The organism is Streptomyces sp. NBC_00094, from assembly GCF_026343125.1.
GTDB lineage: Bacteria > Actinomycetota > Actinomycetes > Streptomycetales > Streptomycetaceae > Streptomyces.
The window spans coordinates 6,862,192-7,323,564 of the sequence record NZ_JAPEMB010000001.1; the positions used below are offsets into that span (position 1 = coordinate 6,862,192).

At 72.4% G+C, this 461,373-nt stretch carries 352 protein-coding genes, 2 tRNA genes and 13 pseudogenes (1 of these 367 only partly in view); 206 read left to right on the plus strand and 161 right to left on the minus strand.

Translation table 11 applies throughout. The features are described from left to right. Nucleotides 1-36 precede the first annotated feature (36 nt). The 6 genes from OG580_RS30625 (at nucleotide 37) to OG580_RS30650 (ending at nucleotide 6,557) form a co-directional block, all read left to right on the plus strand. Entirely contained in the window at nucleotides 37-1,080 is a 1,044-nt protein-coding gene (locus OG580_RS30625) for a hydroxyacid dehydrogenase (RefSeq protein ID WP_267046882.1), read from the plus strand. A 2-nt stretch (nucleotides 1,081-1,082) separates the two neighbouring features. Beyond that, nucleotides 1,083-2,525: a sulfatase gene (locus tag OG580_RS30630; RefSeq protein ID WP_267046883.1), complete on the plus strand. Its 1,443-nt coding sequence runs from the start codon at nucleotides 1,083-1,085 to the stop codon at nucleotides 2,523-2,525. Then, on the plus strand, nucleotides 2,522-3,775 hold the full coding sequence (locus OG580_RS30635) for an extracellular solute-binding protein (RefSeq protein WP_267046884.1): 1,254 nt from the start codon (nucleotides 2,522-2,524) through the stop codon (nucleotides 3,773-3,775). The genes OG580_RS30630 and OG580_RS30635 overlap by 4 nt, the downstream gene beginning before the upstream one ends. A gap of 189 nt (nucleotides 3,776-3,964) precedes the next feature. Then, nucleotides 3,965-4,813, plus strand: a complete 849-nt coding sequence (locus OG580_RS30640; protein ID WP_267046885.1) for a carbohydrate ABC transporter permease — start codon at nucleotides 3,965-3,967, stop codon at nucleotides 4,811-4,813. Beyond that, entirely contained in the window at nucleotides 4,810-5,661 is an 852-nt protein-coding gene (locus OG580_RS30645) for a carbohydrate ABC transporter permease (RefSeq protein ID WP_267046886.1), read from the plus strand. Before OG580_RS30640 ends, OG580_RS30645 begins: the two co-directional genes overlap by 4 nt. Nucleotides 5,662-5,669: 8 nt before the next feature. Then, nucleotides 5,670-6,557, plus strand: a complete 888-nt coding sequence (locus OG580_RS30650) for a Gfo/Idh/MocA family protein (RefSeq protein WP_267046887.1) — start codon at nucleotides 5,670-5,672, stop codon at nucleotides 6,555-6,557. A gap of 4 nt (nucleotides 6,558-6,561) precedes the next feature. Here OG580_RS30650 and OG580_RS30655 read toward each other — a convergent pair whose 3' ends face one another. Beyond that, on the minus strand, nucleotides 6,562-6,705 hold the full coding sequence (locus OG580_RS30655; protein ID WP_267046888.1) for a hypothetical protein: 144 nt from the start codon (nucleotides 6,703-6,705) through the stop codon (nucleotides 6,562-6,564). On the opposite strand from OG580_RS30655, the gene OG580_RS30660 reads away from it, so the two are divergent. From OG580_RS30660 to OG580_RS30675, 4 genes are all read left to right on the plus strand, one after another. Continuing rightward, nucleotides 6,704-7,546 (plus strand): formylglycine-generating enzyme family protein, encoded by an 843-nt coding sequence (locus OG580_RS30660; protein WP_267046889.1) that lies wholly within the window; start codon nucleotides 6,704-6,706, stop codon nucleotides 7,544-7,546. The genes OG580_RS30655 and OG580_RS30660 overlap by 2 nt on opposite strands. A gap of 132 nt (nucleotides 7,547-7,678) precedes the next feature. Next, nucleotides 7,679-8,833, plus strand: a complete 1,155-nt coding sequence (locus OG580_RS30665) for a Gfo/Idh/MocA family protein (protein ID WP_267046890.1) — start codon at nucleotides 7,679-7,681, stop codon at nucleotides 8,831-8,833. Then, nucleotides 8,830-9,975, plus strand: a complete 1,146-nt coding sequence (locus tag OG580_RS30670; RefSeq protein ID WP_267046891.1) for a dihydrodipicolinate synthase family protein — start codon at nucleotides 8,830-8,832, stop codon at nucleotides 9,973-9,975. Before OG580_RS30665 ends, OG580_RS30670 begins: the two co-directional genes overlap by 4 nt. Nucleotides 9,976-10,111: 136 nt before the next feature. Beyond that, nucleotides 10,112-11,203: a glycerate kinase gene (locus tag OG580_RS30675; protein WP_267046892.1), complete on the plus strand. Its 1,092-nt coding sequence runs from the start codon at nucleotides 10,112-10,114 to the stop codon at nucleotides 11,201-11,203. A gap of 179 nt (nucleotides 11,204-11,382) precedes the next feature. Here the strand turns inward: OG580_RS30675 and OG580_RS30680 are convergent, their stop codons facing one another. Beyond that, nucleotides 11,383-13,362, minus strand: a complete 1,980-nt coding sequence (locus tag OG580_RS30680) for a PQQ-binding-like beta-propeller repeat protein (protein WP_267046893.1) — start codon at nucleotides 13,360-13,362, stop codon at nucleotides 11,383-11,385. 773 nt (nucleotides 13,363-14,135) lie between these two features. Here OG580_RS30680 and OG580_RS30685 point away from each other — a divergent pair. From OG580_RS30685 to OG580_RS30705, 5 genes are read left to right on the plus strand one after another with little or no spacing between them, the layout of a single operon-like run. Continuing rightward, nucleotides 14,136-16,067 carry a sensor histidine kinase KdpD gene (locus OG580_RS30685; RefSeq protein ID WP_267046894.1) on the plus strand — a complete coding sequence of 644 codons (1,932 nt, stop codon included), beginning with the start codon at nucleotides 14,136-14,138 and terminating at the stop codon, nucleotides 16,065-16,067. A gap of 7 nt (nucleotides 16,068-16,074) precedes the next feature. Beyond that, complete coding sequence (locus OG580_RS30690) at nucleotides 16,075-16,509, plus strand: roadblock/LC7 domain-containing protein (protein ID WP_267046895.1); 435 nt, start codon at nucleotides 16,075-16,077, stop codon at nucleotides 16,507-16,509. Between the two features lie 2 nt (nucleotides 16,510-16,511). Continuing rightward, nucleotides 16,512-16,883 (plus strand): DUF742 domain-containing protein, encoded by a 372-nt coding sequence (locus OG580_RS30695; protein ID WP_267046896.1) that lies wholly within the window; start codon nucleotides 16,512-16,514, stop codon nucleotides 16,881-16,883. After that, the gene (locus OG580_RS30700) at nucleotides 16,861-17,484 is read left to right on the plus strand and encodes an ATP/GTP-binding protein (RefSeq protein WP_267046897.1); all 624 of its coding nucleotides are present in this window, start codon (nucleotides 16,861-16,863) and stop codon (nucleotides 17,482-17,484) included. The genes OG580_RS30695 and OG580_RS30700 overlap by 23 nt, the downstream gene beginning before the upstream one ends. After that, nucleotides 17,481-18,053 (plus strand): GAF domain-containing protein, encoded by a 573-nt coding sequence (locus OG580_RS30705; RefSeq protein ID WP_267046898.1) that lies wholly within the window; start codon nucleotides 17,481-17,483, stop codon nucleotides 18,051-18,053. The genes OG580_RS30700 and OG580_RS30705 overlap by 4 nt, the downstream gene beginning before the upstream one ends. Before the next feature lie 82 nt (nucleotides 18,054-18,135). Here OG580_RS30705 and OG580_RS30710 read toward each other — a convergent pair whose 3' ends face one another. Next, nucleotides 18,136-19,344, minus strand: coding sequence for an acyl-CoA dehydrogenase family protein (locus OG580_RS30710; RefSeq protein WP_267046899.1), 1,209 nt, complete (start codon nucleotides 19,342-19,344; stop codon nucleotides 18,136-18,138). A gap of 578 nt (nucleotides 19,345-19,922) precedes the next feature. On the opposite strand from OG580_RS30710, the gene OG580_RS30715 reads away from it, so the two are divergent. Further along, nucleotides 19,923-19,996: transfer RNA gene (locus tag OG580_RS30715), tRNA-Pro, on the plus strand. Nucleotides 19,997-20,102: 106 nt separating this feature from the next. Here the strand turns inward: OG580_RS30715 and OG580_RS30720 are convergent. The 3 genes from OG580_RS30720 to OG580_RS30730 form a co-directional block, all read right to left on the minus strand. After that, nucleotides 20,103-21,794 carry a hypothetical protein gene (locus OG580_RS30720; RefSeq protein WP_267046900.1) on the minus strand — a complete coding sequence of 564 codons (1,692 nt, stop codon included), beginning with the start codon at nucleotides 21,792-21,794 and terminating at the stop codon, nucleotides 20,103-20,105. A gap of 146 nt (nucleotides 21,795-21,940) precedes the next feature. Next, nucleotides 21,941-23,620, minus strand: coding sequence for an ATP-binding protein (locus tag OG580_RS30725; RefSeq protein WP_267046901.1), 1,680 nt, complete (start codon nucleotides 23,618-23,620; stop codon nucleotides 21,941-21,943). Then, nucleotides 23,617-24,327, minus strand: coding sequence for a response regulator transcription factor (locus OG580_RS30730; RefSeq protein ID WP_267046902.1), 711 nt, complete (start codon nucleotides 24,325-24,327; stop codon nucleotides 23,617-23,619). Before OG580_RS30730 ends, OG580_RS30725 begins: the two co-directional genes overlap by 4 nt. A 298-nt stretch (nucleotides 24,328-24,625) precedes the next feature. On the opposite strand from OG580_RS30730, the gene OG580_RS30735 reads away from it, so the two are divergent. Together OG580_RS30735 and OG580_RS30740 are read left to right on the plus strand one after the other, a co-directional pair. Next, nucleotides 24,626-25,819: an FAD-dependent oxidoreductase gene (locus OG580_RS30735; RefSeq protein ID WP_267046903.1), complete on the plus strand. Its 1,194-nt coding sequence runs from the start codon at nucleotides 24,626-24,628 to the stop codon at nucleotides 25,817-25,819. Nucleotides 25,820-25,980: 161 nt separating this feature from the next. Further along, nucleotides 25,981-26,412: a CU044_2847 family protein gene (locus OG580_RS30740; protein WP_267046904.1), complete on the plus strand. Its 432-nt coding sequence runs from the start codon at nucleotides 25,981-25,983 to the stop codon at nucleotides 26,410-26,412. On the opposite strand, the gene OG580_RS30745 is transcribed toward OG580_RS30740, so the two are convergent. Next, nucleotides 26,373-27,971 carry a chloride channel protein gene (locus OG580_RS30745; RefSeq protein WP_267046905.1) on the minus strand — a complete coding sequence of 533 codons (1,599 nt, stop codon included), beginning with the start codon at nucleotides 27,969-27,971 and terminating at the stop codon, nucleotides 26,373-26,375. The genes OG580_RS30740 and OG580_RS30745 overlap by 40 nt on opposite strands. A gap of 407 nt (nucleotides 27,972-28,378) precedes the next feature. On the opposite strand from OG580_RS30745, the gene fxsA reads away from it, so the two are divergent. Genes fxsA through OG580_RS30760 form a run of 3 tightly spaced genes read left to right on the plus strand, consistent with a single transcriptional unit; the run spans nucleotide 28,379 to nucleotide 31,142 of the window. Further along, the gene (gene fxsA, locus OG580_RS30750; protein WP_267046906.1) at nucleotides 28,379-28,636 is read left to right on the plus strand and encodes an FxSxx-COOH cyclophane-containing RiPP peptide; all 258 of its coding nucleotides are present in this window, start codon (nucleotides 28,379-28,381) and stop codon (nucleotides 28,634-28,636) included. A 2-nt stretch (nucleotides 28,637-28,638) separates the two neighbouring features. After that, complete coding sequence (locus tag OG580_RS30755) at nucleotides 28,639-29,892, plus strand: FxsB family cyclophane-forming radical SAM/SPASM peptide maturase (protein ID WP_267046907.1); 1,254 nt, start codon at nucleotides 28,639-28,641, stop codon at nucleotides 29,890-29,892. Next, nucleotides 29,889-31,142 carry an HEXXH motif-containing putative peptide modification protein gene (locus OG580_RS30760; protein ID WP_267046908.1) on the plus strand — a complete coding sequence of 418 codons (1,254 nt, stop codon included), beginning with the start codon at nucleotides 29,889-29,891 and terminating at the stop codon, nucleotides 31,140-31,142. Before OG580_RS30755 ends, OG580_RS30760 begins: the two co-directional genes overlap by 4 nt. A 33-nt stretch (nucleotides 31,143-31,175) precedes the next feature. On the opposite strand, the gene fxsT is transcribed toward OG580_RS30760, so the two are convergent. The 6 genes from fxsT to OG580_RS30790 all read right to left on the minus strand — a co-directional run bounded on the left by fxsT (nucleotide 31,176) and on the right by OG580_RS30790 (nucleotide 42,253). Then, complete coding sequence (gene fxsT, locus OG580_RS30765) at nucleotides 31,176-35,858, minus strand: FxSxx-COOH system tetratricopeptide repeat protein (protein WP_267046909.1); 4,683 nt, start codon at nucleotides 35,856-35,858, stop codon at nucleotides 31,176-31,178. Next, entirely contained in the window at nucleotides 35,855-36,982 is a 1,128-nt protein-coding gene (locus OG580_RS30770; RefSeq protein ID WP_267046910.1) for a MoxR family ATPase, read from the minus strand. The genes fxsT and OG580_RS30770 overlap by 4 nt, the downstream gene beginning before the upstream one ends. Then, nucleotides 36,979-38,511, minus strand: a complete 1,533-nt coding sequence (locus tag OG580_RS30775; RefSeq protein ID WP_267046911.1) for a hypothetical protein — start codon at nucleotides 38,509-38,511, stop codon at nucleotides 36,979-36,981. The genes OG580_RS30770 and OG580_RS30775 overlap by 4 nt, the downstream gene beginning before the upstream one ends. Further along, entirely contained in the window at nucleotides 38,508-39,569 is a 1,062-nt protein-coding gene (locus tag OG580_RS30780) for a trypsin-like peptidase domain-containing protein (RefSeq protein WP_267046912.1), read from the minus strand. The genes OG580_RS30775 and OG580_RS30780 overlap by 4 nt, the downstream gene beginning before the upstream one ends. A gap of 287 nt (nucleotides 39,570-39,856) precedes the next feature. Next, nucleotides 39,857-40,759, minus strand: a complete 903-nt coding sequence (locus OG580_RS30785; RefSeq protein WP_267046913.1) for a hypothetical protein — start codon at nucleotides 40,757-40,759, stop codon at nucleotides 39,857-39,859. A gap of 267 nt (nucleotides 40,760-41,026) precedes the next feature. After that, the gene (locus OG580_RS30790) at nucleotides 41,027-42,253 is read right to left on the minus strand and encodes a serine hydrolase (RefSeq protein ID WP_267046914.1); all 1,227 of its coding nucleotides are present in this window, start codon (nucleotides 42,251-42,253) and stop codon (nucleotides 41,027-41,029) included. Between the two features lie 152 nt (nucleotides 42,254-42,405). Here OG580_RS30790 and OG580_RS30795 point away from each other — a divergent pair, with 152 nt between their 5' ends. Beyond that, a complete protein-coding gene (locus OG580_RS30795) occupies nucleotides 42,406-43,080 on the plus strand; it encodes a 1,4-alpha-glucan branching protein (protein WP_267046915.1) in 675 nt (224 codons plus the stop codon). 48 nt (nucleotides 43,081-43,128) lie between these two features. Here OG580_RS30795 and OG580_RS30800 read toward each other — a convergent pair whose 3' ends face one another. The 3 genes from OG580_RS30800 to OG580_RS30810 form a co-directional block, all read right to left on the minus strand. After that, nucleotides 43,129-44,214 carry a trypsin-like peptidase domain-containing protein gene (locus OG580_RS30800; protein WP_267046916.1) on the minus strand — a complete coding sequence of 362 codons (1,086 nt, stop codon included), beginning with the start codon at nucleotides 44,212-44,214 and terminating at the stop codon, nucleotides 43,129-43,131. Nucleotides 44,215-44,220: 6 nt separating this feature from the next. Next, nucleotides 44,221-49,719 (minus strand): trypsin-like peptidase domain-containing protein, encoded by a 5,499-nt coding sequence (locus OG580_RS30805; protein WP_267046917.1) that lies wholly within the window; start codon nucleotides 49,717-49,719, stop codon nucleotides 44,221-44,223. Nucleotides 49,720-49,910: 191 nt separating this feature from the next. Further along, the gene (locus tag OG580_RS30810) at nucleotides 49,911-50,861 is read right to left on the minus strand and encodes a DNA/RNA non-specific endonuclease (RefSeq protein ID WP_267046918.1); all 951 of its coding nucleotides are present in this window, start codon (nucleotides 50,859-50,861) and stop codon (nucleotides 49,911-49,913) included. 116 nt (nucleotides 50,862-50,977) lie between these two features. Between OG580_RS30810 and OG580_RS30815 the strand changes: the two genes are divergently transcribed. Further along, on the plus strand, nucleotides 50,978-51,781 hold the full coding sequence (locus OG580_RS30815; protein ID WP_267046919.1) for a caspase family protein: 804 nt from the start codon (nucleotides 50,978-50,980) through the stop codon (nucleotides 51,779-51,781). Here OG580_RS30815 and OG580_RS30820 read toward each other — a convergent pair. From OG580_RS30820 to OG580_RS30850, 7 genes are all read right to left on the minus strand, one after another. Further along, nucleotides 51,771-54,965, minus strand: coding sequence for a LuxR C-terminal-related transcriptional regulator (locus tag OG580_RS30820; protein ID WP_267046920.1), 3,195 nt, complete (start codon nucleotides 54,963-54,965; stop codon nucleotides 51,771-51,773). The two genes, OG580_RS30815 and OG580_RS30820, sit on opposite strands and share 11 nt — an antisense overlap. 225 nt (nucleotides 54,966-55,190) lie before the next feature. Then, nucleotides 55,191-56,888 (minus strand): S8 family serine peptidase, encoded by a 1,698-nt coding sequence (locus OG580_RS30825; RefSeq protein WP_267048193.1) that lies wholly within the window; start codon nucleotides 56,886-56,888, stop codon nucleotides 55,191-55,193. Between the two features lie 812 nt (nucleotides 56,889-57,700). Next, a complete protein-coding gene (locus OG580_RS30830) occupies nucleotides 57,701-58,567 on the minus strand; it encodes a GNAT family N-acetyltransferase (protein ID WP_267046921.1) in 867 nt (288 codons plus the stop codon). A gap of 358 nt (nucleotides 58,568-58,925) precedes the next feature. Further along, nucleotides 58,926-59,831, minus strand: coding sequence for a hypothetical protein (locus OG580_RS30835; RefSeq protein ID WP_267046922.1), 906 nt, complete (start codon nucleotides 59,829-59,831; stop codon nucleotides 58,926-58,928). Continuing rightward, nucleotides 59,828-60,838: an SPFH domain-containing protein gene (locus OG580_RS30840; RefSeq protein WP_267046923.1), complete on the minus strand. Its 1,011-nt coding sequence runs from the start codon at nucleotides 60,836-60,838 to the stop codon at nucleotides 59,828-59,830. Before OG580_RS30840 ends, OG580_RS30835 begins: the two co-directional genes overlap by 4 nt. A gap of 67 nt (nucleotides 60,839-60,905) precedes the next feature. Next, nucleotides 60,906-61,982: a DMT family transporter gene (locus tag OG580_RS30845; RefSeq protein ID WP_267046924.1), complete on the minus strand. Its 1,077-nt coding sequence runs from the start codon at nucleotides 61,980-61,982 to the stop codon at nucleotides 60,906-60,908. Next, on the minus strand, nucleotides 61,979-62,713 hold the full coding sequence (locus tag OG580_RS30850; protein WP_267048194.1) for a phosphatase PAP2 family protein: 735 nt from the start codon (nucleotides 62,711-62,713) through the stop codon (nucleotides 61,979-61,981). Before OG580_RS30850 ends, OG580_RS30845 begins: the two co-directional genes overlap by 4 nt. Before the next feature lie 265 nt (nucleotides 62,714-62,978). Between OG580_RS30850 and OG580_RS30855 the strand changes: the two genes are divergently transcribed. Continuing rightward, nucleotides 62,979-63,581, plus strand: coding sequence for a TetR/AcrR family transcriptional regulator (locus OG580_RS30855; RefSeq protein WP_267046925.1), 603 nt, complete (start codon nucleotides 62,979-62,981; stop codon nucleotides 63,579-63,581). A 29-nt stretch (nucleotides 63,582-63,610) separates the two neighbouring features. After that, nucleotides 63,611-63,988 (plus strand): DUF488 domain-containing protein, encoded by a 378-nt coding sequence (locus OG580_RS30860; RefSeq protein ID WP_267046926.1) that lies wholly within the window; start codon nucleotides 63,611-63,613, stop codon nucleotides 63,986-63,988. Between the two features lie 6 nt (nucleotides 63,989-63,994). Here the strand turns inward: OG580_RS30860 and OG580_RS30865 are convergent, their stop codons facing one another. Then, the gene (locus OG580_RS30865) at nucleotides 63,995-64,585 is read right to left on the minus strand and encodes a DUF309 domain-containing protein (protein WP_267046927.1); all 591 of its coding nucleotides are present in this window, start codon (nucleotides 64,583-64,585) and stop codon (nucleotides 63,995-63,997) included. 461 nt (nucleotides 64,586-65,046) lie between these two features. On the opposite strand from OG580_RS30865, the gene OG580_RS30870 reads away from it, so the two are divergent. Together OG580_RS30870 and OG580_RS30875 are read left to right on the plus strand one after the other, a co-directional pair. Then, on the plus strand, nucleotides 65,047-67,725 hold the full coding sequence (locus OG580_RS30870; RefSeq protein ID WP_267048195.1) for an AAA family ATPase: 2,679 nt from the start codon (nucleotides 65,047-65,049) through the stop codon (nucleotides 67,723-67,725). 53 nt (nucleotides 67,726-67,778) lie between these two features. Continuing rightward, a tRNA-Pro gene (locus OG580_RS30875) sits at nucleotides 67,779-67,852 on the plus strand. Between the two features lie 211 nt (nucleotides 67,853-68,063). On the opposite strand, the pseudogene OG580_RS30880 reads toward OG580_RS30875, so the two are convergent. The 3 genes and pseudogenes from OG580_RS30880 to OG580_RS30890 form a co-directional block, all read right to left on the minus strand. Further along, nucleotides 68,064-68,276: pseudogene (locus OG580_RS30880) on the minus strand (hypothetical protein); the annotation flags it as partial. A gap of 23 nt (nucleotides 68,277-68,299) precedes the next feature. Then, the gene (locus OG580_RS30885; RefSeq protein ID WP_267046928.1) at nucleotides 68,300-69,136 is read right to left on the minus strand and encodes a hypothetical protein; all 837 of its coding nucleotides are present in this window, start codon (nucleotides 69,134-69,136) and stop codon (nucleotides 68,300-68,302) included. Nucleotides 69,137-69,400: 264 nt separating this feature from the next. Then, a complete protein-coding gene (locus tag OG580_RS30890; protein ID WP_267046929.1) occupies nucleotides 69,401-70,177 on the minus strand; it encodes a hypothetical protein in 777 nt (258 codons plus the stop codon). Between the two features lie 208 nt (nucleotides 70,178-70,385). Between OG580_RS30890 and OG580_RS30895 the strand changes: the two genes are divergently transcribed. Both OG580_RS30895 and OG580_RS30900 read left to right on the plus strand, forming a co-directional pair. Next, nucleotides 70,386-70,826: a DUF6086 family protein gene (locus OG580_RS30895; protein ID WP_267046930.1), complete on the plus strand. Its 441-nt coding sequence runs from the start codon at nucleotides 70,386-70,388 to the stop codon at nucleotides 70,824-70,826. Between the two features lie 412 nt (nucleotides 70,827-71,238). Beyond that, nucleotides 71,239-71,472, plus strand: a pseudogene (locus OG580_RS30900) (amidohydrolase family protein); the annotation flags it as partial. A 99-nt stretch (nucleotides 71,473-71,571) separates the two neighbouring features. Here the strand turns inward: OG580_RS30900 and OG580_RS30905 are convergent. From OG580_RS30905 to OG580_RS30975, 15 genes are all read right to left on the minus strand, one after another. Next, nucleotides 71,572-72,972: a cytochrome P450 gene (locus OG580_RS30905; RefSeq protein ID WP_267046931.1), complete on the minus strand. Its 1,401-nt coding sequence runs from the start codon at nucleotides 72,970-72,972 to the stop codon at nucleotides 71,572-71,574. A 72-nt stretch (nucleotides 72,973-73,044) separates the two neighbouring features. After that, nucleotides 73,045-74,166 carry an alpha/beta fold hydrolase gene (locus OG580_RS30910; protein WP_267046932.1) on the minus strand — a complete coding sequence of 374 codons (1,122 nt, stop codon included), beginning with the start codon at nucleotides 74,164-74,166 and terminating at the stop codon, nucleotides 73,045-73,047. Nucleotides 74,167-74,177: 11 nt separating this feature from the next. Continuing rightward, nucleotides 74,178-76,679, minus strand: coding sequence for a thioester reductase domain-containing protein (locus OG580_RS30915; RefSeq protein WP_267046933.1), 2,502 nt, complete (start codon nucleotides 76,677-76,679; stop codon nucleotides 74,178-74,180). A 35-nt stretch (nucleotides 76,680-76,714) separates the two neighbouring features. After that, nucleotides 76,715-85,735, minus strand: a complete 9,021-nt coding sequence (locus OG580_RS30920; RefSeq protein ID WP_267046934.1) for a type I polyketide synthase — start codon at nucleotides 85,733-85,735, stop codon at nucleotides 76,715-76,717. Between the two features lie 233 nt (nucleotides 85,736-85,968). Beyond that, complete coding sequence (locus tag OG580_RS30925) at nucleotides 85,969-87,717, minus strand: fatty acyl-AMP ligase (RefSeq protein ID WP_267046935.1); 1,749 nt, start codon at nucleotides 87,715-87,717, stop codon at nucleotides 85,969-85,971. 53 nt (nucleotides 87,718-87,770) lie between these two features. Next, nucleotides 87,771-88,784, minus strand: a complete 1,014-nt coding sequence (locus tag OG580_RS30930; protein ID WP_267046936.1) for an acyl-ACP desaturase — start codon at nucleotides 88,782-88,784, stop codon at nucleotides 87,771-87,773. A gap of 141 nt (nucleotides 88,785-88,925) precedes the next feature. Then, nucleotides 88,926-90,377, minus strand: a complete 1,452-nt coding sequence (locus OG580_RS30935) for a DHA2 family efflux MFS transporter permease subunit (RefSeq protein ID WP_267046937.1) — start codon at nucleotides 90,375-90,377, stop codon at nucleotides 88,926-88,928. A 196-nt stretch (nucleotides 90,378-90,573) separates the two neighbouring features. Continuing rightward, on the minus strand, nucleotides 90,574-92,019 hold the full coding sequence (locus OG580_RS30940; RefSeq protein WP_267046938.1) for an adenylosuccinate lyase family protein: 1,446 nt from the start codon (nucleotides 92,017-92,019) through the stop codon (nucleotides 90,574-90,576). Further along, nucleotides 92,016-93,974, minus strand: a complete 1,959-nt coding sequence (locus OG580_RS30945; protein WP_267046939.1) for an FAD/NAD(P)-binding protein — start codon at nucleotides 93,972-93,974, stop codon at nucleotides 92,016-92,018. The genes OG580_RS30940 and OG580_RS30945 overlap by 4 nt, the downstream gene beginning before the upstream one ends. A 42-nt stretch (nucleotides 93,975-94,016) precedes the next feature. Next, nucleotides 94,017-94,913, minus strand: coding sequence for a prephenate dehydrogenase (locus OG580_RS30950; RefSeq protein ID WP_267046940.1), 897 nt, complete (start codon nucleotides 94,911-94,913; stop codon nucleotides 94,017-94,019). Continuing rightward, on the minus strand, nucleotides 94,913-95,830 hold the full coding sequence (locus tag OG580_RS30955; protein ID WP_267046941.1) for a phytanoyl-CoA dioxygenase family protein: 918 nt from the start codon (nucleotides 95,828-95,830) through the stop codon (nucleotides 94,913-94,915). Before OG580_RS30955 ends, OG580_RS30950 begins: the two co-directional genes overlap by 1 nt. A gap of 60 nt (nucleotides 95,831-95,890) precedes the next feature. After that, nucleotides 95,891-96,955, minus strand: a complete 1,065-nt coding sequence (gene hppD / locus OG580_RS30960) for a 4-hydroxyphenylpyruvate dioxygenase (RefSeq protein ID WP_267046942.1) — start codon at nucleotides 96,953-96,955, stop codon at nucleotides 95,891-95,893. A 33-nt stretch (nucleotides 96,956-96,988) separates the two neighbouring features. Beyond that, complete coding sequence (locus tag OG580_RS30965) at nucleotides 96,989-98,254, minus strand: beta-ketoacyl synthase (protein WP_267046943.1); 1,266 nt, start codon at nucleotides 98,252-98,254, stop codon at nucleotides 96,989-96,991. Next, nucleotides 98,251-99,894 (minus strand): class I adenylate-forming enzyme family protein, encoded by a 1,644-nt coding sequence (locus OG580_RS30970; protein WP_267046944.1) that lies wholly within the window; start codon nucleotides 99,892-99,894, stop codon nucleotides 98,251-98,253. Before OG580_RS30970 ends, OG580_RS30965 begins: the two co-directional genes overlap by 4 nt. Before the next feature lie 237 nt (nucleotides 99,895-100,131). Continuing rightward, a complete protein-coding gene (locus tag OG580_RS30975; RefSeq protein WP_267046945.1) occupies nucleotides 100,132-100,395 on the minus strand; it encodes an acyl carrier protein in 264 nt (87 codons plus the stop codon). Nucleotides 100,396-100,430: 35 nt separating this feature from the next. On the opposite strand from OG580_RS30975, the gene OG580_RS30980 reads away from it, so the two are divergent. Beyond that, nucleotides 100,431-101,075 (plus strand): 4'-phosphopantetheinyl transferase superfamily protein, encoded by a 645-nt coding sequence (locus tag OG580_RS30980; protein WP_267046946.1) that lies wholly within the window; start codon nucleotides 100,431-100,433, stop codon nucleotides 101,073-101,075. Here the strand turns inward: OG580_RS30980 and OG580_RS30985 are convergent. Continuing rightward, nucleotides 101,072-102,394 carry a class I adenylate-forming enzyme family protein gene (locus OG580_RS30985; protein ID WP_267046947.1) on the minus strand — a complete coding sequence of 441 codons (1,323 nt, stop codon included), beginning with the start codon at nucleotides 102,392-102,394 and terminating at the stop codon, nucleotides 101,072-101,074. The two genes, OG580_RS30980 and OG580_RS30985, sit on opposite strands and share 4 nt — an antisense overlap. A 385-nt stretch (nucleotides 102,395-102,779) precedes the next feature. Beyond that, a complete protein-coding gene (locus OG580_RS30990) occupies nucleotides 102,780-103,868 on the minus strand; it encodes an alpha-hydroxy acid oxidase (RefSeq protein ID WP_267046948.1) in 1,089 nt (362 codons plus the stop codon). A 199-nt stretch (nucleotides 103,869-104,067) separates the two neighbouring features. Here OG580_RS30990 and OG580_RS30995 point away from each other — a divergent pair, with 199 nt between their 5' ends. The 3 genes from OG580_RS30995 to OG580_RS31005 are packed head-to-tail and all read left to right on the plus strand — an operon-like array spanning nucleotide 104,068 to nucleotide 107,059. Further along, the gene (locus tag OG580_RS30995) at nucleotides 104,068-104,721 is read left to right on the plus strand and encodes a TetR/AcrR family transcriptional regulator (RefSeq protein WP_267046949.1); all 654 of its coding nucleotides are present in this window, start codon (nucleotides 104,068-104,070) and stop codon (nucleotides 104,719-104,721) included. A gap of 49 nt (nucleotides 104,722-104,770) precedes the next feature. Then, nucleotides 104,771-105,721 carry an alpha/beta hydrolase gene (locus tag OG580_RS31000; protein WP_267046950.1) on the plus strand — a complete coding sequence of 317 codons (951 nt, stop codon included), beginning with the start codon at nucleotides 104,771-104,773 and terminating at the stop codon, nucleotides 105,719-105,721. A gap of 3 nt (nucleotides 105,722-105,724) precedes the next feature. Further along, nucleotides 105,725-107,059: a PLP-dependent aminotransferase family protein gene (locus OG580_RS31005; protein WP_267046951.1), complete on the plus strand. Its 1,335-nt coding sequence runs from the start codon at nucleotides 105,725-105,727 to the stop codon at nucleotides 107,057-107,059. A 105-nt stretch (nucleotides 107,060-107,164) separates the two neighbouring features. Here the strand turns inward: OG580_RS31005 and fabI are convergent, their stop codons facing one another. Continuing rightward, the gene (gene fabI / locus OG580_RS31010) at nucleotides 107,165-107,944 is read right to left on the minus strand and encodes an enoyl-ACP reductase FabI (protein ID WP_267046952.1); all 780 of its coding nucleotides are present in this window, start codon (nucleotides 107,942-107,944) and stop codon (nucleotides 107,165-107,167) included. After that, nucleotides 107,941-108,840: an alpha/beta hydrolase gene (locus OG580_RS31015; protein WP_267046953.1), complete on the minus strand. Its 900-nt coding sequence runs from the start codon at nucleotides 108,838-108,840 to the stop codon at nucleotides 107,941-107,943. Before OG580_RS31015 ends, fabI begins: the two co-directional genes overlap by 4 nt. A gap of 109 nt (nucleotides 108,841-108,949) precedes the next feature. Between OG580_RS31015 and OG580_RS31020 the strand changes: the two genes are divergently transcribed. The 9 genes from OG580_RS31020 to OG580_RS31060 are packed head-to-tail and all read left to right on the plus strand — an operon-like array spanning nucleotide 108,950 to nucleotide 114,746. Continuing rightward, entirely contained in the window at nucleotides 108,950-109,369 is a 420-nt protein-coding gene (locus OG580_RS31020) for a hypothetical protein (RefSeq protein WP_267046954.1), read from the plus strand. A 59-nt stretch (nucleotides 109,370-109,428) separates the two neighbouring features. Then, nucleotides 109,429-109,614, plus strand: a complete 186-nt coding sequence (locus OG580_RS31025) for a hypothetical protein (RefSeq protein WP_267046955.1) — start codon at nucleotides 109,429-109,431, stop codon at nucleotides 109,612-109,614. Between the two features lie 23 nt (nucleotides 109,615-109,637). Next, a complete protein-coding gene (locus OG580_RS31030; protein ID WP_267046956.1) occupies nucleotides 109,638-110,279 on the plus strand; it encodes a TIGR03086 family metal-binding protein in 642 nt (213 codons plus the stop codon). Further along, nucleotides 110,269-110,532: a hypothetical protein gene (locus OG580_RS31035; protein ID WP_267046957.1), complete on the plus strand. Its 264-nt coding sequence runs from the start codon at nucleotides 110,269-110,271 to the stop codon at nucleotides 110,530-110,532. Before OG580_RS31030 ends, OG580_RS31035 begins: the two co-directional genes overlap by 11 nt. A gap of 16 nt (nucleotides 110,533-110,548) precedes the next feature. Continuing rightward, nucleotides 110,549-111,523 carry a ferritin-like domain-containing protein gene (locus tag OG580_RS31040; protein WP_267046958.1) on the plus strand — a complete coding sequence of 325 codons (975 nt, stop codon included), beginning with the start codon at nucleotides 110,549-110,551 and terminating at the stop codon, nucleotides 111,521-111,523. Further along, complete coding sequence (locus OG580_RS31045; protein WP_267046959.1) at nucleotides 111,513-111,866, plus strand: holo-ACP synthase; 354 nt, start codon at nucleotides 111,513-111,515, stop codon at nucleotides 111,864-111,866. The genes OG580_RS31040 and OG580_RS31045 overlap by 11 nt, the downstream gene beginning before the upstream one ends. Then, nucleotides 111,860-112,318: a thioesterase family protein gene (locus OG580_RS31050; protein WP_267046960.1), complete on the plus strand. Its 459-nt coding sequence runs from the start codon at nucleotides 111,860-111,862 to the stop codon at nucleotides 112,316-112,318. Before OG580_RS31045 ends, OG580_RS31050 begins: the two co-directional genes overlap by 7 nt. After that, entirely contained in the window at nucleotides 112,315-113,832 is a 1,518-nt protein-coding gene (locus tag OG580_RS31055) for an AMP-binding protein (protein WP_267046961.1), read from the plus strand. Before OG580_RS31050 ends, OG580_RS31055 begins: the two co-directional genes overlap by 4 nt. Further along, entirely contained in the window at nucleotides 113,829-114,746 is a 918-nt protein-coding gene (locus OG580_RS31060; RefSeq protein WP_267046962.1) for a hypothetical protein, read from the plus strand. Before OG580_RS31055 ends, OG580_RS31060 begins: the two co-directional genes overlap by 4 nt. 64 nt (nucleotides 114,747-114,810) lie before the next feature. On the opposite strand, the gene OG580_RS31065 is transcribed toward OG580_RS31060, so the two are convergent. The 7 genes from OG580_RS31065 to OG580_RS31095 all read right to left on the minus strand — a co-directional run bounded on the left by OG580_RS31065 (nucleotide 114,811) and on the right by OG580_RS31095 (nucleotide 123,609). Then, nucleotides 114,811-115,848 (minus strand): ABC transporter permease, encoded by a 1,038-nt coding sequence (locus OG580_RS31065; RefSeq protein ID WP_267046963.1) that lies wholly within the window; start codon nucleotides 115,846-115,848, stop codon nucleotides 114,811-114,813. Continuing rightward, complete coding sequence (locus tag OG580_RS31070; protein ID WP_267046964.1) at nucleotides 115,845-117,437, minus strand: sugar ABC transporter ATP-binding protein; 1,593 nt, start codon at nucleotides 117,435-117,437, stop codon at nucleotides 115,845-115,847. Before OG580_RS31070 ends, OG580_RS31065 begins: the two co-directional genes overlap by 4 nt. 104 nt (nucleotides 117,438-117,541) lie before the next feature. Next, a complete protein-coding gene (locus OG580_RS31075; RefSeq protein ID WP_267046965.1) occupies nucleotides 117,542-118,594 on the minus strand; it encodes a substrate-binding domain-containing protein in 1,053 nt (350 codons plus the stop codon). 344 nt (nucleotides 118,595-118,938) lie between these two features. Continuing rightward, nucleotides 118,939-120,285 (minus strand): ABC transporter substrate-binding protein, encoded by a 1,347-nt coding sequence (locus OG580_RS31080; RefSeq protein WP_267046966.1) that lies wholly within the window; start codon nucleotides 120,283-120,285, stop codon nucleotides 118,939-118,941. A 68-nt stretch (nucleotides 120,286-120,353) separates the two neighbouring features. Then, nucleotides 120,354-121,337 carry a carbohydrate ABC transporter permease gene (locus OG580_RS31085; protein ID WP_267046967.1) on the minus strand — a complete coding sequence of 328 codons (984 nt, stop codon included), beginning with the start codon at nucleotides 121,335-121,337 and terminating at the stop codon, nucleotides 120,354-120,356. Between the two features lie 4 nt (nucleotides 121,338-121,341). Continuing rightward, nucleotides 121,342-122,268: a carbohydrate ABC transporter permease gene (locus OG580_RS31090; RefSeq protein ID WP_267046968.1), complete on the minus strand. Its 927-nt coding sequence runs from the start codon at nucleotides 122,266-122,268 to the stop codon at nucleotides 121,342-121,344. A 357-nt stretch (nucleotides 122,269-122,625) separates the two neighbouring features. Then, on the minus strand, nucleotides 122,626-123,609 hold the full coding sequence (locus OG580_RS31095) for a LacI family DNA-binding transcriptional regulator (RefSeq protein WP_267046969.1): 984 nt from the start codon (nucleotides 123,607-123,609) through the stop codon (nucleotides 122,626-122,628). A gap of 413 nt (nucleotides 123,610-124,022) precedes the next feature. On the opposite strand from OG580_RS31095, the gene OG580_RS31100 reads away from it, so the two are divergent. Then, nucleotides 124,023-125,468 carry an RICIN domain-containing protein gene (locus OG580_RS31100; protein ID WP_267046970.1) on the plus strand — a complete coding sequence of 482 codons (1,446 nt, stop codon included), beginning with the start codon at nucleotides 124,023-124,025 and terminating at the stop codon, nucleotides 125,466-125,468. Nucleotides 125,469-125,839: 371 nt separating this feature from the next. Next, the gene (locus OG580_RS31105; RefSeq protein WP_267046971.1) at nucleotides 125,840-128,299 is read left to right on the plus strand and encodes an RICIN domain-containing protein; all 2,460 of its coding nucleotides are present in this window, start codon (nucleotides 125,840-125,842) and stop codon (nucleotides 128,297-128,299) included. 125 nt (nucleotides 128,300-128,424) lie between these two features. On the opposite strand, the gene OG580_RS31110 is transcribed toward OG580_RS31105, so the two are convergent. Beyond that, nucleotides 128,425-130,176: a beta-galactosidase family protein gene (locus OG580_RS31110; RefSeq protein WP_267046972.1), complete on the minus strand. Its 1,752-nt coding sequence runs from the start codon at nucleotides 130,174-130,176 to the stop codon at nucleotides 128,425-128,427. Nucleotides 130,177-130,521: 345 nt separating this feature from the next. Between OG580_RS31110 and OG580_RS31115 the strand changes: the two genes are divergently transcribed. The 5 genes and pseudogenes from OG580_RS31115 (at nucleotide 130,522) to OG580_RS31135 (ending at nucleotide 142,136) form a co-directional block, all read left to right on the plus strand. Next, the gene (locus OG580_RS31115) at nucleotides 130,522-133,341 is read left to right on the plus strand and encodes a DUF1349 domain-containing protein (RefSeq protein WP_267046973.1); all 2,820 of its coding nucleotides are present in this window, start codon (nucleotides 130,522-130,524) and stop codon (nucleotides 133,339-133,341) included. Nucleotides 133,342-133,535: 194 nt separating this feature from the next. Further along, nucleotides 133,536-135,851 (plus strand): annotated as a pseudogene (locus OG580_RS31120) (glycoside hydrolase N-terminal domain-containing protein); the annotation flags it as partial. A 66-nt stretch (nucleotides 135,852-135,917) separates the two neighbouring features. Then, nucleotides 135,918-136,643: pseudogene (locus OG580_RS31125) on the plus strand (RICIN domain-containing protein); the annotation flags it as partial. Further along, nucleotides 136,640-139,504, plus strand: coding sequence for a beta-galactosidase (locus OG580_RS31130; protein WP_267046974.1), 2,865 nt, complete (start codon nucleotides 136,640-136,642; stop codon nucleotides 139,502-139,504). The pseudogene OG580_RS31125 and the gene OG580_RS31130, both read left to right, overlap by 4 nt. 124 nt (nucleotides 139,505-139,628) lie before the next feature. Next, on the plus strand, nucleotides 139,629-142,136 hold the full coding sequence (locus OG580_RS31135; RefSeq protein ID WP_267046975.1) for an RICIN domain-containing protein: 2,508 nt from the start codon (nucleotides 139,629-139,631) through the stop codon (nucleotides 142,134-142,136). A 77-nt stretch (nucleotides 142,137-142,213) separates the two neighbouring features. Here the strand turns inward: OG580_RS31135 and OG580_RS31140 are convergent, their stop codons facing one another. Further along, nucleotides 142,214-143,317 (minus strand): substrate-binding domain-containing protein, encoded by a 1,104-nt coding sequence (locus OG580_RS31140; RefSeq protein ID WP_267046976.1) that lies wholly within the window; start codon nucleotides 143,315-143,317, stop codon nucleotides 142,214-142,216. Nucleotides 143,318-143,593: 276 nt separating this feature from the next. Here OG580_RS31140 and OG580_RS31145 point away from each other — a divergent pair, with 276 nt between their 5' ends. The 7 genes from OG580_RS31145 to OG580_RS31175 all read left to right on the plus strand — a co-directional run bounded on the left by OG580_RS31145 (nucleotide 143,594) and on the right by OG580_RS31175 (nucleotide 150,098). Next, entirely contained in the window at nucleotides 143,594-144,337 is a 744-nt protein-coding gene (locus OG580_RS31145) for a class I SAM-dependent methyltransferase (RefSeq protein WP_267046977.1), read from the plus strand. Between the two features lie 257 nt (nucleotides 144,338-144,594). Beyond that, nucleotides 144,595-145,746, plus strand: a complete 1,152-nt coding sequence (locus OG580_RS31150) for an ABC transporter substrate-binding protein (protein WP_267046978.1) — start codon at nucleotides 144,595-144,597, stop codon at nucleotides 145,744-145,746. A 142-nt stretch (nucleotides 145,747-145,888) separates the two neighbouring features. Then, nucleotides 145,889-146,752 (plus strand): ABC transporter permease subunit, encoded by an 864-nt coding sequence (locus OG580_RS31155; protein WP_267046979.1) that lies wholly within the window; start codon nucleotides 145,889-145,891, stop codon nucleotides 146,750-146,752. Then, complete coding sequence (locus OG580_RS31160; RefSeq protein WP_267046980.1) at nucleotides 146,740-147,597, plus strand: ABC transporter permease; 858 nt, start codon at nucleotides 146,740-146,742, stop codon at nucleotides 147,595-147,597. The genes OG580_RS31155 and OG580_RS31160 overlap by 13 nt, the downstream gene beginning before the upstream one ends. Continuing rightward, nucleotides 147,594-148,661, plus strand: a complete 1,068-nt coding sequence (locus OG580_RS31165; RefSeq protein WP_267046981.1) for an ABC transporter ATP-binding protein — start codon at nucleotides 147,594-147,596, stop codon at nucleotides 148,659-148,661. Before OG580_RS31160 ends, OG580_RS31165 begins: the two co-directional genes overlap by 4 nt. Then, nucleotides 148,658-149,311, plus strand: coding sequence for an HAD family phosphatase (locus OG580_RS31170; RefSeq protein ID WP_267046982.1), 654 nt, complete (start codon nucleotides 148,658-148,660; stop codon nucleotides 149,309-149,311). Before OG580_RS31165 ends, OG580_RS31170 begins: the two co-directional genes overlap by 4 nt. A gap of 25 nt (nucleotides 149,312-149,336) precedes the next feature. Next, the gene (locus tag OG580_RS31175) at nucleotides 149,337-150,098 is read left to right on the plus strand and encodes a GntR family transcriptional regulator (protein ID WP_267046983.1); all 762 of its coding nucleotides are present in this window, start codon (nucleotides 149,337-149,339) and stop codon (nucleotides 150,096-150,098) included. A gap of 32 nt (nucleotides 150,099-150,130) precedes the next feature. Here the strand turns inward: OG580_RS31175 and OG580_RS31180 are convergent, their stop codons facing one another. From OG580_RS31180 to OG580_RS31195, 4 genes are all read right to left on the minus strand, one after another. Then, complete coding sequence (locus tag OG580_RS31180; RefSeq protein ID WP_267046984.1) at nucleotides 150,131-151,642, minus strand: alkaline phosphatase family protein; 1,512 nt, start codon at nucleotides 151,640-151,642, stop codon at nucleotides 150,131-150,133. Nucleotides 151,643-151,927: 285 nt separating this feature from the next. Continuing rightward, nucleotides 151,928-152,590, minus strand: a complete 663-nt coding sequence (locus OG580_RS31185; protein WP_267046985.1) for a phosphonate degradation HD-domain oxygenase — start codon at nucleotides 152,588-152,590, stop codon at nucleotides 151,928-151,930. Continuing rightward, on the minus strand, nucleotides 152,587-153,687 hold the full coding sequence (locus tag OG580_RS31190; RefSeq protein ID WP_267046986.1) for a TauD/TfdA family dioxygenase: 1,101 nt from the start codon (nucleotides 153,685-153,687) through the stop codon (nucleotides 152,587-152,589). The genes OG580_RS31185 and OG580_RS31190 overlap by 4 nt, the downstream gene beginning before the upstream one ends. A 70-nt stretch (nucleotides 153,688-153,757) precedes the next feature. Next, complete coding sequence (locus OG580_RS31195; protein WP_267046987.1) at nucleotides 153,758-154,678, minus strand: acyl-CoA thioesterase domain-containing protein; 921 nt, start codon at nucleotides 154,676-154,678, stop codon at nucleotides 153,758-153,760. Nucleotides 154,679-154,848: 170 nt separating this feature from the next. On the opposite strand from OG580_RS31195, the gene OG580_RS31200 reads away from it, so the two are divergent. The 4 genes from OG580_RS31200 to recQ all read left to right on the plus strand — a co-directional run bounded on the left by OG580_RS31200 (nucleotide 154,849) and on the right by recQ (nucleotide 158,928). Next, nucleotides 154,849-155,337, plus strand: a complete 489-nt coding sequence (locus tag OG580_RS31200; protein ID WP_267046988.1) for a hypothetical protein — start codon at nucleotides 154,849-154,851, stop codon at nucleotides 155,335-155,337. A 79-nt stretch (nucleotides 155,338-155,416) separates the two neighbouring features. Continuing rightward, nucleotides 155,417-155,998, plus strand: a complete 582-nt coding sequence (locus OG580_RS31205; RefSeq protein ID WP_267046989.1) for an RNA polymerase sigma factor — start codon at nucleotides 155,417-155,419, stop codon at nucleotides 155,996-155,998. Nucleotides 155,999-156,001: 3 nt separating this feature from the next. Then, the gene (locus tag OG580_RS31210; RefSeq protein ID WP_267046990.1) at nucleotides 156,002-156,736 is read left to right on the plus strand and encodes a hypothetical protein; all 735 of its coding nucleotides are present in this window, start codon (nucleotides 156,002-156,004) and stop codon (nucleotides 156,734-156,736) included. A 113-nt stretch (nucleotides 156,737-156,849) separates the two neighbouring features. After that, entirely contained in the window at nucleotides 156,850-158,928 is a 2,079-nt protein-coding gene (recQ, locus tag OG580_RS31215; protein ID WP_267046991.1) for a DNA helicase RecQ, read from the plus strand. 39 nt (nucleotides 158,929-158,967) lie between these two features. Here the strand turns inward: recQ and OG580_RS31220 are convergent, their stop codons facing one another. Continuing rightward, on the minus strand, nucleotides 158,968-159,633 hold the full coding sequence (locus OG580_RS31220; protein ID WP_267046992.1) for a bifunctional 2-polyprenyl-6-hydroxyphenol methylase/3-demethylubiquinol 3-O-methyltransferase UbiG: 666 nt from the start codon (nucleotides 159,631-159,633) through the stop codon (nucleotides 158,968-158,970). Nucleotides 159,634-159,748: 115 nt separating this feature from the next. On the opposite strand from OG580_RS31220, the gene OG580_RS31225 reads away from it, so the two are divergent. From OG580_RS31225 to OG580_RS31240, 4 genes are all read left to right on the plus strand, one after another. Continuing rightward, a complete protein-coding gene (locus OG580_RS31225; RefSeq protein WP_267046993.1) occupies nucleotides 159,749-160,684 on the plus strand; it encodes a hypothetical protein in 936 nt (311 codons plus the stop codon). Beyond that, on the plus strand, nucleotides 160,681-161,199 hold the full coding sequence (locus OG580_RS31230; protein WP_267046994.1) for an HD domain-containing protein: 519 nt from the start codon (nucleotides 160,681-160,683) through the stop codon (nucleotides 161,197-161,199). The genes OG580_RS31225 and OG580_RS31230 overlap by 4 nt, the downstream gene beginning before the upstream one ends. 64 nt (nucleotides 161,200-161,263) lie before the next feature. After that, nucleotides 161,264-161,950, plus strand: a complete 687-nt coding sequence (locus OG580_RS31235; protein ID WP_267046995.1) for an RNA polymerase sigma factor — start codon at nucleotides 161,264-161,266, stop codon at nucleotides 161,948-161,950. Next, nucleotides 161,947-163,020, plus strand: a complete 1,074-nt coding sequence (locus OG580_RS31240; protein WP_267046996.1) for a CU044_5270 family protein — start codon at nucleotides 161,947-161,949, stop codon at nucleotides 163,018-163,020. Before OG580_RS31235 ends, OG580_RS31240 begins: the two co-directional genes overlap by 4 nt. Here the strand turns inward: OG580_RS31240 and OG580_RS31245 are convergent. Beyond that, a complete protein-coding gene (locus OG580_RS31245; protein ID WP_267046997.1) occupies nucleotides 163,010-163,921 on the minus strand; it encodes a glycerophosphodiester phosphodiesterase family protein in 912 nt (303 codons plus the stop codon). The two genes, OG580_RS31240 and OG580_RS31245, sit on opposite strands and share 11 nt — an antisense overlap. 213 nt (nucleotides 163,922-164,134) lie before the next feature. On the opposite strand from OG580_RS31245, the gene OG580_RS31250 reads away from it, so the two are divergent. Then, nucleotides 164,135-164,419: a hypothetical protein gene (locus OG580_RS31250; protein ID WP_267046998.1), complete on the plus strand. Its 285-nt coding sequence runs from the start codon at nucleotides 164,135-164,137 to the stop codon at nucleotides 164,417-164,419. 67 nt (nucleotides 164,420-164,486) lie between these two features. Here the strand turns inward: OG580_RS31250 and OG580_RS31255 are convergent, their stop codons facing one another. The 4 genes from OG580_RS31255 to OG580_RS31270 all read right to left on the minus strand — a co-directional run bounded on the left by OG580_RS31255 (nucleotide 164,487) and on the right by OG580_RS31270 (nucleotide 169,394). After that, nucleotides 164,487-165,929 carry a GH1 family beta-glucosidase gene (locus OG580_RS31255; protein WP_267046999.1) on the minus strand — a complete coding sequence of 481 codons (1,443 nt, stop codon included), beginning with the start codon at nucleotides 165,927-165,929 and terminating at the stop codon, nucleotides 164,487-164,489. 86 nt (nucleotides 165,930-166,015) lie between these two features. Continuing rightward, entirely contained in the window at nucleotides 166,016-166,948 is a 933-nt protein-coding gene (locus OG580_RS31260; RefSeq protein WP_267047000.1) for a carbohydrate ABC transporter permease, read from the minus strand. Between the two features lie 4 nt (nucleotides 166,949-166,952). Next, nucleotides 166,953-167,957, minus strand: coding sequence for a carbohydrate ABC transporter permease (locus tag OG580_RS31265; protein WP_267047001.1), 1,005 nt, complete (start codon nucleotides 167,955-167,957; stop codon nucleotides 166,953-166,955). Nucleotides 167,958-168,050: 93 nt separating this feature from the next. Further along, nucleotides 168,051-169,394, minus strand: a complete 1,344-nt coding sequence (locus OG580_RS31270; protein ID WP_267047002.1) for an ABC transporter substrate-binding protein — start codon at nucleotides 169,392-169,394, stop codon at nucleotides 168,051-168,053. A 388-nt stretch (nucleotides 169,395-169,782) separates the two neighbouring features. On the opposite strand from OG580_RS31270, the gene OG580_RS31275 reads away from it, so the two are divergent. Continuing rightward, nucleotides 169,783-170,832 carry a LacI family DNA-binding transcriptional regulator gene (locus OG580_RS31275; protein WP_267047003.1) on the plus strand — a complete coding sequence of 350 codons (1,050 nt, stop codon included), beginning with the start codon at nucleotides 169,783-169,785 and terminating at the stop codon, nucleotides 170,830-170,832. 281 nt (nucleotides 170,833-171,113) lie between these two features. On the opposite strand, the gene OG580_RS31280 is transcribed toward OG580_RS31275, so the two are convergent. Next, nucleotides 171,114-172,880 (minus strand): glycoside hydrolase family 6 protein, encoded by a 1,767-nt coding sequence (locus OG580_RS31280; protein ID WP_267047004.1) that lies wholly within the window; start codon nucleotides 172,878-172,880, stop codon nucleotides 171,114-171,116. A gap of 17 nt (nucleotides 172,881-172,897) precedes the next feature. Continuing rightward, nucleotides 172,898-174,451 carry a cellulase family glycosylhydrolase gene (locus OG580_RS31285; RefSeq protein WP_267047005.1) on the minus strand — a complete coding sequence of 518 codons (1,554 nt, stop codon included), beginning with the start codon at nucleotides 174,449-174,451 and terminating at the stop codon, nucleotides 172,898-172,900. A 274-nt stretch (nucleotides 174,452-174,725) separates the two neighbouring features. On the opposite strand from OG580_RS31285, the gene OG580_RS31290 reads away from it, so the two are divergent. The 10 genes from OG580_RS31290 (at nucleotide 174,726) to OG580_RS31335 (ending at nucleotide 190,060) form a co-directional block, all read left to right on the plus strand. Next, a complete protein-coding gene (locus tag OG580_RS31290; RefSeq protein ID WP_267047006.1) occupies nucleotides 174,726-177,650 on the plus strand; it encodes a glycoside hydrolase family 48 protein in 2,925 nt (974 codons plus the stop codon). A gap of 217 nt (nucleotides 177,651-177,867) precedes the next feature. After that, nucleotides 177,868-179,652, plus strand: coding sequence for a histidinol-phosphate transaminase (locus OG580_RS31295; RefSeq protein WP_267047007.1), 1,785 nt, complete (start codon nucleotides 177,868-177,870; stop codon nucleotides 179,650-179,652). Continuing rightward, complete coding sequence (locus tag OG580_RS31300) at nucleotides 179,649-180,452, plus strand: phosphatidate cytidylyltransferase (protein WP_267047008.1); 804 nt, start codon at nucleotides 179,649-179,651, stop codon at nucleotides 180,450-180,452. The genes OG580_RS31295 and OG580_RS31300 overlap by 4 nt, the downstream gene beginning before the upstream one ends. Before the next feature lie 161 nt (nucleotides 180,453-180,613). After that, entirely contained in the window at nucleotides 180,614-182,137 is a 1,524-nt protein-coding gene (locus OG580_RS31305; RefSeq protein WP_267047009.1) for an alpha-N-arabinofuranosidase, read from the plus strand. 193 nt (nucleotides 182,138-182,330) lie between these two features. After that, nucleotides 182,331-183,581, plus strand: coding sequence for an ABC transporter substrate-binding protein (locus OG580_RS31310; protein WP_267047010.1), 1,251 nt, complete (start codon nucleotides 182,331-182,333; stop codon nucleotides 183,579-183,581). Next, nucleotides 183,581-184,615, plus strand: coding sequence for a carbohydrate ABC transporter permease (locus tag OG580_RS31315; RefSeq protein ID WP_267047011.1), 1,035 nt, complete (start codon nucleotides 183,581-183,583; stop codon nucleotides 184,613-184,615). The genes OG580_RS31310 and OG580_RS31315 overlap by 1 nt, the downstream gene beginning before the upstream one ends. After that, entirely contained in the window at nucleotides 184,612-185,490 is an 879-nt protein-coding gene (locus OG580_RS31320) for a carbohydrate ABC transporter permease (RefSeq protein WP_267047012.1), read from the plus strand. Before OG580_RS31315 ends, OG580_RS31320 begins: the two co-directional genes overlap by 4 nt. Nucleotides 185,491-185,506: 16 nt before the next feature. Next, nucleotides 185,507-186,103: a hypothetical protein gene (locus tag OG580_RS31325; RefSeq protein ID WP_267047013.1), complete on the plus strand. Its 597-nt coding sequence runs from the start codon at nucleotides 185,507-185,509 to the stop codon at nucleotides 186,101-186,103. Between the two features lie 133 nt (nucleotides 186,104-186,236). Next, entirely contained in the window at nucleotides 186,237-188,969 is a 2,733-nt protein-coding gene (locus OG580_RS31330; protein WP_267047014.1) for a Tat pathway signal sequence domain protein, read from the plus strand. Between the two features lie 29 nt (nucleotides 188,970-188,998). Next, nucleotides 188,999-190,060: a rhamnogalacturonan acetylesterase gene (locus OG580_RS31335; protein ID WP_267047015.1), complete on the plus strand. Its 1,062-nt coding sequence runs from the start codon at nucleotides 188,999-189,001 to the stop codon at nucleotides 190,058-190,060. Between the two features lie 44 nt (nucleotides 190,061-190,104). Here OG580_RS31335 and OG580_RS31340 read toward each other — a convergent pair whose 3' ends face one another. After that, entirely contained in the window at nucleotides 190,105-192,993 is a 2,889-nt protein-coding gene (locus tag OG580_RS31340; RefSeq protein WP_267047016.1) for a glycoside hydrolase family 2 TIM barrel-domain containing protein, read from the minus strand. 258 nt (nucleotides 192,994-193,251) lie between these two features. On the opposite strand from OG580_RS31340, the gene OG580_RS31345 reads away from it, so the two are divergent. The 4 genes from OG580_RS31345 to OG580_RS31360 all read left to right on the plus strand — a co-directional run bounded on the left by OG580_RS31345 (nucleotide 193,252) and on the right by OG580_RS31360 (nucleotide 197,322). Next, nucleotides 193,252-194,415 carry a LacI family DNA-binding transcriptional regulator gene (locus OG580_RS31345; protein WP_267047017.1) on the plus strand — a complete coding sequence of 388 codons (1,164 nt, stop codon included), beginning with the start codon at nucleotides 193,252-193,254 and terminating at the stop codon, nucleotides 194,413-194,415. Further along, a complete protein-coding gene (locus tag OG580_RS31350; protein WP_267047018.1) occupies nucleotides 194,396-194,935 on the plus strand; it encodes a SigE family RNA polymerase sigma factor in 540 nt (179 codons plus the stop codon). Before OG580_RS31345 ends, OG580_RS31350 begins: the two co-directional genes overlap by 20 nt. After that, entirely contained in the window at nucleotides 194,935-195,618 is a 684-nt protein-coding gene (locus tag OG580_RS31355) for a hypothetical protein (protein WP_267047019.1), read from the plus strand. The genes OG580_RS31350 and OG580_RS31355 overlap by 1 nt, the downstream gene beginning before the upstream one ends. A gap of 423 nt (nucleotides 195,619-196,041) precedes the next feature. Further along, nucleotides 196,042-197,322 (plus strand): transposase, encoded by a 1,281-nt coding sequence (locus OG580_RS31360; protein ID WP_267047020.1) that lies wholly within the window; start codon nucleotides 196,042-196,044, stop codon nucleotides 197,320-197,322. Between the two features lie 279 nt (nucleotides 197,323-197,601). Here the strand turns inward: OG580_RS31360 and OG580_RS31365 are convergent, their stop codons facing one another. The 13 genes from OG580_RS31365 to OG580_RS31425 all read right to left on the minus strand — a co-directional run bounded on the left by OG580_RS31365 (nucleotide 197,602) and on the right by OG580_RS31425 (nucleotide 212,538). Beyond that, complete coding sequence (locus OG580_RS31365; RefSeq protein ID WP_267047021.1) at nucleotides 197,602-198,726, minus strand: right-handed parallel beta-helix repeat-containing protein; 1,125 nt, start codon at nucleotides 198,724-198,726, stop codon at nucleotides 197,602-197,604. A gap of 81 nt (nucleotides 198,727-198,807) precedes the next feature. Further along, nucleotides 198,808-199,965 carry a pectinesterase family protein gene (locus OG580_RS31370; RefSeq protein ID WP_267047022.1) on the minus strand — a complete coding sequence of 386 codons (1,158 nt, stop codon included), beginning with the start codon at nucleotides 199,963-199,965 and terminating at the stop codon, nucleotides 198,808-198,810. A gap of 119 nt (nucleotides 199,966-200,084) precedes the next feature. Continuing rightward, nucleotides 200,085-201,380, minus strand: a complete 1,296-nt coding sequence (locus OG580_RS31375) for a polysaccharide lyase family 1 protein (protein WP_267047023.1) — start codon at nucleotides 201,378-201,380, stop codon at nucleotides 200,085-200,087. A 2-nt stretch (nucleotides 201,381-201,382) separates the two neighbouring features. Continuing rightward, nucleotides 201,383-202,198: a rhamnogalacturonan acetylesterase gene (locus OG580_RS31380; protein ID WP_267047024.1), complete on the minus strand. Its 816-nt coding sequence runs from the start codon at nucleotides 202,196-202,198 to the stop codon at nucleotides 201,383-201,385. Beyond that, nucleotides 202,195-203,535 (minus strand): sugar ABC transporter substrate-binding protein, encoded by a 1,341-nt coding sequence (locus OG580_RS31385; protein ID WP_267047025.1) that lies wholly within the window; start codon nucleotides 203,533-203,535, stop codon nucleotides 202,195-202,197. Before OG580_RS31385 ends, OG580_RS31380 begins: the two co-directional genes overlap by 4 nt. Nucleotides 203,536-203,628: 93 nt before the next feature. Beyond that, a complete protein-coding gene (locus OG580_RS31390; RefSeq protein WP_267047026.1) occupies nucleotides 203,629-205,188 on the minus strand; it encodes a glycoside hydrolase 43 family protein in 1,560 nt (519 codons plus the stop codon). Beyond that, entirely contained in the window at nucleotides 205,185-206,036 is an 852-nt protein-coding gene (locus tag OG580_RS31395) for a PmoA family protein (RefSeq protein ID WP_267047027.1), read from the minus strand. Before OG580_RS31395 ends, OG580_RS31390 begins: the two co-directional genes overlap by 4 nt. Next, a complete protein-coding gene (locus OG580_RS31400; RefSeq protein WP_267047028.1) occupies nucleotides 206,033-207,232 on the minus strand; it encodes a Gfo/Idh/MocA family protein in 1,200 nt (399 codons plus the stop codon). Before OG580_RS31400 ends, OG580_RS31395 begins: the two co-directional genes overlap by 4 nt. Continuing rightward, complete coding sequence (locus OG580_RS31405; RefSeq protein ID WP_267048197.1) at nucleotides 207,229-208,128, minus strand: carbohydrate ABC transporter permease; 900 nt, start codon at nucleotides 208,126-208,128, stop codon at nucleotides 207,229-207,231. Before OG580_RS31405 ends, OG580_RS31400 begins: the two co-directional genes overlap by 4 nt. A 14-nt stretch (nucleotides 208,129-208,142) precedes the next feature. Beyond that, entirely contained in the window at nucleotides 208,143-209,081 is a 939-nt protein-coding gene (locus OG580_RS31410) for a carbohydrate ABC transporter permease (RefSeq protein WP_267047029.1), read from the minus strand. A gap of 124 nt (nucleotides 209,082-209,205) precedes the next feature. Next, nucleotides 209,206-210,951, minus strand: a complete 1,746-nt coding sequence (gene araD, locus OG580_RS31415; protein WP_267048198.1) for an L-arabinonate dehydratase — start codon at nucleotides 210,949-210,951, stop codon at nucleotides 209,206-209,208. Nucleotides 210,952-210,971: 20 nt separating this feature from the next. Then, nucleotides 210,972-211,874 (minus strand): dihydrodipicolinate synthase family protein, encoded by a 903-nt coding sequence (locus OG580_RS31420; RefSeq protein WP_267047030.1) that lies wholly within the window; start codon nucleotides 211,872-211,874, stop codon nucleotides 210,972-210,974. Nucleotides 211,875-211,887: 13 nt separating this feature from the next. Then, nucleotides 211,888-212,538 (minus strand): GntR family transcriptional regulator, encoded by a 651-nt coding sequence (locus OG580_RS31425; protein ID WP_267047031.1) that lies wholly within the window; start codon nucleotides 212,536-212,538, stop codon nucleotides 211,888-211,890. Nucleotides 212,539-212,695: 157 nt separating this feature from the next. Between OG580_RS31425 and OG580_RS31430 the strand changes: the two genes are divergently transcribed. The 4 genes and pseudogenes from OG580_RS31430 to OG580_RS31445 all read left to right on the plus strand — a co-directional run. Beyond that, a complete protein-coding gene (locus OG580_RS31430; RefSeq protein WP_267048248.1) occupies nucleotides 212,696-213,511 on the plus strand; it encodes a hypothetical protein in 816 nt (271 codons plus the stop codon). A 25-nt stretch (nucleotides 213,512-213,536) separates the two neighbouring features. Then, nucleotides 213,537-213,650 (plus strand): annotated as a pseudogene (locus tag OG580_RS31435) (IS5/IS1182 family transposase); the annotation flags it as partial. Between the two features lie 465 nt (nucleotides 213,651-214,115). Next, nucleotides 214,116-214,640, plus strand: a complete 525-nt coding sequence (locus tag OG580_RS31440) for a VOC family protein (RefSeq protein ID WP_267047032.1) — start codon at nucleotides 214,116-214,118, stop codon at nucleotides 214,638-214,640. 32 nt (nucleotides 214,641-214,672) lie between these two features. Then, nucleotides 214,673-214,810: pseudogene (locus tag OG580_RS31445) on the plus strand (IS5/IS1182 family transposase); the annotation flags it as partial. A 9-nt stretch (nucleotides 214,811-214,819) separates the two neighbouring features. On the opposite strand, the gene OG580_RS31450 reads toward OG580_RS31445, so the two are convergent. Continuing rightward, nucleotides 214,820-217,090, minus strand: coding sequence for an MMPL family transporter (locus tag OG580_RS31450; RefSeq protein WP_267047033.1), 2,271 nt, complete (start codon nucleotides 217,088-217,090; stop codon nucleotides 214,820-214,822). Nucleotides 217,091-217,265: 175 nt separating this feature from the next. On the opposite strand from OG580_RS31450, the gene OG580_RS31455 reads away from it, so the two are divergent. The 3 genes from OG580_RS31455 to OG580_RS31465 are packed head-to-tail and all read left to right on the plus strand — an operon-like array spanning nucleotide 217,266 to nucleotide 219,276. Beyond that, nucleotides 217,266-218,438 (plus strand): sensor histidine kinase, encoded by a 1,173-nt coding sequence (locus tag OG580_RS31455; RefSeq protein WP_267047034.1) that lies wholly within the window; start codon nucleotides 217,266-217,268, stop codon nucleotides 218,436-218,438. Next, nucleotides 218,413-219,075 (plus strand): response regulator transcription factor, encoded by a 663-nt coding sequence (locus OG580_RS31460; RefSeq protein ID WP_150497990.1) that lies wholly within the window; start codon nucleotides 218,413-218,415, stop codon nucleotides 219,073-219,075. Before OG580_RS31455 ends, OG580_RS31460 begins: the two co-directional genes overlap by 26 nt. Nucleotides 219,076-219,090: 15 nt before the next feature. Beyond that, nucleotides 219,091-219,276 (plus strand): DUF397 domain-containing protein, encoded by a 186-nt coding sequence (locus OG580_RS31465; protein WP_267047035.1) that lies wholly within the window; start codon nucleotides 219,091-219,093, stop codon nucleotides 219,274-219,276. On the opposite strand, the gene OG580_RS31470 is transcribed toward OG580_RS31465, so the two are convergent. Then, nucleotides 219,227-222,082 (minus strand): glycoside hydrolase family 3 C-terminal domain-containing protein, encoded by a 2,856-nt coding sequence (locus OG580_RS31470; RefSeq protein WP_267047036.1) that lies wholly within the window; start codon nucleotides 222,080-222,082, stop codon nucleotides 219,227-219,229. The two genes, OG580_RS31465 and OG580_RS31470, sit on opposite strands and share 50 nt — an antisense overlap. Nucleotides 222,083-222,420: 338 nt before the next feature. On the opposite strand from OG580_RS31470, the gene OG580_RS31475 reads away from it, so the two are divergent. The 5 genes from OG580_RS31475 to OG580_RS31495 are packed head-to-tail and all read left to right on the plus strand — an operon-like array spanning nucleotide 222,421 to nucleotide 230,432. Beyond that, complete coding sequence (locus tag OG580_RS31475) at nucleotides 222,421-224,121, plus strand: extracellular solute-binding protein (protein ID WP_267047037.1); 1,701 nt, start codon at nucleotides 222,421-222,423, stop codon at nucleotides 224,119-224,121. 2 nt (nucleotides 224,122-224,123) lie between these two features. Continuing rightward, entirely contained in the window at nucleotides 224,124-225,173 is a 1,050-nt protein-coding gene (locus OG580_RS31480) for a sugar ABC transporter permease (RefSeq protein ID WP_267047038.1), read from the plus strand. Further along, on the plus strand, nucleotides 225,170-226,087 hold the full coding sequence (locus OG580_RS31485; RefSeq protein WP_267047039.1) for a carbohydrate ABC transporter permease: 918 nt from the start codon (nucleotides 225,170-225,172) through the stop codon (nucleotides 226,085-226,087). The genes OG580_RS31480 and OG580_RS31485 overlap by 4 nt, the downstream gene beginning before the upstream one ends. 38 nt (nucleotides 226,088-226,125) lie before the next feature. After that, complete coding sequence (locus tag OG580_RS31490) at nucleotides 226,126-228,141, plus strand: beta-galactosidase (RefSeq protein ID WP_267047040.1); 2,016 nt, start codon at nucleotides 226,126-226,128, stop codon at nucleotides 228,139-228,141. Continuing rightward, nucleotides 228,138-230,432, plus strand: a complete 2,295-nt coding sequence (locus tag OG580_RS31495; protein WP_267047041.1) for a glycoside hydrolase N-terminal domain-containing protein — start codon at nucleotides 228,138-228,140, stop codon at nucleotides 230,430-230,432. Before OG580_RS31490 ends, OG580_RS31495 begins: the two co-directional genes overlap by 4 nt. 25 nt (nucleotides 230,433-230,457) lie before the next feature. On the opposite strand, the gene OG580_RS31500 is transcribed toward OG580_RS31495, so the two are convergent. The 4 genes from OG580_RS31500 to OG580_RS31515 form a co-directional block, all read right to left on the minus strand. Continuing rightward, nucleotides 230,458-231,528 (minus strand): LacI family DNA-binding transcriptional regulator, encoded by a 1,071-nt coding sequence (locus tag OG580_RS31500; RefSeq protein WP_267047042.1) that lies wholly within the window; start codon nucleotides 231,526-231,528, stop codon nucleotides 230,458-230,460. A 118-nt stretch (nucleotides 231,529-231,646) separates the two neighbouring features. Next, a complete protein-coding gene (locus OG580_RS31505; RefSeq protein ID WP_267047043.1) occupies nucleotides 231,647-232,663 on the minus strand; it encodes a hypothetical protein in 1,017 nt (338 codons plus the stop codon). A 132-nt stretch (nucleotides 232,664-232,795) separates the two neighbouring features. Next, on the minus strand, nucleotides 232,796-233,827 hold the full coding sequence (locus OG580_RS31510; protein WP_267047044.1) for a zinc-binding dehydrogenase: 1,032 nt from the start codon (nucleotides 233,825-233,827) through the stop codon (nucleotides 232,796-232,798). Further along, nucleotides 233,824-234,978 (minus strand): mandelate racemase/muconate lactonizing enzyme family protein, encoded by a 1,155-nt coding sequence (locus OG580_RS31515; RefSeq protein ID WP_267047045.1) that lies wholly within the window; start codon nucleotides 234,976-234,978, stop codon nucleotides 233,824-233,826. The genes OG580_RS31510 and OG580_RS31515 overlap by 4 nt, the downstream gene beginning before the upstream one ends. Nucleotides 234,979-235,263: 285 nt before the next feature. Between OG580_RS31515 and OG580_RS31520 the strand changes: the two genes are divergently transcribed. Beyond that, the gene (locus tag OG580_RS31520; RefSeq protein WP_267047046.1) at nucleotides 235,264-236,046 is read left to right on the plus strand and encodes an IclR family transcriptional regulator; all 783 of its coding nucleotides are present in this window, start codon (nucleotides 235,264-235,266) and stop codon (nucleotides 236,044-236,046) included. Nucleotides 236,047-236,164: 118 nt separating this feature from the next. Here OG580_RS31520 and OG580_RS31525 read toward each other — a convergent pair whose 3' ends face one another. Beyond that, nucleotides 236,165-237,442: an ROK family protein gene (locus tag OG580_RS31525; protein ID WP_267047047.1), complete on the minus strand. Its 1,278-nt coding sequence runs from the start codon at nucleotides 237,440-237,442 to the stop codon at nucleotides 236,165-236,167. Nucleotides 237,443-237,573: 131 nt separating this feature from the next. Between OG580_RS31525 and OG580_RS31530 the strand changes: the two genes are divergently transcribed. The 5 genes from OG580_RS31530 to dgoD are packed head-to-tail and all read left to right on the plus strand — an operon-like array spanning nucleotide 237,574 to nucleotide 242,251. Further along, nucleotides 237,574-238,587 carry an SMP-30/gluconolactonase/LRE family protein gene (locus OG580_RS31530; protein ID WP_267047048.1) on the plus strand — a complete coding sequence of 338 codons (1,014 nt, stop codon included), beginning with the start codon at nucleotides 237,574-237,576 and terminating at the stop codon, nucleotides 238,585-238,587. A gap of 44 nt (nucleotides 238,588-238,631) precedes the next feature. Beyond that, complete coding sequence (locus OG580_RS31535) at nucleotides 238,632-239,339, plus strand: bifunctional 4-hydroxy-2-oxoglutarate aldolase/2-dehydro-3-deoxy-phosphogluconate aldolase (protein WP_267047049.1); 708 nt, start codon at nucleotides 238,632-238,634, stop codon at nucleotides 239,337-239,339. After that, a complete protein-coding gene (locus OG580_RS31540; protein WP_267047050.1) occupies nucleotides 239,336-240,298 on the plus strand; it encodes a sugar kinase in 963 nt (320 codons plus the stop codon). The genes OG580_RS31535 and OG580_RS31540 overlap by 4 nt, the downstream gene beginning before the upstream one ends. A 58-nt stretch (nucleotides 240,299-240,356) precedes the next feature. Further along, the gene (locus tag OG580_RS31545; protein WP_267047051.1) at nucleotides 240,357-241,109 is read left to right on the plus strand and encodes an SDR family NAD(P)-dependent oxidoreductase; all 753 of its coding nucleotides are present in this window, start codon (nucleotides 240,357-240,359) and stop codon (nucleotides 241,107-241,109) included. Then, entirely contained in the window at nucleotides 241,106-242,251 is a 1,146-nt protein-coding gene (gene dgoD, locus OG580_RS31550) for a galactonate dehydratase (protein WP_267047052.1), read from the plus strand. Before OG580_RS31545 ends, dgoD begins: the two co-directional genes overlap by 4 nt. A gap of 61 nt (nucleotides 242,252-242,312) precedes the next feature. Here dgoD and OG580_RS31555 read toward each other — a convergent pair whose 3' ends face one another. After that, nucleotides 242,313-243,914, minus strand: a complete 1,602-nt coding sequence (locus OG580_RS31555; RefSeq protein WP_267047053.1) for a glycosyl hydrolase 53 family protein — start codon at nucleotides 243,912-243,914, stop codon at nucleotides 242,313-242,315. 169 nt (nucleotides 243,915-244,083) lie between these two features. Beyond that, nucleotides 244,084-246,144, minus strand: a complete 2,061-nt coding sequence (locus tag OG580_RS31560) for a beta-galactosidase (RefSeq protein ID WP_267047054.1) — start codon at nucleotides 246,142-246,144, stop codon at nucleotides 244,084-244,086. A 207-nt stretch (nucleotides 246,145-246,351) separates the two neighbouring features. Between OG580_RS31560 and OG580_RS31565 the strand changes: the two genes are divergently transcribed. The 4 genes from OG580_RS31565 to OG580_RS31580 are packed head-to-tail and all read left to right on the plus strand — an operon-like array spanning nucleotide 246,352 to nucleotide 250,561. After that, the gene (locus OG580_RS31565; RefSeq protein ID WP_267047055.1) at nucleotides 246,352-247,665 is read left to right on the plus strand and encodes an ABC transporter substrate-binding protein; all 1,314 of its coding nucleotides are present in this window, start codon (nucleotides 246,352-246,354) and stop codon (nucleotides 247,663-247,665) included. Next, nucleotides 247,662-248,594 (plus strand): carbohydrate ABC transporter permease, encoded by a 933-nt coding sequence (locus OG580_RS31570; protein WP_267047056.1) that lies wholly within the window; start codon nucleotides 247,662-247,664, stop codon nucleotides 248,592-248,594. The genes OG580_RS31565 and OG580_RS31570 overlap by 4 nt, the downstream gene beginning before the upstream one ends. Then, complete coding sequence (locus OG580_RS31575) at nucleotides 248,591-249,505, plus strand: carbohydrate ABC transporter permease (protein WP_267047057.1); 915 nt, start codon at nucleotides 248,591-248,593, stop codon at nucleotides 249,503-249,505. The genes OG580_RS31570 and OG580_RS31575 overlap by 4 nt, the downstream gene beginning before the upstream one ends. A 30-nt stretch (nucleotides 249,506-249,535) precedes the next feature. Then, complete coding sequence (locus OG580_RS31580) at nucleotides 249,536-250,561, plus strand: LacI family DNA-binding transcriptional regulator (protein WP_267047058.1); 1,026 nt, start codon at nucleotides 249,536-249,538, stop codon at nucleotides 250,559-250,561. A 72-nt stretch (nucleotides 250,562-250,633) separates the two neighbouring features. On the opposite strand, the gene OG580_RS31585 is transcribed toward OG580_RS31580, so the two are convergent. The 3 genes from OG580_RS31585 to rhaI all read right to left on the minus strand — a co-directional run bounded on the left by OG580_RS31585 (nucleotide 250,634) and on the right by rhaI (nucleotide 255,388). After that, complete coding sequence (locus tag OG580_RS31585; RefSeq protein ID WP_267048199.1) at nucleotides 250,634-252,064, minus strand: rhamnulokinase family protein; 1,431 nt, start codon at nucleotides 252,062-252,064, stop codon at nucleotides 250,634-250,636. Nucleotides 252,065-252,132: 68 nt separating this feature from the next. Next, complete coding sequence (locus tag OG580_RS31590; protein ID WP_267047059.1) at nucleotides 252,133-254,178, minus strand: bifunctional aldolase/short-chain dehydrogenase; 2,046 nt, start codon at nucleotides 254,176-254,178, stop codon at nucleotides 252,133-252,135. Nucleotides 254,179-254,221: 43 nt separating this feature from the next. Beyond that, entirely contained in the window at nucleotides 254,222-255,388 is a 1,167-nt protein-coding gene (gene rhaI, locus OG580_RS31595; RefSeq protein WP_267047060.1) for an L-rhamnose isomerase, read from the minus strand. A gap of 163 nt (nucleotides 255,389-255,551) precedes the next feature. Between rhaI and OG580_RS31600 the strand changes: the two genes are divergently transcribed. The 8 genes from OG580_RS31600 (at nucleotide 255,552) to OG580_RS31635 (ending at nucleotide 263,809) form a co-directional block, all read left to right on the plus strand. Then, nucleotides 255,552-255,884 (plus strand): L-rhamnose mutarotase, encoded by a 333-nt coding sequence (locus tag OG580_RS31600; RefSeq protein ID WP_267047061.1) that lies wholly within the window; start codon nucleotides 255,552-255,554, stop codon nucleotides 255,882-255,884. A gap of 133 nt (nucleotides 255,885-256,017) precedes the next feature. Further along, nucleotides 256,018-257,055: a LacI family DNA-binding transcriptional regulator gene (locus OG580_RS31605; RefSeq protein WP_267047062.1), complete on the plus strand. Its 1,038-nt coding sequence runs from the start codon at nucleotides 256,018-256,020 to the stop codon at nucleotides 257,053-257,055. A 55-nt stretch (nucleotides 257,056-257,110) separates the two neighbouring features. Beyond that, a complete protein-coding gene (locus tag OG580_RS31610) occupies nucleotides 257,111-257,710 on the plus strand; it encodes a hypothetical protein (protein ID WP_267047063.1) in 600 nt (199 codons plus the stop codon). 139 nt (nucleotides 257,711-257,849) lie between these two features. Continuing rightward, on the plus strand, nucleotides 257,850-259,118 hold the full coding sequence (locus OG580_RS31615) for a serine hydrolase (RefSeq protein WP_267047064.1): 1,269 nt from the start codon (nucleotides 257,850-257,852) through the stop codon (nucleotides 259,116-259,118). A gap of 75 nt (nucleotides 259,119-259,193) precedes the next feature. Continuing rightward, nucleotides 259,194-260,417 carry an ROK family protein gene (locus OG580_RS31620; RefSeq protein WP_267047065.1) on the plus strand — a complete coding sequence of 408 codons (1,224 nt, stop codon included), beginning with the start codon at nucleotides 259,194-259,196 and terminating at the stop codon, nucleotides 260,415-260,417. 195 nt (nucleotides 260,418-260,612) lie between these two features. Beyond that, nucleotides 260,613-262,118: an ABC transporter permease gene (locus OG580_RS31625; protein WP_267047066.1), complete on the plus strand. Its 1,506-nt coding sequence runs from the start codon at nucleotides 260,613-260,615 to the stop codon at nucleotides 262,116-262,118. Between the two features lie 41 nt (nucleotides 262,119-262,159). Further along, nucleotides 262,160-262,846 (plus strand): ABC transporter ATP-binding protein, encoded by a 687-nt coding sequence (locus tag OG580_RS31630; protein ID WP_267047067.1) that lies wholly within the window; start codon nucleotides 262,160-262,162, stop codon nucleotides 262,844-262,846. Nucleotides 262,847-262,936: 90 nt separating this feature from the next. Next, nucleotides 262,937-263,809, plus strand: a complete 873-nt coding sequence (locus OG580_RS31635; RefSeq protein WP_267047068.1) for an alpha/beta hydrolase — start codon at nucleotides 262,937-262,939, stop codon at nucleotides 263,807-263,809. Nucleotides 263,810-263,819: 10 nt separating this feature from the next. Here OG580_RS31635 and OG580_RS36200 read toward each other — a convergent pair whose 3' ends face one another. Beyond that, nucleotides 263,820-264,863: a M23 family metallopeptidase gene (locus OG580_RS36200; protein WP_323182636.1), complete on the minus strand. Its 1,044-nt coding sequence runs from the start codon at nucleotides 264,861-264,863 to the stop codon at nucleotides 263,820-263,822. Nucleotides 264,864-264,871: 8 nt separating this feature from the next. Further along, complete coding sequence (locus tag OG580_RS31645; RefSeq protein ID WP_323182637.1) at nucleotides 264,872-266,161, minus strand: SPFH domain-containing protein; 1,290 nt, start codon at nucleotides 266,159-266,161, stop codon at nucleotides 264,872-264,874. 176 nt (nucleotides 266,162-266,337) lie between these two features. Here OG580_RS31645 and OG580_RS31650 point away from each other — a divergent pair, with 176 nt between their 5' ends. Next, nucleotides 266,338-266,814, plus strand: coding sequence for a hypothetical protein (locus OG580_RS31650; RefSeq protein ID WP_267047069.1), 477 nt, complete (start codon nucleotides 266,338-266,340; stop codon nucleotides 266,812-266,814). A 68-nt stretch (nucleotides 266,815-266,882) separates the two neighbouring features. Here OG580_RS31650 and OG580_RS31655 read toward each other — a convergent pair whose 3' ends face one another. The 3 genes from OG580_RS31655 to OG580_RS31665 all read right to left on the minus strand — a co-directional run bounded on the left by OG580_RS31655 (nucleotide 266,883) and on the right by OG580_RS31665 (nucleotide 269,564). After that, nucleotides 266,883-267,305, minus strand: coding sequence for a DUF350 domain-containing protein (locus OG580_RS31655; protein ID WP_267047070.1), 423 nt, complete (start codon nucleotides 267,303-267,305; stop codon nucleotides 266,883-266,885). Between the two features lie 198 nt (nucleotides 267,306-267,503). Then, a complete protein-coding gene (locus OG580_RS31660; protein ID WP_267047071.1) occupies nucleotides 267,504-268,106 on the minus strand; it encodes an HdeD family acid-resistance protein in 603 nt (200 codons plus the stop codon). An 81-nt stretch (nucleotides 268,107-268,187) separates the two neighbouring features. Then, a complete protein-coding gene (locus tag OG580_RS31665) occupies nucleotides 268,188-269,564 on the minus strand; it encodes a dipeptidase (RefSeq protein WP_267047072.1) in 1,377 nt (458 codons plus the stop codon). Between the two features lie 177 nt (nucleotides 269,565-269,741). Here OG580_RS31665 and OG580_RS31670 point away from each other — a divergent pair, with 177 nt between their 5' ends. Both OG580_RS31670 and opcA read left to right on the plus strand, forming a co-directional pair. Then, nucleotides 269,742-270,281 (plus strand): DoxX family membrane protein, encoded by a 540-nt coding sequence (locus OG580_RS31670; protein ID WP_267047073.1) that lies wholly within the window; start codon nucleotides 269,742-269,744, stop codon nucleotides 270,279-270,281. 141 nt (nucleotides 270,282-270,422) lie between these two features. Beyond that, nucleotides 270,423-271,337 carry a glucose-6-phosphate dehydrogenase assembly protein OpcA gene (opcA, locus tag OG580_RS31675; RefSeq protein WP_267047074.1) on the plus strand — a complete coding sequence of 305 codons (915 nt, stop codon included), beginning with the start codon at nucleotides 270,423-270,425 and terminating at the stop codon, nucleotides 271,335-271,337. Between the two features lie 56 nt (nucleotides 271,338-271,393). Here opcA and OG580_RS31680 read toward each other — a convergent pair whose 3' ends face one another. After that, a complete protein-coding gene (locus OG580_RS31680) occupies nucleotides 271,394-274,207 on the minus strand; it encodes a TIM-barrel domain-containing protein (protein WP_267047075.1) in 2,814 nt (937 codons plus the stop codon). Nucleotides 274,208-274,576: 369 nt separating this feature from the next. On the opposite strand from OG580_RS31680, the gene OG580_RS31685 reads away from it, so the two are divergent. The 3 genes and pseudogenes from OG580_RS31685 (at nucleotide 274,577) to OG580_RS31695 (ending at nucleotide 279,561) form a co-directional block, all read left to right on the plus strand. After that, complete coding sequence (locus OG580_RS31685; protein WP_267047076.1) at nucleotides 274,577-276,265, plus strand: sigma-70 family RNA polymerase sigma factor; 1,689 nt, start codon at nucleotides 274,577-274,579, stop codon at nucleotides 276,263-276,265. 149 nt (nucleotides 276,266-276,414) lie between these two features. Continuing rightward, nucleotides 276,415-278,640, plus strand: coding sequence for an alpha-N-acetylglucosaminidase (locus tag OG580_RS31690; RefSeq protein WP_323182638.1), 2,226 nt, complete (start codon nucleotides 276,415-276,417; stop codon nucleotides 278,638-278,640). Nucleotides 278,641-278,684: 44 nt separating this feature from the next. Then, a pseudogene (locus tag OG580_RS31695) lies at nucleotides 278,685-279,561 on the plus strand (IS5 family transposase). Nucleotides 279,562-279,604: 43 nt separating this feature from the next. Here the strand turns inward: OG580_RS31695 and OG580_RS31700 are convergent. Together OG580_RS31700 and OG580_RS31705 are read right to left on the minus strand one after the other, a co-directional pair. After that, a complete protein-coding gene (locus OG580_RS31700; RefSeq protein WP_267047077.1) occupies nucleotides 279,605-280,024 on the minus strand; it encodes a hypothetical protein in 420 nt (139 codons plus the stop codon). A 293-nt stretch (nucleotides 280,025-280,317) separates the two neighbouring features. Continuing rightward, nucleotides 280,318-281,502 (minus strand): IS701 family transposase, encoded by a 1,185-nt coding sequence (locus OG580_RS31705; RefSeq protein ID WP_267047078.1) that lies wholly within the window; start codon nucleotides 281,500-281,502, stop codon nucleotides 280,318-280,320. Between the two features lie 206 nt (nucleotides 281,503-281,708). Between OG580_RS31705 and OG580_RS31710 the strand changes: the two genes are divergently transcribed. Together OG580_RS31710 and OG580_RS31715 are read left to right on the plus strand one after the other, a co-directional pair. Next, a complete protein-coding gene (locus OG580_RS31710; RefSeq protein WP_267047079.1) occupies nucleotides 281,709-282,434 on the plus strand; it encodes a dienelactone hydrolase family protein in 726 nt (241 codons plus the stop codon). A gap of 78 nt (nucleotides 282,435-282,512) precedes the next feature. Next, the gene (locus tag OG580_RS31715; protein WP_267047080.1) at nucleotides 282,513-283,622 is read left to right on the plus strand and encodes an arylamine N-acetyltransferase; all 1,110 of its coding nucleotides are present in this window, start codon (nucleotides 282,513-282,515) and stop codon (nucleotides 283,620-283,622) included. A gap of 26 nt (nucleotides 283,623-283,648) precedes the next feature. Here OG580_RS31715 and OG580_RS31720 read toward each other — a convergent pair whose 3' ends face one another. Beyond that, complete coding sequence (locus tag OG580_RS31720) at nucleotides 283,649-284,620, minus strand: acetylxylan esterase (RefSeq protein ID WP_267047081.1); 972 nt, start codon at nucleotides 284,618-284,620, stop codon at nucleotides 283,649-283,651. A gap of 229 nt (nucleotides 284,621-284,849) precedes the next feature. On the opposite strand from OG580_RS31720, the gene OG580_RS31725 reads away from it, so the two are divergent. Next, nucleotides 284,850-285,131, plus strand: a complete 282-nt coding sequence (locus OG580_RS31725) for a hypothetical protein (protein ID WP_267047082.1) — start codon at nucleotides 284,850-284,852, stop codon at nucleotides 285,129-285,131. Between the two features lie 93 nt (nucleotides 285,132-285,224). Here OG580_RS31725 and OG580_RS31730 read toward each other — a convergent pair whose 3' ends face one another. The 3 genes and pseudogenes from OG580_RS31730 to OG580_RS31740 form a co-directional block, all read right to left on the minus strand. Then, a complete protein-coding gene (locus tag OG580_RS31730; RefSeq protein WP_267047083.1) occupies nucleotides 285,225-287,120 on the minus strand; it encodes an NAD(P)-binding protein in 1,896 nt (631 codons plus the stop codon). 116 nt (nucleotides 287,121-287,236) lie between these two features. Beyond that, entirely contained in the window at nucleotides 287,237-287,782 is a 546-nt protein-coding gene (locus OG580_RS31735; protein ID WP_267047084.1) for a hypothetical protein, read from the minus strand. Nucleotides 287,783-287,874: 92 nt separating this feature from the next. Then, nucleotides 287,875-288,072, minus strand: a pseudogene (locus tag OG580_RS31740) (hypothetical protein); the annotation flags it as partial. Between the two features lie 393 nt (nucleotides 288,073-288,465). Between OG580_RS31740 and OG580_RS31745 the strand changes: the two are divergent. Beyond that, nucleotides 288,466-289,176: pseudogene (locus tag OG580_RS31745) on the plus strand (Na+/H+ antiporter NhaA); the annotation flags it as partial. Beyond that, a complete protein-coding gene (locus OG580_RS31750) occupies nucleotides 289,176-289,442 on the plus strand; it encodes a hypothetical protein (RefSeq protein WP_267047085.1) in 267 nt (88 codons plus the stop codon). The pseudogene OG580_RS31745 and the gene OG580_RS31750, both read left to right, overlap by 1 nt. A 20-nt stretch (nucleotides 289,443-289,462) precedes the next feature. On the opposite strand, the pseudogene OG580_RS31755 reads toward OG580_RS31750, so the two are convergent. Beyond that, a pseudogene (locus OG580_RS31755) lies at nucleotides 289,463-290,015 on the minus strand (integrase core domain-containing protein); the annotation flags it as partial. A gap of 369 nt (nucleotides 290,016-290,384) precedes the next feature. Between OG580_RS31755 and OG580_RS31760 the strand changes: the two are divergent. From OG580_RS31760 to OG580_RS31770, 3 genes and pseudogenes are all read left to right on the plus strand, one after another. Then, the gene (locus OG580_RS31760) at nucleotides 290,385-290,717 is read left to right on the plus strand and encodes a hypothetical protein (RefSeq protein ID WP_267047086.1); all 333 of its coding nucleotides are present in this window, start codon (nucleotides 290,385-290,387) and stop codon (nucleotides 290,715-290,717) included. 17 nt (nucleotides 290,718-290,734) lie between these two features. Continuing rightward, nucleotides 290,735-291,745: a quinone oxidoreductase gene (locus OG580_RS31765; protein ID WP_267047087.1), complete on the plus strand. Its 1,011-nt coding sequence runs from the start codon at nucleotides 290,735-290,737 to the stop codon at nucleotides 291,743-291,745. A gap of 280 nt (nucleotides 291,746-292,025) precedes the next feature. After that, nucleotides 292,026-292,912: pseudogene (locus OG580_RS31770) on the plus strand (transposase). Here the strand turns inward: OG580_RS31770 and OG580_RS31775 are convergent. Continuing rightward, nucleotides 292,870-293,271, minus strand: a pseudogene (locus tag OG580_RS31775) (SDR family oxidoreductase); the annotation flags it as partial. The pseudogenes OG580_RS31770 and OG580_RS31775 sit on opposite strands and share 43 nt — an antisense overlap. 11 nt (nucleotides 293,272-293,282) lie before the next feature. On the opposite strand from OG580_RS31775, the gene OG580_RS31780 reads away from it, so the two are divergent. Both OG580_RS31780 and OG580_RS31785 read left to right on the plus strand, forming a co-directional pair. Then, nucleotides 293,283-293,723: a hypothetical protein gene (locus OG580_RS31780; protein ID WP_267047088.1), complete on the plus strand. Its 441-nt coding sequence runs from the start codon at nucleotides 293,283-293,285 to the stop codon at nucleotides 293,721-293,723. A 14-nt stretch (nucleotides 293,724-293,737) separates the two neighbouring features. Next, complete coding sequence (locus OG580_RS31785; protein ID WP_267047089.1) at nucleotides 293,738-295,648, plus strand: alkyl/aryl-sulfatase; 1,911 nt, start codon at nucleotides 293,738-293,740, stop codon at nucleotides 295,646-295,648. Nucleotides 295,649-295,665: 17 nt separating this feature from the next. On the opposite strand, the pseudogene OG580_RS31790 reads toward OG580_RS31785, so the two are convergent. The 3 genes and pseudogenes from OG580_RS31790 to OG580_RS31800 all read right to left on the minus strand — a co-directional run. Next, nucleotides 295,666-295,839 (minus strand): annotated as a pseudogene (locus OG580_RS31790) (ATP-binding protein); the annotation flags it as partial. Nucleotides 295,840-295,891: 52 nt separating this feature from the next. Beyond that, nucleotides 295,892-297,478 (minus strand): hypothetical protein, encoded by a 1,587-nt coding sequence (locus OG580_RS31795; RefSeq protein WP_267047090.1) that lies wholly within the window; start codon nucleotides 297,476-297,478, stop codon nucleotides 295,892-295,894. Then, complete coding sequence (locus tag OG580_RS31800) at nucleotides 297,475-297,831, minus strand: hypothetical protein (RefSeq protein ID WP_267047091.1); 357 nt, start codon at nucleotides 297,829-297,831, stop codon at nucleotides 297,475-297,477. The genes OG580_RS31795 and OG580_RS31800 overlap by 4 nt, the downstream gene beginning before the upstream one ends. Nucleotides 297,832-298,234: 403 nt before the next feature. On the opposite strand from OG580_RS31800, the gene OG580_RS31805 reads away from it, so the two are divergent. The 4 genes from OG580_RS31805 to OG580_RS31820 all read left to right on the plus strand — a co-directional run bounded on the left by OG580_RS31805 (nucleotide 298,235) and on the right by OG580_RS31820 (nucleotide 302,536). Beyond that, nucleotides 298,235-299,935, plus strand: a complete 1,701-nt coding sequence (locus tag OG580_RS31805) for a class I adenylate-forming enzyme family protein (protein WP_267047092.1) — start codon at nucleotides 298,235-298,237, stop codon at nucleotides 299,933-299,935. A gap of 429 nt (nucleotides 299,936-300,364) precedes the next feature. Further along, nucleotides 300,365-301,291 (plus strand): triacylglycerol lipase, encoded by a 927-nt coding sequence (locus OG580_RS31810; RefSeq protein ID WP_267047093.1) that lies wholly within the window; start codon nucleotides 300,365-300,367, stop codon nucleotides 301,289-301,291. Nucleotides 301,292-301,375: 84 nt separating this feature from the next. Beyond that, on the plus strand, nucleotides 301,376-301,513 hold the full coding sequence (locus OG580_RS31815) for a hypothetical protein (protein ID WP_267047094.1): 138 nt from the start codon (nucleotides 301,376-301,378) through the stop codon (nucleotides 301,511-301,513). Between the two features lie 24 nt (nucleotides 301,514-301,537). Next, complete coding sequence (locus OG580_RS31820) at nucleotides 301,538-302,536, plus strand: zinc-binding dehydrogenase (RefSeq protein WP_267047095.1); 999 nt, start codon at nucleotides 301,538-301,540, stop codon at nucleotides 302,534-302,536. A 92-nt stretch (nucleotides 302,537-302,628) separates the two neighbouring features. Here OG580_RS31820 and OG580_RS31825 read toward each other — a convergent pair whose 3' ends face one another. The 7 genes from OG580_RS31825 to OG580_RS31855 form a co-directional block, all read right to left on the minus strand. Further along, complete coding sequence (locus OG580_RS31825) at nucleotides 302,629-303,891, minus strand: ABC transporter substrate-binding protein (protein WP_267047096.1); 1,263 nt, start codon at nucleotides 303,889-303,891, stop codon at nucleotides 302,629-302,631. Continuing rightward, a complete protein-coding gene (locus OG580_RS31830) occupies nucleotides 303,888-305,066 on the minus strand; it encodes a branched-chain amino acid ABC transporter permease (protein ID WP_267048201.1) in 1,179 nt (392 codons plus the stop codon). The genes OG580_RS31825 and OG580_RS31830 overlap by 4 nt, the downstream gene beginning before the upstream one ends. A gap of 37 nt (nucleotides 305,067-305,103) precedes the next feature. Further along, a complete protein-coding gene (locus tag OG580_RS31835; protein WP_267047097.1) occupies nucleotides 305,104-305,994 on the minus strand; it encodes a branched-chain amino acid ABC transporter permease in 891 nt (296 codons plus the stop codon). Then, complete coding sequence (locus tag OG580_RS31840) at nucleotides 305,991-306,794, minus strand: ABC transporter ATP-binding protein (RefSeq protein ID WP_267048202.1); 804 nt, start codon at nucleotides 306,792-306,794, stop codon at nucleotides 305,991-305,993. The genes OG580_RS31835 and OG580_RS31840 overlap by 4 nt, the downstream gene beginning before the upstream one ends. A 71-nt stretch (nucleotides 306,795-306,865) precedes the next feature. Continuing rightward, nucleotides 306,866-307,729, minus strand: coding sequence for an ABC transporter ATP-binding protein (locus OG580_RS31845; RefSeq protein WP_267047098.1), 864 nt, complete (start codon nucleotides 307,727-307,729; stop codon nucleotides 306,866-306,868). A gap of 430 nt (nucleotides 307,730-308,159) precedes the next feature. Beyond that, nucleotides 308,160-309,383, minus strand: a complete 1,224-nt coding sequence (locus OG580_RS31850; protein ID WP_267047099.1) for a TetR/AcrR family transcriptional regulator — start codon at nucleotides 309,381-309,383, stop codon at nucleotides 308,160-308,162. Between the two features lie 112 nt (nucleotides 309,384-309,495). Beyond that, nucleotides 309,496-310,758, minus strand: coding sequence for a CdaR family transcriptional regulator (locus tag OG580_RS31855; RefSeq protein WP_267047100.1), 1,263 nt, complete (start codon nucleotides 310,756-310,758; stop codon nucleotides 309,496-309,498). A gap of 152 nt (nucleotides 310,759-310,910) precedes the next feature. Between OG580_RS31855 and OG580_RS31860 the strand changes: the two genes are divergently transcribed. From OG580_RS31860 to OG580_RS31890, 7 genes are all read left to right on the plus strand, one after another. Next, on the plus strand, nucleotides 310,911-312,254 hold the full coding sequence (locus OG580_RS31860; protein WP_267047101.1) for an MFS transporter: 1,344 nt from the start codon (nucleotides 310,911-310,913) through the stop codon (nucleotides 312,252-312,254). 248 nt (nucleotides 312,255-312,502) lie between these two features. Further along, on the plus strand, nucleotides 312,503-313,690 hold the full coding sequence (locus OG580_RS31865; protein WP_267047102.1) for a lipid-transfer protein: 1,188 nt from the start codon (nucleotides 312,503-312,505) through the stop codon (nucleotides 313,688-313,690). Between the two features lie 3 nt (nucleotides 313,691-313,693). Then, nucleotides 313,694-314,152 (plus strand): MaoC family dehydratase N-terminal domain-containing protein, encoded by a 459-nt coding sequence (locus tag OG580_RS31870; RefSeq protein WP_267047103.1) that lies wholly within the window; start codon nucleotides 313,694-313,696, stop codon nucleotides 314,150-314,152. Beyond that, nucleotides 314,149-314,538 carry a MaoC/PaaZ C-terminal domain-containing protein gene (locus OG580_RS31875; RefSeq protein ID WP_267047104.1) on the plus strand — a complete coding sequence of 130 codons (390 nt, stop codon included), beginning with the start codon at nucleotides 314,149-314,151 and terminating at the stop codon, nucleotides 314,536-314,538. The genes OG580_RS31870 and OG580_RS31875 overlap by 4 nt, the downstream gene beginning before the upstream one ends. A gap of 26 nt (nucleotides 314,539-314,564) precedes the next feature. Next, a complete protein-coding gene (locus OG580_RS31880) occupies nucleotides 314,565-314,972 on the plus strand; it encodes an SDR family oxidoreductase (RefSeq protein ID WP_267047105.1) in 408 nt (135 codons plus the stop codon). Nucleotides 314,973-315,022: 50 nt separating this feature from the next. Next, the gene (locus tag OG580_RS31885) at nucleotides 315,023-316,180 is read left to right on the plus strand and encodes an acyl-CoA dehydrogenase family protein (RefSeq protein WP_267047106.1); all 1,158 of its coding nucleotides are present in this window, start codon (nucleotides 315,023-315,025) and stop codon (nucleotides 316,178-316,180) included. Further along, the gene (locus OG580_RS31890) at nucleotides 316,177-317,286 is read left to right on the plus strand and encodes a CaiB/BaiF CoA-transferase family protein (RefSeq protein WP_267047107.1); all 1,110 of its coding nucleotides are present in this window, start codon (nucleotides 316,177-316,179) and stop codon (nucleotides 317,284-317,286) included. Before OG580_RS31885 ends, OG580_RS31890 begins: the two co-directional genes overlap by 4 nt. Before the next feature lie 66 nt (nucleotides 317,287-317,352). Here the strand turns inward: OG580_RS31890 and OG580_RS31895 are convergent, their stop codons facing one another. After that, complete coding sequence (locus OG580_RS31895) at nucleotides 317,353-318,528, minus strand: thiolase family protein (RefSeq protein WP_267047108.1); 1,176 nt, start codon at nucleotides 318,526-318,528, stop codon at nucleotides 317,353-317,355. Between the two features lie 177 nt (nucleotides 318,529-318,705). On the opposite strand from OG580_RS31895, the gene OG580_RS31900 reads away from it, so the two are divergent. From OG580_RS31900 to OG580_RS31940, 9 genes are all read left to right on the plus strand, one after another. Beyond that, the gene (locus tag OG580_RS31900; protein WP_267047109.1) at nucleotides 318,706-319,863 is read left to right on the plus strand and encodes an acyl-CoA dehydrogenase family protein; all 1,158 of its coding nucleotides are present in this window, start codon (nucleotides 318,706-318,708) and stop codon (nucleotides 319,861-319,863) included. An 82-nt stretch (nucleotides 319,864-319,945) separates the two neighbouring features. Continuing rightward, nucleotides 319,946-320,710: an SDR family NAD(P)-dependent oxidoreductase gene (locus OG580_RS31905; protein WP_267047110.1), complete on the plus strand. Its 765-nt coding sequence runs from the start codon at nucleotides 319,946-319,948 to the stop codon at nucleotides 320,708-320,710. Between the two features lie 33 nt (nucleotides 320,711-320,743). Further along, the gene (locus OG580_RS31910; RefSeq protein WP_267047111.1) at nucleotides 320,744-321,511 is read left to right on the plus strand and encodes an SDR family oxidoreductase; all 768 of its coding nucleotides are present in this window, start codon (nucleotides 320,744-320,746) and stop codon (nucleotides 321,509-321,511) included. Between the two features lie 80 nt (nucleotides 321,512-321,591). Next, nucleotides 321,592-323,133 carry a long-chain-fatty-acid--CoA ligase gene (locus tag OG580_RS31915; RefSeq protein ID WP_267047112.1) on the plus strand — a complete coding sequence of 514 codons (1,542 nt, stop codon included), beginning with the start codon at nucleotides 321,592-321,594 and terminating at the stop codon, nucleotides 323,131-323,133. Nucleotides 323,134-323,196: 63 nt separating this feature from the next. After that, nucleotides 323,197-323,979 (plus strand): enoyl-CoA hydratase/isomerase family protein, encoded by a 783-nt coding sequence (locus tag OG580_RS31920; RefSeq protein WP_267047113.1) that lies wholly within the window; start codon nucleotides 323,197-323,199, stop codon nucleotides 323,977-323,979. 51 nt (nucleotides 323,980-324,030) lie between these two features. After that, nucleotides 324,031-325,152 carry an acyl-CoA dehydrogenase family protein gene (locus OG580_RS31925; protein ID WP_267047114.1) on the plus strand — a complete coding sequence of 374 codons (1,122 nt, stop codon included), beginning with the start codon at nucleotides 324,031-324,033 and terminating at the stop codon, nucleotides 325,150-325,152. After that, nucleotides 325,149-326,147: an acyl-CoA dehydrogenase family protein gene (locus OG580_RS31930; RefSeq protein ID WP_267047115.1), complete on the plus strand. Its 999-nt coding sequence runs from the start codon at nucleotides 325,149-325,151 to the stop codon at nucleotides 326,145-326,147. The genes OG580_RS31925 and OG580_RS31930 overlap by 4 nt, the downstream gene beginning before the upstream one ends. Nucleotides 326,148-326,153: 6 nt before the next feature. Continuing rightward, on the plus strand, nucleotides 326,154-328,022 hold the full coding sequence (locus OG580_RS31935; RefSeq protein ID WP_323182639.1) for an alkyl sulfatase dimerization domain-containing protein: 1,869 nt from the start codon (nucleotides 326,154-326,156) through the stop codon (nucleotides 328,020-328,022). Nucleotides 328,023-328,093: 71 nt separating this feature from the next. Next, entirely contained in the window at nucleotides 328,094-328,492 is a 399-nt protein-coding gene (locus OG580_RS31940; RefSeq protein WP_267047116.1) for a hypothetical protein, read from the plus strand. Nucleotides 328,493-328,581: 89 nt separating this feature from the next. Here OG580_RS31940 and OG580_RS31945 read toward each other — a convergent pair whose 3' ends face one another. Beyond that, entirely contained in the window at nucleotides 328,582-330,450 is a 1,869-nt protein-coding gene (locus OG580_RS31945; RefSeq protein WP_267047117.1) for a hypothetical protein, read from the minus strand. A gap of 249 nt (nucleotides 330,451-330,699) precedes the next feature. On the opposite strand from OG580_RS31945, the gene OG580_RS31950 reads away from it, so the two are divergent. Continuing rightward, entirely contained in the window at nucleotides 330,700-331,686 is a 987-nt protein-coding gene (locus OG580_RS31950) for a triacylglycerol lipase (protein ID WP_267047118.1), read from the plus strand. 79 nt (nucleotides 331,687-331,765) lie between these two features. On the opposite strand, the gene OG580_RS31955 is transcribed toward OG580_RS31950, so the two are convergent. The 5 genes from OG580_RS31955 to OG580_RS31975 all read right to left on the minus strand — a co-directional run bounded on the left by OG580_RS31955 (nucleotide 331,766) and on the right by OG580_RS31975 (nucleotide 337,734). Then, on the minus strand, nucleotides 331,766-333,457 hold the full coding sequence (locus OG580_RS31955; RefSeq protein ID WP_267047119.1) for a class I adenylate-forming enzyme family protein: 1,692 nt from the start codon (nucleotides 333,455-333,457) through the stop codon (nucleotides 331,766-331,768). A gap of 122 nt (nucleotides 333,458-333,579) precedes the next feature. Beyond that, the gene (locus OG580_RS31960; RefSeq protein ID WP_267047120.1) at nucleotides 333,580-334,344 is read right to left on the minus strand and encodes a crotonase/enoyl-CoA hydratase family protein; all 765 of its coding nucleotides are present in this window, start codon (nucleotides 334,342-334,344) and stop codon (nucleotides 333,580-333,582) included. A 43-nt stretch (nucleotides 334,345-334,387) separates the two neighbouring features. Beyond that, nucleotides 334,388-335,320, minus strand: a complete 933-nt coding sequence (locus tag OG580_RS31965) for an acyl-CoA thioesterase II (RefSeq protein ID WP_267047121.1) — start codon at nucleotides 335,318-335,320, stop codon at nucleotides 334,388-334,390. Nucleotides 335,321-335,332: 12 nt separating this feature from the next. Beyond that, nucleotides 335,333-336,499 carry a thiolase family protein gene (locus OG580_RS31970; protein ID WP_267047122.1) on the minus strand — a complete coding sequence of 389 codons (1,167 nt, stop codon included), beginning with the start codon at nucleotides 336,497-336,499 and terminating at the stop codon, nucleotides 335,333-335,335. Between the two features lie 77 nt (nucleotides 336,500-336,576). Next, nucleotides 336,577-337,734, minus strand: a complete 1,158-nt coding sequence (locus tag OG580_RS31975) for an acyl-CoA dehydrogenase family protein (RefSeq protein WP_267047123.1) — start codon at nucleotides 337,732-337,734, stop codon at nucleotides 336,577-336,579. A gap of 226 nt (nucleotides 337,735-337,960) precedes the next feature. Here OG580_RS31975 and OG580_RS31980 point away from each other — a divergent pair, with 226 nt between their 5' ends. From OG580_RS31980 to OG580_RS32015, 8 genes are all read left to right on the plus strand, one after another. After that, a complete protein-coding gene (locus tag OG580_RS31980) occupies nucleotides 337,961-338,335 on the plus strand; it encodes a Zn-ribbon domain-containing OB-fold protein (protein WP_267047124.1) in 375 nt (124 codons plus the stop codon). A gap of 20 nt (nucleotides 338,336-338,355) precedes the next feature. Beyond that, a complete protein-coding gene (locus OG580_RS31985) occupies nucleotides 338,356-339,219 on the plus strand; it encodes a 3-hydroxybutyryl-CoA dehydrogenase (RefSeq protein WP_267047125.1) in 864 nt (287 codons plus the stop codon). A 204-nt stretch (nucleotides 339,220-339,423) separates the two neighbouring features. Then, complete coding sequence (locus tag OG580_RS31990) at nucleotides 339,424-340,881, plus strand: aldehyde dehydrogenase (protein WP_267047126.1); 1,458 nt, start codon at nucleotides 339,424-339,426, stop codon at nucleotides 340,879-340,881. Nucleotides 340,882-340,910: 29 nt separating this feature from the next. Beyond that, entirely contained in the window at nucleotides 340,911-341,987 is a 1,077-nt protein-coding gene (locus tag OG580_RS31995) for a zinc-binding dehydrogenase (protein ID WP_267047127.1), read from the plus strand. 111 nt (nucleotides 341,988-342,098) lie between these two features. Further along, nucleotides 342,099-345,371, plus strand: coding sequence for an AAA family ATPase (locus tag OG580_RS32000; protein WP_267047128.1), 3,273 nt, complete (start codon nucleotides 342,099-342,101; stop codon nucleotides 345,369-345,371). Between the two features lie 95 nt (nucleotides 345,372-345,466). Further along, entirely contained in the window at nucleotides 345,467-345,811 is a 345-nt protein-coding gene (locus OG580_RS32005) for a hypothetical protein (protein WP_267047129.1), read from the plus strand. After that, a complete protein-coding gene (locus tag OG580_RS32010) occupies nucleotides 345,808-349,137 on the plus strand; it encodes a S8 family serine peptidase (protein WP_267047130.1) in 3,330 nt (1,109 codons plus the stop codon). The genes OG580_RS32005 and OG580_RS32010 overlap by 4 nt, the downstream gene beginning before the upstream one ends. Before the next feature lie 238 nt (nucleotides 349,138-349,375). Further along, entirely contained in the window at nucleotides 349,376-350,935 is a 1,560-nt protein-coding gene (locus tag OG580_RS32015; protein WP_267047131.1) for an amino acid permease, read from the plus strand. 47 nt (nucleotides 350,936-350,982) lie between these two features. Here the strand turns inward: OG580_RS32015 and OG580_RS32020 are convergent, their stop codons facing one another. Next, nucleotides 350,983-351,669, minus strand: a complete 687-nt coding sequence (locus OG580_RS32020) for a TetR/AcrR family transcriptional regulator (RefSeq protein ID WP_267047132.1) — start codon at nucleotides 351,667-351,669, stop codon at nucleotides 350,983-350,985. 156 nt (nucleotides 351,670-351,825) lie between these two features. Between OG580_RS32020 and OG580_RS32025 the strand changes: the two genes are divergently transcribed. The 7 genes from OG580_RS32025 (at nucleotide 351,826) to OG580_RS32055 (ending at nucleotide 361,594) form a co-directional block, all read left to right on the plus strand. Further along, entirely contained in the window at nucleotides 351,826-352,668 is an 843-nt protein-coding gene (locus OG580_RS32025) for an urea amidolyase associated protein UAAP1 (protein ID WP_267047133.1), read from the plus strand. Further along, complete coding sequence (locus OG580_RS32030; protein WP_267047134.1) at nucleotides 352,665-353,327, plus strand: urea amidolyase associated protein UAAP2; 663 nt, start codon at nucleotides 352,665-352,667, stop codon at nucleotides 353,325-353,327. Before OG580_RS32025 ends, OG580_RS32030 begins: the two co-directional genes overlap by 4 nt. Nucleotides 353,328-353,332: 5 nt before the next feature. Next, nucleotides 353,333-356,920 (plus strand): urea carboxylase, encoded by a 3,588-nt coding sequence (gene uca / locus OG580_RS32035; RefSeq protein ID WP_267047135.1) that lies wholly within the window; start codon nucleotides 353,333-353,335, stop codon nucleotides 356,918-356,920. After that, complete coding sequence (gene atzF / locus OG580_RS32040; protein WP_267047136.1) at nucleotides 356,917-358,611, plus strand: allophanate hydrolase; 1,695 nt, start codon at nucleotides 356,917-356,919, stop codon at nucleotides 358,609-358,611. The genes uca and atzF overlap by 4 nt, the downstream gene beginning before the upstream one ends. A 328-nt stretch (nucleotides 358,612-358,939) precedes the next feature. After that, the gene (gene panD / locus OG580_RS32045; protein WP_267047137.1) at nucleotides 358,940-359,371 is read left to right on the plus strand and encodes an aspartate 1-decarboxylase; all 432 of its coding nucleotides are present in this window, start codon (nucleotides 358,940-358,942) and stop codon (nucleotides 359,369-359,371) included. A gap of 18 nt (nucleotides 359,372-359,389) precedes the next feature. Then, on the plus strand, nucleotides 359,390-359,734 hold the full coding sequence (locus tag OG580_RS32050; RefSeq protein ID WP_267047138.1) for a GNAT family N-acetyltransferase: 345 nt from the start codon (nucleotides 359,390-359,392) through the stop codon (nucleotides 359,732-359,734). A gap of 429 nt (nucleotides 359,735-360,163) precedes the next feature. Beyond that, a complete protein-coding gene (locus OG580_RS32055; RefSeq protein WP_267047139.1) occupies nucleotides 360,164-361,594 on the plus strand; it encodes a transglycosylase family protein in 1,431 nt (476 codons plus the stop codon). Here OG580_RS32055 and OG580_RS32060 read toward each other — a convergent pair. Beyond that, entirely contained in the window at nucleotides 361,475-362,482 is a 1,008-nt protein-coding gene (locus tag OG580_RS32060; protein WP_267047140.1) for a DMT family transporter, read from the minus strand. The two genes, OG580_RS32055 and OG580_RS32060, sit on opposite strands and share 120 nt — an antisense overlap. Before the next feature lie 331 nt (nucleotides 362,483-362,813). Here OG580_RS32060 and OG580_RS32065 point away from each other — a divergent pair, with 331 nt between their 5' ends. The 3 genes from OG580_RS32065 (at nucleotide 362,814) to OG580_RS32075 (ending at nucleotide 365,528) form a co-directional block, all read left to right on the plus strand. Further along, nucleotides 362,814-363,527 (plus strand): (2Fe-2S)-binding protein, encoded by a 714-nt coding sequence (locus tag OG580_RS32065; protein WP_267048204.1) that lies wholly within the window; start codon nucleotides 362,814-362,816, stop codon nucleotides 363,525-363,527. A gap of 63 nt (nucleotides 363,528-363,590) precedes the next feature. Next, nucleotides 363,591-365,075, plus strand: a complete 1,485-nt coding sequence (locus tag OG580_RS32070) for an SDR family NAD(P)-dependent oxidoreductase (protein WP_267047141.1) — start codon at nucleotides 363,591-363,593, stop codon at nucleotides 365,073-365,075. A 282-nt stretch (nucleotides 365,076-365,357) separates the two neighbouring features. Beyond that, nucleotides 365,358-365,528: a hypothetical protein gene (locus OG580_RS32075; protein WP_267047142.1), complete on the plus strand. Its 171-nt coding sequence runs from the start codon at nucleotides 365,358-365,360 to the stop codon at nucleotides 365,526-365,528. 115 nt (nucleotides 365,529-365,643) lie between these two features. Here the strand turns inward: OG580_RS32075 and OG580_RS32080 are convergent, their stop codons facing one another. From OG580_RS32080 to OG580_RS32090, 3 genes are read right to left on the minus strand one after another with little or no spacing between them, the layout of a single operon-like run. Further along, nucleotides 365,644-367,065: a lipase maturation factor family protein gene (locus tag OG580_RS32080; RefSeq protein WP_267047143.1), complete on the minus strand. Its 1,422-nt coding sequence runs from the start codon at nucleotides 367,063-367,065 to the stop codon at nucleotides 365,644-365,646. A gap of 22 nt (nucleotides 367,066-367,087) precedes the next feature. Next, entirely contained in the window at nucleotides 367,088-367,639 is a 552-nt protein-coding gene (locus tag OG580_RS32085) for a DUF1990 family protein (RefSeq protein WP_267047144.1), read from the minus strand. Continuing rightward, nucleotides 367,636-368,568, minus strand: coding sequence for a YndJ family protein (locus OG580_RS32090; protein ID WP_267048205.1), 933 nt, complete (start codon nucleotides 368,566-368,568; stop codon nucleotides 367,636-367,638). The genes OG580_RS32085 and OG580_RS32090 overlap by 4 nt, the downstream gene beginning before the upstream one ends. A 275-nt stretch (nucleotides 368,569-368,843) precedes the next feature. On the opposite strand from OG580_RS32090, the gene OG580_RS32095 reads away from it, so the two are divergent. The 3 genes from OG580_RS32095 (at nucleotide 368,844) to OG580_RS32105 (ending at nucleotide 374,117) form a co-directional block, all read left to right on the plus strand. Beyond that, entirely contained in the window at nucleotides 368,844-370,082 is a 1,239-nt protein-coding gene (locus OG580_RS32095) for a DUF6777 domain-containing protein (RefSeq protein WP_267047145.1), read from the plus strand. A gap of 541 nt (nucleotides 370,083-370,623) precedes the next feature. After that, nucleotides 370,624-372,621 carry a SpoIIE family protein phosphatase gene (locus tag OG580_RS32100; protein ID WP_267048206.1) on the plus strand — a complete coding sequence of 666 codons (1,998 nt, stop codon included), beginning with the start codon at nucleotides 370,624-370,626 and terminating at the stop codon, nucleotides 372,619-372,621. Between the two features lie 89 nt (nucleotides 372,622-372,710). Then, a complete protein-coding gene (locus OG580_RS32105) occupies nucleotides 372,711-374,117 on the plus strand; it encodes a wax ester/triacylglycerol synthase family O-acyltransferase (protein WP_267047146.1) in 1,407 nt (468 codons plus the stop codon). Nucleotides 374,118-374,141: 24 nt separating this feature from the next. On the opposite strand, the gene OG580_RS32110 is transcribed toward OG580_RS32105, so the two are convergent. The 3 genes from OG580_RS32110 to OG580_RS32120 all read right to left on the minus strand — a co-directional run bounded on the left by OG580_RS32110 (nucleotide 374,142) and on the right by OG580_RS32120 (nucleotide 378,083). Further along, a complete protein-coding gene (locus OG580_RS32110) occupies nucleotides 374,142-375,839 on the minus strand; it encodes an alpha/beta hydrolase (RefSeq protein WP_267047147.1) in 1,698 nt (565 codons plus the stop codon). A 238-nt stretch (nucleotides 375,840-376,077) separates the two neighbouring features. Continuing rightward, a complete protein-coding gene (locus tag OG580_RS32115; protein WP_267047148.1) occupies nucleotides 376,078-377,415 on the minus strand; it encodes a sensor histidine kinase KdpD in 1,338 nt (445 codons plus the stop codon). Further along, nucleotides 377,412-378,083: a response regulator transcription factor gene (locus tag OG580_RS32120; protein ID WP_267047149.1), complete on the minus strand. Its 672-nt coding sequence runs from the start codon at nucleotides 378,081-378,083 to the stop codon at nucleotides 377,412-377,414. The genes OG580_RS32115 and OG580_RS32120 overlap by 4 nt, the downstream gene beginning before the upstream one ends. 118 nt (nucleotides 378,084-378,201) lie before the next feature. Here OG580_RS32120 and OG580_RS32125 point away from each other — a divergent pair, with 118 nt between their 5' ends. From OG580_RS32125 to OG580_RS32145, 5 genes are all read left to right on the plus strand, one after another. Continuing rightward, nucleotides 378,202-379,074 carry an Fpg/Nei family DNA glycosylase gene (locus OG580_RS32125; protein WP_267047150.1) on the plus strand — a complete coding sequence of 291 codons (873 nt, stop codon included), beginning with the start codon at nucleotides 378,202-378,204 and terminating at the stop codon, nucleotides 379,072-379,074. A gap of 61 nt (nucleotides 379,075-379,135) precedes the next feature. Further along, on the plus strand, nucleotides 379,136-379,888 hold the full coding sequence (locus tag OG580_RS32130) for a LytTR family DNA-binding domain-containing protein (RefSeq protein ID WP_267047151.1): 753 nt from the start codon (nucleotides 379,136-379,138) through the stop codon (nucleotides 379,886-379,888). A 115-nt stretch (nucleotides 379,889-380,003) separates the two neighbouring features. Next, entirely contained in the window at nucleotides 380,004-380,384 is a 381-nt protein-coding gene (locus OG580_RS32135; protein ID WP_267047152.1) for a hypothetical protein, read from the plus strand. Between the two features lie 36 nt (nucleotides 380,385-380,420). Continuing rightward, nucleotides 380,421-382,154, plus strand: coding sequence for a cation acetate symporter (locus OG580_RS32140; protein WP_267047153.1), 1,734 nt, complete (start codon nucleotides 380,421-380,423; stop codon nucleotides 382,152-382,154). Nucleotides 382,155-382,220: 66 nt separating this feature from the next. Then, complete coding sequence (locus tag OG580_RS32145; protein ID WP_267047154.1) at nucleotides 382,221-383,429, plus strand: histidine kinase; 1,209 nt, start codon at nucleotides 382,221-382,223, stop codon at nucleotides 383,427-383,429. A gap of 43 nt (nucleotides 383,430-383,472) precedes the next feature. Here the strand turns inward: OG580_RS32145 and OG580_RS32150 are convergent, their stop codons facing one another. The 3 genes from OG580_RS32150 to OG580_RS32160 all read right to left on the minus strand — a co-directional run bounded on the left by OG580_RS32150 (nucleotide 383,473) and on the right by OG580_RS32160 (nucleotide 385,240). Then, nucleotides 383,473-384,039: a hypothetical protein gene (locus tag OG580_RS32150; protein WP_267047155.1), complete on the minus strand. Its 567-nt coding sequence runs from the start codon at nucleotides 384,037-384,039 to the stop codon at nucleotides 383,473-383,475. A gap of 225 nt (nucleotides 384,040-384,264) precedes the next feature. Further along, complete coding sequence (locus tag OG580_RS32155) at nucleotides 384,265-384,678, minus strand: PaaI family thioesterase (protein WP_267047156.1); 414 nt, start codon at nucleotides 384,676-384,678, stop codon at nucleotides 384,265-384,267. Between the two features lie 4 nt (nucleotides 384,679-384,682). Then, nucleotides 384,683-385,240: a sigma-70 family RNA polymerase sigma factor gene (locus OG580_RS32160; protein ID WP_267047157.1), complete on the minus strand. Its 558-nt coding sequence runs from the start codon at nucleotides 385,238-385,240 to the stop codon at nucleotides 384,683-384,685. Between the two features lie 259 nt (nucleotides 385,241-385,499). Here OG580_RS32160 and OG580_RS32165 point away from each other — a divergent pair, with 259 nt between their 5' ends. Both OG580_RS32165 and OG580_RS32170 read left to right on the plus strand, forming a co-directional pair. Further along, the gene (locus OG580_RS32165; protein WP_267047158.1) at nucleotides 385,500-386,714 is read left to right on the plus strand and encodes a CapA family protein; all 1,215 of its coding nucleotides are present in this window, start codon (nucleotides 385,500-385,502) and stop codon (nucleotides 386,712-386,714) included. A gap of 184 nt (nucleotides 386,715-386,898) precedes the next feature. Then, the gene (locus OG580_RS32170; protein ID WP_267047159.1) at nucleotides 386,899-387,765 is read left to right on the plus strand and encodes a polysaccharide deacetylase family protein; all 867 of its coding nucleotides are present in this window, start codon (nucleotides 386,899-386,901) and stop codon (nucleotides 387,763-387,765) included. A gap of 66 nt (nucleotides 387,766-387,831) precedes the next feature. Here OG580_RS32170 and OG580_RS32175 read toward each other — a convergent pair whose 3' ends face one another. Continuing rightward, the gene (locus OG580_RS32175) at nucleotides 387,832-388,497 is read right to left on the minus strand and encodes a class F sortase (RefSeq protein ID WP_267047160.1); all 666 of its coding nucleotides are present in this window, start codon (nucleotides 388,495-388,497) and stop codon (nucleotides 387,832-387,834) included. Nucleotides 388,498-389,017: 520 nt separating this feature from the next. On the opposite strand from OG580_RS32175, the gene OG580_RS32180 reads away from it, so the two are divergent. Then, nucleotides 389,018-389,503: a hypothetical protein gene (locus OG580_RS32180; protein ID WP_267047161.1), complete on the plus strand. Its 486-nt coding sequence runs from the start codon at nucleotides 389,018-389,020 to the stop codon at nucleotides 389,501-389,503. Nucleotides 389,504-389,597: 94 nt separating this feature from the next. On the opposite strand, the gene OG580_RS32185 is transcribed toward OG580_RS32180, so the two are convergent. From OG580_RS32185 to OG580_RS32195, 3 genes are all read right to left on the minus strand, one after another. After that, on the minus strand, nucleotides 389,598-390,161 hold the full coding sequence (locus OG580_RS32185; protein WP_267047162.1) for a hypothetical protein: 564 nt from the start codon (nucleotides 390,159-390,161) through the stop codon (nucleotides 389,598-389,600). A 168-nt stretch (nucleotides 390,162-390,329) separates the two neighbouring features. Then, nucleotides 390,330-391,094: a DUF4239 domain-containing protein gene (locus tag OG580_RS32190; protein WP_267047163.1), complete on the minus strand. Its 765-nt coding sequence runs from the start codon at nucleotides 391,092-391,094 to the stop codon at nucleotides 390,330-390,332. Nucleotides 391,095-391,114: 20 nt separating this feature from the next. Continuing rightward, nucleotides 391,115-391,708: a hypothetical protein gene (locus OG580_RS32195; RefSeq protein ID WP_267047164.1), complete on the minus strand. Its 594-nt coding sequence runs from the start codon at nucleotides 391,706-391,708 to the stop codon at nucleotides 391,115-391,117. A 711-nt stretch (nucleotides 391,709-392,419) separates the two neighbouring features. Here OG580_RS32195 and OG580_RS32200 point away from each other — a divergent pair. Then, on the plus strand, nucleotides 392,420-393,232 hold the full coding sequence (locus tag OG580_RS32200; protein WP_267047165.1) for an SAM-dependent methyltransferase: 813 nt from the start codon (nucleotides 392,420-392,422) through the stop codon (nucleotides 393,230-393,232). Then, a complete protein-coding gene (locus OG580_RS32205; protein WP_267047166.1) occupies nucleotides 393,229-395,394 on the plus strand; it encodes a bifunctional diguanylate cyclase/phosphodiesterase in 2,166 nt (721 codons plus the stop codon). Before OG580_RS32200 ends, OG580_RS32205 begins: the two co-directional genes overlap by 4 nt. Before the next feature lie 226 nt (nucleotides 395,395-395,620). Here OG580_RS32205 and OG580_RS32210 read toward each other — a convergent pair whose 3' ends face one another. Next, nucleotides 395,621-396,070 (minus strand): hypothetical protein, encoded by a 450-nt coding sequence (locus OG580_RS32210; protein WP_267047167.1) that lies wholly within the window; start codon nucleotides 396,068-396,070, stop codon nucleotides 395,621-395,623. A 108-nt stretch (nucleotides 396,071-396,178) separates the two neighbouring features. Here OG580_RS32210 and OG580_RS32215 point away from each other — a divergent pair, with 108 nt between their 5' ends. Next, the gene (locus tag OG580_RS32215) at nucleotides 396,179-396,811 is read left to right on the plus strand and encodes a helix-turn-helix transcriptional regulator (protein ID WP_267047168.1); all 633 of its coding nucleotides are present in this window, start codon (nucleotides 396,179-396,181) and stop codon (nucleotides 396,809-396,811) included. A gap of 6 nt (nucleotides 396,812-396,817) precedes the next feature. Here the strand turns inward: OG580_RS32215 and OG580_RS32220 are convergent, their stop codons facing one another. Further along, nucleotides 396,818-397,705, minus strand: a complete 888-nt coding sequence (locus tag OG580_RS32220; RefSeq protein ID WP_267047169.1) for a LysR family transcriptional regulator — start codon at nucleotides 397,703-397,705, stop codon at nucleotides 396,818-396,820. 96 nt (nucleotides 397,706-397,801) lie between these two features. On the opposite strand from OG580_RS32220, the gene OG580_RS32225 reads away from it, so the two are divergent. From OG580_RS32225 to OG580_RS32235, 3 genes are read left to right on the plus strand one after another with little or no spacing between them, the layout of a single operon-like run. Next, nucleotides 397,802-398,527 (plus strand): succinate dehydrogenase, encoded by a 726-nt coding sequence (locus tag OG580_RS32225; protein ID WP_267047170.1) that lies wholly within the window; start codon nucleotides 397,802-397,804, stop codon nucleotides 398,525-398,527. A 3-nt stretch (nucleotides 398,528-398,530) separates the two neighbouring features. After that, the gene (locus OG580_RS32230) at nucleotides 398,531-400,498 is read left to right on the plus strand and encodes a fumarate reductase/succinate dehydrogenase flavoprotein subunit (protein ID WP_267047171.1); all 1,968 of its coding nucleotides are present in this window, start codon (nucleotides 398,531-398,533) and stop codon (nucleotides 400,496-400,498) included. Continuing rightward, nucleotides 400,495-401,241, plus strand: coding sequence for a succinate dehydrogenase/fumarate reductase iron-sulfur subunit (locus tag OG580_RS32235; RefSeq protein ID WP_267047172.1), 747 nt, complete (start codon nucleotides 400,495-400,497; stop codon nucleotides 401,239-401,241). The genes OG580_RS32230 and OG580_RS32235 overlap by 4 nt, the downstream gene beginning before the upstream one ends. Before the next feature lie 62 nt (nucleotides 401,242-401,303). Here the strand turns inward: OG580_RS32235 and OG580_RS32240 are convergent, their stop codons facing one another. Both OG580_RS32240 and OG580_RS32245 read right to left on the minus strand, forming a co-directional pair. After that, nucleotides 401,304-403,655, minus strand: coding sequence for an excinuclease ABC subunit UvrA (locus tag OG580_RS32240; RefSeq protein ID WP_267047173.1), 2,352 nt, complete (start codon nucleotides 403,653-403,655; stop codon nucleotides 401,304-401,306). A gap of 95 nt (nucleotides 403,656-403,750) precedes the next feature. Further along, nucleotides 403,751-404,770 (minus strand): MsnO8 family LLM class oxidoreductase, encoded by a 1,020-nt coding sequence (locus OG580_RS32245; protein WP_267047174.1) that lies wholly within the window; start codon nucleotides 404,768-404,770, stop codon nucleotides 403,751-403,753. A 190-nt stretch (nucleotides 404,771-404,960) separates the two neighbouring features. On the opposite strand from OG580_RS32245, the gene OG580_RS32250 reads away from it, so the two are divergent. From OG580_RS32250 to OG580_RS32270, 5 genes are all read left to right on the plus strand, one after another. Next, nucleotides 404,961-406,208, plus strand: a complete 1,248-nt coding sequence (locus tag OG580_RS32250) for an ABC transporter substrate-binding protein (RefSeq protein ID WP_267047175.1) — start codon at nucleotides 404,961-404,963, stop codon at nucleotides 406,206-406,208. Between the two features lie 12 nt (nucleotides 406,209-406,220). Continuing rightward, the gene (locus tag OG580_RS32255; RefSeq protein ID WP_267047176.1) at nucleotides 406,221-409,031 is read left to right on the plus strand and encodes an ATP-binding cassette domain-containing protein; all 2,811 of its coding nucleotides are present in this window, start codon (nucleotides 406,221-406,223) and stop codon (nucleotides 409,029-409,031) included. Next, nucleotides 409,028-409,774, plus strand: coding sequence for an ABC transporter ATP-binding protein (locus tag OG580_RS32260; protein WP_267047177.1), 747 nt, complete (start codon nucleotides 409,028-409,030; stop codon nucleotides 409,772-409,774). The genes OG580_RS32255 and OG580_RS32260 overlap by 4 nt, the downstream gene beginning before the upstream one ends. Nucleotides 409,775-409,857: 83 nt before the next feature. Further along, nucleotides 409,858-410,508 (plus strand): hypothetical protein, encoded by a 651-nt coding sequence (locus tag OG580_RS32265; protein WP_267047178.1) that lies wholly within the window; start codon nucleotides 409,858-409,860, stop codon nucleotides 410,506-410,508. 71 nt (nucleotides 410,509-410,579) lie between these two features. After that, nucleotides 410,580-412,625, plus strand: coding sequence for a M48 family metalloprotease (locus tag OG580_RS32270; protein WP_267047179.1), 2,046 nt, complete (start codon nucleotides 410,580-410,582; stop codon nucleotides 412,623-412,625). A gap of 51 nt (nucleotides 412,626-412,676) precedes the next feature. Here the strand turns inward: OG580_RS32270 and OG580_RS32275 are convergent, their stop codons facing one another. After that, nucleotides 412,677-413,339, minus strand: coding sequence for a deoxynucleoside kinase (locus tag OG580_RS32275; protein WP_267047180.1), 663 nt, complete (start codon nucleotides 413,337-413,339; stop codon nucleotides 412,677-412,679). A gap of 347 nt (nucleotides 413,340-413,686) precedes the next feature. On the opposite strand from OG580_RS32275, the gene OG580_RS32280 reads away from it, so the two are divergent. Further along, nucleotides 413,687-414,175: an HAD family acid phosphatase gene (locus OG580_RS32280; protein WP_267047181.1), complete on the plus strand. Its 489-nt coding sequence runs from the start codon at nucleotides 413,687-413,689 to the stop codon at nucleotides 414,173-414,175. A 123-nt stretch (nucleotides 414,176-414,298) separates the two neighbouring features. Here OG580_RS32280 and OG580_RS32285 read toward each other — a convergent pair whose 3' ends face one another. Next, complete coding sequence (locus OG580_RS32285; protein ID WP_267047182.1) at nucleotides 414,299-414,514, minus strand: dodecin; 216 nt, start codon at nucleotides 414,512-414,514, stop codon at nucleotides 414,299-414,301. 281 nt (nucleotides 414,515-414,795) lie between these two features. Here OG580_RS32285 and OG580_RS32290 point away from each other — a divergent pair, with 281 nt between their 5' ends. The 3 genes from OG580_RS32290 (at nucleotide 414,796) to OG580_RS32300 (ending at nucleotide 418,112) form a co-directional block, all read left to right on the plus strand. Then, the gene (locus OG580_RS32290) at nucleotides 414,796-416,043 is read left to right on the plus strand and encodes an extracellular solute-binding protein (RefSeq protein ID WP_267047183.1); all 1,248 of its coding nucleotides are present in this window, start codon (nucleotides 414,796-414,798) and stop codon (nucleotides 416,041-416,043) included. A 138-nt stretch (nucleotides 416,044-416,181) separates the two neighbouring features. Beyond that, nucleotides 416,182-417,114, plus strand: coding sequence for a GNAT family N-acyltransferase (locus OG580_RS32295; protein WP_267047184.1), 933 nt, complete (start codon nucleotides 416,182-416,184; stop codon nucleotides 417,112-417,114). Next, a complete protein-coding gene (locus OG580_RS32300) occupies nucleotides 417,111-418,112 on the plus strand; it encodes a lysophospholipid acyltransferase family protein (protein ID WP_267047185.1) in 1,002 nt (333 codons plus the stop codon). Before OG580_RS32295 ends, OG580_RS32300 begins: the two co-directional genes overlap by 4 nt. Here the strand turns inward: OG580_RS32300 and egtD are convergent. The 4 genes from egtD to egtA are packed head-to-tail and all read right to left on the minus strand — an operon-like array spanning nucleotide 418,007 to nucleotide 422,422. After that, nucleotides 418,007-418,972: an L-histidine N(alpha)-methyltransferase gene (gene egtD, locus OG580_RS32305; protein ID WP_267047186.1), complete on the minus strand. Its 966-nt coding sequence runs from the start codon at nucleotides 418,970-418,972 to the stop codon at nucleotides 418,007-418,009. The genes OG580_RS32300 and egtD overlap by 106 nt on opposite strands. After that, on the minus strand, nucleotides 418,969-419,721 hold the full coding sequence (gene egtC, locus OG580_RS32310; RefSeq protein WP_267047187.1) for an ergothioneine biosynthesis protein EgtC: 753 nt from the start codon (nucleotides 419,719-419,721) through the stop codon (nucleotides 418,969-418,971). Before egtC ends, egtD begins: the two co-directional genes overlap by 4 nt. Then, nucleotides 419,721-421,163 carry an ergothioneine biosynthesis protein EgtB gene (gene egtB / locus OG580_RS32315; protein WP_267047188.1) on the minus strand — a complete coding sequence of 481 codons (1,443 nt, stop codon included), beginning with the start codon at nucleotides 421,161-421,163 and terminating at the stop codon, nucleotides 419,721-419,723. The genes egtC and egtB overlap by 1 nt, the downstream gene beginning before the upstream one ends. Then, the gene (gene egtA, locus OG580_RS32320) at nucleotides 421,160-422,422 is read right to left on the minus strand and encodes an ergothioneine biosynthesis glutamate--cysteine ligase EgtA (RefSeq protein WP_267047189.1); all 1,263 of its coding nucleotides are present in this window, start codon (nucleotides 422,420-422,422) and stop codon (nucleotides 421,160-421,162) included. The genes egtB and egtA overlap by 4 nt, the downstream gene beginning before the upstream one ends. Before the next feature lie 320 nt (nucleotides 422,423-422,742). Here egtA and OG580_RS32325 point away from each other — a divergent pair, with 320 nt between their 5' ends. After that, complete coding sequence (locus OG580_RS32325) at nucleotides 422,743-422,913, plus strand: hypothetical protein (RefSeq protein ID WP_267047190.1); 171 nt, start codon at nucleotides 422,743-422,745, stop codon at nucleotides 422,911-422,913. A 240-nt stretch (nucleotides 422,914-423,153) separates the two neighbouring features. Here the strand turns inward: OG580_RS32325 and OG580_RS32330 are convergent, their stop codons facing one another. The 4 genes from OG580_RS32330 to OG580_RS32345 form a co-directional block, all read right to left on the minus strand. Then, nucleotides 423,154-424,560, minus strand: a complete 1,407-nt coding sequence (locus OG580_RS32330; RefSeq protein WP_267047191.1) for a flotillin family protein — start codon at nucleotides 424,558-424,560, stop codon at nucleotides 423,154-423,156. Nucleotides 424,561-424,641: 81 nt separating this feature from the next. Further along, nucleotides 424,642-424,872: a hypothetical protein gene (locus tag OG580_RS32335; protein ID WP_267047192.1), complete on the minus strand. Its 231-nt coding sequence runs from the start codon at nucleotides 424,870-424,872 to the stop codon at nucleotides 424,642-424,644. Nucleotides 424,873-424,886: 14 nt separating this feature from the next. After that, complete coding sequence (locus tag OG580_RS32340) at nucleotides 424,887-425,594, minus strand: alpha/beta fold hydrolase (protein ID WP_267047193.1); 708 nt, start codon at nucleotides 425,592-425,594, stop codon at nucleotides 424,887-424,889. Nucleotides 425,595-425,739: 145 nt separating this feature from the next. After that, the gene (locus OG580_RS32345) at nucleotides 425,740-426,999 is read right to left on the minus strand and encodes an MFS transporter (RefSeq protein WP_267047194.1); all 1,260 of its coding nucleotides are present in this window, start codon (nucleotides 426,997-426,999) and stop codon (nucleotides 425,740-425,742) included. A gap of 155 nt (nucleotides 427,000-427,154) precedes the next feature. Here OG580_RS32345 and OG580_RS32350 point away from each other — a divergent pair, with 155 nt between their 5' ends. From OG580_RS32350 to OG580_RS32360, 3 genes are all read left to right on the plus strand, one after another. Then, nucleotides 427,155-428,189, plus strand: coding sequence for a LacI family DNA-binding transcriptional regulator (locus tag OG580_RS32350; RefSeq protein WP_267047195.1), 1,035 nt, complete (start codon nucleotides 427,155-427,157; stop codon nucleotides 428,187-428,189). 17 nt (nucleotides 428,190-428,206) lie between these two features. Continuing rightward, entirely contained in the window at nucleotides 428,207-428,476 is a 270-nt protein-coding gene (locus OG580_RS32355) for a hypothetical protein (protein WP_267047196.1), read from the plus strand. 327 nt (nucleotides 428,477-428,803) lie between these two features. Beyond that, entirely contained in the window at nucleotides 428,804-429,991 is a 1,188-nt protein-coding gene (locus tag OG580_RS32360; protein WP_267047197.1) for a thiolase family protein, read from the plus strand. 140 nt (nucleotides 429,992-430,131) lie between these two features. On the opposite strand, the gene trxA is transcribed toward OG580_RS32360, so the two are convergent. After that, the gene (trxA, locus tag OG580_RS32365; protein WP_267047198.1) at nucleotides 430,132-430,497 is read right to left on the minus strand and encodes a thioredoxin; all 366 of its coding nucleotides are present in this window, start codon (nucleotides 430,495-430,497) and stop codon (nucleotides 430,132-430,134) included. Between the two features lie 114 nt (nucleotides 430,498-430,611). Here trxA and OG580_RS32370 point away from each other — a divergent pair, with 114 nt between their 5' ends. Continuing rightward, nucleotides 430,612-432,195 carry an NAD(P)/FAD-dependent oxidoreductase gene (locus OG580_RS32370; RefSeq protein WP_267047199.1) on the plus strand — a complete coding sequence of 528 codons (1,584 nt, stop codon included), beginning with the start codon at nucleotides 430,612-430,614 and terminating at the stop codon, nucleotides 432,193-432,195. A 7-nt stretch (nucleotides 432,196-432,202) separates the two neighbouring features. On the opposite strand, the gene OG580_RS32375 is transcribed toward OG580_RS32370, so the two are convergent. Then, entirely contained in the window at nucleotides 432,203-432,838 is a 636-nt protein-coding gene (locus tag OG580_RS32375; protein WP_267047200.1) for a TetR/AcrR family transcriptional regulator, read from the minus strand. A 168-nt stretch (nucleotides 432,839-433,006) separates the two neighbouring features. Between OG580_RS32375 and OG580_RS32380 the strand changes: the two genes are divergently transcribed. Together OG580_RS32380 and OG580_RS32385 are read left to right on the plus strand one after the other, a co-directional pair. After that, the gene (locus OG580_RS32380) at nucleotides 433,007-434,404 is read left to right on the plus strand and encodes a cytosine permease (protein WP_267047201.1); all 1,398 of its coding nucleotides are present in this window, start codon (nucleotides 433,007-433,009) and stop codon (nucleotides 434,402-434,404) included. Between the two features lie 60 nt (nucleotides 434,405-434,464). After that, nucleotides 434,465-436,159 (plus strand): amidohydrolase, encoded by a 1,695-nt coding sequence (locus OG580_RS32385; RefSeq protein WP_267047202.1) that lies wholly within the window; start codon nucleotides 434,465-434,467, stop codon nucleotides 436,157-436,159. 4 nt (nucleotides 436,160-436,163) lie between these two features. Here OG580_RS32385 and OG580_RS32390 read toward each other — a convergent pair whose 3' ends face one another. The 4 genes from OG580_RS32390 to OG580_RS32405 form a co-directional block, all read right to left on the minus strand. Next, complete coding sequence (locus OG580_RS32390; protein ID WP_267047203.1) at nucleotides 436,164-437,069, minus strand: F510_1955 family glycosylhydrolase; 906 nt, start codon at nucleotides 437,067-437,069, stop codon at nucleotides 436,164-436,166. A 94-nt stretch (nucleotides 437,070-437,163) separates the two neighbouring features. Beyond that, nucleotides 437,164-437,838, minus strand: coding sequence for a DUF305 domain-containing protein (locus tag OG580_RS32395; RefSeq protein ID WP_267047204.1), 675 nt, complete (start codon nucleotides 437,836-437,838; stop codon nucleotides 437,164-437,166). 109 nt (nucleotides 437,839-437,947) lie between these two features. Further along, nucleotides 437,948-438,343, minus strand: a complete 396-nt coding sequence (locus OG580_RS32400; protein ID WP_267047205.1) for a DUF6153 family protein — start codon at nucleotides 438,341-438,343, stop codon at nucleotides 437,948-437,950. 120 nt (nucleotides 438,344-438,463) lie between these two features. Then, nucleotides 438,464-438,808, minus strand: a complete 345-nt coding sequence (locus tag OG580_RS32405; RefSeq protein WP_267047206.1) for a M48 family metallopeptidase — start codon at nucleotides 438,806-438,808, stop codon at nucleotides 438,464-438,466. Nucleotides 438,809-438,911: 103 nt separating this feature from the next. On the opposite strand from OG580_RS32405, the gene OG580_RS32410 reads away from it, so the two are divergent. Continuing rightward, nucleotides 438,912-439,877, plus strand: coding sequence for a pirin family protein (locus OG580_RS32410; protein ID WP_267047207.1), 966 nt, complete (start codon nucleotides 438,912-438,914; stop codon nucleotides 439,875-439,877). A gap of 171 nt (nucleotides 439,878-440,048) precedes the next feature. Here the strand turns inward: OG580_RS32410 and OG580_RS32415 are convergent, their stop codons facing one another. Next, nucleotides 440,049-440,468, minus strand: a complete 420-nt coding sequence (locus OG580_RS32415) for a nuclear transport factor 2 family protein (RefSeq protein ID WP_267047208.1) — start codon at nucleotides 440,466-440,468, stop codon at nucleotides 440,049-440,051. A 270-nt stretch (nucleotides 440,469-440,738) separates the two neighbouring features. Here OG580_RS32415 and OG580_RS32420 point away from each other — a divergent pair, with 270 nt between their 5' ends. Next, a complete protein-coding gene (locus OG580_RS32420; RefSeq protein ID WP_267048207.1) occupies nucleotides 440,739-443,726 on the plus strand; it encodes an AfsR/SARP family transcriptional regulator in 2,988 nt (995 codons plus the stop codon). A gap of 26 nt (nucleotides 443,727-443,752) precedes the next feature. On the opposite strand, the gene OG580_RS32425 is transcribed toward OG580_RS32420, so the two are convergent. Next, complete coding sequence (locus OG580_RS32425) at nucleotides 443,753-443,998, minus strand: hypothetical protein (RefSeq protein ID WP_267047209.1); 246 nt, start codon at nucleotides 443,996-443,998, stop codon at nucleotides 443,753-443,755. A gap of 331 nt (nucleotides 443,999-444,329) precedes the next feature. Between OG580_RS32425 and OG580_RS32430 the strand changes: the two genes are divergently transcribed. The 6 genes from OG580_RS32430 to OG580_RS32455 all read left to right on the plus strand — a co-directional run. Beyond that, on the plus strand, nucleotides 444,330-445,946 hold the full coding sequence (locus tag OG580_RS32430; protein WP_267047210.1) for a helix-turn-helix transcriptional regulator: 1,617 nt from the start codon (nucleotides 444,330-444,332) through the stop codon (nucleotides 445,944-445,946). Nucleotides 445,947-446,131: 185 nt separating this feature from the next. After that, nucleotides 446,132-455,686, plus strand: a complete 9,555-nt coding sequence (locus OG580_RS32435) for a non-ribosomal peptide synthetase (RefSeq protein ID WP_267047211.1) — start codon at nucleotides 446,132-446,134, stop codon at nucleotides 455,684-455,686. Further along, entirely contained in the window at nucleotides 455,683-456,480 is a 798-nt protein-coding gene (locus OG580_RS32440) for a thioesterase II family protein (RefSeq protein ID WP_267047212.1), read from the plus strand. Before OG580_RS32435 ends, OG580_RS32440 begins: the two co-directional genes overlap by 4 nt. 180 nt (nucleotides 456,481-456,660) lie before the next feature. Beyond that, the gene (locus OG580_RS32445; protein WP_267047213.1) at nucleotides 456,661-457,701 is read left to right on the plus strand and encodes a TauD/TfdA family dioxygenase; all 1,041 of its coding nucleotides are present in this window, start codon (nucleotides 456,661-456,663) and stop codon (nucleotides 457,699-457,701) included. Nucleotides 457,702-457,709: 8 nt separating this feature from the next. Further along, complete coding sequence (locus tag OG580_RS32450) at nucleotides 457,710-459,584, plus strand: non-ribosomal peptide synthetase (protein ID WP_267047214.1); 1,875 nt, start codon at nucleotides 457,710-457,712, stop codon at nucleotides 459,582-459,584. A 79-nt stretch (nucleotides 459,585-459,663) separates the two neighbouring features. Then, nucleotides 459,664-461,373, plus strand: partial view of a condensation domain-containing protein gene (locus OG580_RS32455; RefSeq protein ID WP_267047215.1) — the 5' end (the start) only. 4,122 nt of this gene lie beyond the right edge of the window; the window shows 1,710 of its 5,832 coding nt (coding positions 1-1,710); it begins with the start codon at nucleotides 459,664-459,666; its stop codon lies beyond the right edge, outside the window.

Below are 461,373 nucleotides of genomic sequence, written 5' to 3' on the forward strand. Positions count from 1 at the left end.
TTGACAGAAGTAAGTCTCCTGGTTAGTTTCCACCGCATGAGTCACCACCTCGGAGTGGGCCAGGAGCAGCGTCTTCAGGGCTCACACACCCGGATCCTCCTGAGCGTCCCCCCAGAAGAGAAGGAAGCCTTCTTCCCTCCGACGACGCTCCAGGCACTGGCCGCTCTCGGTGAGGTCACCGAGCGGGAACCGGCCGCGCTGCAGACGGAGGACGCCTTTCGCCAGGCCCTCGACGGCGTCCACGTACTCGTCACCGCCTGGGGATTCCCCCGCCTCGACGCCGCCCGCCTCGCCCTGGCACCCGATCTGCGGTTCGTCATGCACGCCGCGTCCTCGCTCCACTGGCTCGTCGGCGACGACTTCTGGGCCACCGGCCTGCCCGTCTCCCAGGCGGGGGCGGCGATGGCCCCGGCCGTGGCGGAGCTCTCCCTGGGCTTCACCCTGTCCCTGCTGCGCCGGACCCACCGGCACGACCACGCGCTCCACTCCGGCCGGAGCTGGGAGACGGCCGCCGGTTCCGAGCGGGCACGCGAGATCGGCGGGGCCCGCATCGGAGTCGTCGGCGCCTCACGCACCGGACGGTGCTACATCGACATGTGCCGGGCGCTGGGCGCCGACATCCGCGTCCACGACCCGTACGTCCCGCCCGGTGATCCGCTCGCCGAGTCCACCACCGGACTGCGGGACCTGCTCACGTCGAGCGACGTCGTCGCCGTGCACGCCCCCGCCACACCGGAGACGCACGGCATGATCGGCGCGGACGAGATCGCCGCGATGCGTGACGGCACACGGTTCGTCAACACCTCCCGGCCCTCGCTCGTCGACATGGACGCCTTGTTCGAGGCGGTCGCCTCGGGCCGGATCGATGCCGCTCTCGACGTGTTCGACACCGAGCCGCTGCCCGTCGACGACCGCTGGCGCCGTCTGCCGAACGCCCTCCTCACGCCGCATGTCGCGGGTGCGACCGCCGACTCGCGGCGGCGCGCCGGGCGGATCGTCGTGGAGGAGATCCGCCGGCACCTGGCCGGAGAGCCCCTGGAGCACGCGCTGACGCGCGAGGACCTGGCGAGGAGGGGATGAACGTGACCACGGCACGCAACATCCTGCTGCTGCACTGCCACGACCTGGGCCGGTTCCTCGGCGCGTACGAGGTCCCCACCGTGGTCTCCCCGCATCTGGACGCCCTCGCGGCGCAGTCGGCGCTGTTCGAAGGGGCGTTCGCGACCGCCCCGCACTGCAGCCCCGCCCGGGCCTCCCTGTTCACCGGCACGTACCCGCAGACCAACGGGGTCCTCGGACTCACCCATGACCCCTTCGGTTGGGACCTCACCGACCCCTCGACCCACCTCGCCGGCCGGCTGCGCGCGGCCGGGTACGGGACCGAGCTCATCGGCGTGCATCACGAGTCCCGGGTCCTGCCGGACGATGTCGTGGCCGAACGCCTCGGTTTCGACCGGGTCCGCAGCGGCGGCGACCGGGACACGGTCGTCGAGCGCACCGTCGAGGCGCTCGACCGGGCGGCCGCCTCGGACACCCCCTTCTACCTGCAGGTCGGATTCCACGAGCCGCACCGCACACCGTCGAAGAGGGACCGCCCCGGAGTCATGGGCTTCCTCGGGGACACGGTGACCGCGGACGACTCCCTCGGGCTCGGCATCCCCCCGTACCTCAAGGACGACGAAGGCGCCCGTGAGGAGATCGCCGAACTGCAGGGCGCCGTACGCCACATGGACGAGGGCGTCGGGAGCATCCTGGCCCACCTCGACGCGCTCGATCTGAGCGACGACACCCTCGTGGTGTTCACCACCGACCACGGCCTCGCGCTGCCCCGGGCGAAGTGCACCCTCTACGACCCGGGCCTGGAAGTCGCCCTCATGATGCGCGTACCCGGCCGGCCCGACTGGCGCGCACGCCGCGTCGAAGGCCAGGTCAGCCATGTCGACGTCCTGCCCACCCTGTTCGAACTCGTCGGCCTGCCCCAGCCGGCGGACGGTCAGGGCGTCAGCCTGGTCCCCGTCGTGGAACAGGACCGCCCGGCCCGTACCCACACCTTCGGGCAGCTCACCCACCACATCTACTACGACCCGAAGCGCTCGGTGCGGTCCGCGTCACACAAGTTGATCGTGAACTTCTCCAACGCCCCGCGGGCCATGGACCCCACCCAGTCGTGGATACGGCGCAGCCTCCCCGCGGACCTCGGCGGCTCCACCATCGGCTCCAGCCCCGCTCTGGAGCTGTACGACCTGGCCCGCGATCCGCACGAGCGGGACAACCGTGCCCTGGACCCCGCCTACGAGGGCGTCCGGGGTGAACTCGCCGCCGCGTTGCTGGACTGGATGCGCGCCACCGGCGATCCGCTCCTCGGCGCGCCGCCGCTGCAGCGGCGTCATCAGGACGCTCTCACCGCCCTGGGCGACGCCGCCCACGATCACGGGACGCAGCCGCTCCCCGGTCCCTCCGCCCCCCTCTGTCACTCCCTTGCCGACAAGGCCGTCGCATCCCCACGAGAGAGAGAAACAGCATGAGCACACGACCGCTTCGCTTCGCGGCCCTCGCCGCTGCCGCCACCATGGCGATCACGGCCTGCTCGGGCTCGGGTTCCGGTGACGGCAAGGCCGAGGTCACGCTGTGGATGTACCCCGTCATCAAGGACGAGGCCGCGAGCAAGAAGTACTGGGCCGGGACCGAAGCCGCCTTCGAGAAGGCCCACCCCGGCATCGACCTGAACATCGAACTGCAGACGTTCGACAAGCGTGACGCCCAGATATCCGCCGCCCTCGCCGCGGGTTCCGGCCCGGACATCGTCCTGATCACCCCCGACCAGGCCGCGACCTACCACAAGGTGCGGGGGCTGCTTCCCGTCGACGACGCCGTCGCCGACGACCGTACGAAGTTCCTTCCCGGGACGCTCGAAGCCGCCACCATCGAGGGCAAGCTCTACGGCGTCCCCGCCTTCCAGAACGTCAACACCACCGCGTACAACACCAAGATCTTCGCCGATGCCGGCCTCGACCTGCCGAAGACCTGGGACGACGTCCTCAAGGCCGCCCCGGTACTCGCCAAGAAGGGCATCGCCGTCATGGACTACGCCGGCAGCCCCGAGCAGACCCTGAACCTCTCGTTCTACCCCCTGCTCTGGCAGGCCGGTGGGTTCGTCTTCAGCACCGACGGCAACGACGTCGTCTTCGACTCGCCCGCCGGCGTCTCCGCTCTCCGGTTCCTCGTCGACCTGAAGAAGGCGGGCGGCCTCCCTGCCGAGGCGGCCACCGAAGGCCCCAAGGTCGAAGGAGCCCCCATCGCTGCCGGCAAGGTCGCGATGCGCCCCGTCACGTCGCTGCCCGAGCTCAAGCAGATGCGCGCCGCCCTCGGCAAGGAGAACGTGACCCTCGGCCTGCCCCTTGAGGGCAAGGTCCGGGCGACCTACGGCAACCCCGGCCTGCTGTCCCTGACCTCGATCAACGAGGAGGAGAACCGGGAAGCCGCCTACACGGTGCTCTCGTACCTCTCCTCGGCCGAATCCCAGGAGTCGCTCAACGAGGCCGCGGGCAATCTGCCGACCCGCGTCGACGTCCACGCTCCGGACTCCGACCCCGACCTCAAGATCCTGAACGAAACCCTCCGGTACGCCAACGCGGGTGAGCCCTCACCCGCGGCCCGCCAGGTGATGGCCACGCTCGCGCCCTACATCCAGGCCGCCCTCGGCGGCGACCTCACGCCGAAGGAGGCGCTGAAGAAGGCCGCCGAGGAAGCGCGCGCCCTGCTCGCCCGGTCCTGAACCCGCCAGGGGAGCGTGCGGCCCCCGCCACCGACCGCACGCTCCCACTCCTCCCGCTGATAGGCCGCCATGTCCGTGCACACACCTCCGAGCACCGGCTCGGACAGCCGACCGTTCCGCCAACCCGAGCCCCCGCACGTCTCACCGAGCGTGCGGACGGCCCGTCGACGCCTGAAGCGCCGTGAGGCCATGGCGGGCATCCTGTTCGTGCTGCCGACGCTCGTCATCTTCGCGGTGTTCAAGTTCCTCCCCATCGCCGGCGCCGGGGCGATGAGCCTGACGCGCTACCGCCTCAACGGCGACGTCACCTGGCTGGGGGCCGAGAACTACACGCGCCTGTTCTCCGACTCCCACTTCTGGCAGAGCCTCGGCGTGACGGTGAGCTACGTGCTCATCTTCGTGCCGCTCATCATCGTCGTCTCCCTGGCCGGCGCACTGCTCCTGAACAAGATGGTGCGGTTCACCGGCACGTTCCGGGCCGTGCTCTTCGTCCCCTACCTCAGCTCCTTCGTGATGGCCGGCATCATCTGGTCCTGGATCTTCGACATGGACGGGCCGCTCAACGCCGCGCTCGGCGGACTCGGAATCGGCCCGGTCCCGTTCCTCACCGGCGACCAGCTCCTGGTCCTCGCCAGCCTCGCGCTGGTCTCGGTGTGGAAGGGCTTCGGGTACTCGATGCTCGTCTTCCTCGCCGGGCTCAAGGCCCAGCCCGCCGAGGTGCACGAAGCGGCGCGCATCGACGGGGCGAGCAGCTGGCAGGCGTTCCGGCACGTGACGCTCCCGCTGCTCAAGCCCGTGATGTTCTTCGTCCTCGTGATCGAGACGATCATCGGCTTCCAGGTGTTCGACACCATCTACGTGATGACCGGCGGCGGCCCCAACCGGGCCAGCCACAGCCTCATCTACTTCCTCTACGACGAGGGCTTCAAGTTCCTCGACTTCGGCTACGCGGCGGCGATCGGCATGGTGCTCTTCGTGATCGTGCTCGTCCTGTCCCTCGTCCAGCGGCGCCTCGTCGAAGGCAAGGAGATCACGTGACCACCCAGCGCTCCACCCTCGACGCAGGCCACCCCGGAGCCCGCCGGCCCCGCAACCGGCTGCCGGCCCTCGCCCTCACCGTCATCTCCCTGTTCACCGTCGCGCCGCTGATCGCCGTCGTCGTCCTCGCCCTCTCGCCCGAGGACGCGCCCACGCTGCCGCACGCGATCCCCGATTCCCTGACGCTCGACAACATCACGCGGATCTTCGAGGTCGGAGAGTTCCCGCTCTGGCTGCTGAACTCCTTCGTCTACTCCGTGGTCTCCGTGGTGGTCATCCTCCTCACCGCCTCCATGGCCGCCTACGCCCTGGTGCGCAAGCGGTTCCCCGGGCGCAACGCGGTGCTGTGGGCGATCGTCGCCACCCTGATGGTGCCGATGCAGGCCACGCTCATCCCCACCTTCATCCTGGTGGCCCGCATGGACGGGGTGAACACGCTGTGGGGCCTGATCATGCCGACCCTCGCCAACGCCCAGGCGGTCTTCCTCATCCGGCAGTTCGTCCGCGACCTGCCCGACGAACTCTTCGACGCGGCACGGATCGACGGGGCGGGGGAGTGGCGCACCTTCGTGCAGATCGTGCTGCCGCTGATCCGGCCGGTGCTCGCCACGCTCGCCATCTTCGTCTTCCTGTGGCACTGGAACGACCTCCTGTGGCCGCTCGTCGTCGGCCAGACCGACGTGGCCCGCACCCTGACCGTCGGACTCGCCACCCTGCACACCGAGACGGTGTCCACGGCCGGCATCATGTCCGCCGCCCTCGTGAGCTTCATCCCCTGCTTCGTGATCTTCATGGTCCTCCAGCGGCACATCGTCGCCGGCGTCACCTCGTCGGGGGTGAAGGGATGACGTACGACATGACGGCAACACCCCTGCGGTTCGGACTCATCGGCGTCGACTCCCCGCACGCGCCGTCCTTCACCCGGCTGTTCGGCGACGGAGTCACCGGCACGGTGGCGGGCGGCACGGTCGTCGCGGCCTGGAAGGGCGTGGCGGCCGGGGACTTCCCGCTCGGCCGGGACCGCATCGACGCGTTCGCCCAGGAGGTCTCCGATCTGGGGGTGGCGCTGTACGACACTCCCGAGGAGGTCGCCGAGCGCTGTGACGCCCTGCTCGTCGTCGCCTCCGACGCCCGTACCCACGCCGGGTACTTCACCCGGCTGGCGCCGCTCGGCAAGCCGGTCTACGTCGACACGCGATTCGCTCTCACGACCGACGACGCCCGGGCCATGCTGGCGACGGCCGGTGCCCACGGGTGCCTGCCGCTGGCCGGCTCGCCGAAACGCTTCACACCCGAGTTCCGGCGCGCCGCCGACCGGGGCCGGGTCGACCGCGTCGATCTGACCGGCCCGCTGCCCACCCAGCCGGGCCACCCGTTCCTGGCCTGGTACGGCGTGCACCTGGTCGACCTCGCGGTCGCGGCGCTCGGGCCGGGATGCGCGCACGTCGACGCCTCGACCGGCGACAGGGTCACGCTGACCTGGTCGGACGGGCGGGTGGCGACCCTCGGCGGCGAGGAACGGTGGTCACCGCTCACGACGGGGCGCGTCAGCGGTCCCGGCGGAGAAGGCGAGTTCACCATCGAGGCCGGACCGCCGATGCTCACCGGGCTGCTCACCTCGATCGTCGACGCCTGCCGCACCGGCACGCCCAACGTCCCCGAGGCGGAGGTGCTCGACATCGTCGCGATCGTCGAGGCCGCCCACCGCAGCCGCACGAGCGGCGCACCGGTGACCCTGTCATGACCCGTCAGCGGTCGTGCTGCTCCGCGAGCCGGGAGACGGGGAGAGAGCGGCAGCCGCCCGCGACGGAGCCGAGCATGGCGGGGGAGCCGAGCGCGGCGGGGGAGCCGAGCGCGGCGGCGGAACGGTCCCCGTCCCGACCTCCCGGCATGGCGCTCCTGCCCGGCGGTACGTTCCTCATGGGCACCGACGCCGACGACGGGTACGCCGCCGACGGCGAGGGACCGGTGCGCGAGATCCGCCTCGCCCCGTTCCTGATCGACACCACGACGGTCACCAACGAGGCGTTCGCCGAGTTCGTCGACGCCACCGGGTGGGTGACGCTGGCGGAGCGGTTCGGCACGTCGTTCGTGTTCGCCGGTCTGCTGCCCGACGACGTACGCGGCGGCCGCCCCGTACCGGCGACGCCGTGGTGGCGGGAGGTCGCGCACGCGGACTGGCGCAGGCCGGAAGGCCCCGGATCGGACATCGCCGACCGCATGGACCACCCGGTGGTCCATGTCACCTGGCGCGACGCCCGCGCCTTCGCGAGGTGGGCGGGCAAACGCCTGCCCACCGAGGCCGAGTGGGAGTACGCGGCCCGTGGCGGTCTGCCGCAGGCCCGTTACCCGTGGGGCGACGAGCGTGAGCCCGGCGGGGTGCACCGGATGAACGTGTGGCAGGGCGAGTTCCCCGCGTCCAACACCGGCGCGGACGGCTACCTCGGCACCGCTCCGGCCGACGCCTATGAGCCCAACGGGTACGGGCTGTACAACACGTGCGGCAACGTGTGGGAGTGGTGCGCCGACTGGTTCCACCCCACGTGGCACGCCACCGGCCCGCGGACGGATCCCGTCGGGCCGCCGAGCGGGGACCGCAAGGTGATGCGCGGCGGCTCCTACCTGTGCCACGACAGCTACTGCTTCCGCTACCGCGTCGACGCCCGCAGCTCCAACACCCCTGACAGCAGCGCCGGCAACATCGGCTTCCGCTGCGTCGCGGACGCCGGCTGACCGACACAGGTCCGCCGGGCCCTACCGCACCGCCGACCCCGACCTCTCACCTGGAGAGGCGGGGTATCCATCTACCGCATAGCAAGCGCTTTCTGCGCTCGGTTGCACATCACCTCAGAGGGAGACACGAGAATGAGCCGCACAGTCATAGGCATCGTGATGAACGGCGTGACCGGCCGCATGGGCTACCGCCAGCACCTGGTCCGCTCCGTGCTGGCCATCCGCGAACAGGGCGGTCTGCCCCTGGACGACGGAACCGTCATCTGGCCCGAACCGATCCTCGTCGGCCGCAGCGACCGCAAACTGAAGGAACTGGCGGACCGACACGGCCTGGAGCACTGGACCACGGACCTGGACGAGGCCCTGGCCCACCCGCTCGCCCAGATCTACTTCGACGCCCAGGTCACCCCGGCGCGGGAGAAGGCCATCCGCACCGCGATCGCGGCCGGCAAGCACGTCTACACCGAGAAGCCGACCGCCGAATCCCTCGACGCCGCACTGGAACTGGCCCGGCTGGCACGCGAGGCGGGCGTGTGCAACGGCGCCGTGCAGGACAAGCTGTTCCTGCCGGGCCTGCTGAAGCTCAAGCGCCTCATCGACAGCGGCTTCTTCGGCCGGATCCTCTCCGTACGCGGCGAGTTCGGCTACTGGGTCTTCGAAGGCGACTGGCAGACCGCCCAGCGCCCCTCCTGGAACTACCGTGCCGAGGACGGCGGCGGCATGATCCTCGACATGTTCCCGCACTGGCGGTACGTGCTGGACGGCCTGTTCGGCGAGGTCCGCTCCGTGTACGCGCACACCGCGACCCACATTCCCGAGCGGGTCGACGAGCAGGGCCGGAGCTACCCGGCGACGGCGGACGACGCCGCCTACGGCGTCTTCGAGCTGGAGGGCGGCATCACCGCCCAGATCAACTCCTCCTGGGCCGTACGGGTCGACCGCGACGAGCTCGTCGAGTTCCAGGTGGACGGCACCGAGGGCAGCGCCGTCGCGGGTCTGCGCAACTGCCGTGTCCAGCACCGCTCCCTGACGCCGAAGCCGGTCTGGAACCCGGACCTGCCCGTGACCGAGTCGTTCCGCGACCAGTGGCAGCAGGTCCCGGACAACGGCGAGTTCGACAACGGATTCAAGATCCAGTGGGAGCTCTTCCTCAAGCACGTGGTGACCGGCTCCGCATACCACTGGGACCTGCTGGAGGGCGCCAAGGGCGTCCAGCTCGCCGAACTCGGCCTGCGCTCCGCACGCGAAGGCCGCCGTCTCGACGTGCCCGCCCTGGAGATCCGATGACACTCGTCCTGCGCCTCCCGGACGGCCCCCACCGCCTCCGCGCCCCCGCCGTCCTCGACGTGCCCGACCGCCCGATCACCTCCCGGGTCGTGTACGCCGCCGCCCATGTGGTCGCCGATCCCCTGGGGGACAACCGCCCGGGAGCACCCGCGGCCGTCGACTGGGACACCACGCTCGCCTTCCGGCGGCACCTGTGGTCCCTCGGCCTGGGCGTCGCCGACGCCATGGACACGGCCCAGCGCGGCATGGGCCTCGACTGGCACGCCACCCGTGAACTCATCACCCGGTCCGGAGCCGAGGCCCGCGCCGTGGGCGGACGCCTGGCCTGCGGCGTCGGCACCGATCACCTCACCGGGCCCCCCTCCCTGCCCGCCGTCATCGACGCCTACCAGGAACAGCTGGCCGTCGTGGAGGAGGCCGGTGCCCGGCCGATCCTGATGGCGAGCCGCGCACTGGCCGCGGTGGCCAAGGGCCCCGAGGACTACCTCCACGTGTACGGCGAGGTCATCGACACCGCTTCGCAACCGGTGATCCTGCACTGGCTGGGCGAGATGTTCGACCCCGCACTGGCCGGCTACTGGGGTGGCGCGAACCTGGACGACGCGACCGACACGGTGCTCGACCTGATCAGGGAGAACGAGCCGCGCGTCGACGGCATCAAGGTGTCCCTCCTGGACGCCGACCGCGAGATCGCGCTACGGCGCGCCCTGCCGGAGGGCGTACGCCTGTACACGGGCGACGACTTCCACTATCCCGACTTGATCCGCGGCGACGAGGCCGGTCACAGCGACGCGCTGCTGGGCGTCTTCGACCCCATCGCCGAGGTCGCGGCTGCCGCGCTGCGGGCCCTGGACGTCGGCGACACCGCGCGGTACGACGCCCTGATGGAGCCCACCCTGCCGCTGGCCCGGCACCTGTTCGCCACACCGACGTACCACTACAAGACCGGCGTGGTCTTCCTCGCCTGGCTGGCCGGCCACCAGACGCACTTCACCATGGTGGCCGGAGCTCAGAGCGGGCGTTCCGTCCCCCATCTGACCGAGCTGTTCCGGCTCGCCGACGCGGCCGGCGTCCTTCCCGACCCGGAGCTCGCCGCCCACCGGATGCGCCAGTTCCTCCAGGTCTCGGGGGTGGACGCGTGAACGGCGTGGAGCGCCTGCCGTCGAACCAGGTCACCACCCGGCAGCTCAGCAGCCTGTGCCGCGGCGGCTTCCTCACCGTCGAGGGGCCCGACGCGCACCGGGCTGCCTTGGCCCACCTGGCCCATGTGGGGGGCCCATGAAGATCCTCATAGCCCCCGATTCCTTCAAGGGGACCGCGACGGCGGCGCAGGCGGCGCGCGCCCTGGCCGACGGCTGGCGCTCCGTCCGGCCGCACGACGACCTGGTTCTGCTGCCCATGGCGGACGGCGGCGAGGGCACCCTCGAAGCCGTCGCGTCGGCCACACCCGGCGCGGAAGTGCGCGCGGTCCCGGGGTGCGCCGGCCCCGACGGGCGTGGCGTCGACGGGGCGTACGCGATGCTCCCCGACGGCACGGCACTGGTCGAACTCGCCGTCGCCAGCGGCCTTCCGCTGCTGGAAGGCCGAAGCGCCCCGCTCACGGCCACCACACGCGGCACCGGTGAGACGATCGCGCGTGCCCTGGACGACGGCGCCCGGCGCCTCGTGGTGGCCCTGGGAGGCTCCGCCTCCACCGACGGCGGCGCCGGACTCCTGAGTGCGCTGGGCCTGAGGCTGCTCGACGCCGACGGCCGTCTCCTCCCGGACGGCGGCGGCGCCCTCGTCCAGGCCGTCACGGCCGACCTCACGGCGCTTCGCCCGCCGCCGCCCGGTGGAGTTCTCCTGCTGAGCGACGTGACGAACCCCCTGCGGGGGCCGGAGGGCGCGGCGGCCGTCTACGGCCCGCAGAAGGGCGCGGGACCGGGGGAGGTCGCCCACCTGGACCGCGGGCTCGCCCGCCTGGCCGCACTGCTCGGCGGGGACCCCGAAGCCCCCGGCGCCGGGGCGGCCGGCGGCACGGCCTACGGCCTCGCGGCCGCCTGGGACGCCCAGGTCGTGCCCGGGTCGGCAGCCATCGCCGACCTGCTCGCCCTCGACCGCGAACTCGACGCCGCCGACCTGCTGATCACCGGTGAGGGGTGCTTCGACCGGACCAGCGCCCTCGGCAAGGCGGTCGGCGAGTCGTTGCACCGGGCCCACAGGGCGGGCACGTCCGCCGCGGTGGTGGCAGGGCGGGTGGCCGCGGCCGACGACAGGGCCCACACGTTGCTCTCCCTGACCGCACTCGCGGGCGACGACGCCTCGGCCCGCGCGCACGCCCCGCACTGGCTCCGGCGAGCCGGAGCGACCCTCGCGGCGGAGGCGTTCTAGTGGCTGCCACGCGGCCTTGTCCGGGTGATCGGCCTGTGGCTCGCGGGCCGACGGCGCGTCCTCCGGCACCTGTCGCGACAGGCGCCGGAGGACGCGCTTCGAGGATCTGCGCTTCGAGGATCTGGGCTTCGAGGACCTGCGCAGCGTGGTGCTCGCCGCGCGGAGCGCTGAGACGCGGGTCAGCGGTCTTCGAGCTCGATGCGGATCAGGTTGCGGCCGCGGATCGCGTAGAACCGGCCTCGCTCGTCGACCGCCGCGCGCGGGATGCCGTACCACTCGCCGTTCAGGGTGGCCAGGTCGGTGCGCTCGAAGGTTCGCGGGTCGAACCGGAAGAAGGCCTTGCCGGAAGTGCAGAACACCTGCCCGCGGTTCACCAGGAGCGTGCCGTAGTTGGGCACCACCGGCCCGTGGTTCGCGGTGTGGATCACCTGCCGCGTCGTCAGGTCGACCACGAAGAAGCCGCCCCGGTGGCACATGACGTACAGATGGCGGCCCAGTACGGCAAGGCCGGTGACGCCGGTCGGCTTGGTCTGCGGAGTCATCCGCCACAGCTCGCGGTGGGACGACGGGTCCCACGCCACCACGGTCCCGCCGCTGTTGCCGACGTTCTGCCCGCCGAGGTAGGCGATGCCGTCGTGTGCCGCGACGGTCCGCACCATCTGGGTCGTGTCGATCGGGTTGACGGCGACCGTCGTCTCGGAGGTCCTCGGGTCGAACGTCATCAGCGAGCCGCCGCCGAGGGTGTCGGACTGGAGGCCGATCAGCGCCACCTGGTTCCTGTCGTCCCAGACGATCTGGTGCGGCCGGTTCTGGCCGGGCGGCAGGAGGGCCGGCTTGCGGGTCCATTCGCCGTCGACCCGCGGGTCGTGGGCGAGGATGCCGATGCCGTTGTACTGCGCGAAATAGGCCACGCGCTCGTGGATGAGGATGTCCTTGGCCTCGCTCGGTGCGAGGATCCGGGTCTTCGTGCCGTCGCGGAGGTCATGGCGCATCACCGCGTTGGTGCCGCCCACGTAGACGCCGTCGGCTCCGGCCGCGACCGACATCGCCAGTTGGGGGTCGGCCGGAGCGCCTCCGGCCACCAGGTCGTAGGTCGTGGTCCGCCCGGTGGCGGGGTCGACCTGGTAGACGAGGCCGAACGCCGAGACGGCCATCACCGACCCGTCCCGTGCCCACAGCCCCCAGATCTCGCCGAACTCGCCTTCCTGGAGCTCGACCTCACGGAAGACCCCGGTGCTCGGCGTGAGCTCGACCAGCGTGCCGCCGTTGAAGTACACCTTGTCCTCGCCCACGAAGACCGGCAGGCGCAGGAACTTGCCGCCGTGACGCAGCAGTCGGTACCGGCTCGGGTCGGCGAGGTCGATGATCGCGACCGTGGCCCCGTCCGCGGGGGTGGCGCAGGCGTAGAGCGTGTCGCCCTTGAGGGCGATGTCGCGCACCTCGACGGCGTCGGCGAACTCGGGGGGCAGCAGGGAGGTGTACGCGCCGGTGGCGCGATCCATGACGAACAGTCCCGCTCGGGTGCTCGTCGGAGTCGCTCCGAGGGACGCGCCGGTGCCGATGTAGACGTGGTGTTCGGTCGCCACCAGGCAGCGGATCATCGGCACGTGGGGATCCGGTCCGGTGATCTCCGTCAGAGTGCCGGACGCCGGGTCGTACATCCGGAGCCGTGGAGCGGTCTCCTGACCACCGAAGAACAGCACACCGTCGGGCGCCATCGCGATCGCATAGGGCTTCAGGCCGCCCAGCGACGCGAGGTCCTCCTTCGGGGCCTCCGGCTGCGACAGGTCGAGCCGGATGAACCCGGGCTCGGCACCTCCGCGTTCGTCGATCGCCGAGTAGAGGAAGCGGCCGTCGGGGTCGGCGGCCAGCAGCTGGGTGCTGATCCCGGGCCCTGGCGTGATGCTCGTGACCTTCTGCGTGGTGAGGTCGTAGCCCACGATGCGCATGGGGTCGATGTTGCGCGAGGCGACGTACACCCGATCGCCGACGGGGATGCCGGCGGCCAGTGAGAAGTTGTTCACCGCCGGGCCGAGGTCGGTGATCCGGGCACGGGGCGTGCCCGCGGCCGCCGTGCCGGGGGCGAACGCCACAGCGAGGCCGCCGAGCGCTCCCCATTGCAGGACGCGGCGACGATCGATCGGGGACGAAGGGGTCATGAATACCACCTGGTGTCGGGTCTGCTGATGTCGGACCGTCGCGGGGAGGCGCGCCGGTCGTGGTCGACGGCGTGATCGCTGCCGGTCAACGTAGGAGGCCGAGTAAGTTCTGTCAATGACCGAATAAAGTCGGTGCGGGCCGGAATCCCCAGCCGGTCGCGCTCGGATGACGACCGGAACGGGTGCGGCCATCGATTCGCCGGGGCGCGTCGGCCGGTTTCCGTCGGTGGTCGAGGAGGTTCCGCTCTTACCGAGGGTCACGGGCAGGGTGGGCGCGTGCGCGGAGTGAGCGTCGGTCCGGGTGCCGGGCCGGCTTCCGTGGAGTCCGGGTCGGATGCCGGCCGCGGTGCTCCGGAGGTCGCACGCACGCCGTGGCGGGGGTGCGGGTCGGCTGGTTCGCGGATCCGCCGGTGGATTCCGGTCAGGGAGTGTTTCCGCAGAGGGCGGAGGTGTACGAGCGCCTCCGCACGCTTCCGTTCCCGGTCGCCGGCGTGCCGTCAGGGTCAGTCCGTTCATTTTCGGCCAGATGGTTCTCGGCCTGTTGCGCGAGGGGCGATACCAGACCGGGCCGCTCTACGGGTAAGTTTGCCAACTGCGCACCGCACATGAACGGTTGACGACTACAGTGTGTGGTTGGTGATCATCGGTAGGCTCTCCGCACGCTCGCAACACTCCCCCTGAAACAGCAGCTGAAGCACCCCGCAAGTACCCCGTAGTCCGCCCCCCCTGTACCCCGCAGTACGCCGATTCCTGGGCACGTACCAAGGACACTCATGTCTCAACTTCGCGCACCCGCCTCGCGGTCCGATCGACGCGAGGGCGGGCGCCACGGCCGGTCGGGCGCCCGCTCCGCCCCCGGCACCAGTAGCACCCCTCCGGCGCAGCCCCCCGCGCCGCATTCGACGGAAGCCCGCATACGCCCCCAACTCCTGCGCACCTCCGTGCTCCCCGCCGTCGCGGTGGCACTGGGCGGCGCGGCGGCCGTCCTCTTCACCATCCGCTCCACGGGAGCCACCCCGACGCCCGGCCTCTGGGCCGCGCTGACCGGCGCGGCCGCCCTCACGGTCGCCTCCGTCACCGCCGCCGCGCTCGGCGCCGACCGGGCGGCCAAGGCGGTCCTCGACCGCTGTAACGCCCTGCGGCGCTCCAGCGCCCGCGGCCAGAGCGAACTCCGTACGATCGTCGAACAGTTGCGCAGGGGAGAGGGGCTCCCGCCCCGCCCCGCGATGCCTTCGGGCCCCGCGACGGGTGACGAATTCGACCTTCTGTCACAGGAGTTGAACCGCTCGCACGAGGCCGCCGTCGCGGCCGTCGTCCAGGCGTCCCGACTCTCCAGCAGCGTCGGCAACGAACAGAAGGTCGAGGTCTTCGTCAACCTCGCCCGACGCCTGCAGTCCCTCGTCCACCGCGAGATCCAGCTCCTCGACGAGCTGGAGAACGAGGTCGAGGACCCGGAGCTGCTCAAGGGCCTGTTCCACGTCGACCACCTGGCCACCCGCATCCGCCGCCACGCCGAGAACCTCGCGGTGCTCGGCGGCGCGATCTCCCGCCGCCAGTGGTCCAACCCGGTGACCATGACCGAGGTCCTGCGCTCCTCGATCGCCGAGGTCGAGCAGTACCCGCGCGTGAAACTCGTACCGCCGATCGACGGTACGCTCCGGGGCCATGCCGTGGCCGACGTCATCCACCTCCTCGCCGAACTCGTCGAGAACGCGACACTGTTCTCCGCCCCGCACACCACGGTGCTGCTGCGCGCCCAGTACGTCACGGCCGGCCTCGCGATCGAGGTCGAGGACCGCGGCCTGGGCATGCCCGTCACCGAGCAGAACAAGATGAACGCCCTGCTCTCCGATCCCGACCAGGTCAACGTCGCGCATCTGCTCCAGGACGGCCGCATCGGCCTGTTCGTCGTCTCGGCGCTCGCCCGCCGGCACGGCATCGCGGTACGGCTCCAGTCGAACATCTACGGCGGCGTCCAGGCCGTCCTCGTGCTGCCGCAGGGCCTCCTCGGCGCCGACCCCGAGGGGCTGGCACAGCACGAGCGGCAGGCCGCCGCGGCCGTTGGCTCCCCGGCGGTCCCGCAGACCCAGGTGCAGATCCAGCCGCAGCCGCAGCCGCAGCCGCAGCCGCAGGCTCCGGTCCAGGCGCCGGTCCACGCACAGGCCCAGGCCCCGCTCCACGCCCAGGCCTCCGCGTCCCCGGCCTTCGAGGCCCCGGCTTTCGAGCCCATGGCCTCCTCGTCCCTGGCCTCCGAGCCCATGGCCCCCGCGTCCATGGCCGCGTCGGCGCCCGAGCCCTTCCCGCAGCGGGTCTCCGCCCGCCACGAGGAGGCCCCGGCGCAGGACCCGCTCGCGTACCCCCGTACGAACACGCAGCTGAACGGCCACCTCGACGGCCACGCGGACGCCGGTTCCACCCCCTCGATACCGGCCCAGTCGGCCGGCTCCGAGCACACGGCCCCGCTGCTGCCCCCGGCGCCCCCGGCCCCCCGTGCCGAGGCCCCCGGCCGGCCCCTCCTCCCCAAGCGGCGCGCCCAGGAACACCTCGTACCGCAGCTGCGCGACGAGCCCGTGGCCCGCAAGCCCGAGGAGCACGCCCTGCACGATCCCGGCCTGATGGCCGCGTTCCAGCGTGGAATCGGCCTCGCCGAGTCCCAGCCCGCCCCCCACGAACCGCTGCGTCCAGGCGACGCGCACAAGGAGTAGATGCACCATGGCGAGCAATGCGCCGATCGGCCATTCCTCGGATCTCGACTGGCTGCTGAGCGGACTGGTCCAGCGGGTCCCCTACACCCGCAACGCCGTTCTGCTCTCCTCCGACGGCCTCGTGAAATCCGTCCACGGCCTCGACCCCGACGCCGCCGACCACATGGCGGCCCTTGCCTCCGGCCTGTACTCGCTCGGCCGGAGCGCGGGCGCCCGGTTCGGCGACGGCGGCGAGGTCCGTCAGGTGGTCGTGGAGCTCGACTCCACGCTCCTGTTCGTCTCCACCGCGGGTTCGGGTACCTGCCTGGCCGTCCTCGCAGGGCGCGAGGCGGACGCCGCCGTGCTCGGCTACGAGATGGCGATGCTCGTCAAGAGCGTCCGGCCGTACCTCGTCACCCCGGCCCGGCAGGCGGCCGGCGCGGCAGGTGGCATCGGGCAGTGAACGTGACGTCCCATCAGGAAGGGCCCTGGCTCGACGACGCGGCGGGCCGGCTGATCCGGCCGTACACCGTGAGCGGCGGCCGGACCAAGCCCAGCACCACGCTGGACCTGCTCTCCATGGTGATGGCGACCGGATCGTCCCCGCAGGCGCACATGGGACCCGAGCACAGCCTGGCCCTCGGGCTGTGCGGCGGGCCCACCTCGGTGGCCGAGATCGCCGCGCACTTACGGCTTCCGGCCGTCGTCACCAAGGTCCTGCTCTCCGACCTCGTGGACTGCGGGGCGCTCACCGCCCGGGCCCCCCGGTTCCAAGCCAACCCAACCGACCGTTCCTTGCTGGAGGCAGTGCTCGATGGCCTACGACAACGGCTCTGAGCGCCACGAGAGTTTCGCGACCGACCCCTTCCCCACCGCGCTCAAGATCCTGGTGGCGGGCGGATTCGGCGTGGGCAAGACGACCTTCGTGGGCGCGGTCAGCGAGATCGAACCGCTGAGCACCGAGGAGCTGTTGACCTCGGTCAGCGTGGGCACCGACAGTCTGGAGGGCGTGGAGTCCAAGACCACGACCACCGTGGCCATGGACTTCGGCCGGATGACGCTCGACGACCGCCATGTGCTGTACCTGTTCGGCACTCCCGGCCAGGAGCGCTTCTGGTTCATGTGGGACGAGCTCTCCGAAGGCGCGCTCGGGGCGGTCGTCCTCGCCGACACCCGCAGGCTCCAGGAGTGCTTCTCCGCCGTCGACTTCTTCGAGCGGCGGGGCATCCGGTTCGTCGTGGCGGTCAACGAGTTCGACGGCGCCTACCGCTACGAGCCGGACGAGGTACGGGCCGCCCTCGACCTCAGGCCGGAGGTGCCGGTCGTCGCGTGCGACGCCCGGATCTCCAGCTCCGGCATCCGCACCCTGCTGACCCTCGTACAGCATCTGCTCACCACCATCCCGGCCGCCGTGCCGAGCTTCGGAGCCACGTCATGACCTATGACCCGACCGGTCATCTCCTGCTGACCCCCATCGACAAGGACGCGCCCGCGCGCGTGCAGCGGCTCCGCGAACTCGGCCTGGGGGAGCGACCGGAGCCGGCGTTCGACGAGTTCGCCCACCGGCTCGCGGACGTGACCGGGGCGCCGTTCTCGATGGTCAACTTCATCGACGAGAACCGGCAGTTCTTCGCCGGGCTGCACACCCCGGAGGGCACCCACTCGGGCAGCGACCTGGGCGCGGCCGCGGCGAACACCGGTGGCGTCGGCCGCTACATGGCCCGTGACCACGGCTACTGCCCGCACGTGGTGGTGCGGCGCAAGGCGCTCGTCCTGGAGGACGTCTGCGACTACCCGCGCTTCGCGGGGAACCCGGTCGTGGACGAGATCGGGATCCGCTCCTACATGGGGGCGCCGCTGATCGACCGTTCCGGCGTCGCGCTGGGCACGATCTGCGTGGTCGACACCGACGTCCGGCCGTGGGGCCGTGCCGGTCTGGAGACGATCAAGGCGATGGCGGCGGAGCTGGTGGAACAGATCCACCGCCGTGAGGACGGCATGTTCTGACCCGCCACCGCGGGGAACGCGGACGGGGCCCTGGTACGGCGTGTGTCGCCGTAGCAGGGCCCCGTCCGCGTTCCCCGATCGGTCAGGCCGGTGTCGGTTCGAGCTCCTGGGTGCGGACCAGCTCGGAGAGCCGCTCCGACCAGCTGCCCTTGTCCTGGCCGAGGGCCACCTCGGCCAGCCGCAGGAGCTGGATGTCGGAGGTGCCGGCCGGGGCGAAGATGTGGTGCGCGTCCCGGAGGTACCGCTCGATGGCCCGGTCCGTGAAGAGGCCGGAGGCGGCGTGGATCTCCATGGCGTTGCGGCCGGAGTCGATCGCCGACTCGACGTTGACGAGCTTCGCGTTCATCAGCTCGGCGTCGCAGGACATGCCCTGGTCGAGCAGGTGCACGGAGTGGTACGCGGCCAGCCGGGCCGTCATCAGCCGGGACTGCATCTGGCCCAGCTTCAGCTTGACCGTGGGGAGGTCGTGGAGCGGCTTGCCGTAGCGGATGCGCTCGGAGGCGAACCGGGTGGTCTCCTCCAGGATCGCCTGGTGGATGCCGAGGGAGACGGCGGTGAGGTTGGCCCGCCCGTACAGGACGCTGGAGGAGTACGCCACGGCGAGGCCGTCGCCCTCGTCGCCGAGGCGATGGGAGGCCGGCACGCGGCAGTTCTCGAAGATCAGCTCGCCGAAGCTGAAGCCGTGGAGTCCCATGGCGGGCTGCTGCGGACCGGTCCTGAAACCGGGGCGATCGGATTCGACCAGGAAGGCGGTGAGCCCCTTCGATCCGGGACCGGTTCTGACCACGACGCCGTGCAGATCGCCCACGTGGCTGTTGCCGACGAAGACCTTGCTGCCGTTGAGGATGTAGTCGTCGCCGTCCCGGACCGCGCTGGCGCTCATCCCGAGGACGTGACCGCCGGACTCGGGCTCGGTGACCGCGATGGTCGGCAGGCACTCGCCGGCGGCCACGGCCGGAAGCCAGGTCTTGCGCTGTTCGTCGCTGCCGAAGTGAACGATCTTGGCGGTACCGAGCTGCGAGGCCTGGACCATGGCGCCCATCGCGCCGCTGACCCGGGAGAGCTCCTCGATGATGATCGTCTTGGCCAGATGACCGGCGCCCATACCGCCATATTCCTGGCTGATTGTCGCACCCAGCCAGCCCTGCCGCGCGATGAGCCGGGAGAGCTCGTGGTGGACCGTTCGGGACGCCTCCATCTCGGCTATGCGTGGCCGAACCTCACGCTCCGCGAAGTCGCGGACCGTCTCCCTGAGCTGATGATGCAGTCGACTGCTGAAGTAGCCGTCCATTCGAGTCCTCCCCTGCGAAACGCCTGCTCGGTGATCGACCGAACAGGTGGTGCATCGGCAGTGGTCCCGTCCCGAACAGGCCGACCTCTTCATGGTGTTGATCTTTCCGGGACGGAGCAATATCGCCACGACTTTTGTCCGAAACAGGAGCTGTTGACGATGGAACCTGACTGTGTTTCGTGTGGTGTTGACCCACACGCTCCGATCCGGAGTCCCTTCCCCGTGGGCATCTTTCTGCCACATGGCAAGGGCAACGAACTCCGCGGCATATGGCGAGGGGGTCCCTGACGTCACCACATGAGCCCCTTCGTCAACAAAGAACCGGAATTCCTGAATCCGCCCGACCTCGTCCCACCCCGAGAACTCGGGCCTCGCCCCCGCCCTCCCCGCTCCCGGACCCCTCGCCACGGGCGTGCGAGCGCACCGGGGGGCGCATGGAAGCGTTACGGAGAGTGACCGGCACGCCCCCGGCGTGCACCCCACGCCCGGGCGCCGCAAAGGGTTCGTGACCACCGGAGAAAGTGCGGTATCGTTCTCATGCGCGTTCAGCCAGGGGAAACCCCAGGTCAGACGCGCATCGGGACGTGGCGCAGCTTGGTAGCGCACTTGACTGGGGGTCAAGGGGTCGCAGGTTCAAATCCTGTCGTCCCGACTTTTCGAAGTCGCAGGTCAGGGGCCGTTTCAGAGAAATCTGAAACGGCCCCTGACGCGTTTTCGGGGTCCGGTGGGGGACCAACCCGAGGAGAAGCGTTACGCGTTCAGCGGCGGGCGCAGCCCTTCGCCTCGAACCGGTCCGTGCTCATGTAGGTGACGTTCGGCAGGTGGGAGCCCATGGCCGTGGCCTCGTCCCCGGGGACCTTCGTGTTCTGGACCGCCTGGTGGAAGCCGGTGTCGGGCAGCATGTTCCGGATCTGGAACCAGGCGAAGTCCTGGTCCTGGTAGCCGTCTCCCCGGGCCGTCCGCGCGAGGTACGCGACTCCGCACGCCGTGCGCGCGTTCTGCGGCCGGTCCTGGTCCAGGCTGACGACGATGGTGTAGTCGCCGTTCTTGTCGACCGGCACCTCCTCGTCGTACGCGCAGTCCATGACGCGGGTGGTGTAGACGGACTCGTTCACGCAGAACGAGGCGTAGCGCACCTGGGCGGAGCCCATCACGGGGTCGTGGTCGCGGGTGGAGACGGCGGTGGGCAGCTTGCCCTTGATGACGGCCACCTGGCCGAGCTTGCCGCTCAGGACCGTGCGCACGTAGTTGTTGTGGATGTTCGGGAAGAACCCGCCGCCGGTCCGGCCGGGTGTGGGATTCGCTCCGACGGTGTCGTCACCGGTCCAGGTCTGCAGCAGGTACGAGCGGTCGTACTGGGCCGTCCACCTGGTCGTCCGCGAGGTGCCGTGGCCGGCGCCGGGGGAGTAGGTGGCGGGGAAGGCGGGGTCCACCGCGCGCTTGGTCTGGAACAGCACGCCGGGCGGCGGGCTCGCGTACGACGCGGGGGTCTTGGGGCCGGTCGGCGGGAAGACCTGGACCTGGACGCCCGGTGTGTTCGGCAGCATGTCGGCGCTGTCGGGGATCCGGTCGGGGTACCGCAGAGCGCTGTAGGTGGCCTCGCTCAGGGTCAGCGACGACGGCTCGGGCAGACGGGTGGCGCCCTTGTCGAGACGCGCGTGGTCCTTCGATTCGGAGTCCGTCGCGTCGCAGGCGGCCTGGCCGGTGAGCTTCTTCCCGTCGGCGAGGGTCAGGGTCGGCCGGGGCAGTCCGACACCGCCGGTGAGGTCCTTGCCGCGGTCCGGGACGTACACCCGCATGAGGACGAGGTCGGTCTCGTACCGGACACCGTCCGAACCGGTCTCGACGCCCAGGGGCGTCTGGCCGAGGGAGGCCGTGGGGATGGTGCGCAGGGCGTTGCGCTGCGGTTCGTCGTTGCGCGGGTCGCGGATGGTGAACGCGGGCTTCCCGGTGGCCGCGTCGTAGTTGGCCGTGTGGTCGAACGACACGGTGTAGCCGCGCTTCGTGGCGGGGGTGTTGCGCCGGGCGCCCGGTGCGAACGGGTTGGCGGAGCCCTCGTTCGGGGCGATCTGGTAGTCCGCGATGCCGTCCACGGGCTGGCCGAGGCGGTCGTACGAGATGAAGGAGAAGTACCGCGCGTGCGGGTACGTGCCCTCCAGCGTCAGCTTCGATCCCGCGGGCCGACGGTAGTAGGCGGCCCAGTAGACGGCGCCGGCGTCGGGATAGGCGATGTTGAACAGGGGATCGGCGCCGATCCCGCCGTAGTACCAGAAGCAGTCGCTGCCGGGGCCCTGGACGAGGGACGGGGCAGTGGGGGCCTGCGTCGGCCCGTGGCCCGCCGTGGGAGCGGTGCCGCCCGCCGAGGCGGTGGGCGTCCCGGCGGCCATCGCTCCGGCGAGGGCCGCGGCCACCACCGGGACGAGCCATCGCTTGTGCACGCGGTTGCGCATGGAGGTCTCCTGACTTCGTCGTCGGCCGAAGCCTCGCCGAAGCCCGTGAACCGCCCAAGGCAGTGGCCCGTACCAGGGGGGTTCGGTTTTCTGGTGTCTTCGGCGGAGAGGGAACGGGGGTACGGAGCCGGGTGCGGTCCGCCGGGTCAGGCGTCCTCGTGCCGCAGGGGAAGGTGACCGCGCACCTCGGTGCCCTCGCCGGGGCGTCCGACGACGCTCACCTCTCCACCGCAGGCCGACATGCGGGCGCGCATGTTGGCCAGGCCCGCTCCGGGCGGTCCGCCGGACCCGGCCGAGTCGGCGGGTGACAAGCCAGGGCCGTCGTCCCGTACGGAGAACGACAGGCGACGCCCGTCGTCCGTCAGCTCGACGGTGACCGTACTCGTCGGCCCCGCGTGCTTGACGGCGTTCTGTACGGCTTCCAGGCAGGTGAAGTACACCGCGCTCTCCACCGCACCCGGATACCGGCCGACGCCCTCGATCCGCAGGGACACGGCCTCCGGGAACCTCCCGACCGCGTCGGCGAGGGCGGCGGACAGCCCCTCGCCGTGCAGCAGCCGGGGGCCCGCGCCATGGGCGACGTCCCGGATCTCCCGTAGGGCGGCGTCCACGTCGGGGCCGAGCTCCTCGGCCAGCCGGGCGGCGCGCCGGGCGTCCTGCGGCAGCAGCCGGGAGAGGACGCTCACCTTCATCCGCAGCGCGATGAGCCGTTGCTGGGCGCCGTCGTGCAGATCGCGCTCGATCGCCCGGCGGGCGCTGTCCCGGGCGTCGGCGATCCGCGCTCCGGAGAGCGCGAGTTCCGCCGCGTCCCGGTTGGTCTCCAGCGCCATCCGGACGCTCTGGGTCACGGCTGCCAGCAGCGCAGGCTGGTCGAGGAGCACCTCGTCGTGCACGACACGGGCCAGCGGCTCCCCGTCGCTCCCGTCGACGGGGGTGACCGCCTGCCCCGGGCGGGACACCGGCACCGTGCTGTGGAGCACCCCGGCGGAGTCCGCCCACCGGGACCGGTCCGGCAGCCAGTAGACGATGTCGAGACCGGGATCCCGCAGAGCCGTGGCCATGACCCGTCGCAGCGCGTCCGCGTCCGGTCGGTGCTGGAGCCCCGACACCAGTCGGAGGAGTACGCCCGCCGCGTGGAGACGGGCCAGCAGCAGGCCGAGGAGCATGGCGAGGGGCACCGCCCAGAACAGCAGGGTCAGGGCCGCCCCCGACAACACCGCGCCGTTCGTGACGACGAACACGGCGACGGCCAGGGTGCGCAGGATGGACACGACGAGCAGCGGCGCCAGCGTCCGGCGGGCGCCCGGTCCGGAGCGGACCAGCCGGTCCAGGAGGGAGAGGGCGACCGACAGCAGGATCGTGGCGCTGAGCCAGCGGAAGGCCGTGAGGAACCCGTCGGCCACCTGTGGGAGGTCCTCGACGAGGAGCACGTTCCGTGGGCAGTCCGGGGCGCACGGCACGAGCGGGCCGGGCAGGGGCACGGCGGCCGAGAACAGGACGGTCGGCAGCCACAGGACCGTGGCGCTGAAGGCGCTCATGGCCACGATGACGCGGTCGCGCCGCGATCGAAGCCGTCCGGTGGGGAAGCTCAGCATCACCCAGACCAGGACGAACTCGGCGAGCTGCCCCAGGGCGCGGCCCAGGCCGAAGACCCACGGGACGTCCGAGGCGCCGAGCCCGCGCACCGCGTACGTCACGCACAGCAGGACCAGCAGGCGGGCGAGCCTCCGGTCCTGCGGGCGCCGTCCCAGCACTGCCGCGGCCAGGAGCGTCAGCACCACGCCGACCGTCGCGAGCACCGCCGCGGATCCGGGGAGGCCGGTCATCGCCGGTTCGCGTCGAGGTACAGGAGTGTGGCCCGCACCCGCCTGCTGATGTCGGCGTCACCGGTGAGGCCGAGCCGGCCGAAGATCTCGCTGACGTGCTTCTCGACGGCCCGAACGGAGAGGAACCGGGCGCGGGCGATGGCGGCGTTGCTCCTGCCCTCGGCGATGTCCGCGAGCAGTTGGCGCTGGCGCGGCGTGAGGCTGTCGAGGGCCGAGGCCTCGGTGCGGCGCCGGCGGACCAGGTCCTCGACGAGTGCGGCGTCGATGTGGCACTCGCCCCGGGCCACCGACCGGACGGCGGAGACGAGCAGGTCGAGGTCGTGGACCCGGTCCTTGAGGAGGTAGCCGCGGCCCGCCGCCCCCGACTCCAGGAGCCGGGCCGCCAGATCGACGTGCCGCTCCTGGCTGAGCAGCATCACTCCGACGCCCGGGTGGGAGCGCCGGAGTCCGTCGGCCAGGCGTACTCCCTCGTCCGTGAACGACGGCGGCATCCGGATGTCGCAGAGCAGTACGTCCGGTGGGGCGGCGGCGACGGCGGCGACGGTCGAGGGCTCGTCGGCGCAGGTGCCGACGACCTCGACGGCGTCACTGAGCTCCAGGAGCCTGCTCAGACCCTCCCGGATCAGGAAGCTGTCGTCCGCGATCAGCACACGCAGCCGGGTCGGTTCCTGCTCGCGTGCCCCCGGACCTTCGTCGGGCGCCGACACCGAGACCTCCTGAGACGCGACCTGGCATGGACCGCCGAAACTACCTGCCGGAGGAGGCGAAAGCGAAAGCCGCGGGGTGTTTCGCTCAGCGGTCGCACGTGCTTCGTAGCGGAGGCGGCCCACTGTCCCGATCGTGCCGGCTGCCACAATTCGACGTGGTGCATGCCGGCTCTCGTGAGCATGGGAGCGGTCGGCGATGACCGTCGTGCGCCTGCGGCGGTCGCGCGGTGCGCGAGTGTGCGTGGACCAGCTGCGGCTCCCCGGCGGCAGCGAGTGCCCGAACCGAAGGGAGAGCTCCATGCCGAGACGTCGCGTGGTCGTGGTCGGAGCCGGGATAGGCGGCCTCACGGCCGCGGTGGCACTGCACCGCCACGGCTGGCACGTCACCGTCTGCGAACGCGCCCCGGAACCCCCCGTCACCGGTGCCGGCATCGGTCTCGCCCCCAACGCGCTGCGCGCACTCCACACCATCGACGTCGACGTCACCCAGGCCACCGGCAGCGCCGTACCCGCCGTGATGGGTGTGCGTCGCCGGGACGGTCGGTGGCTCACCCGGACCGGAACCGCCGAACTGGCGGCGCGCTACGGGACACCCCCGATCGCCGTCCCACGCCCGGCCCTCGCCGTCGCCCTGGCCTCCGCCCTGCCGACGGAGGCCCTCCGCTACGGCACCGCCGTGACCGCCATCGACGACGCCGCGGGCCGCCCGGTCCTGCGTACGGAAGCCGGTCCGGACCTTCCCGCCGACCTGGTCGTCGCCGCCGACGGCATCCACAGCCCGCTGCGCCGCGCGTACTTCCCCGGCCATCCCGGCCTGCGCTACATCGGCGAGACCGCCTGGCGGGCCCTCGTGGACGCTCCGGACCTGGGGATACAGGCCATGAGCGAGACCTGGGGACGGGGTGAGCGGTTCGGCGTGACCCCGCTCTCCGACGGCCGGTTCTACCTCTACGCCACCGCGGTCGTTCCGGCCGGCGTACGGTCGGCCGACCACCGTGCCGAACTCCGCCGTCGCTTCGGCTCCTGGCACGACCCGATTCCGGCCCTCCTGGACCGCGTCGACCGCCTCGCCCCCGCCGATGTCCTTCGGCACGACCTCCACGAACTGGCCGCCCCGCTCCCGCGCCTGGACCACGGCCGGATCGCGTGGCTCGGTGACGCCGCCCACGCCATGGCCCCGAACCTCGGCCAGGGCGGCTGCCAGGCCATCGAGGACGCGGTGGTCCTCGCCCATCTGCTGCCTGCCGGGGACGGCGGTGACGGCTCGGACGGCATCCCGGCGGCCCTCGTCGCGTACACCGCCGCCCGGCGCGACCGCACCGACGCCGTGCGCGTCCGCGCCCGCCGGGTCGGCCGCCTGGGTGCCCTCCGCCACCCGCTGGCCGCGGCGGCCCGCGACCTCGTGGTCCGCGCCACCCCCGACTGGCTGGCCCTGCGCGGAATGGACGATCTGTTCGACGGCTTTCGGCTTCCGGACCGGCCGGCGGGCTGATGCCCTGCGGCCGCCCTGGGGCCGGCCCCTCGATCGTTCCCGGAAGCAGGGGGGAGCAGTCCGCGCGACCGGTCCTGTCCACACGTCGATGTGCCCCGGCGCCTTGCGTCGTAGGCTGAATCGCCGGGCAACGCGGCCCGGTCCGGAGGGGCGGAGGGGACATGCCGGAGGAGTTGGCGCGGTTCGAACTCGGCGGTGGGGAAGCCGCGGTGTACGTGGCCTTCGAGGACCAGGACCCGGAGATCGTGCGGGCCCGGAGCCGTGACCGGTCGGGGAGCGGGGCGGTGGAGGTCGCGGCGGGGCGGTTCGAGGAAGGGATCGACCGGATCCGCGAGATGGCCGGGCGGACGCTGGAGCGGATGGTGTCGCTGCCCGCGCCGCCGTCGACCGTGGAGCTCGAGTTCGGGGTGAAGTTCAACGTCGAGACCGGTGCGGTGATCGCCCGGACCGGGGTCGAGGGGCACCTCAAGGTCAAGATGGTCTGGGAGCGGGGCGAGCAGGGGCGACGGGCCGAGGAGGTCGAGGCCGCGTCGGTCGCGAGTGACAGCGGGGATCAGTCGGAAGCGCAGGCCGGGGCGGCCGGCGACGGCTGAGCCATCGGCGGGACCGCGGGTCCGGTGACAGGTTCGGATGCCGGGCCCGTTGCCGGACCCTCGGGCGGTGCGCCGTCCGTCGGCCTGTGGATGAGGTCTCGTGCGGGTGCGGGTGCGGGTGCGGGTGCCGGTGCCGGTGCCGGTGTTGGTGTGTTCGGAGTCCGTGTCGGTGTGGGTGTGCTCGGGGTCTGTGTCGCTTCGGGCTCGGGGGTCTCCGGCGGGCGGCGTTCCTGCTGGCTGCGGTAGAGCGTCGTACGGCCCGTCACCGCCGACGCGCACAGGACCGCCAGCATGCCGGGTCCCAGGAGCGAGGCGTCCGCGACCATTTCCGTCGCCATGACCAGCACGCCGAGCGGGGCGTTGGCCACCGGGCCCAGGCAGGCTGCCATGCCCACGACCACGTACGGGAGCGGTCCCGCCGACGGCAGGTGCAGCGCCTCGCCCAGGCGCCAGGCGAGTGCGCCCGTTCCCGCGCCCACGACCATGCACGGTCCGAAGATGCCGCCCGAGCCGCCGGAGCCGACGGTCAGGGCCGTGCCCGCGATCTTCGCGAGCGGGATGGCGAGCAGCAGCAGGACGGGAAGTCCCGCGACGAGCTCGCGGTCGGTGAGCGCCTCCATCAGGCCGTACCCCGTGCCCAGCACCCCCGGCACGAGCAGCCCGAGGACGCCCACGAGCAGGGCGGCGGCCACCGGCGCGGCGATCCTGGCCGGTACGGACCGCACACGGGCCTCGGCGCGCAGGTGCACGGCGTAGAAGGTGCCCGTGTAGAGCCGTCCGGCCAGGCCGCACAGCAGCCCGGTCACGGCGATCAGGACGAAGTCGCCCACCCCGAAGCCCGGTCCGTCCGCCCCGTGCCGTCCGAGGACGGGCGCGAAGCCGTAGAACGCGCCGAAGACCAGCCACCCCGCGCAGGCCGCCACGAGCGCCTTCGGAAGCACCCGCGCGTCCATGTCCCTGCGGTACAGAAGCTCCGCGCCGAGCAGCGCCCCGCCCAGCGGCGCCTGGAAGATCGCGCCGACGCCCGCGGCGAGTCCGATCACCAGCGCGGTACGGGCCTGTCGGCGTGACATGCCGGTACGGCGCGCGATCACCGAGCCGAACGCCGCCGAGATCTGCGCGGCGGGCCCCTCCGTACCCCCCGATCCGCCGGAGCCGATGGTCAGCGCCGACGCGACGAGCTTCACCACCGTCACCCGGCCGCGCATCCCCGCAGGGTCGTGGTGTGCGGCGGCGATCGCCGCGTCCGTGCCGTGCCCGCGTGCCTCGGGGGCCAGCCAGACGGCGAACGCCGTGGCGAGCAGCGCGCCTCCGGCGGCCACCAGCGGGACGGCCCAGGGGCGTTCGGACGGGACCAGGTCGCGAGGTCCGCCCTCGGCGGAGGTCAGATACGGACGGAATCCGGCGATGTCCTCAAGGAGGAACACGGTGCACAGGTGGAGGAGTCCGAACAGGGCCACCGCACCCAGTCCCGCCACCACGCCGATCAGCAGGGCCGGCGCGATCCAGCGGGACAGCGGGTCCGTCGAGGCCTCCGGAGAGGGGAACAGCCGGGCCACGGACCGTGGCAGAGGACGCCCGACGGTGGAGCGAGGGCCTGTGGTCCTTCTCTTCCAACTCATCGGATCCCCCGGGCTGTTCGAACGGTGTCGCCTAGCATTGTGGCCCAGGGGAGGGCCGGAGCGCTCCATCGCCTCGCCGCTTCGATCGACCGCCCGGCCACCTCGATCACGCCGTCGACGGTCGGCCAACTGTTTGGCCGGGCCGATGATTGGCCATGACACGGGGAGGAGCCCGCACGGCTCCGCGCCCGACGCGGCGCGGCGACGCCCGGCGACGCCGGAGGCGGACGGGCTGTGGGACACGAGCGCGACAGGGGGAGCGCATGAGGGCCGGTCCACTCGAGCGAGGTCCGGACGTCGTACTGCCCGCGAGGGCATCGGGAGCGACGGACCCGGCGGGCCTCGTGAGCCTGCCCGATCTCGACGGCCTCCCGGATCTCGAAGGCCTCCCCGATCTCGCGGCGCTGCCTGACCGTGCGGCGATCCCTGACCTCGCGGCGCTCCCCGACCTCGCCGGGCTTTCGCTGGAGGAGCTTCTCGACGCGCCGAATCCCGTGCTCGCCCGCGCCGCCCGGCGCGTCCTCGACCGGCTGACCGCCGAGGAGGCGCCGCTCGCCGCCTACGACTCGTCCGCCGTACCCACCGACGACCCGCCGGTGTGACCGTGCCCGAGCACCCCCGACCGCCGCTCCCGTTCCGGGAGTTCCTGGTCAAGGTGCACAGCCGCTGCAACCTCGCCTGCCACTACTGCTACGTGTACGAGAGCGCGGACCGGGGCTGGCGCTCCCAGCCGGTCGGCATGGCCCCGGCGACGGCCGGGCGTATCGTCCGGCGGATCGCCGAGCACGCCCGCGGGCACGCCCTCCCCTCCGTGCGGGTCATCCTGCACGGCGGCGAACCCCTCCTCGCGGGCGGGGAGTTCCTCGCCCGCTTCGTCCGCGGACTACGGACCGCGCTGCCCGCCGCCACCCGTGCCGAGGTGGCTCTCCAGACCAACGGGACCCTCCTCGACGAGCCGCTCCTGAGGCTCTGCCGCACCGAGGGCATCCGGATCGGGGTCAGTCTCGACGGCCCGCCGGCCGTCCACGACCGGCACCGCCGCGACCCGGCCGGCCGCGGCAGCCACGCCCGGGTGGCCGGTGCGCTGCGACTCCTCGCCCGCCCCGAACACCGTCCGCTCTGGGCCGGCCTGCTCACCACGGTCGACCCGTCGACCGACCCGCTCGCCACGTACGAGCACCTGCTCTCGTACGATCCGCCCGCCCTCACCCTCATCCTGCCGCTCGGAAACTGGACCGTCCCCCCGCCCGGCCGCGTCCCCGATCCCACCCGCACCCCGTACGCCGACTGGCTCGTCCCCGTCTTCGACCGCTGGTACGCAAGCGCCGGCCGGGCGCCGCGCGTCACCCTCTTCGACTCCGTGATCGATCTGCTCCTCGGCGGCGACTCCGGCAGCGAGGCGATCGGCGGGGCCCCGAGCCGGCTCGCCGTGATCGACACCGACGGCTCGCTGACCCTCTCCGACCACCTCAAGACGACGTACGACGGGGCCGACCGGACGGGGCTCAGCGTGCACCGCGACCCGTTCGACGCGCTGCTCCGCCACCCGGGCGTCGCGGCCCGCCAGGCCGGCCGGGCGGGCCTCTGCGCGGGCTGCCGGGCCTGCCCGCTGGTCGCCGTGTGCGGCGGCGGGCACTATCCGCACCGCTACCGCGAGGGATCCGGCGGTGCGGGCCACGACAACCCGTCCGTGTACTGCCCCGACCTCGTCCGCTTCATCGGGCACGTGGCGAAGGCCGTCGCCGCCGACGTCCCGGCCGCCGGGGGGTCGGGGGCGGCGGCCGTCCGTACCCCCGGCGACCGGGGTGAGGGGGCCGTCCGTACCCCCGGCGACCGGGGTGCGGGGCACGGCGGGTGAGCGTCCGCCCTCCGTCCCCGCTCGTCTCCCCGCAGGACCTCTGGAGGCCCCTGGCGGCCGGTGTCCCCGGTCCGGTGGTCCTCGCCGCCCTGCGCACGGCCCGCCGCAACCGCAACCTCCTGCTGCTCCGCGTCGCCCACCGGCGGTACCGGTCCGATCCGCGATGGGCGGCGGCCGTGGCCCTGCTCGCCGAGGTCCGCCGCGCCCGGCCGGAGGTCTTCGCCGACGTGCTCGGCGGCCCGGAGGCCGGCGCCTGGCTCGGGCGCCACGCCCGCCCCCGTACTCCCGAGGGCGGAACCGTGCACGACGCCGACGGCGAACCCGCCGCAGGGCTCGCCCGGTTCGCCGCCGCGGCGGCCCTCCGCGCCGGGATCCGCTTCCGGGTCGGGGTGCCGGTCGCGGACGGTACGGCGCTGGTCCTGCCCGGACTCGGCGCCGTCCTCTTCCCGGAGCCCGGTCCCCCCACCGCCACCGTCCTGCGCGACCGGAACGGCGCCGCGGTCGTACGGGACGGTGGGGAGCGGCCCGTGGCGATCCACGGCGTCGGTGGTGGAGGGGGCTGGTTCCCCTTACCGCGGATACGGCTCGGTGAGCGGGCCACCGTACGGCTCGACAGCCTCGACCCGTTGCGGCTCGGCGGCCCCCCGGCCCTGCCTCCCCGCCTCCTGTCGCCTGCCGAGCACGCGGACTGGGCTCGTCGACTGGGCGCAGCCTGGCGGGTGTTGACGGATCGTCATCCAGGGCGGGCGGAGACGGTCGCGGAGGTGCTGCGCGTGCTCGTGCCGCTCACGGGGGAGGACGGAACCGGCTGGCGCAGCGCCTCGTTCGGCGACGCGGCCGGACTGGTCGTACTCTCCCCGGTCGACGACCCGGTCGAACTCGCCGCGGACCTCGTCCACGAGACCCAGCACTCCCTGCTCTACGCCGCCATGGACCTCGTCGAACTGCTCGACTCCCCGCCCGGAGCCCGGGCCGACGCCCCCTGGAGCGACCGCCCCCGGCCTCCCGCCGCGCTGCTCCACGGCGGCTCCGCCTTCCTCGTCACGGCGGGTTTCTGGCGCACCGAACTGCGGCTCGGCAACCCCGCCGCCCGGCGGCCGTACGAGCACTGGCGGCGCACCGCCGCGGCCGCCCTGGCCGTCCTCACCGCCCATGACGACTGGACGACGGAGGACGGCCGACGGCTGCTCGGGGCCCTGCGGGCCGTGCTCGCCTCCTGGGCGGAGGGAGACCGGTGCCCGCTCCCGTGAAGGGGCCGCTTCACGGGTAGGGACGCCCGGACCTCACAGCGGGGGCGGCTCGATGTCGCACTCCGCCCGCCGCCCCGCCTCCGCCGACAGCGTCTCCCAGTGATCGGGTCCCAGCGTGTCGTGGTAGCGGCGCACCACCGAGGCCAGCAGCTCCGTGCCCCGCTCCTCCTCGCCGCAGGACACGAGGTCGAGCGACAGGTTGCACAGGGCTGCCAGCGTCGCCGGATGCCGGTCCCCGTACCGCTCCTCCAGGGTCCGGGCACACCGCGCGCCCAGGTCGCGCGCCGCCTCGTGGTCGCCCGTCCTGGCCATCCCGGTCGCCAGGTTGACGTGCGCGAGCAGCGGCCACGGATGCGTCTCGTACAACGCCCGTTCGAGCCCCGGGGCGGTCGCCTGGTCGAGCCGGAGCCCCTGCGGGAACTTGCCCACCGCGCGCAGCGCCGCCCCGTGATTCACGGCCGCCACGTACGTCAGCGGATGCTCGGCGCCGAGCACCTCCCGGTACCGCTCCACGGCCTGCGCGCCCTGCCGCTCGGCGGCCTCCGTGTCGCCCGTCAGCCGCAGGTCGTTGGCGAGGTTGGCGAACGCGGCCAGCGAGTCGATGTGCTGGGCCCCGAAGATGGTCAGATACAGGTCCAGTGCCTCCTCGGCGAGCCTCCGCGCCCGCTCGAACCGGCCGGCCTTGCGGCAGGTCACCGACATGTTCTTGATCGCCCGCATGGTGTGCGGATGCCGGTCGCCGTACTGCGCGCGGTACTGCGCGAGCGTCTGCTCCTGGAGTTCGAGCGCGGCCGCGTACTCGCCGCACTCGCGCATGTCGCGGGCCACGTTGTTGACGGAGAAGAGGGTGGAGTGCGCGGTCGATCCGAGGACCGTGCGGCGGTCGCGGTAGACGCGCCGGTCGAGGTCCAGCGCCTCGCCGTAGCGCCCGTTGACACGCAGGCTCACCCCGTAGTTGTGCCCGGCCCGCAGGGTGAACGGATCCTCCGCCCCGTACACGTTCACGCTGCGCCGGTACGCGTCCTCGTCCAGCCCCATGGCGTCCGCGAACAGGCCCGCCGTCCGCAGGTCCGCGGCGAGCGCGCCGGCGGCCGTGAGCGTGTACTCGTGGTCGTCGCCCACGGTCTCCCGTAGACGCCGCAGCACCTCCTCGCTCAATGGCCGCGAGGTGGCGAACTCGGCCAACTGCCAGTGCGCGCTGGCCCGGTAGCGCGTCGCCCACAGTGTCTGGAGGTCGTCCGCGCCGAGGAACGACCGCCAGTCCGTGCTGATCCGCTCGCCGAGCTGCGCCGCCCCGCGCAGCACGCCCCGCGCCAGCAGATAGGAGATCAGGTGGATCGCGGTGTCCCGGATGTGCCGGTCGTCGCAGTGCGGCAGCCCGGTCGGCTCCAGGTGCGGAAGGATGTCGGCGTAGTTCCGCCAGTGCTCGGGCCGCTGGGTGTCGCCCGGATCGTGCGCGGCGATGACCTGGTGCACCAGGTGGCGCATGTCGCTCTGCTCCTGCGCCGACAGCTCGTCCTGGAGGACCGCCCGCACCAGCCGGTGCATCTGCACCGTCCCCGCCACGTTGTCGACGGTGAGCAGCGAGAACTGGTTGATCGCCCGGATGGTACGCCCCCGGGCCAGCGGGTCGCGGGCCAGCCGCATCAGCGCCGGTGGCAACGGCAGCATCCTGGCGTCGTGCAGGAAGGCCTGAGCGACCGGCTCGGGCCCGAAGAAGGCCAGCAGGCGCAGGAGTTCGAGCGCGCCCGGCGTCTGGGCGGACAGGGCGTCCATGGAGGCCCGCCACACCACCGCCACCGGCAGGGTGATCGAGTCGACGCCCTCGGCCAGCACCTCGGCCCGCCGCTGCTCGATCATCGTCAGGAAGTCCGGCACCGCGATGCCGGTCTGGCGCTGGAGCGCCGCGCACTGCTCCAGGGCGAGCGGCAGATCGCCGAGGAGTTCCGCCAGTTGGTCCGCCTGCTCCGGACTCGCCCAGGGCGCGCGCGCCCGCAGGAAGGACCGGCTCTCGGGGCGGGTGAACACGTCCACCTTGGTCGCGAGGACCCGGTCCGACCAGCCGGCGTGGCGCGAGGTGATGAGGATGCGCCCGGTCCCCTCGGAGTCGCCGATCAGCGACGGCAGGTACGGGATGACCTCGTTGGGCTGTCCCGCGTTGTCGAACACCAGCAGCCAGCGGCTGTGCGGCGCGCCCGAGGCCAGCGCGGCCAGCACGCGGGCCACCGTGTCGCTCTGAGGGTCGGGTACCAGGCCGAGTTCGGGTGCGAGCATGGTCAGTTGGGCCCGGATCACGGCGGGCTGCTCGGCGTCGATCCACCACACCCGGTCGTACTCGTGCCGGTGCAGCTGGACGTACTTCAGCGCGAGCTGTGTCTTGCCGACGCCCCCGAGGCCGTGCAGCGCGTGCGGCAGGACGGCGGCCCTGGTGCTCGACCCCAACTGCCGGTGCAACTCGTTCAGTTCGGATTCACGCCCGGCGAAGTGCGGGTTGGGCAGCGGTACGGACCGGGGTGAGCGGGACTGGCCGGGGGGCGACTGGCCCGAGGAGCCCGGTCCTCCGCCGGAGCCGGGGGTGGTGCCGGTGCCGCCGGGTTCGGTGCCGGGGCCGGTGACAGGGGGCGTGGAATCCGGTGCGGTGCCGCCCGCCGATGGGGGTTCCATGCTGGTGGTGTCCTTTGCGTTCGGGGGCGTTGTGTCGTTGTCCTGGGCGGCTTCGGCTCCGGCTTCCGCTCCCGCTCCGGTTGCGGTTTCCGTTGCGGTTCCGGCCTCGCTTCCGGGGTGGGGGTCGTCCGTCGGCCGACCGGGGCCTGAGGCGTCGAACGCCGGAACGCTGCCCACCGGAACCCTTGCCGGGCCCTCCTCCCGCGTCACCTCTTCCCCGGTGGTGACCGGACCGAACGGCGTCGTCCCCCGAACCGGGTTCCAAACCGCACCATAGGGTGGACCGAGCGCACTGAGCGCGGGTCCCGCGGCGTCGAGCAGTTCGCGGTCCAGATCGGTGAGGGTGTCCGCGTCGGGCTCCTCCCGGCTGCCGATCACCGTGCTCAACAGGTCCGGCCGGGCCCCGACCGCGCGTCCGGCCAGCGCGGAGGTCTCCTGGAGCGTGCGCAGCAGTTCGGTGCGGCCGAGACCGCGCAGCAGCCGGGAGCGCACCCCGTCCAGGAACTCGAACGCGTACTCCTCGTCGGTCCCTCCCGGACCGGCCGTGGTGCGCGAGGCGAGCAGCCCGCCCAGCAGGATCTCCGCGAACGGCAGCGGTCCGCCGACCGCCGTCGGCCCCTGGCGCACCGCCTCCACCACCTCGGGCCGCAGCGGCACCATCGCGAGCCGGGCCGCGAGCCGCCGCGCCGCCGGCGAGGCCTGCTGCAGGAACCGCCGTACCGCCAGGTCCGGAGGCACCGGCCGGCGCCGCTCCTCCCAGGAGAACGGCGGCAGGCAGTGCGCCGTGAGCCCCTTCTCGTCCACCAGCAGCGAGGTCGTCTCGGCCCAGGGCAGAGCGCCCCCGGTCACCATCCGGGCCCAGCCCGCGAACCAGTCGGGCTCCAGCTCCAGTACGGGCACGGGGACGGGCAGCGGATCGGCCGGGTCGCTGTCGCGCGGCCGCTCCCACCTTCCGTGCCGCAGCAGTTCCAGACGGGAGTTGGGCAGTCCCGGCGTGGAGGCGCGCACCCGCAGTTCCCTCGGCACGCCCTCGCAGAGATCCCACAGGTGAGTCGGAAGGGGCTGCAGCACGGCGACCGGCGCGCGTCTGCCCCAGGTGTGCAGCAGCCGCGGTACGGCTCCGCACGCCCAGGCGTCGCCCACGCAGTCGCTCATCAGCAGGACGATCCGGCGCCCGTCCGGATGGAACAGCTCCGCGGGGCTGTGCCGCAGCCCCCGGTCGGCCGAGCGGAGCACCGCGTGCTTGCCGTCCCGGGTGTCCAGCGTCCAGAGCCGTACGTCGGCGAACGCGCCCTGCATGCGCAGCAGTTCGGCGAACGCCCGGGCCACGGGCTGCCACACCGTCATGGACACACTGCGCTCCACGACGAGCGCCACCTCGAACCAGCGGTCGGGCGGCCGGGTGAGCACCGGGTCCCAGTGGCCGGTCTCGGCCGCCCGTACCGCCGTAGCCTCCTCGTCCAGCACCCGCCGCCGGGCGCCACCCGGCAGGCGGCGGTTGAGCGGCCGCAGGGCCCGGGACAGATTCCGGGGGCTCCGGAGCGCACCGGGTAATTCCTCCCCGGTGACGGCGCCCCGGCCGGAGGACAGCGTGTGGGAGACCCGGGGAAGGGCGGGCACCTGGCCGTCGGGGACGGCCGGGCCGGTGGCGCCGGCGCCGAGAGCGGGGGAGACGTTCACGGTGGATGAGTCTGTGGCCGGATTCGTGGCTGTGGCTGTGGCTGTGGCTGTGGTGGTGGCTGAGTCCGCGGCCGGGTCCGTGGGGCGATCCGTACCGTCGGCAACGCTCGGCGAGTCCGCTCCGGTGCCGGCTTCCGTGCCCGTTCCCGCGTCCGTGCCGATGTGGGTGTCGGTGCCCGCCGCTCCGGCCGTGTCACCCGTCGTACGCGAGGGCCGGGAAGGGCCGGAGGGAGCGGCGGCACCCGTGTCGTGGCAGCCGGAGTCACCGTCGGGGCCCGGCGGCCCCTCCTCCTCTCCGATCACCTCCGCGAGCCAGATCGCCTCCGCCCATTCGCGGGCCGTGGGCCCTGCGGAGCCCGCGGGTCCGGTCATGGTGAGAGGTCCGAGGACAGGTTCCGCCAGAGGGCGTCGCGCAGGTGTCGCCATGAGGTGCCGTCCGCCTCGGCGGCACCGTTGGTGAGCATGTGCACCGTGTTGAGCAGCTGGTCGACGGCGAGGTCGGCCGTGTCGCCCCGCCGCTCCACGAACTCCCGCACCAGCTCCCGCGTCCGCTCGTCGAGGGCCCCGCCGAAGTGGGAGGCGACCATCGCGGCGAGCCGCTGCCCGTCCGGCGCGGGCATCCGCACCTCCAGACACCTGCGGCGGAAGGCGGGCGGGAAGTCGCGCTCCCCGTTGCTGGTGATCACCACGACGGGGAACTCGGCACAGCGCACCCGGCCCGCCGTCACGGTGACGCGGTGGTCGTGGTCGGCGGTGGCCACCTCCACCTGGCGCTGCGACTGGGCGAGCCGCTCCAGCTCGGGGACGCGGAACTCGCCCTCCTCGAAGATGTGCAGCAGGTCGTTGGGCAGGTCCACGTCGCTCTTGTCCAGCTCGTCGACGAGGAGCACCCGAGGCCGCCGCCACGGCAGCAGGGCGGTCCCCACCGGGCCGAGCGTGAGGTAGCGGCCGATGCCCGGCAGCGGGCCGTCCCCGGCGGGGGAGCGGCGCCCCGGCTGCGGGGCGTCCTGGACGCGGCCGATGGCGTCGTAGTCGTACAGCCCGTCGCGGAGCGTGGTGCGGCTGACCACCGGCCACCACAGCACCCCGCCGAGGCCCAGCTCGGAGGCGATCTGGTGGGCGAGGGTGGACTTCCCGGTGCCGGGCGCGCCGGTGACGAGCAGCGGGCGACGCAGATGGATCGCGGCGTTCACGACGTGCAGCACCTTCGGGTCCAGCGTGCCACCCCGTCGCCTGCCGAGCCGGCGCCGGGTGTCGTGGCCGTCGGCGGGCACGGGGACGGTCAGCGGACCGCGCTCGGACTCCGGCCGGAAACGGCGCCAGGTCGGCGGCGGGGGGAGCTTCGGCAGTGCCTCGTCCCGCGGTGAGCGGTGCTCACCGGTGTCCCGGAAGACCCACCAGTCGGGGACGGTGAACCCGCCGTCCCCGCTGCCCCCGTCGGCACCCGCGGCGTCGCCGCTCGTGCCGTCCGTCGCGCGGTCCACGGTCCCGCTCATGGCAAGCCACCCCCGGTCGACGGATGCCCCAGTGCGGCGTCCGCCCCCTCCAGTCCGTCACGACCGTCCCACACTAGGCTGATGTGGCGATGCAGGTCCAGAACGGAGAACGCCTCCGCGTCCGGCCCCACTTCTCCCCTCACCATCCTTACCCGTTCGGGCAGTTCCATGAGCCTGCCGGCCAGGATCTTTCGTGTCTTCCGTTCCGCTTCGGGATGGCCGCCCACCTCGCGCACCGCCACGATCACCGGAATCCCCATCTCCAGCAGCACGTTGACCGCGTCTCCCTCCAACCCTCCGGTGTACGGGGGAGGTTCGAGGAAAAGCCAGCCCATCTGATCACGGTCGTGACGCAGCTGCCGGAGCAGCTCGACCGGCAGCAGCCGCTCTCCGTACGGCACCACGCGCACGGCGGCCGAGTCGAAGGCGGTCTCCGGGGCGGTGGTGAGGACGTCGGACCGCGCGTGGAGCCGCGGACGCCAGTGTGGCTTCGCCCACCGGTCCCGGCTGCGGACCAGGACCGTGTGGTCGGCGCCGATCGGACGGGCCACCGAGTCCGGCGGCCAGGCCATGATCTGGTCCACCGGCAGCCACAGCAGCGGCCTCGGCAGCAGGAACTCCACCACCATTCCCGCGCTCAGCTCCCCGAGCCCCTGCACACAGGACAGGTAGCGGCCCGCGACCTCCTCCTCCATCGCGGCCTGCGAGGACCGGCGCACCGGCTCGCCGTACGGCCGTGCCCCCTCCGGACCGGGCGACACCACCCAGGTCCGCACGGTGTAGACGTCGGGCACGGGCGTGCGCGCGGTGATCTCCACGAGCAGCCGGTACGGGGAGAGCGGCCGGCCCGCCCGGGCGGCCACCTGGGCACGCAGCCCGGTCAGCCGCTGCGGACTGCGACAGCCCAGATGGGCGGCGACCCGTCCGCTCCAGGCGTGCAGCCTGGCCCGGAGGGGGGTGTCCTCCAGGACGGCCACGGTCTCGACGAGGACGAGGAGGGGGTGCGGCTCGTTCGTCCAGCCGTACGGCAGATCCTCGAACACCGCCAGCAGCGCGGCGATCTCGCCCTGCCGGTCGTCGTGGCCCCGGTCGGGCCCCCAGTCCTCGGGCGAGGTCGGACCGGCACCGGACTCGTGCAGGACGCGCAGGGCGAGGGAACGCAGCCGGGGCGCCTGCTCGCAGGACTCCAGGAGTTCGCACAGGGTCCGGCGCTGGTGCGGCTCCAGGAGGTCCGCGGGGAAGAGCTGCCGGTGCAGCCGCTCCACCTCCCGCCAGCTGGCCGTCTTCTGGTGGCCGCGGGAGAACTCCTCCAGGTAGACGGCCAGCCCGCCCGGATGGTCGGCGCAGTAGGCCAGTTCCTGGGCGAGCGCCTCCACGGTGACGCCCTCGGGCGCGCGCGGGTCCGCCCCGCACTCCGCCGCGACCCGGCGCAGCGCCGCCGAGCGGGCCGACGAGGTGTCCGCGAGCGAACGTTGGAGCCGGACCATCTCGTGGGCCAGCCGCCAGTACGGATCGTGGGAGCCGCTCATCGGGCGGCCCCACCGCCGGGCCCCCGCGCACGCAGCCGGGCGACCTCGCGGTCGAACTCCCGCATCGGCAGCGAGCCCGACTCGTACCAGCGCAGCGCCGCCGCGAACCGCTCGATGCCGTCCTCGTACTCCAGGCAGAGCCCGAGCACCGCGCGCGCGTCGTTGATCAGAACGCCGGTCCGCTCGACGTGGAAGGCTATGTGGTCCCCGGTGTCCCGGAGCACCCGCTCGCGGCGGTGCGGATCGGCGAAGCTCCGTACCTTCACGAGCACCCGGGCGAGATCCCGCTCGGCGCTGGGCGGCCACGGCGGCGGAAGGACGTCGTCCGACGCGTCGGAACCGGGGGAGCGGAAGGCGTCGTACGAGGCGGGGCCGCGGTCCGTGTCGTACGCGTCGGAGGCGCGGTCCCCTGCTGGGGAGCCGGTCACCGCGTCCGCCAGGTCGGGGCAGTACCGTACGACGATCTCGACGGGGATCATCCAGCCGGTACGGCGCTCCGCGCGGGTGTCCTCCGCGACCACCAGGCCGAGCACGTCCCCGGAGCCGTCGACGACCCCGGCCCCGCTGTAGCCCTGCCGCAGCCGGTCCCCGGACTCGCCGGCGGCCTCCAACTGCATCCACTCGGGGCTCAGTCCGCCGGATCCCACCAGCCGTGCGCGCACCCACAGCCCGGCGGGCGCGCCGACGACCTGCCCGAAGGCGCGGACGATCCGGTCGCGGGCGGGGCCGCACGGCCGCAGCCTGGCGGGCCCGCAGTCGGCGGGGGCGTCCTCGTACAGGTCGAGCACCGCGACGTCGGCCCGCTCCTCGTCCGGTGGCGCCCATCCCCGGGGTGCGACCCCGGCGCGCACGGGCGCCGCGCCGGGAGCGAGGGAGCCGGGGAAGTCCACCATGAGCTCCGCCTCCCGCGGATCCCCGTCGTCGGGGCCGAGCGCCCCTTCCACGACGTGCGCGCAGGTGACCACCCGGCCACCGGCCACGAGCACCCCGGCGCCGACCGGTGTGCCCCGCGCGTCCAGGATCCGAACGCGCCATGAATCCGCGAGCGAACGTCCCACCCCTGTGCCCCCGTTCCCCACTCCGCGAGCCTCCGCCACACGCCCGGTCCGCCGGTCCGACGGGTCAGCCCGGTCCGCAGGGTCCGGGCACGGCGGTGAACCAGGTACTGGAGGAGCGCGTGTTGCAGCCATGCTAAGCAGCAATACCCGGTCGGCGTCACGACAAGTCGTCGAATCCGACGGGACGGCCGAGGTGTGGCCGAATGTCGCCGTCCGGGCTTCCCCCACCCCGTCCCGCCGACCCCGGCGCCGACGAAGGCGGCGGGTGGGGTCAGCCGGACGAGGGATCAGGCTCCGCAGGCGGGCAGGGTTCGCGCGTGACCGCCGACGTTCTCGTCGTCGGTGCCCAGCAGGGCGTCCGCGGAGCCGGGCAGGCACTCCACCGCCTCGATCTTGTACTGCGGGAACGTCCCCAGCAGGGTCGGGGAGGCCGCCAGCGCGACCCGCACCCGGCCCGTCGCGGAGATCGTGACCCGGCCCGCCGCGGTCACCGCGGAGTCGAACGGGCCGTCGTCACCGGCGTCCGACGCCGAACTCACCACGAGCCGACCGGTGTCCGTGACCGCGATGTCGGAGATGTGCCGCGTCCCGCTCTCGGTCGGATACGCGGCCCGGTAGGTGCGCTGCGTCACCGCGCCGAACAGCGGCTGCCCCCACGCGGCGAACGTCAGCGGCGCCGCGTACAGCGTCGCCGGACGCTCGCCCGCGCCACGGTCCGCCCACAGGGCGGCGAACTTCCCGTTCTGGGCGACGAGCGCGAAGCTCTCGAAGTCGTCGCCCTCGCCGATCGCCGGCAGCGGCGTGTAGTCGACGACCGTCGCCGTGGAGCCGGCGACCTTGAGGCGGAAGAGGATGCCGCGGCCGGTGAGCGCCAGGTACTCGCCAGGGATGCCCGGGATCGCCTCGACGGCCTCCAGGTCGACCGGCTCCGACCCGTCCCAGGTGATCGGGGAGACGACGGCGGAGCCCTCCGTGTGAGTGATCCGGGACAGTCGCTGCTGCCCGGAGCGCTTGTTGTCGTGCACGGCCAGTACCCGCACCCCCGCCCCGTCCTCGGTACGGCCCTCGAAGGCGAGGCCGCTGATCCCGCTGCGGGCGTCCGCGCCGACCTTCCGCCATTCTCCTTCGGCCCCGGCGGGGGCGGTGCCGAACGTCGTGAGCAGCGCGGTCGCCGCGGTGAGCCAGGCCATGCGGTGCAGCATCGGGAGTTTCACTGGAGTGGCTTGCCTTCTCTGTCCGACAGAACGCGAGGTCACGCGCCGGACGTCACGCTATTGATCTTGGTGGGTGCGGTCCCAGTGACGGTTGCTCCGTTCGCCGGAGCGCGCGGTCGGAAACGGAGGGCGCGCACGTCGTACGGGCGCAAGCCCTCCCCGGTGCTGCTCGACGTGCTGCGGTACGTCGTCGAGGGCTGCTCCCGCTGCCGTCGGGCCTCCGGCGTCAGGGCTCGGGGGTGGCTACTGGCCCGGGATCTCGAAGACGTGGTCCGGGGTCACGACCTCCGTGACGGCCTTGCCGAAGAGGGTGCTGGGCGTCCCGGCGTCCGAGGTGATGTCGGTGTTGAGGAGGACGACGAGGGTCGCCTGCTCCTCGGGCAGGTAGATCGTCAGCGACTGGTAGCCCGGCAGGGAACCGTTGTGGCCGATCCAGCCCTGGGCGTTGAAGATGCCGAGACCGTATCCGGAGCCACCGGGGCCGGGCTGCGGGATCTCCAGGCGTTCGGCCTGGGTCTCGGCGGTGAGCAGTGTGCCCGTGGCGACGACCTTGGCCCAGGTGCGCATGTCCTGGAGGTTGGAGATCATCGCCCCGGCGGCCCAGCCCCAGGAGGGATTCCAGTCCGTGGCGTCCTCGACGTCGCCCGAGGCGGTCTGTTCGGTGTAGCCGTGGGCGTGCGGCCTGGGGAACGCGGCGTCCGTCGGGAAGGCGGTGTGCCGCAGCCCCGCGGGCTCGACGACGTTCTCCTGGATGTACTCGTCCAGGGGCATGCCGCCGGCCTTCTCCACGACGAGACCGAGGAGGACCGTGTTCGTGTTCGAGTACTGGAACGACTCGCCGGGCTGGAACTCCACCGGGTGCGCGAAGGAGTAGTCCAGCAACTCCTGCGGGGTGAACTGACGGTCGGGGTTCGAGGTCAGGGCCGTGAAGAAGTCCTCGTCCGCGGTGTAGCTGAACAGGCCGCTGCGCATGTTCGCGAGGTCGCGCAGGGTGATCTTGTCGCCGTTCGGCACACCGGCGACGTACTCGGAGATCGGGTCGTCGAGACCCACCTTGCCCTCGTCGACCAGTTCGAGCACGGCGGTCACCGTGAACGTCTTGGTCTCGCTGCCGATCCGCATGTAGAGGCCGGGACTCATGGGGGCGCCGGTCTCCTTGTCCGCCACTCCGAAGGACCGGATGTACGTGCCCTTGCCCGGCGCCGACAAGGCGACCATGACGCCCGGCACCGCCGCCTCCCGCATGACGTCCTGGACCGCCGTGTCCAGCTTGGCGGCGACGGCCGGGGTGAGCTCCGGGAACTCCGTGTCCACCGAGGCGGCGGGCGCGGGCGCGGACGACGTCACGAACGCCGCCGGGCCGGGGGGCTCGGTGGCGAGGGCGGTGCCCGCGCCCAGCGGGGCCGCGAAGATCCCGAGGGCCGCGACGCCGGCGCAGAGACGCCGCCGACGGCTGGATGAGTACCTCACGGCGGGCCTCCTGGCTGCCGGGGACGACACTCCACCTCCCAGGCTAGGTCCGCCCGAGAGGGCTCGCACGGCGACCCGGGACCGTCTGTTAGGTTCCGGGTCTCTGTGAGTCGCCGTTCCCCGGGCCTCCGGTCGAGAGGAAGAGCCGCACGATGGCCGTCATCCACCACACCACGATGCAGCCCACCAAACTGGAACTGATCGCCGCGTGGCTGCCCACCCGCGACTGGTACACCGGCCGGACGGAGGGGCCGGAACCGGTCAAGGCCGGGGGGTTCCGGCTGAACGACCCCGCGGGCGAGGTGGGCATCGAGTTCATGACGGTCACCGACGGGACGGAGGAGGGGGCCCTCGCCTACCTCGTGCCCATGACGTACCGCGGGGCTCCGCTGGAGGGCGCCGAGCACGCCCTGATCTGCACCTCCGAGCACGGTGTCCTGGGGACCCGCTGGATCTACGACGGCGCCCACGACCCGGTGCTCGTCGGGCAGTTGTACGCGCTGCTCAGCGGTCGCGCCGAGGCGCAGGACCAGTCCCTCGACGACACGCCGGACCGTACGGTCTCGGTCTTCCCGGCCGAGGGCGGTGACGTGTCCGGCGCGGCCTCGGCGGAGCTCGTACGGGTGGTGGAAGGGTCCGATCACACCGACGCGGTGGTACGGGTGAGCGGCGGCGAGGCCGGTGAACTGGCCCTGCGTGTACGGCGGGTGCTGCGCGACGCCGACGAGGGCGACGCCCCTGGGCTAGGGCGGGTCATCGCCGAGTGGCGGCTGCCGGACGGGCGCACCGCCCGTGGCCCCTACGCGGTCGTCGAGCCCGTCCTCTGACGCCCGGGGGCACTCCCGGGCCGGCCATGACCGGCCGCCGCACGCTCCCTAGACCCAGTTGACCTCCGCCCGGGCGAGCAGGGGGTCGTCGATCAGCTCCCACAGAGGGACCGCGAAGTTCCCGGTGCGGTAGCGGCCGCCGAAGTGCAGGCCGAGGACCCGGTGGTCGGTGAGGTCGAAGACGGGGGAGCCGCTGTTGCCGCCCAGCGTCGAGCAGTCGTGCTTCATCACCAGGGTTCCCGGTGTGAACTCGGTGGCCGCACCCGGCTGGAGCCGCTTCACGTTGTACACGTCCATGAAGATCCGGCGCATCGACTCGGGCTCGTTGCGCCGGCCGTCCCAGGCCGGGTAGCCGACCACGTACACCGGCCGGCCCGGCACGCTCGCGGGCGCGTCCGCGGCGACCGCGAGCGGCGTGGGCAGGCCGTCGGAGGCCGAAGGCTCGATCCGCAGCAGGGCCATGTCGACGTCCGGGTGGATGCCGATGATCTCCGTGATCTCGTACGGGGACGAGAGCGACGTGGTGGCCGGGTCCCCGTCCAGGGGGAGCTCCTCCGCCGGGTCCACCCGCGCCGACATCCCGAACGCGAAGGACCACCGGTCGTGATCCGCCTCGAAACGGCTGAACTCCACGGCCACGTGACGATTCGTCATCACCGTGCGCGGGCCGACGAGGAAGGCCGTCCCGATCCAGTCCAGGCTGGGGTGTCCGGTGACCTCGACGCGGCCGACCCGGGCCAAGGACTCCCGGATCGCGGGCCGTTGCCCTTCGAGCACCACCCACTCGTCCCGCTGCGGCGAGAAGTCCTGACGCTGGACCAGGATCGCCGGCCGGCCCTGGAGGAGGACGATCGCCTCCACGCCGAAGGACTCGTCTTTGTTGATCTCGTCCTCGCGGTGGGCCGCCAGCTTCTCCAGACCGACGACTCCGGCCTCCAGGACGCGCGCCCGCTCCTCGCGGGCGAAGCGGGAGATCTCGGCCGCGGGCGCCACGTCCGCGGGCAGTTCGAGCGACGACTCGGCGATCTCCGCCTCCAGGTCCGCGCGCACGCGGGCGGCGACCTCCCGCAGGTCTCCGAAGATCTGCTCGGCGCCGGTCGCGACCGGCGACCCGTTGCGTGCTCCGCTCGGCATGGTCACTCACCTCGGATTGCCGTGGTTCGGTCCCCCCGGGGCCGGCCGGCCCCGCTGGCCGGCCATGATCTCGTCGTACAACTCGGTCCGGGACGCCCGGAGATGGTTCATGATGCTGCTGATCTGGGTTCCGACGTTCACGTACCGCGTCTTCGCTCCCTGGAACTCGACCTCGTCGACCAGCTGCGCGCCGCGGTGCAGGCCCACCACCGTCCAGTCGTCGAGGCAGACGGGCGAACCGGAGGACCCGCCGCGGGTGTCGGTGAAGTACATGATGTCCCGCTCGTCCGCCCGGTAGACCAGGTTGTTGCGCAGGGCGACCCGCTTCGGCAGACCGCTCGGGTGCTGGATGATGTTGACCGGTACGCGCTGGCGCTCCCGGACGAGCAGCGGCCGCTCGGCGAGTCTGAGGATCGGCCGCGGCGAGGGCTCGGGTGCGAGCCGCACGATCGCGTAGTCGAGCTCCGCGTCCCAGGCCACGAGCTCGTCTGCCGTCACCTCGGGGGAGACCGTCGCGTTCTCGACGAAGTCGAAGACGGAGCGTGACATGAGGACCTGGATCCGCAGGTCCTCGTCGCTCACGAACGGCGGGAGGCCCGAGTCCACCGAACGGGCCATCACCACATGGTGGTTGGTGATCATCAGGTGGGGCGCGACCATCCACCCCGTACCGCCGTGCGGATACGAGGGGAGGAGCGGGGTGCCCGACTCGTAGGGCGGGATGCGCAGATGCGCGACGGCGGCGCCGGTCCGGATGCCGCCGTGGAGGAATCCGTACGGCACGGTGTCGTCCTGGAGGACGATCTCCTCCTTGAACTCCGCCGGGAGGAGGTCCCTCGGGAGCGCCGCCTCGCCGGTGATCTTCCGCGCCACCGTGTCGAGGGCGCCCTGCAGGACGGCGCGCGGGCCCCGTTCCCGGGTCTGTTCGATCGCGTTGTGGAGCCAGATCTCCAGCGGCACCAGGCCGTCGATCAGCCGCTCGACCCAGTTCATCGCGTTGAGGTCGGAGTGGGCCTGGGCGAGGGGGTCGCCCAGCGGTTCGAGGGTGGCCGTGAAATGCCCCGGGATGCCCTTGAGGAGTTCAGGGCGCAGGGCGCGGTCGGCGAGGCCCGCCTCCATCGCGGCGTTGCGGACCCGGACGAGCTCCTCCTGCGGCAGGAAGGGTTCCTTCCGCAGTGCGGCTCCGGCGGCGTGGGGCGGCGGCTGGGTCCACAGCCCGGGGCCTCCGCGCCGGGGGCGGACACCCGTCCAGCGGCCCGTCGCCGAGTCGGGGCCGACCGGGGCGGGTGCGGTGGTGCCAGGCGGCAGGGGGGGATCCGGGGCCGGGCCGGAGGGCGCGGGGCCGGGGGCGAACGGGCCCGCGTCCATCGCTGAGGCGACCCCGAGAAGCAGGTCCCCGCCGGCGTCCCGGAGGGTGAGCGCCTCCCGGGCGACCCTGTCCAGGGTCCCGCGCCGCCGTGCCTCCCGCAGGGCCAGCTCGATCCCCTCGCGGCCCGGGCGCGGTCCGGACACGGCCCCGGTGGCCGTGTCCAGGATGTGGGTGAGCGGCTCGCGGAGGCGGGGCTCGGCGGTCATCGTGGCGTCGAACCAGTGGGCGAGCTCGGACACGACCGCGTCCTCGTCCGCGGGCAGCCCCACGAGGCGCAGGGTGTGTTCGAGGAGCTGCGGATCGGCTCGGCAGGCCGTGGCCGCCGCGGCGCGGGCGAGCGACGGCTGCCGGGCCAGCTCCGCGTCCGGTATCCCGCGCATCGTCCGCGCGAGCCGCGCCTCCGCCGGAGCGGCGTCGTCGTGCGCCAGGGTCGCGAGCCGGGACCTGGCGACCAGGACGCCCAGGGACTCGTAGCGCAGGCCGAGGCCGGCGGCGATCTCCTCGGCCTCCTGGAGGTCGCGGTCCGCGTCCTCGAAGTCGCCCGCGTCCTGCGCGAGCCGTGCCGCCATCTGCAGCAACTCCAGCTGGGCCTCGGCGCAGCCCGCCTCCACCGCCCCCGCCACGGCCCGCTCGGTGCTCTCCCGCGCCTCCGCGGTCCGCCCGGAGCGGGCGAGGGTCTCGGCGAGCAGCGCGTGGAGCCTGCTGCACGGTGTCCACGGCCGCCGCTCGGTCAGCCGCTGCGCCGCGGCCTCCACGTACCCCTGGGTGAGCAGGTCCTCGACCTCGCGCGTGGCGATCCGCTCCCAGGTCTCCTGGTCGGCCTCGGTCATGATCTGGTCGGGGACGTGGCCGCCGATCTTCCCGAGGAGGAAGGCGGCCGAGCGCTGCGACATCTCGCGGTAGGTCAGGCCTCCCAGGTACGGGGCGACTCCCGGCTCCCAACGGGCTTCCACCGTACGGGGGTTCTCGTTGGTCCTGAGCCGGTGGTAGATCTCCTCGGCCCGGTCCCTGGCTCCCTCGCGTGCCGCGTAGTACGCGACGGCTCGCTCGTCCACGGCCCGCATCAGATCCGTCCGCGACTGGTCCGAGAGGCGCAGCATGATGGTCCGCAGATCGGCCCGGTGCCGGATGGCCTCGGGCCCGGCCGACTCCATGAGGTCGACCCGCGACCTGAGCAGCCCGTAGAGGCGGCGCGCATCCGCCGCCGTGTCGACCCGGAGCCCCGCCGGTTCGGCCAGCACGTGCCGGATCAGGTCGGGGGTGATGTACCGCAGCACGAGCCCCGACTGCACCAGGGCCCGCAGGTCGTCCTCGACGATGTGCTTGAGGATGCGGTCGTACAGGGTGCCCTGGATGAGCATCTGGTCGATCTGGCGGTCGAAGTAGCGGCGCCGGGAGGGGAGTCCGTGCAGCAGCTCGCTCAGCGAGGTGGAGTCGGCTCCCAGGGCCACCGCCGCTCGGGCGGCCAGCTTGAGGCTCAGCGGATGACCGCCGATCCGGTCCGCGAGCTCCTCGGCGATCTTCTCGTCCTTGACTCCGGACGACGTCAGCAGGTCCACGGAGGCCTGGTGGTCGAGTTCGGCGAGCTCCATCGTGCGCAGGGTGAGGACGCGGGCCGGGTGGTCGATGGGCGCGCGGCCGGCGACGACGAAGCGCAGCCGGGAGTAGGCCGCCCGGAGCGCCGTCCAGATCGCCCACATGCGGCCGATCACGGGTGAACCCCGGTACTGGGCCTCCTCGAAGGAGTCGGCCACGATCAGCAACGGCGGGGACGGCAGGCCGGGTGGGGGCCGGACGGCTTCGGCGACGAGGGCCGCGACCCTGCGGGCGAGCTCCTGCTCGCGGGCGCTGGCCCGGGCGTGGAAGTCCGCCGAGTAGTCGCGGCCGATCGTCGCCCGCGTGGCGGAGAGTTCGTGGAGCTCGTCGAGTTCGTTGCGTTCGCCGCGCTGGACCGCCGCCGTGTGCTCGCACTCGTCCGCGAGCGCGTCGAAGGCGGCGCGGTACCCGGGGTGGTGGATGCCGAGCTGCCGGGCCATCTCCGCGATGACGGTGGCGGGTTCGTGGACGGAGATCGTCGGACGCTCGAAGTCGAGGTAGGCGAAGGGGAACGGCGTGGGGAACGAGGACCTCTCGTCGAGGAGGAAGCGGGCGAGCAGCATGCTCTTGCCGATGCCGCCCACGCCGTGGATGAGGAAGGGGGGTTCCGCCGGTTCCTCGGGGAGGACGAAGTAGGCGTGCAGGGCGTCGAGTTCGGCGGTGCGGCCGTGGAAGGTCCCCTCGACGAGGCGGTGGAGCGGCTGGAGCAGCCGGGCCTCCTCCAGGCGGTGCTGGACGTCGTCGACGGCGGGCAGTCCGGTGACGCCCGGGACCCGGCTCAGCCAGAGGACGGCCTGGAGGGTGTCGGTGAGCGTGTCGACGTCCTCGTCGCCGTGGGGGAGGGGGGCGCCGGCGCCCGCGAGCAGGGCGAGGGCGGCGCGCTCCGGGCCGGGGCTTCCGTGGTCTCCATGGTCTCCGAGGCCTACCGGATGGACGGGGCCTCCGCGACCGCTGACATCGACGGGGCCTCTGGGACCTCCGGGATCGACGGGACCCCCATGGCCTCCGGGATCGACGGGAAGTGCGGGATCAACGGGACCCGCGGCGTCGTTGTGGATCAGGTCGAGGTTGGCCCGCAGGGCGCGCAGTGCGGCGTCGGGTCCCGCGAGGCCCTCCAGGGCCGTCTCGCGGATCTCGGGCTTCAGCGTCCACACCGTGGTTCCGGCGGCGGGGACCGCCGTGCAGTCGTCGACGAGCTCCAGGACCGCGCGTCCTGTGGCCACCTCCTCTTCGGGGAGCCGTAGCAGCGCGGGGTCGAACTCCTGCAGGAGGCAGGCCGATTCGCGGTAGGACCTGCGGAGGTCGGGCAGGGCGGGGCCGGTCGCGGCGAGGCTCGTGCGCAGGGCGTCCCGGAGTTGATGGCCGGCGACCCCGGGGGACGGCGGCAGTGGTGGGGGGAACGCCCGGTGGAGGCGTACGACATCCTCCACCGCCGTGCACACCCGGCGCATGTAACTCTCCTCCGCGTCGGGGCGGTCCACGGCGCGGAGGACCTCGGAGACGGCCGTCTCCGTCAGGTCGCTCAGGATCCCCTCGTCCGCGGGGTCTCCCGTCGAACTCGTGAACTCCCGGAAGAACTCGGCGAAGAAGGCGCGGAGATCGTCGTCGTCCACGAGGCGGGTCGTGTCGCGGCACTCGTTCTTCCGGATCTCGTACGGAAGTTGGCGCATCGTCGTCGAGTAGCCGAGGAGGACCAGGCGGGGCACGGTCTCCTTCCGTACCGGGGTGTGCTCGTAGACCGCCCGGGCGAGGACGCCGATGCAGTCCCACACGTCCGAGTTCGGATCGAGCCGGTCGCAGTCGTCGAGGACGAGCCAGTACCGGTCCTCGGCGGCCGTCGCCCGGCCGACGATCCGGTGTGCCGCGTCCTCGAAGCAGGGCAGTGGATCGTTCAACCGTGTCGGGTTCAACGGGAAGGCGTCGGCGTCGGCTCCCGGTGCCGACACGAAGGCGGACAGTCGCTCCAGCAGGCGCGCGGCCGTGGAGGTGCGGGACAGGGTGACCCGTACCGGCCGGAAGTCGCAGTGCTGGCCGAGATGGCGGATCAGCTCGTACGTGTACGAGCGGCCGCTGTCCGGCGGGCCGTCGACCACCAGGACCGTCTGCTCCGGGTCGGCCAGGAACCCCCGGAGCTTCTCGCGCAGCTCGGTCCGGTCGAGGAACGCCTCCGTGCCGTGCTTCAGGAGCATGCTGCGGAAGGGGTCCTGCGGGGAACGGCTCAGCCGCTCGTCCTCCCGCAGCCGGGTGAGCAGGTTCCGGGCCTCGGCGCCCTGCTCGAAGGCGTGCGGGTCGTCGATGGCCGCGAGTGCGTCGAGGTCGGCGAGGACCGCGAGCAGCCGACGCTGATGGGCGATGTCCCGGCGGGCGGCCCCGACCACCAGCAGGGCGTTGCGGTCCGCGTCCGGGGTGAGCGGCAGGTCCTGGACGAAATCGGCGGGCAGCCCCGCGCCCAGCAGTCGTTCCCGTGGCTCGGACGTGTCCAGGAGATGGGCCCGCACCCAACTGGCGACGAGCCCCCACTCCGTCTCGGTGAGCGGCATACGGCACCTGCCCGGCGCTCTTCGCGCAGCGCCGGTCGCGCCGGCGTCGGAGGTGAGGCGATCAGGTGAACTGACTGATCCCTCTCATCGTTTCACCGGGCAGGGAGGGCCGCAATCGCTGGTCGGGCGGGCACACGGGGGATCGAGGGTGGTACGCGGAGGGCCAGGGGGTGGTACGCGGGGGCGCGCGGTCAGTGGTGAAGAACGATGTCGCCGTACGACTCAAGGCGCCGCCACCGGTCCTCCGGCCCGCGCGACGGGGGCATCACGTCCACGTCGGGCAACGGCCCGAACTCCAGCTCGGTGAGCTCCGCGACGTCCGAGACCGGCACCTGGTAGGTGCGGTACGGGCCCAGCGGCGGCGGCGCGCCCGCCTTCGCCCCCGCGAGCGCCCGCTCCGCGTCCCGGCTCAGATCCGGGCTCTGGTCGAGGACGTAGGCACTGGCGGCGAGCGCCCCGTCCTGGACGAACGCGGCCACCTTCCAGAACCGCATCGGCACCTGGATCCCGCGGTACGGCGGGTCGGAGTCCTGCAGCACGGGGCCCGTGAGGACGGTCAGCTTGCGGTCGAACTCGGCGGCGTGGTCGAGGATGTGGTTCTCCAGGCCCTGCCAGATCTGTTTGCCCTGGTTGAAGACGTCCGCCTGCGGCGCGGCGTTGGTGAAGTGGAACGTGTCGGCGTTCGCCCGTACCGCCACGGCCGCCGGTCCCCAGACCGGGTCGAGCCGGCGGACGAGATGCCCTCGGTCGAGGCTGTTGTTCCGGTAGATCTCGTCGCCCGCCTGCTGCTCCTCGGGCAGCCGGGGGTCGAACACCCAGGCGTCGTCCCTGGGTACGTCCTCCTGGAGCTCCCGCCCCTCGATGCAGACCGCGGTCGAGGCCGCGAGCCGCCGGTCCGGCCGGAAGACGACCGTGAAGTGGGTGTACGGCAGGATCACCGTCCTGACCGTGTCGCGGACCGGGAGCGGGAGGGGGACGACGGGGCCGAGGAAGGTCTCGTCGTAGCCGGCGCGGTCGGCGAGCGCGCCGCGGGACGAAGCCCCGGAGGAGGCGGCGGAGGACGTACCGGGAGACGCACCGGGAGACGTCCCGGGGGACGCGCCTGTGCCGCCAGCGGAGGACGCGGGGTCGGAAGGGTTCATACGATGTAAGTACCGCGTGGAGAGGGTCGCGCTCGGCGCCGGACCGCAGGCCACTCGATCAGACGCCCCCGGCGGGCGCCCCGGTATCCCCTCCCCTCCGTCCAAGGAGGCACCTCATGACCACCGGACTCTCCCTGCACATCGGACTCAACGAGGTCGACCCCGCCCGCTACGAGGGCTGGGCGGGAACCCTGGTCGCCTGCGAGAACGACGCCCACGACATGGCCCGGCTCGCCCGCGCCGCGGGTTTCGAACCCACCGTCCTGCTCACCCCGGACGGCACCGTCTCCCAGGTCACCGCCGCACTCGGCGAGGCCGCCGCCCGGCTCGGCTCCGGCGACATCCTGCTCTTCACCTACTCGGGCCACGGCGGCCAGGTGCCGGACGACTCCGGGGCGGACGACGAACCGGACGCCCTCGACGAGACCCTGGTCCTCTACGACCGTCAGTTCCTCGACGACGAGGTGCAGCAGGCCTTCCGCGCCTTCGCCGACGACGTACGGATCGTCGCCCTCCTCGACTGCTGCCACAGCGGCAGCAGCATCGAGATCCCCGGCGGTACGGACGACGGTTCGGGCCGCTATCTGCCCGAACCGCAGCAGCGGCAGCTGTACGAGCGCGACCGGGGCTTCTTCGACGAGCTGCGCCGCTCGCTGGCCGAGGACGGGTCCGCCGACGGGGCCCCCGACGCGCTGCTCGTCTCGGCCTGCCAGGACAACCAGGTCGCCTCCGACGGCCCCGTCAACGGCGCCTTCACCGAGGCCCTGCTCCGGGTCTGGGACGACGGCGCCTTCCAGGGCGGCTACCGCGACTTCCACCGGTCGATCCAGCGCGGACTGCCCCCGACGCAGAGCCCGAACCTCTATCTGACCGGCTCCCCCGACCCGGAGTTCCTGGCCCAGCGGCCGTTCACCGTCTGAGGGCCGTCGCCAGCTGGGCGCGCGAACGGACGTCGAGCTTCTGATAGATCCGGGTGAGCCGCGCCTCGACCGTCTTCACGCTCAGGTACAGCTTCGCCGCCGCCTCCTGGTTGCTGGCACCCTGGCCCACCAGCCGGGCGAGCCGCAGCTCCGCCTCCGTGAGCGAGGAGAACGCGGGCAGCGCCTCCTCGCCGCCCGAGCCCGCCCCGGAGCTCTCGCCCGCCGCGCCCGCCGGGGTCTCGCCGGCCAGCGCGAGCCATGGCGCCGCCCCGACCCGCTCGAACACCGAGGCGGCCTCGTGCAGGGCGCTCTGCGCCGCAGACCGGCGCCGTCTGCGGCGCTCCACCCGGGCGAGCGCGATCAGGGCGCGCCCCTGCTCCAGCGGCAGCCCGGCCCGGCCGAAGCGCTCGGCCGTCCCCGTGAGGAGCTCGGCCGCCGCGTCCGTACGCCCCTCCGCCGCCAGACACAGGGCGTGCACGCGGTCGCAGCCCAGCAGGACCGTGCCTCGCCCGAGCCGCTCCGCCACCGGCCGTACCTCGGCGAGGACCGCCAGGGCCTCGTCGCCCGCGTCGGTGGTGAGCAGCGCCTCGGCGAGTTCCTCGTGCCAGCGCAGCATCGACGGGTCCACGGTCGACTGGGCCCGCTCGTCGGCCTGGACGCGCCGCAGTGTCTCCAGTGCGGCGGCCACGTCCCCGTTGATGAGCTGGACCCTGCCGAGGGCGTACCGGCTGCGGGAGAGGAAGACCCGGTCGCCCTCCTCCTCCGAGGCCTGGACGCTGCGGCGGGCGTAGCTCGCGGCCCGCGCGAAGCTGCCGCCGGCGGTCTCCGCGAGCGCGAGCGCGTACCAGGCGGGACCGGGGGAGAGTCCCGCCTCCAAGGTGAGGGCGAGCGACTGCCCGGCGTGCCCGAGGGCCGCCGCGCACGGGCCGATCCGGGACTCGATCTCGGCGAGGGTGCTGAAGAGCTCGATGGCGTCCTCCACCGAGCCGCGCCGCTGCACCAGCGGGAGGAGGGCGCCCAGCTCGTCACGGGCGTCCGTCAGCCGGCCGTCGAAGAGGGCGTGGCGGATCGTCAGGATCTGTGCGGCGTTGCGGATCCCGAGCGGGCGCTCGGCCAACTCCAGCGCGCGTGCCTGGGCGAGCACGGCCTCCGCGTCGGGAGAGCCGAGGGCCCGATCCATCCGTGCCTGTACGGTCAGCGCCTGCGCCGCCGTGCGCGGATCGCCCATCGAGGCGGCCAGCGCGGCCGATTCGACAGCGGCCGTGCGGGAGCGCTGCGGATCGCCGTCCGCGAGCACGTACTTGACGGCGAGACGCAGCTGGACGGCCGCCCGCAGCGCGGTGTTCCCCTCGGAGTCCTCCATGGCGTGTACGTACATCTCGTCGAGCCCGGTCAGCCCCTGGCCCGCCGTGTCGAGGACGGCGAGGCGCGCCCTGACCCGGTCGGAGGGCGAGGCGTCCCGGGCGAGGAGGTCGGTGGCGGCCCGGATCGCGAGGTCGGCGCGGGCCGCGCGGGCGGCCTCCTCGGCGGCGTCGACGAGCCGGGCGATCCGCCGCGTACCGTGCCGTCCCGGCGTGGACTCGGCGGCGAGCAGGGCCAGTTCGGCGGCGAGCGCGCTGTTCCCGCGCCGTCTGGCGACCTCGGCTGCGGCGGCGACCTCGGCGGCGAGCTCCTCGTCGGGGATGTCGGTGGCGAGCGCCCGGTGGCGTACCGCCTCCACGGGGTCGTCCACGACCTCGGCGAGCGCCGCGTGCCCGGCGCTCCGCTCGGCCCAGCAGGCGTCGTGCACCAGGGTCGACGGCAGCAGCCCGGCGGTGAACGTCACCGAACCGTCCTCGGCGAGCGACACAAGGTCGGCCCGCTCCGCCGTCGCGAGGTCCGCCTCGGCGTTGGGCCGGCCGGCCCGGCGCACCAGGGTCGCCGAGGGCCGCAGCGCCAGCGCGGCGAGCAGCAGCGTCTCGCGTACGGGAAGGGGCGCGGCGCCCAGCAGCTGGCGGGCGAGGTCGCGGGCGCGCCCGGAGAGCGTCAGCGCCTCCGCGTGGTGCACCGGGGTGCGGGCGTCGGCGAGGGAACGGCCCACGGCGAGCGCGAGCCGTGGATTGCCGCCGCTCGCGCGGTGGATGCGCCCGGCCATGCGGGAGGGCAGCCGGTGGTGGATGAGGAGTTCGGCGATCTCGTCGGCGTGCAGCGGGGGGACGAGCAGGACGTCCGCCTCCGACGGCACCCAGAGGTGTGTGGCGTGCGGGTCCTCGGGGCGGGAGGTCTCGCGGTGGCGGGACGACTCGTAGGTCTCGCCGTACGGCTCGGGGGTCTCCACGGCCACCACCCGCAGCGCGGGCGGCGCCAGGTGGAGGGCGAACCGCAGCAGGTCGGCGCTGTCCGCGTCGATGTGCTGCACACCGTCCACGACCAGCAGCACGGGGCCGCGGCAGGCGAGGGCGCGCAGGATCCGGGCGATGCCGAGCCGCAGGGCGATCGGGTCCCAGCCGCCCGCGTCGAGCGGCGCCTCGCGGCAGAGCATGGCGACGGCGGTGCGCTGGGGGCCGGGCAGTTCGTCGAAGATCCCGGAGGCGAGCACGCCGGGCGCGAACTGGCCGGAGGAGGTCTGGGCGTGGGCCGTCCGGCCGGGCGCGAGCTGCCCGGGCACGAACGGTGCGGGCGCGGACGGCCCGGACGTGGACTGTCCGGGCGTGGACTGTCCGGAAGCGAGAGGTCCGGTGGAGGACGGACCGGTGGCGGGCAGTCCGTGAGAGGACGTCCTGGGGGTGGGCAGCCCGGAGGACGGCGCCCCAGGGGGCGACGATCCGGGGTGCGGCGACCCGTGCGGCGGCGGCCCGGCCGGAGGCAGGTCCGCGGCGGGCGGGTCGGGGACGGCGGCGCCGAGTCCCGGCCAGTTCACCGTCGCCGCCACGGAGGCCACCAGCGCGGCCGCCGCGGCTCCGGGTATCTCACGGTCGGACGGCAGGGTCGCGAGCCACAGCACGGTCTCGCCGCGGGCCTCCGCGCGGGCGGCCTCCGCGAGGGCGAGCTCGGTCTTGCCGACGCCCGCGGGTCCGGTGAGCAGGGCGCGGCCGCGCGCGTGCAGGACGCGTTCGAGCCGGGCGAGGAGTTCCTCGCGCCCGACCGGCGCCGGCGGTGCCCCCGCGCCGGTGGGACGCAAGGGGCGGTGCGGTGCTGTCGTCACTGTCCACCACCTCCGGCGCTCGGGCCCCGGCCCATGAGCCCCGTGGGCAGAGAATACGGAGCCCACGGGCGGAGTCCAGGCCCCTTGTCCGGCATACGGACGGAGTCTCTCCGCCGGGCTCCCTCCGCACACGCCAGGACGCGCCCGTGGTGTAGACCACGGGCGCGTCGCTGACCAGCAAGGATGCTGATGTGGGGGGTGGTTCAGAAGAGGTTGAGCGGTGGATCAGAAGGTGAGCGTCCACGAGTCGATGTAGCCGGTGTCACCCGATGCCACATCGCGGACCTGGAGCTTCCAGGTGCCGTTCGCGACCTCGCTCGACGCGTCGACCGTGTACGTCGCCAGGACGTTGTCGGCGCTGTCCGAGGAGGAGGACGCCTTCAGGTTGCGCACGGTGCCGTCGGGGGCGATCAGGTCGATGACCAGGTCCCCGCGCCAGCTGTGCTTGATGTCCACGCCGACCTTGAGGGCGGCGGGGGCGTTGCCGGTGCGGCCGGTCACGGCGATCGAGGACGACACGGTGGTGTTGTCGGAGATCGTCACGTCCGTCGCGTTCGTGAAGACGGTGCCCGTCGGCGGGGTGGTGGTGGTGACGGCGTCCACGGTCTTCGCGGAGTCGGCGATACCGGTGCCGCAGCCGCCGGTGCAGGTGCCGGGCAGCGGGCGGGCGTTGGTCTTGATCGCGGACTCGATCTCGGCCGGGGTGAGGGTGCTCTTGGCCGACTTCAGCAGGGCGGCCAGGCCGGCGATGTGCGGCGCGGCCATCGAGGTGCCCTGGTAGGGCTTGTAGTTCTCGGCCGACTGGGTCGTCGTGCCCGAGTTCAGCGTGGAGTAGATGCCGTTCTCGGGGGTGGTGACGGTGCCGGGCGTGTCGGTGGAGCGGCGGGTCTCGCCACCGGGCGCGGCCACGTCCACGATGGTGCCGTAGTTGGAGTAGTACGACCGGTTGCCCTCACGGCTGGTCGACGCCACGGTGATGACGTTCGAGCAGTTCGCGGGGGTGAAGCCGGAGGCGTTGGCGTTGCTGTTGCCCGCGGCGACGACGACGGTGGTACCGCGCGAGACGGCGCCGTTGATGGCGGTCTGGTAGACGCTCGGGCAGGTGGAGCTGGCGCCGCCCAGGCTGAGGTTGATGACCTTCGACGGGTTCGCGTTGGCCGGGATGCCCGGCACGGAGCCGCCGGACGCCCAGGTGATGGCGTCGGCGATGTCGGAGGACGAGCCGCCGCACTTGCCGAGCACCCGCACGGGCTGGATCTTCGCGTTGTACGCGATGCCCGCGATGCCCTTGGTGTTGTTCGTGACGGCGCCGATGGTGCCGGCCACGTGGGTGCCGTGCCAGGAGGAGTTGGACGCCCTGGAGCCGGTGCCGCACTCGCCGTCGGTGGCGTTCCAGTCGCCCTCGTCCTTCGGGTCCGCGTCACGGCCGTTGCCGTCGCGGGCGTCGGCGGACGTGGAGATGAAGTCGTAACCGGAGACGACGTTGGTCGCCAGGTCGGTGTGGGCCGCGTAGCCGGTGTCGATGACGGCGACGGTCACGCCGGAGCCGGTCGTCTTGTCCCAGGCCGCAGGAACGTTCATGCCACCGGTGGCCTCGAAGAGGTCCCACTGCTTGGTGTAGTCGGTGTCGTTCGGCGTGACAGCCATCGCGTAGGCGCGGATGTCGGGCTCGACCGAGGCGACGGACGGGTCGGCGCGGAACGCGTCCATGACCTCCGTCAGGTCCTGCTTGGTGGCGCTGTCGCCCAGGTCGACCAGGGCGCCACCGCCGGCGAGGCGGCGCTCGAAGGAGAGCTGCTCGCCCGTCTTCGCGGCCTTCTCGGCCGTGTCGCTCTTCGCGGCGGTGTTGGAACCGGCCTCGGCGGCCTGGCTCTTGTAGGTGACGATGACCTTCTCGACCGGGGCGCTCGGAAGCGCCCGCATGGTCTGCGAAGCCGGGGCCGGCTTCGGGCTGGCAGCGCCCGGGGCGGCGGCGAACGCCCCGGTGGTGGCAGCGGCGCCGAGGATCGCGGCGCTCGCGACCACGGATATGACTCTCCGCCTGGAACCGTTCAAGGTGTGGCCCTTTCAAGTACGACGTAACTGCGGAGCAGTGGCGGCGGCGCGGGACGATTCGGGGCGAAGTGGGGTCGCTGTCCGTCGGTCCCTGGGCTGGGGAGCCCGTGCGCCGCCACCGGCGCGACGACCCGGGTCAAGGTCGTCACCGGGGGATGCCACCCTCCTCATGCACCTGTCAGGTGCGGCTCGGGGGATGATATCTGCCGGTGGGGAGGACAGTAGGGAACGGGGGAGTGAACCCGATACGGGGAAAACCCTTGTCACCCCTCACAGGGCGGCGGGGGTCCGGGGGAGGGACACGGAGAACCGGCGGGGGTGAGGGCGCGACTGGCTGGTGTTTCGGCTGGTGGCGGGGGGCGAGGGGAGCACCGCGAGGGGGCGAGGGGAGCGCCGCGAGGGGGCGAGGGGAGCGCCGCGAGGGGGCGAGGGGTGGGGGCCGCTCGGCAGGCGAAGGGGCCCGGCGGACGGGTTCGCGGGACGGCTGGGGCCGGCGGGGGAGCGTCATCAGCCGGGCGTGCGGCGTCCGTGAGTCGAGTTCGAGTTCGAGTTCGAGTACGCGACGTTAGTCGGTCGTCCGTCGTCGGTTGCAGGGTTGCCGGTCGCAGGGTCGCCGGTCGGACGTCGGCCGTCTGCGGCCCGGCCGTTCGCCGCTCGAAGGCCCGGCCGTCCCTCGTCCGTCAGCCGAGTTCGAGCGTCGTGACGCCGAAGACCCGCTCCCGCGCCACCGGGCGGACGGGCCCCGTGTACATGCGGGCCGTCTCGAAGGTCGGCTCGAGGCCGCGCTCCAGCGCCACGCGGGCCGCCGCCGGATTGGCCTCCGGCATGTCCACGGCGATCCGTGCGGCGCCGAAGTCCCGTGCCTCGGCGGCGAGCGCGTCGAGCAGGGCCGCCGCGTCCGCCGGGGTGTCCGCGAACAGCGGCCCGACGCGGGCCTCGTCCTGGGCGGGGCGGACGACCCCGTACCCGGTCGGACGACCGTCGACGACCCGGACCAGCGCGCGGTGCCCGGGCGTGGTCAGCCAGGCGGACAGGAAACGCGGTCGGTCGGCGTGGTGGCAGGCGCTGTCGTACGCGGCGACGACGGCCGGGTCGACCCGCTCGGCGGGCACCACGCCGGTCACCGGACGGTCGGGCGCGGGGATCTCGCCCACGAAGCGCGCCGTGCGGTACGCCGTGGAGAAGCCGGAGCGGCGGTAGTTGTCCTGCTGCGCAGGCACCCCGTCGAGTCCGACGGAACGGTCACCCGCGTGGGCGAGCGCGGCCCGCCAGGTGGCCAGGCCGTGGCCGAGCCCACGGCGTTCGGGACGGACGAGGTAGAAGCCGAGGAAGGCGTAGGCGTCGCTGTAGTTGACGACCGAGATGGCGGAGACCGGCTCCCCGTCGACCCTGCCGAGGAAGAAGCCGCCGGGGTCCTGCGCGAAGAAGGCGGGGACGTCGGAGAGCCCGGGGTTCCACCCCTCCTCGGCCGCCCAGGAGCGCACGAGAGCCCAGTCCTCGGGCATGGCGGGGGCGACGGACAGCGAACCGGAGGAGGCGTGGGCCATGGGGTTCCTTCAACAGCCGGAGCCGGGCGGGGCGGCGGAGCGGTCGGGTGCACGACGGGACGGGGGCGGAGCGCGCCGAGCATAGTGCCGCCGTACGACACGTCGACCGCCCACCGGTCGATTCCGGCCGCGTGCTTCTGCTCCGCAGCGGGGTGGCTCCGCCGCTCCGTGGCGCGGCAGCTCCACCGCCCCGCGAGCGCTTCCGCCCCGCGCCGCTCCGCCGTCCCGCCCCCTCGCGTACCGACCGCCACGGGGCCGAGGACACCGGACGGAACCGGCCCGCGGGCGCCGACCGTCGCCGACCGTCGCGGGCCCAGAGGGTGTCTTGACCACGGCCGCGAACAGCGCCCCGCCCCGGTCAGCCCACCAGCCGCAGGCGCGGCTTCGCCGCCGTGAGGCGGATGGTCTGGCCCCACGTCAGGTGCAGCGCGTCCGACTCGACACCGTCGCCGAAGGCGACCAGGCGGTCCGATTCGACGGTGAGGCGCAGGCCCTGGCCCGCGTCGAGGAGCCCCTCGACGCGGTGGGTACCGGTCGTCGGTGACGGCCAGGCCTCGCGGACGAACCAGGCGAGCCGCGCGTCCGCCGGCGCGGGCAGGGCGAGCGTGCTGGAGCGCTGTTCCCACAGGGAGCGCAGCCACCCCGTGGCCCCCGTGCCGGTGCCGACCAGGACACCCGAGGAGGCTTGGGGCTCGGGCTCCGGCGGGGCGTCGGGACCGTCGAGCCCCAGGGAGTACCGCGCGGTCTGGTGGCCGGGCGGGCCGACGTAGATCTCGTTCAGCGCGAGGAGCCGCTGCGCGTCGTCGGTGACCGCCTCCACCATCGTCAGCTCGTCGACCGTCGCCCCGTCGCCCGCCGCGTACGGGAGCAGCCGTCGCGCGTGCGCCGCGCGGTGCCGTACGAGAACGCCCGCGTTGCGCCCGGGGTCCGCGTCGATCCCGATGACCGGCTGACCCGTCAGGTACTTCGCCGCGTTGGCGACGAGACCGTCCTGGCCGACCACGACGACCACGTCCTCGGGACCGAACAGGAACCGGTCCAGATCGGCGCGCTCCACCCGGGTCTGCCGCCACGACAGCGGAACCGCGCCCGCCACCTCGGCGAGCGCGCGGTGGACGCGCTCGTGCCGTTCCCGCACCTCCTCGACCGAGCGGCCGCGCGCGGAGAGGAAGAACGCGGCCTGGCCGTGGGTGCCGTGCCGGGCGAGCAGCTCCTCGTACTCCGTGGTCCGGTGCACGAGCACCGCGCGCGGCGCGAGACTCACGACCGGGCCCCGCCCTCGCCGCCCAGCTTCGCGAGGAGCCCGGTCAGCACGTCGGGGGAGAGCGTCAGGTGCTCGATGCGGGGCAGGTTCTCCGCGGCCCGGTGCACGGCGAGGGCGTGCAGGGTCGCCGGCTCCGCCTCCGCGTGCGCCCGCAGCCACGCGGACTGCGCGCCGGCGCGCGCCTCGCCGACCAGCTGCGCCGCCTCGGCCTCGGCCCGGGCGAGCCGGACCTTCCGTACGGCCTCGGCCTCGGCCCGTACCGCGTCGGCGGCGGCGCTCTCCTCGGCCTCGCGACGGGCGTTGGTGCCGCGCTGCTCGACGAGCCGCTCCTCCTGGCGGGCCAGCTCGATCTTGCTGGCGAGCTCGTTCTCGGCGATGGTGCGCTCGCGCTCGACCGCCACGGCCCGGCGCTCGTACGTGGCGCGGTCGGCCTCCTGCTGGATCTGCTCGCGAGCGGGGGTGCGCAGGGCGCGCTCGACCTCCGGTTCGGGGCGGATCGCCACCACCCGGACCGCGACCAGCTCGATGCCCGTGTCCGGAAGGCGCGGTTCGGCCGCGAGGCCCGCCGAGATCCGGTCGCGTACCGCCGCCACCCCGTCGACGAGGGCCGCCGCGAGCGTGGTGCGGGCGAGGACGTCGAGGGCGTGCTGCTGGGCGGTCTCGGTGAGGAGCGTGGCGATCTGCTCCAGAGGCGTCCCGCGCCAGGCGCCGGTGTCGGGGTCGATCGAGAAGTCGAGCCGGGTGGCGGCCGCGCCCGGGTCGCCGATCCGGTACGTGACGGTGGACTGCACGCTCACGTCCTGGAAGTCGGCCGTGCGGGCGTGGAACGCCATCGCGAGTTCCCGGTCGTTCACGGGCACCTCGGAGAGGGCGGCGGTACGCGGCCGGAACCAGAAGCTCAGCCCCTCACCGTCGTGGACGAGCTGTCCGCGGCGCTGGTGGCGGATGTGGGCGGTGGGCGCGGAGCGCAGATGGCGCCAGCCGGACCGCCGGGTGATGTCAGCCATGAAACCCCCTTGTCGTCATGTTGACGATAGAGGGCTTCCTGGTTTTTCGTCAATATGACGAAAGTGATCAACCGGCGAGCGGCGCGGGCTGCGCCTCCGATAGGGATACGGGCGAGGGTATGGGTGCGGGCGCGTGGGCGTCGGCGACGCGGGGTGGCACCGGCACTGGCGTTGGCGCCGGCACTGGCACCGGCACCGGCCGGGACCCCGCGACGACCGTGGAGGCCACCCGAGTCGGCGCCCCCGCGGACCCGTCGGGAGCCGGGATGTCGCCCTTCGTCAGCAGGACCACGCCCCGCGCCGCGACCAGGGACGCCAGGGCCGCGATCGGCCAGCCCCAGGCGCCGGCCCGGAAGGTCTCGCCGAGCAGGGCCACGCCGATGATCGCGGCGGCCGCGGGGTTGGAGAGGTTGACGACGGCCAGGGGTGCCGCGAGCCCGCCCCGGTAGGCCGCCTGCGAGAGCAGCAGTCCGCCCACGGCGAAGCCCGAGATGAGGACCGCGAGGAGGGCGGTCTGCCACCAGGCGGGTTCCCCGCCGGGGAGTTCGAGCGCGAGCGCGGCCGTCAGCGTCTGCGTCAGGGCGGAGCCGACGCCGGACGCGATCCCGGAGGCGGTCGCGTGCCCGAGCCCGCGGCCTCCCTTGCCGCCCGCGCCGCCGCGACTCCGTGCCACGCGGCCCGAGGCGAGCGCGGCGATGAGGAGCGCCGTCGCGGCGGCGACGATCAGGGACTCGCGCAGGCTGAGCGCCTCGCCGGGCGCGGCCGGGCCGGTCATCGCGACCAGGCCGACGAGCCCGCCCAGGGTCCACAGCGCTCCGCGCCACTCGGTACGGGACACCCGCCGGCGTGCGCAGTAGGCGCCGAGCGGCAGCGCCGCCACGAGCGTCAGCGCGCCGAGCGGCTGGACCAGGGTCAGCGGCCCGTAGTGCAGGGCGGCCACGTGGGCGAGGGCCCCGGCGGCGTTGAGGCCGACCGCCCACCACCACTGACCGCGGGCGAGCAGCGCGCGCAGCGCCCCGCGCCCGTCGGGAGAGGGGGAGGGGGAGGCCGCCAGTCGTGACTGGGCGACGGCGGCGAGCGCGTAGCCGGCGGCGGAGACGAGGGAGAGGAGCACCGCGAGCACGGTGCCGGCGACGGGGTTCATCGCAGGGCTCCGGCCGGTCGGACGGTCGTACCGATCGCGTGGGGCGCGGATGGTGGCTCCGCGTCGCCGCGGGCCGGGGCGCGGACGGCGAGCAGTGCGAGGCCGAGGAGCGCGGCGGCGGCGAGTGCGTCGAACCAGTAGTGGTTCGCGGTGCCGACGATGACGAGCAGGGTGAGCAGCGGGTGCAGCAACCACAGGGCCCGCCAGCGGGAGCGGGTGGCGACGATGAGGCCGATCGCGACCATCAGGGCCCAGCCGAAGTGCAGCGACGGCATGGCGGCGAACTGGTTCGCCATCGAGTCCGTCTCCGGGGTGGCCCCGTACACGGACGGGCCGTAGACCCGAGCCGTGTCGACGAGGCCGGTGGCGGCGAGCATCCGCGGCGGGGCGAGCGGCAACAGGAGGTGCAGGGCGAGCGCGGCGCCGGTGAGGAGCGCGAGGACCCGGCGCGACCACAGGTAGTGGGCCGGGTGGCGCCAGTACAGCCAGACGAGGAAGGCGATCGTGGCCGGAAAGTGCACGGCGGCGTAGTAGGTGTTGGCGGCCCGGATGAGCGGCTCGCCGTGCATCAGCAGGTGCTGGATCGTTCCCTCGCCCGGGAGGTGGAGCGCGCGCTCGGCGTCCCAGACGCGGTCGGCGTTGCGGAAGGCGCGGGCCTCGTGGCCGTTGGCGACGAGCCGGCCGCACTTGTAGACGAGGAAGAGCGCGGTGACCAGCACGAGCTCGCGCAGGAGCGGCGGTCTCGCGACACCCTCGTGACCTTCGGGGTGACCGGGGCCGGGGGTAGCCGTCGCCCCCGGTCCTTGAGGACGTGGTCCTCGTGTCCCGCGTATCCCGGCAGCCATCGCGAGGCCCCTCTGATCCGTCAAATCGGCAGCAAACGGGGTGAGCCTAGATCCGATTTCATCGAGACGCAAACGTCTCGATACGTTTGCGTCTCGATTGTGCACCCCCTACTCTCGTATGTGCAGAGACAGAGGTGTCCGGGAGGATTCGATGTCCACACAGGCCGCGACCGCCGCAGCCCGTCGCAGCAAGATCACGCCGGAGCGCGAGACGGAGCTGTACGACGCGGTGATCTGCCTGCTCAGGGAGGGTGGCTACGACTCGGTGACCATGGAGGGCGTCGCGGCCCGCACCAAGTGCGGCAAGGCCACCCTCTACCGTCAGTGGGGCACCAAGCCGCAGCTCGTCACCGCCGCCCTCGCCCAGCGCCGCTGCACCGTCTTCGCCGGGATCGACACCGGCTCCCTCGCCGGTGACCTGCGCGAGGCCGCCCGTATCGCGGCCTCCCACCGCGACCGCGACGCCGAGCTCATGGAGGCCGTCGCCCAGGCCTACATCCAGCACCCCGACCTGCGTGCCGCGCTCCGCGAGACCGTCATCGCCCCCGAGATCGCGGCCATCGACGCGGTGGTGGCGCGTGCGGTCGAGCGGGGCGAGGTCGCCGCCGACAACCCCGCGATCGCGTTCGTCGCGCCCTGCTTCATGGGGATGCTCCGCATCGAGCGGATCTTCGAGGAGCGGTTCGCGGAGACCTCGACGATGAGCGGCTTCGTGGACGCCGTCCTCCTTCCGGCACTGCGCGTCGAGGGGTGAGCTCCCGGCCCGTCGGGCACCCTGGGCTCATGCGCGCGAGCACCCCCGACGTCCGAGTCCGCCGGATCTACGAGACGCCGTCGCCCGACGACGGGGTACGTGTCCTCGTCGACCGGCTCTGGCCGCGCGGACTCGCGAAGACGGACGCCCGCATCGACGAGTGGCCCAAGGTGCTGACCCCCTCCACGGAGCTGCGCCGCTGGTACCACGGACCGGAGGGGGAGTACGAGGAGTTCCGCCGGCGGTACGAGGCCGAGCTCGCCGCCCCCGAGGCCGCCGCGGCGCTCGACCGGCTCAGGGACCTCGCGGACCGGGAGACGGTCACCCTGCTCACGGCGGCGAAGGACCCGTCGGTCAGCCACACGTCGGTACTGCGGCGTGAACTCGCCTCGAAGCCGGGGGAGTAGCGGGGGTCAGGACCCGACGCGCCGCAACCGCGGCGCCTCGGTGGCGGCATCGACGCGTCCACGGGCCGCGCCGCCGTCGCCGACCTCATCCACCCGGCCTGCCGCTCCGTACGCCTCGGCCCGATACGTCTCGGACGGATATGTCCCGGATCGGTACGCCTCGGCCCGATCGGCCAACTCGCGCGCCCACGCCACGAGTCCGCCCACGTCGATCCCGTAAGGACCGGAATCCCGCTCCCCGGGCACGGCCGCGAGACGGTCGGCGCCCCGGCGGAGCAGCCGCGCCCCGCCCTCCGCGTTCCCGCGCGCCGCGTGCGTCAGGCCCACGGCGAGCTGCGCGAGCCCCTGCCACAGGTCGCGCTCCGCCTCCGGACCCGACTTCCAGGCGTCCTCGAAGACCTCGTGCGCGTGGAACGGCATCCCGGCGTCCAGCAGACGCTGCGCCTCGCGCAGCGTCTCGTCGGGGTCGCGCACGACACCCTCGGGCTGCCGCGGAACTCCCTCCGCCCCGTACGGCAGCGGTCGGCCGAGCCCGTCACGGGGGCGTGCGCTCCGCGCGCGGCCCTCCTCGTCGCGATCCCTCGAAGTCCGGTTCACCCGCCCATTGTCGCCCCGGGAGCGATCAGGACGCGGTGCCGGGCACCACGAGCCCGGCCTGAGCCGCAAGGCCTCCCCAGTCCTGCCCGCCCCTGAGCCGCAAGGCCTCCCCAGTCCTGCCCGCCCCTGAGCCGCAAGGCCTCCCCAGTCCTGCCCGCCCCTGAGCCGCAAGACATCCCCAGGGCCGGCTCTCCCTTGATCCGCCGGACACCCCCTAGACTCGTCGGTCCGACGTTTCCCGGGTCGGGTCCGTGTGGGTCGCACGGACCGCTCGGGTCGCGTCATGCCCGTTGCTCTTGTGGGGGAGTGAGTCGCCGGTGCCGTCGGAACGAGAACTGCCTTCGCCCGCCAGTTCGTTCACGGACCCGGCGGGCTCGTCCGATCCGGCGGGCTCGTCCGGCCCGGCGGGCTCGTCCGATCCATCCGGCTCGTCCGATCCGGCCGGTCCGGAGCGGGGCGCCCTGCTCGAACGCGACCCGGAGCTCGCCGCGGCCGCCCACGCCGTCGACGCGCTGGTCGCCGGGGCGTCCCCCGGCGGGCCCGCCCGGGGCGGCGTCCTCGTCTACCGGGGAGACCCGGGCGTCGGCAAGACGACCCTCCTCGCCGAGATCCACCGCATCGCGCGGGACCGGTGCACCGTCCTGACCGCCCGCGGCGGCGAGACCCTCACCTCGGTCCCCTTCCACCTCACCCGACAACTGCTCCAGCCCGCCCTGGACGGCTACGGCTCCGGCCCCGAGGACGTCCGCCGTCTCTTCGGCGACCACTTCGACCTCCTCGCCCCCGCGCTGGGCCTCGCCCCGCCGCCCCCGTCCTCCGCCGCGCCCGCCGACCCCCAGGGCGTACGGGACGGCCTGGCCCGGCTCCTCGGCCGCCTCGCCGACGGCCTGCGGCACCGGCCGCCGGTGCTGCTCGTGGACGACGCCCACTGGGCCGACGCAGAGACCCTGGCCTGGCTCGACGCCTTCACGGGTACGCGGCCGGGCCATGCCCTCCCGGTCCTCGTCGTCCTCGCGCACCGCCCCCTGCCGGGCGGGGGCGAGCGCACCGCCGCGGCCGCCCCGCACGGCCCCGGGCTGCTCGCCGGGCTGGCCGAGCGCGCCGTCCTGACGTTCGGCCTGCACGCCCTCACCCCCGAGGCCACGGCCGCGCTCGCCCGCGACGCGCTCGGCGCCCACGCGGACGAGCCGTTCTGCCGGGAGCTGTGGACGGTGACCGAGGGGAACCCGTACGAGACGGTCGAACTCCTCGCCAAGGCCGGCGACCGGATGCTCGAACCCGTCGCGGGCTCGGCCGGCCTCCTCCGGGGCCTCGGCGCGGGCGCCCGGGGCGGCGGCCTCGTCACCCGCCTCGAAGCGCTCGGCAGCGGCCCGACACGCCTGGCCTGGGCGGTCGCGGTCCTCGGCGCGGACAGCACGCCGGACCTCCTCGCGAAGCTCACGAGCATGGACGCGGCGGAGGTCGCCGCACACACGGAACGCCTCCGTGAGGCGAGAATCGTGACGGCGACACCCCCCTCGCTGGAGTTCGCGCACCCCCTCATCGGAACGGCCGTCCACGGCTCGGTGCCGCAGGCCGTCCGTACCGCCCTGCACGGGCGCGCCGCCTGGGCGCTCGCCGAAGCGGGCCACGGCCCGGCGGCCACCTCCCGCCACCTCCTCGAAGTGCACCCGGACGACGACCAGGACGTCGTCCGCCGGCTGCGGGCCGCCGCCGTCGAGCACCTGGCCGTCGGAGCCCCGGACGCGGCCCGCCGCTGCCTGGAACGGGCCCTCGTGGAGCCGCCCGGCCCCGACACGTACGCCACGGTCCTGTACGAACTCGGCTGCGCGTCCCTGCTCACGGCACCCGCCGCCACCGTGCTCCACCTGCGCTCCGCGCTGGAGCTGCCGGGCCTCGACGACGCCCTGCGCATCGACGCGACCTACCGGCTCGCGCAGGCCCTCGCCCACAACAACCAGCTCCAGGAGGCCGCGCGGGCCGTCGCCGTCGAAGCCGCCAGGACCCCGCCCGGCATCGGACGACGCCGGCTGCAGGCCGCCCGCTTCATGTACGAGGGGTTCCAGGCGGCCGAGGAGGACGGCCCGCGCCGCTCCCGCCGCCTCGCCGAGCTCACCGCGGGCTTCACCGGCGCCGACAACTCCGAACGGGCCCTCGTCTCCGTCCGGGGCTTCGACGCGATGCTCCGCGGCGAACCCGCCGACGAGGTCGTACGTCTCTGCGACCGCGCCCTCGTCGACGGACTGCCCGCCCGCGGCCTCGGCTGGACGGACCCCACGTGGGGCTTCGAGATCCCGGCCCTGACCGGCATCGCGTACGTGTTCGCCGACCGCCCCGACCGGGCGCGGACGCTCTTCACCGAGGCGGTCAGGGCCTTCGAGATCTCCGGCTGGAGCGGCGCCCACCTCGCCTTCGCCCACGCCCTCCTCGGCCTGGTCCACCGGCGGCGCGGCGACCTGCCCCGTGCCCAGCACCACCTGGAGGAGGGGCTGCGCCTGGCCGATCGGGTCGGCGACGGGCTCCCCGTCCACTGGGACACCGCGTGCCTCCTCGTCGACACCCTCCTCGCCCGGGGCCGTACCGCCGAGGCCCGGAGCGTCGCCGACCGCTACGGCTTCGGCCCGCCCTGGCCCGGCGCGATCGTGCTGCCCGACGGCCCCAGCGTCCTCGGCCGGCTGCTGCTCGCCGAAGGCCGCGACGAGGAGGCGATCCGTACCCTCGAAGAGGCGGCCGACGCACTGACCGTCCGGGGCCGCCACCACGTGGTCTGGGCCCCGTGGCCCTTCGACCTGGCCCGGGCACTCGCGCCGGGCGACCCGGACCGCGCGGCCGGCATCGCCGCCGAGGCCCTGACCCACGCCGAACGCCTCGGGACCCCGACGGCCTTGGGCGAGGCGCTCCGCTGCGCCGCCCTCTTCGCCGACCCGCCGGAGGCCCGCACCCTCCTGACCCGGGCCGTCGCGCACCTCGCGGCCTCCCCCTCCCGCTACGAGGAAGCCCGGGCCCGCGTCGACCTCGCCCACGCCACCGGCTCCCCCTCGGCCCTCGCCGAAGCGACCACCCTGGCCGCCACCTGCGGCGCAGACACCCTCGCGGCCACCGAGGTCACTGCCCGTGCGTCATTCCGCCCCCGGGAGTGAGGTAGTGTTTCTCCTGCACGCCGACGAGGGGAACTCCTCACGGAGACGCGCATCGGGACGTGGCGCAGCTTGGTAGCGCACTTGACTGGGGGTCAAGGGGTCGCAGGTTCAAATCCTGTCGTCCCGACTCGAAAGAGTCGCAGGTCAGAGGCTGTTTCAGAGAAATCTGAAACGGCCTCTGACTCGTTTTTGGGGACCGCTTGGGGACCAACTCGCCTTGACCGCTCAGCGGGCGACCGCGATCGGGTTCGGCAGTGACCGCGGAGCGCGGAGAGTGCGGCGCCGACGGCGGTGGTCTTGTGTTCGTCGGGGTGCAGGTACCGCTGGGTGTGGTGAGCACCCCGGTCATCGTCTTCGGCGGCGTCGAGGAGTTCGGGCAGGTCGCGGGCCTCGGCTTCGCGCTGGTCAATCCACCAGCCCGCCTGCGTGATGGCCCGGCCCTTCTCTTCCAAGACGGCCCAGTCGGCTGCGTCCCACGTGCCCTCGGTGACGAGCACGGCGTACGCGCCGGTCACCAGCTGGTGGCGGCAGCGCGCACCCCAGGCCAGGGCGGTGGGCGGGCGCTGATTTCGCTTCAAGCCGCCCGTCGCGCTCCGAGCCGATCCTTGGCCCACCACAGGAACGCAGCGGCGTGCTGTCGGTTGGCGAAGCCCTCGCCGGCGAGGTCGAGCAGGAGGTTGTTGCTCCACAGGATGAGCCGGCCGAGGGTCCAGTTCACCGACTCGGGTGCCGGCAGCTCCAGTCCGTAGACCATCCGCGCGATCTCACGCTTGCCGCCGGCCTCGGTCGTGTACTTCAGGATCGTCAGGAAGCGGTCGGGGTGCATCACACAGAGGACCCTCGTGAGGAGGGCTTCCTTGAAGCCGGTCATGCCGAACGGCTTGGTGCCGGCCAGCAGGTGCTCGAGTCGGTCTTCGACCGGCACGTCGTCGGGCCCGCGCAGGAGGTACTCGATCGTCTGGCGGGTCGCCTTCCCGGCTGCGGCGTCGCCCATGTCGTTCCACGCGGAGTTGAAGGTGGCCTGATTGCCGGGGCGGGCTCCGACCTCGGAGTTGGCGAAGTCCTTGAGGGCTCTGGGGTCGCACGTCCACAGCCCGTCCGGGGAGAAGATTCGCTGGTACTTCGCCCAGTAGTCCGCCACGTTGGGGTCGAGGTCCGGTTTGACGGTGAGGTACTGCTCTTTCAGCCGGGTCACGTGTTCCCACTGCTCGGGATCGACATCCTCGGCTTTCGGGAAACGGGACTTGAGCTCGCTGAAGGAGCGGAGCGGGTTCCTCTGCGGGATCACGGGCTCCCTGTGCTCCCATTCGAAGCCGCACCGGTGCTTCACGAGCCGGCCTCCGCCGTCGAGCGGGCGGACCGCCTCGATGTCCTCGTCGTCGCTGCACAGTGGACACATGGCCAACGCCATGGCTACCCCCCCCGCTTCGTCGGTGCTGGAGCCCGGCTTCGAGCTGTCGCACGCTTCGGCCAGGACCCGCATTCTCGCATTCGGCCAGGGCGCGCGGGATGCGATCTCCAGCACGCGGACGGATCTCGCCGTGACGGTCCTGGATGGCGACTCCGTGCCGCAGAGCAGGGTGTTCGGTTCGTGCGAGGAGGTGGCGACGCGGTGCGTGGGCTCCGGAGGACACGTACATGGTGAAGCCGAAACCGGCGTAGCACCCAGTGACGATCAGTCGGTCAGCAGGCATACCCGGTCGTCGTCCGTCACCTCGTACACGTCGATGCGCAGGAGCTGTCGGACATGTGCGGGGACGCGTGCGGCGGCTTTGGCGGAGGAGGACGGCACGACGAGGGCGTAGCGTGTGTGTGCGTCCTGGCTCGTCATGCGGCGCAGTAGTTGGCCGTAGGCGATGTCGGCATCGACGCCCTTCTCGCTGGTGCGGCCCTTGGCCTCGCAGATCAGCCGTTCCTCGCCGCGTACAGCTTCCAGGTCGGTCCAGCGGTCGGTCGGGTCGACGGGTGTCCACCCTTCGGCCAGTAGCCAGGTGCGGAAGGTGTCGGTGACCCGGTCCTCGTCACTATCGCGGGCCAGGACCTTCTGCAGTGCCGCGAGGTCGGCCTCTGCATTGCGGCGCAGTCGTCCGCGACTGTCCGCATCCAGGTCGGCGGGGCGGATGACGACGAGGCGCAGCCCGTGCGCGGGAATCCGTTCATCGCGTCGGGCGTCGTACAGGGCTCGCTGCTCGCCACGGTGGACACCGCTGACCGTGAGGCGGTCCGGCTTGTCGAAATGAGGCATCGGCAGGTCATGCTGCAGTTCGCGGTACTCGACCACCAGCTGATGACCCGGCCAGTAGGCGTCGACCGGAAGCCTGACTCGTCGGCCGCCTGCTCCGGGATCCCCCAGCAGCCAGTCGAACCTGTGCTGCGTCAGGGCCGTTTCCCCGAGGATCCGGTCGCACAACCCGATGACGTACGTCTCGTCGCTGCCGTCTCTCGTTGCCATGACGAGGCATCCTGCCATCACCCACCAGCTCGTCGTGGTCGTCGACGACACTCCGGCTGATGGGCACGGCAGCCAAGCGGGCGCCCGCTCGCCCGGCCAGGGCAAGACCGGCTGAGGCCAGGGTGGAACGCAGCCGCTCGGCGCGCCGGCCATACCGACGATCCGGCTGGATACGCTGGTCTGTCATGACCATCTGAAAGGTGCCGCGATGAGCCAGTACTTCGACATCGGCGACGAGACACTGTGGAACCCCTCCAATGGAGCTTCCCGCATGTTCCAGCGCCAGGTGGCGGTCTTCGAAGCGGAGCTGGAACTCCCCTCAGGCATCGGGCCGATGGAGAACGACGAATGCCAGATCAGCCCCGACACCTTCGAAACCTTCGTCGACGCCCTCCTGGCGAAGCACCGAAGAACGAGCCACGCCATCTGGCTCGCGCTCTCCGAAGGCTTCACTGCCACCGTGCTCGTTCTTGCAGAACGCGCCGCGATCAAGGTGGACTGGGCACGGCACGGAGCCGCCCCGGAAGCCCCACTCGAAGACGTGCAGGTCTCCACCGTCACTGGGATGTCCGCCCCCGCGGAAGGCGCAGCCTGGGCTGCAGGCCTGCGGGAGAAGGCACGGGAGCTGGGGCGGCGCATGCCCCGCTGACCGGAGCAGCCGCGTCCGACGAACCGATCGCCCTCCCTCGCCGCTGCAGCCCGCCGTAAGAAACGACGTGCCAGTCCACCGAAGGCCACTCGTAGACCGTGGAGGCCACGGCCATGGTGCGGACGCCCATGAGTCTGACAAGCGTCGCGGGTCCGTGGGTACCTGCGGGTCACACACGTCGTCTTCAGGTCAATCCCCCTGGCAGCCGATCGAGGGGTGCGTGTCCCTTTACAGGGCTTCGTTCCAGACGGACGGCCCGAGCGCCTCACGCCGTCGCCCGCGGAACGCGGCGGAAACTTGGCGGCCGTCCCGTTCGTTTGTCAGACCCGTCTGATAGCGCGCAGTCGCGGATCGGCCGGTCACCCCGACCCGTTCGTCTCGAGCCGGCACCCGCCGAGCCGAGGACCCGGCACCGTTCCTGCCCGAGCAGGCCCGCACCCTCGTCGAGGCGCTGACCGCCTACACGGCGGGCAGCGCCTGGGCGAACCACCTCGACGACGTCACCGGGACCATCGAGCCGGGCACGTACGCCGACCTCGCCGTCCTCGACCGCGACCCGTTCTCCGGGCCGCCCGAGGAGATCGGCACCACCGAGGTCATACGCACAGACGTCGAAGGCCGGCAGGTGTACGCCGCGAACAGCTGACCCACCCGAGGACGAGGGCCGGGCAGGGCCGTTCCAGAGTGATCTGGAACGGCCCCTCGGTCGTACCCGGGGGAACCGCTCACCCGGCCGTGGGGTCCGTCAGGAGTTCACGCGGCGGATCCGGCAGCGGGCCGTGCCGGCGACGCGCAGGCTGATTCCGGCGGCGACCGCGAGATCGGTGTCCACGGCTTCGAACTCGTACGTCCGCAGGACCATCGCCAGGGCGATCACCGCCTCCAGCATCGAGAAGTGCTGACCGATGCAGGCGCGCGGGCCTCCGCCGAAGGGGAAGTAGGCGTAGCGCGGGCGGGCCGCCTCCGCTTCCGGGGTGAAGCGGTCGGGGTCGAAGCGCTCCGGGTCCGGCCAGTAGCGGGGGTGGCGGTGCGTCGCCCACGGGACCAGCATCACGTCGGCGCCCGCCGGGATGGTGTGGCCGTCGACCTCGCTCGCGGCGACCGCGCGCCGGCCGGTGACGGGAGCCGCCGGGTAGAGCCGCATCGCCTCCTTGAGCACGCGCATGAGGTACGGGAGCCGGTCGAAGTCGGCTGCCTCGGGCGTACGGTCGCCCAGGACGCGGTCGATCTCCTCGCGGGCCCGGGTCTGGATCTCCGGGTGGGTGGCCAGCAGGTGGAGGGTGAAGGCCATCGACGTCGCCGTCGACTCGTGGCCGGCGAGCAGGAAGATCAGCATCTGGTCGCGCAGTTCGGTGGCGTCGAGCTCCCCGTCCTCCGCGTTCGTCGCGGCCGCGAGCAGCGACAGCAGATCGTCCCCCTGGGGAACCGTGCCGCTGCGCCGCTCGGCGACGATCCTGTCGCACACCCCGTACAACTCGTTCACCGCGGCGGCCGCCCGCTTGTTGCCCGGGGTGGGCCAGTCGCGGGGGAGGTTCGCGGGGGAGTACCCGCGGCGCATCGTGTACTCGGTGATGACCGGGAAGCACCGGTCCACCACGTCGATGGTGGCCTCCACGTCGGTGCCGAAGAGGATGCGGGCGACCGCGCGCAGCGCCAGCCGCATCATCTCGTGGGAGAGCTCGACGACGCCGTCCGGCGCCCGCTCCCAGGAGGCGAGGGTGGCTTCGGTCTCGGTGACGACGGCGCCCGCGTATCCGTCCACCCGTCGCTTGGTGAACAGCGGCTGCACCAAGCGCCGTTGGCGCAGGTAGTCGTCGTCCTGGCTGGTCAGCAGACCGTTGCCGAAAGAGTCCCGTATCTCCTGGTAGAAGTGGTTGTCCTTGCGGAAGTTGGCCGCCTCGGACCCCAGGACCTTGTGCACGCCCTCCGCGGAGAACACGCAGTGCATCTCGGCGCGCAGCCCGGGCGGGCCCGCGGTGATCCGCACGACGTCGCCGTGCGCGTGCATCGCGCGCACGTACGTGCCGAGTGAGTCCGACTTCAAGTCGAAGAGCGAGCCGAGCAGTGGGACACCCGCGAGTCGAGGGACGTCCTTTCCGGCAGGTGTGGATGCCTGAGGTGAATTCGTCGCTTCCGTTGTCGACATGGTCGAACACCGCCCCCTGAAGGATTCTTGTGCTTGGTCGATCGATTTCCTCGCGCCGCTTCGGGCGGCGCGTCAGAGCTGTTCGCCGAGGAAGTCCAGGATGTGGCCGAACACGTCCAGCGCGGCCGCCCGGCCGATGAACATGTCCGCGTGGCCGTAGCCGGGGATCTCGGCGTACCGGACGTCCAGTTGAGGCTGCCGGGCCGCGAGGACCTCGTGGCAGAGCTTCTGGGAGTCCATCCACATCGCGTTCTCGCTGCCGGACATCAGCAGCACCGGGCAGTCGATCCGCCCGGCCTGGTCCAGGGCGTTCTCCGGCAGCGCCTTGTAGCGGTCGTCGCCGTGGTTCCAGCGCACCACGCTGCGCGCCAGGTCGATCCGCCGCAGGTGCGGAACGATCCACGTGGGCGCGGGGCCGAACAGCTCCGCCAGGCGGTTGTGCGTCGCGTCGGACAGGTGGTCGTGCACGTACAGCGAAGCGCCCATGCCCCAGGCCGAGTTGTGGAGGATCTGGCAGGTCGGGTCGGGGCAGCTCGCCTTCCTGGAGGCCAGGGCGAACAGCGGGGTGTACTTCGACCAGAGCCCGACCGTGCGGAAGTCCACCGGGATGTGGTCGATGCGGGACCGGAGCAGTTCGCCGCCCAGGGTGATCCGCAGCGAGGTCGTGCCCGCGAACCTGGGCGTCAGGAAGGCGCCCTGCGCGACCACACCGGCCAGCCCCGGCACCAGGCCCGCGGCCATGCTCATCGACAGCGTCATCGCGCCCACGCAGTGCGCGACGACGAACAACGGCCGGTCGCCGATCCGTTGCCGGATGCGCGCCACCGCCTCGGGGATGTCGTACAGGGCGACGTCGTCGTACGTGTACCGGCGGCCGGTCGCGTTGTACGGCAGGCGGCAGCTGCCCCGCCAGTCCAGCAGCCACGGCTCGTAGCCCTCGTCGAGCAGCACGTCGACCAGGTTGCGGGTCTCGGGCTGCACGAACATGTCCGAGGAGGCCGTGTGGCCGTGCAGGAGCAGCACCGCGGGCCGGTCGTCGGCACCCCCGGCGACCCTGGTCAGGCCGATCCGGGTGCCGTCCCCGGCGCGGAGGGCGATCTCCTCGACGGTCGCGCCGTCGAGGCGGGCGTGGAGGGGTCGCAGGGTCGTGGCTCGCGCGGTCGTCGCTCGCGAGGCCGTCGGTCGCAGGGCCATGGGTCGCCGAATCATCGGTCGCGCTCCGTCGGTGTCGGGGTCCGGCGTAGGTCGAGGAGGTCCGCGCCGACGCGGGCGAACGGGCCGAGCAGGCCACGGCCCACCTCCATGCCGAACCAGGCGAGCCAGGTCAGCTTGGCGGCCCGCTTCTCCTGACCGGACAGTCGCGGATCGACGCGGATGCCGTCGATCTGTTCGCGCACGTAGCTGTCACCGGGGACGACGACCTCGCCCTCCAGGCACGCCGGCTCGCCCTCGCGGCCGAGTGTGACCGTCAGCGTGCGCGTCTGCCGCCACAGATCGCGCCGCGCCCGGGCGAACTTGCGGCCCTCCAGCCACCACAACCGTCCGTCGCCGTCGCGCAGGCGCAGCCGGTAGCGCAGCAGCGTGTGGCGCAGACCGTGCGCCTCCGGTATGCCCTCCTGCGGGCGGACCCACAGGTCGCCCTGCTCGACCACGAGAGGTTCGGGGTGCAGCAGGGCACAGGAGAGTTCTCCGCGGATGTCGACGCGGCGCTCCTGCAGCAGCTGGTACATGCTCGCGATCGACAGGGTGAGCTTCAGCGTGCACGCGGTGCCGGCGGGCCCGCCGACCGGGCCCAGAGCCCCCTCCATCGTCTCCGGGAACCACAGGTACGGCTGATCGTCCAGCTCGGGGAGGCGGCCGAGGCCGTCCCGTGCCAGCTTCTCGAAGGTCTTGAGCTGCGCCTGAGCGTCGTAGCGGGCCGCGGGCGGCAGATCGTGCGCGGCGACGAACGCGTCCGTACGCTCGCTGGTGCAGGCAGGTCCCTTGAGCGTTGCCTCGCACAGCTTCACGGCCGTGGGGCTCTCCAACACCCTGGTGAGGAAGTCCAGTTCGGGGATCGGCTCGGCGCGCAGGCGGGCCACGGTGTCGGTGCGCCACTCCTCCCAGTCCTGCACGCGGACGTTCATGCCGCCGAGCGCCATCTCGCGCACCAGGTCCGGCAGGGTGTTGGGCTTGCCGGTCAGGTTGTAGTTGTAGCCCCAGGCGCCGGGTTCCAGGACCACGCCCACCGCCACCCGGCTCACCCAGTCCACCGGGGCGCTGTTGAGGTAGCGGAACGCGGGCACCCTGCGGAAGCGGGCGATCGCCGAGGTCAGACCGCTGCTGAGGTCCTGGGCGTTGTAGGCCCCCGTCCTGGTGTGTCCGGCGATGCCTCCGGGGCGCAGCACCGTGACGACGAGGCCGTGGTCACGGGCCCGCCGGAGCAGGGCCTCGGCGGCCCACTTCGACTTGTCGTATCCGGCGACCAGCCGGTCGATGTGCGCGACCGGGTCGTCCTCGCCCATGGAGGCGATGCCGACCTCGTTGAAGACCGCGACCGACGAGACGTGGTGCAGCGGCTTCGGCCGTCCCGTCGCCGCCAGTTCCGCCAGCGTCAGCGGACCGATGACGTTGCTCTGCCGCAGCGACGGGTAGCCGCGCAGGAAGTCCACCGCCGCGGCCACGCTGACGATGGAGTCCACCTCCTGGGCGAGCGCGTCCCAGCGGTCGTCCGACAGTCCCAGCCGTGGCTGCCGGATGTCGCCGGTGAGGACCGTCACGCGCCGTCGTATCTCGGAGGACCAGGGCAGGGCGTACGTGGACAGTGCGGCACCCAGTCGCTTCGTTCCCTCCTCCACGTCCGCCGCACGCACCAGGCACAGGACGTGCGCGTCGCTGTGCCGCAGCAGGTCCAGCAGCATGTGGCTGCCGAGGAAGCCGGTGGCCCCGGTGAGCAGGATCCGGCGCGGGACCACGGCCTCCGGCGGGCCGGCCCACGGCAGGGTGTCGGCGCGGGCGAGGTCGGCCAGGATCGCACCGAGGTCCTCGTCTGCGGCTCCCGCCGGAACGGCTCGCGCGGCCGATGCGGGGACGGCGGAGGGGGCGGCGGAGAGGACGGCGGAGGAGGCGGTCGCGGGGCCGGTCCCGGGGGCCGGCAGCGGGGCCTGCGCCGGCCGGGTTCCGGCGGCCGAGAGCCAGCGTTCGGCGATACGGCGCGGCCTGGCGTCGGCGAACACGTCGTCCAGACCGACCTCCACGCCGAGCTCGCGGGCCAGTGCGGCGATGAGTTCGACCGCGTTGACCGACGTTCCCCCGGCGTCGAAGAAGTCGGTCTCGGGCCCCATCGCGCCGTCCGGAAGGAAGCGGGCGGCTTCGGTGGCGATGGCCGCCGCGAGGCTGTCGACGTCCCCTGTCGCGTCGTGGCCGGCCGTGGCATGGCCTGCCGTTGCATGGCCTGCCGTGTCATGGCTCGCCGTCGTGGCCGCCGTCGTGGCCATGGCGGCGGTGGGCTTCGACGTGGTCGCGGCCCTCGGCGTGGTCCCGTCCGTCGGCGCGGTCGTGGTCTCCCGCGCGGTCGCGGCCTTCGGCGTGGTCGTGGTCTTCGGCCGGACCAGGGCCAGCAGATCGGCCACGTTGAGCCGTCCGCCGCCCCGCTCGATCGACTCCCCTGTCAGGCGCTGCCCGTTGCCGGGGGCGCCGACCGGCTCGTCCGCGTTCACCTCACCCATGGGGTGCCTCTCACCGTGTGCTCTCTCCTTCGCCATCACTGCTCCCAGGACCGGAACGCCCGCAGGCGCTCCGGTGTCGTCACGAGCTCCAGCCGCTCGTCGTCCGGGTCGCCGCCACCGAGCGCGGCCACCAGCCGACGGGCCGGCACATTGCGCGGCGTGTGCTCCGCCGTGATCCGCACCGCCGTGCAGCCGAGCGCCTCGGAGCGGTCGGCCAGCCACTGGAGCAGCCGTTCCTCCACCCCGCGGCCGAGCGCACGGCAGCTGAGCGCCCAGCCCAGGACGTCCAACCGGTCGCCGTCCCGGCGGACCGCCAGCAGCCCGATCTGGCCGTAGTCACCGAACCGGTCGCGGGCCGAAGCCGTCCACACCTCACCCCGCCGCAGCCACCGCTCCACGTCGCCGCCGTCGGCCGACCGTGCGCGAAGGGTGAACTGGTTGGTGCGCCGCACGAGTTGGGTGCACCGAGGCATGTCGTCCTCGGACACGGGCCTGATGTCGACCTCGAGCTTCAGCTGGTCGAGGAACTCCTCGAAGCCGGTCCGCTCGCGTACGACGTCCCGTACCTGCTCCTGCCGGTAGAACTCCGACCGCAGGGCGTCCTCGGCCGTCGCCGCCAGGGGGACCAGCGGCCACAACCGGTCCAGGAAGGACTCCAGTTCCCCGGCGGCGGGGCAGGTCACGGACAGCACCTCGGGCAGCGCGGACCTCATGGAGGCGACCTCGACCGGGTTGTCGTCGAGGAAGAGGAAGCTGTCCGGCCCGAGGCCGAGCGTCCGCGCCGCTGCCTCCAGCCGCTCGGCCTTGCGGCCCCAGGCAGCCGAGACCACGCTGAAGTGCTCGGCCCGCAGGACGCTGTCCGGGCGCTCCAGGACGGCCCGCACCGTGGCCTCGTCGTTGTTGCTGACCAGGACCAGCAGGGTGCCGGCGGCACGCCACTGGAGGAGGCGCCGGGCGAGCAGCGCGCGGGGACCGCCGAGGTCCACGTCGTCCGGGCCGCTCTCTCCCGCCACGCCGCTCCACAGCGTCTCGTCGCCGTCGACGGCGATCACCTTCGGCGGGGTGCGGCGGACGGTCCGTACGACATCGGCCAGGGTGAGTGCCACGGCGGCCTGGAACTGGGGGGTGAACGGCAGGTGGGCGAGCTCCTCGGTCCTGCCGTCGAAGGGCTCGTCGACGGCATGCCACCGGGTCCAGTCGGCGGGGCGCAGGAGGGCGATGCCGGGGAGTTCCGACAGCTGCGCGGCCACGTCCCGCTCCCACCGCTCCAGGCGCGCGTCGCGGCGGGCGGACGGCAGGATCCCGACGATCAGCGGCGTCCGGGTCCGCTCGGACAGTGCGCGCAGGGCCGCGGGGTACTCCGTGCGGAGTTCGTCGAGCAGCTCGTCGGTCACCGGCCCGAACCGCTCCAGGTCGGTGGCCCGCAGCAGGACGGCACCGATCGCCGTCGAGGGCCGCGAGAAGACCCCGGCGGGATCCCGCAGGGCGGCCGGCACGTGATGGTACGGGGCCTCCACGACGCCCGTCCCGGGGTTCCCCGCCTCGTGTGAGGGGCCGTCGCCCAGCGCCGCCTCGCACATCAGGGGCAGGTCGCCCAGGGCGAAGGTGGCGGCTAGGGCGAGCGAGCCCTCGGGCGTCGATGCCGGGACGGGCGTGGGCGTGGGCGTGGGGGTGGGGGTGGGGGTGGGAGGGAGGGTGAGGATGGGTGTGGGTTCGGGTGTGGGTACGGGTGTGGGTTCGGCCGCCGGTACCGGTACCGGTACACCTTCGGCCTGGGCCGAGGGGCGGGCCGGGGTGCCGGGCTCGTCGGCCACCTCGGCGAGCAGGCGCAGGTACTCCTCCCCGATCCCGGTGGCGGCCGTCTCGTCCATGATGTCGAGGTTGTGGTCCAGCCGCAGCCAGCCGATGCCCGGCGTCATGGTGACCATCAGATCGACGTCGGAGTACCCGGTCCCGGACGGAAGGAACTCCAGTGCGCCGAGTCCGGCCTTCGAGGACCGCATGTAGTTGAAGTAGACCTCGACCAGCGGCGCGTTCTTCCGGTACAGCCCCTGGGCGGCGAGCGCGGACAGGGTGTCGGAGAACATGGCGCCCTTGGTCAGCAGCCGGTCGAAGCGGTCGTCGGTGCGGCGCAGCACCTCGTCGATCCGCTCACCCCGCGCCGCCTGGGCAGGGAACGGCACCGGCACGCCGAAGAAGCCCACCGCGTCGAACGCGTCGACGTGGATACGGGTGTCCACCGGGACGGCGAGCACGAACCGGTCGCGCTCCCGCAGCCGGGCGAGGAGTACCGTCAGGGTGCCCAGGCAGAAGGCCGCCGGCGTGATGGCCAGCAGGCTCGCCCGGGACGCCACCCGCTCCATGAGCCCGTCGGGGATCTCCAGCGTCACGCTGCCCGCCCGGAACGAGCGCGCCTCGGGGCGAGGCCTCGTGAGCGTCAGGTCCAGCCTCCGACTGCCGGTGAACTCCTCCCGCCAGGCCGCCGCCGCGCCGTCCCGGCCGCCGACCGGTCGCGCCGTCTGCGACTGGAGGAGGAGATCGATGTCGCGGTTGGAGACGGTGTCGCCGAGCGGCGTGCCGGACAGCTCGGCATCGATCTCGGCCGCCACCAGCAGCAGTGACTGCAGGTCACCCACGCCGTGGTGGGCGCCGAAGAGCAGGGTCTTGCCCCGGGCGCCGCAGTCGAGCAGCTCGAACCGCCACAGCGGTGCGACGGCGAGGTCGAACGGCGGCTCCAGGAGCTCGCGGAGCCGCCGGTCGATGTCGGGGTCCGCGGCGTCGCCGAGCTCCGACCACCGCAGCAGGGGGACGTCCAGGTCCCGCTGGACCCGCAGTCGCCGCTCCTGCCCGGTGCCCGTGAGGATCGCCGTACGCAGGGCCGCGTGCCGTCCGGCCAGCCGGGTGAGGACGTCGGTCAGTTGCCGGCGCGTGGCGGGCACCGTGAGTCGTACCGCGAGCCCGATGGCGTGGGCCGCGCTCGGTGCGCCCGGCTGCGCGCTGCGCAGCAGACGCACCACGTCACGGGTCGCCGGCCGGAGCTCGTACGCGGGCACGTCGGAGGCGGTGGCAGTGGCGGTGCCCGTGTCGGTGCCGGTGCCGGTGCCGGTGCCGGTGTGCGGCGTCGCGGCCGGTACCGGCTGCCGCTCGCCGGGCGCGCCGCCGGCCTCCGAGCCGCCGGCCTCCATGCTGCCGCTCTCTACGCCGCCGCCGGCCGCTCCGCCGCCCTTCGCGGTGCCGCCCTCCGCGGTGCCCGCCTGCTCGACCAGCGCGTCGCGCAGGTCGCTCGCGAGGCCGCGGAGGTCCGCCGCCGAGAACACCGCCGACGCCGCCAGTTCGACGCCGAGCTCACGGACGAAGGCGTTGCGCAGTCTGACGAGCATCAAGGAGTCGAAGCCGAGCTGCTTCAGGGAGGTGGCCGGGGTGAGGCCCGTGACGGCGCCTCCGGCCACGTCCTCGACCGTCGCCCGTACGTACGATTCGATCAGGTCGGTCTGCTCCTCCGGCGTCGGCAGGGCGAGCACCCGGGCGGCGAGTCCGTCGGCGACCGGGGCACCGGCCGTGGCGGGGACGAGCTCGCGCAGGAGCGGGCGCGACCGTGCGTCCGCGTCGAGCGCGAGCGCCCGCCGGTCCAGCGCGAGGGGCGCGAGCTGTCGACGCCCCGAGGACAGCACCCGCTCGAACAGCTCTCCTCCCTCCTCCGCCGAGAAGTCGAGGAGGCCCGACCGCGCCGTGCCGGTGATCCGGGTGTCGGACTCGGTGACCATGCCGACCTCCGCCCAGGCACCCCAGTCGAGGCTGAGGGCGGGCCGGCCGGTGAGCGAGAGGTGGTGCGCCCAGGCGTCCATGAAGGCGTTCGCCGCGCAGTACGGGCTCTGCCCGGCCGAGCCCAGCAGGCCCGCGGCCGACGAGAACAGGACCAGGGACTCCGCCTCCGGCACCAGTTCCGTGAGCAGCGCCGTACCGAGCACCTTGGGGGCCAGGACGCCGCGCACCCGCTCCGGTGTCAGGTTCGGGAGGGTCGCGTCGTCGAGGACGCCCGCGGCGTGGACGACGCCGGTGATGCCGCCGGGCAGCTCCTGCCGCAGCAGGTCCAGCGCCGCCGCGAGGCCGTCCCGGTCGGCGACATCGGCCTGGGCGAGGTGGACGGTGACACCGCGTTCGCGCAGGCCGTCGACCCACCGCGCCGCGTCCACCGAGGGTGCGCCGCGGCTCATCAGGGCCAGCCGGCCCGCCCCCTGCCGCACCAGCCGGTCGGCGACGACCCGGCCGAGGCCACCGAGACCGCCGGTGATCAGGTACGTGCCGTCGGGGCGGATCCCCGCGTCGCCGCCGTGGTCCGGCCGGGTGGGCGCGAGCCGCGGTACGAGCCGGCCCGTGCCGCGCAGCGCGACCAGCCGTTCGTCGTCCGCGTGCCGCAGCTGGGTCCACAGCGCGTCCGTCCCGCCGCCGGACGGCAGGTCGACCAGGGTGGTCCGCAGTTCCGGGTACTCCAGGGCCACCGCGTTGCCGAATCCCCAGCCGAGCGCCTGCTGGGGGTGGGTCACCTCCGTGCTGCCCCCGGCCGGCTGACTGCCGCGGGTCACGAGGAACAGGCGAGGGCTCGGACCCTGGGGACGGCCGGCGAGCACGCGTACCAGGTTCAGGGTGCTCAGGCAGCACAGCAGGGCGGCTTCCTCGGCCGATTCGGCCGAGTCGACGGCCGGGGCGTCCAGGCCGAACAGGTGGACCACCCGCTCGGGAGGCTCCTCCGTGAACGCCTCCTCGAACAGGCGCTCCAGGTGCCGCGGATCCCGTGGGTCGATCACGTAACGCCCGGGCTCCTCGGCGGCGAACGCGTCTCCCTTCCGGGCGAGCACGTACGGCACCGAACCGAGCCGGCGACCGATCTCGTCTCCCACGCCCGCGTCGTCGGCCAGGATCAGCCACCTGCCGCGGGCCGGCGGTTCACCGGCGGACGGCCGGGGCTGCCAACGCACCTCGTACAGCGCCGAGTCCAGCGGTGACAGAGCGGCCAGTTCGAGCCCCTCGATCTCGGCGACCGGCCGTTCCTCCTCGTCGAGGAGACGCAGGTCCAGGGTGACGGTGTCCCCGGCCGGCTCCCGCAGGGCGCAGGTGACCCAGACCGGGGCCGTGCGCAGCCCGGTGAGGCGCAGCCGGCCGATCCCGGCGGGCACGAACGCCTTGCCGGTGGGGGAGCCGCCCGGGAGCGCGCCCGTGTGGAAGGCGGAGTCCAGGACCGCGGGGTGCAGCAGGTGCCCGGCGCCGGGCACGCGCGCCAGCCTGCCCAGTGCTTCGGACGGCCCGCGCAGGCCCTCGGTCAGGCCGCGGAAGGCCGGCCCGTAGTCGATGCCCGCCGCGGCCAGCGCGGCGTAGACGGCGGCCATGTCGGCCGGCTCGGTGCAGCGCTCCCGGAGCGCGGCCGGCGTCCCGCCCGGGGTGGTCTTGTCGGTCCCGGTCCCGGTCCCGGTCCCGGACTCGGTGCCGGACTCGGACTCGGGCGCCGTCCCTGGTACGGCGGCGGCGACGCTCCCGATCACGTGCCGTACCCATGGCGTCGGCCGGGCGCCGGGCGTTCTCGACGCGATGGCGAAGCGCCCGTCCCCGTCCTCGCCGCCGGTCCGCAGGACCAGTTGCAGCCGGACCGGAGTGTCGGCGTCCAGCCGGAGCGGCTGCTCGAACCGGACCCCCGTCAGCTGGACCTCCCCGGCCGCCGCGAGTGCGGTGACCGCTTCGAGAGCCATCTCCAGGAACGCGGCGGCGGGCAGCCAGACCTCCCCGGCGACCCGGTGGTCGAGCAGGTAGGCGAACCGGCCGTCGGCGAGGTCGATGTCGGTCTGGAAGACGTGCCGACCGGGGTCGTCGCTGGATTCGACGTGCGTGCCGACGAGAGGCGCCCCGTCCCGCCCGGCCGGGCGTACGGCAGCGGGAGACAGCCAGTGGCGTTCCCGGGAGAAGGCGTAGGTGGGCAGATCGGCCGGGGTGCCCGCCGGGAACAGTGCCGGCCAGTGGGGAGTGCGGCCCGCGCCGTACAGCTGCCCGAGCCGCTCCAGCAGGACGTCGTGGCCGCCCTCGTCCCGGCTCAGCGAGCCGACGGTCGCGATGTCGACGCGGGCTTCCGCGGCGATGGACTCGATCGACTGGACCAGCGACGGGTGCGGGCTCGGCTCGACGAAGTACCGGATGCCGTCGTCCAGCATCCGCCGCACGGTGTCGGCGAAGCGCACGGGTTCGCGCAGGTTGCGGTACCAGTAGTCGGCTTCCAGCGACTCCTCGTGGACCGGCTCGCAGGAGACCGTCGAGTACCAGGCGACGGAGGTCGGATACGTGACGATGCCGTCCAGCTCGGCCAGGATCGTCTCGCGTACGGGCTCGACCTGCGCGCTGTGGGAGGCGTAGTCGACCGGGATGCGCCGGTTGAACACCTCGTCCCGCTCCAGGCCGGCCAGGAGGGCCTCCAGCGGCTCCACCTCACCGGCCACCACCGTCGACATGCCGCTGTTGACCGCGGCGACGGACAGTCCCGTGCCCAGCGCCGCGAGCCTCGCCTCGACCTCTTCGAGCGGCAGCGCCGCCACGGCCATCCCCCCGGTCCCGGTGATCTCCTTCAGGGCCTGGCTGCGCAGCGCGACCACGGCGGCCGCGTCGTTGAGGCTGAGCGCACCGGCGATGCAGGCCGCGGCGACCTCGCCCTGGCTGTGGCCCACCACGGCGTCCGGCACCACACCGTGGGAACGCCACACCGCCGCGAGGGCCACCATGACGGCGAACAGCACGGGTTGCACCACATCGACGCGCTCCAGGGGCGGGGCGCCGGCGTCGCCGCGCAGAACCGCGTGCACCGACCATCCGGTGTACGGGCGCAGCGCCGCGTCGCAGCGATCGATCTCGTCCGCGAACACCGGTGAATCCGCGAGCAGTTCGCGGCCCATCCCGGCCCACTGCGACCCCTGCCCGGGGAGTACGAAGGCCAGCTTCCCCGAGGGGATCACCTGTCGGGGTCCCACGACGAGGCCCGGCGCGCTCCGCCCGGAGGCGAGGGCGCGCAGCCCGGTCAGCAGGTCCTCGCGGTGCGCCGCCACCACGGCGGCGCGGTGCTCGAAGTGCGTACGGTGGCGCGCCAGCGTCCGGGCCACGTCCGGCAGTGGCAGTGGCAGTGGCAGTGGCAGTGGAAGTGAAAGTGGCAGCGTCGTCGGCTCTGATGATGACAACGACTGTGACTGTGACCGCTGTTGATTGCTCGTCAGTGCGTCGAGCAGCCGGCCGGCCTGTTCCCGCAGCGCCGGAAGACCGCGGGCCGAGAGCGGGAACAGCGTCGCGACCTCCGTCTGCCCCGTCCGCTCCGGTGTCCCGTGCCCCCTACCCGAGGCCGCCGGGTCCTGCGGCGCCTCCTCCAGGATCACGTGCGCGTTGGTGCCGCTGATCCCGAAGGCGCTCACCCCCGCGCGGCGCACGCGGGCGCCGCGCGGCCACGCCCGGGGACCTCCGCACACCTCCAGTCCGCCGGCGGTCCAGTCGACGTGCTCGGTCGGATTCTCGGCGTGCAGCGAGGCCGGAAGGAGTTCGTGCTCCAGGGACAGCACCGTCTTGATGACGCCGCCGATACCCGCCGCGGCCTGCGTGTGGCCGATGTTCGACTTCAGCGACCCCACGGAGAGCGGCCGGTCCGCCGGGCGGTCCGGGCCGAAGACGTGGGCCAGCGCCCGCCCTTCGATGGGGTCGCCGAGCGTCGTGCCCGTACCGTGCGCCTCCACGTAGTCCAGGTCGTCCGGCCGGAGTCCGGCCGCGTCCAGCGCGGAGCGCACGACGCGCTCCTGCGCCCGTCCGCTCGGGGCGGACAGGCCCTGGCTGCGGCCGTCCTGGTTGATCGCGGAGCCCTTGACGACCGCGAGGACCCGGTCGCCGTCCCGGCGCGCGTCACGGAGCCGCTTCAGCACCACCAGGCCGCAGCCCTCGGCCCACACCACGCCGTCCGCGTCATCGGCGAACGGCCTGCACTGCCCGGACCTCGACAGTCCGCGGAGCCTGCTGAACTCGACGTGACCGCGCGGGCCGACCATCACCGTCGCGCCGCCGGTCACGGCGAGGTCGCACTCGCCGCTCCTCAGCGCCTGCGCGGCCAGGTGCAGTGCGACCAGTGAGGAGGAGCAGGCGGTGTCGACGGTCACGGCGGGTCCCTCCAGACCCAGCGTGTAGGCGAGCCGGCCGGAGGCCACGCTCGCCGCCGCACCCGTGCCGACGTGCCCGTCCAGCATCTCCAGCGGGGCCGCGCTCAGGTAGCCGCTCTCGTACAGGCCGATGTAGACGCCGGTGGCGCTGCCGTCGAGCTCCTCGGGCACCAGCCCGGCCCGCTCGATCGCCTCCCAGCAGGTCTGCAGCAGCAGCCGCTGCTGCGGATCCATCGCCGCGGCCTCCCGGGGCGTGATCCCGAAGAACGACGCGTCGAAGCGGTCGATGTCCTTGAGGAACCCGCCCCGTAGCGTGTACGCCTTGCCGACGGCCTCCGGGTCGGGGTCCAGGAGTCCCTCGGTGTCCCAGCGGCCGTCGGGGACCTCGGACACGGCGTCCTCGCCCCCGACCAGCAGCCGCCACAGTCCCTGCGGATCGTCCGCGCCGCCGGGGAAGCGGCAGGCCATCGAGATGATCGCCACCTCGTCAGGACCCACCGCGCTCCCGTACTCCGACTCCGAGTCCGACTCCGACCGTGTCCCCTTCCCCCGGCTTTCCCGGCTTTCCCGGCTTTCCCGGCTCTCCCGGCTCTCCCGGCTCTCCCGTGTCACGGGGGCGGCGGGCCGGTCGGCGGCGCCGGAGGACAGGGCCTCGGCCATCGACGCGATGGTGGGGTGGTCGTAGGCGAGGGTCGGGTCCAGCTGCCGGTCGAGCCGCTCGGAGAGGCCGGCGGCCAGAGCCACCAACTGGAGCGAGCCAAGCCCGAATTCGGCGATCGGCCGGTCCACCCCGATCTGGTCAGGGGCCAGTCCTGCGCTGCCGGAGACGGCCTCCACCAGCCACGCTCGCAGCGCTTCGGCGGAGATGTCGCCGGACTTCTTCGCAACCATGTCGGAACCGTCTCCTCGGGCTCGTCGGCGGGCTTCGTCTGCGCCGGCTCCCGCGGCGGACCGTGTGCTTTCGCGCGCGATCGGCGCTCGCGATCGACGCGATCGTGCTTCGCCGGCGTGGCAATGGCGTGGCAATGGCGCGGCATTGGCACGTCGATGGCACGTCGATGGCGCGCTCACGCTCGCGTCCGCACTCTCGGCCGGCGCGCTCGCGCTTCGTACAGGAGGGAGCTCTACTGTGCGGCGGTGCCGGCGGCGAGGGCGGTCCGGTCGATCGCGGAGAGGGTCCCCTCCAGGTACGCCGCCCGGGTGGCCTTGCGCTGGATCTTCCCGCTGGAGGTCTTGGCGATGGTGCCCCGGCCGATCAGTACGACGTCCCGCAGGGAGAGGCCGTGGGCCTCACCGACGGCGCCGCGGATCGCGGCCTCGATCTCGTCGGACCGGTGCGCCGCCTCCTGTGCCACCTCGGCGACGACGACCGGCTGTTCGCCGGCCGTGTCGTCGTCGACCGAGAACGCCGCGATGCACCCCGGCCGCACCCCGGGATCGGCCATCTCGACCGTCAGTTCGAGATCCTGCGGGTAGTGGTTGCGTCCGCCGATGACCAGCAGGTCCTTGAGCCGGCCGGTGACGAACACCTCGCCGTCCCGCATGAACCCCAGGTCTCCGGTCCGCAGGAAGCCGCCCCTGCCGTCCGTCAAGGACGCCCGGAACACCTCCCGGGTGGCCCGTACGTTGCGCCAGTAGCCGTGGGTGACGCTCTCCCCGGCGACCCAGATCTCTCCGACCTCGCCCTCGGGGCACTCCGCGTGCCGCTCGGGGTCGGCGATCACCACCGTGATGCCGATTCCCGGACGGCCGGAACTCACCAGTTCCCGGTCCTTCACCGTCCCTGACATCGACCCGACCTCGGACCGGTCCACCAGCGTCGGCGCCCGGTCCACCGAGCTGCCCGTCACCATCAGCGTCGCCTCGGCGAGCCCGTAACAGGGGAAGTGCGACTCCCGCCGGAACCCGGCCGCGGCGAACGCGTCGGCGAACCGCCGCATCGTGGTGGCCCGCACCGGCTCGGCCCCGTTGAGCGCCACCCGCCACCGGCTCAGGTCGAGGCGGTCCAGCAGCTCGGGCGTAGCCCGGCGCAGGCACAGCTCGTAGGCGAAGTTGGGACCCCCGCTGGTGTGCGGACGGTAGTGCGAGATCGCGTCCAGCCAGCGCTCGGGCTGCTGCAGGAAGTGCAGCGGGGAGAAGAGCGTGGAAGTGCCGCCCACGTAGAGGTTGTTGAGTACGGGGGTGATGAGCCCCAGGTCGTGGTAGAGCGGGAGCCAGCTGACGTACAGCTCCCCGTCCCACCGCTCCAGCACCTCGGGGGTGTGCCCCATCCGCTCGGTCAGGGCCAGCTGGTTGTGCATCAGGTTGCCGTGGGTCACCATCACCCCGCGCGGCGCGGAGGTGGACCCGGACGTGTACTGGAGGAACGCCACGGAATCCGGTGCGAGTTCGGGCTCGCGCCAGGAGTCGCCCGCCGTGTCGGGGATCTCCTCCGTGGCCACGCACGTCATGGAGGACAACTCGGGGAAGTGCTGCCCCGACACGGATTCCAGGCCCGCGAGGACCTGGCGGGTGGCCAGGATGACCTTGACGTCCGCGTCGGCGATCATCCTCCTCATCCGCGACAGGGTCCGGAGGTTCTGCACCCGGCCCTGTGGCGGCACGCTGGGCACCGCGATGACCCCGGCCGAGAGGCAGCCCATGAACCCGGACACGAACTCCACGCCGGGCGGGTAGAGCAGCATGGCCCGGGATCCGGAGAGCCCCCGCTCCTGCAGGTGGGCGCCGATGGCCCGGGCGCGCCGGCCCAGCCGGGCGTACGTCAGCTCCTCGACGTCCCCGTCGCGCTCGCCCGTGGTCATGAACCGGTAGGCGGTCGTGTCGGGCCGCGCCGAGGCGTGGGAGGACAGTACGTCGACCAATGATCGAGCCATGCGTCGGTGCCCACCGATCTGAAGAAGTGAACGAGTACGTGACGGAAGCCTGTTCAGGCGGCCGAGGTCCTGGCCGGGGCGTCGGCCCGGGCCGTGGCCGCGATCGCGGCCGCCCGCTTGGCGCGAGACGCCCGGATACCCTCGCGCCGGTCCGTGAAGGACGTCGCCTGGGTATCCAACTGCCCTACGAAAGATGCGAGTTCGGTACGAGCCTGCTCGCCGGCGGGGCCGAAACCCTCCCGCTCGAAGACGCGCAGCTTGCGCAGGATCGGCATGACCACGCTGTCGTGGTGCAGCCGCAGGTCGTAGATGCCCGCGATGGCGATCTCCGCGGACTTGCGCCCGAAGTCCCTGATGGTCGAGCCGGGCATCTCGAAGCCGGTCACGACGTCGCGGACGGCTTCCATCGTCGTGTCCGGAGCCAGCTCGAACGCGGCCTCGACCAGGTTCCGGTAGAAGACCATGTGGAGGTTCTCGTCCGCCGCGATGCGCGCGAGCAGCGCGTCGCACACCGGATCGGCGCTGGCGTGGCCGGTGTTGCGGTGCGAGATGCGGGTGGCGAGCTCCTGGAAGGCCGCGTACGCGATCGCGTGCAGCGCGCTGAACCCGTCCGGGCGCTCGTACCCCGTCGACATGTGGACCATCCGGGCGCGCTCCAGGGCCCGGGGGTCCACGGCCCGCGTGACCAGCAGGTAGTCGCGCAGGGCGATGCCGTGCCTGGCCTCCTCTGCCGTCCAGCGATTGACCCAGTTGCCCCAGGCCCCGTCCTTGCCGAACTGCGCGACCGCGAAGTGGTAGCCGGGAAGGTTGTCCTCGGTCAGCAGGTTCACCACGAGCGAGGTGCGCGCCACGTCCGGCAGGGTCGCCTCGTCGGGCGTCCATGCCGTACCGCCGAGCGGTCCCTCGAAGTCCCGGCCTTCACCCCAGGGGATGTACTCGTGCGGGAACCACTCCTTGGTGACCTCCAGATGACGGTGGAGGTTGTCCTCCACCACCGGCTGGAGCTCGGCGAGCAGGGAGAATTCCGCACGTACGGCAGAACGGTCGGAACGGTCGATCGGTGCCATGTCATGCCACTCTTCGCGTCGAGGTGGATCGTCGGGACGGGTGCCCTGCCGGGCGGGGAGGACCCTGCCGTGCGGGGAGGGCCCGGCCGGGTGGACCGTGCCGGGTCGACCCGGCACGGCAGGGCCTTGGGGGGCGGTAGGTCAGGCCGCCCGGACGCGGGCGCGGATCGCCGGGGCCGCCGCCGCGGCCGCGACCGAGCCGATCGCGCACGCCAGGAACACCTGCAGGTAGCCCTGGTCGTCGACGATGCTGTGACGTCCGAGGATCGCCGCCAGGACCGCGATGCCGAGGGCGCCGCCGATCTGGCGCATCGTCATCAGCAGGCCGGTGCCGGAGGCGAACCGCTGCGGTTCGAGCGCCATGGTGGCCGCGTTGGAGATGCCGGTGAGGGCCGCCCCGATGCCCACTCCGGCCACGATCCCGATGGGCAGCCAGACCGCGAGGTACTGGGGTTCGCTGTCGAGCAGCAGGTACATCGCGGCGCAGGACGCCCCGAAGAGCAAGGAGCCGATGAACACTCCGGCCCACTGCCCCCGCGGTCCGACCCGCTTGCCGACGACCATGGCGCCGATCGCCGCACTGAAGGCTCCGGGGGTGACCGCGAGTCCGGCCTTCAACTCGGAGTAGCCCCATACCGCGTTGAGGTAGAGGAGCGTGCTGAGGAGGTACGCGTACATGGCCGCGCCGAACAGCAGTGAGGCGATGTTGCTCGCGGCGAAGGTACGGCTGCGCCACAGGTCCCACTCGATGGCGGGCGCGGCGTGCCTCCGGGAGCGCAGCAGCGCGGCCGCGGCGAGCACCGCGCCGCCGATCAGGAGGGCGAGGACCCGACGGCTGCCCCAGCCCCAGTCCGTACCCTGGGTGACGCCGAAGACGAGACCGCCCACGCCGAGGGCCAGGGCGAGGGTGCCCACCGGGTCGGGCATCTTCCGCCCGCTCGGCGTGTCACCGGCGAGGCCCCGGGCCGCGATCAGTGCGACGGCGAGGCCGATCGGCAGGTTGATCAGGAACACGCTGCGCCAGCCCCACACGTCCACCAGGAGACCGCCGAGGCTGGGGCCCACCGCGGCGGCCATGCTGCCGACCGCTCCCCAGACGCCGACCGCGGCCGACCTGCGGGCGGCGGGCGTGTGCTGGAGCACCAGGCCGAGGGCGGAGGGGATCATGCCGGCCGCCGCCACCCCCTGGAGCGCGCGGGCGGCGACGAGTACGCCCACGCCGGGCGCGAGTCCGCTCAGCACCGAGGCGATGGTGAAGAGGACCGTGGACCAGAGGAAGAGCCGGCGGCGTCCGACGACGTCGGCGACGCGCCCGGCCACGGCGAGCAGCGCGGCGAAGACGACGGTGTACGCCGTGACGACCCAGGTCAGCTCGGACAGCGAGGCGGCGGGGAAGTCGGTGCGCAGGTCGGAGAAGGCGATGTTCACGACCGTGGTGTCGAGCACCGCGAGGAAGGTGGCGCCGGAGGCCACGAGCAGCGCCAGCCGCGCGGTGGCCGACGCCGCCACGGAGCCGTCGGGCGTCTGCTGCCCGCTCCCCGTGTCCAGGGTCGCGGTGCCCTCGCTGGGTGATTGTGGTGACGCGGTTGTCATGGTGGTTCCCTCCGTCGGCCGATCCGCCGAACTAAAACTAAACGACCGGCCGTGCTTTTAAAAGTCCTGTCGGAGAACAAGGCGTGTCCATGCGGGTGTTGCCGCAGGGGTGACGGATATGGGGCCGGTGGCCGCAAGGGTGACGGCCGCGGGGGCGGCCGCCGCAGGGTCGGCGGCCGCGGCGGGTGAAGGCCGCCTATCGCTCCAGCGTCCGCTCGACCAGTTCGCCGGCGGCTCCCGTGTAGCCCGCGGGGTCGAGCAGGCGCGCGAGGTCCTCGTCCGAGAACCGTCCGCCGATCTCCGCCATCCCCGCCAGGACGTCCCCGAGCGGCCGGCCCGAAGCCGCCGCCTGCGCCGACGCGCGGCTCATCACGTCCTTCGCGGCGGTCTTGCCGAGTACGGGTGCCAGCACCGCGGCCAGCCGCTCCGAGACGATCAGACCACCCGTCAGATTCAGGTTGGCCCGCATGCGTTCGGGATGGACCTCCAGGCCGGCCACCAGTTCACGCGCGGTGTGCGCGGCGCCGCCGGCCAGGCGCAGACACTCGCGCAGCGGCTGCCACTCCGCGTGCCAGGCGCCGGCCGAGCGCTCGTCCTCGGACAGCATCGTGTGTGTCAGGACGCTCGCGTAGGCGGGAACCTGCAGCGCGGCCGAGCGGATCAAGGTGGCCAGGGCGGGGTTGCGCTTCTGCGGCATCGCCGAGGAGACCCCCCGGCCGGCCGCGGCCGGCTCCGAGACCTCGGCGGTCTCGGTCCGGGCCAGCGACTGCACGTCCACCGCGACCTTCCCCAGGACCCCGGTGGCCAGGGCTAGTTCACCGGCCAGCGCGGCGATCGGCAGTCGGTGACTGTGCCAGGGCAGCGCCGGCGCGACCAGCCCCGTCTCCGCCGCGAACAGCTCCGTGAGCCGCTTCGCGTAGCCCGGCGAATCGGCGCCGCGGTGCAGCCGCTCGTACTCGACGTACCCGGCCAACGTGCCTGCAGCGCCGCCCAGTTGAACGGGCAGCCCGTGGGCCCGCAGCTCCCGCAGCCGGTCCGCCGCCGCGCGTACCGCGGACAGCCATCCGGCGGCCTTGAGGCCGAAGGTCGTCGGTACGGCGTGCAGCGCGAGGGTGCGGCCGGCCATCAGGGTGTGCGCGTGCTCGCCGGCCAGCCGGCCCAGCGAACCGGCGATGTGGTCCAGATCGGCCACCAGCAGGTCCAGGGTTCGGCCGGCCACCAGCATCAGCGCCGTGTCGAAGATGTCCTGGCTGGTGGAACCCCGGTGCACGTAGTCCGCGGCCGCCGGGTCCTTCTCCGCCACCAGTTCGGTGAACGCCTGCACCAGGGCCACGACCGGGTTCGCCGCACCACGGCTCCGGACGGCGAGAGCCCGCAGATCCAGGCGATCGGCCCGGGCCAGCTCCCCGATCGTCCGGGCCGCCGCCTCCGGCACGTTGCCGAGCCGCGCCTGAGCGCGGACCAGCGCCGCCTCGGCGTCCAGCATCGCCTGCAACCAGGCGCCGTCGGAGGTGGCCGCTTCCGCGGGGGTACCGGCCCGCACCGGGCTGAGCAGGCCGGCATCCAGTACGTGGTCCACGGGCGGAACGATTCCACCGGTGGTTCCGTCGGTGGTTCCGTCGGCAGTGTCTTCGGCGGTCATCGGGCCAGCTCTCCGATCATCTCGCTGTCCGCGCCCAGCTTCCCGGACAGGTCCAGTACGGCGCGGGCCATGGCGTCCGAGTCCTGCAGCGTCACCGAGTTCACCCCGGGACGGATCCCCGCCGCCGTCGCCCAGTGCACGGACTCGGTGGGCACCCCGAAGGCGAAGCAGCGCGGGTTCGGGCGGCCCTCGGCGTCGATCAGATGGAACGGCGCGCCGGTGACGGCCAGTCCGCCCGTCTGGTACACCGTACCGTCCGGGTCGCTGACCTCGTACGGGCGGCACTTCCCCGCCTCGAGGAGCTGACGCAGCAGCGGGTCGGCGGTCGTCCTCAGGTCGATCTCCGGGAGCCGTGCCTCGATCAGGGTGGTCGCCGTGGCCGCCGAACCGGGCACCGCGGCGGACTCGACGGTGAACACCCCCGAGGCCGCGTCCACGGCGGACACGACGTCGGGGCCGAGCACGCGCAGCACTCCGGCCTCGATCAGGGCGATGGCCTCCTCGACGCGCCGCGCCGGCGGGCCGATGGACAGGAAGGCGTTCAGCGGCGTGTACCAGCCGTCCAGGTCCTCGCGGTGCGACCGACCCGCCAACCCGCCGTGGTCGACGATCATCCGCAGCTCGTTGCGCAGGTCGCGCAGGACGTCGAGCGCCGCCTTGAGCGGGCCGTCGACGTTGCCGTTCCGGGCCGCCCGCAGATCCTCGTGCAGGTGGTCGAGGAGCCAGCCGGTGAAGTCCTCGACGGACGTGAAGTCCCGGTCCGCGCACGGCTGGGCGATCCGGGCCCAGTCCCAGCGGTCCCGCTCCTCGACCCCGAAGGCGTCCAGCACCTCCCGCTCCCGGTCGCTGCCCGGCTTGGCCTCCAGATAGGCGGTGCGTAGCGCCTCGGCCTCCGCGGGCCGGCCGGCGGAGGAGAGCAGCGCCGCGTAGTAGACGGTCTCCACCTCCTTGGAGACCAGCGGCCACAGCGTCGTACGGAAGTCGATGCCACCGTGCTGCCGGGACTGCTCCTGGAGCTCCGCGATCACGTCGGGGGTCAGGACGGCCGGCCAGTGACGGCCGTGGGCGCCCTTCTGGTTGTCACCGCGCGAGTGGAAGGGCAGCCCACGGCGGGAGCCCGCGACCATCCGCGGCTCACGTCCGGACGGCTCGTACACGAGGCGCCCCGAGACCCGGGAGTACCGGCCGCCCCGGCCGTGCGTCAGCAGCGACATGTAGTCGAAGAAGTTCAGGCCCAGACCGAGCAGGGCCACCGTCTCGCCAGGCCGCACCCGGGACAGGTCCACGTCCGCGGGGTTGGCCGGGGCGATGTAGCGCAGGCCGTACGCCGCGGCGAAGTCCGCCAGTTCGCGCTGGCGGCGGGAGCGGCGTACCGGCAGGTGACCCTGGGCGAGCACCACGGCGTCCAGCCGGTCGATCGCCGTGCCGTCGTCGAGCAGGACGGTCCGTGTGGCGCCGCCCGGCTCCTCCCGCAGGGCCACCGCGCGCGCCCGGTGCACGACGGTCGTCAACCGGTCCGGCGCCGTCTTGGTGACCCGGGCGAAGACCCACTCCAGGTAGTGGCCGTAGAACGCGCGGGACGGATAGGAGTCGGGGCCCAGCGAGCGGGCCTCGGCCATCACCTTCTCCTCGTAACGCCGGTCGTCCATGGGGCCGATCAGGACGAGGAACCGCGCCCACTCGTACAGGCTCGGTCCCGGAACCAGCGGCCCCTCGATCTCCACGCTCTCGTCGGTGAACATGGTGACCTGGGAGGCCACCGTGTTCATCAGCAGGTGCTCGGACTGGTCGGTGCGCCACACCTGGCCCGCTCCCGGCGGGTGCGGATCGACCACGTGCACGGTGATCCGGTCCTCGTCGGGGTGCGACGCGGCATTCGCACAGATCCGCTCCAGGAGCGAGAGCCCGCGGGGCCCGGCACCAATGAGGCAGACGTCGAGCCGTCGGGTGGCCATGGTCTCTCCAGTCGTTCGAAAGTCGATGTGGACCCGCACCGGTCAGCCGTGGGCGGCCGCACCGCTGAGGTGGAGCCCGCCGGAGGCCGGAGCCGGGACGCGGGCCCGGCCCTGCACGCCCCGGACCAGTGCCGAGGTGAGCTGAGCCGTGCTGGTGTGGGGCTGTTCCGGGACCCGGGTTCCCAGGTCCCGCAGGGCCTCGACCACCACCTGCAGGTCCGAGGCGAACTCCGTGAGGACATCCGCCACGGCGCCGGCGTTGGAGCCGAGGATGTCGGTCCACAGCCCCGGGTCGCCGGAGGCGATCCGGGTGGTGTCGCGCAACCCCTGCCCGGAGAGCCGGAGTTGACAGTCGTCCCCCGACAGCAGGCGGGCCGCGAGCAGGGTCGCCACCACGTGCGGTGCGTGCGAGGTGAGGGCCACGGCCCGGTCGTGATCACTCTGCGTCATCACGACCGGGTGGGCACCGCAGAGCTCGGCGAGCTCCTTGACGCGGTCGACGGCCGACTCGCGGCTGGCCGCCGAGGGGGTGAGCACCCACGGCCGGCCGTGGAACAGACCCCGCTGGGCCGCCAGCGGCCCCGACTGCTCCCGGCCCCCCATGGGGTGCCCGCCCACGAAACGGGACAGGTCGCATCCCAGCTCGGCCGCCTCCCGCTGCGGCCGATCCTTGACGCTCGCCACATCCGTGAAATCGTGGGCCAGGCCCAGCAGTTGGTGCTCCTTGAGCACCAGGGCGACATGCTGCGGCGGAACCGCGATGACGGCCAGGTCGACCGGCTCGCGAGGGAACCCCACGACGCCCGCGCCGAGATCGGCCGCGGTGCGCGCCGACTCGGGATCCCTGTCCAGCAGGTGGGGGACCACACCCTGGTCCCGCAGGGCCAGCGCGATCGACGTACCGATCAGGCCGGTTCCGACCACTGCCGCGCTGAACATCAGCGGCTGCTCCACAACACAGGGCAGTACTCGGGGTCGCTGTAGTCGGGGGTTCCCTCGGCGGTCCGGCGCACCAGCACGTCGTGGTTGTACGCGACCGGCGTGCCGTCCGAGCGGGTGAAGTCCCGGTACCGGTTGTCGCCGTCCTGCAGGTGGAAGGAGATGGCCCGGCGCGGCCGGTCGCTGACGTTGGCCCCGCTGCCGTGATAGGTGCGGCAGTGGTGGAAGTTGACGTGGCCCTTGGGGATGTGGACCGGGATCTTCACGACCTCGGAGCCGTTGTGCGCCGCGTTCTCCTCCAGCATGACGTCGAGCTCGCTGCGGTCGCGCTCCGCGAAGTGCAGCGACGTCGCGTCGTTCTCGGCGGTCTCCTGCCAGCGGTGACTGCCGTCGACCATGGTGATGGTGCCCATCTCCTCGCCACAGTCGTGGAAGGGGATGAACGCGGTCAGCATCCGCTCGGAGGTGGACGTCGACCAGTAGTGCCGGTCGAAGTGCCAGGGCACGATGTTCGACTGCTCCTGGGCGACCGGCGGCTTGAGGATGAGGGTGGACTGGAAGACCCGTATCTCGTCGGCCTCGGCGAGCCGCGCGGCCACCGCGCCGAGCAGCGGCTTGCGCAGGATGCGGCCGATCGTGTCGTCCTCGTAGTGGATGTAGTCGTTGTGCCGCTGCACCTGGCCGCGCTCGGGCGTCCAGTACGCGAGCTTGGGCGGCCGCACGGGCAGCGTGCGATCGCGGTGGCCGGCGTAGAAGTTCTCACTGGCCGACTCGAGGAGGTCGATCTCCTCGTCGGTGAACAGCTTCTTCGACAGGTACCAGCCGTGCTCCGCGTAGAACGCGACGTCCTCGTCGGTGGGGAGGAGCGCCCGCTCCTCCTCGGTCAGGGTGAACAGCTCGGATTCCTGGACAGTCACGATGTTCCTTCGGATGGTTCGACGCTGCGCTGATGGTGGGTGGGGCGGGGGAGACGCCGGTCAGGCGGTGGCCTTCTCACGGGCCACGGCCTCGTAGAGGGCCTTGATGTTGCCGCTGCCGAACGTGCGGGCCCCGTGCCGGTCGATGACCTCCCAGAAGAAGGTCCGGCGGACGTGCAGGGACTGGGTGAAGATCTGGAAGACCTGGCCCCAGTGGTCCTGGTCGACCAGGACGTTGGTGCGCCGCAGGTCCGCGATCTTCAGGTCCGGGCTGCCGAGACGCTCCTCCAGCTCGGAGTAGTACGTGTCCGGCGTCTCCAGGAACCGCACGCCCCGGCTCTCCAGGGTCCCGACGGCCGAGACGATGTCGTCGGAGAGCAGGGCCAGGTGCTGCACGCCGGCACCGCCGTGGCGGGCCAGGAAGCCGTCGATCTGACCGGGCTTGCGGTCGGTCACCGGCTCGATCAGGGTGAAGGTGACCTGCCCGGACGGGCTCTGGACCACCTTGGAGTCCATGGCCTGCTCGCCGACCTCGATGAACTCCTCGAAGATCTGCTCGAAGCCGAAGACCTTCTCGTAGAAGGCCACCGTGTCGCGCAGCTGACCCGCGGGAAGGCAGATCGCCGCGTGGTCCACGGTGGTCAGCACCTGCTCGGGCTCGTCGGGGTCCGGGGCGAAGATGTCCATGACTCCGGGCAGGAAGTCGTCGCGGTCCCCGGTCCGCTGCACGAACCGGTGCGCGACGTCGCCGAAGCCGAGCACGGAGGCCGTGACGACCTCGGTGCCGCCCCGGCTGTGCACCGTGACCTCCTCGACCGCGGTGGCACCGCGCTCGACGGCCGTCGCGAACGCCTTCGCGGCATCGGTCACCTCGAAGGCGATGTTGGCCACGCCGTCGCCGTGCAGCGCCACGTAACCGGCCGCCGGGTGCTCGGGGGTCAGCGCGGAGGTGAGGACGACGGAGATGCCGCCCTGGCGCAGCAGCAGGGAGCGCCGGTCGTGCCGGCCCGTCTCGGGGCCGGCCTGGCCGCACAGACGGAAGCCGAACGCGGTGCAGAGGAAGAACGCCGACTGCTGGGCGTCCCCGACATAGAACTCGACATGGTCAACGGCCCCGATATTCACGGAGTCCCCTTTCTTCTGGCGCCTCTGGCGCTTCTAGCGCTTCTTGCGCGTGGTCGGCGCGCCGAGCAGCAGGCTGACGTTGTGGCCGCCGAAGGCGAACGAGTTGGAGATCACGGCGCGGACCTGCTGCTCACGGGCTCCGCCGCGGACGTGGTCCAGGTCGCAGGCCGGGTCGATCTCGTCGAGGTTGTGGGTCGGCGGGAGCTGCCCGCGCGAGATCGCGAGCGCGCAGAAGGCCGCCTCGACCGCGCCGGATCCACCCAGGAGGTGGCCGGTCATCGACTTCGTACTGCTGACGGCCGGGGACCGGTCGCCGAAGACGGCCCGGACGGCCTTGGTCTCGGCGACGTCGCCCAGCTTGGTCGAGGTGCCGTGCGCGTTGATGTAGTCGATGTCGTCGGGCACGAGCCCGGCCGTCGCGAGCGCCCCGCGCATACTGGCCGCGGCCCCCTCGCCGTCCGGCCGCGGCGCCGTGGGACGGAACGCGTCGGTGGTGGCGCCCCAGCCCAGCAGGTCGGCGTACCCGGCGGCGCCCCGGGCGTCCGCAAGACCGGCACGTTCCACGACCAGGACACCCGCGCCCTCGGACAGCACGAAGCCGTTGCGGCGGCGGTCGAACGGGCGGCTGGCGGCCTCCGGGTCCTCCCAGCGCGTGGCCAGCGCCCTGGCGTGACTGAACGCCAGCGCGGAGGTCGGGTTGAGCGGTGCCTCGGCGCCGCCGCAGACCACCACGTCGGCCTCGCCGTAGCGGATCAGCCGGGCGGCCTCCGCGACGGCGTGGGCGCCGGCGGCGCACGCCGTGGCGATCGCCGAACTCCAGCCGCGTATCCCGTACTTGATGGCGATACGGGCTGCCGCCATGTTCGGCAGCATGCCGGGCAGCAGGTACGGGCTCACCGCGGTCGGGCCGCGCTCGACCCGGGCCAGCGACTGTGCCTCGTACGTGGTCAGGCCACCGGCACCGCTGGAGACGACCACCGCGACCCGGTACGGGTCGACGTCACGGCCGACGACGATGCCCGAGTCGGCCAGGGCGTCGTCCGCGGCGGCCAGCGCCATCAGGGCGTACCGGTCGACCAGCCGGCCCTCACTCGGCGGCAGGACGTCACCGGCGGCGATGTCGGGTGCGATGCCCGCCGCGTCCACCGTGCCGGCGAGCAGATGGCCCTCGGGCGGCCTGCGCAGCCCGGACTTGCCGTGGCAGAGCGCGTCGAAGGTCTCGCCCGCGCCCCGGCCGAGCGGGGTGAAGGTGCCGATGCCCGTGACGACGGCGGCCGGGGCCGCGCCGCGCCCGCTCACGCGGCGACCGTCGCGGCGTCCGTGCCGAGCAGCTCGCCGGCGAGGAAGCGGCTGCGCAGCAGCACCTTGCGGACCTTGCCGGTCGGCCCGAGCGGGATCAGGGCCGGGTCGACGACGATCACGCGGTCGACGGTCTCGGCGACATGCGGTTCGAGCGCGGCCAGCACCTCGGCGCTGCGGTCGGCCTGCGGGTCGGCCTGCTCGTCGAGGACGAGCAGCACCGAGGAGGTGACCGTGCCGTCGGCCTCCACGGCGACGACGGTGCACTCCCGGATCTCGGGGCAGGCCGCGAGGATGCGCTCCTCGGACAGCGCGGTGAACAGCCTCCGGCCGTTGCCGAGGTTCACCGCGTCCACCGCCCGGTCGACGTGGTAGAAGTACCCGGCCTCGTCGCGGAAGACGAGGTCACCGGTGAGGAAGTAGCCGTCCCTGCGGGTGCGGTAGGTGGTGACCGAGTCGTTCCAGTACCCGAGGGCGAGGGTGGGCGCGGCGATGGCGAGCTCGCCGACCTGGCCCGGACCGAGCTTCTCCCCGTCCAGGTCGAAGATCGCGGCGTCGGTGAAGGCGTGCGGCTTGCCGATGCAGCGCCCGTACCGGTTGGTCTCCGGGGTGTGGGTGATGAAGAACTGCGAGTGGCCCATCTCGGTGGAGCCGAGACCGTCGACGAAGTACGAACCCGGGCGGTTGGTACGGCCGTTCGCGCCGGCGGAGGCCCGGCTGCCGACGGCGATGAGCTTGCGTACGTGCGCCTCGTGCGCGCAGTCGCCGGTGTTCCACCAGACGCTCACGGAGTCGAGGCTTCGGGCCGCGAGGTCCTCGCCGGCCAGCTCCGACCACGTCGCGGCGAAGCCGAGCACGCTGTGCGGCTGCCAGCTCTCGATGGCGTCGAGCACGGTGGTGCCGCTCTGGTCCGACACCAGGGCGAGCTCGACCCTGTTGGCCAGTGCGAGGTTGACCGCGATGACGGTGGCGGCGTGGGCCGAGGGGAGCGCGCCGAGCATCCGGCTCAGGCCCTGGGCCTTCGGGAGGGACAGCCGGTGCCGGATGGAGGCGAACAGGCTGTGGTGGGAGTGGGCCACCGCCTTGGGCAGACCGGTGGTGCCGGACGAGTGCGTGATGACCACGGGCTCGTTGCCGTGGTGGCGGTAGGGCTTGGGGGCCGTGGCCGGGTCCGAGGCGCCGAGCTCGGACACGTCGGGCAGCAGCGGCGTACGGAAGTCGCGGCCGTCCAGCGTCGCCCGGTGGGCCGCGTCCGTGATGACGCCGACCGCACGGAGCCGCTTGATGTACTCGGCCGCCGACTCGGCGGGGACCTTGCCGTTGACGAGGGCCGGGATCGCGCCGAGACGGGTCAGCGCGAGGTAGGAGAGCACCTGGTCCGCGGCCGACGACACGAAGACGGCGACCGGGTCCCGGGGCTTGATGCCCAGCGAGTGCAGGGTGGCCGCCCGTGCGGCGACCCGCTCGCCCAGCTCCGCCAGGGTGAGGGCCTGCCAGGCGGGATGCCCGTCCACCTCGGTGTCGAAGGTCAGGGTCGGCTGGTCGAGCCCGTCGCCCCGAGCGAGGAGGGTGGTCAGTAGATTGCCGATGCCCACCGCTTGGTCGGCGGCGAGTTCCGCGCGCTCGTTCTTGGGATTCATTCCCCGGTGTCTCCACATTCTGAGTACTGGTCCGGCCGGTTGTCCGACCTGGCCGGTCGTGCGCCCTGGGAGGTTGTGCGTCCCGGGCGGCCGTGCGTCCTTGGCGGCCGTGCGTCCTGGTCGGTGCCTCTCGTACGCGCCCGGCCCGGGCGCCCGCGGCACCCGCCGCCCGCTGCCGCGGCAGACGGGCGGACTGGGGTGCGCTCTCCTGTGAGGCGGCGCCGGGCACGGAGCGGTCTACGACACCGAGACGGAGGCGGCGGCGCGCTTGACGATCTCCTGGACCAGGCCGGCGACGGTGAGCAGCGCGACCGTCTCCATCTCGTCCTCTTCGAACTTGACGCCGTAGGTGTCCTCGACCTGGATGGCGATCTCCGCGACGGAGAGCGACTCGAGGTCGAGGCCGGCCGGACCGAGGGGGGTCTCGCCGGTGACATCCGTGACGTCGTAGTTCATGTTCTGGAGAGCCTCGATGACAAACTGGGTGACCTCGGCGGACATTTGATTGACTCCTCTTCATGGAACGGCGGCCGGGAGTGGACCCGGACAGAGTGACGGTGCTGTGGTGCACCACGGACGGGGACGAGCGCACGAAGGCGCACCGGCTGCTGTTGCAGGGTGCGGCCGCGCTCCTCGATGTCCCGGCGTCCGAGATCTGGGTGGAACACGAGCCGAGCGGGCGCCCGTTCCTGGGCGGCGCCGGCAAGGGGCTGATGGTCAGCGTCAGCCACGCCCGCGGGGTGCTGGCCCTGGTGTTGAGCGGCAGCTGCCCCGTGGGGGTCGATGTGGAAGTCGTACGTCGGTTGAACGCAGGCGCGTTGGCACGGGCCTACCTGGATCCTGTGGAGACGGACTGGGTGTGCGCGCTGCCCGAGGCCGAGCGGGCGACGGGCTTCCTCTGGCTCTGGACGCAGAAGGAGTCGGTCGGCAAGGCGCTCGGTCAGGGCCTGCGTGACGGCGGCATGAGCCGCCGGGTACCGCTGCCGGAGAACTGGCCGCCCGGCGACACGGCGCCGCCGGTGCCTCGCCGGCTGCCCGGCGCGCCGGACATCCGGTCGGCGGCCGTTCTCGTCGGCGGGGGACGCTTCGTCCTCGGTGTCGCGACCCAGGGCGAGCACGGCGACTGCGGCGTGTCCGTCCTGGTGCGCCGGGTGGACGATCCGCCCGGCCTGCCCGGCTAGGCCGGTCCGGCCCCTGCCCCGGCGGTAGCCGTGGCGCGGGCCGCCGTACGGAGCGTCTGCGCGTTCCGTACGGGCTTTCCGGTGGCCGTGCGGGGGAGTTCGGTCAGGACGTGCACGGTTCTGGGTCGCTTGTACGGGGCCAGCCGCGAGGCCAGACACGCGGCGAGCCCGTCGGTCACGGACTGGTCCGTGACCGTCACGTACGCCTCGATGCCGGTGCCGTGCACCACCACCGCGTCCGTGATGCCGGGCAGTGCGGCGATCGAGGCCTCGACCTCGGAGAGGTCCACCTTGAGCCCGCCGACGGAGACCTGCGAGTCGAGCCGTCCGTGCACGGTCAGCAGGCCGTTCTCCGCGTCGAAGTGGCCGGCGTCCTTGGTGTACAGCCACCCGTCGACGTACCGGGAGGGGTCGATCCTTCCGACGTACGGGGACGTGGGCAGCCCCAGCAGGATCTGCTCGTCCTCGATGCGGACCCGCATACCGGGCACCGGGGTCAGCCCTGCGGCGGTACCGGTGAGGTCGACGGCGATCACACCGGTCTCGGTCATGCCGTACATGACGCCGAGGCCGGCGTTGTAGCGGTCGGTGAACCGCTCCCGGACGGACGGCTTGATCAGCTCGCCTCCGGTGATCATCCGGCGGAGCTGCGGAGGGCGGGACGGTGACTGGGATGCGGCCAGGAGGGCCGCCTGGGAGGGGACCCCGAGGATCGTCGTCGGTTCCGGTCCGGCCGCGACGGCCCTGAGGATTCCGTCCAGGGTCTGGCTGGTGGGCAGCACCACCTGGGTCCCGCTGGCGAGCCCGTACAGCAGCCCGCCGACCAGCCCGAGGACATGGACGATGGAGGCCAGGACGACGGTCCGCTCGCCCCGGCGGGGAAAGCCTTCCAGCTGTCCGTACCTGTCGATCTCCGCCAGGAGGCTCGCGACGGTGCGGCCGATCACCTTGGACGGGCCGGTCGAGCCCGAGCTCAGCTGGAGCAGGGCGTGATCGGTGGCGGCCGGGCGGCCGCCCCGCAGCGGATTGATGTGGACGTCCACCTGGAAGAAGCCGGTCAGTGCCCCGGCGACCTTCTCCGTGGGCTCGACGACGAGTTGGGGATTGAGCCGCGCGATCGCCTGGCCGACCTCGTGCGAGGTCAGCCGGTAGTCGAGCAGGATCACCTGGGCGCCGGTCCGCCAGCCGGCGAGCATGGCGACGATACAGCTCAGCGACGGTGGCAGACGTACGGCGAGGGAACCCCCGACGGTCAGTCCGGCTGCTTCGTACGCGGTCCGCTGGGCCGCGACCAGGTCCCGGAGCGTCGCGCGGGTCACCGGCGCATCCAGGTGCAGGACGACGTCACGGCCGTCCCCTCGAAGCAGAATCTCGTCGACCCAGGCGCCGTCGACGCAAACGGGCCGGTGCGGCACCGTTTCCCCCACTGAAATCCCCACCTATCCCAATTCTTGAGTACCCGGCAGTAATTCAGAACTGAACCGTTCAGAAACGGTCGGGTAAGTGTGTCGCTCTTTCGCTTGGCGGCGACAGATTCACCATGTCCTAGTACTCATGAGTAAGCAAGTGAACAAATGTGATCCCCGCAACAATGCGATGGTGGCTGAATAGTGTCCTATCCGGAGCCGTTGTAGGGCATGCCAAATGCCCCGCGCACCTGTGGTGATCTGGGCGTGCGGGGTCTTTGGTAGTGCCGAGTAGTGGCTAGAAATGCATGCCGGGGATTACGGACCGGCTAATTCCGGATGGCGTGAAGTCTCTCGGTGTGGGCGCCCCCATCAGGGCCATGACCTCGTCGAATTCATCCATGAGAAGCCGCAGTACACCTGCGGTGCCGTCGCTGCCGGAGTGTGCGAGGCCCCAGAGGACCGGACGGCCGACGAATACCGCGTCGGCGCCCAGGCATAGAGCTTTCGCTATATCGGCACCGTGTCTAATTCCGCCGTCCAGGATGATCGCACAACGACCGGAAGCCGCTTCTGCTATTTCGGGCAGACAATCCGGGGCCGCTCTCGCGAAATCGAGCTGACGGCCACCGTGATTGGAGACGATGATTCCGTCCACACCGTACTTGACGGCGCATTCGGAATCCTCCGCGGTGAGGACTCCCTTGAGTACCAGGGGAAGCGATGTCTGCTCCCGCAGCCATGCCAGGTCCTCCCAGGTGATGGAGGAGTCGAACTGTTCCTTCGAGTGGCGCGCGATCGCGGACTCGCCGGGTCTGTGTCCGTGTGAGGCCGTCATCATCGCCGGGTCCACGTTCACCGCGCGGATGTCCGGCGGGATGCCGAAGCCGTTGCGCGCGTCCCGTGGGCGATGGGCCACTCGGGGGGCGTCGACCGTCAGGACCAACGCCTGGTAGCCGGCCGCCTCCGCGCGCCGGGCCAGAACCGCCAGCTGCTCACGGCTCCTGAGCCAGTAGAGCTGCAGCCACAGGGGTCCGCTCGCCGCGGCGGCGATGTCCTCCAGTGAGCGGCTCGCGAACATGCTGACCGTGAACAGGGCGCCGGCTTCCCCGGCCGCCCGCGCGGTCGCCACCTCGCCCTCGGGGTGGGCCAGTTGGTGGTAGGCCATGGGGGCGATGCCGAGCGGGGCCGCCAGCGCTGCTCCCAGCAGGGTCGTGCGTGGGTCGCGGTGGGACACGTCGACAAGGCAGCGTGGACGCAACGTGATCCGGTCCAGCGCCTCTCGGCCTGCCGAGAGCATCGACTCGGTGCCGCTCCCCCCTTCGAGGAAGTCCCACACCGGGGCGGACAGCCGTTCCCTGGCCATCGCCTCGTACTCGTGCAGCATCAGTCTCACCGCAGTTCAACCCCCTTGATCTGCTTCGGTCTTGCCAACCAACCGCACGACCGTCCTGTCACTCTCGCATACTGACCGCACGGTCGTCCACTTTCTTAGTATGCTTGGGCGCCTACGGCATCGGGGGAGATGCCGTACGAAGTGATGTCTGGGGGACCCGAAAGCTCACAGAGCGAGAAGAGGCGGAACGATGACAGGGACGACAGCGACGCACGCCGACGGGCGGATCGCACGCGGGAACCAGACCCGCCAGCTGGTCCTCAAGCGCACCGTCGAGATCGCTTCGGTGGAAGGCCTCGAAGGGCTCTCCCTGGGACGCCTGGCGACCGAGCTCAAGCTCAGCAAGAGCGGGGTCTTCGCCCTGTTCGGCTCCAAGGAGGAACTGCAGCTCGCCACCGTCCGCGCCGCCATCAAGGTCTACCTCGAACACGTGGTGCAGCCGACCCGCGAAATCCCGCCCGGCATCCGGCGGTTGTGGGGCGTCTGTACCGCCTGGCTCACCTACTCCGAACAGCGGGTCTTCCCCGGAGGCTGCTTCTTCTACTCGGTGTCGGCCGAGTACGACGCCCGCGAGGGCAAGGTGCACGACACGATCGCCTCGGCGCGCGCCAACTGGTTCTCCTTCCTCGGCCAGACCTTCGAGGAGGCCCAGAGGGCGGGCGAAGCCCAGGAGGGGATCGACATCCCCCAGCTCGTCTTCGAGATCGTCGCACTGCTCGAGACGGCCAACGCCGAATCGGTCCTGCACGACGACTTCACCTGTTACGAAAAGGCCGCCAAGGGCATTCTGTCCCGCCTGCGCGGCGCGGCGACCGACCCGGCGCTGCTACCCGACACACCCTGACTCCGCCCGCCGCCGCCCACACGGTCGCGGGCCCCGGACCGGAGACACCATGCCATTCGATCCACAGTTCCAAGCCCTGTACGACCAGCGCGCCGCACAGGGCGGCCGGCCGCTCTACAGCATGACCCTGGAAGAGGCGAGGGCCGCTGACCTCGCCGCGATCCAGGCCGACGCGGGCGAGCCCGAGCCGGTGGCGGAGGTCCTCGACACGACCGTCCCCGGCCCGGACGGCCCGCTGCCCATCCGTGTCTACCGGCCCGCCGTCGAGGGGCCGTTGCCCGTCCTCGTCTACTTCTTCGGCGGCGGCTGGACCCTGGGCAGCATCGAGACCAGCGACGCGATCTGCCGCAGCCTCGCCAACGCGGCCGGCTGCCTGACCATCGCGGTCGGCTACCGCCTCGCGCCCGAGCACAAGTTCCCCGCCGCCGTCGACGACTGCTACGCGGGCGTGCTGTGGGCGGCCGAACACGTGGGCCGGTACGGCGGCGACACCTCGCGGATCGCCGTCGCGGGCGACAGCGCGGGCGGCAACCTCGCCGCGGCCGTCACGCTCAGGAACCGGGACGCCGACGGCCCCGCCCTCGTCGCCCAGCTGCTCGTCTACCCGAACACGGACTACCTCGCGGACACGGACTCCCGCCGGGAGAACACCGACCCGCTCCTCTTCAACGACAAGTCCGTGCACTGGTATTGGGACAACTACCTCGCCACCGCCGAAGACGGCGCGCACCCGCTCGCCTCCCCGCTGCGCGCCGCCGACCACTCCGGGCTGCCGCCCGCCCTGGTGATCACCGCCGAGTACGATCCGTTGCGCGACGAGGGCGAGCAGTACGCCGAACGCCTGCGGGAGAGCGGCGTCGCGGTCGAGTCGGTGCGCTACCCCGGCGTCACCCACGGGTTCTTCACCATGGCGGGTACTCTCGACGCCAGTCGGCGGGCCCTGGCCCACGCGGCCGGTCACCTCCGCGCGGTCTTCGCCACCGACACGACGGGAGCCTGAACGATGCCGGACACCACGGGACGACCCGTACCCGCCCTGCCGCTCGGCGAGTTGCACGCCTCGCTCTCCGATCCGCTCCTCGACGCGATGAACTTCCTCAACGAGGTCGTCAACCGCTTCCCGGAGGCGATCTCCTTCGCCCCCGGCAGGCCGTCCGAGGGCGGCTTCGCCACCGAGGACCTGATCCGCCATCTGCGCACGTACACCGACTACTTGGAGCAGGAACTGGGCTGGACGCCCGAGCGGGTCCGCACCCAGCTGTTCCAGTACGGGCGCACCAACGGCATCATCCACGAGCTGATCGCCCGCACGGTCGCCAACGACGAGGACATCCACGTCCCGCCGGAGGCCGTGGTGGTCACCACCGGCTGCCAGGAGGCGATGCTGCTCACCCTGCGGGCGCTGTTCGCCGCCCCGGAGGACACCCTGCTCGTCAGCTCGCCCTGCTACGTGGGGATCACCGGCGCGGCACGGCTGCTGGACATCCCGCTGCGACCCGTCCCGGAAGGTCCTTCGGGCCCCGACCCCGCGGCGGTCCTGGAGGCGATCCGCCGGACCCGGGAGGCCGGCGGGCGGCCGCGTGCCCTGTACGTCGTACCGGACTTCGCCAACCCGTCGGGCGCGAGCATGACCGTGGCGGCCCGTGAGCGGCTCCTGGAGATCGCGGCCGAGGAGGATCTGCTGATCCTGGAGGACGATCCGTACGGCTTCTTCGTGCGTACCGGTACGGCCCGGCCCACGCTGAAGGCGCTCGACCGGGACCGCCGGGTGATCCACCTCGGTTCCTTCGCCAAGACCGCCCTGCCCGGGGCACGCGTCGGCTACGTCATCGCCGACCAGGAGGTCATCGGTCCCGACGGCCGGTCCTCGCTGCTCGCCGACGAGCTCTCCAAGATCAAGAGCATGACCACGGTCAACACCTCGGCGGTGGGCCAGGCCGTCATCGGCGGACTGCTCGTGGAGTCCGGCTGCCGCCTGCGGGAGGCGAACGCCGAGGCGATCGCCTTCTACCGGAGCAATCTGGACACGCTGCTCGGCGAGCTGGACCGGCATTTCCCCGCCGGCCGCCGGGAGGCCCTCGGCATCGACTGGAACGAGCCGGACGGCGGCTTCTTCCTCGTGGTGAACGTCCCGTTCCGCGCCGACCACAAGGCGCTGGAGCGCTCCGCCCGGGAGTTCGGCGTGCTCTGGACCCCGATGAGCGACTTCTACCTCGACGGGGGCGGCGTCCGCCAGCTCCGCCTCTCCTGCAGCGCTCTGCTGCCGGAGGGGATCGTCGACGGCATCGCCCGGCTGGCCGCGTTCATCGACGCGCAGATCGCCGAGTCGGGGGAGTAGGGCTGGGCGTGCGAAGGGGGAGGGGGCCGTATGGGCCCCCTCCCCCTTCGTGGTGTCCAAGACGCCATGACGCCAAGACGCCATGACGCCAAGGCGTTCCGGCGCTCAGGCGCCGATGGCGTGGACTCCGCCGTCGACATGCACGATCTCGCCCGTCGTCTTGGGGAACCAGGGGGAGAGCAGGGCGACCACGGCGCGCGCCGTGGGCTCGGGATCGGAGAGGTCCCAGCCGAGCGGGGCGCGCGTGGTCCACACCTCGCGGAACGTCTCGAAGCCGGGGATGGACTTGGCGGCCATCGTCTTGACGGGCCCGGCCGCGACCAGGTTGCAGCGGATGCCGTGGGGGCCGAGGTCCCGGGCGAGATAGCGGGAGGTGGACTCGAGCGCCGCCTTGGCCACCCCCATCCAGTCGTACGCCGGCCAGGCCACCTGGGCGTCGAAGTCCAGGCCGACGACGGCGCCGCCCTGCTCCTCCATGAGCGGAAGGCAGGCCACGGCAAGGGACTTGAGGGAGTACGCGGACACCTCGACCGCGGTCGCCACGGACTCCCAGCCGGCCGTCAGGAAGTTCCCGCCCAGGGCGTCCTGCGGAGCGAAGGCGATGGAGTGCACCACGCCGTCGAGCCGCGCGTCGCCGCCGACCTCCTGTCTGATCCGGTCGGCGAGGCTCGCCAGGTGCTCCGGGTTCTGGACGTCGAGTTCGAGCACCGGCGCCGGCTCCGGCAGGCGCTTGGCGATGCGCTCCACCAGGCTGAGGCGGCCGTAGCCCGTGAGGACGACCTCGGCGCCCTGCTCCTGGGCGAGTCTGGCGGTGTGGAAGGCGATCGAGGACTCCATGAGGACCCCGGTCACCAGGATGCGCTTGCCCGCGAGGATTCCGCTCACTGGGCCGTCGTCCCGATCCGGTTCTCGGTCCCGCCGGCCTGCCTGCCGGCGTCCGTGGACACGAAGTCCACGACCTGCTGGACGACTTGGGGCGCTCCGATGATCCGGCGGTGTCCCAGTCGCTTCGTGGTCACCAGCCGTGCGTGGTCGCCGAAGGCCGCCAGGACCCGGCGGGCGTGCGGGGGGTCGACCATGTCGTCGTCGTCGTCGTGGATCACCAGGATCGGCACGTCCACCTTCTCGGACCCGGCGAACACCGAGAACCGGTGCCAGATGTCCTCCTCGCCCGGGAACATCTCCCGCTCGATGCGCCCCCGCAGCTCGTCCTTCAGCTTGTCGCGCAGTCCCAACTGCTCGCAGAACTTGTCGACCAGGAAGGCGAATTCCGGTACGGGGCTGATGGCGGCGATCCGTCCCGTACGCAGCCCGTGCTGCATCGAGAGGAACGTCGCGGTGACGCCGAGGGAGTGGGCGACGACCGCCTCGAAGTCCCCGTGCTCGCGGTGGAGCAGCGTGAGGATCTTCAGGTACTCGGCGATGTTGGTGGTGCGGCCCGTGGATTCGCCGTGGCCGGGGGCATCGAAGCTGATCGGGCTGTAGCCGAGCTCGACGAGTCCGCCGATGATCTTCGCGAAGCGCGACGCGCGCGACTCCCAGCCGTGTACGACGAGCACCTTGCGCTTCCCGTCGCCCCACTGGTAGGTCACCACGGTCGTGTCGCCGAACGGGATTTCACCGCGCCGGGCGGTGTCGAACACCGGGGCTTCGTCGGGCCTGGGCCTGCTGCGGCCCTTGGGCATCCGGAAGAGGCTGAACGCCCCTCGGCCGGCCAGCTTGCCCGAGGCGTAGGACGTGCTGTTCAGGGCTGCACGTACAACTGCCGTAGAGCGATCCATGTCACGCGCCCTTCTGGTTCTGCCAGGAATGCTGGAGAATCTAGCACGATCGTTCGCGTATATTCATCCGGTGAAACCGTTCCAGGCCACGACCAGGAGGCAGCAAGCCGTGTCCCGCCCCATCTGGAGCACCCCCTGGCAGCCCGGGCCCGCGGCGCCGTCCGGCGACGGGGGCCCGGTGGTCGTGAACATCACCGAGTTCACGGCCCATCGCTCGCTGGACGCTGCCAAGGTCTTCGTCGCGGGGGTCATGCTCCGCCGGAGCTGGCCCCGGACTGCGGGAGCCGTCGGCATGTGGCTCTGGATGGAGGCCGGTTCGCTGCGGCCCCGCTCGGGTTCGGTCTCCATCTGGTGGGATCGCGAGCGGCTGCAGGACTTCGTCGCCCGGCCGGACCACCTCCGGATCGTGCGGGCCTTCCGCGGCAAGGGCGAGTTGCGCTCCGCCACCTGGAACTCGGCCGAATCCCGCCCGGACCCGGTCTGGGAGTCGGTGCACCGGATCCTGGCGGGCCGGGATCCCTGGCCCTAAAAGTAAACGTACGGTCGTGCTATTGTTTAATCGTCCGCACTCGCGTTCCGGAGGATGACATGCCTGTCTCACCCGCGCCCGGCGCCCAGGACCGCTATCCCGGCCCCAATCAGCGAATCAAGGACGACCTCGACCGTCTGATCGACGAGTTGCTGCTGCCGTCCGACCCGGACCACACGCATCGCCCGTCCCACGGGCCCGCCCTGCCCTCCGCCGCCCGGCCCCACGCGCAGGGCAACGGCTGACGGCACCCGCCGAAAGGAGCCGCATGGACATCCTGGAGCTCGACCGCACAGCCGTTCTGGAGACCGTCCGTCTCCTGGAGCACGCCACACCCGAAGACTGGGAACGCCCCACCCCGTGCGCGGGCTGGGACCTCCGCCGACTCGTGGCCCACATGGCCGGCCAGCACCACGGATTCGCGGCCGCCGCCGCCGGAGGCGGCTCGGACCTCGCCGCCTGGCAGGACCGGCCCCTCGGCGACCACGGCCTCGCCACCTACCGCGCGTCGACCGAGATCGTCCTCGGCACGTTCGCCGAACAGGGCGTCCTGACGCGGGAGTTCTCGCTTCCGGAGATCAGCACCGAGCTCAGGTTCCCCGCCACCGTCGCCATCGGATTCCACTTCCTGGACTACGTCGTCCACGGCTGGGACGTGGCCCAGGCCCTCGGCGTGGAGCTGAACCTGTCCGAGAAGACCGCGGAGGCCGCACTGCTCTTCGCCCTGCGGGTCCCCGACGACGAACGACGCCTGGGACCCGAGGCGCAGTTCGCGCCCTCCCTGCCGGCCGGCGCGGGGAAGGGGTCGCTCGACCTCATCCTCGCCGCGCTCGGCAGATCGACCGACTGGCACGCCACCGGGGCCGTACCGCCCCCTCGCACCCTTCAGGAGCACCACCGTGACCGCTGACCTCCGAGCGCACATCGCCCGCCGGCTGGAGCTCACCGAGGAGGAGGTGTTCGACGGCCGCACCCTGTCCGCCGTCCTCGTCGCCTCGCCGGTGGCCATCAACTCCATCGACCTGCTGGACGCGTTCGCGGGCGCCCTCGCCGACGTCGGCCTCGACGACGACGTGGAACTGCCGACGATGACCCTGGACCACACCGCCGGCGACGTCGTGGCAGCCCTGGCCGGGCAGCTCGACTCCGCCACCTCCTCCTGAACGGAAGGCGTGACCTGTGCTGATCATGACCGACATCGTCAAGGAGCTCCGCGCCGGAGCGACCATCAGCGATGTCCTGCGCGTCCAGCAGAGCTATCACGAGCAGCGCCGCTGGTCCTCCGACAAGCTCTTCGACGGCCGCCGGCTCGACCGGCCGGCACCCCGCGACAAGGCCGCCCTGTGGCACGCGGCCCGAGCCGAGCTGACCACCCAGCCCGCCGGTATCCGGCTGGCCGTCGACGGGATCAAGCTCGCCCAGGAGATCCGCGAGTCCAACCCGCTCGGCGCCGACGTCCTGCACATCGCCGCGGCCTGGTCGGCCCGCTACTGGCTGGAGGAGGAGGCCCACCACGAGGTCTCCTTCGGCCGCCTCATGGAGATGGCCGGCGTCGACCCCATCGGCCACGACGAGGTCGTCGAGCACCGGGGACCGTTCCCCACCGACAACTACGCCCGGGTCTGCGTCCTGCAGGCCTGTGTGGAGATCGAGGCCTGCGTCAGCTACGGATTCGTCTCCCGCACCACCGACGACGGCCTGGTCCGCGACGTCTTCCACACGATCATGAAGGACGAGGTGCAGCACCGGCAGTACTTCGTGTCCTTCGCCAAGGCCCTCGTCGAGTCCGGGGTGTACCCCATCAAGGACGTCCTCTCCATGGCGTACACCTGGGTCCGTCCCGACGGCGGCGAGACGTACGGCTCCGCCCGCGAGGCCCAGACCGACCGGCAGGGCTACGTCAACTGGTGGGAGCACACGCGCAGCGGCGAGGAGGAGTTCGGTCTCGGCGACGACGCGCTGCACGAGGGCTCGGTGCACTCCAAGAAGCTCAGCAGCGTCTTCGCGCTGGTACGCGAGGCCACCGGGATCCACACCACATCGTATGAGGACCTCAAGCGTGCCTACTTCGCCAGCCTCCGGACGAACGATGTCGACCGGATTCGATCTGCAGTCCGTCGCGGAGCTGAAAAGGAAGCCGCACTTGCTCGATAGCGGTGCGCTGTTCACCGCCGCCGAACGGTCGTACGTCCGCACCCGGCCCGACCCGTACGCCTCCCTGGCCGGCCTTCTCTCGGCCAAGGAGGCCTGCGTGAAGGCGCTGAGCTCCCTGGGCGGAGCACCCGACCACACCTTCCCCGACATCGAGGTGGAGCACGGCCCCGCGGGCCAGCCGCGGATCAGGCCGCACGGACGCCTCGGTCGGTGGGCGCGCGAGCGACGCCTCGCCGTCGAACTGTCGATCAGCCACACCGGCGACATGGCCGGCGCCGTCGTCGTACTCCTCTCCGCTCCCACGGAGGGGCCAGGGAGAGAAGAGGAGTCGGAGTCATGGTGAGCGACGGCACGGACCGCCATGACACGAGCGACGGCGCACCGCCCGAACTCGTGGAGCACAGAACCGAAGTGGGCCTGCGCCCCAACGACTTCGACTGGGCCGGTCACCTGAACAACAGCGTCTTCCCCCAGCTCCTGGAGACCGGACGCTGGGAGTGGGGACTCGCCAACAAGGTCGACCTGCGGGACAGCACCCTCGTCGCGGTGGTCCTCCAGCTCCAGCTCGACTACCTGAAGGCCGTCGACTGGGACCCGGTGGGCCGCCTCTTCGTGCGCACCTCGCTCGCGGGGCAGACCGCGTACAGCTTCACCCTCGCCCAGGACATCGAGCTGGCCGACGGGACCGTGGCGGCCCGTGGCAGGGTGCGCCTCGGTCTGGTCGACCGGGAGACCAAGGCGATCCACCGCGCCGACCTACGGGCCCTGCTGAACGTCCGGGGACGGGCCGCATGACCGCGCGCACCCTGGGCGAGGCCATCGCCGAACAGGCCGGCCGCACCGAAGCGCACGTCGTCTTCGGCACCTCCGCCAAGCGGGAGACGATCGGCTACCCGGAGTTCTCCGAGCAGATCGCGGCGGTCGCGGGTGGCTTCGCCGAACAGGGCGTACGGCCCACGGACCGGGTGATGATCCGGATCGGCAGCACGCGCGAGGGAGTCCTCGCGCTGCTCGGCCTGCTCCATCTGGGGGCCGTGCCCGTCTCGGTGAAGCCGAAGGTGCCCGGTGCCATCACCCGCCAGTACTTCGCCATGGTGGTACGGCAGCAGGGCATCCGGCACACGTTCAGGATCCCCGGACAGGGGCTGGGGCTGCGCGAACTCGACCTCGTACCGCGTCCCGGCGTGGTGCGCGAGGCGGCCCCCGCGGACCCGGAGGGCCTCGCGCTGGTCCAGTACACCAGTGGCTCCACCGGCATGCCCCGGCCGATTCCGCTCAGCCACCGGGCCCTGCTCGGCAACATCGAAGCCATCCGCGGCGTCGCCGGGATGAAGCACGGACACGCCGGGCTCATCGCCCTGCCGCTCCACCACGACATGGGCCTCGTCGGGGTACTGACCTCGCTCGTGTACGGCATCGACCTGGTCGTCGAGGACCCCGGCACGTTCCTGCGCCGGCCCATGGCGGCGCTGCGGCTGCTGCGCGACGCCGAGAGCGTCCACAGCGCCCTGCCCGACTTCATGCTGAGGTACCTCTCGGCGCGGATCGGCGAAGCGGCCGCGCAGGGCACGCACGACCCCCGGCTGTTCAGTGCCTGGCGCACGGTCTTCTGCGGGGCGGAGCCGATCCGCAGACGGTCCGTCGACACCTTCCTGGAATCGGTCCGGCCCTGGGGGTTCGACCCGACCTCCCTGGTGTTCTGCTACGGACTCGCCGAAGCGACCCTGATGGCCACCTCGCACCGTTACGTGGACACCGCCACCAGCTTCTCGGCCCACGGGGCCGTGGAGGCGGCCTGCCTCGGTGTACCCGTCCCCGGCCTCGACCTGCGGATCGTCGACGAGTCGGGGCGGGGTCGCCCGGAGGGCGCGACGGGTGCGGTGCAGCTGCGCGGGCCCACCCTGTTCGACGGCTACGACGGGGCGACCGACCACCGCACGGCCTGGTTCGACACCGGCGACCTGGGACACCTGCGCGCCGGCCGGCTCCATCTGAGCGGCCGGCGCGGTGACCGGATCTCCGTGAACGGGGTGAACGTGTTCGCCACCGACATCGAGCAGGTGGTGACGGCCCTGGATCCGGTGGCCGAGGCCGTGGTCCTGCCGCACGGCGAATCCTTCGCCGTGCTCGTCGTGCCCGAGCGTGCGGCGACCGTCGACGGTGCGCGGGTCGCGACCCTGATCGCCACCGACTTCGGACTCGCACCGCACTCCGTGATCGAGGTCCCGCACAGCGCGATCATCCGTACGGCCAGCGGCAAACCGGCCCGTACCCACATGGCTGAACAGTTCGAGAAGGGACTGCTATGACCTCCACCGGCACGGGCGAGCACATCGGCATCGCCATCGCCTCCGGGATGCTCAAGGGCGTTTTCGGGCACGGCGTGCTGTCCGCGTTCGAGGAGCGCGGACTGCGTGCGCGGGTGTACGGCACGGCCTCGTCCTCCGTCCTCTCCGGCGGGCTCGCCGCGGTGGGCCGGGCGCGCGAGACGGGCGTCGCCTACTGGCACAAGGCCGCCGCGGGAGCCGCCGGTACGGGCATGAGCCAGGTCGTCCTCGGCAGCATCGAGGAGTACGGCCCGACCCTGCGGGCAGGGCTCTTCCGCGCCGGGGCCCCCGCGTTCCTGCTCGCCACCAGCAAGGTCACCGACCCCGAGGCCGCCGAGGTCACCCAGGGGCCGGGGGCCAAGGAGCTCGGCAGACAGCTGCTGCGGAACATCTTCACCGGGGACCGCGGCTGGGTCGAGAAGAACCTGGCGACCACGGTGTTCTCCTCACAACCCGACACCGCGGGCGAGGGGCCGAAGCTGACTCCGGAGAACTTCGACGCCGTGTCCTACGCCTCCACCCGCATGCTGCACGCCTGGGCCGTACCGGCCGAAGTCGACGGCGAGGCCTACGTCGACGCCTCGTACACCTGCGCCTGCCCCGCACGCGAGGTCGCGGCCACCGGCGTGAGCGTACTGATCGCGATCGGCGCCGACCCCTTCCCCGTCTTCCGCGACATCTACGCCTCGGAGGAGATCGTCGACGGCTCCACGATCGACGGGGCCACGGTCCACGTGATCAAGCCGGACGAGGACCTCAAGACCCTGGGCGTCGACTACGCGGCAGCCACCCCCGAAGGCCTGACCAGCGCCTACGACCGGGGCCTCGCCGCGGGACACCGCTTCCTCGACGCGCAGGCCGGCCTCCTCGGACAGGCGGGGAAGTCGGCATCGTGACACCGGATCGTGGGGCCGTTCCGGAGTGATCCGGAACGGCCCCACGAGCGTTTCCGGGGGACGGTCAGTGGGGCAGGCCGACGGCCCTCTCGCCGCTGCGGCGCTGCTGGATCACGACCGCGATGACGAGGAGCGCGCCCTGGGCGACGTTCTGCCAGAAGGTGTTGATGCCTTCGACGGTGAGGCCGTTCTCCAGGCACCCGAGGAGCGCGACGGCGAGCAGGGTGCCGCCGATGCCTCCCTTGCCTCCCTTGAGGGCGGCGCCGCCCAGGGCGGCCGCGGTGATGGCCTTGAGTTCGAGGCCCTCGCTGCCGGAGACGGGCTGGCCCGAGCCCGTGCGGGCGGTCAGCAGGATGCCGGCGAGCGCCGCGACGACGCCGATCAGCGCGTAGACGCAGATCAGGTACTTGTTGATGTTGATGCCCGCGAGGCGCGCGGCGGTGTCGTTGCCGCCGATCGCGTACAGGTTGCGTCCGATGTCGGTGTACTTGAGCAGCAGGTGGACGGTGACGGCCACGACGATCAGGATCCAGACCATGACCGGCAGCCCGGCCAGCTTGCCGCGCCCGAGGAAGACGAAGACGTCGTTGTTGAGGACGTACCCCTGGGCGCGTCCGTCGGACAGGAGCTGGGCGAGTCCCTTGTACGCGGCGAGGCCGGCGAGCGTGGCGATGGTGGGGTTGACCCGGCCGTAGACGATGACGAGGCCGTTCAGCGCGCCGATGAGCACCCCGACGCCGACGGCGGCGGCCATGCCGAGGAAGGCGCCCGAGCCGGTGGCGGTGAAGGCCATGGCGCTGACGACCGAGGCGACGCCGACCTGGGAGCCGACGGAGATGTCGAGGCCACCGCAGATGATGACCACGGTCTGCACGATCGCGAGCAGCCCGGTGATGGTCGCCGCTTCGGCGATGACCTGCATGTTCGACAGACTGAGGTAGTTGTCGTTCAGGACGCCGAACAGGACGAGGACGACGGCGAGCGCGCCGATCAGGCTGATGTTCTGGCCGCCGATGCCCGCGAGGAGGTTCGACCGGCGGCGGGCGGGGCCGTCGCCCGGGGATCCCTTCACGGCCGGGGAGGAAGTGCTGGTGATGGTCATGATGTGGCTCCGGGGGCGGTGCCGACGATGTCATCGGCCATGGCGAGTTGGAGGACGGATTCTTCGGTGGCTTCGCTGCGGTCGAGTTCGCCCGTGATCCGGCCGCTCTGCATGACGACGACACGGTCGGCGAGACCGAGGAGCTCGGGGAGCTCGGAGGAGATGACGAGCAACGCGACTCCCTCGGCGGCGAGATCGGCGATGATCTGGTAGATCTCCGCCTTCGCGCCGACGTCGATGCCGCGGGTCGGCTCGTCGAGGATCAGGACCTTCGGCTTGCGGGCCAGCCAGCGGGCCAGGACCACCTTCTGCTGGTTGCCGCCGGAGAGCTTGCGCACCTCGTGGTCGATCGACGGGGTACGGACCCGCAGCCGGTCCGAGTACTCCTGCGCGAGCCTGCGTTCGGCCGTGCGTCGGACGAAGCGGAAACGCCGCAGCCGGTCCAGCACCACCAGCGAGGTGTTGTCCTTGACGGACTGCTGCAGGAACAACGCCTGGGCCTTGCGTTCCTCGGGTGCGAGGCCGAGTCCGGCGGCGATCACCTCGCCCGGCCGGCCGCTGCGCAGCGGTGTGCCGTCGAGCGTGACCGTGCCGCCGCGGACGGGCAGATCACCCGCGAGCGCGAGGGCGAGTTCCGAGCGGCCGGCCCCGATCAGGCCCGCGAGGCCCACGACTTCGCCGGCACGTACCTGCAGGGAGATGTCGGTGACGTCGTCGGTCGTGAGGTTCCGGACGTCGAGGACCAGCCGGTCGGTGGACACGCGCTGCCGTACGAACGTGGCGGACAGGTCGCGGCCCACCATCTGGCGTACGAGCTCACGTTCGTTCGTGGCGCGGGCCTCCTGTACGCCGACGAGGCTTCCGTCACGCAACACCGCGATGCGGTCCGCGAGTTGGAAGATCTCCTGCATGCGGTGCGACACGTACACGACCGCGATGCCCTCGTCGCGCAGCCGCCTGATGAGCGCGAACAGGGCGTCGACCTCGTGTTCCGACAGCGAGGACGTCGGCTCGTCGAACGCGATCAGCCGTGCGGTCGTGCCGCCGGTCAGCGCGCGCATGATCTCCACCAACTGCCGTTGGGCCGGAGTGAGTTGTGAGCCGAGAAGGTCCGGGTCGAGGACGTGGGCGAAGCCCAGCCGGTCCAGGTCGGCTCTGATACGCCGGTTCAGCTCGGCCCGGTCCAGCACCCGCCCGGACCGGCGGGGCAGGGCGCCGGCGTAGACGTTCTCCGCCACGGAGATGTGGGGGATGATCTCGGGTTCCTGCGGGATGATCCGGATTCCGGCGGCCCGTGCGCGGGCGGGGGAGTCGAGTGCGACGTGTTCGCCGTCCACGACGACGTGTCCCTCGGTGGGCTGGTGGTCGCCGGTGAGGATCTTCAGGAGCGTGGACTTGCCGGCGCCGTTCTCGCCCATCAGCGCGGTGACCTGTCCGGCGGGGAAGTCGAGCGTGATGCCGCCGAGCGCCTGCACCGCGCCGAAGCGCTTGGTGACGCCCGACACTCCGACGGGCCGGGGGTGGGATGCCGCGGGGGGCGGGCCGCCGGGGGATCCCGGGGCGGTGGCCGGGTGATGGGCTGGGGTCATGGGTCGGTTCACCTCGAAGGCGTGGTGCAGGCGTGGACAGGTGCGTGGGTACGGGGTGGGTCACCGGCCGGCGGTCGTCCGTGGCGGCCGCCGGCCGGGAGTACTCAGGCGCAGGTGACTCCGGCGCTCTTCCACGAGGCGCGGTCGACCATGGTGGTCGGGGCGAAGGCCTCCGCGGGGAAGTCCTTGCCGTTCTTGAGCTTGTCGTACATCGTCTGGACGGCCAGGGCGCCGACGTCCTTGCCGTTGATGAACAGCGCGGCCTTCATGCCGGTCGGCTTGTCCGACTGCCACTCCTTGCAGGCGAGGTACGCGCCGAGGCCGACACCGATGACCTTGTCCGGGCTGATGCCGGCGTTGGCGAGCGCGGTCACGCCGCCCATGACGTTCTCGTCGTTGCAGCCCCAGATCACCCAGTTCTTGACGCCGGAGTTGGCGGTGACGGTCGCGGCGATCTTGTCCTGGGCGCCGGTGGGCGTGTTGTCGGTGGGGACGTCGATGGTCTTCACGCCGGGAACGGCCGCCTCGAACGCCTTCTTGGCACCGGCGACCCGGTCGCCGCAGACGGTGACGTCCTGCTTCCATGCCGAGATGACCCGGGTGTCGGCGGCCGTCCAGCCGGCCTTCGCGTACTCGGCGGCGGCACGCTTGCCGACCTCCTCGCCCATCTGGGCCCCACTGAAGCCGATCCGCGGCACGAGGTCGTCCTTGCCGCAGGCGGCCGGGTCCGGGCCGGTGGTGCAGATCTGGTCGTCGGAGGTCAGCAGCGCGACCTTGCCGTCCTTCGCGGTCTGGACGACCTGCGGGCCGACGGCCGGGTCGGGCACGACGATGATGACGCCGTTCGTCTTCTGCGCGATCGCCGACTGCACCTCGCTGACCGTCTTGTTGGCGTCGTTGCCGAGGTTGACGACCTTGAGGTCGATGCCGAGCTCCTTGGCCTTCTCCTTCGCTCCCGCGGCCTCGCCGATGAAGTACTCCTGGTCGCCCTGCTTCTGCAGGTACGTGATCGAGATCGCGCCGTCGACCTTGCCGATCGTGCCGGCCTGGTCGTCGGTGGCGGCCTCCTTGCCCGAGGAGCACGCGGTGCTCAGGCCGAGGGTCAGCAGCAGGCCGGTGGCGGCGGCGACGGTGCGACGGGAGGGGGAACGGAACATCGGGGGCTCCTTGGTGCCGGGAGCGACCGCCGCTTCGGAGGCGTGCGGAGGTCGGTTGGAGAAGAGGAGGGAGAGGCCGCGCGGGCTGGGCGCGCGCCTCGGCAGGGAACCCTGGATTCCTCGAAATCGAACAGGTTCCAACGTTTAGCTACATAACACAACGCGATGACGAAGGCGTCAAGAGATGTGACAGGTCGAGACGAGTCTGTGATGTTTGGATGTCTTGATCGTGAAATGGCAGCAGAAAGCCCCCAGTTCATCCGGCGTGCCATCGGTTCCGATGGCACGCGCGGGCGCACTGGGGGCGTAACAGAATCAAACAGCTGGAGGGGGTGGAGGTAGGGCTACTTGTTGACGGTGAAGCCCTGGTCCTTGCCGTAGGTGATGCTGGCGTCCTGCCAGGCCTTGAGGCCGTCGGTGAGGGTGGTGGGGGAGACGTAGGCCTTGCCGACGGTGTCGTTGAAGATGGAGTTGGCGTAGACCTGGTAGGGGAGGTAGGACCAGTTGGCGCCGACGTTGCGGGCGGATTCGGCGAAGATGCGGTTGGCCTGCTGGCCGCCGAAGTAGGGGAACGTGGTGTCGAGGAAGGCCTTGGATTCGAGGTCGGCGCGGGTGGCGGGGAAGGCGCCTTCGGTGACGCGGGTGCTGGCTCCGGTGCCGGTGGTGGCGAACTCGGTGAAGGCGTAGGCGAGTTCCTTGTTCTTGGCGGCCTTGGGGACGGCGAGGGAGCTGCCGCCGTTCTCGGCGCTGGTCTTGTCGCCCTTGGTCCACTGGGGCAGGGGGGCGACGCGCCAGTCGCCGGAGGCGGCGGCGACGCCGGAGGTGAGGTTGGCGGGCATCCAGGCGCCGATGGAGAGGGTGGCGAGGGAGCCGTCGGCGAGGCCCTTGTACCAGGCGTCGCTCCATGAGGAGACGGGTGCGAGGAGCTTTTCGTCGAGGAGCTTCTGCCAGGTGGCGGTGTACTGCTTGGTGCCCTTGTCGGTGAAGTCGATGGTGACGTCGGTGCCGTCGGTCTTGTAGGGGCGGCCGCCGGCCTGCCAGATGAGGCTGGTGGTGGCGCCGGCGTCGCCGGTGTCGTTGGTGATGAAGATCTTCGGGTCGGCCTTGTGGAGGGCGCGGGCCGCGTCCACGTACTCGTCCCAGGTGGTGGGCACGGCGATGCCGTGCTTGTCGAAGACCTTCTTGTTGTAGAAGAAGGCCATGGGGCCGGAGTCCATGGGCAGGGCGTGGATGGCCTCGCCGCCCTGGGTGACGGCGTTCCAGGGGCCGGGGGTGAAGGTCGTGCCGTACTTCTGGGCGCCGTAGGCGGAGAGGTTCTCTATCGACTTGCCGATGGCGAACTGGCCGAGGGCGTAGTACTCGATCTGCGCGACGTCGGGTGCGCCGGAGCCGGCCGTCATGGCGTTCTGCAGGGCGGTGTACTGCTTGTCGCCGGTGCCGGCGTTGATCAGTTCGATGTCGACCTTGGGGTACTTCTTCTCGAAGTCCTCGGCCACCTTCTTGAGGGTGGGCTCCCAGGCCCACACGGTCACCTTGCCGCCCTTGTCGAGCGCCGCCTGGACGTCCTTCGGAGAGCTCTCGCCCGTGCCGGCGTTCGAATCGTCGGATCCACAGGCCGTGGCGGTCAGCGCGAGCGTGGCGAGTACGGCGAGCGCGCCGAGCAGTCTGCGGGTGGAGGAGTGAGTGCGCATGGGCTGTGCTCCTGGTCGGTGATGCGGTGAGGAGGAAGGAGAAGGAGGAGAAAGGGGGAGTGGCGGGGTCATTCCTTGACGCTGCCCGCGGCCAGGCCCGATTGCCAGTAGCGCTGGAGCAGCAGGAAGACGGCCACGATCGGCACGATCGTCAGCAGGGAGCCGGTGATGATGAGGTCGAACACGGCCTCGCCGCCCGCCGTCTGGGCCTGCGCGTTCCAGGCGTTCAGGCCGAGCGTCAGCGGGTACCAGTCGGGATCCTTGATCATGATCAGCGGCAGGAAGTAGTTGTTCCAGGTCGCGACCATCGAGAACAGGAGCACGGTGACGGTCCCCGGCATCAGCAGCGGCAGCGCGATCGTGAAGAAGGTGCGCAGCTCGCCGGAGCCGTCGATGCGCGCGGCCTCCAAGAGCTCGGTGGGTACGGCCTCGGCGGCGAAGACCCACATGAGGTAGAGCCCGAAGGGCGAGATCAGGGACGGGATGATCACCGCCCACGGGGTGTTCGTCAACCCCATGTTGCTGAACATCAGGAAGGTCGGGACGGCGAGGGCGGTGCCGGGCACGGCCACGGCCCCGATGACCACCGCGAAGACCGCGCGGCGGCCGGGGAACTCGTACTTGGCGAGTGCGTAGCCGCCGAGGACGGCGAGGACCGTGGCGCCGCCCGCGCCGGCGACGACGTACAGCAGGGTGTTGAGCAGCCAGCGGACGAAGACGCCGTCGTCGTACGTGAGCGTGCGGGTGATGTTGTCCCAGAAGTGCGTCTCGTCGGCGAACCAGAGCCCGAAGGAGTCGAACAGTCCGTTCTGGTCCTTGGTGGCGTTGATGACCAGCCAGGCGAGCGGGAGCAGGGTGTAGAGGAGGACCAGGCCGGTCACGAGGGTGAGCGGCAGGCTGGGGCGGGGGTGGAGCGGCGTGTGGGGGAGTCGCCCACGGCGCTTCGCCGTGCCGGTCCTGGACCGTTGTGCGGTGGCCGGAGCGGCGGCGGCGCGCCGGTCGGGGGAGGGGGTGGCGGAGTCGGATGCCGCGGTGGTGAGGGAGGTGGTCATCGGCTCAGCCCTTCCGCATGCCGCGCAGCTGGACCGTGTAGGCGATGATCGCGGTGATCACGCCCATCACGATGGCCACGGTCGCGGCGTAGTTGTGCTGCTGTCCGGCGAAGGACAGTGAGTACGTGTACAGGTTGGGGGTGAAGTCGTTGGTGATCGCGTTGGGTGCGAGCTTCTGCAGGATGCTGGGCTCGTTGAAGAGCTGGAAGCTGCCGATGATCGAGAAGATCGTGGCGATGACGAGGGCGCTGCGGATCGCCGGGAGCTTGATCGAGGTGATGATCCGCCATTCCCCGGCTCCGTCGATGGCCGCGGCCTCGTAGAGCGAGCGGGGTACGACCTTGAGGGCCGAGTAGAAGATCAGCATGTTGTAGCCGACGAACTCCCAGGTCACGATGTTGCCGATCGAGGCCAGCACGAGCGCGGGAGAGAGCGGGTCGGGCAGCGCCAGGCCGAACGCGTCGTTGATGTTGCCGACCAGACCGAACTGGGTGCCGTAGATGAAGCCCCACATGAGGCTCGCGACGACGGCCGGGACGGCGTAGGGCAGGAAGACGCCGACGCGGAAGAACGTCTTCCCGTAGAGCCTGCCGCTGTCGACCGCCAGGGCGACCAGCAGCGCGATGCCCAGCATGACCGGCACCTGGATCGCCAGGAACAGGCCGACCCGGGCGAGACCGTCCCAGAACCGCGGGTCGGTCAGGGCCTGCAGGTAGTTGTCCGCGCCCACGAACGACCTGCCGCCGATCAACCGGTCCCGGAAGAGGCTCAGGTAGGCGGCGTACCCGATCGGTGCGAGGAAGACGAGTGCGAAGACCGCGACGAACGGCCCGGCGAATCCCCATCCGGTGAGGGCGTGCCGACTCAGGGGGCGCCGGCGTCGTGGCCGGGGTGGTGGAACTGCCTGAGCGGACGTCGACAGGAGCGTCATGGTGGTTCCTTGCGTCGTTGACCGACCGGTCGGGAGCGGAAGTGTCGGAGGCAACGGCCTCAGGGCCGACAGGCCGGAAGAAGACTGATCCGATGAACCATGTTTACGTAATCATCGATGGCCTGATGGTGGCACCACCCCGAGACGGGCGTCAAGCACGGCGCGGTAGCGAACAGAGGCGATTCAGATGACGATCGGGGACACGATGGCCGGTCGGAGTGTTTCGGGACGCCGTCGTGGACAACGCGGGAAGGCCCGCCCACGGGTATGTGGGCGGGCCGCGGCGGTGCTCGCGTCCTTCGGTCGGGTCAGGGTGCGGTCGTGGGTCGGGTCAGGGTGCGGTCGTGCTCGCGTCCGTCAGGCGGGCGGGGGCGCGGTGCTGCCCCGGACCACGAGGGTGGGTTCCACGGCGAGCCGGTGCGGGCCGTTGGCGCGGTGCTCGATCTGCTCCAGGAGCAGGGTCACGCAGTGCCGGCCCACCACGTCGAAGTCCTGGTGGACCGTGGTGAGCGGCGGTTCGAAGTACGGGGCCTCGGGGACGTCGTCGAAGCCCGCCACGCTGACCTCGTCCGGCACCTTCCGCCCCGCCTCGCGCATGGCGCGCAGCACGCCCAGCGCCATCTGGTCGTTCGCCGCGAACACCGCCGTGACGCCCGGCGCCTCGGCGAGCGTACGGCCGGCCAGATAGCCGGACTCGGCGCTCCAGTCTCCGTACAGGGTCGGCGGTACGGGGGCTCCGGCCGCGACCAGGGTGCGCTCCCAGGCCTCGGAGCGCCGCCGGGCCGCGAAGGAGTCGCGCGGGCCGCTGACGTGGTGCACCGTGCGGTGGCCCAGCTCGAGGAGGTGGCTGACCACGCTCTGGGTGCCGCGGGCCTGGTCGAAGTCGACGTTGGGGTAGCGGTGCCCGGTGTCGCCGTCGGCCACGACCACCGGCATCGTGGGCGGCAGGCGCAGTGACGGCGTGTCGAGCATCTGCGACTCGATGAGCACGATGCCGTCGACCGACTGCAGCATGAGGTGCCGGAAGGCCTGCTGTACGGCGGCTTCGGTCTGTGCGCGTATGCCCATGAAGTTGACCGAGAAGCCGGCCTCGCGCGCCGCGTCGGCGATGGCCGCCAGCGTCCGGGCGTTGCCGTGGGCCCCGACGTCGAAGCTGACCACACCCAGTGCCCCGAACTTGCCGGTGACCAGCGCCCGGGCCGCCGCGTTGGGGCGGTATCCGAGGGCCTGCATGGCCTCCAGCACCTTGGCGCGGGTCGTCTCGTCCACGTTGTCGTGGTTGTTGGCCACGCGGGAGACGGTCTGGGAGGAGACCCCCGCCTTCGCCGCGACCTCGGCCATGGAGGGCCATTTCCGGGGTGTGCGCGAGCGAGGTGCTCTCGTCGCCTTCTCCGCCACTGTCGACCGCCTTTTCCCGAGGCCTGGCGCGTGCGCGCGTTGATGCGCCCCCGCTCTGCAATGTTGACGCAAACACGTCGGCGGGTCAAAAACCCGGCCCGTCTCCGCCCAACTCCTTGACAGCGTCCCGCGGGCCTCACACACTTCCGGCTACATCGTGTTTACGAAAACATTACGTAGATCCGATGATCAGGACGGTCCGGATCGACCGGCCACCCCCTCCCAGAGTCCGACCGCTCGTCCCCAACGGTCGGCCATCTCTCCCGGGCGCCCCCCTGCTCCGGACCCCCAGTGGTCCGAGCCCGCGCTGCCGGCGCGGAGCGCCCGGTCCGACGAACACCACGAGGTATCGCGACATGCGACTCAAGATCTCCGGAACGGCGGCACTCCTCTCCGCCCTTTCCGCCCTCCTCCTCTCCCTCCTCGCCGCCGTGGGCACCGCCTATGCCGCCCCGGTGACCATCGCCAACGGGACGCAGTTCACCGCTCCCGACGGCAGCCCCGTGCACGCCCACGGTGGTGGCGTGGTCAAGGTCGGCGAGTACTACTACTGGTTCGGCGAGAACCGGAACGCCGACAACACCTTCCGGTACGTCTCCGCCTACCGCTCCACCGACCTGAAGACCTGGGAGTTCCGCAACCACGTCCTGACCGAGGCGTCGGACCCGGAGCTGGACTGGGCCAACATCGAGCGCCCGAAGGTTGTGTACAACAACGCCACCGGGCAGTTCGTGATGTGGATGCACAAGGAGAACGGCTCGGACTACGGGGAGGCGCGCGCCGCCGTCGCCGTCTCGTCCACGGTGGACGGCGACTACACCTGGCGCGGCAGCTTCCGGCCCCTCGGCCACATGTCCCGGGACATCACGACCTTCGTCGACACCGACGGCACCGGCTACATGATCTCGGCCGCCAACGAGAACGCGGACCTGCACGTGTACCGGCTGACCGCCGACTACACCGGGATCGAGTCCCAGGTCCAGAAGCTGTGGTCGGGCCAGTGGCGTGAGGCGCCCGCCATGTTCAAGCGCAACGGCGTCTACTTCCTCCTCACCTCCGGTGCCACCGGCTGGTCCCCGAACCAGCAGAAGTACGCCACCGCGAGCAGCATCACCGGTTCCTGGACCGACCTGAAGGACGTGGGCGACTCCACGACCTACCGCAGCCAGACCGCCTACGTCCTGCCGGTCCAGGGCACCAAGGGCACCAGCTTCCTCTACATGGGCGACCGCTGGGGCAACTCCATGGGCGGCATGGTCAACGACTCCCAGTACGTCTGGCTGCCGCTGACCTTCCCCACGAACACCTCCATGACGATGGAGTACTCCCCGCAGCTCACCATCGACACCGCCGCCGGGACCGTGACCGGGATGAGCGGCCCCTGGGAGACGCTGAGCGCCCGCCACAGCGGCAAGTGCGCCGACGTGGCGAACTTCGACTCGGCCGACGGCGCCGCGCTGATCCAGTGGGGCTGCGGCGGAGGCGTCAACCAGCACTTCTGGATCAAGAAGCTGGGCACCGGGTACGTCCAGATCATGGCCCGGAACAGCGGAAAGTGCCTCGACATCGCCGGTTCCTCGACCGCGGACGGGGCCTCGGCGGTGCAGAACACCTGCAACGGCTCCACCTCCCAGCAGTGGAAGGTCCGGACGACCGACGTGGCCGGCTACGTCGAACTCGTCGCCCGGCACAGCGGTAAGTGCCTCGACGTCGTGAACTGGTCGACCGGCGACGGCACCGCCCTCGACCAGTGGACCTGCAACTCGGGCGACAACCAGAAGTGGCGGCGCGCGGCGGCCTGACCGCCCGCAAACGGCCGGGCCGGCGGTGCTGCCACCGCCGGCCCGTGCACCGTCCGCCGCGAGACCGGCGCGGAGCGGCCACGTCCCGGGCTGCTCCGCGCCTCCCGAGCCTGACCCCTCGCAGGTCAGAGGCTCCCGAGCCCGACCCCTCGCAGGCCAGGGCCTTCCAAGCCCGACCTCTCGCAGGTCAGATGCTCCAGAGCCCGACCCCTCGCAGGCCAGGGCCTTCCGAGCCCGACCTCTCGCAGGTCAGATGCTCCAGAGCCCGACCCCTCGCAGGTCAGGGCCTCCCGCGCCTCCCCCTTCCAGGCGCTCCCATGCCGGCGGCTCCCGCCCGGCCGCGTACCCTCCCAGTCCTCAAGGAGCAGTCCGTGTTCCCCACCCGCAACCGACCGGCGTCGCCCCGGGCCCGGTCACGCGCCTCCCGTCCCGCCCGCCCGTCCGGCCGGCTCGCCGCGCTCGGCGCCGTCACGGTCCTCGCGACCACGGCCCTCACGGCCGTCGGGCCCGCCTCGTCCCCGGCGGTCGCCGTGGAGTCGCCGTCCGCCGCGCTGACCGTCCGCCTCGACCCGAGCTACCAGCACCCGTCCTTCCAGGGCTGGGGCACCGCCCTGGCCTGGTTCGCCCACGTCACCGGCGGATGGCCGGACGCCCAGCGCAACCGCCTGGCGGACGACCTGTACGGCGCGAACGGCCTCGGTTTCACCATCGCCCGCTACAACATCGGCGGCGGCGACAGCCCCGAGACCACCCCCTACATGCGGGCCGGCGCCGCCGTCCCCGGCTACTGGAACCGGCCCGGTGCCGAGGCCCCCGACTGGTGGGACCCGACCCGGCCGGACCACTGGAACGCCACCGCCGACGCGAACCAGCAGTGGTGGGTCTCGGCGGCCAAGGCGCGCGGCGCGACCACCTTCGAGGCGTTCTCCAACTCCGCGCCCTACTTCATGACCAACAGCGGCCTGGTCTCCGGCGCGTACAACGCCTGGGAGGACAACCTCCGCTCCGACCAGTACGACCGCTTCGCCGCCTACCTCACCGGCTCGCTGCAGCGGGCCCAGTCCGCCACCGGCGTCACCTTCGACTCCGTCTCACCGATCAACGAGCCCGACACCGACTACTGGCGCGCCGGCGGCCGCCAGGAGGGCTCGCACTGGGACAAGGCCTCCCAGGCCCGCATGATCAGCACCCTGCGCGCCGCGCTCGACGCCAAGGGCGTGACGACCCCGATCGCCTCCATGGACGAGACCAACCCGGAGAAGTTCCGGTACGACTGGGAGTCGTACGCCCCCACCGTCCGTGACGCGGTGGGACGGCTCAACACGCACACGTACGGGACGAACGGCCGCACCGGGGTGCGGGACATCGCCAAGGGCGAGGCCACCCCCCTGTGGATGTCCGAGGTGGACCTCGGCGGCAGCGTCGCGCAGAGCTTCACCTCGATGAGTCCCGCACTCGACCTCGCCCAGCGCATCAACGACGACGTGCGCGAGCTGGAGCCGCGCGCCTGGGTCCTGTGGCAGGCCGTCGAGGACTACGAGAACATGACGCCGTCCCGCGAGAACTCCAACTGGGGTCTGATCCAGACGGACTTCACCCCCGAGGACGCGGCGACCGAGCCCCTGCGCAAGAACAAGAAGTACTGGGCGATGGCGAACTACAGCCGCTTCGTCCGGCCCGGCGCACGGGTCATGAACACCGACGACCCGCAGACCCTGGCGGCGGTCCGGCCGGAGGGCGGTGTGGTCGTCGTCCACACCAACCCCAGCGGTGAGGCACGCGAGGTCACCCTGAACCTGGACGGCTTCCAGACGGCCGCCGACGGCCCCGTCGAGCGCTGGACCACCGACGCCGACAAGAACCTCCAGCGCGAGGGCGACGCGGCGGTGACCGGCCGGACGTTCAAGGCCACCGTCGGCCCCGGCTCCGTGACCACGTTCGTCCTGCCCACGGTCACCGGCGTGAACACCACGGCGACCACGGCCCCCACCGGCACACCGCGCCGACTGCTCAACGACAACAGCGGCAAGGCCCTCGCCGTCGCCACCGTGGGCGGCAAGAGCACCGTCGTGCAGCAGACCCCCGCACCGGCCGACACCGGACAGCAGTGGACCTTCACCAAGCTCTCCGCCGGCGACTGGGGCAACACCGCCGCCTACCGCCTCACCCACGTCAAGTCCGGCAAGGCGCTCTCCGTATCCGGCGGCGCCCTCGTCCTCGCCTCGACCGGATCGTCCACCGCCCAGCAGTGGATCCGCTCGACCACGGGCGACGGCCACAGCACCCTGATCAACAGCGCCACCGGGAAACTCCTCGACGTCATGGGCGCCTCGACCGCCGACGGCGCGCCCGTCGGCGTCTACCAGCCCACGACCGGCGCCAACCAGTCCTGGACCTTCGCCGGCACGGCACCCGACGTCTGGAAGACGCTCTCCCTCCGGCACAGCTCCCAGTGCCTCGACGTCGTCAACGCCTCGACCGCCGACGGCGCGGCCGTCGTCCAGTACGGCTGCGGCACCGGCACGAACCAGCTGTGGTCGCTGCGCCCCACCGGCGGCGGCTACGTGACCGTCGTCGCCCGCCACAGCGGCAAGTGCCTCGACGTGAGCGGCGAGTCCACGGCCGACGGCGCCGAGGTCTTCCAGTACGCCTGCAACGGCGGCCGCAACCAGGAGTGGGCGGCGCGCAGCACGGGCGACGGGTACCTCACGCTGACCGCCCGGCACAGCGCCAAGTGCCTGGGCGTGAGCGGCGGCTCCACCGCCGCCGGGGCGCCCGTCGCGCAGCGGACCTGTGACGGCGGCACGAGCCAGCAGCTCCGCCTGGGCTGACGTGGCACGAGCGGCTCGCCCGGGCTGACGCGGAAAGAGCAGTACGCCCGGGCCGACGCGGAAAGAGCCGGGCTCCGACCCTCCGGTCGGAGCCCGGCTCCTCGCGCGTCACCGCCGGACAGGCCCTACTCGTCGGTGGGCCCGAGGTCGGCGCTCTCGCGGAGCTCGACGGTCCGGGCGCGGTGGCAGGCGTGCAGCTCCAGGACGACGATCTCGTTGGCACCGGTGCGCAGGACGGGCGCCGGGACGTAGAGGGAACGCTGGGGACCGCGCGACCAGAACCGGCCCAGCGCGAACCCGTTGATCCACACGCTGCCCTTCGTCCAGCCGTCGAGGTGGAGGAACGTGTCCGCCGGCTCGTCGACCTCGAAGGACCCGCGGTGGAACGTCGGCCCGGACAGGGCCGCCGCGTCCGCCGAGAACGGCAGCGCCGTCAGGTCGGTCAGCGGCAGCGGCCGGCTCGTCCACGCGGTGGGCTCCTCGCCGTCCACGAGGACCCGGCCCAGCAGGCCCTTGCGGTCGTGGATGCCCGGCCCGTAGTTGACGCGCCCCTGGTTCTCCACCAGCACACCGAGGACGCTGCCCGCGCGGGGCGCGGTGACGGTCAGGGCGTGCTCGTGGCTCTCCCGCTCCAGTACGCCGGCCGGGACTCCGTCGACGAAGGCCTGGGCGCGGTCCCGGACCTGCTCCACCTCCAGCAGGGCCGGTCCCTCGGACGCCAGGGTGGTCTCGTACAGGACGAACCCGAAGTCCTGCCCGAGCTGCTCCATGGTGAGCGGCCGCGGTGCGTCGACGGCCGTGCCGAGCACGTCGGCGCAGGTCAGAAGGCCCGCGCTCTCGGTGAGCGGCACGGTCGTCGGGGCGAGCCTGGGGCCGCGCGCGGGGACGGGTCCGGCCGGGACGGGCGCGTACTTGGCGATCACGTCGCGGAAGGCGGTGTACTTCTCCGTCGGGTCGCCGGCCTCGTCGAGCGGGGCGTCGTAGTCGTACGACGTGACGGTGGGGCGGTAGGTGTGCTTGTCGTTGGCGCCGTTGGTGAAGCCGAAGTTCGTGCCGCCGTGGAACATGTAGAAGTTGACCGAGGCCCCGGCGGCCAGCAGCTCGTCCAGCTCCTGTGCCGCGTGGCCGGCGTCCCGGACCATGTGGCGGCTGCCCCAGCGGTCGAACCAGCCGATCCAGAACTCGGTGCACATCAGCGGCCCCTTCGGCTGCTGGGTGCGCAGCTCGGCGAGGCTCTGCGCGGAGCGGCTGCCGAAGTTGGCCGTGGCCAGCACGCCGGGCAGGCGTCCGCGCGCCAGGTCGACGGGCTGGTCGGAGGTGAACAGCGGTACGTCCACCCCGTAGCGGCGCAGCGAGTCCGCGAGGTGCTCCAGGTAGGCGGTGTCGTCGCCGTACGCCCCGTACTCGTTCTCCACCTGGACGGCGATGACCGGGCCGCCCCGCGTGGCCAGGTAGGGCAGCAACGGGGTGAGGAGCTGGTCGAAGTAGGTGTCGACGGCGGCGAGGAAGCGCGGGTCGCGGGTCCGCAGGCGCATGTCCTCCTCGGCCAGGAGCCAGGACGGCAGGCCGCCGCCCTCCCACTCGGCGCAGATGTACGGGCCGGGGCGGAGCAGCACGTGCAGTCCCTCGGCGGCGGCGAGGTCGAGGAACGCGGCTATGTCCAGTCCGCCGTCGGTCCTGAACTCGTCGGGCCGCGGTTGGTGGAGGTTCCAGGGCACGTAGGTCTCGACGGTGTTGAGGCCCATGAGCCGGGCCTTGCGCAGCCGGTCCCGCCACTGGTCGGGGTGCACGCGGAAGTAGTGCAGCCCGCCGGACAGGAGCCGGAACGGTTCGCCGTCGAGGGTGAAGCCGCCGTCGTCGATCTGGAGAAGGGGCATGTGCGGGTGCTCCTGTGATGGAGATGGTGGGGCGCGCGCTGTCGCGGCCGGGGAAGGGCCTGTCATGGGTATGTTTACGTAAACACAACGAGGATGGCAAGCTTCCGGCCGTTGGGGGGCCGGTGGTTACTTGGTTCCAACAAGGAACAACATAACTGCACAGATATTGACGCCCTTTTGAGGGGCGTGCTGGACTGGCTCACGTACCCAGTCATCTCACACTCGGGAATGTTTACGTTCCCAAGCGTGATGTGCCTCTCGCGGTCGGGACGCCGCGCGGGGCGCGCACCGCCCGGTCCGCTCGGATCCGACTGGCTGCTCCCCCTCAGCCGCAGGAGTTCCGTCATGCAGCCCTTCCCCCGTCGGCGCGCGCCCGCTCTGGGCCTCTTGACCGCGACCGTCGTCGCGGCACTGATCGGGCCCCTGCCCGTGGGAACCGTCCAGGCCGCCACGGAGACCGCCGCCACCGAGACCGCCGCCACCGAGACCGTGGTCGACGTGACGGCGTTCGGCGCCGACCCGACGGGCCGTGACGACAGCGCCGCCGGCGTGGCGGAGGCCGTACGGCACGCCAAGACGATCGACGGGCCGGTACGGATCCTCTTCCCCCGGGGCACCTACCAGCTCTATCCGGAACAGGCCGAGGTCCGCGAGCTGTACGTCTCCAACACCGTCGGCGCCGACCAGGCCCACAAGGACAAGCGGATCGGCATCCTCCTGGAGGACATGGACGACGTCACCGTCGACGGCGACGGATCACACCTCCAGTTCCACGGGCTGATGACCACCTTCGCGGCGATCCGCTCCCACGGCGTCACCGTCAGGAACCTCAGCTTCGACTACACCGCCCCCAAGGTCGTCGACGCCACGGTCAGCGACTCGGGGGTGGCCGACGGCCGGGCCTACCGCGTGCTCACCCTCCCGCCGGGCAGCGACTTCGCCGTGAACGACCGGCGCGTGACCTGGCTGGGCGAGACGAGCCCGGCCACCGGCCAGCCGTACTGGTCGGGCGTCGACGGCATGCAGTACACCCAGGTCCACGACCCGGCCGCGCAACGCACCTGGCGCGGCGCCAACCCGCTGTTCGACGACGTCGCCGCCATGACCGACCTCGGCGGCCACCGACTGCGCATCGACTACACCACGGGCACCGCCCCCAAGGACCGCGGGCTCGTCTACCAGATGCGGCAGACCACCCGGGACACCCCCTCCGCCTTCATCTGGGAGTCGCGGGACGTCACCGTCCAGGGACTCAAGGCCCGCTACCTGCACGGCTTCGGCCTCGTCGGGCAGCTCAGCGAGAACATCACCCTCGACGGCAACGAGTTCCGCACCGACCCCGCCTCCGGACGCACCACCGCCGGCTTCGCCGACTTCGTCCAGATGTCCGGCGTCAAGGGCACCGTGAACATCACGGGCAACGTCTTCGACGGCGCGCACGACGACGCGATCAACATCCACGGCACGTACCTGGAGGTCACCGGACGCCCCGCGCCCGACACCCTCACCCTGGAGTACCGGCACCACGAGACGGCGGGCTTCCCCCAGTTCCACCCCGGCGACACCGTGGAGATCGTGGACAAGCGCACCATGGTGGCCGTCCCCGGTGTGACCGCGCAGGTCGCCTCGGTCGACGGACCCTCGGGCCAGGACCACGACAAGCCGCTCACGAGCATGACGGTCACCTTCGACCGGCCGCTCCCGGACTCGGTCCGCCCCTGGGACTTCGTGGTGGAGAACACCACGTACACGCCGACGGTCCGGATCAGCGGGAACACCTTCCGCGACATCCCCACCCGCGGAGTCCTCGTCACCACCCGCAAGCCGGTCGTCATCGAGAACAACCTCTTCGACGGCATGGGGATGGCCAGCGTCTTCCTCTCCTCCGACGCCTACCAGTGGTACGAGTCGGGACCGGTCACCGACGTCCTCATCCGCCTCAACACCTTCCGGCGGCCGGCGAGCCCCGTCATCCTCGTCGAGCCGACCAACCAGGTCGTCGACCCGGCCCGCCCCGTGCACCACGGCATCCGGGTCGAGGACAACGGCTTCGAGACCGGCGACGTACGCCTGCTCGACGCCAAGAGCGTCAGCGGCGTCACCTTCACGTCGAACCGGGTCGCCCGACTCGACCGCCACACCGCCTTCGCCGCCCAGGCGAAGAACCTCTGCCCGGCGAAGGGCACCACCACCTCCGTGCGCACCGTCACCACCGCCTCGCCGTACACCACCTCGCTGTTCGCCTACCGCGGCTCCTCCGGGGCCGTCATCAGCGGCAACGCCCTCGACAACGGCCTCAACCTCCGCGCCGACCTCGACGCCACCGACCCGGCCCAGGTCACCAGCGACGAGGTCGTCGAGAACGGCGACCGCGTCCTGCCCCTGCTGCCGACGACGAGCTACACGAGCAGCAACGGGACCGTCGCCAGGGTCGACGCGAACGGCAAGGTCACGGCCAGGTCCGTCGGGACGGCCGTCATCACGCCGGTCACCCACAGCCAGCTCGGGGACACCACCGGCGTACCCGTCACCCTGACCGTCGGCGGAAACCCCACCTCGCCCGCCTGCGCCAAGCCCCTCCACCTGAACACCGACGCGTGGACCGTGATCCGCGACCTCCCCGACCACCGCGCCATCCTGCCCGGAGACACCCTCCAGCTCACCCCCAGCGGCCGCGGATTCCTGTGGGCCGGCGCCAACAGCGCCCACAACCTCGTCCTCACCGCCATCGGGAACGGCTCGGGCACCGCGACGGTCAGGATGAGCGGCCGCACCCAGCGCGGCTACATGGAGGCCGGACTCATCCTCCACCGCGGCGACGACGACTACATCGCCCTCCAGCGCAAGCACAACGCGGGCAGTCCCACCCTCACCCTCTCCTCGGAGCGGGGCGGCTGGGCCGAGGAACCGCATCGCGCCCCCGATCCCGGACAGCAGGACCTGTGGCTGCGCCTGCAGCGCACCGGCGACAGCGTCACCGCCTCGTACTCCCTCGACGGCACCGCCTTCACCCGCCTCGGGGACCCGATCGACGCCTCCTGGCTCCAGGGCGCCCGCTTCGGCGTGCTCGCCGAGGTGGAGAGCGCCTCCGGCACCGACGTCCCGTTCCGCTTCACCGGCTTCACCGTCAACGGCTCGCCGGTCTCCTTCACCTCCGAGTGGTGACCCGACAGCGCTCCCGCCTCGCCCCCACCTCACCCCCCGTCGAAGGATGTGACATGAGCAGGCGTCTCCTCGGTCCGCGAGCGGCCCTGGCCGCCCTCTCGGCCGTACTGCTGCTGTGCGCGGCGTCCACGACGGCCCCGGCCCTCGCCGGGACCGGCGCTCCCCGGGAAGCCCCGACCGCCGCACCGGCCGGCATGTCCGGTCAGGCCCTGGCCGCCGTCGCCACACCGGACCCCCACACCCTGTGGTACGACCGGCCCGCCTCCGACTGGGAGTCGGAGGCCCTGCCCCTCGGCAACGGCGCCATGGGAGCCATGGTGTTCGGCGGCGTGCAGTCGGAGCACCTGCAGTTCAACGAGAAGACCCTGTGGACCGGCGGACCGGGCACGGCGGGGTACGACTCCGGCAACTGGACGGCACCGCGCCCGACCGCCCTCCAGGAGGTCACCGACGCCATCGACGCCCAGGGGTCGGCCGACCCGTCCTGGGTCGCGAGCAAGCTGGGACAGCCCCGCACCGGCTTCGGAGCCCACCAGACCTTCGGCGACCTCCACCTGGACATGACCGGGCAGGCGTCGGCGTACTCCGGCTACCGGCGGTCCCTCGACCTGCGCGACGCCACGGCACGGGTCTCGTACACCACCGGCGACGCCGTCGTCGAGCGTGAGTTCTTCGCCAGCTACCCCGACAAGGTCGTCGTCGGCCGGCTGGCCGCCGACCGGCCCGGGAGGATCTCCTTCACCCTGCGCTACACCTCTCCCCGCAACGACTTCACCGCCACCGCCTCCAAGGGCCGCCTCACCGTCCGCGGCTCGCTCGCCGACAACGGCCTCGCCTTCGAGTCGCAGATCCAGGTCAAGGCCGTCGGCGGGACCGTGACCAGCGGCGGCGGCAAGGTGACCGTGAACGGCGCCGACAGCGCCACCCTCGTCATGAGCGCGGGCACCGCCTACGCGCAGAGCTACCCGACCTACCGCGGAGCCGACCCGCGCACGGCCGTGAAGGGCGCGGTGGACGCGGCGTCCGCCAAGACCCACAGCACCCTCAGGGCGGCCCATGTCGCCGACCACCGCGCCCTGTTCGACCGGGTGAACCTGAACGTGGGCCAGGTGATGCCGGACAAGCCGACGGACAGGCTCCGCGCCGACTACACCGGTGGCGCGTCACCCGAGGACCGGGCGCTGGAGGCGCTGTTCTACCAGTACGGGCGCTACCTGCTGATCGCCTCCTCGCGGCCCGGCTCGCTGCCCGCCAACCTCCAGGGCGTGTGGAACGACTCCATCTCGCCGGCCTGGAGCGCCGACTACCACACCAACATCAACCTCCAGATGAACTACTGGCTCGCGGCGCAGACCAACCTCGCCGAGACGGCGGCGCCGTTCACCGCCTTCGTCGAGGACCTGAGGAAGGCCGGCACCGCCACCGCCACCCGGATGTTCGGCTCCAGGGGCTGGGTGGTCCACAACGAGACCAACCCCTTCGGCTACACCGGAGTCCACGACTGGGCCACCGCCTTCTGGTTCCCCGAGGCCAACGGCTGGCTCGCGTCCCAGGTCTACGACCTGTACGAGTTCGACAAGGACCCCGCCTTCCTGCGCGACCGCGCCTACCCCCTGCTCAAGGGCGCGGCCGAGTTCTGGCTGGACAACCTCCGCACCGACCCCCGGGACGGCCGGCTCGTCGTCACCCCCAGCTACTCGCCCGAGCACGGCGAGTTCACCGCCGGTGCGGCGATGTCCCAGCAGATCGTCCACGGCCTGTTCACCGACACCCTCGCCGCCGCCGGCGAACTGGGCACCGACGCCACCCTCCAGGGTCAGCTGCGGAGCGCGCTCGACCGGCTCGACCCGGGCCTGAGGGTCGGTTCCTGGGGCCAGCTCCAGGAGTGGAAGGCCGACCTGGACGACTCCGGCGACACCCACCGGCACGTCTCGCACCTGTACGCCCTGCACCCCGGGAACCAGATCGCCCCGGCGACCGATCCCGCCCTCGCCCGGGCGGCCGAGGTCTCCCTCACCGCGCGCGGCGACGGAGGCACCGGCTGGAGCAAGGCCTGGAAGATCAACTTCTGGGCCCGGCTGCTGGACGGCGACCACGCCCAGAAGATGCTCGCGGAGCAGCTCAAGGGGAGCACCCTCGCCAACCTCTTCGACACTCACCCGCCCTTCCAGATCGACGGCAACTTCGGCGCCACCGCCGGCATGACCGAGATGCTGCTGCAGAGCCAGAACGGCGAGATCCGGCTCCTGCCCGCCCTGCCGTGGCACTGGCGCACGGGATCGTTCGCCGGACTGAAGGCCCGCGGGGACGTCACGGTCGGCGGGACCTGGTCCGCCACCGGCACCGACGCGTTCACCCTCGTGCCGAACAGGTCCGGACAGCTCGCCGTCCGCAGCCCCCTGTTCACCGGTACGCACACGGTGCGGGACACCACGACCGGCCAGAGCGTCACCCCCGCGCTCGACGGTGACCGGGCCACCTTCACCGGCACCGCCGGCCACCTCTACACGATCACCGGAAACGTTCCGGTCCCGGTCCCGGCCGGCCCCCAGAGCGCGAACCCGCTGCACCACCCCGCCTCCGGCCGGTGCGCCGACCTGGCGAACGGGGCGACGGCGCCCGGCACCCCCGTACAGCTGTGGGACTGCAACGCGAGCGAGGGCCAGGACTGGGCCTACGACCCGGTCGCCCGCACGCTGGTCGGCAAGGGCGGTCTCTGCCTGGACGCGGCGGGCGGCGGCTCCGCCGACGGCACCCGGCTGATCGGCTGGACGTGCAGCGGTGACGACAACCAGCGATGGACCCTCACCCCCGAAGGCACTCTCACCGGCGTCGGCGGCACCTGTGTCACCGCCGCCGACGGAGGCACCGCCGGGGGCACCGCCCTGCAGCTGGGCACCTGCGTCCCGGGCTCCCCGTCCCAGACCTGGGCCGTCGCCCTGGTCAACCCCGCCTCGGCCCGCTGCCTCACCGCCGCCGCCGGCAGCGGAGCCCCGGTGACCCTGGAGGACTGCGATCGCGGCGCCCGACAGCGCTGGACGCCGAGCGGTACCTCCGCACCTGTCACCGCCGGCAACGGCATGTGCCTGGACACCGCCGGCGGCGGTTCGGCCCACGGCACTCAGGTCGTCGTCGCGCCCTGCGGCGGAGGCGCCGGCCAGGACTGGACCCTCACCGCCGGCGGCGCCCTCACCGGCGTCGGAGGCAGCTGCCTCGACGTCACCGACGGCGCCACCGCGGCCGGCAGCAGGCTGCGGCTGTGGCCGTGCGACGGCGGCTCCGCCCAGAGGTGGGTCCTGTGACCCCGTACGACAACGGAGCGCGGGACGCGCGCCGCCACACCACACGCGACAGCCGGAACAGCACGGGAGCCGACATGGACATCCGGACGGACAACGGGGACAACAGCGACAACGGGCACAGCGGCGCGGGCCGTCCCGGCCCGAACCGGCGCGCCGTGCTGAGGCTGCTGGGAGCCGGGGCGGTGGCGCTCGCCGCCGGTCCCGTACTCGGCGGCCTGATCTGGCCGTCGCGGGCGTACGCGGCGACCGGCGTCGCCGGAACCCCGCTGACCCTCACGAACGTGCGCAGCGGCTGCCGACTCGACGTCTACGGCGGTGCTCAGGGTGACGGCGCGGAGATCATCCAGTGGACGGCCACCGGCGGCCCGAACCAGGAGTGGACCCCCGTCGAGCAGGGCGACGGCTGGGTGACGATCACCTCGATGAACTCGGGCAAGGTGCTCGACGTGGCCGACGGCCGCACCGACGACGGCGCGCGGGTCATCCAGTGGTACGCGAACGGCGCCGCCAACCAGCAGTGGCAGCTCGTCGACGCCGGACAGGGCAGGGTGAGGATCGTCGGCAGGGCGAGCGGCAAACTGCTCTCGGTCGTCGACTCGTCCGCCTCCGCCGGAGCCGCGATCGAGATCCGGTCCGACACCGGGGACCCGAGCCAGCTGTGGACGGCCTCGGTCGCGCCGTACCGGCTGGACGCCATGGCCACCGAGGCCCGGCCCGACACCCCGCTGGCCAACGCCGGTGCCGTCGCGGGCGGGGTCGCCTACGGCGTCACCCGCAACGGCTGGTCCCGTGACGGGGCCCCCTGGTACCCGGTGAGCGGCGAGTTCCACTACGTCCGCCATCCCGCCCAGCACTGGGAGCGCGAGCTGGGCAGGATGCGCGCCGGCGGCGTGGGCATCGTGGCCACCTACGTGTTCTGGAACCACCACGAGCAGACCGAGGGCACCTGGGACTGGACGGGACGCAAGGACCTGCGGGCCTTCATGGCCGCCGCGCAGCGGCAGGGAATGCTGGTCTGGCTGCGGGTGGGCCCGTACATCAACGCCGAGGCGACGGACGGCGGCATCCCCTCCCACGCCCTCTCCGGCTCACGCTCCGACGACGCCGGCTACCTGGCCAAGGTCGACACGTACTTCGCTCGGATCGCTGCCCAACTCGGCGGCATGTGGGCCAAGGACGGCGGACCGATCGTCGGCATCCAGCTGGAGAACGAGTTCGCCTCCGGCGACCCGGCCCACATCACCACCTTGCGGCAGATGTGCACCGACCACGGGATGGTGGTGCCGTACTACACGGTCACCGCCAACTCCCGGTTCGACAAGGACACCGCGATCCCCCTCCAGGGCGCCTACACCTACCGGGGCTGGGAGTACGGGGCCGGCACCTCCGCCACGTCCGGGTTCATCTACGGCACCGACGAGTGGACCGCCAACACCGACATCGGCGGGGCGTTGTACGACACGCTCGACTATCCGCGCGGCTTCTGCGAGTTGGGCACGGGCAGCCCGATGCGCGGCAACGACCGCTTCCTCGTCGAACGCCGGTACGTGGCGGCGCACGCCTACGACAGCGTGGGGCGCGGGGCGAACTACCTGGGCTACTACATGTTCCACGGCGGCACCCAGGAGCCGGGTCTGAGCGCGGGCTGGCCCCTCACCTACGACTTCCAGGCACCGCTGGGCGAGTTCGGCCGGACGAGGGACTCCTACCGGCACTACCGGCGCCTGCACACCTTCGTCACGACCTGCGCCGACGAACTGGTCAGGACGCGGATCGCCCGCGACCCCGGACAGATCATGGATCCGACGCAGACCCGCCGCCTGCGGTACATCGGCCGCTTCGACACCGCAGGACGCGGCTACGTCTTCGTCAACAACACCCAGCGCAACGCCGTCCTGCCCACCCGGTCCGACGTCCAGATCCGCGTCGACACGGCCGGCGGCACCGTCACGCTGCCCGCCACGCCCCTGACGATGCCGGCGGACCGCTGCAACGTGTTCCCCGTCATGACCGACCTGAACGGCGTCGACCTGCGTTGGGCCACCGTCGAACCGCTCGCGAAGCTCGCCGGCGACTCGGTCCCCACCTGGGTCTACTGGGCCCCGGACTGGACGGACCGCGCGCTCGCCTTCGACAGCGCCACCGTCGTCACGGGCGAACTGGGGACCCTCACCCAGACGGTGACCGGGAACGAGCGCGTCGTGACGCTCCCGGCCGGGCAGCGCACCTCGCTGCTGGTGCGCGCGGCCGGCGCCACGGCCCCCGCCGCCAGGATCATCGTGCTGACCGAGGCCGAGTCACTGAGCGCCGTGGTCGCTCCGCTCGACGGCCGCGACCGGCTGGTGCTCACCGGCACGGCCACGCTGACCGGCGTCCAGCCGACCGTACGGTTCAGCGCCCCGGCGGGCAGCAAGATCACCGCCGACGTCTTCCCTGCCGCCGGCCTGGCACCGGCCACCGGCTGGAAGGCGGCCCAGGCCACCGCCCCCTTCACGCGCTACACCTACCAGCTCGCCACCGGCCCGGCCGCCCCGCGCGTCACGTCCCTCGGAGCGGGCCGATGGCGCATCAGCAGCAGTGCGTCGACGCTCGCCGGCCTCGCCGAGGCGCGTCTGGTCCTCGACTACCGAGGCGGCGACGCGACGCTGATCGGCGCGGGGACACCGCTCACGAACGACCTGTACCACGGGGAGACCTGGTCGATCGACCTCAGGTACCTCGACGACGCCGCGCGCGCCGATCTCGTCCTGGAGGTCTCCGCGTGGGACGACGCGATCCGAGGCGTCGCCCGGCCCTCCGGCACCGTCCCCGGGCTGCCGTCCTGGACCTGGGAGCCCCAGCGCGAAGCCGCCTGGCGTTGATCCGTAGCCCGTAGCCCGTAGCCCGTAGCCCGTAGCCCGTAGCCCGTAGCCCGTAGCCCGTAGCCCGTAGCCCCGTCGTTCCGTAGCCCCGTCGACACGCCCACCCGTTCCCCGGAGGAAAACCATGCACCGTCCGTACAGATCCGCGGCCGCGAGGACGATCGCGGGCATCGCCGCGCTCGCCACCGCGGCCGTCGGCCTGGCGGCCGTTCCGGCCACCGCCGTCACCGGGACGACGTACCACGTCTCGACCAAGGGCCGGGACTCCAACGCGGGTTCGTCGACCAGCCCGTTCCGGACGATCCAGAAATGCGCCGACGTCGCCGTCGGCGGGGACACCTGCCTCATCGGCGGCGGTACGTACCGGGAGACGGTCACCCCGCGTGCCTCGGGCAGCGCCGGGGCGCCCGTCACCTTCGCGTCGGCGCCCGGGGCGACGGTCACCGTCGACGGGACCGACGTCGTGTCGGGGTGGACACGCGACACCGGCAGCATCTACAAGGCGCGCGTCACCCTGTCCGGCACCGCCGCCGCGCCGTACGGTTCCACGCCGTACCCGTCCAACACCGACCTGTGGGCCAACCAGGTCTTCACCTCCGGCGCCCTGGTGCCCGAGGCGGCCTACCCGCCGGCCGCCGCCGACCCGTGGGAACAGTCCTTCGTCACCAGCGGGTGGTCCTCCACCCGCTCCGGCTCGGGCGCCACCTGCGCCACCCCTCCGTGCACGTCGGTCCTCACCGGCACCCTGACCTACGGAGGCTTCCCGGCCCTGGGAGACATGACCGGCGCCACCGTCTACCTGGCCGGCTCCTGGGTGGCCAACTCGGCGACGGTCACCGGCGGCGACCTGAACGGCACCGGCAAGGTCCTCGACCTCGCCTTCCCGGGCAGCGACGGCCACGTCACGCCGGGCGGAAACTCGACGAAGTTCCGGCTGGTCGGCAAGAAGTCCCTGCTCACCGGCCCGAACGCCTGGTACTACGACCCCGGTACGCGCGACCTGTACCTGTGGGCGCCCGGAGGGGGAGTCCCCACCGGCATCACCGCCAAGAAACGGAACTACGGCTTCGACCTCGACGGCCGCCACCACGTCACCGTGCGCGGGATCAACCTGTTCGCCACCTCGGTCACCACCGACGACGACAGCGCCCACAACGTCCTGGACGGCATCACCGCCACGTACACCTCGACCTGGCAGACCGCCCAGTACGACACGAACCTCCCCTACGCCGGGGTGTACGACGCCAACCACCACTCCGACAGCGGCATCCTGCTCCACGGAACCGACAACGCGCTGCGCAACAGCACCCTGCGCTTCTCCATGGGCAACGGCGTCTCGGTCAAGGGATCCGGCCACGACATCAGCAACAACCTCATCACCGACGTGGCGTACGGCGGCACCTACACCGCGGCCGTGGCACTGGAGGTGGGCGCGAGCGACGTGACGATCATGCGCAACACCCTGCGCTCCACCGGCCGTGACGTCATCAACATGAACACCAACGCCTATCCGAACGCCGGATACACGAACCTGCGCATCGCCTACAACGACATGTACGACTACGCCAAGATCAACTACGACCTGGGCGCCGTCTACACCTGCTGCAACACCGCCTACACCGGCACCCGCATGGACCACAACTGGATGCACGACCCGGCCCAGATCGGCAACGGCTTCCACTTCGACAACGGCAGCTACGACGTGAACGTCGACCACAACGTGATCTGGAACCTGCTCGGCGGCAACGGCATCAACTTCGGCGGGTTCGTCCAGTCGGGCCGGCCGTTGCCCTACCTGAAGGGAACCCTCACCAATAACACCCTCGTCACCGGGCCCGGCCAGCCGATCTTCACCTACTACGCCGACGCGTCCCACGTCTCCAACACCGTGCTGCGCAACAACATCCTCGACGGCGGACACCCGGACGGCCAGACGTTCGACTACATACCGGGAGGCGTCCCGGACCAGAGCAACGACCTGGTCACCACCCGCAGCAAGGACGGTGCAGGACCGGACCCGCGCTACGTGTCCGCCGCGCGGGCCGACCACAGCCTGCAGCCGACCTCGCCGGCGGTCGACGCGGGCATCCCGGTCGCCGGTCTGACGGACGGGTACGCCGGCGCCGCGCCCGACCAGGGCGCGTACGAGAGCGGTCAGACGCCCTGGATCCCCGGCTGCGACTTCGCCGGCTGCACCTCTGTCCCCCCGAACTACGACACGCTGATCTCCGGAAGCAGCGGCAAGTGCCTCGACGTCACCGCCGCCTCGCTCGCCGACGGCGCGGCGGTCATCCAGTACGCGTGCGGCAGCCAGCACAACCAGCAGTTCACCGTCTCGGCCCTGGGCGACGGCCACGTCAGGCTGGTCAACCGCTACAGCGGCAAGTGCCTCGACGTCGCGGACGCCTCGCTCGCCGACGGGGCGGCGGTCATCCAGTACGCGTGCGGCAGCCAGCACAACCAGCAGTTCACCGTCTCCGACGTGGGGGACGGTCACGTCAGGCTGGTCAACCGCCACAGCGGCAAGTGCCTCGACGTCCAGGGGAACTCCCCCATGGACGGGGCCCCGATCATCCAGTGGACCTGCGGTTCCGGGAACAACCAGCAGTGGACCGTGCGGGACGCCGTCTGACCGCATGCCCGCCGACGCTCACGGCGAGCCCCGCCGCCTCCGCTCGCGGCGTGGTGTCGGGATCCCCGCGGCGGGCGCTACGAGCGCCCGCCGGACGTCCCTCCGGAGGTCCTGCCGGAGGCTCCGCTGGAGTCCCGTACCCGCAGCTCCGGGCGGAGCAGCAGCTCGGCCAGAGGCGCGGAGGGGTCGGCGAGCCGCCGCCTCATGAGGTCGACGGCCCATGCCCCCACGGCCCTCTTCGGGGGCGCCACGGCCGTCAGCGGCACATCGCTCAGCTCGGCGACCTCGTCGTCGTACGTCACGATGGCCAGGTCCTCGGGAACGCGCAGGCCGCGTGCCTGGAGGAGACCGACGAGGGTGACGGCGTCGAGGTCGTTGTGCACCAGGGCCGCCCGGACGTCACCCGACTCGACCGCCCGCAGGAGCTCGTCGGACCACTCGGCGGGCGTCGGCCCCTCGGCCGGGCCGATGCGGTACTCCGGGCCCGCCGTCAGACCCAGGTCCGCACAGGCCGCCGTGTAACCCTCCCGGATCAGCGGGGTGTTGGGGCTGTCGACCCTGGCGACCAGGGCGATCCGGCGATGCCCGAGCTCCGCCAGGTGCCGGACGGCCAGGCCCGCGCCGTGGGCGTGGTCGGACGCCACCCGCTCCAGCCGCCCGGCCCGAGCGCCGGCCCGGCGGTCCACCAGGACGACCGGTACGTCGAGGTCGGCCGGCCACTGCGCGGCGGCGTCCACGGGCTCGAGTCCGGCGCGGGGCATGAGCAGCAGGCCGTCGGCGCCCGCCGCGACGAGCCGCCGCGCCTGCTCCTGGTTCTCGGCCAGCGTCTCGCCGGAGATCGCGAGCACGATCCGTACCCCGTGCGCGCGCGCCGCGTCCTGGACCCCTCGGATGATCTCGGGGTAGTAGTAGTCGCCCGGCGGGACGACCAGCCCGAGCGCGCACTCCTGACGGCCGGCCCGGGGTGCCGACGGGCCGGGGGTGTCGGCCTGCTGGGCCGCGGCCGGAGACATCGCGCCGCCGTGCACACGGACGACGAGCCCACGGCTCGCCAGGTCCCGCACGTCCTGGCGCACGGTGACGGCGGAGACGCCCATCTCCGCCGCCGTCTCCTTGACCGTGATCGTCCCCTGGCGCTCCACCATGCGCAGGATCGCCTCACGCCGCTCTTCCGTCAGCACCCCGTACCCCTCTCGTCTCGCGTCACGAGTGAAGGTGTCATCTTTCACTCGACAAACGAAAGGTATCAACGAAGCCGAGGCGGCTCGCGGCCCGTCGGAGGCGGTCGCTGTTGGGCGATCGGAGGTTCCTCCGGTCGGCTTCTTCGTGTCATTCGCCAGTACGGCGGGCCGGGCGGGGCGGAGCAGACTCACTGTCACGACCGGGACGCGGTGATCTTCCGTAGCCGGAGGGTCGGCGTGGCCGTGTACAGGATGACGTACAGAAGGGGGCGGCACGTGAGCGTGCAGCAGTACGACGAGATCGGCGAGGCCTTCGAGGGGTTCAAGTCTCTTCCGCTGATGCGGTACGGCGAGGTGCCGAGCTTCCTCGGCATGGTCGGGGAGGTGGCCGGCAAGTCGGTTCTCGACCTGGCGTGCGGCACCGGCTTCTACAGCAGGGAGCTCCGGCGGCGCGGCGCCACGGACGTCCTGGGTGTCGACATCTCCGTCGAGATGGTCGCCGCCGCGCGGGACTTCGAGCAGCGCGAACCGCTGGGCGTGAGCTACGAGGTCGGCGACGTCGCCGAACTGCGGTCCTTCGACCGGAGCTTCGACATCGCGCTGGGGGTCCAGTGTCTCAACTACGCCCGGAGCATCGCGGAGATGGAGCGGATGTGCCGCAACATCCACCGGAGCCTGGTCCCGGGCGGCGAGTTCTTCCTGCTCGCGCAGAAGCCCGACTACCGGTTCGACGGTCCGCCGCTGGACAAGTACGGGTTCCGCTGCGAGCTGACCGACGAGAAGATCGAGACGGGCGTACGGGGACGGGTCACGGCTCTCCTCGACCCGCAGCCGATCACCATCGTCTCGACGGCTCCGCGCCGCGAGGTCTACGAGGAGTGCCTGGGGGCGGCCGGGTTCGGTGAGCCGGAGTGGGTCCCGCTGCAGGTGTCCGAAGGCGGTATCCGGGAGTTCGGCGAGGAGTTCTGGGAGGACCTCCTCTCGAACCCGCCACTGGAACTGCTGCGCTGCCGCGCCTGACGGGTCACCGCGCTTGACGGGCTGAGGGGCCGACGGGCGGAGGGCCGGACGCGACCCGCCTCCGCCGGGGGTGGCGTGCGGGCAGTGGGGGTCGGGCGGGTGTGCGGGCGGCCGCACCCTGATCCGCCGGGGAATGGAAGGGCGCGCGCCGTCTCGTGTTCACCGACGGGACATCGTGAGCCTCCGTAATGCAGGAGTTGTATGGACAACAGTTGTCCATACAGCTTGGCTTCGCCCCTTCCCCCCATGGAGTACGCGTGACCTCCGCTGCCCGCGCCGCGATCCTCGTCGGTGCCCTCGGCCTGACCGCCCTGTCCCTCACCGCCTGCGGCGCCGCCCCCACGAACGGCGCCGCCGGCGCCGACGGCAAGAACCTCGCCGCCGCGGCCTCCGCCGCCGACGCCGGCGGCATGGACGCCCTGGTCGCCGCCGCGAAGAAGGAGGGCACGCTCAACGCGATCGCCATCCCCCGGGACTGGGCCAACTACGGCGCCCTCATCGACGGCTTCACCGCGAAGTACGGCATCAAGGTGAACGTCGAGAACCCCGACGGCTCCAGCCAGGACGAGATCAACGCCGTGAAGTCCCGCAAGGGACAGGACCGCGCGCCCGACGTCCTCGACCTCGGCGCCTCCTTCGCCCAGGCCGCCGGCGAGCAGGGCCTCACCGCGCCGTACAAGGTCGTCGCCTTCGACCGGATCCCCGAGACCCAGCGCGACCCCCAGGGCCGCTGGTTCAACGACTACGGCGGCTACGTCTCCATCGGCTGCGACGCCAAGCGCGTCAAGGTCTGCCCGCAGACCTTCGCCGATCTGCTCAAGCCCGAGTACAAGGGCCAGGTCGCCCTCAACGGCAACCCCACCAAGTCGGGCTCCGCCTTCGGCGGCGTGTACGCGGCCGCGCTGGCCAACGGCGGCTCGTTCGACGACATCAAGCCGGGCATCGACTTCTTCGGCAAGCTCAAGAAGAACGGCAACTACAACCCGGTCGAGTCGACCCCCGCCACCGTCGAGAAGGGCGAGACGCCCATCTCCATCGACTGGGACTACCTGAACGCCGGGTACGCGGAGCAGTTCGCGTCCAAGGGCGTCGACTGGAAGGTGGCCGTCCCCACGGACGGCGTCTACGCCCAGTTCTACTCCCAGGCCGTCAACAAGGACGCCCCGCACCCGGCCGCCGCCCGGCTCTGGCAGGAGTACCTGTACAGCGCCGAGGGCCAGAACCTCTGGCTCAAGGGCTACGCCCGGCCCGTGCTGATGCCGGCCATGGAGGCGGACGGCACCCTCGACAAGACGGCCGCGGCCGCGCTGCCGAAGGTCACGGGCACGCCGAAGTTCCCCACCGAGCAGCAGACGTCCCAGGCCAAGGAGACCCTGTCGCAGGGCTGGGCCGCGGCCGTCTCCGGGTGACACGTCGATGACCCCGCACTCCTCCACCGCCTCGACCGGGGCCGTCCGCGCAGATGACGCGCGGGTGGCCCCGGCGGGCGCCGGCCCGGAAACGACCGCGCCGGCATCGTCGGCCGCGGCCCGCCGGACCCTCGGTTCCCCCATGACCGACGGCCCCGCCCCGCACCCGGTCCGCCGGCGTCCGCGCGCGGGCGCCTGGCTCGCCGCGCTGCCCCTCTTCCTCGTCGTCGGCCTCGCCTTCGGGCTGCCCGCCCTCGCCATGGCCGACGGCGCCTTCACCGTCGCCGACGGCTCGTACGGCCTCGACAACGTGACCCGGTCCGTGGACGGCGCCTACCGCACCGCGCTGCTCGGCAGCATCGAGCTGTCCGCGCTCACCGCGGCCGCCGGCACCCTCGTCGGGCTGCTCCTCGCCCAGGCCGTCGTCTCCTCCCGTGGCCGGGCCCTGCGGGAGGCCGTCCTCACCGCCTCCGGCGTGCTCGCCAACTTCGGCGGCGTACCCCTCGCCTTCGCGTTCGTCGCGACCCTCGGCAACGCCGGCGTCCTCACCACGAGCCTGGGCCTCGGCGACCGAGGATGGTCGCTGTACAGCTTCTGGGGACTCGCCCTCACCTACCTCTACTTCCTGGTGCCGCTCATGGTGCTGACCGTGGCGCCCGCCCTCGACGGGCTGCGCGTCCAGTGGCGGGAGGCCGCCCGCGACTGCGGTGCCTCGACCTGGCGGTACTGGTGCCACGTCGGCCTGCCGGTGCTGCTGCCGTCCCTCCTCGGAGGGTTCGTCCTGCTCTTCGGCAGCGCGTTCGCCGCGTACGCCACGGCCGCCGCGATGGTCGGCAGCTCCGTCCCCCTGGTCACCCTCCAGATCGCGGACGCGCTCTCCGGGAACGTCCTGGTCGGCCAGGAGAACGTGGCCCTCGCGCTCAGCCTCGACATGGTCGTCGTCGCCGCGCTCGTGATGGCCGTCCACCTCCCCCTCCAGCGAAGGAGCACCCGATGGCTCGCCTAGGACGCCCCCTGGTGCTGCTTCTCGCCGGGGTCTACTTCCTCGTGCCGCTGCTCGCCTCCGTGGTGTTCACCGTGGACATCCCCGGGCAGGGGCTCACCCTCTCCTCGTACACCCGGATCTTCACCGCGCCCGGCTTCACCGGCAGCCTGCTGCTCTCGCTGGGGCTCGCGGTGGCCACCGTCGCCCTCGTCCTCCTGGTCACCGTCCCCGCGGCGGTCGCGGCCCGGCTCTCGGCGCCCCGGCTGCGCCCGGTCCTGGAGGTCGTGTGCACGCTGCCGCTCGTGGTGCCGCCGGTGGCGCTCACCGCCGGGCTCGGCACCGTCCTGCGCTGGGGGCCGGAGAAGCTGTCCACGACCCCGCTCTACCAGACCTTCGTGGCCGTGCAGAACCCGGACTTCCCCCTCGTCCTGGTCCTCGCGTACGCCGTGATGGCGCTGCCCTTCGTCCACCGGGCGCTCGACGCGGGGCTGCGCTCCGTCGACGTGCGCACACTGGTGGAGGCCGCGCGGGACTGCGGGGCCTCCTGGCCACGGGCGCTCGTCTCGGCCGTACTCCCCAATCTGCGCGGCGCGTTGCTGAACGCCTCGTTCCTGACGCTCGCGCTCGTGCTCGGCGAGTTCACCGTCGCCTCGCTGCTCGGCTTCCAGCCCTTCGCGGTGTGGATCGTGCAGGCGTCCGGCTCGGACGCCCGGCTCTCGGTGGCCGTGTCCCTCCTGAGCCTGCTGCTGACCTGGGTCCTGCTGCTCGCGCTGACCACCGTGGGCAACCGCCGCCGTACACCGCGCACGTCCGGCCGTACGCCCGACCGCGCCTCCGTGGCTCTCGAAGGAAAGACAACCCGATGACCGTGCTCGACCAGCCGGTGCGCACCGGCGCCGCCCTCCGTATCCGTGGCCTGCGCCGGTCCTTCGGCTCCGCCGTCGCCCTCGACGGTCTCGATCTCGACGTGGCCCCCGGCGAACTCCTCGCGCTGCTCGGCCCGTCCGGCTGTGGAAAGAGCACCGCACTGCGCGTCCTCGCCGGATTCGAACGCCCCGATGCGGGCCAGGTGCTGCTCGACGGCCAGGACATCGTCCCGGTCTCCGCCGACCGCCGCGACACGGCGATGGTGTTCCAGTCGTACAGCCTCTTCCCGCACCTCACGGCCGCCGACAACGTGGCCTTCGGGCTGCGGATGCGCAAGGTGCGCACTGCCGAACGGCGTGCACGCGCCGGTGAGTTGCTCGAACTCGTCGGTCTGGCCGGTTACGGCGACCGCTTCCCGCATCAGCTCTCCGGCGGCCAGCAGCAGCGGGTCGCGCTGGCCCGCGCGCTCGCGCTCCGGCCCCGGCTCCTGCTCCTCGACGAACCGCTGTCGGCGCTCGACGCCCGCGTACGACTGACACTGCGCGAGGAGATCCGGCGACTCCAACTGGAGCTGGGCATCACCACCGTGTTCGTCACCCACGACCAGGAGGAGGCGCTGTCGATGGCCGACCGGGTCGCGGTGATGAACGGCGGCAGGCTGGAACAGTGCGCCACCCCCACGGAGTTGTACGAGCGCCCCGCGACCGGCTTCGTCGCCGAGTTCGTCGGCACCATGAACCGGGTCCCGGGGCGTGCCGTCGGTGGCGGCCGCGTGGAGGTCCTCGGCGTACGACTGCCCGTCGACGGGCCGGACGGCACGGGGGACGTGCGGGTACTCCTGCGGCCCGAGGCGCTGGAGGTGACGGCCGGCGGCCCCGCCCGCGTCACGGGCACCGCGTTCCACGGCCCGACGACCCGGCTGCGGATCACCCTGCCCGACGGTACGGACGTCACGGCGGACGTCCCCACGTACGCGGCGACCGGCTTCACTCCGGGCACGGACGTCGCGGTGACCCCGCTGCGGCGCCCCGTGCTCCTCGCCTCCTGGGACGGTGCCGCGTGACGGGTCTGCAGGCCGTCCTCTTCGACATGGACGGCACCCTCGTCGACACCGAGGGCGTCTGGCTGGACGTGGTCGAGGCGGCGGCCGGCCGCCGGGGCCGCACCCTGGACGCCGAGCGCCGTACCGCGGTGACCGGGCGCTCGGTGGAGGACGCCGCCGCCCTGCTCCGGGAGTACCTCGACGCTTCGGCAGCGGAGCTCGCCGCCGAACTCGGCGCGGACTTCGCCGCGAGGCTCGCGGTGACCGTTGCGCCCCGGCCGGGCGCGCTGCGGCTCCTCGCCGCGCTGCGCGCGCGCCGGGTGCCGACGGCGCTCGTGTCGGCCTCCCCGCGGGCGGTCGTCGCCCAGGTCGCCGGCACCTTGGACGGACACCGCTTCGACGCGCTGTTCGGAGCGGAGGACACCGTACGCACCAAGCCGGAACCCGATCCGTACCTGGCGGCCGCGGCGGCGCTCGGCGTCGAACCGGCCCGGTGCGTGGCCGTCGAGGACAGCCCGACGGGGGTCGCGTCGGCGGTCGCCGCGGGCTGCCGGGTGCTCGCCGTGCCGTCGACGGAGCCGCTGGCGGAGTTCGCCGGCACCGAAGGCGTCACGCTCGCACACTCGTTGACCGACGTGGACGCCGATCTGCTGGTCTCCCTGGTCGGTTGAGCCGGGGACGTGACAGGGTGGGCGTGTGAGTGAGGGACTGGCCAGGACACCGCTGTATCTGAAGGTCGCCGCCGACCTGCGGACCGCCATCGCCGCGGGCGCGTACGGCTCGGGGGCGAAACTGCCCGCCGAGGACGAACTGGCCCGCCGGTACGGCGTGTCCAGGGGGACGGTCCGGCAGGCGCTGGCCGCACTGCGCACCGACGGACTGATCACCTCGCGCCGCGGTGCGCGCCGGGTGGTGCTCGGCGGCCCCAGGCTCCACAGTTTCGGCGAGCTCCGCTCGTTCACCCGCTGGGCCCGCTCGCTCGGCGAGGAGCCAGGGGGCCGGATCGTGGCCGTCGACCGGGTCCCGGCGGACGCGGAGGAGGCCGGGAAGCTGCGCGTCGCCGAGGGCGCGCCGGTCTACCGGGTGCGGCGGCTGCGTACGCTCGCGGGCACGCCGGTGATGGTGGAGCGGACGACGTACCCGGAGCGGATCGGAGAGCTCGTCGCCGCGATGCCGCGGGACTCGGTCTCGCACTCGGAACAACTCGAGCTGCACGGTGTCCTGTTCGCCGACGCGCGGCACACCATCGACCTCGTGCCGGCCGACGCCGACGACGCGGAACTGCTCGGCTGCCGGATCGGGGAGTCGCTGCTGCGGGAGCGGCGGCACTCCACCGACCCGGCGGGGAACCCGGTGGAGTGGTCGCAGGACCGCTACCTGCCGGGGACCGTGGCCTTCACGATGCAGAGCTCGACGGCGACGAGCGCGCTGGGACGCGCGGCGTTCCGTCCCTCGTAGCGGTCCTCATCGAGGATCGGGGCGCGGCGCGGTCAGCCGGAGACCCTGACCTGGTCCACGCTCCAGAAGGCGCTGTTCGTGCCGGTGTAGCGGAACCGGAGCTTGAAGGTCTTCGCTCCGGCCGGCGCCGTCACGGGCAGCCGCTCCACTGTGTTGACGTCGGCGCGGTAGGACGTGATGAGCCGCGGTGTGCCGTTGTCCCACGACACGTAGACGTCTCCGGTCTGGGGGCCGTCGATCTTGTAGTTCGTCGCGTACCGGATCTCGACGGTCCTGTCGGCGGGGACTCCGTACGAAGGGCTGATCAACGTGGAGTCGAACTGTCCCGTGCCATGGTCCTTGTCGTCCCACTCGTCGGAGTCGGCGACGGCGAAGACGTTCCGGGCGCGGACGTTGGTCTCACGGCCCTGACCGCGGTCGGTGTTGCTCCAGAACTCGTCGGTGGTGAACGACCAGCCACGCCACTCGGTGGTGCCCCCGGTGGGCATCTTGGAGCTGTCGACTCTCCAGCCGGCGGGAGCGGTGGTGGTCCAGCCCTTGACCGAGGTCGACAGCGAGGTCTCGTCGACACGGGGCTTCAGGGAGGGGCGCAGACCGTCGAAGGCGTCGGCGGCGATGTCGTGGACCGGTGTGCCGTCGAGTTCCCAGGACGGCGAAGCGGCCACGCCCTCGTGGGCGAGGACGGTGGGCGCGATGTCGGTGAGTTTGACGTCGTTCCGTATCGAACCGGCCGCGTGGCCCGAGCCCTTGGCGATCACGAACGTCTGGCGCTCCTGGGGGGAGTCGCCGCCGTGTCCGCCGGCGTCGGTGTGGCCGTGGTCGGTGGTGAGAATGATCTGCCAGTCCTCGTCGGCGTACGTCGGCCGGGAGGTGACCGCCTTGAGGATCTCGCCGATGCGTGCGTCGGTCGCTTCGAGCGCCGCTCGGTATTCGAGGCTCGCGGCACCGTGGTCGTGGCCGGCGTGGTCGACGTCGTCGAGGTGGACGAAGACACTGTCGGGGTTGCCGTGGGCGAGGTAATCGGCGGCCTGAGCGGTGGTGTCGTCGTCGCTGGTGCCGGCCTTGCGTACATCGGCCATGGTGAAGATGGTCGAGGTGATCGATGGCCAGGTTCCCACGACGAGGGTCGAGGCGGTGGGGTCGGCGCTCTCCAGGCGGGTCTGGTAGTCCGGGTACCGGGTGAAGTCCGCGCCGCTGAAGGAGTTGTCCTTCGCCAGGTGCTTGTCCGGCCAGACGCCGGTGGCGACGGTGGCCCAGCCGGGCCCCGACCACGTGTCGGACATGGGTGCGGCGTAGAGATTGCCGGTGGCGGTCATGCCCTGGGCCATCAACAGCTCGATGCTGGGCAGGTCGAAGGAGCCGAACGTGGCGAAGGTCGCGCCGTCGATGCCGATGACCAGGGATTTCTTCTGCCTGGTGCCGTCAGGGAGTCCTTCGTACGCCGACACGGTGGTGGCGATGGCGGGTGCGGCGCCTGCGAGCGGAAGGGCGGAGAAGGCGAGGGCGGCGGCGAGGGCCGCCCTCGCCGAGGTGCGGACGTGCAACGTGGCCTCCGGGGGCGAGGGTCCGACGGCCGTGGTCGGCTGAGCGGGGGGAGGCGGGAGATGACGGCGTGCACGGTCGAGCCGTGTCACGTGGTCGTGGTGGAACGATCGCCCGCCCCGCCCTGCATGTTCACGTGAACATGCAGGGCAGCCTCGGGCCGCTTCTCCTGCCCGGCCTGTGGGTGTGTGGATATGGGGAAGCTTGGACCTTGTGGCCACAGGAAGCAACAGGTCTGCACAAATATCGACACAGCGTCGGAGTCGACAGCACGGCAGCGGCGCTGATCATCCGGCTCCGAGGGTGAGCAGTCCCGCAAGAAGCGGTCGGAAGTGCGCGAAGCCGGGGGTGTCCCTGTGCGGGTCCTTCGCCTGCTCGTCCCAGCGGCGCACGGCGACGGCGTCGGCGGCCCCCGGGTGCGCCTCGAAGGCGCGTGCCTGCGCCGCGGTCATCGGCCCGCCCTGGACGGCGAGGGTGTGGACGGACGCCTCGGAGAGCAGGTCGGCGTAGCCGGGCTCCACGGCGCAGAGGTAGCGCTTGGCGGCGACGTGCAGCCGTACGGGATCGGTGACATCGGGCCCGAACCACCGGCCGAGCCAGTCGGCGCCGGTGTGGCTGTGCCGGTTGTCGGTGCCGTCCTCCATCAGGTCGCGGCCGGTGACCGCGCCCTGGAAGTGGCCGACGTCGTGCAGGAGCGCGGCGGCGACCAGGTGCGGCGCGGCGCCGGCCGCCTCGGCCAGGGCGCCGGCCTGGAGCATGTGCTCGGCCTGGGTGACGGCCTCGCCGAGGTACTCGGCGTTGCCCGCGCCGTCGAAGAGCCCGGCGAGGACGTCGAGGGGGTCCGGGGCGAGAGAGTTCGGGCGGGGCTGGTCCGGGCCGAGCGGGTCCGGGCCGAGCGGGTCCGGGCCGAGCGGGTCCGGGTGGGGCGGGTCCGGGTGGGGCGGGGTCACTTCGCCTCCCGGCGCAGCACGGCGAGGGTGGAGGCGAGTCCGTCGATGTCGGCGTAGGCGCCCTGGAGGTGGCGGGCGCCGGACTCCGCGAAGGCCGTCCGGGCGTGCAGCAGACGGGTGTTGTCGAAGACGAGGCAGTCGCCGGGGGTCAGGCGGAAGTCGAGCTGGAGCTCGGGACGGAGCAGCAGTTCGCCGAAGCGCCGGTAGGCGGAGTAGAAGGCGTCGAGGGGGCCGGCGGGCAGTCGCAGTGTGCCGATGGACCGGTTGTTGAAGCGGATCTCGCGGACGCGGCCTTCCGGGTCGGTCCCGATCAGCGGCCGGTGGGCGCGGAGTTCGGTGCGGTCGTCGGCGAACGCGAAGGGCACCGGGACACGGGTGAGGATCTCGTACGACTTCGGGTCCTCGGCGCGCAGCAGTGCCGCCGCGTGGAAGCCGTCCACGAGGCCCGAGTCGCCGCCCTGGGCCGCGTTGACGAGGCAGTGCAGCAGCTGGAGGGTGGGGACGGGGTCGCGGTAGGGGTTGTCGGTGTGCGGCGTGATGCGGGCGCCCGTGAAGGCGAGGTTGTTGGGGTCGGCCTCGACCCGTACCTCGAAGAGCTCGCCGTAGTTGGTCTCGCGTACGTAGCCGAAGGTCCGTGCCACGTCGAGGACCTGGCGGTCGCGGACGGGGACTCCGCGCAGCAGGACGAAGCCGAGGCGCAGGACGGACGCGAGCGCGCCGGCCCGGACGTCGGGGTCGGTGCCGTAGGCCTCCCAGTCGGCCTCCGGGAGGCCGCTGTCGAAGCGGCGCGCGGCCCACAGCTCCTTGTCGTCCTCCGTACGGCCGTCCCCGAGGAAGGCGGGGGAGCCGACGGCGTCGGGGAGGTGGGCGCCGAGCCAGGTCTCGGGGTACACGGACCGGTGCCCGTCGGGGGCCCAGACGACCTCGCGCGCGGGCGCGCCGTCGGAAGTGCGGGCGTCGTGGACGGCGCCGACGGCGAGCGCGCCGGGGAGCTCGGTGATCTGGAACAGCTTCTGGCCGTTGCGGGGGTCGCGGCAGTCCGCGCAGGGGCAGTTGTCGCGCAGCCAGAGGGGCGGGGCGGAGGCGAGTGGCACCATCAAGGGTCTCCAAGTTGTACAGACAACTTTCGTTCGGGCGTGAGCCTCGCAGCCGCGCATGGCCGAGGGGTTACGGCCCGATGGACGGCGCCCCCGGATCGCCCGGCGCCCCGCCCTGTCGGCGAACGTTGGCGAGCGCGCTCACCCCACAGGTGCCGAAGGCGCCGAGGCCGTCGAAGAGCGTGGCCTGCCCGACGGCGATGCCGTCCGACGCCATGTGCCCGCTGCTCTCCATCCCGATCGCCTCGTCCGCTGGCATCCGGCACAGCCGGAGCGTGAAGTCGGCGTTGATGAACTCCAGGCCGCTCGTGCCGGAGTTGGCGAGCGGGCTCGCGTAGTCGGCGGCGAGACCGAGGCGGACCAGCGGGCCCAGGGCCTCGCCGAGGACCAGCTGCCGGGTCTCGCGCAGCACGGCCCGGCGCCGGACCGCGCCGCTGCCGGGGGAGGAGCGCTCGTCCGGGTCGACGCGCCACAGGTCGAACGGCGGGACGAACTCCCCCGGTCTGGACGTGCGGTGCGGCGGGCCGAGCGTGTCGACCGGCGGTGGCACCCAGGCGGGCGGGGACCACACCTCGCCGACGGCCCGGCCTCCCGCCTGGAGCAGCACCACCTGGGCGCGCGCGACCAGCTCGCCTCCCGTACGGATCCCCACGTCGACGACCCGGATGCGTCGACCGTCCCGTACGCGCTCCGACGAGACCGTCACCGGGGTCATCGGCGCGCTCCGGAAGAGGTCGAGGGTCAGGCGGGCCGGCACGAGACCGCCCTCCAGGTGTTCCCGCTCGACGGCCCGGGCGGCGAGCCCGCCGAACAGCCGACCGTGGATCCGGGAGGCCGACCAGTAGCCCCGGGCCGCGGGCTGGGGGTGCAACTCGCCCCCGAAACGGTGGAAGAAGGCTCCGGCGGCCGCCCCGTCACCTCGCTGCGTGTCGGGCGCGTCCCGTGTCCGTAGGCCTGCTTCCCCCGCCGCCTTCGCGCTGTCCGTGGTCATGCCCGGTTCCCCCTCGTCGTCGGTGAGGGGATGGTGCCCCGGGGGACATGACACGTGACCTCCCTTCGTCCTGTGATCAGCGTCACGCCCGCGCGCCGTGATGTTTCCGGGGCCGGATCCGCTTGATCATCCGGCGGACCCAGTCGCTTCGAGGAGAAGGGTGGTCACCCGTGGATCGCGAGGAACAGCCGCTGTACGCGGCGGACATGAGACGTCACGCGTCCGATTTCGTCGACCGCGTCACCGCGAAGGCGCGGCTGCCGCTGGACTACAGCCCGGCCAGCCTGCGCGTCGCCGACCGGCTCATCGACGGCCTGCGGCAGGGCGGGGCGGGCCGCGAGGAGATGGCCGGGCCCCTGCTCGGCCTCGGCGCGTACGTCGGCGAAGTGCTGGTGCGCGAGGCCGGCGCGATCTGGGTGGACCTGCCTCCGGGGCACCTGCTGCGGTCCGTGTTCACGCACTCCGTCGGGGCGCGGATGCCGGACGGCCGGGTGTGGAACCCGCTCGGCCGGACCGTCAACCGCTTCGAGATCGGACCCCGGGAGTCCCTGCACACGTACTACCTCACCCTGCACGGACGGCGGTCCGCGATCCGGCCTCGACGCCGGGACCGGAGCGGGGACCGGACCGCCGACAGGCCGTCGGACGGCGCCGTCTGACGGTCTGGCAGGATGAACGCCTCCCGCTTCCTGACGGGAGCCGGGGGTGACGTGGCGGACGGGTCGTGAAGAGGGGCGTGTGAGCGAGGGAACGGGGCGGCCGCTCACCGCGGCACACGACCCGGATCTCGGCACCGCCGTCGAGCGGGCACGGGGCGGCGACGAGGCGGCGTTCGCGGAGGCCTACCGGATCGTGCACCCCGGACTCCTCGGCTACCTGCGGGGGATCGTCGGCGAGGACGCCGAGGACGTGGCCTCCGAGGCGTGGCTGGAGATAGCGCGGGACCTCGGCCGGTTCCGGGGCGACGGCGCGGGCTTCCGCGGCTGGACCGCGACCATCGCCCGGCACCGGGCCCTGGACCATCTGAGGCGCGCCCGGTCACGGCCCCGCCCCACCGGTCTCGAACAGGACGTACTGGACCTCCCGGCGGCGGGGGACGCGGCCGGGGAGGCCCTGGACGCCCTGTCGACCGAGCGCGCGCTGGCGCTCGTCGCGAGCCTGCCCCGGGACCAGGCCGAGGCGGTCCTGCTGCGCGTCGTCGTCGGCCTCGACGGACCGACGGCCGCCCGGGTTCTGGGCAAGCGGCCCGGTGCGGTACGTTCCGCCGCGCACAGAGGTCTGAAGCGACTCGCGAGGCAACTGAAGGGGAAAAGGAGGTGACGGATGCCTGACGACCGGCGGAACGGCGGGCTCGAGGAGTCGCTGCGGGCCGCGCTGGGTGACGTCACCCGCGGCGGGGCCACCCTGGGCGCGCTCCGGGAAGGCCATGACCACGCGCGTGCGGAGCGCACCGGCCGCGAGGCGGAGGAGAGCGCCCTCGCCGCCTTCCGGGCCGCCCGCGACGCGGGCCTGCACACGTCCCGGCCCACGCGCGACCGCGACGACTGGACTCCGTCCGGCGCGCGACGGCTCCCGAGACGTTCTCTCAGGACCACCGTCGCCGTGCTGGTCGCGAGCGTGACGCTCGGCGGTGTCGCCGTCGCCACCGCAGACCTTCCCGGACACCTCCTGGGCACGCCTTCCCCGGCCCCCGCACCGGAACCCGGCACCTCCGCGCCCGACCGGACGCCCGACCAGGGGCCCGGCCCGACGTCGGCCCCGGTCCTGGTCGCCCCGGATCTGCCCGGGCCGCCGCTCGCCGGCACCCCCTTCGGGCCGGACGGACCGGACCGGTTCGGTCCGACGCCACCCGCCGCGACCCGCGAGGCGCGCTGCCTCGCCCGGGGCACGGAGGGCCGGGAGAAGGCCGTGGAGACGGCCGGGCCCGCCTTCTGCCGTGCGGATCCGCCGCCGGGCCACGACGCGGGACCGGGAGCCGGAGCCCGGAGCGGCGGCCGGAACGACCCGGCGGAAGCCTCGGCCAACGCCTCCGCGAGGGCGCGCGCCGGCAGACCCTGAGGCCACGCCCCTTCCCCCTCCCTCGTCGGCTTCCCCTTCTTCCGGCCTCCGGGTTGTCCACAGGTTGCGGCGGACCGGGCCGGGGTGTCCGTGGGGGCCGCTAGGCTTCACGAATGGTCCTTTCCGACGAATCCGCCCAGGTCTCCGACGCCTCGCAGGTGCTGAACCGCGTCTTCGGCTACAGCTCCTTCCGCGGCGAGCAGCAGGAGATCATCGAGCAGGTCGTCGGTGGCGGCGACGCACTCGTGCTGATGCCGACCGGTGGCGGCAAGTCGCTGTGCTACCAGATCCCGGCGCTCGTCAGAGAAGGCACGGGCGTCGTGATCTCGCCGCTCATCGCGCTGATGCAGGACCAGGTCGACGCCCTCAGGGCCCTCGGCGTGCGGGCCGGATTCCTCAACTCGACCCAGGATCCGTACGAGCGTCAGGCCGTCGAGCAGGCGTTCCTCGCGGACGAGCTGGACCTGCTCTACCTGGCTCCCGAGCGGCTTCGGACCGAGGGCACGCAGCGGCTGCTCGACCGGGGCACGGTCTCGCTCTTCGCGATCGACGAGGCGCACTGCGTCGCCCAGTGGGGCCACGACTTCCGGCCCGACTACCTCGCGCTGTCCATGCTGCACGAGCGGTGGCCCAAGGTGCCGCGGATCGCTCTGACCGCGACGGCCACCGAGGCCACCCACGCCGAGATCGCGGCGCGCCTGGGTCTTGAGGACGCCCGGCACTTCGTCGCGGGCTTCGACCGGCCGAACATCCAGTACCGGATCGTCCCCAAGAACAACCCGCTCAAGCAGCTCCTCGAACTGATCAGGACCGAGCACGAGGGGGACGCAGGGGTCGTCTACTGCCTCTCGCGGTCGTCGGTGGAGAAGACGGCCGCCGCGCTCGTGGAGCACGGGATCGACGCCGTGCCGTACCACGCGGGCATGGACGCCCGCGCGCGTGCCGCGAACCAGTCCCGCTTCCTCCGCGAGGACGGGGTCGTGGTGGTGGCGACCATCGCCTTCGGCATGGGCATCGACAAGCCGGACGTGCGCTTCGTCGCCCACCTCGACCTGCCGAAGTCGGTCGAGGGCTACTACCAGGAGACCGGCCGCGCCGGCCGCGACGGGGAGCCGGCCACGGCCTGGCTGGCGTACGGCCTCCAGGACGTGGTCCAGCAGCGCAAGCTCATCGACGGCTCCGAGGGCGACGAGGCGCACCGCCGGGCCCTGGGCATGCACCTGGACGCCATGCTCGCGCTCTGTGAGACGGTCGACTGCCGCCGCGTACGCCTCCTCGCGTACTTCGGGCAGTCGGGTCAGCCGTGCGGCAACTGCGACACCTGTCTGACCCCGGCGGAGTCCTGGGACGGCACGGTCGCCGCGCAGAAGCTGCTGTCCACGGTGTGGCGGCTGGCCAAGGAGCGGCGACAGAAGTTCGGCGCCGGTCAGATCATCGACATCCTGCAGGGCAAGAAGACGGCCAAGGTCATCCAGTTCGACCACGACGGGCTCTCGGTCTTCGGCGTCGGGTCGGACCTCGGCACCGCCGAGTGGCGCGGGGTCGTCCGCCAGCTCCTCGCGCAGGGCCTGCTCACGGTGGAGGGCGACTACGGGACGCTCGTACTGACGGAGGACAGCGCCGAGGTGCTGGGAGGCCGCCGCAGCGTCCCGATGCGGAAGGAGAAGGCCCCCGCGGGCCCGGCACGGAAGGAGTCCGGGTCCCGCTCGGGGAAGGGTGCCCGCGTGCCGGTGGACCTGCCGGCCGCCGCCGTGCCGGTCTTCGAGGCCCTCCGCGCCTGGCGGGCCGCGACCGCCCGCGAGCAGGGCGTTCCCGCGTACGTCGTCTTCCACGACGCGACACTGCGGGAGATCGCGACGCTGGTCCCGGCCACGGTCGCGGAGCTCGGCACCATCGGCGGGGTCGGCGAGGCCAAACTCACCAAGTACGCCGAGGGTGTCCTCGCCACCCTGGCGGAGTGCGGGGCGCCCGCCCCGGCCGGTGAGCCCGCCCTCGCCACCGGCCCAGCCCTCGCCACCGGTCCGGCCCCCGCCACCGGTCCGGCCCCCGCCCTCGGGGGCTCCGCCGGTCCGGCCGTCGCGACTCGCGCGACGGCGGCCCGACCGCAGGCACGGTACGAGGACGAGCCGCCCTTCGAGCTGGAGGAGCCGCCCGCCGACATGGACGAGTTCGAGCCGCCCTGGGACGAGTGACACCTCACCCGGACCGGGGGCCGCACGCCGGACCCGGGGTCACCCGCCGGGCAGTTCCTTCGCCCGGCGGGCGTAGCAGAAGACGTGGTCCTCCGGCCCGGCCTGTTCGTCGTCCGGCTGGAAGACGGAGACGGCGTGGTGGAGGACGTCGAGCCCGCACTCCTCGCGGATCTGCCGCACGTACTCCTCGGCCGAGAAGCTGGAGACCCTGACCCGGCGTCCCATCCACTCGATCTCCACGTCCTCGACGTCGGCCGGGACGGTGGCCGTCACGAGGTAGCCGCCGGGTGCCAGCCAGCCGGCCATCCGCCGCAGCGCGGCCGACACCTCGTCCCTGCCCATGACGAGCAGCGGGAAGAACGCGCACACGGCGTCGAAGCCGCCCTCGGGCGCGTCGAAGTCATGGACGCCGCACTGCTCGAACCGCGCCCCCGGCACCTGCGACCGGGCCAGCTCGACCATCGTGCGGGAGACGTCGATCCCCGTCACCGCGAACCCGGCCCGGGTCAGCCGGTCGGCGACCGGCCGGCCGGTGCCGCTGCCGACGTCGAGGACCCGGGCCCCCGCACCCAGCCGGCCGGTGAGCCAGTCGATCGCCGCGAGCTGCTCCGGGAGATGCCCGAAGGCCCGCTCGTAGCCGAGCCCCAGATCGTCGAAGAGCTCCGCCGCCGACAAGGCCCTCTGCTCCGCACCGTGTTCCCGCACACCGCTTCCCTTCGCCGCACCGTCCGGCCTCCGTACGGGCCGCCAGGCTGACCCACTACCCTTCTGGGGCGATCCGTACCACCCAGGCAGCGGGCGTCGACACCGGAGGACGGGCATGACGGGGAACGGACGAAGGCTTCTGCGAGGCTGCGCCGCGACGGCGCTCGTCGGCGTCCTGGGCGTCGGAGCCGCTGCCTGCGGCGGCGGCTCCGAGGACGCGGCCGGCGGCTCGGCCATCGGCCTCACCGCCGCGCTCGGTACCGCCCCCGAGGAGGACGCGGGCCAGACCCTCACCTACACGGACGTGACCGCGACCCGACGGCTGGTGAAGCAGGACAAGGCACTGTACGGCGGCCTCGCCACGTACGGAATCCCCGAGGTGGCGCAGGCGGGCTACGAGAACCGCCCCCTCAAGGAGACGCACGGGTTCGACGAGAACGACGTCGACACCTCGCTCCAGATCGGCTCCGACCGCTGGCGCCTCACCGGCCGCTTCGACGTGAACGCGGTCACCGACGGCCTGAAGAAGCTCGGGTTCGCCGAGAGCGCGAACGACGACGGCGCGCTCCTGAAGGACCGCAACGGCGGACAGGTCGCCGTCTCGGCGTCCGTACGCTCCCTGTCCCTGTCGCCGGACACGCCCCCGCCCGCGCTCGCCACGCCGAAGGCGTCGGTCGCGGACGACCCCTCCTACCAGGCCGTCGCCCGCTGCGTCGGCGACAGCACGTACTACGCGACCTTCTACGGCGAGGCTCAGAAGAGCCGGACACCGGACGTCACCCTGTACGCCATCGGGGCCACCGTCCAGGCCGACGGCACGTCACGCGAGCGGCTCTGCGCGCTGACCAGCTCTCCCGAGGGCGCCGCACGCACGGCCGACAGGCTGCGCGCGACCGCCGCCTCCGGTGAGCGGTTCGCGGGAGCCACCGTCGACGCGGGCAGCGGCGCGACCCCCATGGTCACCATGGAGTGGGCCAACGGCCCGCAGGCGCTCCCCGGCGACCAGAACCGCACCCTGCAGCTCCCGAAGCTGTTCATGGGCGAGCGGTGAGAACGCTCGCGGAGGTCGACGCACTCGCCGCGGACGCGCACGCCGGCCAGGTCGACCTGATCGGGGTGCCCTACGTCGAGCACGTCCGGGCCGTCGCCGCGGGGCTCGAACCCTTCGGCGAGGAGCTCGTGATGGCCGGACTCCTCCACGACGTCATCGAGGACACCGACTGGACGGCCGAGCGGCTCAGGGCCGCAGGCGTCCCGGACCGGGTCGTCGCCGTCGTCGAAGCCGTCACCAACCAGCCGGGGGTCTCGTACGAGGCCAAGATCCACCGCATCGCCGAGGACCCCGACGCCACCCTCGTGAAGATCGCCGACAACGCGCACAACAGCCGCCGGGACCGGGCCGCGGAACTTCCTCCCGCCCGGCGCGAGCGGCTCGCCGCCAAATACCGAGGCGCGCGGGACATCCTGTGGGCGGGAGTCGATCCCGAGCGGATCGCGTCGATCCTGACGGTGGTCAACCCGGCCCTCCTGACGGAACTGCGCGACGGGACCGCTCCGCGGAGGTGACCCCGCCCATCGGATGTGACCCGGCTCACGGGAACCCGCCCCGTGAGCCGGACAGACGACAGTCGTGAACAACGACACGCGCGCACGGATCCGGGCCGGGGACCCCTCGGCCTTCGCCGAACTCTTCGACTCCCACGCCCGGAGCGTCTACAACCACGCCTTCCGGCTGACCGGCGACTGGTCGGTCGCCGAGGACGTCATGTCGGCGACCTACCTGGAGGCCTGGCGGCTGCGGCACAAGGTCGACCCCGAAGGGGGATCGCTCCGGCCCTGGCTCCTGGGCGTCGCCACCAACGTCGCCCGCAACCACTGCCGGGGGAACCGGCGTTACCGGGCGGCCGCCGCCGCGTACGCCGCGGCCGGTGCCGCCGGGGTCCCGATGCCCGACCACGCCGCCGAGGTCGCGGGACGGCTCGACGACCGGCGCCGTATCGCGGCCACCCTGCGGGCGCTCGGCACGCTCCGCCGCACCGAGCGCGAAGTCCTCGTGCTCTGCCTCTGGGAGGGCCTCGCCTACACCGAGGCCGCCGTGGCCCTGAACGTCCCGGTCGGCACCGTCCGCTCCCGGCTCTCGCGCGCCCGCGCCAAGCTCCGTACGGGAGCGGAAGAGGAACTGGCGCGGGAGATCCGTGAAGCCCGCCCGGACTTCCGGAAACCGGCCCGGGAAATCCGGGAACCCGCCGCTCGTACCCGACAGACAACAGGTGATCGCATGAACGCGGTCCGGCCCGCACAGGAGGGAACCCGATGAACCTCGACCCGACCGAGCCCCACACGGCACCCCGGCACGAAGCCGGTGACCTCCCGGCGATCGAGGAGCGCGAACTTCCTCCGGGCCGTCACCAGTTCCACAAGGAGCGCCTGATGAGCCAGATCCACGACGACCGCCTCGCCACCGCCACCGCGAGCGCCCCGGGCAAGCGCAACCCCTTCCTCCGGAAGGTGTTCCTCCTGCCGGCCGCGACGGCGCTCGCCGGAGCCCTCGCCGTCGGCGTCCTCGTCCTCACGCCGGGAGACCCGTCCGGCACCCGGGACGACCGCGCCACCGGCCCCGCCCTCACCACCCGGATCGGTGCCGTCGACGCGAAGGGAACTCCCCAGCTCCTGGACCGCATCTCCCTCGCCGCGGCCGAGGCGAACGCCCCGCAGGGCCGCGCCGGCCAGTACGTCTACATCGAGACCCGGGGCGCGAACACGCACGTCAGGACCGACGGCGACGTGCGCACCCTCGTCAGCGACCCCCTGCAGACCCGGCAGTCCTGGCGTTCCCCCGACGGCCGCGAGGGCTGGCTGATCGACGGCGGCACCGGACCCGAGGGCATCACCCTGTCGGGTCTCGACGAGCAGGGCAACGTCCCGGAGCCGCACCTCGGCGCGCCCTCGCACGACTACCTCGCCGCGCTCCCCACCGACCCCGACGCGCTGCTGCGGAAGATCTACAAGGAGACCGAGGGCCAGGGCAACGGCCCCGACCAGCAGGCCTTCACGACCATCGGCGACCTGCTCATCGAGAGCTGGCCGTCGCCCCGGCTCACCGCCGCGCTCTACCGGGCCGCCGCGAAGATCCCCGGTGTGGTCATGGTGGACAGCGCGACCGATGCCATCGGCCGCAAGGGCGTCGCGATCGCGCGACTCGACGAGACCGGCGGCCAGCGCACCGAGTGGATCTTCGACAGCAAGACCTTCACCTTCCTGGGCGAGCGCACGGTCCAGGTCGAGGGTGCGGGAGGCGACGGCGGGCTGATCGAGCCCGGAACCGTCGTCTCCACCAACGCGATCGTGGTGAGGGCCTTCGTCGACGACATGAAGGTCACCCCGTAGGGGTCGTTCCGGCGATCCAACCGGCCAGCTCGGTCGGCCGGTTGGTGATGATCCCGTCCACCCCGAGGGAGTCCAGCGCCTTCCAGCGGTCGGGCTTGTCGACCGTCCACACGTTCACGGCCACGCCCGCCGCGTGCAGGTCCCGGACGACGTGTGGGCGGGCGGCGAGCGCGGTGTCCGAGACGTTGTACGCCGTGAGGCCCAACTCCTGGGCGAGGGCGACCGGGTCCGCGTCGAGGCTCGAGCGCAGCAGCCCGATCGGCAGGTCGGGCGCCAGCTCGTGGACGTACCGCAGGGACGGGATCTCGAAGCTCTGCACGAAGACCCGGCCGCTCATGGACTGTTCCCGGATGTCCTGGACGATCCGGGCCACCTCGGCGTGACCGTGCCGGCCCTTGATCTCCAGGAGCAGGTTCCCGCCGCGCTCGCGGAGATCCGCCAACTGGGCGGCGAGCGTGGGGATCCGGGTCCCGGCGTACGCGGGCGCGAACCACGAGCCGGCGTCCAGCGCGTCGAGCTGGTCGGCCGTCAGGGAGCGGATCGGGCCGGTGCCGTCGGTGGTCCGGTCGACGGTCGGGTCGTGCAGGACGTACGGCACGCCGTCCTTGCTCGGCTGGACGTCGTTCTCGATCCAGGTGGCCCCGCCGCGTCTGGCCACCTCGTCGGAGACCAGGGTGTTCTCGGGAGCGGCGGAGGAAGCGCCCCGGTGGGCGAGGACCGTCGGCGCCGCCGCGGCGTTCCGGATCCACGGGTTCGGGGCGGCGCCGCGCGGGGTCGCCGGTTCGGCGGCGAGGGGCGTGGGGGGAGCGGCCACCAGCAGAACGGCGGCGAGCGCCGTCGAGCCGTAGGCGATGCGCCGGGGGTGCCACGATCGGGGAGCGGTCGACGGTGCGTGCTTCATGAAGTCAGAGCTTAGGTACGCGGAGTGACGCCGCATGGATCACACACCGGACGGCAGGTGACGAATCGGTGGCGCCACCGATGCGACGGCGACGCGCTGCGCAACGACTTCGCCGCAACGCCCGTCTGCGGCATGGTGTGAGGTGTGCCCGCAGCCGTGCCATCGGGGGACCACGGCCGGGCGTGAGGAGTCGGGGGACTCATGAAAACGGACATGAGTACGGGTACGGACGCGGGCGCGGGCATGGATACCGACATGGGCACGGCCACGGGCATGGGCACGGCCACCGCCACGGCCAAGGGCACGGCAACGCACACGCGCAAGGGGCCCGAGCGTGGGCGAGGCGTCCTGGAAGGGGCGTTCGCCCTCCTCGACGCCCTGCGCCGGAACGGCGACGAGGCCGGAGTCACCGAGCTGGCCGGCGCCGAGACGCAGTGGCGCTCCCTGGAGGGCTCCGGCGGCGTGTACACCATCGCCTACCGGGTGATCGACATCTGACGCATCCCCAGGACGTGGGGAAGGGCCGTGCCGGAACACCGGCACGGCCCTTCCCCACGCTCCCGGCTCAGTCGCCTTCCGGGGCCCGCAGCTCGCCCGACCGCGCCACCCGCGCGTACCAGCGAGCGCTGGACTTCGGGGTGCGCTCCAGGGTGTCGTAGTCCACCCGGACCGCGCCGAACCGCTTCGCGTAGCCGTACGCCCACTCGAAGTTGTCGAGCAGCGACCAGAGGAAGTACCCGCGCACGTCGACGCCGTCGGTGAGCGCGCGGTGCACGGCCTCCAGGTGCGCGTGCACGTAGGCGGCGCGCTCCGGGTCGTGCACCGAGCCGTCCTCGCCGACCTCGTCCTCGTACGCGGCGCCGTTCTCGCTGATCACCAGCGGGAGTCCGGGGTACGCGGCGGAGACCCGGGTCAGCAGGTCGTACAGGGCGCTCGCGTCGACCGGCCAGCCCATCGCCGTCCGCTCGCCGGGCGCGCGGTGGAAGGCGACGGAGTCCGCGCCGGGCCACGGGGAGTGCTCGCTGTTGCCATGGCCGTCGTCCTGCGGCTTCTCCGCCCCCTCCGGGACGTGCGAGACCAGCGTCGGCGTGTAGTAGTTGATGGCGAGCAGGTCCAGCGGCTGCTTCGCCGCGGCGGTGTCGCCGTCCCGGACGAAGGACCAGTCGGTGAGGTGCGCGGTGTCGGCGAGCAGGTCCTCCGGGTAGGCGCCCTCCAGCATCGGACCCAGCCAGATCCGGTTGCCGACGGCGTCGATACGGCGGGCCGCGTCCCGGTCCTCGGCCGAAGCCGTCAGCGGGCGCACCTCGTGCAGGTTGAGGGAGACCGCGAGCTGCCGGTCCGCCGGCAGCGCCGACCGCAGGGCCTGCACGGCGAGGCCGTGCCCGAGGTTGAGGTGGTGCGCGGCGCGCAGCGCGTCGACGGGGTGGGTGCGGCCCGGGGCGTGGACCCCGGAGCCGTATCCCAGGAAGGCGCTGCACCAGGGCTCGTTGAGGGTGGTCCACCGGGTGACCCGGTCGCCGAGGGCGCCCGCGACGATCCCGGCGTACTCGGCGAACCGTTCGGCGGTCGCCCGCTCCGGCCAGCCGCCGGCGTCCTCCAGCTCCTGGGGCAGGTCCCAGTGGTAGAGCGTCAGGGCCGGCTCGATCCCGGCGGCGAGCAGCTCGTCGACGAGGCGCCGGTAGAAGTCCAGGCCCTGCTGGACGGCCGGGCCCCGGCCGGTGGGCTGGACCCGGGACCAGGAGACGGAGAACCGGTAGGCGTTCAGGCCCAGTTCGGACATGATGCCGACGTCTTCGCGGAACCGGTGGTAGTGGTCCACGGCCACGTCACCGGTGTGGCCGTCGAAGACCTTGCCGGGGGTGTGCGAGAAGGTGTCCCAGATGGACGGCGTGCGACCGTCCTCCGCTGCCGCCCCTTCGATCTGGTAGGCGGCGGTGGCGGCGCCCCAGAGGAAGTCGGACGGGAACGAGCGGATGGCGGTGAGCGGCCGGGTTTCGGACGCGGTCATAGGAGAGCGCTCCCAACGCGTATACGGGGTAGGTACGTTCGGGTATGTGCGAGTGCGGGCGGTGCCGCGTGGGGTGCGGCGGCCGGTCAGCTCTTGACGGCGCCGGCCGTGATGCCGCCCACGATGTGCTTGCCCAGGAAGGCGAAGACGAGCAGCAGCGGCACGGTGGATATCAGGGCGCCCGTCAGGACGACGGCGTGGTCCACGGTGTGGTTTCCCGCTCCGAGGCCGGCGAGGGCCACCTGGAGGGTGGGGTTGCCGTCCTGGGTGAGTGCGATGAACGGCCAGAAGAAGTCGTTCCACGCCTGGACGAAGACGAGCATGCCGAGCACGGCCATGGCGGGCCTGGCCACCGGGAAGACCACGTGCCAGATCACCCGGAGACTGTGCGCCCCGTCCATCCGGGCCGCCTCCACGAGCTCGATCGGCAGGGCCTCGAGGAGGAACTGGCGCATGAAGAACACGCCGAAGGCGGCGACCAGCGAGGGCAGGACGACCGACTGGAGCTGGTCGAACCAGCCGAGGTCGGTGATGATCTGGTACAGCGGGATGACGCTGAGCTGCGGCGGGATCGTCATCGTGGCGACCACGAGCGAGAGCAGCATGCCGCGCCCCCGGAAGGGCAGCTTGGCGAAGGCGAAGCCGGCGAGCGTGGAGAAGACGACGGTGGACACGGCCACCAGACCGGCCACGACCGTGGTGTTGATCAGCGCCTCGCCCATGTGGACCTGGTTCCAGGCGAAGCTGAGGTTGTCCAGGAGACGGGGACCCGGCAGCAGCGGCGCCGGCGCCTGGACCACGCGCTCGCCGCTGTGGGAGGCGGCGACCAGGTTCCAGTACAGCGGGAAGAGCGAGACCACGGCGGCCACGGCCAGCAGGACGTAGGTCAGCGGCCCGGCGTGGTGCTGGCGGCCGGCGGTCTGGCGGAAACGACGGCCTGACCGGTGACCGGACCGAGGTGTCCCCGGCTGATGCGGGACTGCGGCCTCGGCGGTCGTCGTGTCGAGAGTGCGGGCCATGAGGTCAGCCTCCCAGCTTCTTGCGGTTGTGACGGGAGACGAGCGCCTGGACGCCGCCGATGAGCAGGAGCAGCAGGAGCATGATCCAGGCGATGGCGGAGGCCTGGCCCAGCGAGTTGTTCACCCACCCCTTCTCGTACATCAGCAGGCTCAGCGTCTGGAACTGGTTGCCGCTGCCACCGCTGATGCCGACGCTGCCGCCGTAGAGCATCGGCTCGCCGAAGAGCTGGGTCGCGCCGATGGTGGAGACGACGACGGTGAAGAGGATCGTCGGCCGGATCGACGGGATGGTGACGCTGATGAACTGGCGCCAGCGCGAGGCCCCGTCGAGCGAGGCGGCCTCGTACAGGTCCTGGGGGACGGCCTGCATGGCGGCCAGGTAGATCAGCGCGTTGTAGCCGGTCCAGCGCCAGGTGACGATCACCGAGATGGCGATCTGCGCCGGCCACTTGGACGACTCCCAGTGGACAGGTCCGACGCCGATCCAGTCGAGGATGGTGTTGATCATCCCGTAGTCGGTGTTGAACAGCTGGGCGAAGACCAGGGTCGCCGCCGCGATCGACGTGGCGTACGGAGCGAGGATCGCGATCCGGAAGAAGCCGCGGCCGCGGAGCTTGTAGTTGAGCAGGTGCGCCAGGCCCAGGGCGATGAGCAGCTGGGGAACGGTCGCGATGATCCCGATGGTGAAGGTGTTGAAGAGCGCGTTCCAGAAGAACTCGCTGGTCGCGAGGTCGGTGTAGTTCTCCAGGCCCTTCCACTGCGGGTCTCCGCCGAGCTCGACCCGGTTGAGCGAGAGCCAGCCCGTGTAGATCAGCGGGAAGAGGCCGAAGGCGGCGAAGGTGAGGAAGAAGGGGGCGATGAAGACGTACGGGATCGCCTTGATGTCCCAGCGGTAGAGCGTGCTGCGCCAGCCGCCCGAGGTGGAGCGGTGGTTCCGGGGGCCGGTGGAGGAGGGCGGTGCGGCGGGCGGCGGGGAGCCGTCAGGCCTCGCCCGAACGGAGGTGGCCACGGGGGCGTCCTTCCAGGTCGATGCGTGCGGTGGTGCGGACGGTGCCGGTCCGCCGCCGCCCGCAGGCGGCGGCGGACCGGCACACGGCCCCCGCTACTGGTCGATCTTGTCGTTGACCAGCTTCTTGACGTTCTCCCAGGCCTTGGCCGGGTCGGTGCCGCGCTGCTCGATGTCGAGGATGCCGTTGTCGGTGAGGAAGGTCTTCACCTGGCCGTCCCAGCGGCTGATGACCGCGGGCGTGATCCCGGCGGCGGCGGACGAGAAGATCTTGCCGACCGGGGTGTCGCCGAAGTACGGAAGCTTGGCGTCCTGGACCGCCGAGGAGGTGAGCGTGTCCTTGGACGAGGGGATGTTGCCGTTGACCGCGAAGACCTTGGCGTGCTGCTCGGGGGCGGTCAGCCAGGCGGCGAGCTCGGCCGCCTCCTTGGTGTGCTTGCCGGACTTCGGCACGGCGAGGAAGGCGCCGCCCCAGTTACCGGCGACCGGCGGTGCGGCGATGTCCCACTTGCCCTGGTTGGCGGGGCCGGCCTGGTCCTTGATGATGCCGGTCATCCAGCTCGGGCAGGCGACGGTGGCGAACTTGGAGTTCTTGAAGGCGGCGTTCCAGGTGCCCTTCTCGTCGAACTGGCGGAGCTTGGCGGTGAGTCCGCCCTTGCTCGCCGCGACGGCGGTCTCCCAGGCCTTCTTCACGCCGGGGCTGTTCTCCCAGTCGAGCTTGCCGCTCGCGTCGGCGTACTGGACGGGGTCGCTGGAGATGACGGCGTTGAACAGGCCGCTCGCCGAGTCGTGGAAGGCGGTGCCGGCGGGCGCGTTCTTCTTGTACGTCGCGCCGGCCTCGATGAACTTGGACCAGTCGCCGGACCACAGCTTGGCGACTTCCTCGCGGGCGGTGGGCAGCTTGGCCTTGGCGAAGAGGTCCTTGTTGTAGCAGATGGCCATCGGGCCGATGTCGGTACCGAGGCCGATGACCTTGCCGTCGGCGGTCGACGCCTGCTTGACCTTCCAGTCGAGGAAGGCACCGATGTCCGCGCCGCCCTCCTTGCTCAGGTCGACCCACTTGTCGGCCATGCTCTCGCCGGTCGCCTCGGCGACGTAGCCGACCTCGACGGCCTGGATGTCGGCGAGACCGTTGTTCTGGGCGAGGCGCAGCTTGAGCGTGTCCCAGTACTTCTGGCCGTCGGAGACGTTCGTCTCCTCGATCTTGATGTTCGGGTGGGCCTTCTCGTACTCGGCGTAGAGCTTGGCGCCGGTCTTGTTGTCGTACCCGAAGGAACCGAAGGTCCCGACCCGCAGGGTGATCGTGCCGCCGCCCTGGGCATCGCCGCCCGTGTCGTCGCTGTCGCTGCCGCAACCGGTGAGCAGGGTCGTACCGGTCACGACGACGGCGACCGCCGCGATCGCCGCACGGCGTCCGCGTCTGCTGATGGAAGTGCGCATTCCACTCTCCTCGTCCAAGGTGGTGCTCGTTGTGCGCCAGGAGGTCCGGCCGGCTGATCGCGGCTCGGCGGCTGCCCGCCAGGACCTCGTGCAGGCTGTGTGCGCCCCGATGGGAGCGCTCCCACGTCGTTGCCGGAAGGTTGCTGCCTGGCGGGTACGGGTGTCAAGACATGAACGCGGATTCGTTACCGGAAGGTTTTCCGGGGGTTTCGCCGGGGCCTCGCGGGGTCGGGGCCGTCATCTCCTGAACGCACGCTCGTGGCGTGGAGTGATGCGCGTGGACTAGTGTGGGAGCGCTCCCATCCCTGTCGTGGCATGGGTGAGCAACACGATGCTCCGACGACATGGACGAACAGTGCGATGTCCGTCGACACGAGTGAGCAGCGCGATGTCCTACGAGGGGAGTTCGGCGGTTGTGAATGGACGGCAGAGCGGCAGACCGACCCTGGAACAGGTCGCGGCCAGGGCCGGAGTCGGCCGGGGAACGGTCTCCCGGGTGATCAACGGCTCCCCCCGGGTGAGCGAACAGACCAGAACGGCCGTCGCCAGAGCCGTCGCCGAACTCGGCTACGTACCCAACCAGGCCGCCCGCGCCCTCGCCGGCAGCCGCACCGACGCGATCGCGCTCGTCATCCCCGAGGTCGAGGCCCGCCTCTTCGCGGAGCCGTACTTCCTCGACCTCATCCGCGGCGTCAGCGCCGAACTGGCCGACGCCGACAAACAGCTGCTGCTCACCCTGGTCCGCAGCGAGCAGGAGCGGCAGCGCTTCGAGCAGTACCTCGCCGCCCAGCGCGTCGACGGGGTGCTGCTCGCCTCCGTCCACGGCGACGACCCGCTGCCCGAACGCATCCGCGAGCTGGGCCTCCCGGTCGTCATGAACGGCCGCCGCTCGGAGGCCGAGCCCGTGCCGTACGTCGACTCCGACAACATCGGGGCCGGTCGCGCCGCCGTCGCGCACCTCGTGGGAGGCGGCCGGAGCCGGATCGCGACCGTCACCGGGCCGCTCGACATGTACGTGGCCCGCGCCCGCCTCGGCGGCTACCGCGCCGGGCTTGCCGAGGCCGGGCACGCCCCGGACGAGGACCTCGTCTCGGCCGGCGACTTCACCGAGGAGGGCGGCAGGCGGGCCATGCGGCTGCTGCTCGACCGCAGGCCGGACCTGGACGCCGTCTTCGTCGCCTCCGACGTGATGGCGGCCGGGGCGCGCGGGGTGCTGCGGGAGGTCGGCCGGCGGGTCCCCGAGGACGTGGCGCTCGTGGGCGTCGACGACTCGGCGGTGGCCCGGCTGATGGACCCGCCGCTGACGAGTGTCCGGCAGCCCATCGAGGAGATGGGCCGCACCATGGCCCGGATGCTGCTCCAGCACATCGCGGGCGGCCCCGAGGGCGCCCCGAAGCGGGTCCTGCCCACGGAACTGGTGGTCCGGGGCTCCTGCTGACGGCCCCCGGCTCAGGCGGCGCCGGGCGGAGCGGCCGTCCGGTCCGAAGGCGAGGACATCGCCGTCGTCGACCCGCCGCTCCGTTGCTCGTCGTCTCGCCCCGCCATACGGATCCCCACCCCTGGTATCGATCGAACGGCGCACAGCGTAAGGGAGCGGTGATCGCCCCACCGTTCGGGACCGGTGGGCGGCGGCCGGCCGGGGAGGTCGCGCAGAGGGAAAGGCCGGACGGGGTTCTCGGACCCCGTCCGGCCATCTTGCGGTATCCCCTCAGAGGGGTGTTACAGCGCCGGGTAGGCGTTCTTCAGGAGCTCCTGGAACTGGGCCGAGAACCACGCGCCCGAGAGCGGGGCGTCCGGCAGCGAGCCCGACATGCTGTTCCCGTTCCGGGCGTTGCCCGTGTAGGTCGGGTCGCACATCCGGTCGAAGCCCTTGCCGTCGTTGTTCGGGATCTCCTTGCTGGCGCCGTCGGACTCGCCCGGGGGCTTCACCCAGACGTACGCGTCGATGCCCGCGGCGGGCGCCGCCTGGGGCCGCTCGCCGAGTCCGGCACCGGACTGGTTGCACCAGTTGCCGAGGTGGATGCGGCGGTCGTACTTGCCTCCGTTGACGTACGTGTCGACGCTGGTCAGCGCGCCCGGGCCGGTGGGCCGCTGGGTGCCGCCCCAGCCGTTGCGGGAGGTGTCGATCAGCATGCCGAGGTTGCTGTCGAAGCCGATCGAGACCAGCTTGGCGCGCATCGCCTGGGCGTAGGACAGCTCGTCGGTGTACTGGTTCCAGTCGATCCACTTCGACGTGCGCACGGACGTGCCGTTGACGGAGTCCCCGATCTTGAAGTGGTCCTCCTTCAGCGCGCTGTAGTTGGCGGTGTTGACGATGAAGCCGTGCACGTTGGCGACCGTGGAGCCCTCGGCCGTGGCGGCCTGCTTGAACAGCTCGGCGGAGGGGCCGAAGTTGCTGTCCCAGCCCAGCCAGCCGTGGTGGCCGGCGTCGACGTAGTTGTAGACGTTGCCGATCGAGCCCAGCTTGTTGAGGGCGTAGCCGACGCCGGTGATGTAGTTGCCGTTGGCCTTCATGACGTCACAGTTGGCGGTTCCCGTGGGACGCCCGGAGACGTTGGTGACCAGGTTGGGCAGCGAGTCGATCTCGACCGTGGTGACGATCCGCAGGCCCGCGTACTTCGCGTCGCCGAGGATCGCGGCGATCGGGTCGATGTACTCGGTCTTGTAACGGTTGATCTCGGTCGGGCCCAGCTCGCCGTTGGAGGCGAGCGCGGCACAGTCGCGGCCGGGCAGGTTGTAGATGACCAGCTGGACGACGAGCTCGCCGGAGCCCTTCTGCTCCAGGGCCTTGTCGAGGTGGGCGCGCAGGCCCATCGAGGTGGCGGAGCCGTTGATGGCGGCGATCCGGTCCAGCCAGACACCGGTCGGCTGGTTCGACACCTTGGTGCCGCCCGGCTCGGCCGCGGCCTTCGCGGACCACTCCGGGTTCACGTACACCTTGGCACCGGCGTACGGGTTGTCGGCCTTGGTCCCGGCCGGCGGCGGCGTGGTGGGGGGCGTCGTCGGCGGGGTGGTCGGGGGAGTGGTGGGCGGGGTGGTGGGCGGCGTCGTCGGAGTCGCGCCGTTGCAGACGACCCCGTTCAGCGTGAAGGTGGCCGGCACCGCGTTCGTACCGCTGTACGAGCCGTTGAAGCCGAAGGAGGTCGAGCCGCCGGTGGCGAGGGTCCCGTTGTACGAGACGTTCTTGGCGGTGACGGCGGCGCTCGACTGGGTGATGGTCGCGTTCCAGCCCTGCGTGACCTGCTGGTTTCCGGCGTAGGACCACTCGACGGTCCAGGAGGCCACGGGGTCACCGGTGTTGGTGACGGTCACGTTGGCGCCGAAGCCGGTGCTCCACTGGTTGGTGACCTGGTAGTCGACCTTGCAGCCGGGGGTGGCGGCGCCGGCGGTGGCGGTGCCGAAGACGGTGGCGGTGGCGCCGGTGGCCGTGATGAGGCCGAGCGCCGCCAGGAGGGCGGTGCGGCTGGTGCTTCTGGTGCGGCTCATGCGGGTGGGGATTCCTTTCAGGGGGTGAGGCTGCGCAGGTGATCGCGCAGCCCGATGCCGAATGCGGTGGGGGTGCCGTCGTACGAACTGATCAGGGCCGGGCCGGAGTTGCAGTTCCAGGTGTTCCAGGTCCAGCCCAGGTACGAGAGGCCGCGGTCGTCGAACCACTTCATGACGCGGTCGATGAACGCGTGTCCGCAGGTGTTCTCACCGATCTCGCCCGCGAGGAGCGGAACGCCGGCGGCTACCGGGGCGAGGGTGTTGTTCCAGCACGTCTCGTCGGCACAGGTGTTGAAGTTGTAGACGTGCCAGGCGGCGGCCAGATTGCCCGCCGGGTCTGTGGGCTTGTACGTCAGCCACTGGCTCAGGTCGTTGGAGTACGCGATGCCCGGGACGAGAACCAGGTTCTTCGCCCCCGTGGCGCGGACCGCGTCCACCAGGTCCTGCATGCCGGCGACCTCGTAGCCGATGCCGGGGCAGGTACCGCCGTCGCGCCAGCAGGACCAGGCCTGCGTCGCGGTGGAGGTGGCCCGGTCCGGATAGGGCTCGTTGAACAGGTCGAACACGACCCGCTTGTCGTTCTTGAAGGTGTTCGCCACCGAGGTCCAGAAGGCCGGGGTGTACTGGGCGCCCGGCATGGGCTTCTGGCAGGAGGCGTGCACGTCGGCGCAGCCCGCGGAGTTACCCGTGTACTGCCCGTGCGTCCAGTGGAGTTCGACGACCGGGGTCATGCCGTGGGCGAGGACCTTGGTCACCAGGTCCTTGACCGCGTTGATGTAGTTCGTGCCCCGGTACTCGGGCTTGATGTTGTCCAGGCCGAGCCAGCACTCCTCGTTGAGGGGGATGCGGACCGTGTTGGCCTTCCAGTCGGCGATGGCCTTGACCGAGGCGTCGTCGACGGGACCGTCGAAGAAGCCGTAGCCCTGGACGCACATGAACTCGCCGCCGGAGCGGTTGACGCCGAGGAGACGGCGGACCGCGCCGTTCTGGTCGGTGAACTTGTTGCCCGTGACGCCGAGTTCGGGCGCGCCGGAGACCGGTGTGGGGGGAGGCAGCGTCGGAGGTGTGGTCGGGGGAGTCGTCGGGTCGGTGGGTGCGGGGGTGGGTGTCGTGGCCGTCGGCGTCGGCGTGGGGGTCGGCGTCGGCGGCACGTCCGTGTTGCAGGGCGTTCCGTTGAGCGTGAAGGCGGTGGGTGCGGTGTTGGCACCCGTCCAGGAGGCGATGAAGCCGCCCGTCACCTTCGCGCCCGTGCCGAGCGCCGCGTTCCAGCTCTCGTTGACGACCGTGACGGCGGTCCCGGACTGGGACCACTTGCCGCCCCAGCCCTGGCTGACGACCTGGCCGGCCGGGAAGTCGAAGCCGATGCTCCAACTACTCAGCGCGGAACTGTTGTTGGTGACGGTGACGGCACCCTGGTAGCCGCCGGCCCACTGGCCGACGACCGAGTACTCCACCGTGCAGACGGGTGCGGCCGCGGCTCCTGAGGCCGCACCCAGAACGGCGAGCGAGGTGCTCGCCATCGTGAGCGCTGCTCCTGCGAGCAGCGCGGACAGACGTGGGGGATGTCGCATGAGCGAGTCCTGACAGCGAGGGCACATCGTGACGATGTGCCGACTGGACGGAATCGCTCCCACTGGTCGGGCAGACCGTAGCGTCAACAGACGCCAAGCAAAAGAGGGGTTGAGTAAATTTCCCCGTCAGCTGCCTTCGACTCTTCACACACCTTGACGCCGATGCGCCCCAACTGCACAGTGGGAGCGCTCCCACTGGTTCACAGCTTGTCCCCACGAGCTCATCCCGCTCTTCGCACCCCCATCCTCCCGAGCCGCGAGGAGAACCACCCGCATGTCCCGACCACCGGCAAGACGATCCCCCGCACATCGCTCACGCCGGCAGCTGACCGCGCTGGCCGCGGCGCTGTCCCTCCCCCTCGGCCTCACGGCCGTCGGCGCCACCACGGCCCAGGCCGCCTCCGTGCAGTGCAGCGTCGACTACAAGACGAACGACTGGGGTTCGGGCTTCACCGCCGAACTCACGCTCACCAACCGGGCCGCCGAAGCCCTCAACGGCTGGGCGCTGACCTACTCCTACGCCGGTGACCAGAAGCTCACCAACGGCTGGAGCGGCACCTGGTCCCAGTCCGGCAAGAACGTCACGGTGACCAACGCCTCCTGGAACGGCACGCTCGCCGCGGGCGCCGCCGTCACCACCGGCGCCCAGTTCACCTACAGCGGGGCCAACGCCGCCCCGACCTCCTTCGCGGTCAACGGCACCCCCTGCACCGGCGCCCACCAGCCGCCGGTCGCCGTCCTGACCAGCCCGACCGCGGGCGCCGTCTTCACCGCGGGCGACGCCGTGCCGCTCGCCGCCACCGCCGCCGCGGCGGACGGCGCCACCGTCGGCAAGGTGGAGTTCTACAGCGACACCACGCTCCTCGGCACCGACACCACCGCGCCCTTCGCCTTCAGCGCGGCCGGCCTCGCCACCGGGGCGCACTCCCTCTACGCCAAGGCGTACGACAGCCTCGGCGCCTCCGCCGAGTCGGCGCCCGTCGGCATCACCGTCGCCGCCGGAGCCGCGCTGGTCGCCTCCCCGAGCCAGCTCGGGGTCCGCCAGGGCGCCACCGGCACCTTCGACCTGAAGCTCTCCACCGCCCCCACCGCCAACGTCACGGTGGGCGTCGCCCGTACCTCGGGCAACACCAACCTCACCGTGACCCCGGCCACGCTCACCTTCACCCCGGCGAACTGGAACACCGCCCAGAAGGTGACCGTCGCCGCCGCGGCCACCGGTACCGGCTCCGCCGTCTTCACGGCCACCGCCCCCGGCCACACCAAGGCCGAGGTCACGGTCGCGCAGCTGGCCGCCGACTCCACGTACGACGCCCGCTTCCTCGACCTGCACGGGAAGATCACCAACCCGGCCAACGGCTACTTCTCGCCCGAGGGCATCCCGTACCACTCCGTGGAGACCCTGATCGTCGAGGCCCCCGACCACGGGCACGAGACGACCTCGGAGGCGTACAGCTATCTCATCTGGCTCCAGGCCATGTACGGGAAGATCACCGGCGACTGGACCAAGTTCAACGGCGCCTGGGAGACCATGGAGAAATTCATGATCCCCACCCACGCCGACCAGCCGACCGGCTCCTCCTACAACGCCGCGAAGCCGGCCACCTACGCCCCCGAGTGGGACCTGCCGTCGCAGTACCCGGCGAAGCTCGACTCCGGCGTCACCTCGGGCTCCGACCCGATCGCCGCCGAGCTCAAGAGCGCCTACGGAACCGACGACGTCTACGGCATGCACTGGCTCCAGGACGTCGACAACGTCTACGGCTTCGGCAACGAGCCGGGGAAGTGCTCCGCCGGACCGACGGCGACCGGCCCCTCGTACATCAACACCTTCCAGCGCGGCCCGCAGGAGTCCGTCTGGGAGACCGTCACCCACCCCACCTGTGACAACTTCACCTACGGCGGGAAGAACGGCTACCTGGACCTCTTCACCGGGGACGCCTCCTACGCCAAGCAGTGGAAGTACACCAACGCCCCCGACGCCGACGCCCGCGCCGTCCAGGCCGCCTACTGGGCCGACCTCTGGGCCAAGGGCCAGGGCAAGGGCACCCAGGTCGCCACGACCGTCGGCAAGGCCGCCAAGATGGGCGACTACCTGCGGTACGCGATGTTCGACAAGTACTTCAAGAAGGCCGGGAACTGCGTCGGCCCGACCGCCTGCCCGGCCGGCACCGGCAAGGACAGCGCCCACTACCTGATGTCCTGGTACTACGCCTGGGGCGGCGCCACCGACACCTCGGCGGGCTGGTCCTGGCGGATCGGCTCCAGCCACGCCCACGGCGGCTACCAGAACCCCCTCGCCGCCTACGCGCTCAGCTCCTACGCCCCGCTCAAGCCCAAGTCGACGACGGGCGCGGCGGACTGGGCGACCAGCCTCGACCGGCAGCTGGAGTTCTACCGCTGGCTCCAGTCCGACGAGGGCGCCATCGCGGGCGGCGCCACCAACAGCTGGCAGGGCCGCTACGCCACCCCGCCGGCCGGGACGCCCACCTTCCACGGCCTCTTCTACGACGAGAAGCCCGTCTACCACGACCCCGCGTCCAACCAGTGGTTCGGCTTCCAGGCCTGGTCCATGGAGCGGGTCGCCGAGTACTACCAGCAGACCGGTGACGCCGAGGCCAAGACGGTCCTCGACAAGTGGGTCTCCTGGGCACTCTCGAAGACCACGGTCAACCCGGACGGCACCTTCCGCATCCCCTCCACCCTCCAGTGGTCCGGCGCGCCCGACACCTGGAACGCGACGACCCCCGGCGCCAACGCCGGTCTGCACGTCACCGTCGCCGACTACACGAACGACGTCGGGGTGGCCGCCGCCTACGCCAAGACCCTGACGTACTACGCGGCCAAGTCCGGCCACGCCGAGGCCAAGCGCGTCGCCAAGGCCCTGCTCGACGGCATGTGGGACCACCACCAGGACCCGCTGGGCATCGCCGTCGCGGAGACCCGCGCCGACTACAACCGCTTCGACGACCCGGTGTACGTACCGAGCGGCTGGACCGGCGTCATGCCGAACGGCGACACGGTGAACAACACCTCCACCTTCGCCTCGATGCGCACCTTCTACCAGGACGACCCGGCCTGGCCGAAGATCGAGGCCTACCTGGCGGGCGGCGCCGCCCCCGTCTTCACCTACCACCGGTTCTGGGCCCAGGCGGACATCGCCCTGGCCATGGGCTCGTACGCGGAGCTTCTCGAATAGCAGCCCGCCCCGCATGGAGACGGCTCCGCGTACGACGAGGCCGGGTGGACCCCACAGGGGGCCCGCCCGGCCTTCGGCCGTTTTCGTGGATTCGAGAAGAGACCTCCGGACCGCGCTCGACCTCCCCGTCACCGGGGTGAGTACGCGTACTCAGGTGCCGTCGCCCGGACTCCTCCATGCTGGTGCGCGCATGCCGGACCGTCTCAGGGGGACACCTATGGACCACGCCTTGCAGCTGCGCGCTGCCACGCCCAGCGATCACGACTGGATCCACGAGCTGCGCCATCGCGTGTACGCGGAGGAGTTGGGCCAGCATCCGGTGGATCCGTCGGGGCGGCTGAGCGACGGGCTCGACGGCGACAACGTGTATCTCGTGGCCGCGCGCGGGGAGACGCGGATCGGCTTCGTCAGTCTCACCCCGCCCTGGGTCGGCCGCTATGGCCTGGACAAGTACCTGACGCGCGAGGAGCTGCCGGTCCTGACGGACGAGGCGCCGTTCGAGATCCGGGTCCTGACCGTCGAGGAGCGCTGGCGGTCCACCGCGGCGGCGCCGCTCCTCATGTACGCGGCGCTGCGCTGGATCGCGGCGCGGGGCGGTCGCCGGGTGGTGGCGATGGGACGCACGGACCTGCTCGACATGTACCTCGCCACCGGGCTGCGGCCGGTGGGACGTACGGTCCGCTCGGGCGCCGTGTCGTTCGAGGTGCTGAGCGGATCCGTGGCCGAGCTGACGAGGACGGTCGGGGAGCGCCACGGCCGGACCCTGGAACGGCTGCGGGCGGGCCTGGACTGGCAGTTGGACGTGGAGTTCGCCCCGCGCGCGGACGGCTGTGAGCACGGCGGCGCCTTCTTCTCGGCGATCGGTACGGACTTCCGTACGCTGACCCGACGTCACGAGGTCGTCGCGGCCGATGTGCTGGACGCCTGGTTCCCGCCGTCCCCCGCCGTCCGCGCGGTCCTGTCGGAGGATCCGGGGTGGGCGGCGAGGACCTCGCCGCCGACGGGCGCGGAAGGGCTGCTCGCGGAGATCGCCGGCGTCCGTGGGCTGCCGGCGGAGTCGCTGGTCGTCGGGGCGGGCTCGTCCGACCTGATCTTCCGGGCGTTCGGCCGGTGGCTGACGCCGGGGAGCCGGGTGCTCCTGGTGGATCCGGGCTACGGGGAGTACGCCCATGTCACCGAGCGGGTGATCGGCTGCCGGGTCGACCGGCTCCGGCTGCGCCGGGAGGACGGCTGGCTGCTCGATCCGGCCCGGCTCGCCGCCGCGACCCGGAGTGTCGGTTACGACCTCGTGGTGGTGGTCAATCCGAACAACCCGACCGGCCGCCACGCTCCCGCCGACGCGCTGCGCGCGGTGATCGAGGCCTCGCCCGCGCGGACCCGGTGGTGGATCGACGAGGCGTACCTGGGCTATGTCGATCCGGCGGACTCGCTGGCCGGGCTCGCCTCGGTCGACCCCCGGGTCGTGGTCTGCACCTCGCTGTCGAAGATGTACGCGCTGTCGGGGATGCGGGCCGCGTATCTGGTGGCGGACCCGGACACGGCCGGTGAGCTGCGCCGCTGGACGCCGCCGTGGCCCGTGAGCCTGCCGGCCCAGTTGGCCGCCGTGACAGCGCTGCGCGACCCCGAGTACTACGCGGAACGCTGGGCGCGCACCGCCGTGCTGCGCCGGGGGCTCGCCGCCGGGCTCGCGGAGCTCGACGGGTTCTGCGCGGTCGACGAGGGGGTGGCGAACTTCCTCACGGTGACCCTGCCGCCGGACGGGCCGAGCGCGGCCCGGCTGGTGCGCGAGTGCCGCCGCCACGACGTGTACCTGCGGGACCTGTCGCCGATGTCCCCGGCGTACGAGGGGCGGACCGTCCGCGTCGCCGTCCGTGACACGGCGGAGAACGCGCGGATCGTGGCGGCGTGCCGGAGCGCCCTGGAGGCGCTGCGCGCACCGGTGCCGGTGCCGGTGTCGGTGGCGGTGGCGTCGGGCGTCCCGGACGGGCGGGTCTCCCGGTGACGACGGTCCCCGCTCTCGTGCCCTACCTCGGCGGGGCACTGGCGGTCGGAGGGCTCGCGGTGGCGGCGACCAGGCGGCGTGAGCTGATGGTCCGCTGGTGCGTGTGGGCGCTCGGAGTTCCCCTGGTCACCGCCGCGTTCTGGCTCGGTCCGCCGGGGATCGCGGTGCTCGCGACCGTGGTCGCGGTGGTCGCGGTGGCGGAGTTCGGCGGGCTGCTGCGGCTGGGCCCGGTGGACCGGGCGGTGTTGGGCACGGCGGTCGTCGGGCTCGTCCTGACCGCCTGGCTCGCACCCGGCGAGGTGCTCCGGGTGGCGGCGGTCGGGGCGCTCGCGATCGCCGGGGTGCCCCTGCTGTCGGGCGACGCGGAGCACGGGCTCCGCCGGCTGGGGGCGGGCCTGCTCGGGCTCGTGTGGCTGGGCGCCCTGGCCGGTCTCGTGCCGTCGGGTGCCCTCGGCCTCGTCCTGTTCGTGGCCGTGTCGATCGCCGACATCGTCGCGTACGGGGCGGGCCGCCGTCTCGGCGGCCCCCGGCTCTCCCCGCTGTCGCCCGCCAAGCGGTGGAGCGGAACGCTGGCCGGGGCGGCTGCCGGTCTCTGCGTGCTCGCCGTGCTGTCGTGCCTGACGTGGCAGACGGCGGTGGCCGTGGCGGTCGGCGGCCCGCTCGGGGACCTGCTGGAGTCGATGGTCAAGCGGGGCGCCCGTGCGAAGGACGCCGGCCGTTGGCTGCCCGGCTCCGGCGGTCTGCTGGACCGGATCGACTCCCTCCTCGTCGCCCTGGCGGTGCTGCTGGTCCTGGGCTGAGCCACGGCGCCGCCGCCCTCCAGGCCGCGGCGACCGTCGCCCCGCCCGCTCCGGTACCGCCGCGGAGATCCATTGACGCGCGCGAGCTCCGCTCCTACGTTCTCGTTCGGACATCCGACCGTTGGTCGATATATCGAACAATCCGAACGAGAGGGAATCGCGTGTCCCACACCGAACACACCACCCACACCGCTCGTTTCACCCTCGACCCCGACTTCACCGTCGGCCCCGTCGACCCCCGCCTCTTCGGCTCCTTCGTCGAGCATCTCGGGCGCTGCGTCTACACCGGCATCCACGAGCCCGGCCACCCGGCCGCCGACGAGGACGGTCTGCGCGCCGACGTCCTGGAGCTCGTCCGTGAGCTGGGCGTCACCGCGATCCGCTACCCCGGCGGCAACTTCGTCTCCGGGTACCGCTGGGAGGACGGCGTCGGCCCGGTCGGGGAGCGGCCGCGCCGGCTCGACGTCGCCTGGCGGTCCACCGAGACCAACCGCTTCGGCCTGAGCGAGTTCATGACCTTCGTGCGGAAGGCCGGACCCGAGGCCGAGCCGATGATGGCGCTCAACCTCGGCACCCGCGGCATCACCGAGGCCATGGACCTCGTCGAGTACGCCAATCACCCCGGCGGCACCGAGCTCTCCGACCGCCGCGTCGCCCACGGCGACAAGGACCCCTTCGGGATCCGGCTGTGGTGCCTGGGCAACGAGATGGACGGCACCTGGCAGACCGGCCAGAAGACCGCAGAGGAGTACGGCAGGCTCGCCGCGCAGACGGCCCGCGCCCTGCGGAGCATCGACCCCGGCCTCGAACTCGTCGCCTGCGGCAGCTCGGCGCGCGGGCTGCCGACCTTCGCCGCCTGGGAGGCCACGGTCCTCGCGGAGACGTACGAGGTCGTCGACCACGTCTCGCTGCACGCCTACTACGAGGAGGAGGACGGCGACCGCGACTCCTTCCTCGCCTCCGCCGTCGACATGGAGGCCTTCATCGAGGAGGTGGTCGCCACCTGCGACCACGTGGGCGCCCGGCTGAAGTCCCCGAAGCGGCTCACGCTCTCCTTCGACGAGTGGAACGTCTGGTACCAGCGCCGGCCCAACCCGCACGCGGTGGAGGACTGGCAGGAGGCCCCGCGCATCCTGGAGGACGTCTACACCGTCACCGACGCCGTCGTCTTCGGCACCCTCCTGATCACCCTGCTGCGCCATGCCGACCGGGTCGCGGTGGCCTGTCTCGCCCAGCTCGTCAACGTGATCGCCCCGATCATGACGGAGCCCGGCGGCCCCGCCTGGCGCCAGACGACCTTCTTCCCCTTCGCGCAGGCGTCCCGGCACGGCCGCGGCACCGTCCTCGACGTCCGCGTGGACGCGCCCTCGTACCCCACGGCGAGGTTCGGGGACGTGCCCCTGCTGCACGCCACGGCCGTACGCGGCGAGGACGGCTCGGTGACGGTCTTCGCGGTCAACCGTGACCGGAACGCGCCCCTGCCGTTGCGGGTGACGCTGTGTGGACTCGGTCTCGACCGGGTCGTCGAGCACAGCGCGCTCGCCGACGCGGACCCCGAGGCCCGCAACACGCTCGACGAGCCGGAGCGGGTCGTCCCGCACCCGGTGGACGGCTCGACGCTCGACGACGGGCTTCTGCGGGCCGTCCTCGAGCCGATGTCCTGGAACGTCATCCGGCTGGCCTGACAGCCTCGTTGTTGAATCCTTTCACAGGGGCCCTCGCGGCCCGCCCTTCGAAGCGCTTCGAAAGATCCTGTCCGAAGCGTTGACGTGGCTGACGGACAACCCTACTTTGTCCCAGCAAGCGCTTTCCTGAAACGTTCCATTAACGCGCGGAGGACGAACTGTGCGCACTCAAGGCACTGTTGACCGTCGGAGCATGCTCAAGGTCGCCGGCGGCTCGCTGGCGGCTCTCGGCCTGACTGCGGCGGGCTGTGGCACCGGCTCGGACTCCGGAGACGGCACGGTCACCATTCGGTACAGCTGGTGGGGCTCGGAGGACCGGGCCAAGCGGATCAACCAGTCGATCGCGCTCTTCGAGAAGAAGTTTCCGAAGATCAAGGTCAAGACCGACTTCCAGCCGTACGCCGACTTCTGGAAGAAGTTCAACACCCAGGCGTCCGGCGGCAACGCGCCGGACGTCTTCCAGAACGCCATCGGCTTCCTGCGCAAGTACGACGCGAAGAACGTCCTCCTCGACCTGCGCGAGCAGGCCGGGGCGGGGAACCTCCGCCTCGACGGGTTCCGGGCCGGCCTGGAGAAGTTCGGCGAGGTCGACGGCAAGCTCCTCGGCATACCCGTCGGCAGCAACTCGATGGCCCTCGTCGTCGACCAGGCCGTCTTCACCAAGGCCGGCGTCACCCCGAAGCCGGGCTGGACCTGGGACGAGTACCACGCGGCCCTCGCGAAGATCCAGGAGACCCAGGGCCGGGCGGGCGACGCGGGGCCGTACGGGATCATGTACCTGTACGACCTCTACCTGCGCCAGCACGGCAAGGCGTTCTTCACCGCCTCCGGCCTCGGCTTCACCGAGACGGACCTGACGGACTGGTGGACCAAGGCCTTCGAGCGGGTGAAGTCCGGCGTCTACGCCGACCCCAAGAAGACCATCCCGGCCAAGCCCAAGTCGGCGGTCACCGCCGAACTCGCCGGCTGCGAGTTCACCTGGGACAACTTCGCCGTCCGCTACAGCTCCGAGGGCAAGAGCCGGTACGGGCTCGCCCCCATCCCCACGACGGACGGCCGCAAGACCGGCCAGTACCTCGGCTCCCTCATGCTCAGCGCCTCCAAGCGCACCAAGCACCCCAAGGAGGCCGCCCAGTTCATCGACTTCATGGTCCACGACCCCGAGGTCGGCAGGATCATGGGCTACGACCGGGGCGTCCCGGCCACCGAGGCCCAGTACCAGGCGTACGTGCCGACGGACGAGGTCGGCAAGCAGATCGCCGCGTACGAGAAGCAGCTCGTCGAGTCCCGCGTCCTGGAGCCGATCACACCGCACCCGGCCGGCGCCGACGTCTGCGAGGCCGCCTTCATGCGGCTCGCCGAGGAGATGTCCCTGGGCAAGCGCCCGGTCGCGGACGCGGTGAAGCAGTACTTCACCGAGGCGAAGACGGCGCTCTCCTCCTGATGGACGCCGCCGTGACCTCCGCACCGACCTCCGCACCGCACCCCGAGCGGGCGCCCCGCCCGGACGGGGGGACCGCACCCGCGGACTCCCCGTCCGGCGAGGGGCGCCCGCCCCGGGCGGCGGGCCGCTCCGCCCGCCCGCGCAGGGCCCGCCGCGAGAACCTCGCCGGCTACCTCTTCATGTCCCCCTGGATCGCGGGCTTCCTCCTGCTCACCGCGGGACCCATGGTGGCCTCGCTCTACTTCGCCTTCACCGACTACAACCTCTTCGACGCCCCGCAGTGGATCGGCCTCGACAACTTCACCGAGATGTTCGGCGACCCCCGCTGGCGCACCTCGGTCGAGATCACCGGCTGGTACGTGGTGATCGGCACCCCGCTGAAACTGGCCGCCGCACTCGGCGTCGCCCTGCTGCTCAACCAGAGCCGACGCGGCCAGGGCTTCTACCGGGCCGCGTTCTACGCGCCCTCGCTCATCGGGGCCAGCGTCTCCGTCGCCATCGTCTGGCGCGCGATCTTCTCCGACGGCGCCGCAGTCGACCGCACCCAGCAGCTCTTCGGCATGGAAGCCGGAGGCTGGATCGGCGACCCCGACCGCATCATCTACGCCCTGGTCGCGCTGACCGTCTGGCAGTTCGGCGCCCCGATGGTCATCTTCCTCGCCGGACTCAAGCAGGTGCCACGGGAGCTGTACGAGGCGGCCCAGGTCGACGGGGCGAGCCCGTGGCGGAGGTTCTGGCACATCACGCTGCCGATGATCTCCCCGGTGCTCTTCTTCAACGTGCTCCTGGAGACCATCCACTCCTTCCAGATCTTCGGCTCCGCCTACATCATCGGCAGCCAGGGCAACGCCTGCGGCCCGGCCGACGGCACGCTCGTCTACACCTGCTACCTCTACATCCAGGGCTTCGAGAACGGCCGGATGGGACTCGCCTCGGCGATGGCCTGGATGCTGCTGCTCGCCGTCGGCCTGGTCACGGCGGTGCTGTTCTGGTCCCAGCGGCGCTGGGTGCACTACGAGGAGGGGGGCCGATGAGCCTCGCACGCACCGGCGCAGGCGCGACCGGCACCCGTGGGACACGCACGGCGGGATCGGTCGCCTGGCACCTCGGGGCCCTGGCCGTGCTCGCGGTCATCCTCTACCCCGTGGTGTGGGTGATCGGCGGCTCCTTCAAGCCGAACGACGAGATCGTCGGCAGCCTGACCCTCTTCCCCGCCGCCCCCATCACCGACAACTACCGGCGGCTCGCCGACGGCATCGCCGACATCCCCATCTCCACCTTCTTCGGCAACTCCCTCTTCCTGGCCGTCGGTTCGGTGGTGGGCGTGCTGATCTCCAGCTCGCTCTCCGCCTACGCCTTCGCCAAGATCGGCTTCGCCGGACGCGGAGTGCTCTTCACCCTGATGATCGGCACCCTGCTCCTGCCGTACCACGTGCTGCTCATCCCGCAGTACGTGCTCTTCCAGAAGCTCGAACTGATCAACACGTACACGCCGTTGCTGCTCGGCAAGTACCTGGCCACGGACGCCTTCTTCGTCTTCCTGATGCTCCAGTTCATGCGCGGACTGCCGAAGGAGCTGGACGAGGCCGCCCGCCTCGACGGCTGCGGGCACCTGAGGACGTACTGGTCGATCGTGCTGCCGCTCTGCCGGCCCGCGCTCATCACCAGCGCGATCTTCACGTTCATCAACGCGTGGAACGACTTCATGGGCCCGCTGATCTACCTCAACGAACCCGAGAAGTACACGGTCTCGCTCGGCCTGAAGATGTTCGTCGACCAGGACGGCGTCGCCAACTACGGCGGAATGATCGCGATGTCGCTCGTGGCACTGCTCCCGGTGGTCGCCTTCTTCCTCGCCTTCCAGCGGTACCTCATCGACGGCATGGCCACCTCGGGCCTCAAGGGCTGAGGGGATGGCCGACGGGATGAGAGCACGTTTCCTGGCCCGCTTCGGGGTCTTCGCGGAATGCCTCCTCGTGGGGGTGTGGATCGCCGTCGCCGCGCTCCCGCTCGTGACGCTGCCGGCGGCGCTCGCGGCCGGCGCCGCGCACCTGCGGCGCTGGACGGGCGACGAGGAGGCCGGTCTGCGGTTCTTCGCCGCCGACCTGCGCGCCGCCGTGCGCCGGGGCTGGCGCGTGGGCCTCGCCGTCTGGGCGGCCCTCGCCCTGCTGTGGGCGGACCTCGCCGTCGTACGGGCGGGGGTCCTGCCCGGCGCCCGGTTCGTCGGCGCGGTCGGGGTCCTGGTGGCCCTCGGGCTCGCGGTCACCCTGCTGCGGGCCTGCGCGGCCTGGCGCCCGGACGCCCGCTGGCGCGAACTCCTCGCCCCGGCGGCCCGCCGGACCCTGGGGGACCCGGCCGGTTCCCTGCTCGTCGTCTGCGGCTTCGCCGTCATCGCGGCCTCCGCCTGGTTCTCGGCCCCGCTGGCCGTGCCCGCCCTCGGCATCGTCGTCGCCGCCGCGCTGGCGGTCGAGCGCCGGGCCACGGCTCCGGCGACCGCGCGGTCGGCTCCGGTGACCGGGTAGCCCGCTCCGGTGACCGGGTAGTCGGGTCGCCGGGGCGCGCCCCTCCCGCTTCCTCCTCCTCTTCTTCTGTTCCTCCGCTGTCCCCGCGCTCCGCCGCGACAGCGCTCTCCGTCATGCGCATGAAGGGATTCCGATGTCCGCGATACCTCGCCGCAACCTCCTGAAGGCCGCCGCCGTCGCCGGGGCCGCCGCACAGTTCAGCTGGGTGCTCGGACGCGGGGAGGCCCAGGCCGCCGCGCCCGCCGAGACCCCGGCGGCCGACCGGCCCGCCACCGTCACCTGGCTGGAGCCCGGCGGTCTCGGGGCCGCCGCCGGCTCGACCTTCGGCGCCGCATGGCCCAAGGGCGTCCACCCCGGAGACCAGGCCTTCGCGCTCACCACCGCCGACGGCGCCGACGTCCCCGTCCAGACCTGGACCACCGCCCGCTGGCCCGACGGCTCCCTCAAGTGGACCGCGCACGCCGTCGGACCCGGGGCCGCCGGGGCCGAGCGCTTCACCCTCACGCCCGGAGCTCCCGCCACCGCCGCGCGGACCGTCTCCGTCACCGAGACCGACCGCCGGATCACCGTCGACACCGGCACCGTCCGCGCCGTCATCCGGAAGGACGGCGGGAAGCTCGTCGAATCCGTCACCCGCGACGGAGTGAAGATCGCCACCGACGGCCGGCTCGTCCTGCTCCGCCAGAGCGACCTCGACGACGGCGACCAGGGCAACGCCAAGTGGGAGCGGTTCGACGGCGAGATCTCCGGCGCCACCGTCGAACAGAGCGGCCCCGTCCGGGCTGTGGTCCGCATCGACGGCAAGCACCGCAAGGGCAGCCGCAGTTGGCTGCCGTTCTCCGTGCGCCTCTACTTCTACGCGGGCTCCGAGTCCTTCCGGATGGTCCACACCATCACCTATGACGGCGACCAGGCCAAGGACTTCATCCGCGGCCTCGGTGTCCGCTTCACCGTCCCGATGCGGGACGCCGCCTACGACCGGCACGTCCGGATCGCCGGCGAGGGCGCGGGCTTCCTCACCGAGGCCGTCCAGGGCGTCACCGGCCTGCGCCGCGACCCCGGCGCCGCCGTCCGCACCGCCCAGGTCAAGGGCGAGAAGCTGCCCGACCCCGCCACCTGGGACCAGCGCGTCACGACCCGTATGCAGTACGTCCCCACCTGGGGCGACTACACCCTCTCCCAGCTCTCCGCCGACGGCTTCGCCCTGCGCAAGCGCACCAAGCCCGGCCACGGCTGGATCCCGGCCGGCGGCGGCCGCCGCGCGAGCGGCTTCGGCTACGTCGGCGGCGTCACCGGCGGACTCTCCTTCGGCCTGCGGGACTTCTGGCAGAAGCACCCCGCCCAGCTCGACATCCGGGGCGCGGCCGGCGACGAGGCCGAGGTCACCCTCTGGCTCTGGTCGCCCGAGGCCCAGCCCATGGACCTGCGCTTCTACCACGACGGCATGGGCCAGGACGCCTTCCCCGAGCAGCTCGAAGGCCTCAACATCACCTACGAGGACTACGAGCCCGGCTTCGGCACCCCCTACGGCATCGCCCGCACCAGCGAGCTGATGTTCTGGGCCAACGCCGCCACCCCCACCGCCGAGACCCTCGTCGCCCAGGCGGCAGCCGTCCGCACCCCGCCGCAGCTCGCCGTCAGCCCCGAAGACCTCGTCCGGGCCCGGGTGTTCGGCGGACTCTTCTCGCCCGTCGACCGTACGACCCCCGCCAAGGCCAGGATCGAGGACCACCTCGACTACCTGTTCGGCTACTACAAGGACCAGGCGGAGCAGCGCCGTTGGTACGGCTTCTGGGACTATGGCGACATCATGCACACCTACGACGAGGACCGTCACCAGTGGCGGTACGACGTCGGCGGCTACGCCTGGGACAACTCCGAACTCTCGCCCGACCTGTGGCTCTGGTATGCCTATCTGCGCTCCGGCCGCGCCGACGTCTTCCGCTTCGCCGAGGCCATGACCCGCCACACCGGCGAGGTCGACGTCTACCACCTCGGCACCTGGGCCGGACTCGGCACCCGGCACGGCGTCCAGCACTTCGCCTGCAGTGCCAAGCAGCAGCGCATCTCCACCGCCGTCTACCGGCGCCCCTACTACTTCCTCACCGCCGACGAACGCGTCGGGGACCTCATGCACGACCTCGTCGACTCCGACGAGACCTTCCTCGTCCTCGACCCCATCCGCAAGATCCGCACCGAGCCCTACACCCCCGACAGGCACGCACTCTCCATCGGCTTCGGCACCGACTGGAGCGGCCTCGCCGCCGCCTGGCTCACCGAGTGGGAGCGCGGCGGTCCCAAGGCCGCCAAGGCGGAGGCCCGGCTGCGCTCGACCATGGAGACCATCGCCGCACAGCCCAACGGCTTCGTCCAGGGCACAGGCCTCTACGACCTCGACACCGGCCGCTTCGCCGTGGCGACCGAGCCCGTCGTCGGCGTCTCGCACCTCTCCGCCATGTTCGGCCTGGTCGAGATGTGCGCCGAGCTCATCGACCTCGTCGACATGCCGCAGTTCAAGACGGCCTGGCTCGACTACTGCCGCTACTTCAACGCCTCCAAGACCGAACAGGCCGCCCGCTACGGCAAGAACTTCGGCACCCTCCTGCTCTTCCAGGGCCACTCGCGCCAGGACGCCTACGCGGCGGCCCAGTTGAACGACGCCAAGCTCGCCCAGCGCGCCTGGGCCAAGTTCGACAAGAGCGACGGCTACACGGCGGCCATGGTGTGGGACAAGACCCCCGTCCAGGGCTCCGCCGCCCTCGAACCCGGCTACGAGCACCTCTGGATCAGCACCAACACCACCGCCCTGTACGGCCTGGCCGCCATCCAGAACCTCGCCCTGGTCGGCGACCACCTCCCCGCGTGACCCCGCCGACCGGAACCGAGAGGACCACCATGCGAAGGACCGCACTCCTCGCCGCCGCCGCGACCCTCCTCGGGTCGCTCGCCGCCGCACCCGCCGCCCGCGCCGACGGCCCCTACGGCCAGGGTCTCGACCACTGTGCCGCCACCACCACGGGCGCCGGCACGGGCGAGCTCGTCTGCCACTTCGACGTCGCCCCCGGCACGTACGACGTCTCCGTCGTCCTCGGCGGTGACGAGGCCGGATCCACCGCCGTCACGGGTGAGACCAGGCGGGCGCTGCTCGCCGAGACCGCCACCGAGGCGGGACAGCGCGTCCGGCGCTCGTTCACCGTGGACGTCCGCGACCCGGAGGGCGAGCCCACCGGGGCCGCCGGCAGCCCCGGCCTCGACCTCGTCCTCGGCGGCGCGGCCCCGCGCGTCACCGCGCTCCGGGTCACGCCCGCCCCCGTCGCCCCGCGTCTCTTCCTCGTCGGCGACTCCACCGTCTGCGACCAGCCGGGTGCCCCGTACACCGGCTGGGGCCAGCAGCTGCCCGCCCACCTCCGGCGGGGCATCGCGGTCGCCAACCACGCCGACTCGGGCGAGAGCACCGTCACCTTCCTGGCGAACCCGGCGCTCTTCGACACGGTCGAGGCGGCGATCCGCCCCGGCGACCCCGTCCTGATCCAGCTCGCCCACAACGACAAGCAGACGGACGCGGCCACGTACCGCGCCAACCTGACGAGCCTGGTCGAGCGGGTACGGGCCCGGGGCGGCGAACCCGTCCTCGTCACCCCGATCGTCCGCCGCTGGTTCAACGCCGACGGCACGCTCGACAACGGCATCGCGCTGCTCGTCAACGGCCTCGGCGTCGACCACCCCGCCGAGATCCGCGCCCTCGCCGGTGCCCTCGGCACCCCACTGATCGACCTCACCGCCCTCACGAAGGCGCGCGTCGAACAGCTGGGTCCCGAGGCCTCCAAGGCCCTCTACCTGACGACCGAGAAGCGGGACAACACCCACACCTCGGTGCGCGGGGCCACGGAGTACGCGGCCCTCGTCGCCGAGGAGCTGCGGGCCCGGGACATCGTCCCGGACCGGCTGCTCCGCTGATCCGTCGGCCCGCTGATCCGTCGGCCCGTCGGCCCGTCAGTCCGTCACCGGCCCTCCATCGGGGTGAAGGTCAGGCTGAACGTGGCCGGGGCCGCGTCCAGCCGGTACGCGGGCAGCACACCCGGTCCGCAGGACTGGGAGCCGATGCCGTGCTGGGCGTGGTCCAGGTGCAGCCGGAGCGTGTCGCCCGCCACCAGATCGGTGGGGTGGGCGGCAGCCTCCAGCTGCGCGGTGGTCCAGGGGCGGGCCGTGAACGAGAACGCCGGGTCGCCCTCCACCCGTACGCCGGGACCGGCCCCGGTGGAGTCCGTCAGGACCAGCCACCGGGTGTCGATCCGGGCCCCGTTCTCCTGCGGTCGCAGGTACGGGGTCCGGAGCGCGTCCACCGCGGCCTCCCAGCGGCCGAGCCGCGCGGCGGCCCGGGTGTCGGGGTACGCCTCGCCGGGCCCGGCGCCGTACCAGACGGCCCGGTCCAGGGCGGCCGGGAGCCCGAGCCCGACCCCGAGCCGGGGGAGCGGCACCCGCCACTCGCCCTCGGGGACCACCTCGACCCGGAGCCGCAACGCGGCGCCGTCCGAGGTCCAGCGGTACGTGGTGCGCAGGCCGACGTCCCGGGCGGCCGGCGCCACCCGGGTCCGTACGGTCAAGGAGTCGTCCTCCAGGGCGACGTCGTCGACGCGGTGGCGCATCCGGTGCAGGCCGAGTTCGCGCCAGAGCGGCCCGTGGCGCTCGTCGGGCTGCCAGGGCGCGCCCTCGTCGTTGTCCGTCGGCGCCCGCCAGACGTCGAGCCGGAGGCCGGTGACAGGGAGGGAGCCGATAGCGAGGGGTTCGCCGGTGCGGGGGTCGAAGGACCCGGGGCCGAGGCTGATCCGGCCGGCCGCGCGGACGGGCCGTACGTCGGTCGCCTCTCGTGGCGCGGGGGTGGCTGCGGAGACCGGGACCTGCCCCCAGGCCACCTCGTGCCCGGCGGGCGCCCAGGCGGTGTCCTGGGCGAGCAACGCCCGTACCGTCCACAGGGTTTCGGCCCCGGCCGGGTGCGCGGGCGCGGAAGGCAGCGTCACCCGTGCGCTCTCTCCGGCGGCGAGCGGCGGGACGTCGAGCGGGCCGGTGGCGAGGGTCTCGCCGTCGGCCAGGAAGGACCAGGTGAAGGCGAGATGCGTGAGATCGACGACGTCGTGGCCGTTGCCCACCAGGACCGAGCCCGGACCGTCGGGCGCGATCCGTACCGGCTCGATCACCTTCTTGTACTCCAGGAGCCCCGGCGACGGCGTCCGGTCGGGGAAGAGCAGACCGTCGCAGACGAAGTTCCCGTCGTGCACCTCCTCCCCGAAGTCGCCGCCGTAGCCGTGGCCGTACACCGGGTGGGCGAGACCGTGGTCGATCCACTCCCAGACGAAGCCGCCCTGGCAGCGCTCGTACGTCTCGAACAGCCGCTGGTACTCGGAGAGTCCGCCCGGTCCGTTGCCCATCGCGTGCGCGTACTCGCAGAGGATGAAGGGGAGTCGACGCCTGGCCTCCGGGCCTTCGTCGGCCCTGCGGCCGATCTCCTCGACCTCGGCGTGCGGCGGGTACATCCGCGAGTAGACGTCGGTGTCCGCGCAGGAGCGGTCGCCCTCGTAGTGGAGGGCGCGGGACGGGTCGCGGTCGCGGATCCACCGGGCCACCGCGGTGAGTCCCGCGCCGACCCCGCACTCGTTGCCGAGCGACCAGACGACCACCGAGGGGTGGTTCTTGTCCCGCTCCACGAGCCGGGCGGCCCGGTCGAGAAGCGCCGGGGTCCAGCGCTCGTCGTCGACCGGATTGCCCCGCCATTCCAGGTCCTCGAAGCCGTGCGTCTCCAGGTCGCCCTCGTCGATCACCCACAGCCCGTACGTGTCGCACAGGTCGAGGAAGGCGGGGTGCGGCGGGTAGTGCGAGGTGCGGACGGCGTTGATGTTGTGCCGCTTCATCAGCTCCACGTCCGCGCGCATCGTCGCGAGGTCCAGGCTCCGGCCGTGCTCCGGGTGGAACTCGTGGCGGTTCACCCCGCGGAAGAGGATCCGGCGGCCGTTCACCGTGAGGACCCCGTTCTCGACGGCCACGGTCCGGAAGCCGATCCGCAGCGGGACCCGCTCGCCGCCGGCCATGAGCTCGCCCTCGTACAGCCGGGGCGTCTCGGCGCTCCACGGTTCGGCCGGCACCGTCGCCGACTCCCCGGTGGCGAGGTCGAGACCCAGCTCGGGCACGGTGACCCGGCCGGGCACGTCGCACTCCACGCGCAGGGTGCCCGTGGCGGTGGTGTGGTCGTACGAGGCGTGCGTGAAGAAGTCGCCGGGGGCGCCCTCCGGCCGGTGCAGCAGGGTCACGTCCCGGAACACGCCCGGCAGCCACCACTGGTCCTGGTCCTCCAGGTAGGAGCCGGAGGACCACTGGTGGACGCGGAGCGCGAGGACGTTGTCCCGGGCCTTCAGGAGGTGGCCGACGGCGAACTCGTGGGCCAGCCGGGAGCCCTTGAAGTCGCCGAGCTCCGTGCCGTTGAGCCAGACCCGGGCGCAGGACTCGACCCCGTCGAGGCGGAGGACGGCCCCGCCGTCCGCAGGCCAGTCGGCTGGCAGGTCGAAGCGGCGCAGATGGTCGCCGGTCGGGTTCTCGGTGGGAACGCGGGGCGGGTCGACGGGGAAGGGGTACCGGACGTTGGTGTAGACGGGGCCGCCGTACTCCTTCTCCTTGCCCTGGAGCACCCAGTGGCCCGGGACCGTGACGGCGCCCCAGGCGCTCGCGTCGAAGCCCGGGGCCGCGAAGGAGGCGTCCTCGGTGTCGGCGGCGGGGGAGAGGCGGAAGCCCCACGAGCCGTTCAGGGAGAGGGTGGCGGCGTCGGAGCCCGCGTACCAGGCCCGGGGCGGCAGCGTGCCGCGGCCGGGGGAGACGTCTTCGTACCAGGGCAGGTCGGACATGGTCCTCCTGACGGAGTGAGGGAGAGGAAGGGGAGCCCAGTGAGACAGAAAGCGCTTTCTGTCCGGAGTCCATCCCATCGCGCCGGTGGTCCGCGCACAACCCCGCGCGACCGCCGGACCCTTGGACTCTTCCACGCTGACCTGGACAGCTCGACGAGCGGCCGCTTAGGGTCGGGAGCCGAATCATCGGGCGGTCGCCCGGAACCATCACCGTCGGGCGGTCGCCCGGAACACCGGGAACTGCCGAGGAGCGCACACGTGGTCACCCTCGCCGATGTCGCCCGCCACGCCGGGGTATCGGCCAGCACCGTCAGCTACGTGCTCAGCGGCAAACGCTCCATCTCCGCCCCCACCCGCGAGCGGATCCAGCACAGCATCGACGCCCTCGGCTACCGGCCGCACGCCGGCGCCCGCGCGCTCGCCAGCAGCCGGACCGACATCCTCGCCCTGATGATGCCGCTCCGCACCGGCCTCTACGTACCGGTGATGATGGAGATCGCGATGGCCGTCACCACCACCGCCCGCTCCCACGGGTACGACGTGCTGCTGCTCACCGGCGAGGAGGGCCCCGAGGCCGTCCGGCGCGTCGAGGGCAGCGCGATCGCCGACGCCATGATCGTCATGGACGTCGAGCTCGACGACCCGCGGCTGCCCTGTCTCAAGGAAGCCGAACGGCCCTCCGTCCTCATCGGCCTGCCCGCCGAGTCCGCCGACTCGGCCGTTCTCGACTGCGTCGACCTCGACTTCGAGGCCGCCGGAGCGCGCTGCGTCGAGCACCTCGCGGGCCTCGGCCACACCCGGATCGCCGTCCTCGGCGAGCCGCCCGCCGTCTACGCCCGCGACACCGGCTTCGCCGCCCGCACGCTCACCGGGCTGCGCGCCGCCGCCGACGCGCACGGCGTCGGGCTGCTCCACCGCCCCGTGGAGGGCACCTACGCGGCCGTCGCCGCCGCCGTCACCCGGGTCTTCGAGGAACGCCCCGGCACCACGGCCCTCGTCGTCCAGAACGAGGCCGCCGTGGAACCCCTGCTCGCGCTCCTGCGCCACCAGGGCAGGGCGGTGCCGGAGGACGTCTCCGTCGTCGCCATCTGCCCCGACCAGGTCGCGGTCCACGCCTCCGTACCGCTCACCGCCGTCTCCGTACCCGCCCAGGAGATGGGACGACTGGCCGTCGAACGGCTCGTCGCCCGCCTCGACGGGGAGGCCTCGCGCGGTACGGAGCTGATCGCACCGCGCCTGACCGAACGCGCCAGCACCGGGCGGGCGGCGGGCACGGGGGCCGGAAGGCCCGCCGACTCCGCGGCGGGCGCGACGGCCGGGGCGTCCGCGACCGCCGGTGCGTCCGGCGAGCCCGCCGAGGCCTCCGGTTCCACGGCCTCCGCCGCCTCCACCGAGGGCCGTCGTGGTCACGGCGGACGCTGACGACGACGACAGCGCGACGGAGTTCCGGGCCTTCTTCGCGCGCCACTACGCCGAACTCGCCCGCCTCGCGCACCTGCTGACCGGCGAGACCGACGCCGCCGACGACCTCGCGGCCGACGCCATGCTCGCCCTGTGGCACCGCTGGGACCGGGTCCGCGCCGCCGACCACCCCGCCGCCTACGCCCGGGGCGTCGTCACCAACCTCGTCCGGACCCGGATCCGGGGCACCGTCCGCGAACGGCGGCGGATCGCCGCCTTCTGGGACCGGCGCCCGGACCACGTCGAGGACCCGGACATCCCGGCCGTCATCGACGTACGGACGGCGCTGCGCGCCCTGCCGTTCCGCAAGCGCGCCTGCGTCGTGCTCCGGCACGCCTTCGACCTCTCCGAACGCGACACCGCGCTCGCGCTGGGGATCTCGGTCGGTACGGTGAAGAGCCAGACCGCCAAGGGGATGGCGGAGCTCCAGCGCCTCCTGGGCGAGCGGGCTGCCACCGAACTCGTCGCGGGGAGGCGTTGATGGACGAGGCACAGCTGCGCCGTGAGCTGCGGGAGGCGGGGCTCGCCCATCAGCCCGACCACGCCCGCATCCTGGCCCGGGTGGAGCGCGGCCTCGCCGCACCACCGGGGACGTCCCGGCGGCCACGCCCGGCAGGTCCGCGCTCCGCCCCGTGGGCCGGCCGGCGCTGGCCGGCGGCCGTGGCCGTGGCGCTGGCCGTCGCCGGGGTGGTCGGCCTCGGCGGGCTCGCCGTGACCACGCTGGACCGGGGACCGACCGCGCCCGCGACGGCGGGGCCCGTGCCGGGGCCGCCGGCGGCCGCCGCCGGCACCATCGACCCCGGGAGCAACCGCTGGTGGGCGCAGGGGGACCTGACCCTGACGACACAGGCGCCGGTGACCGGCCTCGTCGTCGACGTGCGGGTCGCCCGCACGGCGGGCGTCGTCAGCACCGGGCACTGGCGCACGCGCCCCGCCGAGGACTTCACGGTGACGGTCACGGAGGAGCCCGGGGCGCTGCGCTACCGGTGGGCCCTCAAGCCGGGGCGCACGGTCCCGCCGGGCCGCCATGTCTTCGCGGTGCAGTACAACCACGCCGAGGGGGTACGGGACGCCTCGGCCGACACGTACACCGTCGTCCTGACGGGGGCCGACGGCGGCAGGTCCACCCTCCGGGGCGGCTTCGGGACGGCCCCGGCGACGTGAGGCGACGGCCGGCCCTCAGGCCTGTCCGGGACACGTCCCCCTGCGCCTCCTGACGTACGACGTCTGCTACGCCCCGCTCGTCCTGTGGGGGCCGCTGCTCGCCGTCCCCACCGTCGCGTACGGGAGGCGGCGCCGGCGCGTCGGCGGATGAGACCGGCGTCGCACGGGGGGCAACCCTTCCCCGGTCGGCGGCGACCTAGGAACAACCGGGAGCCGCCCCGTATCCCCATCCCCCCCCCGCACCGAAGGAGCCGCACGCCGATGCGCTCGCCTCGGCTGGAGCGAGGACAGTGAACGCCTTCCGCCTGTACTTAGTGACGAAAACCAAGTGAACGTGCGGGTTGTAGCCAGTATGGCGACCGGTTCTGACATCGGGATGAGGTCTCCAGCGTGGTGACATAGACCACTGCTAGGTTCATGGTCGTGAGTCAAGGCACCCTGGTCAAGCGGCAGTTCGGGCACCACGCCCGGCTTGCGCTGTCGCCCGCCCAGGTGTCGAAGACCGATGACCAAGCGCACGCGGCCCGCGCCATGTGGAACCTTCTCCACGCGTGGTGGCAGATGATGCCGAAGGAAGTGCGGACTCTCGCGAACGCGGACGCCGCCATCCGGCAGGCCCGCGAGGACATCGACTTCCTCGCCGTCCTGCCCGCGCAGGCCGCGCAAGCGGTCCTCAAGACGTACTTCCAGGCGTGGAAAAACTGCTGGGACGGCCGGGCCGATGCCCCGAACTTCAAGGGCCGGTTCCGCACGGTGATGCCCGTGGACATCCCGCAGGGCCGGGACCTGAACGTCACCCGCGTGCACCGGCGCTGGGGCATGGTCAGTATTCCCAAGGTGGGCCGTGTCCGGTTCCGGTGGACCAAGGACCTGCCCGTCGGCAAGCGTGCCGATGCGGAGAACCGGATCACCGGGGCGCGGCTGGTCAAGGACGCGCTCGGCTGGCACATCGCCTTCCGCGTCCAGGCCCTGGAGACCACGCCTGCGCCTCACCGGGGGCCGGAGGTCGGCATCGACGTGGGCGTCACCGTGCCCCTCGCGCTCTCGGACGGCGAGACGTACGAGCACGGCGACTGGCTGACCGGCAAGGAGCAGGCCAGGCTCCTGCACCTGGAGCAGCGCGCCGCGCAGCGCAAGCGACACCGCAGGCCCGGCGAGCGCACCAGCCGCAGGCTGCACCACACCTACGACCGGATCGCGGGACTCCGCGCGAAAGCCAAGCGCCGAGCCCTGGACTGGCAGCACCAGACGACCACCGCCATCGCCCGCAGATACGGAACGGTCGTGGTCGAAGCACTCACCATCACGAACATGGTCAAGTCCGCCAAGGGAACCATCGAAGAGCCGGGGAGGAACGTCGCCCAGAAATCCGGGCTGAACCGCTCCATCCACGCAGAGGCATGGGGGCGCACGGTCACCATGCTGACGTACAAGACCGCCCGGCACGGCGGCACCCTGGTCAAGGTCCCCGTCCCCGGCACCTCCCGGCGCTGCTCCGCCTGTGGCTTCACCGTGCCCGGGAGCCGGGAGTCCCAGGCTGTGTTCGTGTGCAAGAACCCGGACTGCGGCTGGTCGGGCAACGCCGACCACAACGCGGCCCGGAACGTCCTGCATCTGTACCGGATGGGCCTCGCGCTCATCCCGGCTGCCGGAAGGGCAGTCGTCAGGCGCGCGAAACGCGTCAAGCCCGCTACCGCAAGGTAAGCAGGAATCTCCCGGCTTCGGCCAGGAGAGCACTTCAACGGGGCAACAACCACACCTTCACCTACGTCGTCCCGGCGAGCGCCTGGAAGACCGATCCGAGCCAGTACAACGTGCTCCGGCTGAACGTCGTCAGCGGCTCCTCCGGCACCGGATTCCTCAGCCCCGCGACCGCGTTCGACTGCATCGACCTGCTGGCCTGAGGAGAGGGAACGCCGTGCGGGGAGGGGTCCCGGGACCCCTCCCCGCACGGCGTTCTCCCCTCGGCGTCGCGGCCGGGGGTCAGTTCATCGTCGAGCCGATCGTCGTCGACCCGGTGGTCAGGAAGGCCGTCGCGGGCAGCGAGCCGTCCGCCTTCCGTGCCCCGTACGCGCTGGTCGCGTCGGTGGACAGGAAGGCGGGCGTCGCGATCCCCGCGTCCCAGTTGTTGCCCGCCGAGACGACCGACGCGCCCGCGTTCACCGAGCCGCCGCCGTTGCCGACGGCGAGGTTCTTGCCGAGGCGGGCCGCACCCGTGGCGAAGTAGTAGCCCTTGTTGCCGTTGGCGTAGGCGGTCGTCCGGTTGATGACGATCGCACCCTTGTTGCTGTTCTCGGTGAAGCCGTTGCCGGCGTTGTCCCAGGCGGCGGAGTTGTTGACGACGTGGGCGACGACCTCGCCGTCCCCGCCCAGCTTGTAGCCGTTGCCGTCGCCCGCGAACGCGCTGTCCGACCAGCGGTTCTTCCCGTTCCCGTACGCCCAGGTGTGCTCGATCGTCAGCGGGCTCGACCAGGACCACAGGTCGAGGCCGTCGTCCGAGTTGTTGGAGAGCCGCGCCCCGGTGATCAGGTTCCCGGTGCCCGAGCCGAACTTCACGGCCAGCCCGTCGGCGTTCTCGCCGTGGGTGGCGGCGTCGTAGTGACCGTAGGAGTCCAGGTTCCGGACGGTGTTGCCGTTGGTGTCGTTCCCGGTGAGTGTGAAGCCGGAGTCGCCGCCGTTGATGGTCTTGATCCGCTCCCACCGGGTGCCCGTGCAGGACGTGCAGACGACCGCGCTGTCCGGGGAGTTCTGGAAGGTGAGGTCGGAGACCGACCAGTAGTCGGCGGTGAGCTTGAAGATCCAGGAACCGGCCGGGAGTTGCGAGCCGTCGATGCGGACCGTCTCGGAGCCGTACGGCCGCAGCTGGACGGGGGCGGACGCGGTGCCGTTGGCCGTGGACTGGAGGGTGGCGGTGGGGTAGTAGGTGCCGCCGCGGATCTGGATGACCGTGCCGGGAGCGGCGCTCTGGAGGGCACTGGCCAGGGCGGCCGCGGTCGAGACGGTGACGGTGGCGGCCCGCGCCGGGGCCGCGAGGGCGCCGAGGCCGACGCTCGCGGCCAGGACGGAGAGGGCGAGGATGGTGCTCCTGGTGCGTGCGGTACGAGACATGACGTGCGGGTCCTCTCGTGGCGGGGGATCAGGGGCAGGGCGGGGAGCGGGCTCCGGGCGGGGGAGCGGGCTCCGGGCGGCTCACTCGCAGGGGCTGCGCGGCTCCCAGTCGCCGAGGTACGTCTCCCGGGTCGCCGTCGCCGCCTCGGCCGCCGCGAGCTGGGGACGGTTCTCCGGCACGGTGACCGCGGCACCCCGACCGGTGTTGCGGTACTCGGCGAAGCGCTGGGCCTGCCACGGGTACGCGTCCCGCATGTTCGCGTACGGGGCCACCGCGTCGATCCCGGAGCCGAGGACGCTCTCCCGGACCACGAGCGACGGCCACGCGCTCGTGTCCGAGCTCGGCACCCACGGCCGGGCCAGCTTGTAGTAGCCGTCGGGCGCCTCGCTGGTGATCCGGCAACGCGAGGCCAGGAAGCCGTACGGGTTGGCACCGGCCGTCGACGGGGCGAAGACGAAACCGTACGGGGCGCCCGCCAGATCGGTGCGGACCAGCGTACGGAAGTGGCAGTGCTCGAAGACGGCCCGGGCGCGGCCGAAGACGAAGTCGACGTCGCCCTCCACGTGGCAGTGCGCGAAGTACTGCCGGGCGAAGGCCGACAGGGACATCGAGTCCGCGTAGAGCGTGTCCTGGTGGCCGAGGAAACGGCAGTGGAAGAACGCCGAGCGGTCGCCCTGCGCCTTCAGCGCGACGGCCTGCGTGCCGGGGTTCCCGGGAAGGTCGGTCCGGAGGAAGTCGTTGGCGAAGGTGACCCCCCGCGCGGTGAAGCCGTCCGCCTGGACGGTGGTCGTCGCGGAGCCGCTCGTGCCGTAGGTGCCGCCCTCGGGCCGGGGCGTGCCGGCCGCGTTGTCGTACACGACGACGACGTCCCGGGGGTCCCCGCTCGCGCCGATCCAGGTCATGTCCGTACGGGCGGAGCTCACCGTGACCGTCTCGCGGTACGTGCCGGGGGCGAGCACCAGGGTCCAGCCCGTGCCGCTCGCGGCGGAGACCGCGGCCTGCACGGAGGTGTGGTCGCCGAGGCCGCCGGGGTGCACGTACAGCGTCCGCTCGGTGAGCCGGGCGGCGGGCGAACCGAACCGGCCGAAGGGGGCGGAGGGGCTGATGGGGCCGAAGGAGCCGCCCGGCGACGCCGTCGCCGTGGTGGCGGGCAGCGCCAGGGCGAGGGCCGCGCCGAAACCGGCGGTGAGCAGGGAACGACGGCCGGGGGTGGCGGCTCCGGGGTGGTGCGAGGGCATGCGGGTGCTCCTTCGCTCTGCGGGGGACGGGACTCGGGGGAGGGGAGGGGACTCGGGGGAGGGGGAGGGAAAGGAGGCCGGGGGCGCTGGGCCCGGCCTCCTTTCGTCAGGGGGCGGGCTCAGCGCAGGCGGCCCGCGCCCGCGCGGTGGTCGACGAGCGCCGGGACGGCCTTCGGGTGGTCGACGCGGGTGCGCAGGACGGGCGTCCAGCCCGCGTCCGCGCGCAGGAGCTCCTCGGGGTACTGCTCGTTGTGGACGGCGAGCAGGTCGACCGGGCTGCCGTTGACGTAGTTGCCGGTGACCGTGACCGGCGCGTCCTTCCACTTCTTCAGGATCTTCCCGGCCGGCACGTCCGCGGCGAGCGTGAACGCGTTCTTCTCGGCGAAGAGCTGCGACTCCTGCCCGATGCCGAGGCTGTACACGTAGGACGGACCCGCCACCACGAAGTGGTTGTTGTACGCGTCGACCTGCCCGAAGCGCACCCGGGGCGCCCGTTCCACGACCTTGTCGAAGAGGTTGTGGTGCAGGGTGACGCGGAGCTTGCCCCGGTCGGTGGCGCCGGCGCTGTCGCTGTTGCCGATCATCAGGGTCTTGTCGTGGTCGGTGAAGACGTTCCAGGAGACCGTGACGAGGTCCGCGCCGCGTACGACGTCGAGTTCGCCGTCGTGCTGCTGGTAGACCTCCCCGTAGTACGAGGGCAGCGAACTGTCCGGGTGGGCCCCGTCGGTGAAGGTGTCGTGGTCGATCCAGACGTGGGTGGAGCCGTACACGACCAGGCTGTCGTACTCGGAGTTCCACGCCCCGGTGGCGCCGTCCGTCGGGTCCCACTGCGGGAAGCAGTCGAGCGGGCTCTCCAGGGTCAGGTTGCGGACGATGACGTTGTCCACGCCCTGCACCTGGAGGCTTCCGCCGGTGATCCCCGCGTGCCGCCCGACACCCACGATCGTGGTGTTGGCCGGCACCTTCACCTTGATCGCCTTGCCCTGGGCCGTGGCGGAGGCCGCCCGCAGCTCCTCCTGGGCGCCGCTGACCTCGTTCTCGTACCCCCAGACGGCCGGGTCGTAGTCGGCGAGGTAGCGGGCGAAGTCGTAGCCGGGGGCCTCGAAGGCGGCGCAGCCGGCGGCGGTGGCGTTCAGCGTGCCCACCACCTTCACGATGCGGGGCTCCGTGCCGGGCGCTTCGAGCGCGGCCCGGAACTCCTCCCAGGTGGAGACGGTGAAGACCCGGGAGGCGTCGGCGGCGGACCCGCCGGTGGTGCCGGTGCCCTCGGACGCCCAGCCGTCGCCGGCCGGCAGCGTCGCCCTGGCCGGGTCGACGACGGGGCGGTGGCCGGTGTGGGCACCGGCGGCGGGTGCGGTGACCGTCAGGGCGAGGGCGGTCGCGGCGACCACTCCCAGCTGCTTGCGTCGGTTCACGGTCAGCTCTCCTCGGAAACGGGCCAGGTGATCCGGTCGGTGGGGATCTCGTCGTCCAGGCGGCGCGTCTCACGCGGCGCGAGGACGTGGGTACGGAGCAGTTCGGCGGTGACGAGGCGGGCCACCTCGATCGCCCCGGGCGGGTTGAAGTGGGTGTTGTCCTGCTCGGTCGCGGTCCAGTTGAAGTACGTCTTCGTGGCCTCGGGGCCGAGCTCCTGCCACAGGGCCAGGGACAGCGCCTCGATGTCGAGCAGCGGGACGTCCGCCTCCAGGGCGGTCTCCCGCATCGCCGCCGGGTACGCGCCGTGGGTGCGCAGGGCCGTGCCGTCGGCCGCGAACTTCCGTCGTTCGACGGAGGTGGCGAGCACCGGGAGGGCGCCCCGGGACCGCGCGCCCTCGACGAAGACCCGCAGGTTGTCCTGGTAGGTGGTCCACGGCTCGGTGTAGCGGGTGGGGTCGGCGGTCTTCTCGTCGTTGTGGCCGAACTGGATCAGGAGCAGGTCGCCGGGGCGGACCGCCGGCAGGATCGCGTCGAGCCGGCCCTCGTCGAGGAAGCTCTTGGTGCTGCGTCCGTTGACCGCGTGGTTGGCGACGGTCAGCCCCTTGTGCAGGAAGAAGGGGAGCGCCATGCCCCACCCGGTCTCGGGCGCGGCGTCGGCGTACTTCTGGGCGGCGGTGGAGTCGCCCGCGATGTGGAGCGTGCGCATACGGGGGAGTCCTCGGGGAGGGAGTCCTTGGGAACGGGCGGCGGGCGCCCCGGCCAGGGCGAGCGCGAGGCCCGCCCCGGCCGTGACCACCGCGCGGCGGCCGACGCTCACTTGTTCTGCTGCTTCCACTCGGCCTGGGCCGCGTCGAGCTGCTCGGCGAGGGCGTCGAGGAACTCCTTGGCCGTGGCCTTGCCGAGGAGGACCTTCTGGAACTCGGCCTCGTTGTCGGCCTTGGAGATGGTGTTCCAGTCGGGCAGGTAGTACGGCAGCTGCACGATCGTGGCCTTGCCGCTGAAGAGGACGTCGGCGGCGAGCTTGGTCGGCTCGGCCTCCTGGATCCACGGGTCCTGCGCGGCCTCCGTGTTGGCGGGTATGGCCCCGGCCGACTTGTTCCACTTGCTGTTGGACTCGTGCGAGGCCGCGAACTCGATGAACTTCCAGGCGGCGGCCTTGTTCTTGCTGGACGAGAAGAGGCCGAGGCCGTCGACCGGGTTGGAGACCTGCACCCGGGTGCCGTCGTCCAGGGTCGGGTTCGGGATGCCCCGGAACTTCTCCGTGCCGAGCGCCTTCACGTGGTCCTGGTAGGAGCCCAGGTTGTGGTTGAGCATGCCGATCTCGCCGCTGTCCCACTGCGCGACCATCTTGGTGAAGTCGTTGTTGACGTCGGCGGCCGGGGTGGTCTTCTTGAACAGGCCGGCGTACTTCTCCAGCGCGGCCACGTTCTTCGGGTCGTTGACGGTGGTCTTGTCGCCGTTCCAGAAGGTGGCGATGCCGCTCTGGCCGTACATGGCGTCGAGCGCCTGCGCGATGGATCCCGCGCCGCCGCGGATCGTGTAGCCGAAACGGTTCTTGTCCTTGGCGGTGAGCTTCTCGGCCGCCGTGTAGAAGGCCGACCAGGTGGTGGGCTCGGCGAGGCCGGCCGCCTTGAACAGGTCGGTGCGGTAGTAGAGGACGCCGTTGCTGGCGGAGGTGGGGACCGTGAACAGCTTGCCCTGGCCGCCGGCCGCCTTGACGTTGTCGACCATGCCGGCGTTCAGCTTGCCCTTGAGGGCGCTGCCGTCGATCCGGGAGTCCAGCGGCTCCAGGGCGTTCTGCGCGGCGATGCCGGCGAGCATGGCCGCGCCGACGCCACCGACGTCCGGCAGGCCGCCGCCCTGGATGGCGGTGTCGTACTTGGACTGCACCTCCTTGGAGGCCACCCCGACGTACTCGACGTCGATGTCCGGGTTGGCCTTCTCGAAGTCGGCGATGATCTCCTTCCAGACGTCGGTGCGGACACCGCCGTTGTTGTCCCAGAAGGTGATCTTGCCCTTGCCCGATCCCTCGGTGCCCTTCTCACCGCCCGCGCCGCTGCCGTCGTCACCGCAGGCGGTGGCGGTCAGGGCGAGGACGCCGGTCAGGGCGAGGGCGAGGGCGGCTCTGCGCCGTCCGCCGGGGAAGATGGTCATCGTCGGCTCTCTTCTCTCGGGGTCTTGCGGGGATGGAGCGGGGGATGGGGATGTGGGGGAGCTCAGGGGGGTGCTCAGGGGGCAGGGGGGTGTTCAGGCGGTGACGCGGAAGGCGGTGAACACGGCCGTCCCGGCGTGCTCCGTGCCGTCCGGCGCGCCCGCGAACAGGCCGAGCAGCGCGCCGACCCAGCGCCAGGGCGTGGCGGCGAACTCCGGCCCGAGGGGGACCGGTTCCTCGGTGTCGTCGGAGGAGTACGAGAAGCGGCAGCGTGCGTCCGCCGTGACCTCGATCCGCAGCAGGACCCGGTTCCCGGTCACCGGACGGGAGTGGGCCGCGTCCCGTTCACGGTCGGCGTTGGCCGGGGCGAAGCGGTGGGTCAGCCGGACCGTGCCGTCAGGGGACCGTTCCAGGCCGATCCACGCGTAGGCGTCGCCGAGGACCACGAGTCCGGCGCGGGCCCCGGCCGCCTGGGCGTCGAGCCGCAGCGCGACCTCGACCGTCCGCGCCCCGGCCGGCAGCCGCTGCGTCAGGACGTGCGGCACGCTCCGCAGGTCGTCGAGCCGTTCCGTACGGACACAGTCGAGGCGCAGTCCGTCGCCCGCGTGCCGGGTGGCCCAGCCCTCGTCCGGGTTGGCCGTCCACTGCCACTGCCGGCCGAACCGCCCGCCGGGGAAGGCGTCGTCGACGGCGGGCCGCGACGGCGACTGCTCCGGCAGCTCCGGCTTGCGGTGGACGCGGACGGGCACGCCGCCGTCGCCGAGCACCGGCCAGCCGTCCGCACCCCAGCGCATCGGCTGGAGGTGGACGAGACGGCCGTGCGCGCCCGACTGCTGGAAGTGCAGGAACCAGTCCTCACCGCGCTGGGTGCGCACCCAGCCGCCCTGGTGGGGGCCGTTGACGTCGGTGTCGCCCTGCGCGAGGACGGTCCGCTCCTCGTACGGGCCGAAGAACGACCGTGAGCGGAAGGCGCCCTGCCAGCCGGTGGCCACGCCCCCGGCCGGGGCGAGGATCCAGAACCAGCCGTCGTGGCGGTACAGCTTCGGGCCCTCCAGGGTGAACCAGCCCGGTATCAGGTCGGCGTCGACGACGACCCGGCCCTCGTCGAGGACCTTCGTGCCGTCCGGGCTCATCCGGTGGCCGGTGAGCCGGTTGTTGAACCCGGCACGGGACTTGGCCCAGCCGTGTACGAGGTACGCCTCGCCGGACTCCTCGTCCCACAGCGGGCAGGCGTCGATCAGTCCGAGCCCCGACTTCACCAGGTGCGGTGCGGTCCACGGTCCGCGTACCGAAGGGGCGTTGACCTGGAAGATCCCGTGGTCGGGGTCGCCCCAGAAGATCCAGAACCGCCCGTCATGCCGGCGCAGGGACGGCGCCCAGACCCCGCGGTCGTGCCGGGGCCCGGTGAACGCGGCGGCCGGTTCCAGCCGCTCCAGGGCGTGGCCCACGATCGTCCAGTTGACGAGGTCCCGGGAGTGCAGCAGCGGAAGCCCGGGGGCGCGGCCGAAGCTGGACGCCGTCAGGTAGTAGTCCTCGCCGTCGCGTACGACGTCCGGGTCGGACCAGTCGGCCGCGAGGACCGGGTTGCGGTACGTACCGTCGCCCAGGTCTCCGGTGAGGACCCCGCCGGCGGTCCCTTGGGCGGCCCCGCTCACGAGGCCACCGCCTTGCGGACCAGGGCGGCGGCGCCGGACCGGTCGAGCCGGCCGTCGGCGACGACGGTCACCACCCGCCGTACGAAGGTCTCCCCGGCGGCCACCGCCAGCCGCCCCTCGTGGGCGAGGGACGAACCCACACCCGGGTACTCGGCGGCGCGCACGAACCACGGGTCGCGGCGGGTCGTCTCCGTGGCCCCCGCGAACACCAGGGTCCAGTGCTCGCCCGCGAGCGCCACCCACTCCGAGCGGGCGCCGTGCACGGCCTCCTCGCCGTCTGCGCCGGAGTCCGCCCCGAAGACGACCGGCGCCGTCGCCTCCTTCGGCGCGCGCCAGAAGAATCCGCCGTACGCGGCCCCCGGCCGTCCGTTCGTCGCCGGGCTCCCGATCGACAGGTCCCGCCCCGACACGTTGGCGAGGGAGAAGGTGAGGTCGAGCGCCCAGGCGGAGTCCGTGAGGGCGGTCGCCGCCACGGTCCGGTGCTCGCGCAGCAGCCGATCGTCCCCCGCCCACCAGGTCAGCTCCTCGACGAAGCCGTCCGGGTCGCACAGCTTGAACCCGTCGTGCCGCTGCACGCCGTGGTTGTCGAGCTCGACCGAGCCGAGGTCGCGGACGAAGGTGCGCCCGCCCCAGAAGTTGTGGCCCGCCACGTCGGGCACGGCGACCCCCGCCCCCAGGTGGTGCGGGTGGTCCTCGGGCACGGTCTCGGTCACCACGCGCCCGGCGAGCGTCGTCACGGGGTGCAGGTACGGCCGGGGCGCGTGGTCGAGGGCCAGCGCGGGCCGGGTGGTGTAGCGGGCGACGGTGCGGCCCGCGCAGCGCAGCAGGGTCGGCGGCTCGGCGTTCATCGGGCCCCCGCCCGGGTCGACGGCGCCCAGGCGGCGCCGAGTTCGGAGAAGAGCCGCAGCTCGTCGGCGCTCGCGTCGACCAGGGCGTCGACGCCGTCGACGACCCGGCGCGGCGCGCTCTCGCCGGCCTCGGCGTGCCAGTGCCCCGCGGGCACCTCCCGTGGGTCAGGAGCCGTACGGACCGCCTCGACGACCCGCATGAACGCCCCGGTCTCCGCCGGCGGCACCCGGAGCGGCTCGCCGTCCGTCACATGGGCGACGAGGTTCTCCAGGAGGTCGGTCCGCCCGTACTCGGTCTCGACCGGTCCGTGCCCGGCCCGCTGCACGAGGACCCGGTCCTGCCGGTACCAGAAGGTGATCCGGCCCTGGCTGCCGTGGACGACGACGTACGGCTCCGAGGACTTCTCGGCGCAGAGGGTCGCGGCCACCGTCACCGGGGTGCCGGCCGCCGTCATGACCCGTACGCAGGAGGTGTCGTCGGACTCGATGGCGTTGGCGTGGAGCAGCTCCGTCTCGATGTGCTCGACGTCCTCGGACCGGGTGGAGCCGGAGAGCGCGAGCGCGGTGGCGACGGCGTGCGCGAGGGGGTTGGTGAGGGCGCCGTCGACGACGTCGACGCCGCCGAGGCGCCGGTGTCCGGCCCAGGGCGCGCGCCGGAAGTAGGCCTCGTCCCGGACCCAGGCCCCGGCCGCGCCGACGCCGAGGAGTTCGCCGATCGCACCCTCCTCGACCATCCGGCGGATCGCGGGCACCGCGTGCGAGCCGAGCGACTGGAAGCCGACCTGGCAGGCCACCCCGGCTTCGGCGACCCCGTCGGCCATCCTGCGGAACTCCGCGAACGACGGGGCGGGCGGCTTCTCCAGGAGGATGTGCGCCCCGTGCCGGGCCGCGGCGAGGGTCATGTCGGTGTGGGTCTGGATGGGGGTGCTGAGCACGGCGATCCGGGCGCCGGTGGAGGCGAGGAGCGCCTCGAAGTCGGCGGACTGCTCGGGGTCCCCGATGCCGTCGAGCTCGGCCGCGTCGAGCGGGCGGAGCTCGCAGACCCCGGCGAGGCGGACGAGGCCCCGCTCTTCGAGGCGGCGGATGTTGAGGAGGTGGCTGCGGCCGTGGCCGCGGGCGCCGGCGAGGACGACCGGCAGCGGGGTGCGTACGGTGTTCATGTCTTCCTTGTCGATGGTCGTCCGGGAGCTGTTCATCCCTTCACCGCCCCGGCGCTGAAGCCCGTGACCAGCCACTTCTGGATGAAGGCGAAGACGATGACGACGGGGACGGCGGCGATGACCCCGCCCGCCGCGAGTGCGCCGAGGTCGACGCTGTCGGCGCCCATGAGGGTGTTGAGCCCGACCGGGATCGTCTGCTTGTCCTGGCTGCTGAGGAACATCAGGGCGAACAGGAAGTGGTTCCAGGCGTGGACGAAGGCGAAGGAGCCGACGGCGACCAGGCCGGGCCGCAGCAGGGGGAGGACGACGATCCGGAAGGCGCTGAAGCGGTTGCAGCCGTCGACCCAGGCGGCCTCCTCCAGCGAGTACGGCACGTTCCTGATGAAGCCGCTGATGAGGATCATCGAGAGCGGCAGCTGGAAGACGGTCTCGGCGATGATGACGGAGCCGAGGGAGTTGATCATCCGTAGTTCGGCGAAGATCTGGAAGAGCGGGACCAGGAGCAGGGCGCCCGGCACGAACTGGGAGCAGAGCAGGGCCAGCATGAAGCCCTTCTTGATCCGGAAGTCGAAGCGGGCGAGGGCGTAACCGCCTGCCAGCGCGACGACCGTGGTCATCACGAGCACCGCGACACCGATGAGCAGGCTGTTCTGGAAGAAGACGGCGAAGCTGCGCTCCGTCCACACCTTCTCGAAGTGCTCGGTCGTCATCGGCCAGGGCAGGAGCGAGGTGGAGCCGGCCGGCCGCACCGCGAACAGCAGGATCCAGTAGAAGGGGACCAGGGTGAAGACGAGGTAGATCCCGAGAGGCAGGTAGATCTGCCAGCGGGGGACCTCGTCCCAGGCCGGGCGGCGCTTGCGGGCGGCGGCCGGCGGGGTCCGGTCGGGGGGCGGTGGTGCCTGCGCGGCCCCGGGGGCGGGGGCGGCGGTCAGGGTGGACTCGGCTGTCACTTGCCGTCGCCTCCGAACTTGCTCAGGCGCAGATAGACCATCGAGCAGAAGAGAAGGATCACGAACGCCACCGTGGTGAGGGCGGAGGCGTATCCGAAGTTGTGGGCGTCGACGCTGGTGTGGGCGATGTACAGGGGGAGGGTGGTCGTCTCGCCCGCGGGACCGCCGCCGGTCAACGTGTAGAGCAGGTCGACGTTGTTGAACTCCCACACCGCGCGCAGCAGTGTGGAGAGCACGATCGCGTCCCGGATGTGGGGGAGCGTGATGTGCAGGAACTGGCGGAGCCTGCCCGCCCCGTCGACCTCGGCCGCCTCGTACAGGTCCTTCGGTACGGACTGGAGGTCGGCCAGGATGAGGATGGCGAAGAAGGGCACCCCGCGCCAGAGGTCGGCGACGATCGCCGCGGAGAAGACGGTCGAGGTGTCGGAGAGCAGGGACGTGCCGTACTCGCCGATGCCCAGGTCCGCCAGGTATCGCGTGATGCCGGTCTGGGAGTTGTAGAGCAGGACCCAGATCGCGGAGGTGAGCACGCCGGAGACGGCCCAGGGCGAGAAGACGAGGGCCCGGCCCAGGGCGCGGCCCACGAAGGTCTGGTTCACGATGAGGGCGAGGCCGAGGCCGAAGAGCAGCTGGAGGGTCACCTCGACCACGACCCACTGGAAGCTGAAGGACAGAGTCCCCCAGAACTGCGGGTCGTCGGTGAAGATCCGGGTGAAGTTCTCCAGGCCCGCGAAGCCGTTACGCCAGGGCTTGGTGGGGTTGTAGTGCTGGAGGCTGTAGTAGAAGACGCTGAGCACCGGGTAGGCGATGAAGCCCAGCATCAGCAGTCCGGCGGGGGCGATCAGGAGATACGGCAGTCGGCGGGGGGCCGATCCCGTGCGGCGGCGCCTCCGTGCCGTGTCGGCCTGGGGCGGTGAGGTCACAGCTGAGGCCATGACGGCGGCTCCGTTCTCGGTGAAGCGCTTCGCGAACGACGTTCGAGATTTCGGACAGGTGGGGCGAGGGGGAGTCTCGGGTGGGTCTCGGGTGGGCTTCCGGACGGTGCTTCGGGTGGCGGGGTCAGCCCGCGTACGGATCGGGGGTGGTTCCCGGCCTGGCCAGGAACGCGAAGTCGCAGCCGGTGTCGGCCTGGGAGATCTGCTCCATGTAGAGCGCGCCGTAGCCGCGCTCGTACCGGGCCGGCGGGGGTGTCCACGTGGCCCGGCGGCGATCCAGCTCCTCGTCCGTGACATGCAGGTGGAGGGAGCGTGCCGCGACGTCGAGGGTGATCGTATCGCCCGTACGGACGAGGGCAAGGGGTCCGCCGACATGGGACTCGGGCGCCACGTGCAGCACACAGGCCCCGTAACTCGTTCCGCTCATCCGGGCGTCGGAGATCCGGACCATGTCCTTCACCCCTTGCTCCAGGAGGTACGAGGGGATCGGCAGCATCCCGTACTCGGGCATCCCGGGCCCGCCCTTGGGGCCCGCGCCGCGCAGGACGAGCACATGGTCGGCGGTGATGCCGAGCGCCGGGTCGTCGATGGTCCGCTGCATGGTCCGGTAGTCGTCGAAGACGACCGCGGGGCCCGTGTGCTTGAGCAGCCGCGGTTCGGCCGCGATGTGCTTGATGACCGAGCCGTCCGGGCAGAGGTTGCCCCGCAGCACGGCCACCCCGCCCTCGGGGGCCAGCGGCCTCGACCGGTCCCTGATCACCTCGTCGTCGTGGACGAGAGCGCCGGCGAGCTGCTCGCGCAGGGAGGCGTGCGAGACCGTCGGCCGGTCCAGGTGCAGCACGTCGGTGAGCCGCGAGAGGAAGCCCGGCATCCCGCCCGCGAAGTGGAAGTCCTCCATGAGGAACCGCCCGCCCGGCCGCAGGTTGGCGAGGACCGGGACGGTCCGCGCGATCCGGTCGAAGTCGTCGAGCGTGAGCTTCACCCCGGAGCGTCCGGCCATCGCGATCAGGTGGATCACCGCGTTGGTCGAGCCGCCGAGCGCCAGGACGGCGGCGACCGCGTCCTCGTACGCCTCCCGGGTCAGCAGCCGCGAGAGCCGCAGGTCCTGCCGTACGAGCTCCACGATCCGCAGCCCCGAGGCCGCGGCCATCCGGTCGTGACCGGAGTCCACCGCCGGCACCGAGGAGGCGCCCGGCACGGTCACGCCCAGCGTCTCCGCGGCGGCGGTGAGCGTGGAGGCCGTCCCCATCGTCATGCAGTGCCCGGGGGAGCGGGCCAGACCGCTCTCCAGCTCGGCCATCTCGCAGTCGCCGATCCGCCCGGCGCGCTTCTCGTCCCAGTACTTCCACATGTCCGTACCGGAGCCGAGGGTCTCCCCGCGCCAGTGGCCGGGCAGCATCGGACCGGCCGGGACGAAGACGGTCGGCAGGTCGACGGAGGCGGCGCCCATCAGCAGGGCCGGGGTCGTCTTGTCGCAGCCGCCCATCAGCACCGCCCCGTCCACCGGGTACGAGCGGAGCAACTCCTCCGTCTCCAGGGCGAGGAGGTTGCGGTAGAGCATCGGGGTCGGCTTCTGGAAGGTCTCCGAGAGGGTGGAGACCGGGAACTCCAGCGGGAAGCCGCCGGCCTGCCACACCCCGCGCTTCACGGCCTGCGCGCGGTCGCGGAGGTGGACGTGGCAGGGGTTGATGTCGGACCAGGTGTTGAGGATCGCGATCACCGGCTTGCCGAGGTGCTCCTCGGGCAGGTAGCCGAGCTGGCGGGTGCGGGCGCGGTGGCTGAACGAACGGAGCCCGTCCGTGCCGTACCACTGGTGGCTGCGCAGGTCCTCGGGGCGTCGGCCGGTGCTCACTCCGGTGCCGGCGTCCATGTCCTCGCTCGTGTCCTTGCTCATGCGGGCCAGCCGGCGGCTATCGCGGCGACCTCGGCCCGCTCGCTCTCGGGGAGTTCGCGGCTCGGCGGTCGGATGTCGCGGCGGCAGAGGCCCAGGGAGGCGAGGGCCTCCTTGACCACGGTCACGTTGTCGGCGCTGCCGTTCGCCGCGCGCAGTTCCTCGAAGCGGCGGATCCGCTCCCACACCTTCATCGCGGTCGGGTAGTCGCCGGCCCGCAGCGCGTGCAGCATCTCCAGGGAGAGGGCGGGCGAGACGTTGACGAGGCCGGAGGTGAAGCCGGTCGCGCCGCTCGCGAAGTACGAGGGGGCGTACGGCTCGGCGAGTCCGGCCACCCAGACGAAGCGGTCGAGGCCCGCGTCCCGGGCGAAGCCGGCGAACCGGGACGCGTCCGGGACGGCGTACTTCACGCCGACGACGTTGGGGCAGGCGGCGCCGAGCTCGGCGAGCCGGGCGCCGCTCAGGAGCGGGTTGCGGATGTACGGGACGACGCCGAGCTCCGGCACGGCCTCGGCGATGGCCCGGTGGTACGCGACCCAGCCGCTCTCGGAGACGTACGGGTGCACGGGCTGGTGCACCATCAGCATGTGGGCCCCGGTGGCGCGGGCGTGCCGGGCGGCCTCGACGGCCGTCGGCACGTCATGGCCGACGCCGACCAGGATCACGGCGCGGTCCCCGGCCTCCTCGACGGTCACCTCGGTGACGGAGCGGCGCTCCTCGGGGGTGAGGGCGTAGAACTCGCCGGTGTTGCCGTTCGGGGTGAGGGTGCGCACGCCGCCGTCGAGCAGCCGGCGCAGCAGCGCGCGGTGCGCGTCGGTGTCGACCGAACCGTCCGCGGCGAACGGGGTGACGGGGATGGCCACCACATCGGCGAGGGCGGCCCTCAGGGTCTCGAAATCCATGCTCACTCGGTACTCACTCGCTGTTCAGGGGGGAGTGGGGAAAGGCGCGCTCGACGAACGAGGCGATGTGGTCGTGCACGGCCCGGCCGGCTCCGTCGACGTCGCCCGCGGCGGCGAGCCGCAGGATCTCCTCGTGCTCCGCGGCCTCGCGCTCCCAGGAGGGGACGGCGGCCCAGGCGACCGTGGAGACCAGCGCGGCCTGGTCGCGGACCTCGTCGAGCATCCGGCCGAGGAGCGGGTTGCCGCAGGGGAGGTAGAGCGCGCGGTGGAAGTCCCGGTTGGCCAGCGACCGTTCGGCCGGGTCCTCGGCTCCGGCGGCCCGGCGCAGCGCCTCGTGCGCCGCGTCGAGCGGGGCGGCGGAGGCGACGGCGCGGCGCACCGCCTCGGGCTCCAGGAGCAGGCGTACGTCGTAGACCGCGCGGGCCATGTCCGCGTCGACCATCCGGACCGTGACGCCCTTGTACTGGCTCATCACCACGAGCCCGCTGCCCGCGAGGGTCTTGAGCGCCTCGCGCACCGGGGTCTTCGACACCCCGAAGCGCGCGGCGAGTTCGGTCTCCACGAGCGCCTGGCCGGGTCTGAGCCCTCCGGTGAGGATGTCGTGCTTGATCGCTTCCAGGACGTACTGGGTGCGGGACGGGATGGGGCTGGGGGCGAAGGCCATGGAGCACTCTCAGATCTCGTGTATCGCGTCTCATATATGACGTACGAAGTGCAACGGGCATGAAGCTAAGGGGGCGTTCGTGTTTCGTCAATGCTTCGCGCAGGGTTCGTCGTCCACGCCTCCGCTCTGGTACCGGTTCCGCTTCCGGGAAGAGGGCGTGGCCGGCGGCTACCTGGTCGGACGGCCCGACGGGGACGTCTGGCAACGGGACCTGTGGCAGCCCGGCATGGCCCTGGTCGACTTCACCGACCCCGAGGCCCGGACCTGGTTCCAGGACACGCCGCGGCTTCGGTATGCGCAGGTCGTCGATCCGGCGCAGACGAAATCATGTGACGGGGTCGGGAGAATTCCTGGCATGGGTACGGACATAAGCGGCTTCCTCGAGTATCGGGCGCCGCAAGACGATCAGGAGTCGATCTGGTACGGCGCACACGGCCTCAGCTCCCTCAACGATGTTCGTGACTACGACGCGTTCGGCTGTCTCTTCGGGGTCCGCAATTACGCGAACTTCCGTCCCTTGGCCGCAGGCAGGGGGTTTCCCGCCGATGCCTCGGCCACTGTGAGTGCGCGGTTCGCCCAGCTGACCGAGTGGTACGGCGAAGACGGCTTTCACGGCACCACGTGGATCACGTGGGCCGAGGTGAAGGCCGTCGACTGGGACGAGCCCGCAGAGAAGCCCGACAGCCGGCTTCACCAATACCGCCAGACGTCGAACGGGCTCAGGATGACGGGCAAGGCGTCCTGGAGTGGCGCATTCGCCGAGGCTGTCGGTCTCAAAGTCGGCGAGGTTCGGGAGTGGCCCGAAGGAAGTGAGTGGCTCGTCGGGGACACGCTCTACAGATCAGTCACCATCTGCCGCGGAGATGCCGTCACCGAAACCGGCGAGTGGCAACCCGTCTGGAAAGCGATGAAGGAACTCGCAGAACAGCACGGTGACGACAACGTGCGCCTCGTCGTGTGGTTCGACGACTGAGCAGGACACTCGCGAGCGCCACGCGGTCGAGTGCGGGATCAACCGCCTCAAGAGGCACCGTGCTGTCGCCACCCGGTACGACAAGCTCGCCGTCCGCTACGAAGCGACCGTGCTGGTCGCAGCCATCAACGAATGGCTGTGCCCAGCACATGGCCGCGTGTCAAGCCCACACCACCTTGACCACGGCGTGGCCTGCCGAAGCCGCCCGCCCGTAAAACCCCTGGAGGCCTCTGTGATGGGCGAGGAGTTCCTGCCTGGTCCAGCCGAGGGCACTGAACCTGGCGCCGGCAACGTTCCACAGCTCGCCGAAAGAGACAGCCGCAAGAAAACGCGCGGCCCGTGACACACCAGGCGGCTCCAGAAGCATCAGCGGGGGACCGGAGGGGTCGGCGTCAGCGCTGTGCGGCACGGGGCGGCCGCCATAGATCGGCAGTATCCAGGGCTCGTCGATGTCCGAGCCGAGGCTACCGGCCGCGGCGTAGAGGTCGTTGACCTTGCTGCCACTGACAGCCGCGTGTCGTCGATGTCGACGCGCACCACCCGACGGAACCTTGCAACACCTCCTAGGACGGGAGCTGACCTAGATGCGGCGTAGCGTGGCCGCATGAGCGACGACGCCACGACCGCCACCACCGTCCCGGCCGTCCCCGAGGGCTACACCACCGTCACGCCCTGGATCATCGGATCCGACACCGCCGGTCTCATCGACTACCTTGAGCAGGCCTTCGGGGCCGAGGACCTGGGCCGGTTCGTGCTTGAGGACGGCACGATCGGCCACGCCGAACTGCGGATCGGGAACGGCCGGATCATGGCCTTCGACAGTCCGCCCGGCTGGGCACCGACCCCCGCCTTCGTCCGGCTGTACGTGGACGACGCCCGGGCCGTCCACCGGCGCGCGGTCGACGCGGGCGGCACCTCCGTCACCGAGGTCACCCACCTCTTCTTCGGCGACCTGGTCGGCCGCGTCCGCGACCCCTTCGGCAACCTCTGGTGGATCCAGACCCACATCGAGGACGTCGACGAGGAGGAGATGGCCCGCCGTCTCACCGACCCCGCCTTCACGAAGGCCATGGAGTACGTCCAGGGGGCCCTGCGCACCCCGGGCGGCGGCGGCGAACCCGCTGCGTAGACGGCACGGTCCGGTCCGATAGGCGGTCTTACGTGACGCGAGTGCAACTGACCGATCCGGATTGGGAGTTCATCGAGCCGTACCTGCCGATCGGCGAGTACGGCCCGTACCCCGGGCGACTGCGGCAGCAGTTCGAGGGCGTGATCTGGCGGTTCAAGACGGGCGGGCAGGAGTCGAGTTCAACGGTCAACCAGCCGTGGAGGCGGGGCCTCACCCGTGGATTCCGCGGCGGTGTCGTCGGTGCCGACCGGGCCGCGGGGAAGCATCCGGTCCAGCCACTTCGGCAGCCACCAGTTGGTCCGGCCGAGGAGTGTCATGGTCGCCGGTACCAGCACCATGCGTACGACCGTGGCGTCGATGAAGATCGCGGTGGCCAGGCCGAGCCCGAACATTTTGGTGGAGGGGTCATCGGCGACGGCGAAGGACAGGAAGACCGCCACCATGATGAGGGCGGCCGAGGTGATGATCCGGGCGGTGCCCGAGACGCCCTCGACGATCGCCGTGCCGTTGTCGCCGGTGCGCAGGTACTCCTCGCGTACGCGGGAGAGGAGGAACACCTCGTAGTCCATCGACAGGCCGAACAGGATGGCGAAGAGGAACGTCGGGATGAACGACACGATCGGAACCGTCGCCTCCAGCCCGATGAGTGCGCTTCCCCAGCCCCACTGGAAGACCGCGACCATGATGCCGTAGGCCGCGCCGATGCTCAGCAGATTCAGCAGTACCGCCTTGAGCGGTACGAGTATCGAGCGGAAGACCAGCATCAGCAGCAGGAACGACATCGCCAGCACGGCGGCGACGATCACCGGCAGGCGTTGGCTGGTGCGTTGGCCCACATCGGACAGGCTCGCGGCGGCGCCGCCGACGTGGGCCCTGGCCGGGCCGTGCCCGATCGCCGTGGGCAGCACGTCGGTGCGCAGCCGGGCGATGGTGTCGGCCGTGGCCTTGTCCTGAGGGCTGGTGGTCGGGAACACCACGAGGGTCGCGATGCCGGTGGCCCGATCGATGTGCGTCGGCGCGACGGATGCGATGCCCGGATCCGCCGCGACCGCCCCGACGAGTCGGTCCAGCACTCCCGGATCACCGGTGGGGTCCGCGGCGATGACGAGGGGACCGTTGGTGCCCGGGCCGAACCCCTCGGCGACGAGGTCGTAGGCGCGGCGCTCGGTACGGCTGTGGGGCAGTGAGCCGTCGTCGGGCAGGCCGACGCGCAGGCCGAGCACGGGCAGCGTCGCGGTCAGCAGCAGCCCCGCCGCGCCGATCGCGTACGGCACCGGGTGCCGGCTGACGTGCCCGATCCAGCGCCGCCAACCGGCGGCGGGAGCGGCGCCCGCCACCGTGTCCCGCTGCCGTGCGAGTCGGCCCGGCTTCCCGGTCTGCAGAGCCCGGCCGATCCGGCTGGCCCGGGCCAGGCGTGGGCCGGCGGCGCCGAGGAAGGCCGGCAGAAGCGTCACCGACGCGACCACCATGGTCAGAACGACGATCGATACAGCGAGCCCGCCCACCGTCATGAACGGCACGTTCGCGACCGCCAGGCCGAGGATCGACACGACGACGGTGCCGCCGGCGAAGACCACGGGCCGCCCCGCCGTTGCCACCGCTCGTCCGGCCGCCGCCTGCGGATCGAGCCCGCACGCGAGGTACTCCCGGTGCCTGGCGAGCACGAACAGCGCGTAGTCGATGCCCACTCCGAGCCCGACCATGCTGCCCAGGACCGGTGCGAAGGTGGGGACCTCCGTCACCCCCGCCAGTACCGTCATCGTGGCGACCCCGACGGTCAGCCCGAAGACCGCCATGCCGATCGGCAGCGCGGCGGCGACGAGCGAACCGAACGCCAGGAACAGGATCGCGGCCGCGGCGAGGAGGCCGATCAGCTCGCTCGCGCCGCCGTCGGGGTCGGAGAAGGCGTAGAAGAGGTTCCCGCCCATCTCGATGCGCAGCGGCAGCTCGGCGCGCAGCCGGTCGCCGAGATCGACGAGGGCGTCGAGGTCTTCGGCCGACAGCCGGCTCTGGTCGGGGTACTGCACCCGGACGACCGCGATCCGCCCGTCGGCCGAAACGAGGCCGCCGCGCACGGCGGTGTCCCCGCCCGCGTCGAGCGCCGCCGCCGGGTCGCTCGTGCCGAGCACGTGCGGCAGCCGCTTCACCTCGGTCTGCAGCCGCGTGAGAGCGGTGCGCGCGCCGTCGTCGTCGAAGAACGTCGCACCGCCGTCGAGCGGGGTGACGACCACTTGGGCGGTCATCCCCTCCTGGCCGGTGCCGGCCCGCTCGATCAGTTCCGCGGCCCGTCGGGAGTCCAGCCCCGGAGCGGTCATCGAGTCCGCGGTCCGCCCGCCGAAGGCGATCGCGGCGAGGACGGCGAGCGTGGCGGCGATCAGCCATGCCGCGATCACCCGCCAGGGATGGCGGGCGGCGCCTGCGCCCAGGCGCAACAGGACTTTCGAGAGCATCGGGTCCTCCAACCACCTCGTCGGCCGTCCTTGTACGGCCGCCGATGCCGAGGCTCCTCGCCACGGCGCTCCGCGGCATCGGCCCGCGGGCCGCGGATCCCTCGGCCCCGGGGCGGAGTGACGACCCGTCCTTTCGGCCGATGCGCGGCACGCCGCGGTCCCTAGGCTGAGAACCGTGCTCCGAGACGACCTGCGAACCCTGTGGACCGAACCCCGGCCGCCCGACGCGCCCGCCCGGGTGCGGCGGGACTGGGCGCTGCTCGCCGCGGGCCTTGCCGGTGTGGCGCTGGAGGCCACCCTGCGCGAGAACGTCGTGTGGCGGCCGGTGGCGGTGGTGATCACCGTATGGCTGTGCCTGCTGCCCCTGTGGCGCCGGACCCGCCCGCTGGCGATGGTGACGCTGGCGTTCGGCTCGGTGGCCCTGCTTCCGGTGGCCTCGCTCGTCGCCGTACCGCGCGAGCCCGTCGGCCTGTACACCGGCGCGGTCGTGCTCGTGCTGGTGTACGCGCTGCCCCGGTGGGGATCGGGACGCGAGATCGTGCTGGGCGGCGCGGTGATCCTCGCGGTCGGCGCGCTGTGTGTCGTCACGGACGGGACCTCGGTCGTCGAGAAGGTCGCGGGCTTCGTCGTCCTCCTGCTGCCCGGCGCGGTCGGGGCTGCCGTGCGGTTCCGGGTGACCGCTCGCGAGCGGCAGTTGGAGCAGGTGCGCTCCCGCGAGCGCGAGCAGCTCGCCCGGGAACTGCACGACACGGTGGCCCACCACGTGTCGGCCATGGTGATCATCGCCCAGGCGGGCCGGGTGCTCGCGGGCACCGACCCGTCCGCCGCCGTCGAGGCGCTGGAGGGGGTCGAGGAGGAAGGGGCGCGCACGCTGGAGGAAATGCGCGCCATGGTCGCCGCGCTGCGCGACCGCGGGGTCGGCGCCGAACTGGCGCCCCCTGCCGGAGTCGCGGATCTGGAGCGCCTGGTGCGCACCCCGGGTGGTCGCCTCAGGGTCGACCTGGGGCTCGACGGCGAACTGGACGCGCTGCCCCCGGCCGTGGACGCGGCGGTCTACCGGATCGTGCAGGAGTCGGTGACCAACGCGCTGCGCCATGCGGTCGACGCGACCGAGCTCGTCGTTCGGGTCGCCGCGGAACGGCACACGGTACGGGTGAGCGTGCGCGACGACGGCCGGCGCACCGGCCGGGGTCGCGACGGATACGGACTTACCGGACTGCGCGAGCGCGCGATCCTGCTCGGCGGCACACTACGAGCAGGCCCGGGTACCGACCGGGGCTGGCATGTCGAAGCCGAACTGCCGAGAGCGAGGAGCGAGAGCGGTGTCCATTCGCGTCCTCGTCGCTGACGACCAGACGATCATCCGCACCGGGTTGCGGATCATGCTGAACGCCCAGCCCGGCATCGAGGTGGTCGGCGAGGCCGCCGACGGGCGGGAAGCGGTACGTCTGGCCCGCGAACTACGCCCCGACGTCTGCCTGTTCGACATCCGCATGCCCGTACTCGACGGGCTCGAGGCCACCCGGCTGGTCGCCGGCCCGGGCGTCGCCGACCCGCTGGCCGTGGTCGTCATCACCACGTTCGACCTCGACGAGTACGTCTACGGCTCACTGCGCGCCGGCGCCCGCGGATTCCTCCTCAAGGACACGGGACCGGACCTTCTGGCGCAGGCCGTACGGTCGGCGTCCGACGGTGAGGCGCTCATCGCGCCCAGCGTCACCGTCCGTCTGCTCCAGGCATTCGCGGACCTGCCCGCCGGCCGGCCCGTGGCCCAGCCGGTCTCCCCCGTCACCGCCCGCGAGGAGCAGGTGCTCCTCGCCGTCGCTCGCGGGCTGACCAACACCGAGATCGCCGATGCACTGCACATCAGCCTCAGCACGGTGAAGACGCATCTGGCCAGCCTGATGGCCAAACTCGGCGCCCGCAACCGGGTCGAGATCGCGATGTGGGCCTACGAAACGCGCCGTATCCTCCCCGGAACCTGAGCCGGGTGCCGGGCCATGTCCCTCGGTGTCGTCCCCGTCCGGGACTCCAAGGTTCCGGCCGGTCAGGCCTTCGCCGTCTCCGCCGCCGCCTTCACGGCCTTCGTCGACTCGATCAAGGTGCGGCGGCACGGAGTCCGCGTACGCTCGCCGTTCAGCCGGAGAAGTACACGTGCGCGAGGCGCACCCGCCCCCGCAGGGTGACGCGGAGGTCCGTGACGTCCTGGGCCTCCAGCGGGACGGTCAGCGTGCGGTAGGTGTACGGGCCGCCCGTCGGCGGCACCTCGACGCGGACGGAACGGCCCGAGGTGAGGGACAGTTCGACCGCGCCCGCGCCCGCGACCGTCACGGCCGCCTCCGTCACGCCGTCGGCGAAGTCGCAGGAGCGGTAGAGGAGGGTGCCGTCCTCGTCCGGTGACGACGGGGTCACCGCGTCGCCCGAGAGCTTCGTGCGGTCGACGATCACCGTGCCGGACTGCTCGTCGTAGTCGGCTGCCGCGAGGCCTTCGGCGACGACCGGGCGAGGGCCCGGGGCCGTACCCGCCACCTCGACGCGGACCGTGCGGCGGATGTCCGCGCTGGACGCGCCCGCTTGGACCTCGTACGCGCCGGGCTCCACGGTCCACCGGCCGTGGGCCACGTCCCAGTGGCCGAGGGCGGACAGGGGCACCTGGAAGGCGAGGGTGACGGACGCGCCGGGGGCGAGGTGGACGCGCTCGTGCGCGAGGAGTTCGCGGTGCGGGCGCGGCACGGAGGGCGCCACGGCCCGCGCGTACACCTGGGCGACCTCGTCCGAGGCGACGGCGCCCGTGTTCGTCACGGTGCAGGAGATGTGGACCGCCCTCCCGTCGAGGGTGGCGGTCAGCTCCTCGTACCCGAAGGACGCGTACGACAGACCGTGCCCGAAGGGGAAGAGCGGCGTCCCGTCGAAGTACAGATACGTCTGGCGCCCGCCGATCACGTCGTAGTCGAGCATCCCCGGCAGGTCGCCGTCGGAGGCGTACCAGGTCTGCGGGAGTCGGCCCGCCGGGGAGACGTCGCCGGCGAGGACCCGGGCGAGCGCCGTGCCCGCCGCCTGGCCGCCGTGTGCGGTCCACAGCAGTGCGGGGAGTGTCGCGGCGGCCTCCGGGACCGCGTACGGGTAGGAGGAGACGAGGACGAGCGCGGTCCGGGGGTTGGCGGCGTGCGCGGCCCGCCACAGCCGGTCCTGGTGGGCGGGGAGGGCGAGCGTCGTACGGTCCTCGGTCTCCCGGCCGTTGATGTGCGGGTCGTTCCCGGCGACGACGACCACCACGTCGGCCGCGGCGGCGGCCCGGGCGACCGCCTCCTCGCCCCGCTCGACGGTCTCGACGGTGAACGTCTCGGCGGATCCGCGGTCGGCGGCAACCTTCACGCCCTCGGCGGCGACAGAGACGTAGCCGCCCGTTCCGAGGTGCACAAGGAGGTGCCCGTCCCCATGGGCTTCGAACCGGAACGTCTCCTGGACGACCCAGCCGCCGGGCTCGTCCGCCGACGCGCGGACGAGGCCGTCCTCGGCGACCGACAGGTACCGGCCGTCGGGGGCGCGCAGCGTCAGCACGCCGTCGCCCCAGTCGACGAGGGCCAGCTCGGAGCCCTGCGCGTCGGCGGTCAGCGGCGGCAGGTCGGTGCGGCCGGCGACGAGCGCCGGATCGAGGGCGCCCCCGGCGTCCCGTACGGGCTCCGTGGCCCCGGCCTCCGGGACCCGCAGCCGGGCGCCGGACGCGGTGCGCAGCCGGATCCGGTCCACGCCCTCGGCGAAGGTCACCCGGTCGGGGCCGAAGCGCTCGCGGAGCCCGTCCAGCGGGGACGAACGGTGGATCAGGGCGCCGCTGTACCAGTCCAGCTTGCAGGCGTCGCCGAGGAGGCCGACCACCGCGATCCGGCGCCCGTCGTCCGCGAGCGGCAGCAGCGGGCCCGTGCCCGCCGCCGGCTCGTTCCTGAGCAGGACGACCGCCGCCTCGGCAGCCTCGCGGGCCAGCTCCCGGTGCTCCGGGGTGTCGAACCGGCTCTCGTCCGCGTACGGATCGAGCTCCGGGTCGAACTCGCCGAGGAGGAACCGTACGGTCAACTGCCTCCGCACCGCCCGGTCCACGTCCTCCCGGTCGATCAGACCGCGCTCCAGCGCCCCGCGCAGCCGGCCCAGGATGACGGTCGGGTCCGTCCCGTGATCGGTGAAGGAGTCGACACCGGCCCGCAGCGCCGCCGCCACGGCCTCCTCCTGCGTGGCGAAGTACCCCTGGGAGTCACCGAGGTTGGACGGTGCGCCCGCGTCGGAGCAGACGAACAGCTCCTGGTCCGTCCAGCTCCGCAACTCCTCCTCCAGGTACGGGGAGAGGTGGTTCGGGCGTCCGTTGACGAGGTTGTACGCGGGCATCACCCCGGCCACCGCGCCCGCCTCGACGACGCCGCGGAAGGCCCGCAGGTCGTACTCGTGCAGGACGCGGGGGCGTACGGAGGCAGAGGAAGTGTCGCGCGCGGCCTCGTTGTTGTGGGCCAGCCAGTGCTTCAGGATCGGTGCGGTACGCCAGTACAGCGGGTGCTCGCCGCGCAGGCCCCGGGTGAACGCGGTCGCGATCGCGGAGGTCAGTACGGGGTCCTCCGCGTACCCCTCCTCGCCGCGCCCCCACAGCGGGTTGCGCAGCAGATTGACCGTCGGCGCCCAGACGTTGAGGCCGACCCGCTCGTCCTTGGCGCGCATCGCCCGCGCCTCGCGCGAGACCGCCTCGCCGACCCGGCGCACCAACTCCGGGTGCCAGCTCGCCCCGAGCCCCACGGCCTGCGGGAACACGGTCGCGGGGCCCATCCAGGCGACGCCGTGCAGGGCCTCCTGGCCGGTGCGGAAGGCGGCGATCCCGAGGCGCTCGACGGCGGGAGTGAACTGGTGCAGCAGAGCGAGTCGTTCGTCCGCGGTGAGCCGGTCGAGCAGATCGTCGACGCGCAGGGCGACGGGAAGTGCCGGGTCACGGAAGGGCGGCCGGTCTGGGGTCACGTGCGAGTCCCTTGGCAGAGGAGAGGCGGGAGGATTTCGAAGCGCTTCGATGCTCCGTGTGCGGAGAGTGGGTGTCAAGGCGTCGGAGATGCCCACTTCCCCTGCCTCCCAGGCTCCTTGGCGAGCCGCCGCAGCGGCTCTGGGTCCGAGAAACTGGGTGACGACTCTTGCCGCGCCTGTGACGGTCACTTAACCTCGCAGCAACATCGAAGCGCTTCGACTCGACGGTCGACGGCGCCCCGGGGCTCCGCCCCGCCCGCTCCATCTCCACCACCGCAGCCGGCCGGTGACCCCTCGGTCGCCGCATGTCCTGGCGCGTGCCATGAAGGGTTGACGCAATGACGCCGAACGCCGTCTCCACGGGCTCCCGGAGATCCACCCAGAGCCGGAGGGGCTTCCTCGCCTCCACCGCCGTCGCCGCCGCCGCGGTCGCCGGCGGCGCACCGCTGCTGACGGCCTGCGGTGGCGGCTCGGGCGGCGGGAAGAAGGACGGCACCACCACCGGCAAGGACGCGGCGAAGCTCCTTCCCGCCTTCGTGGCCGGCACCGTCGTCGCCCCCGACATCGCGCCGAAGAACGGCTCCGCCGCCGGCTTCACCCGCGCCATCCCGAGCGCCGACCTCAAGGCGTCGATCGCCGCCAAGAAGGGCAAGGGCACCGCCCTCACCGTCATGGCGCCGTTCTGGGGCCCCCCGCCCGCCTCCGACAACCCGTACTACAAGGCCATGAACGAGGCCATCGGAGTCCAGGCCACCTGGCAGAACCAGGACGGCAACGTCTACGACCAGAAGCTCGGCGCCGTCCTCGCCTCCAGCGAGATACCCGACGTGGTCGTCGTCCCCGGCTGGAACCTCGGCGGCAAGATCCCGAGCGCGATCGACGCCAAGTTCGAGGACCTCGGCCCGTACCTCTCCGGCGACAAGGTCAAGGCGTACCCCAACCTCGCGGCCATCCCCACCGACGCCTGGCAGCGCTCCCTCTTCGGCGGCAAGCTGCGCGGCCTGCCCATGCCCGCCTCGTACGTCACGAACATCGCGCCCTTCTACCGCAAGGACCTGTTCGACGCGAAGGGCTGGCAACTCCCCAAGAGTGCCGAGGAGTTCCTCGCCCTCGCCAAGGAGATCACCAGCGCCAAGTCGAAGGTGTGGGCCTGCGGCGACATGACCTGGACCGCCTACAACATGTTCGGCGTGCTCTCCGGCAGCGACAAGGCGCTCGGCTGGCACCTCGTCGACGGCAAGCTGATCAACCGCATCGAGACCCCCGAGTACCTCGAAGCCCTGGCCTGGACCCGCAGGCTCTACGACGCCGGAGTCGTCCACCCCGACGAGAAGACCCAGAACCAGGGCGACACCAGCCTCCGCTTCACCGCCGGCCAGTGCCTCATGTACAACAACGACCTCTCCCACTGGTACGCCAAGACGTCCGAACAGGCCGCGCAGAACCCGTCGTTCGCCATGGGCGCCATGGACATCCCCGGACACGCGGGCGGCACCCCGAAGCTGTGGGCCACCAACCCCGCCAACATCTGGGCCTTCGTGAAGAAGGGCAGCTCCAAGGCGGTCGTCGAGGACGCCCTCGCCATGGCCGACTTCACCGCCGCGCCCTACGGCACCAAGGAGCGGATGCTCACCGACTACGGCGTCGAGGGCGTCCACCACACCGTCAAGGACGGCCTGCCGGTCAAGACCGACAAGGGCAACCAGGAGGTCAGCAGCTCCTGGCTGTTCGTCGCCGGCCCCGCCCCCTACGTGGCCCACCCCGACACCCCCGAGGTCACCCGGGCCATGGTCGAGTGGCAGCAGCGCATGGGTGCCGTGACGTCCAAGTCCTCCTTCTACGGGATGACGATCACCGAGCCGTCCCGGTGGACCGGCCTCATGAACGACTTCGAGCAGCTGGAGAAGGACATCGTCCGCGGCCGCAAGAAGGTCTCCGACATGCAGCAGGCGGTCTCCGAGTGGAAGACCAAGGGCGGGGACCAGCTGCGCGACTGGTACAGGAAGCTCCTGGACACCACCGGATCCGCGGCGAGCTGACCGTGAGCACGCTCGACACGAAGGCGAAGGGCCCGGCCGCGCGGCCACCCGACGGCCGGTCCCCCCGCCGCGCCGGCCGTCGGGACCCGCGCGGTGCGGACCGGCGACGGAACCGTACGGACGGGCGCGTCCCGCTCGGCCGGCGGTTCCGGCGCGACCGGACCCTCCTCCTCATGACCGTTCCGGCGCTCGTCCTCGTCCTGGTCTTCAACTACGTCCCCATCCTGGGGAACGTGGTCGCCTTCCAGGACTACGACCCGTACGTCTCCACCAACGGCGTCACCGCCATGCTGGAGAGCCCCTGGGTCGGCCTCGCCCAGTTCGAACGGGTCTTCTCCGACCCGTCGTTCTGGCAGGCCGTCGAGAACACCCTCGTCCTGTTCCTGCTCCAGCTGGTGCTCTTCTTCCCGGTGCCCATCGCGCTCGCCCTGCTCGTCAACAGCGTGCTGCGGCCCCGGGTCCGGGCGGTCGTCCAGGCCGTCCTGTACCTGCCGCACTTCTTCTCCTGGGTGCTCGTCATCACCGTCTTCCAGCAGATCCTCGGCGGCGCCGGCATCATCGCGCAGACCCTCCGGCAGTACGGCCACGAGGGCTTCGACCTCATGACCGACCCCGAGGTCTTCAAGTTCCTCGTCACCGCCGAGGGCATCTGGAAGGACGCGGGCTGGGGCGTCATCGTCTTCCTCGCCGCGCTCGCCGCCGTCAACCAGGACCTGTACGAGGCCGCCGCCATGGACGGCGCCGGGCGGTGGCGCCGCATGTGGCACGTCACCCTGCCGGCGCTCCGGCCCGTGATCGCGCTGCTTCTCGTGCTGCGCGTCGGCGACGCGCTCACCGTCGGCTTCGAGCAACTGCTGCTCCAACGCGACGCCGTCGGACCGGGGGCCGCCGAGGTTCTCGACACCTTCGTCTGGTGGACCGGACTGCGCAGCCAGGACTTCAGCTACGCGGCCGCCGCCGGACTGATCAAGGGAGTCGTCGGCCTGGTGCTGGTGCTCTCGGCGAACAAGGTCGCCCATCTCATGGGCGAGCAGGGGGTGTACCGGAAATGACACAGCGCCTCACCTCGCGGTGGGCGGCGCCCGCCCGGCCCGTCTGGGAGGAGCCGCCCGGCCGGGCCGGTCTCGCCGCCAAGGGCCTGCTGCTCACCGCCGCCTGCCTCGCGGTCCTCGTACCCCTGTGGATCGTCGTGGTCACCAGCCTCTCGTCGAAGAAGACGATCACCGAGGTGGGCGGCCTGGTCGTCGTTCCCCGGGACATCACCTTCATCGCCTACCAGGAGCTGCTGAGCGGCGGCCAGGTCACCCGCGCCGCGGTCGTCAGCGTCCTCGTGACCGTGACCGGCACCCTCTTCTCGATGACCGTGTCGGTCCTCTGCGCGTACGGGCTCTCCCGGCCCGGCTCGCTCGGACACCGCTTCATCCTGCTCGCGCTGATGGCCACCATGTTCTTCGGCGCCGGGCTCATCCCCACGTATCTGCTCGTGCAGACCCTCGGCCTCACCGACACCTATCTGGCGCTGATCCTGCCGAGCGCCGTCAGCGTCTTCAACATCCTCGTCCTGCGCGGCTTCTTCATGGGCATCTCACCCGAACTCGTCGACAGCGCCCGGATCGACGGCGCCGGGGACCTGAGAATCCTCTGGCAGATCGTGATGCCGCTCTCGCGGGCGGTGATCGCCGTCATCACCCTCTTCTACGCGGTCGGTTACTGGAGCGCCTGGTTCAACGCCTCCATCTACCTGAGCGACCAGAACATGATGCCGCTGCAGAACGTCCTCATCCAGCTCGTGCAGAAACAGGAGATCCCGGTCGGCCTCGGCCAGGCCGTCAAGGCCGGCAACCTCTCCGGGCTCGCCGTCCAGATGGCCGTCATGGTCCTCGCCCTGCTGCCGGTCGCCGTCCTCTCGCCCTTCGTCCAGAAGCACTTCAGGAAGGGCATGCTCACCGGCGCCGTCAAGGGCTGACCCCGTTCCCCACCACCCTCGTACGGAGAGACCGCCCGATGCCCAGCCTCGACGACCTGACCCGCCCGCCCGGCCGGCCGCCCCGGCTCCTCTACGGCGGCGACTACAACCCCGAGCAGTGGCCCGAGGAGACCTGGACCGAGGACGCCCGGCTCATGCGGGAGGCCGGGGTCACCTCCGTCACCCTCGGGGTCTTCTCCTGGTCCCGCATCGAACCCACCCCGGGAGCCAGGGAGTTCGGCTGGCTCGACCGGCTCATGGACCTGATGCACGCGCACGGCGTCGGCGTCGTCCTCGCCACCCCCACCTCCTCGCCCCCGCCGTGGCTCGGACACCTCCACCCCGAGACCCTGCCCCGCGACGAGGACGGCAGGACCGAGTGGTGGGGCTCGCGCCAGCACTTCTCCCACTCCAGCGAGGCCTACCGGCGCCACGCGGCCGCGATCACCGAGGCCCTCGCCGCCCGTTACGCCCACCACCCCGCCCTCACCATGTGGCACATCAACAACGAGTACTGCACCCACGACTGGGGCGACGAGGCCGCCCGCACCTTCCGCCGCTGGCTGCGGGACCGGTACGGCACCCTCGACGCCCTCAACACCGCCTGGGGCGCCGACTTCTGGAGCCAGCGGTACGGGACGTGGGACGAGGTCCTGCCGCCCCGCCGCGCCCACTACACGAAGAACCCGACACACGTCCTCGACTTCCGGCGCTACACCTCCGACCTGCTCCTGGAGTGTTTCCGCGCCGAACGCGACATCGTCCGCCGCCACACCCCGCACCTCCCCGTGACCACCAACTTCATGCCCTTCTGGTCCGGTCAGGACGGCTGGGCGTGGGCGGCCGAGGAGGACGTCGTCTCCGTCGACGTCTACCCCGACCCGCGCGACCCGCACGGCGGCCAGTACAACGCGATGATCGGCGACCTGACCCGCTCCCAGGCGGGCGGCCGGCCGTGGATGGTCATGGAGCAGGCCGCCGGCGCGGTCGACTGGCGGAGCGTCAACCGCCCCAAGCCGTACGGCCTCAACCGCCTCTGGGCGCTCCAGGCCGTCGCCCGCGGCGCCGACGCCGTCTGCTACTTCCAATGGCGCCAGTCCCGCCAGGGAGCGGAGAAGTACCACTCCGGCATGCTCGGCCACGCCGGTGCCCGCGGCCGGGTCTTCCGTGAGACCGTCCGCATCGGCGAGGACCTCGCGGCCCTCGGCCCCCGGGTCGCGGGCACCCGGCTCGTCACGGAGACCGCAGTCCTGCACGACTGGGACTCCTGGTGGACCGGCGGCCAGGAGGGCGCGCCGTCCGCCCGTGTCGACCACGCCGAGATCGTCCGCGCCTGGCACCGCGCCCTCTGGGACGCCCACCTCCCCGTCTCCTTCGCCCACCCCCACCACGACCTGAGCGGCCACCGCCTGGTCCTCGTGCCGCACCTCCACCTCCTCGACGACGCGGCGATCGAGAACCTCACCGCGTACGTCCGCGGCGGCGGCACCCTCGTCTGCGGCTTCCTCACCGGCATCACCGACCAGGACGACCGGGTCCGCCCCGGCGGCATGGACGCCCGGCTCCGGGACCTCCTCGGCATCGACCTGCTCCAGGAGTGGTGGCCGCTCGACGAGGGGGAACGCGTCGACTGCGGCACCTTCCACGGCACCCTCTGGTCCGAGGAGCTCACCCCGGCACCGGGTGCCGAGACCGTCGCCGCCTACCGGGGCGGCGAACTCGACGGACTGCCCGCCGTCCTCCGCAACGGCCGCGCCTGGTACGTCTCCACGCTCCCCGAACCCGCCGCCCTCGGGGCGCTCCTCGCCTCCGTCGCCCACGCGGCCGGGGTGCGGCCCGTCCTCGACGGTCTGCCCGAGGGGGTGGAGGCCGTCCGCCGCGGCGAGCTGCTCTTCCTCCTCCACCACGGCGCCGGCCCCGTCACGGTGCCGCTGCCCGGCCGCCACCGCGACCTCCTCACCGGCGCCGTGACGGAAGGGTCCGTGAAGCTGGACCGGTTCGGCGTCGCCGTCCTGGAGGAGCACGAGCCCGCACCGGAGGAGGTCCGCCCGTGATCCACGGGACCTGGGAGCCCGCGCCCGCCGACCGCTGGGAGGACGCCTTCCTCGCCGGGAACGGCCGCCACGGCGCCCTCGTCTTCGGCGACCCCGAGGACGACCGGGTGATCGTCACCCACCACACCCTCGTACGGCCGAACAACGCCCCCGCCGACACCGCGCCGCCCCGGCTCGCCGCCGCGCTCCCCGCCCTCCAGGACGCCCTGCTCGCGGGGGACGCGACCGCCGCCGAACGGTTCACGGACGACCGGCCGCTCCGCTGGGTCCGGCCCTTCCACCCCGCGTTCCTCACCCGCGTCCTGCGCCCGCCCGGGACCCCGGCGGCCCGGCCGTCGTACCGGTCCGTCGACTTCACCACCGGGGTCGTCACCGGCGTGTGCGGGGAGCGGCGCAGCGAGGTCTTCGTCTCCCGCGCCGACGACGTCCTCGTCCAGTACGTCTCCGCTCCCGGCCCCGTCGTCGAGATCGACCTCGACCACCGGCTGCCCGGGGTCCCCGCCGAACTCGGGGTCGGGCGCGGCATCGCCTCCGCCCGCCGCGAGACCGTCCTCACCCTGCGGGCCCGCTACCCGGACAGCCCGCTCGGCTACACGGGCCTCACCCTCGTCCTCGCCGACGCCGGACGCACCACGGTCACCGCCACGGGCGTACGGATCGAGGGCGCCGGTCACCTGCTGCTGCTCACCCGCGTGGTGCGCCACGGGGGAGAGGCCGACGCCGATACGGATACGCGCCCGAGCACAGGTGCGGACGCGGGAACGGGTGCCGGCACCGGCGCGCGTACGGATGCGGGCGCGGGTGCGCACGCGGCCACCGCCGCGGCCACCGAGGTCCTGCGCGCCCTCGCGGACTCCGGCGACGGCATCCCCGCCCTGTACGCCCGCCTCCTCGCCCGGCACACCGCCCTGCACGGCCCCGCCTACCGGCGCGTCGGCCTCGACCTCGGTGCCGACGCGGCCGAGCGGGCCCTCCCCGGCTCCGCGCTGCTCGCCCGGCCGGACAGCACCGCCCTCCTGGAGCGTCTCTTCGCCGCGGGCCGCTACCACCTGCTCTCCTCCTCCGGCCTGCTGCCACCCCGCCTCACCGGCCTGTGGACCGGCGACTGGAACACCGCCTGGTCCGGGGCGTTCACCACGAACGCCAACCTCAACCTCCAGACCGCCTCCGCGGTCGCGGCGGACCTGCCGGAGGTGACGAAGGCTCACAGGGCCCTCGTCGAAGGGCAGGTGGGGGACTGGCGGGACAACGCCCGGGAGATCTTCGGCACCCGGGGCGTCGTCGCCCCCACCCACACGGACGGCGCCTCGGGCCACACGTACCACTTCAGCCGCGAGTACCCCCTGCACCTGTGGACCGCCGGAGCCGACTGGCTGCTCGTCCCGCTCCTCGCACACGAGGAGGCGAGCGGGCGGCGCGACCCGCTCGTCACCGAGGTCCTCCTCGAACTCGCCGCCTTCTACCAGGACTTCCTGTCCCGCACCGGACCCGACGGCCGGATCGTGATCGTCCCCTCCTACTCCCCGGAGAACCGCCCCCACGGCGGAAGCTGGGGCGCGGTCGACGCCACCATGGACATCGCCGCCGCCCGGCACGCCCTGCGCGCAGCCGCCGACCGGGTCCCGGACCCGGACGCCACCCGGTTCCGGGCGCTCGCCGACCGGCTCCCGCCGTACCGGGTCAACGACGACGGGGCGCTCGCCGAATGGGCCCGCCCCGGCCTCGGCGACCGCTACGACCACCGGCACCTCAGCCACCTGTACCCGGTCTGGCCGCTGGACGAGATCAACCCGTACGACACCCCTGATCTCGCCCGGGCGGCCCACCGCGCCCTCGAACTCCGGGGAAGCGAGAACGAATCGGCCCACGGACATCTCCATCACGGTCTGGTAGCGGCCCGGTTGGGGGACGCGACCCGGACCGAGGACGCCCTGGCCCGCGTGCTCACGGGGGACTACTTCCACGACTCCCTCATGAGCGCGCACTATCCGGCCCGCGACGTCTACAACGCGGACGCCGCGCACGCCCTGCCCGCGCTCCTGATCGAAGCCCTCGTGCAGTCGACGCCCGAGCGGCTCGTGCTCCTGCCCGCGCCGCCCGCCCACTGCCCGCGCGGCCGGCTCACGGGTGTACGGACCCGGTTCGGCGCGCGCGTCGACCTGGAGTGGTCACCGGGGCGGTGCCGGGCGGTCCTCCGGGCCGACCGGGACGCGAAGGTCGAGCTCAGGAGCCCGGCGGGAGCGATCCGGATCGTCCTGTGCGCGGGCGAGGAGCGGGTCGTCGAAGCGTGAATCGCTGCGACGGGGCGGGTCGCCGTCAGCTCGTCCCCCCGCGTGACGGCGGAGGGCCCGAGCTGTTCCGGACCGTCAGGACGGGGGTGAGGAGCTCGACGCCCACCGCTCGCTCGACGCCCACGGCTCGGTCGTCGCCCACCGCTCCCTCGTCGCCGAGCCGGCCCGAGAGCACGGCGATCAGCCGCTCCACCGCCCGGCGGCCCAACTCCTGCGCCGGGATCGCCACCGAGGTGAGCGCCACCGAGGCCTGTGCGGCGATCGGATCCGGGCAGACGGCCACCACCGACACGTCCTCGGGCACCGCGCGGCCCGTCCGCCGCAGGAGCGCCAGGAGCGGTTCGACGGCCGTCTCGTTCTGGACGACGAAGGCGCTGACCCCGGGCCGCTCGTCGGCGATCCGGGCGAGCACCCCCGCGACCGCGTCGTGACTTCCCTCGCACGGCCGGTGCAGCAGACCGACGCCCCGCTCCTCCGCCCGGTCGCGCAGCCCGCGCAGGGTCCGCTCGGCGAAGCCGGTGTGCCGGGCGTAGACGCCGGGGGACTCCCCGATCACGGCGATCTCCCGGTGCCCGAGGCCGGCCAGGTGCTCCACACAGAGCGCCCCGGCCGCCGCGAAGTCCAGGTCGACACAGCTCAGTCCGGTCGGGTCGGCGGGGAGCCCGACCAGGACGGCGGGCGGGCCCGCCGCGCGCAGTACCGGCAGTCGCTCGTCGTCGAGCTGGACGTCCATCAGGATCACCGCCTCGGCGAGACCGCTGCCGGTGACCCGGCGCAGCGCCGACGGGCCCTCCTCCCCGGTGAGCAGCAGCACGTCGTAGCCGTGGGCCCGGGCGGTGGTGGCGACGGCGACCGCGATCTCCAGCATCACCGGCACGTACATGTCGGTCCGCAGCGGCACCATCAGCGCGATGATCCGTGACCTGCTGCTGGCCAACGCCCGTGCACCCGCGTGTGGTTGGTAGCCGAGTTGCTCGATGCTGGCCCGGACCCGCTGCCGGGTCAGGTCGGAGATGGGGCGCTTGCCGCTGAGTACGTAGCTGACCGTGCTCGCCGACACTCCGGCGTGCCGGGCAACCTCGACAAGGGTGACCATCCGTTCTCCCCGCGGGCCGTGACTGTGGTGAAACGCTTCGACGGAGTCCGTCGGGTGATCGCTTCGGCGACCCAGCGAGACCGTAACGTGACCGTGCTGACGTGTCCAGAGAGCGGGGTCAGGAAAATCGAAGCGCTTCGACGGTGGGCCTGCCGGAGAGCGGTTCGTCGAGCGTGTCGGCGACCGGGAAGCGGCGGAGTTCCCCGGGGTCCCGGGAGCCGAGCGGGGACATGCCGCCGTCCGCTCCGAGGCGGGCGAGCAGATCGAGGACGAGGCGCCCGCGCCGTACCCGCTCGCGGGCCGTGGCGAGGGCCTGTTCCCGCAGATGCGCCCCGTACGGATAGATCCCGGCCGCCCGGCTCAGCCCGAACTTCAGGTAGAGCGGCGCGCCCCGGCGGATCAACTCGGCCGCCTCGTACATCCGGACGTACCCCCCGAGGTCGTCCGGGGCCTCGACGTACAGGTCCATCGGCGCCCGGCTGACCCGGCGGATCTCGGTGAGGTGGGCGAGGGTCAGATCGGAGGGCACGTTGAGGGAGTCGGCGCCCAGCCGCTCGTGGACGGCGTACGCCGCCGGGTTGACCGGGCCGATCAGCGCGGACACCTTGAAGGTGGTGTCGCTCGGCAACACCCCCTCGGCGCGCAGCCGGTGCAGGGTCCACAGGACGCCCTCGTCCGCGACGAGCAGGCACCGGACACCCAACTCGACCGCCCGCAGCGCGTCTTCGACGCACCCGGCGAGCGCGTCGTGGCCCCGGGCGCGGAGGCCGGCCCCGCCGGAGTCGGTGCGGGTGGCGGCCCCGGTGTCCCAGGTCCCGCGTGGCCCGGTGAACAGGCAGAGCTCGACGGAGCGTTCGGCGCAGGCGCCGGCCATCTCGGTGATCTCGGCGTCGGTGAGCATCCAGACGCCGCTGCCCTGGCTGACCCGGTGTACGGGGACGTCGAGTCGCTCGCTCTCGGCGAGGACGACGGTGAGCGCCTCGGGGCCCTCGACGGAGGGGATTTCGGTGCGCCAGAGCCCCCCGTCGGGGAAGGCGTGCGGGGAGGTGTCGGCGGGGTCGGCCGCCGGTACGGGGTGGCCGAGGCGGCGGAGCGCGTCGCCGCCGGGACGTCTGGGTGCCGGTCGCGTGGTCATCGGGATCCTCTGTTCGGGAGGTCGGACGAGGTACGGGCGAGTGTGGGCGAGGTGCGGGCGAGGTGCGGGCAAGTGCGCGAGTGCGGGCGGGTGCGGACGAGGTACAGGCGAGGTACGGAGGCGAGGGGGCGCTCAGGGGAGCAGGAGGACCTTGCCGGTCCCCGGGGCACCGCAGCCCACCAGGGCGAGCGCCTCGTCGAACCGCTCCAGAGGGAAGGTGTGGGTGACGAGCGGGGCCGGATCGAGCAGCCCGGCGGAGAAGGCGCGCACCGCGTCGGCCCAGGCGGCGGAGGAGGCGCCGAAGACGGAGCGGAGCTCCAGTTGGCTCACCGACAGGTGGACCGGGTCGATCCCGGCGGCCCCCGCCGTGAACATGCCGGTCAGCACCACCCGCCCGCCGCGCCGGGCGAGGAGGCAGGAGGAGGCGGCCGTGGTGGGCGCCCCCGCGGTCTCCACGACCAGGTCGAAGTGACCGGTCGCGTCGTCCGCCTCCGCCGGGGTGAGTGCCCGGCTCGCACCGAAGTCCCGTGCCCGTGCGGCCCGTTCGGCGCGGGGGTCCACGACGGCGAGTTCGGCGGGGGAGGAGGCCGCGAGCCACTGGACGGCCAGCAGGCCGAGCGTCCCGGCGCCGACGACGGCGATCCGCTCGCCGGGGCGCGGCCGTCCGGCCCGTACCGCCGCGGCGACGACGGCGGCGGGTTCGAGGAGCGCGGCGGCCCGCAGGTCGACTCCGTGGGGGAGCGGGTGCAGCAGCCGCGCGGGGACCACCAGATGGTCGGCGAAGGCGCCCGGCTCGGTGAAGCCGGTCTCCGCGTACCCGGCGGTGCAGAGGCTGGTCTCCCCGTACCGGCACCGCTCGCAGACCCCGCAGGACCGGAAGCCCTCGGCGACGCACGGCCGGCCCACGAGCGAGGGATCGACCCCGGCGCCCACGGCCTCCACGGTGCCGGACCACTCGTGGCCGGGCACCACCGGGTAGCGGACGTAGCCGGGCGCGCGGTGTCCCTCGTACAGCTCGCGGTCGCTCAGGCAGATCCCGGCGGCGGCGACCCGGACGCGGACCTCGCCGGGCCCGGGCTCGGGCGGGTCCACCTCCACGAGCCGGTGTTCACCCGGAGCGTCGACGACGATCGCGCGGCCGCGACGGGTCCGGTCGTCGGTCACCGGGGCTTCCTCTTCTCCCAGCCGTCGGCCCACAGGTCGAACCGGGCCCGCTGCTGCGGGAACTCGGCCGCCGCGTCCACGTCCAGCTCGACCCCGAGGCCCGGAGCGTGCGAGACCGTGAAGCAGCCGGTCTCCGGATCGACTTCCGGAGCCCCGCGCACCACCTTCTTGATCTCGGCGTCCGCGAAGTCGTTGAAGTGCTCAAGGATCTTGAAGTTCGGGGTACAGGCGGCGAGTTGGAGGGAGGCCGCGGTGAGGACCGAGCCGCCGACGTTGTGCGGGGCGACGAGGACGTAGTGGGTCTCGGCGGTGGCGGCCAGCTTCCTCGCCTCCAGGATGCCGCCGATGTGCCCGACGTCGGGCTGGATGATGTCCGCCGCCTGCGACTCGAAGAGCTCCCGGAACTCGATCCGGTCGTGGATCCGTTCACCGGTCGCGATCGGCAGGTCCACCTTGTCGGCCACCTTCCGCAGGGCCTTGAGGTTCTCCGGCGGCACGGGTTCCTCCAGCCAGGCCGGGCGGAACGGGGCCAGCTCGTGGGCGAGGCGGACCGCCGTCGAGGGGGAGAAGCGGCCGTGCATCTCCACCATCAGCTCGGTGTCCGGGCCGATCGCGTCCCGTACGGCCTCGATGAGGGAGACCGCGTACCGCGAACGCTCCGCGTCCAGCTCGAACCGGCCGTTGCCGAACGGGTCGATCTTCAGCGCCCGGTACCCGCGGGCCACCACCTCACGGGCCGCCGCGTGGTAGGCCTCCGGGGTGCGCTCGGTGGTGTACCAGCCGTTCGCGTACGCGGGCACCCGATCGGTCACCTGCCCGCCGAGCAACTGCCACACGGGCACGCCCAGGGCCTTGCCCTTGATGTCCCAGCAGGCCATCTCCACGACGGCGATGCCCGACATGACGATCTCCCCGGCCCGTCCGAAGTCGCCGTACTTCATGCGGCGTACGAGATCCTCGACCGCGAACGGGTCGGAGCCGGCGATGTGGTGGGCCTCGGCCTCGCGGAGATACCCGATGAGGGCGTCGGTGTGGCCGAGCATCCGGGTCTCGCCGACCCCGGTCAGCCCCTCGTCCGTGTGGACGAGGACGTAGGTCAGATCGCGCCAGGGCGTTCCGACGACATGCGTGGTGATTCCCGTGATGCGCACGGTGGTTGCTCCCCGGGGGCGCTGGCGTGATGTTCGAGATATCGAATAGTGTTCGGTGGATCGGCGAGACCGTAGGCAGCGGCCCGTCGACGTGTCAATGGGAGCGCGTCCACGCGGACGGCCGTGGCCAGGGTCGTGGACAGGGCCGTCGACAGGCCTGTCGACAGGGCAGTCGACTGGCCCGCCGCCCCGGCCGTTGCCCGGTCCGGGGTCCACGGCTAGTCTCTGTCCGCGATTTCGGTCGCTGTACGGAATCTCGAACGAGCAGAGGGTGGGGTGGGCCTCGTGGGACGACTCGTTCCGGCGGTGACCAGGGCATTCGACATACTGGAGCTCTTCCTCCAGGGCGACGGGACGCTGTCCGCGCCCGAGATCACGCGCAGGCTCCAGCTCCCGCGCACGACCACGCACGAGCTGGTCGCCACCCTGACCGCACGGAACTACCTCGTCCCGGTGCCCGAGCAGCCCGGCCGTTACCGACTCGGCGTCCGTACGTACCAGATCGGCAGCCGGTACGCCGAGCAGCTCGACCTCGCGGCCGAAGGCCACCAGGTCGCCCGCGAGGTCGCCGACACCTGCGGCGAGACCGTCCACGTGGCCCTCCTGGAGGACATGGACGTCATCTACATCGCCAAGGTCGACTCGACGCACGCGGTCCGGATGGTCTCCGCCACCGGCCGCCGGCTCCCCGCCCACTGCACCGCCGTCGGCAAGATGCTCCTCGCCTCGCTCCCCCCGACCGAGCTCGAAGCGCGCCTCGACGCCCGCCTCGACGAGGGGCCGCTGGAGTCCATGACGCCGAACAGCCTCAGTGACCCGGACGCGCTGCGTGCCGCGCTCGCGGAGATCCGGATCCTCGGCGTCGCCGTCGAGCTCCAGGAGTCCAATCCGGACGTCAGCTGTGTCGCCGCGCCCGTACGGGACCGGTCCGGCCGGGTCGTCGCGGCGCTGTCCGTCTCGGTGCCGGTGCACCGCTGGAGCGAGGACCGCGAGAACGAACTGACGGCCCTCGCCGCGAAGGGCGCCGGCGAGCTCTCGGCGCGACTGGGGTACCGGGGCGTGCGCTGAGCGGTGCGGTGCCGGGGCGTGCGCCGAGACGCGGGGTGCCGGGGCGTGCGCCGAGGACCGGCGCACCGGAGCGGCCGGGCGCGCCCCGGTCCGGTACGAGGCCGAGGGCGGGGCCCCGTCAGCCCTCCGCATCGGCGGACCCGGCGCGGCGGCCCTCCCGGCGCTCCCGGGGCTGACGCATGCGGCTGACCGGGCCGAAGACCTCCCGGTCGTTGAGGAAGCCCTCGAGCGCGAAGGTCGCCGCCCCCCGGGTGACCGCGTTGTGGGGGACCGCGCTGCGCCGAAGGGTCGCGGCCCGGTGCGGCAGCGGCAGCGCGTGCCGCGTCACCGCCTCGTACGTCGCGGTCAGCAGCCGCTCCCCGAGCAGGTCGACGACCTGGTTGCCGAGGACGAGGACCCGGGGGTTGAGCAGATTGACCAGATTGGCCACCGCCGCGCCGAGGTAGCGCCCGGTCCTGTCGATCACGGCGGCGGCCGTCGGGTCCTGCTCCGCCGCCGCCCGCGCCAGTGCCGCGACCGTCGCCGCGTCGTCCGTCCCCGTCGCCCGCTCGTCGCCGGGTGCCAGCTCGCGCCAGGTCTGCGCGATCCCCCGGGTGCTCACGTACGCCTCCACACAGCCCCGGTTGCCGCAGGTGCACAGCCGGCCGTCGAGGGCGAGGCAGGTGTGGCCCCACTCGCCCGCGCTGTTGGTGAAGCCCCGGTACAGCTGCCCGCCGATCGCGATCCCGGCGCCCACGCCGGCCCGCAGCGTGAGCACCACCAGGTCGTCCGCCTCCCGCCCGGCGCCGAACCACAGCTCGGCGACCGTGCTGGCCCGCAGCGGGTTGTCCAGCCACAGCGGCAGGCCGAGGCGTTCGTCGAGGAGGGCGCCGAGCGGCACCTCGCGCCAGGACCAGTACGGGGAGAAGGACGAGACGCCGCCCTCGCGCTCGACCATGCCGGGCACGCTGACGCCGGCCCCGAGCACCCGCTCGCGGGGCACCCCCGCGCCGCGCAGGAGCTCCTCCACGCAGTCGGCGAGGACGTCGACGACGTCGGAGGGGCGGACGTCGCCCGGCGGGAGCGGCCGCTCGACGGAGTGCCGGACCTCCAGGGCCAGGTCGAAGAGCTCGGCGTGGACCGAGGTCTCGGCGATGTCGATGCCGATCAGGGCGCCCCGCTCGGCGTTGACGGCGAGCCGTGCGCGGGGCCGGCCGCCGCTGGAGTCCTCGTGGCCCGCTTCGACGAGGACGCCGGCCTCCAGGAGTTCGGCGGTGAGGTTGGCGACGGTGGCGAAGGAGAGGCCGGTCGCCGCCGCGATGTCCTGGCGGCTCATCGCTCCGGGGCCGGCGTAGACACGCCGGAGGACCTCGAAGCGGTTGAGGCGTCGGATGTCCTGCGACGTCCGCTTGATCACTCTGCTGCCCTTCGACGATCGACCGCGCTGTCCCGAGAATCTTATTCGAAGGGTTGGAAGAAGCGAGGGGCGGGTTATTTACAACCGTTAGACGAAGCCCTAGCTTTTGAGGAGACCACCGAGGAGGACAGATGCTGCACCTCAGGGCCGTGCCCTGCTCCCCCCTGCCCGGACGGCTGACGGAAGGTCCCCTCTGGGACGACCGGCGCCAGGAACTGCTCTGGGTCGACATCCCGGAAGGACTCGTCCACCGGGCCGCCCTGACCGACGGGCGCGACGGACACGACGGGAACGACGGACACGACGGGAACGACGGACGGGACGGACAGGACGGACAGGGCAGGCGCGACGGACAGGGCGAGGGTGACGGACCGGGCGAGGGTGACCGTCTGGACCTCGCGCCCCTCGCCACCCTCCGCTTCGACCGCCCCGTCGGCGCCGTCGCCCTCTGCGCCTCCGGAGCCCTGCTCGCCGCCGCCGGCACCTCCCTCCTGCGTCTGGAGGAGGACCGCCGGGTGGACGAGGCCGTCGAGCTCGCCGCGCCCGACCTCCCCGACGACGGACTCCCGCGCCGCATGAACGACGCCGCCGTCGACCCCGCCGGCCGGCTCCTCGCCGGAACGATGGCGTACGACGAGAGCCCCGGTGCCGGCGCCCTCTACCGTCTCGACGCCGGCGGCCTCGTCACCCTGCTCGACTCCGTCACCATCTCCAACGGCCTCGGCTGGAGCCCCGACGGCAGCCGCCTCTACTACGCCGACAGCCCCACCGGCCGGGTCGACGTCTTCGCCTACGACCCGGAGAGCGGCGCCCTGAGCGACCGGCGGCCCTTCGCCGTCCTCGACCGGGGCGTCCCCGACGGACTCACCGTGGACAGCGAGGGGCGCGTCTGGGTCGCGGTGTGGGGAGGCGGCGAGGTCCTCGCCTTCACCCCCGAAGGCGCTCCGTACGCCCGGATCCAGGTCCCCGCCTCGCACGTCACGAGCTGCGCCTTCGCCGGCCCCGCGCGCGACGTCCTGGTCATCACCACGGCGACCGCGGGCCTCGACGAGGAACGTCTGCGCGCCGAACCCGACGCCGGCCGCCTCTTCGTCTGCCGCCCCGGTGCGACCGGCCTGCCCACCACCCCGTACGCCGACCGCTGACCCCGGCGGACCACGCTCCCGACCCACAAGGAAGCAGCGCGACCATGACCACCGCCCACGATGCCCGCGCCCCGCACGACGGCGCCGCCGCGCACGACCAGGCCGCCCCGCACGACGGCCCCGCCCACGAAGGCCTGCGTGTCGCGCTGGCCGCCGCCCCCGTCATCGCGATCCTCCGCTCCACCTCCGCCACCCGCTTCGCCGAGGTCACCGACACCCTCCGGGCCTCCGGCGTCCGCGCCGCAGAGTTCACCCTCACCACGCCCGGAGTCCTCGACGCGCTGCGCGAGTACGCCGCCGACGCCCCGCCCGGCCTCGCGCTCGGCGCCGGTACGGTGACCACGCCCGCCGAGGCGCAGGCCGCCGTCGAGGCGGGGGCCACCTACCTCATCACCCCCACCACCTCCGCCGAGGTCATCGCCGAGGCCGTCCGCCTGGGCGTCCCGGTCCTCCCCGGCGCGTACACCCCCACCGAGATCCTCACCGCCTGGCGTGCCGGTGCCACGATGGTGAAGCTCTTCCCCGCCGCCAGCGGCGGACCGGAGTACCTCCGCGCCATCCGCGCCCCGCTGCCCGGCATCCCCCTCGTCCCGACCGGCGGCATCGGCGCAGCCGACGCCCCCGCCTACCTCGCCGCCGGCGCCACCGCCCTCGGCATCGGCAGCCCCCTCGTCGGGGACGCCTGCGAAGGCGGCTCCCTCGCCGCCCTCGCCGATCGCGCGGCCGCCTTCCTCGACGGGATAGGCCGATGACGTCCCCCGCGCCCGAACTCGTCACCCTCGGCGAGGTCATGGCGGTCGCGGCCGCCACCGCCCCCGGGCCGTTCGCCACCGGAACGCCCCTGCGGCTCGGCTGGGCGGGCGCCGAGGCGACCGTCGCCGTCGGCGTCAGCCGCCTCGGCCACCGCGCCGCCTGGACCGGCCGCGTCGGCGAGGACGCGACGGGCGCGATGGCCCTCGCCGGACTCCGCGCCGAGGGCGTCGACGTCTCCACCGCCCGTACGGACCCGGCGGTCCCCACCGGTCTGATGCTCCGCGAGCGGCGCACCGCCGACCGGCTCCGCGTCACCTACTACCGCGCCGGACTCGCGGGCTCCCGGCTCGCCCCCGGCGACCTGGACGAGGCGCGGATCACCGGCGCCCGGATCCTCCATGTCACCGGTATCACCCCGGCGTTGAGCGCCACGGCCCGCGCCGCCGTCGAGCACGCCGTGGCGGTCGCCCGTGCCGCCGGGGTCACGGTCTCCTTCGACGTGAACCACCGCGAACGCCTCTGGAGCCGAGCCGAGGCCACCGACGTGCTCGGCCGCCTCCTCCCGTACGCCGACATCGTCTTCGCCGGACCCGAGGAGGCCTCCCTCTTCGTGCCCGAGGTGCCCGAGGACGAGCCGGAGCGGATGGCCCGCGCCCTCACCCGGCTCGGCCCGGCGCAGGCCGTGCTCAAGCTCGGTGCCGACGGAGCCCTCGCGGTCGTCGACGACGCGCTCCACGTCCAGCCGGCCGTGCCCGTCACCGTCGTCGACCCCGTCGGCGCGGGCGACGCCTTCGTCTCCGGCTACCTCGCCGCCGTCCTCGACGGCTCCCCGGCCCCGGAACGCCTCCGCCTCGCCGCGCTCTGCGGCGCCTTCGCCGTCTCCGTCCCCGGCGACTGGGAGGGCCTCCCGCGCCGGGCCGAACTCGGCCTGCTCGCCGCCCAGGACATCAGCCGCTGAGCCGCCCGTCCCCGCCCGCCCCGCCCGCCTCCGTACCGACACACAGGAACCCACTGCCATGAACCGTTTCTCCGGACAGACCGCCGTCGTCACCGGCGCGGCCTCGGGCATCGGCGCCGCCAGCGCCGCCCGACTCGCCGCCGAGGGTGCCGCGGTCCTCGTCTCCGACATCGCCGACGAGGCGGGCGAGGCCGTCGCCGCCGCGATCCGCGCCGACGGCGGCCGAGCCGCCTACGTACGCTGCGACGTCTCCTCCGAGGAGGACTGGACCGCCCTCCGCGAGGAGGCCCACTCCCGCTTCGGACGGGTGGGCATCCTCCACAGCAACGCCTTCACCCACACCCCCGCCGCCGCCCACGAACTCCCCGTCGCCACCTGGGACCGGGAGATGGCGGTCAACCTGCGGGCCCTCTACCTCGCCACCCGCACCTTCCTCGACGACCTGCGCGCCGAGCGCGGCAGCGTCGTCGCCACCTCCAGCGTGCACGCCGACTTCGGCCTGCCCGGCTACCCCGCGTACGCCGCCGCGAAGGGCGGAATGTGCGCCCTCGTACGGCAGTTCGCCGTCGAGTACGGGCCGGACGTGCGCTTCAACTCCGTCCTGCCGGGCCCGATCCTCACCGACGTGTGGAACGACGTCGACGAGGAGGGCCGGCGGATCTCCGCCGAGGCCACCGCGCTCGCCCGGCTCGGCCGCCCCGAGGAGGTGGCGTCCGCCGTCGCCTTCCTCGCCTCCGCGGACGCCACCTACATCACCGGAACGAACCTGGTCGTCGACGGCGGCTGGACCGTGAAGAAGGAATCCAAGTGAAGATCACCTCCCTGCGTACGTACATCGTCGCCCCGCGCTGGTGTTTCCTGCGCATCGAGACCGACGAGGGCATCACGGGCTGGGGCGAGCCCGTGGTCGAGGGCCGCGCGCACACCGTCGCCGCCGCCGTCGAGGAGCTCTCCGACTACCTCGTCGGCCAGGACCCGATGAAGATCGAGGACCACTGGCAGGTCCTCACCAAGGGTGGCTTCTACCGCGGCGGCCCGGTCCTCTCCAGCGCCGTGGCCGGCATCGACCAGGCCCTCTGGGACATCACGGGCAAGGCCCTCGGCGTCCCCGTCTGGCAGCTCCTCGGCGGCAACGTCCGCGACCGCGCCCGGGTCTACAGCTGGATCGGCGGCGACCGGCCCGACGAGGTCGCCTCGGAGGCGCTGGCGCGGAAGAACGAGGGCTTCACCGCGATCAAGATGAACGCCTCGGCGCAGCTGCGGCTCATCGACACCCCCGCGGCCGTCCACGGCATCGTCGAGCGGGTCGCGTCGATCCGCGAGGCCGTCGGCGACGACTTCGACATCGCGATCGACTTCCACGGCCGCCTCACCGCGCCGATGGCCCGCCGGGTCCTGCCGCTCCTTGAGCCGTATCTGCCCTTCTTCGTGGAGGAGCCGGTCGTCCCGGAGATGAGCGACCACATCGGCGACATCGTGCGGTCGACCTCGATCCCCATCGCGACGGGTGAACGCCTGTACTCCCGCTGGGACTTCAAGAAGGTCCTGGACCAGGGCATCGCGGTCGCGCAGCCGGACCTCTCGCACGCGGGAGGCATCTCGGAGGTGCGCAGGATCGCCGCGATGGCGGAGGCGTACGACGTCTCCCTGGCCCCGCACTGCCCGCTGGGTCCGATCGCGCTCGCCTCCTGCCTCCAGGTCGGCTTCGCCGCGCCGAACCTGCTGATCCAGGAGCAGAGCCTCGGCATCCACTACAACACCGGCTCCGACCTGCTCGACTACCTGGTCGACCCGTCGGTCTTCCGGTACGAGGACGGGCACGTGGCCCTGCCGACGGGGCCGGGTCTCGGCATCGAGGTCGACGAGAAGGCCGTCGAGCGGGCCGCCGAGGTCGGGCACCGCTGGCGGAACCCGGCCTGGCGCCGGGACGACGGCTCGCTCGCCGAGTGGTAGGCGCGGCATGAGGAAGGGGTGGGCTCGTGAACGAGCCCACCCCTTCTGTCAGTCAGCTCGATCAGCGGTGCGCGAGCCAGCCCGCCGCCGGGAGCAGCTTGCTGTCGTAGTCGAACAGGGCCTGGTTCTCCCAGCCGTTGCCGGAGGAGGGGTCGGTCGGGTCCCAGCCGTTGCCGGTGACGGCGGTCCAGGCCGGCTCCCAGTAGACGACCCCGAGACCGCGGCCGTTCGGCACGGCCTCGACGACGTTCATGATGTCCCGCAGCCATGCCGACTGGCCGGCGCTGCTCGCCGGGTAGCCGGAGACCAGTTCGCTCGACAGGTCGATGATGTTCTCGTGGCCGTCCTCGCTGTCGAGGCGGAAGGGGTAGGCCGTCTCCACGACCATGACCTTCTTGCCGTAACGGGCCGAGATGTCGTCCAGGTTGGTCTGGAGCGCGGAGAGCGCGCCGTGCCAGTAGCCGTAGAAGGAGAGGGCGATGACGTCGTAACTCACGCCCTGCGCGGTCGCGTTGTCGAACCACGTGCGGTAGAGGGTGTTGTCGCCGCCGTTGGCGAGGTGCAGCGCGATCTGCGTGCTCGACGAGACCGCCTTGGCCGCCGAGATGCCGGACTTGAGCAGCCCGCCGAGCTGTGACCAGTTGGACGTCGAGCCCTCGGGCCACAGCATGCCGGTGTTGATCTCGTTGCCGATCTGCACCATGTCGGCCGTGGTGCCCTGGGCCTTCAGGGCGTTGAGCACGTCGTACGTGTGGGTGTAGACGTCGGTGGTGAGCTGGGAGTACGAGTGGCCGGCCCAGGCGGCGGGCTTGCTCTGGGCGCCCGGGTCGGCCCAGATGTCCGAGTAGTGGAAGTCGACGAGGAGCTTCATGCCCTGGGCCTTGATGCGCTGGGCCGTGGCGAGGACGCGCGCCTTGTCGTTGTAGCCGTCGGCGGGGTTCACCCACACCTTGAGGCGGCCGTAGGTCGCGCCCGCGTTCTTCAGGATGGCGACCGGGTCACCGGTGACGCCCGCGGCGGTGCGGTAGGTCCCGCCGAGGTCCTCGCTCTTCTTGAGCGCGGAGAGGTCGACGCCCCTGACCGCGAGCCCGGTCGTGCCGGAGGTGAAGGTGAGGTCGTCGACGTTGAGCCAGTTCCCGGCGTTGGCGTCGGAGTTGATGCTGACGGTGCAGGCGCCGCCGGTCACCGTCACGGAGGTGACGAGCCGTATCCAGGCGCCGTTGGACGTCACCGGCAGGTCGGTGCGCTGCTCGGCGGAGCCGCAGTTGCGCAGCGCCAGGTAGGCGGCGTTCTGGCCGCCGCCGGAGCGGACCCAGGCGCTGAGCGTGTACGTGCCGTTGGTGAGCCCGGAGAGGTACTGGTACGTCTCCACCTTGTACGCGGACGCCGACCAGTGGCTGAGGCGGTAGCTCCCGCCATGGCCCCCGGCCTCGGTGAACGAGGCGGCGTTCTGGCCGGCGGCCGAGTAGGTGGACCAGCCCGCCGGGGTGGCGGTCCCGGCGGCGTCGCTCTCGAACCCGGCGTTCGTGAGGGTGGCGGCCGCCTCGGCCCGCGGCGCGGCGGGCAGCGGGGCCAGGAGCAGGGCTCCCAGTGCCGCGGCGACGGCCGCGGCGCGCAGGCGAACACGGCTGGACAGGGTGGTGCGGCTTCGTGCGGGGTGCATCGTCGAGTCCCTTCGACGGTGGCCAATGTGAGGTGTGGTGCGGGTGGTTCCTTACGGGTGGTGCGGCTCACCCGGGGACGGCGCAACGGGGCGCGGCCGCCCCCGGGGAGATCAGGGGCCCCGGTGGCAGGCCGGGGGAGGGGTGGTGCGGTGGGTGGTGCCGTGGCGGTCAGGCGTCCAGGCGTACGACCCTGACGGCGCCGGCCGGGACGGTGAGCTTCCCGTCGACCGGCGTACCGGCACCCGCCGGGGCGCCGCCCGCCGTACCGCCGAGCAGCTCGGTCCCGGAGCCGTCGAGCGGCACCTCGGCGTCCTCTGCGGAGTGGTTGAGGACGAAGACGTACTCCGTGCCCTCCCCGGCGCGGCGCACGACCTCCACGTCGCGCGGGAGCGCGGTGTGCGCGGCGCGCGCGGCGACGCCGGCGTCCTCGCAGGCGGCGGCCACGATCGCGTCGAGCGAGGCCGCGTCGAGCCGGGTGGAGACGTACCAGGCGGTGCCCCGGCCGAGCCGGTGCCGGGTGACCGCGGGCCCGCCGGCGGCCGGTCCGTCGGTGTACGTCCACACGGTCTCGGCCCCGCGCGGCCGGACGAACTCCGTCCACACGTCGCCGGTGAGCGCGGCGCCGTCCGGCCCCGCGATCCGTACGCGCTGGTCGTCGAGGAGCGGCGACCACTCCTCCACGGTGAGGCCGAGGACGTCCCGCAGGGCGCCCGGGTAGGCGCCGGGGTGCACGGCGTCGTGTTCGTCGACGATCCCGGAGAAGTACGAGACGACGAGCGTGCCGCCGTTCTCGACGTACTCGCGGAGGTTCTGCCCGGCGGCCTCGGTCATGAGGTAGAGCGCGGGCACGACGACCAGCGGGTAGCCCGACAGATCGGCCTCGGGGTGGGCGAAGTCGACCGTGAGGTGCCGGTCGTACAGGGTCTCGTAGAAGCTGTCGGCGCGCTCGCGGGCGTCGTGGGCCTCGTTCGGCCGCCACTCCAGGTTCTGCGCCCACCAGGAGTGCCAGTCCCAGAGCATGGCGACGTCCGGGACGGTCCGGGTGCCGCGTACCTCCGCGAGGGAGTCGAGGCCGGCCCCGAGGGCGACGACCTCGCGCCAGACCCGGGTGTCGCTGCCGCCGTGCGGGACCATCGCGGAGTGGAACTTCTCGGCGCCGCGCCGGGACTGGCGCCACTGGAAGAACATGGCGCCCTCGGAGCCGCGGGCGACGTGGGCGAGGGAGTTGCGGGCCATCTCCCCGGGGCGCTTGGCCGGGTTGCGGGCCTGCCAGTTCACACCGGACGTGGAGTGCTCGAGGAGCAGCCAGGGCGCGCCGCCGGCGACGGAGCGGGTGAGGTCGGCGGCCATGGCGAGGTTGACGTGGGTGCGGCGGCCGTCGGTCATCAGGTAGTGGTCGTTGGTGACGAGGTCGACCTCGCGGCCCCAGGCCCAGTAGTCGATCGAGTCGCACTGGCTGAGCGCGGTCATGAAGTTGGTGGTGACGGGGATGCCGGGGGCCAGTTCGTGCAGGATGTCCCGTTCCCTCCGGAAGTTCTCCCGGATGGTGGTGTCGGCGAAGCGCCGGTAGTCGAGCTGCTGGGCCGGGTTGCCGACGGTGGGGGTGACGCGCGGCGGGTCGATCTCCTCGTACGAGCCGTAGCGCTGCCCCCAGAAGGCGGTGCCCCAGGCCTCGTTCACGGCCTCCACCGAGCCGTGGGTCTCGTGGAGCCAGCGGCGGAAGTGGAGGGCGCAGTTGTCGCAGTAGCAGGCGCTGACGGGCACGCCGTACTCGTTGTGGACGTGCCAGAGCGCGAGCGCCGGGTGGCTGCCGTAGCGGCGGGCGAGTTCGGTGGTGATCCCGGCGGCGGCCGCACGGTAGGCGGACGAACTGTGGCAGATCGCCCCGCGTGAACCGTACGAGTAGCGCACGCCCTCGGCCGTGACGGGCAGCGCCTCCGGGTGGGCGCGGTAGAACCAGGCGGGCGGCGCCACGGTGGGCGTGCCCAGGTCGACCCGGATGCCGTGCGCGTGCAGCAGGTCGAGGAGCCGGTCGAGCCAGCCGAAGTCGTACCGGCCCCGCTCGGGCTCCAGGAGGGCCCAGGAGAAGATGCCGACGCTCACCATGGTGACGCCGGCCTCCCGCATGAGCCGAACGTCCTCCTGCCAGACGCTTTCCGGCCACTGTTCGGGGTTGTAGTCCCCGCCGAACGCGAGCCGGTGCAGGCCCTGGGGAGTGGTCTGCGACATGAGTCTCTCCTGAAGCATCGGAAGATGGAAGCTTTGTTGGATTGGGAACGTGCACACACCCGATCTCGATGTGACAACGCAACATAACCGCACACGAACAACCATTGACAAGTGTCCGGAACGTTTCTCTACTGTGAACGCTCACAGATGCATGGTCGGCCTCTCCGTCTGCGAGAGAGGCCCCTTTCGGTCAGGGAGAAGTACCCCATGCCCCACATCACGCGCCGCAGCCTCGCCGCCGCCACCGCCGTCCTCCTCGGCGTCACCGCACTCACCGCCTGCGGTTCCTCCGACTCCGGCGACGGGACGGGCGCCGGGTCCGGCCCGGTCTCGCTCACCTACTGGGCCTGGGCGCCCGGCATGGACAAGGTCGCGGCCCTCTGGAACGCCGAACACCCCGACATCCAGGTCACGGTGCAGAAGCAGGCCTCCGGAGACGACCTCGTCACCAAGATCATCACCGCCACGAAGGCCCGCAAGGGCCCCGACCTGGTCCAGGCCGAGTACCAGGCCCTGCCGACCCTGGTCAGCAACGACTCCCTCGCGGACATCGCCAAGGAGGTCCAGGGCGTCAAGGACAAGTTCGCCCCCGGCATCTGGCAGCAGACCACCTTCGGCGGCGAGGCCGTCTACGCGCTGCCGCAGGACTCCGGGCCGCTGATGTTCTTCTACCGCGAGGACCTCTTCAAGCAGTACGGCCTGACCGTCCCCACCACCTGGGACGAGTTCGCCGAGACCGCCCGGCAGTTGAAGCAGAAGGCCCCGAAGAAGTCCCTGACCACCTTCTCCGCCAACGACTCCGGCCTCTTCGCCGGCCTCTCCCAGCAGGCCGGCGCCACGTGGTGGACCTTCGAGGGCGACACCTGGAAGGTCGGCATCGACGACGCCGCCACCAAGAAGGTCACCGACTTCTGGGGCGGCCTGGTCGCCGAGGGCGCCGTCGACAACCAGCCGATGTACACCCCCGCCTGGAACAAGGCCCTCAACACCGGCGAGCAGATCGCCTGGGTCAGCGCCGTCTGGGCCCCCGGCACCCTCACCACCGCCGCCCCCGACACCAAGGGCAAGTGGGCCATGGCCCCGCTCCCGCAGTGGAACAAGGGCGAGAACGCCACCGGCAGCTGGGGCGGCTCCTCCACCGCCGTCACCACCGACTCGAAGCACAAGGCGGCCGCCGCACAGTTCGCCACCTGGCTGAACACCGACCCGAAGGCCCTCGCCGCCCTCGTCAAGGAGAGCGGCATCTACCCGGCGGCCACCGCCGCCCAGACCAGCGGAGCCCTCGCCAAGGCCCCCGACTACTTCGCCAACCAGCCCGACTTCTACACCCGCGCCGCCGAGATAGCGAAGACCACCGCGCCGGCCGCCTGGGGCCCCAACGTGAACGTCGCCTACACCTCGTTCAAGGACCAGTTCGGCAAGGCCGCCAAGGCCAGGAAGGGCTTCCCCGAGGCCCTCACCGCCATGCAGAACGCCACCGTCACGGACCTGGAGAAGCAGGGCTTCGAGGTCGCCAAGTGACGCAGCCCTCCCAGGGCGCGCGCCGGTCGTACGGGGTCAAGGCGGCCCCGTACGGCTTCCTCCTCCCCGCCGCCGTCCTCTTCGCCCTCTTCTTCGCCCTGCCCATCGGCTACGCGGTCTGGCTCAGCTTCCACAAGGTCGAGGTCAAGGGCCTCGGCCTCGGCAAGGGAGCCAAGTCCGAGGTCTGGGCCGGCCTGGAGAACTACGCCTCCGCCCTCGGTGACTCCGAACTCCTCGCGAGCGCCCTGCGCGTCCTCGGCTACGGCGCCATCGTCGTCCCCGTCATGCTCGGCCTCGCCCTCTTCTTCGCGCTCCTGCTCGACTCCGAGCGCGTCCGGGCCCGCTCCTTCGCCCGGCTCGCGATCTTCCTCCCGTACGCCGTCCCCGGCGTCATCGCGGCCGTCCTCTGGGGCTTCCTCTACCTCCCCGACGTCAGCCCCTTCCACTACCTCCTCGACAAGGCCGGCCTCCCGCAGCCCGACCTCATGACCGGCGGACCCCTCTACCTCGCGATGTCCAACATCGCGATCTGGGGCGGCACCGGCTTCAACATGATCGTCATCTACACCGCGCTGCGCTCCCTGCCCGTCGAGGTGTACGAGGCGGCCAAGCTCGACGGCTGCTCCGAGCTCCAGATCGCGCTCCGCATCAAGATCCCGATGGTGGTGCCCTCGCTGGTGCTCACCTTCTTCTTCTCGATCATCGCGACCCTCCAGGTCTTCAACGAGCCCACGACGCTCAAGCCGCTCACCAACGGCATCCCCTCCACCTGGAGCCCCCTCATGAAGGTCTACAGCGACGCCTTCACCGGCGGGAACATCCACGCGGCATCGGCCACCGCCGTCGTGCTCGCCCTCGCCACCTTCGCGCTCAGCTTCGCCCTCCTCAGGATCTCCAACCGCCGCACCACGCAAGGAACCACCCGATGACCGGGCTCGCCTCCCCGCCGCTGCGCAAGCCGGCCCCTGCCGCCGGGACCACCCCCGGCACCTCCCAGGGCCCCCCGCGCCCCCGCCGCACCGCCCTGCTGCCGACGGCCGCCCTCGTCCTGGGCGCCCTCTACTGCCTGCTGCCCGTCGCCTGGGTCCTCGTCGCCGCCACCAAGGCCGACGACGAGCTCTTCTCCACCTTCACGTTCCTCCCCGGCAGCGGCCTCGCCGACAACGTCGGCGAACTCACCGGATACCGCGACGGCATCTACTGGCGCTGGATGGCCAACTCGGTGTTCTACGCCGGCCTCGGCGGCATCCTGTCCACCGTGGTCTCCGCCTTCGCCGGCTACGCCCTCGCCGTCTACCGCTTCCGCGGCCGCGAGGCGTTCTTCAACATCATGCTCGCCGGCGTCCTCATGCCCCCCGTCATCCTCGCCATCCCGCAGTACCTGCTGATGGCCGAGGCCGACCTGACGGACACGTACGCCTCCGTCCTGCTGCCGCTGGTCCTCTCCCCGTACGGCGTCTACCTCGGCCGCATCTACGCCGAGGCCGCCATCCCCATGGAGCTCGTCGAGGCCGGCCGCATGGACGGCGCGGGCGAGTGGCGCATCTTCCTCCGGATCGCCGTGCCCATGATGGCCCCGGGCCTGGTGACGATCTTCCTCTTCCAGTTCGTCGCCATCTGGAACAACTTCCTGCTGCCGTTCATCATGCTCGGCGACGACGAGAAGTTCCCCATGACCGTGGGCCTGCTCACCCTCCTCAAGCAGGGCGCGAGTCAGCCCGCCCTCTACACCCTCGTCATCACGGGCGCGCTGCTCGCGATCGCGCCGCTCATCGCCCTGTTCCTCCTCATCCAGCGCTTCTGGAGCCTCGATCTGCTCTCCGGCGCCGTAAAGTCCTGAACCACAGGGGATCGAGGGGAAACACACAGCATGAGCACAGCAGCGGCACGGCGCCGCCCGGCGACCATCCACGACGTGGCCCGCGAGGCCGGAGTCTCGCGCGGCACCGTCTCCCGGGTCCTCAACGGCGGCCACTACGTCAGCCCGTCGGCCAAGGCCGCCGTCGACGCCGCGATCCGCAGAACGGGATACGTCGTCAACCGGCACGCCCGCTCGCTGATCACCGGCAAGTCCGACTCGGTGGCGTTCCTCCTGACCGAGCCGCAGGAGCGCTTCTTCGAGGACCCCAACTTCAACGTCCTGCTGCGGGCCTGCACCCAGGCACTCGCCGCCCAGGACATCCCGCTCCTCCTGATGATCGCGGGCACCGAGGACGAACGCCGCCGCAACCTCCGCTACATCGAGGCCGGCCACGTCGACGGCGTCCTGCTCGTCTCCAGCCACTCCGGCGATCCCGTGGTGGCCCGGCTGCACGAGGCCGGCGTGCCCGTCGTCGCCTGCGGCAAGCCGCTCGGCCAGACCGCCAAGATCGGCTACGTCGCCGCCGACGACCGTGACGGCGCCCGCGACATGGTGCGCCACCTGTACGCCTCCGGGCGGCGCCGCATCGCCACCGTCAGCGGCCCGCTCGACACCCCGGGCGGCGTCGAGCGCCTCGCCGGCTACCGCGAGACGCTCGCCGAGGTCGGACTGCCCGTCGACGAGACGCTCGTCGCCACCGGCGACTACAGCCGCGCCAGCGGCGAGGACGCGGCCGTCGCCCTCCTGGAGCGGGCCCCGGACATCGACGCGATCTTCGTCGCCTCCGACCTGATGGCCCAGGGCGTCCTCGACGCCCTGGCCCGCGCGGGCCGCCGGGTCCCCGAGGACATCGCGGTGGGCGGCTTCGACGACTCTCCCGCGGCCCTCTCGACCCGCCCGTCGCTCACCACCATCCGTCAGCCGTGGGACCGGATCAGCACCGAGATGGTACGGACGCTGCTGGCCCGGATAGCGGGCGAGGAACCGGCGGCGGTCATCCTGCCCACGGAGCTCGTCCGCCGGGAATCGGCGTGACACGACCCTGAGGAGGAGCGGTCGGTCCCCGTCGAGGGGACCGGCCGCTCCTTCGTCGGCCGTACGACCGCATCACCGGCCCCTCGGGGACGGTTCGAGCCGGGCGGCGGCCGCGTCCCAGGCGGCCCGGCCGACGGGGTCCGTCCGCGGTGCGTAGTGCCGCAGGGGCTGTGTCCCCGCGACGAGCCGACGCGTCGAGGGGAGGTCGCCGACGAGCCCGGCGGCCCGCGCCTGCGTGAGGACGTTCCCGAGCGCGGTGGCCTCGACCGGCCCGGCGACCACCGGCAGCCCGGTGGCGTCCGCCGTCCACTGGCACAGCAGCTCGTTACGGGCTCCGCCGCCCACCAGGTGCACCCGTGCGACGTCCCGGCCGGCCAGCTCGGCGGCCCGGCGCAGGGTGCGTCGGTGGGCGAGGGCCAGGCTCTCCAGGACGCAGCGGACGACCGCCCCCGGGTCGGCGGGTGCGCGCTGCCCGGTCCCGCGGCAGTGGGTCCGTATCCGCTCCGGCATGTCGCCCGGGGCCAGGAACTCCGGCGCGTCCGGGTCGACGAGCGCCGCGAACGGCTCCGCCCGCGCGGCCCGCGCGAGCAGCTCGGGCAGCTCGACGGACAGCCCCTGCCCCGCCCACGTCCGTCGGCACTCCTCCAGGAGCCACAGGCCCATGATGTTGCGCAGGAAGCGGACGGTGCCGTCGACCCCGCGCTCGTTGGTGAAGTTGGCCGCCCGGGACTCCTCGGTGAGCACCGGGGAATCCAGCTCGAGACCGGCGAGGGACCAGGTGCCGCACGAGAGGTAGGCGAAGTCCGGGGCGGTGGCCGGGACGGCGACGACCGCCGAGGCGGTGTCGTGCGAGGCGACCGTCGTCACCGGCGTTCCGGCCGCGAGACCGGTGAACTCGATGACGTGCGGCAGGAGTTCACCCGCTGGATCGCCCGGCGCGCGAAGCGGAGGCAGCAGGCCCGGGTCCATCCCGAGCCTGCCGAGCAGCTCCTCGGACCAGGTACCCGAGCGGGCGTCGAAGAGGCCCGTGGTGGAGGCGTTCGTCTCCTCGGCGCCGACGGTCCCGGTCAGCCAGTGGACCATCAGGTCCGGCATGAGCAAGAGCCTTCGTGCCGCCGAGAGTTGGGCGCTCCCGGCGGCCGAGGCGAGCTGGAAGACGGTGTTGAAGGGCAGGTGCTGGAGGCCGGTGATCCGGTAGAGGTCCGCCGCGTCGACCCGCTTCCCCACGGCCTCGGCCGCGCCGTCGGTGCGCGGGTCGCGGTAGTGGTACGGGTTGCCGAGGAGGGCGCCGTCCGCGTCGAGGAGCCCGTAGTCCACGGCCCAGGTGTCCACGCCGACGGAGTCGACACCACCCGCCCGGGCGGCCGCGCGCAGCCCGTCCAGGACACCCTGGAAGAGCGCGAGGGCGTCCCAGCGCAGCCCGTCGGGCAGCCGCACCGGGGTGTTGGGGAACCGGTGGGCCTCGGTGAGGTCGAGCCGGCCGGACCCGACCCGGCCCAGCATCACCCGCCCGCTGGTGGCCCCCAGGTCCGCCGCCGCGAAGACGCCCCGCGACCCGGTCACGGACCCGCTCATCGGAGGAACGCGGCCGCCACGCCCGCGTCCACCGGAACATGGAGACCGGTCGTGTGGCTGAGGTCGCCGCCGGTGAGCGCGAAGACCGCGTTGGCGACGTGCTCGGGCAGAACCTCCCTCTTCAGCAGGGTCCGCTGGGCGTAGAAGGAGCCCAACTCCTCTTCCGCGATGCCGTACGTGGCCGCTCGCTGGGCGCCCCAGCCGCCGGCGAAGATGCCCGAGCCGCGCACCACCCCGTCCGGGTTGACGCCGTTGACCCGGATCCCGTGCTCGCCCAACTCGGCTGCGAGCAGCCGCACCTGATGGGCCTGGTCGGCCTTCGTGGCGGAGTAGGCGATGTTGTTCGGCCCGGCGAAGACCGCGTTCTTGGAGGCGATGTAGACGATGTCGCCGCCCAGCCCCTGGGCCGTCATCACCCGCGCGGCCTCCCGGGAGACGAGGAACGAGCCCCGCGCCATGATGGCGTGCTGCACGTCCCAGTCCTTCGCCGTGGTGTCCAGGAGGGGCTTGGAGATCGAGATGCCCGCGTTGTTGACGACCAGGTCCACCCCGCCGAAGGCGAGCAGCGCCGCCCGGAAGGCCGCGCCGATCTGCTCCTCCGACGTGACGTCCACGGCGACGGCCACCGCCTTGTCAGGGCCGCCCAACTCCTCCGCGACCGAGGCCGCGTTCGCCGGGTCGAGGTCGGCGACCACCACGCAGGCGCCCTCGGCGACGAGCCGGTGCGCGATCGCCCGGCCGATGCCGCTGCCCGCGCCCGTCACGAGCGCCACCCGGGTCGCGAGCGGCCGCGGCTTCGGCATCCGCCGCAGCTTGGCCTCCTCCAGCTCCCAGTACTCGATGCGGAACTTCTCCGACTCCTCGATCGGTGCGTACGAGGACACCGCCTCGGCCCCGCGCATCACGTTGATCGCGTTGACGTAGAACTCGCCCGCCACCCGCGCCGTCTGCTTGTCGCGGCCGAAGGAGAACATGCCCACGCCGGGGACGAGCACGATCGCCGGGTCCGCACCCCGCATCGCGGGGGAGCCGGCGGTCGCGTGCCGCGCGTAGTACGCCGCGTACTCCTCGCGGTACGCGGTGTGCAGCTCCCGCAGCCGGGCGACCACCCGGTCGAGGGGCGCGTCGGCCGGCAGGTCGAGGACGAGCGGCCGGACCTTGGTCCGCAGGAAGTGGTCCGGGCAGGAGGTGCCGAGGGCGGCGAGCCGCGGGTGCCCGGCGCGGGCGAGGAAGTCGAGCACGGCCTCGGAGTCGGTGAAGTGCCCGACCTGCGGAAGGTCCTGGGAGGCGAGCCCCCGGACGTACGGGGCGAGCGCGGCGGCCCGCTCCCGCCGCTCGGCCTCGGGCAGCGGCGCGTACCCGTCGACGACCGGCCCGAAGGGCTCCGGGCGGCCCCGCTCGACGAGGAAGGCCTCGGCGGTGCGGATGATGCGCAGCGCGTTGCGCTCGCACTCCTCCGAGGTCTCGCCCCAGGCGGTGATCCCGTGGCCGCCGAGGACGCAGCCGATCGCCGCCGGGTTGGCCGCCTTCACGGCGGCGATGTCCAGGCCCAGCTGGAAGCCGGGGCGCCGCCACGGCACCCAGACCACGGTGTCGCCGAAGCAGTCGGCCGTCAGCTTCTCCCCGTCGGCGGCGCAGGCGAGCGCGATCCCCGCGTCCGGGTGGAGGTGGTCGACGTGCGCCGCGGGCACCAGGCCGTGCATCGCGGTGTCGATGGACGGGGCCGCGCCCCCCTTCCCGTACAGACAGTGGTCGAAGGCCGCGACCATCTCGTCCTCGCGGTCGACGCCCGGGTAGACGTCGACGAGGGCGCGCAGCCGGTCGAGGCGGAGCACCGCGAGCCCGTCCTCGGTGAGCGTGCCCAGGTCGCCGCCGGAGCCCTTGACCCACATGAGGTCGGTCGGGGTCCCGGTCACGGGGTCGGTGACGGAGCCCTTCGCGGAGGCGTTGCCGCCGGCGTAGTTGGTGGTGCGGGGATCGGAGCCGAGCCGGTGAGCCCGCTCGACGAGGGAGCTGACGACGGGGTGTGTGGCCGGGGTCATGGGGTCTTCTTTCGGGCAGGAGGCGAAGGGATGTCGAGGGGGGTCACGCGCCCCAGCCGGCCTGGTCGCCGCCGACGCGCTCGCCGGCGATCCGCTCCTGTCGCCCGGAGCGGAGGTAGGCGGCGACCGGGTCCGGGTCGAGGCCCCGCTCCTCGCGCAGCGCGCGCAGCAGGGGCCGTACGTCGGTGTCGTACGCGTCCATCAGGACGGCGTTGGCGGCGAGGACGTCCCCGGCCCGCTGGGCCGCGGCGAGGGCGTCGGCGTCGACGAGCAGAGCCTTGGCGGTGGCCTCCTGGACGTTGGCGACCGAGCGGATCACCGCGGGGACCTTCGCCTCGACGTTGTGGCACTGGTCGAGCATGAAGGCGACGTTCGTGGCGGGCTCCAGGCCGCCGTTCCCGACGACCTCGCGCATGATCCGGAAGAGCTGGAAGGGGTCGGCGGCGCCGGCCATCAGGTCGTCGTCCGCGTAGAAGCGCGAGTTGAAGTCGAAGCCCCCGAGCCTCCCTTCCCGGAGCAGCAGGGCCACGATGAACTCGATGTTGGTGCCGGGCGCGTGGTGGCCGGTGTCCACGACCACCTGGGCCTTCGGACCCAGCTTGAGGCAGTGCGCGTACGCGGTGCCCCAGTCCGGCACGTCGGTCGTGTAGAAGGCCGGCTCGAAGAACTTGTACTCCAGGAGCATCCGCTGCCCCTCGCCGAGCCGCTCGTAGACCTCGGCCAGGGACTCCGCGAGCCGCCCCTGACGGGCGGTGACGTCGTCCTGCCCGGGGTAGTTCGTGCCGTCGGCGAACCACAGCTTCAGATCGGCCGAGCCGGTCGCGTCCATGATGTCGACGCAGTCGAGCAGGTGGTCCACGGCCCTGCGGCGTACGGCGGCGTCCGGGTGGCAGACGCTGCCCAGCCGGTAGCTGTCGTCCTGGAAGGTGTTGGAGTTGATCGCGCCCAGTTCGAGGCCGCGCTCCTTCGCGTACGCGGCGAGGGCGGCGTAGTCGTCGACCCGGTCCCAGGGGATGTGCAGCGCCACCTTGGGGGCGACGCCCGTGAACGCGTGGACCTGCGCCGCGTCGTCGAGCTTCTCGTACGGGGTCCGGGGCACGCCCGGCTGCGCGAAGACCTTGAACCGGGTCCCGGAGTTGCCGTAGCCCCAGGAGGGCGTCTCGATCCGCTGGGCGGCGAGTGCGGCCTTCACGGCAGCGATGTCGGGCATGTCCACCTCGGAGTCGTCGTGAGCTGTGAAATGAATCGATTCATTACATCGGGGAAGCTAGCCACCACGCTGGAGGTCGTCAAGACTCTTGACCGTGATCATGCCGACGCCCTAGCGTCCTGCTGCACGGAAATGAAACATTTCAGTCGATCGGAGGGGCCGGATGACACCGCACACGCAGCGGGTCTGCTTCCTGCTGAAGGTCCGGGCCGAGCGGATCGAGGAGTACCGGGAACGGCACCGGCACGTCTGGGCCGACATGCTCGCCGCGCTCACCGCGGCCGGCTGGCACAACTACTCCCTCTTCCTGCGCGAGGACGGGCTGCTCGTCGGCTACCTGGAGACCCCGGACTTCGACCGGGCGCGCGCCGCGATGGAGACCGCCGAGGTGAACGCCCGGTGGCAGGCGGAGATGGCGGAGTTCTTCGAGGAGCTGGACGGGCAGGCGCCCGACGCGGCCATGCGCCCGCTGACCGAGGTCTTCCACCTCGTATGACGCGGCGCGCGGGGGAGCCGGGGCGGCCAGGTGCGGCGCCGGTCGGCGCCGACCGGCCGCATAGGATGAAACACGGGGCGGAAGCCCACCCGGACCGGGTGGCGGCAGGGGCAGGACGGACCAGGTGGGACGGATGACGGACACCGCGCGGACGGTCGGGAACGTCGGCATCAAGGACGTGGCACGCGAGGCGGGCGTCTCCGTCGGCACCGTCTCCAACGTGATCAACCAGCCGGACCGGGTCTCGCCCGCGACGCTCCAGCACGTACGGCGGGTCATCGCCCGCCTCGGCTACGTCCGCAGCGAGTCCGCCCGCCAGCTCCGCGCCGGCCGCAGCCGGATCATGGCCCTGCTCGTGCTCGACATGGGCAACCCCTTCTTCGTCGACATCGCCCGCGGCGCCGAACGCACCGCCCGCGCCGCCGGCCTCGGCGTCATGGTCTGCAACAGCGACCAGAACGCGGGCGACGAGGCCGACTACCTCTCCCTCTTCGCCGAACAGCGCGTCCGCGGCGTCCTCGTCACCCCCGCCGACCCCAGCGGGGCGAACCTGCGCGAGTTCCGCCGCCACGGCATCCCGTACGTACTCGTCGACCGGGTCGCGGGCGAAGGCGCGGGCTGCTCGGTCTCCGTCGACGACGTCGTCGGCGGCTCCCTCGCGATCCGCCACCTCACGGCGGCGGGACACCGCTCCTTCGCCTACGTCAGCGGCCCGCCCCACCTCCAGCAGATCCGCGACCGCCGCGAGGGCGCCCTCCTCGCCCTCGCCGAGGCCGGGCTGCCCGCCGCGGCCCTCCAGGAACTCCCGGCCGAGCGGCTCGACGTGGCCTCGGGGCGCGACGCGGGCGCCCGGCTCCTCGGCCTCCCCGACCGCCCGACCGCCGTCTTCTGCGCCAACGACCTCCTGGCCCTCGGAGTCCTCCAGTCGCTGTACGCGGCCGGGGTCCGGGTCCCGGACGACATGGCCATCGTCGGCTACGACGACATCGAGTTCGCGGCGGCCGCGACCGTACCCCTGACCTCCGTACGACAGCCGGCGCTCACGCTCGGGGCCAGGGCCGCCGAGCTCCTCCTGGAGGAGACCGGGGAGCGGGCGGACGAGCACCGACACGAACACGTGGTGCTCCAGCCCGAGTTGGTCGTACGCCGCTCCACCCTGGCCGGACGCTGACCCGCCCGCCCGGGTTCTGTAGGGTCGGCTGTTCGACGATCAAGGGGGGAATCCCATGTTCACGTCCTCGAAGCCGGGCGCGGTGGTCGTAGCCGTCGCCCTGGCCGTACTGAGCGTTGCCTGTGGCACGTCCGACAAGAACGACGCGGGTGCCACGAACGCGCCGGTCGGCACGACGGCCCCGGCGGACCCGGCCGCCACCACCACGGACGCGGGCGGGGCCGGCGCGCCGGACACCACCACGGACCCCACGCCGGACGCCACGTCCGACACCACGCCGGATACCACGACGGACGCCACGCCCCCGTCCGACGCCACCCCGGACGCCTCCGGGGGGCCCACCGAGCCGGTCGAGAAGGTCCGCGACGCCTTCGCCACGCTCCAGGCGACCCTGTACGAATCGTGCACCCCGGACAACTGCGCCTACTTCCTCGGGCGGGTCTACGACGAACTCCAGGGTCTGGACCGGGCCATGAAGGAGGACCCGAAGGGCCCGGGCCACTTCCCCGAGCCGATCGCCCTGATCGCGAAGCTCAACGGGGAGCTCGACGGCGACCGTTCCTTCGAGAACCTGAAGAAGCACCAGAGCCTCCTGGTCGGCACCCGCGACAAGATCAACACATGGATGCAGGGCCACCCCGACGACTACCGCTGACGCGCCGCCGGTCGCGGACTCCGCGACCGGCCACCCTGCGTCTGAACGGCGCCACGCGCCTGCCCCACACGGGCGCGTCCGGCCCCGTCAGCGGAGTGTTCGCCGGAATGCCGGCGGCCTTCCGGACATAGTGCGGGCCATGACTCGCACCTCCACCCGAACGCGCCCGGGTCCTCGCTCGGGCGCCCGCAGGGCCCTCCTCTGCGCCGCCCTCCTCGCCCTCACGGTCCAGACGACGGCCGCCGCACCCGTGCTCGCGGACGAGCCGGGCGGGCGTGACGGCCGTGGCGGCCACGGAGCACGTGACTGCGTGCGGACCGAGGGCCCGCTCGACGAGCGGGCCCGCCGGGTCCTGGCCCTCGCCCGTCAGGCCAAGAAGGACCTCCGGCTGAAGTCCGTACAGCTGCGGGTCACCGTCGACGGACGCGAGGTCGTCACCGACGCCCTCGGCGAGTCCATGACCGGCGTCCGGGCCCGGCCGGACATGCACTTCCGCGCCGGCTCCGTCGCCTTCGCCCACATCGGCACCGCCCTCCTCCAGCTCGTCGAGGAGAGGAGGGTCCGCCTCGACGACACCGTGGAGCGCTGGCTGCCCGAGCTGCCCAAGGCCGACCGGATCACCCTGCGGATGCTGGCCACCAACACCACCGGACTCCACGACTACGTCACCGACCCGGACTTCCTGGCCGAACTGCAGGCCCACCCCTTCCGGTCGTGGACCCCCCGGGACCTCGTCGGCTACCCCCTGCGCCACTCGTTCTGGTACGAGCCGGGCACCAACTGGAGCTACTCCCACGCCAACTACGTCCTCCTGATCGCCGCGCTGGAGAAGATCACCGGCGTCCCGATCGACGTGTTCGTACGGGAACGGGTCACGGGTCCGCTCGGTCTCCACGACACCCGCAACGGCTTCACCCCCGAGATCCCGCACCCCGCCCTCCACGCCTTCACCTCCGACCGCGGCCTCTACGAGGAGTCCACCTTCTGGAACCCCTCCTGGACCACCGCACCCGGCGCCGTCATCACCACCCACATCTGCGACCTGGCCCGATCGGCCGAGGCCGTCGGCAGCGGCGAACTCCTCTCGCCCCGCTCCTACCGCACCCTGCTCGACCCGGGCACGGTCGGCCTCGGCGGCGCGACCGAGAAGTGCCCCGCCTCCGTCTGCCTCCCGCAGACCGAGGCCAAGCACTTCGGCTTCGGCGTCATCGTGATCAACGGCTGGGTGCTCCAGAACCCGTCGTTCTCGGGGTACGCGGCGATCCAGGCGTACCTCCCCGCCGAGCGGCTCGCCATCGCGGTCTCGGCGACCAAGACCGCGACGACGCCCGAAGGCAACATGGCGCAGCGGGTCGCGGAACGCATCGCGGCCGAACTGGCCCCCGGCACGCCCCTGGCCATCGGCTGACCTCCCACCTGGCGGCGTCACGGTCACCGCACGGGTGTCAGGTGAGCGAAAGGGACGACTAGGCTCTCGCTCACCATGAATCAGCCCACGGAACCCAAGGCCGACAAGTCGGGAGTGCGCCGGCACAACCTGAGCCTCGTCCTGCGGACCGTCCACGAGGCGGGCGAGACGACCCGGGCCGCGGTCGCGGGCCGGGTGGGGCTCACCCGGCCCGCCGTCTCCTCGCTCGTCGAGCAACTCCTCGACCTCGGCTTCCTCGTCGAGTCGGGCAAGACGTTCAGCGGCCAGGCGGGGCGCCCCGGCACCGTGCTGAAGCCCGCGGACACCGGCCCCGCCGGGCTCGGCGTCGAGATCAACATCGACTACGTGACGGTCTGCGTCGTCGACCTGACCGGCACCGACCGCGTCCGGCGCACCGAGCGCCTCGACAACCGGGCGCCCACCGCCGCAGAGGTCCTCGACCGGGCCGCCCGCATCACCGCGGAGGCCCTCGACGAGGCCGCCGAACGGGGCCTCGACCCGGCCGGAGCGGGGCTCGCGCTCCCCGGACTCGTCACCGGCGGGACCGTCCGGCAGGCCCCCAACCTCGGGTGGTACGACGTCGCCGCCGAGCGGCTCTTCGGCGAGGCCCTGGCCGCGCGGCGCCCCGGCGCCGGCGGACCGGCCGGCCTCGCCCTGACCTCCGACAACGAGGCCAACATGGCGGCCCTCGCCGAGCTGTGGTCCGGCACCCTCGGGGACCTGCGGACCTTCCTGCACCTGACGGGCGAGATCGGGGTCGGCGGCGCGATCGTCGTCCACGGTGAACTCCTGCGCGGTGCGCACGGTTTCGCCGGCGAGATCGGTCACGTGGTCGTCGACGCCGAGGGGCCCCGCTGCCGCTGCGGATCCCGGGGCTGCCTGGAGCAGTACGCGGGCCAGGCGGCGCTGCTCGGGGCGGCCGGGGCCTCCGACGTGGCGGAGCTCGTACATCTGGCCGAGACGGGCGAACCCCGCGCCCTCGCCGCGCTCGCCGAGGCGGGCCGGATGCTCGGCCGCGCCCTGTCGGCCGCCGTGAACCTCCTCGACCCCGAGGCCGTGGTCCTCGGCGGCATCTTCCCGCGCCTGATGCCCTGGCTGGCGCCGGCCATGGCCGAGGAGCTCGCCGGCCGTGTCGTCTCCGGCCTCTGGACCCCGGACGCCGCCCGACTCCGCCCGGCCTCCCCGGCCACCGACGCCGCACGCGGTGCGGCGGACCTCGTCCTCCACGACGTGCTGGCCGACCCCCTGGCCTACGCGGGCACGGGCACGCGTACCTGAGGCTCGGACCTGAGACCGGCGCCTGAAGCCCGCGCCTGAGACCTGCACCTGAGGGCCTCGCCCGAGCCTCGTACCGGGGGCCCGTCCCCGACGTCCGGTGTCCCGTCCGTCGAGGTGAGGGCCGTGTGACGGGCTCTCATCCCGCTCTCACGCGGGCCTTATCCCGCCATCACCTGACGGCCCTAGCTTCGCGCCATGTTCTTCACCTACCTCCGGCGCGAGCTGCGCCGTCGCAGAAAGGCGGCGCTCGTCGTCGCCTCCGGGCTCGCGCTCGGGATCGCGCTGGTCATCGTCGTCAACTCCGTCTCCTCCGGCATGAAGGTCGCCCAGGGCAAGGTCCTGGAGTCCCTGTACGGCCTCGGCACGGACCTGACGGTGACCAAGGCTCAGGAGCAGCCGCAGCAGGGCGGGCAGCCGCAGCGGCCCCGGTTCGAGTTCCAGGGCCGGGAGGACGGCGCGGAGCAGCAGAGCAGCGACCGGCTGATGGTCCAGGGCTTCCAGACCCTCGCGGACTCCACCGTCGCCACGGTCGCGAAGCAGCAGGGGGTCGACCGGGCCGTGGGCGGTCTGAGCCTCGTCAACCTGAAGATCGACGGCGAGTTCACCCGCGGCCGGATCGAGCGCGGCGAGTCCCAGCCGGCCCAGCCCGCCCAGCCGGGCGGCGGCACGGGCGGCACCGGCGGCACCGGCGGCGGATCCGGCCCCGGCGACACGGTCACCGGCGGCGGCGCCGCCTTCGACGTCGACTCCTTCACGCTCTACGGCACCGACGTCACCGCCCCCGACCTCGGCCCCCTCACCACCTCCACCATCTCCAAGGGCCGCACCTTCAAGACCACCGAGACCGACGCGAAGGTCGTCGTCCTCGACAGCGCCTACGCCCAGCAGGAGGGTCTCGCCGTCGGCGGGAAGCTGACGGTCAAGGGCGTGGCGTTCGAGATCGTCGGCATCGCCACCGCCGACAGCGGACAGTCCGCCGCCCAGGTCTACCTGCCCCTGAAGCAGGCGCAGACGCTCTCCGCCTCCGCGGGCAAGATCACCACGATCTATGTGAAGGCGACCGACTCGACGAAGATCGACACGGTCAAGGCCGGCATCCGGAAGAACGTCACCGGCACCACCGTCACCACCTCGGCCGACCTCGCGCAGACCGTCTCCGGCTCCCTGGACACCGCCGCGAACCTCGCCTCCACGATGGGCACGTGGCTCTCGTACGCGGTGCTCATCGCCGCCGTCCTCGTCGCCGGCCTGCTCACCTCCTCGGCCGTCGGCCGCCGGGTCCGCGAGTTCGGCACGCTCAAGGCGCTCGGCTGGACCAGTGGCCGGGTCACCCGCCAGGTCGTCGGAGAGGCCCTCGTCAACGGCGTCGTCGGCGGCGCCCTCGGCATCGCGGTCGGCCTCGCCGGAGCGTACGCCGTGACCGCCGTCAGCCCGACCCTCACCGCCGAACTCGGCGCGAGCGTCGGAGGCTTCGGCGGTCGCGGCGGCGGCATGGTCCTCGGCGGGGGAGCGGGCGGCCCCGGCGGAGCCCGTACGGCCGTCGGCAAGACCGTCGACATCGCCCTCACCGCCCCGGTCGGCCTCACCACCGTCGGCCTCGCCGTGCTCCTCGCGCTCGGCGGCGGGCTCGTCGCGGGCGGCTTCGGCGCGTGGCGCGCTTCGCGGCTGCGCCCCGCCGACGCGCTGCGCCGCGTCGAGTAGCCGCCCGCCCGCACCGCACCACCACACACAGGAGTCGCACCATGTACGAACTCATCGGCGTCACCAAGCAGTACCGGCGCGGCCGGACGAGAGTCGACGCCCTCGCCGGGGTCGACCTCACCATCGGGCAGGGGGACCGGCTGGTCATCCAGGGCCCCACGGGCGGCGGCAAGTCGACCCTGCTCCAGATGCTCGGCGGCCTCGACCGCCCCACCTCCGGCAGCGTCCTCCTCGACGGCACCGACCTGGCGAAGCTCTCGGAGGGCCGTCTGACGGCCGTACGCGGCCAGAACATCGGCTTCGTCTTCCAGAGCTTCAACCTCATCCCCACCCTCACCGCCCTGGAGAACGTGGAGACCGCGCTCGTCCCGCTCGGCGTCAAGGCCGCCGAGCGCCGGAACCGGGCCGGCGAGGCCCTGGAGTCGGTCGGGCTCGGCGAGCGCCTCGGGCACCTGCCGTCCGAGCTCTCCGGCGGCCAGCAGCAGCGCGTGGCCATCGCCCGGGCGCTGGTGAAGCGGCCGAAGGTGCTGCTCGCCGACGAACCCACCGGCAACCTCGACGAGTCGATGCGCGACGAGATCGTCGACCTGCTCGAAGGGCTCTGCGAGGAGCACGGGCTGACCTTCGTCATGGTCACCCACGACAGCGCCGTCGCCCGCCGCGCGCCCCGGCTGGCCACGATCCGCAAGGGCCGGATCAGCGTGAAGGAGAACCGCCCGGTCGGCTGAGACGGGGATCACTCCACCGTAACGATGTTCGGTAATGCCGAACACCGTTACGGTGGCCGGGCATCAGGAGTCCGGAGTCAGGAGCCGCCCATGTTCACCTTCACCTCCCAGGACGGCATCGCCCTCCACGTCCACGAGTGGCACCCCGAGGGGGAGGCGAGGGGCGTCGTCCAGATCGCGCACGGCATGGGCGAGCACGCCGCCCGCTACGCCCCGCTCGCCGAGCACCTCACCGGCCTCGGCTTCGCCGTCTACGCCGGCGACCACCGCGGCCACGGCCTGTCCATGCACGCCGGCCCGGGCCACTTCGGCGAGAACGGCTGGAACCTCCTCGTCGAGGACATCGCCGCCCTCACCCGGATCGCCCGGGACCGCCACCCCGGGGCGCCGGTGATCCTCCTGGGCCACAGCATGGGCTCCTTCGCCGCCCAGCAGTACCTGCTCGACCACGCCGCCCTCGTCGACGGCGTCGCCCTCTCCGGCACGACGGCCGTGGACGGGCTCCTCACCGGACTGGCGGAGGCCGCCCGGCAGGCCGCCGAGTCGGGTGACGAGGGCGGCGACGTGTTCGACGCCTTCAACGCCGCCTTCGCGCCCAACCGTACGGACGCGGACTGGCTCAGCCGCGACGAGAAGCAGGTCGACGCCTACCTCGCCGACCCGCTCTGCGGCTTCGCCGCCGACGACCAGGGCATGGCCGACATGGGGGCCTCCGCCGGCCGGCTCGCCGCCCCTCAGGGCATCCCCGCCGACCTGCCGGTCCTCGTCCTCGTCGGCGACCACGACCCGCTCAACGCGCGCCTCGCCCTCTCCGACCTGCTCGTCGCCCGCTACCGCGAGGCCGGGCTCACCGACCTCACGTACCGCAGCTACGAGGGCGCCCGCCACGAGATCCTCAACGAGACCAACCGGGACGAGGTCGTCGCCGACCTCACCGTCTGGATCGACCGCGTGGCGGGCTGAACGCCCTTCCCTACACGCGCACGCCGTGGCCGCGCAGATAGGCCAGCGGGTTGATGTCCGAGCCGAAGTACGGCGTGGTGCGCACCTCGAAATGGAGGTGCGCACCCGTCACCCGGCCCGTCGCCCCCGACCGCGCGATCCGTTGTCCGGCCGACACGCTCTGCCCGGGGGAGACGTCGATCCGGGAGAGATGCGCGTACTGCGTGTACCGGCCGTCGGGGTGACGGATCACCACCTCGTATCCGTACGAGCGGCCGTACCCGGCCGTCACCACCCGGCCGGGGCCGACCGAGCGGACCGTGGTGCCCGTCGGCACCGCGAAGTCCTGGCCCGTGTGGTAGCCCCTCGACCAGGAACCGGGCTGCCCGTAGTACCCCGTGAAGACGTACGAGGAGACCGGAACCGTCCAGCCGCGTGAGGAGGGCGGGGTCGGCGACGTCGGACCGGTCGGCTTCGAGGTGTTCCCCGAGGTACCCGTCCGCTGCTCGTACTTCGCCTTGTGGCTGGTCCAGTACCAGTGGCCGCGGTACTTGTACCAGTAGACGCGGTCCTGGGGGTCCCAGCCCTGCCGCCCCCGGAAGACCGGCTCCCCGGTACGGCCCCCGCCTGCCGCGGTCAGCTGACCACCGCTGCCGGACGTGCTGCCGGTCGTACCGGCGCCGCTCGTGCGCTGGACGTACGTGGAGTGTCGGCTGGTCCAGCGCCACTCGCCCGCCGCGTTCTTGAACCAGTAGCGCGAGCCGTCCCAGCCGGCGTGGGCCGGGGCGGGCTCGGCGCGTGCCGTTCCGGCGCCGGCCCCCGTCAGGGCGACCGCGCCCACGGTCGCGACGACCGCGAGGCGCACCCCGTGCAGGGCCGTACCGCAGCGGCCGGCGCCCAGGTCACGGATCCGGGCGGCGGCGTCCGCGCAGCCCGCGCAGGCGCAGTCCGCAGGTATCTCGTCGGTGAACTCGGGGGCGCCCAGCTCGGGGACGCAGAGTTCGGCTTCGGTGAATCCGGTTGCGGTGTATCGGGGTGCGGTGAATCCGGGGGCGGTGAATTCGGGGGTGTCCACGATCCTCGTCACTCCTGGTTCCGGGGGGCCGGTCCGCCACGCCGGGTGTAGAAGGCCACGGTCAAGTCCTTGACCAGGGCCTGGCGTTCGAAGTCGTCGAGGTCGACGAGCCCGCGTGTGGTCAGCCGCGTCACGGTGTCGTCCACGGCGTCGACGACGCCGGTCAGGACGGAGTCCCGGTGCTTGGCGTCCAGCGCGGCGATCTGCCGCCGCTGCATCGCGGCGGCGACCTCGGGGGCGTACTCGATACGGGTCGGCTGGACCGAGAAGACGGCGATGCCGACCGGTCGGCACTCGGCCGCCAGCAGGCGGGTGAGGGCGTCGCCGACGGCCTCGGTGTCCCGCAGCGTCGGCGCGTCGCCGAGGAAGGCGTCCGCGGGCAGTTGGGAGAGCACCCGCGCGGCGGCCGCCTCCACCTGCTCACGCAGATAGCCGAGATGGTCGTCCACGGCGAAGAGCGCGCGGGCGGTGTCCCGGACCGACCACACCACCAGCACCACCACGCGCAGCGCCGAACCCTCGGCGTCGACGACGGCGATCGGCTCGCTGCGCCAGTGCCGCAGCCTGACGTCGAGCCGGCGGCGCAGGACGAAGGGACTGATCCAGCAGAGGCCGGTGCGTCGTACGGTGCCCCGGTAGCGCCCGAAGAGCGAGAGCACCCAGGCGGAGCCGGTGCGTCCACGGGTCAGGCCGCCGAAGGCGACGACCGCGACGACGGCGCAGGCGGTGACGACGGCCCATTGCCAGAGCGGGAGCTGAACGCCGGTCAGGGGGCGGGCCCGCCACAGCGTCGCCCCCGCCCCGGCGAGGGCGGCCAGTCCGGTGAGCACGGCGAGCCAGCCCGGGACGGCGGGTCCGAGGCGCTCGACGAGGTCGGGATCGGAGGGCGGCGGGGGCCGGTCGACGGTGATCGCCCGCGCCGCGGTCTGCGGGGACGCGGTGAACCGCGGGGGCGGTGCGGACGACCGTACGGACGACACGGGCGGCGGCGAAGGCACGGACGCCGGCGAAGGCACGGACGCCGGCGAAGGCACGGACGGCAGCGAGGGGGCGGACGGCAGCGAGGGTGCGGACGGTGCCGAGCGCGTCGGCACGGAGCGTGTCGGCCTGGAGATCCGTCCCGACTCCTCCGTCTGCGCGGCCTGTTCGGCGCGGTCTGTCGTCTCGGGCCGGTCGTCCGGTACGGGCAGGGTGGCGGTCGGCCGTGCGGGGTCCGACCTGAAGAGGTCGTCCATCGGTATGCCGTCGGGGTGTCGGCGTAGGCGGACGGGCAGGGGCCGCTTCTGTGGCTCGGTCATGAGGCCCTTCCGGCCGTCGAGGGGGTGACGGCGCGTCGGATGATCATCAAAGAACATCGTCACAGGGGTGAATGTCCGAAATGCCACGACGAAAGTCCCGAATGTCGGGGACTTTAGTCCCTTGGCCAAGGCCTCGCGGCGAGCTGATGTCCGAGGTGGCCCCTACCGTTCTCACCATGACGACGACGAGCGGTGGGGGAACGTTCGAGGCGGCGACGGGCGACGGCCCGCCGCTGCCCGAGGCCGAGGCCGAGCGGCGTGCCCGGGAGGTCCGTACGGCCCTCGAAGGGCTGCTCCAGATCAGACGGCTGACGAACGGTCGGGTCGGCGACCCGAGAGCGCTGCCCGCCGACTGGGAGCGCGGCCGGCCGGTCCGCGCCGTGGCTCTCGTCCTGGAGGCCGGCGGACTCGCGCCCTCGTCCCTGGACACCACGGGCACGCGGACCGGCACCGGCTACCGGGTCCGGTCGGGGGACCGGCCGGGCACCGCCGTGGTGGAGTGGCTGGGCCCGCCGGGTTCGGGCGCCGCCCAGGAGGAGGCCACGGCGCTCACCGCGTGCGTCTCCGCGCTGGCACGGCTTGGCTGGGAGGCGCTCCTCTACCGGGGTCCACGCGGGCGCCGCTTCCTCGAGGTGGAGCCCTTCACGCACTGAGCACGCGGACCGACGGGCGGCCGCGTGCTCAGAGGGCTTCGGAATGCCGTGCTCGGGGGAGCGACGGCTCAGGCGATCGAGGCGGAGACGATCGCCGAGACCGCGAGGTTGCAGGAGGCGGTCACCCAGACCGCCGGGTGCGGCTCGGGGTCGACGAGGGTGGCGCCGAGCCTGCCGGGCGTGACCAGGTCCACGACGAGGAAGGCGACCGCCATCATCGCGAGGCCGAGCAGCCCGAACGCGGCGGTGGAGACGAGGCCCTTGCCGAAGTTGTCGTACGTCGTCCAGATCGACGTGAAGACGATGCCGCCGATGCCGAGGAGCGCGGAGCTCAGCAGGATCGAGGCGTTGCGGTTGCGCTCCTCCCAGATCTGCCGGCCGAGCTTCCCCGGCGTCAGCAGGTCCACGAGCACGATGCCGAGGATCAGCAGGACCACGCCGAGGGCGCCGTAGGCCCCGGCCCGGCCGAGGCCGTTGACGATGTCGCTCATGGGATGCCGACTCCGGAAGGTTGCGATCACGGGGGATCGGTGGTCAAGGACCGGCAAAATGTAGCGCACAGGTCAAGCGCGCCCGCCGCCCGCCCGGGAATCGGGCGGACGGCGGGCGAAGGGCGGGGCGGGGGCAGGGGCGGCGGGCGGTCCCGGCAGGCGCCCGGGCTGACCGGTGCCGGGCGCCCGCGTGACCGGTCAGGCGCCCGGAGGGAGGTCCTTGGCGCGCGAGCGGATCATGAAGGCCGTGATGACCTCGACCGCGCCGATCGCGATCAGCCAGATACCGGCGAGGACGGTGAGCACCTCCGCCGACTCCAGCGGCGCCACGATCAGGACCACACCGGCGATCGCGCTGACGATGCCGAGGAAGATCTGCCAGCCGCGTGCCGGCATCGCGGCGTCGGAGGCCGCGGCCACCGTCTGCGTGATGCCGCGGAAGAGCCAGCCGATGCCGATCCAGAGCGCGAGGAGCAGGGTCGACTGCATCGCGCCCCGGAAGCAGAACAGGCCGAGGAGGATCGACAGCGCTCCGCTGATGAACGCCATGACCCGCAGCGCGGTGGTCGCGTGCGTACCGAAGGCGGCGACCAGCTGCATGATGCCGCTGAAGAGCAGGTAGAGGCCGAAGAGCACGCCGGCCACGCGCAGGGAGGCGTCCGGCCAGGCGAGCACCATGATGCCCAGGACCACCGCGGCGAGGCCGGCGATGAGCAGCGCCTGCCAGGCGGCGCCCGCCAGCGCGGCGAGCGGCCCGGGTGGTACGTCCGGCTGTGGGGGTCTGCCGTGAGTCTGTGTCATGGAAGGTTCGCGTCCTTTCCGTTCGGGTTCATCGATCGCCTCGGGTCCGCCGTCCGCGGTGAGCCGTGCGCGCTTCGCACGTCATCGCGCGGTCGCGTAGCCGCCGAGGAAGAGCGCCTCCGCCAGCGCCATGTGCTCGATCTCGGAGGGGTCCACGCTCTCGTTGGGCGCGTGGATGAGGCAGCCCGGCTCCTCGACGCCGATCAGCGCGATCTCCGCCTCCGGGAAGTGCTCGGCCAGCACGTTGCACAGCGGGATCGACCCGCCCTGCCCCGACTGGACCATCTCCTTCCCGTACGCCTCGCGCAGCGCCGACGCCAGGGCCCGGTAGGCCGGACCGTCGGTACGCGCCCGGAAGGGCTGGCCGCCGCTCTCGGGCTCCACCTTGACCCGGGCGCCCCACGGAGCGGCCGAGGTCAGATGGTCGGTGAGCGCACGGAGCGCGTCGTCCGTGTCGATCCCCGGCGGGACCCGGAGGCTGACCCTGGCCCGCACCTTCGCCTGGATCGCGGCCGAGGAGCCCACGACCGGCGGACAGTCGATGCCGAGGACGGTGACGGCGGGCCGGGCCCAGAGCTCGTCGGCGACCGATCCGGTCCCGACCAGGGACACACCGTCGAGGACGCCCACGTCGGTCCGGAACTGTTCGGCCGGATAGGCGACGCCGTCCCAGGTGCCGTCGCCCGGCAGCCCCTTGACCGCCGTGTTGCCGTGCTCGTCGCGCAGGCTGTCGAGGATCCGTACGAGCGCGGCCAGCGCGTCGGGCGCGGGGCCGCCGAACATGCCCGAGTGCATCTCGCCCTTGAGCGTGGAGACGGTGATCACCACGTTGGTGAGCCCCCGCAGCGACGTGGTCGCGGTGGGCAGCCCGAGCGCGAAGTTGCCGGTGTCGCAGATGAGCAGGGTGTCGGCGGCGAAGAGGTCGGGCTGCAGCGGCACCAGCTGCTCCATGCCGCCCGTCCCCTGTTCCTCCGAACCCTCCGCCACGAACTTGATGTTCACGGGGAAGCCCTTGCCCTCAGGCCCGCCCAGCGCGCGCAGGGCCGTCAGGTGCATGGCGATGTTGCCCTTGCAGTCGGCCGAGCCGCGCCCGTACCAGCGGCCGTCGCGTTCGGTGAGCTCGAAGGGCGGGGTCTCCCAGGCGGCGTCGTCCAGCGGCGGCTGGACGTCGTAGTGGCAGTACAGCAGCACGGTGGGCGCCCCCTCGGGGCCCGGCGCGTGGCCCACCACGGCGTCCGTGCCGTCGGGCGTCGTCACCCGTCGCATGTCGCGGAGTCCGGCCTCGGTGAACGCCCGGACGAGGAAGTCGGCGGTCTTCGCGCACTCCTCGGGCGGGAACTGGCGCGGGTCGGCGACGGAGCGCATCGCCACCAGCTCGGTGAGGTCCTCCTTGGCCCGGGGCATCAGCGCCCGGACCTTCGCCCGCAGAGCGGCGGTCTCGGTCGACTCGGCGGTCATGCGTACCCACTTTCCTCGGGACGGCCACAGCTCCCTCACTAAAGCAACCGAGGACAAATGCCGCAAAAGATGACTCCGATGGAGCAGGGGCCGTCCTCCCGGGCGGCGGGGTCGGGGGTGGGCGACGAGAGTGGGCGGCGTACGAGTCCGCCTTCCCGCACGTTACGGAGACCCTCCATGACCGAGCTCAACCGACGCGACCTCGGGTTGCTCGTGCTGCGGGTCGGCACCGGCGCCGTACTCGCCGCGCACGGCACGCAGAAGCTCTTCGGCTGGTTCGGGGGCGGCGGCATCGAGGGCACCACCAAGGCCATGGAGGCGATGGGCTTCTCGCCCGGCCGGGAGAGCGCGATCGCCGCCGGTCTCGGCGAGGCGGGCGGCGGTGCGCTCCTCGCCCTCGGCCTCGCCACCCCGGCGGCCGGCGCCGCGGCCGCCGGTGCCATGGCCGGAGCCGTCGCCGTCCACGCCCCGGCCGGCTTCTTCGCCCAGGGCGGTGGGTACGAGTACCCGGCCTTCCTCGGCTTCACCGCCGCCGCGATCGGTGTCGCGGGCGCCGGGCGGTACTCCCTCGACCATGCCACCGGTCACGTCCTCGACCGGCCCTGGGTGGTGGCGACCGCCTTCCTCGGCGCCGCGCTCGCGGCGGCGGCCGTCGTCGGCCGCCGGGCGCAGGACCAGGCCTCCCCGGCGGACACCGGACCCGGCGAGGACGAGTAGCGGTGTCCTGGGGGTGTCTTGTCGATCAGGCGCCCCCAGGCCTCTTCGGCGGATCAGGGCCGGACGGGCCGCAGGGGTGTTTTGTGGATCATGGTCGGACAGGGCCTAAGCTCGCCGTAGAGGAAGGGACGGGCGCCGCGCATGAAGATCGATCTGACGGACACCAATTCCAGCAAGATCAACAAAGCGATCCTGGAGGGCCGCCGGGCCGTCGGCACCCCAGCCGTCGGAGTCGTGCTCACCCTCCTCGTCGTGACGGACGAGGAGAACGCCTACGACGCGGTCAGGGCCGCCAACGAGGCCTCCCGGGAGCACCCCTCCCGCATCCTCGTCGTCATCAAGCGCCACGCCCGCTCACCGCGCGAGCGGCACGAGACCCGGCTCGACGCCGAGGTCCGGCTCGGCAGTGACGCCGGTTCGGGCGAGACGGTCCTCCTCCGCCTCCACGGCGAACTCGGCGCGCGCGCCGACTCGGTGGTCCTGCCGCTGCTCCTGCCGGACGCGCCGGTCGTCGTCTGGTGGCCCGTCGACGCCCCGGAGGTCCCCTCCCGGGACCCGCTGGGTGTCCTCGCGCAGCGCCGCATCACCGACATGTACGCGGTCGAGGACCCGCTCGCCGCCCTGGAGGCCCGGGCCGCCTCGTACGCCCCCGGCGACACGGACCTCGCCTGGACCAGGCTCACCCCGTGGCGCTCGATGCTGGCCGCCGCGCTCGACCAGGCCCGGGCGTCCGTGACCTCGGCGGCCGTCGAGAGCGAGGCGGAGAACCCCAGCGCCGAACTCCTCGCCCGCTGGTTCGAGGTCCGGCTCGGCGTCGCCGTCGACCGGATCGTCACCGACGGCCCGGTCGTCACGGCGGTCCGCATGGGCACCCCCGACGGTGAGATCCGCATCGACCGGCCGGAGGGCCCGGTGGCCCGCCTCGCCATCCCCGGTCAGCCCAGCAGGGTCCTCGCCCTCAAGGTCCGGACCACCGCCGAGCTGATCGCCGAGGAACTGCGCCGCCTCGACCCCGACGAGGCCTACGCGGCCGCCCTGCGCGGCGGCACCGGCTGAGCCGCCGCGCGGCCGTTCGCCGAGCCGCCGCGCCCGTCACGGCTGCCCGGCGCCGCTCACGCGGAGGGGCGGCCGGTGGCGGTCAGTTCGGCGACGGAGGTCCATGGGCCTCGGTTGCCGGCCTCGGTCAACGCCCGTAGCCGGAGGTACCGGCCGGGTTTCGCGGTGAACGACACCTTCGTGGCCGTGGCGATGTCGGAGAAGCTGCCGGTCGCGACCGGACTGCCCCAGGATCCGGTGCTGTCCGCGACGTACAACTCGTACGAACCGACGCGTCCGTTGACCCCGCCGTCCTGCCGCGGCAGGTAGGTGACCGAGTCGACGTCGTACCGGGCGCCGAGGTCGATCTGGATCTCGTGGGGCAGTGCGGAGGTGCCGGTGGACCACCGGCTGTGCCAGATGGTGCCGGCGTTGCCGTCGAAGGCGTTGGTCGCCGCGCCGTTCTCCGCGGCCGTCTCCTGGCTGTCGGCGTAGGCGAGCTTCCAGTTCGTCTTGCTGATGGGGCTGCTCGGTGACGTGCCCCCGACGGGAGTGCCGGCCGGTACGGTGAGGCCGGTCGCGGTGACCGTGAAGGCGGAGCCGGTGCTGCCGGTCTTGATCCACAGCGTGCCCGAGCGGTCGGCGGCGTCGTAGTACCAGCCGGTGGTCGCGGCGTCGTAGGCCGCCTTGGTGGTGAGCGCCGCGAGGGTGGTCGTACCGACCTTGACCGTGCCCGGTGCGCTCGCGCTGTGCACGGTGAACTCGTAGCCGCGCGTGGCGGGCTTGCCGGTGTAGCTGCCGGTGCTCGCGCCCACCGCGAGCGTCACGTCGCCCGTCCCGGAGGCGGGGGCGGTGACGTCGACCCGCTGTCGTGCGTACGAGCCGGTCTGGTGGGCGCGGGTGAGGCCGTCGTCCTCGTAGAGACTGAAGGACGAGGAGCCGCGCGGGTAGATGTCGTACGTGAGCGTGGAGACCGGCTTCTCGCCGCTGTGGTTCATCTGCGGCCACATGGGCACGACGGCGCCGGCCTTGACGAAGAGCGGCAGGGTGTCGAGGGGCGCGGAGTAGCCGTTGAGCCAGCCCGGGCCGTTGTGGACCTTTCCGGTCCAGTAGTCGGTCCAGCTGCCGGCGGGCAGGTAGATGCCGTCGCGGGTCGTGGTGTCGCTGACCACGGGGGCGACGAGGAAGGAGTCGCCGGCCATGAACTGGCCGCTGGTCTCGTTGCCCCGGGCGACGGGGTCGTCGGGGTACTCCAGCACCATCGCGCGGGTGGAGGGCACGCCGGTCTCGCTGGCGTGGCGGCTCATGGTGTACAGGTACGGCATCAGCCGCATCTTCAGCTGGAGGTACCTGCGGTTGATCGACAGGTACGGCTCGGAGAACCGCCAGGGCTGCTTGTCGTGGTAGCCGGTCGACGGATTGGTGGCGCCCCATCCGGACATGGTCATGAACGCCGGGGTGAACGCCTTCCACTGAAGGTCGCGGACGTAGGTCTTCGGGCTGCCTCCGAAGATCCCGTCCACGTCACCGCTGGCGTAGTTGAGACCGGACAGCCCCGCCCCGGCAATGGCAGGAACATGCCAACGCATGGCGTCCCAGGTCCCGCTCGTGTCGCCGGTCCACACCACGGCGTTGCGCTGGGTGCCGGCCCAGCCGTCGACGGTCCACACGAAGCGCCGTGCGTCGGAGTTGTTCTCGATGCCGTCCACGGCCTGCTGGACCCCGGCGAAGGCGCTCTTGTAGCCGCCTCCGATCCAGGCGACGTCGGTCTTCACCGCACGGGAACCGGCGGTTCCCACCTCCCAGCCGATGTTGCCGAGGCCCGTCGAGGTCCACAGGCCGGTCTGGAAGCCCTTGGCCTTCAGTTGGGTGACGGTCGTGGGCAGGCTGGTGTAGCCGCAGCCGTAACCGTCGTTCGGCAGGAACCAGCCGGACGGCATGTCGGCGTTCCGGGCGTCCGTGGCGTAGCCGACGACGTCGGGGGTCGTCTGGTGGCGTGCCCGGTTCGGGTCGCCCTGGTAGTCGGGGTTGGAGGCGTTGAAGCAGTCCGCGTTGCCGAGCTCCAGACCCCAGATCGGAGCGAGGAAGGGCTTGCCCGTGACGTCGGTGTAGCCGTTCAGGACGTCCTTGAGGGAGTTCCCCGCGAAGTACCAGGCGTCGAAACGGTTCTCGTTGTGACGCAGGGAGGTCGGCGAGCCGAAGGCGTACGAACCCGGGGCCCAGGTGTTGCGCATGACCCCGTAACCCTTGGTGGACATGTAGAACGGCGCGGGGCTGGCGTTGGTGTTCTCGGTCCACTGGTTGCTGACGGCGACCGGCACCGTCTTGTCGCGCAGTGCCCATTCGCCGAGGCGCAGGCCGGTTCCGTAGAACTGCTCGTCGGCGCCTCGGGTCAGGTACTGGGTGGTCTGGGAACCCGTCCAGTTCGTGGGCTGGGACTCCGCCCATACGAGAGTGGTGTCGTCCGCCCGGTACAGCGCGAAGGTGAGCGGGGCCTTGTTGATGCGCAGGCTGATCGACGGCGTACTGATCCGGTAGTACGAGCCGGCGTCGGTCAGGGTGGCGCCGACGCTGCCGAACCCGGTCTTGACGGCGAGATCGGAGCCCGCCGGATCGTCGGTGAAGGAACCGTTCGGCGAGAGCCAGATCCGGAAGATGTCCGCTCGTGCGAGCACCACGCGTGCGGCGGCCCCGCTCGACGTGGTGACCGTGACGGTGTCGCCGGACTTCGTCGCGCCGGTGACGTTGCCGGCCGACGCGGCGTGAGCGTGCGGTGCGGGGAGGACCACCGTCAGAAATGCGGCGATCAGCAGAAGGGTCGCGGCGAGGGCGATGCGCCGGACACCGGGACCACCGGGTCTCGATGTCGCGGAGATGAGGGGAGATCGCACGAGTGCCTCCTCACGAGGCTTGCGACGGGAGAGTGGGCGTCCGCTGCGTGCTGCGGCCGACGCCTGGGCCATGACATGGCAGCAGTCGCGCCCGCGTGACGTCAAGTGCTTGAAACTGCGCGTTTTCGAGCAAGTTCGCGCAGAAGGGGGGTAGTTGGGGCTCGATCGGCCGGAGGTCGCCGAGCAAAGCGCAGGTGGCCGGGCGTCCTCTCCGTGCCGCGGCGAACGACCGGCGTGGGGTGGACTTCCGCTCGACGGGCGTCGAGGATTCCCCGCGGAACCCCGAGTTTCCGTTATCGGGTCGTCGCCCGCGGATCTCCCACGTGTCGGCCATCGGCAACAGTGCGAACGGACAGGGTGATCGGGAACATGGGCACACAGCACGGCACGGAACTGGTGAAGGCCGCGCAGCGCGGAGAACAGCCGGCGCTGGACCGGCTCATCGCCGTCCATCTGCCCTTGGTCTACAACATCGTCGGCAGGGCGATGAACGGCCACCACGACGTCGACGACGTCGTGCGGGAGACGATGCTCCGGACGCTCGGCGGACTCGGCGGCCTGCGCTCTCCGGACAGCTTCAGGTCCTGGCTGGTGGCCCTCACCATGAACAGCGTCCGCAGCCACGGGAACCGGCGGAGGGCCGCCTCCCCCACGGGCAGCCTCGACGACTCCCGTGACCTCGCCCAGCCGGGAACCGACTTCGTGGACCTGACGGTGGTCCGACTGAACCTGTCCGGCCAGTGTCGCGAGACCGCCGAGGCCACCCGCTGGATGGAACCGGACGACAGGGACCTGCTGTCCCTGTGGTGGCTGGAATGCGCGGGCGAGCTGACCCGCCACGAGGTGGCGGCCGCCCTCCAGCTGTCCGCGGAGCACACGGCAGCGCGCGTGGAACGAATGAAGGCCCGGCTGGATGCCGCCCGCGTCACCGTCCGGGCGTTGTCGGAGAACCCCCTGTGCCCCGCCCTGCGGTACGAGATCGGCACCTGGGACGGCCGGCCTTCCGCCCTCTGGTGCGAGCGGATCGCCTGGCACGCCCGTATCTGCCCGCACTGCGCCGCCCTGTCGAGCGGCCTCGTTCCGGCCGAGCGGCTGCTCGCCGGACTGCTTCTGGTACCACCGGCCGGACTCCTGCTCGCAAGCGTCCGCGAGAGGGCCGGCGTCGAGCTCGCGGCCGCCCCGCTCACGTCGCCGCGGCACGGGCCGAGAAGCGCGTCCCAGCCGGGTGGACGGTCCGCCGGTCCGGGCGCCACCCGCGGCGACCGCCGTCGGCAGCGGCGACAGCAGCGCGGTCGCCGCAGGGCGGTCGTCGCCGCGGGCATAGCGGTCGTGGCGGTCGCCGGAGGAGCCTTCTCCCTGATCCCCGGAGCGCAGGAGAACAACGAGGCCCTGGAGACGTCGCACACCGCGGCGCTCGGGGGCGCCGTACCCCCCTCGCCGGAGCCGACCACGGCACCGGCATCGGCTCCCGCGTCGACCCCCGTGCCGGCCGGCTCCGCCCCCTCGGCATCGCAGAGCCCCCGGAAGACCGCCTCCCCCGCACCCTCGCGTACGACGCCGTCCGCCCCCCGCACCCGGTCACTCGCGCCGTCCCGGCCCACCCCCACCCCCACGCCCGTCGGCACACGCACCCCCACACGTCCAAGCCCGAGCACGAGCACAGGCAACGCATCCGGTTCCGATTCCACCGCGCAGCAGGTGATCGACCTGGTCAACTCCGCGCGGGCCGAGGAAGGATGCGGCCCCCTGACCGGCAACGCTCAGCTCCACCAGGCCGCCCAGGGTCACTCCGAGGACATGGCCGCACGGGACTTCTTCGACCACACCGATCCCGACGGCGACGGCCCGGGCGAACGCATCACGGCCGCCGGCTACGCCTGGTCGACCTACGGCGAGAACATCGCGATGGGCCAGCAGACCCCGGAGCAGGTGATGGACTCCTGGATCAACAGCCCCGGCCACCGCGCGAACATCCTGAACTGCTCCTTCAAGGAGATCGGGATCGGCCTGCACACCAGCGGCGGCCCCTACTGGACGCAGGCCTTCGGCGCACGCTGAGCCGCTCGAGCGAGCTCCTGGAGGCCGCACGGCGCTTGAGGCCAAGCCGGTGAATCCCGGCTCGCCGACTGCGGCGGAACCACCACGGTGGCGCCGCTTGATCAGGATGGGGGCCGACACCGCAACCTCCACTTCGGACAAGGTGATCCGTGAGAAGCCTCAGGTCCTGGACCTACGTCTCCGCGGCGGCCCTGGCGCTCGTCGCAGCCCTTCTGGGAGCTCCCTTCACCGCCCCGGCCGCCGCAACGGCGGCTCGGCCGGCGTTCCCTCACGACCCGGCGAGATCAGCCCTCGAACGGCTTCTGCCGGACCATGCCTCCCAGTTCACCCTCGTACCGGTGAGCCGCCCTCCAACCGGCGACTACTTCACCGTCTCCGGTATCACGGGCCGTGTACGTGTCGAGGGCACCAGCCCGGCCGTGATCCTCAGCGGGGTGAACTGGTACCTCAAGCACACGGCCAAGGTCGACATCGGTTGGCCCGGCGACAGCGTCACGATGCTGCCGGACATCCTTCCCGCCCCCGAACCGGTCCGTAAGGACGCCTCCGTCCCGCACCGGTTCGCGCTCAACGACACCGACGACGGCTACTCCGGTGCCTACCGCACCTGGGCCGCCTACGAAAGGCAGATCGACCTGCTCGCCCTCAGCGGTGTCAACGAGGTGTTCGTGCAGATGGGGGCAGACGCCGTCTCCTACGAGACGTTCCAGGAGTACGGCTACTCGCCGGAGGAACTGCGCGCCTGGATCCCCGGGCCGGCTCACCAGCCGTGGTGGCTGATGCAGAACCTGTCGGGCTTCGCCGACCCGGTATCCCGGCAGCTGCTCGACCAGCGCGCCGCTCTGGGCCGCAGGATCGCGGACCGGCTGCGGAACCTCGGCATGACCCCGGTGCTGCCCGGCTACTTCGGCACGGTGCCCCCGGGCTTCACCGCCAGGAACCCCGGAGGACCGGTGATTCCTCAGGGCCGATGGGTCGGCTTCGACCGGCCCGACTGGCTCGACCCGCGCAGCGCGGTGTTCCCCGAGGTCGCGGCGGCGTTCTACCGCCACCAGCGTCGGATGTTCGGCGCATCGACCATGTACAAGATGGATCTGCTCCACGAGGGCGGCCGAGCGGGCGACGTACCCCTGGAGGAGGCCGGGAAGGCCGTCATGCACGCTCTGCAGACGGCCCACCCCGATGCCACCTGGGTCCTCCTCGGCTGGCAGGACAACCCGTCGACACGGATCATCGACGCGGTCGACAAGTCCAGGCTCCTCATCGTCGACGGACTCTCCGACCGGTACGACGAACTCGACCGGGAGGCCGCCTGGCACGGCGCGCCCTACGCGTTCGGCACCATTCCCAACTTCGGCGGACACACCTCCATCGGCGCCAACACGGCTGTCTGGGCCACCCGCTTCGAGCAGTGGCGCAGCAAGCCGAACAGCGCCCTCAAGGGCATCGCCTACCTCCCGGAAGGCACCGGCGGAAACCCCGTAGCCTTCGAACTCTTCACCGAGCTGGCCTGGCGCACCGGCCCGCTGGATCACCGGGCGTGGTTCGCCGAGTACGCCGGACGACGGTACGGCGAAGCCGACCCGCACGCCTCCACGGCGTGGGAGCTGCTGCGTACCGGCCCGTACAGCACGCCCTCGGGAACCTGGAGCGAATCCCAGGACAGCCTCTTCACCGCGCGTCCGGCGCTGACGGCCGTCGCCTCGGCGCGGTGGAGTCCCCGATCGATGCGCTACGACGCCGCCACCGTACAGAAGGCACTGACCGAACTGCTCCGGGTCGCACCGGGACCGAGAAGCACCGACGCCTACCGGTTCGACCTCGTCGACGTCGCCCGCCAGGCCCTCGCCAACCGCAGCCGCACCCTGCTTCCCCGGATCAAGGCCGCCTACGACGCCAAGGACGTCCCGCTGTTCCGCGCACGGGCGGCCGAATGGAAGAACGACCTGGCCCTCCTGGACCGGCTTCTCGCCACCGACACACGGTTCCTCCTCGGACCCTGGCTGGCGGAGGCGAGGTCCTGGGGCGCGACGGAGGCGGAGAGGACCACGGCCGAGTTCGACGCCCGCTCGATCCTGACCACCTGGGGACCCCGCCACGGCAGTGACACGGGTGGACTCCACGACTACGCCAACCGCGAATGGTCCGGCCTCGTGGCCGATTTCTACGCCGTCCGCTGGACGAGGTACCTCGACTCCCTCGACACGGCACTCGTCACCGGGCAGGCCCCCGTCCCGATCGACTGGTACGCCATGGAGAACGCCTGGAACGAGCAGCGCACCACCTACCCCGTCACACGAGCCGGTGATCCCGTGGCCCTGGCCACCGAGGTGCGCGACGCCCTTTCCCCGACCCGCTCCCTTCCGGCCCGCTAGGGCCTGTTGCGAAAGTTGATCTTGTTCGTTGATGATCACGTCCTGTGGGACAGGGAGATCTGACGAACGGGCAGTGGGATCGGCTTGAGCCGCTGCTGCCGCGGGGCATCAAGCCGGGCCGTCCGCAGGTGTGGACACGGCGGCAGCTGATGGACGGCATACGGTGGCGGACTCGCACTGGTGCCCCGTGGCGAGACGTTCCCGAAAGGTACGGGCCGTGGGATCGGGTCTACGACCTCTTCCGGCGCTGGCAGAGGGACGGCACGTGGGCTCGAATCCTCACCCAGCTTCAGGCCGAGGCGGACGCGAAGGGCTTGATCACCTGGGAGGTCAACGTCGACTCCACCGTCTGCCGGGCCCACCAGCACGCCGCCGGGGCGGCGAAAAGGGGGATCTCCAGAAGGAACCGCCCGGCGGCATCTTCGTCGAGCCGCCGGACCACGCACTCGGACGGTCCCGGGGCGGCTTGACCAGCAAGATCCACCTCGCGGTAGAGAGCAGAGGCAGAAGCCCTTGTCGGTCGTGATCACAGCCGGCCAGCGGGGTGACTCACCGCAGTTCGAGCCGGTCCTGGAGGCGATCCGGGTGCCCCGGCTCGGGCTGGGCAGGCCGCGCAAGCGCCCGGACCGGGTGCGGGCCGACAAGGCATACGACTCCCGCAGTAACCGCGCTTACCTGCGCAGACGTGGGATCAAGGCCACGATTCCGGTGCCGGCGGACCGGGTCCGCAATCGGCTGGGGCGTGGCGCCCGCGGCGGACGACCGCCAAAGTTCGACCAGGACGACTACAAGGAGCGGCACGCGGTCGAGTGCGGGATCAACCGACTCAAGCGCCACCGGGCCGTCGCCACCCGATACGACAAACTCGCCGTCCGCTACGAAGCGACCGTGCTGGTTGCAGCCATCAACGAATGGCTGTGACGATGCTTCGTCGGACTGGTGACCATAGGCAGCGGCACCCTGACTATCGTCCGGTGCCATCCCCGCGCAGCGCGGCACGGACCGAGGCAACGTCGGCAGTGGGGACAGCGAGTTCCCAGTAGCGATCCGCGGCTTGCAGGGACAGCAGGCGGAACAGTCCCTTGTCGACGGCCTCGCTTCCCGGGCCGGCGACCGGGCCCGCCCCATGGACGTGGAACGGAGCAATCAAGGCGATGCCTTCGCCGGTTCCGCCGAGCACTCGAAACGGCTGCCACACCACTGGCGATGCTGCGGCAGGGTCCAGAATCAACGCCCCCTGCCGGAAGCGATGGCCGTCACGGGCGAACGCGGAGACTTCGCGAGCCTCTCCCGCGTTCAACGCTGCGACGTCCGCCTCGGCGCGAGGCGAAGCGGCTCCCGTGAACTGCTCGATGAGACGCGCCGGATGCCGGAGCAGATCCATGAACGTCAGGGTTCCTGCGGCCCGCCGCACTCTTCTTCCCACCGTTGCCCCCCTGCATCGCGGTCGTACCCAGGGTAGCGGCGGGGGTGTGCGGGATCGCCTCCTCAGTCACTTTCGCAACACGCCCTAGTACTGCAACGGTCCTTGTCGTGACGGTTGGACAGGTTCGGGTGGTGTGTGGCCGCGTCGTTTGTAGTGGCTGATGCGGGCTTGGTGTTGGCGTCTGCGTCGCCATTGGGACCAGTGCAGGACGTGGTCGATGGGTGTTGGTTGGCGGTGGGTGAGGCGGTGGATCAGGCGTCTGAGCTCGGGGAGGCTGAGGGGGACGAGGTCGGAGGATCCGTTTCTGCTTTCTCCGCATCGAGTTCGCGGGCTCGCAGGACGGTGAGGCAGGCGTGGGCGGCCATGGCCAGGGTCATGTGGCGGTGCCAGCCGGGATAGCGGCGGACCTGGTAGTCGTCCAGGCCGCATTCCTGCTTCGCGGTCTGGAAGCACTCCTCGACCGCCCATCGGCTGCCGGCGACGCGGATCAACTGGTCGAGGGTGGTGTCGGCGGGGCAGTAGGCGATGTAGTACGAGATCTCCTCGGGTCGGCTCACGTTGCGGCGGGCGATCACCCAGTGCCGCCGGTCTTCCCGGTGCCAGGGGCGGACCTCGACTCTCGCCCAGTCGAAGACCCGTGGTCCATGGGAGCCGTTGCCGCAGGACCGGCGCTTCCACTTCTGCCTCGGCAGACCGTGGAACAGGTCGTGGACGGGATGGTCGATGGCCCAGCGGGTGACGACGGTGTCGTGCCGGGTGGTGGCCATGACATGGAAGACATCGGCCTGCTCGAGTTCGGACCGCCAGCCTTTGGAGAATCCGTAGGCGGCATCCGCAGTCACCCACCGGAACGGAATCCGCTCCGCGATCGCCCGGCGGACCATGGCCTTGGCCATCACCACCTTCGTCTCGAAGCCGACCGTGTCCCCGATGCCGGCCTGGCGACACCTGTCGCGGTTGTCCGTCCATGACGTGGGCAGATACAGGCGGCGGTCGATCAGTGTGCGGCCGCGACCGGTGGCATAGGCGAGGAAGACCCCGACCTGGCAGTTCTCCGTCCGTCCGGCGGTTCCGGAGTATTGCCGCTGGACACCGGCTGACCGCACGCCCTTCTTCAGGAATGCGGTGTCGTCGACGATCAGCACCGCTTCACGGTCGCCGAGATGCTCGACGACATACCCACGCACGTCGTCCAGAACCTCGTCCGCGTCCCAGTCGATCCGGTTCAACAAGCGGTGGATCCGGTCCGGACCCGCATGACCGGCCTCCTCCGCCAGCGTCCAGCCGTTCTTCCGCTCCAGCGGAGCCACCAGCCCCTGCATATACGCAAGCGCCGACTCACGTGGCTCCGACCTGGCAAAACGGTGCACGAACCGCTCATGCAGAGCCTTCAACTCACCCGCCCACAACTGGGCATCAACCAGTACCCCACCCATGAACAGACCAACGACCCACCTGCCCAACCGTCACAGCAAGGACCGTTGCAGTACTAGGGCCCGTCCGGCGGATCATGGTCGGGGGCGCGGTGGTCCGGCGGGTCACCACGTCGTGCGGGATCCGCGCGTCCTTACGACACCCACGCCGTTCCGCCGACGGCGAAGGCCGGCCCGACCGGGTCCGACGGTCACTACAGTCCAGGACCATGACGACGGTCACCACACGCACGGTCGCGTACCCGGCCGACGACCTGACGATGATCGGGCACCTCGCGCTCCCCGCCGGTGTCGACCGCCGGCCCGCGGTCCTGATCGGACCCGAGGGGCCGGGCCTGAACGACGTCCAGCGTCAACGTGCCGACGCCCTCGCCGAACTCGGTTACGTGGCGCTGGCGTTCGACATCCACGGAGGGCGCTGGTTCACCGACCCACAGGACATGCTGGACCGCGTGATGCCGCTGCTCGCCGACCCCGACCGGATGCGGGGCATCGGCCATGCGGCACTCGATGTGCTGCGCGCCGAACCACGGACCGACCCCGACCGGATCGCCGCCATCGGCTACGGCACGGGGGGCGCGATCGTGCTGGAACTCGGGCGCGACGGCGTCGACCTGCGCGCGATCGGGACGGTCAACGCACTGACCACCGGCCGACCGGGCGAGGCGGCACGCATCCGCTGCCCCGTGTGGGCCGGAGTCGGGTCGGACGACCCGATCATGCCGCCGGCGCAACGGGACGCCTTCGCCGCCGAGATGCAGGCCGCGGGCGTCGACTGGCGCCTCGTGGTCTACGGCGGAGCCCAGCACGCCTTTCACCACCCGCCGGTCGACCACGCCGTGGTCCCCGGCGTCGCCTACCACCCGCGGCATGCGCGGCGCGCCTGGCAGGACATCGTCGACCTGCTCGCCGAGAACCTGCCCGAAACGGAGTGAGGTGCGGCCTGCGGTCGTACGCGGAAGGCCTGCGCCCCGGTTTGACCTCAAGGCGGGTCGAGGTACGAGGCTGGGTTCATGAACATCCGACCGGCAGACACCCCGACCGCCCCGACCGCAGTCCCCGCCACCGACACCCCGACCGCAGTCCCCGCCACTGACCACCTGACGGCAGTGCCCGCCACCGACACCCCGACCCCCGAGGCACGCCACCGACCCCCGACCACCGAGGCACGCCCGGAGGGCCGACCCGCCGATTTCGTCCCCGTCCCCGACCCCAGCCCCACCGACCACCGACCCGACCGGTGGTCCGGCGAACTCCTCCACCTCGACGCCTATCTGGCCCGGATCGGGTACGACGGCCCCCGCGAGCCCACCCTCGCCGTCCTGCGCGACCTCCAGCGCGCCCACACCACCCACATCCCCTTCGAGAACGTCCACGCCGTCCTCGGCCGGGACCTGCCCCTCGACCTGCCCTCCATCGAGGCCCGCCTCGTCGACGACCGGCGAGGCGGCTACTGCTTCGAGCACGTCCTCCTCTTCGCCGCCGCCCTCGAACGCCTCGGGTTCCACGTCACCGGCATGATCGGACGGGTCAGCCTCGGCGCGCCCAAGGTTCTCCCCGCCACCCACGGCCTGCTCGCCGTGACCGCCCGCGACGACGACCGCGAGTGGCTGTGCGACGTCGGCTTCGGGGCCGGTCCGCTCGGACCGATCGAGATCGCCGACGGGGCCCACGTCGCGTACGAGGGCTGGCGGCATCGGTTGGAGCGGCGGCCCGGCGCCCACGGCATCGATCAATGGTGGCTGTACCAGACGGCCCCCGGTCCGTCCGGGCCGGACAACGACCCCGAGCGGGTCCCGACCCCCTGGATCGACCGGCACACCTTCACCCTCACCGCCCAGTACCCGATCGACTACGTCGTCGGCAGCCACTTCGTGGGCACGAACGCGCGCTCCCCGTTCGTCCGCCGGCTCTTCGCACAGCGCATGACCCCGGCCGCCCACTACGGCATGGACGACCTGACACTCGTCACCACCCGCCCCGACGGGACGAACACCACCGAGGAGATCGCCCCGGAGGCCCTGGACGGGACCCTGCGCGAGGTGTTCGGGATCGCCCTCACGGAGGAGGAACTCCGCGAGCTCGCCGCCCGCCGATCGGCCGCGGCGACGTCGACGGCCTGACCGACCGGCGCGGCCGGGACCCTCGGTCAGCCGCGCAGGCGCCCCGGCAACCAGCGGAGCTGGGCCGCCTGCTGGAAGGAGCCGCCGCCCTCGTGGTCGTTGAAGTCGTAGACCTCGATGGCCTTGTCCTCGGGCGCGTACGCGTTGAAGGCGGCGAACACCGTCGACGGCGGGCACGTCAGGTCCTCAAGCGCGGTCGAGAAGAGGGCCGGCGCCGTCGCGCGGGCCGCGAAGTGGACCCCGTCGAAGTAGGCCAGCGTGTTCCGGGCCTGCTCGACGCGGCTGCGGTGGGTCTTGAGGTAGTTGCCGATCTCGCGGTACGGGGTGCGGTCCGTGATCGTCGTCGCGCGCGGGAAGTCGCACAGGAACGGCACGTCCGGGGCCACGGCCACCAGGTCCCGCACGAGACCGGCGACCGCCAGGGTGATGCCACCGCCCTGGCTCCCGCCGGTCACCGCCGTGCGGCCGGCGTCCACCAGCGGGTGCGAACGCGCGGCCTCCACGGCGCGGACCGCGTCCGTGAAGAGCCGCCGGTAGTAGTAGGTGGCCGGAGCCTCGATGCCGCGGGTCATGAATCCGGGGAGCGCCGGACCGCTGCCGACCGGGTCGGGAGTGTCGCCGACGGCCCAGCCGCTGCCCTGGCCTCGGGTGTCCATCACGAAGTGCGCGAACCCGGCCGAGGCCCAGAGCAGATGCGCGTGCGGCAGGTCGCGCCCGCCCCCGTACCCCAGGAACTCGACCACCACCGGCAGCGGTTCGGACGTGCCGGCCGGCAGGACGAACCATCCCTTGACCGGCTGCCCGTCGAACCCGGCGAAGGTCACGTCGTACGTCTCCACCGTGGTGAGCCCCGTCTCGACGGGCTCGAAGCGCGCGTCGAGCGGGAACGCGCGGGACTCGTCGAGGGTCTTCGCCCAGAAGGCGTCGAAGTCCTCCGGCTCCACGGACGCGCTGCGGTACGTCCGGAGTTGGTCGATGGGCAGGTCGAACTGGCTCATGGAAACCGCCTGGTGCGTAAGGGTCACGTTCGAAATCTCGACCGGTTCGCCCGGCCCTCCTCACCCTAGTCCGGAGATTCATATACGTGAATCTCCGGGGTCGGGCTCACCGACACTTCACGCCGAGCACGCCACGAGAACGCTTCCGGGCCGGTCCCCGTGGCATCCTCGGACGATGCCCCGGCCGTGTCCGGCCGCGGGTTTTCGTCGTCCTGCGCGGAGGGACACCATGCTCATCAGCCACACCGTTCGCCACGACGTCCTGCACGTGGCGCTCCACCGCGACCTGGACGTCACCAACAGGGCCGCGGCAGCCCTCCAGATCCAGGCCCTGGTGCAGGCCCACCGCCCGACACGCGTGATCATCGCGGTCCCGGCCGCGGACCCCACCCCCGCCACCCTCAGCGCCCTGGCCCGCGCGCACCGCATGTGCGGCAGCCTGGGAATCCCCGTCACCCTGACCGGCGCAAGCGCCAGAACCCGCGACCTCCTGGACGTGAACACCCCCTAGGGGGCGTCTGGAAAATGGACGCCATCCCTCGCTCTGCGGCGTGATGATCCCGGCGTGGGGCGAGGGGACCTTTCTGACAAGCAGTGGGCAGGCTCAGGTGCTGCTGCCCGCAGGGTGTCTCCCCAGCAGTTCGGCCAGGCCGCGGCGGGTGGCGGCGATGACGACGCGGTCCTCCGGTCGTAGCACGTAGCCGGGGTGCAGGTCCCAGAGGAGTTGGGGCTGTTCGCCGTCGTGGTGGGTGGAGGCGAGGTCGGGGCGGCGGGCGGCGGGGGAGGCCGTGTCGAGGGCGAGGACGCGCCAGGCGCCGGGGCGGAACGCTTCGGAGACCGTACGTCCTTCGAACCGGGGGTGTCCGGCGACGAGGAGGGCGGCGAAGACCAGGACCTTGCGCTCGACCGGGATCGCGCCGAGGATCTGGCGGCCCATCATGGCGCCGGCGAAGGCGGGGGCGGCGAGGTGGGTGACGCTGCGGCTGCGGGTGAGGGCGTCGGGGTGGGCGGTGCGCAGGGTGCGGTAGACGGCGGTGGCGAAGTCGTCGTCGTACAGGCGCATGGCGACGCGCAGATCGGCCTTGACCGTACGTGCGTAGAGGACGGCCTCCAGGTTGGTGGTGTCCGCACTGGTGAGGGCGAGCAGTGCGTGAGCCCGGTGGACCTTGGCGGCCTCCAAGACGCCCTCCTCCGTGACGTCGCCGAGGACGACCGGCACATGGAGGCTGCGGGCGAGGGGGATGCCGCGGGCGTCGGGGTCCTCCTCGACGCAGACGACGGGGATGTCGAGTTCCCGCAGCCGGGCGAGGACGCGGGTGCCGACCTTGCCGAGTCCGAGCAGGACGACATGGCCGGACAGGCCGCGGGGCGGGCGGCGTAGGGCGCCCGCGCTACGGAAGGTGCCGAGTGCCTCCAGCGCTCCGGCGACGAGGAGGGGGAGAAGCGCGAGGCCGACGAGCCCGGTCAGGAGCTGGAGGACTTGGTTCGTGGCCGGCGCGTCGATCGCGGGGTCGTTGATGGAGAACAGGTCGAGCAGCGTGATGTAGGCGGCGTGCACCGGGTCGGCGTCGGTGAGCGCAGTGGTGGTGAGGGTCAGGGCGAGGACGGAGGCGACGATGCCGGCGAGCGCCCAGCGCAGGCGGCTGGATAAGAGGTCGCGCAGCGGCGGCCCACGGCGGGCCAGGCGCCGTGCGGGCAGGGCGGGGCCCGTGTATCGGACGGTCTCCAGGACGACGCTGCCGCGCCCGGTGCTGCCCGCCACGGTCCGGTCGTCGGGCAGCAGGACGGGGCCTTGCGGCCCGCTGGCCTCCGAGCCTTCCGCGCCCGCCGGGTCGGCAGTGGTGGACGAGAGCAGCGCCAGGGTGCACAGGCCGGAGTCCGGTACCTCGCCGCGTCCGGGCGGGGTGCGGTCGGCGGCTCGCAGGAGCAGGCCGTCGGCCTGGACGACCTTGCTCGTGCCGGCGACCGCGGTGGCGGCGAGGGCGGGGGCCGCGGTGTCCGCGTCGGACAGGACGGTCGTGGAGGCGTCGAGGACGGCCCGTTCCATGCCGGGGGAGTGCACGAGGGCAGCCTGGTCGAGTAGCTCCTCCAGTCGCTGGCCGAGCTTGCGGTTGTACATGCGGACCACCAGCCGAAGCCCCGGGTTGAGCCGGCGGGCGGCGAGCGCTGCCCGCAGGTTCGTCTCGTCGTCCTCGTACAGCAGCGCGAGCGCGGTTGCCCGGTCGGCCCCGGCCCGCAGCAGCGCCTCTTCCGTCGGAGCCTGCGCCGTCGACACGTGCACGGGTACGACCGTGCCCCCATTCGTCGTGTCCGCCGGCGCGGTGACCCGCCCGGCGGTCCGCACCTCGGCCTGTTCTCCGGTGAGGACCAGAACGACACGCTGCCGGTAGACCTCCCGGAGCTCGTCGGCCAGCCGGTGCGCGAGACCGTCGTCGCCGCAGACCACCATGTGCCCGCCGGCCCGTGCCGCCGCGTTCCCCTGCTGCGGCAGTGCCGCCATGTCTCCCCCTGTGACGTGGTGCATGAGCCGACTCGATCATTGCCCTGAGGTTGTCGGCTTCCGGCCTGGTGCCTGGCGTCTCGTGTCGTACGGCTTGCCGTGTCGCGGAGCCGGCGTCACGGCCGTCCTGCCCGGTCGTCCAGCTTCGCGAAGACGAGAGTCAGTCCGCCACCCGCGCCCGCGATGAGGCCGTAGATCGTGAACATGAATCGCTGGCCCTGCTTGTTCAGCGCCTCGTACTGGCTTCTGGTGACCTCGATCCTCTGCCGCTGAGGGTCGGTGGTGTCGACCGCGTAGTAGCGGCCCCGGACGGAATCGGTCGCCTGGAGGCCCGAGTCGTCCGAGAACGCCCCGGAGAGCAGGACGGCCCCTGCCAGGCCCAGTCCTACGAGGAGGGCGTGCACTCGGCCCGGCAGAGCCTTCAGGGCACGCCATTGGTTCGTCTTGTTGCGCGCGTATCCCCTGACGCGGAACTCGAGCGCGATGCTGCGGAAGATCGTCGCGGCGTGGAGCGGGAAGAGCAGGGCGAACCCGATACCGAGGAGAATTCCCTCGCCGGCGAAGGGCGGAAGGTAGGGGACGGCGGTATAGGCGGCCGCGGACAATGCGACTGTGGCCAAGGCCAGCTGCAGCCCCGCGTGCACCGTGAAGCTTCTTCTCACGCCGTCCCCCCTTGTCGGACTCGTGTCTCAGTCGGTGATTCGATGGCTCCGTTGCCGGAAGCCTTCACGGCTGTCGCGGGTCCGGAGGCCGGCCCCGTACCGGTGACACCCCTCGTGATCGCCCCCGCGAATCCGAGTGCCGACACGAATCCGGCGATCACCGGCAGCGACAGAAACCCGTCGAGCCCCCCGCCGAGTCCGTCGAGGGCCCCCTCCAACACTCCGTCGAGGAGCAGGCACAGGACGAGCAGCAGCAGGCCACCGATGCCGAGACCGAGAAACCAGGCCATGTCCCTGCCCCCTCGGTCCGCACGTCGATACGCGTGCCGCTTCCGCCGTCGACGGAGGTTCCCATGCAACCGCGCAGGAGTTCACTGCCGGATCCCGGCAATCTTTACGCGTTCTTGATGCCGCTCTCCCGTACCAGCTTCCAGCCGGTGAGAGACGCCTGGTGGGACCCCCGGCCACCCGATAGGGTGCAAAGAACGCATCAACATGATGCTGGTGTGCCGGGAGGTCTGGTCGGCGTCCGAGGGCCTGTGTGCCCGTTTGACGACATGCCCCGGAGGTCCGTCCCCGTGACCCAGGCACACCCCCGCAAAGTCGTCTTCGGACTGCTGCCGTGGCCCGAACGCCAGGCCGTCACCGAAGCCCTGCGCACGGAGACCGTCGGCGGGCTCGTCCTGCTCACGCTGGCCGTCGTCGACGACCTCGGCGCCATCCTCATCATCGCGATCTTCTTCACCTCGGACCTCGACTTCCGGGCCCTGGGCGGGGCGGTCGTCGGCCTGGTTCTCTTCTCCGTTCTCCAGCGCCTCCGGGTGCGCGGCTGGTGGTGGTACGTGCCACTCGGCGTCGCCACCTGGGCGCTGATGTACGACTCCGGTGTCCACGCCACCGTCGCGGGCGTCGCCATGGGTCTCCTCCTGCGTACCACCCGAGACAAGGGCGAAGCCGCGTCCCCGGGCGCGCGCGTCTCGCACCTCGTCCACCCCGTCTCGGCGGGCGTGGTCGTCCCCCTCTTCGCGCTGTTCGCCGCCGGAGTCACCGTGTCAGGGGGTGCGCTGACCCGTGTGTTCACGGATCCCGAACCCCTCGGCGTCGTGATCGGCCTCGTCGTCGGCAAGATCCTCGGCATCTTCCTCGGCACGTACCTCGCCGTCGCCCTCCTGATCGGCGAACTCGCCTTCCCCGACCCGGCCACAGCCGAACACATCAAGGCCGCCGTCCTCGTCGGCTCACTGATCGCCGCTGCCCTGGCAGCCGTCCTCCTGCGCCGCCGCAACCGCCTCTACAAGCGTCTGTACGACGAGGAGGAGCGCGACGACGACGCCGACGGCATCCCCGACATCCACCAGACCGGCTCGCGCACCGGCGCGGCGAACGAGGGGTAGTGGCTGTGGGATCCGCGGTGCTCGGAGTGACGATCATCATCGCCCTGCTGGTCGTTCGTGCGGCCGTCCACGAGCTGAGAGCTCCCGGGAGCGGGGCGCGCCAGTGGGCGTTCCTCCGCGACGCTCGGGCGTGCGCGGTGGGTGCGTTCGCGGGGCTTGTTCTCGGCGCCGTCGGCTGGGCGTCGACAGGGCCCGCGAGCATCCCGTGGGCGGTCCTCGCCGGACTGCTGGTAGCCGGCCTCGCCGGCTCCGGACACCGCCCTTGACCTGCAAGAAGCAGGCAGGTGTATTGCCTCGTCAGGTTGGGGACGCGGCTTGCGGGTGGTTTGCCTGCGAGTGCGGTGTGTCCGCGGTGGTGATTGTAGGAGTGGAGCCGGCCGGGGAACGCTTCGCGGCGTTCGATGTCTGACCGGTAGGGGCGGGCGTAGGCCCATTCGTCGAGCAGGGTGCGGTTGAAGCGTTCGACCTTGCCGTTGGTCTGGGGCTGGTAGGGCCGGGTTCGTTTGTGGGTGATCCCGGCCGCCGCCAGGCTGTCGCGCCAGTCGCGTGAGCGGTAGCAGGAGCCGCTGTCGGTCAGAATCCGTTCGACGGTGATCCCAGCGCCGGTGAAGAAGGCGGACCTTGATGATCCGGCGTTCGGTCCGGGTCGGTGTCCGGCGCGGCGTGTGATGGGGACGGCTGGAGCGGTCACCCATGCCCGCTTCGCCCAGGGCGCGGTACCGGTCGGCCCATCGCTGGGCGGTGGTCGGTGAGACCTGGAAGCGTTCGGCGGCTCGGCGCAGGGGCCGGCCGTCCTCGACCACACAGCGGGCCAGACGCAGTCGGCCGGTCTCGGTCAGGGGTGCATGACGGTGGGCACGAGGGCCTTTCGGTCAGGTGTAGACGTCGTAATCCACACCGAACCGGAAGGCCCTCACCTGTTCAAGGGGTGTGACCCGGATACGGCAGAAACCCGCCAGAACTTGATCTTGGGTTGAGCCGGTGGTTTACCACGTCATGCGTTGGGCTGTCGTGGCTACGGGCCTTCTGCCTCGCGGCATGATCTCGGGCGGCACGATGCGGCGCGGGTGCCTGGAGCGTCGTTGGCTGCCGGATCTTGCGGGCGTGGGGATGACTACGATCGAGCGGACTGCGTATCCGCGGTTCAAGCGGCTGGTCAGTGCGCATGAGCTGCATCTGTTCTTCGCGCCGACGCGGGAGGAGGCGGCGTGGGCGGCGGAGCGGATGGAGATCAGCTGGCCCTGCTGCTGGCGTTGAAGTCGTACCAGCGGATGGGCCGGTTCCCGAGGCCGGAGGAGTATCCGGAGGCGGTGGTCGATTTCGTGCGCCGCGCGGTGGAGCTGCCGGAGGCTACGCCGGTTGTGGTGGGTGGCCATACGGCGGTGCGGAAGCGGCGGGTGGTGCATTCGTCGACCCTTGACGGCCTCGGTCTCCTGTCCCAGACCCGGGTGCACAGCAGGCGTCTCAGCTCTCGGCGGGGGCGGCGGGCTGGTCTGCTTGCCGGGAATCGGATCGCCATCAACGGGGTTGGTGGGGGATGAGCCGTTATTGGAGGGTCATGCGAGCGATTCAGGTGTACGAAGTGGGCGGTCCCGAGGTGCTGCAGGAGGCCAAGGTGGACCAGCCGCGGCCGGGTCCGGGCGAGGCGATCGTGGAGGTCGCCGCATCCGGGGTCAACTTCCTCGACGTCTACCACCGCGAAGGCCGGTACAGCCTCCCGCTGCCCTTCACCCCGGGCGCTGAGGGCGCCGGCACGGTCGTCGAAGTTGGACCCGGCGTCGCTGACGTCGCAGTCGGGGACCGGGTCGGTTGGGTGGAGATTCCCGGCACGTATGCCGAGCGGGCCGTCGTGGACTCCTCCCGGCTGGTGCCGCTGCCCGACGATATCGGCTTCGAGACAGCCGCCGCCGTGCTCCTCCAAGGCATGACCGCGCACTATCTCGTCAAGGACGCCTACCCGGTTCAGGGGGGCGACACGGTGCTCGTGCATGCGGCTGCTGGTGGCATGGGGCTGCTTTTGACCCAGCTCATCACCCATCTCGGCGGCAGGGTGATCGGCACGACGTCGACCACGGCGAAGGCCGAGCTGGCGAAGCGTGCCGGGGCCGCTGAGGTGATCCTTTCCTCCGCAGTCGACGATCTCGCAGCCGAGGTGAGGCGGCTCAACGGCGGTCAGGGACTGCCGGTTGTCTTCGACGGCGTCGGCGCGCACACCTTCGATGCGAGCCTCGCCAGCCTGCGAACCCGCGGCCATCTCGTGCTCTTCGGCGCGGCAAGTGGTGCCGTGCCTCCGTTTGATCCGATTCGGCTCGCCCACGGCGGTTCGCTGACCCTGATCCGGCCCAGCCTCGGGGACTTCATCGCCGATCGGTCCGAACTGCTCCGACGGGCCGCCGATGTGTTCGAGTGGGTGCGCTCCAAGGCGCTTGAGGTCACCGTAACGGGCCGCTACGCATTGTCCGAGGCCGCCCAGGCCCACAGCGATCTGGAGGCTCGGCGTACCACCGGCAAGCTGCTCGTCATACCCGATGCGGCCGCTATTGGACGCCGCGAGGAGACGCAGAGCTGATCGCGGGTGACGAGGTCGGGGATCTTGGATACTGAGATGTCGAGGGCATGGCCGACCGTCATCGCCAAGATCCCCGACAGCGTCAGGCACTCAGCAGGCCAAGATCAAGTTCTGGCGGGTTCTGGCGTATCCGGGTCACACCCCTTCAAGATCCCTCAGCCGAGACCTGGCTCACCCGTCCACAACCTCCCGGGACAGAACACCTAGGGCGCGTATCGAGTCGTGATCAATCTGTGGGAATCGACCTCACCGCAGGGTCTGGATCGGTGGACCTTCTTGCATGACGCGAGTGCAACTCGCAGATCGGGAGTGGGAGTTCATCGAGCCGTACCTACCGATCGGGGAGTACGGTCCGTACGCCGAGCGGCTGCGGCAGCAGTTCGAAGGCACGATCTGGCGGTTCAGGGGCGGGCGGGCAGTGGCGGGAGATGCCGACGGAGTTCGGCGCCTGGTCGACCGTCCACAACCGCTTCCGGCAGTGGCGTGACGCCAACGTGTTCGAGGCTCTGCTGGAAGGCCTGATCGCGGAAGCCGCGAAGCGAGGCGAGGCGGGGTAGACCTATCCCTGATCAGCGTGGACTCCACCACCGCGCGGGCCCACCACGACGCGGCCGGGATGCACCTCGATGAGGACATCGTCACCGCCCTGGAAAAAGCCGCTGCTGAAGAGGACAAGGCCAGGTCAAAGGGGGCGCCCGCGAAGAACAAAGCGGGCAGGTCACCGAAGACGATTCCGCTCGGGAAGAGCGGCGACGCATCCGACGCCGACACGAAATCCGGCTGAAGGCCGCCCTCCTCGGACGCTCCCGTGGCGGGCAGACCAGCAAGGTCCATCTCGCGGCCGACCGCAAGTGCCGCCCCCTGGCATTCATCCTGACCGCGGGCCAGGCAGCGGACAGCCCGCAGTTCATCCCCGGACCCGTCAGCCACGACGTCGACCTCTACAAGGAACGGAACACGGTCGAGCGTGCGATCACCAGGTTGAAAGCGTGGCGAGGCATCGCCACGCGCTACGACAAGACCCCGGGGAGCTACCTGGCCGGGCTCTGCCTCCGCGCCTCGACGATCTGGATCAGGCATCTCATAGGGGCCACTCCTTGGTCGCCTGGCGGAGCCGCCTGTGCTCACATTCCGCCGGCGATCCTCATCACCGTGCCGGTGGCGTAGGAGGCGTCGTCCGAGAGCAGCCAGGCGACCGCTCCGGCGATCTCCTCGGGCCTGCCGGCGCGGCCCATGGGGGTGATCGCGGCCACCTTTGCGGGCCGCTGCGGGTCAGCGTGGAAATCGGTCCAGATCGTGCCGGGGGCGACGCAGTTGACCCGGATGCCGTCGGCCGCCACTTCCTTGGACAGCCCGACCGTCATGGCGTCCACGGCGGCCTTCGCCGCCGCGTAGTGGACGTAGGTGCCGGGGCTTCCGAGGGTCGCTGCGGCGGAGGAGATGTTCACGATCGCCCCGCCTGCCGTCATGCCGCCGATGGCCCGGCGGGCGCACAACAGATAGCCCAGGATGTTGACTTCCAGGGCCTAAGGGGGCCATGGCGGACGACCCGGTAAAGGGGGTCCAGGAACCGGAGTACGTCCGGGAGAAGGAGGCCATTCCGTCTCTCGGCTATGGGAAAGAGGCGCTGCTCGTCGCCGATGAGGACCTCGCGCTGTGGGCGCACCTTGTCGCCGGGCGCGGCGACTGGCGCTGGCCGGGCAGGGCCACCGAGGCGGGCGAGCGGCTGACGGAGACCGCGGCCCGCACCGTCCACGCCGCGGCCCTGGGCGCATGGGGCCGCGACCCGGAGTCGGCGGAGGTCTTCGCCACGGCTGAGGAGCCGTGTGTTCGCGAGGCGAAGGCGCTCCGAACTTCACGGCGGAGCCCCGTACAGCATCCGGGCGCACCCGAATGGGCGAACCCACCTCGCCGTCCGGCGACCGTCGCCCGAGGCTCGGAGCAGGGCATGCCGGGGAACGCCCGGCCTCGCCCGTGACGGAGAGGGAGACCATGGCTGACTCGTCCAAGCCTGCCAGCGCCGCGACCGCGGCCGTCAACCGGGAGGCGCTCTCCCGGTACGCGATGGAGGACCGGCAGGACTTCGCCGACCGGGACCGTGGCTTCCTCGCTCCGCTGCCCGACAAGCTGTACGGCGGGGACGGCCGGGTGATCTTCGACGCGGCGCGGTTCGACTACATCGGTGACGACGTTCCCGCCCCTGACACGGTGAACCCGAGCCTGTGGCGGCAGTCGCAGCTGATCCGGAAGGGCGGCCTCTACAAGGTGGTCGACGGGGTCTTCCAGGTACGCAACAACGACATCGCGAACCTCACCGTCATCGAGGGTGAGACGGGGCTGGTCGTCGTCGACTGCATGGCCTCCGTCGAGGCCGCCACCCAGGCCATGGGCATGATCCGTGAGCACGTCAGCGACAAGCCGGTCGCCGCCGTCATCTACACCCACACCCACATCGACCACTACGGCGGTGTGAAGGGGGTGGTGAGCGTTGAGGACGTGGCCTCGGGCAAGGTGCCCATCATCGCGCCGGGCACCGTCGCCTCCTTCGACAAGCACGCGATCGGCGAGAACGTGATCGCGGGCAACGCCATGTCACGGCGGGCGTCGTACGCCTTCAACAGCCTGCTCGACCAGGGTGAGACCGGTTGCGTCACCTGCGGCATCGGTATCTCCACCGTGCCGGGCGTCACCGTCTCGTACATCTCGCCGACCGACCCGGTCACGAAGACCGGCGAGAAGCGTGAACTGGGAGGCCTGGAGTTCGAGTTCCTCTACGCGCCGGACACCGAGGCGCCCGAGGAGATGCACATCTGGATTCCCCAGCTCGGGGCGCTCACGTGCGCGGAGAACGCCAACCACTCCCTCCACAACATCCAGACGCTCCGCGGTGCGCGGACCCGGGACGCCCGCAACTTCGCCCGCTACCTCGACGAGACCCTGGAACGCTGGGGCGACGACGTGGAGGTCCACTACGGGCCGCACACCTGGCCGGTCTGGGGCAACGACGAGGTCACCTCGTTCCTGGAGTCGCAGCGCGACACGTACAAGTACATCCACGACCAGGCGCTCCGGCTCGCGAACAAGGGATACACCCCGCTGGAGGCGGCCGAGGTGGTCGAGCTGCCCGAGGAGCTGGGCCGCAAGTGGTTCAACCGTGGTTACCACGGCACGCTCCACCACGACGTCCGCGCCGTGTTCACCAAGGAACTCGGCATGTGGGACGGCGACCCCGTCTCCCTCCACCCCCACACCCCGGTCGAATCGGCCCGCCGCCTCACCGACCTGATCGGTCCCGAGAGGATCCTCGCCGAGGGGCGCCGCGCGTTCGACGCGGGCGACTACCGGTGGGCCGCCCAGATCCTGCACGCCCTGGTGTTCGCCGACCCGGAGAACACCGAGGCGAAGAACCTGCAGGCCGATGCGTACGAGCAGATGGGCTACCAGGCCGAAGGGCCCCAGTGGCGGGGCATCTTCCTCACCGCCGCCAAGGAACTCCGCGAGGGCGTCCTGCCGGCGGCGTTCGCCACGGCCAGCCCGGACTCGATCCTGGCCATGCCGATCGACATCCTCTTCGACTACGCCGCCGTCCACCTCATCGGCGACAAGGCCGCCACCGCCGACTTCCGCGTCGACTTCCGCTTCACGGACGCCGGGGCCGAGGAGACCTGGACGATGTGGGTCCGCCGAGGCGTCCTCAACGCCCGCCGTGGCCCCTCGCCCGACACGCAGCTCACGGTGACCGGATCCAAGGCGGCCCTCGTCGCCGCGCTCCTCAAGCCGGCGAGCGCCCCGCAGCTGGCCCAGGCGGGGAAGATCACCCTGGACGGGGACGAGACCGTGCTGCAGACCCTGGCCGGGCTGCTCGACGACTTCGACCCCGACTTCGCCATCGTCACCCCCTGATCACCGGTCGCGACTCGTCAGGGCAGCTCTTGTTCCGTCCAGATCGTCTTGCCCAGTGGTGTGGGCCGGTGCCCCCACCGCTGGGTGATCTGCGCGGTGATGCAGAGCCCTCGCCCGCCTTCGTCCGTGTCGTCCGCGTACCGGAGCTGGGGCGCTGTGCTGCTGTCGTCGGTGACCTCGCAGAGGGCGCTGATCGCGGCGCTCAGTTCACCCATCGCGGCTGCCGCGTGAAGGCTGTCGATGTCATCGTGCCGGGTCGTCGGAAACGACCGCGGTAGCGAGGTTCGCGTACCGGGCGGCCGCGTCGGACCTGCGGTCCAGGGTGCTGCCGAGCCAGCCGAGCGCGAAGCCGGCGGGAACGCTGACGAGGCCTGGGTTGACCAAGGCGACCCCCTGGAAATCCATGTCGGGGAAGGCGGCCGAGGGGGAACCGGAGAGCAGAGGGGACACGGCCAGGAGGGCAAGGGTGAGCAGACTCGCTCCGTAGACGGACCACAGGAGGCCCCGCCGCGTGAAGCCGCGCCACAGGAAGGTGTACGTGAGAACGGGGGCGAGGGCGGAGGCGGCTAGCGTCATGGCGAGGGTCGAGAGGACGAGCAGGTTCCAGCCGGCGGCGGGCAAGGACAGCCCAACGGTGGCGGCGCCCACCAAGGCCGCTGCCCAACGGGCGTGGCGGTCCTGGCGGGGGACGCTTTCAGTGCCCGGTCGCGGCCGGCGCGGCAGCAGGTCGCGGGCGACCGAGGCTGCGGCGGCGAGCGTGACGTCGGCGACCGTGGTCAGTGCGGTGAGGAACACCGCACTGAAGACGGCCGAGACGAGGATGCCGCCGGGACTGAGCGCCTGGGTCGCCAGCAGGAGGGAGATGCTGCCTGTCGGGTCGGCCTTGTCCAGTGCCGGGCCGCCGAGGATCGCCGCCGCGCCGAGGCCGACGACGAGGAGCAGGGCCGAGATCACGATCAGCTGCCCGACCGCCCAGCGCATGGCCGTGCGCGTCGCCCGCCCGCCCGGCGCGCCGAGGACCCGCATCGTGACGTGCGGCAGGCAGCACACCGCCAGTGCGACGGTGACGAGCTGACCGAGGCGGTTAGCCGCCGCCATGGGGCCGCTGCCGTACTGGACGCCCGGCCCCAGGTAGGCGTTTCCTCTACCGCTCCCAGCCGCTGCCGCGCCCAGCAGGCGGTCGGGATTCCAGCCGAAGCGGTCGAGCACGAGGAACGCGACCCCCGCCATCACCACGAGCAGGACCACCACCTTGACGAGCTGCACGCGGCCGGTGCCGCGTACTCCGCCGCTCACGGCGAGAGAGACGACGAGACAGCCGATCACGAGGATGCACGCCGATTTCGCCCCGCTGCTGGTCAGGCCCAGGACGAAGGCCGACAGGGACCCGACCGCGGTCAGCTGCAGCACCACGTAGGGGAGGCAGACGCACAACGTCACCAGTCCGATGGCCAGGCGGACCGACCGCTCGGGAAAGCGGTGGGCGACGGCGTCGCCCACCGTGTACCCGCCGGCCCTGCGCAGAGGCTCCGCGAACAGCAGCGCCAGCAGCACGAGGCCCATGACGACCCCGAGCGAGAGCATCATCCCGTCGTATCCGGTCAGCGCGACGAGCCCGATGAGGGCCATCAGGGTCACGGCGGACAGAGCGGCGCCGCTGATGACGAGGCCGCTGCGCCAGGCCGGCTCCTCGCGTGACCGCCAGGGGAACATCGCGGCGTCGTCGTCTCCGGCGCCGCTGACGACCCACAGGCAGCCGCACAGGCTGAGGAACACCGTGAACACGGTGAAGAACGACTCCGGCGCGTCGAAGGTCGCCGCCGCTGTCACGACAGCCCCTGGGTGCGCCGGGTGACGTCCAGGCGGTCCGACTCGCGCCGGTGTCCCGTCAGTGACCAGCCGATCAGCAGTACCTGCGGGCACAGCAGCACCAGCGCGAGGGAGAGGTGACCCGCCACGGGTTCGGTCAGGGTCTCCGGCGCGGCGGAGGCGGCCAATGCCGGCAGGGCGTAGCCGGCCGTGGCTCGGCCTGCCCACCGGCCGCCGGCCCGCGTGATCGCCGCGAACAGGTCGCGCGCGTCGAAGTCGGTGGCGGCGGCTTCCCCGGCGCGCGTGGCAGCGGCTCGGGGTGCCGTCGCGGGTGAGAACAGCAGAGCGGGTCGTGGCTGGGCGGGGCGCGTCAACGTGACTCCGAGGGCGGGGAAGAGGGCATGCGCGGGCACATCTCGCGCATCGGCCGCCGCAGCATGTGGGGCGCACGGGTGCCGCGTCCATCGAGAAGGCGGCCCGGGCCCGCGGATCGAGCGCATCGTGTGTGTGGTCCCACCGGGAGTCGGCCGGTTTGTGGGCAGACACATCGTTCGCCGAGCCTTCGGAGCGGGATGCCAGTGCCTACATGGGATACGGGCTTGCCGAGGCGAGCAGCATCTGGACAGGTTGGTTATTGGACATTAACTTGACCGCCACTTGGTGAAGTCGTTGCCGTTTCCGCCCCACCCCCTGTGGCCGTGCCCCGTGCGATCGCGCGCCGATTTCCTCGGGATCCGCTGCCGTCTCTTCAGGCAATCAGGAGTACAGGAGTTCCCCATGACCAGAGCGTGGCCGAAGAGCATGCCCCCGTCCCTGGACTACCCGGATGCCGGAATCGACCGGCTCCTCGCCGGCGCCGCCCGGTCCTTCTCCGGCCGGATCGCCGTCCGTGACGGCGAGGAGACGCTGACCTTCGCGGAGCTGTACGACCACGCGCTGCGCGTGGCCAACGGGCTGCGTGAGCGAGGCATCGCCCCGGGCGATGTCGTCGCGCTGCACATGCCCAACTCGCTCTGGTACGTCGTGGCGTACTACGGCGCGATCTGCGCCGGCGCGACCGTCGCACCGGTCAACCCCGCCCAGCCGACCCGCGCGCTCACCGAACAGCTCCTGGACGTCGGGGCCGGGGCGGTCGTCACTCATCCGGCGTGTGCCGCCGCCCTCGCCGACGTCGACGCACCGGATATCCGTCTCACCGTGCACGTGCCCGGGACCGCCGCCGCTCCGGCGCCGGCCTCCTCGGCGGCGGCCCGCCAGGGGGCCGTGACGCTCGCGGATCTGCTCGCCGCCGCGCCCCTGACCGAGGTCGTGACGGACTCGGAGGAGGTCGCCCACTTCCAGTTGACCGGCGGCACCACCGGCCGTTCCAAGGCCGTCCGGGTGCTGCACCGCAACGCCGTGGCCGCCGTGCTCCAGGCGGCGTGCCTTCGCTCCGCGACCCTGCCGGGGCAGGACGAGGAGGGCGGTGTGTTCCTCAGGCCCGTACCCGACGCCCTCAACGCGTACGCGCTGCCGGTGGGCGACGGCGCCACCATCGCCGTCGCCCCGCTCTTCCACGGAATGGGCCTGATCACCCAGAGCGTCAACATCATCCTGGGGCAGACCACCGTCATGGTGGCCGGCTTCCGCCCGGACACCTTCCTCGCCGACGTCGAGCGCCACGGCGTGACCGCGATCACCGGATCCCCCGCGATGTACTACGCCCTGCTCGCGAGCCCGGCTCTCGACAAGCACGACTACTCCCGGGTGCTGATGGCCGTCTCCGGAGCGGCGCCGATCGACACGAAGGCGCTGAGCCGCCTCGCCGAGGTCTTCCCGAACGCGCTGGTCTGCGAGGGGTACGGACTCACCGAGGCGAGCATGGGGCTCGCCGGTGCCCCACCGAACCCGACCGTCGCCACCCCGGTGGGCAGCGTCGGCATCGCCGTGTTCGACACCCGCCTGGAGATCCGCGCGCCGGACACGACCACCGTCCTGGCGGCGGGGGAGACGGGCGAGGTGTGGGCGAGTGGCCCACAGGTCGCCGACGGCTATCACGGACAGTCCGAGTTGACGACGGAGCAGTTCGCCGACGGCTGGCTGCGCACCGGCGACATGGGGCGCCTCGACGAACACGGCCATCTGTTCCTCGTCGGACGCGCCAAGGACATGATCATCTACAAGGGTTACAACGTCTATCCGCAGCCTCTGGAGGAGATCCTCTGCAGCCATCCTGCGGTGGCCCAGGCCGCGGTCGTGGGCGCCCCGAGTGTGAGCGCGGGTGAGATCCCGGCCGCCTTCGTCGTGCTGCGTCCCGGCGTCGAACCGGGAGAGGACTTCTGTGACGAGCTGACGGGGTACGTGGCCGAGCGCGTCGCGCCGTACCAGAAGGTCCGTGACCTGCGGGTGGTCGACTCTCTGCCGCTCACGCCCACCGGCAAGATCCTCAAGACCGCGCTGCGCGACCAGCTGACCGAGGATGCCGCCATAGCCGACTGAGGGCGGGAGGGTACGCCTGCGGTTCCGGGGAGGCGCGGGGCCGCAGGCGTATTCGGCGCCTTCGGGTCCACGCGCGTAGCGACCCTCGCCGAGGCGGTGCGTGGGCGACACGGCTGAACCGGGTCACCTAACGGGACGGACGGGCGCGCGTTGTGTTCCGGGGCAGGACGCGTTGCGTTCTCCTGTGACCGCCCACACGGATCGCGCCGGAGTTCAACAGGGCTTGCGAGAAGGGTTGTCCGCCCCGGCCGGCGCCTGGAAGGTGATCCTCCGATTCACTCTTCGTTCCTCCCCGCGCCCCGGCCGCACCCCCCATCAGGCATGGTCACGGCAGCTGCCGGGGCGCGACACCCACCCACAGGAGTCACGTTGAACAGACCGTGGAAGACCCCGCGGCGCCGTCGGCCGAACGTTGTTGCCGCTGCCCTGGTGGGCGTTTTCGCCGCCGTCCTTCTCGGACCCGCCTCGTCGGCCTCCGCGGCCGTCGAACCCGCCTTGGGTACCCCGGTCGCGACGCTCGACGCGGCGCTGTACTGTCCCGGTTCCTTCGTCCATTCCGACCGTGAGCCGGTGCTGCTGGTGCACGGCACCAGCTCCACCGGAGAGGAGAGCTGGGGCTGGGGCTACGCTCCCGCGCTGCGCGACGCGGGGTACGACGTCTGCACGGTCGACCTGCCCAACAGGTCGATGGGCGACATTCAGGAGGCCACCGAGTACGTCGTGCACGCCGTCGGCAGGATCAACTCCCTGACGGGCCGCAAGGTCGACGTCATCGGCCACAGCCAGGGCAACATGGAGATCCGCTGGGCGCTCACGTGGTGGCCGAGCCTGCAGTCCAAGGTCGACGACGCGGTCTTCCTGGCCAACCCCGGCCACGGCATCGGTGCCGGCAACTACTTCTGTACCGCCCCGTGCGCGCCGGCGCTGCACCAGTTCAGCGTCGGCTCGAACTTCCTCGCCGCCCTCAACGCGGTCGACGAGACCCCCGGCGCCGTCTCCTACACCAACCTCTACAGCCTCACCGACGAGGCCATCGTCCCCGTCACGACCGCACCCGTGACCGGCGCCGCGAACATCTCGATGCAGAGCGTCTGCCCCGGGCGCACCGTCACCCACTTCGGCTTCCTGTACGACTCCGTCGCCTACGGGCTGGTCGTCGACGCACTCTCGCACTCCGGAACGGCCGACCCCGGCCGACTGCCGTTCGGCAAGTGCCTGGACGTCAACCTCCCCGGTGTCACCCCCTCCGAGGCGAGCGCGGCCACCGGAGTCGCCGCCGCGAACATGAACGCGGAGCTTCTGAACGCCACGAAGGTCTGGGCCGAGCCCTCCCTGCGCGCCTACGCCCTGTCCTGACCCCGCCTGTCCGACAGCGGGCCCGTGCCGCCGAGCGGCACGGGCCCGCTCGCGCGTGTGCCGTCCCGTTCCGGACGGACCCGTATGGAGGCGTCCACACGCCCGGCGTGTCTCCGGGCCGACCTCGCCCGAGGAGAACGCGAGTCGTTCGTCTTCGTGCGCCTGACGGGCGGGTGGTGGATCTTCCGGTACAAGTTCGACAAGTCCGCCCCCGTCGTCTGACCGGACGAGACGAGGAGAACAGCCATGAACGAGACGATGCGGGCCGTGGTCCTGAGCGGGCCCGGTCCGGTGGAGAACCTGGTGGTGACCGAACGCCCGGTGCCGGCGACCCGGCCCGGGTGGGTACGGATCGCGGTCAAGGCGTTCGGCCTGAACCGTTCCGAACTGCACACCCGCCTCGGCCTTGCCGAGGGCGTCACCTTCCCGCGCGTACCCGGCATCGAGGCCGTCGGCGTCCTCGACGGCCTCGACCCCGCGGACGCGGACGGCGGCCTCGCCCTCGGGCAGCGGGTCGCGACGATGATGGGCGGCATGGGCCGCACCTACGACGGCGGCTACGCCCAGTACTGCCTCGTTCCCGTGGGACAGGTCATCCCGTTCACCTCCGAACTGCCCTGGGAGGTGATCGGCGCGGTCCCCGAGACCTTGCAGACCGCGTACGGCTCGCTGACCACGGGGCTCGACCTGGCGGCCGGTCAGAGCCTCCTCGTCCGCGGTGGCACCTCCTCGGTCGGACTGGCCGCCGCGGCGCTGGCCAAGGACCTCGGTGCGACGGTCCTGTCGACCACCCGGAACCCGGACCGCGCCGACGCGCTCAAGGAACACGGTGTGGACCACGTGCTGATCGACGACGGGAGCGTCGCGGGCGCCGTGCGCGAACTCCTTCCCGAAGGCGTCGACGCGGCGATCGAACTCGTCGGCACCCCGACACTGCCCGACACGCTCGCCGCCACCCGCGTGCACGGCACGGTGTGCTTCACCGGGATGCTGTCCAACCAGTGGACCGTGCCCGACTTCTACCCGATCGGCTACCTCCCCAAGGGAGTACGGCTGACCGCTTACGGCGGCGAGAGCGCCGACCTCCCCGCCTCGGTGTTGCAGCGTTTCCTCGACGGGATCGCCGACGGCCACATCAGCCTGGGGCCGGTCAACACGTACTCCCTCGACGGCATCCGCCAGGCCCACGCCGACATGGAGCAGGGGCGCGCCGTCGGAAAGCTCGTCGTTCTCACCGGTGCGTGAGTGCCCCGCGCGGAGCACCCCCCCCACACATACGACCGCACGGGAGCGCCCTTCGGCGTCCCGTGCGGTCGTGTCACCGTGCCCGCGAGGGGTCAGCTTCCGTGCGCCGCGAGGTACTCGGCGAGCGCCGGGTCCTCGGTCGCGCCCTGGAGCTGCTTCATGCCGCCCGGAACACCCGCGGCGGGCTGGGCGATGTACGTCTTCGTGCTGGACGCCTTGGCCGGGTCCGAGAAGTCCTGCGGCTCGTGGAAGCCCTCGGCGTACGCGGTGAGGCTGCGCAGCGCCTTGCTGATGCCGTCACGGCTGAGGTCCTTCGCCTCGCAGGCCGCCTTGAGGGTGCCCACGAGGAGGGCGCCGGCCCCGTTGCCGGCCTGCGCCGCCTGGTTCACCGGGTCCTTGGGGTACGCCTTGGCGTAGTCGGCGACAAGCTTTTTCACCGACGGCTCTTCGACGCTCAGGGCGGGCCAGGGACTGGCCACGTACAGCATCTTCTCCAGCGCCGGCTTCGCCGGAGTGGCCAGGAGCTGCGGTACGTAGGCCGGGGCGCTGGCGAGGACCGGCACCTTCAGGCCGGTGGCGGCCGCGACGCCGACGAGGGAGGCGGTCTGGGCCGGGACGCCGCTGAAGACGATGGCCTTGACGCCCGCCGCACGCAGGGCGGTCACCTGCGCGGTCAGGTCCTTGTCGGTGGGCTTCACGGTCTGCGCGACGAGCGTGACCCCGGCCTTCTGCGCGGCGAACCGGGCGCCTTCGGCCGCGTTGCCGCCGTACTCGCCCTCGATGTAGACGTGGCCGACCTTGTCGCCCTTCTTCAGCTTCGCCGCCTTCACCAGGAAGCCGACCCCGTTGACCATGTCGATGTCGTACGTGCTGGCCATGAGCCGCAGATGGAGCTTGCCGAGGACGGTGCCGGAGGCGCCGATCTGGATCGACTGGAGCTTGTCCTTCTCGATGCCGTCCAGCAGGGCGGCGGTCTGGCCCGAGCCGCTCAGCTGGCCGAGCGCCGCGATCTGCGGCTCGATCTCGGCATAGGCGGAGACGGCCTTCTGCACGTCGTATCCGTGGTCGCGCACCACCAGTTCGATCGTCCGCCCGCAGACGCCGCCCGCGGCGTTCACCTGCTTCAGGTAGAGCTGCTCGGCCTGCAGTGCGCTCTTGCCGAGCGGGGCGACCGGACCGCTCAGGTCGGTCAGGATCCCGACGCTGATCTTGTCCTCGGTGATGCCGGGGCCGGTCTTGATGCCCGCCTTGTCGGCGGAACCGGCGGGCTCGCCGCCCTTGGTGCTGCATCCGGCCAGGACGATCGCCAGCGAGGTGGCCGCCGCGGCGGCTGCGAGGGACTTTCTGCGGTTCACGGTGTGTGCTCCTTGAGGGTGTCGCCGCCGGTGGTGGTACCGGTGGAAGGCAGAGGGAGAGGCGCGGTCAGGGAGGAGGGGGCGGGGCGACGCGGCCACGGCAGTGCCCGGAGGCGACCGGCGGCCCGCCTGCCGCCGAGGCTGACGAGTCCTCCCGGGGCGAAGACCAGAGTCAGGACCAGCGCGGCGCCGTAGAGGAAGCGCGCCGCGTCGGCCGAGCCGAGCCCCGGCTCGGTGGAACCGGCGGAAACCACCAGCGGAAGGGCGTCGGAGTAGTGGGCGAGGAGCTGCGGCAGCACGCTGACGAAGACCGCTCCGGCCGCCGCGCCCGCGACGGAGCCGAGACCACCGATCACGATCATGGCGAGCATGTCCATGGACAACAGCAGGCTGAAGTAGTCGGGGACGACCCGTTGGGCGGCCAGGGCGAGGAGCGCTCCGGCGGCGCCCGCGTACATCGACGAGACCGTGAAGGCGGAGGCCCGGAACCGGGCGGCGGGGACCCCCATCACGGCGGCGGCCACCTCGCTGTCGCGCAGCGCTCCCAGGGCACGGCCGGGACGGCCCCGCAGGAGGTTCCTGGCCGCCAGGGCGGCCACCGCGACCAGCACCAGGCCGAAGTACCAGAGCCGTTCGAGTCCCCCGAAGGGAACGCCGAGCACCGCCAGGCCGTCGTCGGCGTCGCCCAGACTCAGCCCGAGGATCTCCATGTCGGGGACCGTCCGGCCGTTGAAACCGCCGGTGTACGACTCGGCGTTGAGCATCGCGTGGTGGCCGAAGAAGATCAGGGCCAGCGTGGCGACCCCGAGGTACATGCCACGCAGCCGGCCCGACAGGGGGCTGAAGGCGGCGCCCGCGACACCGGCGAGTGCCACCGCCGCGACGAACGCGACCAGAGGGGGAAGCCCGATGCCCGAGAGCTCGGTCGTCCCCGAGCGGTGGGAGTCGTCGGCGAGCCACGTGTAGCCGTACGCCCCCACCGCCAGGAAGAACGCGTGGCCGAGGGAGAGCTGCCCGGCCGTTCCCACGAGAAGGTTCAGGCCGATCGCGGCGATCACCGCGACCATCGCGAAGAGCCCGGTCTGGAGCCAGAAGGAGGAGAGGTAGAGGGGTGGTGCCAGGAGCAGGAGACAGCCGGCCAGGGCGGCGATCCGCCGGGGGCCGAAGGCGCGCAGTCGCCGCGCGACCGACGTACGGGCCGCTGAGGAGAGTTCAGACACGGGTGGACTCCTTGGCTCCGAGCAGGCCCTGGGGCCGGACGATCAGGACCAGCACCATCACGGCGTACGGGACGACTTCGGCGAGGCCGGAGCCGAGTCCGCTCAACTGCTGCTGGTAGCCGGTGGCCAGTGCCTCCGCCATGCCGACGAGCAGACTGCCCAGCAGTGCGCCGCCGACCGAGCCGAGTCCGCCGAGCACCGCCGCGGGGAACGCGGCGAGGGCGATCTGGCCGGTGGTCCGGTCGATGCCGGTGCCGGGGAACGCCGCCAGGAACACGGCGGCCACCGCGGCCAGCGCACCCGCGAGCAGCCAGGCGCTCATCCGGAGCCGGTCGCCCCGTACGCCCATCAGCGCGGCGGCCTCGGCGTCGGAGGAGTACGCGCGCATGGACAGGCCCCAGCCCGTCCAGCGGAAGGCCGCGAGGAACGCGCCGACCAGGAGCGCGGCGGCGAGCAGCGAGTACACCCGGGCCTGGGCGACGGTCACGCCGCCGACCGTGAGCACGTCGGCTCCCCAGGGGTCGCCGGTGCCGAGGACGTCGCCGCCGATCCGCCGGGCGAGCTCCGTGAGCAGCAGGATGTCGACGCCGATCGTGAGGATGGTCGGCACAGCCGGGCCGTTGGCCTTCGCGACCCGGCGCAGGACGAGCGCTTCGAGTGCTGCCGCGGCGGCCGTCCCGAGTGCGGCGGCGGCGAGGGCTCCCGCGAAGCCCAGCGGCTCGTGCAGAACCGCGACCAGGTAGCCGCCGAGGAGCAGGAGGGAGCCGTGGGCGAAGTTGACGGCGCCGGACGCCTTGAAGACGAGGCAGAAGCCGAGGGCCACGAGGGCGTAGACGGAGCCGAGAGCCATGCCGTTGAAGACGGTCTGGACGAGCGTGTTCATGAAGCCTGCTCCGTGTCAGGGGCGTCGGGGGCCGGGATGGTGGCAGGGGCGGTGGTGCCGCCCAGGTACGCCTGGATCACCGCCGGATCACGCTGGACGGCCTCGGGCGAACCGCCGCCGATCCGGCGTCCGAAGTCCAGGACGGTCACCTCGTCCGCCATCCGCATGACCATCCCCATGTCGTGCTCGACGATCAGGACGGAGACGCCGAGAGAGTCCCTGATGTGAGCGATGGTGCGGGCCATGCCGAGACGCTCGGTGGTGTTCATCCCGGCCACCGGCTCGTCGAGGAGCAATAGCCTGGGCTCCATGCAGAGTGCCCGGGCGAGTTCGACGCGCTTGCGGTCCCCGTAGGACAGCAGGGCGACCGGTGCGTCGAAGAGCGCTCCGAGCCCGGTGAACTCGGCGATCTCGCGCACGCGTTCGCGGTGCAGGCGTTGCTCCCGGACCACGCTCGGCAGGTTCAGTGCCGTGGCGGCGAAGCCGGCGCGGGTCAGGGTCTGGCGGCCCAGCATCAGGTTGTCCGCGACCGTTCCCCGGGTGAGGACGATGTTCTGGAAGGTCCGGGCGACACCGAGGGCGGCGATCCGGTGCGGCGGGAGGGCGGTCAGCTCTGCCTCGCCGAAGCGCACGCTGCCGCTCGCCGCGCGGTAGACCCCTGAGAGGACGTTGAAGCAGGAGGACTTACCGGCCCCGTTCGGGCCGATCAACGCGTGGACGCTGCCCGGTGCGACGGTGAACCCGACGCCGTCCAGGGCGGTGAGGCCGGCGAAGCGTACGGTCACGTCCTCGACGGTCAGCGCCGGTACGTCCTCCTGGGAGGACGCGTACGTCGTCGTGGGCGAGACAGTGCGGCGCAGCAGCTCGCGGATCAACGGGACCACCTGCCCAGCGAGGCGACCGGAGTCGCCTCCTCGCCGTTGAGCCCCGGCTCGTCGCCGCCCTCCGGCCGCTCGCCGAGGTACAGGCGCCGGACCTCGTCGGAGCGGGACAGCTCGTCGGCGGGCCCTTCGAGCCGGATCCGGCCGACGTCGAGGACGTACGCGTGGTCGGCGAGTTCCAGGGCGAGGGCCGCGTTCTGCTCGACGAGCAGGATGCCGGTGCCCTGTGCGTTGATGTGCCGCACCACCTCGGCGATTCTCGCGACAACGAGCGGGGCGAGACCGAGGGAGGGCTCGTCCAGGAGCAGCAGCCGTGGCCGGGCCATCAGGGCCCGCCCGATGGCGAGCATCTGCTGTTCACCGCCGGAGAGCAGGCCGGCGGCCTGCCCACTCCGCTCGGCGAGTACCGGGAAGAGGGCGTACACCTCGGCTGCGGCCCGGCGGGCGTCCTCGCGACCCCGGCCGGGGACGCCGAGGCGCCCGGCCCTGAGGTTGTCGGCGACGGACAGTCCGGCGAACACGCGACGGCCTTCGGGCACCTGCACCACGCCGGCGGCCACGACGTCGGCCGCCGCCCGCCCGGTCAGCGGCACTCCGCCGAAGTCGACGCGGCCACCGCTCACCGATCCGGAGTGCAGGGGCAGGGTGCCGGACACGGCGCGAAGCAGCGTGGACTTGCCGGCCCCGTTGGCGCCGAGCATCGTGACGATGCCCCCGGCCGGGACGGTGAGCGACACGTCGTGCAGTGCGGTCACCGACCGTCCGTACGTCACGGAGAGGCCTTGGACTTCCAGCGTGCCGGACGGCACGGTCGGCGGCGGCGACGGGGGCTGAGGTGGAGAGGACGAGCTCATGCGGCCCGCTTTCTTGTACGGAGCGAGAGTGAGGCCGGCCGCGAACAGCGGATGGTCGCGTGGAGCCGCGGTGGCGGGCTCCCATGGCGGCGGGCGATCCGGACAGGTCGCCCTGCTTCGCACAGGCCGGAGGCCCGCAGCATGCGGCGCGGGAGAAGGCGACGTCCAGAGGTGTACGGACCCTCGGTTGCCTCGTACACCGATCGTGTGCCGGGTCCCTCGTCAGGAGGGCGGCGGTGGGACGAGGCACAACGGGGCGGGTGGCGTCACGCCATGCAGTGGGGCCCGAGGAGGCAGTCCCGGGTGGTCGAACGTGAGGGCCCGGCGAAAGGCTGTGGAGTGCCTCTCGGGCCGCACGCGCGGTGCTGGTCGGGACGTTCGCCCCCCGCTTCACCATCGCGACCCCGTGGCCGGGGACGCGGCAGCACCCTTACGCCGGGTCGGGCGCGCCTTCCGCCAGCAGTACGGCGGTGCCGATCTCGGTCAGGCGGTCGGCGAGGTCCGGGCGGTCTCCGGAAGCGCCCGTGCGGGCGGCGTTGTCGATGACGGTGAGGACGGCGACGACGGTGATCCGTGCCTCGGCCGGGTCGAGCCCCGGGCGCACCTCGTCAAGGAGTCGCACCCAGAGTCCGAGGTACTCGCGCTGGGTCTGTCGTGCTGCCTTGCGCTCCTTCTCCGGCAGCTGGTCGAGCTCGCCGATGAGAAGGCCGATCAGATGGCTCTGACCGACGGCGAACTCGACGTACGAGCGCAGCAGTCGCTCCAGCGTCTCGCGTGGTGTGCCCGGTCCGGACAGGGCTCGTGCCGTGCCGGCCCTGCGCTGCTCGCCGCCCCGCACCACGGCGGCGACCAGCAGGTCCGTCTTGGTGGGGAAGTGCTTGTAGATGCTCGGGCCCGTCGCGCCGGCGGCCTCGCCGATGTCGTCGGTGCTCACCGACTGGAAGCCCCGCTCGTCGAAGAGCCGGATCGCCTCGACGAGGATCTCCTCGCGCCGGGACATCGCGAGGCCGGCATAACCGCCCGAGGACGGCGCGGTCTCGGGGGCCGGGCTGGTCCCGAGCGGGCAGTGCGCCGCGGCGTACGCGAGCCGGTAGAGCAGCTCCTCGAAACGGCGGCGGGGGAGCGACGTACGGTGCCAGGAGACGGAGCCGTACACCGCCAGGACGGCCCAGGCCAGCAACTGCCGGTCGGCGTGGTCCAGTTCCGGCCGCGCGGCGTGGATCAGCTCGCCGATCGCCTCGGCGACGCCGTTCAGCGCCTGACGCTGTTCCTTGCGGCGGTCCTCCGGCAGGTGGCGTGCTTCGCGCTGCCACAGGACGGCCGACCCGCGGCGGTCCTGGGTCTCGGAGGCCGACGTGCGGAGATAGGCGTCGAGGTCGGGCGCGGCCGCGACGGACGAGGCGACGGCGGCGACGGTGGACTCCACGACGTGGAGCAGCAGGTCGGGCTTGCCGCGGACGTGCCGGTAGAGAGCCGGGGCGGTGATTCCGACCTCGGTCGCCACATCGGCCAGCGAGACGTTGTGGTAGCCGCGGGTACGGAACAGCTCGGCCGCGGCGGAGACGATCCGGGCCTTGCGGTCGGGAGGCCTGCGCGCGGTCTTCCGCCGCGTCCCCTCGGTCTGCATCCCCGCTCGTCCCTCGCTGTCGGTCATCTGGGAAAAGTACAACATCGGGGCAGTGAGGTGATCACTGGCTCACTCTGACGCCTCACTTCCAGGCTCCACGAGAGAGTGGATACGTGCCGGAAAGTGAATGTCTGCTCACTCAAGGATTCCCTCTGTCGGTGAGCCGGTGCGACTCCAGGGCGAACGCCAGGTCGACCACGTCACGCGGCCGGGCCAGCAGCCGTCCCGTGAGTCGCTCCAGCCGGCGCAGCCGATTGAGCACGGTGTTGCGGTGACAGTACAGACGCTTGCCCGCCTCCTCCGTCGAGCCCTGGCAGTCCAGCCAGGCCGCCAGGGTGGCCAGCAGGTGATCGCGCTCCGCCGGATCCACTTCGAGCACGGGACCGAGTACCTGGAGGGCGAACTCCTGTGCCAGATCCGGGCGGGCGAGGATGAACGCCCCGGGCAGCCGGTCCGCGAGGCGGGCGACTTCACCGTCCGCCGAGCAGCTGTTCAGGGCGAGCTCGGCGAACTCACGTGCGCGCCCGAGCTCCATGAGGCCGGAGACGACGGTACTGATCCCCCCGCGCAGCCCCGGCGACGTCGGGATCACCGCCGCGAGGTCTTCGGCGGAGCGGTCGCCGAGCAGGGCCACCACCGCCAGGCCGTCCTCCTGGGGGCACCAGTGCAGTTCCATCCCGTCGCGCACCTCGCGGGCCGGCTCCGTGACGGAGCGCTCCACGTGGCTGCCGCGGAGCAGCGCCACCGCGTAGCGGGCGTGCAGCGGCAGGCCGAGCGCGACGGCGATGGCCGACACGCGGGTGACCTCGGTGTATCCCCGCAGCAGGACCTTCAGGAGGGGCAGCTGCTTGCGGCCGTCGTCCTCGGGGAGACGGCCGGCGGCGCGCCGGTGCGCCTCGACGACCAGGGCGGTGTCGCGGTCGACCCGGCCCCACACCTCATTGGCGGCGAAGGCCATGAGATGCCCCTGCTCCGGACAGTCGCGCATGACCAGGCCGACCAGGGTGTCCCAGATCTCCGCGCCACCGACCCGGTAGGCGTGCAGCACGGCCTGGAGGGGCACGCCCTCTTCGGCCCGTTTGCCGCCGGTGTGCCAGGCGTACTCGCCGGACTCCGACATGCGGCTCGGCTCGACCATCCCGCCGACGAAGCACTCCAGCGCGGTGTGGGCCGACTCCCGCAGGTCGGGCGGCGCAAGGAGGGGGTTCCCGTAGTAGGAACTGGCGCCGCGCAGCTCCGTCAGCGCCGACTCGGCGAAGGTGGGAATCCGGGGAAGGAGCAACTCCGCCGCATGGCGCAGCACGCGGGCGGCGCCCTCCTTCGAGGGTTCGCCGGGGAGCCCGGGCGACCGATGGGACGGACGTGGGTGCCGTACCGACAGGCCGGTGTGCGGCTGGTTCATCGTCACCTCCGCGTGAGTCGAACAGTGTCAAGTTAGAGACGAGTCACTCATGCGTCCAGAGCCAGGTCATATCGATTTGAACCCTTGTCTACATGAGTTAGGAGTGATTCACTTCCTGCCACATTCGCGCCGCTGCACAAGGGAGGGCCGTCGTGGCCGTCGAACAGCAGGAAGTGTCCGCATCCGAGTCGGAGGATGCGGCCCCGGGCCGTGCGACCCCCGTGCGGCGGAGGGCATGGGTCGTGCTCGCGCTGCTCGTGTGCCTGATGCTGGTCAACTACGCCGACAAGGTCGTCGTCGGGCTGGCCGGAGTCGGCATGAAGGAGGAGCTCGGCCTGGACGACGCCCGGTTCGGTGTCATCCAGAGCAGCTTCTTCTGGCTCTTCGCCGTCGGCTCCGTCCTCGGTGGCTGGCTCGGCGGCAAGGTGCGGGCACGCTGGCTGCTGGCCGGGATCGCCGCCCTGTGGGCGCTCAGCCTCGCCCCGATGGCCGCCCAGGTCGGCTTCACCACGATCGTCGCCTGCCGGATACTGCTCGGTCTCGCCGAGGGGCCGACGACCGCCCTCGCGATGCAGGTGGCGCACTCGTGGTTCCCGGCGCACAAGCGCGCCGTGCCCAGCTCGATCGTCGTCGCCGGCGCCGGGATCGGCCCCCTCATCGCCGCGCCCGTGCTGACCTGGGTCATCCTCACGCACTCCTGGCACACGGCCTTCGCCGTCCTCGCGGTCGTCGGCGCGGTGATCGCGGGGCTCTGGCTGATCGGCGGCGATTCGGGGCCCGAGGTGGCGTCCGCCGGTCACGGGCATGGTCACGGAACGGCACAAGGCGGGGCGGTGCCGGTGCTGCCCGAACGGATTCCGCTGCGGCGTCTGTTCTCCACCGGGACGCTCATCGGCATGGCGCTGCTCTTCTTCGTCGCCTACGCCAACACCTCGGTCAAGGTCAGCTGGCTGCCGCTCTACCTGCGTGAGGGGCTCGGCTACGACGCCACCGCGGCGGGCAACCTGGTCGCCCTGCCCTACCTCGGGTCCGCGATCGCCGTGATTCTCGTCGGCCTGCTCTCCAGTGCCATGACGAGGCGAGGCATCGGCAGCCGGATGACACGCGGCATCCTGCCCGGCGCGATGGTCGTCGCCTCCGGGGTGTGCACCATCGCCTTCTCCTCGCTGGACCGCGGCGTGCCGCAGATGACGCTGCTCGTCCTCGGTTCCTGTCTGAACTCCGCGGGGTACGGCGTCGCTTTCGCCGGTCTCGCCGATGTCGTGCCGGCGAAGCAGCGCGGCACCGTCTTCGGGATCATCACGGGCATCTACAGCCTCGGCGGTGTCGTGGCCCCGCTGGTGATGGGCAGACTCGTCGACTCGGGCGAGTCCGTCGCGCTCGGCTACGGGGACGGCTTCCTGGTCCTCGGAGTCACGATGATCATCGGGGCCGCCGCCGCACTGACGCTCGTCGACCCCGCGCGCGACGCCGCGAAGCTCGCGGCGAAGTCCTGATTCCTGGTCGGCACCCGCGAGGTACCCCGTGCAACCTGTGGGGCCTGTGGGACCTGTGGGACCTGTGCCCGCCGCTCGGAGCGATCCGCGCGGCGGGCACTGCTGTGTTCCGTGCCGTCGCCGTCCGGGACACCCAGATCGGCGACGTGAATCGCTGGAAAAGTATCACTTGCTCTATGGGATCCCTTGACACCTGGCCAAACGGGCAAGAAAGTGAATCTGCACTAACCTAGTGGCTGGAGGATTGCATGGGTCGCAGAGTGCTGGTGGCCGGGGTCGGGATGGTCCCGTTCGCCAAGCCCGGCGCAGCCGGGACGTACGACGAGATGGGCACGGGGGCCCTACGGGCCGCCCTTCAGGACGCCGCACTCGCCTACGAACGGATCCAGCAGGTGTACGCCGGGTACGTGTACGGCGACTCCACCTGCGGCCAGCGCGTCGTCTACGGGTTCGGAATGACCCGGGTGCCCGTGCTGAACGTCAACAACAACTGCGCCTCGGGCTCCTCCGCCCTGTGGCTCGCCCGGCAGGCGGTGGAGAGCGGCGCGGTCGACTGCGCGCTCGCCCTCGGCTTCGAGCAGATGCCGCCCGGCGCCCTCGGCGCCAAGTGGACCGACCGGCCGAACCCCCTGACGGACTTCTCCGCCGTCCTGAAGGACGTGTACGACGTCGACCCGGCCCTCCCCATGACCCCGCAGTACTTCGGCGCCGCCGGGATCGAGTACATGGACAAGTACGGGATGCGGACGGACACCTTCGCCAAGGTCTCCGTGAAGGCCCGGCGGCACGCCGCGAACAACCCGTACGCCGTCTTCCGCGAGCCGATCACCGAGCGGGAGGTACTGGACTCCCCGCACATGGCCGGTCCGCTCACCCGCCTTCAGTGCTGCCCGCCCACCTGCGGAGCCGCCGCCGCGATCGTGTGCTCCGAGGAGTTCGCCCGCAGGTACGGCCTCGACCCCAAGGTCGCCATCGCCGCCCAGACGCTCCAGTCCGACGCCGCCGGCCTCTTCGACAAGAAGAGCGCGATGTCCCTCGTCGGCATCGATGTGACCCGGGCCGCCGCGACGGAGGTCTACGAGCGGGCCGGCGTCGATCCGCGCGACATCAAGGTGGTGGAGCTGCACGACTGCTTCACCGTCAACGAGGTCCTCACCTACGAGGGCCTGGGGCTGTGTGACGAGGGCGGCGCGGAACGCTTCATCCTCGACGGTGACAACACCTACGGCGGCCGCGTCGTCACCAACCCGTCCGGCGGTCTGCTCTCCAAGGGCCACCCGCTCGGCGCCACCGGTCTCGCGCAGACCGCCGAGATCACCTGGCAGCTGCGCGGTGACGCGGGAGCCCGCCAGGTCGAGGGCGCGACCCTCGGCCTCCAGCACAACCTCGGCCTCGGCACCGCCGGTGTCGTCACCCTCTTCGAGAAGGTGTCCTGACCCATGGCCATCGACCCCGCCCTCATCGGCAGTCGCACCCCTGCCTTCGCGACCGAGGCCGAACGCGGCCGGCTCCGGTTCTTCGCCCGCGCCACCGGCCAGACGGACGCGATCTACTCCGACCCGGTGGCCGCCGCGGCCGCCGGCCACCGCGACCTCCCGATTCCGCCGACGTTCCTGTTCTGCCTGGAGATGGACAACCCCGACCGGGGCAGGTTCCTGGCCGACCTCGGTGTCGACGTACGCACGATCCTGCACGGCGGCCAGGAGTTCGCGTACCACGCCCAGGCGTACGCCGGAGACGCGCTCACCTTCGTCACCGAGGTCAAGGACGTGTACGCGAAGAAGGGCGGCGCGCTGGAGTTCATCGTGCGCGACACCCATGTGACCCGCGACGGCGCCCCGATCGCCACGCTCACCAGCACCATCGTGGTGCGCGACCCGAAGGCGGACCCACGATGACCACCCTGAACACGGGCGACTCGCTCACCATCCAGGCCCCGAAGGTCACCCGTACCGCGCTCGCCCTCTACGCGGGGGCCTCCGGCGACCACAACCCGGTCCACATCGACACCGACGCGTGCGAGGCGGTCGGCATCCCGGACGTCTTCGCCCACGGCATGCTCTCGATGGCGTACCTCGGGCGGCTGCTCACCGACTGGGTCCCGCAGGGGCGCGTCCGCTCCTTCGGCGTGCGGTTCTCCGCGATCACCCCTGTCAACGCCACGCCCGTCTGCACCGGCACCGTCACCGCCGTCGAGGACGGGCTCGCCCACGTCGACCTGACGGTCGCCCTGCCCGACGGCACCGTGACCCTCCGGGGCTCCGCCGTCGTCACCGCCGACTGACCCTCACCGCAAGGACGTACATCATCATGGGAACCCTGGACGGCAGGGTCGTCAACATCTCCTCCGTGTCGGGCCAGTACGGCAACCCCGGCCAGGCCAACTACTCCGCCGCGAAGGCCGGCGTCATCGGTCTGACCAAGACCATGGCCAAGGAGTGGGGCCGCTACAAGGTCAACGTCAACGCCGTCGCGTACGGCTTCATCCTCACCCGCATGACCGAGGCGACCGCCGACGACGAGGCGTTCGTCGAGATCGAGGGCCGGAAGATCAAGGTCGGCGTCAGCCCGCAGATCGCCGCCGCCGTCGCCCGCGGCAACCCGTTCGGCCGGCCCGGTACCCCGGCGGAGGCCGCGGGCGCCGTCTACCTGCTCTGTACGCGGGAGGCCGACTACATCAGCGCCCAGGTCGTCACCGTCGACGGCGGCTCCCGCTGACCACCCCTCATCCACCCACCGGGCAACGACAGCAACGACAGGACCGACACATGAAGCGCACCCTCTACACCCAGGAGCACGAGGACTTCCGGGCGATGATCCGGGACTTCATCGCCAAGGAGGTGAAGCCCCACTTCGAGCAGTGGGAGCGGGACAACCTCGTCGACCGCGAGATCTTCCGGAAGCTCGGGGCGCTCGGTGTGATGGGCTTCGACATCCCCGAAGAGCTCGGCGGCGCCGGCGAGACCAGCTACAAGTACCAGGTCGTCATCAACGAGGAGTGCGCACGCGCCGCCGTCTCCTTCGGTCATTACGGCGTGTCCACCGGCATCGTCCTGCCATACCTGCTGGACCTCGCGAACGACGAGCAGAAGAAGCGCTGGCTCCCGGGCGTGGCCTCCGGCGACCTCATGTTGTGCATCGCGATGACCGAGCCGGGCACCGGCTCCGACCTCGCGGGGATCCGCACCACGGCCAAGCTCTCCGAGGACGGCACCCACTACGTCCTCAACGGATCCAAGACCTTCATCACCGGCGCCCGCAACTCCGAACTGTGCGTCGTCGCGGCCCGCACCGCCCCCGCCGGCGCCGACGACCGCCGCCACGGCCTCAGCCTGCTGGTCGTCCCGACCGACAGCGAGGGCTTTGCCTACGGCCGCAAGCTGGACAAGATCGGGCTGCGGTCCTCCGACACCTCCGAACTCTCCTTCACCGACGTCCGGGTGCCGGTCGAGAACCTGCTCGGCGAGCAGGACAAGGGCTTCTCGTACCTCGGCCGGAACCTGCCCCGTGAACGGCTCTCCATCGGCGTGGGCGCCGTCGCCACGGCCACGGCCGCGATCGAGTTCGCCCGGGAGTACGTCCTGGAGCGCCAGGTCTTCGGCAAGCCGGTGGCGGCCTTCCAGAACACCAAGTTCGTGCTCGCCGAGTGCGCCGCCGAGGTGGAGGCCCTCCAGGCCCTTGTCGACAAGGGCATCGAACTCGACGACACGGGAGAACTGACCGGCGCCGACGCCGCGAAGATCAAGCTGTTCGGCACCGAGGTCGCGGGGCGGGTCATCGACAAGTGCCTCCAGCTGCACGGTGGTTACGGCTACATGCTGGAGTACCCGATCGCCCGGCTGTACGCGGACACCCGCGTCTCGCGGATCTACGGCGGCACCAGCGAGGTCATGAAGACGATCATCGCCAAGGACCTGGGTCTGTGACGGCGGGCACCGCCGGCCCGCTGGCCGGCATCCGTGTCGTCGAACTCGGCGGCATCGGGCCCGGCCCGTTCGCCGGGATGCTCCTGGCAGACCAGGGCGCCGAGGTCATCCGCATCGACAGGCCCGCCGAGGCCGGCACCGCATCGAAGCACCCGATCCTGCACCGAGGCCGCCGCTCCGTCGTCCTCGACCTGAAGGACCCGTCGGACGTCGAGGCCGTCCTCGCACTCATCGACACCGCCGACGCCCTCATCGAAGGGTTCCGCCCCGGCGTCGCCGAGCGCCTGGGCCTCGGGCCGGACGTCTGCCTGGCCCGCAATCCCCAGCTCGTCTACGGCCGGATGACCGGCTGGGGCCAGGACGGCCCGCTCGCCCAGGCACCCGGCCACGACATCAACTACATCGCCGTCGCGGGTGCGCTCGGGGCGATGGGCGGCGCGGGCGAGAATCCGCCCGTCCCGTTGAACCTCGTCGGCGACATGGGCGGCGGCGGCATGCTGCTCGCCCTCGGTATCACCACCGCACTGGTCAGCGCTGAGCGAACGGGCGAGGGCCAGGTCGTCGACGCCGCCATGACCGACGGCACGGCGGTCCAGCTCGCCCTCGTCCACGGCCTGCTCGCGGTGGGCCGATGGGAGGACGCGCGCGGTGTCAACCTCTTCGATGGTGGTGCCCCCTTCTACCGCACCTACCGCACCTCCGACGGCGGCCACATGGCTGTCGGCAGCGTCGAGCCGCAGTTCTACGCCACGCTCCTGGAGGTGCTCGGCCTGACGGACGACCCGCTGTTCGCCAAGCAGCACGACCGGGACAGCTGGCCCGCCATGCGAGCACGCCTGGACGAAGTCTTCGCAGGCCGGAGCCGCGAGGAGTGGACCGCCGCCTTCGACGGAACGGAGTCCTGCGTCACGCCGGTGTACGGGCTGACCGAAGCAGCCGCCCACCCGCACAACCTGGCGCGCGGCACGTACTACACCGAAGGCGGAGTGCTCCAGCCCGCCCCCGCCCCGCGCTTCCAGGGCACCCCGCCCGGCACACCGCGGCCGGCGCCGGTGGTCGGCGCGCACACCCAGGAGGTCCTGGCGGAGGTCGGCCTCGTGCGGTGACGTGACGAGCATGCGAAGAGGGGGTGCTGCCGATGGCAGCACCCCCTCTCCGTATCGACCGGTGCTTCAGAGGAGTTCGAGGATCGTCGCGTTGGCCATGCCGCCGGCCTCGCACATGGCCTGGAGGCCGTAACGGATGCCGTTGTCCCGCATGTGGTGGACCAGTGTCGTCATCAGGCGGGCTCCGGAGCCGCCCAGCGGGTGGCCGATCGCCATCGCGCCGCCGAGCGGGTTCATCAGCGCGTAGTCCGCGCCGGTCTCCTGCAGCCAGGCCAGCGTGACCGGGGCGAACGCCTCGTTGATCTCGAACGCGCCGATGTCGCCGATCGACAGGCCGGAGCGCTTCAGGGCCTTGGCGGTGGCCGGGGCCGGGCCCAGGGCCATGGTGACCGGGTCGACGCCGGCGAGGACGGCCGTGTGGACGCGGGCGATCGGGGTCCAGCCGTTGCGGCGGGCGATCTCGCTCGTGGTGATGAGCAGCGCGGCGGCGCCGTCGGAGATCTGCGAGGAGTTGGCGGCGCTCACCACGCCGTCCGCCTTGAACGGGGTCTTCAGTCCGCCGAGCTTCTCCAGGGTCGACCCGCGTCGCACCCCCTCGTCGGTGTCGAAGACGCGCACGGTGCCGTCCGCGTCGGTGACGGTGACCGGGGCGATCTGGGCGGCGAAGCGGCCCTCGTCGACGGCCCGGGCGGCCCGCGCGTGCGAGTCCAGGGCGTGCTGGTCGAGCTGCGTGCGGGTGAAACCGTATCGCTCGGCGATCAGTTCGGCGCCGACACCCTGGTCGAAGGTGCCCTGCCCGTCGGGGAAGTAGCGGTCGAGCACGAGCGGTCCGTACGCCCTTCCGGCGCCCGGGACCTCGCGGGCCGAGCCCATCGGCACCCGGCTCATCGACTCCACACCGCCCGCCACGGCGATGTCGTACTGCCCGGCGGCGACGAGCCCCGCGGCGAAGTGCACCGACTGCTGGGAGGAGCCGCAGGCGCGCGAGACGGAGACACCGGGCACGGACTCGGGCCAGCCGGCCGCGAGTGCGGCGAACCTGCCGACGACGCCCGACTGCTCACCGACCTGCGAGACCGTGCCCCAGACCACGTCGTCGACGGTGGCGGGGTCGAGACCGGTGCGCTCGGCGAGCGCGGTCAGGACATGGGCGGAGAGATCGACGGCGTGGATGCCGGAGAGGGACCCTCCCCGCTTCCCGACGGGGGTTCGCACGGCGTCCACGATCACTGCGTCACGCATGGGCTGCTCCTGGAAGAGGGGTGGAAGGCGCGCTCGCGCCCGGGCGCGAGTCGCTTCAAGTTATTTCAGGCTAACCTCCGTGTCCAGGGTTCGGATCGCGCATCGAACCCCTTGACAGTTGAGTAGTCGGACGTAAAAGTGAAAACTGGCTAACCCGAGAGCAAGAGAGAGGCAGCCATGCCGCGCACGGTTTTCAACGAGGAGCACGAGGCGTTCCGACAGATGGTCCGGGACTTCCTCGCCAAGGAAGCGGTTCCGCACCTGCAGGACTGGGTCGAGGCGAAGGCCGTCTCCCGCGACTTCTACCGCAAGCTCGGCGCCCTCGGCCTGCTCGGCATGGAGGTGCCGGAGGAGTACGGCGGCGGCGCCCAGACCGGACACCACTTCGGTGCCGTGCTCGCCGAGGAGGTCGCCCGGGCCGGGGCCACCCTCGGCACCGCGATGACGCACTCCAACATCATCCTGCCGTACCTCCTGCACTTCGGGACCGAGGAGCAGAAGCGGCGCTGGGTCCCCGGCTGCGTCTCCGGCGACCTCATGCTCTCCATCGCGATGACCGAGCCCGGTACCGGCTCCGACCTCGCCGGCATCCAGACGAAGGCCGCCCTCTCCGAGGACGGCACCCACTACGTCCTCAACGGTGCCAAGACCTTCATCACCGGCGGCACCCAGTGCGACCTGGTCCTGGTGGTCTGCCGTACGTCCCCGGCCCCCGCGGACAACCGCCGCAAGGGTCTCTCGATCCTGGTCGTCGACGCCCGGAGCGAAGGGTTCGCGGTCGGCCGCAGCCTGGACAAGATCGGCCTGCACGCCTCCGACACCGCCGAACTCTCCTTCACCGACGTGAAGGTGCCGGCGGAGAACCTGCTGGGCGAGCAGGACGAGGGCTTCTTCTGCCTCGGCCGCAACCTCGCGCGCGAGCGCCTGGTGATCGCCGTCCAGGCCGCGGCCGCCGCCGAGGCGGCGGTGTCCTTCGCCAAGGACTACACCCGGGACCGCCAGGTCTTCGGCAAGTCCGTGGCCTCCTTCCAGAACACCAAGTTCGCGCTCGCCGAGTGCGCCACCGAGGTCGAGGCCGCCAAGCTCATGGCGTACGAGGCCCTGGAGCGCGACGCGCGGGGCGAGCTTTCCGCCGACTACGCGGCCATGGCGAAACTGCTGTGCACCGAGACCGCGAGCCGCGTCATCGACAAGTGCCTCCAGCTGCACGGTGGTTACGGCTACATGCTGGAGTACCCGATCGCCCGCCTGTACGCGGACACCCGCGTCATGCGGATCTACGGCGGCACCAGCGAGGTCATGAAGACCATCATCGCCAAGTCCATCGGCCTCTGAGCAGCCCCCTGAGTCGCCTTCCGATCGGGCCTCCGGTCCGTCCCCGACTCACCTCTGACATCGAAGAGAACGGACCCTCACCATGCAGATCAACGGAGTCTCCGCCGTCATCACCGGTGGCGCCTCGGGCCTCGGCCTCGCCACCGCCATGCGCCTGCTCGACCAGGGTGCGCACGTCGTCCTGCTCGACCTGCCCACCTCCCAGGGCGAGCAGATCGCCAAGGAACTCGGCGAGCGCGCCCACTTCGTCGCCGGTGACGTCCGCAGCGCCGACGACGCCGCCCGCGCCGTCGCCACCGCCGCGGCCCAGGCACCGCTGCGCATCACCGTCAACTGCGCCGGCCTCGGCAAGGGCGGCCGCACCGTCGGCCGCGACGGCACGCCCTACGCCCTGGAGGACTTCGAGTTCGTCGTCGGCGTCAACCTGATCGGCACCTTCAACGTGCTGCGCCTCGCCGCCGCCGAGATGGCGAAGACCGACGAGGTCGACGGAGAGCGCGGCGTCATCATCAACACCGCCTCCGCCGCCGCCTTCGAGGGTCAGATCGGCCAGTGCGCCTACTCCGCCTCCAAGGGCGGCATCGTCGGCATGACCCTGCCGATCGCCCGTGACCTGGCGGCGGCGAAGATCCGCGTGGTCACCATCGCCCCCGGCCTCTTCTCCACCCCGCTGCTCAACAAGAAGCCGCAGGAGTTCCTCGACGCGCTCGGCGCCCAGGTCCCGCACCCCTCCCGCCTCGGCGACCCCGCCGAGTACGCCCACCTGGCGACCTCGATCATCGAGAACCCCATGCTCAACGGCGAGACGATCCGCCTCGACGGCGCCATCCGCATGGCTCCGAAGTAGACCGTCCCCCCACACGTGCCACAGGGAGCAACCGTGTCCACTACCCACCCCGCCCCGAAGGTCGCCGTCGTCACCGGTGCCGCCCGGGGCATCGGCGCGGCGATCGCGGCCCGCCTCGCCCGGGACGGCTTCGCCGTCGCGGTCCTCGACCTCGACGAGGCCGCCTGCGCCAAGACCGTCGAGACCGTCGAGAAGCATGGCGGACGCGCCCTCGCGGTCGGCTGCGACGTCTCGGACTCCGAGCAGGTCGAGGCGGGCGTCGCCCGCGTCGCGGCCGAACTCGGCGCCCCCACCGTCCTGGTGAACAACGCCGGCATCATCCGGGACAACCTCGTCTTCAAGATGACCGACCGGGACTTCGACTCGGTCATCGGCGTCCACCTGCGCGGCGCCTTCCTGATGGCGCGCGCCGTGCAGCGCCACCAGACCGCCGCAGGCTGGGGCCGTACCGTCAACCTGTCCTCGTCCGCCGCCCTCGGCAACCGGGGCCAGTCGAACTACTCGTCCGCCAAGGCCGGCCTGATGGGCCTCACCAAGACCCTGGCGATCGAGCTCGGTCCGTTCGGCGTCACCGTCAACTGCGTCGCCCCCGGCTTCATCGCCACCGAGATGACCGAGGCCACCGCCGAGCGCATGGGCATCACGTTCGAGGAGTTCACCGAGCGCTATGCCAAGGCCATCCCGGTGCGCCGGGGCGGCCGCCCCGAGGACATCGCGCAGGCGGTCTCCTTCTTCGTCCGCGAGGAGGCCGGGTTCGTCAACGGCCAGATCCTCTACGTCGCGGGCGGCCCGAAGGGCTGACGTTCCGCCGCGGGCCCCCGGGCCCTTCAGCGCTTCCGTATCGCCGCATCCTCTGCCAACGACGATGGAGGGACTCCCTCATGGGCCTGCATCTGCCCGACGCCATCCGCCTGCACGCGACGGAGCGCGGCACCTCCACCGCGCTCAGCTGTGAGGGTGCCACGATCGGCTACGCCGCACTGGACTCCCGCAGCAACCGCATCGCCCGCGCGCTGCTCGCCGCGACCGCTACCGGGTCCCGGATCGGCTTCCTCGCCCGCACCCGTAACGAGGCGGGCGAGATCCTGGTCGGCGCGGCCAAGGCCGGACTGGTGACCGTCCCGCTCAACTGGCGCCTGGCCGTTGCCGAGTTGACCGCCGTCGCCCAGGACGCCGAGCTGACGGTCCTGCTGACGGAACCCGAGTTCCGTGCGGCCGCCGATGCCGTGTGCGCGGCCCTTCCCGGAGTGCGGCTGATCGTCATCGGCCCCTCCGAGGAGCCGGACGTGCCCGCGTACGAGTCCTGGCTCGCCGCCCACCCGGACGACGATCCCGGCCGGGGCACCGGCACCGACGCCGACGAGGTGTTCCTGCAGATCTACACCTCCGGCACCACCGGCGTACCCAAGGGCGTCCTCCTTACCCACGGCAACTTCTACGCCGACTCCACCGAGCTGGAGGAGTACCTCTGGGAACCCGGGTCCGTCGCGCTCAACGCCTTGCCGATGTTCCACATCGGAGGGCTCGGCTGGCTGCGCGTGGCGCTCACCGCCGGCGCCACCAGCCTGATGTTCCCGGACTTCGCCCCCGAGGCGGCGGCCGAGACCATCGAGCGGGAGGGCGTCACCCACGCCTTCCTCGTCCCCTCGGTCCTGCACATGCTCACCGAGCTGCCCGGCATCGAGAAGCGCGACTTCTCCCGCCTCACCCTCATCACGTACGGGTCCGCACCCATCACCCCTGCCCTGCTGCGCCGCTCGATGGCCCTCTTCGGCTGCCACTTCATGGGCAAGTACGGGCTGACCGAGGGCGGCGGCACGGTCACCCAGCTGCCGCCGGAGGACCACGAGCCCGACGGGCCCAAGCAGCACCTGCTCACCTCGGTCGGCAGGCCCCGCCGCGGAGTCGACGTCGTCATCGCCGACCCCGAGACGGGCAGGCCGGTCGAGGCGGGGACCGTCGGCGAGATCCGGATCCGCTCCCGCCACAACACGCCCGGCTACTGGAACCGGCCCGAGGAGACCGGGGCGCTGTACGACTCCGAGGGCCTGCTGCGCACCGGGGACGGCGGCTACCTCGACGCGGACGGCTACCTCTTCCTCGCCGACCGCATCAAGGACATGATCGTCAGCGGCGGCGAGAACGTGTACCCCACCGAGGTCGAGTCCGTGCTCGCCGAGCACCCGGCGGTGTCCGAGGTCGCGGTCGTCGGTCTCCCCGACGAGGTGTGGGGCGAGGCCGTCACCGCCTTCGTGGTCCCGCGCCCGGGAGCCGACCGCCCCACCGAACGGGAGCTCGTCGACTTCACCCGGGACCGGATCGCCTCGTACAAGAAGCCCCGCAGGGTCCACTTCGTCGACGCGCTGCCCCGCAACCCCAACGGCAAGGTCCTCAAGCGCGAGCTGCGGGCCGGCATCCACTAGATCCGTCGGGATCCGCCTGGACACACCTGGCTCCAGGCGGACCCACCAGAGAAAGGGACGGCGATGGCCGATCTCGAGTACACGGTCCGCGACGGGATCGCGACCGTCCTCCTCAACCGCCCCGAGCGCAAGAACGCCTTCACCATCGACATGGTGCACGCCTGGGCCGACGCCCTGACGGACGCGCAGGTCGACCCCGAGGTGCGCGTCATCGTCGTCACCGGAGCCGGCGACTCCTTCTGCTCCGGCGTCGACCTCTCCGCCTTCAAGGGGGAGCAGCGGGCGCCACTGGGGGAGAAGGAACTCCTCACGCAGAACGTGCACCGCGTCGCGCTGGCCCTCGAAGACGTCGACAAGCCGGTCATCGCCGCCGTCACCGGCCCCGCCGTCGGCGCCGGAATGGACATGGCGCTCCTGTGCGACCTGCGCTTCGCCGGCCGCAGAGCCCGCTTCTCCGAGGGCTACATCAAGGTCGGCCTGGTCCCCGGCGACGGCGGCTGCTGGCTCCTGCCCCGCGCCGTCGGCACCTCCACCGCGCTGCGGATGCTGTGGACCGGCGACTTCGTCGGCGCCGAAGAGGCGCTGCGCATCGGCCTGGTGGACGAGGTGCACGAGGAAGAGGACCTGATGGACGCGGTGTACGCCTACGCCGCCCGGCTCGCCGAACGGCCGCCGGTCGCGATCCGCACCATCAAGCGCGCGGTCCGTCAGGGCGCACGCCATGACCTGCGGACCGCACTCGACCTGATCTCGTCCCACATGGCCGTCATCACCTCCACCCAGGACTCGCAGGAGGCGTTCGCGGCCTTTCAGGAGAAGCGCCCCGGCGTCTTCACCGGCCGCTGACCCCATCTGCTTCGTACCGCCTCGTACGCCTCGTACGCCCGAAAGGCCACCATGGACCACACCCCGGGAACGGACTCCTGCGCCGCACTGCGCGCGCAGGTCCGCGAGCTGACCGCCGAGTGGCGGGACGCCGGACGCTACACCCCGCGCAGCGACTCCTGGCTGCGCTCCTTCGACCTGGAGTTCAGCAAGGAACTCGCCGCCCGCGGGCTCATCGCCATGACGTACCCGGAGGAGTTCGGCGGCGCCGGGCGCACCAACGTCGAACGGCTCGCCGTGACCGAGGAGCTGCTCCGCGCGGGCGCCCCGGTCGCCGCGCACTGGATCGGCGACCGGCAGATCGGGCCGGCGATCCTGCGCCACGGCACGCGCGCGCTCCAGGAGGAGATCGTGCCGAGGATCGCTTCTGGCGAGGCCGTGTTCTGCCTGGGCATGAGTGAGCCGGAAGCCGGCTCGGACCTGGCCTCGGTGAGGACCACCGCGGAGCGGGTCGAGGGCGGCTGGCTGGTCAACGGCCATAAAATCTGGACGACTCAGGCCCACCACGCCACCCACGCCTATCTGCTGGCCCGTACCTCGCGTGAGGAGCGCAAGCACGACGGGCTCAGCGAGTTCGTCCTCGACATGGACGCCGAGGGCGTGTCGGTCACCCCGATCGTCGACCTCGCGGGCGAGCACCACTTCAACGAGGTGCGCTTCGAGAACGTCCTCGTGCCCGCCCACCGGCTCATCGGTGAGGCCGGCAAGGGCTGGAAGCAGGTCGTCGAGCAGCTCTCCTTCGAGCGCGGCGGCGCCGAGCGCGCCCTGTCCAGCTACCCCGTCTTCGTGGAGCTGATCGCCGCGGCCGCCCGCGACGAGGGCGACCGCGAGCTGCACGCGCTGCTCGGCTCCCTCGTCGCCCGCCTCGCGGTCCTCCGCCGGCTCTGCTTCGAGGTCGCCGGTGCCATGGACGCGGGCCAGGCCCCGGTCCAGCAGGCCGCGGCCCTGAAGTTCCTCGGCAACGCCTTCGAGCACGACGTCATCGAGGCGCTGCGCCGCACCGACCTGTGCCAGGACCCCGCCTTCGACTCCGCCTTCGGCCAGGCGCTGCTCGCCTCCCCGGCCTTCAGCCTGCGCGGCGGCGCGGCCGAGGTCCTGCTCTCCCTCATCGCCCGCCAGGAGGCCCGTTCATGAGCCAGTTCGCCGACGAACTGCGCAGTCTGGTCGACGACCTGGCCGCGTCCGGCAAGCCCGACCTGTGGGACAGCCTGGTCGAGCTCGACCTGCCCCGGGTCGGCATCGCCGAGGAGGAGGGCGGCTCCGGCGGCTCCCTCGACGATCTGCTCGTGGTGGTCGAGTCCCTCGCCGGACACGGCATCGGCGTACCGATCGTCGAGGCATCCACCGCGGACTGGATCCTCAGCCACGCCGGGAACCTCGTCGACGGCCTCACCACGGTCCTGCTGCTCGACGAGAAGCCCGAGAGCACGTCGGGCACCCTCATCGCCGAGCTGACGGCCGTGCCGTGGGCCCGCGACGCCGCACGCCTGGTGCTGTGCGCGCCCGGCACCGCGCCGCTCGTCGTCGACCTCGCCCATGCCTCGGTCACCGTGCGGCCCGTGGACAACATCGCCGGGGAGCCCCGCGACACCGTGCTCCTCGCGGGCACGCCCGTCACCGTCGTAGCGGGTGCGCCGGAGCACGCCGAGGTCCGCGAGCGCCTCGCCCTCCTCTGGTCGGCCGCCGTGCTCGGTGCCGCGCACGGCGCGTACCGACTCACCAGGACGTACGTCTCCGAGCGCGAGCAGTTCGGCGCGCCCCTGCTCAGGATCCCGGCCGTCGCGGGCAACCTCGCCCGGATGCGCGTCCAACTCGTCCAGGCCGACGCCGCCCTCGCCCTGGCCCGAGAGGCCGCCCCGGACACTGGCGCCGCCGAGATCGTGCGGATCACCACGGCCGCCGCCGCCACCGAGATCGCCCAGATCGCGCACCAGCTGCACGGCGCCATGGGCATCACCGAGGAGTACCCGCTGCACCGGCTCACCCGCCGCCTCTGGGCCTGGCGCGACGCCGTCGCCTCCGAGCGGCACTGGGCCGAGAGCCTCGGCCGGCGCGCGGCGGAGGCCGGCGAGGCCGGCGTATGGACCCGGATCACCGCCACCGCTGCCGCCATCGACCGTGAGGGATGACCGACCATGCCTGACATGCCCGAACTCGACTGGGACGACACGACCGACCAGGCCAACGCGACCCGTGGCCTGATCGACAAACTGGAGCCCTGCGTCGTGCGCAACGAAGCGGGCCGGGTCGTCTGGGACAACGACCGCTGGGACTTCCTGAACAAGGACGAGTGCCCCGACACCGTCCACCCGAGCCTGTGGCGACAGAGCCGGCTCAACACCGCCCAGGGCCTCTTCGAGGTCGCGCCCGGGATCTACCAGGTCCGCGGCCTCGACGTCTCCAACATGACGATCATCGAGGGCGAGACCGGCGTGGTCGTCGTCGACCCGCTGACGTCCAAAGAGGTCGCCGCCGAAGGCCTCGGGCTGTACACCCGCAACCGCGGTGAGCGCCCGGTGAAGGCCGTGATCTACACGCACAGCCACGGCGACCACTTCGGCGGCGTCCTCGGCGTCACCACCCACGCGGAGGTCGAGGCGGGCGAATGCGCCGTCATCGCGCCCGACGGGTTCATGGACCACGCCGTCAGCGAGAACGTCTTCGCGGGACCGGCGATGCTGCGCCGCGCCGTCTACATGTACGGCCGCTCGCTGCCGGTCGGCCCCGAGGCGTCGGTCGGATTCGGTCTCGGACAGGCCCTGTCCACCGGCACCGTCGGCCTGATCGCACCGACACTGAGCATCACGGCGACGGGTCAGGAGCTCGTCCTGGACCGAGTCCGGCTGGTCTTCCAGCTGACGCCGGACACCGAGGCCCCCTCGGAGATGAACTTCTACCTGCCGGACCACCGCGTCCTGCTCATCGCCGAGAACGTCAACCACTCGCTGCACAACGTCCTCACACTGCGCGGCGCCCAGGTCCGCGACGCCCACGCCTGGGCGTCGTACATCACCGAATCGATCCAGCTGTTCGACGGGGCCGAGATCCTCGTCGGCTCCCACAACTGGCCGACGTGGGGCCACGACGAGGTGATGCGGATGCTCACCCAGCAGCGTGACGCCTACGCCTATCTCCACGACCAGACCGTCCGGCTGATGAACCAGGGTTTGACGGGGCCCGAGATCGCCGAGGAGATCCGGTCCTTCCCCGGCGAGCTGGGCAAGGCCTGGAGCGTGCGCGGCTACTACGGCTCCCTCAGCCACAACGTCAAGGCGGTCTACCAGCGCTACATGGGCTGGTACGACGGGAACCCGGCGCACCTGTGGCAGCACCCGCCGGTCGAGCAGGCCAGGCGGTACGTCGCCGCCATCGGCGGAGCGGACGCCACCGTCGCCTCCGCCCGTGAGGCGTTCGAGGCCGGCGACCTGCGCTGGGCCGCCGAACTGCTCAACCATGTGCTGTTCTCCGAGCCCGAACACACCGAGGCACGGGAACTGCAGGCGGAGACGTACGAGCGGCTGGGCTTCGGCCAGGAGAACGGCACCTGGCGCAACATCTACCTCACCGGAGCCAAGGAGCTGCGCGAGGCCGGTCAGGAGAGGCGCCGGACCGGAGCCCCCGGCAAGGAGAGCGTCGACATGCTGGCGGCGCTCTCCACCCGGCAGCTGTTCGAGTCGATGGCGGTCCGGCTCGACGGACCGCGGGCGGCCGCCCACCGGCTGCTGTTGCGATGGGAGTTCACCGACACCGACGAGGTATGGACGCTCCTGGTCGGCAACGGAGTGCTCACCCCGATGCGGGGCGACGCACCCGGCGCGGAGGCTCCGCAGCTGATCCTCCGCCTGGAACGGTCCACGCTGGACCGGATCCTGGCCCAGCACACCTCCTTCCCGGAGTCGATCGGCTCCGGCGCCGTCACAGTAGAGGGCGATGTCACCGTGCTCGCGACCTTCCACGGCCTGCTGGAGAAGCCGGCGCGCAACTTCCCGATCGTGCTGCCGTAACCACCGCACCACCGTGCCGGGGTCCGCGCCAAGCGGGCCCCGGCTCCTTCATGCCCCCGAAGGACGAACGAATGAACGTGACGACCACGACCACGACCACGACCACGACCACGACCACGAACACCACCGACGACCGACTGGCCCACCTGGTGGAGACGGCCGTGGAGGCGTGCCGCGAGGTCGAGCGGGTGGCGCGCCGACTCGACGCCGGGCTGCCGCGCCTGCTCGAAGCCCGTCAGAAGGGACTGCCGGTCGCCGTACTGACGGGCAGTGAGATGACCGCGGTCGGATACGAGTTCGGCTCGGCGCTCAAGACCGTCTATCAGAGCCTGGCGGTGCTCCGCAGAGAGCTGTACCGGTCGGCGATCGACGACGACGGGCTGACACTCACCGAGATGGCTCGCCTCTCCGGCAATTCCCGCCAGCGGGTCGCCCGCCAGGTCAAGAGAGCGCGCGAAGAGGCTTCCTGACCCCGGGCACAAAGAAAGCGCCCCCGTCACCGGTGAGTGGTGACGGGGGCTTGTCCGTGTCGTGTGCTGTCGCGACCTGCGAGATCGGGTCAGAAGCCCATGCCGAGGCCGACACCGCCCAGGACGGCCTTGGAGACGTCCGGGGAGATGTAGTGGGTCAGCGGGGATCGCATGGCACCCGGGGTGAGCTTGTCCAGCGACCAGCCGCCGCGGTCCTTGTCGGTGGCCTTGAGGTTGTAGCCGCCGGCCATGCCCGCCCAGAGGAAGCCCTTGTCCTCGAACGGGAGGAAGACGCGGACACCGTGCTGCGTACGGTTGCCGAAGCCGTTGAGGGTCTCGGCGACGGCCGGCTTGTCGGGGTCGTCCATGCGGTAGACGTCGCCGCCGCCCATGGTCTTGAACAGGGCCGGGCCGATGACCTTCTCCAGGGCGGTCGCGGTCGCGTCCGAGGTGCCGTACGAGTACTGGCTGGTGAACGCGGCCGGGGTGGTCAGACCCGTGGCGTCGGCGGTCGACATGTACAGCTTGTCCTGGAAGGTGGTGAAGGTCCAGGAGTACATGTTGGCCGGGTTGCCGAAGCCGGACAGGCCGAACTTCGGGGTCTGGCCGAGCTTGTTGGGCTTGTTGGACCAGGTCTTCGACGCGGGGTCGTAGACCGGCAGGGTCGACTCTCCGTAGAGCAGGGTGACCTTCTGCTTCGCGGTGCCCGGGTCGGAGATCTTGAAGATCGTCGCGGCGCGGTTGGCCTTCCCGACGTCACGCAGCCGGGTGACCTCGGAGGCGGGCTCGCCGTACTCGTTCCACAGCGAGGTGACCGAGGTCATGCCGGCGTAGTTGTAGCTGCCGACGTACAGGTCGCCGCGCCACTCCTTGATGCCGCCCCACACGATGGACTTGCCGACGACCGGGTCCGGGTCGTAGTCGTCCCACGAGAAGATGGGCTTCCAGCCGGCGGCGTCGGTGGTGGTGAGTCCGCCCTCGCGGAGCTCCGGGCTCATCCAGATCTTGGACGGGCCGCCGAAGGACGCGGACTTCTTGGCGGGCAGCACACCCATCCAGCCCGACACGGCGAGGCGGTTGCCGAAGACGGTCAAGTAGCCGGCGTCGTTCGGCAGATCGCCGACCCTCTCGAACTGGAACGGGTCCTCGAGGCTGCCCGTCCACTTCAGAATGGAGCCGCCCAGACCCGAGGCGCCACCGGCCGTGTTGGCCGTGCGGCCCGCGAGGTAGAGGTTGCCGTCGGGGCCCTGGACGCCGCCGCGACCCGAGATCAGGTCGGTGCGAAGCTGCGAGCCGAGGAAGCGGCCGGTCCTGCCCTCGAAGGCGAAGAGGGACATGCCCTGGCGGGGGTCGAGAGCGGTGGGCTGCTTGAGGCCCATGATGAAGACGATGTCGCCGTTGGCGGCGGCGCCGCGCAGACCCGTGGTGTTCTGGAACAGCGGGTCGTCCTTCGGCGAGATGTCCTCGACCTTCTGGGTGTCCGCGTTCACGCGCAGCACCTGCGGCATGCGCGAGTCGCCGATGCGCGGGCCGAACGTCGTGGCCCCCGAACTCTGGCCGTACTCACAGGAGTTGACGCCCGGAACCTCGTGCGCGGCGGGCACGTCGGTGGTGAAGGTGGAGATACCACCGCAGAGCACGTTGGACAGTGTGCCGAAGTAGCCGTAGTCGCCGGAGCGTGCGGCGGCCCAGATGTAGCCGCCGTCGATCTTCTGCTGGTAGCCGGTCGGGCAGGTGCCGTCCGGGTTCGGGGCGGTATGCAACCCGATGCCGGCGTAGCACTCGTTGACCTGGGCTTGGGCCGTCTCCGTGACGTTCAGGATCGGTCCCGGCACCGGGGAGGCCGCGGAGGCCGGGGCGGCGGTGACCACGGAGCCGAGGACGGCCGTCATCGCGGTGACAACGGCCAGTCCGATGCGGTGTCCGCCGCGAGCCTCGGTACTTCTGCCAACAGTCATGGGAATAGCGCTCCTTCTCCGGTGTTCCGCACGTTCGCGGATCCATGGGAGAAGCGTGTGAGCGCAACCGGGAGGTGCGGCAAGCGGGGAGGGAGACCAATCGGGCTGTGCCGCCCGCCGCCCTCGAAGGGGTTGCGTTGTGCCGCGTCACAGGAGTTCGGCCGGGGGCACGGGGGGCGTGCCGGGAGGGCTTGTCCGGCTGGGGCGGCCCGGTCATGGTGAACCGCCGTACCGACAAAGGAGTCGTCCGTGAACAGATGGTGGAACCCCTTGATCCGGCGGGGGAGAGCCCGCACCTTCGTCGCCGCACTGGTGGCCGCGTTCGTCGCCGCACTGATCGGCCCGGTCCCGGCCGCCTCGGCCGCCGCCGAGCCGCCGCTGAACACTCCCGTCGCCACACTCGACGCGGCCCTGCGCTGCCCCGGCTCCTTCACCCATCCCGACCGTGAGCCGGTGCTGCTGGTCCACGGCACCACGTCCACGTACGAGGAGAGCTGGGGCTGGAACTATGCCCCGGCCCTGCGCGACGCGGGCTACGACGTCTGCGGCGTCGAGCTGCCCAACAGGTCGATGGGTGACATCCAGGAGGCGGCCGAGTACGTCGTCCACGCCATCGACACGATCTACGCCGCCACCGGCCGCAAGGCCGACGTCATCGGCCACAGCCAGGGCAACATGGAGATGCGCTGGGCCGTGAAGTGGTGGCCGCACCTGCGGAGCCGGGTCGACGACCTGGTCCTCCTGGCCAACCCCGGCCATGGGATCACCGGCGGCAACCTCTTCTGCATCGGCTGGTGCGCACCGGCGCTGCACCAGTTCACCATCGGGTCCGACTTCGTCGCCGCCCTCAACCGGGACGACGAGACCCCCGGCGACATCGCGTACACCAACATCTACAGCCTCACCGACGAGGCGATCACGCCGTTCACGACCGCGCCCCTGGACGGTGCCAAGAACATCCTGGTCCAGGACGTCTGTGCCGGCCGGGTCGTCGCCCACTTCAGCATGTTGTACGACGCCGTCACCTACAAGCTGGTCGTGGACGCCCTGTCGCACTCCGGGCCGGCGAGCCCCAGCCGGCTGCCGTTCGGCAAGTGTCTGGACGTCAACCTCCCCGGAGTCTGGCCGCACGAGGCCGTGGAGGGCACGGCGGTCACCGGTGCGAACTTCACCGCGGAGATCCTCAACGCCACGAAGGTCCCGTCGGAGCCTCCGCTGCGGGCCTACGCCCAGTAGCGCCGCGGCACAAGCACGTGGGGCCGGGCAGAGCGTGCGCTCTGCCCGGCCCCACTGGTACGACGGCCGTGCCCCTGCCTCAGGAGTCGGCCACCCGCCTGCGCAGCTCCGTCTTGAGGATCTTCCCGGTCGCCGAGAGCGGCAGTTCGTCCACGATCACCACGTCCCGGATCCGCTGGTACGGGGCGACGCGCTCGGCGACGTACGCGATCAGCTCCTCGGCTGTGGCCGACGCGCCCGCCTCGGCCTTCAGCGAGACGAAGGCCACCGGGATCTCCCCGTGCTCCGCGTGCGGCCGGCCCACGACCGACGCCTGGGCGACCGCCGGGTGCTCCCGCAGGAGGTTCTCCAACGGGCCCGGGTACACGTTGTACCCCTTGTAGATGAGCATGTCCTTCGCCCGGCCCACGAGCGACAGCCAGCCGTCCGGGTCGAGGGTGCCGAGGTCGCCGGTGCGCAGCCAGCCGTCCACGTACTGCTCGGCAGTGAGTTCGGGGTGGCCGAGGTAGCCGTCGGTGACCTGCGGGCCGCTGACCCAGACCTCGCCCCGCCCGCCAGGAGGCACGGACGTGACCCCGTCCGGCTCCCGGATCTCGACCTCGGTGTCGAAGAGCACCAGGCCCGTGCTGCCCTCCGGGCGCGGCATCGTGCGGTCCAGCGGGCTGATCGCGACGCCCATCGTCGCCTCCGTCAGTCCGTAGCCGTCGCTCACCACGGCGTTCGGGAAGATCTCGGCGAGCTCGGCGGTCGCGGCCGGGTTGATGGGTGCGGAGCCGCTGCTCACCAGCCGTACGCAGGACAGGTCGCGCTCGCGCACGTCGGGTACGGCGAGGATCGCGTGGCACAGCGCGGGGGAGCCGGTGATGGCGTGCACGCCCAGTCGTTCGATGGTGTCCAGGTAGCGGACCGCTTCGAAGCGGCCGAACACGACGACGGTGAGTCCGGCGACGACGAAGATGCTCTGGCTGACCATGCCCATGCCGTGGAAGAGCGGGGCGATGGAGATACCGGTCGCGCTGCCGATCGGGATGTGGTGCGCGGTCCGGGCCTCGGCCACATGGCGCAGGGTGATGCGGCCCTGCTCATCCGTGTGCGGGAGGGCGGCGCTGCGCCAGCACGCCACCTGGAGAACGTTCTTGAAGAGGTTGTGGTGCAGGACCCGCACGGCCTTGGGCACGCCCGTCGTGCCACCGGTGAAGGCGAGGTGCGCGACCGAGTCCCCGTCCACCACCGTCGCCGGCGCCGCGTCCGCCTTCATGAGGTCGTCGAACGCGACGGTCGCGACGGGGAACGCGACCGGTGCCCGGTCACCGGCCGGGGCCGCCGCCGTGGCCGGTGCGAGACAGACGCGGCGGACGGTCTCGGAGCCCTCCAGGGCCTGGGACATCTGCGCCGCGACGGAGGGGTGGGTGAAGGCCGCGACCGCGCCCGAGTCGTCGAGCTGGCGGCGCAGGGCGAGGGGCGGCTGCGTCGGGTTGACCGGCACCACGGCGGCGCCCGCGAGCAGGATGCCGTAGTACGCGACCGTGAACCAGATCGAGTTGGGCATGTGCAGGGCGACGGCCTCGCTCGGGGCGATGCCCTGCTCGCGCAGCCCCTGGGCCACGCGCAGGGCCCGCTCGTGCAGTTCGGCGAACGTGAGCCGCTCGTCGCCGTCGACCAGCGCCGCACGGTCGGGATAGGTATGGGCGGACCCGGCGAGCAGATCGGCGATCGTGCCGTCGGGGTAGTCGAGGGTGCGGGGCAGCCCCTGCGGCCAGAGGGTGGTCATGGCGGAACTCCTTTGTCCGGTCATGCCCGAGCGTTGCCTCGGGATGGTAGCTGTGGTTCACCTCGGTGCCGTGGGCGCTCGACGACGCGGCGCACCGTGGCGGGGGAACGGCGGCGAAGCCGTCAGCGGCTGCCCCAGACGGGGGCGCGCTTCTCGGTGAACGCCCGCGCGCCCTCCTTGGCGTCGCCCGACGCGAACACCGGGTCACAGGCGGCCCGGTTGCGGTCCCAGACCTCGTCGGCCGGCCAGTCGGCCGAGTCCACGACGATCCCCTTGCTGGCACGCACGGCCAGCGGGCCGTTGGCGGCGATCGCCCTCGCGAGCGCCAGGGCGCCCGTCAGCGCCTCGCCCTGCGCGGTCAGCTCGTTGACCAGGCCGAGCTCGTAGCCCCGCTCCGCACCGAGGAAGTCGCCCGTCAGCGCGTACTGCAGGGCGACGTTGTACGGGATCTTCCGAGGCAGGCGCACCAGACCGCCCCCCGCCGCGATGAGACCTCGCTTGGTCTCCGGGAGGCCGAACTTCGCGGTCCTGGCGGCGACGACCATGTCGCAGGCGAGAGCGAGCTCGGTGCCGCCACCGAGCGCGTACCCCTCGACCGCGGCGATCAGCGGCTTGGCGGGCGGCGTCTCGGTGATCCCGCAGAAGCCCCGGCCGGGGATGCCGGAGCGCTCGCCGGCGGCCAGGGCCTTCAGGTCCGCACCGGCACAGAAGGTGCCGCCGGCACCGGTGATGACACCGACGACGAGGTCGTCGCGGGCGTCGAGCTCGTCGATGGCCTCGGCGACGGCGTCCGCCACCGCCCGATTGACCGCGTTGCGGGCCTCGGGGCGGTTGATCGTCACGACGGCGACGCCGTCCTCGAACGAGGTGAGGACCAGGTCGGACATGGGGTTCCTCCGATGGAACGTGAGAGAAGAGAAGGGAGGGGGATCAGCGGCGGCGCACCCGCGACGGGCGCACCACGGTCTCCTGCACCACATGGGCGATCAGGCTGCCGTCGATGCTCCAGACGTCCGCGAAGGCGAGGCCGCGGCCGTCCACCGAGGTCGGGCTGCGCTGGGAGAACAGCATCCATTCGTCGGCCCGGAAGGGCCGGTGGTACCAGACGGAGTGATCGAGCGAGGTGAGGAAGACCGACGACGGCTCGTCGCGCAGCATCCGGGGGAGTTGGTGGGACAGCGCCGCGGCCGGAGCGAGGAAGAGATCGGAGGCGTACGCCAGGGCACAGGCGTGCAGTCCCGGGTCGTCGGGCAGCCGCTCGCTCGCGCGTATCCAGAGCTTCTGCTCCGTCAGCCCGGGCGTGGTCGGCTCGGGAGGCCCGGGGACGTACCGCATGTCGAGGACACGGCAGAACTCCGCCCGCGCGAAGTCCGCCGGGTTGTTCCTCGCCCACGTCTCGTACATGTCGGGCAGGGAGGGGGGTCCGGGGGTCCGGGGCATCGCGGGCTGGCGGTCGTCGGCCGTCTCCGGCCGCTTGAACGACGCGGTGAGGGTGAAGACGAGCTCACCGCCCTGGACGGCGGTGACGCGGCGGGACAGGTAGGAGGAGCCGTCCCGGACCCGCTCCACGGTGTAGACGAGCGGGCGTGCCGTGTCGCCCGGGCGCAGGAAGTGGCCGTGCAGCGAATGCGCGGTGCGGCCCTCGGGCACGGTCAGTGCGGCGGCCGCGAGCGCCTGGGCCGCCACCTGGCCGCCGAAGGCGCGCGAGGGCATGCCGTCGTGGCACCAGCCGCGGAACAGGTCGCGCTCCAGCTGCTCCACGCCCAGGAGCGCGACGAAGTCCTTGCCGTGGGCCGTGCCCAGGGACTCGCCCGGGCCCGTGCCCAGGCGCGGTGCCGTCTCGGTCTTGGGCGGTACGGGCATCGGGGTTCGTCCTCACAGGAGTTCGAGGATGGTGGCGTTGGCCATGCCGCCGCCCTCGCACATGGACTGCAGGCCGTAGCGGATGCCGTTGTCGCGCATGTGGTGGACGAGGGTGGTCATGAGGCGTGCGCCGGAGCCGCCGATGGGGTGGCCGAGGGCCATCGCACCACCGAGCGGGTTCATCCGCGCGTAGTCCGCGCCGGTCTCACGGAGCCAGGCGAGGGTGACGGAGGCGAACGCCTCGTTGATCTCGAAGGCGCCGATGTCGCCGATCGAGAGACCGGCTTTCCTGAGCGCCTTGGCGGTGGCCGGGATGGGGCCCTTGAGCATGGTGACCGGGTCCGTACCGGTGACGACCGCGGTGTGGATGCGGGCCATCGGCGTCCACCCCTGGGACGCGGCGAACTCGCTGGTGGTGACCAGCAGCGCGGCGGTGCCGTCGGAGACCTGCGAGGCGTTGCCCGCGGTGATCGTCCCGTCCTCCGCGAAGGCGGGCTTGAGGCCGGCCAGCTTCTCGAGGGTGGAGCCGCGGCGTACGCCCTCGTCGGTGTCGAAGACCCGGGTGGTGCCGTCCTCGTCGGTGACGGTGATCGGGGCGATCTGGTCCTTGAACAGGCCCTCGTCGATGGCCTGCGCGGCCCGCGCGTGGGAGTCCAGGCCGTGCTGGTCCATCTCGGTCCGCGTGATGCCGTACTCGTCGGCGATCAGCTGGGCGCCCGTGCCCTGGTTGAAGCGGATGCCGTCGTAGCGGGCGAAGACGTCCGGGCCGAAGGGCTCGCCGAAGGTGCCGTCGCCCCGGGTGGTGCCCAGCGGCAACCGGCTCATGATCTCCACGCCGCCGGCTACGGCGACGTCGTACTGACCGGAGATCACCCCGGCCGCGGCCTGGTGCACGGCCTGCTGCGACGAGCCGCACTGCCGGTCGACGGTGACGCCGGGCACGGTCTCCGGCCAGCCGGCCGCCAGCACGGCGGCGCGGCCGATACAGCCGGCCTGCATGCCGACCGCGGAGGCGCAGCCCCAGATCACGTCGTCGACGAGGGCCGGGTCGAGGTTGTTGCGCGCGGCCAGCGCCTTGAGCACATGTGCGGAGAGCGAGGCGGAATGCAGCTGTGAGAGCGAGCCGCCGCGCTTGCCCACGGCGGTGCGGACGGCGTCGACGATCACTGCGTCACGCATGGGGTCCTCCTGGGGGAAGTGGGTTGAGGGGAAGGGCCGGGCCCGGGCCCGGGACGGGATCGGAGCCGGGGAAGGGCTCAGAGTCCGAGGTCCTTGGCGATGATCGTCTTCATGACCTCGCTGGTCCCGGCGTAGATCCGGTTCACCCGGGTGTCCGCGTAGAGGCGGGCGATGGGGTACTCCAGCATGTAGCCGTAACCGCCGTGCAGCTGGAGGCACTTGTCGATGACGCGGCCCGCGACCTCGGTACAGAAGAGCTTGGCCCTGGCGGCGTCGGCGGCCGTCAGTTCGCCTGCGGCGTGTTCCGTGAGGGCGCGGTCGACGAGTGCCTGCGCGGCGGCGACCTCTGTGGCGCACTCGGCGAGGACGAACTTGGTGTTCTGGAACGCGGCGACGGGCCTGCCGAAGACCTCACGCTCGCGTACGTACGCGGTCGCGAAGCCGATCGCGCCTGCCGCGTTGGCGTAGGCGTTGATCGCCGCGCCGAGGCGCTCCACCGCGAGGTTGTGGGTGAGGTAGTTGAAGGCCGCGCCCTCCTCGCCGAGCAGGTTCTCGACAGGGACCCGGACGTCGGTGAAGGAGAGCTCGGCGGTGTCCTGCGCGCGCAGGCCGATCTTGTCGAGCTTGCGCCCCACGGTGAAACCCGCGGAGCTCGTGTCCACGCACAGGATCGAGAGCCCGCCCCGACGGTCGGCGGGGTCGTACGCGGCGGTCCGGCAGACGACCAGGACGAGATCCGCCTGGGCGCCGCCGGTGATGAAGGTCTTGGCGCCGTCGAGGACGTAGTGGGCGCCGTCCTCGGAGAGCCGGGCGCGGGTGGCGATGCCCGCGAGATCGGAGCCGGTGCCGGGCTCGGTCATGGCGATGGCGGTCATGATCTCGCCCGAGAGGAAGCCGGGAAGCCAGCGCCGCTTCTGCTCCTCGCTGCCGAACTCCAGCAGGTAGGGCAGGACGAGGCAGGTGTGCACCGATTCGGCGCCGAACCCGACGCCCGCGCGCCCGCACTCCTCCCGGAGCACGGCCTGGTAGGTGAAGTCGGTGACGCCCGCCCCGCCGTACTCCTCCGGCACGTTGATGCCCAGGACGCCCAGGGCGCCGAGCTTGCGGTAGAGCGCGCGGGGTACGTGGCCCTGCCGCTCCCAGTCCGCGTAGTGGGGGACGACCTCCTCGGCGATGAACGCCCGGACGGTCGCCCGGAAAGCCTCGTGGTCCTCGGTGAACACGCTTCGGCGCACGGTCAGCCAATCCTTCCTGGCACGTCCGGCACACTCGCCGGACGTGCCATAAGTTAATCTGCAATAACCTGAGAGTCTAGGTCTGAGCGTGCTTGCTTCCCAAGAAACACGGGGTATGTTGGCGCTCGTGGTGATGCAACGCTCGCCTCGTACTCGATCCCTTCACGTCAGGGAACCAGGTTCCCCAGGGTGCGATGGCGACAGCGGCGGAGAGCAAGGGGCGGACGTGGACCTCAAGGCGGCGGAACTCGTCTATCAGCGCTGCCGGTGGTGCGGCACGACCTCCTTCCGGAGGCTGCTGTGCCCGGCGTGCGCGTCGAGCGACCTCGACTCCCACCGGAGTGACGGCCAGGGCGTCGTGGTCCGGTCGAGCGTGGTGAGTCGCTACCGAAGGGCGATGCGCAGCGAGTCGGTCGTCCGGTTCCCGGAGGGCTTCACGCTCCGCTGCCGGGTCGTCGGCGCCCCACCGCACCTCGTGCGCGAGGGCACCCGCGTGCGCCCGGCGGCCGGGATCGCCCCGAACGCCGCCGGCGAGCTCGTCTTCGAGGTGTTCGGAGTGTGTGACACCGACGAGCGTGAACGGTGGCACCGGCAGTGGTGAGAGAAGAGGACAACCGACGGATGCGTGAATTCAGTCGAGTCGGGGTCGTGGGCTGCGGCCTCATGGGCTCCGGGATAGCCGAGGTCTGCGCGCGCGCCGGCCTCGACGTGCTGGTCGCCGAGCGCGACGCGGAGGCTCTGGCCGCCGGTCGGTCCCGGCTGATCGGCTCGGTCGACCGCGGGCTGCGCGGCGGCAAGCTCACCGAGGAGGAGCGTGACGCGACGCTCCGAAGGCTCACCTTCACCTCCGACCTCGACGCCTTCGCCGACCGCGATCTGGTGGTCGAGGCCGTCGCCGAACGGCGGGACGCCAAGACGCTCGTGTTCGAGCGGCTCGACCGAGTCCTCGCCGACGGCGGGGCGGTCATCGCCTCCAACACCTCGTCGATCCCGATCATCGACCTGGCCGCCGTCACCACGCGGCCGCAGAACGTCGTCGGTGTCCACTTCTTCAACCCGGTGCCGGTGCAGCGGCTGGTCGAGGTCATCCCCACCCAGCTCACCGCGCCCGAGGTCGCGGAAGAGGTGACGGCCTTCGCCGAGCGGAGGCTCGGCAAGACGGTCGTCCGCGCCAAGGACCGCGCGGGCTTCGTGGTCAACGCGTTGCTCGTTCCCTATCTCGTCTCCGCCGTGCGGATGCTCGAGTCCGGGGTGGCCTCGGCCGAGGACATCGACGCCGGCATGGTGCTCGGCTGCGCCCACCCGATGGGACCGCTCAGGCTGCTCGACCTCATCGGCCTCGATACGGCGCTGTCGATCGCCGAATCGATGTACGAGGAGTACAAGGAGCCGCTGTACGCCCCGCCGCCGCTGCTGCGGCGCATGGTGGCGGCCGGTGCCATGGGGCGGAAGGCGGGGCGCGGTTTCCATGACTACGCGAGCTGATGCCACTCTGGACACGTGCGTTAGCGTGAATTAACTTAACTGTCCATGGGGCCGGATTCCAGCGAGGTTATGCCTGCGCGTGGAGTAGTCGCAGTTCACTTAGGCGGATCGTCTCGATCGTCTCGATCGTGTGGTCGACCGTCGTCCGGTATCGCCCTGCCTGCGCAATGACGCAATGACGCAATGACAGCGAGGACCCCGCACATGACCGACATCCTGGAACACCGCACCCTCTTCATCGGCGGCCGGTGGGCCGAGCCCGCCGGCCGGGACACCATCGACGTGGTCTCGCCGGCGACAGAGCAGGTCATCGGCCGCGTGCCCCACGCGACCCCCGAGGACGTGGACCGCGCGGTCGCCGCGGCCCGTGAGGCGTTCGACCACGGCCCATGGCCCCGGATGACGCCCGCGGAGCGCATCGAGATCGTCACCCGGATCAAGGACGGTCTCCTCGCCCGCCACCAGGAGCTCGCCGAACTGATCACCCTGCAGAACGGCAGCCCCATCACCTTCTCCGTACGGGCCCAGGCGCTCAGCGCCGTCGCCACCTTCGGCGCGACCCTCGCCGTCGCCGCGGGCCTCGCGACGGAGGAGGAGCGGCCCGGCCTGACCGGACCCCTCCTGATCCGCCGGGAACCGGTCGGCGTGGTCGCCGCCGTCACCCCGTGGAACGTGCCGCAGCTGACCATCGCCGGCAAGCTCGCGCCCGCGCTGCTCGCCGGTTGCGCCGTCATCCTCAAGCCGTCTCCGGAGACGCCCCTGGACGCCTACCTCCTGGCCGAGGTGTGCGAGGCCGCCGGGCTGCCGGAAGGCGTGCTCAGCGTTCTGCCGGCCGACCGGGTGACCAGTGCCTATCTGGTAGCCCACCCGGACGTCGACAAGGTCGCCTTCACGGGCTCGGTCGGCGCGGGCAAGCAGATCATGGCCGCCGCCGCCCGGAACCTCACCCGCGTCACCCTGGAGCTCGGCGGCAAGTCCGCGGCGATCCTCCTGGAGGACGCGGACCTCGACGCCGCCCTGCCGAGCATCGTCATGGGCGCCTTCGCCAACAGTGGCCAGGCGTGCGTCGCCCTGACCCGCATCCTCGCCCCGGCGAGCCGCTACGACGAGATCGCCGCGAAGCTCACCGCGGCCGTCGCCTCGCTCAAGGTCGGCGACCCGTCCGACCCGGCCACGCTGATCGGCCCGATGGTCACCGAGCGACAGCGGCAGCGGAACCTCGACTACATCCGCATCGGCCAGGAGGAGGGCGCCAAGCTCCTCACCGGCGGCGGCATCCCCGAGGGCCTGAGCACTGGCTGGTACATCGAGCCCACCCTCTTCGGCGACGTCGACAACGGGATGCGGATCGCCCAGGAGGAGATCTTCGGCCCCGTCATCTGCCTCATCCGCTACGAGGACGAGGCTGACGCCGTTCGCATCGCCAACGACTCCGCGTACGGGCTCGCCGGCACCGTCTGGGCGGGAACGGACGAACACGGTACCGAGATCGCCCGGCGCATCCGTACCGGTACGTACTCCGTCAACTGCCAGCGCTTCGACGTCGTCGGCCCGTTCGGCGGCTACAAGGACTCCGGGATCGGCCGCGAGTTCGGCCCCGAGGGCTTCGCGGCGTACCAGGAGACGAAGACGATCCACCTGCCCGCCCCGGCCCGATCCTGACCCCCCACCACACCCACGAGGAGCACACGATGCACGCAGCAGTACTGCACAAGACCGGCGACGACACCCTGGACGTCGTCGACGTCGAGCCGGTGTCCTTCGGCCCCGGCCGGGTCCGGGTCAAGATGCACAAGGCCGGCCTGTGCCACTCCGACCTGTCGGCCATGAGTGGTGTGCTCGCGCATCCCGCCCCGTTCGTCCCCGGCCACGAGGGCGCCGGCGAGGTGATCGAGGTCGGCGAGGGCGTCACCCACGTCAAGCCCGGTGACCGCGTCATCGTCTGCTGGATGCCGCCGTGCGACGCCTGTCCCTCCTGCAAGGCGGGCGACGGACACCTCTGCCGCAGCGGTTACCGCAACCTCGCCCACCCCAACTTCCGCAGCGGGGAGACGATCGTCCCCGGCATGCTGGGCGCCGGCACGTTCGCCGAGGAGGCCGTGATCGCTGCCTACGCGGCGATCCCGATCCCCGACGACGTGCCGTACGACATCGCCGCCCTCATCGGCTGCGGTGTCACCACCGGAATCGGAGCGGCCCTCAACACCGCCCAGGTGAAGCCGGGTTCGTCGGTCGTCGTGATCGGCCTCGGCGGCGTCGGCATCAGCATCCTCCAGGGAGCCAAGGTCGCGGGCGCGGCGCGGATCATCGCGGTGGATCCGACACCCAACCGCCGCGAGTGGGCACTCCAGTTCGGCGCCACCGAGGCCATCGCCCCCGAGGAGCTGCCGGAGACCGTGAAGCGGCTCACCGGAGGCTTCGGCTTCGACTACGCCTTCGAGGCCGTCGGCAAGGCCGGCACACTGCGCGCCGCCTACGACGCCACCCGCCTCGGCGGCACGGTCTGCCTCGTCGGCGCCGGTTCGCGCACCGACATGACCGACATCAGCATGGCCGAACTGGTGCTCAACGAGAAGGCGATCCTGCCCTCCTTCTACGGCGGCGCCGACATCCGCCGCACCTACGCCACGATCATCGACCTGTGGCGCGCGGGCCGCATCGACCTGGAATCGATGATCACCCACCACGTACCGCTGACGGACATCAACGAGGCCATCCGCCAGATGCACACCGGCGAGGCACTGCGCACGATCATCGACATCGCCTGAGCCGCCCTCGCGGCGGTGGCGTGCCCGGGGGAACCCGCTGGAGGAGCGAAGGGGTCCCCGGGACGTACACCACCGTCGTCAAGGTGGATGATCATCGCTAAGGTGTGCGCCATGCCAGGACCGGCCGAGTCACCGCTCGCTCCACGGCTGACCCTGCACCTTCTCGGGGGGTTCGGGGCGGTCCGTGACGACGGCGTGGAGATCCCGAGGCGGTGGCGGCGCAGCACCGCGCAGACGCTGGTGAAGCTGCTCGCCGTGACCCCGGGGCAGCGGCGCCATCGCGAGCAGGTGATGGAGCAGCTGTGGCCGGACATCCCGATGGAATCGGCGCTACGGAATCTGCGGGTCACGCTCCATGCTGCGCGCCACGCCCTGGAGCCGGATCTCGCGCCCCGGGCTCCTTCTTCGTATCTCCTAGCGCACGGCGAGGTGCTCTTCCTTGCAGCGGACCGGGTACGGGTCGACGTCGACGAGGCGGAGGAGTCCGCCCGTGCCGCGCTGGCCTCGGGCGAGGCCGACGGGCTCGGCGCGGCGCTGGCCTCCTTGGGCCGGGAGCTCCTCCCCGAGGACCGGTACGCGGACTGGGCACGGGAACGCCGCCTCCGCATCGAGGTGCTGTGCGAACAGCTCGTACGGGCCCTGGCGGAAAGCCTGCTGGCCGACGGCCGCACCGACGACGCGGTCGGTGTGCTGCGCGAGGCGCTGGACCGGTTCCCCGCCGACGAGGGGCTGCACCTGCTGCTGGCGCGGACCTGGTGTGCCATGGGCCGGCCACGCCAGGCCATCCGGCAGTACCACGCCTGTCGTGAGGCGCTGTCCGAGGAACTGGGCCTGCGGCCGGGCGCCGAGCTGGAGGCGCTGCACCGGACCGCCCTGGCCGCGCTCGACGCGCGCGCTGTCGCGCCGCTCGCCACCACCGTGCCGGAACCCGCGCCGCTGCCGCCCGCGATCCGCCGCCCCGAACGCCTGCCGTTGTTCGGCCGGGAGCGCCCGCTGGAGCTCCTCGTCGAGCACGCGTGCGGGCCCGCGCCGGAACCCGGGGTGGTATCGGGGTCGTCATCGGGGTCGGCCTCCGCATGGGCCGGGGACGCCCCGCTCGTCGTGGTGCGCGGCGAGGCGGGCATCGGCAAGACCCGGCTGGTCGCGGAGGCGGCACGCCGTGCGGCGGCCGAGGGCGTCTGCGTGCTGTGGGGCACGAGTCACGAGGCCGAGGGGCAGACTCCGTACGGGGTCTTCGCCGACGCGCTCGACGGCCGCCTCGCCGGGTGCGGCGTCCAGGAGCGCTCCCGGGTGGGTGCCGAACACGCGGGGCTCGCCGCCCTGTTGCCTTCCCTGGGCGGGGGACCGGTCGTCGCCGCGAGCCCGGAGGAGGAGCGCGCCCGCCTGTTCCGGGCCGTCGCCGGATTCCTCACCGACCTCGCGGCGGCCCGGCCGGTCCTCATGGTGCTGGACGATGTCCACGCGGCCGACCCGGGCTCGTTGAGCCTGCTGCACTTCCTGGTCCGTACGACCCAGGACAGGCGCTGGCGGTTCATCGCCACCTGCCGTGACGACACGCTCGAACCGGACGACGTGCGGCGGCAGGTGCTCGACGGGATCCTGCGGCAACGGATGGCGGTGGAGGTCGATCTCCTGCGGCTGAGCCGCGCCGACTGCGCGGGGCTGGCCGCCGCAGCCGCGGGCCATGCCGTCGGCACGAACCCCGTCGGCCGCTCGGGCTCCGGATCCGTCTCCGTCTCCGGCTCCGTCTCCGTCTCCGGCTCCGTCGAGTTCGCGGAGAGACGTCGTACCGCCTCCCGTATCTTCCAGCTCTCGCTCGGAAACCCGCTGTTCGCCCTGGAACTGGCCAGTACCCCTGGGGCGGACCTGGAGCGCATGGAACCGCGGCACCGCACCACCGCCGAACCGCACACGGATGCCGTCCCCGACGGCATCCGCCGCCTCGTCGGCAGCAGGCTCACCCGACTGCCCCGGGACGCCCGCCGCACGCTGGCCGCCCTCGCGGTCGCCGGCGGCACCGCCGTGTCGCTCACCGAGCTGGAGGCCGTCACCTCCGCCGGACTGCATCCGCCGCTGGAGGGACCGGAGGTCACGTCTGCGCTCGACGCGGCCGCCGGTTCGGGGATCGTCGAGGAACGCGATGTCGTCCTCGGCGGCCGGGCTGTTCTCGGCTACTCCTTCCGGCACCCACTTGTACGGCTGGCCTGCGCGGAACAGCTGAGCAGAGCCGCGCGCAGGCGTCTCCACCATGCGTACGCGGACACGGTGCTGCGGCTGCGTCCCGACGCCCTCGACACTCTCGCGTTCCACATGACGGTGGCCGACGACGAGCGGGCACCGGTCTTCCTCCGGGCGGCCGCCGAGCGTGCGGCCTCGCTGTACGCCAACGACAGCGCCTGCGACTACTACCGGGAACTGGTCGCCCGGCTGGACGCCACGGACCGGTCGGCGGCGGGGGAGGCGCGGGTGGCCTGGGGGGAGGTCCTGCGCCGCGCCGCCCGCTATCCGGAGGCCGAGGACGTGCTGAGGCGGGCGCTGCGGGATCTGACGGCGGCCGAGAACTCCTCCGGTGCGCTGCGTGCCGCGGTATGCCTGGCCGAGGTCCTCGGCCGTGCCGGGCGCACGCTCGACGGTCTCGCGGTGCTCCGTGGGGCTCCGCGCGACCGGTCGACGGCCGGCGACAGAGCGCGGCTTCATCTCGCCGTCGGCGCCCTGGGCTTCCACGCCGGGCACTTCGAGGAGACGCTCACGGCTCTGCGCCGCGCGGAGCTGGAGACTGAACGGCTCCCCGCCGGAGAGCGGGACCCGCTGCTGTCCCGCACGTTCACGACGCGCGCCGCCGCGCTGCTCGTCGCCGGGCAGGTGCGGGAGAGCCGCGAGGCGGCCGAGGCGGCGCTGCGGACGGCCGAGCGGACCGGCGACGCGGCGCTGATCTCCAGCGCGCTCTCCGTCGTGGGCGAACTGGCCCGTGAGGAGGGCAGGCCGACGGCCGCACGGGACTTCGCGCGGCGTGCCGTGTCGGTCGCCCGGCGCACCGGCGACCCCACCGTGCTCGCCTTCGACCAGAGCAATCTGGCGGGCGCCGAGCTCCTGGTGGGCGACCACCGCCGGGCGACGGCTCTGGCCAACGCGGCGGTGCGACTGGCCCGTTCACTGGGTACCTCATGGGCGCTGCCGTACGCGCTGGTGGGACTCGCCGAGGTCGAACTGCGCTGCGGGCGTCTTACGCGGGCCGAGGAGGCGCTGAAGGCCTGCGCCGAAGCGATGCCGCCGGCCCGCGACCCGCAAGTACGGGAAGGGATGCGACGGCTGACGGAGGAGCTGGCCGCGACTCGGGCCGTCACCCGGAGCGCCGGTCCGCCCACCGGCCCGGAGCAGCGGTAATTCGCGGGTAACAGGGGTTGCCTACGGTCCTGGCTACCCCCGGAACCCCGGGGTGAGCGTGCCCGTACTCCCGCCCGCCCAGGAAGATCCCGCCCATGTCTGCTGCCTCGTCCCGAGCGTCGTCCGGCGCCCCGTACGCCGAGTCGCCCGACTCGGTCCGTGCCGTCGTCGACGCGGGAGGCGAGCCATGGGCGCGCATCCTCGGCCTGCTGGAGCGGCACCGGTACGAGCTGCCCGCGGGCAGCGTGCTGGAACTGCACAGCGCCAACCCCCAGGTCCGTCCCTCCCTCCGCGCGTGGTGCCGGCTCACCGGCACCACGCTGCTCCAGGAGGAGGAGGAGGAGACGGACGACCGGAGTGCGTACCGCATCAAGCTGCCGCAGCCTCCCGCGGCCGGCACGCCGACCCCGTCCCCCCTCCAGAAGCCGGAGATCCCATGAGACCCCTTGCCCGCGCCCGACTCGTGGCGGCGATCACCGTCGTCACCCTGTGCTCGCCCGCGGCCCTGCCGTCGGCGACCGCAGGGCCCGTACCGGACGCGGCCGTCACCCCGGCCGCCACGCCGTCCGGCGCCTCGGTGAGCCGTACGGTCACTCTCGTCACGGGTGACCGGGTCACGGTCACCACCACCGCGGACGGCAGGAAGGCGTACAGCGCGGAGCCCGCCGCCGGTTCGGCGCCGGGCACGATCCTCGCCCGTACGGACATCGACGGCGACGCGTATTTCTACCCGAGCGATGTCATCGGCAAGGTGGGCTCCCTCCTGGACCCGCAGCTGTTCAACGTCGACGGCCTGATCCGCGACGGGTACGACGACTCGCGCACCGACGCGCTGCCGCTGATCGTGCGCCGCACCGGCGCCGAGCGGCCGGAGACGCTGTCCGGCGACGGTCTGCTGCCCGCCAAGCGCGACTTCCGCTCGCTGAAGGCGAGCACGGCGGCCCTCGACAAGGACGACGCGGCCGAGCTCGGTGACGCCCTCGACACCAAGGGCGAGCTGAAGGGCGTCGAGAGCATCTGGCTGGACGGCAAGGTCCACGCCGACGCGCTGGACCGCAACCTCACCCAGATCGGCGCCGACACCGCCTGGCAGTCCGGCCGTACCGGCAAGGGCGTCAAGGTCGCCGTGCTCGACACCGGCGCCGACCGGACCCATCCCGACCTCGCGGGCCGGATCAGTGAGACCAAGGACTTCTCGGGCAGCGGCAGCACGCTCGACAAGCAGGGCCACGGCACCCATGTCGCGGCGACCGTGGCCGGCAGCGGCGCCGGTGCACCGGGCCTCCGTTCCGGCGTCGCACCGGAAGCCGACCTGATCATCGGCAAGGTCCTCGGCGACGACGGCTCCGGCTCGGACTCACAGGTCATCGCCGGCATGGAGTGGGCTGTCGCGCAGGGCGCCAAGGTCGTCAACATGTCGCTGGGCAGCGGCCCGACGAACGGCCAGGACCCGGTCACCCAGTCGCTCGAAGCGCTGGCCACCTCGTCCGGCACCCTCTTCGTGGTGTCGGCCGGCAACAACGGTCCGAACATCAGCACCGTCTCGGCCCCCTCGATCGCCCCGCACGCCCTGTCGGTCGCCGCGGTGGACTTCATCGGCGGCACCGCCTCGTTCTCCAGCCGCGGCCCGTCCTTCAACGGCACCGTCAAGCCGGAGATAGCCGCCCCCGGCGTCAACGTCGTCGCGGCCCGTGCCACCGGCACGAACATCGGCACCGTGCAGTCCGACCCGGCGTACACGGCACTGTCCGGTACGTCGATGGCCGCCCCGCACATCGCCGGAGCCGCGGCCGTCCTGGCCCAGGAACACCCCGACTGGACCCCGGACCAGCTCAAGCACACGCTGATGGGCACCACGACGGCTCCGCAGAACGGTCAGTCGCTGTACGACGTCGGCACCGGTGTGGTGAACCTCCCCGCCGCGCTGAAGCAGACCGTCGTGGCCGACGCGGGCGCCCTCGACTTCGGGCGCCTGGACGTGACCGACGGCACCGCCACCCGTACCGTGAAGCTCACCAACAAGGGCGACGCGACCGTCACCCTGGACCTCAAGGGCACCCTGGCCACGACCGGTTCGACCCCGCCGGCCGACATGCTGAAGCTCTCGACTTCCTTCGTGACGCTGGGCGCCGGTGAGTCCACCGACGTCACCCTCACCGTCGATGCCACGGGCACGCCGACCGGCACCTACACCGGCGCGCTGACGGCGCTCCCCGCCGGTGGCGGCCAGGGACTGCGTATCCCGCTGCTCCTGGACCGGGCACAGTCCGTCAAGGTCACCACGCTCGACCGCGCCGGCAAGCCCGCGCCCGCCCAGATCTCGCTGCTCAACGCCGACAGCGGTGCCTCGCTGAACGCGGAGATCCGCGCCGAGGGCACCCGCGACCTGCGGGTTCCCGAGGGCCGCTACATGGGCCTGGCGATGATCGGGATGACGATCGACGGACTCCGCCAGATCGCCATCGTCAGCGCCGACCTGAAGGCCGGCTCGAACGAGATCGTCTTCGACGCCCGCAAGGCCCGCCGCTGGACCGCGTCCATGGAGGGCAAGGACACCCGGCCGGAGTTCATGGCGGGCAACCTGACCCGTACGACCGACGACGGCAAGTACGGCATCCGGCACAGCATGCTGGCCGGCGGCGCCTACGGGGCCTTCCCGCGCGACGCGCTCTGGATCACGCCCACCACGGAAGCCCACCTCGGGAAGGTCGCCTTCAACGAGCGCTGGCGCCTCGCCGACGCGGACAGCGACACCACCGTGGGCGACACGTCCACCCTCTACGACGCGGCCTACGCCCGGACCGAGGTCGGCGACGACCCCGAGCGACGGCTGACCCGCGGTGAGGTCGAGACGTTCGCCAAGGTCCGTATGACGTACCGGGGCATGAACGAGAAGCTTCGCTACCAGGAGGGCAGCACGGTCTACGGGACCGGGCTGAACGGCCTCAACACGTCCTCGCCGTCCTACCTGACCGTCCCCCGGGAGCGCACGGAGTACATCCAGGCCGAGGACCGGATCTGGTTGCGGTTCACCTACCGCAACCAGGGTGGCGTGTCGATGAACTACGCACCGGCCCAGTTCACCTACCAGCCGGGCACCACCACGAAGGACACCTGGTTCACCGGCCCGTTCTCCGTGCTCGCCACCGGCCAGACCACCGGTGCGCGCCTCCAGTTGAAGATGGACGACAGCGTCAACCCGGAGGGGCGCGTCGGGCAGAACGGCGACTTCAACTTCCCCCAGCGCGTCCAGACCACGACACGGCTCTACCGCAACGGCACCCTGGCCGCCGACCGGGGCTCGCTGATCGACAAGACCTTCGCCGACGCCGACAAGGCCTCGTACGAGTTGAGCCGTACGTACACCTCCGCCGGCATCTTCCCGATGGGCGGCGAGGCGACCTCCAGGTGGACCTTCACCGCCGGCGGCACGGGTGACACGGCGACCCCGGTGAAGCTGCTCAACGTGGCGTTCGACGCGTCGCTGGACGAGCTGAACCGGGCGCGCGCCGGCCTCCCGCTGCTGGTGAAGGCCGATGTCACGGGCGCGGTCGACGGTCTGCGCCACGCTCGCGCCTGGGTCACCGCCGACAACGGCGTGACCTGGGAGCAGGTCCCTGTGCTGGGCCACGACGGCGAGTACCGGTTCCTCGCACCGCACACGGCGCTGAAGTCCGGCGGCTTCCTGGGCGTTCGCTTCACGGCCGAGGACCGAAGCGGCAGCACCGTGGACACGGCGCTCCCCAGGGCTATTCCGGTCGGGTGATCCCGCGCTGACGACACGACGGTGCCACCGCTCCTTCGGGGCGGTGGCACCGTCGCGTTCGCCCGGAGCCCTTCCACGTGTGTGCTCGTCGAAGCCTCTCCCGGTCCGGTCGGGGCGTCAGGAGAGGGGTCGCTAACGGCGGGGACACGGTCGCGACACGCGGCGGAAACCGGCCGTCCCTAATTTCTGTCACCCGACAGGTATTCGCAGGAACTCGCCTCCGCGACAGGGGACCGCCATGACCGTCACCACCGATCCCGCTCCGCCGGCACCTCCCTCGCCCGGCGCCGCGGGCGAGGGCTCGCTCGCCGCGTTCGGCTACCAGCAGGAATTGCGTCGCCGGATGGGGCGGTACGCGTCCTTCGCCGCCGGGTTCTCCTTCATCTCCGTACTGACCACGGTCTTCCAGTTCTTCTCCCTCGGCTACTCCTTCGGGGGCCCGGGCTTCTTCTGGACCTGGCCCGTCGTCCTCGTCGGCCAGCTCCTCGTCGCCGCCTGCTTCGCCGAACTCGCGGCCCGGATGCCCATCGCGGGGGCGATCTACCAGTGGGCGAGCCGGCTCGGCACCCCGGCCTTCGGCTGGTACGCGGGGTGGATCATGGTCATCGGGCGGATCGTCGTCGTGGCGGCCGCCGCCCTCGCGCTCCAGGTCGTACTCCCCGCGGTCTGGCCGGGCTTCCAGCTCGTCGGTGGGGACCCCTCACCCACGACGACGAGCGGAGCCGCCAACGCAGCCGTCCTCGGCCTCATCCTGCTGGCGCTCACCACGCTCCTCAACGTCCTGGACAACCGCGCGCTCTCGGCAGTCAACACGGTCGGTGTCACCGCCGAGATCGCCGGCGTCGCCCTGATCGTCACCCTCCTCGCCACCCACGCCGAGCGCGATCCCGGCATCACCCTGCACACCGGCGGCCAGGGCGGCCTGATCACGGCGCTCCTCGTGGGCTCGTTCACCGCCGCGTACGTCCTCATCGGCTTCGAGAGCGCGAGCGAGATGAGCGAGGAGACCGTCAACCCGCGGCGCACCGCTCCCCGTACGACGCTGAGCGCCCTCACCACGTCCGGCGTCTGCGGCGGCCTTCTGCTGCTCGGCGGCCTGCTCGCCGCGCCCAGCCTCACCGACGGCCGCCTCGCCACCGAGGGCCTGGGATACGTGCTCACCAGCACCCTCGGCGACGACCTCGGCAGGGTCCTGCTCGCCGACGTGGCCCTGGCCATCTGCGCGGCCACCCTCGCGATCCAGACCTCGGCGACCCGCATGCTCTACTCCATGGCCCGCGACGGCGTCCTCCCGCGCTCGGCGCGGCTGGCCCGGGTGCCGGCGCGGACCGGGATGCCCGGAACGGCCGCGGTGGTGGTCGGAGTCTGCGCGGGGCTGCTGCTCCTGCTCAACCTCGCCTCGCCGCAGGCCTTCCTCGCCATCGGCACCACGTGCATCGCGATGGTGTACCTGGCGTACGCGATGGTCACCGGGCCGATGCTGGTCCGGCGGCTGCGCGGAGAGTGGCCGCCGGCCGCCGCCGGCGACCGCGACGAACTCGGCAGGCCGCTGTTCTCCCTCGGCCGCTGGGGACTGCCCGTCAACGCCCTCGCGGTCGGCTACGGCCTCTTCATGACGGTCAACCTCGCCTGGCCGCGCGCCGAGGTGTACGACCCCGAGGGCGGCCACTGGTACTTCCAGTGGTTCACGGTCCTGTTCGTCGGCGCCACGGTCGCGACGGGGGCGGCGTACCGCTGGTACCGCCTCCGCAAGGAGGCCGGTCAAGCGTCGATGGGGGACGCACGCCTCCTGGCCTGACGCACCGCGTCACCCGCCCGCTGTGTGACGTGCCGCCCGATGCCGCGTCAGGCGTTCGCCGCGAGGAGCCGCTGCCCCTCGCGGCGCAGCCGTGACAGGGAGCGCTGCGGCACGCCCGCCACCCGAAGGGCCGCGTCGGCCGTCGCCTCCGCCAAGGCCCGCTCGTCGCGGTCCGGGTCGGCACGCCGGATGAGGATCACGCTCTCGGTGAGGCCGAAGAGCAGGTCCGTGCGGAGCGCCAGGTCCGCCGCGCCGAGGGCTGCTCCCGGCTCGGTGGCGGCCAGCAACTCCCCGTAACACCGCTTGAGTTCGGACCGCACCTCGTGGAAGTCGGTGAAGCGGTCCGTCTGCACCTCGGGCAGCAGGTAGAGCGCGCCCAGGTTGTACGGTCCGCCGCACAGCAGCGCCGCGTCGGAGTGGCACAAGGCCCACAGGCGCGCCTCCGGAGTCGCCTCCCCGCCGGACACCAGCCCGCGTGCCACCTCCAGCGAGGGCCGGACGGTCCCCTCCAGGAGCTCCGCGAGGATCGCCTCCTTGCCGTCGAAGTAGTGGTACAGGGACGCCTGCCGCAGTCCGGCGCGTTCGGCGATCGTGCGGGTGGAGGTCGCGGTGTAGCCACGGGTGGTGAACAGCTCGGCCGCCCCGGCCAGGACTTCGGCGCGGGGCTCCAAGCCGCTCGCGGGACGCTCCTGGACCCGCGGCCGGCCGACTTTTCTGCTGGTGGGCGTGGTCACTCCGTGATCCTCGCACAGGGCCGGAGCCTCCCTCCGGGCCGAGCCCGCGGGTGAGTTTCCGGTAACCGACGCGAAACGCACGGGCAATGGCCGCGAAGCGACCGCTCCCTAATTTCTGTCAAGCGACAGAAATGACTCCCGACCGGAGGTTGAGCGATGGCGACACCGTCAGCGACAGCGTCGACGCACGGCGCGCGCGACCATGCCCGCGCACAGGAGGGCACGCGGGTCGACGCCATGCCCGTACTGCCCGCGAGCGGGTGGCCCGCGCCGCCCGAGGGCGTGGCCGCCGGAGACGTCGTGTGGGCCGAGACCGTGGCGGGCGGCAACTACACCCACAAGGTCCTCGCACGGGGCACCGAGCTGCGGCTGACCGACCTCACCGGCGACGCCTGCGCTCACCTGCTGCTCCACAGTGCCGACCGCCCCTGGGAGCGGCTGAACGCGGCCGACACCGTCAAGGTGCTGTGGAACGCGTACCTCGGCGAGGGGCACCTGCTCCTGTCCGACCAGGGCCGGGTCCTCGCCTCTCTCACCCGGGACTCCTCCGGCCGGCACGACGCCCTCACCGGCACCTCCACCCTCGTGCGCAACACCGAGCGGTACGGGGACGGGACCCCGCAGTCCGCCTCGCCGGCGGGCCGCGAGCTGTTCAAGCTCGCCGCCCTCAAGAACGGCCTCACCCCGCGCGACCTCCCCCCGTCCGTCTCCTTCTTCCAGGGCGTACGGATCACCGAGGACGGCTCCACCGAGTTCACCGGCTCCGCCGGCCCCGGCGGGACCGTCACGCTCCGCGTCGAACAGGACGTGGTCGTCCTGATCGCCAACGTCCCGCACCCCCTGGACCCACGCCCCGAGTACCGCTGCGGGAACCTCGGCGTCCTCGCGTACCGGGCCTGCCCGACCGCCCCCGGCGACCCGCTGTGGGACGCCACGCCCGAAGGACGCCGCGCCTTCCTGAACACCGTCGACCACCTCACCGCCCGGGGGATCGCATGACCGCCACCAGCACGCGGGGCCGCGTCGTCTCCGACGACACCGTCCCCGCCCGCGCCGCCTGGTCCGCGGTCGTCCGCAAGGGCCAGTCGCTGACCGTCACCGACCTCCACGGCAACCAGGCCGCCGACTTCCTCCTCTACGACGCGCACGACACCTCCGTGCGCTACAGCGCCCCCGACACGATCCAGGCCCAGGGAAACCTCTTCCTGACCACCGGCTCGGTGCTGATGTCCAACGAGCACACCCCGCTGATGACCGTCGTCGAGGACACCTGCGGACGCCACGACACCATCGGCGGCGCCTGTTCCAAGGAGTCCAACACCCTCCGCTACGGCCACCACACCTGGTCGCAGCACGCCTGCGTGGAGAACTTCCTTGCCGAGGGAGCCCGGCACGGACTCGGCAAGCGCGATCTCGTCTCCAACATCAACTGGTTCATGAACGTGCCGGTCGAGCAGGACGGCACCCTCGGCATCGTCGACGGCCTTTCGGCCCCCGGGCTCCGCGCCGTGCTCCGCGCCGAGACCGACGTCCTGGTGCTCCTCTCCAACTGCCCGCAGATCAACAACCCCTGCAACGGATTCGACCCGACGGCCGTACGGATGACGATCACCGAGCCCGACGACTGCGACAAGCCCGACGACAGCGACGAGGTCTGACCACGATGACGTTCGACACCCTGCTGGTCGCCAACCGCGGCGAGATCGCGGCACGCGTCATCCGCACCGCCCGCCGGCTCGGCCTGCGCACCGTCGCGGTGTACTCCGACGCGGACCGCGGGTCCGAGCACGTACGGCTGGCCGACGAGGCCGTCCGGCTCGGTCCGGCGCCCGCCAAGGAGTCCTACCTCGACGCCGATCTGGTCCTCAAGGCCGCCAAGGACACCGGCGCGGGCGCGATCCATCCCGGCTACGGCTTCCTGTCCGAGGACGCCGACTTCGCGCGCCGCTGCGCCGATGCCGGCATCGTCTTCGTCGGCCCCACTCCGGAACAGCTGGAGCTCTTCGGGGCCAAGCACACCGCTCGCGCCGCCGCACAGGCGGCGGGCGTGCCCCTCGCCCCGGGGACCGGGCTCCTCCCCGACGTGGACGCCGCCCTCGCGGCGGCCGAGGAGACCGGCTACCCGGTGATGCTCAAGGCGACCGGCGGCGGAGGCGGCATCGGCATGCAGGCGTGTCACGGCGCGGCCGATCTCGCCGAAGCCTGGGAGAGGGTGCAGCGCGTGGCCGCGGCCTCCTTCTCCTCCGCCGGCGTCTTCCTGGAACGACTGGTGGAGCGAGCCCGGCACGTCGAGGTGCAGGTCTTCGGCGACGGACAGGGCAAGATCGTCACCTTCGGCGACCGCGACTGCTCTCTCCAGCGCCGTCACCAGAAGGTCCTGGAAGAGGCCCCGGCACCCGGCCTCCCGGACCACGTCCGGCACCGGCTCGCCGAGGCCGCCCGGGACCTGTGCGCGTCGGTGGACTACCGTTCCGCCGGCACGGTCGAGTTCGTGTACGACGCCGCCCGCGAGGAGGCCTACTTCCTGGAGGTCAACACCCGCCTCCAGGTCGAGCACCCGGTCACCGAGGAGATCTACGGCGTCGACCTCGTCGAGTGGATGCTCCGCCTCGCGCAGGGTGACACCGCGGTCGTCACCGAACCTCCCGCGCCCACCGGCCACGCCGTCGAGGCCCGGATCTACGCGGAGGACCCTTCACGCGACCACCGTCCCAGCGCCGGGCTGCTGACCCGCGTCGTCTTCCCCGCGGACATCCGCGTCGACGCCTGGGTCGAGACCGGCACGGAGGTCACCACCGCGTACGACCCGATGCTCGCCAAGGTCATCGCGCACGGAGCCGACCGAGCCCAGGCGCTCGACCGGCTGGACGCGGCGCTCGCCGCGACCCGCGTCGACGGCATCGAGACCAACCTCGGCCTGGTGCGGGCCGCGCTCCGCCACAGCGACGTACGCGCCGCCGGCCACTCGACCGCCTCGCTCGCGGCGATCGCCGACCCCACTCCGCGCATCGAGGTCGTCGCGGCGGGCACCCTGACCACCGTGCAGGACTGGCCCGGCCGCACCGGCTACTGGCAGGTCGGCGTCCCCCCGGGCGGCCCGATGGACGACCTCTCCTTCCGGCTCGGCAACACCGCACTCGGCAACGACGAGGGAGCACCCGGTCTGGAGTGCACCCTCCACGGCCCCTCCCTGCGCTTCACCCACCCGACGACGGTCTGCGTCACCGGAGCCCCGGCAGGAGTGACGATCGACGGCCTTCCCGTGCCGCAGTGGGAGCCGATCACCGTCGACGCCGGACAGACGCTCGCCGTCGGCGCCCCCGACGAACGGGGACTGCGCACCTACGTGCTGTTCGCGGACGGCCTGGACGTACCCGGGTTCCTGGGCAGCGCGGCCACCTTCACCCTCGGCCGGTTCGGCGGGCACGGTGGCCGCGCCCTGCGCGCGGGCGACGTACTGCACGGCGGCGAGGCGCGTACGGAGACCGCGGTCGTCCCCGTCGACGAGCGGCCATCCTTCGACACCGTGTGGCGGGTCGGTGCGGTCGAAGGCCCGCACGCCGCACCGGAGTTCTTCACCGAGGACGACATACGCGACTTCTACGCCGCGGACTGGAAGGTGCACTTCAACTCGGCGCGCACCGGTGTCCGTCTGGTCGGCCCCAAGCCGCGCTGGGCACGCCCGGACGGCGGCGAGGCGGGGCTGCACCCCTCCAACATCCACGACACGCCGTACTCCGTCGGCGCCGTCGACTACACCGGCGACATGCCCGTCCTCCTCGGCCCCGACGGGCCCTCTCTCGGAGGCTTCGTCTGTCCGGCGACGGTCGTCACCGGACAGCGCTGGAAGCTCGGCCAGCTCCGCCCCGGCGACACCGTCCGCTTCGTCCCGGTCACCACGGCGGCGGCGGGGGAGCTGCGGCGCAATCCTGCCTCCGAGCCGCGGGCCGACCGTGAGGCCATCGTCGACGGTGGCGTCCTCGCGCGCCTGGACGAGAGCGAAGGCCGCCCGGCGGTCACGTACCGGCGCAGCGGTGACGACAACCTCCTCATCGAGTACGGGCCCATGCAGCTCGACCTGGCGCTGCGCATGCGCGTCCACGCGCTCGCGGAGGCGCTGGCCGCGCGGGGCCTCCCCGGCGTCGTCGACCTGACCCCGGGCATCCGGTCGCTCCAGATCCAGACGAACCCCGACGTGCTGTCCCCGCAGGCGCTCCTCGACGCCGTGTTGCGCGTGGAGGAGGAACTCCCGGCCACCGACGAGCTGGTGGTGCCCAGCCGGACCGTGCACCTGCCGCTGTCCTGGGATGACCCGGCGACCCGCGAGGCCATCGCCCGCTACACGGCCGGCGTGCGCGACGACGCCCCGTGGTGCCCCTCGAACATCGAGTTCATCCGCCGCGTCAACGGCCTGGAAACGGTCGACGACGTGTACCGGACCGTCTTCGAGGCCGAGTACCTGGTGCTCGGCCTGGGCGACGTGTATCTCGGAGCACCCGTGGCCACTCCTCTCGATCCGCGGCACCGTCTGGTCACCACCAAGTACAACCCGGCCCGCACCTGGACCGCGGAGAACTCGGTCGGCATCGGCGGCGCGTACCTGTGCGTCTACGGCATGGAGGGCCCGGGCGGATACCAGTTCGTCGGCCGCACCACGCAGGTGTGGTCGGGCTGGCAGCAGCGCGGCGCCTTCGAATCCGGCAGGCCCTGGCTGATGCGCTTCTTCGACCGGATCAGGTGGTACCCGGTCGGCGCAGACGAACTCCTGGAGCTGCGCGCGGACATCATCTCCGGAAGGTTCGTGCCGAAGACGGAGGAAGGCACCTTCTCGCTCGCCGAGTACCGCGGGTTCCTCGACCGGAACGCCGCGCCGATCGCCGCGTTCCGAGCGCGGCAGAGCGGGGCGTTCGCCGCGGAACGCGACGCCTGGGAGGCCGCCGGCGAGTTCGCCCGCGCCGAGGCCGCGGGCGAGGCCGTGCCGCCGGCCGCCGACGTCACGGTGCCGGAGGGAGGCCGTCTCGTCGAGGCCGAGTTCACCGCCTGCGTCTGGCAGGTCGACGTCGAGGTCGGAGACAGGGTGTCGGCGGGTCAGCAGCTGGTGGCGCTGGAGGCGATGAAGATGGAGGCGCCGGTACCGGCACCCGCCGACGGCGTCGTCGCGGAGGTCCTGGTCACACCCGGCAGCCAGGTCGAGGCCGGCACCGCGCTCGTCGTCCTCGCTCCCGTCGAGACCGCGGAGGCAACAGCATGATCACCACAGTGGAGCGGGTACGGGCCGCGTACACCCGTGTCGCCCAGGTGGACCGGCCCGAGGTGTGGATCGATCTGCGCCCCCGGGAGGAAGCGGAGGCGGACGCCGCCGCGGTCGACGCGAGAGTCGCGGCCGGCGAGCGGCTGCCGCTCGCCGGCACGGTGTTCGCGGTCAAAGGCAACATCGACGTGGCCGGGCTCCCGACCACCGCCGGCTGCCCCCCGTACGCCTACTCGCCGAAGGCCGACGCCCCGGCGGTGGCGCGCCTGAAGGCGGCGGGCGCCGTGCTCCTCGGCACCACGAACCTCGACCAGTTCGCGACCGGCCTGGTCGGTACGCGCAGCCCGTACGGCGCCGTCCGGAACGCCGTCGACCCTGCGTACGTCTCCGGCGGCTCCTCGTCCGGCTCGGCGGTCGCCGTCGCGCTCGGCATCGCGGACTTCGCACTCGGCACCGACACCGCGGGCTCGGGCCGGGTCCCCGCCGCCTTCAACGGCGTCGTCGGTCTCAAACCGACCTTCGGCCTGGTCCCGACCGAGGGCGTCGTCCCGGCCTGCGCGTCGCTCGACTGCGTGACCGTCTTCGCCCGCACCCTCCCGGAGGCCGAGCGGGCGCTGTCCTTCATGGTGGCACCGACGGGTCGCGAGCTCCCGGTCGTGGAGCAGCGCCAAGCAGGACCCTGGCGGATCGCCGTGCCCGAGCCGGGGCACCTGGGCGAGCTGGACGAAGGCTGGGCCGAGGCATTCGAGGCGGCCGCGGCCCGGCTCGCCGAAGCGGGCACCGAACTCCGGCCCGTCGACCTCGCGCCGTTCACCGAGGCGGCCGCGATGCTGTACGAGGGCGCGTTCGTCGCCGAGCGCTACACCGCAGTCGGCACCTTCGTCGACGGACACGCGGGCGCGGCGGACCTCGACCCGACCGTGGCCGGGATCATCTCCGGGGCACGTGACGTCCCGGCCCACCGGCTCTACGCGGACCGCGCGAAGCTGTCCGCCCTCCGTGCCAGGGCCATGGCCGCACTGGGCGACGCGGACGCGCTCCTCCTCCCGACGACACCAGGGCACCCGACCCTCGCCGAGGTCGCCGCCGACCCCCTGGGCGCGAACGCCCGCCTCGGCCGGTTCACCAACTCGACGAACCTGTTCGACATGGCGGCGGTCGCCGTCCCCGCCGGCGAGGTGAAGGGGCGGCCGTTCGGCGTCATGCTGATCGGCCGGGCATTCACGGACGAGCGGCTCGCCCGCGTCGCCGGCCTGCTCACCGCCCCGCCGACGCGTCTCGCGGTGGTCGGCGCACATCTGTCCGGACAGCCATTGAACGGGCAACTGCTCGCCCTGGGCGGCCGCCTGGAACGCACGACCACCACCGCGCCCGCCTACCGGCTGTACGCACTGGACACGGTCCCGCTCAAGCCGGGACTTGTCCGGGTCCGTGAAGGCGGTGCCGCGATCGAGGCCGAGGTGTGGCAGCTCCCCGCCGAGGGGCTGGGCACACTCCTCTCGTCGCTGCCCCGCCCGATGGCGCTGGGCAGCGTGGAACTCGCGGACGGCAGCTTCGTGCCCGGCTTCCTCTGCGAGCCGGAGGCCATCGACGGCGCCCGCGAGATCACCACGTACGGCGGCTGGCTCGCCGCCCTCCGGTCCATCGAGGACGAGGACCGCGCCGACCGGGGTGCGGCGTCTGCCGGGTAGGAGTGCTCCCTCCGGGGGCCGCCCCGGACGGAGGCGAGTTCGCGATTCCCCTGCGCCCACTGAGCGGTCTGGACAGGGAGCCCGCCCGACCAACACCACAGCCTCACGGCCGGCTTGAAAAGGGCTCCCTGTCGCAAGGGCGGGGGGCTGATTTCGCGCTCGCCTTCGTGACGCGTCGTCGGCGACGGCGTGAAAACCCAGGTGGGGACCCGTATCGCCCGACCGGGGCGATGTTCCTCACAAACATCGGACGGGGGTGTCGGTGTAGAGTCGAGGCCGCCCTTGACCTGCAGAAAGCAGGCAGGGAGCCGTCTTCGAGGAGTCCACAGTGCTGCGCACTCTGTTCAAGTCCAAGATCCACCGCGCGACCGTGACCCAGGCCGATCTCCACTACGTCGGATCGGTCACCGTCGACGCCGAGCTCATGGAGGCGGCCGATCTGCTGCCCGGCGAGCTCGTGCACATCGTCGACATCGACAACGGGGCCCGCCTGGAGACCTATGTCATCGAGGGTGAGCGCGGGTCCGGCGTCATCGGGATCAACGGCGCCGCCGCCCACCTCGTGCACCCCGGCGACCTCGTGATCCTCATCAGTTACGCGCAGGTCGAGGACGCCGAGGCGCGCGCCTTTGTGCCGCGTGTCGTGCACGTCGACGGCGAGAACCGCATCGTGGAGCTCGGGGAGGACGCCTCCGCCCCCGTGCCCGGGAGCGACACGGTGCGTGCCCCGCACGCCGTGCCCGTGCCCGTACAGAGCTGACCCGAGGAGAGCCGCCGCATGGCCGAGCTGAAGATCCGCGACGACCGGACGAACGGGCGCCTTGAGGCGTTCGAGGAGGACACCTTCGTCGGCGTCATCGTCTACTTCGTCCTCGACGCCGCGCCGCACGCCCTCGTGGCCGTCCACACCATCGTCGAGGACGGACACGAGGGCAAGGGGATCGCCGGGGCGCTCGTGCGCGAGTTCTACGCGATCGCCGCCGCCGAGGGCGTCCCCGTCGTGCCGCTCTGCCCGTACGCCGCCAAGTGGGCCGAGCGCCACCCGGACGAGGCCCCCGTACCCCCGTCGGACATGGTCCGCGCGGCGAAGCTCCAGCTCAAGGCCACACCCGGCCTCTGGTGACCCCCGGCTTCCGGTGACCCCGGCGGGCCGGGTGGGCCGGCCCACCCGGAGGAAGGCGTCCGGCGGGCGCGGGCGTGCCCGTCGGGTCACCCTGGGAAGGGACGATCCCGACGACCGAGAGGTCCGTGATGACGCTCCCGAACCCCGAACCGATGCCCCCGGCGCCCATCCCGCCCCCGGTGCCCTCGCCGCCGCCCGTGCCGCCGCCGAACCCCGTGCCGGTGCCGCCGGATCCCGTGCCCACCCCGGTGCCCGAGCCCGGCGGTCCCGTACCGGAACCCGAGCCTCAGCCCCAGCCGGGCCCGGCCGGGCTCCGCCCGCCGTCAACCGGAAGGTGACAGAAGAGGCGTGAGGTTTCGTGCCGGCCCTTGTCACGGAGCGTGCGCCACCCCTAACTTGGACGGCTGTCGCTGTGTTCAAGGGGGGCCCATGGCCGTACGCGGACGTCACCGCCGCCACCAGCCGAGCCGGATCAACCGTGCCTCGCTCACCGTCACCGCGGGAGGCGCCGGAATGGCGCTGCCGCTGATCGGCGCGGGCGCGGTACAGGCGGCTTCGCTCGACGTCTGGGAGAAGGTCGCGGCCTGCGAGTCCTCCTCCAACTGGCGCATCAACACCGGAAACGGCTACTTCGGCGGGCTCCAGTTCAGCCAGTCCACCTGGGAGAGCTACGGCGGCACGCACTACGCGCCCCGCGCCGACCTCGCCTCGAAGGACCAGCAGATCGCGATCGCCGAGCGGGTCCTCAAGGGCCAGGGGCCCGGCGCCTGGCCGTCGTGCGGTTCCCGCGCGGGTCTCGCCAAGGGCGGCGAGACGCCCGACGTCACTCCCGGACGCCCCTCCACCGGGGGGAACGCGCCGAGGACCGCCTCCCTGCCCGGGCAGCGCGCGTTACCCGAGCAGACCGCCCGGAGCGCCGGCCCGACCACCGTGCCCACGGTCCGTGAGATGTACACGGTGACACCCGGCGACTCCCTCTCGAAGATCGCCCGCGAGGAGCGGGTCCGGGGCGGCTGGAAGGGCTTGTACGAGTCGAACCGGCCGGTCGTCGGAGACGACCCGGACCTCATCCACCCCGGCCAGCGGCTGACCCTGCGGATCGCCGCGCCCAGGAAGGCGGAGGCCCCGACCGCGCCCCCGCGGGCCGTGACGCCCCCGGCCTCCCCGACCCGGCCCGCCGCCGTACAGCCGGCCACGAAACCCACCGCCAGGCCCACCGCGAAGCCCACGACCAGGCCTGCTGCCAAGCCCACCGGTCAGGCCACCACCAAGCCGGTCCCGAAGCCCGTCGCCAGGCCCGTCGCGCAGTCCTCGACCGCGCCGACGGCGACACCGACCAAGCCGACCGCGAAGCCGTCCTCCAAGCCCAAGGCGAAGCCCTCCTCCACGCCCGCCCCTCCGAAGCAGAGCAGCCGGCCCGCGCCCAAGCCCAAGCCGACCGCCACACCGGACGAAGAGCGCTACTCCGCCCCCATCGCCGGCGGCATCGGCACCCGCTACGGCACCCGCGGCTCCTCCTGGTCCAGCGGCTATCACACCGGAGTCGACTTCCCCGTCCCCACCGGCACCTCGGTCAAGGCCGTCGCCGACGCCCGGGTCGTCTCCGCGGGATGGGGCGGCGCGTACGGCTACCAGATCGTCCTCCGCCACGACGACGGCCGCTACAGCCAGTACGCGCACCTGTCCGCGCTCACCGTCCGCGAGGGCCAGCGGGTCCAGGGCGGTCAGCGCATCGGGCGCTCAGGGTCGACCGGCAACAGCACGGGACCGCATCTCCACTTCGAGGTGCGGACGGGTGCCGGGTACGGCTCCGACATCGACCCCCTGGCCTACCTCAGGGCGCGGGGAGTCTCCATCTGACTCCGCGTTCCGCACCGGCCGGGCCTCTCCGGCCGGCTCTGACACCGACAGCGCCTCCGGCGGCACCGTCATGCGGTCCAGGGTGAGCTGGACCAGGCCGCCCGCCGCGACCGCGCCGCAGACCAGCGCGGCGACGGTGCCCGCCGTGCCGTAGCGGAAGCTCTCGCCGAACAGGGTCAGGCCCACGGCCGCCGCGACCACCGGGTTCACCACGGTGACCGTGGCCAGCGGCGCGGCCAGCCCGGCGCCCCGGTACGAGGCCTGGGAGAGGAGCAGCCCGGTCACGGCGAGCGCCGAGAGGACGAGCAGCCCGGTCCACTCGGCGAGCGGGGCGCCCGAGGTCCACTCCTCGGCGACGGACTTGGTGAAGACCGAGGCCATGCCGAAGGAGACGCCGGCGGCCGCGGCCAGGATCACACTGCGCAGCACGGACCGGCCCACCAGGTGCGCCACGGTGAACAGGACGGCCACCAGGGTGACCGTGCCCGCCGCCAGCAGCCACCGCTCCGCGTCGGCCAGGGACTGGGTGTCGGAGCCGTTCGTGAGGCTCAGCAGCCCGGCCAGGCCGACGGTGGCCATGAGGGCGCCGCGCCAGGCGCGCCGCCCGGCCCGGCGGCCGACGAAGAGGGCCGCCATGGGCAGCGCGAAGACGATCGTCAGAGCGCCCAGCGGCTGGACCAGGCTGAGCGGACCGAACGCCAGGGCGGCCACGTGCAGGGTCGCGCCGAGACCGTTGAGCAGGACGGACACCCACCAGGCAGGGCTGCGCAGCGGCGCGTAGCGCGGACCGGCGGCGGAGGCCGCGACCCGCTCCTGCACGATCGCCGCGGCCGCGTAGGCGACCGCCGAGACCAGGGCGAGGATCACGGACAGCAGGAGGGGACTCATACCTTCCACGATCTCTCTTCCGGGCGATTTCGGCGTCGTACCAGGGGACGTCCTGGCGGATACCGCCATCGCAGTACACGGCCCGCGTGTACGACCGGAGATGTACACCCGCGCAGGTCGGAAGGGGTGGAAGGGGGTGAATCGGGCAGCCGGTTCCGGTGCGGAAGAATCATCGCCGGGGCGAAGACTTCGCCCCGGCGACATCCGCCCCGGCGACGCTCGCCGCAGAAGTACACGGCGACGTCCGCCGCAAGGCGCGCGGCGACGTGCGCCGCAGGGCACACGGCGATATTCGCCACAGGAGCAGGGGGGCACGGGCGTGGGACAGGACATGGATCTCGTCGAGAGCGGATCGGTCGGCGGATTCTTCGCGCTGCGGACCACCGCGCCGGAGACCGGAGGAGCACACCTCCCCCTCGCCCTCCTGTACGCGGGGGAGGACGGCCCTCTCGCCGCGCGCGTGGACCGGGTCGCCGCCCGGCTCCACGCTCCCGAGCGGCGCGTCGGGGCATCCGTCGCCCACCTCGGGCTCGCGGCCCGGCTCTGGTCCACCGCGCTCGGACCCGCCGCGCTGTACGGGCGCTTCCCCGCCCTTGACCCCGCCGAGCTGTACTGGGACGGGGCGCTGACCTCCCCCGACGACCTGTGGTGGGCCGGCTCCGCGACCCGCCCCGGCACCGTGGAGGAGCTCCGCGCCGCCGTCCAGGAGGCCCACCTCGTCCCGCTGCACGCGGCCCTGCGCCGCGACGGCCGGATCTCACCCCGGCTGCTCTGGGGCAACGCCGGCTCCGCCCTCGCCGGCGCCCTGCGCGAGCTCACCCGCTGGGCCCGCGCCCAGGACCGGCCGGAGGTCGCCGAGCGGGCCGCCACCCTCGTCTCCGGGCTCCTCGACCACCCCGACCTCGCCGGTACGGTCCGCGGCCCCCAGCTGCGCCGTACCAGCTGCTGCCTCTACTACCGCTGCCCCGGCGGCGGACTGTGCGGGGACTGTGTCTTCGACCACGCCCCCCGAGCGGGTTTGGAGGGGCGGCCCCCCGCTCCGTAAAGTTGCTTCTTCGAGAGCCCGCAAGCGGCGACGACGGACGAGCGAACGAGGAACCCGAAGGCCATGACGGTGACCGAAGAAAACCAGGACTACGGGCCGGGCGTCGACCCCGATCGCCTGGCCGTCTGCCTGAGCGTCCTCGACGAGCTCGACAAGCTGGACGTCGACCACCCGGACGCCATCGTCGTCCGGCGCGCCACCGCCGGGATCTACCGGACCGTGAAGCAGCGCCGCCGCCAGGAGCGCCGGGCCGCCAAGACCGCCAACGACAAGGCGGTCACCGAGGCCACGGCCACCGGCTCCGCGCAGCGCATCGACGACGAGACCGAGGGCATCCTGCCGTCCTCGGTGACGGAGGAGGGGCGGATCGCCGGGATACTCCAGCGCCCCCGTTCCTGCTACGTCTGCAAGACGCGCTTCGTCGAGGTCGACTACTTCTACCACCAGCTCTGCCAGCCTTGCGCGGCGCTGAACCGGGCCAAGCGGGAGGCCGGCGCGGACCTCACCGGCAAGCGCGCGCTGCTCACCGGCGGCCGGGCCAAGATCGGCATGTACATCGCGCTGCGGCTGCTCCGCGACGGCGCGCACACGACGATCACCACGCGCTTCCCCAAGGACGCCATCCGCCGCTTCAAGGCCATGGACGACTCCGCGGACTGGATGCACCGCCTGGAGGTCGTCGGCATCGACCTGCGCGACCCGGCCCAGGCCGTGGCCCTCGCCGACCAGATGACCGAGGCCGGTCCCCTGGACATCCTCATCAACAACGCGACGCAGACCGTCCGCCGCCTGCCGTCCGCCTACGCCGCCCTGGTCGACGGCGAGAACGCCGCCCTGCCCGCCGGCGAGCTCCCGGCCCACCACGTCATCGGCGCCTTCAACTCCGGCGCGGTCGGCGAGCTCGGGACGGCCGCCGCGCTGCCCGCCGGTGTGAGCGGCCTGGAGGCGCAGCAGGTCGCCGACCTCGCCCTGGTCGCGGGCAACGCCAGCATCGCCCGGCACCTCGACGGCACCGCCATCGACGCCGGCGGCCTGGTGCCGGACGTCGTCGAGAGCAACACCTGGGTGCAGAGCATCGAGCAGATCTCCCCGGTGGAGCTCCTCGAGACCCAGCTGTGCAACTACACGGCTCCGTTCATCCTCATCAGCAAGCTGCGTCCGGTGATGGCAGAGGCCGCGAAGAAGGCGGCCAGCGGGCGTTCCTACATCGTCAACGTCTCGGCGATGGAAGGCGTCTTCAGCCGCGGCTACAAGGGTGCGGGGCACCCGAACACCAATGCCGCGAAGGCCGCGATGAACATGGTGACGCGGACCAGCGGCCAGGAGATGTTCGAGACCGACGGCATCCTCATGACCTCGGTCGACACCGGCTGGATCACCGACGAGCGTCCGCACTTCGACAAGCTGCGCCTCGCCGAGGAGGGCTTCCACGCTCCGCTCGACCTCGTCGACGGCGCGGCCCGCGTCTACGACCCGGTCGTGCGCGGCGAGGCCGGCGAGGACCTCTACGGCTGCTTCCTGAAGGACTACGCCCCCGCGAACTGGTAGGCGGCGGGTCCCGCCGTCCCGGAAAGGGCGCCCCACCGCCTGGTGGGGCGCCCTTTCCGGCTTGTTTCACTCGATCGCGTCACACTTTCGAGCCCGGTAGAGCGCGGACGTGCTCATTTGGTTACTGTGATGTCCATCGGTCGGCCACCGAGGAGACACACCATCCTCACGGCCGGTCCGGGGACTGGCCTTCCACCAAGGCCGCGGTCCCGCCCGATGAACGGCGCCACCGCGACCGACGGCACCCAGTCCTCACAGGTACGCGACACAAAGGAGTGCGCGGTGACAACCGAACTGACGAAGCAGGAACCGAGACCGGACCAGCCCCAGGACCGGCCCCGCCGGAACGGCGAGCTCGGAAGCCTCGAAGTGTGGGCCCGCTCGGCCCCCATCCGGTTGGCGGGCTACGAGGACGACCTCGCGGAGCCCCACATCCTGCCTGGCATCGACTGAGTCGGCGCCCTGGTGTAACCCTTGCTCCACCGCTGCCCCCGGCCGCCTTCCGGCCGGGGGCAGCGGCGTGTCCGGCGCCCGGTGCGTGCCTCGCGTGTGTGCGGTACGCGTCCCCTCACCGGTCCGCAGGTTCTCGTAGCCGGATCGGCGGCAGGTACTCGCGCACCAGGGTGCGGTGCCACCAGGCGCCGGTCGCGCGCAGCTCGCGCCAGGTCGTGTACCGGTACCGGTAGAGCCGGGCGCGGACCAGGGCCGGCGGCGCGTCCGGGAAGGGGTTGTGGGCGAGCAGCCGCAGCGTGTCCCGGTCGCCGTCGAGCAGCCGCTCCACGAAGGGCCCGAACCAGTCGCGGGCGTACCCGGGGGAGAGGGCGGCGAACCACATGAGCCAGTCCAGCCGGAGGTGGTACGGGGCGAACTGGCGGGGCAACCGGCGCGGATCGCCCGGCTTGCCCCGGAAGCCGTACTCCCGCCACACCGTGCCCGCGTGCGGAACCGGGTCGTCGGTGCCCTCGACGACGATCTCGTCCCGTACCCGGCCGACCGTACCGAAGGCGCCATAGGTGTTGACCAGGTGGAAGGGGTCGTACGAGCGGTTCATCGCCTGGTTGCGGGAGAGCAGGTTGCGCACCGGGCGGTAGCTCCGGACCAGGACGAAGACGGTCACCGCGACGACCAGGACGACGTACCAGAGCGGCGGGGCAGGCCGCGGGTGCTCCCCGGTGAGCGCGGAGGCGTCCACCACCGACAGGGCGAGCACGATGGTGAGCCAGTTCAGCCAGGCGAAGTTCCCGGAGAGCACCAGCCACACCTGGGTCGCGATCATGAGGCACGCGGCGATGCCGGCCACCGGCTGCGGGGTGAAGAGCAGGAACGGCACGAACAGCTGGACGACGTGGTTGGCGGCCGCCTCGACCCGGTGCAGCGGGCGCGGGAGGTGGTGGAAGAACCAGCTCAGCGGGCCGGGCATCGGCTGTGTCTCGTGGTGGTGGTAGAGGCAGGTGAGATTCCGCCAGCAGCGGTCGCCGCGGATCTTGATGAGCCCGGCGCCGAACTCGACCCGGAAGAGCAGCCAGCGCAGCAGGAAGAGGACGAGGACGGGCGGTCCGATGTCGTCGTTGCCGAGGAAGACCGCGAGGAACCCGGTCTCCAGGAGCAGCGACTCCCAGCCGAAGGAGTACCAGGTCTGGCCCACGTTCACGATCGACAGGTACAGCGCCCAGAGGACGAACCACAGGAGCATCGACACCGGCAGCGGCACCGCGTCCCCGGCGCCCGCCACGAGGGCCAGGGCGATCGCGGCCCCGGTCCACGCGACGGCCGCGAACAGCCGGTCGGAGTAGCGCCAGTGGAAGAGGGACGGGGTGTCACGCGGTCGGGTCCTGCCGACGTACTCCGGTATCGGGAGCATGCCGCGCTCACCGATCAGCGCCCGGAACTGGAGGGCGGCCGAAAGGAACGCCACGCAGTACAGCCCGGCGAGGCCCCGCTGGAACATGGTCCGGCTCAGCCACAGGTCGGGCGCGGTGAACCACTCCATCCCCTCCAGTATCGGCCCGGGATCAGGTCCTGACGAGGCGCCGCAGGGTCCGGCCCAGCCGGCGTGCGTACGCCCGCTGGAGCGGCGGGATCAGGGGGCCGGCGAGACGCGTGTACCAGGCCGCCGGCCGACTGAACGCGGTGACCGTGAACCGGACCGAGCCGTCGGGCTCCAGCGTGACGACGAAGGACTCCTCCCCGCGCTCCGGGTGCCCGGTCAGGGTGCCGTAGGCGAAGCCGACGCGGTGTTCCTCGTACGCCGTCCAGACCACCGCGCACGGGGCGCCGAGCCGGACCGGTCCGACGCCCACCGACACCTCCAGATGGATGCCGGGCTCGGCACGGACGGCCTCGCTGCGGACGGTCGCCCCGGAGGCGCGGTGCGTCCGCCAGGTGGTGACAGCGGCGCCGGCGGCCTCGAAGGCGGTGCGGCCGTGGCCGACGACCGCGCTGTGCCGCAGGTGGTGGTAGCCCTCCGGGAGGCTCTCCGGGGCGCGGGTGGCGCCGACCTCGGGGTAGGTGAGGCTCGGGCGGGGGCGGGCGGTGCGGGTGAGGCCGGTCGTGAGGCGGGTCATGCCGGGATCTCCGTTCGCGGGTGGGCGGGTGATGCTGTCGGTGTCGGTGATGCTGTCGGTGTCGGTGTCGGTGTCGGTGTCGGTGTCGGTGTCGGCGTCGGCGTCGGCCGGTCCGTCCGGAGGCGGCGGCGGGCGAGCAGGGCGCAGACGGCGAAGCCGAGGGCGTTGCCCAGGCCGTGTGTCGCGGCCGTCCACGTCAGGCTGAGGTGCGGCAGTCCCGTGGCCTCGCCGAGCGCCCAGCTCAGCGCGAGCAGCATGGTGACGGCGAGGACCAGGGCCGAGACGGCGAGGAGCCCGCGCGTGAGCCGGCCGGCCGCGAGGTCCCGGCGCTCGCGCAGAGTGAGGACCGCGACGGCCGTCATGCCGGCCGTGAGGACGACCGCCCCGACGAGCTCGGCCCAGTCGTCGACGAAGTAGCCGACCAGGACGAGCAGGGTGCCGGACGGGACGCTGAGGGCGGCGAAGCGGGCGGTCGGACCGTCGTCGGCGCGGCAGACGAGCCCGGCGACGAGAGCGGCGGCGAAGCCCGCGAAGTGGAAGTGCGGCACGGTCAGCGCGAGGAGGTCCAGGTCGAAGCCGAAGAGCGGGTACGAGGCCCGCTCGGCGACGAGCGCCAGGCCCGCGACGGACGGCGCGACCAGGGCCGTGAGGACGGCGATCTCCCGGGGCCGCAGGGAACGGGTCAGGGTCAGCCGCGCCGGGGCCTGGAGCGCGAGCGCCACCGTGGCCAGGGCGTAGACGGCGGCGAGTGCCGCCGCGATCCCTGAGCGCGGCAGCCACAGGGCCAGCGCCCCGGGGGCGGCGAGCAGGGGCCAGGCGCGGCGGAGCGGGTCCCAGCCCGGCGGCCTGGGGCCGTCGAGCAACGCGAGTCCCGTCGGGACCACCCAGAACATGCCGATCATCACGACCGGGTTCACCAGCAGCGACAGCGCGGTCATGGGACACCCCCCCCGTCGACTTGAACGTGTTCAACTGACGGGTTGAGCGTAGAGCCTTTCTTGAACGTGTTCAAGTAGGGCGTTCGCCCGGTCGGGTGCCGGTCGACCCGGTCGGCCTTCCTCCGCTTGCGGGGGCCCGCGCGCTGCGACAGACATGAGGCACTGGCCGCAACCGGGCACCGGGCCCCGGGGAGAGAAAACGGGAGAACCAGGTGCGCTCATCCCAGCACCGGACGCGGCGAACCCCTGCCGCTCCCGGACCCGCCGTGCTCACCGGGCCCGCCGCGATCACCGCGATCACCGCGCTCGCGTCGACGCTCCTCGTCGCCGGCTGCTCCTCCGGCGGGGAGGGCGGCAGCCACGGCGAGCAGCCCGAGGCAGCCACCGCCCAGGAGGTCTTCCTGCAGCCGGTCGCCGCCCGGGGCCCCGACCCCTTCACCCCGTCCACCGCCCGGATCGCCGCCCCCGCGACCCCGGTGGTACGCGACCCCGGCGCCGCCTCCGTCCAGCAGATCCGCGAGGTCACCGGCTCCACCCCCGGCCTCTACGGCGGCACGCGGGCGGAGGCGAGCTGCGACGTCGAGCAGCAGGCCGCCTTCCTCGCCGCCGACCCCGGCCGGACCCGGGCCTTCGCCGAGGCGGCAGGAATCCCCGAGGGGAACGTCCCCGGCTGGCTGCGCGGACTGACCCCGGTCGTCCTGCGCGCCGACACCCGGGTTACCAACCACGGCTACCGGGACGGCGGTGCCACCGCCTTCCAGTCCGTCCTCCAGACCGGCACGGCGGTCCTCGTCGACCAGTACGGCTCCCCGCGCGTCCGCTGCGCCTGCGGCAACCCGCTCCGCACGCCGGTCTCCGTCCAGGGCGGCATCCACCAGGGCGACCCGTGGGACGGCTTCGACCCCGAGCACGTGATCGTCGTCCGGCCGACCAGCACCGTCGTCACCAGCCTGGTCATCGTGAACGCCGCGGACCGCACCTGGATCGAGCGACGGACCGGCAGCGACGGGGCCGAGGACCGCAAGCCCGTGGTGGAGCCGTCGTGCGACCCGGACGCGTGCCACCTGACCGAGGCGGCCACGCCGGACCCGGCGCGGCCCGACCCGGCGCGACCCGATCCGACCCGGCCCGATCCCGTGCGGCCCGCCCCGGCCACGCCCGACCTGAGCACCCCGGTCCCGACCGACCCCGCACCCGTGATCCCGGACCCGTCGGGGAGCGGCGGCACCGGCACCGACCCGTCGCCCGCGTACCCCGACGCCTCCGGCGAGCCGTACCCCGACCCGTACGAGGAGCCGACCTCGGAGCCGTTCCCCGACCCGTCCATGGACCCGTACGCGGACCCCGATGCCGACCCCCACGCCGATCCGTACGCGGACCCGTACGCCGAGCCCCCGGTCGAGCCGCCCGTCGAGCCGCCGACAGCTCCGGAGGGTGGGCTTCCGCCCGAGGAGTTCTTCCCGCCCGACACGGGGCCGGAGCAGCCCGAGACGTTCGAAGGCTGAGGAGCGACGGGGTGAAACGGATCTTCATGGTGCGCAGGGGCGGAGCTGCGCCTAGCGTGGCCCCATGAACGCGGGCAGAGGGGGCGGGGAGGCGGCCGAGCGGCTTCGCCGTGCGCCGGGGGAGCCGAGGCAGCCGGGCGGAGCGACGGGGCCGGGCGAGGCGAAGGACCGGGAGGAAACGGCGGCGCCGGTCGATTCGACGGAGCCGGACGAACCGGCAGGGCCGGACGCGGCGACGGATTCCGTCGCGACGACGGAGCCCGGTGCGGCGACGGAGCCGGACGGGCCGGCAGGGCCGGACGCGGCGACGGATTCCGGCGTGACGACGGAGCCCGGCGAGGCGACGGAGCCGGACGGGCCGGCGGAGCCGGGCGCTCCGGCGGATTCGGCCCCACCCGCCGAGCCCGCCGAGCCCGGCGAGCAGACGAGCTCGGGTGAGCAGACGGGCTCGGGTGAGTCGACGGGCTCCGGCGAGCCCGCGCGGCCGGGGCCGCCCGGCGTCGGAGCGCGGATCCTCCATGACTACGGCTCGGCCTTCCGGATGGGCGGTTTCGACTGGGACCTGCTCACCGGGACGATGATCATGGACGAGGCCGCCCTCGAGGTCTTCGACCTGGACCGCGCGGACTACGACGACCGCCCGGAGAGCCTCGGCTCCCGGGTCCTGCCCGACGAGGGCCGCCGTCTCGACACCCTGGTGGCGCAGGCGCTCAAGGAGGGCAGCGACCAGTACGGCGCGTACTTCCGCATCCGCCGCCGCGACGGCATCCACCAGTGGACCCACACCCAGGGACTGGTCCATCGCGACGACACGGGCCGGCCGGTCCGCATCGTGGGCGTCCTCCGCGACGCCACCCACGAACTGTCCGAGTCCGCCGCCCGGCTCGGCCTCGACGAGGGACGCCGCCGACGCGCCGGCGTCGTCGAGGGCACCACCGCCGCCCTGGCCTACGCCAGGACCGTGCAGGACGTCATCGACCTGCTCAACGACTCGCACGCCCTCGAACACTTCGGCGCCGCCAGCCTTGTCATGGGCCTCCTCGAAGCCGGCCGCATCCACCTGGTCGCGGAGGGCCCCGACGGCGCCTTCGTGCCGGGCACCCGCTTCACCCGGGTGGACGAGCCGTACCCGATGGGCGAGGTGATCCGTACCCTCCGGCCCCGGTTCATCGACACGGCCCAGGACTTCGCCGAGTCCTTCCCGGTGCTCTGGCCGCACATCAGCGGGCTCGGCATCACCGCCGCCGCCTATCTGCCGCTCATCGCCCAGGCCCGGCCCATCGGCGCGCTCGGGCTGCTCTACAGCGACAAGACCGGCTTCAGCGAGGATGAGCGGACCCTGCTCGTCGCCCTCGGCAGCAGCATCGCCCAGAGCCTCCAGCGCGCCATGCTGTACGAGCAGGAGCACGACCTCGCCGAAGGGCTCCAGCAGGCGATGCTGCCGCGCCGGATCCCCGAGGTGCAGGGCGCGCAGACGGCCGTCCGCTACCGCTCGGCCCGGCTCGGCCGGGACATCGGCGGCGACTGGTACGACATCATCCCGCTCCCCGGGGGACGGGTCGGCGCCGTCATCGGCGACGTCCAGGGCCATGACACCCACGCGGCGGCCGTCATGGGCCAGCTCCGGATCGTGTTGCGTGCCTACGCCGCCGAGGGGCACCCCCCGGCCACGGTCATGGCCCGGGCCTCCGTCTTCCTCCACGAGCTCGACACCGAACGCTTCGCCACCTGCACGTACGCCGAGGTCGACCTCGGCACCGGGGTCGTCCAGATCGTCCGCGCCGGACACGTCGACCCGCTGGTCCGGGAGATCGACGGCCGCTGCCGCAGGCTCCCGGTGGAGGGCGGGCTGCCCCTCGGGCTCTCCGCGGAGTTCGGCCGGCTCGACTACCCCGTGACCGCCCTGGAGCTGGACCCCGGGCAGACCCTGATGCTCTACACCGACGGTCTGGTGGAGAAGCCGGGCGCCGACCTCGACGAGGGCTTCCAGTGGCTCACCTCCCTCGTCCGGCGCGGCCCCGCCGACCTCCAGCAGCTCGCCGACCACCTGTGCGACGTGGTCGCCGACCGCGGCGGCGAGGACGACGTGGCGATCCTGCTGCTCCGCCGCCAGGCCACGTTCGGCCCGCAGGGCGCCGGCCGGTTCCGGCAGCACGTCGCCCAGAGCGACCCCGAGGCGCTGAGCTCGGCCCGGCACATGATCAGGGCCGCGGTCCGGGCCTGGGGCGGGGGTGAGCGCGCGGACGAGATCGAGCTGGTTGCGGACGAGCTGATGACCAACGCGCTGATGCACACCGACGGCGGGGCGATCGTGACCCTGCGGGTCCTGAGCGGGACCGAGCGGCGGCTGCGCGTGGAGGTCGAGGACCGGTCCAGTGCGCTGCCCCGCCGCCGCGAGGCGGGGGAGGCGGGCGTCTCCGGCCGGGGGCTGCTCCTGGTGGAGCGGATCTCCGACGCCTGGGGCGTGGAGTCGCGGGGCGGCGGCAAGTGCGTCTGGTGCGAGTTCACGTGGCGAACTGAGGCCACCCGGCTCTGTTAACCGAGCGTGAACTGATCGTACTTGACCGTAACTGACGGTACGCGATTGACTTCGCTCTCCCGCCCCTCCGCGCAGGACGTGAGGCACCCGTGAGCAGCAGCGAGCTACTGGCCCCCCTTGATCTGGCCTTCTGGCACCTGGAGTCCCCGACCCACCCCCTGCACCTCGGAGCCCTCGCCCACTTCGGTCCCGTCCCCGCGGCCCCGGACCACGAGCCGCCTCCGGACGTCCTGGACCTGCTCGCCCGCCGCGCCGCCGCCATCCCCCGGCTCCGGATGCGCGTGCGCGACGTCCTGATCCCCCTCGGCGGCGCCGCCTGGAGCGCCGACCCGGACTTCGACGTACGCCGTCACGTCCGGGAGATCACCCTTCCCGGCGTGGACTTCCCCGCCGAGACCACCCGCCTTGCGGCCGAACTCATGGAACGCCCGGTCGAGCGCGGCCGGCCGCCCTGGGAGATGTACCTCCTGACGGGCGCCCCCGACGGCTCCTTCGCCGTCCTCGTGAAGCTCCACCACGCCCTCGCCGACGGCATGCGGGCCGTCGCCATCGGCGCCGGGATCTTCGACGAGATCGCCGCCGCCCGCCGACCGGTGCGCCGCCCCCGCCCCGTACCCCCGCGCTCGTGGCTCCCCGGCCCCGGGCTCCTCCTCGACCTCGCCAAGGACCGCCTCGGCGACCTCGGCCGGGCCGTCGAGGTCGGCGCCTCGGTCGTCGGTTCCTCCGTCGTCCGCGCCGGCGGCCTCGACGGGCGTCCCGCCGCCGCCCTCGCCGCCGACTCCAGCGGCACACGCCGGCTCGCCACCGCGACCCTGTCCCTCGACCGCGTGCACCGGATCCGCCGCGCCACGGGCGGCACCGCCAACGACGTGCTCCTCGCCGTCGTCGCCGGAGCCCTGCGCCGCTGGTTCGACGGGCGGGGCCCGGCCGCCCTGCCCGGAGCCGACCCCCGGGCCCTCGTCCCCGTCTCGCGCCGCCGCCCCGGTGCCCCGCCCGGTCCCGGCAACAGCCTCTCCGGCTACCTCGTCGACCTGCCGGTGACCGAGCCCGACCCGGCGGCCCGACTCGCCGCCGTACGCGACGCCATGGACCGCAACAAGGCCGCCGGCCCCTTCCGGGGCGCGGGCGCCGTCGCGCTCCTCGCCGACCGGCTGCCTCCGCTCGCCCACCGCTTCGGCGCCCCCTTCGCCTCCGGCGCGGCCAGGCTCCTGTTCGACCTCCTCGTCACCCAGGTGCCGCTGCCCCGCACCGCGCTCTCCCTCGGCGGCGCTCCGCTGCGCGGGCTCTTCCCCATGGCCCCGCTCGCCCGCGGCCAGTCCCTCGCCGTCGCCATGTCCCCCTACGGCGGCCGGGTCCATGTCGGTCTCGTCGCCGACGGCGAGGCGGTCCCCGACCTCGACGCGCTCGCCGACGCGCTCACCGCCGAACTCGACCTGCTCGACCCGCCGGAGACGCCGGAGGGGCCGGGGACGCCGGGGACGCCGAGGACGCCGTAGAACCTGTGCGTACGGATCACTCCGTCATGCCGTGCAGGTCGTGCCGGGGCGGATCTTCGTCAGGGAGATCAGGTACGCCTCGACCTTGCCGTCGACGCAGGCGCTGCGTCCGTAGCCGGTGTGGCCGGGAGCGTCGAACGACAGCAGCATCCCCTGGGGGAACTGGCCCGCCAGGCTCACGGCCTCCCCGTACGGCGTGGCCGGGTCGCCCGCCGTCCCCACGACGAGCACCGGCGGGACACCCTCGGCCCTCACCCGGTGCGGGCGCTGGGCACCGGCCGGCAGGTCCTTGCAGACCAGTTCGTTCGTCACGCCGGTCGTGCCGTAGACCCCCGCGGCCTTGTCGGCGGGGGCGAGAGCGTCCCAGTAGGCCTGGGCGTCACGCGGGTGGGGGACGTCGAGGCAGTTGATCGCGATGAGGGCGGCGTCGCCGTTGTCCTCGGGGACGTCGTCCGAGGGCCCGTCGGAGGCCTCGTCCTCAGGGGGCCCGTCGGACGCCTCGGGCTCCGCGGGTTCGTCGGAGGCGCCCGCGTCGGTGTCCGGCGGCTCCTCCTCGCCCGCGGCCAGGGCCGCCAGCGGCGTGCCGTCCCCGCCGTCCGCCGCGACCAGCGCCTCGGACAGGTCCTTCCACTGGGCCTCCGGCGTGTACATGGAGAGGCTGAGTGCCGAGACCAGGGTCGAAGCGTCGAGACCGTACGGGGAGTCGTCGACCGGCAGCGGCTCGCGCTCGGTCCGCGCGAGGAGCCGGTCGACGAGGGACCGTATCTCCTCGGGCGTAGCGCCGGGACACGCGTCACCGACCGTGTCGGCGCAGGAGTCGGCGTACTCCTCCACCGCCTTCCTGAACCCCGTGGACTGGCTGAGCATGCGCTGCCGCCAGTCGAGCGACGGGTCGACGGCCCCGTCCAGGACCATCGCCCGTACGCGGCGAGGGAACTGCTCGGCGTACGAGGTGCCCAGGCTCGTGCCGTACGACCAGCCGACGTACGTCAGCCGCCGGTCACCGAGCGCCGCCCGCAGCACGTCCAGGTCGCGGGCGGCGTCGTCCGTTCCGACGTGGGGGAGCAGCGGACCGCTGGCCGCGCGGCAGTCGGCGGCCGTCGCCCGCGCGCTCGCCAGGGCGACGGCGCGCTCGGACGCGGTCCGGGGGTTGAGGGGTACGCCGGCGGCGTCGTCCGGGGTCTCGCCTTCGTCCGGGGCCTTCCCTTCACCTTCGCCCGGTTCCGCGGGGGCGGCGGCGGTGCAGGTCAGGGCGGGCTTGCTCCCGCCGACCCCGCGCGGGTCGAAGGACACGATGTCGAACCGGTCCCGCACGCCCTGGCCGATGTCGTCGGCGACGCCGTCCCTGACGAGCCGCGCACCACGCTCGCCCGGGCCTCCGGGGTTGAGGACGAGCGAGCCGACGCGCTTCCCCGGGGTCGCGGTGACCGCCTTCGCCACCGGCAGGACGAAGGTCTTGCCGTTGCCGGGGCGGGCGTAGTCCATCGGCACGGTGAGCGAGGCGCACCGGTGGTCGCCGCAGGGCTGCCAGACGAGTCGCTGCTGGTAGAAGCGCCGCAGGTCGGGGCGGGAGGCGGGATCGGCCGAGACCGTCGCTCGGTTCCCGTTCGAGCCGTTCCCGGCCGAGTCGTTCCCGGCCGTGCAGGCGGCCAGGGAGGTGGCGCCGAGGACGGCGAGGGCGAGGACGAGGGCCTGGCGGCTGCGGGTGGCGGCGGTGATCACGAAGTACTCCCTGGGTGGTCGGTCCAGGGAAGGATCACGCGCGGATGCTGAGGATTTGCTGAGGCGGGGTCCCGTCACGGGCGAGGGCCCCGGTCACGGACTCGGGATCCGTCACGGGCGCGGGCCCCGCTCACGGACGCGGGCCCCGCTCACGGACTCGGGCCGCGACACGGGCGCGGGCCCCCTCGCGGACGGGCCCCCTCGCGGACGTGGCCTCTCGCGGAGGTGGCGCCCCTCCCTACGACCTCGGCAGCCGCAGGACGAACCTGGCCCCGCCGCGTTCCCCGCGCCCCGCCGTGAGCGTGCCGCCATGGGCGTGGGCGACCCAGGCGGCGATGGACAGGCCGAGGCCGGTGGACCCGGATCCGCTGCGGAACCGTTCGAACAGGGCGTCCGCGACCTCCGGCGGCAGGCCGGGACCCTCGTCCTCGATCGTCAGCGTGCCGTCCCGGACCACCGTGATCAGCACGTCCGCCGGCAGGCCGGGCCCGTGGCCGTGCGCGAGCGCGTTGCCCAGCAGATTGCCGACCGCGCGGCGCACCAGCTCCGGATCGGCGACCACGACCGTGTCCTCCGCCTCGACCCGGATGCGATGGCCCTCCGTGGAGGCCTCGGCGGCTTCCTGGGCGACCGCCTCCACCAACTGGTCCAGACGCAGCGGCTGGCGGGCCACCGTGGCCGTACCGGACATGAGCCGCGCCCGGGTGAGCAGCCCGTCGACCAGCCGGCCCATGCCCTCCGCCAGGCGCAACGTGCGCCGGTGCACGTCCGTGCTGTCCGTCTCGCCGCGCAGCGCCGTCTCCGCGAGCGTCCGGAGCGAGGCGGCCGGGGTCCGCAGGTCGTGCGCCGCGTCCGCGAGGAACGCCTCCTGCCGGTCGAGCGCGGACAGCGCCGGGCGGATCGCCCGCCCCGACAGCACGTGCCCGACGGCCGCGGACAACAGCACGAGCACCGCGCAGCCGCCCGTCACCACCCACACGAGCCGACGGTGATCGTCCCGCTGGGCCGTCGCGTCGGACAACGTCACGAGGACGCCCTGCGGCCCCTCGTCCTCCGCCGCCTCCGGGGCGTAGAAAGGCAGCGCGAACACCCGCACCGGCCCGCCGTCCGTCGTACGCCGGTCGAAGCCCCGCGCCTCCCCGGTCCGGGCCACCGCACGGCCGGACTCCAGGACCACCCCGGGGCTCACGGCCAGACACGGCGCGGTCGGCGCGTGCTGGACGGTCAGGCCGACCGCCTCGTCCGGCGTGCCGGGGCCGCCGGGGGCGTCGCCGGTCACGAGCAGCACGGTCAGCGGCGGACACCCGGTGTTCACCGTGTCCGCCAGGACGTCCGTGGCCAGCCGCCCGTTCTCGTCGGTCTCCAGGAGCCCGAGGGCCCAGCTGGTGTCCGCCTCCATCGCGTGGTCGAGCTGCTCCCGCCAGCGCGCGCTGTCGCTCCGTACGGCGAACACGGCCATCGCGATCAGCCCCACGGCGCTGGTCAGCGCGAACAGCAGACTGATCCGCCGACGCAGCCGCAGCACCCGCGCGGTCGGGGTGAGCGTCCGCGTCCGGCGGGGGAGAGCGGGGCTCACCGCGCGTCGTCGGGTGCGAGCCGGTAGCCGACGCCCCGCACGGTGTGGATCAGCGGCGGGTCCCCGAGCTTGCGGCGGAGCTGGGAGACGAGTACCTCCAGGACGTTGGACTGCGGCTCGGCCATCTCGTCCCAGCAGCTCTCGATCAGCTCGGCGCGCGACACCGCCTGGTCGGCCCGGGCCGCGAGGACCTCAAGGACGGCGAACTCCCTGGTGGTGAGGGTCAGCAGCACCCCGGCCCGGCGGACGTGCCGACGGGCGGTGTCGACCTCCAGGTCGCCGACGCGGTGCACCGGCGGGCGTACGACGCCGGAACGGCGGCACAGGCTGCGCACCCGGGCCACCAGCTCGGGCACGGCGAACGGCTTGACGAGGTAGTCGTCGCCGCCGCTCGCGAAGCCCTCCACCCGGTCCGCCACGGTGTCGCGCGCCGTGAGGAACAGGACGGGTACCTCGCGGCCGCCGCGCCGCAGCTCCTCGACGTAGACGGCGGCGTCCCCGGACGGCAGCATCCGGTCGAAGACCGCGCAGTCGTACGCGGTGACGAACAGGGCCTCGTCGGCCCGTGGCAGATCGGCCGCTTCGTCGACGGCGAGCCCGGCGGCCCGCAGAGCGGCGGCCACCCCGAACCGGAGGTCTTCGTCGTCCTCGACGAGCAGTACGCGCACGTCGCCCACCTTAGGCCGTGTCCGGAAAGTCCCGCCGACCACGCCGACCACGCCGACCATGCCGACCGCGCCGGGCTCGCGGCGCGCGGCCCCGGCACGCGTACGGCAGGGTGGAGCCATGCCCGAACTGCCCGAGGTGGAAGCGCTGCGCGAGTTCCTCGGCGCGCATCTCGTGGGCAAGGAGATCGCCCGCGTCCTGCCCGTCGCGGTCAGCGTCCTCAAGACGTACGACCCGTCCCTGACCGCCGTCGAGGGAGCCGAGGTCACCGCCGTCGGCCGGCACGGGAAGTTCCTCGACCTCGCCACCACCGGCGCCGCAGGCGAACTCCACCTCCTGATCCACCTGGCCCGCGCGGGCTGGCTCCGCTGGCAGGACCCGCTGCCTTCCGGACCGCCGAAGCCCGGCAAGGGCCCGCTGGCGCTGCGTACCGCCCTCACCGGAGGCGACGGCTTCGACCTCACCGAGGCGGGCACCACCAAACGGCTCGCGGTGCACCTCGTCCGCGACCCGCAGGACGTGCCGGGCGTCGCCCGCCTCGGCCCCGACCCGCTCGCGGAGGACTTCGGCCCCGAGGAGTTCGCCGCCCTCCTCGCCGGCGAACGACGGCAGATCAAAGGCGCCCTGCGCGACCAGCGCCTCATCGCGGGCATCGGCAACGCCTACAGCGACGAGATCCTCCACGCCGCGAGGATGTCGCCCTTCAAACCCACCGGGAACCTCACCCCGGAGGAGACCGCCGCCCTCTACACGGCGATGCGGACCACCCTCGGCGAGGCCGTCGAGCGCGCCCACGGCCTCGCCGCCGGCAAGCTCAAGGCCGAGAAGAAGAGCGGACTGCGCGTCCACGGCCGGACCGGGGAACCCTGCCCGGTGTGCGGGGACGTCATCCGCGAAGTGAGCTTCAGCGACTCCTCCCTCCAGTACTGCCCCACCTGCCAGACCGGCGGCAGGCCGCTCGCCGACCGCAGGATGTCGAAACTGCTCAAGTAGCCGCTGCTCACACAGAAGCTGCTCAAGGAGTCGCGCGAGGCATCGCACTACACTCCGCCGCATGGTGCGCGTACTGGCCGTCGACGATGAAGAACCGGCCCTCGGGGAGCTCCTCTACCTGCTCCGCGCCGACCCGCGCGTCCGCACGGCCGAGGGCGCGGGAGACGCGACCGCGGCCCTGCGCAGGATCGGGCGCGCCCTGGAGACGGGGCCCGACGGGGACGACGGCATCGACGTCGTCTTCCTCGACATCCACATGCCCGGGCTCACCGGTCTCGACGTGGCCCGGTTGCTCGCCGGCTTCGCCCGCCCGCCGCTCGTCGTCTTCGTCACCGCCCACGAGGGCTTCGCCCTCCAGGCCTTCGACCTCAAGGCGGTCGACTACGTCCTCAAGCCCGTGCGCCGCGAACGCCTCGCCGAGGCCGTCCGCCGCGTCCACGACCTGGTGCACGTCACCGCCCCGCCCGCGCCCACCACCACGCCCGAGCAGATCCCCGTCGAGCTCGGCGGGGTCACCCGTTTCGTCTCCGTCGACGACATCGCGTACGTGGAGGCCCACGGCGACTACGCCCGTCTCCACACCGACCACGGCAGCCACCTCGTCCGCATCCCGCTCTCCACCCTCGAGGAACGGTGGGCCGCCCGCGGCTTCGTCCGCATCCACCGCAGCCATCTCGTGGCCCTCGCCCGCATCGACGAACTCCGGCTCGACGGCGGTGCCACCTCGGTACGGCTCGGCGACACGGACCTCGCCGTGAGCCGCCGTCACGCCCGCCACCTCCGTGACCTGCTGATGCGTCGGGCCGGCGGCTGATCGGCCGGGGGCTGTCGCGGCCGGGGAGCGCTGCGTAGACTCCACGCGTCCCGGGCCCCACGGCCCGCCTGCCCTTCCGGGCAGCAGCCGCCGAGAGATGCCGGAGCGGACGCCGATGTCCGAGCACCAGCCGCCGCGCAGACCCCGGCGCGAGACCGTCACGTACGCCTCGGCGCGCGGCACCGTCCCGGGCCCGGCACGACGGCGCCCCGCCCACCCGCCGGCCCGCTCCGAGATCGACGAGCAGACCACGCTCGGCCACACCTACGTCCGCTCCCTGATGCGCAGCCAGCTGCGTGCCGCCCTCACCGCCCTCGGGGCGCTCGTCCTGCTCGTCGGCTCGCTGCCGCTGCTCCTCGCCCTGCCCGCCCCCGAGGCCCTGGTCTGGCTCGCGCTCGGCGCCGGCGTGTACCCGGTCGTCTGGGGCATAGCGCACTGGTACGTCCGCCGGGCCGAACGCAACGAGCGCGACTTCACCGGCCTCGTCGAACGGTGAAGTGCCCCGTATGAACCGGAACCGCGGGGTGGCCGCGTGAACCAGACCTACGCCGTCGCGGCCGTCACCGCCGTCGTCCTCGCCACCGTCCTCATCGGCGCCCTCGGCCTGCGGATCTCCCGTACGACCTCCGACTTCTACGTCGCCTCACGGACCGTCCGGCCGGGTCTCAACGCCGCCGCCATCAGCGGCGAGTACCTCTCCGCCGCCTCCTTCCTCGGCATCGCCGGACTCGTCCTCGTCCAGGGCCCCGCCATGCTCTGGTACCCGGTCGGCTACACCGCCGGCTACCTCGTCCTGCTGGTCCTCGTCGCCGCCCCGCTGCGCCGCTCCGGCGCGTACACCCTCTCCGACTTCGCCGAGGCCCGCCTCGAATCCCCGCAGGCCCGCCGGCTCGCCAGCCTCTTCGTCGTCGGCATCGGCTGGCTCTACCTGCTACCGCAGCTGCAGGGTGCCGGTCTCACCCTGGAGATCCTCACCGGAGCTCCCGACTGGGTCGGCGGGCTGCTCGTCGCCCTCGTCGTCACCGGCACCGTCGCGGCGGGCGGGATGCGGAGCATCACCTTCGTCCAGGCCTTCCAGTACTGGCTGAAACTCACCGCCCTGCTCGTCCCCGCCTTCTTCCTCCTCGCCGCCTGGTACGGGGACGGGGCGCCCAGGGCCCGTTTCGACGCCCCCGCCGTCCTCCGCGAGCACACCGTCGTCCGGGTCGCCGACAGCGTACGGATCGGCCTCGACGCCCCGCTGACCCTCACCGTCACCGGCAGCGTCGACGACGTCCCGTACGAGCGGCGGACCGTCACCCTCGCCCCCGGCACCCATCACGTCCTCGCCGGCACCGAACTCGCCTTCGCGCCGGGCGCGGTCCTCCCCGAGCGGGCCGCCACCGGAACCGACCCCCTCGGCTGGTCGCAGCCGCTCGCCGGCGGCCACGACGGACACCAGCTGTACGCCACGTACGGACTGATCCTCGCGACCTTCCTCGGCACCATGGGCCTGCCCCATGTCGCCGTCCGCTTCTACACCAGCCCGCACGGCCGCGCGGCCCGCCGGACCACGCTCGTCGTGCTCGGCCTCGTCGGCGCCTTCTACCTGCTGCCGCCGCTCTACGGAGCCCTCGGCCGGATCTACGCCCCCGAGCTCGCCCTCACGGGCTCCGCCGACGCCGCCGTGCTCGTGCTGCCCGAGCGGATCCTCGGCGGAGTCGCCGGCGACCTCCTCGGCGCGCTCCTGGCGGGCGGGGCCTTCGCGGCCTTCCTGTCGACCGCCTCCGGGCTCACCATGTCCGTCGCCGGCGTCCTCACCCAGGACGTGCTGCCGTCCCGGGGCGTACGCCACTTCCGGCTCGCGACCCTGCTGGCCACCGCCGTCCCGCTCGCCGTCGGCGTCGTCGCCTCCAAGGTGCCCGTCGCCGACGCCGTCGGCCTCGCCTTCGCGGTCTCCGCCTCCTCCTTCTGCCCGCTGCTCGTCCTCGGCATCTGGTGGCGGCGGCTCACTCCGCCCGGCGCCATGGCCGGGCTCCTCCTCGGCGGCGGCTCCGCCCTCGCGGCCGTGATGGCGACACGTGCCGGGCTCGCCCCCGAGGGCTGGCCGCACACGCTGATGGCCTGGCCCGCCGTCTGGTCGGTCCCGCTCGGCTTCCTGACGATGGTCCTCGTCTCGCTCGCCACCCCCGGCCGGGTCCCGCCCGGCACCCCGGCGCTCCTCGCCCGGCTCCACCTGCCCGAGGAGTTCACCGGCTCCGCCGCCTCCCCGGAGGTACGCCGATGAACGGCACCCTTCCCTTCCCGGAGGTACGGCGATGAACGGCACCCTTCCTTCCCCGGAGGTACGCCGATGAACGGCATCGCCCTCGCCGCCGTGGGCGCCGCGGGCGCCGTCCTGCTCGCGGTGGGCTTCGTCCTGGGACGGTTCGCCGCCCGCCGAGGGGGCCGCGCCGCCGACCCCGACCTCGGGACCCCCGTCGAACGGGCCACCTTCCACACCCTGCACACCGCCTCGCTCGCCGCACCGCCGCTGCGCGCCGGACTCACCGAGGAGACCGCCCGCAAGGCGGCCCGCACGCTTCGCTCGCTGCTCGGCACCGAGGCGCTCTGCCTCACCGACCGGGGTGCGGTCCTCGCCTGGGACGGACCGGGCGAGGACCACCACCGCGCGCACGTCCCCGCGCTGGCCGCCGAGACCCTGGAGACGGGCCGCAGCCGGTCCGCGCACACCGGCTGCGCCGACCCGGCGTGCCCGCTGCGCTGGGCGGTGATCGCCCCGCTGACCGGTGAGGACGGGGTCCTCGGCGCGCTCGTCGCCTACGGCTCGCGGGAGTCGGCCGTCCTGGTGCGGGCCGCGACCGAGGTCGCCCGCTGGGTCTCCGTCCAGCTGGAGCTGGCGGAGCTCGACCGCTCGCGGACCAGGATCGTGGAGGCCGAGATCAGGGCCCTGCGCGCGCAGATCTCCCCGCACTTCATCTTCAACTCCCTCGCCGCCATCGCCTCCTTCGTCCGTACCGACCCCGAGCGGGCCAGGGAACTCCTCCTGGAGTTCGCCGACTTCACCCGGTACTCCTTCCGGCGGCACGGCGAGTTCGCCCAGCTCGCCGACGAACTGCGCTCCATCGAGCAGTACTTGGCGCTTGCCGGGGCGCGCTTCGGGGACCGGCTCAAGGTGACGCTGCAGATCGCCCCCGAGGTGCTGCCGGTGACGCTGCCCTTCCTCTGTCTCCAGCCCCTCGTGGAGAACGCCGTCAAGCACGGCCTCCAGGAGCGGGAGCGGGGCTGCCGGGTGACGATCGCCGCCCGGGACGCGGGGGCCGAGGCGGTGGTGACCGTCGAGGACGACGGTGTCGGCATGGACCCGGAGCTGCTGCGCGCCGTCCTGCGCGGGGAGCACCCGGCGGGCTCCGGCATCGGTCTTTCCAACGTGGACGAGCGGCTGCGCCAGGTGTACGGGGCGGAGCACGGCCTCGTCATCGAGACCGGGGTCGGTGCGGGCATGAAGGTCACGGTCCGCATCCCCAAGTACCGCCCGGGGGTGCACCGCTCCGCCGTGTGAGGTCCGCAGGGGCCGCGATCGGCACAGGTGCAGCGAGAGGCGATCAGCACAGGTACAGCGAGAGATGGGCGAGCGGCAGCCCCAGCTTCCACGCGGGCAGCCAGACCTGGTCCTTCTCGTCGACGGGCGTGCCGGGGTCGTCGGCCGTGGGGCCGTCGAGGTCGGCGGCCCGTACCCAGGTGTCGCGCAGGCTCCGCCACGCGGTCCGCGCGAGGGCCAGGTCGGGGCCCTCCCCGTCCGCCGCGAGCCGGGCGGCGAGCCCCTGTTCGACCCAGGACGGCCAGGGCCGGTCGTAGGCCGTGCGGCGCAGCAGCGTGTCGATCCGTACCGGCGGCCGCTTTCCGGCCGACCGGCCGGGGCCGCCAGCGCCGTCGGGTCCAGGGGTTCCGTCGGCGCCGCCGGAGCCGTCGGAGCGGTCGGTGTCCTCCGACAGGTGGACGGTGAGGGCCAGGGCTTGGAGGCCGGCCCGGTACTCCAGCGAGCCGGGCGCCACGAGCGCGGCGGTCCGCAGCACCTCGTCGGCCAGGTACTCGGCACACAGCCAGGCCATCGGGACGGCGAGTCCGCCGCCACTCGTGCCTTCCGTGCCGTTCGTGCTCTCGGGCAGCAACGCTCCCACCTTCTCCCGGACATGGGACCCGTACGTCAGGGGCCCGGATGTCAGGGACCCGGGGGAGAGCCTCCACCGAGAAGGGCCTCCGCGGGTCCCGCTTTGCTCAACTCGCCCGTGTGGTTTCGGATACGTTTCCCGGCCGGATCGGTGCTGGTGGGGAAGCTGTTACCCAGGATGGCGTACGGGGCGGGAGGGGCAGGGGAGGCGGAGGAGGAAGGCGGTTCAGCCGAGCAGCGCGTACACGGCGGTGGCGTGGGCGGCGGTCTCCTCCGTGCCCTCGGCGGTCATCGTGATGTCGGCGAAGGCCATCCGCTTGCCCGTCTTGGTGAGCCGGGCCCGGACCAGGACGTCGCTGCCGACGACCGCCCGCTGGAAGGTGATGGACTGCTGGACGGTGGTCATCGGTACGAAGCCGCCGCGGACGGAGGCGACCGCGATCACCGTCGCCGTGTCGGCCGCGGCCATCAGGGCCTGGCCGGACAGGCCGCCGCCCTCGCGGGCGAGCCGGTCGGACCAGGGGAGTCGGAGTACGGCCCCGGCCTCGTCGACGGAGGCGACCGAGAGCCCCAGATCGAGCACCCAGGGGGCGAAGTTGTCGGCGAGGACCTTTTCGGCGGCGGCGAGAGTCAGCGTCACGGCGTCATTGTGGGGCCCCGGCGCGCGGCCGGGCAACGCCCGCGCGGCGCGGGCGGTAGCCGGGCAGTGAGCGGCCGAGCTGCCGCAGGGCGTAGTGCGAGCGGGACTTGACGGTCCCGGCCGGGATGCCGAGGTCCACGGCGGCCTCGTTGACCGTGAGGCCGTGGAAGTAGAGCCGGACGAGCACCGCCCGGTGCTCGGGGCTCAGTTCGCGGACGGCCGCGCGTACGTCGAGCGCCGCCTCGGCGGAGGCGGTGGCGTCGGCGGGGTCGGGCGTCACCGCGAGCACGCCGTCACCGATCTCGGCGGGCCGGGCGAGGCGTGAGCGGCGGGCGTCGATGGCCAGCCGGCGGGCCACGGTGAAGAGCCAGGGCCGCATCGACGCGTAGGGGCCCTCGAAGGCCTCGGGGTGGAGCCAGGCCCGTACGAGGGTTTCCTGGGCGAGGTCCTCGGCCCGCTGCCGGTCCCCGTAGGTCAGCCCGAGCAGGAAGGACAGCAGCGCCGGACCGTGGTCCCGCTGCAGTTGTTCCAGGTTCCGCTCGTCGGTCGTCGCCGTCGTCATGCTCCCCGCCTCTCCCGTGGCTCGTCGTCCCGGCGTATACGAACGCATCCGGAAGACAAGGGACAGGGAACGGACATCGGTCTGCGACGAACGGTCGCACCGAGCGGCGAATGGTACGGCGAGCGGTCAGGCGGAGTTGTTGCGTCCGTTTCAGCGGGGTTCGGGGGCTTCTGCGGCCTTGACCCTTGACTGTGGCTTTCCCGCGAGATCAATTCGACAGAACAGATGTTCATAGCAAGAGTCGAGCGGAGTGCCGTAGATGACCTCACGCACCAGACCGGGAGCGGTGGTGGCCGCCGCCCTCCTCCTCGCGGCGGCCACGGGCTGCACCCAGGCCGGCGACCCGGGCACCGGCACCACCACCCCCGGGGACGCGGCCTCCGGGTCCGTCGGAGGACGGACCGCCGTGCGGTCCGCCGCCCCCGGCGGGGCGTCCGCACCCGCCGGATTCACCCTCGTCGCCTCCGGCGACGTCCTCCCGCACGACTCGATCATCCGCCGCGCCGCCCAGGACGCGGGCGGCGACGGCTACGACTTCGGCCCCATGCTCGCCGGGGTGAAGAGCGTCGTCTCCGGGGCCGACCTGGCGATCTGTCACATGGAGACCGTGTACGGCAAGGAGGGCGGCCCCTACACCGGCTACCCCGCCTTCAAGTCGCCGCCCGAGGTCGCCACCGCCCTCAAGGCCACCGGGTACGACTCCTGCTCGACCGCCTCCAACCACACCCTCGACGACGGCGCGGCCGGCCTCCGTCGCACCCTCGACGCCCTGGACAAGGTCGGCATCCGGCACGCCGGCTCCGCCCGTACCGCCGACGAGGCGGCCAGTCCCACGCTGCTCAAGGCCGGGGGCGCCACCGTCGCCCAGCTCGCCTACACCTACGACACCAACGGCTACCCGCTCCCCGAGGGGCAGCCCTGGGCCGTCCGGCTGCTCGACGAGCGGCAGGTGATCGCCGACGCGCGCGCCGCCCGCGCGGCCGGCGCCGACGTCGTCGTGGTCAGCGTCCACTGGGGCACCGAGTGGCAGACCGAGGCCGACGAACGACAGCTCTCGCTGGGCCGCGCGCTCACCGCGTCCACGAGCGGCGGCCGCCCCGACATCGACCTGATCATCGGCACCCACGCGCACGTCCCGCAGGCGTACGAGAAGGTCAACGGGACCTGGGTCGTCTACGGGATGGGCGACCAGATCGCCGGGGACATGATCAACCACGAGGGTTCCTTCGACGCCCGGGGCAACCAGGGCACCCTCGGTCGCTTCACCTTCGCCCCGCCCAAGACCTCCGGCGGGCGGTGGGAGGTCACCAAGGCCGAGTTCGTCCCCCAGTGGTTCGACACCGGCCGGGGCAGGGTCGTGAACCTCGGCGCGGCGGGAGACGGCGACCCGCGCCACGCCTCGATCCGCGAGACGATCCGGCAGGTCGTCCTCGGCCGGGGCGCCGACAAGGACGGCCTGGTGATGGGCAAGTAGGACCAGCGGCGTACGCGGGGCCGGTCACGGCACGGCGTGACCGGCCCGCGTCCCGAAGCGGGGGCCACTACGCGGTCGCGCCGCGAGGCTATCGGCTCATCGGGTGTTTTCGGGCAGGGGGCCGGTGTCGGTGAGCCGACCGGCCCCCTCCCCGTACGAACCATTGGTCATGAAAAAGGATCAGATGCCCAGCGGGCGCCGGGCGGTGCTGCGCCTCGCAGCCGCGCTCGGCGCCACGGCCACCGTCGGCTACCTCGCGGCGGACCGGCTCGCCGCTCCCGAGCCGTCCACGGGCGCCGCCTCCGCGCCGCCGGGCGCGGGGCGCACGGGATCCGGCGCCGGACCGGCCGCCGGACCGCAGGCCGCGCGGGCGGCCCGGCTGCGCCCGTCCTCGTACCGGCTCCAGCCGATGACCGCGTACGCGCCCGCGTCCTTCCGGCGCGCCGTGCCGCCGGTACGGCAGCGGCCCTTCCTCAGCATGTCCGGGGTCGGCCGCTCGATGGTGCTGAGCTTCGACGACGGTCCCGACCCCCGCTACACACCGGGCATCCTGGAGACGCTGCGCCGCCACGGCTGCCGGGCGATGTTCTTCGTCTGCGGCGAGATGGCCGTCGAGAACCCGGACCTGCTGCGGGAGATGGCCGCCGACGGCCACGTCATCGGCAACCACTCGTGGTCCCATCCCCTCATCCCCAAGCTGCGGCCCTCCCGGATCCGCGACGAACTCGGCTCCACCAGCGAGATCGTGGAGCGGACCCTCGGCGCGGCCCCGCTCTGGTACCGGGCGCCCTACGGGGCGTGGAACCGGCACTCCTTCGAGATCGGCGCCGAGCTCGGGATGGAGCCGCTCGCCTGGACCGTGGACACCCTGGACTGGAAGGAGCCGGGCACCGGCGCCATCGTCCGCCGCGTCCTCGACGGCGCCGCACCCGGGGCCGTGGTCCTCTCCCACGACGCGGGCGGCGACCGTACGCAGAGCGTCGCCGCGCTCCGTCGCTATCTGCCCGAACTCCTCGACGCCGGCTATCACATCACCGTGCCCCGGCGCTGACGGCGGCGGTACGCGAACGGGCCCCGGCACCTGGGAGTGCCGGGGCCCGTTCGCGTACCGCGACCGTCAGCGCGAGCCCACCAAGCGGGCGTACACGACGACGTTCCCGTCGTAGCCGCGCGACCGGGTGTAGCCACCGCCGCAGGTGATGACCCGGAGCTCGGGCTGGCCGGTGTCCGCGTACACCTGCACGCCGGGGAAGTTCTCCTTGGAGTAGACCTCGACCCCGTAGATCTCGAAGACCGCGACCCGGCCGTCGTACCGCTCGACCTCGACGTGCTGGCCCTTCTCCAGCGAGCCGAGACCGTAGAAGACCGCCGGGCCCCGCTCGTTGTCGACATGGCCGACGACGACCGAAGTGCCGCGCTGGCCGGGGGAGATGCCGTTCTGGTACCAGCCGGCGAGGTTGGCGTCCTGCGGGGGCGGCGCGGCCACCCAGCCGTCGGCGTCCAGGCCCACGTCCATGATCGGGGCCGCGACCCGGATCGCGGGGATCTTGATCCGCGAGGCCGGCGCGAACGGCAACGGCTGCAGGCCGGCCGTCGCCTCGTTCGGCGGCGGTGGGACGACCGGCCGGGTCACCGGCCGGGCCGCGGCGGCGGGTTGGGGCGGTCCGAGGGCGACGTCGACCCCGTTGCGCATCATCGCGAGTCCGGACAGCATGGCGAGGGCCAGGACGCCCCAGGGTTGGCGTCTCCTGCGTACGACGACGCGGAAGTCCTTCGGGGGCATGGTTCTCCCTTCGTGGCGTCGACAGAACGGTAAAGGCGGCGTGACGGACCGTCGCCCCGGACGGAGCGAACGGGTGGGGGCCGCCGCCGGACGGGTGCCGGGGCGGGGGGAACGGCCGGAAGAACGGTCGAGGGAACGGCCGGGGGACGGTCGAGGGAAAGGTCGGGAGAGCCCGCGGGAGCCACGTCGGGCGCCGGCGAGGGACGTGCCGCGGAGTCCGCGAGGGCTGCGTCGGAGAGCGCGCGAGGGCCGCGCGGGAGGCCGGTGCGGGACGTCGGTGGGGACAGCCGGGTGACGCGGGGCTGACCCATCCGAGTATTCGTCAGATAACCACTCCGCACCCCTGTGACCTGCGGTTCCGACCCCTTCGAGGGGTCGTTTCCGGGCGTGTCGCCTCACCGGGGTGGACCAGTGCCGACATGCATGGCTCGCCCCGACTTGTGATGGTTCGTCATGGAAGGCGTACTCGTCGAATTTCCCGGAGCACCGCTTTGGGGCGTCTTCCTCTGGAGGTTCAACCATGCGTGCTGCACGCACTCTGGCGGTGGCCGCCACCGCGTTCGCGGCGGTCGGGCTCGCTGCCCCCCTCGCCGCCGCCACCAACGGGCCGAGCAACGTCACCGTCAACCCGTTCGACGTCCACGCGGGGTCGACGATCACCATCACCGCCAAGGGTTGCGGCCACGGCGGCACGGTCACGTCCAACGCGTTCCCGGAGACTTCCCTTTCGGTCAACTCCAACGGGCTCTCCAGCGCCATCGCCCGTGTCTACAACAACGCCACCCCGGGCAGCTACAACCTGGCCGTGAAGTGCAGCGACAACACCAAGGTGGTCACGCACCCGTTCCGCGTCCTCGCGGGCCGTGGTGCGCAGGGCGGCCTCGGCGGCTCGCTGGCCCCCAGCTCCACCGAGATGGCGGTCGGCGGCAGCCTGGTCGCCGCCGCCGCGCTCGGCGGCGGTCTCTTCATCGCCCGTCGTCGCCGGATGACCGGCGCGGGGGTCTGACCGGCCGAACCTCCCTGTCGCCCCGCTGTGCCCGTCGCCCCCGAGTCCCTCCCGGACCCGGGGGCGACGGGCGTCCGCGGACGCCCCGCCCCGTTCAGTGGCGGCGGGTGTCGCCGGAGCGGCGACGGACCACGTACACGACGCCGGTCGCGGCGGCCAGGACCAGGGCCGTGCCGGCCGCCAGGGTTCCCGTGTCCACCTCGCCCACCGAGCCGCCCATGCCGCCCTGGACCCCGCGCGGGGTGGTGAGCAGCGTGGCGCTGATGGTCGGGGTGACCGTGGCCGTACCGCTGATCGTCAGGTCGACGGTGTCCTGCACGCCACCGGTGCAGTTGAAGGCCACCGTGTACACGGCACCGCGCCGGGCGTCCAGGTCCACGGTGGCGGTCGCCGCCGAGTTGGGTGCGATGGCGACGGTGTCGAAGACGCCCGCCGAGGCCGTGGCCGTACTGGCGCAGCCGGGGGCGCTGAGCGTCACCCGGCCGCCCGGTTCGACGACCGAGGGCGACACGACGAAATCGCCCGGTGCCTTGGCTCCTGGTGCCCGCGGATTGGTGGCGGGGGCACCCTCCGCCGCGAGGGCGACGGTGGCGGGGGCGGCCAGGGCGAGGGCGGCCGCCCCCAGCAGGGCAGTGGACGCGGCACGTATCGCGCGCATGGTGAATCCTCCGGGTCCCGAGGGGCAGAGCCGCGAACCGGGATGTCCGCGAAGGACCTGCATGCACCTCGATGTCCGAAACGCTAGGAGCGCACTACCACAGCCGCGATCCCAGGCGTGCGAATGGGGCACCGGTGTCCCTCGTGCGGCCCAGTCGGACACCCTGACTCACCCGGTGACCTGCGGGAACAGATCGGTGAACGGCGTGGCGGTGGCGGAGATGCCCCGGCCGAACGGCGCGTCGAAGTCCCAGATGAGGAAGAGCAGGAACGCGATCAGCACGCTGAAGAGGCCGGCGAGCAGCAACTCCCGTCCTGTTCTGCGGATCTGGAGCGTGAAGATCAGGCCGACGGTGACCAGGGCGCCGATGATCAGACCGAACCAGACGACCCCGGGCATGGTCGCCCCCGCGCTCTGTCCGCGCGCGCCCCGGGCGTCGTCGGCCGCGGCCACCTGGTCGACCAGCGGCTGGTAGGCCTGCCCCTCGAAGTCGTTGGCGGGCTGGTAGTCGGTGACGCTCCGGCGGACCTGCTCCAGGAGCGCGGTGCCCTCGTCGCTCAGCTCACCCTCCTCGGACATGTGCGTCCACTCCTCGTCGACCACGTACGCGACGTACGCGTCGACATCCGCGCGGATCTTGGTGCGGACGTCCAGGGGGTAGACCTCGACGCGGGCCGAGATCTCGTGCATCGCCTGGGCCTCCTGCCGCACGGTCTCCTGGGCGGCGCCCCTGGCCTCCCAGACGCCGGCGATGGCGAGGCCGAGGACGATCGCGTAGATCACGCCGATCATCATCGTCATGTACTCGATGACGTCGGGGGTCTCGCTCGGGTCGTCGTCCTCGGGGATCCGGCGGTGGTTGATGACGACGATCGTGAGGACGACGGCGCAGGCGGCCGCCATCGCGAGGGTGAGAACTAGCCATTCGGACATGGATTTACCTCCGGCGGAGCTCAGCGGGAGCGGGGGCGCAGGATCGCGGTCGCGAGCACTGCGGGGGCGATGATCACCAGCGTCATCGTGAGGACGGACGTGCCGCCCTTCGGCTGGGGCCGCGCGGCGCGGCGGTAGTGGGGGAGCGCGACGGGTCCCGCCGCCGGGGGCCGGGGCCGCACGGAGGGCGCGGGGACGGGCGCCGGTGCCGGCGCGGGGGGTGCCGGCGGGGGCGTGGGCGCCGGAGTGCGCGTCGGCGGGACCGGCGCGGCCGGCTCGGGGGAGGCCGGCTCGGGGCGCGGTGTCGGAGTGGTCACCGGGGGAGGCGGCGGGGTCGTCGTCCGTACGGGAGGCGGGGGCGGCGCGGGGACGGGCGGGGGCGGTTTCGGCGTCGTCGGCCGGGGCGCCGGCGTCGTGGCCGGGGGAGGCGGCGGCGGAGCGGGGGTGGGTGAGCACGCGCCCGGTCCGATGACCGCCACCGAGGTGTGCGAACCGCCGGGGCCGGTCGTGGCGTAGGCGCAGGAGTCGGCGGCGGCGGGGACGGGGGTGGCGAGCAGCCACACCAGCCCCAGGGCCGCCAGCGACCGCGCGAGAAGTGATCCGTACAGAGACACGCCGTCGAGCTTGATCACAGAAGAGGCGAACCGGGGCGGAATCGGCGGGGATTCGCCGGATGGTGGGGTTCTCGGGGCGCGTGGTTTGACGTTTCGCCGGGCCGGGGTCGGATCGTGAGCCGGAACGATGCCGGAACGATGCCGGACCCGAGCCGGAACGAAGTCGGACCGGAGTCGGATCCCGAGTCGGATCCCGAGTCGGACCCCGTGTCGGCCCCGGAGTCGGATTCCGCATAATGCCCGGTATCGCCGTGCCGTGCGATTCGCCGACGCTCCTCCCGGTGCCCCCGGGCACCCCCCGACCTGACGTAGTCGGTACCCCACCGGCACTCCTTGAGGACTTCGACAGGACCCCAGGGGAAGAACTGTCCGGTTGTCGCCCTGTCGTACGCCTCGACGGTCGGGGCATCCTGCATCCGCGACAGGGCCCCGGTGGTGGCAACGACCGAGGTGCGGCAAGGGCCTTGGCCCCCGTAAGGTGCGGCGGAGACCGGCCGGGAAGTCGACGCACACTCATATGCACGTGAATGTGCACGGCCTGAAGGCGTGAACTCTGCGCTTCCGGAGCATGTGCCAATGACGTGTGACCAAGAACGGACCGCGAATTTCCGTTTCTACTCGCTCTCCCGGCGGGCGATCAGTAGCCTCACCTCGAACACCGGCCGCGAACACATGGCCGCATCCCCCCATGGCGACTTGTTGGAGACATTGATGGAGCGTCCCGCCTGGGCTCCGCCGGGTATCGACATTTCGGTGCCGAGCGTGTCCCGTATGTACGACTTCTATCTGGGCGGCTCGCACAATTTCGAAGTGGACCGGGAAGCGGCGCGCAAGGCCATGGAGTTCATGCCGGGCCTGCCCAAGATCATGCAGGCGAACCGTGCCTTCATGCGCCGCGCCGTCCGTTACGCCGTTGACAACGACGTCAGTCAGTTCCTGGACATCGGCTCCGGCATACCCACCTTCGGCAACGTGCACGAGGTCGCCCGGGCCGCCGACCCCGCCGCCCGGGTCGTCTACGTCGACCACGACCCGGTCGCCGTCGCCCACAGCCGCGCCGTCCTGGACGGGGACGAGTCCGCCGCGGTCGTCGCCGCCGACCTGCGCAAGCCGGCCGAGATCCTCCACAGCCCCGAGGTGTCCCGGCTCCTCGACCTGGACCGGCCCGTCGCCCTGCTCCTCGTCGCCGTCCTGCACTTCCTGGAGGACGAGGACCGGCCGCACGAGGCCGTCGCCGAACTGCTCGACGCGCTCGCCCCCGGCAGCCTCGTCGTCATCACCCACGCCTCGTACGAGGGCATCCCGCTGACGCAGGAGCAGGCGGGCGGCACCGTCGACGTGTACCGGAACATCCGCAACCCCCTGGTGATGCGGTCGGGCGCCGAGATCACCCGCTTCTTCGAGGGCACCGACATGGTCGAGCCCGGCCTCGTCCCGATGCCCGTCTGGCGACCGGACGGCCCGGTCGAGGAGGAGGACCCGTACGCCTTCTCCGGTTTCGCGGGCGTGGGGCGCAAGGCGTGAAGGTCCCGTCGCAGCCCACCGGTGCCGTCGCCGAGGCGGACGGCCCGGAGGACAGACTCCGGCGGTTCGTCACCATCTGGAGCCGCGCGATCTTCCCGGTGACCGCCACCTCGCTGACCCGTGCCGAGTTCGAGGTGCACCTGCAGCCGCTGGCCCGCACCCTGTGCGACGCGCTGCACGCACGGCCCTTCGACACCGCCCCGGCCCAGCGCGCCGGTGCGGCCCTCGTCGCCGCCCACTGCACCGATCCCGACGCGCTCGGCCGCAGCCTCGGCGTGGTCGACTCGTACCTGGTGCTCTACTGCGGTACGGACTCGGACCTCCCGGCCGAGGAGCTCCGCGCCCGCTGCGCACGGCTCCAGCACGCCATGGCCGTCGGCTACGCGCAGGCCCTGCGCGAGCGGACCCGCGTCGAGCAGGAGGCGATCGCCCGCTCCGCGCTCGCCGCCCGCAGCGCCGCCGAGATCGCCCTGCACGCCACCGAGAGCCGCTTCCGGGCGGTCTTCGACGGCGCGGCGATCGGCATCGGCATCGCCGACCTCGACGGCAACGTCCTGGAGGTCAACGAGACCCTCACCCGCATGTTCGGCGGGATGGAGAGCCAGGTCCGCAGCCGGAACGTGAGCGAGTGGGTCCACCCGGAGGACGGCCCGCACGTCTGGAAGCTGTACGAGGAGCTCGTCCGCGGCGAACGGGAGCACTACCGGGTCGAGAAGCCCTACTACCGCGGCGACGGAACGGTTCTCTGGACCAACCTCACCGTCTCGCTCCTCCGCGACGCCGAGGGCCGCCCCCAGTACCAGCTGGCCCTGATGGAGGACACCACCGAACGGCGCCTGCTCCACCTGCGCCTGCGGTACGAGGCCACCCACGACGCGCTCACCGGACTGCCGAACCGGACCCTGTTCTTCGAACGCCTGGAGAAGGCGCTCGTCTCCGGCGAGAACGCCCGCTTCGGCCTCTGCTACCTCGACCTCGACGGCTTCAAGGTCATCAACGACAGCCTCGGCCACTCCGCCGGCGACCGGCTGCTCGTCGAGGTCGCCGACCGGCTGCAGAGCTGCGTCACCGGCTCGGGCGAGATGGTGGCCCGGCTCGGCGGGGACGAGTTCGTCGCCCTCACCACCCGGCCCGGCGGCGAACAGGACGTCACCGAACTCGCCGACCGCATCCTCGGCGCCCTCTCCACCCCCCTGCGCATCGACGGCCGCGAACTGACCGTCCGCGGCAGCCTCGGCGTCGTCGAGGGCCCGGCGGGGGAGAGGACCTCGGCCGAGGTGCTGCGCAGCGCCGACATCACCATGTACCGGGCCAAGTCCGCGGGCGGCAACCGCTTCGAGCTCGCCGACCCCGAGGCCGACGCCCGCGCCATCACCCGGCACGGCCTCACCACGGCGCTGCCCACGGCCCTGGAGCGCGGCGAGTTCTTCATCGAGTACCAGCCGCTCGTCCACCTCGACGACGGCAGCGTGCACGGTGCGGAGGCGCTGGTCCGCTGGTGCCACCCGCAGCACGGGGTGCTCGGCCCCGACCAGTTCATCCCGCTCGCCGAGGACACCGGCCTCATCGTGCCGCTCGGCCGCTGGGTGCTCCAGGAGGCCGTACGCCAGGCCCGCTTCTGGCAGACCCGGCACTCCGACGGCGGCCCGCTGCGGATCAACGTCAACCTCTCACCGACGCAGCTGCACCACCCGAGGCTGGTCGCCGACACCGTCGACGTCCTGGAACGCTCGGGGCTCGAACCGGGCGCGCTCTGCCTGGAGGTGACCGAATCGGCGTTGATCGGCGCCGACGAGGACCTTCTGAAGCCGCTGCGGCAGCTCGCCGAGATGGGCGTCGACATCGCGCTCGACGACTTCGGCACCGGCTACTCGAACCTGGCCAACCTGCGCCGGCTGCCGGTGAGCGTCCTGAAGCTCGACCGCTCCTTCACCCGGGGAATGCAGCAGCACCCGGTGGACCCGGTCGACATCAAGATCGTCGAGGGGATCGTCTCCTTGGCACACAGCCTGGAACTCGCCGTCACGGTCGAGGGCGTGGAGACCGGCGCCCAGGCGCGCCAGCTCCGCGACCTCGGCTGCGACACCGCCCAGGGCTGGTACTACGCCCGCCCGGGCGCCCCGGACCGCATCCACTCGCTGCTCCTGGCGGACGCGGTCTGAACCCGGCCCGGTGGGACCTCGGTCCTCATCGGAGAACTGCGGAGTCCACTCGTACCGAGGGGTACCGGGGACCTGGTCGCAGACCAGGAGGTACCCCTCGGGGCGCCCAGGACGGCCGCCCCGAGGATCAACGGGCCCTGACAGCGCGCCACGGGGGGTGCGTGGGCCGGGAGTGGGGGAGTGGCCGTAGGTGCGGGGGGTGCCGGGGGCGAGGCCGCGACGCGGGTCAGAAGAGGGTGGCCAGCGTGAGGACGACGGTGTCACTGCTGGTGGCGACCGACACCGAGGTCTTGTCCGAGGTGGCGGAGAAGACGCCGCCGATGTCCACCACCGTGTACTGGGCGCCTTCCAGGGTCTTGCGGTACTCGGCGACGACGGCCCGCGGGTCCTTGGCGGTGAACGTCAGGACGTAGGCGCCGGTGCTTCCGGTCACGGACGTCAGTTCCGCGGACGGCAGCGGCAGGCCCGCGGGCAGGTCGTCCGGCTTCTTCACCCCGTCGGTGACGGGGGCGTCCGGGGTCGCGGAGCCGGCGCCGTCGCCCGGAGCCTGGGTGGTGGCGGAGGGGGCGGCGGATGGGGTGCCCTTGGCGTCGGCTCCCTCGGACTGGCAGGCGGTCAGCCCGAGAACGGCGACGGCGGCGACGGCGACGAGCGAAGTGGTGCGCTTCCAGGGCATGGTGACGTCCCATCAGTGAGGGTGCGGTGGGGTCGTGCCTTACGACGGGAGATTGACACATGAAAACTCCCTTTGACAAGTGTCAATTCGGCGGCCTAGCGTCCTCATATGGACGCGACCGCCATCGCCCGAAACCAGGAGCTCCAGCGCCAGTGGTACGGGGCTCCGCTCGGCGAGCTCTGCCGGGACATCTGCGACCGATTCGGAATGACCCAGACCGGGCTCGCGGAGACCCTGGGGATCTCGCCCGCCATGCTCAGCCTCGTCATGCGGGGCCGGCGCGCCCGGATCGCCAACCCCGACGCGGCGGCCCGCCTCTCGGCCGTCCTCCACCTCACCCAGGAGGTGCGCGCCGGAGCCGTACCGGCCGGGGACGCCCCTCGGGCCCTCGCCGAGATCAGCGCGAGCAGGACCCCGGGCCAGGACTCGATGGGCGCCGCCGTGACCCAGTACTCCGCGGGTGGCACCCCCTCGGCCGTCCCCGCCCCCGCCCCCGCCCCCGCCTCCGCCCCTGACTCCGTCGCCGACCCCGACCTGCGCTTCGCCCTGCGCCTGCGCGATCTGCTCACCACCCGCGCGAGCGCCGTCGACATCCTCGCCGCGGCCGCGCTCCTCGACGCGGACCACCCGGGCCTCGCCGAGGTCCTCCGCGTCTGCGGCGCGGGCCGCACGGACGAGGCCGTCGCACTGGTCCGCGCTTCGGGTCAGGGGCCGGGGCGTGGTCCTGGAGACACCCCTTAGGGGGTGTCACACGCCCCGGCGGGAGGCGAGGAGCACCCGCTGGAGCTCCCGCGCCGCCCTCGGCGGCGCCACGTCGCTGCGGTGGGCCAGGGCGATGGTGCGGCGCAGGCCCGGACGGGCGAGGGCCGTCACCCGGAGGTCGCGGCCGGCCCGGGCCGCGACCATCGCCGGGACGACCGCGAGGCCGAGCCCCGCCCGGACGAAACCGAGCACCGCGTCCAGCTCCCCGCCCTCGACCGTGAACGTGGGCTCGAAACCCTCCGCCCGGCAGGCCGCCACGGTCAGTTCCCGCAGGTCGTAGCCGTGCCGGAACATCACGAGCGGCTGGTCCCGCAGGTCCTTGATCCGCACCGGGCGCCCCGGCGCCGGCGCCGCGGCGGACGAGACCACCACCAGGTCCTCCCGGAGCAGCTCCACCGTCGTCAGCGCCGGTGACGGCGTCGGCAGAGGCAGCACGACGAGCGCCAGGTCGAGCGCCCCGCGCGCCAGCTCCCGTACGAGATCGTGCGAGCCGCCCTCCTCGATGAGGAGCTCGATCCCGGGGTGCAGGTCGTGGAAGGCGCGCAGGACGTCCGGAAGGAGTCCGGTGCAGAGACTCGGCGTCGCGCCGAGCCGCACCCGGCCCCGCTTGAGCTGGGCCAGCTCCTGCACCTCCAGCCGGGCCGTCTCCGTGTCCGCGAGGATCCGGCGGGCGAGCGGGAGCAGCGCCTCCCCCGCGTCGGTGAGCGTGATGTTCCCCCGAGCCCGGCTGAACAGCTCCGCGCCCAACTCCCCTTCCAGGGCCTTGATCTGCTGGGAGAGCGAGGGCTGCGAGACGTGCACGCGCTCGGCGGCCCGGGTGAAGTGACGGGTCTCGGCCACGGCGACGAAGTAGAGGAGCTGCTGGAACTGCATGTCCCCAGCGTAGGCGACATGCATAGGAAACACCTATCGAGATCAGCCGCACCATGTCTTGGACCTCTCGGGTCGTTCGGCCCTAGCGTCGGGAGCATGGCTCTGGCACCCACGAGGGACCGGACGACGCGCCGCCCGCCGTCCCCCACACCGTCACGCGGATTCCTGTCATCGACCCTCGGCAAGAAGACGGTCATGGCCGTGAGCGGGCTGATCATGCTCGGCTATCTCGTCGCCCATGTCGCCGGCAACCTGAAGGTCTTCTTCGGCCCCGAGGAGTTCAACGCCTACGGCCACTGGCTCCGGGTCATGGGCGCTCCCGTCCTGCACCACGAGTGGGCCCTGTGGCTCGTCCGGATCGTGCTCCTCGCCGCCGTCGGCGCCCACGTCGTCTCCGCGTACCAGCTCAGCCGCCGCGACGTGAAGGCCCGCCCCACCGCGTACGTCCACCGCCGCAGGCGCGCCTCGTACGCCACCCGCACCATGCGCTGGGGCGGCATCATCCTCGCCCTCTTCATCGTCTGGCACCTCCTCGACCTGACCACCGGCACCGTCCACTCCGGCGGCTTCGAGGAGGGCAAGCCCTACCAGAACGTCGTCGACACCTTCTCCACCTGGTACGGCAACGTCATCTACATCGTCGCCATGCTCGCCGTCGGCCTCCATGTCCGCCACGGCTTCTGGAGCGCCGCCCAGACCCTCGGCGTCGGCAACGCCCGCCGCGAGCGGCTCCTCAGGGCCGCGGCCAACGCCCTCGCGCTCGTCCTGACCGCGGGCTTCGTCTCCGTACCCGTCGGCGTCATGACCGGATTGGTGAGCTGACCCATGAGCCATCCCGACCCCACCATCGACTACCTCGACTACGCCTCCGGCGAGCCGCTCGCCGACACCACCGCCCCCGCCGGACCCATCGCCGAACGCTGGGACACCCGCCGCTTCCAGGCCAAGCTCGTCAATCCCGCCAACCGTCGCAAGCACCGGATCATCGTCGTCGGCACCGGCCTCGCCGGCGGCTCCGCCGGTGCCACCCTGGCCGAACAGGGCTACCACGTCGTCCAGTTCTGCTACCAGGACTCCCCGCGCCGCGCCCACTCCATCGCCGCGCAGGGCGGCATCAACGCCGCCAAGAACTACCGCAACGACGGCGACTCCGTGCACCGGCTCTTCTACGACACCGTCAAGGGCGGCGACTTCAGGGCCCGCGAGTCCAACGTCCACCGCCTCGCCCAGATCTCCGTCGAGATCATCGACCAGTGCGTCGCCCAGGGCGTGCCCTTCGCCCGCGAGTACGGCGGGCTGCTGGACACCCGCTCCTTCGGCGGCGTCCAGGTCTCCCGTACCTTCTACGCCCGCGGCCAGACCGGCCAGCAGCTCCTGCTCGGCGCCTACCAGGCACTGTCCCGGCAGATCGCCGCGGGCACCGTCGAGATGCACGCCCGTACGGAGATGCTCGACCTGATCGTCGTCGACGGGCGGGCCCGCGGCATCGTCGCCCGCGACCTGATCACGGGCGAGATCTCCACCCACTACGCGGACGCGGTCGTCCTCGCCAGCGGCGGCTACGGCAACGTCTTCTACCTGTCGACGAACGCCATGAACTCCAACGCCACCGCCGTCTGGCGGGCCCACCGGCGCGGCGCCTACTTCGCCAACCCCTGCTTCACCCAGATCCACCCCACCTGCATCCCGCGCACCGGCGACCACCAGTCCAAGCTGACCCTGATGAGCGAGTCCCTCCGCAACGACGGCCGCATCTGGGTCCCCAAGGCCCACGGTGACCGGCGGCCCGCCGCCGAGATCCCCGAGGACGAGCGCGACTACTACCTGGAGCGGATCTACCCCTCCTTCGGCAACCTCGTCCCCCGCGACATCGCCTCCCGCGCCGCGAAGAACGTCTGCGACGAGGGCCGCGGCGTCGGCCCCGGCGGCCAGGGCGTCTACCTCGACTTCGCCGACGCGATCCGACGCCTGGGCCGCGCGGCGGTCGAGGAGAGGTACGGCAACCTCTTCGAGATGTACGAGCGGATCACCGCCGAGAACCCGTACGAGGTCCCCATGCGGATCTACCCCGCCGTGCACTACACGATGGGCGGACTCTGGGTCGACTACGACCTCCAGACCACCGTCCCCGGCCTCTTCGCCATCGGCGAGGCCAACTTCTCCGACCACGGCGCCAACCGGCTCGGCGCCTCCGCCCTCATGCAGGGCCTCGCCGACGGCTACTTCGTCCTCCCGGCCACCATCAACGACTACCTCGCCCGCCATCCGCACGCCGAACCGGTCACCGACGACCACCCGGCCGTACGGGACGTCCTCGCCGAGACCGACGACCGGCTCCGCCTCCTCCTCGCCGTGGACGGCGACCGCACCCCCGACTCCTTCCACCGCGAACTCGGCGAACTCATGTGGGAGTTCTGCGGAATGGCCCGCACGGAGGAGGGTCTGCGCAAGGCCCTCGCCCGCATCCCCCTCATCCGGGAGGAGTTCTGGCGGCGCATCAAGGTCCCCGGCTCCGGAGAGGAGTTCAACCAGTCGCTCGAGAAGGCCAACCGCATCGTCGACTACCTCGAACTCGCCGAGCTGATGTGCCTCGACGCACTCCACCGGGCGGAGTCCTGCGGCGGCCACTTCCGCGAGGAGTCCCAGACGCCGGACGGCGAAGCCGCCCGCCGCGACGAGGAGTTCGCGTACGCGGCGGCCTGGGAGTTCACGGAAACGGGAACGGCCCCCGTCCTCCACAAGGAGGACCTCACCTTCGAGTACGTCCACCCCACCCAGCGGAGCTACGCATGAGGCTCACCCTGCGCGTCTGGCGCCAGCAGAACGCCGACGCCCCCGGCGCCATGTCCACCTACGACGTGGACGGCATCTCCGCCGACATGTCGTTCCTGGAGATGCTCGACACCCTCAACGAGGCGCTCATCCTGCGAGGCGAGGACCCCGTCGCCTTCGACCACGACTGCCGTGAGGGCATCTGCGGCGCGTGCAGTCTCGTCATCAACGGCGACGCCCACGGCCCCGAGCGCACCACCAGCTGCCAGCTCCACATGCGGTCCTTCCGCGACGGCGACACGATCGACGTCGAGCCCTGGCGCGCGGCCGCCTTCCCCGTCGTCAAGGACCTGGTCGTCGACCGCTCCGCCTTCGACCGCGTCATCCAGGCCGGCGGCTACATCAGCGCCCCCACGGGTTCGGCCCCCGAGGCCCACGCGACCCCCGTCCCCAAGGCCGACGCGGACTCGGCCTTCGAGCACGCGGAGTGCATCGGCTGCGGCGCCTGCGTGGCGGCCTGCCCCAACGGCTCGGCGATGCTCTTCACCTCCGCCAAGATCAACCACCTGAACGTCCTCCCCCAGGGCTCGCCGGAACGCGAGACCCGGGTCCTCGACATGGTGGCCCAGATGGACGCGGAGGGCTTCGGCGGCTGCACCCTGACGGGCGAGTGCGCGACGGCCTGCCCGAAGGGCATCCCGCTGCCGTCGATCGCCGCGATGAACAGGGAGTGGCTGCGGGCGCGGCGGAAGGTGCGGGGGTAGGGGGCCGGCCGGGTCGGCAGCCGAGCGCCCTGGCGAGGTACGGGGATGGGGGGCCGGCCGGATCAGCCGCCGAGCGCCCTGGCGAGGTACGGGGCCGTCCGGCTCGCGGGAGAGGCGGCCACCTCGGCCGGCGGCCCGGCGGCCACGACGAGGCCGCCCTCGTCGCCGCCGCCCGGGCCGAGGTCGACGACCCAGTCGGCGGTGGCGACGACGTCCATGTCGTGCTCGACGACGATCACCGAGTGGCCCGCGTCGACGAGGCCGTGGAGCTGGCGCATCAGGACCTCGACGTCGGCCGGGTGCAGACCGGTCGTCGGCTCGTCGAGCACGTACAGGGTGGGGGAGCGGTGCGGCCGCTGGAGCTCCGAGGCGAGCTTGACGCGCTGCGCCTCGCCGCCGGACAGCTCCGTGGCCGGCTGCCCGAGCCGCAGATAACCGAGACCCACGTCGAGCAGCGTGCGCAGGCTCCGGGTGGCGGCGGGGGTGCCGTCGAAGAAGGCGGCGGCCGACTCGACGGTGAGGTCGAGGACTTCGGCGATGGTCAGGCCGCGCAGCCGTACCTGGAGCGTCTCGGGGTTGTAGCGGGCGCCGTGGCAGTCGGGGCAGGGCGCGTACGTGCTCGGCAGGAAGAGGAGTTCCACCGAGACGAAGCCCTCGCCCTGGCAGGTCTCGCAGCGCCCTCCGGAGACGTTGAAGGAGAAGCGGCCGGCCTTGTAGCCGCGCGCCCTCGCCTCCTCGGTCTCCGTGAACAGTTTCCGCACGACGTCGAACAGGCCCGTGTAGGTGGCGAGGTTGGAGCGCGGGGTCCTTCCGATGGGTCGTTGATCGACCGTCACCAACCGCCCCACTCCAGTGAGTTCCTCGGTGAGAGCGCCGACGAGGGTCGACTTCCCCGATCCCGAGACGCCGGTGACAGCGGTGAGGACGCCGACCGGGAAGGCCGCGTCCACCGCCCGCAGGTTGTGCCGGGTCACCTGCCCGGTACGCAGCCACCCCGCCGGTGTGCGTACGGTCCGCGCAGGGGTCGGCTCCCGGTCGAAGAGGAAGCGCCGGGTGGCGGACGCCTCGACGGCCGCCAGCTCGTGCGGCGGACCGCTGTGCAGCACCCGCCCGCCGTGTACCCCGGCGCGCGGCCCGACGTCCACGAGCCAGTCGGCGTGCCGTACGACGTCGAGGTGGTGCTCGACGACGAAGACCGAGTTCCCCGCCGCCTTCAGCCGGTCGAGGACGACGAGGAGCGCCTCGGTGTCGGCCGGGTGCAGGCCGGCAGACGGCTCGTCGAGGACGTACACGACGCCGAAGAGCCCCGACCGCAGCTGGGTGGCGAGCCGCAGCCGCTGGAGCTCGCCGTTGGAGAGGGTGGGAGTGGCGCGGTCCAGGCTGAGGTAGCCGAGGCCGAGTTCGGTGACGGTGGAGATCCGGGCGACGAGGTCCTCGGTGAGCACGCGGGCCGTCTCCGCGTCCCCGCCCGGCGGCGTCGCCGCGAGGAGGCCGGCGAGGACCGTCAGCGGCAGCGCGGCGAGCTCGGCGATCGTCCGTCCCGCGAAGGTGACCGCGAGCGCCTCCGGGCGCAGCCGGCTGCCCCCGCACACCGGGCAGGGCGCACTGGTCAGGAAACGTTCGGCCTTCGCCCGCAGCGTCGTGCTCTTCGAGTCCGCGAACGTCCGCAGGACGTACCGCCGGGCACTCATGTACGTGCCCTGGTAGGGGCGTTGGATGCGTCCGGCCTCCCGCACCGGATGGACCGTGACCACCGGCTGCTCGTCGGTGAAGAGGATCCACTCCCGGTCCTTCGCGTCCAGCTCGCGCCACGGCCGGTCGACGTCGTATCCGAGGGTGTCCAGGACGTCCCGCAGGTTCTTCCCCTGCCAGGCGCCGGGCCACGCGGCGACGGCGCCCTGACGGATCGACAGGTCGCGGTCGGGGACGAGGAGTTCCTCACTCGTCTCGTGGATCCGGCCGATCCCGTGACACGAGGGGCACGCGCCCGCCGCCGTGTTGGGGGAGAAGGCGTCGGAGTCGAGCCGCGGGGCGCCCTCCGGGTAGCGGCCGGCCCGTGAGAACAGCATCCGCAGCGAGTTGGAGAGCGTGGTCACCGTACCGACGGAGGAGCGGGCGTTCGGCGAGGACCGGCGCTGCTCCAGGGAGACCGCCGGCGGCAGCCCGGTGATCTCGCCCACCGCGGGCGCCCCCACCTGGTGGATCAGCCGCCGGGCGTACGGCGCTACCGACTCGAAGTAGCGCCGCTGCGCCTCCGCGTAGATCGTCCCGAAGGCGAGGGACGACTTGCCGGAGCCGGAGACCCCGGTGAAGGCGACGAGTGCGTCGCGCGGGATGTCGACGTCCACCCCGGCGAGGTTGTGCTCGCGGGCGCCGCGGACGCGGACGTACGGATCGTGGGAACGGTCGTGCATCCGTTGGTCCGCTTCTGTCCTGGCCGGGACTGTAGGGGGTTCGACCCCGGCGGTGGTTGCTGCTCGGTGGCCGGGTGGGGAGGTGCTCCAGTGTGTCAGGCGGCCGGCGGGGTCAGGCCGACGGCACGCGCGAGCCCGCGGTACGAGTCGCCGAGCGCCGCCCGGTCGTACGTGCTCGTCGTCACCAGCACCTCCTGGGCGCCCGTCTCCTTCACCGCCCGCCCCAGCGCCTCGGCCACCTGCTCCGCCGTCCCGTGCACATGGCCGCGCAGCCCCGCCTCGTAGAAGCCGCGCTGCTTCTCCGTCATCGACAGCGCCTCGATCCGCTCGGGCGGGGCGAGCGGCGGGAACACGCCCTCGGTGCGCGAGTACGCGAGGGACCAGGCCTCCGGCAGCAGCAGCCGCCGGGCCTCCTCCTCGGTAGCGGCCACCGCGACGGTCCCGGCGACGACCACGTACGGCTCGGCGGCCCAGAGCGAGGGGCGGAAGGCGGAGCGGTACGTCTCGACGGCGGCGAGCAGCCGGTCCCGGCCGCGGAGGTCGCCGATGACCAGCGGGAGGCCGGCCGCCGCGGCGATCGCCGCGCCCTCGCCCGTCGCGAGGACGAAGGGCGGCACCTTCAGCCCCTCGGCGGGCCGGGCGTGGACCTGGGGGTGCGCCGTCTGCTCGCCCGTGAACCAGCCGAGGAGCTCCGTCAGCTGCTCCCCGAAGCGCTCGGCGTCGTCCTTGTCCCGGCCCAGGGCCCGCCGGATGCCGTCCGTGAAGCCGACCGAGCGGCCGACGCCCATGTCGATCCGGCCGGGGAAGAGGGACTCCAGGACGCCGAACTGCTCGGCCACGACCAGCGGCCGGTGATTGGGCAGCATCACGCCGCCCGTGCCGACCCGTACGGTCGACGTCGAGGCGGCCACGGCGGCGGCGAGCACCGTCGGGGCGGAGCCGGCGACGCCGGGCACGCTGTGGTGTTCCGACACCCAGAAGCGGTGGTAGCCGAGGGCCTCCACCTCCCGGGCGAGTCGCACGGTGTCACGCAGCGCCTGCGGAGCGTCCTCGCCCTCCCGGGTCCGGGAGCGGTCGAGGACGGAGAAACGGATGCCGTCGAGGGAAGTGCTCACCTCTTGTCCAACGCCCGAGAGGCGGAGGGATTCCCCGGCCTCCGGGGGCCGTGTCCGGGGAGAGGGGCTCTCCTGTCGATCACGTCAGAGTTCCACAGACCTCTGATGCATCATCAATTGACGTTGTATCAGTTATTGACGGTTCATCAGTCCGGTCACAGAATGCGTTCACCCGACGGAGGGATCGCCCGTGCGCCGACCGTTGCGCGTCATCACCGCCACCTTCGCCCTGCTCCTCGTCACTGCCTGCAACTCCGCCTCCAGCGGCGGAAGTACCCCCTCCTCCGTACGCGGAGTCACCGCCGACACGATCAAGGTGGGCGGCATCGTCTCCATGACGAGCGCCAGCGGCTACTCCAAGAAGGACACCGACCTCGGCGCCCGGGCCCGTTACGACCGGGCCAACGCAGAGGGTGGGATCAACGGACGGAAGATCGAGTACCTGGGGGCCGAGGACGACGGCCAGGACCCCGCCAGGAACCTGGCCGCGGCTCGCAAGCTCGTCCAGCAGGACAAGGTCTTCGCCGTCTCCCCCATGAGTTCGGTCACCTTCGCCGGGGCCGACTTCCTGGAGGCCCAGAAGGTCCCGACGGTGGGCTGGGGCACGCTCCCCTCGTTCTGCGGGCCGGCGCATCTCTACGGCTTCAACGGCTGCCTCGTCCCCACGCCCGGCGGCACGCTCAACCAGACCTGGCCCGAGGGTCTCGCCGCCGTCCTCGGCGGCTCGCGCGGCAAGTCGGTCGCGCTGATCGCCGGCGACAACGACGCCGGCAAGTTCGGCATCCGTACCTTCACCCAGGGCTTCAAGGCGGCCGGCTTCCAGGTCGCGTACGCCAAGGCCGTGGTACCGGCGACGTCGATGCCCAGCGACTGGTCGGCGTACACCAAGGAGATCCTCCGCTCCGGTCCCGGCGGCGGCGCACCCGACGCCGTGGTCTCCGTGATGCAGACGCCGTACAACATCGGCCTGTTCACCGCGCTCAAGCGGTCGGGCTACAAGGGGGTCATCTCCGACCCGACGGACTACGACCCCGGGCTGCTCGCGAAGGACGCGACGAAGCAGGCCCTCGACGGGGTGCACGTGCTGCTGCAGTTCCAGCCCTTCGAGTCGGACAGCCCCGCGATGCGGCAGTTCAAGGCCGACATCAAGAAGGCCGCCGGCGGCGAGGACGTCCCCCTCAACATGCACATGATGACGGGGTACATGAGCGCCGACCTCTTCCTCTCGATCGCCCGGAAGGCCGGCAAGGACCTCACCGTCGAGTCCTTCCAGCAAGCCGCCGCCGGCTTCTCCGACACGGGGACGCTCGTGGGCGACCGTGCCGAGCCCAAGGGGCAGAAGGAGAGCTTCGGCTGCGGAGCGCTCGTCCGGCTGAAGAACGGGCGGTACGAGGTGGCCGTGCCCTTCAAGTGCTACCCGCCGATCCCCTTCGGCTGAGGGGCGAGTCACGTGGGTGACCTGCTGGGCTTCGTCCTGAGCGGGCTGGTCTCGGGCGCGCTGTACGCGCTGCTCGCGACCGGCCTCGTGCTGTCCTACTCCGCCTCCGGGCTCTTCAACTTCGCGCACGGCGCCACCGCCTATCTGTGCGCGCTGGCGTTCTACGAACTCCACTCCGGCTTCGGCTGGCCGGCCGTCCCCACCGCTCTGCTCCTGGTCTTCGTGGTGGCACCCGGCCTCGGCTGGGGCCTGGACCGGCTGATGTTCAGAAAGCTGGCCAGGGTCGGCGAGACAGCGCAGATCGTGGCCACGATCGGTCTGCTGGTCGCGTTGCCCGCGGCCGGGCTGTGGGTGGTCGAACTCCTGGAGCGGGCGGGCGCCCCCGTCCGGCCCGCCGAGAACCAGTTCGGGTTGCCCGGCGTCGGGCCGAGCCCCGCGGTGTCCTGGCAGCCGCTCGACGGCGTGGGCATCGACTCCGACCAGCTGATCACCTGGATCGCCACCGCCCTCGCGGCGGTCGGCCTGTGGGTCCTGATGCGGCACACCCGGTTGGGCCTGCGGCTGCGGGCAGCGGTCGACAACCGGGCGCTGACCGAACTGCGCGGCATCAGCGCGGACCGGTTGTCCTCGACCGCGTGGATGCTGTCGTCCGGCCTCGCCGGCCTCGCCGGTGTCCTCGCGACCCCGCTCCTCGGGCTCTCCGCGCACGACTACACGCTGTTCCTGTTCGTCTCGGCCACCGCGGCCGTCCTCGGGCGCTTCATGTCGGTACCGCTCGCCTTCGCGGGCGGCCTCGGGCTCGGGGTGCTGCAGAACCTCGTCGCGGGCTACGCGTCGTTCGCCGAGGACATCACCGGCTTCCGCACGGCCGTACCGTTCCTCATCCTCTTCGCCGGTCTCGTCGTCCTGGTGCGGCGGCGCCGCGCGGCGGGCACGGCGGCCGTCGACCCACCGCCGGTCGAGTATCTCGCCGGGACGGGGTGGGTCCGCCGCTGGGGCGCCTGGGTGGCGGCCGGCGCGCTCCTCGGCACGGCGTTCTACACCGTCACCACGCCCTTCTGGAGCGGGATCCTGGCCCAAGGGCTCGCGATCGGGCTCGTGTTCATGTCGTTCACGGTGGTCACCGGTCTCGGTGCGATGGTGTCGCTGGCCCAGGCGACGTTCGTGACCGGCGCCGCTCTGGTCGCGGGGCTGCTGATGAGCCACGGCTGGCCCTTCGTCGCCGCCGCGGCGGTCGGTACGTCGGCGGCGGCCCTGCTCGGCGCGGTGGTCGCGCTGCCCGCCCTACGGCTCGGGGGCAGAACACTGGCCCTGGCCACCCTGGCGCTCGCCTTCCTGGCGGATCAGGTGCTCTTCCAGCTCGGCTGGCTGCGCAACGGCGACACCGGGTGGGCGATCCCGCGGCCGGTGGCCGGACCGGTGGACCTGGGCGACGACCGGGCACTGGGGCTCGCGCTGGTGCTGCTCAGCGGGGTGGTCGTCGCACTGCTGACCTGGCTGCGCGGCTCCCGCTGGGGCCGGGCCATGCTGGCGGTCCGCTCGGCCCCGGAGGCCGCCGCGGCGTCGGGGGTGTCGGTGGTACGGACGAAGCTCCTGCTGTTCACGGTGTCGGCGGGCCTCGCGGGCTTCGGAGGGGTGCTCTACGCCTCGTACAACACCAGGATCACGGCCACGGACTTCACGGCGATGACAGGCCTGGTGTGGCTGGCGGTCGTGGTCGCGGCGGGGGTGCGCAGGCCGCAGTTCGCGGTGGTGGCGGGGCTGGTCTTCGCGGTCGTTCCGCATCTGATCTCGACGTACGTGACGGAGTCCGCGCATCTGCCGGTGATCCTCTTCGGTCTGGCGGGGCTCGCGCTGGCGAACGACCCGGACGGGTACTGCGCCGCGCTGCCGTCGAGGCGAGCGGCCCGGCGCGCCGCGAAGCGGGCGGCGGCGGCGCGGGGGGCCGTGCCCGGGGCCGTTCCCCCCGGCGCCACCGGACGCCCGGACGACGGCCCGTCCGCGCCGCTGCGCGTGCGGACGGCCGAGCCGTACGTCGGCGGTACCGGGGGTACCGTCCAGGGAACGGGAACGGGAACGGGAACGGGAACCGGCACCGGCACCGGCACCGGCACCGGCGGCGCGCCGAGCGCGCTCGAGCTGAGCGGCGTACACGCCGGTTACGGCGGCGCACCCGTGCTGCGCGGCGTGGACCTCGTGGTGCGCGGCGGTGAGGTACTGGTGCTGCTCGGGCCCAACGGGGCCGGGAAGTCCACCCTCTGCCGGGTGGCGGCGGGACTGCTGCGGCCGGCCGGCGGTCTCGTGCGGGTACGGGGTGAGGACGCCACCCGCGACGTGACGGTCGCCCGGGCGCGCCGTGGGGTGCGGCTGGCTCCCGAGGGGCGGGGGATCTTCGCCGGGCTCTCGATCGAGGAGAACCTGGCCCTGCAGCTGACGGGAGCCGAGGACCGCGACGCCGTGTACGCGCGGTTCCCCGCGCTCGCCGCCCGCCGCTCCGTCGCCGCCGGGTCCCTGTCGGGCGGCGAGCAGCAGCTCCTCGCCCTCGCCCCGCTCCTCCAACGACCGCCGGCGGTCCTCGTCGCCGACGAACCCTCCCTCGGTCTCGCGCCGCGCGTCGTGGACGAGGTCTTCCATCTCCTGACCGAACTCCGCGGCCACGGCACCGCGCTGGTCCTCGTCGAGGAGAAGGCGGCCGAGGTGCTCGGCATCGCCGACACCGTCGCGTACCTCGCACAGGGCGAGATCGCCTGGTCCGGGCCGCGGTCCGAGGTGGACCGGGACCGGCTCGCCGAGGCCTACCTGGGGACGGGAGTCCGCCGATGAGCCACGCTCTGCTCCGCGCGAGCGGGATCGACGTCCGCTTCGGCGGCGTCCACGCCCTGCGCGACGTGACCGTCTCCGTCGGCCCCGGCGAGATCTGCGGCCTCATCGGGCCGAACGGCGCGGGCAAGACGACGCTCTTCGACGTGTTGTCGGGGATGCGGCGGCCGGACGCCGGCGCGATCGCGTACGACGGTACGGACATCACCCGCCGATCCCCCGTCTGGCGGGCCCGGCACGGCATCCGCCGCACCTTCCAACGCCAGCAGCTCTTCGGCCAGTTGACGGTCGCGGACAACCTCGTCGTGGCACAGGACTGGCGGGGCGGAGTTCGGCCCGCGGCACGCCGCCACCGGGAACGGGCCGACGCCGTGCTCCACGAGTGCGGGCTCGACGCGCTCGCCGACTCGTACGCGGGCGGCTTGCCCGTCGGACAGGCCCGCATGGTCGAGCTGGCCCGCGCGCTCGCCGATCCGCCCCGGGTCCTGCTCCTGGACGAGCCCGCGTCCGGGACGACCGCCGAGGAGCGCCGCAAACTCGCCGACGTCATACGCCATATGGCCGAGGAGGAGAACTGCGCGGTGCTGCTCGTCGAGCACGACGTGGCCTTCGTGATGGAGCTGTGTTCACGCGTCGTGGTGCTCGACCTCGGCCGGGTTCTGGCGGAAGGGACGGCGGCCGAGGTCCACGCGGACCCGGCGGTACGGGAGGCGTACCTCGGCGCGCGCGCCTCCGGTACCTCCTGAGCCACCCTCGTCGACCGGTCAACTGTCCTGGCATCATGGCAAGTTGGCGGAAGTGCCGGATGACGGGGGAGGCGTCTGATCACATGCGCGGATACGAGTACGAGGGCGGGGACGGCGGCGCCGGCCGCTACGACAGCGGGACCGCGACGCGGCTGGCCCGCCGCGCGGTGGACGCGGCGGCACCGCACGAGCTGCCCCAGTTCCCGATGACGGCCGAGGCCTTCCACCGGACGCCCGCGAAGGACCGGCTGCGGCCGGTACAGCGCGACGAGCCGCTGGCGATAGGCCTCGACGTGGTCGCCGCTCTCATCAGCACCGCGGCGCTCTCCGCCGCAGTCCAGGTCCTCGACCACCTCGCGCAGCAGTCCACCGCGCAGGCGGTGGACACCACCCGGAACCGACTGCTGCCGCGGCTGTTGCGCCGCCGTACCCGACGGGCCATGGAGGCGGCAGCGGAGCAGGCCACCACGCCCGTGGAGGTGGGGCGGCTGACCGCCGAGCAGCTGACCCGGCTGCGCGAGGTCGCCATGCGGGCGGCGCTCCGGTGGCGCGTACCCGAGCCTCAGGCGCGGGCGATCGCGGACGGGATCGTCGCCGAGCTCGCCACGCTGTCCCAGGACAGGCCGGCTGCCGACGAGCCGGAGGCAGTCCAGCCCGGCGGGGAGGGGCCGGCCGCCGACGAGCCGGACGCCGACGAGCCCGGCGGGGAAGGGCCGGCCGAGGCCGCTCGGTGAGGCGGTGGACGCCGGCACCGGCGGCGGCACGGGGCCGTCCGGGCCCGTTCACGCTTCCCTCCGGCACGTCGGTGCGCTTCGCGCTGCTGATCGCCGCGATGACCACCGCGTCGGCCCTGCTGATGAACGGCGCCTCATCCGTCCTCCTGTCCTCGGTGCGGTGGGAGGAGGTACGGGAGTACAACGACTGCTACGCCCGGGCGACGGAGGAAGCGGCCCGTGAGCGTGCCTCCGACACGGCCATCCGCGTCCCGACCGAGCTGGAGATGGGCGACTGCGAGGACCCGCGCGCCGGCGCGAGCCGACCGGTCACCGCCGGAGTGTCAGCCGGCCTGCTGCTGGCCCTCCTCGGTGCCTACGTCGGCCTGCCCTGGCGCCGGACCCGGCGGCGCGGCTACCGCCCGCTCACCGGGATGCCCGAGCTGTCGGCGTATCTGGCGGGCCTGCTCGGCGAGTCGGGCGTGCGCGCGCGGGTCGGCTTCCTCGCCGAACCGCTGAATCCGGCGGTCCACGCGCTGGCCTTCGGGCCGCTGGGGCGGCGCCGCGTGGTCCTGAGCGGGGGGCTGCTCACCCTGTACTCCCTCGACCGGGGGGCGTTCCGGAGCATCGTCCTCCACGAGTTGGCGCACATCCGCAACCGGGACCTGGACATCGCCTTCCTGACGCTGATCCTGTGGCGGGCGAGCGTGCCGACGCTGGTGGCTCTGACCGGTGTCGCGGCCCCGGCCGCCGTGCTCGTCGGGACCGCGCTCGCGGGCTCCGTCCTGGCGTTAGCCGTCCAGGTCCCGTTGCTCGCCGTACTGGTGACCCTGCTCAAGAACGCGGTGCTGCGCAGCCGGGAGCTGTACGCGGACGCGCGGGTGGTGGAGTGGGAGGGCTCGGCCGACGGCTTGCGCGGGCTGTTCGGCGACCCTCCCGCCCAGCAGGGCGCGAAGGGCGGCCGCGGACTGCTGAGCGTCCACCCTCCGCTCGCCCGGAGGGCGCGGGCACTGGCCGACCCGGGGGTCCTGTACGAGGTCGGCTTCTGGGACATGTGCGCGGTCGGAGCGGCGGGCGCCTTCCTCTACGACATGGTGCGACTGGGACCGATCGGCGGCGGCAGCCAGGCCGGACCGATGACGGAGCTCGCCGCGACGGTCCTGTCCGGCTGCCTGGTGGTGGGCGCGGCGGGGACGGTGCTGTGGCAGGCGGTGGCGCACGCCCCGGGTTCTCTCACCCCGGCACGGGTCCGGCAGGCCGGGCTCGGCCTGGGCCTCGGCCTGGGCGTGTTCCGGCTGCTGTCCCCGTCGGGGGCCTTCAGCCTGGTGAGCGTGGGCGGGCAGGGGGCGTCACTGGCCTTCCCCTACCTCGCGCTGACGAGCCTGTGCGGGTGGGCCCTCGTACGGTGGCTGGTGCTGGTCGCGGGGGCGTGGGGGCCGGTCCTGGCCCGCAACCGCCGTCCGCGACGGGTGCTGTGGACGGTTCTCGCACTGGGCACGGCCGGTGTGCTGCCGATGGCCGACTTCCTCCTGACGCTTCCGGCGATGACGCTGTACGCGGCGGTGTTCATCGCGCCGTCGCTGCCGGGCGCGGTGGTCTTCGTCGGCAGCGCCGGCATTCTGGCGTTCGCGCGGATCACGTCGCACGTGGTGCCGGCGATGCTGACGGTCGCGGTGGTGCCGCTGGTCGGGCAGTACGTGTCGTGGCGTCCCGGTGCCCGGCACGCCTTCACCGGTTTCGGCCCGCCGGGGCCACCACCGGGTTTCCTCGTCCGCTTCGGCGTCCCGGCGGGGCTGGCGTCCGCCGTGTGGGCCCTGCTGGTCGTGTGGATCGGCGTCCCCGCCCCCGAGCTGATGGCGGTGGGGACGCTGATCGCCGGCCAGGTGGCGGCGGCCCTCTGGGCGGGCGGGGGCCACGCACCGCTCCCGCTCGCCCGGGGTGCCGTGGCCGCGTTCGGTGCGGGCTTGCTCGGCATGCTGGTCTGGGGGGTGCTGGTGAGGCTCGTGGGCTGCCTCGCCCCGGGCCCCGACCCCTGCGTCCCGCTCCCCGGCGCGGCCGGCCTCGGCCTGGCCCTCATGCTGGCCCCCGCGGGCACGCTGACGGCCTGGGCCATTCACGCGCTCGCCGTCCGGGCCTGATCCGCGGTGCCGGACCGGCAGACCCGGGCGATGCCGTCGTGGAGCGCGGGCTCAGACGAGGCGTCCTGCCGCCGTCAGGGCGTCCTTGACCTCCCGCGCCACGCGGGCCGCGTCCTCGGGGTTGTTCACCACGTCCGTGTGGTTCATGTCCACGACGAGGACCTCACTGGCCGAGTAGTGATGGTGAACCCAGTCGTCGTAGCCGGCCCACAGCGTCCGGTAGTACTCGACGAGGCTCTCGTCCTGCTCGAAATCGCGTCCCCGCAGTCCGATGCGGTGCAGCACCGTCTCGAAGTCGGCCTTGAGGTAGACCATGAGATCGGGTGCCTTGCGGTACGGCAGGCCGTCGATCTCGCGCATCATCTCCTCGAGCAGCCCCTCGTACACCCGCATCTCGAGGGAGCTGATCCGGCCCAGGTCGTGATTGACCTTGGCGAAGTACCAGTCCTCGTAGATGGAACGGTCGAGCACGTTGTGGCCCTGCTTGTACGCCTCCTTGATCGAGGCGAACCTCGTCTGCAGGAAGTAGAGCTGCAGGAGGAACGGGTAGCGCTTCGCCTCGATCTCCTCGGGGCTCGCCGAGTAGAAGAGCGGAAGGATCGGATTGTCGTCCACGCTCTCGTAGAAGACGTCGCTGCCCAGCTCCTTGGCGAGGAGCTCGGCCACACTCGTCTTGCCGATTCCGATCATGCCTCCGACGCAGATCACCGGCATACCTCACTTCTCCCTGGGGCTCTTCTGTACGTGGGCGGGTGAGCCGCTTCCCACACCACCGAGGCGCACGCCGGTGGCCACGTGGTTCCCCGGGAATCCGTGATCAACGTCATGAGGTCCGGCGGGACCGAAACCCTGCCCTGGACCAGGAGGCCGGACGTTCCGCGGTCGCCGCGGACAGCGACGGGCCGCAGCCCCGTGGTCGCCATGAATGGTAGATGACGATTCGCGCCGCGCCGGTCGGTGCGGCGGGACGGGGCAGGTTCAGCCCGGTCTCCGGGCGTGTGCGTCCGTCACGGTCGGGAAAGGGCGAGGCGCCGAGGTACGTCGGCTCCTAGGCTGGGTCCGTGACGCGCGACACCCGGCCGCTGGCCGTCTTCGATCTGGACAACACCCTCTCCGCGACCGCCCACCGCCAGCACTTCCTTGAGCGGCGCCCGCGGGACTGGGACGCCTTCTTCGCGGCTGCGCCCGACGACCCGCCGCTGGAGGAGGGCGTCGAGCTGTGCCGGACGGCGGCGGAGGAGTGCGAGGTGGTCTACCTGACCGGCCGGCCGGAGCGCTGCCGCAGGGCCACCGTGGCCTGGCTGGCCGCGCAGGGGCTGCCGGAGGGCCGGATCCACATGCGGGGCAACCGCGACTTCCGGCCGGCCCGGATCACCAAGGTGGAGGTGCTGCGGCGGCTCGGCGTGGACCGCGAGATCAGGATGCTCGTCGACGACGACGTGCTGGTGTGCGACGCGGCGGAGGCGGCCGGATTCACCGTCGTACGGGCCGGCTGGGCGACCCCTTCGGAAGAACTGACGCACGCCCAGGAGCGGGAGGGCCGGACCTGACCCCGGCTGCCGGAGTCCCGGCGGCATGAGTCCCGGCCGCCGGAGTCCCGGCGGTCTGAGCCGGGACGGCCGGGGCTCAGGCCGCCCCGGCCGTCCCGGCCCCGTCCCGCTCCCGGCGCCCCCTCAGCCCTCGTCCTCCAGGCGGAAGCCGACCTTCAGGCCGACCTGGTAATGCTCGATGTCGCCGTCTACGAGATGGCCTCGGACCTGCGTGACCTCGAACCAGTCGAGGCCCCGCAGGGTCTGCGAGGCGCGCTGGATGCCGTTGCGGATGGCCGCGTCGACGCCCTCGGTGGAGGTCCCGACGATCTCGGTGACGCGGTAGGTGTGATTCGACATGGGGGCCGAACTCCTCTCGGTGCGTCCCTCCACCGTGCCCCAGGCCGCGTCCGCGCGCGACAGGACGGCGTCCGCTCGGTCCCTCGGCGATTACCAGGGGTAAGGGTCCGGAGCGTCCGTCCAGGTACCGGAACGAGATGGTCAAGGACTTGACCACTTGGTTGGTCCAGACCAGAATCCAGGCCACATACCCGCGCGAACGCCACGTTCGTCCCCCCATGTCGGGTCAGCCCCCCTCCATGCCGCACGATCCCGGTGCTGAACAGCAGAAGGTGACCCCCGTGAAGAACCGCTATCTCGCCTGCCCCTTGGCAGCAGTCACCGCGCTCACCCTGGCCGGGTGCGGAATGCTGCCGGGCGGGGGCCAGACGAAGACCGTCAGCATCTGGCTCATGCGGGACAGCGTCAGTGAGGACTTCCTGACGCGCTTCACCGAGGCCTACGAGGAGGAGCACGACGGCGTCGAGCTCGAGGTCGCCATCCAGGACTGGACCGGCATCGGCAAGAAGGTCACCGAGGCCATCCAGGGATCCGGCGGCCCCGACGTCATCGAGGTCGGCAACACCCAGGTCGCCCAGTACGCCGACACCGAGAAGCTGTTCGACCTGACCCTGGAGTCCGTCCGCGACCTCGGCAGCGAGGACTGGCTGCCCGGCCTCGCCCAGCCGGGCAGCATCGGCGGATCCCAGTACGGCATCCCCTGGTACGCGGCCAACCGCATCGTCATCTACAACAAGGACCTGTTCCGGGACGCCGGCATCGACAAGCCGCCGGCCGACCGCGCCGAGTGGCTCGCCGACACCGAGAAGCTCAACCGCGGCGGCTCCCAGGGCATCTACCTCGCGGGCCAGGACTGGTACACCCTCGCCGGTTTCATCTGGGAGGAGGGCGGCGAGCTCGCCGTCGACAAGGGCGGCGAGTGGACCGGGGCCCTCGGCAGCCCGGCGGCCCAGCGCGGCATGGCCTTCTACAAGGAGCTCCAGTCCCTCGGCACCGGCCCCAAGAACGCCGACGAGCAGAACCCGCCGCAGGCCGACGTCTTCGCCAAGGGCGACGTCGCCCAGCTCATCGCCACACCCAGCGCCGTCGCCGCGATCCTCAAGGCCAACCCGGACCTCGAGGACAAGCTCGGCTACTTCGCGATACCCGGCAAGAAGGCCGGCCAGCCCTGTGCCGTGTTCACCGGCGGTTCCGACCTGATCATCCCGGAGAACGCGCCCCAGCGCGGCGCCGCGCTCGACGTCGTGAAGGCCCTCGCCGGCGAGAAGTGGCAGACCGAACTCGCCCGCACCATGGGGTACGTCCCCAACAAGAAGGGCCTCGCCTCCGTCGTCTCCGGCCAGGAGGCCACCGCCGTCATGGCGGCGGCCGCCGCCCGCGGCCGGGCCACCCCCAACTCCCCGCAGTGGGCGAACGTCGAGGGGGACAACCCCATCAAGCCGTACATGACGGCCGTCCTCCAGGGCGAGGACCCGGCGAAGGCCGCCCAGAAGGCGTCGGCCGAGATCACGGACACCCTCGCCGAATAGCATTCAGCGTTCGCACATCCCCGGGTCCCCGGACGGTCATGTCGAATCCAGCCGGTGACGGAAGAAGTAAGGGGCCGGGCCACCGCTCACGCGGTCCGGCTCAGCCCCTTCCCCTTCCGTCCACCGGAGGAGCCCGACATGACCGCACCGTCGCCCACGCTCGCCGTCCCGGGCGAGCCGCAGGCCGCCCCCGCCCAGCCGCTCGCCATCGCCGCCCAGCCGCTCGCCGTCCCTGCCCAGCCCCAGGCCCGGCCTCAGCCCGAGGCCCAGTCCAAGCCCGAGGCCCAGGCCCAGCCCCAGGCCCGGCCTCAGCCCGAGGCCGGCGTCGAGCAGCAGCCCGCGCCCCGGTACGTCGTCGGCCTCGCCCGGGACCAGGAGGACGTCCGGGCCGCCCAGCGGCTGCGCCACCAGGTCTTCGCCGGCGAGCTGGGTGCCAGGCTCGACGGGCCCGAACCCGGCCTCGACAGCGACGCCTTCGACGCGTACTGCGACCACCTCCTCGTACGGGACGAGGCCACCGGCGAGGTCGTCGGCACCTACCGACTCCTGCCGCCCGAGCGGGCCGCCGTCGCCGGACGCCTCTACTCCGAGAGCGAGTTCGACCTCACCCGGCTCGCCCCCGTCCGCCACGACCTCGTGGAGGTCGGCCGCTCCTGTGTGCACCCCGCCCACCGCAACGGCGCCGTCATCTCCCTCATCTGGGCCGGGCTCGCCCGGTACATGACCCGCACCGGCCACAACTGGCTCGCCGGCTGCTGCTCGATCCCTCTCGCCGACGGAGGCACACTTGCCGCCGCCACCTGGGACACCGTCAAGGCCAGGCACCTCGCCCCCGAGGAGTACTGGGTCACCCCGCACAAGCTGTGGAACTCCGACGGCATCGCCCGTCCCGAGGGACGCACCGAACTCCCGCCCCTGCTGCGCGGCTACCTCCGGCTCGGCGCCTGGGTCTGCGGCGCCCCCGCCCACGACCCCGACTTCGGCGTCGCCGACCTCTACGTCCTGCTGTCGCTGCGCCGCACCAACCCGCGCTACCTCAACCACTTCCTGTCGCTCGCGCCGGCCCGGTGAACGGGACCACGGCACCCTCGCCGTGGCTCCCCACGGCGCCCTGCACCCCCGGCCGTTGCACCGCCCACCCGGGGCCGGCTCCGGGCGAGGAGACTCCCGGAGCCGTCGCGGCGGGCCTCGTCCTCGCCGCCGTACGCCTCACCGCCGGGATCGGGTCGGTCCTCCTCGGCCTCCTCTTCGCGCCCGCCACCGGGCTCCTTCCGGCCGCCGCCCGGCTCGCCCTCGTGCGGGCCTGGGTGCGCGTGGTGGTCCGCGCCTTCGGCGTGCGCGTCCGCTTCACGGGAGCCGCCGCCCCGGCCGCCGGGCCGCTCCTCGTCGTCGCCAACCACGTCTCCTGGCTGGACATCCCGCTCCTCGCGGCCGTCCTGCCCGGCCGGATGGTCGCCAAGGCGGAGGTGCGCCACTGGCCGGTCCTCGGCACGATCGCCGCGCTCGGCGGCACCCTCTTCATCGACCGGGACCGGCTGCGGGCCCTCCCCGGCACCGTCCGCGCGATGGCAGGGACGCTCGCGGGCGGCGGCCGGGTGATCGCCTTCCCCGAGGGGTCGACCTGGTGCGGACGGGCCGGGGGGCGCTTCCGTCCGGCCGTGTTCCAGGCGGCGCTGGACAGCGGCACGGACGTGCAGCCCGTACGGATCGACTTCCGGCCCACCGGAGCCGCCGCTTATGTCGGGGACGACCCACTGGGCGCCTCGCTGTGGCGGCTCGTCGCCACCCGCCGGGTCACCGCCGACGTCCGGATCCTGGACCCGATAGCCGGGGGCGGGCATCCGGACCGCCGCTCCCTCGCCGCGGCCGCTGAGCGGGCCGTGGCCGCGGCCGTCACCCCCGCTCTCGTCATCCCCGCTCCCGGCACCCCCGCGCCGTCCGGTCCCGCTCCGCGAGTCGTCGCTCAGCGGGCCGTCGCCAGCGACAGCGCGAACCTGCCCTTCTCGTCCGTCCACCAGCGGGCCAGGTCGAGCCCCGCCTCCGCCAGCTCCTCCCGTACGCCCGCCTGACGGAACTTCGCCGACACCTCCGTCCGTACCTCCTCGCCCGCCGCGAACGGCACCACGAGATCCAGCTCCGGGATCTTCACGGTGAGCGCGCGCCTGGCCCGCAGCCTCATCTCGATCCACTCGCGCTCGCGGTCCCAGACCGCCACGTGGTCGAAGGCGTCCGGATCCGCGTCGGCGCCGAGCTCCCGGTCGATGACGGACAGCACGTTCTTGTTGAACGCGGCCGTCACCCCGGCCGCGTCGTCATAGGCGGCCACGAGCGTCGCCTCGTCCTTCACCAGGTCCGTACCGAGCAGCAGGGCGTCGCCCGGGGTGAGCATCGCCCGGACCGAGCGCAGGAAGGTCTTCCGCTCGGAAGGGAGCAGATTGCCGATCGTGCCCCCGAGGAAGGCCACAAGGCGCGGGCCGGGCGTCCCCGGGAGCGCGAGGCCCCGGGTGAAGTCGGCGACGAGTGCGTGCACCCGCAGCTCCGGCCGGTCGGCGAGCAGCGATTCCGCGGCCCCGGTCAGCGCCGACTCGCTCACGTCGACGGGCACGTAGCTGTCGAGCCCCGGCAGGAGCGCGTCGATCAGGAACCGGGTCTTCTCGGAGGAACCGGAGCCCAGCTCGACCAGGGTCCGGGCCCCGGTCGCGGCGGCGATCTCCGGCGCCCGCGCGATCAGGATCTCCCGCTCCGCGCGCGTCGGGTAGTACTCGGGCAGCCGGGTGATCTCCTCGAACAGCTCGCTGCCCCGGGTGTCGTAGAACCACTTCGGCGGCAGCGCCTTGGGGGAGCGGGTCAGCCCCTGGAGGACGTCGGCGCGGAGGTCGGCGCCCGCGGCGTCGGGGGCGAGGGTACGGGTCAGCTGGAACGGGCTCACGCGGACGGCTCCTTGAGCGGGGTGAGGGTGACGTCGGTGCGGTCGGCGGTCACGAGCGTGCGCTCGGGCACCTCCCGCCACCGGGGATCGTCGTCGTACGGTTCGGAGGCCACGACCAGGCGGTCGGGACCCGTCAGGTACCAGAGGCTGTTCCCCCAGGTCGTCGCGGTGACGGTGGTGCCGTCGGTGAGCAGCAGGTTCAGCGAGGCACCGGGGGCCGCGGCGGCGGCCTCCCGGACGGTGTCTGCCAGGGCCGCCCCCGGCGCGTCCCCGGCCCGAAGGCGGTGCAGCACGAGCGCCCACAGCAGCGCCGAGTCCGTACGCGCCTCCAGGCGCAGCAGCGCGTCGGCCGGGAGCGCGGCGGCCGGTGCGGCCAGGGAGCCGGGCCAGCCCGGGACGGCGCCGTTGTGGCTGAAGAGCCAGGGCCCGGCGGCGAACGGAGCCGCCGCGGCCTCTCCGTCGGCGCCGGGCAGGGTGGCGCCCCGTACCGCCGCGAGCAGCGCACCGGAGCGGACCACCCGGGCGAGGTCGGCGAAGGACAGGTCGCCCCAGATCGGTCCCGCGCGCCGGTACCGCGCGGGCACCGGATCGCCCTCGGCGTACCAGCCCACGCCGAAGCCGTCGGCGTTCACCACCCCACTCGTCTGCGTACGGGGTTCCCAGGACTGGCGCAGCAGGCCGTGCTCCGGCCGGACCAGCAGCTCGCCCAGCGCCACCGGCTCTCCCACGTAAGCGAGGTGACGGCACATCAGTCGAACTCCGCGGTCCGCGCCGTCCGGAAGCCGGAGAAGATCTGGCGCCGCACCGGGAGGTCCCAGTTGCGGAAGGTGCCCCGGCAGGCGACCGGGTCGACGGCGAACGAGCCGCCGCGCAGCACCTTGTGCTCCGGTCCGAAGAAGACCTCCGAGTACTCCTTGTACGGGAAGGCCGTGAAGCCCGGGTACGGCAGGAAGTCGCTCGCCGTCCACTCCCACACGTCACCGATCAGCTGCCGGACGCCGAGCGGCGAGGCGCCCTCCGGGTAGCTGCCGGCGGCGGCCGGCCGCAGATGCCGCTGACCGAGGTTCGCGTGCTCGGGGCCCGGATCGGCGTCCCCCCACGGATAGCGGCGCGAGCGCCCGGACACCGGGTCGTGGCGGGCGGCCTTCTCCCACTCGACCTCGGTGGGGAGCCGACGCCCCGCCCAGCGCGCGTAGGCGTCCGCCTCGTACCAGCTCACGTGCAGGACCGGCTCGTCCTCGGGTACGGGCTCGGTCACCCCGAAGCGGCGGCGCAGCCACTGGCCGCCGTCGCGGCGCCAGAACAGCGGCGCCTCGATGCCGTGCTCCCGGATCTGCGCCCAGCCCTCTCCCCGCCACCAGCGGCGGTCCGTGTACCCGCCGTCCGCCATGAAGGCCAGAAAGGCGCCGTTCGTGACGGGGGTGGTGTCGACGAAGAAGGCCGGGACGACGCGGGCGTGCGCCGGACGTTCGTTGTCGAGGGCCCACGGCTCGTCCGACGTGCCCATCGTGAACGGGCCCCCGGGGACCAGGACTTCGGAGGGAAGGGGGCCGGAACGGAGAACCGGCGGCGGGGGAGCGGTCAGCACCGCCGGGCCCCTGCGCAGCTGATGGGTGATCAGCATCGTCTCGTCGTGCTGCTGTTCGTGCTGCGCGATCATGCCGAAGGCGAAGCCGTCGTCGAGCAGCGGCCGCCCCTCCAGCGGGGTGCTCTCCAGCACGTCGAGGACCCGGAGACGCACGTCCGCCGCGTACGCGCGTGCCTCGCCCGGCGCGAGCAGGGGCAGCGAAGGGCGAGTGGCGCGCGGGTGCTCGAAAGCGTCGTAGAGGGAGTCGATCTCCGGCCGTAGCGCGTCCCGCCCCGCGACGGCCCGCCACAGCCACTGCTCCTCCTGGTTGCCGATGTGCGCCAGGTCCCAGACCAGCGGCGACATCAAGGGGGAGTGCTGGGCGGTGAGTTCGCCGTCCTCGACGCAGGAGGTGAGGAGCGCGGTGCGCTCCCGCGCGACGGTCAGGGCGTCCACGGCCCGCGTGCGCAGCGCCTCCGGACCGCCGCCGCCCGCTCGCTCGACCGCCGCGTCCCTCTCGGGCACGGCCCCGTCCGTCGCGGACCCGGTTCCTTCCTTCTCGGACCCGGTCCAGGCCTTCGCGGGCCCCGCCTTCGCGGTCGCTTCCCGTCCGGTCGCCGTCATGACGTCACCACCTGGAGCTCGTCGGCCGGGCAGCTCCCGGGGATCACGTACCGCTCGTGGAAGCCGGCGACCGCCCGCCGTACGTCCTCGCTCGCCCCGATCCTCGGCAGCGCCGACAGGGCGGCCTCGAAGACCGCGCGGGCGGCGGCGTGCAGTCCGGGGTCGGCGAGTCCGTCACGTGCCGCCGCGAGCCAGAGCGGATTGCGCGGCGCGGGACCCGGACCGGCCAGCTCCGCCAGGGGCTCGACCGCGCGGTACACGGTCTCCGCCGCCGCCGCGTCCTCGAAGACGGCCGTGGTCACCGCCACCGGCACCATCCAGCCGTCCGGGCCCGGCTGCGCGTCGATCATCCGCAGCTCCAGATGACCGCGCGGCCGCACCGGCGGGAAGAGCGTCGTCAGGTGGTAGCGCAGGTCGTCGAGGTCGGCCGGGCGCGGGAGGCCGGTGCGCAGCCACGTACGGAAGGTCAGCCCCTCCGGTACGGCCCAGGGCCCCTCGTCGGTCCGCACGCACAGCACCGGGGTGTCCAGGACGTGCGCGGCCCACTCCTCGCGCGGCTTGCCGTCCGCCAGGGGCGGCGCGAGGGCCCGCCGGGGGTCGAGATCCGTCCACAGCGCCTGCCGCGTCGAGCGCCAGCCGGTCGGACGGCCGCCGTGCTGGGGGGAGTTGGCGAAGACGGCCACGAGCACCGCGCCGAGGAGGTGGGCGAGCCGCCAGCGCCGGTGGTAGCCGAGCGGACCGGGCTCGTCGAGCCCCGCGTCGAGGCAGACCTGCACCGAAGCGGAGTCGCACATCATCGCCCGCCCGGAGGGGCCGCTGCGGTCGAGCGCGATCTCCATCGCGTCGTACCGGGGCTCGTGGAGCACCCTGCCGCGCGGCGCGTGCCAGGGGTCGACCCCGTAACCGCTGAGGGTGAGTCCGAGGGGGCCGAGGGCCTCCCGCACCGCGCGCAGATCGGCGGCGAGCGAGTCGAGGCACTCCATGAGCGATCTGGCCGGCCGCGAGCTGAGCTCCAGCTGCCCGCCGGGTTCGAAGGTCAGGGACGACACCAGGGTCAGGGACCGTACGGTGTCGAGCGCCGCGGCGAGTCTGGGGGGTCGTACGGGGAGGCGGGGGTCGCGCAGGTCGTGGACGAGCCACTCCAGCTCCGCTCCGACCGTGCGGGGTGGACCGGTCTTGAAGCAGATACATCGCAGCAGGTCCTCCGCCTCCATCTCGGTGAGTGGGGGGCCGCCGCGCGGTGTGCCGCTCGGTGTCATCCGTGCACCTCCTGATCCGCCGGACAGGCCCCGGAGGACCGGCCCAGGAAGCCGCTGCTTCCACCTAAAGCCACCGCCGACCGGCGTGCAAGAGCGCCCTCGGCAGGCGGCACGCGCCCCCTGCGCCCCTCTTCGTCCGAAATTCTCCCGCCCCGCGGAACCCAGGGAGATCCCGTCGTGCGGTAGAGAGGAAACGTCCGTGCCGGACGGATCCCGGAGACCGTGGCCGCCGACTGGTCTGACATGCGACGTTCGTACCCCCGTGCGAGGCTGAGGAGGTACGGACCACAGTCCGAGACCCCTTCACGGGAGGCACGATCGTGGGTAAGAAACAGACCCGGACCAACCGAGGCGCCCGTACCGGCGGCCACGAGCACCGCACCGAAGCGGCTGCACAGGAGAAGACCGCGGCGACCCCCACGAGAGAGCCACAGATGCCCCTCGTGGAGCACGCGTCCCATCGCAAGGAACGGAAGTTCGGCCACAACTGAGGCCGATCGGCACGCAGAGCGGCCATGCCGGCTTCACGGGCCAACCGGCTGAACCGGCCGCCGGAGACCGAACCGCCCGCTGCCGACCGAACCGACCGAACGGTCGCTGTCGACCGAGCCGGCTGATCCGGCCGCTGTCGACTGACCGGCTGATCCGGCCGCATGCGAGGCCAGGGGACCGCACGAACGGGCCCGGTGCCGTGACGGCGCCGGGCCCGCGTGCTGACCGTCCGCTCGCGGTTACTCCGCGTCGCCGACCGTGATCTCCATGCTTTCCTCAGCCCGGGGAGCAGGCACCCCGGGCTGCCGTTCCGGCGCCCCGGGGCTCATCGTGGCGAGCAACTGCCGGGCCAGGCCCAGACCGGTCCCGCCCATGGTCAGCGCCTTGGTGAAGACGTCCCCCATTCCGTCGGCGCCGTTCAGCAGCACCATCTGGTCCACGTTCCCGAAGGCGGACGCGCCGGCCGAGACGATCTCCGGCCACTTCTCCGCCAGCTGCTGGGCGACCACGGCCTCCTGGTTCTCCGCGAGCGCCGCCGCCCGCGCCTTGATCGCCTCCGCCTCGGCGAGCCCCTTCGCCCGGGTCGCCTCCGCGACGGCGAGGCCCTTCGCGTGCTGCGCCGCCGCCTCGGCCTCACCGGTGAGCCGGGTCGCCGTCGCCCTGGCCGCGCTCGCGAGCTCGGTCTCCTTGGCCTCGGCCTCGGCCGCCGAGATCCGGGCGTCACGCTCGGCCGCGGCCAGCGTCCGGGTCTCGTACGCCATCGCGTCGGCGGGCTTGCGGACCTCCGCCTGGAGCTGCTGCTCCTTGCGGTGTCCTTCCAGCTCGGCCACCCGGGTCTCCTGGACCACGACCTCCTGGCGCGAGGCCGCGTCGGCCAGCGGACCGGCCTGCCGGGCCCGGGCCGAGGCCTGGTCCCGCTCGGCCTGGTAGCCGGCCTGGAGGATCTCGCTGTCGCGGGTCGCCTCCGACATGCGCGCCGCGGCCTGCTGCTCGGCCTCGGTCGCCCGCCGGTTCGCCTCCGCCTGCGCGATCCGGGCGTCCCGCTGGACGGCGGCGGCGTGCGGGGCGGCCAGGTTCTTGATGTACCCGGTCGGGTCCTCGATCTCGTGGATCTGCAGCGAGTCGACGATCAGGCCGAGCTTCTCCATCTCCGTGCCACAGGCCGAACGGGCCTGCCCGGTCAGCTTCTCCCGGTCACGGATCATGTCCTCCACGGTCAACCCGCCGACGATGGCGCGGAGATGACCGGCGAAGACGATGTGCACCCGCTCCGACATCAGTTTCTGCTGGTCGAGGAAACGGCGGGCGGCGTTGGCGATCGACACGAAGTCGTCACCGACCTTGAAGATCACCACACCGCGGACCTTGAGGGGAATGCCCTGGTGGGTGACGCACTCGACGGACAGCTGGGTCTCGTTGAGGTCGAGCGAGAGCTTGCGCACCGCCTGGACGCCGGGCATCACGAGGGTGCCGCGACCGGTGACGATCCGGAACCCCATCCCCGCGCCGAGGCCCTCGTTCTTGTGCTGGGAACCAGAGATGATCAGCGCCTCGTTGGGTTCCGCGACGCGCCACATCATTTTGAAGACGACGATCAGAAGGACGAAGGCGCCGCCGACGACGCCTGCCAAAATGCCGATATCCATGGGCAGTTCCCCCTTCACCGGAGCCGTGCGGATCCGGTGAAGGGAGTGTGCGCCCGTGACGGGCGCCACTCAACGGTTCGGTCAACTGTCGTACGCGGCTGTGACATAGACGGTGCGTGGAGGGAGATGTTCCATGACCATCACGACCGTCCCGGTCTCGATCCGCTCCTTGGGAGAGGCCGGATAGGCGAGGAAGTGCTCGGCGCCGCCCCGGATCCGGACGATCACCTCGCCGACGAGGCCCGGCCCCACGGTGCCGGTCACCCGGCCGAGCAGTCCCACCATCGAGGAGTCCATCGACGCGTCGTCCATGGCTGAACGGTACGTCAGATCCAGCCGTCCAGCGCGGACATGAACCCGTCGAAGTCGTCCCGGTGGATCGTGTGCCCGGCGCCCGCGACGGTACGGAGGGTGAAACCGCGACCCTCCAGCATCAGGGCGTCGTCGGCCGAGACCCGCAGGCTCGGGTCGGCGAGGGTGACGAGCGAGGGGACGGCGGGCCGGGCGGGCCACATGTCCACACCCCTGACGTCGACCAGTCCGTACGCTGATCGCTCGTCCCAGACCCGTACCGACTCCATCTCGATGTCGAGGTCCTCGTCCGACCAGCGCGGGTTGAACCCCTTCACGAGGCCCCGGGACAGGAGTTTGCCTCGGACGAAGAACTCGGGCCGGTACCCGTCGGGGCCGTCCCCGAGGTGCCAGGCAGGATCGGAGTACACCGCTCGGGCGGGCGCGAGCCGCTCCACCGCCCCGAGCAGCGCGAGCCCGCCGAGCGAGTGCCCGAGGGCCAACTCGGCTCCGGCCGGGAGGGTTTCGACGAGGTCGTCGGCGTGGTCCTCCGGCCGGTACGCCTCCGGCCCGGCGGCCCGTGCGCTCGCCCCGTGCCCCCGGAGGTCCACGGCGATCACCCGGTAGCCCCGCGCGGCGAGGGCCGGTCCGACCCGCCGCCAGGTGCGGTGGTCGGCCATGATGCCGTGGACGAGCAGGACGATCCGGTCACCGGATCCCCACGTGGTGGTGTGCAGGCGCACGGTGCTGCCTCTCTGACGGTTGCCAGCGGTTGCCGACGGACGCCGGCGGTTGCCGACGAACGCCGAGGGGTGTCCCGCGGATCAGGGGCATCGGCAACCCCCTGATCCGCTGGACACCCCCCGGGTGGGCGCGCCGACCGGCCGGTCAGCGCACGCTGCGGATGGGGCGCACGGCGAGTGCGCCGAGCACCGACAGTACGGCGCCGACCACGAACAGGGCCGTGTATCCGCCACTCAGCGAGACGACGAGCGAGGCGGCGAACGGGGCGATGATCTGCGGGCCCGCGTTGGCGACGTTGAGGACACCCATGTCACGGGCGGCGTCCTCGGCCTTGGGCAGCACCATGGTCACCAGGGCCGTGTCGACGGCCATGTAGCAGCCGAAGCCGAGGCCGTTGACGACCGAGAAGGCGAGCATCGCGGTCCAGCTCGTCGAGAAGGCCGGGATGGCCAGGGCGACGGCGGCGAGCGCGGCGGAGGCGCCCACGAAGAACTTCCGCCGGTCGAGACGGTCGGACAGCCAGCCGCCGAGGACGGTGGAGACCACCATGGCGACCGCGTTGAGCGGCATGAGGATGGCGACGGCCGCCTCGGGGGCGAGCCCGTCGGGCAGCACGGTGTGGTCCTTGAGGATGTACAGCTGGAAACCGGCCACGGCGAAGTAGCCGAGCATCAGCAGGGCCCGGCCGATGAACGCCCAGCGGAAGTCGTGGTCCTTGAGGGCGCTGCCGAAGGCCGCGATCTGCTGCTTGACCGGCAGCGGTGCCTTCGGGGGCATCCGCTCCTCACGGGCGCAGGCGCTGAACAGCACGGCGGTGCCCGCGACGATCGCGCCGAAGACCAGGTAACCGGTGCGGTAGTCGTCGGAGAAGGCCGCGCCGACGAGGGCGCCGATCGTGGAGCCGATGGGCAGGCCGAGGCCGACGGCCGCCGAGGCCTTGCCGCGCGAGGCCATCGGGACCCGGTCGGGCACCACGGAGGTGATGGCCGCCTGGTAGATGTTCATGACGGCCTGGCCGAGACACCAGGCGATCGTGACCAGCAGGATCGTGTTGACGCTGCCGAGCAGCAGCATCACCGGGAGGGCGAGCAGGCCACCGGTGAGGATCCAGGGGTTGCGCCGTCCCGTGCGGTCCGAGAGGGCGCCGGCGACCGGGTTGAAGACGGTCGCGAAGATCGCGGATATGCCGGAGACGAGGCCGAAGTTCGCCACCTTGTTCGCCGGGTCGATGCCCTCGATCTGGAGCGCGAGGAGCATGCCGGGCACGCCGATGTACAGGGCGTACATCGCCGTGTTCCCGGCGAGGAGCAGGGGCAGCAGGCCCCGCGTCGGCCGGGGGGCCGTGGGGGAGTCGGGGCCGGTGGTGTCGGCGCCCGAGCCGGTTCCGGGGGAGGAAAGGGCCACGTTGCCCTCCTGGGGAGATCGCCCGATGAGGGGGCGAGAAGCGGATTGAACGATAGAGTTACACGTGTCAGTGACACGTGTGAGCACTGTGTAGCACTCAAATCAGGCCATCCGCCAGACCCTGTGCCGGATTGTTCTGGAAAGATGCCGGAGCGATGAGCCAGTCAACCGATCAGTCCCCCGACCGACCCGCCGGACGCACGGTCCCGACCAGTGCCGATGTCGCGCGCCTCGCGGGCGTCTCCCGGGCCACCGTCTCGTACGTGCTGAACAACACCTCGGCCGTCCGCATCAGCGAGCCCACCCGCCGCCGGGTGCGCGAGGCGGCCGAGGAGCTGGGGTACGTACCCCACGCGGCGGCCCGCAGCCTGCGCGCCGGCCACAGCAGAATGGTGCTGATGCCGAGCTCCCACGTGCCGGTCGGGCCGCTCTACAGCCAGTTCTTCAACGACCTCCAGTGGGAGCTGCGGCGCCTCGACTACACGGTGGTGCAGTACGGCAGCGTCGGCCTGGAGGGCGACGACGCGGCCCGCGCCTGGGCCGAGCTGAGGCCCGTCGCCGTGATCACGGCCGGCGAGGTCGACCTCACGCCGGCGGGGGTCCAGCTCCTCAAGCGTTCCGGGGCCCGCGCCGTGTTCACCTACGGCACCCGCCGCGTCGAGGGCGCGCATGCCGTGATCATGGCCCAGGACCGGGTCGGCGAGGTCGCCACGGCCCATCTCGTCGAGGGCGGCCGGCGCCGGATCGGCGTCGTCGTACCGGAGGAGCAGGGCCTCGCCATGTTCTCGGCCCCCCGCCTCGACGGCGCGCGGCGCGCGGTCGAGGGAACCGGCGCCACGGTCGTACCCCTGCCCCTGCGGTACGAGGAGGAGTCGGCGGAGGCGCTGGCCGGGCGGTGGCGCGAGCTGGGGCTCGACGGCGTGTTCGCGTACAACGACGAGTACGCGATGCTCCTCATGCGGGCGCTCCAGGACGCCGGGATCTCCGTACCGGAGGAGACCGCCGTCATCGGCGCCGACGACCTGCTCCTCGGCCGCCTGCTGCGTCCGCGGCTGAGCACCGTGCAGATCGACATGGTCGTCGGCCGTGAGCTGGCCGAGCTGGTCGACCGCGCGGTACGGGAGCCGGACGAGCCGCCCCGCGCCCGCACGCTGCTGGACTCGCGGGTCATCCGGCGGGAGTCCAGCTGAGCGCTTAGCGTCGGTGCATGAGCACTGTTCCGAAGCGCTTCGAGATCCTGCTGGTGCCCGCGCACGTCGAGGACCGTGGCGGCGCGTCCGTGGAGGACAGCGCCGTCCGCACGGCCATCGTCGAGGCCACGGGCCGGCGGGGGGCCTCCGGCTACCCGATCTACGAGGGGCACGGCATCGTGGCCGACGTCGACCCGGAGACGCGGACGGTCGAGGCCCTGCTCGTCGACGGCCGCGAACTCGACTACGGACTCACGGTCCTGGTCCGCCCGGCGGCGCGGGGCTGACGGGGACGTTCGCCGGGGCGGCCGTGTGCCTTTCCGGTGCGGAGGCGCGGCGGTGCTCGCGGGGTCCGGCGAGGATTCCCGGCGGGTGCCGGCCGGGGTCCCCCGCGGACGGCCTCGCGGCGCCCTCACCTCGCCAGGCCGAGCACGCTCCCCACGGCACCTCCCGCGCCCTCCCAGGGCTGACCTGGCACTCTCTACGCGGTGCGGCCTGAAGAGGCCCGTTGACACGGTGCGGCGGCGGGCACAGACTCGGCGGCGCATGCCGGAAACGAAAGTTTCCTCACCAGGCGAACAGAGTCGTTCCGAAGGTCACGTGGGAGAGAACCGATGAGCATCCGCGACGTCTACATCGTCGACGCCGTCCGCACACCGATCGGGAAGTTCGGTGGCGCGCTCGCCGCCGTGCGCCCCGACGACCTCGCCGCCCACGTGGTGAAGGCCCTCGTCGACCGCTCGCCCGCGCTCGACCCGGCCCGCGTCGACGACGTCTACTTCGGCGACGCCAACGGCGCGGGCGAGGACAACCGCGACGTGGCCCGTATGGCCGTCCTGCTCGCCGGACTGCCCGTCACCGTCCCGGGCGTCACCGTCAACCGCCTCTGCGGCTCCGGCATGGAGGCCGTCATCCAGGCGGCCCGCGCCGTCGCCCTCGGCGACGCGTCGGTCGCCATCGCCGGCGGCGTCGAGTCCATGTCCCGCGCCCCCTGGGTCCTGCAGAAGCCCGAGCGGGCCTTCCCCGCGGGTCACCAGCAGCTCCACTCGACGACCCTCGGCTGGCGCATGACGAACCCGCGGATGCCCGCGGAGTGGACGGTCGCCCTCGGCGAGGGCGCCGAGCTCGTCGCCGACAAGCACGGCCTGACCCGCGACCGGCAGGACGCCTTCGCGCTCGCCAGCCACCAGAAGGCCGCCGAGGCCTGGGCCAAGGGTCTGTACGACGGCGAGGTCGTCCCGTACGGCGGCGTGGACCTGGCCCGGGACGAGTGCATCCGCGACAGCACGTCCATCGAGGCCCTCGCGAAGCTCAAGCCCTCCTTCCGCCCGGAGGGCGGCACCGTCACGGCGGGCAACTCCTCGCCCCTCAACGACGGCGCCGCCGCCCTGCTCCTCGTGGACGAGGAGGGGCTGCGCGCGACGGGCCGTGAGCCGCTCGCCCGCATCGTCACGTCGGCGGTCACCGGTATCGAGCCCCAGCTCTTCGGCCTCGGCCCGGTCGCGGCGGTCCGGCGGGCCCTGGAGAAGGCGGGACGTTCCTTCGCCGACCTGACGACCTTCGAGCTCAACGAGGCCTTCGCGGCCCAGGCGCTCGGCTGCCTCGCCGAATGGCCGGAACTCGACCCGGAGATCGTCAACCCGCGCGGCGGCGCCCTCGCCATCGGTCACCCGCTGGGTGCCTCCGGGGCCCGTATCGCCGGATCCGTGGCGCACCAGCTCGCCGCGGCGGGCTCGGGCACGGGCCTCGCGGCGCTGTGCATCGGCGTGGGGCAGGGCCTCGCGCTGGTCCTGGAGCGCTGAGCCCCGGGCGTGATGCGCCCTCGGACGTGCCGCGCCCTCGGACGTGACGGGCCCCGGACGCGACGTGAGCCCCCGCACGTGAAGCGGGAGGGGTACGGGAAGCTCTCCCGTACCCCTCCCGCTCACCCCTCGTCAGGGGGTCACTGCTGCTGGGCCGCCGCGACGGACTTGCGGACCTCGTCCATGTCCAGCTGACGGGCCTGCCCGATGACGTCCTCCAGGGCGGCCTCCGGCAGCGCGCCCGGCTGCGCGAACACCGCCACGTTGTCCCGCACGATCATCAGCGTCGGGATCGAGCGGATCTCGAAGGCGGCGGCCAGCTCCTGCTGCGCCTCCGTGTCCACCTTCGCGAAGACCAGGTCCTGGTGACGCTCGGAGGCGGCCTCGAAGATCGGGCCGAACTGACGGCAGGGACCACACCAGGAAGCCCAGAAGTCGATCAGGACGAACTCGTTCCCGCTGACGACCTCGTCGAAGTTGTCCTTGGTGAGCTCTACGGTGCTCATGCTTCCTACCTTTCGGGGTCTCCTGGCGGTGTCCTCACGGTCCCCTGGGGACTCGCCCGGCACAACGGCGTATCGAGCCGCGCTATTCCGGACACCTGCCAGCAGACTGGGATCATGACACGAGCGGTGGAAGAGAGCGCGTACGACGTAGTGGTCCTCGGGGCGGGGCCGGTCGGTGAGAACGTGGCGGACCGGGTGCGGGCGGCCGGCCTCAGCGCCGCGATCGTCGAGGGCGAGCTGATCGGCGGGGAGTGCTCGTACTGGGCGTGCATGCCGAGCAAGGCGCTCCTGCGCCCCGCTCTCGCCCGCTCCGACGCCCGCAAGGTCGCCGGTCTGCGCGAGTCGGTCTACGGCCCCCTCGACGCCCTGGAGGTCTTCGCCCACCGGAACGCCGTCGTCGGCGACTGGAAGGACGACGGCCAGGTGGAGTGGCTGGATTCGATCGGTGTACGGCTCTTCCGGGGCCACGGCCGTCTCGCCGGCGCCCGCCGCGTCGCCGTCACCGGGCCCGAGGGTGACGAGCACGTGCTCACCGCCCGGCACGCGGTCGCGGTCTGCACCGGCAGCCGCGCCGTCCTCCCCGACCTGCCCGGCCTCCCCGGGGCGCACCCCTGGACCAGCCGCGAGGCGACCAGCTCCGGCCGGGTGCCCGAGCGGCTGGTCGTGGTCGGCGGGGGAGTGGTCGGCGTGGAGATGACCACCGCCTATCAGGCCCTGGGCGCGAAGGTCACGCTGCTGGTACGCGGCGGGGGCCTGCTGCCGCGCATGGAGCCGTTCGTCGGCGAGCACGTCGCCGCGGCCCTCACCGCGCGCGGTGCGGACATCCGTACCGGCGTCCGGGTCGCCGCCGTGGTACGCGACGGGGGCACGGGGCCGGTGACCGTGGTCCTGGAGGGCGGCGACCATGTCGAGGGCGACGAGGTGCTGTTCGCGACGGGCCGGGCCCCGCGCACCGGGGACATCGGCCTGGAGACGGTCGGTCTGGAACCGGGCGCGTGGCTCGACGTCGACGACAGCCTCCGGGTCACCGGCAGCGACTGGCTCTACGCGGTCGGGGACGTCAACCACCGCGCGCTCATGACCCACCAGGGCAAGTACCAGGCCCGGATCGCGGGCGCCGCGATCGCGGCCCGCGCGAGCGGCGGTGCGATGACGAGTGGCGGTGCGGGGGCGAACGGCGGTGCGGGGGCGAACGGCGGCCCGGTGCCGGACGCCGGCCCGGAGGCGAACGGCACTCCGGAGGCCAACGCCGCACCGGACCCCAACGGCGCACCGGATGCCAACCGCGCACCGGACGTGGACTCCGGCCCCTGGGGCGCGCACGCGGCCACCGCCGACCGCATCGCCGCCCCGCAGGTGGTGTTCTGCGATCCCGAGGCGGCGGCCGTCGGTCTCACGTTGGCCGAGGCCGAGCGTGCGGGTCACCGTGTCCGCGCCGTCGACGTCGACATGCGGCAGGTCGCCGGGGCCGGGCTCTACGCCCAGGGGTACCGCGGGCAGGCGCGGATGGTCGTCGACCTGGACCGGGAGGTCGTCCTCGGCGCCTCCTTCGTGGGGCCGGGGATCGGCGAACTCCTCCACTCGGCCACGGTCGCCGTCGTCGGGGAGGTCCCGATCGCCCGCCTCTGGCACGCCGTACCGTCCTACCCGACGCTGAGCGAGGCGTGGCTGCGCCTTCTGGAGGCCTACCGGGACTGACGGTCCGTCATGCCCCGTTCCCTTCGGCGGTGTCGGGGTCGTACGGGGCGATCAGGAGCCGCGCCGCCGAGCGGGCCGCCTGCAGGGCCGGTCGCGCGTCCCGGCCGGACTCCTGGCCCAGGACGACCCGGGTGCTCAACCCGTCGAGCAGCGCCAGGAGTTCGGAGGAGCGGGCGGTCGCGTCGAGGGGGGCGAAGCGCCGACGGGCGACGCCCGCCGTCAGCAGCGATTCCAGGTCCTCCTGCCAGCCCCGGTCCAACTCGTCCTGGGCCTCGCGCAGCGCGGTGTTGCCGGGGGTCCGGGCCCAGAGCTCGATCCACAGCGTCCAGCGCGGGTCGCGGGGCCCGCGCGGCAGGTAGAGCCGGAGGAAGAGGTCGAGCTTGCGCTCGGCCGTGATGCGCCGGGAGAGCAGGGCGCGACGCTCCTCGGCGAGCGCGGCCTCGCTCCACCGGAGGGCGGCGAGGAGCAGCAGGTCCTTGCTGCCGAAGTAGTACAGGATGTGGCCGCCGCTCGTGCCGAGCCGCTCCGCGAGCGCCGACATGGTGAGCGAGGCGAGGCCGTCCTCGGCGATCGCCGCCATGGCCTCTTCGAGCATGCGCTCCTGGGTGACGTGTCCGTCCCGCCGTCGTGCCGACCCTGCCACCGCCGCCGTCCCCGATCCGTGTGCCTGTCCCGTGTCGCTCTGTGTGCGAGATCGACCTTAACCGCAACCTCCGGAGGTCTTGACGTGGCCTGAACTCATCACCCATCTTGAATGCCGTTCTAACTCTTAGAACGGCATTCAAGACAGCATGCGAGACAGGAGAGCGGTGTGCTCGGACACGAGACGGCGCCCGTGGCCACGGCCCGGGACGAGGTGTTCCAGGTCGAGGAGCACGGGATCGACCCCATTCCCGACGCCGAACGGCACGGCAGCGCCAAGGACGTCTTCTGGCTCTGGTTCGGCTCGAACCTCACCTTCACCTACGTCATCAACGGCGCCCTCGCCGTCGCCTTCGGGCTCTCCTTCTGGCAGGCCACGGCCGTCGTCGTGCTCGGCGGCCTCGCCTTCCTCGCCATCGGCGCCGCCGGTCTGAGCGGGGTGCGCACCGGCACCGCGACCCTCGTGATCTCCCGCGCCGCCTTCGGCAAGCGCGGCAACTGGCCCGCCGGTCTGCTCAACTGGATCGTCAGCGTCGGCTACACCGTCGTGAACACCGTGGTCGGCACGCTCGCCCTCGACGCCTTCTTCACGGACCTCGGCTGGCAGGGCGGAGCCGCCTCCCGCGCCCTCGCGCTCGGCGTCACCCTCGCGCTGACCTTCGCCGTCGCCCTCTGGGGCCACGCGACCGTCCAGTTCGCCGAACGCTGGATGGCCTACGTGCTCGCCGTGGGCTTCGCGGTGCTGCTCGTCCTCGTGCTGCCCGGCGCCGACACGTCCGCGCCCTCCGCCGCACCCGGTGCCTCCGGCTGGAGCCTCGCCTTCGTGGTCATGCTCGCCGGCCCCTTCTCGTACCTCCCCATGCCCGCCGACTACACCCGCTACCTGCCGCGCACGACGACCCTCACCTCGGTGACCGTCTCCGGCGCGCTCGGCGGCTTCCTCTCCTCCGTCGCCCTCGGCGTCGCCGGTGTGGCCGCGGCGACGCAGGTCGACATGACCGACGCGGTGGCCGGCACCGAGAGCCTGCTCCCCGGCTGGTTCCAGCCCCTCTTCCTCGCCCTCGTCCTCGGCGGCTCCGTCACCAACTCGATCATCACGCTCTACTCGTCGAGCCTGAACCTCCAGGTCCTCGGCATCCCGTGGAGCCGGGCGCGCGCCATCGTCATCAGCGCGGCCGTGACCGCCGCGGGCTCCCTCGGCGCCCTCTTCCTCACCGACTTCACCACCTCGCTCCTCTCCTTCCTCTCCCTCCTGATCATCGTCTTCGCCCCCTGGGGCGGGGTCTTCCTCGCCGACATGGTGCTCAGGCGCTGCGCCTACGACTCCGCCGCCCTGCACGCGGGCGCGGGCGGGGCCTACTGGTACCGCTCGGGCTGGCATCCGGCGGGGATGACCGCGCTTCTCGCGGGCCTGCTCTTCTCCGCCCTCACCTGCGACTCCGCCCTGTGGACCGGCCCCCTGGTCGCGCCGCTCGGCGGCGCGGACCTCACGCTCCTCGGCGCGGTCGTCTCCGCCCTCGTGTACGTGCTCCTCGCACGCCGCACCGTCGCCCCGGCGCGGGCCTGACCCCGCGCCGTCCCCGCCCCTCCGCGCCACCCTCGTACGTACGTCACGGAGTCACCCCGCATGAACAGCACACCCGTCACCACGGCCGCGCCCCGCACCACGGCCCCCGCCCCCGCCGACCTCGTCCTCGTCGGGGCCCGCATCCACACCGTCGACCCCGCGCTGCCCGAGGCCCAGGCCCTCGCCGTACGCGCCGGCCGCATCGCCTGGATCGGCTCCGACGTCGACGCCGGCGCCTGGACGGGGCCCGCCACCCGGGTCGTCGACGCCGGCGGGCGCCTCGTCCTGCCCGGCTTCGTCGACGCCCACAACCACGTCCGCCTCGGCTCGGACGACGCCTGCGTGCAGCTCGCCGGCGCCCGCACCCTCGACGCCATCCACGAGCGCGTCCGCGCCTGGCGCGACGCGCACCCCGACGCCGAGTGGATCGAGGCCGAGGCCTTCGACTACTCGGCCGTGCCCGGCGGCCGGATGCCCACGGCCGCCGACCTCGACCCGGTCACCGGCGACACCCCCGCCGTCGTCCTCAGCTACGACGTGCACACCGCCTGGCTCAACACCGCCGCACTCCGGCGTCTCGGCGTCGACCGCGACCACACCGACCTTCCCTTCGGCCGGGCCGTCACCGATCCGGAGACCGGCGAACCGACCGGATTCGTCAAGGACTTCGCGATCAAGGGCCTCTCCCGCGACGGCCACCGCGCCCTGCGTGAGCTCGGCCTGCCCTGGGCCTCGCCCGACCGGCAGTACGGCCGACTCGCCAAGAGCCTCGACGACGCCATCGGTTACGGCATCACGACCGTCGTCGAACCCCAGAACTCCCTCGACGATCTCGCCCTGTTCGGGCGAGCCCGCGCCGAGGGCCGACTCCGCTCGCGGATCGTGGCCGCGCTCTTCCACCCGCGCGGCACCACCGACGCCGACCTGGACGAATTCGCCTCCGCCGCGAGGGAGTTCGCGGACGACCGGCTGCGGGTCGGGCCACTGAAGCTGTACATCGACGACGTCGTCGAACCCCGAACGGCCGCACTCCTGGAGCCCTACGCCGGATGCGCCCATCATCGGGGCGACACGTTCTACCCGGCCGAGGAGTTCGCCGAACTGCTCACCCGCCTCGACGCGCGCGGCTTCCAGTGCTTCGTCCACGCCACCGGCGACCGGGGCATCCGTACCGTCCTCGACGCCGTCGCCCACGCCCGCGCCGCGAACGGGCCGCGCGACGCGCGCCACCAGATCGTCCACGTCGAGTGCCTCGACCCCGCCGACACCCCCCGCTTCGCCGAACTCGGCGTCGTCGCCTGCATGCAGCCGCGCCACGCGGCCCCGGACATCGCGGGCCCCGGCCAGGACTGGGCCGAGAACATCGGCCCCGACCGCTGGCACAAGGCCTGGCCCCTGCGCAGCCTGCACACGGCCGGGGCGGTCCTCGCGCTCTCCAGCGACTGGAACGTCGCCGAGATGGACCCCATGGTGGGCATCCACGCGGCCGTCACCCGCCGCCCCCTGGACGGAGGGGAGCCCTGGACGGCGGGCGAGACGATCGACGTCGAGACCGCCGTCGAGGGCTACACGATGGGCTCCGCCTACGCCAACTTCCTGGAGCACGAGCGGGGTTCGCTCACGGTCGGCAAGCTCGCCGACTTCGTCGTCCTCTCCCGTGACATCCTCCGCGTCGCGCCCGAGGAGATCCCGGGCACGGTCGCGGAGACGGTCGTGGTGGGCGGAGAGGTGGTCGTGGAGCGACGCGAGGGGTGAGGCCTCAGTGGCCTTCGCTTCCGGAGGTGACGGCGAGCCGACGCTCGAACGTCCGCCCGCCGTCCCGCGACTCGTACACCCCGTCCTGGGTGGCGACGAGCACACGGCGGGCGTCCACGGCGGTGAGCGCCTGCGGGGCGCCACCCGGCACGGCGGAGACGCGGGCCCACGCCACGACGGCCCCCGTTCCCGAAGCCGTACCCGGACGCGTCCCCGTATCCGTACCGCGGAAGAGGACTCCGCTCGGATCGACGCCGAAGAGGGCGTCGGGAGCGCCCCAGGAGACGTACGAGAGGACCGGACCCGTCCCCGGGGCGAAGGTCCTGCCGCCGTCCGTGCTGCGGGACACCCCGGTCTCGGTGGTGGCGAGTACGGTCCCCGGGGAGGAGGGCGACACGGCGATGTCGAGGGCGCGGAGCGTGGCGCGGTCCTCCCAGGTGACGCCGTCGGGGCTGACCCGCAGGCGTGCGTTCGCGCTGTCGTACCCGTAGACCGTGGAGTCGGGGGCCGTGTCGAGGGAGTGGAAGTCCACCTCGCCGCCGAGGGACTTCTCGCGCCAGGTGCGCCCGGAGTCCGTCGACTCGACGAGGCCGAGGTCGGCGGGCCCGTCGGCGCCGGGAGCCGGGTGCCCGCTCGCGAGGAAGGCGCCGGAGGCCGTGATCGTGAAGCCCATGAAGTCGTCCCGGCGATCGCCGACCCGCGTGGGCCGGCCGGTGGCGTCCGGGGTGTGGACGCCGTCGTGGGTGGCGACGTAGAGCGTGTCGCCGCGCACGCCGAGGCCGTGGATGTGGCTGAGGGCGCCGCCGGTGGAGCCGCCGGTGGGCTGGTCCTGGGAACAGGCGGTCAGGGCAAGGGAGAGGGTGAGGACGAGGGCGGCGGGGGCCGCGGCCCAGGGGGAGTACTTCTTCATCGTTCTTTCGCCGGAGGGAAGGAGGGTACGGGGGCGCGGCCGGCCCCCGGGGAGGGACCGGCCGCTGGTGGTGGAGCCGGTGGTGCGGGCCGGGTCAGAGCCGGTCGAGGATCTTCCGCAGTTCGGCGATCTCGGTCGACTGGGTCCGGACGACGTCGTCGGCGAGCTGCTTGGCCGTGGTGTTGCGGCCGTCCTTCTGCTCGACCTTCGCCATGGCGACGGCGCCGTCGTGGTGGGCGATCATCAGCTCGGCGAACTTCCGGTCGAAGGCCTTGCCCTTGACGGCGGCCAGGTCCTTCATGTCCTGCTCGGACATCATCCCGGCCATGCCGTGGCCGCTGCCGCCGGCGTTCCCGGCGCCGTGTCCGGCGGACTCGGGCTTGCCCCAGCCCTTGAGCCAGGCCTTCATCTTCCGGATCTCCGGGTCCTGGGCCTGCTCGATCGCGGCGACGAGCTTCTTGACCTCGGGGTCCTCGGCCCGGCCGTCGGCGAGCTTCGCCATCTCCAGGGCCTGCTCGTGGTGGGGGATCATCATCTGGGCGAACATGACGTCGGCGTCGTTGAAGGCGCCGGGAGCGGCGGCGGCGTCGTCGACGGAAACGGACGCGGACGGGGGCGCGGACGGGGACGGGGACGCGGAGGCCGTGGCGGAGGTCCCGCCGTGGTCCATGCCGCTCATGCCGTCGTCCGATCCGCAGGCGGAGAGCAGGAGTCCGGTGGCGGCGACGGCGCCGACGAGGGTGAGCTTCCTGGTGGTGAAGGTGCGCATGGGAGTGATACCTCGGGTGCTGTCCGTACGGCACGTCGGTGCGTACGGGAGGAAAAGGGCAGGTCGAAGCGTTCACGGGCAGCGCGAGGCGCCCGCGGTGGCGTACGGCCTAGATCCGCAGGACGGACAGCAGGGTGAGGTCGGGGGGCCGGCGCGGTGGCGCATGGGGCCCCAGCGCGGGGGTGAGGCGCGCGAGGAGCACGGCGAGCCAGTCGGGGCGGCGGGCGAAGGCGGCGCGGACGAGCCCGGCGAGAAGCCAGGCGCCGAGGACGGCCACGCAGAGCGTGGTCATGTCCATCCCGGCGCCGGGGTCGTGCCGCGCGTCGGATCCGTCACGGTCACCGTCGGCGGGGGCCGCGTGGGTGGTGGTCGCATGCCCGGCGGCCGCGGTGGTGTCCTCCGTACCGCCGGAGCCCTCGGGGTGGCCGACGGCGTGCATCAGGAACACCCCGAGCGCGAGCACGACGACGAGCAGAAGGTGCGCCAGGGCACCTCCTGCTCGCATGCCGTGCTTTCCGCGTTCTGCTCGACGTGTGCGCAAGGCCAGGACCTCCTGGCCCCGACCATACCGTGCGGGGGTATCAGAACGGCGTCAGGACGGGGGCAGGCTCGCGTCGGAGCGGTGTCAGGACAGGGTCTCGCCCGTCATGGCGGCGGCCATCCGCAGATGCGGAGCGGCCTCGTCCGCGCGCCCCTGGCGCTCCAGCGTGCGCCCGAGCATCAGCCGCGCGTAGTGCTCGACCGGGTCGCGCTCCAGGATGGCGCGCAGCTCGGACTCGGCATGGGAGAGCTGGGCGGAGTGGTAGTAGGCACGCGCGAGGAGCAGCCGCTGGGCCGTCTGGCCGGGGTGTTCGGCGACGAGCCCACGCAGGATGCGGACGGCGGTCCGGTACTCCTTGGCGTCGAAGAACAGCTGCGCGCGGTCCCAGCGTTCCCCGGCCGTTCCGAACTCGTAGTACGTGTCGCTCACTTGCTCTTCCTCTCCGGCTTCCCTGATCTGCCACTCTGTGTGACGGTCGACCAGGTCAACAAGCCTGGATGGTTGAACATTCCACTACGATAGGTTGAGTGTCATGAGCAATCTGGATCGTCAGGCCGCGTTGACGGTGTGCGGTGGTCGCGGCTTCGTCGTCGCGGAGCCCGTACGGGAACTCCTCAGCCCGCGGCGGGTGCAGCTGGGGGAGTCGACCGAGGTCCGTCGGCTGCTCCCCAACCTGGGCCGGCGGATGGTCGGCGCGTGGGCGTTCGTCGACCATTACGGCCCCGACGACATCGCCGACGAGCCGGGCATGCAGGTGCCGCCGCACCCGCACATGGGACTACAGACGGTGAGCTGGCTCCATGAGGGCGAGGTCCTGCACCGCGACTCCACCGGCAGCCTGCAGACGGTCCGCCCGCGCGAGCTGGGCCTGATGACCTCCGGCCGGGCGATCTCGCACTCGGAGGAGAGCCCCCGGCCGCACGCGCGCTTCCTGCACGGCGCGCAGCTCTGGGTCGCGCTCCCCGACGCGCACCGCCATGTGGAGCCCCACTTCCAGCACCACGCCGACCTCCCCCAGGTCACGGCCCCCGGCCTCACGGCCACGGTGATCCTCGGCGCCCTCGACGGTGCGACCTCGCCGGGCACCACGTACACCCCGCTGGTCGGCGCAGACCTGGCCCTGGCGGCCGGCACGGAGACGAGCCTCCCGCTGGATCCGGACTTCGAGTACGCGGTCCTTTCGATGTCGGGCGAGGCCCACGTCGACGGCGTCCCCGTCCTGCCCGGCTCGATGCTCTACCTCGGCTGCGGCCGCACCGAGCTCCCCCTCCGCGCCGTCTCGGACGCGGGCCTGATGCTCCTCGGCGGAGAGCCCTTCGAGGAGGAGATCGTGATGTGGTGGAACTTCGTGGGCCGCACGGACGAGGAGATCCGCACGGCCCGCGAGCAGTGGATGACCGGCGACCGCTTCGGCGAGGTCAAGGGCTACGACGGCGGCCGCCTGGACGCCCCTGAGGTGCCGGCGACTCAGCTGAAGGCCCGGGGACGGGTGCGCTGAGCCGGGGTTTCGCGCTCCAGGGAGGATGCGGACCCGCGTGGCCCCAGCTGCTCACGGGGCTGCGCGGGCCGCCGCCGAGGTGGCGGCCGGCCGCCGGGGAGGCGTGCCTGAGAGGGGCGCGCGGCGTGAGGGTGTGGTCACGTGTACCGGAAGCGGGATCCGGCGCCTCCGTCAGGGAGTCGCGTGGTAGTAGCGCACACAGGTGCGGACCATCCCGTCCGGGGCGATGGTGAACACGTCGACGAAGCGGTGGTCCGCGGTGTCCGGCACGGCCGTCGTCGGCGCCGGGACCCGGCGGCCCGTGGCGATCACCGTACGATCCCGCGCCACCAGCTGCTCGACCTCGTGACGGGCCGTCGGCAGCACGTGCCCCACATGCGCCCGCACCGCCTCGCTGCGGCCCCGGACCGGCGGCAGACCCGGCAGCTCGAAGATCACGGCGTCGTCCAGCAGGGACGCGCAGCCGTCCAGATCGCCCGCGTCGAGGTAGTCGTAGACCAGCCGCACGTGGTCGATGCCCGCGGCGGTCACCAGATCCACCGCCCCCGTTCCGTCGGCCCACACGGTCCTCGTGTCGTCATGGCTGTTCAACGGTGCCAACCCCCTTCACTCTCGCTCCAGGATTCTGCGGCGCCTCCCCAACTCCGCGTTATCGCCTCCCTATCCCTGACCGGGATCTTCACGGCATGGACAGGGCGGGAAGAGATGTGGAGACTGTCCTCACTTGAGCCTGACGTCCCGGCGTGGTCCGGTCTGGCCCTGGCGTGTCGACTCTTCTTGTTGGGTGGGGGATCAGTGGCTGTTGCCGCCGGTGGGTTAGCGGACGAGGACGTCCAGGGCGGGTCGCGCCTGACCTTCCGGGTGCTGGGGCCGCTCCAGGTCCAGGGAGTCGCCGGGCCGTTGCGCGTCCCGCCGGGTCGGCAGGAGCTGATTCTCGCCGCGCTGCTCCTGGAGAGCAACCGGGTGGTGAGCACGAGTCAGCTCGTGGACCTCATCTGGGAGGACAACCCGCCGGAGACCGCCCGTACCCAGGTGCAGATCTGCGTGTCCCGACTGCGCAAGCTGCTCGCCGGTGCCGAGGGCGAGGTCACCCTGGTGACCCGGCCCCCGGGCTACGTGCTGCACACCAACGCGGGGAACGTCGACGCCGCCCTCTTCACCAGCCTCGTCCAGCGCGCCCGCGCGCTGCGCGAGAGCGGTGACGCCGAGGAGGCCGTCGGCCTGCTCAGATCCGCCGTCACCCTCTGGCAGGGCGAATGCCTCACCGGACTCGACAGCGGCCCACTCGCCAACAAGGCCCGCCAGCTCAACGAGGAACGCCTCGCCGCCGTCGAGCTCCGCATCCGCATCGAGCTCGAACTCGGCCGCCACGACCGACTCGTGGGCGAACTCCAGCGCCTCACCCACGAACACCCGCTCCGCGAGAAGCTCCACGGGCAGCTCATCCAGGCCCTCTACTGGTCCGGACGCCAGGCCGAGGCCCTCGAAGCCTTCCGCACCGCCCGCCGCTACCTCGCCGAGGAGCTCGGACTCGAACCCAGCCGCGAACTCCGCGACCTCGAAGCCGCCATCCTCGCGGGCGAACTCCCGCCGCCGAACGCCGCCGCGTCTCCCGCCGTGCCCGCCGCGAGACCCGCCGAACCGGCCCCCGAGGTGCGCGCGGAGCAGACCCCGACGTCCGCCGAGGCCCCCGCGACGCCCCCTGCTGAAACGGTTCGCCAGGACACCGTCCCGCACCAGCTGCCCGCCGACATCGCCGACTTCGTCGCCGACGGACAACGCCTCGCCGCCCTGGAAGAGGCCCTCGCCGGTGGCGACGGACGCGGCACCGTCCCGCTCGCCGCGATCACCGGCAAGCCCGGAACCGGCAAGTCCACCCTCGCCGTGCACGTCGCCCACGCCCTCGCCGAGACCGGCTTCCCCGACGGACAGCTCTACTGCGACCTGCGCGGCACCACCGGTGCCCCCGCCACCCCCGTCGAGGTCCTCGGACGCTTCCTGCGCGCCCTCGGCATCCCCGGCCAGCTCATCCCCGAATCCCTCGACGAGCGCGCCGAGATGTACCGCACCAGACTCGCCTCCCGCCGCGTCCTCGTCGTCCTCGACGACGCCGCCGGAGAGGGCCAGGTCCGCTCGCTGCTCCCCGGAAGCCGGGGCTGCGCCGTCCTCGTCACCAGCCGCGCCCGCCTCACCGCGCTGCCCGGCGCCCACCGCGTCGAGCTCGACGTGCTCGACGAGGACCGCGCTCTGGAGCTGCTCTCCCGCATCATCGGGGAGGACCGCGTCACCGGCGAGGCCGCCGCCGCCGAAGCCCTCGTCCGCACCGTCGGGCGGCTCCCGCTCGCCCTGCGCATCGTCGCCGCCCGCCTCGCGGCCCGACCCCACTGGACCCTCGCGTCCATGGTCCACCGGCTCGCCAACGAACGGCACCGGCTCGACGAACTCGCCCACGGCGAGATGACCATGCGCGCCAGCCTCTCCCTCACCTACGAGGGGCTCGCACCCGGCGACCGGAGCCTCCTGCGGCTCCTCAGCATGGCCCAGGCGCCCACCCTGCCGAGCTGGCTCGCCGGCGCCCTCCTCGACGACCACCGGCCCTTCCCCTCGGACCTCCTCGAACCCCTCGTCGACGTGCAGATGCTCGACGTCGCCGGCATGGAGACGGGAGGCTTCCGCTACCGCTTCCACGAGATCATCCGCGTCTACGCCCGCGAGCAACTCGCCGTCCAGCACCCGCCCGAGGAGCGGAAGGCCGCCTTCGCCCGCATGGCCGGCGGCTGGATGCACCTCGTCCAGCAGGCCCACCGCAAGGTGTACGGGGGCGACTTCACCGTCCTGCACGGCGACGCACCCCGCTGGGAACCCCCGGCCGTCTACACCGACGAGGCACTCGCCGACCCGCTCACCTGGCTCGACGCCGAACAGGGCGCGCTCGTCGGCATGGTCGAGCACGCAGCCGACGAGGGCCTCCACGACCTCAGCTGGGACCTCGCCACCTCACTCGTCACCCTCTTCGAGGTGCGCGGCCACTACGACCTCTGGGAGCGGACCCACCGCATCGCCCTCGCCGCCGTCCGCAAGGCCGGAAACCTGCGCGGCACCGCCGCGATCCGCGCCTCGCTCGGCTCGCTCTACATGAGCCGCAACCAGTACGACACCGCCCGCCAGGCCCTGAACTCGGCCCTCGACGTCTTCCAGGCCCTCGACGACCCCATGGGCGAGGCCCTCTGCCGCCGCGACATGGCGCTCATCGCGCGCACCGGCGGCGACGACATCACCGCACTGGAGCTCTACGGGCGTTCCCTCGCCGACTTCGACCGCGCCGGCGACGTCGTCGGCCGCGCGATCGTCCTCACCCAGAGCGCCCACATCCGCATGCGGCAGGGCGAGATCGACACCGCTCAGCGACAGCTCGACGAGGCGCTCGACATCTACGAGGGCATCGGATACACCGGCGGCCGGGCACGCACCCTGCGGCGCGTCGGCCAACTCCTCCTCGAACAGGGACGGAGCGAACTGGCGGTCCTCACCTTCACCGAGGTGCTCGAACTCTGCCGGGACTCCGGCGACGTCATCGGGGAAGGGCACCTGCTGCGGGACCTCGGCCACGCCTTCACCGTCATGGGACGGCCGGACCGGGCACGGGACTTCTTCGACCGCGCCGTATCGGCGCGGGAGCAGATCATGGATTTTAGCGGGGGCGCGCTCGCGCGCCTGGACCTCGCACGGCTTCTGACGACGGAGCCGGGACGCTCACGGGAACTGCTCACTCCGGCGGTCGAGGTCTTCCGGGACCGTCGCATGGCCCGGGAACTCACGGAGGCGGAGCGACTGCTCGGCGCCTGCTGAGGGGCGGCGCCCCTCGTCGTACGGGGTCAGTCCCAGGGGTTGTTCTCGGTGCAGGTGGGGGTCCCGGTGGTGCCCGTGCCCGTGGTGGCGGTCGGGTCGCAGCCCTCGGGGGTGGTGCCGGTCGTGGTGGAGGTGCTCGGGGTGCCCGTCGCCGGGACCGGCTCGTCGGCCCAGCTGGTCTGGAGGCCGGCGCCCGTCACCAGGACGATCAGCGCGGAGGTGACGGCGGCGCGGAGGGCGTTACGGGTGGCGGCGGCGGTCTTCGACATCATGTTCTCCGTATCGTTCGGGGCTGGCGTTTCCTTCTGAACACCAACTTAGGAACGAGCGGATTCACCGCACCGGCCGCAGCCTTATCACCCCGCTATCACCGGACCGCAACCCCTATCACGCTCCCTGGCACCCCTATCCTCGGCCCCGCCGCGCTATCACGGGGCACCTCCCGGACGCCCGACCCGCCCCCGATGCCGGTTAGCGCCGGGATGCCCCACGGATAGCCGGATTCGGAGGATGGTTCCCAGCAGCCGGCGAGACACCGCAGGAAGCAGCCTTGACCAGGTCGCTTCCCGGCACTCGCCCCCATCTGACCAGCGGGAGCTCTCCATGACGACCGGTCTTTCCCTCGAGGGCACGCCGACGGCCACCGCCGCTCTGGGCACCCTCATCCGGGGACACCGCCTCCGCATCGGCCTCACCCAGCGCGAACTCGCCGACCTCTCCACCATCAGCGTCCGCGCCATCCGCGACCTGGAGAAGGGGAAGGCCCTGCGGCCCCGCGCCGACACGATCCGGCTGATAGCCGACGGACTCCGCCTCGGCCCGAGGGCCCGCACCGCCCTGGAGGAGTCCGTCTCCCGGGGCCACCAGGGCGGCGCCGGCCGGCACCTCCTTCCGGAGCGCTGCGCCCCGCCCGTCCCGTTGCACCCGCTGATCGGCCGGGAGGCCGAGGCCGCGATCCTCGCCGAGGAGCTGCGCTCCGGTGCCGAGCGGCTCGTCACCGTCGTGGGCCTGAGCGGCGTCGGCAAGACCCGCCTCGCCCTGGAGACCGCCGCCCGCCTGCACGAGAGCGGCTTCCCCGTCCTCTGGTACACCGCCCCCGGCGCCGTCACCGACTGCCTCCCGGCAGCCGACGAGGACCCGCTCGCCGACCTCGTCGCCGACTGCGCCGCCTATCTCCAGGGAGCCGCCGCGTACACCGACGCCACCCATCCCCACGGAGCCGGAGCGTCCGGCCCGTACGCCGAGGCCGCCCGTACCTCCGGAGTCGGAGCGTCCCCCGCGTACGCCGACGCCGCCTATCTCCAGGGAGCCGGACCGTCCGCCGCGTCCGGCGCCACCGACCCGTACGGCCCCGCCCACGGGCACAGACCCGGCGGCGCCGCCGCCGCTTCCCCCTCCTCCCCTTCCTCCTCCGGCGAGCTGCCGCCCGTCGCCCTCGCCGCCGCGCTCGGCGACCGCGAGGCGTTGCTGGTCCTGGACGGCGTCGACACCGCCCGGCTCGACTTCGGCCGCCTCACCCGGCTCCGCCGCGAACTGCCCGGCCTGCGCCTCCTCCTCACCGCCGACACCCCCTGGAACGTCCCCGGCGAGCGCCTGTTCCTCCTCGCCCCCCTGGACGCCCCCCTCCCGGTGGGCCCCACGGCCCCCGGCGCGGACGCGCCCGCCGTACGCTTCCTCCTCGCCCGGCTCCGCCGGATGCGGCCCGAACTCCTCGGCGACGAGCAGACCCTGGCCCACACCGCCTGGATCGCCCACCGCCTCGACGGACACCCCCTCGCACTCGCCGCCGCGGCCTCCTGGCTCAGCGTCTGCGACCTGCCCACCCTGCGCGGCATCGTCGAGACCGACCCCGCCGCCGTCCTCGACCACCTCGCCGACGGGCACAGCGGCTCCCGCCTCCGCGACCGCGTCGCCCGCACCGTCAGCGCCCTCCCGCCGGAGCAGCGGAACCTCCTCACCGCCCTCTGCGCCGCCCAGGACACCCCCGCCCCGGACTTCGGGCTCGACGACGTCGTCCGACTCACCGGCAGGCCCCTCCCGGACGGCGGCCGCATGGTCCGCGCCCTGCTCATCGGCGGTGTCATCCGCCCCAGCACCGACCACGGCCGCTCCGGCTTCCGGGTGCTGTGCGTCGTCCGCGCCGCCCTGGCCCCTGCCGACGGAACCGGCGCCGCTGCGGCGGAGGCCCCCGCCGCCGCTGCCCCCGCCGCTGCCGCCTGACTGCCGCAGCGCCGCCGATCCGCTGCCGTACCGCCGGATCAACTGCCGCTCGCGGGGCCCGCGCACGGGTTGTATGGCCACTGCCCGGCCGCCGAACGCGGCGGCCGACCGCAGACGTCCCCGCCGTTGCCACCGTTTCCGGCCGTCGACCCGGCCACCGACCCCGGTCACCACCAGGAGCCCCCATGCCGTTCGACAAGCCCGTCGCCTCCGCACCGGCCGCCGTCCGGTTGCCGCTCTCGGTAGCCCAGCGGGACATCTGGACGGCCCACCTCCTCGACCCCACCGGCATCAAGTACAACGTCGGCGAATGCCGGGAGATCCAGGGCCCGGTCGACCCGGAGCTGATGGGGGCCGCCTGGCGACGCCTGGTCGACGAGGCCGACTTCCTCCGCGTGCAGCGCTTCGAGGACGACGGCGAGCAGGTCTGGCAGCTCCTCGACGCCGACGCCGGGGAACGCACGCTGGCCTTCACCGACCTCAGCGGGGCCGTCGACCCCGAGGGCGCGGCCTGGGACCTGATCGACGCGCTGATCAGCGCGCCCTTCGACCTCACCGGTGAGGCCCCCGTCCGGTGCGCGCTGATCAAGCTCGCGGAGGATCGGTTCTTCTACTTCTACGGCTTCCACCACCTGGTCGTCGACGGCGTCGGCGTCTCCATGGCCCTCGCCCGGCTGGTCGAGCTGTACGAGCGGGCCGTCGCGGGCGAGCCGTGGGGCGACACCCCGTTCGGCACGCTCGCCGAACTGCTCGCCGAAGACGCCGCCTACCGCGCCTCCGAGGAGGCCGCCGCCGACCGGGCCGCCTGGCGCGCCCACCTGGCCGACGCCCCCGACGCGCCCGCCGGCCTCGTCCGGGGCCGTGACCGGGCACCGTCCGCACACGGCGAACTGCCCTTCGCCCGCCGCAGCGTCCCCGTCTCCCCGGCCGACGCCGAACGCCTGCGCACCGTCGCCCGCGCCGCCCGCGTCTCCTGGTCCGTGCTGCTCGTGGCGCTCTTCGCCGCCTACCTCCAGCGCGTCACCGGCCGCCAGGAACTGATGATCGCCCTGCCCGTCACCGGCCGCACCACCCGCGCCGCCCGCAGCACCCCCGGCATGATGTCGAACGTCGTGCCGCTGCGCCTCCGGGTCCGCCCGGAGGACCGCCTCGCCGACCTGGTGCGCACCGTGTCCACCGAGGTCAAGCACGGCCTGCGCCACCAGCGGACCCGCTACGAGGACCTCGGCCGCGAGGCCGGTGTCATCGACGGCACCCGCCGCCTTGCCACGCCGGTCCTCAACATCATGGGCTTCCACGCCGAACTGACCGTCGGCGGCCACCCGACCGTCAACCACAACGTCAGCAACGGCCCCGTCGACGACCTCAGCGTCGCCGTCCTCGACCTCGGCCCCGCCCACGGCCTCCGCATCGACTTCGACACCCCGGTCCAGGAGGTCGACCCGGCCCTGGTCACCGCCCACCAGGACCGCTTCACCGCCTTCGTCACCCGGTACCTGGCGGAGAACGGGGACACGCACCAGAGCGCCACCGTGGCCGACCTCGCGCTCCTCGACGACGACGAGCGAGCGCTCCTCACCGGGGCCTGGGCCGGACCCGTCGCGCAGCCGGTGGAGACCACGCTCGTCGCCCGCTTCGAGGAGCAGGTACGACTCCACGCCGACCGCCCCGCCCTGATCGACGCCGCCGGCGCCGTCACGTACGCCGAACTCAACGCCTCCGCCAACCACCTCGCCCGCGAGCTGCGCGACGGCGGCCTCGGGCGCGGCGCGATGGCCGGCATCCTGCTGGAGCGCGGCATCCCCTTCGCCACCGCCCTCCTCGCCGTCCTCAAGACCGGCGCGGGCCACGTCCTCCTCGACCCCGACTTCCCCGAGGAGCGGCTCCGCTCGGCCGCCACCGACGCGGGGATCACCCACCTCGTCACCACCGCGGCCCTCGCCGCCCGCGCCGACGGCCCCTGGACCGTCACCCACGCCGTACGACGCCCCGGCCCGGACGCCGTCGCCGACGACCTCGGCGTGCCGATCAGCCCCGACGACCCCGCCTGCCTCATGTTCACCTCGGGCTCGACCGGCCGCCCCAAGGCCATCCTGTCCTCGCACCGCAACCTCGTCGCCACCCTCATCGGCCAGCCGTACCTCCCCACCGGCCCCGACGAGGTCTACCTCCAGTGCTCGCCGGTCTCCTGGGACGCCTTCAGCCTGGAATTCTGGGGCCCGCTCCTGCACGGCGGCTCCGCCGTCCTCCAGCCCGGCCAGAAGCCCGAACCGACCCTCGTCACCGAGCTGTCCCGCCGCCACGGCGTCACCACGCTCCTGCTCTCCGCGACGCTCTTCAACTTCCTCGTCGACGAGCACCCCGAGGCGTTCGAGACCGTCACCACCGCCTTCACCGTCGGCGAGGCGGCCTCCCCGGCCCACGTCCACAAGCTCCAGCGGCTCAAGCCCGGCATCACCGTCCTGAACGGCTACGGCCCCGCCGAGGTCATGATCTTCGCCACGACCCACACGGTCGAGCCCGGCGAGCACCCGCACCCGGCGATCCCCGTCGGCACCCCCCTCGTCAACAAGCCCGCCTACGTCCTCGACGCCCGCCTCGAACTCTGCCCTCCGGGCGTCACGGGCGAGCTGTACGTCGCGGGCGACGGCCTGGCCCACGGTTACCTGGGCCGCCCCGACCTCACCGCCGCCCGCTTCGTCCCCGACCCGATCGGCACCACCCCCGGCGGCCGGCTCTACCGCACGGGCGACCTCGCCCGCTTCGACGCCGACGGACGGATCGTCTACGAGGGCCGGGCCGACGACCAGATCAAGATCCGTGGCTTCCGCATCGAGCCCGGCGAGACCGAGGCCGTCCTCCTCTCCCACCCGCGGGTCACCCAGGCCGTCGTCACCGTCCACGAACACCGCCTGGCCGCCTATCTCGTGACCGACGGCGAGGACGCCCCCGACCCGGAGGCCATCCGCGGGCACGTCGCCGAGCGGCTCCCCGAACACCTCGTCCCCACCTACGTCACCGTCCTCGACCGTCTCCCGGTCACCCCCAACGGCAAGATCGACAAGCGTGCCCTGCCCGCCCCCGCCGCCCTCCTGACCGCCCGCCGTGCCCCGCGCAACGAGACCGAGGAGGTCCTCACCGCCCTCTACGGGCTGACCCTCGACAAGGCCCCGGACACGATCGGCATCGACGACAGCTTCTTCCATCACGGAGGCCACTCCCTGCTGGCGGCCCGTCTGACGAACCGCGTCGCGGAGGCGCTGGGCGTCCGGCTGACGATCCGGGATGTCTTCGGGCGGCCGACGCCGGCCGGGCTCGCGGAGCTGATCGCGGAGAGCGGCGGCGGGGCGACCGGTTCGGGTCTCCTTCCGTCGCTGGTGCCGGGGGAGGGTGACGGTGAGTTGGTGCCGGCGTCGTATGCGCAGCGGCGGTTGTGGCTGCTGGCGCAGCTCGATGGCGGGAGTGCGGCGTACAACGTCCCGACGGTGGTGCGTTTCGATGGTGCCGGTCTTGATGTGGCCGCCCTGGAGGCGGCGTTGAACGATGTGGTGGAGCGGCATGCTCCGTTGCGGACGGTGTTCGAGGCGGTGGACGGGGAGCCGTTCCAGCGGGTTCTGGCCTCCGAGCGGGCACGACTGGCGGTCGAGCAGCGGTGGGTGGATGCCGAGGGTCTGGACGCCGGGCTTGCCGAGGTGGCTGGGCGGGTCTTCGATCTGGCGTCGGAGATTCCCGTACGGGCCACGCTCTTCCGGCTTGACGACGATGCGTCGGTCCTTGCGCTGGTCCTGCACCATGTCGCCACGGACGGTCTGTCGAACGGCGTGTTCTTCGCCGACCTGGAGCAGGCTTACGCGGCTCGTGCGGTGGGCGAGGGGTCGGTCCTTGAGCCGCTGACGGTGCGGTACGCCGACTACGCGGCTTGGCAGCGTCGTGTTCTCGGTTCTGCGGACTCCTCCGAGAGTCTCCTCGGCCGCGAACTGGACTTCTGGCGGCAGAGCCTGGCCGGCCTCCCCGAGAGTCACGGGCTCACGCTCGACCGCTCCCGGCCGGTACGTGCCTCGCACCGGGGCGGCCAGGTCGAACTGGACCTGGGCGCCGACCTCTTCCGGCGGGCGAAGCTGCTGGCCGAGGCGGAGGGTTGCTCGCCGTTCATGGTGGTGCACGCGGCGCTGGTGGCGGCTCTGTCGCGGCTGGGTGCGGGTGCGGACCTGGCGATCGGTTCGCCGGTGGCGGGCCGGAGCGACGAGGTGCTGAACGGTCTGGTCGGGTTCTTCGTGAACACGCTGGTGCTGCGCACGGACAGCTCGGGTGACCCGAGCTTCCGTGAGCTCCTGGGCCGGGTCCGTACGGCCGACCTGGACGCCTTCGCCCACCAGGAGGCGCCCTTCGACCTGGTCCTGGAAGCCCTCAACCCCACCCGGACGCTCTCCCGGCACCCCCTCTTCCAGATCTGCCTGACCCTGGAGAGCGGCGCCGACGCCACCAAGCCGCTCGCGCTCCCCGGAGTCGCGCCGGCGCCCATGCAGAAGATCACCAGCGGCTCCGCCAAGTTCGACCTGGAGTTCTTCCTCCGTTCCGACGACGAGCACGGCCTGCGCGCCACGGTCCTCTTCGCCGCCGACCTCTTCGACGAGGAGTCGGTCCGGCGCGTGACGTCGGTCCTCGGACAGGTCCTCCACCACGCCCTCGCCGAGCCCGGAGCCGCTCTCTCCGCCCTGGAGATCCTGGCGCCCGAGGAGCGGGAGTTGTTGACCGGCCCCTGGGCTGGTTCCAAGGTCCCTGGTGTGGCGGAGGGTTCGCTGGTCGGGCGCTTCGAGGAGCAGGTGGCGCGGGTTCCGGAGCGGACGGCGCTGGTGGACGGTGAGCGGAGGATCTCGTACGCCGAACTGAACGTCTCCGCCAACCGTTTGGCCCGTCACTTGGTCCAACAGGGCTTGGGGCAGGGTGACATGGCGGGCGTGCTGCTCGAACGGGGCGGCGACTTCGCGATCGCGGTCCTCGCGGTGACGAAGACAGGCGCCGGGTACACGCTCCTCGACCCGGAGTTCCCGGACGAGCGGCTGCGCGCCGCCGCCGCCGACGCGGGCATCGGCCTGCTCGTCACGGACGCGGACCGCGCCGCCGCCGGGCGGGTGGACGGGCCGTGGGAGACCGTCGTCTGCGCACCCGACGAGCTGGCCGACCTCCCGGGAGGGAACCTGGGCACGGTGCCGACCGGCGACGACGTGGCCTGCGTGATGTTCACCTCCGGTTCCACGGGCCGGCCGAAGGGGATCTTGTCGTCGCACCGGAACCTGGTGTCGACGGTGAGTGGTCAGTCGTACGGGCGGTTCGGTGAGGGGGAGGTGTTCCTGCAGTGCTCGCCGGTCTCCTGGGACGCGTTCAGTCTGGAGTTCTGGGGTGCGTTGCTGCACGGCGGGACGACGGTGTTGCAGCCGGGGCAGCGGCCGGAGCCGGTGCTGGTCGACGAACTGTCGCGTCGTCACGGGGTGACGATGCTCCAGCTGTCGGCGAGCCTGTTCAACTTCCTCGTCGACGAGCACCCCGGGGTCTTCGACACCGTCACCGTCGCCTACACCGGCGGCGAGGCCGCCTCCCCGGCCCACGTCCACAAGCTGCAGTCGCTCCGGCCCGGCATCGAGGTCGTCAACGGGTACGGCCCGGCCGAGTCCATGGGCTTCACCACCACCCACCTCATCCGGCCCGCCGACCGGCCCCACACCCTCGTCCCCATCGGCGTCCCGCTCCTCAACAAGGGTGCCTACGTCCTGGACCCCTCCCTCAACCTCTGCCCGCCCGGCGTGACCGGCGAGCTGTACCTCACCGGTGACGGCCTGGCCCACGGCTACCTCGGCCGGCCCGACCTCACCGCCACCCGCTTCGTCCCCGACCCCTACGGCCCGCCCGGGACCCGCCTCTACCGCACCGGCGACCTCGTCCGCTTCGACCGGGACGGGCGGTTGGTGTACGAGGGCCGGGCCGACGACCAGATCAAGATCCGGGGCTTCCGGGTCGAGCCCGGCGAGACCGAGGCCGCGCTCCTCACTCACCCGCAGGTCACGCAGGCCGTGGTCACCGTCCATGACGAGCGGCTTGCCGCGTACCTGGTGGTGGAGGGCGAGGGTGTCGCGCCGGAGGACATCCGGCGGCATGCCGCCGACCGGCTGCCCGAGCACCTGGTCCCCAGTCACGTGACCGTGCTCGACCGGCTGCCGCTGACCCCCAACGGCAAGATCGACAAGCGGGCCCTGCCCGCCCCGGCCGCGCTCTCCAGCGGCGGACGCGCACCCCGCACACCCCTCGAAGAGACCGTCCTCGACCTCTTCACCCGCACCCTCGACACCGACACCGCCCTCACCATCGACGACGACTTCTTCCATCACGGAGGCCACTCCCTGCTGGCGGCCCGTCTGACGAACCGCGTCGCGGAGGCGCTGGGCGTCCGGCTGACGATCCGGGATGTCTTCGGGCGGCCGACGCCGGCCGGGCTCGCGGAGCTGATCGCGGAGAGCGGCGGCGGGGCGACCGGTTCGGGTCTCCTTCCGTCGCTGGTGCCGGGGGAGGGTGACGGTGAGTTGGTGCCGGCGTCGTATGCGCAGAGGCGGTTGTGGCTGCTGGCGCAGCTCGATGGCGGGAGTGCGGCGTACAACGTCCCGACGGTGGTGCGTTTCGATGGTGCCGGTCTTGATGTGGCCGCCCTGGAGGCGGCGTTGAACGATGTGGTGGAGCGGCATGCTCCGTTGCGGACGGTGTTCGAGGCGGTGGACGGGGAGCCGTTCCAGCGGGTCCTGGCCCCCGAGCGGGCACGACTGGCGGTCGAGCAGCGGTGGGTGGATGCCGACGGTCTGGACGCCGGGCTTGCCGAGGTGGCTGGGCGGGTCTTCGATCTGGCGTCGGAGATTCCCGTACGGGCCACGCTCTTCCGGCTTGACGACGATGCGGCGGTCCTTGCGCTGGTCCTGCACCATGTCGCGACGGACGGTCTGTCGAACGGGGTGTTCTTCGCCGATCTGGAGCGGGCCTATGCGGCTCGTGCGGCGGGCGAGGGGCCGGTCCTTGAGCCGCTGACGGTGCGGTACGCCGACTACGCGGCTTGGCAGCGTCGTGTTCTCGGTTCTGCGGACTCCTCCGAGAGTCTCCTCGGCCGCGAACTGGACTACTGGCGGCAGAACCTGGCCGGCCTCCCCGAGAGTCACGGGCTCACGCTCGACCACCCGCGTCCGCTCACCGCCTCCCACCGGGGCGGGGAGATCGCGCTCGACCTCGGGTCACATGTCTTCGAGGGGATCACCGCCCTCGCCCGGGAGGAGGGTTGCTCGCCGTTCATGGTGGTGCACGCGGCGCTGGTGGCGGCTCTGTCGCGGCTGGGTGCGGGTGCGGACCTGGCGATCGGTTCGCCGGTGGCGGGCCGGAGCGACGAGGTGCTGAACGGTCTGGTCGGGTTCTTCGTGAACACGCTGGTGCTGCGCACGGACAGCTCGGGTGACCCGAGCTTCCGTGAGCTTCTGGGCCGGGTCCGTACGGCCGACCTGGACGCCTTCGCCCACCAGGAGGCGCCCTTCGACCTGGTCCTGGAAGCCCTCAACCCCACCCGGACGCTCTCCCGGCACCCCCTCTTCCAGATCTGCCTCGGACTCGACCTCGGCGCCGTGCCCGAGCTGGACCTCCCTGGTGTCACCACCGCCGTCTCCGGCGCCGGCAACGGCTCCGCCAAGTTCGACCTCGAGTTCCTGCTCCGCTCCGATGACCGGCGCGGTCTGCACGGCGCGGTGCTCTACGCCGCCGACCTCTTCGAGGCCGACACGGTACGGCGCATGGGCGACGTCCTCGGCCGCGTACTGGAACAGGTCCTCGCCGACCCGGGCCGCCCTCTCTCCGCGCTGGAGGTCCTGGCGTCCGAGGAGCGGGAGTTGTTGACCGGTTCGTGGGCTGGTTCCAAGGTCTCCGGTGTGGCGGAGGGTTCGCTGGTCGGGCGCTTCGAGGAGCAGGTGGCGCGGGTTCCGGAGCGGACGGCGCTGGTGGACGGTGAGCGGAGGATCTCGTACGCCGAACTCAACGCCTCCGCCAACCGTTTGGCCCGTCACCTGGTCGAACAGGGCCTGGGGCGGGGCGATATGGCGGGCGTGCTGCTCGACCGGGGCGGCGACTTCGCGATCGCGGTCCTCGCCGTGCTCAAGACCGGCGCGGCCTACACCCTGCTCGACCCCGACTTCCCCGACGAGCGGCTGCGCTCCGGCGCCGCCGACGCGGGCATCGCCCACCTCGTCACCTCCCCGGCCCTGGCCGGGCGCGTCTCCGGCCCCTGGACGGTCACCCACGCCGCCGACCGGCCGGCCGACGCGGCCGCCGACGACCTGGGCGTCCCGCTCGGGCCCGACGACCCCGCGTGCCTCATGTTCACCTCCGGTTCCACGGGCCGGCCGAAGGGGATCTTGTCGTCGCACCGGAACCTGGTGTCGACGGTGAGTGGTCAGTCGTACGGGCGGTTCGGTGAGGGGGAGGTGTTCCTGCAGTGCTCGCCGGTCTCCTGGGACGCGTTCAGTCTGGAGTTCTGGGGTGCGTTGCTGCACGGCGGGACGACGGTGTTGCAGCCGGGGCAGCGGCCGGAGCCGGTGCTGGTCGACGAACTGTCGCGTCGTCACGGGGTGACGATGCTCCAGCTGTCGGCGAGCCTGTTCAACTTCCTCGTCGACGAGCACCCCGGGGTCTTCGACACCGTCACCGTCGCCTACACCGGCGGCGAGGCCGCCTCCCCGGCCCACGTCCACAAGCTGCAGTCGCTCCGGCCCGGCATCGAGGTCGTCAACGGGTACGGCCCGGCCGAGTCCATGGGCTTCACCACCACCCACCTCATCCGGCCCGCCGACCGGCCCCACACCCTCGTCCCCATCGGCGTCCCGCTCCTCAACAAGGGTGCCTACGTCCTGGACCCCTCCCTCAACCTCTGCCCGCCCGGCGTGACCGGCGAGCTGTACCTCACCGGTGACGGCCTGGCCCACGGCTACCTCGGCCGGCCCGACCTCACCGCCACCCGCTTCGTCCCCGACCCCTACGGCCCGCCCGGGACCCGCCTCTACCGCACCGGCGACCTCGTCCGCTTCGACCGGGACGGGCGGTTGGTGTACGAGGGCCGGGCCGACGACCAGATCAAGATCCGGGGCTTCCGGGTCGAGCCCGGCGAGACCGAGGCCGCGCTCCTCACTCACCCGCAGGTCACGCAGGCCGTGGTCACCGTCCATGACGAGCGGCTTGCCGCGTACCTGGTGGTGGAGGGCGAGGGTGTCGCGCCGGAGGACATCCGGCGGCATGCCGCCGACCGGCTGCCCGAGCACCTGGTCCCCAGTCACGTGACCGTGCTCGACCGGCTGCCGCTGACCCCCAACGGCAAGATCGACAAGCGGGCCCTGCCCGCCCCGGCCGCGCTCTCCAGCGGCGGACGCGCACCCCGCACACCCCTCGAAGAGACCGTCCTCGACCTCTTCACCCGCACCCTCGACACCGACACCGCCCTCACCATCGACGACGACTTCTTCCACCACGGCGGCCACTCCCTCCTCGGGGCCCGCCTCACCAACCACATCGCCGGAGCTCTCGACGTGCGGCTCACCGTCCGCGACGTCTTCCAGCACCCCACCCCGGCCCGCCTCGCCGCGCACATCGACTCCCTCAGGACCGCTCCGGCCCGGAAGGCGCGCCCCGCCCTCCGCCGCCGCAACGCAACGGATCGGATCAGCTCATGAGCACCCACTCCACCCCCGCCTTCACCCCCGCGCCCGAGGACGTCGTCTGGGACCTGCCCGGCGACGCCCCGCACCGCCTGTCCCTGCTTGTGCTGCCGCACGCCGGCGGCAACGCCCACGCCTACAGCGGCTGGCGCGAGCACCTCCCTGCCGACGTCCGGCTGCTCATCGGCCAGTACCCGGGCCGTGGCGCCCGCTACTGCGAGGACCTGCCCGGCTCCGTCGACGACCTCGCCCTCCCCGTCGTGGACGCCCTCCCCGGCGACACCGGCCCGCTGGTCGTCCTCGGGCACAGCATGGGCTCCCTCGTCGCCTTCGAGGTGGTCCGGGCGCTCCAGGCCGCCGGTCGCACCCCGCTCGGCCTCGTCGCCTCCGCCTGCAGGGCGCCCGTCCTGCCCAACCAGGCGCCCGTCCACCCCGAGCGGCTCGACGACGACGAGCTGGTCGCCTCCATCAAGGAGCGCGGCGGCACCGACGACGGCATCCTCGACGACCCGGAGCTCCGCGAGATCGTCCTGCCGTCCATCCGCGCCGACTTCGCCATCGACGACGCCTACCATTGCACCGCCCCCGACGTGCGGCTCGCCTGCCCGGTGGCCGTCTTCGGCGGCGACGTCGACCCGATCGTGCCGGTCGACCTGCTCGACGGCTGGGCGCTCGTCGCCGGGAACGACGTCGCCCCCGTGGTGCTGCCCGGCGACCACTTCTACTTCCAGCAGGACCTGGCCGGCTTCTTCGCCCGCCTCAACCCGGTCCTGAAGTCCCTCCAGGGCGCGCCCGCCACCGCCGCCTGATCGCTCAAGAAACCCCCCGCGCGCCGCGCGGCCCGTAGGTCCGCACCCGCCGGTACGTCCGCACTCGCCGGTACGTCCGCACCTGCCCGTACGTCCGCAACTCCCCGTACGTCCGCGCCCGCTCGTACCCCGTGAAGCATCCGCACCCGCCCGTACCCCGTGAAGCAGAGGAACCCCGCCATGACCACCTTCGCCCCGAACCCGGCCACCGCCGAGGACGGCATCGCCGTCGTCCGTGAGCCCGGCAAGCCCGCCCTCGTCCAGGTCCCCCGCCACGAGACGATGGCCGAGGCCACCGCCTGGCTCACCGCCCGGCGCGCCGACATCCAGGCCGAACTGCACCGCTCCGGAGCCGTCATGCTCCGCGGACTCCCCGTCACCGACGCGGCGAGTTTCGCCGAGGCCCGTGACGCGTTGGTCGCGACCCGCGCCGGCTACAAGGAGAAGGCCACCCCGCGCACCGACTTCGGCGAGGGCGTCTTCTCCTCCACCGATCTGCCGGCCATCCAGCCGATCCGCCTCCACAACGAGAACAGCTACACCCTGGACTTCCCGGGCGTCCTGCTCTTCGGCTGCATCACCGCCCCCGAGACGGGCGGCGCCACCACCGTCGGTGACATGCGGCGCGCCCTCGCGCTCCTCCCGGAGGAACTCGTCGCCCGCTTCGCCGAGGCCGGCTGGCTCCTCGTCCGCAACTACTCCGACCTCGCGGGCATGCCCTGGCGCAAGGCGTTCTCCTCGGAGGAGCCGGCCGGTGCCGAGGCGTACTGCGACGAGCACGCCATCGGCTACGAGTGGCTCGACGAGGACACCCTGCGCACCCGCCAGCTCCGCTCCGCCGTCATCACCCACCCGGTGACCGGCGAGCGCGTCTGGTTCAACCACTTCGCCTTCTGGAGCGCCCGCAGCCTCGACGAGGACGTCCGCGAGGTCCTCACCGAGACCTTCGGCGCCGACGGCCTCCCCTTCGACACCCGCCTCGGCGACGGCACCGCCCTCACCGACGCCGAGGTCGACGCCATCAACGACGCCTACCAGGCCGTCACCGTCCGCGAGACCTGGCAGGACGGTGACCTGATGCTCGTCGACAACATCCTCTGCGCGCACGGCCGTGAGGCGTACACGGGCGCCCGCAAGATCCTCGTCGCCATGGGCGAGCCGGTGCCGCTCGCCGACTGCGCCCCGACCGTCTCCCCCTCCGCCACCCCGTACGGAATGTGAGCCCCGCCATGACCGCCGTCCTCCCCGAGCCCGCCACCCTCGCCGAGCCCTCCGCCGCCGTGACGCCCGCCCCGGCCGTCGGACCCGCCGACTGCTCCTGCGCCGCCTGCGCCACGGGCACCGGCCACGCCGACCTCCTCGCCCGACTCGCCACCGCCCCGGGCGGCCGTACGGCGGTGGTCGCCGCCGACCGCAGCCTCACCTTCGACGAGCTGCGCGCCGAGGCCGCCGCCGTCGCCGCCCGCCTCACCGCCCTCGGCGCCGGACCCGAGAGCGTCGTCGCGCTCTGCCTGCCGCGCGGCGCCGGGCTCGTCACCGCCCTCATCGGCACGCTCACCGCAGGCGCCGCCTATCTGCCGGTCGACCCGGCGCTCCCGGCCGACCGCCGCCGCTACCTCCTGGAGGACTCCGGCGCCGACCTGGTCGTCCTCGACGCCCCGGGCGAGTCCCCGGCACCGGGCGCCCGCTCCGTCACCCTCGCCGAGCTGACGGCGAACCCCACCGCCGACGCCCCCTACCGCCCGGCGCCCGTGAGCGCCGGCACCCTCGCCTACGTCATCTACACCTCCGGCTCCACCGGCCGCCCCAAGGGCGTCGAGATCGGCCGGGGCGCCGCCTCGCTGCTCCTCGCCGAACTGGAGGGTGTCGGCGCCGCCACCGGCGAGGCCCGCCGCGTCGGCTGGAACGCCTCCCCGTCCTTCGACGCCTCCGTGCAGCAGTGGGTACGGCTCTGCCGGGGCGACACCCTCGTCATGATCGACGAGGAGACCCGCCGCGACCCGTCCCTCCTGGCCGCCTTCATCGACGCACAGGGCCTCACCGACCTCGACATCACCCCCTCCCACGCCGACCCGCTGCTCGACCTGCTCACCCCCGACGGCGGCCCCCGTCCGCTGACCCTGCTCGTCGGCGGCGAGGCCATCAGCCCGGCCCTGTGGGACCGCCTGGCCGCCGCCCACGCCTCCGGCCTGCTGCGCGCCCTCAACGTGTACGGCCCGACCGAGACCACCGTCGACGCCACCGCCGGCTGGATCGACCGGCCCGGCCAGACGCACATCGGCACCGTCCTGCCCGGCCTGCGGATGCGCCTCCTCGACGAGAAGCTGACCCCGGTCGCCCCCGGCGAGGCGGGCGAGCTGTACCTCGCCGGACCGCGCGTGGCCCGCGGCTACCGCAACCGGCCCGTGCTCACGGCCGAGCGCTTCCTCGCCGACCCCGCCGCCGACTCCGACGACGGCGGCCGCATGTACCGCACCGGCGACCGCTGCCGCCTCCTCCCGGACGGCCGGCTCGTCTACCTCGGCCGCGCCGACGGCCAGATCAAGCTCCGCGGCCACCGCATCGAACTCCCCGAGATCGAGGCGGCGCTCACCCGCCAGGCCGGCGTCGCCGAAGCCGCCGTCATCCTCGGCGAGGACGCCTCGGGCAGCCCGGCCCTGATCGCCTACCACCGGGGCGGCGACCCCGAGGCCCTCCGCACCGGCCTCGCGGCCACCCTCCCCGCGTACATGCTGCCCGCGGCCCTCGTCCCGGTGGAGCGCTTCGCCACCACCCCCAGCGGCAAGCTCGACCGCTCCGTCCTGCCGCGCCGCGTCGAGGCGACCGCCGCCGCCCCGGAGGACATCTCCTCGGGCACCGGCCTGGAAGGCCGCGCCGAGGAGCTCATCGGCCGCGTGTGGAAGGAAGTCCTCGGCGCCGCCTCCATCGGCCCCGACGACAACTTCTTCAAGCTCGGCGGCCACTCCCTGCTCGCCATCAAGCTGGTCTCCCGGGTCCGCGCCGAACTCACCGTCGCCCTGCCGGTCAAGGCCGTCTACGCCAACCCCCGGCTGCGGGACCTCGCCGCCCGCATCGAGGAACTGACGGCCGCGCGGGACGCCTGATCGCCGGCCCGACCGGCGCACCCCGCCCTCCGCCACCGGCCCACCCCACCCGTTCCGCCATCCACGAGGAGCAGCAACCGTGATCCCCCTGTCCTATGCCCAGCGTCGGCTGTGGTTCATGAACCGCCTGGAGGGTTCCTCGGCGGCCTACAACGCCCCCGTGATCCTCCGGCTCGCCGGGCGGCCCGTGGCCTCGGTGGTCGAGGCGGCGCTGCGGGACGTGGCGGAGCGGCACGAGGTGCTGCGGACGGTGTATCCGGCCGTGGACGGGGAGCCGTACCAGGAGATCACGGCGGATCCGGTGGTGCCGGTGGAGGTCGTCGCCCTCGCGGCGGAGGACATCGACGCCCGGGTGACCGAGTTCGCCCGCCTCCCGATCGACATCACCCGCGAACTTCCCCTGCGTGTACGTCTCTTCGAGGTGGACGGCGACACCGGTGGCGACACCGGCGGCATCGGCGGCGAGACCGACAGCGCGGCGGGTGACGGAGGTGCCGTCCTGGCGCTGTCCGTGCACCACATCGCCACCGACGGCTGGTCCGTGGGCTTCCTCCTCCGCGACCTCGACACCGCCTACACGGCCCGCGCCGAGGGCCGGGCGCCGCAGTGGGAGCCGCTGCCGGTCCAGTACGCCGACTACGCCCTCTGGCAGCACGACATGCTCGGCGACCCCGCCGACCCCGACAGCACCGCCCACGAGCAGCTCGCCCACTGGCGCGACGCGCTGGCCGGCATCCCCGCCGAGACCCGGCTTCCCGCCGATCGCCCCCGCACGGCCGAACCGACCCACGCGGGCGCCGTGGTGACGGCGGAACTCGACGCCACCGTCCACCGGACGCTTGCCGGTGTCGCGAAGGAGCGGCGGGCCTCCTTCTTCATGGTCGTCCGGGCCGCGCTGGCGCTCGCGCTGCGGGCCGCCGGAGCCGGATCCGACCTCGTCGTCGGCACGCCCGTCGCGGGCCGCCCCGAGGAGGACCTGCACGAACTGGTCGGCTTCTTCGTCAACACGCTCGCCCTGCGCACCGACCTGTCCGGCGACCCCACCCTCGGCGAGCTGCTCGACCGGGTCCGGGACGCCGACCTCGCCGCCCTCGCCCACGAGGACCTGCCCTTCGACCTCCTGGTCGAGGACCTCAACCCCGAGCGTTCCCTCGGCCGTCACCCCTTCTTCCAGGTCATGGTCAGCGCCCAGACCCAGCAGGAGAAGGACCTGAGACTCGGCGGCATCCCCGCCACCCTCGTGGAAGCCGACCTGGCCACCGCCAAGTTCGACCTCAGCTTCCACTGCATGGAGCGGAGCGACGCCACCGGAGACCCCGGCGGGCTCACGCTCGTGCTCCAGTACGCCGTCGAGCGGTACGACGAGCCCACCGCCCACCTCCTCCTCGGCCTTCTCGGGCGCGCGCTCACCACGCTCGCCGAGCGGCCGGAGCGCACCCGGCTGAGCGACGTCGCCCTGCCGACGGAGGACGAGCGCACGGGACTCGACCGCCGCCACCAGGCCCTGGCCGACGCCGCCACCGCGGCACAGGCCAGGGCGGAGGCCGAAGCGGAGGCCGAGGCCCGCCGACTGCGGGGCGACGGCGGCCGGGCGAAGACCTCCGGTCCCCTGACCGCCGACCCCCGGGAGGAGATCCTGCGTGGTCTGTTCGCCGAGGTCCTGGGGCGGGACGAGGTCCTGGAGGGGGACAACTTCTTCAAGCTGGGCGGACATTCGCTGCTCGCGGGGAAGCTGACCAACCGGATCCGGGGTTCCCTCGGGCTCCAGGCCGCGATCAAGGACGTGTTC

Bases quoted from the DNA above. Each gene is read 5' to 3' on its own strand.
- OG580_RS31700 (WP_267047077.1), bottom strand. From the start codon at position 280,024: ATGGATCTGCTCCGGCATCCGGCGCGTCTCATCGAGCAGTTCACGGGA.
- OG580_RS30940 (WP_267046938.1), bottom strand. From the start codon at position 92,019: ATGACCGCCGAAGACACTGCCGACGGAACCACCGACGGAACCACCGGT.
- OG580_RS31245 (WP_267046997.1), bottom strand. From the start codon at position 163,921: ATGAAGCACGCACCGTCGACCGCTCCCCGATCGTGGCACCCCCGGCGC.
- OG580_RS30885 (WP_267046928.1), bottom strand. From the start codon at position 69,136: ATGGCGTTGGCCATGTGTCCACTGTGCAGCGACGACGAGGACATCGAG.
- OG580_RS31665 (WP_267047072.1), bottom strand. From the start codon at position 269,564: ATGACCGCCGAGTCGACCGAGACCGCCGCTCTGCGGGCGAAGGTCCGG.
- OG580_RS31050 (WP_267046960.1), top strand. From the start codon at position 111,860: ATGGTGAGCGACGGCACGGACCGCCATGACACGAGCGACGGCGCACCG.
- OG580_RS32225 (WP_267047170.1), top strand. From the start codon at position 397,802: ATGGCTCTGGCACCCACGAGGGACCGGACGACGCGCCGCCCGCCGTCC.
- OG580_RS30805 (WP_267046917.1), bottom strand. From the start codon at position 49,719: ATGCCGCTCACCGAGACGGAGTGGGGGCTCGTCGCCAGTTGGGTGCGG.
- OG580_RS32010 (WP_267047130.1), top strand. From the start codon at position 345,808: ATGAGACCCCTTGCCCGCGCCCGACTCGTGGCGGCGATCACCGTCGTC.
- OG580_RS32395 (WP_267047204.1), bottom strand. From the start codon at position 437,838: ATGCGCACCTTCACCACCAGGAAGCTCACCCTCGTCGGCGCCGTCGCC.
- OG580_RS32355 (WP_267047196.1), top strand. From the start codon at position 428,207: ATGAGCACTGTTCCGAAGCGCTTCGAGATCCTGCTGGTGCCCGCGCAC.
- OG580_RS32180 (WP_267047161.1), top strand. From the start codon at position 389,018: ATGCGTGCTGCACGCACTCTGGCGGTGGCCGCCACCGCGTTCGCGGCG.
- OG580_RS31785 (WP_267047089.1), top strand. From the start codon at position 293,738: ATGGCTGACTCGTCCAAGCCTGCCAGCGCCGCGACCGCGGCCGTCAAC.
- OG580_RS31915 (WP_267047112.1), top strand. From the start codon at position 321,592: ATGGGCCTGCATCTGCCCGACGCCATCCGCCTGCACGCGACGGAGCGC.
- OG580_RS30725 (WP_267046901.1), bottom strand. From the start codon at position 23,620: ATGACCGGCCTCCCCGGATCCGCGGCGGTGCTCGCGACGGTCGGCGTG.
- OG580_RS30795 (WP_267046915.1), top strand. From the start codon at position 42,406: ATGGCCGTCATCCACCACACCACGATGCAGCCCACCAAACTGGAACTG.
- OG580_RS31670 (WP_267047073.1), top strand. From the start codon at position 269,742: ATGACCGAGCTCAACCGACGCGACCTCGGGTTGCTCGTGCTGCGGGTC.
- OG580_RS31905 (WP_267047110.1), top strand. From the start codon at position 319,946: ATGCAGATCAACGGAGTCTCCGCCGTCATCACCGGTGGCGCCTCGGGC.
- OG580_RS30660 (WP_267046889.1), top strand. From the start codon at position 6,704: ATGGCGCTCCTGCCCGGCGGTACGTTCCTCATGGGCACCGACGCCGAC.
- fxsT (WP_267046909.1), bottom strand. From the start codon at position 35,858: ATGACCGGACCCGCGGGCTCCGCAGGGCCCACGGCCCGCGAATGGGCG.
- OG580_RS30705 (WP_267046898.1), top strand. From the start codon at position 17,481: ATGACCTATGACCCGACCGGTCATCTCCTGCTGACCCCCATCGACAAG.
- OG580_RS30935 (WP_267046937.1), bottom strand. From the start codon at position 90,377: ATGACAACCGCGTCACCACAATCACCCAGCGAGGGCACCGCGACCCTG.
- OG580_RS32165 (WP_267047158.1), top strand. From the start codon at position 385,500: ATGACCTCACGCACCAGACCGGGAGCGGTGGTGGCCGCCGCCCTCCTC.
- OG580_RS31060 (WP_267046962.1), top strand. From the start codon at position 113,829: ATGACCTCCACCGGCACGGGCGAGCACATCGGCATCGCCATCGCCTCC.
- OG580_RS31965 (WP_267047121.1), bottom strand. From the start codon at position 335,320: ATGCCCGTACCGCCCAAGACCGAGACGGCACCGCGCCTGGGCACGGGC.
- OG580_RS32065 (WP_267048204.1), top strand. From the start codon at position 362,814: ATGGATCTCGTCGAGAGCGGATCGGTCGGCGGATTCTTCGCGCTGCGG.
- OG580_RS31290 (WP_267047006.1), top strand. From the start codon at position 174,726: ATGTCCCGACCACCGGCAAGACGATCCCCCGCACATCGCTCACGCCGG.
- OG580_RS31885 (WP_267047106.1), top strand. From the start codon at position 315,023: ATGAAGCGCACCCTCTACACCCAGGAGCACGAGGACTTCCGGGCGATG.
- OG580_RS31925 (WP_267047114.1), top strand. From the start codon at position 324,031: ATGGACCACACCCCGGGAACGGACTCCTGCGCCGCACTGCGCGCGCAG.
- OG580_RS32335 (WP_267047192.1), bottom strand. From the start codon at position 424,872: ATGGACGACGCGTCGATGGACTCCTCGATGGTGGGACTGCTCGGCCGG.
- OG580_RS31710 (WP_267047079.1), top strand. From the start codon at position 281,709: ATGACGACGGTCACCACACGCACGGTCGCGTACCCGGCCGACGACCTG.
- OG580_RS31575 (WP_267047057.1), top strand. From the start codon at position 248,591: ATGACCGGGCTCGCCTCCCCGCCGCTGCGCAAGCCGGCCCCTGCCGCC.
- OG580_RS32135 (WP_267047152.1), top strand. From the start codon at position 380,004: ATGTCCGAGCACCAGCCGCCGCGCAGACCCCGGCGCGAGACCGTCACG.
- OG580_RS31875 (WP_267047104.1), top strand. From the start codon at position 314,149: ATGACCACCCTGAACACGGGCGACTCGCTCACCATCCAGGCCCCGAAG.
- OG580_RS32240 (WP_267047173.1), bottom strand. From the start codon at position 403,655: ATGCACGACCGTTCCCACGATCCGTACGTCCGCGTCCGCGGCGCCCGC.
- OG580_RS32130 (WP_267047151.1), top strand. From the start codon at position 379,136: ATGGTGCGCGTACTGGCCGTCGACGATGAAGAACCGGCCCTCGGGGAG.
- OG580_RS31190 (WP_267046986.1), bottom strand. From the start codon at position 153,687: ATGGTGCCACTCGCCTCCGCCCCGCCCCTCTGGCTGCGCGACAACTGC.
- trxA (WP_267047198.1), bottom strand. From the start codon at position 430,497: ATGAGCACCGTAGAGCTCACCAAGGACAACTTCGACGAGGTCGTCAGC.
- OG580_RS32230 (WP_267047171.1), top strand. From the start codon at position 398,531: ATGAGCCATCCCGACCCCACCATCGACTACCTCGACTACGCCTCCGGC.
- OG580_RS32445 (WP_267047213.1), top strand. From the start codon at position 456,661: ATGACCACCTTCGCCCCGAACCCGGCCACCGCCGAGGACGGCATCGCC.
- OG580_RS31115 (WP_267046973.1), top strand. From the start codon at position 130,522: ATGCAGCCCTTCCCCCGTCGGCGCGCGCCCGCTCTGGGCCTCTTGACC.
- OG580_RS31280 (WP_267047004.1), bottom strand. From the start codon at position 172,880: ATGAGCCGCACCAGAAGCACCAGCCGCACCGCCCTCCTGGCGGCGCTC.
- OG580_RS32440 (WP_267047212.1), top strand. From the start codon at position 455,683: ATGAGCACCCACTCCACCCCCGCCTTCACCCCCGCGCCCGAGGACGTC.
- OG580_RS31090 (WP_267046968.1), bottom strand. From the start codon at position 122,268: ATGACGCTCCTGTCGACGTCCGCTCAGGCAGTTCCACCACCCCGGCCA.
- OG580_RS31815 (WP_267047094.1), top strand. From the start codon at position 301,376: ATGGAGGCGTCCACACGCCCGGCGTGTCTCCGGGCCGACCTCGCCCGA.
- OG580_RS30655 (WP_267046888.1), bottom strand. From the start codon at position 6,705: ATGCCGGGAGGTCGGGACGGGGACCGTTCCGCCGCCGCGCTCGGCTCC.
- OG580_RS30770 (WP_267046910.1), bottom strand. From the start codon at position 36,982: ATGAGCGGGACCGTGGACCGCGCGACGGACGGCACGAGCGGCGACGCC.
- OG580_RS30855 (WP_267046925.1), top strand. From the start codon at position 62,979: ATGTCCACACAGGCCGCGACCGCCGCAGCCCGTCGCAGCAAGATCACG.
- OG580_RS31605 (WP_267047062.1), top strand. From the start codon at position 256,018: ATGACGGACACCGCGCGGACGGTCGGGAACGTCGGCATCAAGGACGTG.
- OG580_RS31410 (WP_267047029.1), bottom strand. From the start codon at position 209,081: ATGGCCTCAGCTGTGACCTCACCGCCCCAGGCCGACACGGCACGGAGG.
- OG580_RS31940 (WP_267047116.1), top strand. From the start codon at position 328,094: ATGAACGTGACGACCACGACCACGACCACGACCACGACCACGACCACG.
- OG580_RS32060 (WP_267047140.1), bottom strand. From the start codon at position 362,482: ATGAGTCCCCTCCTGCTGTCCGTGATCCTCGCCCTGGTCTCGGCGGTC.
- OG580_RS31295 (WP_267047007.1), top strand. From the start codon at position 177,868: ATGGACCACGCCTTGCAGCTGCGCGCTGCCACGCCCAGCGATCACGAC.
- OG580_RS30825 (WP_267048193.1), bottom strand. From the start codon at position 56,888: ATGCGGGCGCTTCCGAGCGCCCCGGTCGAGAAGGTCATCGTCACCTAC.
- OG580_RS31990 (WP_267047126.1), top strand. From the start codon at position 339,424: ATGACCGACATCCTGGAACACCGCACCCTCTTCATCGGCGGCCGGTGG.
- egtA (WP_267047189.1), bottom strand. From the start codon at position 422,422: ATGACACCGAGCGGCACACCGCGCGGCGGCCCCCCACTCACCGAGATG.
- OG580_RS32190 (WP_267047163.1), bottom strand. From the start codon at position 391,094: ATGTCCGAATGGCTAGTTCTCACCCTCGCGATGGCGGCCGCCTGCGCC.
- OG580_RS31645 (WP_323182637.1), bottom strand. From the start codon at position 266,161: ATGACCGAGCCACAGAAGCGGCCCCTGCCCGTCCGCCTACGCCGACAC.
- OG580_RS31625 (WP_267047066.1), top strand. From the start codon at position 260,613: ATGTTCTTCACCTACCTCCGGCGCGAGCTGCGCCGTCGCAGAAAGGCG.
- OG580_RS31500 (WP_267047042.1), bottom strand. From the start codon at position 231,528: ATGGTCACCCTTGTCGAGGTTGCCCGGCACGCCGGAGTGTCGGCGAGC.
- OG580_RS31900 (WP_267047109.1), top strand. From the start codon at position 318,706: ATGCCGCGCACGGTTTTCAACGAGGAGCACGAGGCGTTCCGACAGATG.
- OG580_RS30975 (WP_267046945.1), bottom strand. From the start codon at position 100,395: ATGTCCGCCGAGGTCACCCAGTTTGTCATCGAGGCTCTCCAGAACATG.
- OG580_RS32400 (WP_267047205.1), bottom strand. From the start codon at position 438,343: ATGCGAGCAGGAGGTGCCCTGGCGCACCTTCTGCTCGTCGTCGTGCTC.
- OG580_RS31095 (WP_267046969.1), bottom strand. From the start codon at position 123,609: ATGGCCGAGGTCGCGGCGAAGGCGGGGGTCTCCTCCCAGACCGTCTCC.
- OG580_RS31365 (WP_267047021.1), bottom strand. From the start codon at position 198,726: ATGTCTCGTACCGCACGCACCAGGAGCACCATCCTCGCCCTCTCCGTC.
- OG580_RS32185 (WP_267047162.1), bottom strand. From the start codon at position 390,161: ATGCGCGCGATACGTGCCGCGTCCACTGCCCTGCTGGGGGCGGCCGCC.
- OG580_RS31530 (WP_267047048.1), top strand. From the start codon at position 237,574: ATGCTGCACCTCAGGGCCGTGCCCTGCTCCCCCCTGCCCGGACGGCTG.
- OG580_RS32145 (WP_267047154.1), top strand. From the start codon at position 382,221: ATGAACGGCATCGCCCTCGCCGCCGTGGGCGCCGCGGGCGCCGTCCTG.
- OG580_RS32055 (WP_267047139.1), top strand. From the start codon at position 360,164: ATGGCCGTACGCGGACGTCACCGCCGCCACCAGCCGAGCCGGATCAAC.
- OG580_RS31945 (WP_267047117.1), bottom strand. From the start codon at position 330,450: ATGACTGTTGGCAGAAGTACCGAGGCTCGCGGCGGACACCGCATCGGA.
- OG580_RS30800 (WP_267046916.1), bottom strand. From the start codon at position 44,214: ATGCCGAGCGGAGCACGCAACGGGTCGCCGGTCGCGACCGGCGCCGAG.
- OG580_RS31610 (WP_267047063.1), top strand. From the start codon at position 257,111: ATGTTCACGTCCTCGAAGCCGGGCGCGGTGGTCGTAGCCGTCGCCCTG.
- OG580_RS32385 (WP_267047202.1), top strand. From the start codon at position 434,465: ATGAACAGCACACCCGTCACCACGGCCGCGCCCCGCACCACGGCCCCC.
- OG580_RS31705 (WP_267047078.1), bottom strand. From the start codon at position 281,502: ATGGGTGGGGTACTGGTTGATGCCCAGTTGTGGGCGGGTGAGTTGAAG.
- OG580_RS30685 (WP_267046894.1), top strand. From the start codon at position 14,136: ATGTCTCAACTTCGCGCACCCGCCTCGCGGTCCGATCGACGCGAGGGC.
- OG580_RS31315 (WP_267047011.1), top strand. From the start codon at position 183,581: ATGGACGCCGCCGTGACCTCCGCACCGACCTCCGCACCGCACCCCGAG.
- OG580_RS32210 (WP_267047167.1), bottom strand. From the start codon at position 396,070: ATGCCCTGGAAGCGCACCACTTCGCTCGTCGCCGTCGCCGCCGTCGCC.
- OG580_RS30740 (WP_267046904.1), top strand. From the start codon at position 25,981: ATGCCGGAGGAGTTGGCGCGGTTCGAACTCGGCGGTGGGGAAGCCGCG.
- OG580_RS31030 (WP_267046956.1), top strand. From the start codon at position 109,638: ATGGACATCCTGGAGCTCGACCGCACAGCCGTTCTGGAGACCGTCCGT.
- opcA (WP_267047074.1), top strand. From the start codon at position 270,423: ATGAAGATCGATCTGACGGACACCAATTCCAGCAAGATCAACAAAGCG.
- OG580_RS30710 (WP_267046899.1), bottom strand. From the start codon at position 19,344: ATGGACGGCTACTTCAGCAGTCGACTGCATCATCAGCTCAGGGAGACG.
- OG580_RS31715 (WP_267047080.1), top strand. From the start codon at position 282,513: ATGAACATCCGACCGGCAGACACCCCGACCGCCCCGACCGCAGTCCCC.
- OG580_RS31385 (WP_267047025.1), bottom strand. From the start codon at position 203,535: ATGACCATCTTCCCCGGCGGACGGCGCAGAGCCGCCCTCGCCCTCGCC.
- OG580_RS31895 (WP_267047108.1), bottom strand. From the start codon at position 318,528: ATGCGTGACGCAGTGATCGTGGACGCCGTGCGAACCCCCGTCGGGAAG.
- OG580_RS32175 (WP_267047160.1), bottom strand. From the start codon at position 388,497: ATGCCCCCGAAGGACTTCCGCGTCGTCGTACGCAGGAGACGCCAACCC.
- OG580_RS31490 (WP_267047040.1), top strand. From the start codon at position 226,126: ATGCCCAGCCTCGACGACCTGACCCGCCCGCCCGGCCGGCCGCCCCGG.
- OG580_RS31845 (WP_267047098.1), bottom strand. From the start codon at position 307,729: ATGAGCTCGTCCTCTCCACCTCAGCCCCCGTCGCCGCCGCCGACCGTG.
- recQ (WP_267046991.1), top strand. From the start codon at position 156,850: ATGGTCCTTTCCGACGAATCCGCCCAGGTCTCCGACGCCTCGCAGGTG.
- OG580_RS31335 (WP_267047015.1), top strand. From the start codon at position 188,999: ATGCGAAGGACCGCACTCCTCGCCGCCGCCGCGACCCTCCTCGGGTCG.
- OG580_RS31340 (WP_267047016.1), bottom strand. From the start codon at position 192,993: ATGTCCGACCTGCCCTGGTACGAAGACGTCTCCCCCGGCCGCGGCACG.
- OG580_RS31310 (WP_267047010.1), top strand. From the start codon at position 182,331: ATGCTCAAGGTCGCCGGCGGCTCGCTGGCGGCTCTCGGCCTGACTGCG.
- OG580_RS31505 (WP_267047043.1), bottom strand. From the start codon at position 232,663: ATGACCACGCGACCGGCACCCAGACGTCCCGGCGGCGACGCGCTCCGC.
- OG580_RS32050 (WP_267047138.1), top strand. From the start codon at position 359,390: ATGGCCGAGCTGAAGATCCGCGACGACCGGACGAACGGGCGCCTTGAG.
- OG580_RS30945 (WP_267046939.1), bottom strand. From the start codon at position 93,974: ATGGCCACCCGACGGCTCGACGTCTGCCTCATTGGTGCCGGGCCCCGC.
- OG580_RS31995 (WP_267047127.1), top strand. From the start codon at position 340,911: ATGCACGCAGCAGTACTGCACAAGACCGGCGACGACACCCTGGACGTC.
- rhaI (WP_267047060.1), bottom strand. From the start codon at position 255,388: ATGCCCGACATCGCTGCCGTGAAGGCCGCACTCGCCGCCCAGCGGATC.
- OG580_RS32070 (WP_267047141.1), top strand. From the start codon at position 363,591: ATGACGGTGACCGAAGAAAACCAGGACTACGGGCCGGGCGTCGACCCC.
- OG580_RS32410 (WP_267047207.1), top strand. From the start codon at position 438,912: ATGAGCAATCTGGATCGTCAGGCCGCGTTGACGGTGTGCGGTGGTCGC.
- OG580_RS31475 (WP_267047037.1), top strand. From the start codon at position 222,421: ATGACGCCGAACGCCGTCTCCACGGGCTCCCGGAGATCCACCCAGAGC.
- OG580_RS31420 (WP_267047030.1), bottom strand. From the start codon at position 211,874: ATGGATTTCGAGACCCTGAGGGCCGCCCTCGCCGATGTGGTGGCCATC.
- OG580_RS31600 (WP_267047061.1), top strand. From the start codon at position 255,552: ATGACACCGCACACGCAGCGGGTCTGCTTCCTGCTGAAGGTCCGGGCC.
- OG580_RS32390 (WP_267047203.1), bottom strand. From the start codon at position 437,069: ATGAAGAAGTACTCCCCCTGGGCCGCGGCCCCCGCCGCCCTCGTCCTC.
- OG580_RS31275 (WP_267047003.1), top strand. From the start codon at position 169,783: ATGTCCTACGAGGGGAGTTCGGCGGTTGTGAATGGACGGCAGAGCGGC.
- OG580_RS32125 (WP_267047150.1), top strand. From the start codon at position 378,202: ATGCCCGAACTGCCCGAGGTGGAAGCGCTGCGCGAGTTCCTCGGCGCG.
- OG580_RS32015 (WP_267047131.1), top strand. From the start codon at position 349,376: ATGACCGTCACCACCGATCCCGCTCCGCCGGCACCTCCCTCGCCCGGC.
- OG580_RS30665 (WP_267046890.1), top strand. From the start codon at position 7,679: ATGAGCCGCACAGTCATAGGCATCGTGATGAACGGCGTGACCGGCCGC.
- OG580_RS31240 (WP_267046996.1), top strand. From the start codon at position 161,947: ATGAACCTCGACCCGACCGAGCCCCACACGGCACCCCGGCACGAAGCC.
- OG580_RS31685 (WP_267047076.1), top strand. From the start codon at position 274,577: ATGGGCACACAGCACGGCACGGAACTGGTGAAGGCCGCGCAGCGCGGA.
- OG580_RS30915 (WP_267046933.1), bottom strand. From the start codon at position 76,679: ATGGGTGAGGTGAACGCGGACGAGCCGGTCGGCGCCCCCGGCAACGGG.
- OG580_RS30735 (WP_267046903.1), top strand. From the start codon at position 24,626: ATGCCGAGACGTCGCGTGGTCGTGGTCGGAGCCGGGATAGGCGGCCTC.
- OG580_RS31720 (WP_267047081.1), bottom strand. From the start codon at position 284,620: ATGAGCCAGTTCGACCTGCCCATCGACCAACTCCGGACGTACCGCAGC.
- OG580_RS30995 (WP_267046949.1), top strand. From the start codon at position 104,068: ATGACAGGGACGACAGCGACGCACGCCGACGGGCGGATCGCACGCGGG.
- OG580_RS30650 (WP_267046887.1), top strand. From the start codon at position 5,670: ATGACGGCAACACCCCTGCGGTTCGGACTCATCGGCGTCGACTCCCCG.
- OG580_RS32080 (WP_267047143.1), bottom strand. From the start codon at position 367,065: ATGGAGTGGTTCACCGCGCCCGACCTGTGGCTGAGCCGGACCATGTTC.
- OG580_RS31015 (WP_267046953.1), bottom strand. From the start codon at position 108,840: ATGGATCGCTCTACGGCAGTTGTACGTGCAGCCCTGAACAGCACGTCC.
- OG580_RS32170 (WP_267047159.1), top strand. From the start codon at position 386,899: ATGCCCAGCGGGCGCCGGGCGGTGCTGCGCCTCGCAGCCGCGCTCGGC.
- OG580_RS31730 (WP_267047083.1), bottom strand. From the start codon at position 287,120: ATGGCGGCACTGCCGCAGCAGGGGAACGCGGCGGCACGGGCCGGCGGG.
- OG580_RS30920 (WP_267046934.1), bottom strand. From the start codon at position 85,735: ATGGTTGCGAAGAAGTCCGGCGACATCTCCGCCGAAGCGCTGCGAGCG.
- OG580_RS30970 (WP_267046944.1), bottom strand. From the start codon at position 99,894: ATGAATCCCAAGAACGAGCGCGCGGAACTCGCCGCCGACCAAGCGGTG.
- OG580_RS31985 (WP_267047125.1), top strand. From the start codon at position 338,356: ATGCGTGAATTCAGTCGAGTCGGGGTCGTGGGCTGCGGCCTCATGGGC.
- OG580_RS32265 (WP_267047178.1), top strand. From the start codon at position 409,858: ATGCGCGGATACGAGTACGAGGGCGGGGACGGCGGCGCCGGCCGCTAC.
- OG580_RS31440 (WP_267047032.1), top strand. From the start codon at position 214,116: ATGAGCGACGACGCCACGACCGCCACCACCGTCCCGGCCGTCCCCGAG.
- OG580_RS31630 (WP_267047067.1), top strand. From the start codon at position 262,160: ATGTACGAACTCATCGGCGTCACCAAGCAGTACCGGCGCGGCCGGACG.
- OG580_RS31070 (WP_267046964.1), bottom strand. From the start codon at position 117,437: ATGACCCCAGCCCATCACCCGGCCACCGCCCCGGGATCCCCCGGCGGC.
- OG580_RS31935 (WP_323182639.1), top strand. From the start codon at position 326,154: ATGCCTGACATGCCCGAACTCGACTGGGACGACACGACCGACCAGGCC.
- OG580_RS31535 (WP_267047049.1), top strand. From the start codon at position 238,632: ATGACCACCGCCCACGATGCCCGCGCCCCGCACGACGGCGCCGCCGCG.
- OG580_RS32260 (WP_267047177.1), top strand. From the start codon at position 409,028: ATGAGCCACGCTCTGCTCCGCGCGAGCGGGATCGACGTCCGCTTCGGC.
- OG580_RS31855 (WP_267047100.1), bottom strand. From the start codon at position 310,758: ATGAACCAGCCGCACACCGGCCTGTCGGTACGGCACCCACGTCCGTCC.
- OG580_RS31425 (WP_267047031.1), bottom strand. From the start codon at position 212,538: ATGGCCTTCGCCCCCAGCCCCATCCCGTCCCGCACCCAGTACGTCCTG.
- OG580_RS31135 (WP_267046975.1), top strand. From the start codon at position 139,629: ATGCACCGTCCGTACAGATCCGCGGCCGCGAGGACGATCGCGGGCATC.
- OG580_RS31085 (WP_267046967.1), bottom strand. From the start codon at position 121,337: ATGACCACCTCCCTCACCACCGCGGCATCCGACTCCGCCACCCCCTCC.
- OG580_RS32030 (WP_267047134.1), top strand. From the start codon at position 352,665: ATGACCGCCACCAGCACGCGGGGCCGCGTCGTCTCCGACGACACCGTC.
- OG580_RS30860 (WP_267046926.1), top strand. From the start codon at position 63,611: ATGCGCGCGAGCACCCCCGACGTCCGAGTCCGCCGGATCTACGAGACG.
- OG580_RS32435 (WP_267047211.1), top strand. From the start codon at position 446,132: ATGCCGTTCGACAAGCCCGTCGCCTCCGCACCGGCCGCCGTCCGGTTG.
- OG580_RS31075 (WP_267046965.1), bottom strand. From the start codon at position 118,594: ATGTTCCGTTCCCCCTCCCGTCGCACCGTCGCCGCCGCCACCGGCCTG.
- OG580_RS30830 (WP_267046921.1), bottom strand. From the start codon at position 58,567: ATGGCCCACGCCTCCTCCGGTTCGCTGTCCGTCGCCCCCGCCATGCCC.
- OG580_RS30910 (WP_267046932.1), bottom strand. From the start codon at position 74,166: ATGGCCCTGCGACCGACGGCCTCGCGAGCGACGACCGCGCGAGCCACG.
- OG580_RS30635 (WP_267046884.1), top strand. From the start codon at position 2,522: ATGAGCACACGACCGCTTCGCTTCGCGGCCCTCGCCGCTGCCGCCACC.
- OG580_RS31765 (WP_267047087.1), top strand. From the start codon at position 290,735: ATGCGAGCGATTCAGGTGTACGAAGTGGGCGGTCCCGAGGTGCTGCAG.
- OG580_RS31355 (WP_267047019.1), top strand. From the start codon at position 194,935: ATGGACGAGGCACAGCTGCGCCGTGAGCTGCGGGAGGCGGGGCTCGCC.
- OG580_RS31195 (WP_267046987.1), bottom strand. From the start codon at position 154,678: ATGACCACGGACAGCGCGAAGGCGGCGGGGGAAGCAGGCCTACGGACA.
- OG580_RS31065 (WP_267046963.1), bottom strand. From the start codon at position 115,848: ATGACCATCACCAGCACTTCCTCCCCGGCCGTGAAGGGATCCCCGGGC.
- OG580_RS31835 (WP_267047097.1), bottom strand. From the start codon at position 305,994: ATGAACACGCTCGTCCAGACCGTCTTCAACGGCATGGCTCTCGGCTCC.
- OG580_RS31100 (WP_267046970.1), top strand. From the start codon at position 124,023: ATGCGACTCAAGATCTCCGGAACGGCGGCACTCCTCTCCGCCCTTTCC.
- OG580_RS31270 (WP_267047002.1), bottom strand. From the start codon at position 169,394: ATGCGCACTTCCATCAGCAGACGCGGACGCCGTGCGGCGATCGCGGCG.
- egtB (WP_267047188.1), bottom strand. From the start codon at position 421,163: ATGACGGCGACCGGACGGGAAGCGACCGCGAAGGCGGGGCCCGCGAAG.
- OG580_RS32275 (WP_267047180.1), bottom strand. From the start codon at position 413,339: ATGCCGGTGATCTGCGTCGGAGGCATGATCGGAATCGGCAAGACGAGT.
- OG580_RS31250 (WP_267046998.1), top strand. From the start codon at position 164,135: ATGAGTACGGGTACGGACGCGGGCGCGGGCATGGATACCGACATGGGC.
- OG580_RS31820 (WP_267047095.1), top strand. From the start codon at position 301,538: ATGAACGAGACGATGCGGGCCGTGGTCCTGAGCGGGCCCGGTCCGGTG.
- OG580_RS31545 (WP_267047051.1), top strand. From the start codon at position 240,357: ATGAACCGTTTCTCCGGACAGACCGCCGTCGTCACCGGCGCGGCCTCG.
- OG580_RS31000 (WP_267046950.1), top strand. From the start codon at position 104,771: ATGCCATTCGATCCACAGTTCCAAGCCCTGTACGACCAGCGCGCCGCA.
- OG580_RS31540 (WP_267047050.1), top strand. From the start codon at position 239,336: ATGACGTCCCCCGCGCCCGAACTCGTCACCCTCGGCGAGGTCATGGCG.
- OG580_RS31465 (WP_267047035.1), top strand. From the start codon at position 219,091: ATGTCCCTCGGTGTCGTCCCCGTCCGGGACTCCAAGGTTCCGGCCGGT.
- OG580_RS30775 (WP_267046911.1), bottom strand. From the start codon at position 38,511: ATGAGCGGCTCCCACGATCCGTACTGGCGGCTGGCCCACGAGATGGTC.
- OG580_RS31165 (WP_267046981.1), top strand. From the start codon at position 147,594: ATGACCGTGCTCGACCAGCCGGTGCGCACCGGCGCCGCCCTCCGTATC.
- OG580_RS31920 (WP_267047113.1), top strand. From the start codon at position 323,197: ATGGCCGATCTCGAGTACACGGTCCGCGACGGGATCGCGACCGTCCTC.
- OG580_RS32425 (WP_267047209.1), bottom strand. From the start codon at position 443,998: ATGATGTCGAAGACCGCCGCCGCCACCCGTAACGCCCTCCGCGCCGCC.
- OG580_RS31580 (WP_267047058.1), top strand. From the start codon at position 249,536: ATGAGCACAGCAGCGGCACGGCGCCGCCCGGCGACCATCCACGACGTG.
- OG580_RS31370 (WP_267047022.1), bottom strand. From the start codon at position 199,965: ATGCCCTCGCACCACCCCGGAGCCGCCACCCCCGGCCGTCGTTCCCTG.
- OG580_RS31155 (WP_267046979.1), top strand. From the start codon at position 145,889: ATGACCGACGGCCCCGCCCCGCACCCGGTCCGCCGGCGTCCGCGCGCG.
- OG580_RS31330 (WP_267047014.1), top strand. From the start codon at position 186,237: ATGTCCGCGATACCTCGCCGCAACCTCCTGAAGGCCGCCGCCGTCGCC.
- OG580_RS31565 (WP_267047055.1), top strand. From the start codon at position 246,352: ATGCCCCACATCACGCGCCGCAGCCTCGCCGCCGCCACCGCCGTCCTC.
- OG580_RS31590 (WP_267047059.1), bottom strand. From the start codon at position 254,178: ATGACCCCGGCCACACACCCCGTCGTCAGCTCCCTCGTCGAGCGGGCT.
- OG580_RS31400 (WP_267047028.1), bottom strand. From the start codon at position 207,232: ATGAACAGCTCCCGGACGACCATCGACAAGGAAGACATGAACACCGTA.
- OG580_RS31260 (WP_267047000.1), bottom strand. From the start codon at position 166,948: ATGGCCCGCACTCTCGACACGACGACCGCCGAGGCCGCAGTCCCGCAT.
- OG580_RS32100 (WP_267048206.1), top strand. From the start codon at position 370,624: ATGGGCGGTTTCGACTGGGACCTGCTCACCGGGACGATGATCATGGAC.
- OG580_RS30930 (WP_267046936.1), bottom strand. From the start codon at position 88,784: ATGGCACCGATCGACCGTTCCGACCGTTCTGCCGTACGTGCGGAATTC.
- OG580_RS31485 (WP_267047039.1), top strand. From the start codon at position 225,170: ATGACACAGCGCCTCACCTCGCGGTGGGCGGCGCCCGCCCGGCCCGTC.
- OG580_RS32330 (WP_267047191.1), bottom strand. From the start codon at position 424,560: ATGGATATCGGCATTTTGGCAGGCGTCGTCGGCGGCGCCTTCGTCCTT.
- OG580_RS31080 (WP_267046966.1), bottom strand. From the start codon at position 120,285: ATGCGCACTCACTCCTCCACCCGCAGACTGCTCGGCGCGCTCGCCGTA.
- OG580_RS31660 (WP_267047071.1), bottom strand. From the start codon at position 268,106: ATGACACAGACTCACGGCAGACCCCCACAGCCGGACGTACCACCCGGG.
- OG580_RS31320 (WP_267047012.1), top strand. From the start codon at position 184,612: ATGAGCCTCGCACGCACCGGCGCAGGCGCGACCGGCACCCGTGGGACA.
- OG580_RS31650 (WP_267047069.1), top strand. From the start codon at position 266,338: ATGACGACGACGAGCGGTGGGGGAACGTTCGAGGCGGCGACGGGCGAC.
- OG580_RS31560 (WP_267047054.1), bottom strand. From the start codon at position 246,144: ATGTCGCAGACCACTCCCCAGGGCCTGCACCGGCTCGCGTTCGGCGGG.
- OG580_RS31210 (WP_267046990.1), top strand. From the start codon at position 156,002: ATGCCTGACGACCGGCGGAACGGCGGGCTCGAGGAGTCGCTGCGGGCC.
- OG580_RS31160 (WP_267046980.1), top strand. From the start codon at position 146,740: ATGGCTCGCCTAGGACGCCCCCTGGTGCTGCTTCTCGCCGGGGTCTAC.
- OG580_RS32295 (WP_267047184.1), top strand. From the start codon at position 416,182: ATGACCGCACCGTCGCCCACGCTCGCCGTCCCGGGCGAGCCGCAGGCC.
- OG580_RS31655 (WP_267047070.1), bottom strand. From the start codon at position 267,305: ATGAGCGACATCGTCAACGGCCTCGGCCGGGCCGGGGCCTACGGCGCC.
- OG580_RS30845 (WP_267046924.1), bottom strand. From the start codon at position 61,982: ATGAACCCCGTCGCCGGCACCGTGCTCGCGGTGCTCCTCTCCCTCGTC.
- OG580_RS32000 (WP_267047128.1), top strand. From the start codon at position 342,099: ATGCCAGGACCGGCCGAGTCACCGCTCGCTCCACGGCTGACCCTGCAC.
- OG580_RS31225 (WP_267046993.1), top strand. From the start codon at position 159,749: ATGACGGGGAACGGACGAAGGCTTCTGCGAGGCTGCGCCGCGACGGCG.
- OG580_RS30785 (WP_267046913.1), bottom strand. From the start codon at position 40,759: ATGGCCTGGCTCACCGCGGCGACCGCGCTGCTCACGACGTTCGGCACC.
- OG580_RS31325 (WP_267047013.1), top strand. From the start codon at position 185,507: ATGAGAGCACGTTTCCTGGCCCGCTTCGGGGTCTTCGCGGAATGCCTC.
- OG580_RS30680 (WP_267046893.1), bottom strand. From the start codon at position 13,362: ATGACCCCTTCGTCCCCGATCGATCGTCGCCGCGTCCTGCAATGGGGA.
- OG580_RS32085 (WP_267047144.1), bottom strand. From the start codon at position 367,639: ATGACCCGCCTCACGACCGGCCTCACCCGCACCGCCCGCCCCCGCCCG.
- OG580_RS31555 (WP_267047053.1), bottom strand. From the start codon at position 243,914: ATGCACCCCGCACGAAGCCGCACCACCCTGTCCAGCCGTGTTCGCCTG.
- OG580_RS31970 (WP_267047122.1), bottom strand. From the start codon at position 336,499: ATGCGTGACGCAGTGATCGTCGACGCCGTCCGCACCGCCGTGGGCAAG.
- OG580_RS30640 (WP_267046885.1), top strand. From the start codon at position 3,965: ATGGCGGGCATCCTGTTCGTGCTGCCGACGCTCGTCATCTTCGCGGTG.
- OG580_RS32200 (WP_267047165.1), top strand. From the start codon at position 392,420: ATGGAGCGTCCCGCCTGGGCTCCGCCGGGTATCGACATTTCGGTGCCG.
- OG580_RS31585 (WP_267048199.1), bottom strand. From the start codon at position 252,064: ATGCTGGGCCGGGTCGGGTCCGGCCGGCTCGACCTCACCGAGGCCCAC.
- OG580_RS32285 (WP_267047182.1), bottom strand. From the start codon at position 414,514: ATGTCGAATCACACCTACCGCGTCACCGAGATCGTCGGGACCTCCACC.
- OG580_RS31450 (WP_267047033.1), bottom strand. From the start codon at position 217,090: ATGCTCTCGAAAGTCCTGTTGCGCCTGGGCGCAGGCGCCGCCCGCCAT.
- OG580_RS30700 (WP_267046897.1), top strand. From the start codon at position 16,861: ATGGCCTACGACAACGGCTCTGAGCGCCACGAGAGTTTCGCGACCGAC.
- OG580_RS31055 (WP_267046961.1), top strand. From the start codon at position 112,315: ATGACCGCGCGCACCCTGGGCGAGGCCATCGCCGAACAGGCCGGCCGC.
- egtC (WP_267047187.1), bottom strand. From the start codon at position 419,721: ATGTGCCGTCACCTCGCTTACGTGGGAGAGCCGGTGGCGCTGGGCGAG.
- OG580_RS30895 (WP_267046930.1), top strand. From the start codon at position 70,386: ATGAGCCAGTACTTCGACATCGGCGACGAGACACTGTGGAACCCCTCC.
- OG580_RS30890 (WP_267046929.1), bottom strand. From the start codon at position 70,177: ATGGCAACGAGAGACGGCAGCGACGAGACGTACGTCATCGGGTTGTGC.
- OG580_RS31870 (WP_267047103.1), top strand. From the start codon at position 313,694: ATGGCCATCGACCCCGCCCTCATCGGCAGTCGCACCCCTGCCTTCGCG.
- araD (WP_267048198.1), bottom strand. From the start codon at position 210,951: ATGGACGCCGGCACCGGAGTGAGCACCGGCCGACGCCCCGAGGACCTG.
- OG580_RS30670 (WP_267046891.1), top strand. From the start codon at position 8,830: ATGACACTCGTCCTGCGCCTCCCGGACGGCCCCCACCGCCTCCGCGCC.
- OG580_RS30990 (WP_267046948.1), bottom strand. From the start codon at position 103,868: ATGCTGCACGAGTACGAGGCGATGGCCAGGGAACGGCTGTCCGCCCCG.
- OG580_RS31850 (WP_267047099.1), bottom strand. From the start codon at position 309,383: ATGACCGACAGCGAGGGACGAGCGGGGATGCAGACCGAGGGGACGCGG.
- OG580_RS30675 (WP_267046892.1), top strand. From the start codon at position 10,112: ATGAAGATCCTCATAGCCCCCGATTCCTTCAAGGGGACCGCGACGGCG.
- OG580_RS30810 (WP_267046918.1), bottom strand. From the start codon at position 50,861: ATGAACCCTTCCGACCCCGCGTCCTCCGCTGGCGGCACAGGCGCGTCC.
- uca (WP_267047135.1), top strand. From the start codon at position 353,333: ATGACGTTCGACACCCTGCTGGTCGCCAACCGCGGCGAGATCGCGGCA.
- OG580_RS32370 (WP_267047199.1), top strand. From the start codon at position 430,612: ATGACACGAGCGGTGGAAGAGAGCGCGTACGACGTAGTGGTCCTCGGG.
- OG580_RS31865 (WP_267047102.1), top strand. From the start codon at position 312,503: ATGGGTCGCAGAGTGCTGGTGGCCGGGGTCGGGATGGTCCCGTTCGCC.
- OG580_RS32360 (WP_267047197.1), top strand. From the start codon at position 428,804: ATGAGCATCCGCGACGTCTACATCGTCGACGCCGTCCGCACACCGATC.
- OG580_RS32215 (WP_267047168.1), top strand. From the start codon at position 396,179: ATGGACGCGACCGCCATCGCCCGAAACCAGGAGCTCCAGCGCCAGTGG.
- OG580_RS31110 (WP_267046972.1), bottom strand. From the start codon at position 130,176: ATGCCCCTTCTCCAGATCGACGACGGCGGCTTCACCCTCGACGGCGAA.
- OG580_RS30720 (WP_267046900.1), bottom strand. From the start codon at position 21,794: ATGCGCAACCGCGTGCACAAGCGATGGCTCGTCCCGGTGGTGGCCGCG.
- OG580_RS31635 (WP_267047068.1), top strand. From the start codon at position 262,937: ATGTTCACCTTCACCTCCCAGGACGGCATCGCCCTCCACGTCCACGAG.
- OG580_RS30690 (WP_267046895.1), top strand. From the start codon at position 16,075: ATGGCGAGCAATGCGCCGATCGGCCATTCCTCGGATCTCGACTGGCTG.
- OG580_RS32005 (WP_267047129.1), top strand. From the start codon at position 345,467: ATGTCTGCTGCCTCGTCCCGAGCGTCGTCCGGCGCCCCGTACGCCGAG.
- OG580_RS32235 (WP_267047172.1), top strand. From the start codon at position 400,495: ATGAGGCTCACCCTGCGCGTCTGGCGCCAGCAGAACGCCGACGCCCCC.
- OG580_RS32025 (WP_267047133.1), top strand. From the start codon at position 351,826: ATGGCGACACCGTCAGCGACAGCGTCGACGCACGGCGCGCGCGACCAT.
- OG580_RS31780 (WP_267047088.1), top strand. From the start codon at position 293,283: ATGGCGGACGACCCGGTAAAGGGGGTCCAGGAACCGGAGTACGTCCGG.
- OG580_RS31725 (WP_267047082.1), top strand. From the start codon at position 284,850: ATGCTCATCAGCCACACCGTTCGCCACGACGTCCTGCACGTGGCGCTC.
- OG580_RS32160 (WP_267047157.1), bottom strand. From the start codon at position 385,240: ATGACGACGGCGACGACCGACGAGCGGAACCTGGAACAACTGCAGCGG.
- OG580_RS30925 (WP_267046935.1), bottom strand. From the start codon at position 87,717: ATGGCTCGATCATTGGTCGACGTACTGTCCTCCCACGCCTCGGCGCGG.
- OG580_RS32430 (WP_267047210.1), top strand. From the start codon at position 444,330: ATGACGACCGGTCTTTCCCTCGAGGGCACGCCGACGGCCACCGCCGCT.
- OG580_RS31805 (WP_267047092.1), top strand. From the start codon at position 298,235: ATGACCAGAGCGTGGCCGAAGAGCATGCCCCCGTCCCTGGACTACCCG.
- OG580_RS31955 (WP_267047119.1), bottom strand. From the start codon at position 333,457: ATGACCACCCTCTGGCCGCAGGGGCTGCCCCGCACCCTCGACTACCCC.
- OG580_RS31880 (WP_267047105.1), top strand. From the start codon at position 314,565: ATGGGAACCCTGGACGGCAGGGTCGTCAACATCTCCTCCGTGTCGGGC.
- OG580_RS32350 (WP_267047195.1), top strand. From the start codon at position 427,155: ATGAGCCAGTCAACCGATCAGTCCCCCGACCGACCCGCCGGACGCACG.
- OG580_RS31960 (WP_267047120.1), bottom strand. From the start codon at position 334,344: ATGTCCGACCTGGTCCTCACCTCGTTCGAGGACGGCGTCGCCGTCGTG.
- OG580_RS30905 (WP_267046931.1), bottom strand. From the start codon at position 72,972: ATGTCGACAACGGAAGCGACGAATTCACCTCAGGCATCCACACCTGCC.
- OG580_RS31615 (WP_267047064.1), top strand. From the start codon at position 257,850: ATGACTCGCACCTCCACCCGAACGCGCCCGGGTCCTCGCTCGGGCGCC.
- OG580_RS30625 (WP_267046882.1), top strand. From the start codon at position 37: ATGAGTCACCACCTCGGAGTGGGCCAGGAGCAGCGTCTTCAGGGCTCA.
- OG580_RS30950 (WP_267046940.1), bottom strand. From the start codon at position 94,913: ATGTTCAGCGCGGCAGTGGTCGGAACCGGCCTGATCGGTACGTCGATC.
- OG580_RS31395 (WP_267047027.1), bottom strand. From the start codon at position 206,036: ATGAACGCCGAGCCGCCGACCCTGCTGCGCTGCGCGGGCCGCACCGTC.
- OG580_RS31620 (WP_267047065.1), top strand. From the start codon at position 259,194: ATGAATCAGCCCACGGAACCCAAGGCCGACAAGTCGGGAGTGCGCCGG.
- OG580_RS30840 (WP_267046923.1), bottom strand. From the start codon at position 60,838: ATGGCTGACATCACCCGGCGGTCCGGCTGGCGCCATCTGCGCTCCGCG.
- OG580_RS31930 (WP_267047115.1), top strand. From the start codon at position 325,149: ATGAGCCAGTTCGCCGACGAACTGCGCAGTCTGGTCGACGACCTGGCC.
- OG580_RS31005 (WP_267046951.1), top strand. From the start codon at position 105,725: ATGCCGGACACCACGGGACGACCCGTACCCGCCCTGCCGCTCGGCGAG.
- atzF (WP_267047136.1), top strand. From the start codon at position 356,917: ATGATCACCACAGTGGAGCGGGTACGGGCCGCGTACACCCGTGTCGCC.
- OG580_RS30815 (WP_267046919.1), top strand. From the start codon at position 50,978: ATGACCACCGGACTCTCCCTGCACATCGGACTCAACGAGGTCGACCCC.
- OG580_RS32450 (WP_267047214.1), top strand. From the start codon at position 457,710: ATGACCGCCGTCCTCCCCGAGCCCGCCACCCTCGCCGAGCCCTCCGCC.
- OG580_RS31285 (WP_267047005.1), bottom strand. From the start codon at position 174,451: ATGCGACATCCCCCACGTCTGTCCGCGCTGCTCGCAGGAGCAGCGCTC.
- OG580_RS32220 (WP_267047169.1), bottom strand. From the start codon at position 397,705: ATGCAGTTCCAGCAGCTCCTCTACTTCGTCGCCGTGGCCGAGACCCGT.
- OG580_RS31255 (WP_267046999.1), bottom strand. From the start codon at position 165,929: ATGACCGCGTCCGAAACCCGGCCGCTCACCGCCATCCGCTCGTTCCCG.
- OG580_RS31025 (WP_267046955.1), top strand. From the start codon at position 109,429: ATGCCTGTCTCACCCGCGCCCGGCGCCCAGGACCGCTATCCCGGCCCC.